This window comes from Pseudomonas putida, assembly GCF_005080685.1.
In the GTDB taxonomy this organism is placed as follows: Bacteria; Pseudomonadota; Gammaproteobacteria; order Pseudomonadales; family Pseudomonadaceae; genus Aquipseudomonas; species Aquipseudomonas putida_V.
Genome location: NZ_CP039371.1, coordinates 4,347,416 through 4,808,788, shown reverse-complemented (window position 1 = coordinate 4,808,788; position 461,373 = coordinate 4,347,416). Strand labels below are relative to the sequence as shown.

Annotated in this window: 406 protein-coding genes, 8 tRNA genes, 3 rRNA genes, 1 other RNA gene and 15 pseudogenes (2 of these 433 only partly in view); 270 read left to right on the top strand and 163 right to left on the bottom strand. The window is 62.4% G+C overall.

From position 1 onward, the window contains the following. Positions 1–202: the final stretch of an AraC family transcriptional regulator gene (locus E6B08_RS22265; RefSeq protein WP_136915990.1), read on the top strand. The gene continues 860 nt to the left of window position 1, outside the view; 202 of the gene's 1,062 nt are visible here — the last part of the coding sequence; the start codon falls outside the window, past its left edge; the stop codon is at positions 200–202. On the opposite strand, the gene E6B08_RS22260 is transcribed toward E6B08_RS22265, so the two are convergent. Beyond that, positions 159–1,613, bottom strand: coding sequence for a TrkH family potassium uptake protein (locus tag E6B08_RS22260; protein WP_136915989.1), 1,455 nt, complete (start codon positions 1,611–1,613; stop codon positions 159–161). The two genes, E6B08_RS22265 and E6B08_RS22260, sit on opposite strands and share 44 nt — an antisense overlap. Positions 1,614–1,715: 102 nt before the next feature. Between E6B08_RS22260 and E6B08_RS22255 the strand changes: the two genes are divergently transcribed. Continuing rightward, positions 1,716–2,273 carry an NAD(P)H nitroreductase gene (locus E6B08_RS22255; protein ID WP_136915988.1) on the top strand — a complete coding sequence of 186 codons (558 nt, stop codon included), beginning with the start codon at positions 1,716–1,718 and terminating at the stop codon, positions 2,271–2,273. A 99-nt stretch (positions 2,274–2,372) separates the two neighbouring features. On the opposite strand, the gene E6B08_RS22250 is transcribed toward E6B08_RS22255, so the two are convergent. From E6B08_RS22250 to E6B08_RS22225, 6 genes are all read right to left on the bottom strand, one after another. Further along, positions 2,373–3,713, bottom strand: a complete 1,341-nt coding sequence (locus tag E6B08_RS22250; protein ID WP_136915987.1) for a sensor histidine kinase — start codon at positions 3,711–3,713, stop codon at positions 2,373–2,375. 59 nt (positions 3,714–3,772) lie between these two features. Next, positions 3,773–4,189: a Spy/CpxP family protein refolding chaperone gene (locus E6B08_RS22245; protein ID WP_136915986.1), complete on the bottom strand. Its 417-nt coding sequence runs from the start codon at positions 4,187–4,189 to the stop codon at positions 3,773–3,775. 105 nt (positions 4,190–4,294) lie between these two features. Further along, positions 4,295–4,972, bottom strand: coding sequence for a response regulator transcription factor (locus E6B08_RS22240; RefSeq protein ID WP_136915985.1), 678 nt, complete (start codon positions 4,970–4,972; stop codon positions 4,295–4,297). Between the two features lie 7 nt (positions 4,973–4,979). After that, positions 4,980–5,366 carry a translation initiation factor 2 gene (locus E6B08_RS22235; protein WP_136915984.1) on the bottom strand — a complete coding sequence of 129 codons (387 nt, stop codon included), beginning with the start codon at positions 5,364–5,366 and terminating at the stop codon, positions 4,980–4,982. Between the two features lie 139 nt (positions 5,367–5,505). After that, on the bottom strand, positions 5,506–5,805 hold the full coding sequence (locus tag E6B08_RS22230) for a YciI family protein (RefSeq protein ID WP_033699597.1): 300 nt from the start codon (positions 5,803–5,805) through the stop codon (positions 5,506–5,508). A 1-nt stretch (position 5,806) separates the two neighbouring features. Next, positions 5,807–6,400 (bottom strand): septation protein A, encoded by a 594-nt coding sequence (locus E6B08_RS22225; protein ID WP_136915983.1) that lies wholly within the window; start codon positions 6,398–6,400, stop codon positions 5,807–5,809. Between the two features lie 67 nt (positions 6,401–6,467). On the opposite strand from E6B08_RS22225, the gene E6B08_RS22220 reads away from it, so the two are divergent. The 6 genes from E6B08_RS22220 (at position 6,468) to E6B08_RS22190 (ending at position 13,134) form a co-directional block, all read left to right on the top strand. Continuing rightward, a complete protein-coding gene (locus E6B08_RS22220; protein WP_136915982.1) occupies positions 6,468–7,328 on the top strand; it encodes a PHP domain-containing protein in 861 nt (286 codons plus the stop codon). A gap of 13 nt (positions 7,329–7,341) precedes the next feature. After that, positions 7,342–7,971: an L-threonylcarbamoyladenylate synthase gene (locus E6B08_RS22215; protein WP_136915981.1), complete on the top strand. Its 630-nt coding sequence runs from the start codon at positions 7,342–7,344 to the stop codon at positions 7,969–7,971. Positions 7,972–8,096: 125 nt separating this feature from the next. Continuing rightward, on the top strand, positions 8,097–8,822 hold the full coding sequence (locus E6B08_RS22210; protein ID WP_192938698.1) for a segregation and condensation protein A: 726 nt from the start codon (positions 8,097–8,099) through the stop codon (positions 8,820–8,822). After that, on the top strand, positions 8,809–9,585 hold the full coding sequence (gene scpB / locus E6B08_RS22205; protein WP_136915979.1) for an SMC-Scp complex subunit ScpB: 777 nt from the start codon (positions 8,809–8,811) through the stop codon (positions 9,583–9,585). The genes E6B08_RS22210 and scpB overlap by 14 nt, the downstream gene beginning before the upstream one ends. A 254-nt stretch (positions 9,586–9,839) precedes the next feature. After that, complete coding sequence (gene rluB / locus E6B08_RS22200; protein ID WP_136915978.1) at positions 9,840–10,904, top strand: 23S rRNA pseudouridine(2605) synthase RluB; 1,065 nt, start codon at positions 9,840–9,842, stop codon at positions 10,902–10,904. Positions 10,905–11,727: 823 nt separating this feature from the next. After that, complete coding sequence (locus E6B08_RS22190) at positions 11,728–13,134, top strand: amino acid permease (RefSeq protein WP_192938579.1); 1,407 nt, start codon at positions 11,728–11,730, stop codon at positions 13,132–13,134. Between the two features lie 88 nt (positions 13,135–13,222). On the opposite strand, the gene E6B08_RS22185 is transcribed toward E6B08_RS22190, so the two are convergent. Next, the gene (locus E6B08_RS22185; RefSeq protein WP_136915976.1) at positions 13,223–14,107 is read right to left on the bottom strand and encodes a LysR substrate-binding domain-containing protein; all 885 of its coding nucleotides are present in this window, start codon (positions 14,105–14,107) and stop codon (positions 13,223–13,225) included. Positions 14,108–14,259: 152 nt separating this feature from the next. Here E6B08_RS22185 and E6B08_RS22180 point away from each other — a divergent pair, with 152 nt between their 5' ends. Continuing rightward, a complete protein-coding gene (locus E6B08_RS22180) occupies positions 14,260–17,283 on the top strand; it encodes an FAD-binding and (Fe-S)-binding domain-containing protein (RefSeq protein WP_136915975.1) in 3,024 nt (1,007 codons plus the stop codon). Between the two features lie 138 nt (positions 17,284–17,421). Here the strand turns inward: E6B08_RS22180 and E6B08_RS22175 are convergent, their stop codons facing one another. The 5 genes from E6B08_RS22175 to phhA all read right to left on the bottom strand — a co-directional run bounded on the left by E6B08_RS22175 (position 17,422) and on the right by phhA (position 24,556). Then, entirely contained in the window at positions 17,422–18,618 is a 1,197-nt protein-coding gene (locus E6B08_RS22175; RefSeq protein WP_136915974.1) for an MFS transporter, read from the bottom strand. 92 nt (positions 18,619–18,710) lie between these two features. After that, complete coding sequence (locus tag E6B08_RS22170) at positions 18,711–22,898, bottom strand: deaminase domain-containing protein (protein ID WP_136915973.1); 4,188 nt, start codon at positions 22,896–22,898, stop codon at positions 18,711–18,713. Positions 22,899–23,060: 162 nt separating this feature from the next. After that, positions 23,061–23,186 (bottom strand): hypothetical protein, encoded by a 126-nt coding sequence (locus tag E6B08_RS31355; RefSeq protein ID WP_265411721.1) that lies wholly within the window; start codon positions 23,184–23,186, stop codon positions 23,061–23,063. A gap of 190 nt (positions 23,187–23,376) precedes the next feature. Then, entirely contained in the window at positions 23,377–23,733 is a 357-nt protein-coding gene (locus E6B08_RS22165; RefSeq protein WP_136915972.1) for a 4a-hydroxytetrahydrobiopterin dehydratase, read from the bottom strand. A 34-nt stretch (positions 23,734–23,767) separates the two neighbouring features. Further along, positions 23,768–24,556, bottom strand: a complete 789-nt coding sequence (gene phhA, locus E6B08_RS22160; RefSeq protein WP_136915971.1) for a phenylalanine 4-monooxygenase — start codon at positions 24,554–24,556, stop codon at positions 23,768–23,770. Positions 24,557–24,809: 253 nt separating this feature from the next. On the opposite strand from phhA, the gene E6B08_RS22155 reads away from it, so the two are divergent. Next, on the top strand, positions 24,810–26,369 hold the full coding sequence (locus tag E6B08_RS22155; protein WP_136915970.1) for a sigma-54-dependent transcriptional regulator: 1,560 nt from the start codon (positions 24,810–24,812) through the stop codon (positions 26,367–26,369). Positions 26,370–26,456: 87 nt separating this feature from the next. On the opposite strand, the gene E6B08_RS22150 is transcribed toward E6B08_RS22155, so the two are convergent. Next, a complete protein-coding gene (locus tag E6B08_RS22150) occupies positions 26,457–26,711 on the bottom strand; it encodes a DUF2790 domain-containing protein (protein WP_136915969.1) in 255 nt (84 codons plus the stop codon). A 429-nt stretch (positions 26,712–27,140) separates the two neighbouring features. Here E6B08_RS22150 and acs point away from each other — a divergent pair, with 429 nt between their 5' ends. From acs to mgtE, 21 genes are all read left to right on the top strand, one after another. Further along, entirely contained in the window at positions 27,141–29,102 is a 1,962-nt protein-coding gene (acs, locus tag E6B08_RS22145; protein WP_136915968.1) for an acetate--CoA ligase, read from the top strand. A gap of 507 nt (positions 29,103–29,609) precedes the next feature. Beyond that, positions 29,610–30,395, top strand: coding sequence for an ABC transporter substrate-binding protein (locus E6B08_RS22140; protein WP_136915967.1), 786 nt, complete (start codon positions 29,610–29,612; stop codon positions 30,393–30,395). Between the two features lie 88 nt (positions 30,396–30,483). Continuing rightward, complete coding sequence (locus E6B08_RS22135) at positions 30,484–31,173, top strand: ABC transporter permease (protein WP_136915966.1); 690 nt, start codon at positions 30,484–30,486, stop codon at positions 31,171–31,173. Next, entirely contained in the window at positions 31,170–31,868 is a 699-nt protein-coding gene (locus E6B08_RS22130) for an ABC transporter permease (RefSeq protein WP_136915965.1), read from the top strand. Before E6B08_RS22135 ends, E6B08_RS22130 begins: the two co-directional genes overlap by 4 nt. Before the next feature lie 22 nt (positions 31,869–31,890). Then, complete coding sequence (locus tag E6B08_RS22125; RefSeq protein WP_136915964.1) at positions 31,891–32,655, top strand: ABC transporter ATP-binding protein; 765 nt, start codon at positions 31,891–31,893, stop codon at positions 32,653–32,655. A gap of 100 nt (positions 32,656–32,755) precedes the next feature. Beyond that, on the top strand, positions 32,756–33,736 hold the full coding sequence (gene argR, locus E6B08_RS22120) for a transcriptional regulator ArgR (protein WP_136915963.1): 981 nt from the start codon (positions 32,756–32,758) through the stop codon (positions 33,734–33,736). Positions 33,737–34,016: 280 nt separating this feature from the next. After that, entirely contained in the window at positions 34,017–35,237 is a 1,221-nt protein-coding gene (locus E6B08_RS22110) for an aspartate aminotransferase family protein (protein ID WP_136915961.1), read from the top strand. A gap of 134 nt (positions 35,238–35,371) precedes the next feature. Beyond that, positions 35,372–36,391 (top strand): arginine/ornithine succinyltransferase subunit alpha, encoded by a 1,020-nt coding sequence (aruF, locus tag E6B08_RS22105; protein WP_136915960.1) that lies wholly within the window; start codon positions 35,372–35,374, stop codon positions 36,389–36,391. Positions 36,392–36,460: 69 nt separating this feature from the next. Then, positions 36,461–37,489, top strand: coding sequence for an arginine N-succinyltransferase (gene astA / locus E6B08_RS22100; RefSeq protein WP_136915959.1), 1,029 nt, complete (start codon positions 36,461–36,463; stop codon positions 37,487–37,489). Further along, on the top strand, positions 37,490–38,953 hold the full coding sequence (astD, locus tag E6B08_RS22095; RefSeq protein ID WP_136915958.1) for a succinylglutamate-semialdehyde dehydrogenase: 1,464 nt from the start codon (positions 37,490–37,492) through the stop codon (positions 38,951–38,953). 23 nt (positions 38,954–38,976) lie between these two features. Then, positions 38,977–40,326: an N-succinylarginine dihydrolase gene (gene astB / locus E6B08_RS22090; protein WP_136915957.1), complete on the top strand. Its 1,350-nt coding sequence runs from the start codon at positions 38,977–38,979 to the stop codon at positions 40,324–40,326. 14 nt (positions 40,327–40,340) lie between these two features. Continuing rightward, a complete protein-coding gene (locus E6B08_RS22085) occupies positions 40,341–40,631 on the top strand; it encodes a topoisomerase II (RefSeq protein WP_136915956.1) in 291 nt (96 codons plus the stop codon). Between the two features lie 10 nt (positions 40,632–40,641). Next, on the top strand, positions 40,642–41,649 hold the full coding sequence (gene astE, locus E6B08_RS22080; RefSeq protein WP_136915955.1) for a succinylglutamate desuccinylase: 1,008 nt from the start codon (positions 40,642–40,644) through the stop codon (positions 41,647–41,649). A 263-nt stretch (positions 41,650–41,912) separates the two neighbouring features. Further along, the gene (gene alaS / locus E6B08_RS22075; RefSeq protein WP_136915954.1) at positions 41,913–44,537 is read left to right on the top strand and encodes an alanine--tRNA ligase; all 2,625 of its coding nucleotides are present in this window, start codon (positions 41,913–41,915) and stop codon (positions 44,535–44,537) included. Between the two features lie 85 nt (positions 44,538–44,622). Beyond that, a complete protein-coding gene (locus E6B08_RS22070) occupies positions 44,623–45,858 on the top strand; it encodes an aspartate kinase (protein ID WP_136915953.1) in 1,236 nt (411 codons plus the stop codon). A gap of 166 nt (positions 45,859–46,024) precedes the next feature. After that, positions 46,025–46,213 carry a carbon storage regulator CsrA gene (gene csrA, locus E6B08_RS22065; protein ID WP_043209419.1) on the top strand — a complete coding sequence of 63 codons (189 nt, stop codon included), beginning with the start codon at positions 46,025–46,027 and terminating at the stop codon, positions 46,211–46,213. Positions 46,214–46,285: 72 nt separating this feature from the next. Further along, a tRNA-Ser gene (locus E6B08_RS22060) sits at positions 46,286–46,376 on the top strand. A 107-nt stretch (positions 46,377–46,483) separates the two neighbouring features. Then, positions 46,484–46,560: transfer RNA gene (locus tag E6B08_RS22055), tRNA-Arg, on the top strand. 72 nt (positions 46,561–46,632) lie between these two features. After that, a tRNA-Arg gene (locus tag E6B08_RS22050) sits at positions 46,633–46,709 on the top strand. 71 nt (positions 46,710–46,780) lie between these two features. Further along, a tRNA-Arg gene (locus E6B08_RS22045) sits at positions 46,781–46,857 on the top strand. Positions 46,858–47,263: 406 nt separating this feature from the next. After that, positions 47,264–48,706, top strand: a complete 1,443-nt coding sequence (mgtE, locus tag E6B08_RS22040) for a magnesium transporter (RefSeq protein ID WP_136915952.1) — start codon at positions 47,264–47,266, stop codon at positions 48,704–48,706. 85 nt (positions 48,707–48,791) lie between these two features. On the opposite strand, the gene E6B08_RS22035 is transcribed toward mgtE, so the two are convergent. Then, entirely contained in the window at positions 48,792–49,118 is a 327-nt protein-coding gene (locus E6B08_RS22035) for an Arc family DNA-binding protein (RefSeq protein ID WP_003254499.1), read from the bottom strand. 346 nt (positions 49,119–49,464) lie between these two features. On the opposite strand from E6B08_RS22035, the gene phnN reads away from it, so the two are divergent. Both phnN and E6B08_RS22025 read left to right on the top strand, forming a co-directional pair. After that, positions 49,465–50,055: a phosphonate metabolism protein/1,5-bisphosphokinase (PRPP-forming) PhnN gene (gene phnN / locus E6B08_RS22030; RefSeq protein WP_136915951.1), complete on the top strand. Its 591-nt coding sequence runs from the start codon at positions 49,465–49,467 to the stop codon at positions 50,053–50,055. A gap of 228 nt (positions 50,056–50,283) precedes the next feature. Further along, a tRNA-Arg gene (locus E6B08_RS22025) sits at positions 50,284–50,360 on the top strand. 11 nt (positions 50,361–50,371) lie between these two features. Here E6B08_RS22025 and E6B08_RS22020 read toward each other — a convergent pair. Next, positions 50,372–51,895 carry a J domain-containing protein gene (locus E6B08_RS22020; RefSeq protein WP_136915950.1) on the bottom strand — a complete coding sequence of 508 codons (1,524 nt, stop codon included), beginning with the start codon at positions 51,893–51,895 and terminating at the stop codon, positions 50,372–50,374. Between the two features lie 261 nt (positions 51,896–52,156). Here E6B08_RS22020 and E6B08_RS22015 point away from each other — a divergent pair, with 261 nt between their 5' ends. From E6B08_RS22015 to E6B08_RS22005, 3 genes are all read left to right on the top strand, one after another. Next, positions 52,157–53,065, top strand: coding sequence for a hypothetical protein (locus E6B08_RS22015; protein WP_136915949.1), 909 nt, complete (start codon positions 52,157–52,159; stop codon positions 53,063–53,065). Between the two features lie 87 nt (positions 53,066–53,152). Next, on the top strand, positions 53,153–54,136 hold the full coding sequence (locus tag E6B08_RS22010; protein WP_238349254.1) for a YiiG family protein: 984 nt from the start codon (positions 53,153–53,155) through the stop codon (positions 54,134–54,136). A gap of 349 nt (positions 54,137–54,485) precedes the next feature. Then, positions 54,486–55,226 carry a sulfite exporter TauE/SafE family protein gene (locus tag E6B08_RS22005; RefSeq protein ID WP_136915947.1) on the top strand — a complete coding sequence of 247 codons (741 nt, stop codon included), beginning with the start codon at positions 54,486–54,488 and terminating at the stop codon, positions 55,224–55,226. Positions 55,227–55,411: 185 nt separating this feature from the next. Here the strand turns inward: E6B08_RS22005 and E6B08_RS22000 are convergent, their stop codons facing one another. Continuing rightward, the gene (locus E6B08_RS22000) at positions 55,412–56,464 is read right to left on the bottom strand and encodes a proline racemase family protein (protein WP_136915946.1); all 1,053 of its coding nucleotides are present in this window, start codon (positions 56,462–56,464) and stop codon (positions 55,412–55,414) included. Between the two features lie 418 nt (positions 56,465–56,882). Between E6B08_RS22000 and E6B08_RS31210 the strand changes: the two genes are divergently transcribed. The 6 genes from E6B08_RS31210 to E6B08_RS21970 all read left to right on the top strand — a co-directional run bounded on the left by E6B08_RS31210 (position 56,883) and on the right by E6B08_RS21970 (position 63,884). Then, positions 56,883–57,065, top strand: a complete 183-nt coding sequence (locus tag E6B08_RS31210; RefSeq protein WP_238349253.1) for a cupin domain-containing protein — start codon at positions 56,883–56,885, stop codon at positions 57,063–57,065. A gap of 11 nt (positions 57,066–57,076) precedes the next feature. Beyond that, positions 57,077–57,418 (top strand): RidA family protein, encoded by a 342-nt coding sequence (locus E6B08_RS21990; RefSeq protein ID WP_136915945.1) that lies wholly within the window; start codon positions 57,077–57,079, stop codon positions 57,416–57,418. A 979-nt stretch (positions 57,419–58,397) separates the two neighbouring features. Continuing rightward, complete coding sequence (locus tag E6B08_RS21985; RefSeq protein WP_136915944.1) at positions 58,398–59,789, top strand: NAD(P)/FAD-dependent oxidoreductase; 1,392 nt, start codon at positions 58,398–58,400, stop codon at positions 59,787–59,789. Between the two features lie 10 nt (positions 59,790–59,799). Next, on the top strand, positions 59,800–60,765 hold the full coding sequence (locus E6B08_RS21980; RefSeq protein ID WP_136915943.1) for an NAD(P)-dependent oxidoreductase: 966 nt from the start codon (positions 59,800–59,802) through the stop codon (positions 60,763–60,765). After that, on the top strand, positions 60,762–62,213 hold the full coding sequence (locus tag E6B08_RS21975) for an aldehyde dehydrogenase family protein (RefSeq protein WP_136915942.1): 1,452 nt from the start codon (positions 60,762–60,764) through the stop codon (positions 62,211–62,213). Before E6B08_RS21980 ends, E6B08_RS21975 begins: the two co-directional genes overlap by 4 nt. A 342-nt stretch (positions 62,214–62,555) precedes the next feature. After that, positions 62,556–63,884: an MFS transporter gene (locus tag E6B08_RS21970; RefSeq protein WP_136915941.1), complete on the top strand. Its 1,329-nt coding sequence runs from the start codon at positions 62,556–62,558 to the stop codon at positions 63,882–63,884. Here the strand turns inward: E6B08_RS21970 and E6B08_RS21965 are convergent, their stop codons facing one another. After that, complete coding sequence (locus E6B08_RS21965; RefSeq protein WP_136915940.1) at positions 63,885–64,793, bottom strand: LysR family transcriptional regulator; 909 nt, start codon at positions 64,791–64,793, stop codon at positions 63,885–63,887. Positions 64,794–64,880: 87 nt separating this feature from the next. On the opposite strand from E6B08_RS21965, the gene E6B08_RS21960 reads away from it, so the two are divergent. Next, on the top strand, positions 64,881–65,387 hold the full coding sequence (locus E6B08_RS21960) for an SRPBCC domain-containing protein (RefSeq protein ID WP_136915939.1): 507 nt from the start codon (positions 64,881–64,883) through the stop codon (positions 65,385–65,387). Between the two features lie 26 nt (positions 65,388–65,413). Here the strand turns inward: E6B08_RS21960 and lpdA (E6B08_RS21955) are convergent, their stop codons facing one another. The 4 genes from lpdA (E6B08_RS21955) to E6B08_RS21940 are packed head-to-tail and all read right to left on the bottom strand — an operon-like array spanning position 65,414 to position 70,375. After that, positions 65,414–66,793, bottom strand: coding sequence for a dihydrolipoyl dehydrogenase (gene lpdA / locus E6B08_RS21955; protein WP_136915938.1), 1,380 nt, complete (start codon positions 66,791–66,793; stop codon positions 65,414–65,416). A gap of 2 nt (positions 66,794–66,795) precedes the next feature. After that, positions 66,796–68,082 carry a dihydrolipoamide acetyltransferase family protein gene (locus E6B08_RS21950; protein WP_136915937.1) on the bottom strand — a complete coding sequence of 429 codons (1,287 nt, stop codon included), beginning with the start codon at positions 68,080–68,082 and terminating at the stop codon, positions 66,796–66,798. Beyond that, positions 68,083–69,141: an alpha-ketoacid dehydrogenase subunit beta gene (locus E6B08_RS21945; protein WP_136915936.1), complete on the bottom strand. Its 1,059-nt coding sequence runs from the start codon at positions 69,139–69,141 to the stop codon at positions 68,083–68,085. A 1-nt stretch (position 69,142) separates the two neighbouring features. Further along, on the bottom strand, positions 69,143–70,375 hold the full coding sequence (locus E6B08_RS21940) for a 3-methyl-2-oxobutanoate dehydrogenase (2-methylpropanoyl-transferring) subunit alpha (RefSeq protein ID WP_136915935.1): 1,233 nt from the start codon (positions 70,373–70,375) through the stop codon (positions 69,143–69,145). A 197-nt stretch (positions 70,376–70,572) separates the two neighbouring features. Between E6B08_RS21940 and bkdR the strand changes: the two genes are divergently transcribed. From bkdR to E6B08_RS21925, 3 genes are all read left to right on the top strand, one after another. After that, complete coding sequence (gene bkdR, locus E6B08_RS21935) at positions 70,573–71,058, top strand: Bkd operon transcriptional regulator BkdR (RefSeq protein ID WP_054891915.1); 486 nt, start codon at positions 70,573–70,575, stop codon at positions 71,056–71,058. 293 nt (positions 71,059–71,351) lie between these two features. Further along, positions 71,352–72,593: a glutamine synthetase family protein gene (locus E6B08_RS21930; protein ID WP_192938696.1), complete on the top strand. Its 1,242-nt coding sequence runs from the start codon at positions 71,352–71,354 to the stop codon at positions 72,591–72,593. A gap of 131 nt (positions 72,594–72,724) precedes the next feature. After that, positions 72,725–74,068 carry an MFS transporter gene (locus E6B08_RS21925; RefSeq protein ID WP_136915933.1) on the top strand — a complete coding sequence of 448 codons (1,344 nt, stop codon included), beginning with the start codon at positions 72,725–72,727 and terminating at the stop codon, positions 74,066–74,068. Positions 74,069–74,133: 65 nt separating this feature from the next. Here E6B08_RS21925 and E6B08_RS21920 read toward each other — a convergent pair whose 3' ends face one another. The 4 genes from E6B08_RS21920 to flgA form a co-directional block, all read right to left on the bottom strand. Next, a complete protein-coding gene (locus E6B08_RS21920) occupies positions 74,134–74,877 on the bottom strand; it encodes a flagellar brake protein (protein WP_136915932.1) in 744 nt (247 codons plus the stop codon). Between the two features lie 81 nt (positions 74,878–74,958). Further along, positions 74,959–75,426 carry a flagella synthesis protein FlgN gene (locus E6B08_RS21915; protein WP_136915931.1) on the bottom strand — a complete coding sequence of 156 codons (468 nt, stop codon included), beginning with the start codon at positions 75,424–75,426 and terminating at the stop codon, positions 74,959–74,961. 46 nt (positions 75,427–75,472) lie between these two features. Continuing rightward, a complete protein-coding gene (gene flgM, locus E6B08_RS21910; RefSeq protein ID WP_136915930.1) occupies positions 75,473–75,787 on the bottom strand; it encodes a flagellar biosynthesis anti-sigma factor FlgM in 315 nt (104 codons plus the stop codon). 153 nt (positions 75,788–75,940) lie between these two features. After that, positions 75,941–76,693, bottom strand: coding sequence for a flagellar basal body P-ring formation chaperone FlgA (gene flgA / locus E6B08_RS21905; RefSeq protein WP_136915929.1), 753 nt, complete (start codon positions 76,691–76,693; stop codon positions 75,941–75,943). A gap of 79 nt (positions 76,694–76,772) precedes the next feature. On the opposite strand from flgA, the gene E6B08_RS21900 reads away from it, so the two are divergent. From E6B08_RS21900 to E6B08_RS21820, 17 genes are all read left to right on the top strand, one after another. Then, complete coding sequence (locus tag E6B08_RS21900; protein ID WP_133328281.1) at positions 76,773–77,702, top strand: chemotaxis protein CheV; 930 nt, start codon at positions 76,773–76,775, stop codon at positions 77,700–77,702. Between the two features lie 49 nt (positions 77,703–77,751). Further along, the gene (gene cheR, locus E6B08_RS21895) at positions 77,752–78,579 is read left to right on the top strand and encodes a protein-glutamate O-methyltransferase CheR (RefSeq protein WP_136915928.1); all 828 of its coding nucleotides are present in this window, start codon (positions 77,752–77,754) and stop codon (positions 78,577–78,579) included. Positions 78,580–78,959: 380 nt separating this feature from the next. Further along, the gene (gene flgB / locus E6B08_RS21890; protein ID WP_136915927.1) at positions 78,960–79,370 is read left to right on the top strand and encodes a flagellar basal body rod protein FlgB; all 411 of its coding nucleotides are present in this window, start codon (positions 78,960–78,962) and stop codon (positions 79,368–79,370) included. A 2-nt stretch (positions 79,371–79,372) separates the two neighbouring features. After that, positions 79,373–79,816, top strand: a complete 444-nt coding sequence (flgC, locus tag E6B08_RS21885) for a flagellar basal body rod protein FlgC (RefSeq protein ID WP_133328287.1) — start codon at positions 79,373–79,375, stop codon at positions 79,814–79,816. A gap of 12 nt (positions 79,817–79,828) precedes the next feature. Next, positions 79,829–80,521, top strand: a complete 693-nt coding sequence (locus E6B08_RS21880; protein WP_136915926.1) for a flagellar hook assembly protein FlgD — start codon at positions 79,829–79,831, stop codon at positions 80,519–80,521. Between the two features lie 27 nt (positions 80,522–80,548). Beyond that, positions 80,549–81,847: a flagellar hook protein FlgE gene (gene flgE / locus E6B08_RS21875; RefSeq protein WP_136915925.1), complete on the top strand. Its 1,299-nt coding sequence runs from the start codon at positions 80,549–80,551 to the stop codon at positions 81,845–81,847. Continuing rightward, a complete protein-coding gene (locus E6B08_RS21870) occupies positions 81,847–82,032 on the top strand; it encodes a hypothetical protein (protein WP_136915924.1) in 186 nt (61 codons plus the stop codon). Before flgE ends, E6B08_RS21870 begins: the two co-directional genes overlap by 1 nt. 214 nt (positions 82,033–82,246) lie before the next feature. Then, positions 82,247–82,987: a flagellar basal-body rod protein FlgF gene (gene flgF / locus E6B08_RS21865; RefSeq protein WP_136915923.1), complete on the top strand. Its 741-nt coding sequence runs from the start codon at positions 82,247–82,249 to the stop codon at positions 82,985–82,987. A 62-nt stretch (positions 82,988–83,049) separates the two neighbouring features. After that, entirely contained in the window at positions 83,050–83,835 is a 786-nt protein-coding gene (gene flgG, locus E6B08_RS21860) for a flagellar basal-body rod protein FlgG (protein ID WP_136915922.1), read from the top strand. Between the two features lie 53 nt (positions 83,836–83,888). Continuing rightward, positions 83,889–84,584 (top strand): flagellar basal body L-ring protein FlgH, encoded by a 696-nt coding sequence (gene flgH / locus E6B08_RS21855; RefSeq protein ID WP_136915921.1) that lies wholly within the window; start codon positions 83,889–83,891, stop codon positions 84,582–84,584. A gap of 12 nt (positions 84,585–84,596) precedes the next feature. Next, complete coding sequence (locus E6B08_RS21850) at positions 84,597–85,706, top strand: flagellar basal body P-ring protein FlgI (protein ID WP_136915920.1); 1,110 nt, start codon at positions 84,597–84,599, stop codon at positions 85,704–85,706. 11 nt (positions 85,707–85,717) lie between these two features. After that, positions 85,718–86,890 (top strand): flagellar assembly peptidoglycan hydrolase FlgJ, encoded by a 1,173-nt coding sequence (gene flgJ / locus E6B08_RS21845; protein WP_136915919.1) that lies wholly within the window; start codon positions 85,718–85,720, stop codon positions 86,888–86,890. Positions 86,891–86,900: 10 nt separating this feature from the next. Further along, positions 86,901–88,949 carry a flagellar hook-associated protein FlgK gene (flgK, locus tag E6B08_RS21840; RefSeq protein ID WP_136915918.1) on the top strand — a complete coding sequence of 683 codons (2,049 nt, stop codon included), beginning with the start codon at positions 86,901–86,903 and terminating at the stop codon, positions 88,947–88,949. An 11-nt stretch (positions 88,950–88,960) separates the two neighbouring features. Continuing rightward, complete coding sequence (locus tag E6B08_RS21835; RefSeq protein WP_136915917.1) at positions 88,961–90,529, top strand: flagellar hook-associated protein 3; 1,569 nt, start codon at positions 88,961–88,963, stop codon at positions 90,527–90,529. A 268-nt stretch (positions 90,530–90,797) separates the two neighbouring features. Further along, positions 90,798–91,730, top strand: a complete 933-nt coding sequence (locus E6B08_RS21830) for a ketoacyl-ACP synthase III (protein WP_136915916.1) — start codon at positions 90,798–90,800, stop codon at positions 91,728–91,730. Positions 91,731–91,952: 222 nt separating this feature from the next. Continuing rightward, a complete protein-coding gene (locus tag E6B08_RS21825) occupies positions 91,953–92,213 on the top strand; it encodes a hypothetical protein (RefSeq protein WP_136915915.1) in 261 nt (86 codons plus the stop codon). Continuing rightward, a complete protein-coding gene (locus tag E6B08_RS21820; RefSeq protein ID WP_136915914.1) occupies positions 92,210–93,541 on the top strand; it encodes a class I SAM-dependent methyltransferase in 1,332 nt (443 codons plus the stop codon). The genes E6B08_RS21825 and E6B08_RS21820 overlap by 4 nt, the downstream gene beginning before the upstream one ends. 49 nt (positions 93,542–93,590) lie before the next feature. Here E6B08_RS21820 and E6B08_RS21815 read toward each other — a convergent pair whose 3' ends face one another. Further along, positions 93,591–95,225 carry a tetratricopeptide repeat protein gene (locus E6B08_RS21815; RefSeq protein WP_136915913.1) on the bottom strand — a complete coding sequence of 545 codons (1,635 nt, stop codon included), beginning with the start codon at positions 95,223–95,225 and terminating at the stop codon, positions 93,591–93,593. Between the two features lie 250 nt (positions 95,226–95,475). Here E6B08_RS21815 and E6B08_RS21810 point away from each other — a divergent pair, with 250 nt between their 5' ends. The 40 genes and pseudogenes from E6B08_RS21810 to E6B08_RS21610 all read left to right on the top strand — a co-directional run bounded on the left by E6B08_RS21810 (position 95,476) and on the right by E6B08_RS21610 (position 134,026). Next, complete coding sequence (locus E6B08_RS21810) at positions 95,476–96,612, top strand: flagellin (RefSeq protein WP_136915912.1); 1,137 nt, start codon at positions 95,476–95,478, stop codon at positions 96,610–96,612. Positions 96,613–96,687: 75 nt separating this feature from the next. After that, positions 96,688–97,038, top strand: a complete 351-nt coding sequence (locus tag E6B08_RS21805; protein WP_136915911.1) for a flagellar protein FlaG — start codon at positions 96,688–96,690, stop codon at positions 97,036–97,038. Positions 97,039–97,133: 95 nt separating this feature from the next. After that, positions 97,134–98,543: a flagellar filament capping protein FliD gene (gene fliD, locus E6B08_RS21800; protein WP_136915910.1), complete on the top strand. Its 1,410-nt coding sequence runs from the start codon at positions 97,134–97,136 to the stop codon at positions 98,541–98,543. Positions 98,544–98,642: 99 nt separating this feature from the next. Continuing rightward, the gene (fliS, locus tag E6B08_RS21795; protein WP_136915909.1) at positions 98,643–99,041 is read left to right on the top strand and encodes a flagellar export chaperone FliS; all 399 of its coding nucleotides are present in this window, start codon (positions 98,643–98,645) and stop codon (positions 99,039–99,041) included. Continuing rightward, positions 99,038–99,394, top strand: coding sequence for a flagellar protein FliT (locus tag E6B08_RS21790; RefSeq protein WP_238349252.1), 357 nt, complete (start codon positions 99,038–99,040; stop codon positions 99,392–99,394). The genes fliS and E6B08_RS21790 overlap by 4 nt, the downstream gene beginning before the upstream one ends. Positions 99,395–99,754: 360 nt before the next feature. Continuing rightward, positions 99,755–101,230 (top strand): transcriptional regulator FleQ, encoded by a 1,476-nt coding sequence (gene fleQ, locus E6B08_RS21785; protein WP_136915908.1) that lies wholly within the window; start codon positions 99,755–99,757, stop codon positions 101,228–101,230. Positions 101,231–101,440: 210 nt separating this feature from the next. After that, complete coding sequence (locus tag E6B08_RS21780; protein WP_136915907.1) at positions 101,441–102,649, top strand: sensor histidine kinase; 1,209 nt, start codon at positions 101,441–101,443, stop codon at positions 102,647–102,649. Then, positions 102,649–104,022 (top strand): sigma-54-dependent transcriptional regulator, encoded by a 1,374-nt coding sequence (locus E6B08_RS21775; protein ID WP_136915906.1) that lies wholly within the window; start codon positions 102,649–102,651, stop codon positions 104,020–104,022. The genes E6B08_RS21780 and E6B08_RS21775 overlap by 1 nt, the downstream gene beginning before the upstream one ends. A gap of 103 nt (positions 104,023–104,125) precedes the next feature. Then, a complete protein-coding gene (gene fliE, locus E6B08_RS21770; protein WP_136915905.1) occupies positions 104,126–104,458 on the top strand; it encodes a flagellar hook-basal body complex protein FliE in 333 nt (110 codons plus the stop codon). A 15-nt stretch (positions 104,459–104,473) separates the two neighbouring features. Further along, positions 104,474–106,252 (top strand): flagellar basal-body MS-ring/collar protein FliF, encoded by a 1,779-nt coding sequence (fliF, locus tag E6B08_RS21765; protein WP_136915904.1) that lies wholly within the window; start codon positions 104,474–104,476, stop codon positions 106,250–106,252. Beyond that, complete coding sequence (gene fliG / locus E6B08_RS21760) at positions 106,245–107,264, top strand: flagellar motor switch protein FliG (RefSeq protein WP_133328332.1); 1,020 nt, start codon at positions 106,245–106,247, stop codon at positions 107,262–107,264. Before fliF ends, fliG begins: the two co-directional genes overlap by 8 nt. A gap of 143 nt (positions 107,265–107,407) precedes the next feature. Next, a complete protein-coding gene (fliH, locus tag E6B08_RS21750) occupies positions 107,408–108,178 on the top strand; it encodes a flagellar assembly protein FliH (RefSeq protein ID WP_136915903.1) in 771 nt (256 codons plus the stop codon). Then, complete coding sequence (gene fliI, locus E6B08_RS21745; RefSeq protein ID WP_136915902.1) at positions 108,168–109,526, top strand: flagellar protein export ATPase FliI; 1,359 nt, start codon at positions 108,168–108,170, stop codon at positions 109,524–109,526. The genes fliH and fliI overlap by 11 nt, the downstream gene beginning before the upstream one ends. Positions 109,527–109,532: 6 nt before the next feature. Then, positions 109,533–109,985 (top strand): flagellar export protein FliJ, encoded by a 453-nt coding sequence (fliJ, locus tag E6B08_RS21740; protein ID WP_136915901.1) that lies wholly within the window; start codon positions 109,533–109,535, stop codon positions 109,983–109,985. 215 nt (positions 109,986–110,200) lie between these two features. Beyond that, entirely contained in the window at positions 110,201–110,506 is a 306-nt protein-coding gene (locus tag E6B08_RS21735; protein ID WP_136915900.1) for an STAS domain-containing protein, read from the top strand. Between the two features lie 8 nt (positions 110,507–110,514). Next, complete coding sequence (locus E6B08_RS21730) at positions 110,515–112,206, top strand: fused response regulator/phosphatase (protein ID WP_136915899.1); 1,692 nt, start codon at positions 110,515–110,517, stop codon at positions 112,204–112,206. Between the two features lie 49 nt (positions 112,207–112,255). Continuing rightward, positions 112,256–112,603, top strand: coding sequence for an Hpt domain-containing protein (locus tag E6B08_RS21725; protein WP_136915898.1), 348 nt, complete (start codon positions 112,256–112,258; stop codon positions 112,601–112,603). 64 nt (positions 112,604–112,667) lie between these two features. Next, positions 112,668–113,978 (top strand): flagellar hook-length control protein FliK, encoded by a 1,311-nt coding sequence (locus E6B08_RS21720; RefSeq protein WP_136915897.1) that lies wholly within the window; start codon positions 112,668–112,670, stop codon positions 113,976–113,978. Positions 113,979–114,160: 182 nt separating this feature from the next. Next, positions 114,161–114,658, top strand: coding sequence for a flagellar basal body-associated protein FliL (gene fliL, locus E6B08_RS21715; RefSeq protein WP_136915896.1), 498 nt, complete (start codon positions 114,161–114,163; stop codon positions 114,656–114,658). Between the two features lie 9 nt (positions 114,659–114,667). Next, positions 114,668–115,636 carry a flagellar motor switch protein FliM gene (gene fliM, locus E6B08_RS21710; RefSeq protein WP_133328350.1) on the top strand — a complete coding sequence of 323 codons (969 nt, stop codon included), beginning with the start codon at positions 114,668–114,670 and terminating at the stop codon, positions 115,634–115,636. Positions 115,637–115,682: 46 nt separating this feature from the next. Beyond that, the gene (fliN, locus tag E6B08_RS21705) at positions 115,683–116,138 is read left to right on the top strand and encodes a flagellar motor switch protein FliN (RefSeq protein WP_136915895.1); all 456 of its coding nucleotides are present in this window, start codon (positions 115,683–115,685) and stop codon (positions 116,136–116,138) included. 12 nt (positions 116,139–116,150) lie between these two features. Continuing rightward, positions 116,151–116,585, top strand: coding sequence for a flagellar biosynthetic protein FliO (gene fliO / locus E6B08_RS21700; RefSeq protein ID WP_136917469.1), 435 nt, complete (start codon positions 116,151–116,153; stop codon positions 116,583–116,585). Then, positions 116,585–117,352 carry a flagellar type III secretion system pore protein FliP gene (fliP, locus tag E6B08_RS21695; protein ID WP_136915894.1) on the top strand — a complete coding sequence of 256 codons (768 nt, stop codon included), beginning with the start codon at positions 116,585–116,587 and terminating at the stop codon, positions 117,350–117,352. The genes fliO and fliP overlap by 1 nt, the downstream gene beginning before the upstream one ends. A 21-nt stretch (positions 117,353–117,373) precedes the next feature. Beyond that, on the top strand, positions 117,374–117,643 hold the full coding sequence (gene fliQ, locus E6B08_RS21690) for a flagellar biosynthesis protein FliQ (protein WP_136915893.1): 270 nt from the start codon (positions 117,374–117,376) through the stop codon (positions 117,641–117,643). Between the two features lie 7 nt (positions 117,644–117,650). Next, positions 117,651–118,427, top strand: coding sequence for a flagellar biosynthetic protein FliR (gene fliR / locus E6B08_RS21685; protein ID WP_136915892.1), 777 nt, complete (start codon positions 117,651–117,653; stop codon positions 118,425–118,427). 2 nt (positions 118,428–118,429) lie between these two features. Beyond that, complete coding sequence (gene flhB, locus E6B08_RS21680) at positions 118,430–119,572, top strand: flagellar biosynthesis protein FlhB (RefSeq protein ID WP_136915891.1); 1,143 nt, start codon at positions 118,430–118,432, stop codon at positions 119,570–119,572. Positions 119,573–119,813: 241 nt separating this feature from the next. Further along, on the top strand, positions 119,814–121,943 hold the full coding sequence (gene flhA / locus E6B08_RS21675) for a flagellar biosynthesis protein FlhA (RefSeq protein WP_136915890.1): 2,130 nt from the start codon (positions 119,814–119,816) through the stop codon (positions 121,941–121,943). A gap of 11 nt (positions 121,944–121,954) precedes the next feature. Further along, positions 121,955–123,262: a flagellar biosynthesis protein FlhF gene (flhF, locus tag E6B08_RS21670; RefSeq protein ID WP_136915889.1), complete on the top strand. Its 1,308-nt coding sequence runs from the start codon at positions 121,955–121,957 to the stop codon at positions 123,260–123,262. A gap of 98 nt (positions 123,263–123,360) precedes the next feature. Beyond that, positions 123,361–124,202: pseudogene (fleN, locus tag E6B08_RS21665) on the top strand (flagellar synthesis regulator FleN). Further along, positions 124,199–124,939: an RNA polymerase sigma factor FliA gene (gene fliA / locus E6B08_RS21660; RefSeq protein ID WP_136915888.1), complete on the top strand. Its 741-nt coding sequence runs from the start codon at positions 124,199–124,201 to the stop codon at positions 124,937–124,939. Before fleN ends, fliA begins: the two are co-directional and overlap by 4 nt. Before the next feature lie 103 nt (positions 124,940–125,042). Beyond that, a complete protein-coding gene (locus E6B08_RS21655; RefSeq protein WP_133328372.1) occupies positions 125,043–125,417 on the top strand; it encodes a chemotaxis response regulator CheY in 375 nt (124 codons plus the stop codon). A gap of 18 nt (positions 125,418–125,435) precedes the next feature. Then, positions 125,436–126,224: a protein phosphatase CheZ gene (locus E6B08_RS21650; RefSeq protein ID WP_136915887.1), complete on the top strand. Its 789-nt coding sequence runs from the start codon at positions 125,436–125,438 to the stop codon at positions 126,222–126,224. 12 nt (positions 126,225–126,236) lie between these two features. Next, positions 126,237–128,456, top strand: a complete 2,220-nt coding sequence (locus E6B08_RS21645; protein WP_136915886.1) for a chemotaxis protein CheA — start codon at positions 126,237–126,239, stop codon at positions 128,454–128,456. Between the two features lie 45 nt (positions 128,457–128,501). Beyond that, positions 128,502–129,641 (top strand): protein-glutamate methylesterase/protein-glutamine glutaminase, encoded by a 1,140-nt coding sequence (locus tag E6B08_RS21640; RefSeq protein WP_136915885.1) that lies wholly within the window; start codon positions 128,502–128,504, stop codon positions 129,639–129,641. Continuing rightward, positions 129,641–130,381 (top strand): flagellar motor protein, encoded by a 741-nt coding sequence (locus E6B08_RS21635; RefSeq protein ID WP_136915884.1) that lies wholly within the window; start codon positions 129,641–129,643, stop codon positions 130,379–130,381. The genes E6B08_RS21640 and E6B08_RS21635 overlap by 1 nt, the downstream gene beginning before the upstream one ends. Positions 130,382–130,384: 3 nt before the next feature. Beyond that, entirely contained in the window at positions 130,385–131,242 is an 858-nt protein-coding gene (motD, locus tag E6B08_RS21630) for a flagellar motor protein MotD (protein ID WP_136915883.1), read from the top strand. 186 nt (positions 131,243–131,428) lie between these two features. Further along, positions 131,429–132,220, top strand: coding sequence for a ParA family protein (locus E6B08_RS21625; RefSeq protein ID WP_136915882.1), 792 nt, complete (start codon positions 131,429–131,431; stop codon positions 132,218–132,220). After that, positions 132,217–133,107 carry a CheW domain-containing protein gene (locus E6B08_RS21620; RefSeq protein WP_136915881.1) on the top strand — a complete coding sequence of 297 codons (891 nt, stop codon included), beginning with the start codon at positions 132,217–132,219 and terminating at the stop codon, positions 133,105–133,107. The genes E6B08_RS21625 and E6B08_RS21620 overlap by 4 nt, the downstream gene beginning before the upstream one ends. Positions 133,108–133,149: 42 nt before the next feature. Next, complete coding sequence (locus E6B08_RS21615; RefSeq protein ID WP_003254393.1) at positions 133,150–133,629, top strand: chemotaxis protein CheW; 480 nt, start codon at positions 133,150–133,152, stop codon at positions 133,627–133,629. Between the two features lies 1 nt (position 133,630). Continuing rightward, positions 133,631–134,026: a DUF2802 domain-containing protein gene (locus tag E6B08_RS21610; protein WP_136915880.1), complete on the top strand. Its 396-nt coding sequence runs from the start codon at positions 133,631–133,633 to the stop codon at positions 134,024–134,026. 36 nt (positions 134,027–134,062) lie between these two features. On the opposite strand, the gene E6B08_RS21605 is transcribed toward E6B08_RS21610, so the two are convergent. Beyond that, on the bottom strand, positions 134,063–136,489 hold the full coding sequence (locus E6B08_RS21605; protein WP_416194362.1) for a dermonecrotic toxin domain-containing protein: 2,427 nt from the start codon (positions 136,487–136,489) through the stop codon (positions 134,063–134,065). 8 nt (positions 136,490–136,497) lie between these two features. Between E6B08_RS21605 and E6B08_RS31555 the strand changes: the two genes are divergently transcribed. Next, complete coding sequence (locus tag E6B08_RS31555) at positions 136,498–136,689, top strand: hypothetical protein (protein WP_416194361.1); 192 nt, start codon at positions 136,498–136,500, stop codon at positions 136,687–136,689. 156 nt (positions 136,690–136,845) lie between these two features. Here E6B08_RS31555 and E6B08_RS21600 read toward each other — a convergent pair whose 3' ends face one another. After that, positions 136,846–137,190, bottom strand: coding sequence for an EscU/YscU/HrcU family type III secretion system export apparatus switch protein (locus tag E6B08_RS21600; protein WP_136915879.1), 345 nt, complete (start codon positions 137,188–137,190; stop codon positions 136,846–136,848). Next, complete coding sequence (locus E6B08_RS21595; RefSeq protein WP_136915878.1) at positions 137,187–138,743, bottom strand: flagellar hook-length control protein FliK; 1,557 nt, start codon at positions 138,741–138,743, stop codon at positions 137,187–137,189. The genes E6B08_RS21600 and E6B08_RS21595 overlap by 4 nt, the downstream gene beginning before the upstream one ends. A gap of 134 nt (positions 138,744–138,877) precedes the next feature. Between E6B08_RS21595 and ccmA the strand changes: the two genes are divergently transcribed. The 14 genes and pseudogenes from ccmA to E6B08_RS21525 all read left to right on the top strand — a co-directional run bounded on the left by ccmA (position 138,878) and on the right by E6B08_RS21525 (position 149,316). Further along, entirely contained in the window at positions 138,878–139,510 is a 633-nt protein-coding gene (gene ccmA / locus E6B08_RS21590; RefSeq protein WP_136915877.1) for a cytochrome c biogenesis heme-transporting ATPase CcmA, read from the top strand. Then, positions 139,507–140,174, top strand: a pseudogene (ccmB, locus tag E6B08_RS21585) (heme exporter protein CcmB). Before ccmA ends, ccmB begins: the two are co-directional and overlap by 4 nt. Before the next feature lie 45 nt (positions 140,175–140,219). After that, positions 140,220–140,987 (top strand): heme ABC transporter permease, encoded by a 768-nt coding sequence (locus E6B08_RS21580; protein ID WP_136915876.1) that lies wholly within the window; start codon positions 140,220–140,222, stop codon positions 140,985–140,987. Then, positions 140,984–141,160: a heme exporter protein CcmD gene (gene ccmD / locus E6B08_RS21575; protein ID WP_133332240.1), complete on the top strand. Its 177-nt coding sequence runs from the start codon at positions 140,984–140,986 to the stop codon at positions 141,158–141,160. The genes E6B08_RS21580 and ccmD overlap by 4 nt, the downstream gene beginning before the upstream one ends. Further along, on the top strand, positions 141,157–141,612 hold the full coding sequence (ccmE, locus tag E6B08_RS21570) for a cytochrome c maturation protein CcmE (protein ID WP_136915875.1): 456 nt from the start codon (positions 141,157–141,159) through the stop codon (positions 141,610–141,612). Before ccmD ends, ccmE begins: the two co-directional genes overlap by 4 nt. 11 nt (positions 141,613–141,623) lie before the next feature. After that, positions 141,624–143,597 carry a heme lyase CcmF/NrfE family subunit gene (locus tag E6B08_RS21565; protein ID WP_192938695.1) on the top strand — a complete coding sequence of 658 codons (1,974 nt, stop codon included), beginning with the start codon at positions 141,624–141,626 and terminating at the stop codon, positions 143,595–143,597. Next, complete coding sequence (locus tag E6B08_RS21560; protein WP_136915873.1) at positions 143,594–144,130, top strand: DsbE family thiol:disulfide interchange protein; 537 nt, start codon at positions 143,594–143,596, stop codon at positions 144,128–144,130. The genes E6B08_RS21565 and E6B08_RS21560 overlap by 4 nt, the downstream gene beginning before the upstream one ends. Next, positions 144,127–144,602 (top strand): annotated as a pseudogene (locus tag E6B08_RS21555) (cytochrome c-type biogenesis protein CcmH). Before E6B08_RS21560 ends, E6B08_RS21555 begins: the two are co-directional and overlap by 4 nt. Continuing rightward, positions 144,595–145,785 carry a c-type cytochrome biogenesis protein CcmI gene (gene ccmI, locus E6B08_RS21550; protein WP_136915872.1) on the top strand — a complete coding sequence of 397 codons (1,191 nt, stop codon included), beginning with the start codon at positions 144,595–144,597 and terminating at the stop codon, positions 145,783–145,785. The pseudogene E6B08_RS21555 and the gene ccmI overlap by 8 nt, the downstream one beginning before the upstream one ends. Before the next feature lie 12 nt (positions 145,786–145,797). Next, positions 145,798–146,216: pseudogene (locus tag E6B08_RS21545) on the top strand (hypothetical protein). A 91-nt stretch (positions 146,217–146,307) separates the two neighbouring features. Next, positions 146,308–147,246, top strand: coding sequence for a 2-hydroxyacid dehydrogenase (locus E6B08_RS21540; RefSeq protein WP_136915870.1), 939 nt, complete (start codon positions 146,308–146,310; stop codon positions 147,244–147,246). A gap of 51 nt (positions 147,247–147,297) precedes the next feature. Continuing rightward, positions 147,298–148,086 carry a PhzF family phenazine biosynthesis protein gene (locus tag E6B08_RS21535; protein WP_136915869.1) on the top strand — a complete coding sequence of 263 codons (789 nt, stop codon included), beginning with the start codon at positions 147,298–147,300 and terminating at the stop codon, positions 148,084–148,086. An 84-nt stretch (positions 148,087–148,170) separates the two neighbouring features. Continuing rightward, positions 148,171–148,509 carry an FKBP-type peptidyl-prolyl cis-trans isomerase gene (locus E6B08_RS21530; protein ID WP_136915868.1) on the top strand — a complete coding sequence of 113 codons (339 nt, stop codon included), beginning with the start codon at positions 148,171–148,173 and terminating at the stop codon, positions 148,507–148,509. Between the two features lie 144 nt (positions 148,510–148,653). Continuing rightward, on the top strand, positions 148,654–149,316 hold the full coding sequence (locus E6B08_RS21525; protein ID WP_136915867.1) for a histidine phosphatase family protein: 663 nt from the start codon (positions 148,654–148,656) through the stop codon (positions 149,314–149,316). A gap of 4 nt (positions 149,317–149,320) precedes the next feature. Here E6B08_RS21525 and E6B08_RS21520 read toward each other — a convergent pair whose 3' ends face one another. The 3 genes from E6B08_RS21520 to E6B08_RS21510 all read right to left on the bottom strand — a co-directional run bounded on the left by E6B08_RS21520 (position 149,321) and on the right by E6B08_RS21510 (position 152,518). Continuing rightward, entirely contained in the window at positions 149,321–150,049 is a 729-nt protein-coding gene (locus E6B08_RS21520) for an aspartate/glutamate racemase family protein (protein WP_136915866.1), read from the bottom strand. A gap of 17 nt (positions 150,050–150,066) precedes the next feature. Continuing rightward, entirely contained in the window at positions 150,067–151,593 is a 1,527-nt protein-coding gene (locus tag E6B08_RS21515; RefSeq protein WP_136915865.1) for an NCS1 family nucleobase:cation symporter-1, read from the bottom strand. Between the two features lie 487 nt (positions 151,594–152,080). After that, positions 152,081–152,518 carry an Lrp/AsnC family transcriptional regulator gene (locus E6B08_RS21510; RefSeq protein ID WP_136917468.1) on the bottom strand — a complete coding sequence of 146 codons (438 nt, stop codon included), beginning with the start codon at positions 152,516–152,518 and terminating at the stop codon, positions 152,081–152,083. Between the two features lie 133 nt (positions 152,519–152,651). Here E6B08_RS21510 and E6B08_RS21505 point away from each other — a divergent pair, with 133 nt between their 5' ends. Next, the gene (locus E6B08_RS21505; RefSeq protein WP_136915864.1) at positions 152,652–153,548 is read left to right on the top strand and encodes a DMT family transporter; all 897 of its coding nucleotides are present in this window, start codon (positions 152,652–152,654) and stop codon (positions 153,546–153,548) included. A gap of 57 nt (positions 153,549–153,605) precedes the next feature. Then, positions 153,606–154,565, top strand: coding sequence for a class I SAM-dependent methyltransferase (locus E6B08_RS21500; RefSeq protein ID WP_416194360.1), 960 nt, complete (start codon positions 153,606–153,608; stop codon positions 154,563–154,565). Between the two features lie 55 nt (positions 154,566–154,620). Here E6B08_RS21500 and E6B08_RS21495 read toward each other — a convergent pair whose 3' ends face one another. From E6B08_RS21495 to gcl, 9 genes are all read right to left on the bottom strand, one after another. Further along, on the bottom strand, positions 154,621–156,645 hold the full coding sequence (locus E6B08_RS21495) for a mechanosensitive ion channel family protein (RefSeq protein WP_136915862.1): 2,025 nt from the start codon (positions 156,643–156,645) through the stop codon (positions 154,621–154,623). Positions 156,646–156,833: 188 nt separating this feature from the next. Continuing rightward, positions 156,834–157,832, bottom strand: coding sequence for a sulfate ABC transporter substrate-binding protein (locus tag E6B08_RS21490; RefSeq protein WP_136915861.1), 999 nt, complete (start codon positions 157,830–157,832; stop codon positions 156,834–156,836). A 217-nt stretch (positions 157,833–158,049) separates the two neighbouring features. Then, entirely contained in the window at positions 158,050–158,871 is an 822-nt protein-coding gene (locus tag E6B08_RS21485) for an ion transporter (RefSeq protein ID WP_136915860.1), read from the bottom strand. Positions 158,872–158,915: 44 nt separating this feature from the next. Then, positions 158,916–159,791, bottom strand: coding sequence for an urea transporter (locus E6B08_RS21480; RefSeq protein WP_136915859.1), 876 nt, complete (start codon positions 159,789–159,791; stop codon positions 158,916–158,918). 186 nt (positions 159,792–159,977) lie between these two features. Then, positions 159,978–161,393: a pyruvate kinase gene (gene pyk / locus E6B08_RS21475; RefSeq protein ID WP_136915858.1), complete on the bottom strand. Its 1,416-nt coding sequence runs from the start codon at positions 161,391–161,393 to the stop codon at positions 159,978–159,980. Beyond that, the gene (locus E6B08_RS21470) at positions 161,390–162,664 is read right to left on the bottom strand and encodes a glycerate kinase type-2 family protein (protein WP_136915857.1); all 1,275 of its coding nucleotides are present in this window, start codon (positions 162,662–162,664) and stop codon (positions 161,390–161,392) included. Before E6B08_RS21470 ends, pyk begins: the two co-directional genes overlap by 4 nt. 207 nt (positions 162,665–162,871) lie before the next feature. After that, the gene (locus tag E6B08_RS21465) at positions 162,872–163,765 is read right to left on the bottom strand and encodes a 2-hydroxy-3-oxopropionate reductase (protein ID WP_136915856.1); all 894 of its coding nucleotides are present in this window, start codon (positions 163,763–163,765) and stop codon (positions 162,872–162,874) included. Between the two features lie 190 nt (positions 163,766–163,955). Beyond that, complete coding sequence (gene hyi / locus E6B08_RS21460; protein ID WP_136915855.1) at positions 163,956–164,738, bottom strand: hydroxypyruvate isomerase; 783 nt, start codon at positions 164,736–164,738, stop codon at positions 163,956–163,958. Positions 164,739–164,788: 50 nt separating this feature from the next. Further along, complete coding sequence (gene gcl / locus E6B08_RS21455; protein ID WP_136915854.1) at positions 164,789–166,564, bottom strand: glyoxylate carboligase; 1,776 nt, start codon at positions 166,562–166,564, stop codon at positions 164,789–164,791. Positions 166,565–166,820: 256 nt separating this feature from the next. Between gcl and E6B08_RS21450 the strand changes: the two genes are divergently transcribed. Continuing rightward, complete coding sequence (locus tag E6B08_RS21450) at positions 166,821–167,261, top strand: GlcG/HbpS family heme-binding protein (protein WP_136915853.1); 441 nt, start codon at positions 166,821–166,823, stop codon at positions 167,259–167,261. A gap of 48 nt (positions 167,262–167,309) precedes the next feature. Here the strand turns inward: E6B08_RS21450 and E6B08_RS21445 are convergent, their stop codons facing one another. Then, on the bottom strand, positions 167,310–167,921 hold the full coding sequence (locus E6B08_RS21445; protein ID WP_136915852.1) for a TetR/AcrR family transcriptional regulator: 612 nt from the start codon (positions 167,919–167,921) through the stop codon (positions 167,310–167,312). 131 nt (positions 167,922–168,052) lie between these two features. On the opposite strand from E6B08_RS21445, the gene E6B08_RS21440 reads away from it, so the two are divergent. Next, positions 168,053–168,967 (top strand): DUF808 domain-containing protein, encoded by a 915-nt coding sequence (locus E6B08_RS21440; RefSeq protein ID WP_136915851.1) that lies wholly within the window; start codon positions 168,053–168,055, stop codon positions 168,965–168,967. A 119-nt stretch (positions 168,968–169,086) separates the two neighbouring features. On the opposite strand, the gene E6B08_RS21435 is transcribed toward E6B08_RS21440, so the two are convergent. The 7 genes from E6B08_RS21435 to puuE form a co-directional block, all read right to left on the bottom strand. Beyond that, on the bottom strand, positions 169,087–169,869 hold the full coding sequence (locus E6B08_RS21435) for an outer membrane protein OmpK (protein ID WP_136915850.1): 783 nt from the start codon (positions 169,867–169,869) through the stop codon (positions 169,087–169,089). A 354-nt stretch (positions 169,870–170,223) separates the two neighbouring features. Beyond that, entirely contained in the window at positions 170,224–171,009 is a 786-nt protein-coding gene (locus tag E6B08_RS21430; protein ID WP_136917467.1) for an outer membrane protein OmpK, read from the bottom strand. Between the two features lie 136 nt (positions 171,010–171,145). Beyond that, positions 171,146–172,501 carry a nucleobase:cation symporter-2 family protein gene (locus E6B08_RS21425; protein WP_136915849.1) on the bottom strand — a complete coding sequence of 452 codons (1,356 nt, stop codon included), beginning with the start codon at positions 172,499–172,501 and terminating at the stop codon, positions 171,146–171,148. Between the two features lie 209 nt (positions 172,502–172,710). Beyond that, entirely contained in the window at positions 172,711–174,030 is a 1,320-nt protein-coding gene (locus E6B08_RS21420) for a urate hydroxylase PuuD (protein ID WP_136915848.1), read from the bottom strand. A 43-nt stretch (positions 174,031–174,073) separates the two neighbouring features. Beyond that, complete coding sequence (locus E6B08_RS21415) at positions 174,074–174,577, bottom strand: ureidoglycolate lyase (protein ID WP_136915847.1); 504 nt, start codon at positions 174,575–174,577, stop codon at positions 174,074–174,076. A 109-nt stretch (positions 174,578–174,686) separates the two neighbouring features. Beyond that, a complete protein-coding gene (gene uraD / locus E6B08_RS21410) occupies positions 174,687–175,202 on the bottom strand; it encodes a 2-oxo-4-hydroxy-4-carboxy-5-ureidoimidazoline decarboxylase (RefSeq protein ID WP_136915846.1) in 516 nt (171 codons plus the stop codon). Continuing rightward, positions 175,202–176,128, bottom strand: coding sequence for an allantoinase PuuE (gene puuE / locus E6B08_RS21405; RefSeq protein WP_136915845.1), 927 nt, complete (start codon positions 176,126–176,128; stop codon positions 175,202–175,204). Before puuE ends, uraD begins: the two co-directional genes overlap by 1 nt. A gap of 387 nt (positions 176,129–176,515) precedes the next feature. On the opposite strand from puuE, the gene uraH reads away from it, so the two are divergent. Next, a complete protein-coding gene (gene uraH / locus E6B08_RS21400; RefSeq protein WP_136915844.1) occupies positions 176,516–176,869 on the top strand; it encodes a hydroxyisourate hydrolase in 354 nt (117 codons plus the stop codon). Between the two features lie 243 nt (positions 176,870–177,112). Here the strand turns inward: uraH and E6B08_RS21395 are convergent, their stop codons facing one another. Next, positions 177,113–178,462 (bottom strand): NCS2 family permease, encoded by a 1,350-nt coding sequence (locus E6B08_RS21395; RefSeq protein ID WP_136915843.1) that lies wholly within the window; start codon positions 178,460–178,462, stop codon positions 177,113–177,115. Between the two features lie 353 nt (positions 178,463–178,815). Between E6B08_RS21395 and E6B08_RS21390 the strand changes: the two genes are divergently transcribed. Together E6B08_RS21390 and aqpZ are read left to right on the top strand one after the other, a co-directional pair. After that, positions 178,816–179,574 carry a GntR family transcriptional regulator gene (locus E6B08_RS21390; protein ID WP_136915842.1) on the top strand — a complete coding sequence of 253 codons (759 nt, stop codon included), beginning with the start codon at positions 178,816–178,818 and terminating at the stop codon, positions 179,572–179,574. Positions 179,575–179,713: 139 nt separating this feature from the next. Then, positions 179,714–180,412 (top strand): aquaporin Z, encoded by a 699-nt coding sequence (aqpZ, locus tag E6B08_RS21385; protein ID WP_136915841.1) that lies wholly within the window; start codon positions 179,714–179,716, stop codon positions 180,410–180,412. Here aqpZ and guaD read toward each other — a convergent pair. From guaD to xdhA, 4 genes are all read right to left on the bottom strand, one after another. Continuing rightward, the gene (gene guaD / locus E6B08_RS21380; protein ID WP_136915840.1) at positions 180,409–181,713 is read right to left on the bottom strand and encodes a guanine deaminase; all 1,305 of its coding nucleotides are present in this window, start codon (positions 181,711–181,713) and stop codon (positions 180,409–180,411) included. The genes aqpZ and guaD overlap by 4 nt on opposite strands. A 10-nt stretch (positions 181,714–181,723) precedes the next feature. Continuing rightward, positions 181,724–182,569 carry a xanthine dehydrogenase accessory protein XdhC gene (gene xdhC / locus E6B08_RS21375; protein WP_136915839.1) on the bottom strand — a complete coding sequence of 282 codons (846 nt, stop codon included), beginning with the start codon at positions 182,567–182,569 and terminating at the stop codon, positions 181,724–181,726. Between the two features lie 175 nt (positions 182,570–182,744). Next, complete coding sequence (gene xdhB / locus E6B08_RS21370) at positions 182,745–185,144, bottom strand: xanthine dehydrogenase molybdopterin binding subunit (protein WP_136915838.1); 2,400 nt, start codon at positions 185,142–185,144, stop codon at positions 182,745–182,747. Beyond that, a complete protein-coding gene (gene xdhA, locus E6B08_RS21365) occupies positions 185,137–186,591 on the bottom strand; it encodes a xanthine dehydrogenase small subunit (RefSeq protein ID WP_136915837.1) in 1,455 nt (484 codons plus the stop codon). Before xdhA ends, xdhB begins: the two co-directional genes overlap by 8 nt. Positions 186,592–186,860: 269 nt before the next feature. On the opposite strand from xdhA, the gene E6B08_RS21360 reads away from it, so the two are divergent. The 4 genes from E6B08_RS21360 to ligA all read left to right on the top strand — a co-directional run bounded on the left by E6B08_RS21360 (position 186,861) and on the right by ligA (position 194,664). Further along, the gene (locus E6B08_RS21360) at positions 186,861–187,520 is read left to right on the top strand and encodes a GntR family transcriptional regulator (protein WP_136915836.1); all 660 of its coding nucleotides are present in this window, start codon (positions 186,861–186,863) and stop codon (positions 187,518–187,520) included. A 3-nt stretch (positions 187,521–187,523) separates the two neighbouring features. Continuing rightward, on the top strand, positions 187,524–191,012 hold the full coding sequence (smc, locus tag E6B08_RS21355) for a chromosome segregation protein SMC (RefSeq protein ID WP_136915835.1): 3,489 nt from the start codon (positions 187,524–187,526) through the stop codon (positions 191,010–191,012). Between the two features lie 205 nt (positions 191,013–191,217). Beyond that, a complete protein-coding gene (zipA, locus tag E6B08_RS21350) occupies positions 191,218–192,099 on the top strand; it encodes a cell division protein ZipA (protein WP_136915834.1) in 882 nt (293 codons plus the stop codon). A gap of 234 nt (positions 192,100–192,333) precedes the next feature. Continuing rightward, positions 192,334–194,664 (top strand): NAD-dependent DNA ligase LigA, encoded by a 2,331-nt coding sequence (gene ligA, locus E6B08_RS21345; protein ID WP_136915833.1) that lies wholly within the window; start codon positions 192,334–192,336, stop codon positions 194,662–194,664. 34 nt (positions 194,665–194,698) lie between these two features. Here ligA and E6B08_RS21340 read toward each other — a convergent pair whose 3' ends face one another. After that, a complete protein-coding gene (locus E6B08_RS21340; protein ID WP_136915832.1) occupies positions 194,699–194,887 on the bottom strand; it encodes a hypothetical protein in 189 nt (62 codons plus the stop codon). Positions 194,888–195,475: 588 nt separating this feature from the next. Between E6B08_RS21340 and ffs the strand changes: the two genes are divergently transcribed. The 3 genes from ffs to E6B08_RS21325 all read left to right on the top strand — a co-directional run bounded on the left by ffs (position 195,476) and on the right by E6B08_RS21325 (position 198,024). Continuing rightward, positions 195,476–195,572: signal recognition particle sRNA small type (gene ffs, locus E6B08_RS21335), an RNA gene on the top strand. 768 nt (positions 195,573–196,340) lie between these two features. After that, positions 196,341–197,402, top strand: coding sequence for an N-acetylmuramidase family protein (locus E6B08_RS21330; protein WP_136915831.1), 1,062 nt, complete (start codon positions 196,341–196,343; stop codon positions 197,400–197,402). A gap of 1 nt (position 197,403) precedes the next feature. Beyond that, on the top strand, positions 197,404–198,024 hold the full coding sequence (locus tag E6B08_RS21325; RefSeq protein WP_136915830.1) for a hypothetical protein: 621 nt from the start codon (positions 197,404–197,406) through the stop codon (positions 198,022–198,024). 22 nt (positions 198,025–198,046) lie between these two features. Here E6B08_RS21325 and E6B08_RS21320 read toward each other — a convergent pair whose 3' ends face one another. The 5 genes from E6B08_RS21320 to E6B08_RS21305 all read right to left on the bottom strand — a co-directional run bounded on the left by E6B08_RS21320 (position 198,047) and on the right by E6B08_RS21305 (position 200,329). After that, the gene (locus tag E6B08_RS21320; protein WP_136915829.1) at positions 198,047–198,226 is read right to left on the bottom strand and encodes a hypothetical protein; all 180 of its coding nucleotides are present in this window, start codon (positions 198,224–198,226) and stop codon (positions 198,047–198,049) included. Positions 198,227–198,250: 24 nt separating this feature from the next. Further along, entirely contained in the window at positions 198,251–198,445 is a 195-nt protein-coding gene (locus E6B08_RS21315; RefSeq protein WP_136915828.1) for a hypothetical protein, read from the bottom strand. A 223-nt stretch (positions 198,446–198,668) separates the two neighbouring features. Then, positions 198,669–199,094 (bottom strand): hypothetical protein, encoded by a 426-nt coding sequence (locus E6B08_RS21310; protein ID WP_136915827.1) that lies wholly within the window; start codon positions 199,092–199,094, stop codon positions 198,669–198,671. A gap of 176 nt (positions 199,095–199,270) precedes the next feature. Then, positions 199,271–199,402, bottom strand: a complete 132-nt coding sequence (locus E6B08_RS31350) for a hypothetical protein (RefSeq protein ID WP_265411719.1) — start codon at positions 199,400–199,402, stop codon at positions 199,271–199,273. A gap of 159 nt (positions 199,403–199,561) precedes the next feature. Further along, the gene (locus E6B08_RS21305; RefSeq protein ID WP_136915826.1) at positions 199,562–200,329 is read right to left on the bottom strand and encodes a substrate-binding periplasmic protein; all 768 of its coding nucleotides are present in this window, start codon (positions 200,327–200,329) and stop codon (positions 199,562–199,564) included. Between the two features lie 125 nt (positions 200,330–200,454). Here E6B08_RS21305 and dnaX point away from each other — a divergent pair, with 125 nt between their 5' ends. Together dnaX and E6B08_RS21295 are read left to right on the top strand one after the other, a co-directional pair. Beyond that, positions 200,455–202,548, top strand: a complete 2,094-nt coding sequence (gene dnaX / locus E6B08_RS21300) for a DNA polymerase III subunit gamma/tau (RefSeq protein WP_136915825.1) — start codon at positions 200,455–200,457, stop codon at positions 202,546–202,548. A gap of 63 nt (positions 202,549–202,611) precedes the next feature. After that, positions 202,612–202,947 carry a YbaB/EbfC family nucleoid-associated protein gene (locus tag E6B08_RS21295; protein ID WP_054899968.1) on the top strand — a complete coding sequence of 112 codons (336 nt, stop codon included), beginning with the start codon at positions 202,612–202,614 and terminating at the stop codon, positions 202,945–202,947. A gap of 92 nt (positions 202,948–203,039) precedes the next feature. Here E6B08_RS21295 and proC read toward each other — a convergent pair whose 3' ends face one another. Further along, positions 203,040–203,834 (bottom strand): pyrroline-5-carboxylate reductase, encoded by a 795-nt coding sequence (gene proC, locus E6B08_RS21290; protein WP_136915824.1) that lies wholly within the window; start codon positions 203,832–203,834, stop codon positions 203,040–203,042. A 359-nt stretch (positions 203,835–204,193) separates the two neighbouring features. Between proC and E6B08_RS21285 the strand changes: the two genes are divergently transcribed. From E6B08_RS21285 to recR, 3 genes are all read left to right on the top strand, one after another. Further along, the gene (locus E6B08_RS21285) at positions 204,194–205,522 is read left to right on the top strand and encodes an MFS transporter (RefSeq protein ID WP_136915823.1); all 1,329 of its coding nucleotides are present in this window, start codon (positions 204,194–204,196) and stop codon (positions 205,520–205,522) included. Positions 205,523–205,706: 184 nt separating this feature from the next. Beyond that, complete coding sequence (locus tag E6B08_RS21280; protein ID WP_136915822.1) at positions 205,707–207,014, top strand: OprD family porin; 1,308 nt, start codon at positions 205,707–205,709, stop codon at positions 207,012–207,014. 181 nt (positions 207,015–207,195) lie between these two features. Next, positions 207,196–207,798: a recombination mediator RecR gene (gene recR, locus E6B08_RS21275; RefSeq protein ID WP_136915821.1), complete on the top strand. Its 603-nt coding sequence runs from the start codon at positions 207,196–207,198 to the stop codon at positions 207,796–207,798. A gap of 130 nt (positions 207,799–207,928) precedes the next feature. On the opposite strand, the gene E6B08_RS21265 is transcribed toward recR, so the two are convergent. The 16 genes and pseudogenes from E6B08_RS21265 to ccoN (E6B08_RS21190) form a co-directional block, all read right to left on the bottom strand. Then, positions 207,929–208,477: an adenine phosphoribosyltransferase gene (locus tag E6B08_RS21265; protein WP_136915820.1), complete on the bottom strand. Its 549-nt coding sequence runs from the start codon at positions 208,475–208,477 to the stop codon at positions 207,929–207,931. A gap of 54 nt (positions 208,478–208,531) precedes the next feature. Next, positions 208,532–209,266 (bottom strand): Crp/Fnr family transcriptional regulator FnrA, encoded by a 735-nt coding sequence (gene fnrA, locus E6B08_RS21260; protein WP_136915819.1) that lies wholly within the window; start codon positions 209,264–209,266, stop codon positions 208,532–208,534. Between the two features lie 184 nt (positions 209,267–209,450). Then, complete coding sequence (hemN, locus tag E6B08_RS21255) at positions 209,451–210,833, bottom strand: oxygen-independent coproporphyrinogen III oxidase (RefSeq protein ID WP_136915818.1); 1,383 nt, start codon at positions 210,831–210,833, stop codon at positions 209,451–209,453. Positions 210,834–210,937: 104 nt separating this feature from the next. After that, positions 210,938–211,621: a sulfite exporter TauE/SafE family protein gene (locus E6B08_RS21250; protein ID WP_136915817.1), complete on the bottom strand. Its 684-nt coding sequence runs from the start codon at positions 211,619–211,621 to the stop codon at positions 210,938–210,940. Continuing rightward, the gene (ccoS, locus tag E6B08_RS21245) at positions 211,614–211,826 is read right to left on the bottom strand and encodes a cbb3-type cytochrome oxidase assembly protein CcoS (protein WP_136915816.1); all 213 of its coding nucleotides are present in this window, start codon (positions 211,824–211,826) and stop codon (positions 211,614–211,616) included. The genes E6B08_RS21250 and ccoS overlap by 8 nt, the downstream gene beginning before the upstream one ends. Continuing rightward, positions 211,808–214,279 carry a heavy metal translocating P-type ATPase gene (locus E6B08_RS21240; RefSeq protein ID WP_136915815.1) on the bottom strand — a complete coding sequence of 824 codons (2,472 nt, stop codon included), beginning with the start codon at positions 214,277–214,279 and terminating at the stop codon, positions 211,808–211,810. Before E6B08_RS21240 ends, ccoS begins: the two co-directional genes overlap by 19 nt. A 151-nt stretch (positions 214,280–214,430) precedes the next feature. Continuing rightward, positions 214,431–214,958: a FixH family protein gene (locus tag E6B08_RS21235; protein WP_136915814.1), complete on the bottom strand. Its 528-nt coding sequence runs from the start codon at positions 214,956–214,958 to the stop codon at positions 214,431–214,433. Between the two features lie 15 nt (positions 214,959–214,973). After that, complete coding sequence (ccoG, locus tag E6B08_RS21230) at positions 214,974–216,389, bottom strand: cytochrome c oxidase accessory protein CcoG (protein ID WP_136915813.1); 1,416 nt, start codon at positions 216,387–216,389, stop codon at positions 214,974–214,976. Between the two features lie 274 nt (positions 216,390–216,663). Further along, positions 216,664–217,640 (bottom strand): annotated as a pseudogene (gene ccoP, locus E6B08_RS21225) (cytochrome-c oxidase, cbb3-type subunit III). Beyond that, complete coding sequence (locus tag E6B08_RS21220; RefSeq protein WP_136915812.1) at positions 217,637–217,834, bottom strand: cbb3-type cytochrome oxidase subunit 3; 198 nt, start codon at positions 217,832–217,834, stop codon at positions 217,637–217,639. Before E6B08_RS21220 ends, ccoP (E6B08_RS21225) begins: the two are co-directional and overlap by 4 nt. A 5-nt stretch (positions 217,835–217,839) precedes the next feature. Continuing rightward, positions 217,840–218,448, bottom strand: coding sequence for a cytochrome-c oxidase, cbb3-type subunit II (ccoO, locus tag E6B08_RS21215; protein WP_136915811.1), 609 nt, complete (start codon positions 218,446–218,448; stop codon positions 217,840–217,842). Continuing rightward, entirely contained in the window at positions 218,448–219,890 is a 1,443-nt protein-coding gene (gene ccoN, locus E6B08_RS21210; protein WP_136915810.1) for a cytochrome-c oxidase, cbb3-type subunit I, read from the bottom strand. Before ccoN (E6B08_RS21210) ends, ccoO (E6B08_RS21215) begins: the two co-directional genes overlap by 1 nt. Before the next feature lie 270 nt (positions 219,891–220,160). Further along, positions 220,161–221,090, bottom strand: a complete 930-nt coding sequence (gene ccoP, locus E6B08_RS21205) for a cytochrome-c oxidase, cbb3-type subunit III (protein WP_136915809.1) — start codon at positions 221,088–221,090, stop codon at positions 220,161–220,163. Continuing rightward, positions 221,087–221,278 (bottom strand): cbb3-type cytochrome oxidase subunit 3, encoded by a 192-nt coding sequence (locus E6B08_RS21200; RefSeq protein WP_136915808.1) that lies wholly within the window; start codon positions 221,276–221,278, stop codon positions 221,087–221,089. The genes ccoP (E6B08_RS21205) and E6B08_RS21200 overlap by 4 nt, the downstream gene beginning before the upstream one ends. Before the next feature lie 5 nt (positions 221,279–221,283). Continuing rightward, the gene (gene ccoO, locus E6B08_RS21195) at positions 221,284–221,892 is read right to left on the bottom strand and encodes a cytochrome-c oxidase, cbb3-type subunit II (protein ID WP_136915807.1); all 609 of its coding nucleotides are present in this window, start codon (positions 221,890–221,892) and stop codon (positions 221,284–221,286) included. A gap of 13 nt (positions 221,893–221,905) precedes the next feature. Next, positions 221,906–223,330, bottom strand: a complete 1,425-nt coding sequence (ccoN, locus tag E6B08_RS21190) for a cytochrome-c oxidase, cbb3-type subunit I (RefSeq protein WP_136915806.1) — start codon at positions 223,328–223,330, stop codon at positions 221,906–221,908. Positions 223,331–223,382: 52 nt separating this feature from the next. Here ccoN (E6B08_RS21190) and E6B08_RS21185 point away from each other — a divergent pair, with 52 nt between their 5' ends. Further along, complete coding sequence (locus E6B08_RS21185; protein ID WP_136915805.1) at positions 223,383–224,075, top strand: alpha/beta family hydrolase; 693 nt, start codon at positions 223,383–223,385, stop codon at positions 224,073–224,075. 102 nt (positions 224,076–224,177) lie between these two features. Here E6B08_RS21185 and E6B08_RS21180 read toward each other — a convergent pair whose 3' ends face one another. Further along, positions 224,178–224,462 (bottom strand): pyrimidine/purine nucleoside phosphorylase, encoded by a 285-nt coding sequence (locus E6B08_RS21180; protein WP_133331494.1) that lies wholly within the window; start codon positions 224,460–224,462, stop codon positions 224,178–224,180. Positions 224,463–224,535: 73 nt separating this feature from the next. Continuing rightward, positions 224,536–225,096 (bottom strand): exonuclease domain-containing protein, encoded by a 561-nt coding sequence (locus E6B08_RS21175; RefSeq protein ID WP_136915804.1) that lies wholly within the window; start codon positions 225,094–225,096, stop codon positions 224,536–224,538. A 161-nt stretch (positions 225,097–225,257) separates the two neighbouring features. Here E6B08_RS21175 and E6B08_RS21170 point away from each other — a divergent pair, with 161 nt between their 5' ends. After that, positions 225,258–226,058: a substrate-binding periplasmic protein gene (locus E6B08_RS21170; protein WP_136915803.1), complete on the top strand. Its 801-nt coding sequence runs from the start codon at positions 225,258–225,260 to the stop codon at positions 226,056–226,058. A 96-nt stretch (positions 226,059–226,154) separates the two neighbouring features. Further along, positions 226,155–226,739 (top strand): annotated as a pseudogene (locus E6B08_RS21165) (GNAT family N-acetyltransferase); the annotation flags it as partial. Positions 226,740–226,767: 28 nt separating this feature from the next. Here E6B08_RS21165 and E6B08_RS21160 read toward each other — a convergent pair. The 4 genes from E6B08_RS21160 to dsbD form a co-directional block, all read right to left on the bottom strand. Continuing rightward, a complete protein-coding gene (locus E6B08_RS21160) occupies positions 226,768–227,298 on the bottom strand; it encodes an RNA polymerase factor sigma-70 (RefSeq protein WP_136915802.1) in 531 nt (176 codons plus the stop codon). A gap of 177 nt (positions 227,299–227,475) precedes the next feature. Next, a complete protein-coding gene (dsbG, locus tag E6B08_RS21155; RefSeq protein WP_136915801.1) occupies positions 227,476–228,234 on the bottom strand; it encodes a thiol:disulfide interchange protein DsbG in 759 nt (252 codons plus the stop codon). Position 228,235: 1 nt separating this feature from the next. After that, positions 228,236–229,072, bottom strand: a complete 837-nt coding sequence (locus E6B08_RS21150) for a TlpA disulfide reductase family protein (protein WP_136915800.1) — start codon at positions 229,070–229,072, stop codon at positions 228,236–228,238. Beyond that, complete coding sequence (gene dsbD / locus E6B08_RS21145) at positions 229,072–230,793, bottom strand: protein-disulfide reductase DsbD (RefSeq protein WP_136915799.1); 1,722 nt, start codon at positions 230,791–230,793, stop codon at positions 229,072–229,074. Before dsbD ends, E6B08_RS21150 begins: the two co-directional genes overlap by 1 nt. Before the next feature lie 205 nt (positions 230,794–230,998). Here dsbD and E6B08_RS21140 point away from each other — a divergent pair, with 205 nt between their 5' ends. The 5 genes from E6B08_RS21140 to E6B08_RS21120 all read left to right on the top strand — a co-directional run bounded on the left by E6B08_RS21140 (position 230,999) and on the right by E6B08_RS21120 (position 235,654). Further along, complete coding sequence (locus E6B08_RS21140; RefSeq protein ID WP_136915798.1) at positions 230,999–231,682, top strand: response regulator transcription factor; 684 nt, start codon at positions 230,999–231,001, stop codon at positions 231,680–231,682. Further along, complete coding sequence (locus E6B08_RS21135) at positions 231,679–233,001, top strand: ATP-binding protein (RefSeq protein ID WP_136915797.1); 1,323 nt, start codon at positions 231,679–231,681, stop codon at positions 232,999–233,001. The genes E6B08_RS21140 and E6B08_RS21135 overlap by 4 nt, the downstream gene beginning before the upstream one ends. Positions 233,002–233,142: 141 nt before the next feature. Next, a complete protein-coding gene (locus E6B08_RS21130) occupies positions 233,143–233,619 on the top strand; it encodes a sigma-70 family RNA polymerase sigma factor (protein ID WP_136915796.1) in 477 nt (158 codons plus the stop codon). Positions 233,620–233,785: 166 nt separating this feature from the next. Continuing rightward, on the top strand, positions 233,786–234,265 hold the full coding sequence (locus E6B08_RS21125) for a histidine kinase (RefSeq protein ID WP_136915795.1): 480 nt from the start codon (positions 233,786–233,788) through the stop codon (positions 234,263–234,265). A 75-nt stretch (positions 234,266–234,340) separates the two neighbouring features. Next, entirely contained in the window at positions 234,341–235,654 is a 1,314-nt protein-coding gene (locus E6B08_RS21120) for an MFS transporter (RefSeq protein ID WP_136915794.1), read from the top strand. 864 nt (positions 235,655–236,518) lie between these two features. Here the strand turns inward: E6B08_RS21120 and E6B08_RS21110 are convergent. After that, positions 236,519–238,201 carry an electron transfer flavoprotein-ubiquinone oxidoreductase gene (locus E6B08_RS21110; RefSeq protein WP_136915793.1) on the bottom strand — a complete coding sequence of 561 codons (1,683 nt, stop codon included), beginning with the start codon at positions 238,199–238,201 and terminating at the stop codon, positions 236,519–236,521. Between the two features lie 551 nt (positions 238,202–238,752). On the opposite strand from E6B08_RS21110, the gene E6B08_RS21105 reads away from it, so the two are divergent. The 9 genes from E6B08_RS21105 to E6B08_RS21065 all read left to right on the top strand — a co-directional run bounded on the left by E6B08_RS21105 (position 238,753) and on the right by E6B08_RS21065 (position 245,804). After that, positions 238,753–239,502 carry an electron transfer flavoprotein subunit beta/FixA family protein gene (locus tag E6B08_RS21105; RefSeq protein ID WP_136915792.1) on the top strand — a complete coding sequence of 250 codons (750 nt, stop codon included), beginning with the start codon at positions 238,753–238,755 and terminating at the stop codon, positions 239,500–239,502. Then, complete coding sequence (locus E6B08_RS21100; RefSeq protein WP_136915791.1) at positions 239,503–240,432, top strand: electron transfer flavoprotein subunit alpha/FixB family protein; 930 nt, start codon at positions 239,503–239,505, stop codon at positions 240,430–240,432. 173 nt (positions 240,433–240,605) lie between these two features. Next, on the top strand, positions 240,606–241,427 hold the full coding sequence (locus E6B08_RS21095; protein ID WP_136915790.1) for a substrate-binding periplasmic protein: 822 nt from the start codon (positions 240,606–240,608) through the stop codon (positions 241,425–241,427). A 9-nt stretch (positions 241,428–241,436) separates the two neighbouring features. Further along, positions 241,437–241,790 (top strand): DUF4398 domain-containing protein, encoded by a 354-nt coding sequence (locus tag E6B08_RS21090; RefSeq protein WP_136915789.1) that lies wholly within the window; start codon positions 241,437–241,439, stop codon positions 241,788–241,790. Continuing rightward, the gene (locus E6B08_RS21085; protein WP_136915788.1) at positions 241,787–242,599 is read left to right on the top strand and encodes an OmpA family protein; all 813 of its coding nucleotides are present in this window, start codon (positions 241,787–241,789) and stop codon (positions 242,597–242,599) included. Before E6B08_RS21090 ends, E6B08_RS21085 begins: the two co-directional genes overlap by 4 nt. A gap of 195 nt (positions 242,600–242,794) precedes the next feature. Then, a complete protein-coding gene (locus E6B08_RS21080; protein WP_136915787.1) occupies positions 242,795–244,237 on the top strand; it encodes a PLP-dependent aminotransferase family protein in 1,443 nt (480 codons plus the stop codon). 62 nt (positions 244,238–244,299) lie between these two features. Then, positions 244,300–244,779 (top strand): hypothetical protein, encoded by a 480-nt coding sequence (locus tag E6B08_RS21075; RefSeq protein WP_136915786.1) that lies wholly within the window; start codon positions 244,300–244,302, stop codon positions 244,777–244,779. A gap of 132 nt (positions 244,780–244,911) precedes the next feature. After that, positions 244,912–245,166 carry a YkgJ family cysteine cluster protein gene (locus E6B08_RS21070; protein WP_136915785.1) on the top strand — a complete coding sequence of 85 codons (255 nt, stop codon included), beginning with the start codon at positions 244,912–244,914 and terminating at the stop codon, positions 245,164–245,166. Positions 245,167–245,198: 32 nt separating this feature from the next. Then, on the top strand, positions 245,199–245,804 hold the full coding sequence (locus tag E6B08_RS21065; protein ID WP_136917466.1) for an START domain-containing protein: 606 nt from the start codon (positions 245,199–245,201) through the stop codon (positions 245,802–245,804). A gap of 180 nt (positions 245,805–245,984) precedes the next feature. Here the strand turns inward: E6B08_RS21065 and gltA are convergent, their stop codons facing one another. Then, positions 245,985–247,274 (bottom strand): citrate synthase, encoded by a 1,290-nt coding sequence (gene gltA / locus E6B08_RS21055; RefSeq protein WP_136915784.1) that lies wholly within the window; start codon positions 247,272–247,274, stop codon positions 245,985–245,987. Positions 247,275–247,626: 352 nt separating this feature from the next. Between gltA and sdhC the strand changes: the two genes are divergently transcribed. From sdhC to E6B08_RS21000, 11 genes are all read left to right on the top strand, one after another. Beyond that, on the top strand, positions 247,627–248,013 hold the full coding sequence (sdhC, locus tag E6B08_RS21050; RefSeq protein ID WP_012315350.1) for a succinate dehydrogenase, cytochrome b556 subunit: 387 nt from the start codon (positions 247,627–247,629) through the stop codon (positions 248,011–248,013). Then, positions 248,007–248,375, top strand: coding sequence for a succinate dehydrogenase, hydrophobic membrane anchor protein (gene sdhD, locus E6B08_RS21045; RefSeq protein WP_027921320.1), 369 nt, complete (start codon positions 248,007–248,009; stop codon positions 248,373–248,375). The genes sdhC and sdhD overlap by 7 nt, the downstream gene beginning before the upstream one ends. 3 nt (positions 248,376–248,378) lie before the next feature. After that, on the top strand, positions 248,379–250,151 hold the full coding sequence (sdhA, locus tag E6B08_RS21040; protein ID WP_136915783.1) for a succinate dehydrogenase flavoprotein subunit: 1,773 nt from the start codon (positions 248,379–248,381) through the stop codon (positions 250,149–250,151). 11 nt (positions 250,152–250,162) lie between these two features. Further along, a complete protein-coding gene (locus E6B08_RS21035) occupies positions 250,163–250,867 on the top strand; it encodes a succinate dehydrogenase iron-sulfur subunit (RefSeq protein ID WP_133331444.1) in 705 nt (234 codons plus the stop codon). A gap of 243 nt (positions 250,868–251,110) precedes the next feature. After that, positions 251,111–253,942 (top strand): 2-oxoglutarate dehydrogenase E1 component, encoded by a 2,832-nt coding sequence (locus tag E6B08_RS21030; protein ID WP_136915782.1) that lies wholly within the window; start codon positions 251,111–251,113, stop codon positions 253,940–253,942. A 42-nt stretch (positions 253,943–253,984) separates the two neighbouring features. Then, positions 253,985–255,202, top strand: coding sequence for a 2-oxoglutarate dehydrogenase complex dihydrolipoyllysine-residue succinyltransferase (odhB, locus tag E6B08_RS21025; protein ID WP_136915781.1), 1,218 nt, complete (start codon positions 253,985–253,987; stop codon positions 255,200–255,202). A 96-nt stretch (positions 255,203–255,298) separates the two neighbouring features. Beyond that, positions 255,299–256,735, top strand: a complete 1,437-nt coding sequence (lpdA, locus tag E6B08_RS21020; RefSeq protein WP_136915780.1) for a dihydrolipoyl dehydrogenase — start codon at positions 255,299–255,301, stop codon at positions 256,733–256,735. A gap of 173 nt (positions 256,736–256,908) precedes the next feature. Further along, entirely contained in the window at positions 256,909–258,075 is a 1,167-nt protein-coding gene (sucC, locus tag E6B08_RS21015; protein ID WP_011534748.1) for an ADP-forming succinate--CoA ligase subunit beta, read from the top strand. Further along, positions 258,075–258,959, top strand: coding sequence for a succinate--CoA ligase subunit alpha (sucD, locus tag E6B08_RS21010; protein ID WP_004376004.1), 885 nt, complete (start codon positions 258,075–258,077; stop codon positions 258,957–258,959). The genes sucC and sucD overlap by 1 nt, the downstream gene beginning before the upstream one ends. 361 nt (positions 258,960–259,320) lie before the next feature. After that, positions 259,321–260,634: a branched-chain amino acid transport system II carrier protein gene (gene brnQ / locus E6B08_RS21005; RefSeq protein WP_136915779.1), complete on the top strand. Its 1,314-nt coding sequence runs from the start codon at positions 259,321–259,323 to the stop codon at positions 260,632–260,634. 211 nt (positions 260,635–260,845) lie between these two features. Then, on the top strand, positions 260,846–261,592 hold the full coding sequence (locus E6B08_RS21000; RefSeq protein WP_136915778.1) for a DUF599 domain-containing protein: 747 nt from the start codon (positions 260,846–260,848) through the stop codon (positions 261,590–261,592). A 69-nt stretch (positions 261,593–261,661) separates the two neighbouring features. Here E6B08_RS21000 and E6B08_RS20995 read toward each other — a convergent pair whose 3' ends face one another. Further along, complete coding sequence (locus tag E6B08_RS20995) at positions 261,662–261,937, bottom strand: hypothetical protein (RefSeq protein ID WP_136915777.1); 276 nt, start codon at positions 261,935–261,937, stop codon at positions 261,662–261,664. A 169-nt stretch (positions 261,938–262,106) separates the two neighbouring features. Between E6B08_RS20995 and E6B08_RS20990 the strand changes: the two genes are divergently transcribed. The 4 genes from E6B08_RS20990 (at position 262,107) to E6B08_RS20975 (ending at position 265,838) form a co-directional block, all read left to right on the top strand. Then, positions 262,107–262,583, top strand: a complete 477-nt coding sequence (locus E6B08_RS20990) for a PaaI family thioesterase (RefSeq protein WP_136915776.1) — start codon at positions 262,107–262,109, stop codon at positions 262,581–262,583. Beyond that, positions 262,580–263,062 carry a PaaI family thioesterase gene (locus E6B08_RS20985; protein ID WP_136915775.1) on the top strand — a complete coding sequence of 161 codons (483 nt, stop codon included), beginning with the start codon at positions 262,580–262,582 and terminating at the stop codon, positions 263,060–263,062. Before E6B08_RS20990 ends, E6B08_RS20985 begins: the two co-directional genes overlap by 4 nt. 71 nt (positions 263,063–263,133) lie before the next feature. Next, a complete protein-coding gene (gene htpG / locus E6B08_RS20980) occupies positions 263,134–265,038 on the top strand; it encodes a molecular chaperone HtpG (protein WP_136915774.1) in 1,905 nt (634 codons plus the stop codon). 74 nt (positions 265,039–265,112) lie between these two features. Then, on the top strand, positions 265,113–265,838 hold the full coding sequence (locus tag E6B08_RS20975) for a dienelactone hydrolase family protein (protein WP_136915773.1): 726 nt from the start codon (positions 265,113–265,115) through the stop codon (positions 265,836–265,838). Positions 265,839–265,957: 119 nt separating this feature from the next. On the opposite strand, the gene E6B08_RS20970 is transcribed toward E6B08_RS20975, so the two are convergent. Beyond that, the gene (locus E6B08_RS20970) at positions 265,958–266,821 is read right to left on the bottom strand and encodes a pirin family protein (protein WP_136915772.1); all 864 of its coding nucleotides are present in this window, start codon (positions 266,819–266,821) and stop codon (positions 265,958–265,960) included. 115 nt (positions 266,822–266,936) lie between these two features. Here E6B08_RS20970 and E6B08_RS20965 point away from each other — a divergent pair, with 115 nt between their 5' ends. Beyond that, positions 266,937–267,968, top strand: coding sequence for an amidohydrolase family protein (locus E6B08_RS20965; protein ID WP_136915771.1), 1,032 nt, complete (start codon positions 266,937–266,939; stop codon positions 267,966–267,968). A gap of 31 nt (positions 267,969–267,999) precedes the next feature. Here E6B08_RS20965 and fabB read toward each other — a convergent pair whose 3' ends face one another. The 5 genes from fabB to E6B08_RS20940 all read right to left on the bottom strand — a co-directional run bounded on the left by fabB (position 268,000) and on the right by E6B08_RS20940 (position 274,930). Continuing rightward, a complete protein-coding gene (gene fabB, locus E6B08_RS20960; protein WP_136915770.1) occupies positions 268,000–269,220 on the bottom strand; it encodes a beta-ketoacyl-ACP synthase I in 1,221 nt (406 codons plus the stop codon). 11 nt (positions 269,221–269,231) lie between these two features. After that, entirely contained in the window at positions 269,232–269,747 is a 516-nt protein-coding gene (gene fabA, locus E6B08_RS20955) for a 3-hydroxyacyl-[acyl-carrier-protein] dehydratase FabA (RefSeq protein WP_008089108.1), read from the bottom strand. 211 nt (positions 269,748–269,958) lie between these two features. After that, on the bottom strand, positions 269,959–271,887 hold the full coding sequence (locus tag E6B08_RS20950) for a response regulator (RefSeq protein WP_136915769.1): 1,929 nt from the start codon (positions 271,885–271,887) through the stop codon (positions 269,959–269,961). Beyond that, on the bottom strand, positions 271,884–272,774 hold the full coding sequence (locus E6B08_RS20945; RefSeq protein WP_136915768.1) for an ABC transporter substrate-binding protein: 891 nt from the start codon (positions 272,772–272,774) through the stop codon (positions 271,884–271,886). The genes E6B08_RS20950 and E6B08_RS20945 overlap by 4 nt, the downstream gene beginning before the upstream one ends. Further along, a complete protein-coding gene (locus tag E6B08_RS20940) occupies positions 272,774–274,930 on the bottom strand; it encodes a TonB-dependent receptor plug domain-containing protein (protein WP_192938576.1) in 2,157 nt (718 codons plus the stop codon). Before E6B08_RS20940 ends, E6B08_RS20945 begins: the two co-directional genes overlap by 1 nt. Positions 274,931–275,043: 113 nt before the next feature. Here E6B08_RS20940 and E6B08_RS20935 point away from each other — a divergent pair, with 113 nt between their 5' ends. From E6B08_RS20935 to E6B08_RS20905, 7 genes are all read left to right on the top strand, one after another. After that, positions 275,044–276,069 carry an NAD(P)H-dependent glycerol-3-phosphate dehydrogenase gene (locus tag E6B08_RS20935; protein ID WP_136915767.1) on the top strand — a complete coding sequence of 342 codons (1,026 nt, stop codon included), beginning with the start codon at positions 275,044–275,046 and terminating at the stop codon, positions 276,067–276,069. Between the two features lie 36 nt (positions 276,070–276,105). Beyond that, positions 276,106–276,453 carry a DUF4389 domain-containing protein gene (locus E6B08_RS20930; protein ID WP_136915766.1) on the top strand — a complete coding sequence of 116 codons (348 nt, stop codon included), beginning with the start codon at positions 276,106–276,108 and terminating at the stop codon, positions 276,451–276,453. Beyond that, positions 276,450–276,908, top strand: coding sequence for a phosphohistidine phosphatase SixA (gene sixA / locus E6B08_RS20925; RefSeq protein WP_136915765.1), 459 nt, complete (start codon positions 276,450–276,452; stop codon positions 276,906–276,908). Before E6B08_RS20930 ends, sixA begins: the two co-directional genes overlap by 4 nt. Before the next feature lie 112 nt (positions 276,909–277,020). Next, positions 277,021–277,821 (top strand): alpha/beta fold hydrolase, encoded by an 801-nt coding sequence (locus E6B08_RS20920; RefSeq protein WP_136915764.1) that lies wholly within the window; start codon positions 277,021–277,023, stop codon positions 277,819–277,821. After that, complete coding sequence (locus E6B08_RS20915) at positions 277,806–278,660, top strand: alpha/beta hydrolase (protein ID WP_136915763.1); 855 nt, start codon at positions 277,806–277,808, stop codon at positions 278,658–278,660. Before E6B08_RS20920 ends, E6B08_RS20915 begins: the two co-directional genes overlap by 16 nt. Positions 278,661–278,769: 109 nt before the next feature. Beyond that, positions 278,770–279,564, top strand: a complete 795-nt coding sequence (locus tag E6B08_RS20910; RefSeq protein ID WP_136915762.1) for a DUF4892 domain-containing protein — start codon at positions 278,770–278,772, stop codon at positions 279,562–279,564. A 12-nt stretch (positions 279,565–279,576) separates the two neighbouring features. Beyond that, positions 279,577–280,629, top strand: a complete 1,053-nt coding sequence (locus E6B08_RS20905) for an AI-2E family transporter (RefSeq protein WP_136915761.1) — start codon at positions 279,577–279,579, stop codon at positions 280,627–280,629. A 94-nt stretch (positions 280,630–280,723) separates the two neighbouring features. On the opposite strand, the gene E6B08_RS20900 is transcribed toward E6B08_RS20905, so the two are convergent. The 3 genes from E6B08_RS20900 to E6B08_RS20890 all read right to left on the bottom strand — a co-directional run bounded on the left by E6B08_RS20900 (position 280,724) and on the right by E6B08_RS20890 (position 284,763). Next, positions 280,724–283,144 (bottom strand): TonB-dependent siderophore receptor, encoded by a 2,421-nt coding sequence (locus E6B08_RS20900; protein ID WP_136915760.1) that lies wholly within the window; start codon positions 283,142–283,144, stop codon positions 280,724–280,726. Between the two features lie 97 nt (positions 283,145–283,241). Continuing rightward, positions 283,242–284,213, bottom strand: a complete 972-nt coding sequence (locus E6B08_RS20895; protein ID WP_136915759.1) for a FecR family protein — start codon at positions 284,211–284,213, stop codon at positions 283,242–283,244. A 52-nt stretch (positions 284,214–284,265) separates the two neighbouring features. Beyond that, positions 284,266–284,763, bottom strand: a complete 498-nt coding sequence (locus tag E6B08_RS20890; protein WP_136915758.1) for an RNA polymerase sigma factor — start codon at positions 284,761–284,763, stop codon at positions 284,266–284,268. A 332-nt stretch (positions 284,764–285,095) separates the two neighbouring features. Between E6B08_RS20890 and kdpA the strand changes: the two genes are divergently transcribed. Genes kdpA through E6B08_RS20865 form a run of 5 tightly spaced genes read left to right on the top strand, consistent with a single transcriptional unit; the run spans position 285,096 to position 292,806 of the window. Next, positions 285,096–286,790, top strand: a complete 1,695-nt coding sequence (gene kdpA / locus E6B08_RS20885) for a potassium-transporting ATPase subunit KdpA (protein ID WP_136915757.1) — start codon at positions 285,096–285,098, stop codon at positions 286,788–286,790. A 10-nt stretch (positions 286,791–286,800) separates the two neighbouring features. After that, complete coding sequence (gene kdpB / locus E6B08_RS20880; protein ID WP_136915756.1) at positions 286,801–288,855, top strand: potassium-transporting ATPase subunit KdpB; 2,055 nt, start codon at positions 286,801–286,803, stop codon at positions 288,853–288,855. Between the two features lie 10 nt (positions 288,856–288,865). Beyond that, entirely contained in the window at positions 288,866–289,417 is a 552-nt protein-coding gene (gene kdpC, locus E6B08_RS20875; RefSeq protein WP_136915755.1) for a potassium-transporting ATPase subunit KdpC, read from the top strand. Positions 289,418–289,459: 42 nt separating this feature from the next. Beyond that, positions 289,460–292,114, top strand: a complete 2,655-nt coding sequence (locus tag E6B08_RS20870; RefSeq protein ID WP_136915754.1) for a sensor histidine kinase — start codon at positions 289,460–289,462, stop codon at positions 292,112–292,114. Beyond that, a complete protein-coding gene (locus tag E6B08_RS20865; protein WP_136915753.1) occupies positions 292,111–292,806 on the top strand; it encodes a response regulator in 696 nt (231 codons plus the stop codon). The genes E6B08_RS20870 and E6B08_RS20865 overlap by 4 nt, the downstream gene beginning before the upstream one ends. A 101-nt stretch (positions 292,807–292,907) precedes the next feature. Here E6B08_RS20865 and E6B08_RS20860 read toward each other — a convergent pair whose 3' ends face one another. Both E6B08_RS20860 and E6B08_RS20855 read right to left on the bottom strand, forming a co-directional pair. Next, positions 292,908–293,801, bottom strand: a complete 894-nt coding sequence (locus E6B08_RS20860) for a DUF6708 domain-containing protein (protein WP_136915752.1) — start codon at positions 293,799–293,801, stop codon at positions 292,908–292,910. Between the two features lie 3 nt (positions 293,802–293,804). After that, positions 293,805–296,786, bottom strand: coding sequence for a T6SS effector BTH_I2691 family protein (locus E6B08_RS20855; RefSeq protein WP_136915751.1), 2,982 nt, complete (start codon positions 296,784–296,786; stop codon positions 293,805–293,807). Positions 296,787–297,308: 522 nt separating this feature from the next. Here E6B08_RS20855 and E6B08_RS20850 point away from each other — a divergent pair. The 3 genes from E6B08_RS20850 to E6B08_RS20840 are packed head-to-tail and all read left to right on the top strand — an operon-like array spanning position 297,309 to position 301,162. Beyond that, positions 297,309–298,028, top strand: coding sequence for a gluconate 2-dehydrogenase subunit 3 family protein (locus tag E6B08_RS20850; protein WP_136915750.1), 720 nt, complete (start codon positions 297,309–297,311; stop codon positions 298,026–298,028). A gap of 36 nt (positions 298,029–298,064) precedes the next feature. Next, positions 298,065–299,834 carry a GMC family oxidoreductase gene (locus tag E6B08_RS20845; RefSeq protein ID WP_136915749.1) on the top strand — a complete coding sequence of 590 codons (1,770 nt, stop codon included), beginning with the start codon at positions 298,065–298,067 and terminating at the stop codon, positions 299,832–299,834. 11 nt (positions 299,835–299,845) lie between these two features. Continuing rightward, complete coding sequence (locus E6B08_RS20840; RefSeq protein ID WP_136915748.1) at positions 299,846–301,162, top strand: c-type cytochrome; 1,317 nt, start codon at positions 299,846–299,848, stop codon at positions 301,160–301,162. Positions 301,163–301,486: 324 nt separating this feature from the next. On the opposite strand, the gene mtlD is transcribed toward E6B08_RS20840, so the two are convergent. After that, positions 301,487–303,655 (bottom strand): bifunctional mannitol-1-phosphate dehydrogenase/phosphatase, encoded by a 2,169-nt coding sequence (mtlD, locus tag E6B08_RS20830; RefSeq protein WP_136915747.1) that lies wholly within the window; start codon positions 303,653–303,655, stop codon positions 301,487–301,489. A 618-nt stretch (positions 303,656–304,273) separates the two neighbouring features. Here mtlD and E6B08_RS20825 point away from each other — a divergent pair. Together E6B08_RS20825 and E6B08_RS20820 are read left to right on the top strand one after the other, a co-directional pair. After that, positions 304,274–304,432: pseudogene (locus E6B08_RS20825) on the top strand (LysR family transcriptional regulator); the annotation flags it as partial. Next, positions 304,407–305,153, top strand: a complete 747-nt coding sequence (locus E6B08_RS20820; RefSeq protein WP_238349250.1) for a cyclase family protein — start codon at positions 304,407–304,409, stop codon at positions 305,151–305,153. The pseudogene E6B08_RS20825 and the gene E6B08_RS20820, both read left to right, overlap by 26 nt. 273 nt (positions 305,154–305,426) lie before the next feature. On the opposite strand, the gene E6B08_RS20815 is transcribed toward E6B08_RS20820, so the two are convergent. From E6B08_RS20815 to gloB, 7 genes are all read right to left on the bottom strand, one after another. Continuing rightward, positions 305,427–307,037, bottom strand: coding sequence for an ABC transporter ATP-binding protein (locus E6B08_RS20815; RefSeq protein ID WP_136915745.1), 1,611 nt, complete (start codon positions 307,035–307,037; stop codon positions 305,427–305,429). Between the two features lies 1 nt (position 307,038). Then, on the bottom strand, positions 307,039–308,058 hold the full coding sequence (locus tag E6B08_RS20810) for an ABC transporter permease (protein WP_136915744.1): 1,020 nt from the start codon (positions 308,056–308,058) through the stop codon (positions 307,039–307,041). A 1-nt stretch (position 308,059) separates the two neighbouring features. Beyond that, positions 308,060–309,133, bottom strand: a complete 1,074-nt coding sequence (locus tag E6B08_RS20805; RefSeq protein ID WP_136915743.1) for a microcin C ABC transporter permease YejB — start codon at positions 309,131–309,133, stop codon at positions 308,060–308,062. Position 309,134: 1 nt separating this feature from the next. Further along, the gene (locus E6B08_RS20800; protein ID WP_136915742.1) at positions 309,135–310,970 is read right to left on the bottom strand and encodes an extracellular solute-binding protein; all 1,836 of its coding nucleotides are present in this window, start codon (positions 310,968–310,970) and stop codon (positions 309,135–309,137) included. Next, on the bottom strand, positions 310,967–312,796 hold the full coding sequence (locus tag E6B08_RS20795) for an extracellular solute-binding protein (RefSeq protein WP_136915741.1): 1,830 nt from the start codon (positions 312,794–312,796) through the stop codon (positions 310,967–310,969). Before E6B08_RS20795 ends, E6B08_RS20800 begins: the two co-directional genes overlap by 4 nt. 120 nt (positions 312,797–312,916) lie before the next feature. After that, a complete protein-coding gene (locus E6B08_RS20790) occupies positions 312,917–314,347 on the bottom strand; it encodes a lytic transglycosylase domain-containing protein (protein ID WP_136915740.1) in 1,431 nt (476 codons plus the stop codon). Between the two features lie 100 nt (positions 314,348–314,447). Beyond that, entirely contained in the window at positions 314,448–315,227 is a 780-nt protein-coding gene (gloB, locus tag E6B08_RS20785; RefSeq protein ID WP_136915739.1) for a hydroxyacylglutathione hydrolase, read from the bottom strand. Positions 315,228–315,312: 85 nt separating this feature from the next. Here gloB and E6B08_RS20780 point away from each other — a divergent pair, with 85 nt between their 5' ends. The 4 genes from E6B08_RS20780 (at position 315,313) to E6B08_RS20765 (ending at position 319,667) form a co-directional block, all read left to right on the top strand. Then, complete coding sequence (locus E6B08_RS20780; RefSeq protein ID WP_136915738.1) at positions 315,313–316,086, top strand: methyltransferase domain-containing protein; 774 nt, start codon at positions 315,313–315,315, stop codon at positions 316,084–316,086. 13 nt (positions 316,087–316,099) lie between these two features. Then, entirely contained in the window at positions 316,100–316,546 is a 447-nt protein-coding gene (gene rnhA, locus E6B08_RS20775) for a ribonuclease HI (protein ID WP_136915737.1), read from the top strand. A gap of 50 nt (positions 316,547–316,596) precedes the next feature. Then, entirely contained in the window at positions 316,597–317,355 is a 759-nt protein-coding gene (dnaQ, locus tag E6B08_RS20770) for a DNA polymerase III subunit epsilon (RefSeq protein WP_136917464.1), read from the top strand. 62 nt (positions 317,356–317,417) lie between these two features. Next, positions 317,418–319,667, top strand: coding sequence for an Orn/Lys/Arg decarboxylase N-terminal domain-containing protein (locus E6B08_RS20765; protein ID WP_136915736.1), 2,250 nt, complete (start codon positions 317,418–317,420; stop codon positions 319,665–319,667). Here E6B08_RS20765 and E6B08_RS20760 read toward each other — a convergent pair. Continuing rightward, complete coding sequence (locus E6B08_RS20760; protein WP_133332120.1) at positions 319,651–319,869, bottom strand: hypothetical protein; 219 nt, start codon at positions 319,867–319,869, stop codon at positions 319,651–319,653. The two genes, E6B08_RS20765 and E6B08_RS20760, sit on opposite strands and share 17 nt — an antisense overlap. 156 nt (positions 319,870–320,025) lie before the next feature. Between E6B08_RS20760 and E6B08_RS20755 the strand changes: the two genes are divergently transcribed. Then, the gene (locus tag E6B08_RS20755; RefSeq protein WP_136915735.1) at positions 320,026–320,586 is read left to right on the top strand and encodes an NADPH-dependent FMN reductase; all 561 of its coding nucleotides are present in this window, start codon (positions 320,026–320,028) and stop codon (positions 320,584–320,586) included. A 66-nt stretch (positions 320,587–320,652) separates the two neighbouring features. Here E6B08_RS20755 and phnX read toward each other — a convergent pair whose 3' ends face one another. Beyond that, a complete protein-coding gene (phnX, locus tag E6B08_RS20750) occupies positions 320,653–321,480 on the bottom strand; it encodes a phosphonoacetaldehyde hydrolase (RefSeq protein ID WP_136915734.1) in 828 nt (275 codons plus the stop codon). Between the two features lie 35 nt (positions 321,481–321,515). Then, positions 321,516–322,622, bottom strand: a complete 1,107-nt coding sequence (locus tag E6B08_RS20745; protein WP_136915733.1) for a 2-aminoethylphosphonate--pyruvate transaminase — start codon at positions 322,620–322,622, stop codon at positions 321,516–321,518. Positions 322,623–322,734: 112 nt separating this feature from the next. On the opposite strand from E6B08_RS20745, the gene E6B08_RS20740 reads away from it, so the two are divergent. From E6B08_RS20740 to E6B08_RS20685, 13 genes are all read left to right on the top strand, one after another. Next, a complete protein-coding gene (locus E6B08_RS20740; protein WP_136915732.1) occupies positions 322,735–323,598 on the top strand; it encodes a LysR substrate-binding domain-containing protein in 864 nt (287 codons plus the stop codon). Further along, the gene (locus E6B08_RS20735) at positions 323,595–324,617 is read left to right on the top strand and encodes an AraC family transcriptional regulator (RefSeq protein ID WP_136915731.1); all 1,023 of its coding nucleotides are present in this window, start codon (positions 323,595–323,597) and stop codon (positions 324,615–324,617) included. Before E6B08_RS20740 ends, E6B08_RS20735 begins: the two co-directional genes overlap by 4 nt. 74 nt (positions 324,618–324,691) lie before the next feature. After that, the gene (locus E6B08_RS20730) at positions 324,692–327,868 is read left to right on the top strand and encodes a dermonecrotic toxin domain-containing protein (RefSeq protein ID WP_136915730.1); all 3,177 of its coding nucleotides are present in this window, start codon (positions 324,692–324,694) and stop codon (positions 327,866–327,868) included. Further along, positions 327,856–328,011, top strand: coding sequence for a hypothetical protein (locus tag E6B08_RS30885; RefSeq protein ID WP_192938575.1), 156 nt, complete (start codon positions 327,856–327,858; stop codon positions 328,009–328,011). The genes E6B08_RS20730 and E6B08_RS30885 overlap by 13 nt, the downstream gene beginning before the upstream one ends. Positions 328,012–328,013: 2 nt before the next feature. After that, on the top strand, positions 328,014–329,348 hold the full coding sequence (locus E6B08_RS20725; RefSeq protein ID WP_136915729.1) for an NEL-type E3 ubiquitin ligase domain-containing protein: 1,335 nt from the start codon (positions 328,014–328,016) through the stop codon (positions 329,346–329,348). A 90-nt stretch (positions 329,349–329,438) separates the two neighbouring features. After that, on the top strand, positions 329,439–331,085 hold the full coding sequence (locus E6B08_RS20720) for an acyl-CoA synthetase (protein ID WP_136915728.1): 1,647 nt from the start codon (positions 329,439–329,441) through the stop codon (positions 331,083–331,085). 14 nt (positions 331,086–331,099) lie between these two features. Then, on the top strand, positions 331,100–331,867 hold the full coding sequence (locus E6B08_RS20715; protein ID WP_136915727.1) for an SDR family NAD(P)-dependent oxidoreductase: 768 nt from the start codon (positions 331,100–331,102) through the stop codon (positions 331,865–331,867). Between the two features lie 12 nt (positions 331,868–331,879). Beyond that, on the top strand, positions 331,880–333,073 hold the full coding sequence (locus E6B08_RS20710; RefSeq protein WP_136915726.1) for an acetyl-CoA C-acyltransferase: 1,194 nt from the start codon (positions 331,880–331,882) through the stop codon (positions 333,071–333,073). 8 nt (positions 333,074–333,081) lie between these two features. Next, complete coding sequence (locus tag E6B08_RS20705; RefSeq protein WP_136915725.1) at positions 333,082–334,209, top strand: acyl-CoA dehydrogenase; 1,128 nt, start codon at positions 333,082–333,084, stop codon at positions 334,207–334,209. A gap of 13 nt (positions 334,210–334,222) precedes the next feature. Then, positions 334,223–334,996, top strand: coding sequence for an enoyl-CoA hydratase (locus tag E6B08_RS20700; RefSeq protein WP_136915724.1), 774 nt, complete (start codon positions 334,223–334,225; stop codon positions 334,994–334,996). Positions 334,997–335,299: 303 nt separating this feature from the next. Beyond that, complete coding sequence (locus E6B08_RS20695) at positions 335,300–335,704, top strand: TraR/DksA family transcriptional regulator (protein WP_136915723.1); 405 nt, start codon at positions 335,300–335,302, stop codon at positions 335,702–335,704. Positions 335,705–336,258: 554 nt separating this feature from the next. Beyond that, positions 336,259–336,729, top strand: a complete 471-nt coding sequence (locus tag E6B08_RS20690; RefSeq protein WP_136915722.1) for a hypothetical protein — start codon at positions 336,259–336,261, stop codon at positions 336,727–336,729. Further along, positions 336,726–336,932: a hypothetical protein gene (locus E6B08_RS20685; RefSeq protein WP_136915721.1), complete on the top strand. Its 207-nt coding sequence runs from the start codon at positions 336,726–336,728 to the stop codon at positions 336,930–336,932. The genes E6B08_RS20690 and E6B08_RS20685 overlap by 4 nt, the downstream gene beginning before the upstream one ends. Before the next feature lie 4 nt (positions 336,933–336,936). Here E6B08_RS20685 and E6B08_RS20680 read toward each other — a convergent pair whose 3' ends face one another. From E6B08_RS20680 to E6B08_RS20650, 7 genes are all read right to left on the bottom strand, one after another. Beyond that, complete coding sequence (locus tag E6B08_RS20680; protein WP_136915720.1) at positions 336,937–337,302, bottom strand: Na+/H+ antiporter subunit G; 366 nt, start codon at positions 337,300–337,302, stop codon at positions 336,937–336,939. Beyond that, entirely contained in the window at positions 337,299–337,577 is a 279-nt protein-coding gene (locus tag E6B08_RS20675) for a K+/H+ antiporter subunit F (protein ID WP_136915719.1), read from the bottom strand. The genes E6B08_RS20680 and E6B08_RS20675 overlap by 4 nt, the downstream gene beginning before the upstream one ends. Next, positions 337,574–338,062 (bottom strand): Na+/H+ antiporter subunit E, encoded by a 489-nt coding sequence (locus E6B08_RS20670; protein ID WP_136915718.1) that lies wholly within the window; start codon positions 338,060–338,062, stop codon positions 337,574–337,576. The genes E6B08_RS20675 and E6B08_RS20670 overlap by 4 nt, the downstream gene beginning before the upstream one ends. Further along, the gene (locus E6B08_RS20665) at positions 338,059–339,738 is read right to left on the bottom strand and encodes a monovalent cation/H+ antiporter subunit D (RefSeq protein ID WP_136915717.1); all 1,680 of its coding nucleotides are present in this window, start codon (positions 339,736–339,738) and stop codon (positions 338,059–338,061) included. Before E6B08_RS20665 ends, E6B08_RS20670 begins: the two co-directional genes overlap by 4 nt. Next, positions 339,735–340,079: a Na+/H+ antiporter subunit C gene (locus E6B08_RS20660; RefSeq protein WP_136915716.1), complete on the bottom strand. Its 345-nt coding sequence runs from the start codon at positions 340,077–340,079 to the stop codon at positions 339,735–339,737. Before E6B08_RS20660 ends, E6B08_RS20665 begins: the two co-directional genes overlap by 4 nt. After that, complete coding sequence (locus E6B08_RS20655) at positions 340,079–342,994, bottom strand: monovalent cation/H+ antiporter subunit A (protein WP_136915715.1); 2,916 nt, start codon at positions 342,992–342,994, stop codon at positions 340,079–340,081. The genes E6B08_RS20660 and E6B08_RS20655 overlap by 1 nt, the downstream gene beginning before the upstream one ends. Positions 342,995–343,143: 149 nt before the next feature. After that, positions 343,144–344,094: a DMT family transporter gene (locus E6B08_RS20650; RefSeq protein ID WP_136915714.1), complete on the bottom strand. Its 951-nt coding sequence runs from the start codon at positions 344,092–344,094 to the stop codon at positions 343,144–343,146. A gap of 85 nt (positions 344,095–344,179) precedes the next feature. On the opposite strand from E6B08_RS20650, the gene E6B08_RS20645 reads away from it, so the two are divergent. Next, a complete protein-coding gene (locus E6B08_RS20645) occupies positions 344,180–344,743 on the top strand; it encodes a helix-turn-helix domain-containing protein (protein ID WP_136915713.1) in 564 nt (187 codons plus the stop codon). A gap of 6 nt (positions 344,744–344,749) precedes the next feature. Here the strand turns inward: E6B08_RS20645 and E6B08_RS20640 are convergent, their stop codons facing one another. Beyond that, positions 344,750–345,292, bottom strand: a complete 543-nt coding sequence (locus E6B08_RS20640) for a cysteine hydrolase family protein (protein ID WP_136915712.1) — start codon at positions 345,290–345,292, stop codon at positions 344,750–344,752. A gap of 82 nt (positions 345,293–345,374) precedes the next feature. On the opposite strand from E6B08_RS20640, the gene E6B08_RS20635 reads away from it, so the two are divergent. Beyond that, complete coding sequence (locus E6B08_RS20635; protein ID WP_136915711.1) at positions 345,375–346,427, top strand: GlxA family transcriptional regulator; 1,053 nt, start codon at positions 345,375–345,377, stop codon at positions 346,425–346,427. Here the strand turns inward: E6B08_RS20635 and E6B08_RS20630 are convergent. Both E6B08_RS20630 and E6B08_RS20625 read right to left on the bottom strand, forming a co-directional pair. Then, positions 346,363–347,133, bottom strand: coding sequence for an alpha/beta hydrolase family protein (locus E6B08_RS20630; protein WP_136915710.1), 771 nt, complete (start codon positions 347,131–347,133; stop codon positions 346,363–346,365). The genes E6B08_RS20635 and E6B08_RS20630 overlap by 65 nt on opposite strands. Continuing rightward, the gene (locus tag E6B08_RS20625) at positions 347,117–348,229 is read right to left on the bottom strand and encodes a DUF3182 family protein (protein WP_136915709.1); all 1,113 of its coding nucleotides are present in this window, start codon (positions 348,227–348,229) and stop codon (positions 347,117–347,119) included. The genes E6B08_RS20630 and E6B08_RS20625 overlap by 17 nt, the downstream gene beginning before the upstream one ends. 174 nt (positions 348,230–348,403) lie before the next feature. On the opposite strand from E6B08_RS20625, the gene E6B08_RS20620 reads away from it, so the two are divergent. Beyond that, positions 348,404–350,212, top strand: a complete 1,809-nt coding sequence (locus tag E6B08_RS20620; RefSeq protein ID WP_136915708.1) for an aminopeptidase P family protein — start codon at positions 348,404–348,406, stop codon at positions 350,210–350,212. A 51-nt stretch (positions 350,213–350,263) separates the two neighbouring features. Here the strand turns inward: E6B08_RS20620 and E6B08_RS20615 are convergent, their stop codons facing one another. Both E6B08_RS20615 and rhtA read right to left on the bottom strand, forming a co-directional pair. Further along, the gene (locus E6B08_RS20615; RefSeq protein WP_136915707.1) at positions 350,264–350,545 is read right to left on the bottom strand and encodes a hypothetical protein; all 282 of its coding nucleotides are present in this window, start codon (positions 350,543–350,545) and stop codon (positions 350,264–350,266) included. A 193-nt stretch (positions 350,546–350,738) separates the two neighbouring features. Beyond that, positions 350,739–351,626 (bottom strand): threonine/homoserine exporter RhtA, encoded by an 888-nt coding sequence (rhtA, locus tag E6B08_RS20610; RefSeq protein ID WP_136915706.1) that lies wholly within the window; start codon positions 351,624–351,626, stop codon positions 350,739–350,741. Between the two features lie 1,007 nt (positions 351,627–352,633). Here rhtA and E6B08_RS20605 point away from each other — a divergent pair. The 5 genes from E6B08_RS20605 (at position 352,634) to rrf (ending at position 357,909) form a co-directional block, all read left to right on the top strand. Further along, positions 352,634–354,170 (top strand): 16S ribosomal RNA (locus E6B08_RS20605). A gap of 87 nt (positions 354,171–354,257) precedes the next feature. Next, positions 354,258–354,334: transfer RNA gene (locus E6B08_RS20600), tRNA-Ile, on the top strand. Between the two features lie 96 nt (positions 354,335–354,430). Then, positions 354,431–354,506, top strand: a tRNA-Ala gene (locus E6B08_RS20595). A gap of 247 nt (positions 354,507–354,753) precedes the next feature. Continuing rightward, positions 354,754–357,646, top strand: a 23S ribosomal RNA gene (locus E6B08_RS20590). Between the two features lie 147 nt (positions 357,647–357,793). Further along, positions 357,794–357,909, top strand: a 5S ribosomal RNA gene (rrf, locus tag E6B08_RS20585). The 16S, 23S and 5S rRNA genes sit together here with 2 tRNA genes alongside, the layout of an rRNA operon. Before the next feature lie 55 nt (positions 357,910–357,964). On the opposite strand, the gene E6B08_RS20580 is transcribed toward rrf, so the two are convergent. Further along, positions 357,965–358,828: a universal stress protein gene (locus E6B08_RS20580; RefSeq protein WP_136915705.1), complete on the bottom strand. Its 864-nt coding sequence runs from the start codon at positions 358,826–358,828 to the stop codon at positions 357,965–357,967. Between the two features lie 148 nt (positions 358,829–358,976). Between E6B08_RS20580 and E6B08_RS20575 the strand changes: the two genes are divergently transcribed. Continuing rightward, entirely contained in the window at positions 358,977–359,594 is a 618-nt protein-coding gene (locus E6B08_RS20575; RefSeq protein ID WP_136915704.1) for a tRNA-(ms[2]io[6]A)-hydroxylase, read from the top strand. 21 nt (positions 359,595–359,615) lie between these two features. Here the strand turns inward: E6B08_RS20575 and E6B08_RS20570 are convergent, their stop codons facing one another. Beyond that, positions 359,616–359,936: a DUF883 family protein gene (locus E6B08_RS20570; RefSeq protein ID WP_136915703.1), complete on the bottom strand. Its 321-nt coding sequence runs from the start codon at positions 359,934–359,936 to the stop codon at positions 359,616–359,618. A gap of 125 nt (positions 359,937–360,061) precedes the next feature. Here E6B08_RS20570 and E6B08_RS20565 point away from each other — a divergent pair, with 125 nt between their 5' ends. Further along, the gene (locus tag E6B08_RS20565; RefSeq protein WP_136915702.1) at positions 360,062–360,325 is read left to right on the top strand and encodes a hypothetical protein; all 264 of its coding nucleotides are present in this window, start codon (positions 360,062–360,064) and stop codon (positions 360,323–360,325) included. Positions 360,326–360,328: 3 nt separating this feature from the next. Here the strand turns inward: E6B08_RS20565 and E6B08_RS20560 are convergent, their stop codons facing one another. Further along, entirely contained in the window at positions 360,329–360,817 is a 489-nt protein-coding gene (locus E6B08_RS20560) for an LEA type 2 family protein (protein ID WP_136915701.1), read from the bottom strand. 135 nt (positions 360,818–360,952) lie between these two features. On the opposite strand from E6B08_RS20560, the pseudogene E6B08_RS20555 reads away from it, so the two are divergent. From E6B08_RS20555 to zapE, 6 genes and pseudogenes are all read left to right on the top strand, one after another. Next, a pseudogene (locus E6B08_RS20555) lies at positions 360,953–361,459 on the top strand (RNA polymerase sigma factor); the annotation flags it as partial. A gap of 4 nt (positions 361,460–361,463) precedes the next feature. Then, entirely contained in the window at positions 361,464–362,339 is an 876-nt protein-coding gene (locus tag E6B08_RS20550) for a FecR family protein (RefSeq protein ID WP_238349249.1), read from the top strand. A 135-nt stretch (positions 362,340–362,474) separates the two neighbouring features. Further along, a complete protein-coding gene (locus E6B08_RS20545) occupies positions 362,475–364,907 on the top strand; it encodes a TonB-dependent receptor (protein ID WP_136917462.1) in 2,433 nt (810 codons plus the stop codon). Between the two features lie 197 nt (positions 364,908–365,104). Then, positions 365,105–365,422: a hypothetical protein gene (locus E6B08_RS20540; protein ID WP_136915699.1), complete on the top strand. Its 318-nt coding sequence runs from the start codon at positions 365,105–365,107 to the stop codon at positions 365,420–365,422. Positions 365,423–365,445: 23 nt separating this feature from the next. Then, complete coding sequence (locus tag E6B08_RS20535) at positions 365,446–366,594, top strand: PQQ-dependent sugar dehydrogenase (RefSeq protein ID WP_136915698.1); 1,149 nt, start codon at positions 365,446–365,448, stop codon at positions 366,592–366,594. A gap of 157 nt (positions 366,595–366,751) precedes the next feature. Next, positions 366,752–367,852: a cell division protein ZapE gene (gene zapE / locus E6B08_RS20530; protein WP_136915697.1), complete on the top strand. Its 1,101-nt coding sequence runs from the start codon at positions 366,752–366,754 to the stop codon at positions 367,850–367,852. Here the strand turns inward: zapE and E6B08_RS20525 are convergent. The 4 genes from E6B08_RS20525 to yegQ form a co-directional block, all read right to left on the bottom strand. Continuing rightward, the gene (locus E6B08_RS20525; RefSeq protein ID WP_136915696.1) at positions 367,812–368,858 is read right to left on the bottom strand and encodes an alpha/beta fold hydrolase; all 1,047 of its coding nucleotides are present in this window, start codon (positions 368,856–368,858) and stop codon (positions 367,812–367,814) included. The genes zapE and E6B08_RS20525 overlap by 41 nt on opposite strands. 75 nt (positions 368,859–368,933) lie before the next feature. Continuing rightward, on the bottom strand, positions 368,934–369,371 hold the full coding sequence (locus E6B08_RS20520; RefSeq protein ID WP_136915695.1) for a YqaA family protein: 438 nt from the start codon (positions 369,369–369,371) through the stop codon (positions 368,934–368,936). Beyond that, positions 369,371–369,799 (bottom strand): DUF411 domain-containing protein, encoded by a 429-nt coding sequence (locus E6B08_RS20515; protein WP_136915694.1) that lies wholly within the window; start codon positions 369,797–369,799, stop codon positions 369,371–369,373. The genes E6B08_RS20520 and E6B08_RS20515 overlap by 1 nt, the downstream gene beginning before the upstream one ends. A gap of 73 nt (positions 369,800–369,872) precedes the next feature. Continuing rightward, positions 369,873–371,198: a tRNA 5-hydroxyuridine modification protein YegQ gene (yegQ, locus tag E6B08_RS20510; RefSeq protein ID WP_136915693.1), complete on the bottom strand. Its 1,326-nt coding sequence runs from the start codon at positions 371,196–371,198 to the stop codon at positions 369,873–369,875. Positions 371,199–371,328: 130 nt separating this feature from the next. Here yegQ and E6B08_RS20505 point away from each other — a divergent pair, with 130 nt between their 5' ends. Then, entirely contained in the window at positions 371,329–372,393 is a 1,065-nt protein-coding gene (locus E6B08_RS20505; protein ID WP_136915692.1) for an AI-2E family transporter, read from the top strand. A 9-nt stretch (positions 372,394–372,402) separates the two neighbouring features. Here the strand turns inward: E6B08_RS20505 and E6B08_RS20500 are convergent, their stop codons facing one another. After that, a complete protein-coding gene (locus E6B08_RS20500) occupies positions 372,403–374,466 on the bottom strand; it encodes a TonB-dependent receptor family protein (RefSeq protein WP_136915691.1) in 2,064 nt (687 codons plus the stop codon). A 231-nt stretch (positions 374,467–374,697) separates the two neighbouring features. Between E6B08_RS20500 and E6B08_RS20495 the strand changes: the two genes are divergently transcribed. From E6B08_RS20495 to E6B08_RS20485, 3 genes are read left to right on the top strand one after another with little or no spacing between them, the layout of a single operon-like run. Further along, on the top strand, positions 374,698–374,946 hold the full coding sequence (locus tag E6B08_RS20495) for a response regulator transcription factor (protein WP_136917461.1): 249 nt from the start codon (positions 374,698–374,700) through the stop codon (positions 374,944–374,946). A 4-nt stretch (positions 374,947–374,950) separates the two neighbouring features. After that, on the top strand, positions 374,951–375,340 hold the full coding sequence (locus tag E6B08_RS20490; protein WP_416194359.1) for a head completion/stabilization protein: 390 nt from the start codon (positions 374,951–374,953) through the stop codon (positions 375,338–375,340). Then, positions 375,333–375,680, top strand: a complete 348-nt coding sequence (locus E6B08_RS20485) for a hypothetical protein (protein ID WP_136915690.1) — start codon at positions 375,333–375,335, stop codon at positions 375,678–375,680. Before E6B08_RS20490 ends, E6B08_RS20485 begins: the two co-directional genes overlap by 8 nt. A 2-nt stretch (positions 375,681–375,682) precedes the next feature. Here the strand turns inward: E6B08_RS20485 and E6B08_RS20480 are convergent, their stop codons facing one another. After that, on the bottom strand, positions 375,683–376,075 hold the full coding sequence (locus tag E6B08_RS20480; RefSeq protein WP_136915689.1) for a helix-turn-helix domain-containing protein: 393 nt from the start codon (positions 376,073–376,075) through the stop codon (positions 375,683–375,685). Between the two features lie 199 nt (positions 376,076–376,274). Between E6B08_RS20480 and E6B08_RS20475 the strand changes: the two genes are divergently transcribed. Next, complete coding sequence (locus tag E6B08_RS20475) at positions 376,275–376,538, top strand: ogr/Delta-like zinc finger family protein (protein ID WP_136915688.1); 264 nt, start codon at positions 376,275–376,277, stop codon at positions 376,536–376,538. Positions 376,539–376,605: 67 nt separating this feature from the next. Here E6B08_RS20475 and nuoN read toward each other — a convergent pair whose 3' ends face one another. From nuoN to E6B08_RS20400, 15 genes are all read right to left on the bottom strand, one after another. Next, positions 376,606–378,075 (bottom strand): NADH-quinone oxidoreductase subunit NuoN, encoded by a 1,470-nt coding sequence (gene nuoN / locus E6B08_RS20470; protein WP_136915687.1) that lies wholly within the window; start codon positions 378,073–378,075, stop codon positions 376,606–376,608. Between the two features lie 7 nt (positions 378,076–378,082). Next, positions 378,083–379,615, bottom strand: a complete 1,533-nt coding sequence (gene nuoM, locus E6B08_RS20465; protein ID WP_136915686.1) for an NADH-quinone oxidoreductase subunit M — start codon at positions 379,613–379,615, stop codon at positions 378,083–378,085. Positions 379,616–379,673: 58 nt separating this feature from the next. Further along, the gene (gene nuoL / locus E6B08_RS20460; protein ID WP_136915685.1) at positions 379,674–381,527 is read right to left on the bottom strand and encodes an NADH-quinone oxidoreductase subunit L; all 1,854 of its coding nucleotides are present in this window, start codon (positions 381,525–381,527) and stop codon (positions 379,674–379,676) included. Continuing rightward, positions 381,524–381,832 carry an NADH-quinone oxidoreductase subunit NuoK gene (gene nuoK / locus E6B08_RS20455; protein ID WP_008096201.1) on the bottom strand — a complete coding sequence of 103 codons (309 nt, stop codon included), beginning with the start codon at positions 381,830–381,832 and terminating at the stop codon, positions 381,524–381,526. Before nuoK ends, nuoL begins: the two co-directional genes overlap by 4 nt. A gap of 3 nt (positions 381,833–381,835) precedes the next feature. After that, complete coding sequence (gene nuoJ / locus E6B08_RS20450) at positions 381,836–382,336, bottom strand: NADH-quinone oxidoreductase subunit J (protein ID WP_136915684.1); 501 nt, start codon at positions 382,334–382,336, stop codon at positions 381,836–381,838. Positions 382,337–382,346: 10 nt separating this feature from the next. Beyond that, on the bottom strand, positions 382,347–382,895 hold the full coding sequence (nuoI, locus tag E6B08_RS20445; protein WP_016488223.1) for an NADH-quinone oxidoreductase subunit NuoI: 549 nt from the start codon (positions 382,893–382,895) through the stop codon (positions 382,347–382,349). Positions 382,896–382,906: 11 nt separating this feature from the next. Beyond that, the gene (gene nuoH / locus E6B08_RS20440) at positions 382,907–383,914 is read right to left on the bottom strand and encodes an NADH-quinone oxidoreductase subunit NuoH (protein ID WP_054884882.1); all 1,008 of its coding nucleotides are present in this window, start codon (positions 383,912–383,914) and stop codon (positions 382,907–382,909) included. After that, positions 383,911–386,625 carry an NADH-quinone oxidoreductase subunit NuoG gene (gene nuoG, locus E6B08_RS20435; RefSeq protein ID WP_136915683.1) on the bottom strand — a complete coding sequence of 905 codons (2,715 nt, stop codon included), beginning with the start codon at positions 386,623–386,625 and terminating at the stop codon, positions 383,911–383,913. The genes nuoH and nuoG overlap by 4 nt, the downstream gene beginning before the upstream one ends. 132 nt (positions 386,626–386,757) lie before the next feature. Beyond that, positions 386,758–388,122: an NADH-quinone oxidoreductase subunit NuoF gene (gene nuoF / locus E6B08_RS20430; protein WP_133331888.1), complete on the bottom strand. Its 1,365-nt coding sequence runs from the start codon at positions 388,120–388,122 to the stop codon at positions 386,758–386,760. Continuing rightward, positions 388,119–388,616, bottom strand: coding sequence for an NADH-quinone oxidoreductase subunit NuoE (gene nuoE / locus E6B08_RS20425; protein ID WP_045188416.1), 498 nt, complete (start codon positions 388,614–388,616; stop codon positions 388,119–388,121). The genes nuoF and nuoE overlap by 4 nt, the downstream gene beginning before the upstream one ends. Before the next feature lie 2 nt (positions 388,617–388,618). Further along, complete coding sequence (gene nuoC, locus E6B08_RS20420) at positions 388,619–390,400, bottom strand: NADH-quinone oxidoreductase subunit C/D (protein ID WP_136915682.1); 1,782 nt, start codon at positions 390,398–390,400, stop codon at positions 388,619–388,621. Positions 390,401–390,479: 79 nt separating this feature from the next. Further along, a complete protein-coding gene (locus E6B08_RS20415) occupies positions 390,480–391,157 on the bottom strand; it encodes a NuoB/complex I 20 kDa subunit family protein (protein ID WP_136915681.1) in 678 nt (225 codons plus the stop codon). Between the two features lie 9 nt (positions 391,158–391,166). Continuing rightward, a complete protein-coding gene (locus E6B08_RS20410; protein WP_011534614.1) occupies positions 391,167–391,580 on the bottom strand; it encodes an NADH-quinone oxidoreductase subunit A in 414 nt (137 codons plus the stop codon). Positions 391,581–392,289: 709 nt separating this feature from the next. Beyond that, entirely contained in the window at positions 392,290–393,615 is a 1,326-nt protein-coding gene (aceA, locus tag E6B08_RS20405; RefSeq protein ID WP_012315229.1) for an isocitrate lyase, read from the bottom strand. Positions 393,616–394,107: 492 nt separating this feature from the next. Next, complete coding sequence (locus E6B08_RS20400) at positions 394,108–394,842, bottom strand: secretin N-terminal domain-containing protein (protein WP_136915680.1); 735 nt, start codon at positions 394,840–394,842, stop codon at positions 394,108–394,110. Between the two features lie 141 nt (positions 394,843–394,983). On the opposite strand from E6B08_RS20400, the gene E6B08_RS20395 reads away from it, so the two are divergent. Further along, complete coding sequence (locus E6B08_RS20395) at positions 394,984–396,153, top strand: hypothetical protein (RefSeq protein ID WP_136915679.1); 1,170 nt, start codon at positions 394,984–394,986, stop codon at positions 396,151–396,153. Between the two features lie 112 nt (positions 396,154–396,265). Continuing rightward, complete coding sequence (locus E6B08_RS20390) at positions 396,266–397,708, top strand: SulP family inorganic anion transporter (protein ID WP_136915678.1); 1,443 nt, start codon at positions 396,266–396,268, stop codon at positions 397,706–397,708. A gap of 131 nt (positions 397,709–397,839) precedes the next feature. Here the strand turns inward: E6B08_RS20390 and fusA are convergent, their stop codons facing one another. Together fusA and E6B08_RS20375 are read right to left on the bottom strand one after the other, a co-directional pair. Next, a complete protein-coding gene (gene fusA / locus E6B08_RS20380) occupies positions 397,840–399,951 on the bottom strand; it encodes an elongation factor G (RefSeq protein WP_136915677.1) in 2,112 nt (703 codons plus the stop codon). Between the two features lie 75 nt (positions 399,952–400,026). Next, complete coding sequence (locus E6B08_RS20375) at positions 400,027–400,452, bottom strand: hypothetical protein (protein WP_136915676.1); 426 nt, start codon at positions 400,450–400,452, stop codon at positions 400,027–400,029. Positions 400,453–400,647: 195 nt separating this feature from the next. Between E6B08_RS20375 and E6B08_RS20370 the strand changes: the two genes are divergently transcribed. Then, complete coding sequence (locus E6B08_RS20370; protein ID WP_136915675.1) at positions 400,648–400,950, top strand: hypothetical protein; 303 nt, start codon at positions 400,648–400,650, stop codon at positions 400,948–400,950. 3 nt (positions 400,951–400,953) lie between these two features. On the opposite strand, the gene E6B08_RS20365 is transcribed toward E6B08_RS20370, so the two are convergent. Further along, positions 400,954–402,204 (bottom strand): aspartate aminotransferase family protein, encoded by a 1,251-nt coding sequence (locus E6B08_RS20365; protein WP_136915674.1) that lies wholly within the window; start codon positions 402,202–402,204, stop codon positions 400,954–400,956. A gap of 155 nt (positions 402,205–402,359) precedes the next feature. Next, on the bottom strand, positions 402,360–403,256 hold the full coding sequence (gcvA, locus tag E6B08_RS20360) for a transcriptional regulator GcvA (RefSeq protein ID WP_136915673.1): 897 nt from the start codon (positions 403,254–403,256) through the stop codon (positions 402,360–402,362). A gap of 254 nt (positions 403,257–403,510) precedes the next feature. Here gcvA and E6B08_RS20355 point away from each other — a divergent pair. Together E6B08_RS20355 and E6B08_RS20350 are read left to right on the top strand one after the other, a co-directional pair. Further along, a pseudogene (locus E6B08_RS20355) lies at positions 403,511–404,892 on the top strand (amino acid permease). Between the two features lie 57 nt (positions 404,893–404,949). Continuing rightward, on the top strand, positions 404,950–405,447 hold the full coding sequence (locus tag E6B08_RS20350) for a PaaI family thioesterase (protein WP_136915672.1): 498 nt from the start codon (positions 404,950–404,952) through the stop codon (positions 405,445–405,447). Here the strand turns inward: E6B08_RS20350 and E6B08_RS20345 are convergent. The 3 genes from E6B08_RS20345 to E6B08_RS20335 form a co-directional block, all read right to left on the bottom strand. Further along, positions 405,425–405,850 carry a hypothetical protein gene (locus E6B08_RS20345; protein WP_136915671.1) on the bottom strand — a complete coding sequence of 142 codons (426 nt, stop codon included), beginning with the start codon at positions 405,848–405,850 and terminating at the stop codon, positions 405,425–405,427. The genes E6B08_RS20350 and E6B08_RS20345 overlap by 23 nt on opposite strands. 31 nt (positions 405,851–405,881) lie before the next feature. Further along, positions 405,882–406,265, bottom strand: a complete 384-nt coding sequence (locus tag E6B08_RS20340) for a hypothetical protein (RefSeq protein WP_136915670.1) — start codon at positions 406,263–406,265, stop codon at positions 405,882–405,884. Positions 406,266–406,365: 100 nt separating this feature from the next. After that, positions 406,366–407,982 (bottom strand): inorganic phosphate transporter, encoded by a 1,617-nt coding sequence (locus E6B08_RS20335; protein WP_136915669.1) that lies wholly within the window; start codon positions 407,980–407,982, stop codon positions 406,366–406,368. A 128-nt stretch (positions 407,983–408,110) separates the two neighbouring features. On the opposite strand from E6B08_RS20335, the gene E6B08_RS20330 reads away from it, so the two are divergent. From E6B08_RS20330 to E6B08_RS20295, 8 genes are all read left to right on the top strand, one after another. Further along, positions 408,111–408,497 (top strand): DUF488 domain-containing protein, encoded by a 387-nt coding sequence (locus E6B08_RS20330; protein ID WP_136915668.1) that lies wholly within the window; start codon positions 408,111–408,113, stop codon positions 408,495–408,497. Positions 408,498–408,532: 35 nt separating this feature from the next. Beyond that, the gene (locus E6B08_RS20325; protein WP_136915667.1) at positions 408,533–409,003 is read left to right on the top strand and encodes a GNAT family N-acetyltransferase; all 471 of its coding nucleotides are present in this window, start codon (positions 408,533–408,535) and stop codon (positions 409,001–409,003) included. A 75-nt stretch (positions 409,004–409,078) separates the two neighbouring features. Beyond that, on the top strand, positions 409,079–409,435 hold the full coding sequence (locus E6B08_RS20320) for a helix-turn-helix domain-containing protein (protein ID WP_136915666.1): 357 nt from the start codon (positions 409,079–409,081) through the stop codon (positions 409,433–409,435). Positions 409,436–409,531: 96 nt separating this feature from the next. Further along, a complete protein-coding gene (gene uvrY, locus E6B08_RS20315) occupies positions 409,532–410,170 on the top strand; it encodes a UvrY/SirA/GacA family response regulator transcription factor (RefSeq protein WP_027916239.1) in 639 nt (212 codons plus the stop codon). A 3-nt stretch (positions 410,171–410,173) separates the two neighbouring features. Further along, complete coding sequence (gene uvrC / locus E6B08_RS20310; protein WP_136915665.1) at positions 410,174–411,997, top strand: excinuclease ABC subunit UvrC; 1,824 nt, start codon at positions 410,174–410,176, stop codon at positions 411,995–411,997. A gap of 33 nt (positions 411,998–412,030) precedes the next feature. Beyond that, positions 412,031–412,591: a CDP-diacylglycerol--glycerol-3-phosphate 3-phosphatidyltransferase gene (gene pgsA / locus E6B08_RS20305; protein ID WP_136915664.1), complete on the top strand. Its 561-nt coding sequence runs from the start codon at positions 412,031–412,033 to the stop codon at positions 412,589–412,591. 63 nt (positions 412,592–412,654) lie between these two features. Further along, a tRNA-Gly gene (locus tag E6B08_RS20300) sits at positions 412,655–412,730 on the top strand. A 221-nt stretch (positions 412,731–412,951) separates the two neighbouring features. Then, positions 412,952–414,748, top strand: coding sequence for a tyrosine-type recombinase/integrase (locus E6B08_RS20295; protein WP_136915663.1), 1,797 nt, complete (start codon positions 412,952–412,954; stop codon positions 414,746–414,748). 185 nt (positions 414,749–414,933) lie between these two features. Here E6B08_RS20295 and istB read toward each other — a convergent pair whose 3' ends face one another. The 3 genes from istB to E6B08_RS20275 form a co-directional block, all read right to left on the bottom strand. Beyond that, entirely contained in the window at positions 414,934–415,689 is a 756-nt protein-coding gene (gene istB / locus E6B08_RS20285) for an IS21-like element helper ATPase IstB (RefSeq protein ID WP_136912806.1), read from the bottom strand. 20 nt (positions 415,690–415,709) lie between these two features. Then, the gene (istA, locus tag E6B08_RS20280; protein WP_136912805.1) at positions 415,710–417,224 is read right to left on the bottom strand and encodes an IS21 family transposase; all 1,515 of its coding nucleotides are present in this window, start codon (positions 417,222–417,224) and stop codon (positions 415,710–415,712) included. A 363-nt stretch (positions 417,225–417,587) separates the two neighbouring features. Next, positions 417,588–418,766, bottom strand: coding sequence for an integrase core domain-containing protein (locus tag E6B08_RS20275; protein WP_136915661.1), 1,179 nt, complete (start codon positions 418,764–418,766; stop codon positions 417,588–417,590). A gap of 689 nt (positions 418,767–419,455) precedes the next feature. On the opposite strand from E6B08_RS20275, the pseudogene E6B08_RS20270 reads away from it, so the two are divergent. Next, positions 419,456–419,656, top strand: a pseudogene (locus E6B08_RS20270) (DNA adenine methylase); the annotation flags it as partial. A gap of 1 nt (position 419,657) precedes the next feature. Here E6B08_RS20270 and E6B08_RS20265 read toward each other — a convergent pair. The 3 pseudogenes from E6B08_RS20265 to E6B08_RS31550 form a co-directional block, all read right to left on the bottom strand. Next, positions 419,658–419,875: pseudogene (locus tag E6B08_RS20265) on the bottom strand (TIGR03745 family integrating conjugative element membrane protein); the annotation flags it as partial. A gap of 13 nt (positions 419,876–419,888) precedes the next feature. After that, positions 419,889–420,120 (bottom strand): annotated as a pseudogene (locus tag E6B08_RS20260) (TIGR03758 family integrating conjugative element protein). Positions 420,121–420,197: 77 nt separating this feature from the next. Further along, a pseudogene (locus E6B08_RS31550) lies at positions 420,198–420,344 on the bottom strand (RAQPRD family integrative conjugative element protein); the annotation flags it as partial. Positions 420,345–421,197: 853 nt separating this feature from the next. Between E6B08_RS31550 and E6B08_RS20250 the strand changes: the two are divergent. Beyond that, a complete protein-coding gene (locus E6B08_RS20250) occupies positions 421,198–422,364 on the top strand; it encodes a hypothetical protein (RefSeq protein WP_136915660.1) in 1,167 nt (388 codons plus the stop codon). Then, positions 422,365–422,550 (top strand): hypothetical protein, encoded by a 186-nt coding sequence (locus tag E6B08_RS20245; protein WP_136915659.1) that lies wholly within the window; start codon positions 422,365–422,367, stop codon positions 422,548–422,550. Positions 422,551–422,839: 289 nt separating this feature from the next. Here the strand turns inward: E6B08_RS20245 and E6B08_RS20240 are convergent. Both E6B08_RS20240 and E6B08_RS20235 read right to left on the bottom strand, forming a co-directional pair. Continuing rightward, positions 422,840–423,677: pseudogene (locus tag E6B08_RS20240) on the bottom strand (IS5 family transposase); the annotation flags it as partial. A gap of 11 nt (positions 423,678–423,688) precedes the next feature. After that, the gene (locus E6B08_RS20235) at positions 423,689–424,012 is read right to left on the bottom strand and encodes a hypothetical protein (protein ID WP_136915658.1); all 324 of its coding nucleotides are present in this window, start codon (positions 424,010–424,012) and stop codon (positions 423,689–423,691) included. 893 nt (positions 424,013–424,905) lie between these two features. On the opposite strand from E6B08_RS20235, the gene E6B08_RS20230 reads away from it, so the two are divergent. From E6B08_RS20230 to fdhA, 20 genes are all read left to right on the top strand, one after another. Next, positions 424,906–426,108: a LysR family transcriptional regulator gene (locus tag E6B08_RS20230; RefSeq protein WP_192938574.1), complete on the top strand. Its 1,203-nt coding sequence runs from the start codon at positions 424,906–424,908 to the stop codon at positions 426,106–426,108. A gap of 122 nt (positions 426,109–426,230) precedes the next feature. Beyond that, on the top strand, positions 426,231–427,493 hold the full coding sequence (locus E6B08_RS20225; RefSeq protein WP_136915656.1) for a gallate dioxygenase: 1,263 nt from the start codon (positions 426,231–426,233) through the stop codon (positions 427,491–427,493). Positions 427,494–427,514: 21 nt separating this feature from the next. Beyond that, complete coding sequence (gene galB, locus E6B08_RS20220; protein WP_136915655.1) at positions 427,515–428,252, top strand: 4-oxalmesaconate hydratase; 738 nt, start codon at positions 427,515–427,517, stop codon at positions 428,250–428,252. Positions 428,253–428,273: 21 nt separating this feature from the next. Further along, a complete protein-coding gene (locus E6B08_RS20215; RefSeq protein WP_136915654.1) occupies positions 428,274–428,990 on the top strand; it encodes a 4-carboxy-4-hydroxy-2-oxoadipate aldolase/oxaloacetate decarboxylase in 717 nt (238 codons plus the stop codon). Position 428,991: 1 nt separating this feature from the next. Further along, positions 428,992–430,056: a 4-oxalomesaconate tautomerase gene (locus tag E6B08_RS20210; protein WP_136915653.1), complete on the top strand. Its 1,065-nt coding sequence runs from the start codon at positions 428,992–428,994 to the stop codon at positions 430,054–430,056. A gap of 274 nt (positions 430,057–430,330) precedes the next feature. Beyond that, entirely contained in the window at positions 430,331–431,428 is a 1,098-nt protein-coding gene (locus tag E6B08_RS20205; RefSeq protein ID WP_136915652.1) for an aromatic ring-hydroxylating dioxygenase subunit alpha, read from the top strand. A 15-nt stretch (positions 431,429–431,443) separates the two neighbouring features. After that, positions 431,444–432,388, top strand: a complete 945-nt coding sequence (locus E6B08_RS20200) for a PDR/VanB family oxidoreductase (RefSeq protein ID WP_136915651.1) — start codon at positions 431,444–431,446, stop codon at positions 432,386–432,388. A gap of 62 nt (positions 432,389–432,450) precedes the next feature. Beyond that, complete coding sequence (locus E6B08_RS20195; RefSeq protein ID WP_136915650.1) at positions 432,451–433,866, top strand: alginate export family protein; 1,416 nt, start codon at positions 432,451–432,453, stop codon at positions 433,864–433,866. Between the two features lie 36 nt (positions 433,867–433,902). Then, entirely contained in the window at positions 433,903–435,243 is a 1,341-nt protein-coding gene (locus E6B08_RS20190) for an MFS transporter (RefSeq protein WP_136915649.1), read from the top strand. Between the two features lie 260 nt (positions 435,244–435,503). Further along, on the top strand, positions 435,504–436,496 hold the full coding sequence (locus tag E6B08_RS20185; RefSeq protein WP_136915648.1) for an ROK family transcriptional regulator: 993 nt from the start codon (positions 435,504–435,506) through the stop codon (positions 436,494–436,496). A 517-nt stretch (positions 436,497–437,013) separates the two neighbouring features. Then, complete coding sequence (locus E6B08_RS20180) at positions 437,014–438,681, top strand: GMC oxidoreductase (protein ID WP_136915647.1); 1,668 nt, start codon at positions 437,014–437,016, stop codon at positions 438,679–438,681. Between the two features lie 53 nt (positions 438,682–438,734). Continuing rightward, positions 438,735–440,000: an MFS transporter gene (locus tag E6B08_RS20175; protein WP_136915646.1), complete on the top strand. Its 1,266-nt coding sequence runs from the start codon at positions 438,735–438,737 to the stop codon at positions 439,998–440,000. 29 nt (positions 440,001–440,029) lie between these two features. Then, positions 440,030–440,497: a C-glycoside deglycosidase beta subunit domain-containing protein gene (locus tag E6B08_RS20170; protein WP_136915645.1), complete on the top strand. Its 468-nt coding sequence runs from the start codon at positions 440,030–440,032 to the stop codon at positions 440,495–440,497. Further along, a complete protein-coding gene (locus E6B08_RS20165; RefSeq protein WP_202877482.1) occupies positions 440,497–441,621 on the top strand; it encodes a sugar phosphate isomerase/epimerase family protein in 1,125 nt (374 codons plus the stop codon). The genes E6B08_RS20170 and E6B08_RS20165 overlap by 1 nt, the downstream gene beginning before the upstream one ends. Continuing rightward, positions 441,618–441,956 (top strand): beta-propeller fold lactonase family protein, encoded by a 339-nt coding sequence (locus E6B08_RS31545; protein ID WP_202877481.1) that lies wholly within the window; start codon positions 441,618–441,620, stop codon positions 441,954–441,956. Before E6B08_RS20165 ends, E6B08_RS31545 begins: the two co-directional genes overlap by 4 nt. Beyond that, the gene (locus E6B08_RS20160) at positions 441,920–442,834 is read left to right on the top strand and encodes a lactonase family protein (protein ID WP_416194409.1); all 915 of its coding nucleotides are present in this window, start codon (positions 441,920–441,922) and stop codon (positions 442,832–442,834) included. The genes E6B08_RS31545 and E6B08_RS20160 overlap by 37 nt, the downstream gene beginning before the upstream one ends. Positions 442,835–442,836: 2 nt before the next feature. Next, entirely contained in the window at positions 442,837–443,973 is a 1,137-nt protein-coding gene (locus tag E6B08_RS20155) for a Gfo/Idh/MocA family protein (RefSeq protein WP_136915644.1), read from the top strand. Then, positions 443,970–444,998: a sugar phosphate isomerase/epimerase family protein gene (locus tag E6B08_RS20150; protein WP_136915643.1), complete on the top strand. Its 1,029-nt coding sequence runs from the start codon at positions 443,970–443,972 to the stop codon at positions 444,996–444,998. The genes E6B08_RS20155 and E6B08_RS20150 overlap by 4 nt, the downstream gene beginning before the upstream one ends. A 142-nt stretch (positions 444,999–445,140) precedes the next feature. Then, complete coding sequence (locus E6B08_RS20145) at positions 445,141–446,430, top strand: carbohydrate porin (RefSeq protein ID WP_136915642.1); 1,290 nt, start codon at positions 445,141–445,143, stop codon at positions 446,428–446,430. 254 nt (positions 446,431–446,684) lie between these two features. Beyond that, a complete protein-coding gene (gene fdhA, locus E6B08_RS20140) occupies positions 446,685–447,881 on the top strand; it encodes a formaldehyde dehydrogenase, glutathione-independent (protein WP_136915641.1) in 1,197 nt (398 codons plus the stop codon). Between the two features lie 377 nt (positions 447,882–448,258). Here the strand turns inward: fdhA and mobH are convergent, their stop codons facing one another. Beyond that, positions 448,259–450,004, bottom strand: coding sequence for a MobH family relaxase (mobH, locus tag E6B08_RS20135; RefSeq protein WP_136915640.1), 1,746 nt, complete (start codon positions 450,002–450,004; stop codon positions 448,259–448,261). Positions 450,005–450,225: 221 nt separating this feature from the next. On the opposite strand from mobH, the pseudogene E6B08_RS30880 reads away from it, so the two are divergent. Together E6B08_RS30880 and E6B08_RS20130 are read left to right on the top strand one after the other, a co-directional pair. After that, positions 450,226–450,414: pseudogene (locus tag E6B08_RS30880) on the top strand (hypothetical protein); the annotation flags it as partial. A 3-nt stretch (positions 450,415–450,417) separates the two neighbouring features. Next, the gene (locus E6B08_RS20130) at positions 450,418–450,624 is read left to right on the top strand and encodes a hypothetical protein (protein WP_136917457.1); all 207 of its coding nucleotides are present in this window, start codon (positions 450,418–450,420) and stop codon (positions 450,622–450,624) included. Between the two features lie 153 nt (positions 450,625–450,777). Here the strand turns inward: E6B08_RS20130 and E6B08_RS20125 are convergent, their stop codons facing one another. Both E6B08_RS20125 and E6B08_RS20120 read right to left on the bottom strand, forming a co-directional pair. Continuing rightward, positions 450,778–451,212, bottom strand: coding sequence for a PRC-barrel domain-containing protein (locus E6B08_RS20125; protein WP_136915639.1), 435 nt, complete (start codon positions 451,210–451,212; stop codon positions 450,778–450,780). 553 nt (positions 451,213–451,765) lie between these two features. After that, positions 451,766–452,983, bottom strand: coding sequence for a multidrug effflux MFS transporter (locus E6B08_RS20120; protein ID WP_136915638.1), 1,218 nt, complete (start codon positions 452,981–452,983; stop codon positions 451,766–451,768). A 631-nt stretch (positions 452,984–453,614) separates the two neighbouring features. Here E6B08_RS20120 and E6B08_RS20115 point away from each other — a divergent pair. From E6B08_RS20115 to E6B08_RS20090, 6 genes are all read left to right on the top strand, one after another. Beyond that, positions 453,615–455,288 (top strand): GMC oxidoreductase, encoded by a 1,674-nt coding sequence (locus tag E6B08_RS20115; protein ID WP_202877479.1) that lies wholly within the window; start codon positions 453,615–453,617, stop codon positions 455,286–455,288. 71 nt (positions 455,289–455,359) lie between these two features. Then, the gene (locus E6B08_RS20110; RefSeq protein ID WP_192938573.1) at positions 455,360–456,718 is read left to right on the top strand and encodes an MFS transporter; all 1,359 of its coding nucleotides are present in this window, start codon (positions 455,360–455,362) and stop codon (positions 456,716–456,718) included. 37 nt (positions 456,719–456,755) lie between these two features. Beyond that, on the top strand, positions 456,756–457,691 hold the full coding sequence (locus E6B08_RS20105) for a sugar phosphate isomerase/epimerase family protein (RefSeq protein ID WP_136915636.1): 936 nt from the start codon (positions 456,756–456,758) through the stop codon (positions 457,689–457,691). A 20-nt stretch (positions 457,692–457,711) separates the two neighbouring features. Next, on the top strand, positions 457,712–458,170 hold the full coding sequence (locus E6B08_RS20100) for a C-glycoside deglycosidase beta subunit domain-containing protein (protein ID WP_136915635.1): 459 nt from the start codon (positions 457,712–457,714) through the stop codon (positions 458,168–458,170). A gap of 304 nt (positions 458,171–458,474) precedes the next feature. Further along, complete coding sequence (locus E6B08_RS20095) at positions 458,475–460,754, top strand: TonB-dependent receptor domain-containing protein (protein WP_136915634.1); 2,280 nt, start codon at positions 458,475–458,477, stop codon at positions 460,752–460,754. 107 nt (positions 460,755–460,861) lie between these two features. Then, positions 460,862–461,373: the 5' end (the start) of a Gfo/Idh/MocA family protein gene (locus tag E6B08_RS20090; RefSeq protein WP_136915633.1), read on the top strand. Its footprint extends 604 nt past the window's final position; only the first 512 of its 1,116 coding nucleotides appear in the window; the start codon lies at positions 460,862–460,864; its stop codon lies beyond the right edge, outside the window.

Genomic DNA, 461,373 nt, shown 5'->3' with positions numbered 1-461,373 from the left:
GGCCGAGCAGTACCTCGCCCAGCCGGACATGACCCTGCTGGAAACCGCGTACCTTCTAGGGTTTGCCGACCCCAGCAACTTCTACCGGGCGTTCCGTCGCTGGTTCGATGCCACGCCCAGTGAATACCGGGCGCGCCAGGGGGCGGATGGCCCCGCTATCAGTGACGCCAGAATGCAGGCATGCACAACACCAGCACCGTGATGATCTCCAGGCGGCCGAGCAGCATGCCGGCGGCGAGAATCCACTTGGCGGCATCCGGCAGGGTGGCGTAGTTGCCCGACGGCCCGATCACCTCGCCCAGCCCCGGCCCGACGCCCGATACCGTGCCGGCGGCGCCGGTCAATGCGGTCATCCAGTCCACGCCGAGCAGCGACAGCAGCAACGCCATCACGCAGATGGTGATGGCGAAGAAGAACGAGAACGTCAGGATCGAACGCACGATTTCTTCGTCGAGGCGGTGGCCGTTGTATTTCTGCTTGATCACTGCCCGCGGGTGGATGAGTTGGTTGAGGTTGGCCTTGAGCAGGATGTAGGCCACCTGGAAGCGGAAGATCTTGATGCCGCCGGCGGTCGAGCCGGAACAACCACCGATGAAGCCCAGGTAGAAGAACAGCATCAGCGAGAAATTGCCCCACAGGCTGTAGTCGCCCAGGGCGAAGCCGGTGGTGGTGACGACCGAGGTCACGTTCAGCGCCACGTGGCGCAGCGCATCGAGCCAGTGCAGGTTGGTGGTGTACCAGTACCAGGTGCCCAGTACCAGCCAGGTGACCACCAGCATGCCCAGCAGGCCCTGCACCTGCTGGTCACGGATCAGTGCCCTGCGGTTGCCGCGCAGGGTCGCCACGTACAGCGTGAAGGGCAGGCTGCCGAGGATCATCACCACGACTGCGACCCAGTGCACCGCCGGGATGTCCCACTTGGCCAGGGACTGGTCGGAGGTCGAGAAGCCACCGGTGGAGATGGCCGACATGGCATGGTTGATGGCATCGAATGGGCTCATGCCGGCCCACCAGAAGGCCAGCGCGCCCAGCACCGAGAAGCCGACATACACCCCGACGATCGACTTGGCGACCATGTGCGAACGCGGCATGACCTTTTCCGAGCGGTCCGAGGACTCGGTCTGGAACAGCCGCATGCCACCGATGCGCAGCAGCGGCAGGATCGCCACGGCCATGGCGATGAAGCCGATGCCGCCGAGCCAGTGCAGCATCGAGCGCCACATCAGGATGCCCGGCGACATGTGGTCCAGGCCACTGAGCACGGTGGCCCCGGTGGCGGTGATGCCGGACATGCTCTCGAAGAAGGCGTCGGTGTAGCTGATGTGCTGGGTGAGCAGGAAGGGCAGGGCGGCGAACACGCAGACCACCAGCCAGCTGCAGACCGTGAGCAGGTACATGTCGCGAGGGCGCAGGTGCACATGCTCGGGGCGGCCCTGGATGACCATGGCCAGGCCGGCGACGAAGGTGATCAGGCTGGACCAGAGGAACGACGGCATGTCGCCGGTGCGTTCGAAGACCACCAGGGTCGCCATCGGCACGGCCATGCTCACGGCCAGGGTGATGAGGAAGATGCCGATGATGAAACCAATGATCCTTAAGGTCGGCAACGCCATGTGTTCTGCTCTGACTCGAAACGGAAGGGCGCCATTCTACCTATGGGTCTGGTGATGTAAACGCTAGAATGGCCGCACATTTACCTGCCAGGAGGGTAGCCGATGGAGGCTCTCGACGCATTGCTCAACCGTGTTTCCGTGCCACGCCTGACCGACCCCGCGCCCAATGCCGCCCAGCGCGAGGCGCTGTTCCAGGCCGCATTGCGCGCACCGGACCATGGTCAGTTGCGTCCATGGCGCTTTCTCACCATCGAAGGCCAGGGCCGCGAAAAACTCGGCGAATTGTTCGCCCAAGCGCTGCAGGCCAAGGGCGATGCCAGCCAGGCGGCGTTGGACAAGGCCCGCGCCATGCCACTGCGCGCACCGCTGCTGATCGTGGTGATCGCCAAGCTGCAAGACCATTTCAAGGTGCCCAAGAGCGAACAGCGCCTGGCGGCGGGCTGCGCGGCCCACGGGATTCTGATCGCGGCGCATGCCCAGGGCATCGGCGCGGTGTGGCGTACTGGCGACATGGCCTTCGATGCCAATGTGCACAAAGGGTTGGGGATGGCCGAGAACGAGGAACTGGTTGGCTATCTGTACGTCGGCACGCCGCTGACCGAGCCGCGTACGGCGCCGGTGCTGGAAACGGCCGAGTTCGTCCGCGCCTGGGGCGAGTAAAGCGGTGTCCCCTTCGCGGGCAAGCCCGCTCCCACAGGACGGTGCGGTCCTTGTAGGAGCGGGCTTGCCCGCGAATAGGCCGGTAGCCCCGCCCGGTTTTCAACTGCCGGTCGCCACCACCAACGGCAGCACCAGGCGGCCGACGAATCCACCCTGTGGATGATTCTCCAGCACCAGGCTGCCACCATGTCGCTCGGCCGCCTTGCGCGCGATCGCCAGGCCAAGCCCATGTCCCGCCGCTTCCTGCCCCGGCGCACGGAAGAACGGCTCCCCCAGTTGCTCCAGATGCTCCGGCGCGGCTCCTGGCCCATGGTCGCGCACGCTGATGACGATGCGGTCCTGCTCGCGCTTGGCATGGATTTCGATCGGCTGCCCTTGCGGATTGAAGCGCAGGGCATTGCGCACCAGGTTGTCCACGGCGCGCTCGATCAGCGTCGGCCAGCCCTGCAGGGTCAGCCCAGGCTGGGCCTCCAGCCGTACCTCTTGCTCCGGCGCGCTGAGCTGGGCGTCCTTGCGCACACTGCCGAGCAATGCGTTGAGGTCGACCGGCTCGGCGTGGGACTGCTCGGCATCGACCCGGGCCAGGGCAAGGATTTCGCTGATCAGGTCTTCCAGGCGGTCGCATTCGCGGGTCAGGCGCGGCCACAGGGCCTGGCGCTGCTCGGGTTCGGCACGCTCGGCCAGGGCCAGGGCGATGCGCAGGCGGGCCAGGGGCGAACGCAGTTCGTGGGAAACATCACGCAACAGCTGGCGCTGGCTGCCGATGAGGCTCTGCAGGCGCGCGCCCATCTTGTTGAAGTCGTTGGCCAACACGCCGAATTCGTCGCGTCGCCCGGCCAGTTGCGCCAGGCTGGTCTGCTGGTAGCTGGTCTGGCCCAGGTCGTGTACGGCGCCCCGCAGGCGGCTCAACGGACGGGTGATCGACAGCGTCACCAGCAGGCTGAACAAGGTCAATACCACCAAAGCGATACCCAGGGCGCTGAGCGGCCAGAGCAGGCTCTCGCGGTGCCAGGCGTCGAGCTCGGGGTGCGGAATGCGGTAGATCAGCAGGTAGGTCACGCCGCTGGTGGGGCTGGTGTATTCCTCGGTCAGGCGGCGCCAGGGCAGGTGGCGTTCATCATTGTGCTGGCGCGCCTCGAATGCCGCCGCACGACGAGGGAAGGTACCTGGCACCACGGCATCGCCGCTGTCGTCGAGCACCTGCACGTCGATCTTGTAACGCTGCTTGCGCCGTTCGAGGAAGTGCTGGGCAGACTCCAGGCCCTCCTGCTCGTAGTGCTGGGTCCAGCGGGCCGCCAGGGTGTTGATGCCCGGGTGGCGGCTGAGGATCCAGGCATCCTGGTTGAGCATGTGGCCGAGCAGGATGGACAAGCCGGCGACCAGGGCAATGGCCAGCCAGAAGCTGGCCAGGATGCGCCAGAACAGAGAACGCAAGAGCACCTCCTGTAAGCGTAAAAAGCCCGGCTCGCGTGGCGCGGGCCGGGCATGGGGGGGACAGCTTACTGGGCCTTGCCGCCTTTTTCAGCTTTCCAGGCCTGGAACTCTTTCCACTCGGCCTGGCGAGCGGCGCGTTCCTTTTGCAGGTCGTCGAACTTCTTCTGCTGGTCAGGCTTGAGCAAGGCGCGCACCTGGCCGTCGGTTTTCTCGCGGCTGGCCTTGATCTCGTCCTTCATGGCTTTCTGGTCGGCGGCCGGCAGCTTGTCCAGGTAGCGCTTGGTGATGTCGCGCTGGGCTTTCATCTGCTCACCCATCAGTTTGCCGACCTGCTGGCGCTGGTCGCGGGTCAGGTCCAGCTGGGCGAAAGGCGCGTCACCGCGGTGATGCGGGCCGTCGTGGCGCGGGCCGCCTTCAGGCATGGCCATGGCAACGGTCGGCAGGGCGGCGGCGAACATCAGGGCGATAAGGGTCTTGCGCATGGTGTCTCTCCTTTCATGGGCCGGTGATTACCGGATGAGCCCAGTCTAGGGAAATCAAGGTCAAGCGCAGTCAGTTCAGGGTAAAGGGTTGGTAAAGGCCAGTGTTCATAGGCTGTAGTAGTAGCCGCGGCTGCGCAGCGCGACGATGCGCGGGCGGCCGTCGGGGTGCGGGCCGACCTTCTTGCGCAGGTTGCTGACGTGCATGTCGAGGCTGCGGTCGTACAGGGTCAGCTTGCGCCCCAGGGCGATCTGCGCCAGTTCCTGCTTGTCCAGCGGCTCGCCTGGTTGACGCAGGAGCGCTTCGAGGATGCGGCTTTCGGACAGGGTCAGGCTCATTTCGCGTCCGTCGATGCTGACCACGCCACGCACCGGGCTGAAGGCCAGGTCGCCGATTTCCAACTGGGTGGTGGTGGCTGCGGGGTGGCTGCGACGCAGCACCGCACGCAGCCGGGCAGTGAGCTCGCGTGGATCGCAGGGTTTGGCCAGGTAATCGTCGGCACCCAGCTCCAGGCCCAGAATCCGGTCCAGGGGTTCGCCGCGGGCCGAGAGCATCAGCACCGGCAAGTCGGCGTGCTCGCTGCGCAGTTGCTTGAGCAGCTCCAGGCCGCTGCCGTCGGGCAGCATCACGTCCAGCACCACTGCCGCCGGCGCCTGTTCGGCCAGCGCCAGGCGCGCGCTCTGGCCATCGTGGCAGGCGCGGACGACAAAGCCTTCCTGGCTCAGCCAGCTGCCGAGCAGCTCGCAGAGTTCCTGGTCATCATCAATCAGTAACAGCTCGCTCATGACTCACTCAATTCAACCATTGACGGCGTCTTCTGTGTCCGCCACTGGCAAAGATACCGCAGACTGCCGACAAGAGTGCAACGCCTGAGCCAATCAGAAACCATTGTTGCTTGTCGGTCAGCAGTTGTTGCGGGGGCGCGGCCTGCAATTCCTTGATCGCCAGCTTCAGCCTCTGGTTGTCCTGGCGCAGGCGGGTCAGTTGGGCGCTTTCGCGCTGGATGTCGTTCTCCTGCAGCTGCTGGGCCAGTGCCGCGCGTTGCTTTTCGCTGTCGTCCAGGCGCTGTTGCAGTTCGGTCAGGCGCGCACCGGCTTCCAGTGATAGCGGCTGTTCGGCGTGGGCGAATGGGGACAGCAACAGCAGGCAAAACAGCAGGAACATCTGACCTTGGCGCATGGGCCCTCCTGAGGCGGTATGGATTTCAGGAGGTTGTCGGCTGGGGGCCGGAATTTATGAATCGATAACGAACGCGTCGTTCTTTTCGCGGCGGTTCGGCGCTCCGACAAGCCGGCGAAAAGAACGACGGGGTATCGACTCAGGGCAGCACTTGCTTGAAGGGCTTGACGATGACGTTGTCGTACACGCCAGCGGCGATGTACGGATCGGCATCGGCCCAGGCCTGGGCGGCGGCGAGCGAATCGAACTCGGCGACGATCAGGCTGCCACTGAAACCGGCTTCACCCGGGTCGTTGCTGTCGATGGCCGGGTGCGGGCCGGCCAGCACCACGCGGCCTTCGGCCTTGAGCTGTTGCAGGCGCTCGATGTGCGCCGGGCGGGCGGCCAGGCGTTTTTCCAGGGAGTTCGCGACGTCGCTGGCAATGATGGCGTAGAGCATGTCAATCCTTGGTCTTGGAGGTGGAAGGGTCGTCGTGCAGGTGACGCGACAGGTACACGCCCTGCGCCACCAGGAATAGCACGGTCATGCCCAGGCTGCCGAACACCTTGAAGTCGACCCAGAAGTCCTGGAAGGTGAAGGCGACGAACAGGTTGGCCGCGCCGCAGAACAGGAAGAAGCCGATCCAGGCCAGGTTCAGGCGGGTCCAGATGGCATCGGGCAGCGTCAGCGCGTGGCCCATGATGCGCTTGATCAGCACCCGGTCGCCGATGAAGTGGCTGCCGGCGAAGCCCAGCGCGAACAGCCAGTTGACCACGGGCGCCTTCCACTTGAGGAAGGTTTCGCTGTGGAACGTCAGGGTCAGGCCGCCGAACACCAGGCAGGCCACCAGGGTCAGCCACTGGCCCTTTTCCAGCTTGCGCTGGCGCAGGAACAGCGCGCCGTAGACCACCAGCGAGCTGATGATCAGCATCGCCGTGGCGCTGTAGATGCCGCCGAACTCGAAGCTGTGGCCGGCGACCTCCATGGGCCGCGGGTCGAGCTTGTAGACGATGAAGAACAGCAGCAGCGGGATGAAATCGATGAATTGTTTCACAATGGCAGCCAGAATCGGGATGTGACGGCATAATAACAAACATCGAATCCAGCGAAAGCGCTCCTAAATGAATGTTGATCTGCACTGTCACAGCACGGCCTCCGACGGCGCCCTGTCGCCCTCGGCCCTGGTCGCCCGGGCCTTTGACCACGGGGTGCAAACGCTGGCACTGACTGACCACGATACCCTCGAGGGCCTGGCCGAGGCACGTCAGGCCTGCCAGGAGCAGGGCATGCGCTGGATCAGCGGCGTGGAGCTGTCGTGCACCTGGGGCGGTGCGACCATCCACATATTGGGTTACGACTTCCCGTTGGATGCACCTCCGTTGCTCGACGCCATCGAAGCCTTGCACCGTGGCCGCTGGCTGCGCGCCGAGGAAATCGACAAACGGCTGGCAGCCAAAGGCATGCCCGGAGCCCTGGACGGCGCCCGGGCCGTGCAGCAAGAGCTTGGCGACAGTGGCAATGCCCCGGCGCGGCCACATTTTGCCGAGTTCCTGGTCCGCGCCGGGCACGTCAAGGACCGCGGCGAGGCGTTTCGCAAGTGGCTGGGTGCCGGCAAGCTGGGCGACGTCAAGCTGCACTGGCCAACCCTGGAGGAAACCGTTGCCACCCTGCGCCGGTCCAACGCATGGGTGAGCCTGGCCCATCCGATGCATTACGACCTGACCCGCAGCAAGCGCAGACGGCTGATTGCCGACTATATTCAGGCAGGTGGGCAGGCACTTGAAGTGGTCAATGGGATGATGCCGGCCGAGCAGGTGGGCACGATGTCCATTCTCACCCGTGAGTTCGGGCTGCTGGCAAGCGCTGGCAGCGATTTCCACGGCCCCGGCACCTGGGGCGAGATCGGTGCCTACCGGCCATTGCCCGAGGACCTGCCACCCCTGTGGCGCCGATTCAGCCATGAACAGCCTTTGGCGGTATGAACAGGATGACTACGTGAGCCAATTTTTCCAGATTCATGCGGAAAACCCGCAGGCGCGCCTGATAAAACAGGCCGTCGAGATCATTCGCAAGGGCGGCGTGGTGGTCTATCCAACCGACTCGGCCTACGCCCTGGGCTGCCAGATCGGCGATAAAAGCGCCATCGAACGGGTGCGCCGCCTGCGTCAGTTGGACAAACAGCACAACTTCACCTTGCTGTGCTGCGACCTGTCGCAGATGGGGCTGTTCGCCAAGATCGACACGTCCACGTTCCGCCTGCTCAAGGCGCATGTCCCGGGGCCTTACACCTTCATCCTCAACGCCACCCGGGAAGTCCCGCGGCTGTTGATGCACGAGAAACGCCGCACGATCGGCCTGCGCGTGCCGTCCAACCCGATCGTCCTGGCGCTGCTGGAAGAACTCGGCGAGCCGCTGATGAGCGTGAGCCTGATCCTGCCGCCCGAAGAGGAGCCGATGACCGATCCCTACGAGATCCGTCAACGCCTGGAACACCACGTCGACCTGATCATCGATGGCGGTTACGGCGATCTCAAGGCCTCGACCATCATTGACCTCACCGGTGATGAACCTGCCTTGATCCGCGAAGGCTGCGGCGATCCGACGCCGTTTCTGGTCGACGCGTGAGCCAGTTGGAAACGCCCGAGGCGCCGGCCGCAGAGGCCGAGTCGCCGCAGCAGTTGCAGTTGGCGCTGGTCTACGGCGAAGCGCTGACCGAAATGCCGGTGGACCTGTACATCCCGCCGGACGCCCTGGAAGTCATTCTCGAAGCCTTCGAAGGCCCGCTGGACCTGCTGCTGTACCTGATCCGCAAGCAGAACATCGACATCCTCGACATACCGGTGGCGGAAATCACCCGCCAGTACATGGGTTACGTCGAGTTGATGAAGAGCGTGCGCCTGGAGCTGGCTGCCGAGTACCTGGTGATGGCTGCCATGCTGGCCGAGATCAAGTCGCGCATGCTGCTGCCACGCTCGGCCGAAATCGAGGAAGAAGAGGGCGACCCGCGCGCGGAACTGATTCGTCGGCTGCAGGAATACGAGCGTTTCAAGGCCGCGGCCGAGGGCATCGACGAGTTGCCGCGGGTCGGGCGCGATGTCGTCGTGCCGCGCCTGGAGGCGCCTCAGGCCAAGGTGCGCAAGCTGTTGCCGCAGGTCAGCCTGGAGGAGTTGTTGGTGTCCATGGCCGAGGTAATGCGCCGCAACGACCTGTTCGAAAGCCACCAGATCACCCGCGAGACCTTGTCTACTCGCGAACGCATGAGCGAGGTACTGGAGCGGCTCAAGGGCGGGGCTTTCGTGCCGTTCGTCGAGCTGTTCGCCAACGAGGAGGGCAAGCTGGGCGTGGTGGTGACCTTCATGGCGATTCTCGAGCTGGTGAAGGAATCGCTGGTCGAACTGGTGCAGAATGCGCCTTTCGCGCCGATCCATGTACGGTTGCGTGCCGAGTCTGTCGAAGAACCCGATGAATCTGAATGAACCCCGCGACTTGGCGTCGCTGATCGAAGCCTTTCTGCTCGCCTCGGGCAAGCCGCAGTCGCTCGAACGCCTCTACGAGCTGTTCGAGGAGGCCGAGCGCCCCGAGCCCAAGGTGTTCAAGAAGGCCCTTGAAGTGCTCGGCAAGTCCTGCGCCGGGCGTGCTTTCGAACTCAAGGAAGTGGCAAGCGGTTATCGCCTGCAGATCCGCGAGGACTATGCGCCCTGGGTCGGACGGCTGTGGGAGGAGCGCCCGCAGCGGTATTCCCGCGCGCTGCTCGAAACCATGGCGTTGATTGCCTACCGTCAGCCGATCACCCGGGGCGAAATCGAGGATGTGCGTGGTGTGGCGGTCAATAGCAACATCATCAAGACCCTGATGGAGCGCGAGTGGATTCGTGTGGTCGGTTATCGCGAGGTGCCCGGGCGCCCGGCCATGTTCGCCACCACCAAGGCGTTTCTCGACCACTTCAACCTCAAGAGCCTGGACGAGTTGCCGGCGCTGGCCGAACTGCGCGAGATGGAGCCTGCGCCCGAGCCGGTTCTGGACCCGGACGACGCACCAGTGCCGGCGCATTTGCAAGCGTTGGCCGATGCCAGCCTGGGTGAGGAAGAGGTAGTGGGCGAGCCGAAGGAAGAGACCAGCTTCCGAAGCCTGCTGGTGGAGCTGGATCAGATGGAGGAGGGGCTGAAGACCGATTTCGATGATCTGCGCGAAGAAGAGCCTGAGGTTTCGGTCGAGGACGAGGGCAAGTTGCAGCCCTGATGGGTGTGCTGTCCGTAGCGGCCTCTTCGCGGGACAAGCCCGCTCCTACAGGGACGACGCCGCACCTGTAGGAGCGGGCTTGTCCCGCGAAGAGGCCGGCACTGCCCACTACCATTAGGCAGAAACAGTCAACAAAGCCCACAAAACCCTCTACGCTCCAGTGCGTTCCCAACCCGAACCGCGTATGATGCGCGGCCTTTTGGCGCGTTCGTCGCCAGAACCCTGTTTTCATTCCTACACCGGGAGGTGCCCAGATGAGTGAGCAAGACCTGCAAGATACCGAGATCACCCCTCCATCCGGCGAAAAGCTGCAGAAAGTGCTGGCGCGCATCGGCGTGGGCTCGCGCCGTGACGTCGAAGCCTGGATCAGCCAGGGCCGCATCAAGGTCAACGGCGTCGAGGCCACCCTCGGCCAGCGCGTCGACCTGCACGACGCCATCGCCGTCGACGGCAAGCTGATCAAGCGCGAGGAGGCTGCCGAGGCCACCCGCCGGGTGATCATGTACAACAAGCCCGATGGCGAGATCTGCACCCGTGACGACCCGGAAGGCCGTCCAACCGTGTTCGACCGCCTGCCACGACCGAAAGAAGGTCGCTGGATCAACATCGGCCGCCTGGACATCAACACCACCGGCCTGCTGCTGTTCACCACCGACGGTGAACTGGCCAACCGCCTGATGCACCCGTCCTACGAGATGGACCGCGAATATGCGGTGCGTGTACGTGGCGAAGTCGACGATGAGATGATCGAGCGCCTGAAAGCCGGCGTGATGCTCGAAGACGGCCCGGCCAAGTTCACCGACATCCAGAAGGCGCCGGGCGGCGAAGGCTTCAACCACTGGTATCACTGCGTGGTGATGGAAGGCCGTAACCGCGAAGTACGCCGCCTGTGGGAATCGCAGGGCATGGTGGTCAGCCGCTTGAAGCGCGTGCGCTTCGGCCCGGTGTTCCTCAACTCCGACCTGCCGATGGGCCGCTGGCGTGAAATGACCCAGGGCGAGATCGACATCCTCGCTGCCGAGGTAGGCTTGCAGCCGGTGGCGCTGCCAGCGGTCAACCTCAAGACCAAGGACCGCATGGAGCGCATGCAGCGCAAATCCTCCCGGCCGATGGGGCGCAACGAGCGGGTACGCAACCTGCGTCCGGCCCATGAGGGCGGCGCTGCCGAGCGTCCTGCGCGCCAGCCGCGCGAAGAAGCGCCGCGCAAGGGCAGCCGCGGCAGCGCCGTGGCCGAGCGCCCGAGCGACATGCGCAAGCGCCCTACCAAGCCCGAAGGTGACAAGCCGGCAGGCCGTGGTCGTGGCAAGCCGCGTGGTTGATTCGCTGCGGTGACCCAAAGCCAGCCTCCGGTCTAATGCAGTTCACTTGAGATTGCCGGGGCTGCTACGCAGCCCATCGCGACACAAGGCCGCTCCCACATTGTCCGTGGTTGCCCTGTAAATAGGGGCATTCACGGTCTGTGTGGGAGCGGCCTTGTGTCGCGATGGGCCGCAAAGCGGCCCTAATGCCGGCGATGTCGTGCTTAAGTGAACAGCATAAGCCTCCGGGCTGGCTTTTTTGTGCCTGCGATAGGCACTCCAGCTTCGCCAACCTGTTGAACGGAAAGATTATTTCGGACGACTGGCAAGTTCTCGAACCACCCTGTAAACAAATCTGTACAAAATCAGCTGAAAGCAGCCCTGTTTTGGGATTTTTCTGTCCTCTGTAAACATGGCTTTCCGCAAGCGCCTTCCTCAAGAGCCCTCCATCTGCGTCCACCCCCTTGCCGCAACCGCTCTACAACGCTGAGATAGCGGGCATTGCCGTGTGCAAGAAGCCCGACCGTAGAGTCGGGTCTACAGAACAAGAAATGGAGGCGCCATGTACGCCGATCACCCAGCCTTCCAAGGCCTCTACCCCAGGCACGCTGCGTTTTTCTCTCGGGAATTGACGCAACGCGTTGACGCCTGCGCGCTTGCGGGGGTATACAGTGCGCCGCGTTTTACCTGTGACCCTCCTGCGTACCCGCGCACTCTTGTTCAAGGCCGGCTGGCTGGCCCGTGCTCAAGAAACCCAAGGTAACCACCTTGCCCATTCCGCTGCGCCACGAGCGCGGTGGGTCCGATTCCGTCACAGATAAAAACAATGCAGGTGACTTCGTTCATGAGTGGACAAAACATGCATTCAGGCGAGCTGAAGCGCGGCCTGAAGAACCGCCATATCCAATTGATCGCCCTCGGCGGCGCGATTGGTACCGGCCTGTTCCTGGGCTCGGCGGGGGTGATGAAATCCGCTGGCCCGTCGATGATCCTTGGCTACGCCATCTGCGGCTTCATCGCCTTCATGATCATGCGCCAGCTGGGCGAGATGATCGTCGAGGAGCCGGTGGCCGGCTCGTTCAGCCACTTCGCCCACACCTACTGGGGCGGCTTTGCCGGCTTCCTTTCGGGCTGGAACTGCTGGGTGCTGTACATCCTGGTCGGCATGTCGGAATTGTCCGCAGTCGGTAAGTACATCCACTACTGGTGGCCGGAGATCCCGACCTGGGTCACGGCGGCCGGTTTCTTCCTGCTGATCAACGCCATCAACCTGATGAACGTCAAGGTGTTCGGCGAGGCCGAGTTCTGGTTCGCGATCATCAAGGTCGCGGCGATCGTCGGCATGATCGGCCTGGGCGCTTACCTGCTGACCAGCGGCAGCGGCGGTCCGGACGCTTCGGTGAGCAACCTGTGGTCGCACGGTGGCTTCTTCCCGCATGGGGTGAGCGGCCTGGTGATGGCCCTGGCATTCATCATGTTCTCGTTCGGTGGCCTGGAAATGCTCGGCTTCACCGCAGCCGAGGCCGACAAGCCGAAGACCGTGATCCCCAAGGCGATCAACCAGGTCATCTACCGGATCCTGATCTTCTATGTCGGCGCTTTGGTCGTGCTGTTGTCGCTGACCCCTTGGGACAGCCTGGTCGCCAGCATCGACGCATCCGGCGGCAGCTACGGCAGCAGCCCGTTCGTCCAGGTGTTCTCGATGCTGGGCAGCGACGTGGCCGCCCACCTGCTGAACTTCGTGGTACTGACCGCGGCGCTGTCGGTGTACAACAGCGGCACCTACTGCAACGCCCGCATGTTGCTGGGCATGGCCGAGCAAGGGGATGCCCCGGCGGCACTGGCCAAGGTCGACAAGCGCGGGGTGCCGGTGCGTTCGATCCTGGTATCGGCGGCCGTGACCCTGATCGCCGTGCTGCTCAACTACCTGATGCCGCAGAATGCACTGGAGCTGCTGATGTCGCTGGTGGTCGCGACCCTGGTGATCAACTGGGCGATGATCAGCTACTCGCACCTGAAGTTCCGCCAGCACCTCGACCGTACCGGGCAGAAGCCTTTGTTCAAGGCGCTGTTCTACCCGTATGGCAACTACCTGGTGCTGGCTTTCGTGGTGCTGATCCTGGGCGTCATGCTGATGATTCCTGATATCCAGGTCTCGGTGTATGCGATTCCGGTGTGGTTGCTGGTGATGTTCCTGTTCTACGTGGTCAAGGGCAAGCGCCGGGTGGTGGCTCAAGCTGCTGCCAAGTAAGTGTTAGCGCTTGATGAAAACCCGATGTCAGGTGACTGGCATCGGGCTTTTTGTTGTCTGTGCCGGCCCTTCGCGGGCTGTAGAAATGTCAGATCTGCTCCAACAACCAACCGCGAAACGCCCGCAGCGAAGGCAACGCCTCGTTCCTCGGCGGATAGATCAGGTAATAGCTGCGCTGGCTGGCAAACGCTTCCCCAGGGCTGAACAACTCGCCCTTGGCCAGCTCTTCCTCCACCAGAATCCGTGGCACCAGCCCAATGCCGATCCCCGCCCGCACCGCCTGGATCAAGTGCGAGGTCAGCTCGAAACTCGGCCCCAGGCGCATTGCCCGGTGCGGCAGGCCGTGGTGGGAGAACCACTCGCCCCAGGCATGCGGGTTGTTGGCCACGTTCAGCAGCACCTCTTCGCTGATCCGCGATGGCCCCCAGCCGTGGTCATCGCCAGCAGCCTGCGGCGGCAGTATCACCACCAGCTCCTCGGCATGCAGGCGATGGCAGATCAACCCAGGCAGGTCGTGGCTGGCCACGCCGATGGCGGCGTCGATTTCGCTGGTAGCGAAGTTGATGGCTTCGATTCGTGAATGAATATGCACCAGCATGCCCGGATGCGCGCTGTAAAACGCATGCAGGCGCGGCAACAGCCACTTGGAACCGAAGGTCGGCAGCGTCGCCAGGCGCAGGGTGCCGACCCCGGACTGGTAGGCCAACGCCTGCAAGGTCGCGCTGCGGATGCGCCCGAGTGCCTCGCTCAGCTCGCGCTGGTACAGCCGGCCGACATCGGTCAACTGCACCTGGCGGCCTTCGCGGCGGAACAAGGTCAGCCCCAGTTGCTGCTCCAGGGCCTGCACCTGGCGGCTCACGGCGCTTTGGGTCAGCGACAGTTCAGCGGCTGCGCGGGTGTAGCTTTCATGCCGGGCAGCAGCCTCGAAAGCCAGCAGTAGCGACATCGACGGAGTGAGGTGTCGGTAATTCATTCATAAAAGTCATCGATAGCGGCAGGATTATCCGTTTGCCCCCGCAGCGAAACTACAGGAACATTGGCCCATACGTCATCCCTGCATGAAACGACCCATGCCGGTACGACAGGTTTTCCGTGAATTAGCCAATATCAAGAGGCCATCCTTCGATGATCGCCCAGCTGCAGACCACCCCGCCGAGCGCCAACTACCCCGAATTCCTCGAAGCCCTGCGCAGCAGCGGCTTCCGTGGCCAGATCAGCGCCGACTACGGCACCCGTACGGTGCTGGCCACCGACAACTCGATCTACCAGCGCCTGCCCCAGGCGGCGGTGTTCCCAATGGACGCCGACGACGTGGCGCGGGTGGCCACTTTGATGGGAGATGTCCGCTTCCAGCAGGTCAAGCTGACCCCGCGCGGTGGCGGCACCGGCACCAACGGCCAATCGCTGACCGACGGCATCGTCGTCGACCTGTCGCGGCACATGAACAGCATCCTCGAGATCAATGTCGAGGAACGATGGGTTCGGGTCCAGGCCGGTGTGGTCAAGGACCAGCTCAATGCCGCGCTCAAGCCCCATGGCCTGTTCTTCGCCCCCGAGCTGTCCACCTCCAACCGTGCCACCGTTGGCGGCATGATCAACACCGATGCCAGTGGACAGGGCAGTTGCACCTACGGCAAGACCCGCGACCACGTGCTCGAGCTGCACAGCGTGTTGCTCGGAGGCGAGCGCCTGCACAGCCTGCCGATCGACGACACCGCGCTGGAGCAGGCCTGCGCCGCGCCTGGCCGGGTTGGCGAGGTGTACCGCATGGCCCGCGAGATCCAGGAAACCCAGGGCGAACTGATCGAGCGCACGTTCCCCAAGCTCAATCGCTGCCTGACCGGCTACGACCTGGCCCACCTGCGCGACGAGCAGGGCCGATTCAACCTCAACAGCGTGTTGTGCGGCGCCGAAGGGTCGTTGGGTTACGTGGTCGAGGCCAAGCTCAACGTACTGCCGATCCCGAAATACGCGGTGCTGGTCAACGTGCGCTACACCAGCTTCATGGATGCCCTGCGCGATGCCAATGCGCTGATGGCGCTCAAGCCGCTGTCGATCGAGACGGTCGACTCCAAGGTGCTGATGCTGGCGATGAAGGACATCGTCTGGCATAGCGTTGCCGAATATTTCCCGGCCGACCCCGAGCGTCCGACCCTGGGCATCAACCTGGTGGAGTTCTGCGGTGACGAGCCTGCCGAGGTCAATGCCCGGGTCGAAGCGTTCATCGAGCACCTGCGCAGCGATACCAGCGTCGAGCGTCTGGGCCATACCTTGGCCGAGGGCGCCGAGGCCGTGACCCGCGTGTACACCATGCGCAAGCGTTCGGTGGGCCTGCTCGGCAACGTCGAAGGAGAAGTCCGCCCGCAGCCATTCGTCGAGGACACCGCGGTGCCGCCGGAGCAGTTGGCCGATTACATCGCCGACTTCCGCGCGCTGCTCGATGGCTATGGCCTGGCCTATGGCATGTTTGGTCACGTCGATGCCGGCGTGCTGCATGTTCGCCCGGCGCTGGACATGAAGGATCCGGCCCAGGCTGCCTTGGTCAAGCCTATTTCCGATGCCGTGGCGGCGCTGACCAAAAGCTACGGCGGCCTGCTCTGGGGCGAGCACGGCAAGGGCCTGCGCTCGGAATACGTGCCGGAATACTTCGGCGAACTGTACCCTGCGCTGCAACGCCTGAAAGGCGCGTTCGATCCGCACAACCAACTCAACCCCGGCAAGATCTGTACCCCGCCCGACAGTACCGAAGGCCTGACCAAGGTCGATGGCGTGACCCTGCGCGGCGACCTCGACCGTACCATCGACGAGCGCGTGTGGCAGGACTTCCCGAGTGCCGTGCACTGCAACGGCAACGGCGCCTGCTACAACTACGACCCCAACGACGCCATGTGCCCGTCGTGGAAGGCCACCCGTGAACGCCAGCATTCGCCCAAGGGCCGTGCTTCGCTGATGCGCGAATGGCTGCGCCTGCAGGGCGAGGCCAACATCGACGTGCTGGCGGCGGCGCGCAACAAGGTTTCGTGGCTCAAGGGCCTGCCAGCACGGCTGCGCAACAACCGTGCGCGCAGCCAGGGCCAGGAAGACTTCTCCCACGAGGTGTACGACGCCATGGCCGGTTGCCTGGCGTGCAAGTCGTGCGCGGGGCAGTGCCCGATCAAGGTCAACGTGCCGGACTTCCGTTCGCGCTTCCTCGAGCTGTACCACGGCCGCTACCAGCGCCCGCTGCGCGACTACCTGATCGGCTCGCTCGAGTTCACCATTCCGTACCTGGCCCATGCGCCTGGGCTGTACAACGCGGTGATGGGCTCGAAGTGGGTGAGCAAGCTGCTGGCCGACAAGATCGGCATGGTCGACAGCCCGTTGATCAGCCGTTTCAACTTCCAGTCGACCCTCACCCGCTGCAAGGTCGGCGTGGCCAGTGTGCCGGCGCTGATGGAACTGACCCCGGAGCAGCGCGAGCGCAGCATCGTGCTGGTGCAGGATGCCTTCACCCGTTACTTCGAGACGTCGGTGCTGGCCAATTTCATCGAGCTGGCGCATCGCCTGGGGCATCGCGTGTTCCTTGCGCCTTACAGCGCCAACGGCAAGCCGCTCCACGTTCAGGGCTTCCTGGGCGCCTTCGCCAAGGCGGCGATCCGTAATGCCGCCCAGCTCAAGGCCCTGGCCGATTGCGGCGTGCCGCTGGTGGGCCTGGACCCGGCGATGACCTTGGTCTATCGCCAGGAGTACCAGAAGGTGCCGGGCCTGGAGGGTTGCCCGACGGTCTTGCTGCCGCAGGAGTGGCTGGTCAAGGTGCTGCCCGAACAGGTCGCGCCGGCAGCGCCGGTACCTTTCCGGCTGATGGCGCATTGCACCGAGAAGACCAACGTGCCGGCCAGTACCAAGCAATGGGAGCAGGTGTTCGCTCGCCTGGGGCTGAAGCTGGTGACCGAGGCCACCGGTTGCTGCGGCATGTCCGGTACCTACGGGCACGAGGCGCGTAACCAGGAGACGTCGCGGACCATCTTCGAGCAGTCCTGGGCGACCAAGCTGGACAAGCAGGGCGAGGCCTTGGCCACGGGCTATTCGTGCCGTAGCCAGGTCAAACGCATGACCGAGCGGCAGATGCGCCATCCGCTGGAGGTGGTGCTGCAGTACGCGCAGCGCTGAAGCCTGCTGGGGCCTTATCGGGCCTCTTCGCGGGCAAGCCCGCTCCTACAAGTACCCCACCGCTCCTGAATTCGGTGAAGTACCTGTAGGAGCGGGCTTGCCCGCGAAGAGGCCCGAAACGGCACCTGAAAAATCAGATCAAGGCACCTGCTTGCGCCCCACCCGCGCCTGCCGGTACAGATACAAACTCAGCACCAGCCCACACGCCGCCGCCCCGGCGGCGAACAGAAACATCGAAGCGAAGCCGAACCCCGCCGCCACCGCCCCCACCAGCGGCCCGGTAATCCCCAGCGACAGGTCGATGAACAACGAATACGCCCCCACCGCCGACCCACGGTTGGCGGCCGAGACCTGATTCACCGCCTCCACCCCCAGCGCCGGGAATACCAGCGAGAACCCGAACCCGCTCAGTGCCGCACCCGCCAGGGCCAGCTCGGCATTGGGCGCGAGCCATAGCATCAGCAATCCCAGGGTCTCCACCGACAGGCACACGATAGCCACGCGGAAACCGCCGATACGGTTGATCAGGTTGCCGAACAGCAGGCGCGCACTGATGAAGCTGGCACCGAACAGGCTCAGGGTCAGGGCTGCATTACTCCAGCCTCGGCTGCTGTAGTACAGAGTGATGAAAGTGGCGATGGTGCCGAAGCCGATCGACCCCAGGGCCAGACCCGAACCATGCGGGAACACCTTGCCCAGCACGCGCAGGAACGGCAGGCGCACGCCGCTGACGATGGGCGCGGCACGCTTGGGCCAGGCCAGCAGCAGGCCGATCACACCGAGCAGGATGATGCTCACGCCCATGCTCCACAGCCCCAGGTGCCTGACCATCAGCACGCCCAGCGGCGCGCCGATCGCCAGTGCGCCGTAGCTGGCGATGCCGTTCCAGGAAATGACCTTGGCGGTGTTCTCGGCGCCGACCCGGCCGATGCCCCAGCCGATCGAGCCCGATCCCACCAGGCTTTCGGCGCTGCCCAATACCAGGCGGCCGATGAACAGGCAGGCCAGGCTCAGCCAGGGCAGCTCGGTGAGAAACGCACAGGCCAGCATGAACACGCCGCTCAGGCCGCAGCCGGCCAGGCCATACATGACCGCTTTCTTGCTGCCCAGGGTGTCGATGATGCGGCTGGCGATGGGGCGGCTGAGCAGGGTGGCGAGGTATTGCACGCTGATCACCAGCCCGGCGATCACGGCACTGAAACCCAGTTCGCTGTGCACGTAACCGGGCAGCACGGCCAGCGGGATGCCGATGTTCAGGTAGCCAATGAAAGTGAACAGGACGATGGACACCACCTGGGCGGTGATGGCCAATGAAGACGTACGGCTTTGTGGCATTGCAAGGTCCATTGCTGCGGTAAGGCGGGCGTGGTGTGCTGCCATCTTAACCACAGCAAGGACGTTTGTGGGTGAAGGTTTTCAGCAAGCGGTCAGACCGGGTATTCGAGCATCCAGGTCACGCTGAACGTTGCCTGCGGGTAATCCAGGCGCAGCCGGGGCAGGACGTAGCCGCCACACGAGCGGCAGGTATCGAGCAGGGTGAAGAACGCGATGCTTTCAACCTCGGCGCTGCGGGCGAGCAGGGCATGATTGAGCGCGGTGGCGATCTGTCGCTCGGCATCGAGGTGGCGTTTGTGGTGGCGCACCGCAAGAAAGTCCGCACGGCGCAGGGTGGTCAATTCGCTGAAGCGCGGGTCCGATGGCAACCCCTGGATCGCCTGCCGGGCATCGATGTAGCGGATGTTTGGCGTTTGTCGCACCGTCGGCACGATCTCCAGTACGCGCCTGCCGGGGGTGCCCGAGAGCGAGAAGAACACCAGGCGGCTCTGGTCCCTGAGGGTTACGCTGGCAAACGCCAGGTTGGCCGGATGCAAGTGCTGACGCAAGGCAGCCAGAGCGCTGGCGTCGAGCAGCGGTGTCGAGGCCGAGAGGGTATAGGGCGCTGCGCTTCCGGTGGCCGGTAGCAAGTCGTCGAGTACGCCGAGCAAGTGCTGGCGCTCTACCAGGCTGGCTTGGTTGAATTGCCGCCACGCCGGGATGATTTCCCGGTTCAGCCCGACCACACCGCTGCGCGCCAGGCCCGCCAGGGCGTCCTGGGCGGGAGCGTGGGTGAGAATATTGCGGGCATGCAGCGGTGGCAGGCGCGACTGCGCCGCTTGCAGGAAGTCCATGAAAGGCGAGCGCTGAATGGGTTCGAAGGTATTGGTCTGGTCGATCCAGTCACGCAACAGTTGGGTAAGGTTGTCGATATCGCGTTGCAGGTTCGGGCGCTGGGTGACGATACGGTAGGTTTCGCTGATTTCCAGGTAGCGATCGATCGCTTCTTCGTCCCGGATCCTGTCGAAATAACGGCGTAGATCGCGCGGTGCCTGTGCCAGCTTGCCGGGCTTCGGTGGCACCACTGGCAGGGTGGCCTGCCACGCCCAAGGCTGGTGCCGGGCGCCATAGAACACGCCGAGGTCGGCTTCGACGACCAGCCATTGCTCGCCGCGCCAGTCTATGACCGCGCCGCGCAACGTACGCCGGTCGGCGATGGTACGTGCAAGCCCTCCCAGGCGCACAGGTGGGCAATGCGCGTTGATCATCCTGATCTGCTCGATGGGCAGGTCATCCGGTAGGCCAAATCCGATTTCCGCCGACGGATCGACCACGATGCGCCGATGGTAGACCGGCGGGGCAATGACGCCGAGCCTGAGTTGGGTTTCGGAGACCGGCAAGGGTTTTATGCGGTTTGGATGCCCGGGTGCATGCTGGACCACCTTGCCCTCACGCACCATTACCTGGGCCCAGGTGTCGAAGCGGGTATTCTGCGGGCGGAAACGGATCGGTGCCGGTTCGATCCGGACTGTCTGGAAGGCGTGGCTGATTTGCTGGCCAAGCAATGGGGTACCGGCGTCATTCGCCGGCGGGCTGAAGCGCAGGGCGATATGCGCTTCGCCGTGGGGGTAAAGCGGGCCTTCCAGGCTAGGTGCCTGGTTGAGCAATGGTTCATGTTGCAGGCGGCGGGCAACGGCTTGTGCCGGACGCTGGCGATAGGCGACGCCCTGGACGATGGCGTCGATGTTGTCGGCATCGCGATAGATGAGCCGCGGCTGGGTCGCGTGCTCCCAGGCCAGGGGCGCGTTGTTGCCGGGGATTCGGTCAAGCAGCAGGCCGTCCGGTGTCTGTCCGGGCAGGACCCGGCGTTGCACCATGAGGTCGTTAGCCGTGGATGTCGACAGTTCGGGCGCGCTGTGCCAGCGCCTGGGCGCAGCGTTGCGTTGGCTCAAGGCGTTCGTGGCTGATTCACGGCTCAAGCGCCTGGCCGCACGGACCATGCCTTGTTGGGCGGTCACGGCGCTCTCACCCAGCACGCTGGATAGCCGCCTGATCGGTTTGAACAGCCGGCCTGCGACGCTGATGGCTCCGCCTGTCACCATGAGCAGGTCGAGCCCACAGCCCAGCGCCTCGGTACCGGTGCGGGGCGCGATGCAGCTGACCCCCGGCACGATGTTCGAAAACAAATTAAGCAAGTAACGGCCCAGGCTGGTCGTGTGCCTGCTGGCGATAAACCGTTCATGGTCGCTCAGGCCTTTGCCCAAGGCATGCAGAGCGTCACGGTTACCCAGGGCGATCGAATCGGCATAACAATCTACCAACGCCGCGACCCGCCCCTGCTCGGGCGCTGCGAGCAATCTGCGGAGCATCGGAAAATCAGCCGAGAGCCAGGGAAGCGCGGTCTGGTTGAAGGTATCGTAGTCGAGGTTCAAGTACTCGGGCAGCTGCGCTGGCTGGATCGCCGGAATGACCTGGACCCGCCATTGCACCCGCTCGGGGAACAGTTCGTAGAGCAGATCGCTGTCCTCGCCAGGGGCATGGACCACCATGCCTTGCGTGCCGACCTCCCAATGCCAGTCCTCGTCCGCTCCCTCGCCGTAGGCCGGGCGCCCGGCGTTGCCGATGTACGATGGCCAGGTCACGGCGTAGGCCGTCCAGGTGCCATCGCGCAGGCGGTCTTGATGATCTTGCGGAAGATGGCCCAGGCAACGTTGCAGGATTGCCTGATAGAGCGTCTTGGCCCGTTGTGCCCAGGCCTCGAACGCGTTGTCGTACCATGCGCTCATGTCGGCTAAGCCTGCGATGTTTCGGTAGCCGGCGCCATGGTCGAGATACCGCTGCAGGTGCAACTGCCCATCGACGTCGCGACCTTGTGGATCCACTCCGGCCAGGCGCAGTCGCTGCCGAGCTTCGTCGAAGCGGTCGGGCAGGTCGCGCAGGCTTTCCTGGTCGCAGGCGGCTTGATAACGGTGCAGCGCCAGTTGCCATTCCTGCTCCGACCAGGGGGGCGAATGGTCGAACCCCCCTTTGATCTGCGCCCACAAGGCCAAGGTGTCTTGCAATGCTTCGGCGGGGATTGGGTCATCCTCTTGCTGAGGCGCCTGCAATACCCGTTCGACCTGTTCGAGCGTCATCGGTCGTTGTCGGGCCATCGCCATCATCGCGCCTTGCCGCAGGGTCGCCCAGCACACATCCGGCGTATAGACGAAGCCTAGAGGGTAGTTTTCCAGCAGCAACTCAGGGGCGAAGCGGCGCATCAGCAGTTCGCTGAGCAGCGCTGCGATCGCAGGGCTGCAGCCGAGGCTGGCCTGGACGCTGTTGGTCAGGTCGAGGCGGATTTCCTCCGGGCTCAGGGTTTCGTTGGTGGCGCTGAACAACTCGAAATCGAGAATGAAGCCGGCGCGCTGGGCTTCAGGTGGATAAAGCGTATCCACCAGCGCCTGCTCGCCGAGCGCGAGGTAGTCGGAAGTCGAGTCCCATGCGGCAGAGTCAGCCAGGTTTCGTGCCCACTCGACGAAGCTGGCCGAGTGCAACAGCGCGTCAAGCACCTGGCTTGGCGGTGCGTTCAGCGCATGCCCCGGCAACATGACCTTGCCATAGGCGTTGGGTTGCTGCCCTGCCGCCAGCTCACGGGCAGTAGGCGGGCGGTAGCGTCGACCCTGTGCATACAGTGAAGCCCCGAGTACCTCGAGCAGATGGGTGAGTGTGTGGGTACCAGCAGAGGGCGCCAGCAGATGCTCAACCAGCAACGGCAATGCCAGATAGTCGTCCAGCGCCAGTGGGCGCGAAGGGCGGCGGGGCATCGTGGGAGGGGTTGGGTCGGGTCCGTAGCGCAGCACTGCGGCGGCAATGAAGCAGTCGCCACGGGTTTGGCACACCTGCCGGGTCCATAGCGTCTGGGCAAGGCTGCAGATCGTGTACGGGTGCGTGGCGGGTGTGGTGTCGGCCATGTCGGCCGCAAGTGTGCCATCGAGGGCGAGTATGACCGTGTACGCCAGTTTTTTCTGAAGCAGGGCCACATGTAACGGCAGTACCGGCGATTGCGCCGGGCGCTGCAGGCAGAGGTTGAAGTGCACGCGCGCGGTTTCGCTGGCAAACGCCTTTTCCAGGCACGCTCGCATGGACTGGTCATGCAGCTCGGTAGGGAACAGGGCGCCCAGTCCCAAGGCCTGATCGAAATGGTCACTGAGCGAGGTTTTCAAGTCCAGCGGCCCAGAGAGCGGGCTATGCAGGCGGATGTGCTCGGCGTCGAGCGAGTCGATGCGAGCGAGGATCTCGGTGGTGTCGGCGGTCTGTTGCACGCTGCTGTCTCCTGTGAAAGGGAGCAGGAGTCTGCGTGGCGCCGCCAGGTGCAGGTGGTAGTGGATTGTTACAACGGAGCAGGGAGTCTTAACGGTGTGAAAACGTGATGACGGGGGTGGCCCGCAGGTCAGCCGTTTTCACACAGTCGGAGGGATGCGCGGTTATTCCTGGTCAGCGCTGGATTTATCGTCGCCATCCTCGACGGCAGGCGTCGGTTCGGTATGGGCAGCAACGGTTTGCTCTTCGGGTTTCAGGCTTGGGAAGGGAAGATTCGGGATTTCATGCATCTCGTCGTTCCTCGCAAGTGTGAGTGAAAAGTCTGCGCCAGGCGCGTTTCTAGGCTCGTTCAAGCTGGGGCAGGATACACAAGTCTGGATGACAGTTTGCATCTTTTCCCGGTCGCTGGTCGGTTTTGCGGGCGGATACCGGACGGGTTTCACGAAAAAGGGGCCTGTCAGCGGCCCCTTCGTTCAGCGTTCACTTACGCCCATCAGCTGTTTCGGCGACCTTGTCGGTGCGCGCGCACATGATGAAATCGTTGCGGTGCAGGCCCTTGATCGAGTGGCTCCACCACGTGACGGTGACTTTGCCCCACTCGGTAAGCAGGCCAGGGTGATGCCCTTCGGCCTCGGCGATTTCGCCGATGGCGTTGGTGAACGCCAGGGCATGCTTGAAGTTCTTGAACAGGAACACGCGCTCGAGCTCCATGTGGCCGTCACGTACTTCGATGTTCCAGTCGGGGATTTCGCGGATCAGCTCGGCCAGTTCCTCGTCGGTGACTTTTGGCGCGTCGGCGCGGCAGGCTTCGCAATGGGCTTGGTTCAAGGCATTCATGGTTGTCTTCCGTTCGAGTTGTGGTCGGGGCGGCTCAGGCGGCGGCCTTGGGCGGAAACTTCGGCGCGTGCAGGCCAAGCTGCATGGCTTGCTGGACCATGCCCATGATGTCTTCGTGGGCCAGGTCGAACAGGCGCTTGAGGTTCGGCAGCACGAAGTACAGCGGCTGCAGTATGTCGATGCGATACGGGGTGCGCATCGCTTCGATCGGGTCGAAGGCCTGGTGCTCCGGCTCGCCGGACAGGCTGTAGACGGTTTCCTTGGGCGAGGAAAGGATGCCGCCACCATAGATCTTGCGACCTTGCGGGGTCTCCATCAGGCCGAACTCGATGGTCATCCAGTACAGCCGCGCCAGGTAAACGCGCTGTTCCTTGCTGGCGGCAAGGCCCAGCTTGCCATAGGTATGGGTGAATTCGGCGAACCAGGGGTTGGTCAGCAGCGGGCAGTGGCCGAAGATCTCGTGGAAGATGTCTGGCTCCTGCAGATAGTCGAGTTCCTCCGGGGTGCGGATGAACGTCGCCACCGGGAAGCGCTTGCTGGCCAGCAGCTCGAAGAAGGTCTGAAAGGGGATCAGCGCCGGCACGCGGGCAACCTGCCAGCCAGTGGTGGCCGCCAGCACCTTGTTGATCTCGCCCAGCTGCGGAATGCGATCGTGGGGCAGCTTGAGCTGGTCGATGCCGTCCAGGTACTCCTGGCAGGCTCGGCCTTCGATGACCTTCAACTGACGGGTGATCAGCGTGTTCCACACCGCGTGTTCCTGCTGCGGGTAGTCGATAAAACCGTGCGCATCGGGCTCGCGTGCCACGTATTGCGTCTGTTTCATGTGGCTCTCCTGGTGAGGGCTTTCTTGTTATGTCCACGACATGATTAGACATTACCCCCGCCAGGGAGGAATGCACGGGACAGGGCACTGCGAGCAGGTAGCCTCTGGGCGCTATTTCGTAACGATTATTTTACAAAAAGACCTGGATGGCGGAAAATCTGCAGCATCCAGCTGGCATTTCGTGGGAAATTGTCAGCTTATCTTTACGACTTTTCTGCGCGTGATCGAAAAAAGTCCGCGCCCGAGAGCTTCCATGCGTATCAAAGTGCATTGCCAGAACCGCATCGGCATCCTTCGCGACATCCTCAACCTGTTGGTGGAATACGGCATCAACGTGCTGCGCGGCGAGGTGGGTGGCGACCACGGTAACGCCATCTACCTGCATTGCCCGAACCTGATCAACCTGCAGTTCCAGGCGCTACGGCCCAGGTTCGAGGCCATTGCCGGCGTGTTCGGCGTCAAGCGCGTGGGCTTGATGCCCAGCGAGCGCCGCCATATGGAGCTCAACGCTTTGCTCGGTGCGCTGGAGTTTCCGGTGCTATCGGTCGACATGGGCGGCAGCATCGTTGCCGGTAATCGCGCTGCGGCGCAGTTGCTGGGCGTGCGGGTGGACGAGGTGCCGGGGCTGCCGCTGTCGCGTTACGTCGAGGATTTCGACCTGCCCGAACTGGTGCGGGCCAACAAGTCGCGGATCAATGGTCTGCGGATCAAGGTCAAGGGCGATGTGTTCCTGGCCGATATCGCGCCGTTGCAATCGGAGCATGACGACAGCGAGGCACTGGCCGGCGCGGTGTTGACCCTGCATCGCGCCGACCGCATCGGTGAGCGCATCTACAACGTGCGCAAGCAGGAGCTGCGAGGCTTCGACAGTATTTTCCAGAGTTCGCGGGTGATGGCGGCGGTGGTGCGCGAGGCGCGGCGCATGGCGCCGCTGGATGCGCCATTGCTGATCGAGGGCGAGACCGGCACCGGCAAGGAATTGCTCGCCAGGGCCTGCCATCTGGCCAGCCCGCGTGGACAGTCGCCGTTGATGGCGCTCAATTGCGCCGGCTTGCCCGAATCCATGGCCGAGACCGAGTTGTTCGGCTACGGCCCCGGCGCGTTCGAAGGTGCGCGTGCCGAAGGCAAGCTGGGGCTTCTGGAGCTGACGGCGGGGGGAACGTTATTCCTCGATGGGGTCGGTGAGATGAGCCCGCGTTTGCAGGTGAAGCTGCTGCGCTTCCTGCAGGATGGGTGCTTCCGCCGGGTAGGCAGCGATGAGGAGGTTTACCTGGACGTGCGGGTGATCTGCGCCACCCAGGTCGATCTTTCGGAATTGTGCGCGCGCGGCGAGTTCCGCCAGGACCTGTATCACCGGCTCAATGTGCTGTCGCTGCACATTCCGCCGCTGCGTGAGTGCATGGATGGCCTGGAAGGGTTGGTGCAGCACTTTCTCGACCAGGCCAGCCGGCAGATCGGCTGCGCCTTGCCCCGTCTGGCACCTTCGGCGATGGACAAATTGGGCCAGTACCACTGGCCAGGCAATGTGCGGCAGTTGGAAAACGTATTGTTCCAGGCCGTTTCGTTATGCGAGGGCGGAGTGGTCAAAGGCGAACATATTCGTTTGCCAGATTATGGCGCACGGCAACCCTTGGGCGAGTTTTCCCTGGATGGGGATCTTTCGCAGATTGTCGGACGATTTGAAAAGGCCGTATTGGAAAGTCTGCAGGCAGAGTTTCCAAGTAGCCGGGCTTTGGGGAAAAGACTGGGTGTGTCGCATACGACGATTGCCAACAAGTTACGGGAATATGGTGTGGGCAAGTCGGCGGATTAAGTGTCGTTAATTGAATCCAGGTCACGTTTCAAGTTACAGCCGTTCGGGCGGTGAAGGGGCCCCCGCAGCAGGGCCCCGATTCAGCGATCAGCCGTTGGAGCAGCCGTTACCCATCACGCGGTACTCGAGAATGTGCTTCTGGCCCTTGGAGTCTTCATAGGTCATGCGGGCTGGTACTACTTCGCAGACATTTGGCACTTCGCTCATGGAGATGACGCGAGCGATGTCCAGATGTTGCGAGTAGCTGTATTGTTCAACCGGAATCTGCTCGACATCTTTTGCTTCATCGGCCAGTGCCGCGCCGCAAAAACCGCCAAGTACCAATACCAGTAAAGCTTTCATTTTCATTTTACCTGTCTAAGGTCGTGATGGGGTGCGCGGCGCTTGTGGCGCCGCGAGTACAGCCAAGTTTCAACTATCGGGATTAGAGGGGGATTAACGTTTGCCTTCGTGGGGGCTGTTGCCAGTTGTTAATCGCCTTTGCCTTGTTGGCGAGATCAATTTTATGCCCCGTTAGTTGCGGGAAACAGAGTCTGTTTTGATAAAGTTTTTTTGCCTTTTGACAGAATCGGTAACAATCGCCCCCGGCAAGCCATCCGGTTTTTCCCCTCGCCAAGCCGCCGCCCGCGGGCTAGAGGGCCCGCGCCAGAGCCGGGCCGGTTCGCAGCGTCGCGCTACTACCATCGTCGAATGGATTTTCCCGCTCTGGTACAGTTACAAACGATTCATACGGTTTCATACAAAAACAACTATTACACCGAGGTAACACAGATGAGTGCGGCTCCACTGTATCCCGTTCGTCCCGAGGTTGCGGCCACTACCCTGACCGACGAGGCCACCTACAAGGCCATGTACCAGCAATCGGTGATCAACCCGGACGGATTCTGGCGCGAGCAGGCGCAGCGTCTCGACTGGATCAAGCCCTTCAGCAAGGTCAAGCAGACCTCCTTCGATGACCACCATGTCGATATCAAGTGGTTCGCCGACGGCACTCTGAACGTTTCCTCCAACTGCCTGGACCGCCACCTCGAAGAGCGCGGCGACCAGCTGGCAATCATCTGGGAGGGCGACGACCCTTCCGAACACCGCAACATCACCTACCGCGAGCTCCACGAGCAGGTCTGCAAGTTCGCCAACGCCCTGCGCGGGCAGGACGTGCACCGTGGCGACGTGGTGACCATTTACATGCCGATGATTCCCGAGGCCGTGGTAGCCATGCTGGCCTGTGCCCGCATCGGTGCGATCCATTCGGTGGTGTTCGGTGGTTTCTCCCCTGAGGCGCTGGCCGGGCGCATCATCGACTGCAAGTCCAAGGTGGTGATCACCGCCGACGAGGGTGTCCGTGGTGGCCGTCGTACCCCGCTCAAGGGCAACGTCGACCTGGCGCTGACCAACCCCGAAACCAACAGCGTGCAGAAGATCATCGTGTGCAAGCGCACCGGCGGCGACATCGCCTGGCACCAGCACCGCGACATCTGGTACGAGGACCTGATGAAGGTCGCCTCCAGCCACTGCGCGCCAAAGGAAATGGGCGCCGAAGAAGCACTGTTCATCCTTTATACCTCCGGTTCCACCGGCAAGCCCAAGGGGGTGCTGCACACCACCGGCGGCTACCTGGTATACGCCGCGCTGACCCACGAGCGGGTGTTCGACTACCGCCCGGGCGAGGTCTACTGGTGCACCGCCGACGTGGGCTGGGTCACCGGCCACAGTTACATCGTCTATGGTCCGCTGGCCAATGGCGCGACCACGCTGCTGTTCGAAGGCGTGCCGAACTATCCGGACATCACCCGCGTGTCGAAGATCGTCGACAAGCACAAGGTCAACATCCTCTACACGGCCCCGACCGCCATTCGCGCCATGATGGCCGAAGGCGAGGCGGCCGTGGCCGGTGCCGATGGTTCCAGCCTGCGCCTGCTGGGCTCGGTGGGTGAGCCGATCAACCCCGAAGCCTGGAACTGGTACTACAAGACCGTGGGCAAGGAGCGCTGCCCGATCGTCGATACCTGGTGGCAGACCGAGACCGGCGGCATCCTGATCAGCCCGCTGCCGGGTGCCACCGGTCTCAAGCCTGGCTCGGCGACCCGTCCGTTCTTCGGTGTGGTGCCAGCACTGGTCGATAACCTGGGCAACCTGATCGACGGCGCGGCCGAAGGCAACCTGGTGATCCTCGATTCCTGGCCAGGCCAGTCACGTTCGCTGTACGGCGACCATGACCGCTTCGTCGATACCTACTTCAAGACCTTCCGGGGCATGTACTTCACCGGTGACGGTGCGCGTCGCGACGAGGACGGCTACTACTGGATCACCGGTCGCGTGGATGACGTGCTCAACGTTTCCGGCCACCGCATGGGTACTGCCGAGATCGAAAGCGCCATGGTCGCCCACCGCAAGGTGGCCGAAGCGGCGGTGGTGGGTGTGCCGCACGACATCAAGGGGCAGGGCATCTATGTCTACGTCACCCTCAATGCCGGTGAGGAACCGAGCGAGCAACTGCGCCTGGAGCTGAAGAACTGGGTGCGCAAGGAAATCGGCCCGATCGCTTCGCCGGACGTCATCCAGTGGGCGCCAGGCCTGCCCAAGACCCGCTCGGGCAAGATCATGCGGCGTATCCTGCGCAAGATTGCCACCGGTGAGTACGATGCGCTGGGCGATATCTCGACCCTGGCCGACCCGGGGGTCGTGCAGCACCTGATCGACACGCACAAGGCCATGAGCCTGGCTTCGGCCTGATAGGCCCCGGCTGCCTCTGGGCAGCCCATGGCCGGCATTGAAAAACCCCGCCCAGGCAACCGGGCGGGGTTTTTGCTTTCCTGTTACCCGACAGACATCGGTAACTCTTCTGTCACCGTTTTCGCACGAGATCGGGGCGACTGGAAACATCGGTGTGCTGTTGTGGGGCGATTTTGTAGGGTTTTTTTACAAGGCTGCAGGCTTCACTTGCCGTGGTTCAAGGCTTTGCCAATAATAGGCCCGTTAATTGCTAGTTCTATAGGTTCTATTCCTTGGCTCTTGCATATATTGCAGAGGCTGTCAACCTCGCCCCACGCTGTTTCTAGCGCTTCTATAAGTAGTTGTCGCTTTCAAGAAATATCGACTTCCGGGCTGTCGTTAAAATGCCATTCACTCGCTCGTGGTCTGCGACCTTGGTCGATACCCCGCGGCTCGCGTTGTACCCATTCGCATGTCGGGCAGCTGTTACCCCTGCCTTGTATTGCCCCGTTACGATGGAGTTACCTGATGAAGAAGCTCGCACTGCTTGGCGCTCTGGCGCTGTCCGTGTTTTCCCTGGTATCGCAGGCCGATGAAAAGCCGCTGAAAATTGGTATCGAAGCCGCCTACCCTCCGTTCGCCTTCAAACAGCCCGATGGCAGCATCGCCGGCTTCGACTACGACATCGGCAATGCCTTGTGCGAAGAGATGAAAGCCAAGTGCACTTGGGTCGAGCAGGAGTTCGACGGCCTGATCCCGGCACTTAAGGTGCGCAAGATCGACGCCATCCTGTCGTCCATGTCGATCACCGAGGATCGCAAGAAGTCGGTCGACTTCACCAAGCGCTACTACCTGACCCCGGCACGCCTGGTGATGAAGGAAGGCACCGTGGTCGGCGATAGCCTGGATGAACTCAAGGGCAAGAAGATCGGCGTGCAGCGTGGCTCGATCCACGACCGCTTCGCCAAGGAAGTGCTGGCTCCCAAGGGCGCCACTGTCGTGCCTTACGGCACCCAGAACGAAATCTACCTGGACGTCGCCGCTGGCCGCCTGGACGGCACCGTGGCCGATGCCACGCTGCTCGAGGATGGTTTCCTGAAGACTGACGCCGGCAAGGGCTTCGCCTTCGTCGGGCCGTCGTTCACCGACGTGAAGTACTTCGGTGATGGCGTCGGCATCGCCGTGCGCAAGGGCGACACGGTCAATGCCGATCGCATCAATGCCGCCATCGACGCGATCCGTGCCAACGGCAAGTACAAAGAGATTGAGAAGAAGTACTTCAACTTCGACATCTACGGTCCAGACTCCAAGTAATACGTCTGGCTCCACCTGTGCAATGGTGCAAACAGCAGGGACGCTGAGGTTTGCACCATTTTTCATTGTCTAGGTCGAGGACCTCATCATGTTGAAAGGCTACGGGGCAGTCATCCTCGATGGGGCGTGGCTGACGCTACAGCTCGCCCTGTCGTCGATGGCCCTGGCCATCGTGCTCGGCCTGATTGGCGTGGCGCTGCGCTTGTCGCCTGTGCGCTGGCTGGCCTGGCTGGGCGATCTGTATTCCACGGTGATTCGTGGCATCCCGGATCTGGTCCTGATCCTGCTGATCTTCTACGGCGGGCAGGACATCATCAACCGGGTGGCGCCGCTGCTCGGCTATGAGGACTACATCGACCTCAATCCGCTGGCGGCGGGAATCGGTACCCTGGGCTTCATTTTCGGCGCTTACCTGTCGGAAACGTTCCGTGGTGCGTTTCTCGGTATTCCCAAGGGCCAGGCCGAGGCTGGCGTGGCCTACGGCATGAGCGCGCGCCAGGTGTTCTTCCGCATCCAGGTGCCGCAGATGATTCGCCTGGCCATCCCGGGCTTCACCAACAACTGGCTGGTCCTGACCAAGGCCACGGCGTTGATTTCGGTGGTGGGCCTGCAGGACATGATGTTCAAGGCCAAGCAGGCGGCCGATGCCACCCGCGAACCCTTCACTTTCTTCCTGGCGGTGGCCGCGCTGTACCTGGTGCTCACCAGTGTCTCGCTGCTGGCCCTGAAGTATCTCGAGCGCCGCTACTCGGTGGGCGTCAAGGTGGCTGAGCTATGATCTTCGACTACAACGTGGTCTGGGAGGCCATGCCACTGTACCTCGGCGGGCTGCTGACCACGCTCAAGCTGCTGGCGCTGTCGCTGTTCTTCGGCTTGCTGGCGGCGATTCCGCTGGGTCTGATGCGGGTGTCCAAGCAGCCGCTGGTGAATCTTGCGGCCTGGCTCTACACCTACGTGATCCGCGGCACGCCGATGCTGGTGCAGTTGTTCCTGATCTACTATGGCCTGGCCCAGTTCGAGGCGGTGCGCAACAGTGTGTTCTGGCCGCTGCTGTCCAGCGCTACCTTCTGTGCCTGCCTGGCCTTCGCCGTCAACACCAGTGCCTACACCGCGGAAATCATCGCCGGCAGCCTCAAGGCCACGCCCCATGGCGAGATCGAAGCGGCCAAGGCCATGGGCATGTCGCGCATGAAGATGTATCGGCGCATCCTGCTGCCCTCGGCCCTGCGCCGGGCGTTGCCGCAGTACAGCAACGAAGTGATCATGATGCTGCAGACCACCAGCCTGGCGTCGATCGTCACCCTGATCGACATCACCGGCGCGGCGCGTACGGTCAATGCTCAGTACTACCTGCCTTTCGAGGCTTACATCACGGCGGGCGTGTTCTACCTGTGCCTGACCTTCATCCTCGTGCGCCTGTTCAAGATGGCCGAACGCCGCTGGCTCGGCTACCTGGCGCCGCGCAAGCACTGAACGCTCTGTGAGAACCGACAGCATGTACAAACTCGAAGTCCAAGACCTGCACAAGCGCTATGGCAGCCATGAAGTGCTCAAGGGCGTGTCCCTGGCGGCCAAGGCAGGCGATGTGATCAGCATCATCGGCTCCAGTGGTTCGGGCAAATCGACGTTCCTGCGTTGCATCAACCTGCTCGAGCAGCCGCACGCGGGCAAGATCCTGCTCAACAATGAAGCGCTCAAGCTGGTGCCCGGCAAGGACGGCGCGCTCAAGGCGGCCGACCCGCGGCAACTGCAGCGCATGCGCTCGCGCCTGTCGATGGTGTTCCAGCACTTCAACCTGTGGTCGCACATGACCGCATTGGAAAACGTGATCGAGGCGCCGGTACACGTGCTGGGCGTGAACAAGAAAGAGGCGCTGGAAAAGGCCGAGCACTACCTGGCCAAGGTTGGCGTGGCTCATCGCAAGGACGCCTTCCCTGGGCACATGTCCGGCGGCGAGCAGCAGCGGGTGGCGATCGCCCGCGCCCTGGCCATGGAGCCAGAGGTGATGCTGTTCGACGAGCCGACCTCGGCACTCGATCCCGAGCTGGTGGGCGATGTGCTCAAGGTCATGCAGGCGCTGGCCCAGGAAGGCCGTACCATGGTGGTGGTGACTCACGAAATGGGCTTCGCCCGCGAGGTGTCCAACCAGCTGGTATTCCTGCACCAGGGGTTGGTGGAAGAGCGTGGTTGCCCGCGAGAGGTGCTGGCCAACCCGCAATCGGAGCGCCTGCGGCAGTTCCTTTCCGGTAGCCTGAAGTAAAGGCTGCCGCTTTGCACCAGAATAGGGCATGCTGCGCAGCGGGCGCGGCATGCTTCGGGCGCCACAGACTCGAACGACCTCAGGTTTCGGACCGTACCTTATGACCACCCAGCGAATCGGTTTTCTCATTTGGCCCAGCACCAAGCCCCTGACCTTGGCGCTGGCCGAAGAAGTCCTGCAGGTGGCCCAGCAGGTGCATCCGGAAGTGGCCTACGAACTGGTGTTCCTGCAGGCCGAACCGGCCAGCGAGGGCGCCTGGCGTTTGCCAGGAGAGCCCTGGAGTGGCCGCCTGGAGGGGTTCCAGAAGCTGTTCCTGCTGGCCGACGAGGCGCCTCTGGCGGTAGGTTCGACGCTGTCCGCCGCGCTCAAGCAGCTTGCGCGCAGTGGCTGCATGATCGGCGGGCTGTCGGCTGGGGTCTATCCGCTGGCCTTGGTCGGGCTACTCGATGGCTACCGCGCCGCAGTGCATTGGCGCTGGCAGGATGATTTTGCCGAGCGCTTCCCCAAGGTGATCGCCACCAGCCACCTGTTCGACTGGGACCGTGATCGCCTGACGGCCTGCGGTGGCATGGCGGTGACCGACCTGTTGCTGGCGGTGCTGGCGCGTGATCATGGCGCAGAGCTTGCCGGGGCGGTGTCCGAGGAACTGGTGGTCGAGCGTATCCGCGAGGGGGGTGAGCGTCAGCGTATTCCCCTGCAGAATCGCCTGGGTTCGAGCCATCCCAAGCTGACCCAGGCGGTGCTGTTGATGGAAGCCAACATCGAAGAGCCGTTGACCACCGACGAGATCGCCCAGCACGTTTGCGTGTCGCGTCGGCAGTTGGAGCGCATCTTCAAGCAGTACCTCAATCGCGTGCCTAGCCAGTATTACCTGGAGCTGCGCCTGAACAAGGCGCGGCAGATGCTGATGCAGACCAGCAAGTCGATCATCCAGATCGGGCTTTCGTGCGGGTTTTCCTCCGGGCCGCACTTCTCCAGTGCCTACCGCAATTTCTTTGGTGCCACGCCGCGTGAAGACCGCAACCAGCGGCGTAGCAGCAGCCCGTTCGAGTTGAGCTCGTCGCCTGTCGACAAGGGCTGACCTTCTCTTCCTCTGTACCGGCCTCTTCGCGCCGACCCGCCGCGAAGAGGCCGGTATCGGCAATGCATTTCTAATGTGAACACCCGTTCACCCAGCCCCCTCTCTCCCGTACACTGCGCGATTGCGACAAAGTTTGTCGCATTGCCGAAAACCTCGGTGAAACTGGGGTTTTGCGCTGTAACAAGTTGTCGCTTGGCCGCAAGGACAGGCGCGGATCAGTCCTTACAATCCCCCCATCGCTCGCCACTTCGAGGCCAGCGTTCCTCTTCAGGAGACTCAGATGTCCGTTGAGCAAGCCCCGGTGCAACGTGCCGATTTCGACCAGGTCATGGTTCCCAACTATTCTCCGGCGGCCTTCATCCCTGTGCGAGGCGAGGGTTCGCGAGTCTGGGACCAGTCGGGCCGCGAGCTGATCGACTTCGCCGGCGGCATCGCGGTGAACGCCCTGGGCCATTGCCATCCGGCGCTGGTCAAGGCCCTGACCGAGCAGGCCAACACCCTCTGGCACGTGTCCAACGTGTTCACCAACGAGCCGGCCCTGCGTCTGGCGCACAAACTGGTGGACGCGACCTTCGCCGACCGCGCCTTCTTCTGCAACTCCGGTGCCGAGTCCAACGAGGCCGCCTTCAAGCTGGCCCGTCGCGTCGCCCATGACCGTTTCGGGCCGGACAAGCACGAAATCATCGCCACCGTGAACAGCTTCCACGGGCGCACCCTGTTCACCGTCAGCGTCGGTGGCCAACCCAAGTACTCCGACGGTTTCGGGCCGAAGATCACCGGCATCAGCCATGTGCCGTACAACGACCTGGAAGCCCTAAAGGCGCAGATTTCCGACAAGACTTGCGCGGTGGTGATCGAGCCGATCCAGGGCGAGAGCGGCGTGGTGCCGGCCGACAAGGCCTACCTGGAAGGCGCCCGCAAGCTGTGCGACGAGCACAATGCCCTGCTGATCTTCGATGAAGTGCAGACTGGCGTTGGCCGCACCGGTTCGCTGTATGCCTATCAGCACTACGGCGTGACCCCCGACATCCTCACCAGTGCCAAGAGCCTGGGTGGCGGCTTCCCGATCGGCGCCATGCTCACCACCAGCGAACTGGCCAAGCATTTCGTCCCCGGTACCCACGGCACCACCTATGGCGGCAACCCGCTGGGTTGCGCGGTAGCCTGCGCGGTACTGGATGTGATCAACACCCCCGAGACCCTGACTGGCATCAAGGCCAAGCACGAGCGCTTCAAGGCTCGCCTGGAGCGGATCGGCCAGCAGTACAACCTGTTCTCCCTGGTGCGTGGTGTCGGCCTGCTGATCGGCTGCGTGCTGACCGAAGCCTGGCAGGGCAAGGCCAAGGACGTGCTCAACGCCGCCGAGCAGGAAGGCGTGATGGTGCTGCAGGCAGGCCCGGATGTGGTGCGCTTCGCCCCGAGCCTAGTGGTCGAGGATGCTGACATCGATGAAGGCCTGGACCGCTTCGAGCGCGCCGTGGCCAAGCTGGTTCAAGGCTGATGCCTGTTCGCCGGCGCCTTAGGGGGGCCGGCGATACCGATTTCCAGAGTGGGTGCGTGTTGGCAGGTTGCTGCCGCACCCGCCGTTTTTCCGTGTCGAGTCTTTCGGCACGCTGACCCGAAAGGAGTGACACCATGCTGGTGATGCGCCCCGCGCAAATGGCTGATCTGAACGATGTGCAGCGCATGGCTGCCGACAGCCCCATTGGTGTCACCTCGCTGCCGGACGATACCGCCCGGCTGGGCGACAAGATCGCCGCCTCGGAAACTTCCTTCGCCGCCGAAGTCATTTTCAACGGTGAAGAAACCTATTTTTTCGTGCTCGAGGACAGCGAGACCGGCAAGCTCGCCGGTTGCTCCGCCATCGTCGCCTCGGCGGGTTATTCCGAGCCGTTCTACAGCTTTCGTAACGAAACCTTCGTGCATGCCTCTCGCGAGCTGAAGATCCACAACAAGATCCATGTGCTATCGCTGTGCCATGACCTCACCGGCAACAGTCTCCTGACCAGCTTCTACGTATTGCCGGAGCTGGTGGGCAGTGGCTGGGCCGAGCTCAATTCCCGCGGACGCTTGCTGTTCATGGCCTCGCATCCGGAGCGTTTCGCCGATTCGGTGGTCACCGAGATCGTCGGCTACAGCGACGAGCAGGGCGAGTCGCCATTCTGGGATGCCATCGGGCGCAACTTCTTCGACCTCAACTATGCCGATGCCGAGCGCCTGTGTGGGCTTAAGAGCCGCACCTTCCTCGCCGAGCTGATGCCGCACTACCCGATCTACGTGCCGCTGCTGCCGGACGCGGCCCAGGAAGCCATGGGCCAGGTGCACCCGCGTGCGCAGATCACCTTCGACATCCTCATGCGCGACGGCTTCGAAACCGAGCACTACATCGACATCTTCGACGGCGGTCCGACCCTGCATGCGCGTACCTCGGGCATCCGCTCGATCGCCCAGAGTCGCGTAGTACCGGTCAAGCTCGAGGATGCGCCGAGCAAGGGCGGCCGGCCGTACCTGGTGTGCAACGGCTTGTTGCAGGACTACCGCGCCGTACTGCTGGAGCTCGACTGGGTGCCGGGCAAACCGGTCAGCCTCGACAGCGCTGCGGCCGAGGCGCTGGGAGTGGGCGAGGGTGCCAGCGTGCGCCTGGTCGCGGTCTGATATCGGGTCGTCGGTGCCCCAGGTATAGAGAGTTTCGCGCTGGCGAAAAGCCGCGCACAAGGAGATAGCATGATCGTTCGTCCTGTACGCAGCAGCGATTTACCCGCGCTGATCGAATTGGCACGCAGCACCGGCACCACCGGGTTGACCTCCCTGCCGGCCAACGAGGAGCGCCTCGGCCATCGCGTAGGCTGGGCCGAGAAGAGCTTCCGTGGCGAGGCCGAGCGCGGCGACACCGACTATCTGTTCGTGCTGGAGAACGACGAGGGCCTGGTGGTCGGCATCAGTGCCATCGCCGGCGCCGTGGGCCTGCGCGAGCCTTGGTACAACTACCGGGTCGGCCTTACCGTCAGCGCCTCCCAGGAGCTGAACATCTACCGTGAGATCCCGACCCTGTTCCTGGCCAACGATCTGACCGGCAACTCCGAGCTGTGCTCGTTGTTCCTGCGCAGCGATCACCGCTGCGGGCTCAACGGTCGGCTGCTGTCGCGGGCGCGGATGCTGTTCATCGCCGAGTTCCCCGAGTTGTTCGGCAACAAGATCATCGCCGAGATGCGCGGCATGTCCGACGAGCATGGCCGCTCGCCGTTCTGGGAGAGCCTGGGCAGGCACTTCTTCAGGATGGAATTCAGCCAGGCCGACTACCTGACCGGCGTGGGTAACAAGTCGTTCATCGCCGAGCTGATGCCCAAGTTCCCGCTGTACACCTGCTTCCTCTCCGAGGCTGCGCGCAGCGTGATCGGGCGCGTGCACACCGATACCGAGCCTGCGCTGGCGATGCTCAAGCAGGAAGGCTTCAGCTACCAGGGCTATGTCGATATCTTCGACGCCGGCCCCGCCATCGAGTGCGAGACCGCCAAGGTCCGCGCGGTGCGTGACAGCCAGACCCTGGTGCTGGCCGTGGGCACACCGGGCGACGATGCCACGCCGTACATCATCCATAACCGCAAGCGCGACGACTGCCGCATCACCGCAGCACCGGCTCGCCTGGCCGCCGGTACCTTGGTGGTCGACCCGGCGACCGCCAAGCGCCTGCGCATGGGCGCGGGCGACAACGTGCGGGCCGTGCCGCTTTCAGCGAGCCGGGAGGGTCAGTAAATGTCCACCCACTACATCGCAGGCCAGTGGCAGGCAGGGCAGGGCGTCGCCTTGCAGTCGTTGAATCCGGTCAGCCAGGCGCTGGTCTGGCAGGGGCAGGGCGCAGACGCCGCCCAGGTCGAGGCGGCCGTGCAGGCTGCACGTCATGCGTTCCCGGCCTGGGCGCAACTGAGCCTGGAGGCGCGTATCGCCGTGCTCGAAGCGTTTGCCGAGCAGCTCAAGGCGCATGCCGACGCATTGGCCCACTGCATTGGTGAGGAAACCGGCAAGCCCCTGTGGGAAGCGGCGACCGAAGTCACCAGCATGGTCAACAAGGTGGCGATCTCGGTGCAGAGCTACCGCGAGCGCACCGGTGAGAAAAGCGGCCCGCTCGGCGATGCCAGCGCCGTGCTGCGGCACAAGCCACATGGCGTGGTGGCCGTGTTCGGCCCGTACAACTTCCCCGGCCATCTGCCCAACGGGCACATCGTGCCGGCATTGCTGGCCGGCAATTGCGTGGTGTTCAAACCTAGCGAGCTGACGCCCAAGGTCGCCGAGCTGACGGTCAATTGCTGGATTGCCGCTGGTTTGCCGGCCGGCGTGCTCAATCTGGTCCAGGGTGCCCGTGAGACCGGCATGGCGCTGGCGGCCAACCCTGGTATCGACGGCCTGTTCTTCACCGGCTCCAGCCGCACCGGTAATCTGCTGCACCAGCAATTCGCCGGGCGTCCGGACAAGATCCTCGCCCTGGAGATGGGCGGCAACAACCCGTTGCTGGTCGATCAGGTCAAGGATATCGACGCGGCGGTGTATACCATCATTCAGTCGGCGTTCATTTCCGCTGGCCAGCGTTGTACTTGCGCACGTCGCCTGCTGGTTCCGCAGGGGAGCTGGGGCGATGCCTTGCTGACCCGGTTGGTCGAGGTATGCCGCAGTATCACGGTGGGCGCCTTCGACCAGCAGCCCGCGCCATTCATGGGCTCGGTGATCTCGCTGGAGGCTGCCCGGGCATTGCTCGCGGCCCAGGCCGACTTGCTGGGCAAAGGCGGGCTGGCATTGCTGGCGATGACCCAGCCGCAGGCCGATGCCGCCCTGCTGACACCCGGGATCGTCGATGTCAGTGGCGTGGCCGAGCGCCCCGACGAGGAATTCTTCGGCCCCTTGCTGCAGGTGATCCGCTACAGCGACTTCGACGCTGCGATCGATGAGGCCAACGATACCCAGTACGGCCTCGCCGCCGGGCTGCTTTCCGATTCGCATGCCCGTTACCAGTACTTCTGGCTGCGCAGTCGCGCCGGCATCGTCAACTGGAACAAGCAACTGACCGGTGCTGCCAGCAGCGCGCCGTTCGGTGGCGTGGGCGCCAGCGGCAACCACCGTGCCAGCGCCTACTACGCCGCCGACTACTGCGCCTACCCCGTGGCTTCGCTGGAGGCTGCCAGCCTTGCCCTGCCGGCGACCCTGACGCCGGGCATCACCCTATAACAACAGGTCCCGGAGCCTTGCCGATGAGATCCTACGAAGTAAATTTTGATGGCCTGGTAGGGCCCACCCACAACTATGGCGGCCTGTCCTACGGCAACGTGGCCTCGCAGAGCAATAGCCAGCAGGCCTCAAACCCCCGTGAGGCCGCGCGTCAGGGCCTGGCGAAGATGAAGGCCCTGGTCGACATGGGCTTCAAGCAGGGCGTGATCGCCCCTCAGGAGCGCCCAGACGTGGCTGCCCTGCGTCGCCTGGGCTTCGCCGGGAGCGATGGCGAAGTCATCCAGCGTGCCGCGCGCGAGGCCATGCCACTGCTGGTCGCCAGCTGCTCGGCGTCGAGCATGTGGGTGGCCAACGCCGCTACCGTGAGCCCCAGCGCCGACACGGCCGATGGGCGCGTGCACTTCACCGCCGCCAACCTCAACTGCAAATACCACCGCAGCATCGAGCACCCCACTACAAGCCGCGTATTGGCGGCGATGTTCGCCGATGACCGGCACTTCGCCCACCACCCGGCATTGCCGGCGGTGGCGCAGTTCGGTGACGAAGGAGCGGCCAACCACACGCGTTTCTGTCGCGAATACGGCGAGCCTGGGGTGGAGTTCTTCGTCTATGGGCGCAGCGCCTTCGACAGTCGCTACCCGGCGCCGCAAAAGTACCCGGCGCGCCAGACCCTCGAAGCCTCCCAGGCCGTGGCCAGGCTGCATGGCCTGCGCGACGATGGGGTGGTCTACGCTCAACAGAACCCGGCCGTGATCGACCAGGGCGTATTCCACAACGATGTGATTTCGGTGGGTAACGGTGAGGTGCTGTTCCACCACGAGGACGCTTTCCTCGACAGCGATGCGGTGCTCGGCCAACTGCAGGCTAAACTGGCCAACAAGGGTGGCCGTTTCCAGGCCATCCAGGTACCTCGGGCGGCGGTGGCGGTGGAGGACGCGGTGCGCTCCTACCTGTTCAACAGCCAACTGCTCAGCCGCGACGATGGCTCGATGTTGCTGGTGGTGCCGGAAGAGTGCCGTAACAACGAACGGGTCTGGCAGTACCTGGAGCAGTTGACTCGCCAGGGCGGTCCGGTGTGCGAGGTCAAGGTGTTCGACCTCAAGCAGAGCATGCAGAACGGTGGTGGGCCGGCTTGCCTGCGTTTGCGGGTGGCGTTGAAGGAATCCGAACTGGCAGCGGTCAATCCAGGCGTTATCATGACCGCGCCACTGTACGAGACGCTCGTGCAGTGGGTCGACAAGCACTACCGCGACCGCCTCGGCGAAGCGGACCTTGCCGACCCGCAATTGCTGGTCGAGTGCCGCACGGCGCTGGATGAGCTGACTCAGATACTGCAGTTGGGTTCGGTCTATCCGTTCCAACGCCAACCTTGAAGAGAGTGAATGTAATGACCGATGCCCTGCGCCTGATCCTCGAAGACCACGACGGCACCCAGCTGGAAACCTCCTGCACCCGTTTCGCCGTGGTCTGGCAAGGCAAGGAAGTATGGATCCAGCAAGATGGCCGCGGTCAGTTGCTGATCGGTGTGGATGTCGAGGAAGGCGATGTCGAGTACGCCAACCTGCTGCTGCGTCCGATGGCCACCAACCTGGTCAGCCTGCAACTGGAGATGGAACCGGCCGAGGTGGGTGAAGACGACGATCACGTCCACGGTCCGGATTGCGGCCACCACCACTAAGGAAGCGCCTATGCTCGCCCTTGGAAAACTGCTTGAGCTGACCCTCACCGATCACGAACCGGCCGAGAAGACCCAAGTGACACCCAAGGGCGTGCGTTTGCGCTGGCTGGGGGAGGGCGCGCTGGAAGTGCGGCCCCCGGAAAACCTCGACAACGGCCTGGACCTGCTGTTGTCGGCAGGTATTCATGGCAACGAGACGGCACCGATCGAATTGCTCGAGCGGCTGTTGCATGGCGTGGCCAACGGCAAGATCAAGCCCTGTGCGCGGGTATTGTTCCTGTTCGGCAACCCGGCGGCGATCCGCAAGGGCGAACGCTTCATCGAGCAGGATATCAACCGTCTGTTCAATGGTCGCCACGAGCTTTCCAGCGGTTTCGAGGCCTTGCGTGCCGCCGAACTCGAACAGTTCGCCCGGGTGTTCTTCAGCAAGCCTGAACGCACCCGGCTGCACTACGACCTGCACACTGCCATCCGTGGCTCGAAGATCGAGCAATTCGCCCTGTACCCTTATAAAGAGGGGCGCAAGCATTCCCGTCGCGAACTGGCCCGCCTGGCCGCGGCCGGCATGGAGGCGGTGCTGCTGCAAAGCAAGTCGTCCATCACCTTCAGTGCCTTCACCTACGAACAGCTCGATGCCGAGGCCTTCACCCTGGAGTTGGGCAAGGCGCGGCCGTTCGGGCAGAACGAGCAGGTCAATCTGGACAAGCTCGAAGAGCGGCTGATCCGGATCATCGAGGGTACCGAGCCTGAGGACGAGGGGTCGCTGGACGGCTTGAAGCTGTTCAGCGTTGCCCGCGAGATCATCAAGCACAGCGACAGTTTCCACCTGCACCTGCCGGCGGATATCGAGAACTTCTCCGAGCTGAGCAAGGGTTATCTGTTGGCCGAGGACCTGGCGGAAATGCGCTGGGTGGTCGAGGAGGAGGGCGCGCGGATCATCTTTCCTAACCCTAAGGTTAAGAACGGCTTGCGCGCCGGTATTCTGATCGTGCCGGATTCGGGGCAGTTGCTCGGCTGAGCAATCCCATGAAAACCTTTTAATTCACCGCCTGTTCCATTTTCCCTTCCCTTGGGCGGTAATTGGCTTGCCAGTGACGAAACCCAGGCCTTAGCATCGGCTGATGTCGGTTTCGCCTTCAACAGCCCGAAAAAGCGAGCATTCGACGCTTTCTATCGCATAAACACACTGCACCGAGACTGCAGGACCGATATAATGCGGCCCTTTGCCGTCGTTTCGTCGACGCGTTTGCCCTCTGGGCCGCCGTTTCCGTGGAAGAACCTATGAAAAGCGCAGAAATCCGTGAAGCCTTCCTTCGCTTCTTCGAAGAGCAGGGACACACCCGAGTTGCCTCCAGCTCCCTGATTCCGGGCAATGACCCGACCCTGCTGTTTACCAACGCCGGCATGAACCAGTTCAAGGACTGCTTCCTCGGTCAGGAAAAGCGCGCCTACACCCGGGCTGTCAGCAGCCAGAAGTGCGTCCGCGCTGGCGGCAAGCATAACGACCTGGAAAACGTCGGCTACACTGCGCGCCACCATACCTTCTTCGAAATGCTGGGCAACTTCAGCTTCGGCGACTATTTCAAGCGCGACGCGATCACCTTCGCCTGGACCTTCCTGACCTCCGACAAATGGCTGAACCTGCCCAAGGAAAAGCTGTGGGTCACGGTTTACGCCAGCGACGACGAAGCCTACGACATCTGGACCAAGGAAGTCGGCGTGCCGGCCGAGCGCATGGTGCGCATCGGCGACAACAAGGGCGCCCCGTACGCCTCCGACAACTTCTGGACCATGGGCGACACCGGCCCGTGCGGCCCATGCACCGAGATCTTCTACGATCACGGCGCTGACATCTGGGGTGGCCCGCCCGGCTCGCCTGAAGAAGACGGCGACCGCTACATCGAGATCTGGAACAACGTCTTCATGCAGTTCAACCGCACCGCCGATGGCGTCCTGCACCCGCTGCCAGCGCCTTCGGTGGATACCGGCATGGGCCTGGAGCGCATCAGTGCGGTGATGCAGCACGTGCATTCGAACTACGAGATCGACCTGTTCCAGAACCTGCTGAGCGCAGCGGCCAAGGCCATCGGCTGCAGCAACGACGAGCAGGCTTCGCTGAAAGTCGTCGCCGACCATATCCGTTCTTGCGGTTTCCTGATCGCCGATGGCGTGCTGCCGTCCAATGAAGGCCGCGGCTACGTGCTGCGCCGCATCATTCGCCGCGCTTGCCGCCACGGCAACAAGCTGGGCGCCAAGGGCAGCTTCTTCTACCAGATCGTCGCTGCCCTGGTGGCGGAGATGGGTGAGGCCTTCCCTGAGCTCAAGAGCCAGCAGGCGCACATCGAGCGCGTGCTCAAGGCAGAAGAAGAGCAATTCGCCAAGACCCTGGAGCAGGGCCTGCGCATCCTCGAACAGGACCTGGCCCAACTCAAGGGCAACGTGGTTCCGGGCGACGTGGTGTTCAAGCTCTACGATACCTACGGCTTCCCCATGGACCTGACCGCCGACATCGCCCGTGAGCGCGAGCTGACCATCGACGAAGCCGGTTTCGAGCGCGAGATGGACGCCCAGCGTGAGCGTGCCCGTTCCGCCAGCGCCTTCGGCATGGACTACAACAGCCTGGTCAAGGTCGACACCGCCACCGAATTCCTCGGCTACGAAGCCACCGAAGGCCAGGGCAAGGTCATCGCCCTGTACAAGGACGGCCAGTCGGTTGACCAACTGGGTGAAGGCGAGGAGGGCGTCGTGGTCCTCGATCGCACCCCGTTCTACGCCGAGTCCGGCGGCCAGGTCGGCGACAGCGGTTACCTGCAGTCCGGCGCCGTGCGCTTCGACGTACGCGACACCACCAAGACCGGTGGTGCCTTCCTGCACCACGGCGTGGTCGCCAGCGGTGCGCTGCTGATCGGTACGCCGGTCGAAGCCAAGGTCGATGCCGACGTCCAGCACGCCACTTCGCTGAACCACTCCGCCACCCACCTGCTGCACGAAGCGCTGCGCCGGGTTCTGGGCGAGCACGTGCAGCAGAAAGGCTCGCTGGTCGACAGCCAGCGCCTGCGATTCGACTTCAGCCACTTCGAGGCGGTGACGCCTGCGCAGATCAAGGCCCTGGAAGAAATCGTCAACAGCGAAGTGCGCAAGAACACGCCGGTGCAAACCGAGCTGACCGATATCGAAACCGCCAAGGCCAAGGGCGCCATGGCCCTGTTCGGCGAGAAGTACGGCGACACCGTGCGCGTACTGAGCATGGGCGGTGACTTCTCCGTCGAGCTGTGCGGCGGTATCCATGCCAAGCGCACCGGCGATATCAGCCTGTTCAAGATCATCAGCGAAGGCGGCGTGGCCTCTGGCGTACGTCGTATCGAAGCGGTGACCGGCGCCGCCGCGCTGGCTTACCTGAACGCTGCCGAAGAGCAGGTCAAGGAAGCCGCGCAACTGGTCAAGGGCAACCGTGACAACCTGATCGACAAGCTGTCGGCTGTGCTCGAGCGCAACCGCCAGCTGGAAAAGCAGCTGGAGCAGCTGCAGGCCAAGGCCGCCAGCGCCGCTGGGGACGATCTCTCCAACGCGGCCGTTGAGGTCAAGGGCGCCAAGGTGCTTGCCGCTCGCCTGGATGGGCAGGATGGCAAGGCCTTGCTGGCCCTGGTCGATCAGTTGAAGAACAAGCTCGGCCACGCAGTGATCCTGCTGGGCAGCGAGCATGAGGGCAAGGTCGTGCTGGTGGCCGGCGTGACCAAGGACCTCTCCAGCCAACTCAAGGCTGGCGACCTGATGAAACAAGCCGCTGCGGCAGTGGGTGGCAAGGGCGGTGGCCGTCCGGACATGGCCCAGGGTGGCGGCGTCGACGTCGCTGCGCTGGACAATGCCCTGGCACTGGCCGTGCCATTCGCAGAGCAGGGACTTTGAGATGAAGGGGCCGGCGGTCTAGTCGCCGGCTCCTTCATGTTGGATGGTTTTTTTGGGGCCCTGTATGGGCTGAGGCACCATTGAAATGGCGTTGATCGTACAGAAATTTGGCGGCACCTCTGTCGGTTCCATCGAGCGGATCGAGCAGGTAGCCGAAAAGGTCAAGAAACACCGTGAGGCGGGCGACGACCTGGTGATCGTGCTGTCAGCCATGAGCGGTGAAACCAATCGCCTGATCGACCTGGCCAAGCAAATTACCGATCAGCCAGTTCCGCGCGAACTGGACGTGATCGTGTCGACCGGTGAGCAAGTCACCATCGCCCTGCTGGCGATGGCCCTGATGAAGCGTGGCGTGCCGGCTGTGTCCTACACCGGCAACCAGGTGCGCATCCTCACCGACAGCGCGCACAACAAGGCGCGCATCCTGCAGATCGACGACCAGAAGATCCGCGCCGACCTCAAGGCCGGTCGCGTGGTCGTGGTGGCTGGTTTCCAGGGTGTCGATGAGCACGGCAACATCACCACCCTGGGCCGTGGCGGCTCCGACACCACGGGTGTTGCCCTGGCGGCGGCGCTCAAGGCCGACGAGTGCCAGATCTACACCGACGTCGATGGTGTCTACACCACCGACCCGCGTGTCGTGCCACAGGCGCGCCGCCTGGAGAAGATCACCTTCGAAGAGATGCTGGAAATGGCCAGCCTCGGCTCCAAGGTGCTGCAGATCCGCTCGGTCGAGTTCGCCGGCAAGTACAACGTTCCGCTGCGCGTGCTGCACAGCTTCAAGGAGGGTCCGGGTACCCTCATTACCATTGATGAAGAGGAATCCATGGAACAGCCGATCATTTCCGGTATCGCCTTCAACCGTGATGAGGCCAAGCTGACCATTCGTGGCGTGCCGGATACCCCGGGCGTTGCCTTCAAGATCCTCGGCCCGATCAGCGCTTCGAACATCGAAGTGGACATGATCGTGCAGAACGTCGCGCACGATAACACCACCGACTTCACCTTCACCGTACACCGCAACGAGTACGAGAAGGCCTACGCCGTGCTGGAAAACACCGCCCGTGAAATCGGCGCGCGTGAAGTGAGTGGCGATACCAAGATCGCCAAGGTGTCGATCGTCGGCGTTGGCATGCGCTCCCACGCGGGCGTTGCCAGCCGCATGTTCGAGGCCCTGGCCAAGGAGAGCATCAATATCCAGATGATCTCCACCTCCGAGATCAAGGTCTCGGTGGTGATCGAGGAGAAGTACCTGGAACTGGCCGTGCGAGCCCTGCACACCGCCTTCGAGCTCGACGCACCTGCCCGACAGGGTGAGTAAGTCGCTGCCAGGAGGGCGCGGCTTAGCCGCGCCCTTCGCGTTTCTGGCTACCGCGCAGGCCCTGTCCTGCCTTGCGTGATGGCCTTGGGGCCGGTGTCGTCGTCCACGACCAGGCCCTGTTCCCTACAGACTGTGGTCCCTGAATGTTTTGCGTGAGGAGAAAGCTATGTTGATTCTGACTCGTCGGTGCGCCGAGAGCCTGATCATTGGGGATGGCGAGATCACCGTGACGGTACTCGGCGTCAAAGGCAACCAGGTGCGCATCGGTGTCAGTGCGCCCAAGGAAGTGGCCGTTCACCGCGAAGAAATCTACCTGCGGATCAAGAAAGAGAAGGACGAAGAGCCAACCCTTTAATTTTTTTGAAGTTTTTTTAAAAAAAAGGGTTGCAAACGAGGGGAGCTGTGTTTAATATTCGCCTCGTGTTGCGGTGAGGTGGCCGAGTGGCCGAAGGCGCTCCCCTGCTAAGGGAGTATACCTCATAAGGGTATCGGGGGTTCGAATCCCCCCTTCACCGCCATTTTTCGTGTAGGGCGCTGTAAACGGTCAAGTTAGCTAACTCGTTGAAATTAAACGAAAAAGTACTTGGCAAAACGATTCAGCGAACTATAATGCGCGGCAAGACACGGACTCATAGCTCAGCTGGATAGAGTACTCGGCTACGAACCGAGCGGTCGGAGGTTCGAATCCTCCTGAGTCCGCCATTTAATGGGCGGTTTTGGAAAGCGAAGCAACCCATTCAACCAGTGGTAATCTGGTCTAAAACTACCAACTACGGACTCATAGCTCAGCTGGATAGAGTACTCGGCTACGAACCGAGCGGTCGGAGGTTCGAATCCTCCTGAGTCCGCCACTTTTGAAGTGGCTCTGCTTGCAAAGACGCTTCAATAAACCAGTGGTAATCTGGTCTAAAACTACCACCACGGACTCATAGCTCAGCTGGATAGAGTACTCGGCTACGAACCGAGCGGTCGCAGGTTCGAATCCTGCTGAGTCCGCCATACAATCAAGAAGCCCGCTCATTTGAGCGGGCTTTTTGTTTTTCCGTTTCGCTGAATTGTCATCGATCTGCAACTAAGCTCTCCTGTAGCTACTGAGGATGGACGGTCGGCGCCGCTGCGCGGCCTAACGCCAGCGTCCAGCCAATGTGCTTTCAACGTCACGGCAATCGTCGCACTGTTGGCTTAACGCGTTGTCACACCTTTATCGCGCAAACGATTGTTCTGGCCAAAATTTTAAGCGATCTGACCGCTAAGGCAGTGTATGATTGCGCCCGTCAGCCCCGCCGGGGCTTGTGGAATACCACCATGGACTTACCCAGTAGTTACTCCTTAACACGATTCATACAGCTTGATCTGACAGATTGATTCTCCCGGCGTGCTCCGCTGCTGGGAGTGGAGTTCGCCTATGACCGAAGTAGAAGTAAAAAAAGGCCAAGACAGCCTGCAGGATCGCCTGGCTCAGGTGGTCGATCTGCTGCAGCGCCACCGTGTCGTCGAAGACGTCACGCATCGCCAGGAAGGCCAGCATCAGGACTTGGTTGAAAACCTCGTTCACCGCCAGAACCTCGTAGAGCTGCAGCGCAAGCTCGACGACCTTCACCCCGCCGACATCGCCTATATCCTCGAAGCCTTGCCCCTGGAAGACCGCCTGACGGTCTGGCAGTTGGTGCGCTCGGATCGTGATGGCGACATCCTCCTTGAAGTCTCCGATTCCGTTCGCCAGTCGCTGATCGCCGACATGGACGATCACGAACTGTTGGCTGCGGCCAAGGAAATGGACGCCGACGAACTGGCGGACCTGGCGCCGGAACTGCCGCGTGACGTCGTCCATGAGTTGATGGAAAGCCTCGATGCCCAGCAGCGTGAGCGTGTTCGCTCGGCGTTGAGCTACGACGAGGAGCAGGTTGGCGCGCTGATGGACTTCGAGATGGTGACCATCCGCGAAGACGTCAGCCTCGAGGTGGTCCTGCGTTACCTGCGTCGCCTCAAGGAGTTGCCGAACCACACCGACAAGCTGTTCGTGGTCGATTACGAAGGCATCCTCAAGGGTGTGCTGCCGATCAAGCGTCTGCTGGTCAACGATCCGGAGAAGAAGGTGGCGGAAGTCATGGCCACCGACCCCGTGTCGTTCCACCCGGACGAAGACGCCTACGACGCGGCCCAGGCTTTCGAGCGTTACGACCTGGTCTCTGCACCGGTGGTGGACAAGAGCGATCGCCTGATCGGCCGACTGACCATCGATGAGATGGTCGACCTGATCCGGGAGGAAAGCGAAAGCGAAGTGCTGAACATGGCTGGTCTGCGCGAGGAAGAAGACATCTTCGCCTCGGTCTGGCGTTCGCTGCGCAACCGCTGGGCCTGGTTGGCCATCAACCTGATAACCGCCTTCGTGGCTTCGCGAGTGATTGGCCTCTTCGAAGGCTCCATCGAGAAGCTGGTGGCCCTTGCGGCGTTGATGCCGATCGTGGCGGGCATCGGTGGTAACTCCGGCAACCAGACCATCACCATGATCGTGCGGGCCATGGCGCTCGACCAGGTGTCGCCCGGCAACACCAGCCGCCTGATGCGCAAGGAGTTGGCGGTCTCGCTGCTCAATGGCCTGATCTGGGGTGGGGTGATCGGTGCGGTGGCGTTCTGGCTGTACGGCAGTTGGTCGCTGGGTGTGGTGATGACCGCGGCAATGACCTTGAACCTGCTGCTGGCCGCGCTGATGGGCGTGTTGATCCCGATGACCCTGACGCGCCTGGGGCGAGATCCGGCGATGGGTTCGAGTGTGATGATTACCGCGGTGACCGACAGCGGTGGTTTCTTCATCTTCCTCGGGCTGGCGACGTTGTTCCTGCTGTAGCCCAACGGCAGGGGGGCGCTGCGCCCCTGGCGACAGGTACAAAAAAGCCAGCTTGCGCTGGCTTTTTGTTTGCTCGCTGAAAGCCTCAGGAGGCGTCGGCGGCCATTTCCACATCGTGAGCGATGAGGGCCACCAGGGCGTTCTGCTGGCGGTGGGAGAGTTGGCGGAAGCGTTGCAGCAACTCGCGTTCATGCAAGGAAAGCTCTGGGCTGTCCAGGCGCATGCTCAGCTCGTCACCCAACGCACCTTCCTGGATAAGGCTCTGTTCCAGGCGCGCGATGATCTCGGAGTTCATGCTGCGGTGATGGTTGCGCGCTACCTCGGCAATGCGCTCACGCATCCCGTCTGGCAGGCGGACGACGAACTTGTCAGCGGTGCGGCTCGAATAAATAGCCTGTTTCATTGGGCGCATATAAATTGACCGGATATCTGGTTCAGGGGAAAGCGGTTCTAAAATTGGCCGCACGAGATGGAAGTACGACCGTGGCGACGACAAAATGTTCAACCGAGATGAAAAATAGGCGGTTCATTTTGCCAGGGTCGCCGTTTCATTGGCGTCAATTCTGTGACTAATAGTGAGCTGGGTACAGGCTTTTTGCCAGTACCAATTATCAGAAATGAGCACTGGTTTGAAAAGTTTCACATCAACCCGGCCTACCTTACCGTCAGCCGTTTGCCGTCAAAAATGGGTAAAACGCAGCAAAGGTCCCGGAAAAGCCCTAGAATGCGCGGGTTTTCTCTCATAGAGCATAGTGGCTATGCAACATGATGCAAGCGATAGCTGTTTCCATTCAGCACGCCTGATATTTTTGGTGGGACCTTCCGGCTCGGGTAAGGATTCGCTAATCGATGCAGCCCGTCCTCGCCTGGCCGCTGCCGGGGTGAAAATTGCCCGGCGAGTCATCACCCGCTCGGCCGAATCCAAAGGCGAAGCTGCACAAGGCGTCACCCCGGAGGTCTTCGAGGCGATGCTTGCAGCGGGTGAGTTCGCCATGCACTGGCGGGCCAATGGCCTGGATTATGGGATACCCGCGCAAGTCGACCAATGGCTCGCGGACGGGCATGTGGTGCTGGTGAATGGTTCCCGGGCGTACCTTGGCGAGGCGCGCCAGCGCTATCCGGACCTGGTGGCGATTCGTCTTGAAGTACGCCCGGAGATCTTGCGTCAGCGCCTGCTCGCCCGCGGGCGAGAAAACGCGGCGCAGGTGGAGCAACGCTTGGCGCGGGGCGCCTCGCTGCAGGGCGAGGTAGAGACGGATGTGCATCGGTTGGATAATTCGGACGCGTTGGAGGTTGCTGTCGAGGCGCTGATCGAGCTGTTGGAGAGTGAAGGGGTGATCCGCAACTGAAGGTGTCGCCGCCGGCCTCTTCGTGGCGGTTCGGCGCCCCGATAAACCCTCTCCTGCAGGAACTTCACCGTTCATGAAATCGGCGGCATACCTGGAGCGGGTTCACCCGCGAAGAGGCCGCCATTGTCGTCAGAAAATTCGCCTGCTGGCGATCCAGGCATGACAAACGGCATCCCGCTGGTTAAGATGCTCGCCGTCCTGTCGCTCGGCCTCCAGGCCCGGCAAAATGTCTCAGTAGCTCAATTGGATAGAGCATCCCCCTCCTAAGGGGAAGGTTGCAGGTTCAAATCCTGCCTGGGACGCCACGCTTCTCCCCTCAGCTGTACATCCCGTGCAACCGCACGTAACCGATCACTCCCACCATCGTGCTGCAGAACAACCACTGCAACGGGCTCAAACCGGCCATTCGGTAGATCGCCTGCAACGGCTTGCGCCAGCGATATTGCCGATGCTGCGGAGCCATCCCTGCCGGCTGCAGCACACCGATGACACCGGTCAGCACATAGGTCGCCAGGCCAAGCACGCCGAGCCAGCTCCAGATCACCAAGCCCAGACCCAGCAAGGGGCCGGCGTTGCGGATGATCAGGTAGCGGCGGTCGCGGCTGATGCCTTTCTTCACGCACCAAGCGCTTACGCGCAGGTCGACATCGCGTAGGCTCGACGCCACGTCGTCCCAGAGGCCCAGCAACCACGAGCCGACCTTGGCTCCCAACAGGGCCGCGAGGACATACACGGGCAGCATGAGCAGCGTCACGGCCAGGCCGGTTTCGGGCAGGCCCTTGAGGGCAAGCGCAATGGTCAGCACGGCAGCAGTGCGCTTGGTTCCGTAGGGTGCGTCTTTGGGTTCGATCAGCTTTTTCCAGAACCACGCGTCATGCATGGGGAACATGCCCAGCATGTCGGCAAAGCGCGTCGAAAAGGCTTCGGAGAGCCGTTCGCAGGCCCGCCAGTCGGCCTCGTCGAAACCTGAGACCAGTGCCTTTTGCCGTTCAGGCTGCTGCGCTAGCAGAAACAGCGCGGCAGCATTGGCTTGCGCGCTGGGTTCGAGCTCGCGGCCATCCGCCAGCGCTTGCAACGCAGCGAGCCAGGTACGCTGTTCGCATCGCCTGTGCAGCCCATGCCACTGTGCTTCGGCGATCGGAGGGGCGGCGCCTGGAATGTTCCAGGCGAATACCCGGCAGACATCCTCGAACAACGCGGGCGGCCATTGTTCATCGGTGTGCAACAGGTTCAGCACATGCACCTGCAGCGCCTGGTGCCGCGAGAACTCGCCCAGCCAGCCTTGGCGACAGGCGCGGGCCAGGCATTCGATAAAGTGCGCATGTTCACCAGCACCGATGTATCGCTCAAGGCTGGCATGCAACTCATTGGCGAGTCGCGCGGCCAGGCGTTGCTGCTGGAGTTCACTGGTTGCAAACGGCTGCCAAGGGGTCAGCCACTGGCGCTGCTCCAACCCCCACTGCAGCAGATTCGGATGGGCCACTGGCGACTCCAGGCAGCGCCTGAACAGCAAGGGTTCTACGACACGTTCGATACCCTTTGCCTTGGCCTCGGACCAGGTTCGCTCGACTGCGCCATCGTCGAACCCTTCAAGTAGCAGTAGCGCTTGCTCGAGGGCTGAAGTCGCAGCCGGTTGAGGGGGAGCGGGGCTGGTGGTTGCGAGCAGCTCGGCCGCCGGTACAGCGGTGCGCTCCTCACGTACCGAATGCAGGGCTTGCTCATAGGCTTCACGCAACCGCTGGAACGCCACCGGATCTTCATCGGGTCGGGTGACCTTGAGCAGCTTGGCGTATTGCCGCTTGATGCTGCGCTCGTCAGCGTCGGGGGATAATTCCAGCACTTGCCAACATCGAGGGATCTGCATCGTTGTCCTTTCAATTGCGCAAGTATCCGCGCACGTCCTTTTGCCCAGAGTGAGAGCTGGAGCCCAAAAATACAATTAAGCCGCATTTGACCGAACTTAATCGATCGCCAGCGTTCTAGGATACCGCTCCGGGCTGATGGCAATGTGTCAGCAGTTCCCGCCGAAATGCCGCGTGAAACCGCGCAACCAGCCTGGATGGCAGAGTTCCAACCGACACTTACAGGGATGCAACCTCTCATGCAGCAGACTTCCAATCAAGCGCCCGCAACGGGGCCAATGGTCGGCCATTACCACTATGGCAAGGCGGCCAAGATCTTCGTCATCATCCTGGCTGCAACGATGCTGTTGCTGGCGGGCGCCATTCTCTACTTCAGCACGCTCTTGCCGGCCAATGACAGCGGCCCTGTGGAGTTCACCACTTCCAGCGGTTCGACCATGCGCTTCAATGGCCAGGTCTCGCTGCTGTACTTCACCAGCGGTTTGCTGGCCGTGCTGGCGCTGGGCGTCTCGGCGCTCTACGCCTGGCACAGCCGCTACCGGCACAGCAGCTATGAGCTGTATGAAAAAGGCGTTGCCTACACCACCAAGGGTGTGCGCACCTATGTGCCGTTCACTGAAATCGAAGACCTCTACCTGTTCAGTTCCGGCCAGACGGTGATGACCGGCATGGTGACCAACCTGGCCTTCCGGCGTAACGCCAGCGAGCCGTTCCACCGGGTGATCGAGCCGCTCAAGCGCTTTTTCGAGTTCCAGCAGTTGTTCCGCGAGCTGTATCTCGCTGCGCGCCAGCCAGCGGTCCTGCAGACGTTGCAGGCGGGCGGGGCGGTGACGTTCAAGTACATCGCCACCGGCGAGGTCTGGCGCAAGCGTATCAGTGGCAACTTCCTCGACGCCAAGACCTTGCCCATCGTGGTTTCCAGAGACCATCTGCAAGTGCAGGGGAGTGAGGTGTCGATCGCGTCGCTGCGTAGCCTGGACACCAGCAACTGGTCCGAGAAGATCACCCTCAAGGATGCCTCTGGCAAGACCGTGCTGTCGACCGTGGCCACCGGCATCATGAACATGGACCTGTTCCTCAACACCCTCGGGCTGCTGATGGAAGATACCGTCGGGCAAGCGCCACAAGCGGCTTCCAGCCAGGCCTGAAGACTCGCCTGGGCGCCGCAGGGCGAGCGCCCGGGCCAACGGCAATCGGATGGTCCGATCGCCCATCGCTCAATAAGGATGAATGCAGTGCAAGCGAAGAATGTATGGGTAGGGATGCTGGTCGCGATGGGGATCCTGCTTGGCGGCTGTGACAATGGCGAGGCGCCGCGCAATGCGTCCGTAACCCAAGGGCAAGGCGAGCAGGAAGCGCCGAGCGCCGAGCAGATCGAGATCGAGAAATACAACTTCTATGTCGACGCCGCGAACCGTGGTGGCAATTTCGGCGCCATCCTGGAAAAGCGCCGCAGCGAGTATGCGAAGGATCTGAAATCGGACAAGCCACTGTCCGATTACTACCTTTTCAGCGCCTATGACATCAGCGGCCTGCGCGACAACCTGACCCAGGCCCTGGCCCTGTCGTCGCCAATGCCCGAGCTAGACGAGCCGGCCAAGGCAATGCTGGTGGCACTGGAGAAGCTCGCGCCGATCCACGCAGACCTCGCCAACTATGCCGACTCCAAAGGCTACCTGGCCGATGGCGGGAAAAAGGCCAAGGAAATGGAGCCCGCGCTGGACGCGGCCATCGAGGCGGTTGCCGTGGAGCAGGACAAGTTCTACGAGGGCCTGGGCAAGCGCGATGAGATCAACACCCAGCAAGCGTTCGACAACGCCGAGAAGGACTCGCTGGATTACTACCGCGCCGGCATCGTGCTGTATGCCAAGCAGTCGGTGCGCCTGTCCAAGGACTTCTATCAGTCGGCGGGCAAGGAGGAAACGGCCAAGCCGTTCGAGGAAAGCCTGAACAAGACCGCGCAGATGATCGAGGGCTGGGACAAGCAGGCCAAGGCCGAGAATCCTCCGCTCAAATGCACCGTCTTGCTGAGCGACCTGAATCGCTTCGTCGGCAAGGGGCGTGAGTCCATCGCCAACGCCCGCAAGGGCGGTTACAAGTACGATGAACAACGCCAGATGATGTGGAAGAACAACAACCCGATCAAGATGGATGCCGATTGGTTTGCGCGCTTCTATGACTCGGTCATCAACGGTATGAACGCCACGCGTTGCAGCTAAGCGTTTCAGTACGGCAAGGCGGTCGCATCCAATGCTGTTCACTTAAGCTCTACATCACCCGCATTGGGGCCGCCTTGCGGCCCTTTCGCGACACAAGGCCGCTCCCACATTGTCCATGCCTGCCCTGTAGATAGGGGCTTTCACGGTCATTGTGGGAGCGGCCTTGTGTCGCGAAAGGGCTGCGCAGCAGCCCCAGCATTCTTAAGTGAACAGTTAGTCGCAAGGGCCGCTTTTTCATGTTTTAGGGCACGTCCGTTCTATCCCCGCCTGACTGCTTCTGACACTCTGCTACATCGTCCCCGCTCCCTTTCTCTCATGTCCTTGCGCCGATGGCGCGCAGAGTTCACCCATGGTCTCCCAGTTGCTGTTCGTCTCGCCTGCTGTCACCGCCTATGCGCTCGGCTGTGTGTTCGTTGCCGCGCTCGCCCGGGGTTTCTCCGGGTTTGGCTTCACCTTGTTGGCGATCATGTCGCTGTCGTTCGTCTTGCCGCTGTCGACCATCGTGCCGGCGATGTTCGTGCTGGAGATTGCCGCAGGGCTCAAGCTATTGCCTTCGATCTGGGGGCATGTGCATTGGCGGTCCATCCGCGTGCTGGTCATCACCTCGATCCTGGCAACGCCGGTGGGGGCCTATCTGCTGGCCAGCCTGCCGGTTAACTACGTGAAAGTGATTCTGGCGGTGCTGATCGTGATCTGCTGCCTTGCCTTGATCACGGGCTTCAAGCTGCAGCGTATGCCTTCGTTCCTGCAGACCGCGGCCACCGGTGCCGGGGCAGGAGTGCTCAATGGCTCCCTGGGGCTGGGCGGGCCGCCGGTCATCGTGTTCTTCCTTGGCTCGCCGTTGGCACTGGAGGCGGGGCGGGCATCGATCATCGCGGCGTTCCTCGCCATGGACGTGGCGGCACTGCCTGCGTTCTGGGCGCTCGACCTGTTCGGCCGCGACGCGCTGCACCTGGGCCTGATGAGCCTGCCGGTGCTGGTGCTGGGCGTGTGGCTGGGGGCACGCATGGCGCAGCGGGTGGAGGAGGCGCTGGCGCGCAAGATCATCATCGTATTTTTGCTGTTGCTGGCGCTGGGCAGCTTTATCTAGGCGCAGGAAAAGTGCCCTAAAATTGGGGCCGCGTCGCGGCCCATCGCGACACGAGGCCGCTCCCACAATGACCGTGAAAGCACCTGTCTACAGGGCAAGCACGGACAATGTGGGAGCGGCCTCGTGTCGCGATGGGCTGCGCAGCAGCCCCGGCATTCTCAGGTTTTGCATGGGTGGCAAGTGGGTCAGGCCCAGATGTCGCCGATGGTGAAGCCTTCGGTGAACGGATCGTCATGGTCCAGCACGAAGGTGTTCAGGCCGTAGATCCAGCTGGTACCGGTGACGGTCGGCACCACTGCCTCGTGCTGGCCGATGGTGGTTTCCTCGATCAGGCGGCCGGTGTAGATGTTGCCCAGTATGCCCTGATGGCGGAAATCCCGGCCCAGCGGCAGTTCGCCTTTGGCATGCAAGGTCGCCATTTTCGCGCTAGTGCCGGTGCCGCATGGGCAGCGGTCAAGGGCGCCGGTCCAGGTTGCCGGGTCATCCCACGAGAACGTGCCAGATGACATGGTGACGGTGTTCTTCCAGTCGGCTTTTGGATCGTCGGAGGGCCCGGACAGCTGCGAGATGGTGATGCCTACGCCAGGATAATCCGGGTGGGCGACCGGCAGTTGTTCGATGGCCGCCTCGCGAATCATCGACGAAACGCGGGCGATTTCGCCGCCGTGCTCGGGCTTGAGTTCCAGGCCTTTGAATTGGCGCACGTCGGCGATGACGTAGAACATGCCACCCCAGCCGACATCGACGCGGACCTTGCCGAGGTGGGGCACGTCGATGACTGCATCGAGATGGGCAGCGAAGGCGGGTACGTTCTGGAAAGTGACGCCTTTGACCTTGCCGTTCTCGCACTGGGCCTTGATGCGGATGAGGCCGGCGGGGGCTTCGAGGGTCAGTTCGGTCAGGGGTTCTTTCATCGGCAGCATGCCCATCTCCAGCAGCACGGTGACTACCGAGATGGTGTTGCCGCCGGACATCACCGGGTACTCGATCTGCTCCATGATGACATAGCCTGCGTCGGCCTCGGGGTGGCAGGGCGGCACGATGATGTTGCAGCAGTGCGCCGGGTAGCCGCGTGGTTCGCGCAGCATCAGCTTGCGCAGCTGGTCGTCATTCTCCTCCAGCCATTTCATCTTGGCGTACACGGTATCGCCAGGAATGTGCGGGACGCCGCCGGTGATCACCCGCATCGGGGTGCCGGCGTGGGTGTCGACCGCGTGGATGGTTCTCTTGAAGGCCATGGGGAGCTCCAGCTTATTGGTGATAGGGTGCGGGTCCCGGCACTTTCTCATCCTTGATTCTCCCTGCCCTATAAGAAATGGGACAGCTCATGTGAGGTTCGCGCAAGAGCAGTCCAGAGTACCCTCCGGCGCCAGGAGGATTGCGCCATGGGGGAGATTCGTACCAGTAGTTGTCCCAGACCTTATAGTGGCAAGGCCGTGCGCTTGGCACAGTGAACGCCTGCAGAATGTAGCCATCCGAGGAGTGTTTCATGAGCCAAGTTCTTACCGTCGTTCGCCAAGCCGCCGAGTCCACCTTGAGTGAAATGGCCCGGCCAAGCTGCCGATCGGCGAGCCTGTCGCCTGTGCAGCGACCGGCCAGCATCAGGCGGACGATGCCGTCAATGCCAGCATTGGCGTGTGGGAAAGCACTCCCGGGGTGTTTCGTCGTCATCTGAAGAACCGCGAGTTCAGCCACATCGTCAGCGGCGCCTGCACCTTCACCCCGGATGGCGGTGAGCCGGTCGAGCTGCGTGCCGGCGATGCGGTGCTGTTCCCGGAAAACTGCGAAGGGGTGTGGACTATCCACGAGACCCTGCGCAAGACCTACGTGCTGTTCTGAGGAGGCGGTCCATGATCGAGCGCATCAACCCTGGCAAGCGTGCCAGCCAGCTGGTGATCATCGATGGCCGCATCGAGACCTCGGGCATCGTCGCCGAGGACCTCGACGGCGACATCGCTGAGCAGACCCGTTGCGTGCTGCGTCAGCTGGAGGCGTGGCTGGGGCAGGTCGGGGCGACCAAGGCCAACCTGTCGCGGATGCAGATCTGGCTGGCAGACATGGGCGAGTTTGCTGGCATGAACGAGGTCTATGATGCCTGGGTCGGCGATGCGCCACCGGTGCGCGCTTGCGTTGGCGCGCCGTTGGCCGCGGCGGGGTACCGTATCGAGATCCAGGCCTTCGGGCAACTTTGACAGCGACGCGTCGACAAGCCGTTTTTTTGGGGCTTCACTGATTCGTGGGGGCTGGGGTTTGGGCTTTGGGATTGGGTGGTTGGTCCGAGGAATGTAGCGGCGCTACTGGCCCCTTCCGCCTTTACGGCGGGTCCCTTTTTTCTTGGAAAAAGGGACGCAAAACCGCTTGCTCCCACATACGGCCCCTACGCTGCGCTTCGGGGTTCCCTCGCTTCGGCGGCTTGCGGGCCCGCGCGGCCTACGACTTGCTCCGCAAGTCTACGTCTCGCGCCTCCGGCTACGCCGGAGGGTGCTGCGCACCTGGCCCTCCAGCCGCCTACGCTCGGCCTCCTGAGGTCGCGGGTAGATCAAGATCAAAAGCAAGATCAACAGCCAGAGCAACGGCAGGCGAATCGCTGCGCTCTCGCGGTTTACCTATCGCTTTGTGTTGGAGCGGCTAATGCGATCTGTCTTTCGAAGATAACGCCAGTGCAGGCGCCGCCCCTAACTTCGCGACGTCAGGAGGCCGAGCGTAGGCGCCTGTAGGGCCAGGTGCGCAGCACCCTTCGGCGTAGCCGAAGGCGCGAGATGTAGACTTGCGGAGCAAGTCGTAGGCCGCGCGGGCCCGGAAGGCGCCGTAGCGAGGGGACCCGTAGCGCAGCGGAGGGCCGGATGCAGGAGCGAGCGGTTTTGCGTCCCTTTTGCCAAGACAAAAGGGACCCGCCGTAAAGGCGGAAGGGGCCAGTAGCGCCGCTACACACAATGGATCCGCTCACGATCTCAATGCCAAGCCAAGCCAAGCCAAGCCAAGCCAAGCCAAGCCAAGCCAAGCCAAGCCAAGCCAAGCCAAGCCAAGCTCAGCCTCCCCAGCCAGGACAAAAGGTAGTCCCAGGGCGTGCTTCTACCATCAATTGTCATGCTCGTTACAGCGAGGCTCGCCTGCGACTGCGCATCATGTTGCCAAAACCAACATGCTCTCTCGCTCAAAGGCACCAACACTATGTACCGTGGATTCTGGTATGCCCAGGCACTCGACCTGGATAGCGATCTCGCCCCTGCCTTGCAGGACTCGATTCAAGCGGACGTCTGCATCGTCGGTGGCGGTTTTCTCGGTTTGTGGTCGGCCATCCGCCTGAAGCAGGCACACCCGGAAAAAACCATCGTCATCGTCGAACGTGACCGCTGCGGTTCCGGTGCCAGTGGCCGCAACGGCGGCATCGCCACCAACTGGTGGGGCAAGTACCTGTCGGTGCGGACCATCTGCGGTGACGTCGAGGCCCGGCGCATCTGCGAAGCAGCGGAGTCGGCCATCGACGAAATCGGCAGCTTCTGCCAGGAGCACGGCATCGACGCCCAGTACCGCAAGGACGGTTGGCTGTGGACCGCCACCAACCAACGGCAGATGAACTCCTGGCGCGTGCTCACCGACGGCCTGCAAAAGCTCGATGTGAACCCGTTCCAAGAAATGGACCGCGAGACCATTCGTGGCCGGGTCGGCTCGCCGCTGGTGCTGGGCGGCATCTACGACCCCAACGCCGCCACCGTGCAGCCGGCCATGCTGGCGCGCGGCTTGCGCCGGGTGGCGCTGAAACTGGGGGTGAGGATCTTCGAGAAATCGCCGTTCACCCACCTGGTGCGTGGCAAGCACCCGGTCGTGCATACCGCCCAGGGGCATGTGAAGGCCAACCACGTGGTGCTGGCGCTCAACGCCTGGGGCGCGCAGTTCCCCGAGCTGCGCCGGATGATCGCGATCATGTCCAGCGACATGGTGGCGACCGCGCCAGTGAAGGCCAAGCTCGACGCCATCGGCTTCAGCCGCGGTGAATGCATGACCGACTCGCGCACCGTACTCAACTACTGGCGTAACACCCCGGACGGCCGGGTGGTGTTCGGCAAGCCGCTGGGCCAGTTCGCCTACGCCGGGCGCATCGGTAACCTGTACGAGAAGCCATCGCCGGCTGCGGACAAGGTCGCTGCCGAACTGCGTCGGCTGTACCCCCAGCTCGAGGACGTGCCGGTGGTCAGCAGCTGGACCGGGCCGATCGACCGCGCCATGAAAGGCCTGCCCAATTTCGGCTACCTCGATCATCACCAGACCGTCAGCTACGGCATCGGCTTCTCCGGCAACGGCGTCGCCACCACGGTATTCGCCAGCCGCATCATCAAGTCGCTGGCCACCCATGCCAACGACGAGTGGGCCAACTGTGGCCTGGTCAACCAGAAGATGAAGTTGCTGCCGCCAGAGCCGTTCCGTTTCTTCGGCGCACACATGGTGCGTGATGCGCTGGTACGCAAGGAGTCCCTGGAAGACCACGACGAGGACGCCGGCTTCATCACCCGCCAGTTGGTCGGCATGGCTCCGGCCGGCTATGTCCCTGCACAGAAAAAATAAGATCAGGATCATGACCGAACATATCGTTTTTCTCGACGACGACGGGCTTGCCGCCTCGACGCGCCTCAAGCGTCCCGACTGCGAACATACCTGGCAGCAGTTTGCCTACACCCACCCCGACCAGGTGCTCGAGCACCTGCGCGATGCCACCGTGGCCTTGACCTGCAGCGTGCCCCTGCGCGAGGAACACCTGCGCCAGTTGCCCAAGCTGAAGATGATCTCGTTGGCGTTGACCGGGCGTGACATCGTCGATGTCGACTACTGCGATGCCCATGGCATCGAAGTCTCCAGCGTGCCGGGCTACGCCGCCAATACCGTGGCCGAGCACAGCATGGCGATGATGCTCGAGCTGTTCCGTCGCCCAGTGGCGTTCAGCCGCCTGATGCGCAAGGTGCAGGCTGGGCAGGCCGAGTACAAGAACATCTATTTCGACCACCGCATCCGCGATGTGCGTGGCAAGCAGATGGCGATCATCGGTAGCGGGCCGATTGCCCTGCGCCTGGCGGAACTGGCCCGTGCTTTCGGCATGGACGTGCTGTTCGAGGACCGTGGTGGCAAGCGCCGAGGCGCCGATTGCCGCCCCTTGGCCAGCCTGCTCAAGAGCTGTGACGTGCTGTCGATCAATGCGCCGCTGACCCCGGAAACCTACGACCTGGTCGGCGCCGAGCAGCTGGCGCTGATGAAGCCCGATGCCCTGGTGATCAACACCGGGCGTGGCGGCATCGTCAACGAGGCGGCGCTGATCGATGCCTTGCGCAACGACCGCCTTGGCGGTGTGGCGCTGGACGTGGTCGAAGTCGAGCCGTTGCACCCGAGCAACCCGCTGTTCCAGCTCATCGACCGCGACGATTTCATCCTCAATCCACACATTGCCTGGAGCAGCGAGGATGCCATGCAGCAATTGATGGATCGCGCCGTCGACAACATCACCGATTACGTTGCACGCAACACTGAAAAAAGGATTCGCAGCGCATGACCATCGCCACCAAGAGCAGCTTCGTCGACGGCGTCTTCGTCCCCCTGGACAGCGGCGCCGACATCCTCGAGAACCGCAATCCGTCCAATCCCGGCGAGGTGATCGAGCGTTTCGTGCGCGCCGACCAGACCCTGACCGAACAGGCCATTGCCGCCGCCCGCAGGGCCCAGCCTGAATGGGCGCACAGCAACCCGCAGCGGCGTGCCGATGCACTGGACTTCATCGGTAGCGAGATCCTTGCCCGCCGTGAAGAACTGGCGACCTTGCTGGCGCGCGAGGAAGGCAAGATCGTCCGCGAAGCCCTTGGCGAGGTTGACCGCGCCGGTCGCTCGTTCAAGTTCTACGCCCAGGAAGCGCTGCGCGCCGAAGGCGAAAAATATCAATCGGTGCGCCAGGACGTTGGCATCGATGTATTCAGCCAGCCATTGGGCGTGGTCGGCATCATCGCGCCGTGGAACTTCCCGATTGCCATCCCGGCCTGGAAGATCGCCCCGGCGCTGTGCTTCGGCAACTGCGTGGTGTTCAAGCCTGCCGAACTGGTGCCGTCTTCGGCCTGGGCCCTGGCCGAGATCATCTCGCGAGCCGGCCTGCCGGACGGTGTGTTCAACATGCTGATCGGCCCGGGCCGCAGCGTAGGCGACACGATCATCCGCTCGCCGCAGGTCGATGGCATCAGTTTCACCGGGTCCGAACATACAGGCCGGCAGATCGCCAGGCTGGCCGCCGAAGGCATGAAGAAAGTCCAGCTGGAAATGGGCGGCAAGAACCCGCTGGTGGTGCTGGACGATGCCGATCTGGAGCAAGCGGTCGACGTGGCGCTCAACGGCTCGTTCTACAGCACCGGCCAGCGTTGCACCGCCAGTTCGCGGGTCATCGTCACCGAAGGCATTCATGACGCCTTCGTCACGCGTCTGACCGAGCGTACCCAGGCGCTAAAGGTGGGCGATGCGTTGCAGGCCAGCACCGACATCGGCCCGGTGGTCGACGCTCGCCAGCTGGAGCAGAACCTTTCGTACGTGGCCAGTGGCGTCGAGCAGGGCGCCCGACTGGTATGGGGTGGCGAGCGTATCGAGAACCCGGCAGGTGCCTATCTTTTCACCCCGGCGCTGTTCACCGAGGTGACTGCGCAGATGCGTATCTACCGCGAGGAAATCTTCGGGCCGGTGCTCAGCGTGCTCAAGGTGCGTGACTATGAAGAGGCTTTCGCCGCTGCCGAGGACACTCAGTTTGGTTTGTCGGCGGGTATCGTCACGACTTCGCTGCGACATGCAGAGCACTTCAAGCGCAATAGCTCGGCGGGGATGGTGATGGTCAACCTGCCCACCGCGGGTGTCGACTACCACGTGCCGTTCGGTGGCAATGGAGCATCCAGTTTGGGCTCGCGTGAGCAAGGCACTCATGCGCGTCAGTTTTTTACTCGCGTCAAAACCACCTACCAACTGGCCTGACAGGGCCTCATCGCCGGCAAGCCGGCTCCTACAGGTACGCCGCCGTGAGGTACCTGTAGGAGCGGGTTTACCCGCGAATGCGACCTCGCAGGCGACACAGGATCACCCCATTCAACCCCTGGCCGGGATCTCGCATTCTTTGAGGTAATCCTCCTATTTCTTCAACTCATGCACGCTTACTCTGCTGTCACGCAAGTGAGTGCGCACACGCTTCGTAATAGCCGTACCGCCGGCTTTCAACATTCTAAAAACAATAGATGGACTCAAAGTCTGCCATCGCCCCTGCGTGCGCGTGGCATTCGACGAGCCGTCTGCATTGCGCAGCAAAAGAGGCAACAGAACGTGACCAATAATCATAAGATTTCATTAGAAGACGCGCCGCTTAACAGTTTCCATAAAAAGTTGGCGATCTATTCATCGGGTGCACCGTTTCTCGATGGATATATCCTCAGCATCATCGGTGTCGTTCTGCTTCAACTCAGCCAGGCCTTGCAACTTAGCGCCCTCGAAGAAGGCATGGTGGCCGCCGCTTCGTTGATTGGCATGTTCTTCGGCGGCTTCGTCGGCGGTCTGTTCACCGACAAGCTCGGGCGCAAGACCTTGTACGTGCTGGTGCTGGTCGCCCTGGCGGTATTTTCCCTCGGCCAGTTCTGGGTCACCTCTGCGGCAGCGTTGATCGGGCTGCGCTTTTTGCTGGGCGTCGCGATCGGCGCCGACCATCCGCTGGCCACTTCGCTACTGGCCGAATTCCTGCCCAAGAAACAACGCGGCTCGCTCCTCGCCAGCCTGGTGATGATGTGGTTCGTCGGTGCTGCGGCGGCCTACGTCGCCGGTGAGTTCATCCTGCGGACCATGGGCCCGGAAGCCTGGCGCTGGGCGCTGGCCAGTGCGGTTGTGCCGGCAGTGTTGTTCCTGGTGATGCGCGCCGGTACCCCGGAGTCGGCACGCTGGCTGCTGAGCAAAGGCCGCACCGCCGAAGCTGACCAGGTGATCAAGCGGGTCTATGGTGACAAGTTCTCCATCGCTGACCTGCCTGAGCCGGTGTCCGAGCGCCGCGTGTCGGTGTGGCAATTGTTCCACTCGCACTATGGCAAGCGCATCTTCTTCGTCAGCATTTTCTGGACGTGTTCGATCATTCCCCAGTTCGCCATCTATGCCTTCGCGCCGAAAATCCTCGCCGCGATGGGGCTGACAGGGGACCTGGCGGCCTGGGGCGCGGTGGCGATCACCATCATCTTCGTGCTCGGCTGCCTGCTCGGGGTGAAACTGATCAACCCTCTGGGCCGCCGGCGCATGCTCATCCACAGTTTCCTCTGGTCCGGCCTGGCCTTGCTCCTGCTGGGTCTGTATCCCGATGGTGCGGGCTTCGTGACCCTGGCGCTGTTCGGCAGCTACGCGCTGTTCATCGGCGGGGCGCAGGTGCTGCAGTACGTCTATCCGAACGAGCTGTTCCCAACGCAAGTGCGCGGCACGGCCGTAGGCCTGGCCACCTCGTTGTCGCGCATCGGTGCGGCGGTCGGTACCTACCTGGTGCCGATGTCGCTGTCGTCGATCGGCATTGCCAACACCATGATCGTTGCCTTCGGTATCTCGATGGTAGGCCTGTTCTTCACCTGGCAGATGGCACCGGAAACCCGTTCGCTCGACCTGGCGGCGGCGAGCGCCGCCTGATCAGGCAAGCGCTTGGCAGGTATCGCGCAGCAGGGCGCGGACCCAACGCTGGCCTGGGTCGCGGTGGGTGCGCTCATGCCAGGCGAGGGTCTTGCTGAAGCCGGGGATGTCCAGGGGCGGCTGGCAGATGCGCAAGCCCGGCTGAAGCTGGGCGAGCCGCCTGGGAATCACGGCGATCAGGTCGCTGCCCAGGAGAATATCGGGCAAGGCCAGGAAGCTGGTGATCGAGACCGTGACCCGGCGACTTCTTCCCACACGTGCCAGGGCCTCGTCGGTAACGCCATGGAAGGCATTGCCGGTCGAGGAGACCAAGGCATGATCCAACGCGCAAAACCGTTCGAGACTCAGGCGTTCGCCTTGCGCATCGGGGTGGTCGGAGCGCATCGCGCAGACATAGTGCTCCTCGAACAGCGGCACCGCATGCAGATCGGGGGTGAGGGTCTGTGGCGTGAGCAGCGCCAGGTCGACATCGCCGCGTTCAAGTTGGCCAGGCAACGCCTGATCGTCGATCGGCTGCACTGTGACGCGCATGTTCGGCGCCTGCGGGCGCAGCGCTCGCAAGAACGGTATCACCACTGCACTCAAGGCGTAATCGGTGGCGGCCAGGCGCACGGTCGACGTGGCCGTGGCCGGGTCGAAGGCTTCGGGTTGCAGCATCGTTGCCACGTCGGCCAGCAATTGCTTGACCGGCACGGCCAGTTGCTCGGCGCGCAAGGTGGGCACGATGCCGCGTTGCGCCCGCACGAACAGTGGGTCGTCGAAGTGTTCACGCAGCCGGTTGAGCATCCCGCTCACCGCCGGCTGGGTGAGTGCCAGACGTGCGGCGGCGCGGGTCACGCTGCGCTCATCGAGCAATGCGTCGAGGGTCTTGAGCAGGTTGAGGTCGAGTGTCCTGATATCAGATTTCATGATGCTCTGGATAAAACATGATGATTGGCGTGATTTCACGCTAGCAGCCATGCTTTGCGTAGTCCATAGCACCCGAGGGATCCACTGATGAACGCAATCCTCTGGCCGGAAGGCTTCGTACCCGGCTTTACCGACAATTTCGCTTCCAATGAAGTCATCGTCGCCGGGTTGTCGGCTGCCCAGGTTTGGCCGTTGCTTAGTTTCGCCGAGCGCTGGCCGGGCTACTATGCCAACTCGGCGAACGTGCGCTTCTACGATGGCGCTGGCCCGGAACTCAAGGCCGGCACCCGTTTCTACTTCGAGACCTTCGGTTTCCCGGTCGAGGCGCAGTGCACCGAGTACCAGGCGCCTGCCGCCGGCGAGCCGGGCCGCATCGCCTGGCATGGCTGGGCAGGTGAGGGCGAGACACGCCTGGATGTGCACCATGCCTGGCTGGTCGAGGATATGCCCGGCGGGCGTGTGCGCATCCTCACCCAGGAAACTCAGAACGGGAACCCCGCCAAGGAATTGGCTCGGACCAAGCCCAATCCGATGATCAACGGCCATCAGGCGTGGCTGGACGGCTTGGTCGAAGCCGCTGCGAAAGGGGCTTGATGCGGCTCGTCGGCGATCAGCCCGGCTCAGATATGCAACGCATGCCCCAACGCACGCAGCGCCGCTTCCTGCACCGCTTCGCCCAGGGTCGGATGGGCATGGATGGTGCCGGCGATGTCTTCCAGGCGCGCGCCCATTTCCAACGACTGGGCGAATGCCGTGGACAGCTCCGAAACCGCCACCCCGACCGCCTGCCATCCGACGATCAGGTGGTTGTCCCGCCGCGCCACCACCCTGACGAAGCCGCTCTTGGCCTCCAGGCTCATGGCCCGCCCGTTGGCGGCGAACGGGAACTGCGCGACGATGCAGTCCAGGCCGTGCTGGCTGGCCTGCTCGGGCGTGGCCCCGACCACCACTACTTCCGGATCGGTGAAGCACACCGCGGCAATCGCGCTGGGCTCGAAGCGTCGTGCCTTGCCGGCGATGATCTCGGCGACCATCTCACCCTGGGCCATGGCGCGGTGCGCCAGCATCGGCTCGCCAGCGACGTCGCCGATGGCCCAGACGTTGTGCATGCTGGTCTGGCAGCGGGCGTCGATGGCGATTGCCGCGCCGTTCATCTTCAGCTCCAGGGATTCCAGGTTGTAGCCCTGGGTGCGCGGGCGGCGGCCCACGGCCACCAGGACCCGGTCGGCCTCCAGGCGCAGTTGCCCGCCCTGGCCGTCGCCGGCCAGCAGGCAACCGTCGGCGTAACCTTCGACGCTGTGCCCAAGGTGCAGCGCGATGCCCAGCTTCTTCAGCGACTCGGCCACCGGCGCTGTGAGTTCGCTGTCGTAGGTCGGCAGGATGCGGTCACGGGCTTCCACCACGCTGACCTCGGCTCCCAGCTTGCGGTAGGCGATGCCCAGCTCCAGGCCGATGTAGCCGCCGCCGACCACCACCAGATGCTTGGGTAGCGACTCGGGCGCCAGCGCCTCGGTGGACGAAATCACCGGCCCGCCGAGGGGCAGCAACGGCAGTTCGACGCTGTTCGAACCGGTGGCCAGCAGCAGGTGCTCGCACTGGATACGCTGACCGTCGACCTCGACATGCTTGCCGTCGAGGATCTTCGCCCAGCCATGGATAACCTTGACGCCGTGCTTTTTCAGCAAGGCCGCGACGCCGGTGGTCAGGCGGTCGACGATGCCGTCCTTCCAGGCCACGCTCTGGCCGATGTCCAGGCGTGGCGAGGTGACGCTGATGCCCAGCGGCGATTGCCCGGCCTGGCGGGTGGCCTGGTGGAACTGCTCGGCCACGTGGATCAGCGCCTTGGAGGGAATGCAGCCGATGTTCAGGCAGGTACCGCCCAGGGCCTGGCCCTCGACCAGCACGGTGGGAATACCCAGTTGCCCGGCGCGGATGGCGGCCACGTAGCCGCCAGGGCCGCCACCGATAATCAGCAGGGTGGTGTCGATGATCGGTTGCATGGTCACTCCACGAACAGGCAGGCGGGTTGTTCGAGCAGGCCGCGCACGGCCTGGATGAACAAGGCGGCATCCATGCCATCGACCACCCGGTGGTCGAACGAGCTGGACAGGTTCATCATCTTGCGCACGACGATCTGGCCGTCGATCACCATTGGCCGTTCGACGATGCGATTGACGCCGACGATCGCCACTTCCGGCGTATTGACCACCGGCGTGCTGACGATGCCGCCCAGGGCGCCGAGGCTGGTCAGGGTGATGGTCGAGCCGGACAACGCCTCGCGGCTGGCCTTGTTGCTGCGCGCCGCCGTGGCCAGGCGGGATATCTCGCCGGCATTGGCCCACAGGCTGCCCGCCTCGGCATGGCGCAGTACCGGCACCATCAGGCCGTTGTCGCCCTGGGTGGCGATGCCCACGTGCACCGCGCCGTGGCGGGTGATGACCTGGGCTTCGTCGTCATAGGTGGCGTTGATCTGCGGGAAATCGCGCAGGGCGACCACCAGCGCACGCACCAGGAACGGCAACAGGGTCAGCTTGCCGCGGCTGTCGCCGTGCTTGGCATTGAGTTGCTGGCGCAGGGCTTCGAGGGCGGTGACGTCGATTTCCTCGACGTAGCTGAAGTGTGCGACCCGGCGCTTGGCATCCTGCATGCGCTGGGCGATCTTGCGGCGCAGGCCGATGACCGGCACCTGCTCGCTGTCGGTACGCTTGGCGTAGCCGCTTGGGGCTTGTCCGGCACTACTCTGCGGCTTGCTCATGAAGGCATCGAGGTCTTCATGCAGGATGCGCCCGGCCGGGCCGCTGCCATGCACGTAGCGCAGCTCGATACCCGCATCCAGTGCACGCTTGCGCACGGCTGGCGAAGCCAATGGCTTGTCGCCTGCCTGGCGCGGCACGATCGGCGCGGCGACAGGTTCGCCAGGCGCCGGGTAGGCCACCGGTTGTGGTTGCGGTGGTTGGGGCTGAGGTTGAGATTGTGGCTTGGCCGCCTCGGTGGCCGGAGCGGCCTCGACCGGCTTGGCCTGGGGGATGTCGACGTGGTTGCCGCTGCCTTCGACCTCGATGCGGATCAGCTCGCTGCCCACGGCCATCACCTCACCGGGCTGGCCACCCAGGGCCAGCACCTTGCCGCTGACCGGCGAGGGGATTTCCACGGTGGCCTTGTCGGTCATGACATCGGCCACCACCTGGTCTTCGGCGATGACGTCGCCGACCTTGACGAACCATTCCACCAGTTCGACCTGCGCGATGCCTTCGCCAATGTCCGGCATCTTGATGACGTGTGTGCCCATTCAGACCTCCATGACCCGTTTCAATGCCGCACCGACCCGCGCCGGCCCTGGGAAGTAAGCCCATTCCTGGGCATGCGGGTAGGGGGTGTCCCAACCGGTGACGCGCTCGATCGGCGCTTCGAGGTGATGGAAGCAGTGCTCCTGGACCAGCGACACCAGCTCGGCACCGAAGCCGCAGGTGCGCGTGGCTTCGTGCACCACCACGCAGCGGCCGGTCTTGCGTACCGAGGCGACGATGGTTTCCAGGTCCAGCGGCCACAGGCTGCGCAGGTCGATGACTTCGGCATCGACGCCGCTTTCCTCGGCGGCCACCTGGGCCACGTACACCGTGGTGCCGTAGGTCAGCACGGTAACGTCGTTGCCGGGGCGAGTGATCGCCGCCTTGTCCAGCGGCACCGTGTAGTAGCCATCGGGCACGGCGCTCTGCGGATGCTTGGCCCACGGGGTTACCGGACGGTCGTGGTGGCCGTCGAACGGGCCGTTGTACAGGCGCTTGGGTTCGAGGAATATCACCGGGTCATCGCATTCGATCGAGGCGATGAGCAGGCCTTTGGCGTCATAGGGGTTGGACGGCATTACCGTGCGTAGCCCGCAGACCTGGGTGAACATCGCTTCCGGGCTCTGGCTGTGGGTCTGGCCGCCATAGATGCCGCCGCCGCAGGGCATGCGCAGGGTCAGCGGGGCGATGAACTCGCCGGCCGAGCGATAGCGCAGGCGGGCAAGTTCGGAGACGATCTGGTCGGAGGCGGGGTAGAAATAGTCGGCGAACTGGATTTCCACCACGGGGCGCAGGCCATAGGCACCCATGCCCACGGCGGTGCCGACGATGCCGCTCTCGGAGATCGGCGCGTCGAACACGCGCGACTTGCCGTACTTTTTCTGCAAGCCTTCGGTGCAGCGGAACACGCCGCCGAAGTAACCGACGTCCTGGCCGTAGATCACCGTGTTGTCGTCGCGTTCGAGCATGATGTCCATGGCCGAGCGCAGGGCCTGGATCATGGTCATGGTGGTGGTGGCCATGGCGGTTTCCGGGTCGATGCTGTTGGTGTGGTCGTTCATCTCAAACCCCCAGTTCCTGGCGCTGGCGGCGCAGGTGGTCGGGCATGTCCTTGTACACGTCCTCGAACATCGAGGCGGCGCTGGGGATATGGCCATTGGCAAGGGTGCCGTACTGCTCGGCCTCCTTCTGCGCGGCGACCACGGCGGCTTCGAGCTCGGCAGTAGTGGCCTGGTGTTCTTCCTCGGACCAGTGGCCGATGGCGATCAGGTGCTGCTTCAGGCGGGCGATCGGGTCGCCCAGCGGGAAGTGGCTCCAGTCGTCGGCGGGGCGGTATTTGGACGGGTCGTCGGAGGTCGAGTGCGGGCCTGCGCGGTAGGTGACCCATTCGATCAAGCTCGGGCCCAGGCCACGGCGGGCGCGCTCGGCGGCCCAGCGCGAGGCGGCGTACACGGCGACGAAGTCGTTGCCGTCGACCCGCAGCGAGGCGATGCCGCAGCCCACGCCACGGCCCGCGAAGGTGGTGGCCTCACCCCCGGCGATGGCCTGGAAGGTGGAGATCGCCCACTGGTTGTTGACCACGTTGAGGATCACCGGCGCCCGGTACACGTGGGCGAAGGTCAGGGCGGTGTGGAAGTCCGACTCGGCGGTGGCGCCATCGCCGATCCAGGCCGAGGCGATCTTGGTATCGCCCTTGATCGCCGAGGCCATGGCCCAGCCGACCGCCTGCACGAACTGGGTCGCCAGGTTGCCGCTGATGGTGAAGAAACCGGCCTCGCGTACCGAATACATGATCGGCAGCTGGCGGCCCTTGAGCGGGTCGCGCTCGTTGGACAGCAGCTGGCAGATCATCTCCACCAGCGACACGTCGCGGGCCATGAGGATGCTCTGCTGGCGGTAGGTGGGGAAGCACATGTCGGTGCGGTTGAGCGCCAGGGCCTGGGCGCTGCCGATGGCCTCTTCGCCCAGGCTCTGCATGTAGAACGACATCTTCTTCTGGCGCTGGGCGACCACCATGCGGCTGTCGAAGATGCGCGTCTTGAGCATGGCGCGCATGCCCTGGCGGAGAATCTGCGGGTCGATGTCCTCGGCCCAGGGGCCCAGGGCGTTGCCATGCTCGTCGAGCACGCGGACCAGGCTTTTGGACAGGTCGGCGGTATCGGCGGCATCGACGTCGATGGGCGGTTTGCGAACTTGACCCGCGTCGTTCAGGCGCAGGTAGGAGAAATCGGTCTGGCAGCCTGGCCGGCCTGTGGGCTCGGGCACATGCAAACGCAGGGGGGCGTACTCGTTCATGCTGTTTACGCTCGCTCGAATGTTGTTTTTGTGAGCTTTGAAACGGCCGCTGCTGGCTGCAGGCTCGTGACTGGCAGGTCAGCGTTGATTACATCTTAGAGGGACGGCAGGAGAATTTTTCTCTCATGTTGGTTGCCTTTGCCGACGAGCGCAGATAAACATTCCCTATAAACACAAAAAACCGGTGAATTTGTCTCATGCGTAAGCTCGACCGTACCGATATCGGCATCCTCAACAGCCTTCAGGAAAACGCCCGCATCACCAACGCCGAGCTGGCGCGTTCGGTGAACCTGTCGCCGACCCCGTGTTTCAACCGGGTCAAGGCCATGGAGGAGCTGGGGGTGATCCGCCAGCAGGTGACGTTGTTGTCGCCCGAAGTGCTGGGGCTGGATGTGAACGTGTTCATTCATGTGAGCTTGGAAAAGCAGGTCGAGCAGTCGTTGCATCGTTTCGAGGAGGAAATCGCCGAGCGGCCGGAAGTGATGGAGTGCTACCTGATGACGGGTGACCCGGATTACCTGCTGCGCGTGCTGCTGCCGAGCATCCAGGCGCTGGAGCGGTTTCTCGATTACCTGACGCGGCTGCCGGGCGTGGCCAACATTCGCTCGAGCTTTGCCTTGAAGCAGGTGCGGTACAAGACTGCGTTGCCGTTGCCGGCCAATGGGATGACATTGCGGGAATAGGATAAGCCTGGGCCGGCCCTTTCGCGGGCAAGCCCGCGCCCACAGGATGGGTGCAATGTTCGGAACCGGCAGTGTCTCTGTAGGAGCGGGCTTGCCCGCGAAAGGGCCGGCCCAGACAACCCTGGCCGCTTGATAACCCGATCATCCCCAGCCTATGTTGTTGCCAGCCCCCAACGACAAGGACAAGCGTCATGACCACCAGCAGACCGCGTTCGCTCGCCGAGCAGCTCAAGGGCATCGACCAGGTCGAATGCGTCACCCCCGATCTCAACGGCGTCCCGCGGGGCAAGGTGATGACCGCCGAGGGCTTCCTCGAAGGCCGCCGCCTGCAGATGGCACGCGGCGTGTTGCTGCAATGCATCATGGGTGGTTACCCGCCGGCGAGGTTCTACGGCAGTGACGACGGTGACCTGGCCTTGGTCGCCGAACCGAGCCAGACCCATCGCCTGCCATGGAGCGACAAGGGCAGGGCGCTGGCCATCTGTGACGCGGTCGAACTCGACGGCACACCTTCGGGCCTGTCCACCCGTGGCCTGCTCAAGGCGGTGATCGGGCGCTACGCCGCACTCGGCCTGGCACCTGTCGTGGCCACCGAGCTCGAGTTCTTCGTCCTGGCACCCAATGTCGACCCGCACCAAGCGTTCCAACCACCGATCGGTCTGGATGGCCGCCGCGAACTGGGCCACTCGGCGTTCAGCGTCAGCTCGAACAACGGCTTGCGGCCATTCTTTGAAGAGGTCTACCCGTGCATGGCCGCGCTGGGCCTGCCACGTGACACCTTCATGCACGAAATGGGCGTCAGCCAGTTCGAGATCAACCTGCTGCACGGCGACCCGCTGCAGCTCGCCGATCAGACCTTCCTGTTCAAGCACCTGCTCAAGGAAGTGGCGCTCAAGCACGGCCTGACCGTGGTGTGCATGGCCAAGCCGCTGGCGCATACGCCGGGCAGCTCGATGCACATCCACCAGAGCCTGGTGGAGATCGGCACTGGCCGCAACGTGTTCAGCGACGCCCAGGGCGCCCCCAGCGAGACCTTCCATCACTTCATTGGCGGCCTGCAGGCGTGCCTGGCCGACTTCACCGCGTTGTTCGCGCCCAACGTCAATTCCTACCAGCGCCTCTGTCACCCGTACGCTTCGCCGAACAACGCCTGCTGGTCCGAGGACAACCGCGCCGCCGGCCTGCGCATTCCGGCCAGCGCACCGGTGGCGCGGCGCGTCGAGAACCGCTTGCCGGGCGCCGATGCCAACCCCTACCTGGCGATCGCCGCGAGCCTTGCCGCCGGGCTGCACGGCATCGAGCAGCGCTTGCCGCCGGCGCCGGCCATCCAGGGCGAATTCGAGGTGCCGCCGCAGCTGAGCTTGCCCTGCACCTTGCATGCGGCGTTGCAGCGCCTGGCACACAGTCGCCTGGCCAAGGAACTGTTCGGTGCCGAGTTCATCGAAGGCTACATCGCGACCAAGACCCTGGAGCTGGCTGATTTCCTCGACGAAATCACCCCGTGGGAACGACGGGTGCTGGCGGCTCAGGCCTGATCGCGACACGACCGCTACTGGACGCGCCCTGGGCCGGTTTTTTTGCAGGCCCGGGCCTGCGTCGCCAACGATTTGCTTTTATGCTTGGCTGCAACCCACCCGCCACCTGACCAGGGAGCTTCACGGGACGTATGCGCAACATCTGGAAGTCTTTTCGCTCGCTGTATTTTGCCGCCCTGATGATGCTGATCGGCTCGGGTCTGTTGAGTACCTACCTGGCGTTGCGCCTGGCGGCCGAGAACGTCGACAGCCTGTGGGTGGGTGCGTTGATGGCGGCCAACTATTTCGGCCTGGCCGTGGGTGGCAAGGTCGGCCACCGGTTGATTGGCCGGGTCGGGCATATCCGCGCCTACGCCACCTGCGCCGGTATCGTCGGCGCTGCCGTGCTGGGCCATGGCCTGACCAGCTGGCTGCCGGCCTGGGTCGGCCTGCGGATGATCGTCGGCCTGGGCATGATGTGCCAGTACATGGTCCTGGAAAGCTGGCTCAACGAACAGGCCGATGCCAAGCAGCGCGGCGCGGTGTTCAGTGGCTACATGATCGCTTCGTACCTGGGCCTGGTGCTCGGCCAACTGATCCTGGTGGTGCACCCGCAGTTGGGCCCGGAACTGCTGATGTTGGTCGCCATGTGCTTTGCCCTGTGCCTGGTGCCGGTGGCGATGACCCGGCGCATCCACCCGGCGCCCCTGCGCCCGGCCCCGATGGAGCCGAAGTTCTTCATCAAGCGGGTGCCGCAGTCGTTGAGCACGGTGCTGGGCTCGGGGCTGATCGTCGGCTCGTTCTACGGCCTGGCGCCGCTGTATGCCTCCAGCCAGGGCTTGCCGACCGAGCAGGTCGGCCTGTTCATGGGTAGCTGCATTCTTGCCGGGCTGGTGGTGCAGTGGCCGCTGGGCTGGCTGTCCGACCGTTACGACCGGGCGGTGCTGATTCGCGGCGTGGCGGTAGGTCTGGCGGTGGTCTCGGCGCCTTTGGCGATACTGCCCAGCGTGCCGTTGGAGTTGCTGTTCGGTATCGGCTTCGTCATTTCGCTGTTGCAGTTCTGCCTGTATCCGCTGGCCGTGGCGTTTTCCAACGACCATGTGGAAAGCGAGCGACGCGTCTCGCTGACGGCCATGCTGCTGGTGACCTATGGCGTCGGCGCCTGTATCGGGCCGCTGGCGGCGGGGGTGCTGATGAAGTACCTGGGGCCGCAGATGCTGTATGCCTTCTTCGTGTTCTTTGCCCTGGTGCTGGTCTGGCGCATTCGGCCCAAGGCGGTCACCGGGCTGCACCAGGTCGACGACGCGCCACTGGGCCACGTGGCCATGCCGGCGGCCGGCTCGCCCTTGTCGGCGGCCCTCGACCCACGGGTGGACGAGCAGACCGTACAGGATGTGATGCAGTCGCCAGTGGCGGCGGAAGATACCGAAGGCGAAGAGAAAGACGAGCCGGCTGGCGAGGCCCAGGCGGAGGATGAAGTCAGCAAGTCGGTTTGAGGTTCGTCGATACGCCTGAACGAAAACGCCACCCAATGGGTGGCGTCGGTGTTTCTACGGGGCGATCAATAGTCGTCCTTGTCGAAGCGCCGTGCTTCACGTTGCAACTGGTACACCAGGCTCTCGATCTTGCGTTGGGCCTGGCCGTTGAGGTTGTGGAAGCGTACCCCGGCGAAGGTGGTGTTGATGCGCTCCTCGAAGTGCAGGTGGCGCAGCTCGACCATGATGTCGGTCAGGCCCAGCGGATTGCCGGCCTTGAAGCGCTCGTACACCTGGCCCAGTTGCAGGCGTTCTTCGACGTTGCCTTCGAAACGCAGTTTGCAGCCGGTGGCGGAGATGTCCAGCAGCTTGCCGCGCAAGGCGCCGTTGCCCTTGAGGTGGGTGCCGTCGAGGATGATGTCGAGCAATTGCGACAACTTCAGGGCCGCACGGAAGGCATTGCGGCGCTGGTGATAGGTCATTTCCTCGGGCAGGCCGCCACGGTAGCAGCGATGGCCGTCGATTTCGGTGATCTTCAGCTCGCTGTGGCATTCCCAGGCGATACGCACGCCATCATGGAAGCCTTCGACGCGGAAAGGCTCGCCGTTCTCGATGAATTTTTCGCCGTCGCGCGGGATCAGTTCGTCCAGCGCCAGGGCATTGCTGTCGCGGTCTACATGCACCACGTAGCTCTGGAACCGCTGGCTGCGCTCGGGGAAGGTGATGATCAGCGGATCATGGCTATCCATCAACTGGCGCAGGTTGGCCACGATCTCCAAAGGGGTGGTAAGCACCTTTGGCGGCTGCGGGGCATCGGTTTCATTGAACACGGGTTATCAATCTCCAGGCAAAAACGACACACGCAAGTAACGGCATTTTGCCAGTATGTTCCGTGCCTTGAATAGAAAAAATCACACCTGGCTGAGCGCCCGGGGCTTGGCCAGTAGGGAAGTGGCACCACGGCTGTTGTAGAGCGACGGGGCATCGCCCCCCATGAGGACTCGGATCTGGTTGGCCGTGGCGTTCTGCTGAACCTGGATGATCTTGCCGTTGGTCACGTTGACTTTCTGGCAGGCTTCCATCAAGTCAGTGAGCATTTGCAGGCGCTCGAGCATGATCTTGCCGTTGGGCGACTTCGCCGCAACGGCTTCCACGCCAGCGTGGTCGGCGCTGTGGCCGAGACCGGTAAGCAACTGTCTACGCCGCTGCCCGTGTTGCTCGAGCAGGATGATCAACGACTGCTTGCGTGCCAGGATCTGTTCCAGCAGCGGCATATTGCGCCCGTGCAGTGCGACCGACTCCTGATTGAGAAGGTCGAGCAACTCTTGCATGGGCGCAATGTCGTGTTCAATCAGTTGCAGCAGCGTCGTGTCGTGCATGGCTAACTCTTGTTTCTAGCGTCCGTGAAGCCAGCGCGCCTTAGGCTTAGCGCTGGGCTTCGAAATCAAGCAGCTTGCTGGCGACCCGGTCGGCGTCGACCTTGTAGCTGCCGTCGGCGATCGCCTGCTTCAACTCGGCCACGCGGGCGCTGTTGACTACCGGCTGATCGCGCAGCTTGTCGGTGACCTGCTGCAACTGCTGGGCCTCTTGGCTCAGGTGTACCGATTCTCCGCTGGTGCTGGCGGTTTTCGTGGCCTCGACGGTTTCGCCGGTTTTTTCGGCGTTGCCGGAGGCGCTGGTGCCGCGCACGCCGCCCGTGATGGACGGAGAATTATTCAAACGACTGATGTCGATGACCATGATGAGAAAACCTCTGGGTATTGGGACGCTTGCCTTGTTTTCGGCCAACCCGAAAGAAACTTTAGGGGCAAATGCACTGCCGCCTGTCAGCCAGCATGCGGTCCCATTTATCGACACAGTTTAGGAAAAGCGGTTCCCCGCCGCCAGCGTTCTCTACATCGCCACCTCGACCTGGCCCGGGCCCGTGACCCTGGCCTTGATCACCCGTTTGGAATTGAGGTTGCGCACCCGGATCTGCTCGCTCAGGCCGCCTTTGCTCAGGGCTTCGCCGGGCATGCGCACGCTCAGGCTGCCGCTGTGGGCGATGATCACCACATGGTCGCCCTTGCGCACCACCTCGGCCTGCTCCAGGTGCTGAGGTGTCAGTACCTGGTCGATCACCGTGGGGCGCAGCATCTTCATGCCCAGCGCCTGGTCCAGCGCGGTCAGGTAGCCTTGGGTCAAGGTCCCCACGTCACGCTCGCGCATGGCCACGTCGCCTTCGCCGACCACGTTTTCCCGTTTCAGCGGCCGGGTCACCACCACCACGTCGCGGAACAGGCGCACGGTGGCCGGGACGAATACCGTCCACGGCGCGCTGCTGTCACAGCGAACCCGCACCGTCACCCGGCCGATCGGCGTGCCGCCGCCTTCGAGCGAAGCGTCCAGTTGCTGGCTGCACAGCGGCATCCGCAGGCGCGGATCCAGCGGGTTGACCTGGATCTCGTAGCGGCCTTCGGTCTGGGTGGTCGCCAGATAATCCTCGACAGTGAATTCAAGAAACCCCTGGGTGACACCGATAAGCTGTTCAGGCAAGGTGAACGCGCTCGCCAGCGTGCGGCCGGCGCAGGCCAGCAGGCACAGCGCGGCCAGCGAGCTGCACAGCGCGCGCGTCAATCGTCGGGAAAATGTCGTTTTCGTGTACATGGCGCTCAAAAAAGCAAAGCCCGTGCCGACTCGGTACCTGATGGCAATAAAAACGGGCTGATTCAAAGAGGAGTCTGGCATGGCTGGTGTTATGGATTCGGTCAACCAGCGCACGCAACTGGTGGGGCAGAATCGCCTGGAGCTGTTGCTGTTCCGCCTCAATGGCGAGCAGCTCTATGGCATCAACGTATTCAAGGTCAGGGAGGTGCTGCAATGCCCCGAGCTGACCGTGATGCCCAAGTCCCACCGGGTGGTGCGCGGCGTGGCCAACATTCGCGGGGCGACCATTCCGATCCTCGACCTGTCGATGGCGACCGGGTTGCCGGGGCTGCAGGAAGAAACCCGCAACAGCTTCGTGATTATCACCGAGTACAACACCAAGACCCAGGGCTTTCTGGTGCATTCGGTGGAGCGCATCGTCAACATGAACTGGGAAGAGATCCATCCGCCACCCAAGGGTACCGGTCGCGATCACTACCTGACCGCGGTCACCCGGGTGGACAACCGCATGGTCGAGATCATCGACGTGGAGAAGGTGCTGGCCGAAGTGTCGCCATCGTCCGAGTCGGTGTCCGCCGGTGTGGTCGATGCCGAGGTGCAGGACAAGGCGGTGCTGCTGCGGGTGCTGACCGTCGACGATTCGTCGGTGGCGCGCAAGCAGGTGACCCGTTGCCTGCAGACCGTAGGGGTGGAAGTGGTGGCGCTCAACGACGGCCGCCAGGCGCTGGACTACCTGCGCAAGCTGGTGGACGAAGGCAAGCGCCCCGAGGAAGAATTCCTGATGATGATCTCGGACATCGAGATGCCGGAGATGGACGGTTATACGCTGACCGCGGAGATCCGCAGCGATCCGCGCATGCAAAAGCTGCACATCGTCCTGCATACTTCGCTGTCGGGGGTGTTCAACCAGGCGATGGTCAAGAAGGTCGGTGCCGATGACTTCCTGGCCAAGTTCAAGCCGGACGACCTTGCCCAGCGGGTGGTCGACCGGATCAAGGCCACCCATTGAAACCGCCAGGGGCAACCCTGGCATCAGTGATTGAATAGAGGCGGCAGCATTGTCTACGGGTAATTTGGATTTCGAACAGTTCCGGGTATTCCTGGAGAAGGCCTGTGGCATCCTGCTGGGCGAGAATAAGCAGTACCTGGTCTCCAGCCGTCTCAACAAGCTGATGGAGCAGCAGGGCATCAAGAGCCTGGGTGAGCTGGTGCAGCGTATCCAGACGCAGCCGCGTGGCGGCTTGCGCGAGTTGGTGGTCGATGCCATGACCACCAATGAAACGCTGTGGTTTCGCGACACCTATCCGTTCGAAGTGCTCAAGAACAAGGTCATTCCAGAGTTCATCAAGAACAACCCGGGCCAGCGCCTGCGCATGTGGTCGGCGGCTTGCTCGTCCGGGCAGGAGCCGTACTCGATCTCGATGGCCATCGACGAGTTCGAGCGCAGCAACCTGGGGCAGTTGAAGATGGGGGCGCAGATCGTCGCCACCGACCTGTCCGGGTCCATGCTGAGCAACTGCAAGACCGGCGAGTACGACAGCCTGGCGATCGCCCGCGGCCTGTCCCAGGAGCGCCTGCAACGCTACTTCGACCCCAAGGGCCCTGGGCGTTGGGCGGTCAAGCCGGCAATCCGCAGCCGCGTCGAGTTCCGCTCGTTCAACCTGCTCGACAGCTATGCGAGCCTGGGCAAGTTCGACATCGTGTTCTGCCGCAACGTGCTGATCTACTTCTCGGCCCAGGTCAAGAAGGACATCCTGCTGCGCATTCATAGCACCCTGAAGCCGGGTGGATACCTGTTCCTCGGGGCTTCGGAGGCGCTCAACGGGTTGCCTGATCATTATCAGATGGTGCAGTGCAGTCCGGGGATCATCTACCAGGCCAAGTGAGGGTAGGGCGGACTGTGGGAGCGGCCTTGTGTCGCGAAAGGGTTGCGCAGCAGCCCCAGACTTTCAGCATCAAGACTTCACCTGCCAGGGGCTGCTGCGCAGCCCTTTCGCGACACAAGGCCGCTCCCACAGGATCAGCGCAGCCTGGTGCCCTTTGATCCCCCTGCTTTGCTGACGTCAATTTTTTGTTTTGCCGCTCTTGCCGCCCGGCAATTGCCGCTTTCGCTTCCCCTGGCGGAAGCACTTTGCCGCTTTTCTGGCAGCGGCGCCTCTCGCAAAACCCCTGAAACCCCGTGCTCAAAGGCTTTGCCAGGTTTGGCACAAGGCTTGCTATACCTTGGCCAACGACACTCCGGTCGACCTTCGAAGGTTTCCCTGACATGAGCATCAGTTTCGACAAGGCGCTTGGCATCCACGAAAAGGCCCTGAGCTTCCGCGCCCAGCGCGCCGAAGTGCTGGCCAACAACATCGCCAACGCCGACACGCCCAACTACAAGGCGCGTGACATGGACTTCTCGTCGGTGCTCGCCGCCGAGAGCGAAAAGCAGCAGAAGGGCGGGCGTTTCGCCCTGGACCGGACCAACAGCAAGCACATCGAAGCCGAAGGGCTGGCCATGGCCGACGATACCCTGCAGTACCGCACGCCAACCCAGCCATCGATCGACCAGAACACCGTGGACGCGCAGATCGAGCAATCGAACTACACCGAGAACGCGGTCGGTTTCCAGGCCAGCTTCACCTTGCTCAACAGTAAATTCAAAGGGCTGGTTTCGGCCCTGCGTGGAGAGTGACCATGTCCCTTGCCAGTGTCTTCAACATTGCCGGTAGCGGCATGAGCGCGCAGAACACCCGCCTCAACACCGTTGCTTCCAACATCGCCAACGCCGAGACCGTCTCGTCGAGCATCGACCAGACCTACCGTGCGCGCCACCCGGTATTCGCCACCACCTTCCAGAACGCCATGGCCGGCAGCAGCCAGTCGCTGTTCGAGGATCAGGGTGAAGCCGGGCAGGGCGTGCAGGTCAAGGGCATCATCGAGGACCAGAGCAACCTCGAGGCGCGCTACGAACCGAGCAATCCCGCCGCCAACAAGGACGGCTACGTGTACTACCCGAACGTCAACGTGGTCGAGGAGATGGCCGACATGATCTCCGCCAGCCGTGCGTTCCAGACCAACGCCGACATCATGAACACCGCCAAGACCATGATGCAGAAAGTGCTGACCCTGGGTCAGTGAGAGGGATAGCCGATGACCACTACTACCGACGCCACCAGTGCTTCCGCGATCTACTCGCAGTATGCGCTGGCCAGTGACACCTCCAGCAGCACCAGCAGCACCGACACGCTTGGCAAGGACACCTTCCTGCAGTTGTTGGTGACCCAGTTGCAGAACCAGAACCCGCTCGATCCCCAAGACAACTCCGAGTTCGTCGCTCAGTTGGCGCAATTCAGCAGCCTGGAATCGATGCAGACCCTCAATGACACCGTCGACACCCTGCTCGGCAACTACACCTCGACCCAGGCCCTGCAGGCTTCGTCCTTGGTCGGGCGCTCGGTCATCACCGAGGCGGACACGGCGACGGTCGCTGCCGGTACTGGCTTGACTGGCCAGATCGACGTGACCTCGTCGACCACCGGCCTGACCGTGAACGTGTACGACGCCGACGGCAATGTGGTGAAGAACATCGACCTGGGCTCGCAGAGTGCCGGCACGGTCAGCTTCACCTGGGATGGCACCGACAACGATGGACTGGCGGTGGATGCCGGTACCTATACCTTCGAGGCCAAGGCCACAGTCGATGGCGAGGAGGTCGCGCAGACCACCTACCTGCCGTCGGTGGTCAATAGCGTCACCGTGGGCAGCACTGCAGGTTCGTACACGCTCAATCTGGCAAGTGGCGAGAGCATCGCGCTTTCGGACGTCAAAACTATCGGATCGTAAGCCGGGCATCGGCACAGGAGTCAAGCAATGTCGTTCAATATCGGTCTCAGTGGCCTCAACGCAGCCGCCACCAGCCTGGATGTCACGGGTAACAACATCGCCAACGTTGGCACCACCGGTTTCAAGTCGGCGCGTGCCGAGTTCGGCGACCTTTACGCCAACTCCCTGTTCCTGGGCGGTTCGCGCTACACCGTCGGTAGTGGTGTAACGACCCAGGCGATTTCCCAGCAGTTCACACAGGGCAACGTCAGCACCACCGGTGCCAGTCTGGACCTGGCCATCAATGGCAACGGTTTCTTCATCACCAGCAACAACGGCTCGACCACCTATACCCGTGCCGGTGCCTTCGGTACCGATAGCTCGGGCAACATCGTCGATGCCAGCGGCAACCGCCTGCAGGGTTATGGTGTGGATGCCGATGGTAACGTTGTTGAAGGTATTCTGACCGATCTGACCGTAAGCACTGCAGCGGTGGCCCCCAAGGCCAGCACCAGCCTGAGCGAAACGCTGAACCTCAATTCGTCGGACACCGTGCCCACCGAAACCCCGTTCGATGCCTCGGACACCGACACCTACAACTACACCTTCAGTACCGACATCTACGACAGCCAAGGCAACGCCCACAGTCTGAGCCAGTACTTCGTCAAGACTGACCAGAATACCTGGACCATGTACGTGACCGTCGATGGCGTGAACCCGGCCGATCCGACGTCCACCACACCTTACAGTGCTGATCTGACATTCAACTCGGCAGGTACCTTGACCGCGTCGACCAGTTCCGATTTCACCGTCGACAGCTTGGGCAACCTGACCCTGACCGACTGGGTTCCGGCCGCCAAGAACGCTGCCGGCACCATGGCCAGCAACGGTGCCTCGGCAGCGACCGATGGCGTGACCATCGACATGTCGGCGACCAGCCAATACAACGCCACCTCGGCGGTGACCGCCAAGTCCCAGGATGGCTACGCGCCGGGTAACCTGTCGTCGCTGTCGATCGACTCCGACGGCAACCTGTTCGGTACCTACAGCAACGGTCAGTCGAAGGTCATCGGTCAGGTTGCATTGGCCAACTTCGCCAACGTCCAGGGTCTGACTCCGGTTGGTGGTACTGGCTGGAAAGAGTCGTACGCCTCGGGTGTGCCGGTTGTAGGCGCGCCGAATACCGGTGTGATGGGGGAGTTGACTGCCGGGGCCCTGGAAGACTCCAACGTCGACCTTACCTCCGAACTGGTCAACCTGATCAAGGCCCAGAGCAACTACCAGGCCAACGCCAAGACCATTTCCACCGAAAGCACCATCATGCAAACCATCCTCCAGATGACCTGATGAAAACGCTGTTCAGGTTGGCGCGGGTATTGTTGTTCGGGCTGCCTCTGGCGGCCCTGGCAGCACCGGCGCCCTGGTACAAGTACCAAAGCATCGAGACCGGCGTGTTCATCTGCACCCAGGTCGACCCCGGCAAGGCGTTCATCCGCTTTGCCGGACCTTTCCGAAACGCCGCCTGCCGCTGAGCGCCAGGCGGCGTTTTTTCGTGCGTCAACACCTTGCCGCCTACCGGCAAACAACCGCCGATTTGCCGGCGCACCTGCCCGTCATCTACACGGCTTGCGGCTCGAAAGGCCCATGATTGCTGGGGTGAAGCGTTTGTCGGGGTTTTGGCCCAAGACTTGCTAACACCTCCTCAGCATGTCAGTGGCGGCGAAAGTCCGTCGAGGGAGAATTGAAGTGGACAAGATGCTGTACGTGGCCATGACCGGCGCCAGCCAGAATGCGCTGGCGCAAAAGGCCCATGCCAACAACCTGGCTAACGTATCGACCAATGGTTTCCAGCGTGACCTGGAGCAGGCTCGCTCGATGCCGGTGTTCGGCGAAACCTTGCCCTCGCGCGCCTTCGCCATGACCGAACGGCCGGCCACCGATTTCGACCACGGCCCGTTGATCGAAACCGGGCGTGAGCTCGATGTCGCGGTCGACGGCGATGGCTGGATCGCGGTCCAGGCCCCTGACGGCAGCGAGGCCTACACCCGCACCGGCAGCCTCAATATCGACTCCCTGGGTGTGCTGCGTACCGGCAACGGCATGGCCGTGCTCGGCAACGGCGGGCCGATCGCGATTCCGCCGGAGGAGCACGTCGAAGTCGGCTCGGACGGCACCATCAGCATTCGCTCCCTGGGCGAGAGCCCATCGGTGATGGCCGAGGTCGACCGGATCAAGTTGGTCAAGCCCGACCTCTCCACCCTGAGCAAAGGCACCGATGGACTGATCCACAGCAGTACCGGTCAGCCCCTCGTGGCGGACGCCTCGGTGAAGGTGGTTTCCGGTTTCCTCGAGGGCAGCAACGTCAACGCGGTCGACGAGATGACCTCGATCATGGCGCTGTCCCGGCAGTTCGAGCTGCAGATTAAGATGATGACTGCAGCCAAGGAAAACGACGAATCGATGGCGCGGGTGCTGCAGCTCAGCTGACACCCGTCCCAACCCCTGTTCGACACTGGCGGCAACCACGCCGTCGCGTAAGGAGAAGACACATGCTTCCGGCTCTCTGGGTCAGCAAGACCGGCCTCGCCGCTCAGGACACCAACCTGACGACCATTTCCAACAACCTGGCCAACGTCTCGACGACCGGTTTCAAGAAGGACCGCGCCGAGTTCCAGGACCTGCTGTACCAGATCAAGCGCCAGCCGGGTGCCCAGTCGACCCAGGACAGCGAACTGCCGACCGGCCTGCAGGTCGGTACCGGCGTGCGCATCGTCGGCACCCAGAAGAACTTCACTGCCGGCAGCCTGCAGACCACCGACCAGCCGCTGGACATGGCCATCAACGGCCGTGGTTTCTTCCAGATCATGCAGCCCGACGGCACCATCTCCTATACCCGTGACGGTACCTTCCACCTCGATTCCGATGGCCAGTTGGTGACCGCCAATGGCTTGGCGCTGGAGCCGGCCATCGTCGTGCCAGCCGATGCCCAGACCTTCACCGTCGGTACCGATGGCACCGTGTCGATCACCACCGCCGGCAACGCCGCAACCCAGGTGATCGGCAACCTGCAGACCGCTGACTTCATCAACCCGGCAGGCCTGCAATCGATCGGCAACAACCTGTTCCTGGAAACCGCCTCCAGCGGTGCGCCGAACGTTGGTACCCCGGGCCTGAACGGTTTCGGTACCACCCTGCAGAACACCCTGGAGAACTCCAACGTCAGCACGGTGGAAGAACTGGTGAACATGATCACCACCCAGCGCGCCTACGAGATGAACTCCAAGGTGATCTCGACCGCCGACCAGATGCTGCAGTTCGTTACCCAGAATCTCTGATTTTTCAATCAGCCGACACCTTGAAGCACCCGTAGCACCGTGAGGTCATGAGCATGAATCGTTTGTCCGTCGTTTTCGCCGTAGGTGGCGCTTGCCTGCTGGCCGGTTGCATGGCCCCGCCGGCCAAGCCCAACGATCCGTACTATGCGCCGGTGCTACCGCGTACCCCGTTGCCGGCAGCCGCCAACAACGGCTCGATCTACCAGGCCGGTTTCGACCAGAACCTGTACACCGATCGCAAGGCATTCCGCGTGGGTGACATCATCACCATCACGCTCAACGAGAAGATGGCGGCGAGCAAGAGCGCCAACTCCTCGGTGGCCAAGGACAGCGAAACCAGCCTCGGCCTGAGCTCGCTGTTCGGTGGTGGCGTGAAGACCAACAGCCCGTTCGGCGGTGGTTCGTTGAGCCTGGATGCAGCCTACAGCGGCACCCGTGATACCAAGGGCGATGCCAAGGCGGCCCAGGGCAACAGCCTGACCGGCTCGGTGACCGTGACCGTCGCCGAAGTGCTGCCCAACGGCATCCTCGCGGTGCGCGGCGAGAAGTGGATGACACTCAATACCGGCGAGGAACTGGTGCGCATTGCCGGCTTGATCCGCGCCGACGACATCGCCACCGACAACACGGTTTCGTCCACCCGCGTGGCCGATGCGCGCATTACCTACTCGGGAACCGGCTCGTTCGCCGATGCCAGCCAGCCTGGCTGGCTCGATCGGTTCTTCCTGAGCCCGTACTGGCCTTTCTGAGTGCGAATCGACATGCTCAAGTTCAAACCGCTGCTGGTGCTGACCGCGCTGGTGTTCGCCTCCTTCGGTGCCCATGCCGAGCGCCTCAAGGATATCGCCAGCATCTCTGGCGTGCGGACCAACCAGTTGATCGGCTATGGCCTGGTGGTCGGCCTCAATGGCACGGGTGACCAGACCACCCAGACGCCGTTCACCCTGCAGACCTTCAACAACATGCTGGCGCAGTTCGGCATCAAGGTGCCGAGCAACACCGGCACCGTGCAGTTGAAGAACGTCGCCGCGGTGTCGATCCATGCCGACCTGCCGGCGTTCGCCAAGCCGGGCCAGGTGGTGGATATCACCGTGTCGTCGATCGGTAACTCCAAGAGCCTGCGTGGCGGCAGCCTGTTGATGACCCCGCTCAAGGGTATCGATGGCAACGTCTACGCCATCGCCCAGGGCAACCTGGTGGTCGGTGGCTTCGATGCCGAAGGCAAGGATGGCTCGCGCATCACCGTCAACGTGCCGTCGGCCGGTCGTATTCCGGGCGGCGCCACCGTCGAACGGGCAGTGCCGAGCGGGTTCAACCAGGGCAACAGCCTGACCTTGAACCTCAACCGCCCTGACTTCACTACCGCCAAGCGCATCGTCGACAAGGTCAACGACATGCTCGGCCCAGGCGTCGCCCAGGCCGTGGACGGTGGCTCGGTGCGGGTGACCGCGCCGATGGACCCGAGCCAGCGCGTCGACTACCTGTCGATCCTCGAGAACCTGGAGATCGACCCAGGCCAGGCCGTGGCCAAGGTCATCATCAACTCGCGTACCGGTACCATCGTCATCGGCCAGAACGTCAAGGTCTCGCCGGCAGCCGTGACCCACGGCAGCCTCACCGTGACCATCACCGAAGACCCGATCGTCAGCCAGCCGGGGCCGTTCTCCAATGGCGAGACCGCCGTGGTGCCGCGCTCGCGGGTCAATGCCCAGCAGGAAGCCAAGCCAATGTTCAAGTTCGGCCCGGGCACCACGCTGGATGAGATCGTCCGTGCGGTGAACCAGGTAGGCGCGGCACCGAGCGACCTGATGGCGATTCTCGAAGCGCTCAAGCAGGCCGGTGCGCTGCAAGCCGATCTGATCGTGATCTGAGGCAGGCTGAGATGAAGACCGTCGACACTGGCGCCTACACCGACCTCAACCGCCTCAATGCGTTGAAGGTCGGGGACAAGGACAGCGAGCAGAACCTGCGCAAGGTCGCCCAGGAATTCGAGTCGCTGTTCGTCAGCGAGATGCTCAAGTCCATGCGCGCGGCCAACAACGTGCTGGCCAAGGACAACCCGCTCAACACCGAGACGACCAAGCAGTACCAGGAAATGTACGACCAGCAGCTGGCGGTCAGCCTGTCCCGCGAGGGCGGTGGTATCGGCCTGCAGGACGTGCTGATGCGCCAGTTGTCCAAGACTGCCTCGACCCAGCGCCCAGGCGGCAACCCGTTCAACCGCGATGCTGGCACCAGCGGTGCCTTGGGCGCCGTGCACCACGCCGCAGCGGACGGGCAGGTGCGCGCGGCGGCGCATAACGATGTGGCCGCGCTCAACCAGCGGCGTTTGTCGTTGCCGAGCAAGCTGACTGATCGCCTGCTCGCAGGCATCGTGCCGGGTGCTGGCAACGCCGCACCGGCCAACACCCTGCGCCGTGGCGCCGGTAGTGCGCCGGCAGCGGTCGGTGCGGCAGGCGAATATGGCGACTGGACCCAGTCGCCGGCCTTCGCCGGGCTGTTGGCCGGCGGCCAGCGCAGCGTGGTCCAGGTGCCGCTGGCGCCCGGCAAGAGCGCCTTCGCCAACGCCGACGAATTCGTCGCCACCATGCTGCCGATGGCCCAGGAAGCGGCCCAGCGCATTGGCGTGGAGCCGAAGGTACTGGTCGCTCAGGCAGCCCTGGAAACCGGCTGGGGTCGGTCGATCCTGCGCCAGAGCGATGGCAGCAGCAGCCACAACCTGTTCAACATCAAGGCCACCGGTAGCTGGAAGGGCGAGCAGGCGAGGGCGCTCACCAGCGAGTTCCGCGACGGCCAGATGGTCAAGGAGTCGGCGGCGTTCCGCGCCTATGGCTCGTACGCCGAGAGTTTCCACGACCTTGCCAACCTGTTGTTGAACAACGATCGCTATCAAGAAGTGGTCAAGTCGGCCGATAACCCAGAACAGTTTGCCGCTGAGCTGCAAGAGGCCGGTTACGCCACCGACCCGAACTATGCCAGGAAGATCTCGGCGATCGTCCGGCAGCTCGACAAGTACCAGACCTACGCAGCCAACGGCACACAAACGACTCTATAAGGCTTGAAGCATGTCGAATCTGATCTCTATTGGGCTTTCCGGGCTGTCGGCAAGCCAAAGTGCCCTGACCACCACGAGTAACAACATCACCAACGTGGCGACGTCGGGTTACTCGCGCCAGCAGACGGTGAATTCGGCAGGGGCCTTGCAGAGTATCGGAGGGGCGGGTTACGTCGGCAGTGGCACGACCCTGTCGGAAGTGCGGCGCATCTACAGTGCCTACCTGCAGAGCCAGGTCAACGCCAGTACTTCGCTCAGTACCGAGGCCAGCACCTACTCCACACAGATCTCGTCCCTCGATTCATTGCTGTCGGACAGCACCACCGGCATCACCAGCGTGCTGTCGTCGTTCTTCAGTGCCTTGCAAACGGCGTCGTCCACGCCCAGTGATACGGCGGCTCGGCAACTGCTGTTGACCTCTGCGCAGACCTTGAGCAATCGCTTCAACTCGATTGCCTCGCAGATGAACCAGCAGAACACCAGCATCAACTCCCAGCTCAGCACGCTGACCGGCCAGGTGAATTCCATCACCTCGTCGATCGCCACGCTGAACCAGCAGATCGTCGCGCTCTCGGCAAACGGCACCGAGCCGACCAGCCTGCTCGATGCCCGTGACGAGGCAGTGCGCCAGCTCAACGAGCTGGTGGGTGTGACCGTGCAGGAGCGTGATGGTAACTACGACGTGTACCTGGGGACTGGTCAGGCGCTGGTCACCGGCACCACCGCCAACAAATTGACCGCCCAGGCGAGCAGTACCGACCCGTCGCAGTACAGTCTGGTCATCAACTACCAGAACTTCAGCACCGATGTGACTTCGGTTGCCACTGGCGGTGAGATCGGCGGCCTGCTGCGGTATCGCGAAGATGTGCTCAACCCGGCGTTGAACGAACTGGGGCGCATGGCCATCGTCGTCAGCGATACCATCAACAGTCAGCTGGGGCAGGGACTGGATCTCAACGGCGACTTCGGCTCGATGCTGTTTTCCAGCATCAACAGCGACTCCGCCATCAGCCAGCGTAGCCTGGCTTCGGCCAGCAACAGCGCAGGCTCCGGCAACCTGGATGTCACCATCACCGACTCCAGCGCACTGACCGCGTACAACTACGAAGTCAAGTTCACCAGCGACAAGGACTACACGGTGGTGCGCTCGGACGGCACCAGCATGGGCTCCTACAGCCTGGATGACGATCCGGCGCCAGAGATCGACGGCTTCACTCTGGCGCTCAACGGTGGCGCCCTGTCGGCTGGCGACAGCTTCCAGGTCATTCCTACCCGTACCGGTGCGACCAACATCAGCACCGTGATGACCGACTACAACAAGTTGGCCTTCGCTAGCGCGCTGACTGGCGTGGCTGGCTCGAGCAACAGCGGTACCGGCACTTTCAGTCTGCCGACGCTGACCACCGACCTGGACATCTACGGCGGCACCGAACTCGCGCAGATGCAAAGCGGGATCGAGAATGCCAGCCCGGTCAAGCTGGTGTTCGACGCCGCAAGCTCGGGTACCCAGGGTTACACGGTCTATAACGCTCAGGGCGTGAGCATCGGTACCGGTACTATCGTGCCGAACCAGGACAACACGCTGAGCGTCACCGTGCCGATGCTCGATGACAGCGGCAACGCGATGTTCGATGCCGATGGCAACGCCATGACCTACACCTTCGAGATGACGGTGAGCGGCTCGCCAGCGGCCAATGACAGCTACAGCGTTTCGTTCAACACGGACGGCACAACCGACAACCGTAACGCGCAGAGCCTGTTGGAGTTGCAAACCGCCAATACCGTGGGCGTGAGCGGCAGCAACGTCGGCATGAGCATCACCAGCGCCTATGCGACGCTGGTCGAGGGCGTGGGCGCGCTGGCCAGCCAAGCGTCGATCGATGCCACCGCTACCGCTGCGGTGCTGACCTCGGCGACCGACAGCCGCGATTCGGTGTCGGGGGTGAACCTGGATGAAGAAGCCGCTGGCCTGGTCAAGTTCCAGCAGTACTACACCGCCTCCTCGCAGATCATCAAGACTGCGCAGGAAGTCTTTCAAACTCTGATCAGCAGTCTGTAAGGGAGGCGATCATGCGTATTTCCACCAACCAGTATTTCGCCAACAGCATGACCAGCTATTCGAAGTCGTTCGCTTCGGTCACCAAGACCCAGGAGCAGATTTCGTCGGGTAGCCGCATCCAGACCGCGGCGGATGATCCGGTCGGCGCTGCCAAGTTGCTCAAGTTGCAGCAGCAGAGTGCCTTGCTCGATCAGTACAACAGTAATATCACTACGGCGACCAATGCGCTGAATAACGAGGAGTCCATTCTCACCAGCATCACCGACTCGCTTCAGCGTGCGCGTGAGCTGACGTTGCGTGCGGGCAGTGGTGGCCTTTCGGACGAGGATCGTGCATCGATCGCCAGTGAACTCGGCCAGATCGAGGACACCGTTTTCAGCTTGCTCAACAGCAAAGACTCCAACGGCAACTACATCTTCGCGGGTTCCAAGAGTACGACTCAGCCCTACGTGCGCAACGCCGATGGTACGTATACCTACCAAGGCGACCAGACCCAGCTGAGTCTGCAGGTGTCCGATACCTTGAGCATCGCGACCAACGACACGGGCTATACCCTTTTCGAGCAAGCCACCAACGTCTCGCGTACCCAGACTACGCAAGTTTCGCCTACCACCGATGAGGGTATCCTGACCCTGACCGCCGGTACTCTGACTTCGTCGCGTAGCTACAACAGCACTTACACCGCAGGCGAGCCCTATACTGTCACGTTCACCAGCAGCACCGAGTTCACCGTAACCGATGCGTTGGGTAACGACGTGACGTCGGAAACCAGTACTGGTGGGTTGATCGATCCGGATGACGAGGCGGGTACCAACTTCACCTTCCGCGGTGTCGAATACGCGGTCAACGTGACGCTCGATGAAGACCAGGCGGCCGACGCAGACACCTTGGTAGGCCAGTACAGCTTCACGCTGTCCAGTACTCCGGACACCATTACTGCCAACCGTCTGCCTAGCAATACCTCGACGGCTCAAGTCACTGGTGGCGCCATCACCGACAACGCGGCATATGCGGCAGGCTTCCCTGAAGGCGGGGCGGTGATCAAGTTCACCAGCGCGACCGACTACGAGGTGTATGCGTCCCCGCTCACCGATTCGAGCAAGGCCATCGGCACCGGTACGGTGAGCGGCTCGACCATCACCGTCGCTGGCGTCACGCTGGATATTTCGGGTACTCCGGCAACAGGTGACAAGTTCACTGTCTCGGCTGACTCCCACGAGACGCAGAATGTTCTCAACACGATCAATACGCTCAAGAACGCGCTGAACCAGTCCACGTCCGACAGTGGAGTTTCGCTGGCGATCACTAATGCCGTGGCCTCTGCGATCGGCAACCTCGATTCGGCCAGCGCCCAGATCGACATCGTGCGTGGCTCGATCGGTGCCCGCGGCAACGCCTTGGACATCCAGACGACCGAGAACTCCAGCCTGGGCCTGGTCAATGCGTCCACCCAGTCGTCCATCGCCGACACCGACATGGCCGAAGCCAGCGTGCAGCTCACCTTGCAGCAAACCATGCTGCAAGCCGCGCAGCTGGCCTTCTCGCGCATCTCGCAACTGAGCCTGTTCGACAAGATCTGACCTTTCGAGCCGAAACGAGCCGCTAACTTTTTGATTAAAAAGAGGCGCTCGTTTCGGCTTTTTTGTATCTTGATGTTCTGATGTGACGTCCCATACCGGTTGTGACCTATGGGTCAAAACGCGCATCTTCACTGTATTGTGTAAACGGGCCCATACAGCCAGGTGTTTCGGGGATATCCGCCCACCCTGCGCAACCCGGCCCGTCGCCCAGGCACCCTCCCGTTCAGGTGAGTGGTGATCTTTAGCTATTCAGTATTGGGAAGCCAGAATGATTGGCATTAAAAGCATAGCGAGCTACGTGCCCTCCGCCGGTCTCGACAACTACGCGCAAGGCGCCAAATTCGGCAAGGATGAGACATTCATCCTTGGCAAGATCGGTTCGGCCTTCCTGCCGCGCAAGGATGACGAGCAGGAAACCTCCGACCTGTGCGTTGAAGCGGTCAACAATCTGTTCGCCAGTCATCCTGAGTTGGATCCAGCGTCCATCGACGCGTTGATCGTCGTCACCCAGAACGGCGACGAAGAAGGCCTGCCGCACACCTCGGCGATCGTCCAGAGCAAGCTCGGCCTGCCTACCCACATCGCGGCGTTCGACATCTCCCTGGGCTGCTCCGGCTACGTCTACGGCATCTATGCGATGAAGGGCTTCATGGAAGCAGCAGGGTTGAAGAACGGCCTGCTGATCACCGCCGACCCGTACTCCAAGATCGTCGATCCGGAAGACCGCAACACCACCATGCTGTTCGGCGATGCTGCCACCGTTACCTGGATGGGTGAGAACCCGACCTGGGTGCTGGGCAAGTCGAAGTTCGGTACTGACGGTACCGGTGCGCCGCACTTGAAAGTGAGCGATGGCACCTTCTTCATGAACGGTCGCCAGGTGTTCAACTTCGCTTTGGTCAAAGTTCCGGCGCACCTGCACGAGTTGTTGGCGGATTCCAATCTGGAATCCACCGATATCGATGCGTATTGCATTCACCAGGGCAGCGCGGCGATCGTCGATGCCGTGGCGCGACGGTTCGAGGAAGGGCAGCCGGAGAAATTCGTCAAGGATATGGTCGAGACAGGGAACACCGTGTCGTCCAGTATTCCGTTGCTGCTCGAGAAGCACATGTTCGACTCGAGCTGGAAGCGCGTGGCAATCAGTGGGTTTGGCGTGGGATTATCGTGGGGTTCGGCGATTATCGAGCGACGCGACTGAAGACTGCTGTTTTTACCGAAACCCGCTTATCTGAGCGGGTTTTTATTTCCAATTTCGATTTTGGTATTTCGCTCAGCGTTGCGCTTATGGCGCGGACTGGCCCCCTTCTTGCACTAATGGCTTAGCTGTCAACAATGCGTCTATTTGAATAGATGCGAAAAAATAGTGTTTGCATGCGAGGGGCCACCCCTCTCGCTTCAGCCATTCTTGCAGAGGTTGTAAATGACTGGGAATCCATCGACCGCCTATGAGGCGAGTTTCGCCTATGCGCAAAAGATGCATGGCGACGGGTACGTCGACGAGGCGATTGCGCAATACCGCGTATTGGCTGAGCAACAGCCAGACGATCTGGCGGTTAAGGTTGCGCTGGGTTCGGCGCTGCTCCAGCAAGGACACGATGCCCTGGCCGAGCCTTATCTGCGAGAGGCCTGGGAGGGAGCGCCGCAGGACATGGCGGCGAACTTCTTCTGGGGCAATTGTTGAATCGTCGTGGCGATCATGCTGCGGCTCACGACTGCTTCCTCACCACCGTTGCTTTTGAGCCCCGCCATGCCGCTGCGCGCCGCTCCCTGGCAACTCTGGCCCTTTATAATGGCGATCTGGATGAGGCTTATCACTGGATCGGCAGTCTCTCGGCATATCAGCCCAAAGGCGATATCAGTGCCGTGAGTGCGCAGTTGGAGATGCTGCTGAACAAGCGCAGCGCCGGCAGCGAATATTATTGCGGCAACGCCTTGGTCTTCTCCCGTTCCAGCAAATCGGCTGAGGGACCTCCCGGCGAGCGTGACCTGCTCGATCTTAATCCAGGGCGGGTCGAGGGTATCTTGGCGCACTGTGGTTGGTCGCGCATTGAGCCAGGCACACTGAACCTTTCGCTACAGTTCGAATTTGAGGATGTGGCTCAGGCAATCGCGCCTGCGTTTTACGAGGCCGGTGCGGGAGTGGTGTATCCAGAGGGCTTCCAGCATATTCCCAAGGCGCGCGTCGGCTACTGGTATTACACCGGCTATGTGCACTATCAGGGTAAACAGGTTCCTGTCCTGTTCCGGCGTGCGGTCACGCCAAACAGTGCTGATGTCATCGAGGTGTTCGCCGAAAATGCCGTGCGCGAAATGCTCGCCGTCGAGGATGGTGCGAAGGTTCTCTGCTACTTCGCGACTCCTGGCGCGTCAGTAAAAGATGAGAAGTGGCTGGCATGCTTGCTTGAGATCTATGCGATCTTCTTTGCTCAGGCTCAGCAGTTCGGTCGTAAGCGCGAACTCTATCAGGGGCATGAAGGCTGGAACATGCCGGGTCAACGGCCGACACTGCATCGTTTCGAGAAGTACGCCCTTGACCGTTGGTTGGATCCGAAAGCTCGCGTGCTTGATATTGGTTGCAATATCGGTTGTTTCGGCATCGAGGTATCGAAGAACGTCGGCAGCTATGTCGGTTTCGATATCAACGAGTCGTTAGTGCAAATTGGCCAGCGCTTAGCGAGCTATCACGCTGCGGACAATTGTGAGTTCCTGACGGCTTCGTTTGAAGACTATCGCCAGAGTAATCCAGGCAAGTTCGATCTTATTTTCTCTTTTGCGGTGCACGTGTGGATCGGCAAACCCATGGACGGCTATGTGGCTGATCTGAAGGAAATGCTGGAGCCTGGCGGCATCGTTGTGATCGAAAGCAACGACCTGGTTCGCAACGACGCCCAGTTCTTTGCCAACATGTCTGCGTTCTACGAGCAGGGCTTCTTCTTGCTGTACAAGGGCAAGCTGCAGGACGATGGTGTCATCAATCGTGGGTTCTGCGTATTCAAGCGCCTGGATTGACCAGTGATAAACGGCCCTTGGAGTCCAGGGGCCGTGTGATTGCCGGGGGTCAAGCGATGATGTGCTCTTTCTTGAGCATGGCCACGACTTCAGCGATGGCGTCTTCCCAGTCCAGCAGCTTTTTGTTGCGGACCATCTCTACACTGGGGTACCAGTAACTGCGACCAGGTTTGATGCCCCAGCGCCAGCTGGGGTTGGTCGGAAGCAGGGCGAAGGTGCGCACGCCCAGAGCGCCAGCCAAGTGCACGGTGGTGTTGTCGATGCTCACTACTGCATCCAGTGCGGCGATCTGAGAGGCTTGCTTGTCCATATCGAGGCGAGCGTCGACTCGAGGGTCGTGGTGCATGGGAACACCCTGGCTGGCTGCGTCTTCACGTTCGGAGGTGCAGGTGTCGTACTGTAGGTCAATCAGCTGTACATCCTTGCATGCCGCCAGCTGAGCCAGATGCTTGAAGGCTATCAAGCGGCTTTGCACGTCGGTGAAAAGTGTCTTGCCACCGCGCCATGAAACGCCAATCAGGCGTTTGCCAGGGAAAAGCGCGCGGTAGTCATCCTGAAGCATTTGCGTTTCTTGCGGGTCAGCCTTCAGGTAGCTTTGCTGTTTTGGGAAGCTGTCCATGGACCTGCGGAAGATGGCGGGCAAGCTGCCGATCGGAATCTGGTAATCGCTCTTTGGCCAGCTTTGCTGGAACATCTTCTTGCCGGCCAGGTCCTGCTCACCTTGCTGTTCTCGGCGTACGAAGTTGATGTTGGGAAAGCTGCGTTTGAATAGTGTGTCGAGCCTGGCATAGATTTCGTAATGCAAATGCTCAGCCACCTGGCTCAGTTCATTGAGCATGCTGGCAAACATGATGTGATCGCCGATACCTTGTTCGGCCCAGACCAACAGGGTTTTTCCTGTCAACGGCTCGCCTGTCCAGCGTGGAATGGCGAACTCCTGATAATGCTCGGGCTGTACGGCAGGCCAGCGCCATTCGTAGTACTCCCAGCCCGCCTCGAATTCGCCGAGTTTCAGCAGATTGATCGCGATGTTGTTGTGCGCTGATGCGTGCTCGGGTTCGAGTGCCAACAGACGTTTGTAGTAGGGCAGCGATTCGGCATACCGGCCCAACTGCTCGAGGGTCACCGCCAGGTTGAGCAGTTGCGTAGTGTTCTCAGGTGTCATTTGCAGTCCGAGCTGATAGCAGCCTACTGCGTCGTGGAACTTCGCTTGTCCATAATACAGCTGCCCCAGGAGCGTCAGGGTCTGCGATTGCTCTTTCGGGTGCGTAAAGCGCTCCAGGGCATCAATCAACAGTGCCTCCAGCTCAGTGCTCCTGCCGCTGCCCTCCAAGGCCTGATAAAGCAGCTTGAAGCGGCGCAGCGTAGGGTGGGCTTCATACCAGCTCCGAGCCTGTGACACATCCCCCTTGAATAGAGCGCTTTCATAAAGGTGAGGGAAGACGGTTTTGTCCACGTTTTCACTTGGCGGCTGCTGCAGCGCCTGGTTGACGTGAGGTGCCGCTTCCGCTTCCTTGCCTTGCTCGAAATAGAGGTGGGCCAACTGGGCATGGCCTTCGGCCAGTTTGGGTGTTATGACCAGCAGCTGTTCATAGAGGCGGATCTGCCCCTCGACATCTTTCTTCTTTTCGGCGAGCTGAAGCGCTTGGCCGATGCGTTTGACCGCTGCATGTTCTGATTGCATGGGCGTCCGGGGTCCTGGGCGGGTGGCGGTGTCTTGACTGATCCGGGAATCAAGCAAAAAGGGGGCCACGGCCCTGCGTTCACCGTTAATTCAGGCTTGTCGAGTGGGGCGGGCTGAACCTCGCAAAAAAAAATTAAAGCAAGTGGCCATGACGACGATAACCCTAGTGAAGGTTCTGCGGGGTGCGTTGAACGGCAACCACACCGCTGTAGAACTCCACCACCGTTAGCCCTAATGCAAGGATCTTGTCATGGCTCTTACCGTCAACACCAACATCGCCTCCCTGTCGGTTCAAAAGAACCTGACCAAAGCGTCCGATTCCCTGACCACCTCGATGACTCGTCTCTCGACCGGTCTGCGTATCAACAGCGCCAAGGACGACGCCGCAGGTTCCCAGATTTCCAACCGTCTGACCAGCCAGACCAATGGCCTGAACGTCGCCATCAAGAACGCCCAGGACGCCAACTCCATCGCCACCGCCGCTGAAGGCGCTCTGCAGGAGTCCACCAGCATCCTGCAGCGTATGCGTGAACTGTCCCTGCAGTCGGCTAACGGCTCCAACAGCTCCGAAGACCAGAGCGCTCTGAACCAAGAGTTCAAGTCGCTGACTGCCGAACTGACCCGTATCTCCAAGACCACCACTTTCGGTGGCGGTACTTCGGGCATCAACCTGCTGGACGGCACTGCTGGCAACTCCGGCACCCTGACCTTCCAGGTCGGCGCCAACGCCAACGAAACCGTCAGCTTCACCCTGAGCGACATGGGTGCTAGCGCCCTGAAAGGCAGCGCATCGCTGGCTACTCTGTCGGTTAACTCCGTAGTAGCTGCCAAGGGCGATGTCATCACTGCTGGTGGTACTCTGACCATCGGTGGCGTGGATATCGAAATCGCTTCCAACTCTTCGCTGTCCGACGTTGTCAGCGCGATCAACACCAACATCAGCGGTGTAACTGCCGTGATGAACTCTGCCGGCACCGGTATCATTCTGACCTCGGGCGACAACATCGCTTCGGTCAGCGCCATCGGTGGTTCGACTGCCGTAGCTGCCATCACCACCGCCAGCACCGGCTCCTCGACCGTCCAGAAGCTGAACATCTCCGACGCCGCTTCCGCTCAGATCGCCACCCAGGTCATCGACGGCGCCCTGAAGCAGATCGATACCCAGCGTTCCGCTCTGGGTGCCATCCAGAACCGTCTGGACAGCACCATCTCCAACCTGCAGAACGTCGCCGAGAGCGCCACCGCTGCTCTGTCGACCATCCAGGACGTCGATTTCGCCGCCGAAACCGCCGAGATGACCAAGCAGCAGACTCTGCAGTCCGCCGCTACCGCTGTTCTGGCCCAGGCCAACCAGCTGCCTTCCGCTGTTCTGAAGCTGCTGCAGTAATACCGGCCTAACGGCTAATAGATGAGAAAGGGCGCCTCGCGCCCTTTCTTGCTTCCGGTTTGAGGGGTGTGATCCATGGACATAAATCTCAATGCGAATTCGGCCTCTGGCAGTCTCGCCGGTGCGGCGCCGGTTGGCTCCGCTCAAGGGCGGCCAGATGCACCCGTCGTGCACGATGCAGAGAAGGATGCTTCGGAAGGCGTCATCCAGACACTGGCGCAGGCTGTCGAAAGCCTTCAGAAAATGTCTGAGTCCTCCCATCGCAACCTCGACTTCTCCATTGATGAAGGCTCAGGCCAAACCGTGGTCAAGGTCGTGGCGAGCGACACGGGGGAGGTGATTCGGCAAATTCCGTCGGAAGTTGCGCTGAAGCTGGCGGAAAGTCTGAAAGAAGCCGACGGACTGTTGTTCAACGACATGGCTTGAGGGAGTGGCGCGGATCTTGTATGCCAATAGGCCATACGTCATGAATCTGCCACTGAGCTGCGCTAAGCGCCAATTTTTGATAGGGAGCCTGAACAATGGGCACTTCCATTAACGGAGTCGGGTCCGGCATCGACATTGACTCGATTGTCTCTGCCTTGGTCTCGGCGCAAAAGGCGCCGAAGCAAAGCCAGATCGATACCGCCACGACCAAGGCCACGACCAGTCTGTCGGCCATCGGTACGCTGAAAAGTGCGTTGGAAAAATTCCAGACGGCCATGGAAGACCTGGCTGAAAATAGCTCGTTCACTGGCATGACTGCGAAATCTTCCGATGAGGAAGCGCTTACTGCCAAAGTTGGTGCCGGTGCTGCGTCCGGTAGCTACGTCATCAAGACGACTTCGATCGCCACCAGTTCCAAGGTCGCGACCCAGTACATTTCCACCGGCACCACGTTCGGTTCTGGTACTTTCACCATCACGCAGGGGGCTGGCTCGGCGAGTTCCGGCTCGACCACGACCATCAAGGTCGCGAACGGCGCCACGTTGTCGGATATTCGCGACAGCATCAACACCCAGCTCAAAGATAGCGGTATCACCGCCAACATCATTTCTGACTCCGAAGGTCAGCGCCTGGTGCTCAGCTCCACGACCACCGGCGAAGGCACTGACATTACATTGACCACGAACTCCGATGCGTTGAAAACGCTGGGGATCGCGGCGGGCGCTCAGGCGTCCGACTCCACTGGTGGGTATGTGGTCGCACCGGCGGCCGATGCGGTCTACACCATCGACGGCCTGTCGATGAAAAGCTCCACCAACGAGATTACCACCGCCATCAGTGGCGTCGAGTTCACTCTGCTGGAAGACGACAGCAAGGCGACCATCACTGTCGATACCAACACCGACGGTCTGAAGGAGTCGATCACTTCGTTTGTCGACGCCTACAACTCTTTGATGTCCAGCATCAAAACGTTGACCACGGTGACGTCCGGCACGGATGACGACGGCAACGCCACCACCACGGCAGCCGCGCTTACTAGCGACGCGACCGTGCGTAACATTGTCAGTGGCCTGCGAAACCAGTTGATCAGCAGCTCCGGCGACGGCGGCACCATCAAGCTATTGTCGCAGTTGGGTATTTCGACCCAGAACGACGGCACGCTGTCCATCGATGACGACGACCTGGAAGCGGCACTGGAAAAGAACGCAGCTTCTGTCGAAGGCTTCTTTACCGGCACCAACGGTCTGCTGACCCGCATGTCCACGTCGCTGGATATCTATGCCGATGACGACGGCCTGCTCGACCAGCGCACCGACTCGCTGAATGACACCCTGTCGGACCTGGCCACGCAGCAAACCAACCTCGACCGCCGGATCACCAAGTATGAGGCGACCATGTACGCCAAGTACAACGCAATGGATACCCTCGTCGCGCAGCTCACGGCTACGAGCGACAGCGTGATGACCACCCTGAACGCGCTGAACAACGCCAGCTCCGACGACTGATCGGGGGCATCGACTTCGTGGGGGTAAAGAAAGCCCCCTCGATGTCGATACAGTGTTCAATGGCGATCATCGCCAAAAGAATTTCACAGGGGCACCGCAATGAACCGTATGGCCGCGCTTCGTCAATACCGCAACGTCAATACCCAGTCAGAAATCCACGACGCATCTCCCCACCGCCTGATCCAACTGCTGATGGAAGGTGGCCTGAGCCGTATCGCCCAGGCACGTGGGTGCATGGAACGTGGTGAAATGTTCGAAAAAGCCAAGCTGATCAGCAAGGCGCTGGACATCATTGCAGGTCTGCGCGAAGCCTTGGACTTCAAGCAAGGCGGCGATTTGGCGGCCAACTACGCGCGCTTGTACGATTTCATGACCCGCCACCTGGTCGAGGCCAACCGCTCCAACAGCGTCAAGTCCCTCGATGAAGTGACCAAGGTGCTGCTGGAGTTGAAAATGGGCTGGGATGGCATCCCTCAGCAAGCTGCGGAGGCACCATGAAGCCCTCGGCCGACGAGCCAGGCTTCAGTGCGCCCGTGCTTGGCGAGTTGAGCATGTCTCAGCGCGTGAGCGCTGCTCGCGCAGCCCTGGCCGATGCCTTGGCCCGGGAAGACTGGGAAGCGGTCGCAGAGTTGGACGTCGAATGCCGCACCTGCGTCGAGGCTGTGCTGAGCGAGCCGGACGTTGATCGTGAGCGCGTGCGCGAAGATCTCGAAGGCTTGCTGGAGCTCTATCGCTCGCTGGTCGCGGACGTTGGCGAAGCGCGTCAGGCCATCGCTCGGGAAATGTCCGAGTACCGTAAAACGACTAGCCAGGCGAAGGTCTACAGCATGTTCTCCGGCTCGCGCCGTTGAAGCTGGGCGTTAAGCAAGGTAAAGAAATGCGTTTGCTGCGGCGGGAGGGTGTTGCTACACGTCAACGTTCGACCGTCCGTCGGCTGATAGAGTCAATGCTCCGGCGCCAAGCGAAATCAGTCGCGCTTTTTTTATGACGAAATGAACCTGTTTGACCAAGCAAAAAGCAGCGCTTCGGTATACCATCTGTTCAGTTAACTCGAAACGCCCCTTTGAGGCGCCATAAAATTGACCTTTACAGATTTTCGACTTAACTAGTGTCTATTTAACTATTTCCGGCATCAGATCATGACCGACCGGTCGGCTTTGAGCTAACTACGCCCTTTGGCGCCGAGAATTGACTAGGGAAGTTGCTATTGCATGTGGCGTGAAACCAAGATTCTCCTGATCGATGACGACAGCGCCCGCCGCCGCGATCTGGCGGTGGTCCTGAATTTCCTCGGGGAAGAAAACATTCCGTGCTCCAGCCATGACTGGCAGCAATCGGTAGCTTCGTTGTCTTCCAGCCGCGAAGTGCTGTGCGTGCTCATCGGCAGCGTCAACTCCCCAGGCAATGTGCTTGGGCTGCTTAAGACAGTGGCTGGGTGGGATGAGTTCCTTCCGGTTCTGCTTTTAGGTGAAATTTCTTCGGCCGACTTCCCGGACGACCTGCGCCGCCGTGTGCTGGCCAACCTGGAAATGCCGCCCAGCTACAGCCAATTGCTCGATACCCTGCACCGTGCCCAGGTCTACCGCGAGATGTACGACCAGGCCCGCGAGCGCGGCCGTCAGCGCGAGCCCAACCTGTTCCGCAGCCTGGTCGGCACCAGCCGTGCGATCCAGCACGTGCGCCAGATGATGCAGCAGGTGGCCGATACCGACGCCAGCGTGTTGATCCTCGGCGAGTCGGGCACTGGCAAGGAAGTGGTCGCGCGCAACCTCCATTACCACTCCAAGCGCCGCGAAGCGCCGTTCGTGCCGGTCAACTGCGGGGCGATCCCGGCCGAGTTGCTGGAGAGCGAGCTGTTCGGCCACGAGAAGGGCGCCTTCACCGGGGCCATCACCAGCCGCGCCGGGCGTTTCGAGCTGGCCAACGGCGGGACGCTGTTCCTCGACGAGATCGGCGACATGCCGCTGCCGATGCAGGTCAAGCTGTTGCGCGTGCTGCAGGAGCGTACCTTCGAGCGGGTGGGCAGCAACAAGACCCAGAGCATCGACGTGCGCATCATCGCCGCGACCCACAAGAACCTCGAGACCATGATCGAGGACGGGACCTTCCGCGAGGACCTGTACTACCGGCTCAACGTGTTCCCCATCGAGATGGCGCCGCTGCGTGAGCGGGTCGAAGACATCCCGCTGCTGATGAACGAGCTGATCTCGCGCATGGAGCACGAGAAGCGCGGTTCGATCCGCTTCAACTCGGCGTCGATCATGTCGCTGTGCCGCCACGGCTGGCCGGGCAACGTCCGTGAGCTGGCCAACCTGGTCGAGCGCATGGCGATCATGCATCCGTATGGCGTGATCGGGGTGTCGGAGCTGCCGAAGAAATTCCGCTACATCGACGATGAAGACGAGCAGATGGTCGACAGCCTGCGCAGCGACCTGGAAGAGCGCGTGGCGATCAACGGCCATGCGCCGACCCTGGGTAGCCACGCGATGCTGCCGCCCGAGGGGCTGGACCTCAAGGACTACCTTGGCAGCCTGGAGCAAGGGTTGATCCAGCAGGCGCTGGACGATGCCAACGGTATCGTGGCGCGGGCGGCTGAACGTTTGCGTATTCGTCGTACCACCCTGGTGGAGAAGATGCGCAAGTACGGCATGAGTCGTCAGGGCGGCGAGGAAGCGGCGGAGGACTGACGGTCCGCGTCGCGCTCTTCGCGGGCAAGCCCGCTCCCACAGGTACGCCACGGATTTCGGAAATTGTGGTGAGCCTGTAGGAGCGGGCTTGCCCGCGAAGAGGCCGGCCCTGCCGCGCCCATTCCAACAAATCCCCATCCCCGGCACGGCTATTGCACTACCGCTGGCAACACACCGTTTTTATGACGGTCAGCCACGCGAGAGAGCACGATGCCCCAGGCCGCCCACTTTTCCAGAGCCCCCGATCCGCAGGGGCGTACCCCGATCGAGCAGGAAAGTCGAGAGGGGCTTGAGCAGGCGTTCGCCCTGTTCAACCAGATGTCCACCCAGCTCACCCAGTCCTACAGCATGCTCGAGGCCCGGGTCAGCGAGCTCAAGGGCGAGCTGGCGGTCGTCAGCGCCCAGCGCATGGCCGAACTTGCAGAAAAAGAGCGCCTGGCCAACCGCCTGCAGAACCTGCTCGACCTGCTTCCCGGTGGGGTGATCGTGATCGACGGCCAAGGCCTGGTGCGCGAGGCCAACCCGGCCGCTTGCGACTTGCTCGGCGAGCCCTTGGTCGGCCAGCTGTGGCGCCAGGTCATCGCCCGCAGCTTCGCCCCACGCAAGGACGACGGCCACGAAGTCTCGCTGCGCGACGGCCGCCGCCTGTCCATCGCCACCCGCTCGCTGGATGCTGAGCCCGGCCAGTTGGTGCTACTCAACGACCTGACCGAAACCCGTCGCCTACAAGACCAATTGGCACGCCATGAGCGGCTGTCGTCGCTTGGGCGCATGGTCGCCTCGCTCGCCCACCAGATCCGCACGCCGCTGTCCGCCGCCATGCTCTACGCCAGCCACCTGGCCGACGACCTGCAGACCCTGGCCCCGGAAACCCGTCAACGCTTCGCCGCCAACCTCAAGGAGCGCCTGCACGAGCTGGAGCACCAGGTGCGCGACATGCTGGTATTCGCCCGTGGCGAACTGCCGCTGGGTGACCGGGTGACGCCCAAGGCACTGTTCCAGGCCCTGCAGCAGGCGGCCCAGGCCCATGTCCAGGGCCATGCCGTGCGCTGGCAGTGCGACAGCCACCTGGGTGAGTTGCTGTGCAATCGCGATACCTTGGTCGGCGCCTTGCTCAACCTGATCGAGAACGCCGTGCAGGCCAGCGCCGAGCCCGCGCGGCTGAAGGTGCACCTGTATCGCCGCGAGCAGACCCTGCACCTGTGCATCAGCGACGCCGGCTGTGGTGTCGCCCCCGATCTGCTGGAGCGCCTGGGTGAGCCGTTCCTGACCACCAAATCCACCGGTACCGGCCTCGGCCTTGCCGTGGTCAAGGCCGTGGCGCGTGCCCACCAGGGTCGGGTCGAGCTGCGCTCAAAGGTCGGCCGTGGTACCTGCGTCAAGGTGCTGTTGCCGCTCATTGCCACGGAGGCCAAGTGATGGCGATCAACGTCCTGCTGGTCGAGGACGACCGCGTGCTGCGCCAGGCCCTGGGCGACACCCTGGAGATCGGCGGCTTCGCCTATCAGGCCGTGGGCAGCGCCGAGGAGGCGTTGCAGGCGGTGCGGGCCGAGGCTTTCAGCCTGGTGGTCAGCGACGTGAACATGCCCGGTATGGACGGCCATCAGTTGCTGGCCCAACTGCGTCGCTTGCAGCCGCAATTGCCGGTGCTGTTGATGACTGCCCACGCGGCGGTGGAGCGTGCGGTCGAGGCCATGCGCCAGGGCGCGGTCGATTACCTGGTCAAGCCGTTCGAGCCCAAGGCGCTGCTGAGCCTGGTGCAGCGCCACGCCGGCGGTGCTGGCCTGGCGGAAGAGGAGGGGCCGGTGGCCTGCGAGCCGGCCAGCCGGCAGTTGCTGGAACTGGCCGCACGCGTGGCGCGCAGCGACTCGACCGTCTTGGTGTCTGGCGAATCGGGCACCGGCAAGGAAGTGCTGGCGCGCTTCATTCATCAGCAGTCGCCCCGGGCCAGTCAGCCTTTCGTCGCCATCAACTGCGCGGCGATCCCCGACAACATGCTAGAGGCCACCCTGTTCGGTCATGAAAAAGGCGCTTTTACCGGTGCCATTGCTGCCCAGGCGGGCAAGTTCGAGCAGGCCGAGGGCGGTACGCTGCTGCTCGACGAGATTTCCGAAATGCCCCTGGGCCTCCAGGCCAAGCTCCTGCGTGTATTGCAGGAGCGCGAGGTCGAGCGGGTAGGTGGGCGTAAGCCGATCCCGCTGGACATCCGCGTGCTGGCCACCACCAACCGCGACCTTGCCGGCGAAGTGGCGGCCGGGCGTTTCCGCGAAGACCTGTACTATCGGCTGTCGGTGTTCCCCTTGGCCTGGCAGCCGCTGCGCGAGCGCACTGGCGATATTCTGCCGCTGGCCGAGCGCCTTCTGGCGCGCCACGTGGCCAAGATGAAGCACGCGCCGGTGCGCCTGTCCGCAGGCGCCAGCGCCTGCCTGCAGGGCCATGCCTGGCCGGGCAACGTGCGTGAGCTGGACAACGCCTTGCAACGCGCCTTGATCCTCCAGCAGGGCGGTGTCATCGAAGCGGCGGATTTCTGTCTGGCAGGCGCCATTCCGTTGTCGGCAGGTCGCCCGGTCGCCAGTCCACAGGCTGCGGTCGAGCCGCTGGAGGCGCAAGGCGACCTCGGCGGCGACATGCGCCGGCACGAGTTCCAGATGATCATCGACACCTTGCGCGCCGAGCGCGGCCGCCGCAAGGAAGCCGCCGAGCGCCTCGGCATCAGCCCGCGGACCCTGCGCTACAAGCTCGCGCAGATGCGTGACGCGGGTCTGGACGTGGAAGCCAGCCTGTACGGCTAAAACCAATTAAGCGATCAATCGGCGGGCTGGCACTCTTGTTGCTAGCTCCAGGCTATCCGCCGCATGCGTGTCAAAAAAATGCGGCCGCCGGAGAGAGAAGTTCATGAGCCAAGGTGTTGAATTCAATCGTCTGATGCTGGACATGCGGGCCATGCAGGCCGACGCCATGTCGCTGCCCAAAACCACTGCCGCCCCCGAGTTGGCGGAAGGTCAGAGCAGTTTCGCCGACATGCTCGGCCAGGCGATTGGTAAAGTGGACGCGACCCAGCAAGCTTCGTCCCAGCTGGCCAACGCCTTTGAAATCGGCAAGAGCGGCGTCGACCTCACCGACGTGATGATCGCTTCGCAGAAGGCCAGCGTGTCCATGCAGGCATTGACCCAGGTGCGCAACAAGCTGGTCCAGGCGTACCAGGACATCATGCAGATGCCGGTTTGAGGACGGAAGTAAGTCATGGCCGAAGCAGTCGTCGATAACGCCCCCGCCAAGAGCGGCCCACCAGCGTCGAAACCGCCGCTGTTCGGCATGTCGTTCCTGGAAAACATCTCGCAGATGCCCATGCTGCGTCAGATCGGCCTGTTGGTCGGCCTGGCCGCCAGCGTGGCGATCGGCTTCGCCGTGGTGCTCTGGTCGCAGCAGCCGGACTACCGGCCGCTGTACGGCAGCCTGGCGGGGATGGACACCAAGCAGGTCATGGACACCCTGGCCGCGGCCGACATTCCGTACAACGTGGAACCCAATTCCGGCGCACTGCTGGTCAAGGCCGACGACCTCTCCCGTGCGCGCCTGAAACTCGCAGCTGCCGGCGTGGCGCCCAGCGATGGCAACGTCGGCTTCGAGATCCTCGACAAGGACCAGGGCCTGGGCACCAGCCAGTTCATGGAAGCCACCCGCTACCGTCGGGGCCTTGAAGGCGAGCTGGCGCGCACCGTGGCCAGCCTCAACAACGTCAAGGCCGCGCGCGTGCACCTGGCGATCCCGAAGAGCTCGGTGTTCGTGCGTGACGAGCGCAAGCCGAGCGCATCGGTGCTGGTCGAGCTGTACCCGGGCCGCGCCCTGGACGCCGGCCAGGTGATGGCCATCGTCAACCTGGTGGCCACCAGCGTGCCGGAGCTGGACAAGTCCCAGGTCACCGTGGTCGACCAGAAGGGCAACCTGCTCTCCGACCAGTTGCAGGACAACGCCCTGACCATGGCCGGCAAGCAGTTCGACTACAGCCGGCGCATGGAAAGCATGCTCACCCAGCGTGTGCACAACATCCTGCAGCCAGTGCTGGGCAACGACCGCTACAAGGCCGAAGTGTCCGCCGACCTCGACTTCAGCGCGGTCGAATCGACCTCCGAGCAGTTCAACCCGGACCAGCCGGCGCTGCGCAGCGAGCAGTCGGTCAACGAGCAACGTTCCAGCAGCCAGGGCCCGCAAGGCGTGCCGGGCGCGCTGAGCAACCAGCCGCCAGCAGGTGCTTCCGCGCCTGAAAACGCCACTGCCGGCGCGCCGGCGGCAGGTGCCATCCAACCAGGCCAACCCCTGGTCGACGCCAATGGCCAGCAGATCATGGACCCGGCCACCGGCCAGCCGATGCTGGCGCCATACCCGGCCGACAAGCGCGTGCAGACCACCAAGAACTTCGAGCTGGACCGCTCGATCAGCCACACCCGCCAGCAGCAAGGTCGCCTGACCCGCCTGTCGGTGGCGGTGGTGGTCGACGACCAGGCCAAGGTCGATGCCAACGGCGAGACCACCCGCACCCCCTGGGGCGCCGAAGATTTGGCGCGCTTCACCCGCCTGGTGCAGGACGCGGTCGGCTTCGACGCCAGCCGTGGCGACAGCGTGACGGTGATCAACGTACCGTTCTCAGCCGACCGCGGCGAAGAGCTGGCCGACATTCCGTTCTACTCGCAGCCCTGGTTCTGGGACATCGTCAAGCAAGTGCTGGGCGTGGTGTTCATCCTGGTGCTGGTGTTCGGCGTGTTGCGCCCGGTGCTCAACAACATCACTGGCGGCGGCAAGCAGGCTGCCACGGACAGTGACATGGAACTGGGCGGCGGCATGATCGGTCTGGATGGCGAACTGGCCAACGATCGCGTCAGCCTGGGTGGCCCGACAAGCATTCTGTTGCCGAGCCCAAGCGAGGGTTACGAGGCGCAGCTCAACGCAATCAAGGGCCTCGTGGCCGAAGACCCGGGCCGCGTGGCCCAGGTCGTGAAAGAGTGGATCAACGCCGATGAGTGACAACCGAGCGGTTACCGCCAAGCTGAGCCGCGTCGACAAGGCGGCCATCCTGCTGCTCTCGCTGGGCGAGACCGATGCTGCGCAGGTGCTGCGCCACATGGGTCCCAAGGAGGTGCAGCGGGTCGGCGTGGCCATGGCGCAAATGGGCAACGTGCACCGCGAGCAGGTCGAGCAGGTGATGAGCGAGTTCGTCGACATCGTCGGCGACCAGACCAGCCTGGGCGTGGGCTCCGACGGCTACATCCGCAAGATGCTCAACCAGGCCCTGGGCGAGGACAAGGCCAATGGCCTGATCGACCGCATCCTGCTCGGCGGCAACACCAGCGGCCTGGACAGCCTCAAGTGGATGGAGCCGCGCGCCGTGGCTGACGTGATCCGCTACGAGCACCCGCAGATCCAGGCCATCGTGGTCGCTTATCTCGACCCCGACCAGGCCGGTGAAGTACTGAGCAATTTCGACCACAAGGTGCGCCTGGACATCATCCTGCGCGTGTCGTCGCTCAACACCGTGCAGCCTGCGGCGCTCAAGGAACTGAACCTGATCCTCGAGAAGCAGTTCTCGGGCAACTCCAACGCCGCGCGCACCACCCTGGGTGGCATCAAGCGCGCCGCCGACATCATGAACTTCCTCGACAGCTCCGTCGAAGGTGCACTGATGGATTCGATCCGCGAGATCGACAACGACCTGTCGGAGCAGATCGAAGACTTGATGTTCGTCTTCAACAACCTGGCCGACGTCGACGATCGTGGCATCCAGGCGTTGCTGCGCGAGGTGTCCTCGGACGTGCTGGTGGTATCGCTCAAGGGCGCCGACGAGCGGGTCAAGGACAAGATCTTCAAGAACATGTCCAAGCGTGCCTCGGAGCTGCTGCGCGACGACCTCGAGGCCAAGGGCCCGGTGCGCGTCAGCGATGTGGAGACCGCGCAGAAGGAAATCCTCACCATTGCCCGCCGCATGGCCGACGCCGGCGAGATCGTGCTGGGTGGCAAGGGTGCCGAGGAAATGATCTGATTTTCGCAGGCAGCCTTGAATCCTGTAGGAGCGGGCTCGCCCGCGAAGCAGGCACCGCGGTGAATGGCACCGGCTTTGCCGGTGTTCGCGGGCAAGCCCGCTCCCACACAGGCTGCATCGGCAGTTGTTGAGTAACTGAAACCATGGCCACGAAAGAATCCCACCCCAGCGACCTGATCCGCGCCGGCGACCTCGAAGGCGTCGACGTCTGGGCGCTGCCCAGCTTCGACCCGGAACCCGAGCCTGAGCCCGAACCCGAGCCGGAACCCGAGGTCATCGAAGAAGAAATCGAGGAAGTGCCTCTGGAGGAAGTCCAGCCACTGACCCTCGAAGAACTCGAAGCCATCCGCCAGGAAGCCTATAACGAAGGCTTCGCCACTGGTGAGCGTGAGGGCTTCCACAGCACCCAGCTCAAGGTTCGCGAAGAAGCCGAGAAGGCCTTGAACGCCAAGCTCGGCAGCCTCGAGCGCTTGATGGGCCACCTGCTGGCGCCGATCGCCGAGCAGGACACGCAGATCGAGCAGACCCTGGTGCACCTGGTCGCGCACATGGCCCGCCAGGTCATCGGTCGCGAGCTGCGCAGCGATTCCAGCCAGATCACCCAGGTGCTGCGTGAGGCGTTGAAACTGCTGCCGATGGGCGCCGAGAACATCCGCATCCACCTGAACCCGCAAGACTTCGAGCTGGCCAAGGCCCTGCGCGAGCGTCACGAAGAGCAGTGGAAGCTGCTCGAGGACGATGCCCTGCTGCCAGGCGGCTGCCGCATCGAGACGTTGCACAGCCGCATTGACGCCACCATGGAAACGCGGATCGAGAAGGTCATTGCGCAACTGTTCGACCAACTCCACGACCAGGCCCTGCATCCGGCGAAGCCGGACATGCGCATCGATCTGGACGCTGCCGATGCGCCTTGACCGCACCAGTTTCGCCAAGCGCCTGGGCACCTATGCCGAGGCGGTCAAGCTGCCGGCCCAGCCGGTGGTCGAAGGGCGTCTGCTGCGCATGGTCGGCCTCACCCTCGAAGCTGAAGGCCTGCGCGCTGCAGTGGGGGGGCGTTGCCTGGTGATCAACGACGACAGCTACCACCCGGTGCAGGTCGAAGCCGAAGTGATGGGCTTTGCCGGCAGCAAGGTGTTTCTCATGCCGGTCGGCAGCATCGCCGGCATCGCGCCCGGTGCGCGCGTGGTGCCGCTGGACGACAGTGGCCGCCTGCCCATGGGCATGAGCATGCTCGGCCGGGTGCTCGACGGCGCCGGCCGTGCCCTGGATGGCAAGGGTGGGATGAAAGCCGAGGACTGGGTGCCGATGGATGGCCCGGTGATCAACCCGCTCAACCGCGATCCGATCAGCCAGCCGCTGGACGTGGGCATTCGCAGCATCAACGGCCTGCTCACCGTCGGGCGTGGCCAGCGCCTGGGCCTGTTCGCCGGTACTGGCGTGGGCAAGTCGGTGCTTCTGGGCATGATGACCCGCTTCACCGAAGCGGACATCATCGTCGTTGGCCTGATCGGCGAGCGGGGTCGCGAGGTGAAGGAGTTCATCGAGCATATCCTCGGCGAAGAGGGGCTCAAGCGCTCGGTGGTGGTCGCCTCGCCCGCCGACGACGCGCCGCTGATGCGCTTGCGCGCAGCCATGTACTGCACGCGGATCGCCGAGTACTTCCGCGACAAGGGCAAGAACGTCCTGCTGCTGATGGACTCGCTGACCCGTTTCGCCCAGGCCCAGCGGGAAATCGCCCTGGCCATCGGCGAGCCCCCGGCCACGCGCGGTTATCCGCCGTCGGTGTTCGCCAAGCTGCCCAAGCTGGTCGAGCGCGCCGGTAACGGCGAGGCCGGGGGTGGGTCGATCACCGCCTTCTACACGGTCTTGTCCGAAGGCGACGACCAGCAGGACCCGATCGCCGACTCGGCGCGCGGCGTGCTCGATGGCCACTTCGTGCTGTCGCGTCGGCTGGCCGAGGAAGGCCATTACCCCGCCATCGATATCGAGGCGTCGATCAGCCGGGTCATGCCACAGGTGGTCGATGCCGATCACCTGCGCCAGGCGCAGAAATTCAAGCAGCTGTGGGCGCGGCTGTCGCAGAGCCGCGACCTGATCAGCGTCGGCGCGTACGTGGCCGGCGGCGACCCGGAAACCGACCTGGCCATCGCCTTGCAGTCCAAGCTGGTCGACTACCTGCGCCAGGGCCTGGACGAACACGCCGGCATGGAACAGTGCCGCGCCGAGCTGGGGGCGATCTTCACGCCTCCGGCAGGGCACTGATAGGCCATGGCCACGCCCAGCCGTGCCGCGCGCCTGGCGCCGGTGGTGAACATGGCCGAGGAGACCGAGCGCAAGGCGGCCCAGCGCCTTGGGCATTTCCAGCAGCTGGTGGCGCAGTCGCAGGCCAAGCTGGCCGAGCTCGAAACGTTTCGTGAAGGCTACCAGGCGCAGTGGATCACCCGTGGCGGGCAGGGCGTCGATGGTAGTTGGCTGCTCAACTATCAGCGCTTTCTCGGCCAGCTGGAAACGGCCATGACCCAGCAGCGCCAGAGCCTGCACTGGCACCAGAACAACCTCAATAATGCCCGTGGCACCTGGCAGAAGGCCCATGCCCGGGTCGAAGGCCTGCGCAAGCTGGTGCAACGCTACCTGGACGAAGCCCGCCGCGCCGAAGACAAGCGCGAGCAGCGGTTGCTCGACGAGTTGTCGCAGCGTTTGCCACGCCAAAGCCAGTTCTGAAGCTGAACCCGGTGGGAGCGGCCTTGTGTCGCGAAAGGGCCGCAAAGCGGCCCCCAAAATTCACGTCGAACCGCTGACATCCTGGGGCCGCCTTGCGCCCCTTTCGCGACACGAGGCCGCTCCCACAACGCCTGCGCTGCAACGGTTTGCAAGCTCTGCCAGTGCCTGCTAAACCTTCAAGACGGGTATCCGCCATCATCGAAGGAATCGCTAGCATGGCCGTCGAAACCGATTTTTCGCAGGATGGGAAAAAGCTGACGATCAGGATCAAGGGCCGCTTCGATTTTGGCCGCCACCAGGAGTTTCGGGACGCCTACGAACGCCAGAATCGCAAGCCCGACTTCGTGGTCGTGGACCTGGGCGCCGCCACCTACCTCGACAGCTCTGCGCTGGGCATGTTGCTGTTGCTTCGCGACCATATGGGCGGAGATGACGCTGAAGTGAGCGTGGTGCACGCCAATTCGGACGTGCGCAAGATCCTGGCCATCTCCAATTTCGACAAACTGTTCGATATCAGTTGAGTGCCGTGATGTCCGCCGAGCAGGCGTTGACCGTGCTGGTGGCCGAGGATGGCGCCGCCGATCGCCTGTTGCTGGCGCAGATCGTCCGTCGCCAGGGGCATGAAGTGCTCATGGCGGAAAACGGCGAGCAGGCCGTGGCGCTGTTCGCCGACAAGCGTCCGCAGCTGGTGCTGCTCGACGCCCTGATGCCGGTGATGGACGGCTTCGAGGCCGCGCGGCGGATCAAGGCGCTGGCCGGCGAGGCGCTGGTGCCGATCATTTTCCTGACCTCGCTGAACGAAGAGCAGGCCCTGGTGCGCTGCCTGGAGGCCGGAGGTGACGACTTCATGGCCAAGCCTTACAGTGCGGTGATCCTCGGCGCCAAGATCCGCGCCATGAACCGCTTGCGCCGGTTGCAGGCCACCGTGCTCGAGCAGCGCGACGAGATTGCCCGGCACCACCACCACCTGCTCAACGAACAAAGGGTGGCCAAGGCGGTGTTCGACAAGGTCGCCCATTCCGGTTGCCTGGGCTCGCCGAATATCCGTTACCTGCAATCGCCCTATGCGCTGTTCAATGGCGACCTGCTGCTGGCCGCGTTCACGCCCTCCGGCAACATGCATGTGCTGCTCGGCGATTTCACCGGCCATGGCCTGCCCGCCGCGGTCGGTGCGATGCCCCTGGCCGAGGTGTTCTACGGCATGACCGCCAAGGGCTACGGCCTGGCGCAGACCCTGCGCGAGATGAACGCCAAGCTCAAGCGCATCCTGCCGGTGGACATGTTCTGCTGCGCGGTGCTGCTCAGCCTCAATCCCCAGCGCGGTACGCTGGAGGCCTGGAATGGCGGCATGCCGGACGGTTACCGGCTGTCTGACCAGGGCGAGGTGCTCGGGGTATTGCGCTCGCGCCATTTGCCGCTGGGCATACTGCCGGCAGAGCGCTTCGACGACAGCACCGAGGTGTTGCCCATGGCCGCCGGGGAGCGCCTGTTGCTGTTGTCCGATGGCGTGGTGGATACCGCCGACGAACAGGAGCGCCTGTTCGGTGTACAGCGCCTGCGCGCCGTGCTGGCGGGCAACCGCGAGCCCGCGCGGCTGTTCGACGAACTGTTGCAGGCCCTGCAGCGCTTTGGTGGGCGCGCCCGCGATGACATCAGCCTGTGCGACATCCGCATGTTCACCCAGGGCGAGCAGGTGCCGGCGCCGACCCTCTACACCGACAGCGGGCGCTCCAGCCCGCTGGACTGGTCGCTGGGTTTCGAATTGCGCGGCGACAGCCTGCGCCGTTTCAACCCGGTGCCGTATCTGGTGCAACTGTTGCAGGAGATCCACGCCTTGCGCCGGCATACTGGCACCTTGCACAGCGTACTCAGTGAGTTGTATACCAACGCCCTGGAGCACGGCGTGTTGGGCCTGGATTCGCGGCTCAAGCGTGACGTGCAGGGTTTTGCCAGGTATTACGAAGAGCGCGCCCGGCGTTTGGCCGCGCAGCTGGATGGCTTCGTGCGAATCGACCTGCGGGTGGAACCGCAAGCCGAGGGAGGGCGTCTGCTTATTGAGGTACGCGACAGCGGCGCAGGCTTCGACGTGGCTGCGCAGCAGGCGCGCCCGGCCTTCGAGCGGCGCCTCAGTGGGCGTGGCTTGAGCCTGGTGCAGGGACTGGCCAGCCGCGCTGAGTGGTGCGAAGGCGGGCGTTGCGCCAAGGCAGAGTTGAACTGGTGAGCCACTGCGGTGGCTTGAATGTGGTCCGGCTTGATCAAGGAGTGAGCAAGTGGCTGAGATACATATCGATCAAAAGGTGTTGAGCGACCTGAAGGAGGTCATGGAAGACGGCTACCTGCAGTTGGTGGACACCTTCCTGGAAGATTCCGAGCGGCGCCTGAGCCAACTGCACGAGGCCAAGAGCGCCGATGAGCTTGCGCTCGCGGCGCACAGTTTCAAGGGCAGCAGCAGCAACATGGGCGCGGTGATCCTGGCCAAGTTGTGCGAACAGCTCGAGGAGCGGGCCAGGCATCAGCCGCTGTATGGCATCGAGGACCTCATCAGCCGCATAGACCAGGAGTACCTGGAGGTGCAGCGTTTCTATCGTGCGCAGGGCCAGGGTGTATCGGCGCCGTGACTTGGCGCGAGTCTTGCAGATCTTCGCCCAGACGTTTTTTTGATTTTGGCGCGGAGATCCATCAATGCCTGTCGCTTCCAATCCCTTGTTGCAAGCCAGCGTCATCGGCGCTCCCTCCCGAGGGACTGGCGCGGTGGCCGACAAATCGGCGCAGACGGCGGCAGATCAGGGCGGCGGCTTCGATCAGGTGATGGCCAACCAGGGCCGTGACAAGCCTTCGCTGCAGGCCGACAAGGGCGTCCAGGGCAAGTCCAAGGACAAGCCGGAGGTGGCCCAGGGCGGCAACCAGGCTGCCGCCGATAAACCGGCGGTTGCCGGTGACGGCAACAAATTGCCAGCCGCGGGCGATGCTACCGCGCAAGCCGGCAACGACAGCGATGCTGACGACAGCAGCCTGCTCGACGCCAGCCTGGTGGCTGGCCAGGTCACCGACGCCCAGCCTGGCGCGCAGTTGATCCAGGCCCAGGCCGAAGCCGTGGCGCCGGTATTGCAGGCGGCGATTCAGCAGCCGGCAGTGGCGACGCCTCAGCCCGCGACCGAGGCTTCGACGTCGGTGGACGATTTCGACCCTGACGCCGACCCGCTGGCCAATCTGCCGACCCTGCGCCTGGCCCTGGAACAGACCGCCCAGGCCAAGGGCACCACCTCCGCGCATGCCGCGTCGACTGCCGATGCGGCCCAGGGCGACAATAATCAGGCTGCCGTCAATAGCTTGGCGAGCCAGGCGATCCAGACGCAAGCCGAGCCTGGCCAGTCCGATACGGGCGACAAGGCTTTCGGCGCCTTGCTCGAAGACGGCCTGAAGGACACCAAGAGCGCCAGCAGCGATACCCGTGTCGACGACTTCGCCGATCGCCTGGCCAGCCTGACCCAGGCCGCCACCGCGAAAACCGCCAATGCCGCGCCGGTGACTGCCAACCCCCTGCAGCAGCCATTGTCGCTGAACCAGAATCCGTGGGCCGAGGGTCTGGTGAACCGGGTGATGTACATGTCCAGCCAGAACCTCAAGTCGGCGGATATCCAGTTGGAGCCAGCCGAGCTCGGTCGCCTGGATATTCGCGTCAACCTGGCGGCGGACCAGTCCACCCAGGTGACCTTCATCAGCGGCCACGCCGGCGTGCGCGATGCGCTGGACAGCCAGGTGCATCGCCTGCGCGAACTGTTCGCCCAGCAGGGGCTGGCGCAGCCGGATGTCAACGTCGCGGACCAGTCGCGCGGGCAGCAGCAACAGGCGCAGCAGGAGTCGAACCTGTCTGGGGTTGCGGCGCGGCGCGCGCAGGCGGGCGATAGCGACCCTGCCGAGTTGGCCGAAGTGTCGCGGCCGATGGAGCAGCAGGTGGTCATTGGCGACAGTGCGGTCGACTTCTACGCCTGATTCCTTTTGCCTGTACCGGCCCTTTCGCGGGTAAACCCGCTCCTACAGGATTTGTGAAGATCCTGTAGGAGCGGGTTTACCCGCGAAAGGGCCGGTACAGACGAAACTCTGCAATCCTGGCATAACACTTGCTCAAGCCACGTCATCCTCCTTGAAACCCCGCTGGACGACGGATTATTGGCATGGCGAAGAGCGACGCAGTGAAAGACCCCGCCACTAAAGGCAAACTCAAGCTGATCCTGCTGATGGTACTGGCCCTGCTGCTGGCGGTCGGCCTGTCGGTGGGCGCCACGTGGTTCATCATGCACAAGGGCGAGTCGGCCCCCGCGCCCGATGCGGCAGCGAGCAACGTCAAGCCGGCAGCGATCTACGAGCCCCTGGCTCCGGCCTTCGTGGTCAACTTCAACCAGAACGGCCGCCAGCGCTACATGCAGGTGAGCATCACCCTGCAGGGCCGCAGCCAGGCCGACCTCGACGCGCTGAAAGTGCACATGCCGGTGATCCGCAACAACCTGGTGATGATGTTCTCCGGGCAGGGCTTCGACACCCTGGCCGGCAGCCCCGTGGGCCAGGAAATGCTGCGTCAGAAAGCCACCGCAGTGGTCCAGGAAGTGGCGCAGAAGGAAGTCGGCAAGCCGGTCGTCGACCAGCTGCTGTTCACCAATTTCGTATTGCAGTAGGAGCCCGTCATGGCCGTACAGGACCTGCTGTCCCAGGATGAGATCGACGCGCTGCTGCATGGCGTCGACGACGGTCTGGTGCAGACCGAGAGCGTTGCCGAGCCGGGCAGCATCAAGAGCTACGACCTGACCAGCCAGGATCGTATCGTCCGCGGTCGCATGCCGACCCTGGAGATGATCAACGAGCGTTTCGCCCGCTACACCCGCATCAGCATGTTCAACCTGCTGCGTCGCTCCGCCGACGTGGCGGTGGGCGGCGTGCAGGTGATGAAGTTCGGCGAGTACGTGCATTCGCTGTACGTGCCGACCAGCCTCAACCTGGTGAAGATCAAGCCGCTGCGCGGCACCTCGCTGTTCATCCTCGACGCCAAGCTGGTGTTCAAGCTGGTGGACAACTTCTTCGGTGGCGACGGCCGCCACGCCAAGATCGAGGGGCGCGAATTCACCCCGACCGAGCTGCGCGTGGTACGCATGGTCCTCGACCAGTGCTTCGTCGACCTCAAGGAAGCCTGGCAGGCGATCATGCCGGTCAACTTCGAGTACATGAACTCCGAGGTCAACCCGGCCATGGCCAACATCGTCGGCCCGAGCGAGGCGGTGGTGGTGTCGACCTTCCACATCGAGCTGGACGGCGGTGGCGGCGACCTGCACGTGACCATGCCGTACTCGATGATCGAGCCGGTGCGGGAAATGCTCGATGCCGGTTTCCAGTCCGACCTGGACGACCAGGACGAGCGGTGGGTCAAGGCCCTGCGCGAGGACGTGCTGGACGTGGCCGTGCCGCTGACCGCCACGGTGGCGCGACGCCAGCTCAAGCTGCGCGACATCCTGCACATGCAGCCGGGCGACGTGATCCCGGTGGAGCTGCCGGAGCACCTGGTGCTGCGCGCCAACGGCGTGCCGTCGTTCAAGGCGCGCCTGGGTTCGCACAAGGGCAACCTGGCGCTGCAGATCATCGACCCGATCGAGCGCCGCTGAGGCGTGCCGGTCGCTCCCCAAGAATTGAATGCCTGTCGAGGAAATCATGGCTAACGAAAACGAGATCAACTCCCCCGAGGAGCAGGCCCTGGCCGATGAGTGGGCTGCGGCCCTGGAAGAAACCGGTGATGCCGGCCAGGCCGATATCGACGCCTTGCTCGCTGGCGATTCCGGCCCTGGCCGCCTGCCGATGGAAGAGTTCGCAAGCTCGCCCAAGCCGAGCGAGAACGTCAGCCTCGAAGGCCCCAACCTGGACGTGATCCTGGACATTCCGGTGAGCATTTCCATGGAAGTGGGCAGCACCGAGATCAACATCCGCAACCTACTGCAGCTCAACCAGGGGTCGGTCATCGAGCTCGACCGCCTGGCCGGCGAGCCGCTCGACGTGCTGGTCAATGGCACGCTGATCGCCCATGGTGAAGTGGTCGTGGTCAACGAGAAGTTCGGCATCCGCCTGACCGACGTGATCAGCCCCAGCGAACGCATCAAGAAGCTGCGCTGAGTGAAAGCTTTGATGCGCGCCGTCACGGCCCTGGGCACGTTGCTGGCCAGCGAAATCGCCATTGCCGCCGCCACCCCGACCCCGGTCGTGCCGGCGGCACCCGGCAGCCTGGGCGGGCAGCTGGCGCAGATGGTGTTCGGCCTGCTGCTGGTGGTGGGCTTGATCTTCTTCCTCGCCTGGCTGCTGCGCCGCATGCAAGGCGCCGCGCCCAAGGGCGGGCAGGTGATCGAGATCGTCGGCAGCCGCGCCATCGGCCCGCGTGACCGGTTGCTGCTGGTGCAGGTTGGCAAGGAGCAGATCCTCATTGGCCACAGCCCGGGCAACATCGAAGCCCTGCATGTCATGGCCGAGCCGGTGGAAGTGCCTGCCAGTGCCCGCCAGGCGGCGCCGGAGTTCGCCCAGCGCTTGCTGGAATTGATGGGCAAGGACCAGAAGGACAAGAAGTGATGAGCCGCGCCTTGCGCATGTTGTTGAGCACCGTGTTGCCGTTCGCGCTGCTGTTGGCCGCGCCGCTGGCGCTGGCCGCCGATCCGTTGTCGATTCCGGCGATCACCCTGGCCAATGGTCCGGACGGGCAGCAGGAGTATTCGGTCAGCCTGCAGATCCTGCTGATCATGACCGCGCTGAGCTTCATTCCGGCGTTCGTCATCCTGATGACCAGCTTCACCCGCATCATCATCGTGTTCTCGATCCTGCGTCAGGCACTGGGCCTGCAGCAGACGCCGTCGAACCAGATCCTCACCGGCATGGCGCTGTTCCTCACGCTGTTCATCATGGCGCCGGTGTTCGACAAGGTGAATCAGACGGCCCTGCAGCCGTACCTGAACGAGCAGATGACCGCCCAGCAGGCCATCGAGACGGCCCAGGGGCCGCTCAAGGACTTCATGCTGGCGCAGACCCGGCAGAGCGACCTGGACCTGTTCATGCGCCTGTCCAAGCGCACCGACATCGCCGGCCCCGACCAGGTGCCGCTGACCATCCTGGTGCCGTCGTTCGTCACCTCCGAGCTCAAGACCGCGTTCCAGATCGGCTTCATGATCTTCATCCCCTTCCTGATCATCGACCTGGTGGTCGCCAGTGTATTGATGGCCATGGGTATGATGATGCTGTCGCCGCTGATCATCTCGTTGCCGTTCAAGATCATGCTGTTCGTCCTGGTCGATGGCTGGGCGCTGATCATGGGCACCCTGGCCGGCAGTTTCGGTGGCGTCTGACGCCGCCAAGGAGAGCCACGCATGACACCTGAAATAGCGGTCGACCTGTTCCGAGACGCGCTCTGGCTGACCACCTTGATGGTCGCCATCCTGGTGGTCCCGAGCCTGCTGGTGGGCCTGATCGTGGCGATGTTCCAGGCCGCCACGCAGATCAACGAACAGACCCTGAGCTTCCTGCCGCGCCTGCTGGTGATGCTGGTGACGCTGATCGTCGCCGGGCCATGGCTGGTGCAGAAGTTCATGGAGTACATCACCGGCCTGTACACCAGCATCCCGCAGCTGATCGGTTGACCGGGCCATGCTGGAGCTGACCGACGCGCAGATCGGCACATGGGTGGCGACCTTCCTGCTGCCGCTGTTCCGGGTCACGGCGATGCTGATGACCATGCCGATCTTCGGCACCAAGATGCTACCCACGCGCGTGCGTCTCTACGTGGCCGTGGCCATCACCGTGGTGATCGTGCCAGCGCTGCCGCCATTGCCCGAATTCGACCCGCTGAGCCTGCGCGGCCTGCTGCTGTGCGCCGAGCAGATCATCGTCGGGACCTTGTTCGGCATGGCCCTGCAGCTGTTGTTCCAGGCCTTCGTCATCGCCGGGCAGATCGTCTCCACCCAGATGGGCATGGGCTTCGCCTCGATGGTCGACCCGGCCAACGGCGTCAACGTGGCAGTGGTCAGCCAGTTCATGACCATGCTGGTCAGCATCCTGTTCCTGTTGATGAACGGCCATCTGGTGATGTTCGAGATACTCACCGAGAGCTTCACCACGTTGCCGGTGGGCGATGCCCTGGTGGTCAGTCACTTCTGGGAGATGGCCGGGCGCCTGGGTTGGGTGTTCGGCGCCGGGCTGTTGTTGATCCTGCCGGCGATCACCGCGCTGCTGGTGGTGAACATCGCCTTTGGCGTGATGACCCGTGCAGCACCGCAGTTGAACATCTTCTCCATCGGCTTCCCGCTGACCCTGGTGCTGGGCATGGGCATCTTCTGGATCGGCCTGGCCGATGTGCTGTCGCATTACCAGGCATTGGCCAGCGAATCGCTGCAATGGCTTCGTGAACTGGCGAGGGCGCGCTGAGCATGGCGGAGAGCGAGAGCGGTCAGGACAAGACGGAAGACCCCACCGACAAACGCAAGCGCGACGCGCGCGAAAAAGGTGAGATCGCCCGTTCCAAGGAGCTGAACACGGTCGCCGTGACCTTGGCCGGTGCCGGTGGTCTGCTGGCTTTCGGCGGCCATCTGGCAGAAACCCTGCTGGAAATGATGCGCCTGAATTTCAGCCTGACCCGCGAGGTGATCGTCGATGAGCGGGCCATGGGCGCGTTCCTGCTGGCGTCGGGCAAGATGGCGGTGTGGGCGGTGCAACCGGTATTGATCCTGCTGTTCGTGATCTCCTTCGTGGCGCCCATCGCCTTGGGCGGGTTTCTGTTCTCCGGCAGCCTTCTGCAGCCCAAGTTCAGCCGCATGAACCCGCTGTCGGGGGTCAAGCGCATGTTCTCGATGAACTCGTTGACCGAGCTGATCAAGGCCATTGCCAAGTTCTTCGTGATCCTCCTGGTAGCACTGGTGGTGCTGGCCAACGACCGCCAGGCGCTGTTGTCGATCGCCAACGAGCCGCTGGAGCAGGCGATCCTCCACAGCGTGCAGGTGGTGGGTTGGAGTGCGCTGTGGATGGCGGCGGGGCTGCTGCTGATTGCTGCGGTGGACGTGCCGTTCCAGCTGTGGCAGACGGCCAAGAAGCTGAAGATGACCAAGCAGGAAGTGCGCGACGAGTACAAGGAGCAGGAGGGCAAGCCCGAGGTCAAGCAGCGCATCCGCCAGTTGCAGCGCGAGGTGTCGCAGCGGCGCATGATGGCCGCCGTGCCCCAGGCCGATGTGATCATCACCAACCCCACGCACTATGCCGTGGCCCTGCAGTACGACCCGGAGAAGGGCGGCGCGGCGCCGCTGCTGATCGCCAAGGGCACCGATTTCCTGGCGTTGAAGATCCGCGAGATCGGCGTCGAGCACAAGATCCAGATCCTCGAGTCGCCCGCCCTGGCGCGGGCGATCTACTACTCCACGGAGCTTGAGCGTGAGATCCCGGCGGGGCTATACCTGGCGGTGGCGCAGGTGCTGGCCTACGTATTCCAGATTCGCCAGTACCGGGCGGGCAAGGGCAAGCGGCCGGATCCGCTCAAGCAAGACCTGCCGATACCGCCGGATCTGCGGCGCGACGACTGAAGGCAGACCTGGCGCAGTTGTTGTGTGGGAGCGGCCTTGTGTCGCGCGCAGCGCCCCTGGTTTTTCAGCTGCGCTACATGGATTGCCGGGGCTGCTGCGCAGCCCTTTCGCGACACAAGGCCGCTCCCACACGGCCCGCGCTGCAACTTGGATCGCCGCATGGGCAAAGTTGGAAGGCTTCTTGCACAGCCACGCCGAAACGCCCTGTGGGCGTCAAAGTTTTGCAGCAAGAGGAATCGCGGTGGATCGCACTCAGTTAATCAGCAACGCTCGCAGTAACCTGGCCGGCCTCGGTCGGGGCAGCCTGGGCGTGCCGCTGCTGTTGCTGGTGATGTTGGCAATGATGATGTTGCCGATGCCGCCGTTCCTGCTCGACGTGTTCTTCACCTTCAACATCGCCCTGTCGATCGTGGTCCTGCTGGTCTGCGTATACGCCCTGCGCCCGCTGGATTTCGCCGCCTTCCCGACCATCCTGCTGGTGGCCACGCTGCTGCGCCTGGCACTGAACGTGGCCTCCACCCGCGTGGTCATGCTCCACGGCCAGGAGGGCCATGGCGCGGCGGGCAAGGTGATCCAGGCCTTCGGTGAAGTGGTCATCGGCGGCAACTACGTCGTTGGTGCGGTGGTGTTCGCCATCCTCATGATCATCAACTTCGTGGTCGTGACCAAAGGTGCCGGGCGTATTTCCGAGGTGAGCGCACGCTTCACCCTCGACGCCATGCCGGGCAAGCAGATGGCCATCGACGCCGACCTCAACGCCGGCCTGATCGACCAGGCGGGCGCCAAGGCGCGTCGCGCCGAAGTGGCCCAGGAGGCCGAGTTCTACGGCTCGATGGACGGTGCCAGCAAGTTCGTGCGCGGTGACGCCATCGCCGGCCTGTTGATCCTGTTCATCAACCTCATCGGCGGCATGCTGATCGGCATGCTGCAACACGACATGTCGTTCAGCGATGCCGGCAAGGTCTACGCCCTGCTGACCATCGGTGACGGTTTGGTGGCGCAATTGCCATCACTGCTGCTGTCCACCGCCGCCGCGATCATGGTCACCCGTGCCTCGGGCTCCGAGGACATGGGCAAGCTGATCAACCGGCAGATGTTCGATTCGCCCAAGGCCCTGGCGGTGTCCGCCGCGCTGATGATCGTCATGGGCCTGGTGCCGGGCATGCCGCACATCGCCTTCATCAGCCTCGGCCTGATGGCCGCTGGTGGCGCCTACCTGGTGTGGAAGAAACAGCAGACGGCCAAGGCGGCTGCGCAGGCCGAAGTGCAGCGCCAGCAAGACCTGCTGCCCTCGCCGCAGCGTGCGCTGGAAACCAAGGAGCTGGGCTGGGACGACGTCACCCCGATCGACATGATCGGCCTGGAAGTCGGCTACCGGCTGATCCCGCTGGTGGATCGCAACCAGGGCGGCCAGTTGCTGGCGCGGATCAAGGGCGTGCGCAAGAAGCTGTCCCAGGACCTGGGTTTCCTCATGCCCACCGTGCATATCCGCGATAACCTCGACCTGCAGCCCAGTGCCTACCGCCTGACGCTGATGGGCGTGATCCTCTCCGAGGCCGAGATCTACCCGGACCGGGAGCTGGCGATCAACCCCGGCCAGGTGTTCGGTACGCTCAACGGCATTGCCGCGCGCGACCCGGCGTTCGGCCTGGAGGCGGTGTGGATCGACGTTGGCCAGCGCGCCCAGGCGCAGTCGCTGGGCTACACCGTGGTCGATGCCAGTACCGTGGTCGCCACCCACCTCAACCAGATTCTGCAGAAGCACTGCCACGAACTGATCGGCCACGAAGAGGTCCAGCAATTGCTGGCGGTGCTGGGCAAGGCGTCGCCGAAGCTTGCCGAAGAGCTGGTGCCCGGTGTCATTTCGTTGTCGGGCCTGCTCAAGGTGCTGCAAGCGTTGCTCGCCGAGCAGGTGCCGGTACGTGACATCCGCAGCATTGCCGAGGCCATCGCCAACAACGCGGCGAAGAGTCAAGATACCGCCGCGCTGGTCGCCGCAGTGCGCGTCGGATTGTGTCGCGCCATCGTGCAAAGCATTGTCGGCACTGAGTCGGAGCTGCCTGTGATCACCTTGGAGCCAAGGTTGGAACAGATTTTGCTCAATAGTCTGCAAAGGGCCGGGCAAGGTCAGGAAGAAGGTGTTCTCCTGGAGCCGAGCATGGCCGAAAAGCTGCAGCGCTCGTTGATCGAAGCGGCCCAGCGTCAGGAGATGCAAGGCCAGGCGGCCATCCTCCTGGTGGCGGGTCCGATCCGTGCCATGCTGTCGCGCTTCGGCCGCCTGGCTGTACCGAATTTGCATGTTCTGGCGTATCAGGAAATTCCTGACAACAAGCAAGTCACCATCGTTGCCACCGTGGGCCCAAATGGCTGAGGTAGTGGGTTATGCAAGTTAAGCGTTTTTTCGCCGCCGATATGCGCCAGGCCATGAAGCTGGTCCGCGATGAGCTCGGCTCCGATGCCGCCATCATCGGCAACCGTCGCATCGCCGGCGGCGTCGAACTGACCGCCGCGCTGGACTACAAGCTGTCCGCGCTGGCGCCGCGCGTGCCCAATGCCGAACTCGAGGAAGAGCTGCGCAAGACCCAGTCGCGCATCGCTTCGGCCCAGGCTGAGCTTGCCAGCCGCGAAGGCGAGGCCCCGGGCAACCGCCAATTGTTCGCCGGCCAGTCGCTGACCGCCGCCGAGCCGCTGATCGAACCCCACGTCGACGAGCCAGTGGCGCCTGCAGCCGCTCCGGCCGCAGCAGTCGACCCGCGTCTGTTCGATGCCATGCGCTCCGAGCTGTCTGGCCTGCGCGAGCTGCTCGAAGTGCAGCTCGGCTCGTTGGCCTGGGGCCAGTTGCAGGGCAGCCAGCCGCAGCAGGCCAACCTCTGGCGGCGTTTGCTGCGCATCGGTCTGTCGGGGCCGATCGCCCGCCAGTTGCTCGACCTCACCCAAGGCATCGAAGAGCCGCGCCAGGCCTGGCGCATGCTCCTGGCGCACCTGGCGCGGATGATCGAAGTGCCCGAGGTCGAGCCGATCGAGGAGGGTGGGGTGATCGCCATGGTCGGCCCGGCCGGCATGGGCAAGACCACCACCCTGGCCAAGCTGGCGGCGCGCTACGTGCTCAAGTACGGCCCGGCCAACGTCGCGCTGGTGAGCATGGACAGCTTCCGCATCGGCGCCCAGGAGCAGCTCAAGACCCTTGGCCGCATCCTCAACGTGCCGGTTACCTATGTCGACCCCGGCGAATCCCTGGCCCAGGCCCTGGAGCCGCTGCTGCGCAAACGCGTGGTGCTGATCGATACCGCCGGCCTGCAGGCCAGCGACCCGGCCCTGCGCATGCAACTGGAAACCCTGGCCGGCCGTGGCATCGCCGCGAAGAATTACCTGGTCCTGGCCACCACCAGCCAGAAGCAGGTGCTGACCGCCGCCTACCACAGTTACAAGCGCTGCGGGCTGGCTGGATGTATCCTGACCAAACTCGATGAAACGGCGAGCCTCGGCGAAGTGCTGAGCCTGGCGATCAGTCATGAACTGCCAGTGGCCTACCTGACCGATGGCCCGCGCATTCCCGACGACCTGCACCTGCCGCGCAAGCACCAGCTGGTGAGCCGTGCGGTCAGTGTGCAGATGCAGGACGAGCCCAGCGAGGAGGCCATGGCCGACATGTTCGCTGATCTCTATCACAACCCGCGACGTGCGGGTTGAAGGCAAGACGTGTGCAAGACAGCTATACCAAAGTACCTACACCCAGGGGCCCGCACGGTTGCCCTTCGTGTGGCCCAGGTCCAAGCGAGACAAGGTAAATAACAGATATGGGTAGCATGCACCCCGTACAGGTGATCGCCGTGACTGGCGGCAAAGGTGGCGTCGGCAAGACCAATGTTTCAGTGAACCTGTCACTGGCATTGGCCGAGCTCGGCCGCCGCGTCATGCTGCTGGACGCCGACCTTGGCCTGGCCAACGTCGACGTGTTGCTGGGGCTGACGCCCAAGCGCACCCTCGCCGACGTCATCGAAGGGCGTTGCGAGCTGCGCGACGTGTTGCTGCAAGGCCCGGCGGTGTGCGCATCGTGCCGGCGGCCTCGGGCACGCAGAGCATGGTGCACCTGGCGCCGGCCCAGCATGCCGGGCTGATCCAGGCTTTCAGCGAGATCGGCGACAACCTCGACGTGCTGGTCATCGACACCGCTGCGGGCATCGGTGACTCGGTGGTCAGTTTCGTGCGCGCCGCCCAGGAAGTCCTGCTGGTGGTGTGCGACGAACCCACCTCGATCACCGACGCCTACGCGCTGATCAAACTGCTCAACCGTGATTACGGGATGAACCGTTTCCGCGTGCTGGCGAACATGGCGCAGAGCCCGCAGGAGGGCCGCAACCTGTTCGCCAAGCTGACCAAGGTGACCGACCGTTTCCTCGACGTGGCTCTGCAGTACGTGGGCGCTGTGCCCTACGACGAATGCGTGCGCAAGGCGGTGCAGAAGCAGCGTGCGGTCTACGAGGCCTTCCCGCGCTCCAAGTGCGCCCTGGCGTTCAAGGCCATCGCGCAGAAGGTCGACAGCTGGCCGCTGCCGGCCAACCCGCGTGGCCACCTGGAGTTCTTCGTCGAGCGCCTGGTGCAACCGAGCAGTGCAGGGCCGGTGTTATGAACGCGAGCGGCTTCAAGATGTACAGCAAGGCGTCCAAGGACGCCCAGTACGAACTGGTCGAGCGCTACGCGCCGCTGGTCAAGCGCATCGCCTACCACCTGCTGGCGCGCCTGCCAGCCAACGTGCAGGTCGAGGACCTGATCCAGGCGGGCATGATCGGCCTTCTGGAAGTGGCCAACAAATACGACGCGAGCAAGGGCGCGAGCTTCGAGACCTACGCCGGCATCCGCATCCGCGGGGCCATGCTCGACGAGGTCCGCAAGGGTGACTGGGCGCCCCGCTCGGTGCACCGCAATACCCGCATGGTCAGCGACGCGATGCGCGCCGTCGAAGCAAGAACCGGGCGTGACGCTAAAGATCACGAGGTTGCTGCCGAACTCCAATTGAGTCTCGATGATTACTACGGGATTTTGAACGATACCTTGGGGAGCCGCCTGTTCAGCTTCGACGACCTGTTGCAGGACGGCGAGCACGAAGGGTTGCACGAGGACGGCGCCAGTGGCCAGGTCGAGCCTTCGCGCGACCTGGAAGAAGAGCGCTTCCAGGCCGCCCTGGCCGAAGCCATCGCCAACCTGCCGGAGCGCGAGCGCCTGGTGCTGGCGCTGTACTACGACGAGGAGCTGAACCTCAAGGAAATCGGTGAGGTGCTGGGGGTCAGCGAATCGCGTGTCAGCCAGTTGCACAGCCAGTGCGCCGCGCGTCTGCGCAGCCGCCTTGGAGAATGGCGGGCACGTTGAGCCCGGGGTCGTTGCAGTCGTTTGCCGTTGTACCGAATTGATTGAGTGCGTGCTCGCAGGCGAGCGCGTTTGAGACTGCTTGGAGGTCTAATTGAACAAAGACATGAAAATCCTCATCGTTGACGACTTTTCGACGATGCGGCGGATCATCAAGAACCTGTTGCGTGATCTGGGCTTCACCAATACCGATGAAGCCGATGACGGCACCACGGCGCTGCCGATGCTCGAAAGCGGCCATTACGACTTCCTGGTGACCGACTGGAACATGCCGGGCATGTCCGGTATCGACCTGCTGCGCAAGGTGCGCGCTCACGAGCGCCTCAAGGGCATGCCGGTGCTGATGGTGACCGCCGAAGCCAAGCGCGACCAGATCATCGAAGCGGCCCAGGCCGGCGTCAATGGTTACGTGGTCAAGCCGTTCACCGCCCAGGTGCTCAAAGAAAAGATCGAGAAGATCTTCGAACGCGTCAACGGCTGAGTCACGTCAGGGGGCGCCATGGAACCATCACATTCGTCTTTGGGGGAGTTCGAGTCGACCCTGAAGAAACATGCCGAGGAGCTGGTCGAGAGCCTTGAGAAGGGCCGTTTCGGCGATGCGGTGCAGTTGATTCATCAGCTGAACCAGACCCGCGACCGCGGCCTGTACCAGGAGGTCGGCAAGCTCACCCGTGAGCTGCACAGCGCGATCGTCAGCTTCCAGATCGACCCGCGCATGCCGCAGGCCGAGGAGGTCTCGCAGATCACCGACGCCACCGAGCGCCTGTCCTACGTGGTGAAACTCACCGAGGGTGCGGCCAACCGCACCATGGACCTGGTGGAGCAGGGCACCCCGGTGCTCAACGAGTTGGCCGCCGAGGCGCAGAACCTGAGCGTCGACTGGCAGCGCTTCATGCGCCGCGAGGTCGCAGCGCCCGAGTTCCGTGACCTGGTCAAGCGCGTCGACAGTTTCCTGACGCACAGCGCCGAGGGCAATCGGCAGGTTGCCGGCCACCTCAACGACATTCTCCTGGCCCAGGACTACCAAGACCTCACCGGCCAGGTGATCAAGCGGGTGACCGCGCTGGTGACCGAAGTCGAAAGCAATCTGCTCAAGCTCGTGTTGATGGCCAGCCAGGTCGACCGTTTTGCCGGTATCGAACACGACCATCAACAGCTTCGTGCTGAAAAAGATCAAGAAAAACATCCGACTCGGGGTGAAGGTCCGCAGATTCATGCCGATAAGCGTGAAGACGTCGTATCCGGTCAGGATGACGTCGACGATCTGCTGTCCAGCCTGGGTTTTTAAGGAGCACGTTTAATGAGCTTCGGCGCCGATGAAGAAATCCTTCAGGATTTCCTGGTAGAAGCCGGCGAAATTCTTGAGCAACTGTCCGAGCAACTGGTCGAGCTGGAAAGCCGGCCCGACGATGCCGACCTGCTCAATGCGATCTTTCGCGGTTTCCACACTGTAAAAGGGGGCGCCGGCTTCCTTCAGCTCAACGAGCTGGTGGAGTGCTGCCATATCGCCGAGAACGTGTTCGACATCCTGCGCAAAGGTGAGCGCCGGGTCGACGCGGAACTGATGGACGTGGTGCTTGCCGCGCTCGACACGGTCAACAGCATGTTCGGCCAGGTGCGCGAGCGTAGCGAAGTGACCCCGGCCACGCCGGAGCTGCTGGCGGCGTTGTCGCGCCTGGCAGAACCTGCCTCGGCCGACGAAGCCGCAGCGCAAGCCGCGCCCGAGCCTGTGCTCGAGGCGCCCGCAGCCGAAGCGGACATCACCGACACCGAGTTCGAGCAACTGCTCGACTCGCTCGATGCGGTGAAGGCCGAAGCGGCTGCCGCCGAGCAGATGCAGGCCGAGGGCGTCAGCGGCGAGGGTGACGAAATCACCGACGCCGAGTTCGAGTCGCTGCTCGACCAGTTGCACGGCAAGGGCCAGTTCAGCGCCGAAGTCGTCGCCAGCGAGTCGCCAGTGGCCGCCAAGGAACCGGCGAGCGACGAGATCACCGACGAAGAGTTCGAGTCGCTGCTCGACCAGCTGCATGGCAAGGGCACCTTCCAGGCCGACGCCTTGCCAGCGGCCAGCGCTGCACCGGCTGGCGCCGTGGCTGCTGGTGACGACATCAGCGAGCACGAGTTCGAGGCGCTGCTCGACCAGTTGCACGGCAAGGGCAAGTTCTCCGGTGATGCGGTCGCAGCGCCGGCGCCTGCCGCCGTGGCCAGCAAGCCGCAAGCCAAGCCCCAAGCCAAACCAGAGCCCAAGCCAGAGCCCAAGCCCGCTGCCGCCGCCCCGGCGCCGGTCGCCAAGGCTGCCGCGCCCGCCCGCGCCGCGTCGCCAGTGGCGGAAAAGCCTGTGGCCAGCGAAGCGGAAACCACCGTGCGGGTCGACACCGCACGCCTGGACGAGATCATGAACATGGTCGGCGAACTGGTGCTGGTGCGTAACCGCCTGGTACGCCTGGGCCTGAACAGCGGCGACGAGGCCATGTCCAAGGCCGTGTCGAACCTCGACGTGGTCACCGCCGACCTGCAGACCGCGGTCATGAAGACGCGCATGCAGCCGATCAAGAAGGTCTTCGGGCGCTTCCCGCGTCTGGTGCGCGACCTCGCCCGCCAGCTCAAGAAAGAGATCAACCTGGAGCTGGTCGGTGAAGAAACCGACCTCGACAAGAACCTCGTCGAGGCCCTGGCCGACCCGCTGGTGCACTTGGTGCGCAACGCCGTCGACCACGGCGTCGAAATGCCCGACGAGCGCGAGGCCTCGGGCAAGGCCCGTACCGGCCGCGTGGTGCTCTCGGCCGAGCAGGAAGGCGATCATATCCTCTTGTCGATTTCCGACGACGGCAAGGGCATGGACCCAAGCGTGCTGCGCGCCAAGGCCGTGGAAAAAGGCCTGATGGACAAGGACGCGGCCGACCGCCTGAGCGAATCGGACTGCTACAACCTGATCTTCGCCCCGGGCTTCTCGACCAAGACCGAGATCTCCGACGTGTCCGGCCGTGGTGTCGGCATGGACGTGGTGAAGACCAAGATCTCCCAGCTCAACGGCTCGATCAACATCTTCTCGGCCAAGGGCCAGGGGTCGAAGATCGTCATCAAGGTGCCGCTGACCCTGGCGATCATGCCGACCCTGATGGTCATGCTGGGCAACCAGGCGTTCGCCTTCCCGCTGGTCAACGTCAACGAGATCTTCCACCTCGACCTGTCGCGCACCAATGTGGTCGACGGCCAGGAAGTGGTAATCGTGCGCGACAAGGCACTGCCGCTGTTCTACCTCAAGCGCTGGCTGGTCCGCGACCAGGTGCACGAGGAGCAGCGCGAGGGCCATGTGGTGATCCTGTCGGTCGGTACCCAACGCATCGGCTTCGTCGTCGACCAGTTGGTGGGCCAGGAAGAGGTGGTGATCAAGCCGCTGGGCAAGATGCTGCAGGGCACCCCGGGCATGTCCGGCGCCACCATCACCGGCGACGGCCGTATCGCGCTGATTCTCGACGTGCCGAGCATGCTCAAGCGTTACGCGGCACGGCGTATTTGATTCTGCTGGCGCACCCGCAGGGGCGCGCCGGCTAATGGAGTGTTTATGGCTGTCAAGGTCCTGGTGGTGGATGATTCCGGTTTCTTCCGCCGCCGTGTCTCGGAAATCCTCTCGGCCGACCCGACGATCCAGGTCGTCGGCACCGCGACCAACGGCCGGGAGGCGATCGACCAGGCACAGGCGCTCAAGCCCGATGTCATCACCATGGACTACGAAATGCCCATGATGGACGGCATCACCGCGGTGCGGCACATCATGCAGCGCTGCCCGACGCCGGTGTTGATGTTCTCCTCGCTGACCCACGAAGGCGCCCGGGTCACCCTCGACGCGCTGGACGCCGGCGCGGTGGACTACCTGCCGAAGAACTTCGAAGATATTTCCCGCAACCCGGAAAAGGTCAAGCAACTGCTGTGCGAGAAGGTCCACACCATTTCGCGCAGCAACCGCCGTTTCGGCAGCTACGCCAGCCCCGCGCCTGCCGCTGCAGCGACGCCTGCGAGCCCTGCACAGGCGCCCGCCAGCAGCCTGGCAACGGCCACGCCAGCTCCGGTACGCAGCGCCGCGCCTGCGCGCGCCGCTGCATCGGCGAGCGCGCCGGCAGCATCGCCCGCGCCCAAGCGCAAGCCCTACAAACTGGTGGCCATCGGTACCTCCACCGGCGGGCCGGTGGCGTTGCAGCGGGTCCTCACCCAGCTGCCGGCCAGCTTCCCGGCGCCGATCGTGCTCATCCAGCACATGCCTGCGGCATTCACCAAGGCCTTTGCCGAGCGCCTCGACAAGCTGTGCAAGATCAGCGTCAAGGAAGCCGAGGATGGCGACGTGCTGCGCCCAGGCCTGGCCCTGCTGGCGCCGGGTGGCAAGCAGATGATGGTCGATGGCCGTGGCACGGTGAAGATCCTGCCGGGTGACGAGCGCCTGAACTACAAGCCCTGCGTGGACATCACCTTCGGTTCGGCGGCCAAGTCGTACGGCGACAAGGTGCTCTCGGTGGTGCTCACCGGCATGGGCGCGGACGGGCGCGAAGGCGCGCGGTTGCTCAAGCAGGGGGGCAGCACGGTGTGGGCCCAGGATGAAGCCAGCTGCGTGATCTATGGCATGCCCATGGCCATCGTCAAGGCCAACCTGGCCGATGCGGTGTACAGCCTGGACGAAATCGGCAAGCACCTGGTAGAGGCCTGCGTCTGATGGATGTGTTGAGCCTGATTGGCCTGAGCCTGGCTTTCGTTGCCATCGTCGGCGGTAATTTCCTCGAAGGTGGCCATGTCGGCGCGCTGATCAACGGCCCTGCCGGGCTGATCGTGCTCGGCGGTACCCTGGCGGCGGCGCTCCTGCAATCGCCGTTGTCCGCATTCAAGCGGGCGCTGCAGATCTTGCGCTGGATCATCTTCCCACCGCGGGTGGACCTGGCGGGTGGGATCGACCGCGTGGTCAACTGGAGCCTGACGGCACGCAAGGAGGGCCTGCTGGGTCTTGAAGGCGTGGCCGATGCCGAGCCCGACCCGTATGCGCGCAAGGGCCTGCAACTGCTGGTCGACGGCGCGGAGCCCGAGTCGGTCCGCAGCATCCTCGAAGTCGACTTCCTGACCCAGGAGGCCCGCGACATCCAGGCCGCCAAGGTGTTCGAGAGCATGGGCGGCTATGCGCCGACCATCGGCATCATCGGTGCGGTGATGGGCCTGATCCACGTGATGGGCAACCTTGCCGACCCGTCGCAACTGGGCAACGGCATTGCCGTGGCCTTCGTCGCCACCATCTACGGCGTGGCCAGCGCCAACCTGATACTGCTGCCGATCGCCAACAAGCTCAAGGCCATCGTCCTGCGCCAGTCGCGCTATCGCGAGATGCTGCTCGAAGGGCTGCTGTCGATTGCCGAAGGGGAAAACCCACGCTCGATCGAGCTGAAGCTGCAAGGCTTCATGGAGTAACCCATGCGTCGCCGTCGCCATACCGAAGAACACGAGAATCACGAACGCTGGCTGGTGTCGTACGCCGACTTCATCACCTTGCTGTTCGCTTTCTTCGTGGTCATGTACTCGATTTCCTCGATCAACGAGGGCAAGTACAAAGTCATCTCCCAGGCGCTGCTGGGGGTGTTCAACGACCCCGAACGGGCCATGAAGCCGATCCCCATCGGTGATGAGCAGCCGCTGAGCGTGCGCCCGGCCGAGCCGTTGATCAAGGACAGCGAGCAGACCGATGCGGGCCTGGCGCAGACCAGCGTCGATCCACTGAAGACCATCAGCGACGACGTGCGCGATGCGTTCGGCGACCTGATCAAGTCCGACCAGATGACCGTGCGCGGCAACGAGCTATGGGTCGAGATCGAACTCAACTCGTCGCTGTTGTTCGGCAGCGGCGATGCCATGCCCAGCGACAAGGCGTTCGACATCATCGAGAAGGTGGCGAACATCCTCAAGCCGTTCGCCAACCCGGTGCATGTGGAAGGCTTCACCGACAACCTGCCGATCCGCACCGCGCAATACCCGACCAACTGGGAGCTGTCGTCGGCGCGGGCGGCGAGCATCGTGCGCCTGCTGGCGATGGAAGGGGTCAACCCGGCGCGCATGGCCTCGGTGGGCTATGGCGAATATCAGCCGGTGGCCAGCAACGACAGCGCCGAAGGGCGGGCGCGCAACCGCCGGGTGGTGCTGGTGATTTCCCGCAACCTTGAAGTGCGCCGCAGCCTGACCGGTTCCGGCAGTGCCAACGCCACACCGGATGCGGCCTTGCGACGTGCTGGCACACAAAGTGCACCGGCTACGCCAACAGCGGCGGCGGGGCAGTAACTCGTCAATTCTCCGTCACCGCCAACACGTTCGTGGGATCGTCGCGGTCCCCTGTAGGAGCGGGTTTATCGGAGCGCCGAACCGCCGCGAAGGCTGCAACTCGGTATATGGCACCGGCTATGCCGGTGTTCGCGGGTAAACCCGCTCCTACCGAGGCCGCGAAATCAATGAGATAGAAGTTGTCCTATGAGAGTCTGGGCAGTAGCCAATCAAAAAGGTGGTGTCGGCAAGACCACCACCACGATCGCCCTGGCCGGCCTGTTGGCCGAGGCGGGCAAGCGCGTGGTCGTCGTCGATCTCGACCCGCATGGCTCGATGACCAGTTACTTCGGGCACAATCCCGATGCGCTGGAGCACAGCTGCTACGACCTGTTCCTGCACAAGGGCGCGGTGCCAGAGGGCTTGCCCGGGCAATTGCTGCTGCCGACCAGCGACGAGCGCATTTCGCTGTTGCCCTCGAGCACCGCGCTGGCGGTGCTCGAACGTCAGTCGCCTGGGCAGAACGGCCTGGGTCTGGTGATCGCCAAGAGTCTGGCGCAGCTGTGGCAGGATTTCGACTTCGCCCTGATCGACAGCCCGCCACTGTTGGGCGTGTTGATGGTCAATGCCCTGGCCGCCAGTCAGCAGCTGGTGATTCCGGTGCAGACCGAGTTCCTTGCGGTCAAGGGGCTGGAGCGCATGATCGGCACCTTGGCCATGATCAACCGCTCGCGCAAGCAGGCCTTGCCGTACCAGATCGTCCCGACCCTGTTCGACCGTCGTACCCAGGCCTCGATGGGCACCCTGAAGGTGCTGCGCGATACCTATGACCAGCAGGTCTGGCAGGGTTACATACCGGTCGACACGCGCCTGCGCGATGCCAGCCGCAACGGCGTCACGCCGTCGCAGTTCGACGGCAAGAGCCGAGGCGTGATCGCCTACCGGGCACTGCTCAAGCACCTGCTGACCTACAAAGCCGCGCTGCGGGTGGCCTCATGAATCGCCCTGTCGGCACTCGCCCGCAACTGGCCCTGCAGTCCTACCTCGATGGGTTGTTGCAGGAAGCCACCGAATTCGACGAACCGCTCCAGGCTTCGCAGGCTCCAGCGGCCGAACCCAGCGATGAATTCGCCGCGGCCGTGCGTGAAGAGCAGGCATTCGATGCTCGCCAGCAGGTCCAGGCGCCTGCGGCCAGCAACGTTGCGCGTCCTTTCGCCGAGCCGCCCGCGCCGATCTTGCCGGCAGTGATGCCAGCCGAGGAGCCCGTGGTCGCGGTGATCGAGACCGACGTGGTGGCCGAGGCCAGCATCCCGGTGTTGATCGATGTACAGGCCGCCGAGCCGGTTGCACCGCTGGTCGACGTCCACCTGCCGGCAGCAGGCGTGCCCACGCCGCCGGCCACGGTCGATGGCCGCCCGGCCTGGGCTGCCGAGCCTTTCGAGTGCTTGTTGTTCGACGTCGCCGGGCTGACCCTGGCGGTGCCGCTGGTCTGCCTGGGCTCCATCTATAGCCTCGAGGGCCAGGAACTGACGCCGCTGTTCGGCCAGCCGGACTGGTTCCTCGGCATCCTGACCTGCCAGGCCGGCAACCTGAAGGTGCTGGACACCGCGCGCTGGGTCATGCCCGACCGCTATCGCGAAGACTTCCGCCAGGGCCTGCACTACGTGATTTCGGTGCAGGGCTACGAATGGGGGCTGGCGGTGCACCAGGTCAGCCGCTCGCTGCGCCTGGACCCGAACGAGATCAAATGGCGCAGCCAGCGGGGCCAGCGCCCGTGGCTGGCCGGCACGGTCATCGAACACATGTGTGCGCTGCTGGATGTCGCCGAGCTGGCCGAGTTGATCGCCAGCGGTGCCGTCAAGCAGATGCACAGCCAACAGCAATGACACCTAACACACCGCCGATGGCGGAATTCAAGGGGTAGGGGAATGAAAAAGTCGTCCGCACAAGGTTCCGAAGATCCGATCCTGCAGTGGGTAACCTTCCGTCTGGACAACGAGTCCTACGGCATCAACGTGATGCAGGTGCAGGAAGTGCTGCGTTATACCGAGATCGCCCCAGTGCCAGGTGCGCCTAGCTACGTGCTGGGCATCATCAACCTGCGCGGCAACGTGGTGACGGTGATCGACACCCGCCAGCGTTTCGGCCTGATGCCGACCGAGGTGACCGACAATACCCGTATCGTCATCATCGAGGCGGACAAGCAGGTGGTGGGCATCCTGGTCGATAGCGTCGCCGAAGTCGTCTACCTGCGTCAGTCGGAGATCGAGACCGCGCCGAACGTGGGCAACGAGGAGTCGGCCAAGTTCATCCAGGGCGTGTGCAACAAGAACGGCGAGCTGCTGATCCTGGTCGAGCTGGACAAGATGATGACCGAGGAAGAGTGGTCCGAGCTGGAGAACATCTGAGTTGATCTTCGAGGCTGCTGTCATCTTCCTGGCGCTGCTGTGGGCGCTGAGCCTGTGGTTGTTCCTCAACTACAGCAAGCGCCAGCGCGAACTGGCCGCCGAACAGGCTGTGGGCGATGCGCTGCGTGACCAGCGCATCAAGGACCTGGCCAAGCGCCTGGACGACTACCAGAACGGTACCGTGCGCATGGGCGAGGCCATCCACGAACTGCGCGCGGTGGTGGCGCCGCTGCCCGAGAAAGTGCAACAGCTCGAACAGCGCGATCCCAACAGCGTGACCTTCACCCAGGCGGCCAAACTGGTCGGCATGGGCGCCAGTGTCTCCGAACTCACCGAAACCTGCGGCCTGACCCAGGCCGAGGCGGAGTTGATGAGGAAGTTGCACCGCGGCGAGTGAGGCCTACGGGCCTACCGGGGGCGCGGGAATCCGCGCTCACTTCGCCCAGCTGTGCGCGTGCCCCATCCTTGCGACCCGGTCCAGGGGCACGTGTTCGCGCAATGTGCGGGCTAACAGACTGAAATTCACGGTATCCGCTATGTCGTGGATCGGCGCGGTCATCAGGTTGCAGATCTCGCGCAATTGCCTGAGCCACGGCAGGCGTTCGTCGATCACGTCGTTGAGCACCCCAGGCCCGCTGATCAGGCTGAGCTTGCGCGCATAGTCGTGAAAGAGCACCGGTTGCAGGATCGGGTCGGGACGGCTTCGGTAGAAGGCCGGCGCTTGCGCATAGCGTTCGAGGATGCGCTCGGAAATCGCATCGAGCGTCGGGTTGCCTGGATGACTGCCGATCATGCTGCTGTTGAACTTGATGTACATGCCCAGCAGGTCGTTGGACACTGGCGGCGATAGCACCAGGCCGTCGTTGGTGGTCTTGAGCTCGATCTGTTGCAGGGGCAGCTCGCCTTGCGCGCCGGAGGCCGCCAGCAGACGGTCATCGGCATCCAGGTAAAGCCCGCCATAATGCTTGAGCAAGCGATAGCGCAAGACATCGCAGGCCGAGCTGAAATTCCTCGCCACTCCGTCATTGCCGTCGATGGCGTCCCGGTACTGGCGGTAGAAAGGCGAATGGTTGAAGTCCTGGAAGAATCCCTGGTCTTCCAAAGCCATCAGCAATGCGTTGGGCGCCCGCTCGCGCAACAGCCGCAAGTTACCGAGGTAGGTGGCATGGTTCTCCCGCGAGAGGAAAATCTGGTAGCGATACGAGGTGCCCTGCAAGGCCTGGGCATTGTGTGCCAGCGCGTCGAGAAATTCTCCCTCCAGCAGTTTGTCGCCCAGCCATACGCTGCTAAGCACCTTGGGAATGGGAGTGCGCTGTAGTTCGGCATAGCGCTGGAAGTCCAGTGGCAGTTCCAGGTCGATGCCCAGACCCCGCAATGTGGCCATACGTTGCGCATCGTTGGCAATGCGGGGTTGCGAGGCGATGACCAGGGCGAACTCGCTTTCGTCGCGGATGATCCAGCGCGCAGGGTCGGCCTGACGTGCATCCTGCGTGCGGATGAAGCTGTCGCTGGCCACCTCGTATTCCACCCAGTCGTTGACGATCCCATGATCGGTACGCAACCAGGCCGCGAAGCGTGAGCGCAGGTGCTCGTCGATGCGTGCGACCAGTGTCGAAGTGGCTTGCGAGGAGACTGTCACCTGCTCGCGGAACGCCATTTCGGCAGGTTCCAGCTCCAACTCATCGACTTGTGGTGCAGCACCGACTGGCACTTCCAGCAGATCCACGAGGCGCTTGCTGGAGAAGAACCCCCGGCGTGCGTAGCGAAACACGCCAGCGGGCCGAGCGACGATGTTGCCCACCGCCGGCAGTGCATTGAACAGGCCGAAAACCTGCTCGTTCAGCCCCTGCTCGCGCTGTTGCAGATCCTTGCCGTTGATCGCGGCATCCAGGCCGAGGCCGAATTGGCCCACGCCGCCAGCCAGCAACAGGGGCGAAAGTTCTGGGAGCACGATCACCAGTGGAGCCAGCAGGGTCGTCATCAGGTTCAGATAGGAGCCCCAGCGAGCCTTGTCGATGTCATGGTTGCTGGTGATCTGGCTGTCGGCGTCGGCGTAGGCGCGTTGCTTGTGCAGCAGGGTCAGGGTTTCGAACAAGTCTCCTTCGATGGGAGGGCTGTATTTCTCGGGGCGATAGTTGATGACGTTTTCCGGTTTCCAGAAACCACTGGTGGCGAAGCCCGCCTGGTGAACCGACAACCGATGCGGCCGGGGATACAGGCCAAGCCCGTCGAGCGCGGTGCGCAGGCCGCTGAACTCCAGGCCATCCGGCCAATCGGCGCGGACGAAGTGGTTGAGCAGGGCCGAGCGTTTGGCGGTATCCCGACACTGTACGGCCAGCCATTGCTGCATGGCCGAGGCGTTGGCGAACTCGTGGAACGGGGACAGGTTGCCCGGGATGTACAGCACCACTTGCGGGCGCGATGCCTGGCTGATGTAAACGATGTTGGACGAGGCATAACCATAGATGTTGAGCATCGCTGCCTGGACATCCTGACGTGGCGCCAGACCCGCAGCCCGCCAGATCGATTGCTGGCTGTCTGGGGAAAGGCTGCCCTCGATGACCTGCCGGTTGCACGCAGCGATGAAGGCGATTTTCAGTGCGCGTTGATAGTGCGCCTGGCGTTTGTGCCAGTAGGTGTCCAACCGAGCCTTGAATTCGCTGTGAAAATGCAGGCCCCAGAGATGGCTCTGAAAGTCCTCGGCGCGCACCGGCAGGCGTGTGTCGGGGCATAACGCGCAGGTTGGGTGCGGCGATAGAGCCCGTTGAAGACCAGGTAGGGTGAGGCATTGGACAATATACCCAGCGGCTCCAGGCGCTCGACCATGTTCAATGTCCCGGTGGGCGGTATGCCTGCCCAATCGCCATAGTGAAAGCCGCCGTAACCGGCGGCGCTTTCACCCTGCCAGTTGCTCAGCAAGGCTTCGACCAGGTTCAGCTTCTGGGTGATGACGGCATTGTCCTGGGTGTACGCACGGCCTTCGCCCAAGGGTTCGGTTTGGTAGTGGAAGGTGATCACGTCGATATCGAGCGGGCTGTCGGTAAAGCCTCGTTCGGCTAGCCAGGCAGACAGTTTCTCGTTGGCGAGCAGGTCCGGGCGGGGGATATCGTGCAATGCCTGGCGGACCAGGTCGAGGTTGGTCGGAGGAATGGGGCGCATACGCTGGCCTTTGAATTGAAAGTGCACAGCGTGACCGGTTGGCGGTGTCCAGACGTGTTAGATAGTGCTATCGCCCGGTGGTAATGCCAAGGTCGCGGGAGAGATGTCGCGTGGCTGCGCAGGGGTATCGTCGAACCCTGGTGGCACCTTGCCCCGCAGTTGCCAGGCGAAGGCGATGATCTCGGCGATGGTCAGGTACAGCGCCTCGGGAATCTGCTCGCCCAGCTCAAGGCGAGCCAGCAGGCGTACTAGCTCTGCGTTTTCGTAGATCGGCACCTCGTGCTCGCGGGCCAGGGCGAGGATGGCCTCGGCCAGGGCATCGTCACCCTTGGCGGTGAGGGTCGGGGCCTGTTGGCCGTCGTAGTTCAGGGCGATCGCCTGGCGCGGTTGCTTCTGCTTCATGCGTTCTCGTCCACCCAACGCTGTTCCACTCGGGTACGCGGGCCTTGGGGGGGAATGCCTGGGTGGCATTCCAGGTCGCCGACCTCCAGGCCGCGGTCCAGCAGGCGCTCGCGCAAACTGCCAAGGTGGCGGTCGATCAGCCGTGCGGTTGGCTCGCGTTCGGCCCACAACTGCCCTGACAGCCGGCCCTGGTTGAGCTGGGCCTGGACTTGCAACGGGCCGAGCGGTGCCAGGTCGAAGGCCAGCTCGATGCGCCACCGCGCCAGCAACGGGTCTTGCTGCCCGGATTGGCGGTCGGCCTGTTGCTCCGGGGTTTCTTCGCGCTGCAGTTTGGCCTGCAGGGGGATGAAGTCCTGCCCATGGCGCACCGGGATCTCGGTTTGCCAGGTGGTCTGCAGGTTGCCGTTCTCCAGCGTGCCGGACTGCTGCAGGCTGCTCAGGGCATGGCTTTGCAAGCGCGAAATGGCCGCGCTGGCCAGGCGCAGCAATTGTTGCAGGTCACCTTCGTCCTCCAGTGCCTGCAGCAGCCGCGTGGGCAGCGGGAACGCGCCTGGCTGCTGCCGGGGGCTGACCCGGTCGAGCAGCCCCAGGGCACTGCGGGCCATGGCTGGCAAGCTCTGGGCCAGGGTGCTCGCGGCGATGGCGGGGCTGCCTGGGGTGTTGGCTGACACCAGCGACACCAAACGCACCAACTGTGCCTTGAGGTCGGTGGCTACCCCGGCGCCAAGCCCCCCAAGCAGCTTGGCCTCAAGAAATGCGCCGCTGTTGTTCAGGGCCTGCGCGAGCGTCTTGGCATTGCCGAGCTGGCGCGCATCCGGCAGGTTGGCGAGCAGGTTGGTAGCCGCAGCGCGCAGCTCGCCGTTGGCCTGTGGGCTGTTGGCGATCTGCTGCAGGCCGCTGAGCAGGCTCGGCAACGACGCCTGGCGGCCTTGCTGGGTCAGCAACTGCTGGGCGATGTCGAGTTGGTCCTGGCGACCGCTCAGCGGCACGAAACGCAGCGACTGGTCGCTCTGCACCAAGGCGCTGAGCAGACTGCCCACCGGCAGTGGGCGCGGGCTGTCGAGGGTCAGGGTAGCGCCGGCCTGGGCAGTGTTGAGCAGGCTCACCAGCGAGCGGAAGCCGGCTGTTTCGCCCGCCGCCTGGGGCAACGGCTGGTTGGTCAGGACCTTGCCTTGCAGCAGGGTGCCGACCGGGACCTTGGCGGTGTCCAGCTGGGTGAGGGTGGCGACGTTGCTGGCGCTGGCCTGTTGTACCAGCACCGCCAGGCGGTTGCTCTCGGGTTGGCTGACGGTGACCTGGCTGCCCTGGGGGATCGGCTGGCTGGAGGTGGCCTGGACCTGGGTCAAGGTGCCGTTGGCCTGTGCCAGGCGCAACACCAGCAGGAACTCGTTGCCGTTCTGACGCAGGGTCAGGACTTCGGCCTGGGCGGTTTCGCCGGGCTTGAGCAGGCCAGGCTGCGCCTGGGTCAGGCTCAGCAGCTCACTGGTCAACGCCGCCTTGATCACCTGCGGGTTGAGGGTGGCTTGAGCGCCGACACTATTGATTTCAGTCATGTATTGTATACAACCTGTCGAACCCGCCTCTTGGCAGCGTGGCCGCACATGTAATAATGCCCGGCCGCCAGCCATTGCCAGTATAACGGCAGCGCGGGGGGCGACTTGAGACACTCACTGCATAAGGCGAATCCGTGACCCTTCACCTCCAAGCCGCGGGCCTGGCCTGCGAGCGCGACTGGCGCCTGTTGTTCGAGCACCTGGATTTCGAGCTGCGCCCTGGCGACATGCTGCAGATCAGCGGCCCCAACGGCAGTGGCAAGACCAGCCTGCTGCGGCTGCTGGCCGGGCTGATGCAGCCGACCGCCGGGCAGATCCTGCTGGGCGGCCAGCCGTTGGCCGAACAACGCCATGCCCTGGCCAGCATCCTGCTGTGGATAGGCCATGCCGCCGGGATCAAGGACCTGCTCACGGCCGAGGAGAACCTGACCTGGCTGTGCGCCCTGCACCAGCCCGCCGACAGCGATGCCATCTGGGCGGCGCTGGCGGCGGTCGGCTTGCGCGGTTTCGAGGATGTGCCCTGCCATACCCTGTCAGCCGGCCAGCAGCGTCGCGTGGCCTTGGCCCGGCTGTACCTGGACAGCCCGCCGCTGTGGATTCTCGACGAACCGTTCACCGCCCTCGACAAGCAAGGGGTGGCCCAACTCGAAGCGCACCTGGCGGCCCATTGCGAGCAAGGCGGCACAGTGGTGCTCACCACCCACCACACCCTCGAGCGCACACCCTCAGGCTACCGCGAACTCAACCTGGGGCAGTGGGCGGCATGAGCGTATTCATCCTGTTGCTGCGCCGTGAGGCGCGCCTGCTGTTCCGCCGTCCGGCAGAATTGGCCAACCCGCTGGTGTTCTTCGCCATCGTCGTCGCACTGTTTCCGCTGGCAGTCGGTCCGGAAAGCCAATTGTTGCAAACATTGTCGCCGGGCCTGGTCTGGGTCGCGGCGCTGTTGGCGGTGTTGCTATCGCTCGATGGCTTGTTCCGCAGCGATTTCGAGGACGGCTCGCTGGAGCAGTGGGTACTGTCGCCGCATCCACTGGCCATGCTGGTGCTGGCCAAGGTGTTGGCGCACTGGATCTTTTCCGGGCTGGCACTGGTATTGTTGGCGCCGCTGCTGGCCTTGATGCTGGGCTGCCGAGCCATTGCCTGCCGGTGTTGCTCGGTTCCCTGCTGCTGGGCACGCCGGTACTGAGCCTGTTGGGGGCGGTGGGCGCGGCGCTGACGGTGGGTCTCAAGCGCGGCGGCTTGCTGCTGGCGTTGTTGATCCTGCCGTTGTATATCCCTGTATTGATCCTGGGCAGTGGCGCATTGCAAGCGGCGCTGCACAATATGCCGGCGACTGGCCATCTGCTATGGCTGGCCAGCCTGACCGCCCTGGCGGTGACCCTGGCGCCTTTTGCGATAGCGGCCGGCCTGAAGATCAGCGTTGGCGAATAACGAGTCCCGGGCTTTCAAGCCCGGCTAATACCCTGGATGTACCTGATGAAAATAAGCTGGACGTGGTTCCACAAACTGGGCTCGCCGAAATGGTTCTATGCCATCAGTGGCCGCCTGTTGCCCTGGTTGGCTGTCTCCGCCTTGCTCCTGCTGGTCACCGGTGTGGTCTGGGGCCTGGCCTTCGCCCCGCAGGACTACCAGCAGGGCAACAGTTTCCGCATCATCTACATCCATGTGCCGGCGGCGATGCTGGCGCAGTCCTGCTACGTGCTGCTGGCGGTGGCCGGGGCGGTGGGGTTGGTGTGGAAGATGAAACTGGCCGACGTCGCCCTGCAATGCGCGGCGCCCATCGGCGCCTGGATGACCGCCGTGGCGCTGGTCACCGGGGCCATCTGGGGCAAGCCTACCTGGGGCAGTTGGTGGGTCTGGGACGCACGCCTGACTTCGATGCTGATCCTGTTGTTCCTGTACTTCGGCATCATCGCCCTCGGCCAGGCCATCAGTAATCGCGACAGCGCGGCCAAGGCCTGCGCGGTACTGGCCATCGTCGGCGTGGTGAACATCCCGATCATCAAGTACTCGGTGGAGTGGTGGAACACCCTGCACCAGGGCGCCACCTTCACCCTCACCGAAAAACCGGCCATGCCGGCCGAGATGTGGCTGCCGCTGCTGTGCACGGCGCTGGGCTTCTATTGCTTCTTCGGTGCGGTGTTGCTACTGCGCATGCGCCTCGAAGTGCTCAAGCGCGAAGCACGTGCCAGTTGGGTGAGGGAAGAAGTGCTGAACAGCCTGGGGCGGAGGGCCGCACGATGAAATTTGCTTCATTCGCCGACTTTGTCGCCATGGGTCACCATGGCCTGTATGTCTGGACGGCCTATGGCATCTGCCTGGCGGTCCTGGCGATCAATGTCGCTGCGCCCCTGTTGGCCCGTCGCCGCTACTTGCAAGAAGAGGCGCGTCGCCTGCGCCGGGAGAACAACCAGTGAATCCGCAGCGCAAGAAACGCCTGTTCCTGATTCTCGGCCTGCTGGTCGGGGTCGCGATTGCCGTAGGCTTTGCCCTGAGCGCCCTGCAACAGAACATCAACCTGTTCTACACCCCGACCCAGATCGCCAATGGCGAGGCGCCGCTGGACACGCGCATCCGCGCCGGCGGCATGGTCGAGAAGGGCTCGGTGCAGCGCTCGGCCGATTCGCTCGACGTACGCTTCGTGGTCACCGATTTCAACAAGTCGGTGCCGATCACCTACCGTGGCATCCTCCCCGACCTGTTCCGCGAGGGGCAGGGGATCGTCGCCCTGGGCAAGCTCAATGCCGAGGGCGTGGTGGTGGCCGACGAGGTGCTGGCCAAGCACGACGAGAAATACATGCCGCCTGAAGTCAGCAAGGCCCTGAAGGAAAGCGGCCAGGCGGCGACCGGTGCGGAGAGCAAGCCATGAACGCTGCGTTGGTGATCCCCGAACTCGGTCAGTTGGCGATGATCCTGGCGATCTGCTTCGCCGCCGTGCAGGCCATCGTGCCGTTGCTCGGTGCCTGGCGTGGCGACAGCCTGTGGATGAGCCTGGCACGGCCAGCCGCCTGGGGGCAGTTCGCCTTCCTGGCGTTCGCCTTCAGCTGCCTGACCCACGCCTTCATGACCGACAATTTCTCGGTCGCCTACGTGGCCAGTAACTCCAACAGTGCCTTGCCCTGGTACTACAAGTTCAGTGCCGTATGGGGCGCGCACGAGGGCTCGCTGCTGCTCTGGGCGTTGATCCTGGGCGGCTGGACCTTCGCCGTGTCGGTGTTCTCGCGGCAATTGCCGCAGGTGATGCTGGCGCGGGTGCTGGCGGTGATGGGCATGATCAGCGTGGGTTTCCTGAGCTTCCTGATCATCACTTCCAATCCGTTCCAGCGGCTGCTGCCGCAGGTGCCAGGCGATGGCCGCGACCTCAACCCGCTGCTGCAGGACTTCGGCCTGATCGTCCACCCACCGATGCTGTACATGGGCTACGTGGGCTTCTCGGTGGCCTTCGCCTTCGCCATCGCCGCCTTGCTCGGCGGGCGCCTGGATGCGGCGTGGGCGCGCTGGTCGCGGCCTTGGACCATCGTTGCCTGGGCGTTCCTCGGGGTCGGCATCACCTTGGGCTCCTGGTGGGCCTACTACGAGCTGGGCTGGGGCGGCTGGTGGTTCTGGGATCCGGTGGAAAACGCCTCGTTCATGCCCTGGCTGGTGGGTACCGCGCTGATCCATTCGCTGGCGGTGACCGAGAAGCGCGGGGTGTTCAAGAGCTGGACCGTGTTGCTGGCAATCGCGGCCTTCTCGCTGAGCCTGCTCGGCACCTTCCTGGTTCGCTCCGGCGTGCTGACCTCGGTGCACGCATTCGCCTCCGATCCATCGCGTGGCGTGTTCATCCTGATCTTCCTATTGTTCGTGGTCGGGGGCTCGTTGACCCTGTTCGCGCTACGTGCCCCGGTGGTCAAGAGCCAGGTCGGCTTTGCCCTGTGGTCACGCGAGACACTGCTGCTGGCCAACAATCTGGTGCTGGTCGTGGCGGCTTCGATGATTTTGCTCGGCACCCTCTATCCACTGGTGCTCGATGCCCTGACCGGCGCCAAGCTGTCGGTTGGTCCGCCGTATTTCGACGCGTTGTTCCTGCCGCTGATGGCGCTGCTGATGGTGGTGCTGGGTATCGGCGTGCTGGTGCGCTGGAAGGACACCCCGGGCAAATGGCTGGCGAGCATGCTGACCCCGGTGCTGATCGCCAGCGTGGTGCTGGCGCCTGTGGCCGGGTTCATCGTCGACGACTTCGACTGGCCGACCTTGAGCGTGTTCGCCCTGGCTGCCTGGGTGGTGCTCGGTGGCGTGCGCGACATCCTCGACAAGACCCGCCACAAGGGCCTGGCCAAGGGGGCGCGCGGCCTGACCCGCAGCTACTGGGGCATGCAGCTGGCGCACCTGGGCCTGGCGGTGTGCGCGCTGGGCGTGGTGCTGTCGAGCAACAACAGTGCCGAACGCGACCTGCGCATGGCGCCGGGCGAGAGCGTCGAGTTGGGCGGGTATCAGTTCCTGTTCCAGGGCGCCAAGCACTTCGAGGGGCCGAACTTCATTTCCGACAAGGGCACCATCGTGGTGACCCGCGATGGCCGCGAAGTGACCACCCTGCACCCGGAAAAGCGCCTGTACACCGTGCAGCAGTCGATGATGACCGAGGCCGGCATCGACGCAGGCTTCACCCGTGACTTGTACGTCGCCCTCGGCGAGCCGCTGGAAAACGGCGCCTGGGCCGTGCGCGTGCACATCAAGCCATATGTCCGCTGGATCTGGCTGGGCGGTCTGCTGACCGGCCTGGGCGGGTTGCTGGCGGCCCTCGACCGACGCTACCGCGTCAAGGTCAAGACCCGGGTGCGTGAGGCCCTGGGCGTGTCTGGAGCAGCTGCATGAAGCGTTGGATCATGGTGTTGCCGCTGGCGGTGTTCCTGCTGGTGGCGGTGTTTCTCTACAAAGGGCTGTTCCTCAAGCCCGACGAGCTGCCATCGGCGATGATCGGCAAACCGTTTCCGACGTTTTCCCTGGCCTCGGTCGAGGGCCAGCGGACCCTGACCCAGGCCGACCTGCTCGGGCGCCCGGCGCTGGTCAACGTGTGGGGCACCTGGTGCCCATCGTGCAAGGTCGAGCACCCCTACCTGAACCAGCTGGCCGAGCAGGGCGTGGTGATCCACGGGGTCAGCTACAAGGACGACAACGCCGCCGCGCAGAAGTGGCTGGCCGAGTTCCACAACCCGTACCAGCTGAACATCCGCGACGAGCAGGGCAGCCTGGGGCTGGACCTGGGCGTGTACGGCGCGCCGGAAACCTTCCTCATCGATGCCAAGGGCATCATCCGCTACAAGCACGTGGGCGTGGTCGACGCCACGGTCTGGCGCGAACAACTGGCGCCGCTGTACCAGGGTCTGGTCGATGAGGCCAAGCCATGAGGCGTTGGCTGGTGGCTGCCGTGCTCGGGTTGAGCGTGGCCGGCGTGGCCCGGGCGGCCATCGACACCTATCAGTTCCGTGACGAGGCCGAGCGCGAGCGTTACCAGGCGCTGACCAAGGAACTGCGCTGCCCCAAGTGCCAGAACCAGGACATTGCCGACTCCAATGCGCCCATCGCCGCCGACCTGCGCCGAGAGATCTTCCGCATGCTCGGCGAAGGCAAGAGCAACCAGCAGATCGTCGATTTCATGGTCGATCGCTACGGCGACTTCGTGCGCTACAAACCGGCGCTCAGCAGCCGCACCTGGTTACTCTGGTTCGGCCCGGCCTTCTCCTGGCGTCGGGATTCGTGGTGCTGGCGGTGATCGTGCGGCGCCGCCGTGGCGCGGCCACGCAAGGTAGCCAGGCCCTGTCCGACGATGAACGCGAGCGTCTCGCCAAACTGCTGGAAAAAGAACAGACCCATGATTGAATTCTGGCTTAGTGCGGGCCTGCTGCTGCTCGCTGCCTTCGGTTTTCTTCTGATCCCGATCCTGCGTGGGCGTAGCCGCCAGCAGGAAGAAGACCGCACCGCCCTGAACGTGGCCCTGTATCAGGAACGTGTCGGCGAACTCGCTGCTCAACAGGCTGCCGGCGTGCTCGATGAGGCGCAGTTGGCCAAGGGCCGTGACGAGGCGGCCCGCGAGCTGCTGGCCGATACCGAAGGTGCCGAACCGCTGCGCCAGGGCCACTTGGGCAAGGCTCTGCCACTGCTGGCGGCGGTGTTGGTGCCGTTGCTGGCGCTGGGGTTGTACCTGCACTTCGGGGCTGCCGACAAGGTCGAGCTGACCCAGGAGTTCGCTGCCGCGCCCAAGACCATGGAAGAGATGACCACGCGTCTGGAGCGTGCCGTCGAGGCCCAGCCGGACTCGGCCGAAGGCGTGTATTTCCTCGGCCGTGCCTACATGGCCGAGCAGCGTCCGGCCGATGCCGCGCGTGCCTTCGAGCGCGCCGTGAGCCTGGCCGGGCGCCAGCCCGAACTGCTCGGGCAATGGGCGCAGGCCTTGTACTTCGCGGCCGACAAGAAGTGGAGCGAGCAGGTCCAGGCGCTCACCGACGAGGCGTTGAAAGCCGATCCCAAGGAGGTCACCAGCCTCGGCCTGCGTGGCATCGCCGCATTCGAGGGCGAGCGCTACCAGGAAGCCATCGACTACTGGAACCGCCTGCTGGTGCTGTTGCCTGAGGGCGACACGTCGCGTGCGGCCTTGCAGGGTGGCATCGACCGCGCCGCGGAGCGCCTCGGTGGCCACGCCGCCAAGCCGGCGGCCCCGGTCGCTGCGCGCCTGAAGGTGCGGGTGGAACTGGCGGCGGCGCTCAAGGACAAGGTCAAGCCCGACGATACCGTGTTCATCTTCGCCCGTGCCAGCGAGGGTCCGCCGATGCCGCTGGCGGCCAAGCGGGTGACCGTGGCACAGTTGCCGATCGAGGTGGAGTTGTCCGATGCCGACGCGATGATGCCGCAGATGAAACTGTCGGACTTCCCGCAAGTCCAACTGGTTGCCCGTGTCTCGCGCGCTGGCCAGCCGACCCAGGGCGAATGGATCGGCCAGGGCGCACCGCTGGCAAATTCCACCCAGGCCCAGCAACTGCTGATCATCGACAGCCCCGACCGGTAAGAGAACGACACCATGCACAACACCCTACGCCTGACCCTGATTGCCCTGGCCGTGGGATTGTCCGCGTGTACCACGCATGAGCCCTACGAGCAGCCGGCGCCGCCGATCGAGACGGCGCCGCCGCACAAGGGGCCGGTGGTCAAGCCGTTGCCGGGTGGGCAACCGTCGACCCAGCCGAGCAAGCCGGCGTCGATTCCCAAGCCGATGCCACGCACATCGGCCAGTTTCGCGCCGCCGCCAGGCGGTGCCAGCCATTGGGATCCGAAGCTTGGGGTGTATGTGCTGGAGAAGAAGACCAATACCTTCTACCGCCAGCGGACCTATTACCGTTATGACAATGGTTGGAGCTGGTCGCTGAGCCCGGATGGGCCTTGGCAGGAAACCGATAGCAGTGGCGTGCCTGGGGGTTGGGGCGGGCGTTTGCCCAGTAACCCATACAGTACAGTTAATCCCCAATTTATCGATTGACTGTACTGGCCACCCATTGCGCATAATGCCCCTTCGAATTGACCCGGAGGTGGCATGAGCAAGACAGTCCTGGTACTGGTTGAATCCGTCGACGATTACCTGCCGTTGCTCGAGCAGGCCGGCTATCGCCTGATCCGTGCGCCATCCCCTGCGCTACGTGCCGATGCCATCGCCCCCCATGCCGGCGAGATCGATGCCGTGCTCACCCGCGGCCCGCTGGGCCTGACCGCCGCCGAGATCGAGGCACTGCCGCACCTGCGCATCATCTGCGTGATCGGCGCGGGCTACGAACAGGTCGACCTGGCCGCCGCCGCGGCCCGGGGCATCATCGTCACCAATGGCGCGGGCGCCAATGCCGCCACGGTCGCCGACCACGCCATGGCCATCCTCCTTGCTCTGCTGCGTGATATTCCCCATGCCGATGCCAGCACCCGCCGTGGCGAGTGGAACCGGGTCATCAGCCCCTCGGTCAGCGGCAAGCGCCTGGGCCTGCTCGGTTTCGGCGCGGTCGGCCAGGCAATCGCCAAGCGCGCCAGCCTGGGCTTCGACATGAACGTCAGCTACCACAGCCGCACCCCACGCCACGACCTGCCCTACACCTGGTACGACAGCCCCTTGCACCTGGCCGATGCCGTCGACATCCTGGTGGTCGCCACGCCCGGCGGCGCCGGTACCCGCCACCTGGTCGACGCCCAGGTGCTCGAGGCCTTGGGCGCCGAGGGTTACCTGGTGAATATCGCCCGCGCCAGCGTGGTCGACACGCAGGCCTTGGTGACGGCACTGCAACAGGGCCTGATCGCCGGCGCCGCGCTGGATGTATTCGATGACGAACCCACCGTGCCCGAGAGCCTCAAGGCCCTCGGCAACACCGTGCTCACTCCCCATGTCGCTGGCCAGTCGCCGGAAGCCGCACGCGACACCGTCGCTCTGGTACTGCGCAACCTGCAGGCGTTCTTTGCCGGTGAGCCGGTGCTCACGCCCGTGCGCCCGTAATCTTCGCTTTCGTTTCCGCCCGGTAGAGGCCGGGCTTTCAGGAGTGTTCGCATGCAACTCGAGATCTTCCAGGTCGATGCTTTTTCCGCCGAGCCCTTCGGTGGCAATCCGGCAGCGGTGATCCCGCTCGAAAGCTGGCTGCCGGACGATGTGCTGCAACGCATCGCCGAAGAGAACAACCTGTCCGAAACGGCCTACTTCGTGGGTAAAGGCGAAACCTATGACCTGCGCTGGTTCACCCCGGCGGTGGAAGTCGACCTATGCGGCCACGCTACCCTGGCATCGGCCTATGTGCTGTTCGAGCAATTGGGCGAGCAGGCCGAGGTGCTGCGCTTCAATACCCGTAGTGGCGAGCTGCGCGTCAGCCGCGGCGCCGATGGCTTGCTGGCGATGGATTTTCCGGCCAAGCAACCGGTGGCCGTGGACATGCCGGCTGGCCTGCTGGAAGCACTGAGCTTGGGCACCGCAAGCGCCGTCTATCGTTCCGACGATTATGTCGTGGTCATCGACGATGCTTCGCTGCTGGAAACGCTCACGCCTGATTTCGTCGCACTTTCGGCCTTCGATGTCCGCGGCATTGCCGTGACCGCAGCCGGTCGTGGCTACGACTTCGTTACCCGTTGGTTCGGTCCGAATGTCGGGGTCAACGAAGACCCGGTCACAGGCTCCGCGCATACCTCGCTGGCCCCAGTCTGGGCCGAGCGGCTGGGCAAGACCGTGCTCAGCTGCGAGCAGGGCGGGGCGCGCAAGGGCCAGTTGCACTGCCAGGTGCCGGGCAATGGCCGGGTAATCATCAGCGGACGTGCGGCGCTGTACCTGCGCGGTACCGTTTACATCTGATCGATGGGTTGGCATCGGCGCGCTTGCCAAAAGCGCGCAATCCTGAGAAAACGGCGCCCTCGTTTATCCGCGTAGGAGATGCCCATGAGTGGCGAATTGCAGATCATCGACGTGCTCGAGGGCGAAGGCAAGGCAGCCGTCAAGGGTGCGCTGATCACCACCCAATACACCGGCTGGCTCGCCGACGGCAGCGAGTTCGACTCGTCCTGGTCGCGCGGCAAGCCGTTCCAGTGCGTGATCGGTACCGGCCGGGTCATCAAGGGATGGGACCAGGGGCTGATGGGCATGCGCGTGGGCGGCAAGCGCAAGCTGCTGGTGCCGGCGCACCTGGGCTATGGCGAGCGCAGCGTAGGGGCGATCCCACCGAATTCGGATTTGACCTTCGAAATCGAGTTGCTGGAAGTGTTGACCAGGGACGATTGAACGAACAGGGGAACCAAACGGCTTGAAGGGACTCTGACCCTGGCACGATGCCGAGATGACATCGACGACACGGATGCCCCGCGGCTTCGGCCCTAGGGTCTTGTGGGGGACGTTACCCTTCTTCCGCCACGAGAGTCTGCCTTCATGAAGTTGCCTACGCCCTCCCGACGTTGTCGCCTGGTCTTGGCCGGCCTTGCATTCGTCGCAGCTGCAGGTGTGGTGACGCAGGCTCTCCTCGAGCGCCGCAGCCAACCCGTAGACGGCACCCAGACCCTGGTGTTCCTGCGCCATGCCGAAAAACCCGGCGAAGGTCTGGGGCAGCTCAACTGCCAGGGCCTGAACCGCGCCCTGGACCTGGCAACCGTGCTGCCCGATCGTTTCGGTGAAGCCGACTACGTGTTCGCCGCCAATCCTTCGCGACACGTCGAGGAAGGTAGCCACGACCATAGCTACAGCTATATTCGCCCGCTGATGACCATCACCCCGAGCGCCATTCGCCTGGGCCTGCCGGTGAACATCGACTTCGGTGCCAACGACACCGATGCCCTGGCTGATGAGCTGATGGACGCCAAGTACCGCAACGCCACCGTCTACACGGCCTGGTCACATGGCTACCTGCCGGACCTGATCAACGCGGTAGCGCGCAAGGCCCTGGGTGGTCAGCAGGCGATCACCGAGGATTGGGACGGCGACGATTTCGATTCGTTGTACGTGCTGACCCTGACCTGGCATGACGGCAAAGCCACCCTCGACACCCGCAACCTGCGCCAGGGTCTCGACGATGGCTCTTCGAGCTGCCCGACGTAACGCCTCAGCGACCCAGTCGCATCGGCCAGCCCAGTACCTTCTTCGCTCGCGGTGTGGCGTAGGTACGCACTTTCGAGGTGCTCAGCCCCAGGCGCACCAGTGATTCGGCGATGGTCACCGCCGCGCTGACGCCATCGACCACCGGTACCCCGGTGCGCTGGCGGATCTGTTCGTCCAGCCCGGCCATGCCGCCGCAACCCAGGCAGATGACTTCGGCCTTGTCCTCGCGCACGGCTCGTTCGGCCTGTTCGACGATGGCCTGCACGGCCCGTTGCGGGTCTTCTTCGAGTTCGAGCACGGCCAGGCCGCTGGCCCGTACCGAGGCGCAACGGTCGTACAGGCCGGACAGCTTCAGGCGGTCTTCGATCAGCGGCACCGTACGGTCCAGGGTGGTCACCACCGAGTATGCGTGGCCCAGGTACATGGCGGTGCTGGCGGCGGCGTCGGTGATGTCCACCACCGGCACGTCGAGCAACTCCTGCAGGCCTTCGCGGCCGTGCTCGCCGTAGCCCGCCTGGATCACCGCATCGTACGGGCCTTCGTAGGCCAGCACGCGGTCCATGACCGCGATGGCGGCCAGGTAGCTCTCGAAGTTGCCTTCCACCGACTCGGCGCCGAAGAAGGGCGTCAGGCCGACGATCTCGGTGCCGGGGGAGGCGACGCTGCGCGCTTGCTCGGCGATCGCCTCGGTGATCGCTTCGGTGGTATTGACGTTGACAATCAGAATTCGCATGGGCAGTTGATCCTTGATCAGTGGCTGTGGTGATCGACAGCGATGCATTCGCCGCTGACATCGTGGTATTGGCGGTTACGCGGCGCGATCAGCAGGTACAGCGCGGCAGCGATGCCCGCGCCGATCAGCCAGGAGAACGGCGCGATGCCGTGGAAGTTGGGCACCAGGGCGAGGACGATGGCCAGCAGCGCCGCTGGTGCGAAGGCGGCCATGGCGCGCAGGTTGATGCCTTTGCTGTAGTGGTAGGCGCCGTCCGGGTGCTCGCTGTAGAGCTCCGGCACGTTGATGCGGCCTTTGCGCAGCAGCCAGTAGTCGGCCATGATCACGCCGTACAGCGGGCCGAGCAGGGCGCCCAGGCCGGAGAGGAAGTACACGATCACCAGCGGGCTGTTGTACAGGTTCCACGGCAAGATCAAGACCGCCATGGTGGCGCTGATCAGCCCGGCGCGGCGGAAGTTGAGATGGCGCGGCGCCAGGTTGCTGAGGACGAACGCCGGGGCGACGAAGTTGGCCATGATGTTCACCGCCACGGTGACGATCAGGAAGGCCAGGCAACCCAGGACCAGGAACAGTGTATTGGGAATGCTGGCGACGATTTCGGTCGGGCTGCTGATGACCTTGCCATCGATCTGGAACTGCGCGCCGCACAGCACCACGGTGATCATCGCGAATGCCAGGATGTTCACCGGCAGGCCCCAGAAGTTGCCGACGCGGATGGTCTTGCGGCACGGCGAGGAGCGGGCGAAGTCGCAGAAGTTGAGCACCAGGGTGCCGTAGATCGCCAGCCACAGCGCACCGCCGGCAAAGATGTTGCGCCACATCTCGTAGCCACGCAGGGGCTCGGCCACCGACCAGGCGATGCGCGCGCCGGCCTGGAAGTACATGAATACCGCCAGGCTGGCGACGGTCAGCAGGATCACCGGGCCTGCGAAGGCTTCGTAGCGGCGGACCATTTCCATGCCGTAGGCGAGGATTGCCAACTGCACCAGCCAGATGGCCACGAAGCACACCCAGCCCAGGCTCGACAGGCCGAGGATGGCGTCGTGGTCGTAGCTGGCCAGTTGCGGCCAGACGGCGGTGAGCAGCACGCGCAGCACCACCGAGGCCAGGTAGGTCTGGATGCCGAACCAGGCGATGGCGATGACCGCACGGATCAGTGCCGGCAGTTGCGCACCATGGATACCGAAGGCGATGCGGCTGATGACCGGAAACGGTACCCCGGTCTTCTGTCCCATGTAGCCGGACAGGTTCATGAAGAAGTACACCAGTGCCGCGCCGATCGCCAGCGAGAGCAGGATCTGCCAGCCGCCAAGGCCGAGGGCGAACAGGCCCATGGCGAACGAGTAGTTGGCGATGTTGTGCACATCGTTGGTCCAGAGCGCGAAGATACTGTAACGGCCCCAGCGACGGCCCTCGACGCGGGTTGGCGCGAGGTCGCGGTTGTGCAGGCGAGGGCTCAGTTCGAGTGGCGGGTTGGTCAGGGTGACGGCGGGGTCGGTGCTGGCAACGGACAGTTCAGGGGCAAGGTCGACACTGGTACTCATTCCGGCAGGCTCCTGATGCATTTGACTGCGATGAGCGGGCGCTGGCGCACGGGCTCGCCATCTCGTCGGTGCAGGCGTTGCATCGCTGGGTTCTGGACGCGGTGGCCGGGATTGGACCGGCGCCGCGGGTTATTGTGTATTTATGTTTCGATGTATTTGTATACAAAAGGCGTGTGCATGAAAGCGAGTTTCATGCCAGGGGGAAAGAGGGGGTAATGCGGAAGAACATCAAGAGTGAGTTTTTCTAATATAAGTAATTGAAATATATAGAGTAATTATTTTTATTGGATGTCTTGGTACGTTGTTTTAGTTGATCGGACGGTCAGGATCAGTTGGTGGGGTTGTGTAACGTATTAGGGCATGATGTTTATAAGTGCACACAAATATGGCACTTACGGTGACATTATTGTGTACATCTTATGAGGCTGTTGGCCTGCACCGTCCTCTTCGCGGGCTTGCCCGCGAAGAGGCCGGTGCAGAAAAACGCTCATTCCATCGGCGGCAGCCGCCGCTTCACCGGGCTTTTCTTGATGATCGCAGTGTTGGTTTCAGCCAGCACATTGATGCGATCGAGCAAGGTGTCCAGTTGCTCCATCGAGCGCACGTGCAACCGGGCGATGAAGCAGTCCTCGCCGGTGACCTTGTCGCACTCGGTGAACTCGGCAATGGCGATGATCTGCCGCTCCACTTCCTGCAATTGCCCCGGCAGCGGCCGGATCCGCACGATGGCCTGCAACTGATAGCCGAAGCTGCGCGGGTCGACGTCCACCGTGTAGCCGCGCAGCACGCCGCGTTCTTCCAGGCGCCGCAGGCGTTCGCTGACGCTGGGTGCGGACAAGCCGCTGATCTGCGCCAGGGCCTTGAGCGAGCGGCGCGAATCTTCCATAAGGGCGTTGATCAGCAATTGGTCGATAGCGTCGGTCATGGGTACCTCGTCAGGCAATTTCATGGATTCACCTTGATAGTAAAGGCGAAAGCCTGGTTACGCCTTTTTTAACCTATGGAAGCTATAGCGGCTGCCTCTGCATACTGTGGCCATCATCAATGGGAGGTGCGGGATGGACAGTTCAGTGCGTCGCGGCTCGCTGGAAATGATCGGCGCCATGCTGATTTCCGGCACCATCGGCTGGTTCGTGCTGGTGTCGGGCCAGCCGGTGCTGGAGGTGGTGTTCTGGCGCTGCGTGTTCGGCACCGCGACCTTGCTGGTGATCTGCGCGGCATTCGGTTTCCTCAAGGCCGGGGTGATCAGCCGCAGCGCCTTGCTGCTGGCGGTCGTCAGCGGGGTGGCCATCGTCGGCAACTGGTTGCTGTTGTTCGCGTCCTATTCCCGTGCCTCGATCGCCATCGGCACTGCCGTGTACAACGTGCAACCCTTCATGCTGGTGGGGCTGGCGGCGTTGTTCCTGGGTGAGAAAATCACCGCCGCCAAGGTGACCTGGTTGAGCGTGGCGTTTCTCGGCATGCTGGCCATCGTCAGCGCCCACGGCGCCGGGCAGGCCAGCGGCGAGGAGTATCTGCTGGGTATCGCCCTGGCCTTGGGCGCTGCGTTCCTCTATGCGGTCGCGGCGTTGATCATCAAGCGCCTGAAAGGTACGCCGCCGCATCTGATCGCCCTGGTCCAGGTCGCTACTGGCGTGGTGTTGCTGGCGCCTTGGGTCAAGCTCGGCGGCCTGCCAGGCGAGCCTTCGGCGCTGGCCAGCCTGGTGACCCTGGGGATGGTGCATACGGGGCTGATGTACGTGTTGCTGTACAGCGCCATCCAGCGCCTGCCGACGGCGCTGACCGGGGCGCTGTCGTTCATCTACCCGATCGCGGCGATTCTGGTGGACTGGGTGGCCTTCGGGCATCGCCTGGCGCCGCTGCAATGGTTGGGGGTGGGGTTGATCCTGCTGGCGGCGGCGGGGATGCAGCAGGGGTGGTGGTTCCGGCCAGCACGGGTCGTGGTGAAAGGATGAGTTGATTTTGCCGGCCCTTTCGCGCCGAACCGCCGCGAAAGGGCCGATACAGGTAGAATGCGCTCTTTCACCTGCCTGCGACCTCCCATGACTTCGCCGATCCACACCCTCGAGCAGCACCTGCTCGCCGCCCTCGACCCCGCTCCGACAGAAACCCGTCGGCTCTTCCACGGCCGTGGCCGCTGCTGGCCGGGCCTTGAGCAGATCACCGTCGACTGGTTGCAAGGCGTGCTGTCGGTCGCCCTGTTCCGCGAACCCGAAGAGGGCCGGTTGGCCGAACTGGAAGCCATGCTGCGCAACCTGGCCGAGCGCCCGCAGTGGGCCGGCCAGGCCATCCTCATCCAGCATCGTTATCTGCCGGACAGCCCCGGGCAGTGGTTGCTGGGCGAGCCTTGCCAGCAGCGCGAGGTGGTCGAGGATGGTCTGACGTACCTGCTCGACCTGGGCGTGCGGCAGAACAATGGCTTGTTCCTCGACATGCGCTACGGCCGGCGCTGGGTGCGTGAGCAGGCCAAGGGCAAGCGCGTGCTCAATCTGTTCGCCTATACCTGCGGTTTTTCCGTGGCAGCGATTGCCGGTGGCGCCGAGCAGGTGGTCAACCTGGACATGGCCAAGTCTGCGCTGTCGCGCGGTCGTGACAACCATCGCCTCAACGGTCACGACGCTTCGCGGGTGGCGTATCTGGGGCACGAGCTGTTCAAATCCTGGGGCAAGGTACGCAAGTACGGGCCTTACGATCTGATCATCATCGACCCGCCGACCTTCCAGCGCGGTAGCTTCGTGCTGACCCAGGACTACGCGAAGATCCTGCGGCGTTTGCCGGAGTTGCTGAGCGAAGGCGGGACTGTACTTGCCTGTGTCAACGACCCGGGGATCGGGCCGGAGTTTCTCATCGAGGGCATGGCCGAACAGGCGCCGGGGTTGGCGTTTGTCGAGCGCCTGGAGAATCCGCCGGAGTTTCCCGATGTCGATCCGGCGGGGGGATTGAAAGCGCTGGTGTTCCGCGCGATTCGATAGCGCCTGTACGGGCCTCTTCGCGCCGGACCGCCGCGAAGAGGCCCATACAGACAAGTCAGGCCGGCACTACCGATGAGGGCAGCGGATACACCTGGGCAAAACTGACGTTCTCGGTCTGGTCCACCCGCTTCTTCAGCCGTTCATTGAACGCCCGGCTCACCGCATATTGCCCACCGGAAATGGTGCGGAACTGCGCCGTCAGCACGAACCCGTTCAAATCCATGCGATCGACCCCGAACACCTGCAACGGCCCCTGCAGGTTGATGCGCAGCAACGGGTCCTCGCTGATCGACTTGCCCACTTCATGGATCAACGCCAACGACTGGTCGACATCGCTGTCATAGGTGAACTGCACCGAGAAGAACGCATAGGCGAACTGCCGCGACTGGTTGGTGACCGCCTTGATCTGGCCGAACGGCACCGAGTGCACGAAGCCCTTGCCGTCGCGCAGGCGCAGGGTGCGGATGGTCAGGCTCTCGACGGTACCGGCGTGGCCTGAGTCGAGCACCACCCAGTCGCCAATCGAGATGGTGTCCTCGATCAGAATGAACAGTCCGGTGATGACGTCCTGCACCAATTGCTGCGAGCCGAAACCGATCGCCAGGCCGATCACCCCGGCACCGGCCAGCAGCGGCGCCACGTTGATGCCGAGGTTGGCCATGGTGGTGATGGTGCAGATGACGATCAGCACCACCTTGATGGCGTTGCGCAGCATCGGCAGGATGGTGCGCACCCGGGTACTCGGTTGGCGACTTGCACGGCGACCCACCGCTGGCTTGAGCGCCTCCTGGATGGCCGTGTCGAGCACCACCCACAGCAGCCAGGTGACCAACAGGATCAGCCCGATGCTCGACAACGAGTTGCTGATGGCCTGGCCGAGGCGGTTGCTCAGGGCGAAGTCGATGACCGAAAAGCCCCAGATGCGCCCGAGCAGTTCGATGAACGCCACCGCCATGGCGATGCGCAACAGGGCGTGAGCCAGGCTGCGCAGCAGCTCCTTGTAGGGGCGTACCCTTTGCGCCATATCCGCCGGGCGTGGCGCCAACAGGTGTTGCAGCACGGTACTGAGGAACACCGTGGACACCAGCAGCACCGTGGTCAGCAAGGCGTTGCGCAGGGCCTTCTGGCTTTCCTCGCCGGCACCGATCAGGTGCACGGCCGAGACCAGGATCATCAGCAGGATCGGCAGGTACCAGACTACCGAGAAAATCCGCAGCGTCTCCTGCAGGGCCCGGTGCTGCAGGCGGTCCTTCAGCGAGCGGTTGCGGATCAGGTGGGCCACGGGCCTGCGCAGGCGCAGCACAAGGCTTGCGAAGATCGCGGTGGCCAGCAGGCCGGTGAGCACGGCGATGCTGGTGGTGATGTTGCCGCCCAACTGGCGAGCGATCTGCGGGCTGGTGAGCGCGTCGCTCCAGGCCGCGAGAAAGCCGATCATGAACAGGGGGCGCGGCGCCAGGCGCCGGATCGCTGCCACGGCGCGGCGCTTGTGGTGGTAATCGAAGATCGTGATCAGGCACAGAATGATCGAGGTGGAGAACAGGCCGCTGCTGGTGGCGTAGGCCAGGCTCAGGCCCAGGGCGCGAGCTACCGAAGGGTCGAGGAAGCGGCTGACGTAGAGTGTTACCGGCAAGCTGACCAGCGCCGGCACGGTGTAGGGCAGCAAGTAGCCGAGCAATGCCTGAAGGCGTGGGCGTTGGCGGATCGCAGCGACATGGCCAATACGTTTGGCGAGCCAGCGCCCGAGCATCGTCAGCAGGCCGAAGCTGGCAATCCAGGTTGCGGACAACAGCAGGAAGTCGCCTGCCAGTTGCAGGCTGTCACGCGCCGAGTGGCGGTCGACCAGGCGCTCCACTTCCTTGGCGGCGCGGTCGGTGCGCAGGCGCCAGGCATCGACCAGATGCGCGTCGAGGTCGAGCTCGGAAGCGGCGCTGTCCAGGCCATCGGCCAGGGCGCCGAGCAGGCCGCCTTGCAGCACCGGTGCAGGTTCGGCAGGCTGATCCTCGGCAGGGGCGGGGGCGGCGGCCAGCAGGTGGGTGCTCAGCAGGCAGCCGAGCAGCAGGGTGGTAAGCGAACGCAGCACTGGAGTACTCCTTGGGCCGGGGTGAGCGGGGCAGGGTTACTCAAGGAACTGATTGCGATGGGGTGGGGAAAGTTCGATGCAGGTGTTGTCAGTACCGGCCCTATCGCCGGCAAGCCGGCTCCTACAGGCCATGGTTGACGCAGTAGGAGCCGGCTTGCCGGCGATAGGGCCGGTACTGGCTACGGCGATTACTTGTTGGTGTAGATCTGGTCGAACACACCACCGTCGTTGAAGTGGGTCTTTTGCACGGTGCGCCAGTCACCGAAGGTTTTTTCCACCGAGAGGAAATCGACTGTCGGGAAGCGGTCGGTGTACTTGGCCAGCACCGTCGCATCGCGTGGGCGCAGGTAGTTCTGCGCGGCGATTTCCTGAGCGGCTGGCGACCACAGGTACTTCAAATACTCCTCGGCCACGGCCTGGGTGCCCTTCTTGGCCACCACCTTGTCGACCACGCTCACCGGCGGCTCTGCTTCGGCCGAGACGCTTGGATAGACCACCTCGAACTGGTCGCGACCGAACTCGCGGGCGATCATCTCGGCCTCGTTCTCGAAGGTCACCAGCACGTCGCCGATCTGGTTGGTCATGAAGGTCGTGGTCGCGGCGCGGCCACCGGTATCGAGCACCGGCGCCTGCTTGAACAGCTTGCCGACGAAGTCGCGGGCCTTGGCCTCGTCGCCGCCTTGCTTGAGCACGTAGCCCCATGCCGACAGGTAGGTATAGCGGCCATTACCCGAGGTCTTGGGGTTGGGCACGATCACCTGCACGCCATCCTTGAGCAGGTCGGGCCAGTCCTTCAGCGCCTTGGGGTTGCCCTTGCGCACGATGAACACGGTCGCCGAGGTGAAAGGCGCGCTGTTGTTCGGCAGGCGCGTCACCCAGTTGTCCGGTACCAGCTTGCCGTTGTCGGCCAGGGCGTTGATGTCGGTGGCCATGTTCATGGTGATGACATCGGCCGGCAGGCCGTCGATCACCGCACGCGCCTGTTTGCTCGAGCCGCCGAAGGACATCTGCAGGTTGACCTTCTCGTTGTGCTCGGCTTCCCAGTGCTTCTGGAAGGCCGGGTTGTAGTCCTTGTAGAAGTCGCGCATCACGTCGTAGGACACGTTGAGCAGGGTCGGGGCGGCGTGGGCGAGGTTGCCGAGGGTCAGGCCTGCGGCGAGCAGCGAAGCGGTGAAGAGTCTTTTCACGTTGCGTCCTTGTTCTGGGTGAGCTGTTGGCAGAATGCCAGCGACTATAGCGGTTGGCATTGTGGCGGTTAAAGAACAAAAAATGCTTTGGTTATGCTGGTGTCTGTATTGGCCCTTTCGCGGGTAAACCCGCTCCTACAGGTACCCCACTTAATTCCAGAACAGTGGGGTACCTGTAGGAGCGGGTTTACCCGCGAAAGGGCCAGTGCCGACACCATCACTGCCCCGGAAAGAGCACACTGCCACAGCGCGAACAGAATGCCGCGCTGGGTTCATGGCTCTTCTTGCTGCAGCGCGGGCAATCGTGTTTCAGCTGATCGCCACGCATCGCGTTGGCCAGCTCTGCAGTGAAGATCCCGGTCGGCACGGCGATGATCGAATAACCGGTGATCATCACCAGCGACGACAGCACCTGCCCCAGGGGCGTCTTCGGCACGATGTCGCCAAAGCCCACGGTAGTGAGGGTGACGATGGCCCAGTAGATGCCCTTGGGAATGCTGGTAAAGCCATGCTCGGGGCCTTCGATCACGTACATCAAGGTGCCGAACACGGTCACCAGGGTCGACACGCTGACCAGGAACACGATGATCTTCTGCTTGCTGCCGCGCAGCGCGTCGAGCAAGTAGTTGGCCTGCTTCAGGTAGGGGCTGAGCTTGAGCACGCGGAAGATCCGCAGCATGCGGATCACGCGGATGATCAACAGGTACTGGGCGTCGCTGTAGTACAGCGCGATGATCCCCGGGACGATGGCCAGCAGGTCCACCAGCCCGTAGAAACTGAACGCATAGCGCAGGGGCTTGGGCGAGCAGTACAGCCGGGTCAGGTACTCGGCCAGGAAGATCGCGGTGAACCCCCACTCGATGGTTGCGAGCACCCCGGCGTAGCCACGGTGCACCTCGTCGATGCTGTCGAGGATGACCGTCACCAGGCTGGCCAGGATGATCAGCAGGAGGATCTTGTCGAAGCGTCTGCCGGCCTTGGTGTCGGTCTGGAAGACGATGATGTAGAGCCGCTCGCGCAGGCTCGTCGGGTTGTCCATGGGCTCGTTCCACTGTGCAATGGGCTGAGCCTAGGGGCTGTGTTTCAGCTGTGCAAGCGAGCCCCGTTGCCCTTTTGGCTGTGTCGCGCCAGATGATTGCCCAGGTGCATCAGCCAGCATGCGACGACGAAAGGCGCAGTGAGTGCAGCGAGCGGCAGCAGGTTGAACAGCGGTTGCAGCAGTAGCGCGAGGGCGATTGCCAGTAGCGTCACCCAGGGTTTTTCACCCTGGCGGCTGAAGGCCAGCGCCGCCAGCGCGGCGTTGAATCCGTAGAGCCCCAGCCACGCCCCTTGGACTTCGCCGGCCAGCAGTGCAGCGCCGCCGCCGACCGCCGAACCGATCAGTGCCCACAGCGCCGCGTAGGGGTTGGCGATGAACACGCCAAGCATGATCAACGCCCCCGCCAGCGGCTGGTCGAGCAGGAAGATCTGCCCCACGCCACGTGCCACCGCGTGCAACGGTTCGGCTTCTACGTAGCCGTTGGCCGAAGGCGAGCCGAACAGCAGGGTAGCCCAGCCGAGCAGCACGAAAGGCGCGGTATAGGCGATCAGCAGCGTGCCGCCGCGCTTGCGCCACTGGTGGGTGATGATGCTGGAGAGGCCACCGGCGGCGATGGTCAGTGGTGGCAGGATCGCCGACCAGGGCAACACCGCGCTGATCAGGATGCCGATCAGCACCCCGTTGTAGCAGTACAGGCCGGCCTGGCGGTCGCTGCGGTCATAACCGCGGCGCTGGGCCGTGAGCAGCCCGGCGAGGGCGCCGAGCAGGGCGCCGCCGACCAGTGCCGGGGCGGTCAGCAGCATGGCCAGCAGGCAGCACAGGCCGCACAGGGGATTGCGCAGCAGCAGCACCTGGCTGAAGCCGTTGAGCAGTGCCGTGGCCCAGTCGGGGCATGGCACGAGGGAATGTTTGGCGTACATGGGGCAGTCGGTAAGGTTTAAGGGGGAGCGGTGGGCCTCTTTGGGCCTCGGTTTTCCGCGCTTGAATGGCACACAACCTACCCTGTAGGAGCGGGTTTACCCGCGAATGCGTCAGTCTGGACAACTGTATCGCCTGGTCTATCGCATTCGCGGGTAAACCCGCTCCTACAAGGTCGGTGTGATGGCTTAGATCAAGGTCTCGATCCGCAGCGTGTTGGTCGAACCCGGCTTGCCGAAAGGCACACCGGCGGTGATCAGCAACGTGTCGCCACGGCTGGCCATGCCCTGGGCCTGGGCGATCTCCAGGGCGGTCGAGCAGATTTCATCGACCTGACGCAGGCGATCGTTGACCACCGAGTGCACGCCCCAGGTCACGCTCAGGCGGCGCGCCGTGGCCAGGTTCGGCGTCAGGTTGAGGATCGGCGCCCGTGGCCGCTCGCGGGCGGCGCGCAGGGTCGAGGCACCCGACTCGCTGTAGTTGACCAGCACCGCCACCGGCAGGATGCCGCTGATGCGGCGGATCGCGCAGCTGATGGCGTCGGAAACCGTGGCTTCGGCCTTGGGCCGGCCAACGTCGAGCTGAGCCTGGTAGTCCGGGCCGTTTTCCACCTGGCGGATGATCTTGCTCATCATCCGTACCGCTTCCAGCGGGTAGTCACCCGAAGCGGTCTCGGCCGACAGCATCACCGCATCGGCACCTTCGGCCACGGCATTGGCCACGTCGGTGACTTCGGCGCGGGTCGGGGCGGGCGAGAAGCGCATCGACTCGAGCATCTGCGTCGCCACCACCACCGGTTTGCCGAGCTGGCGGCAGGTGCCGATGATGCGTTTCTGGATCTGTGGCACGCTCTCGGCGGGTACTTCCACGCCGAGGTCGCCACGCGCCACCATGATCGCGTCGGACAGTTCGGCGATGGCCTGTAGTTGGTCGACGGCCGAAGGCTTCTCGATCTTGGCCATCAGGTAGGCGCGTTCGCCGATCAACTGGCGGGCTTCGACGATGTCCTCGGGGCGCTGCACGAACGACAGGGCCACCCAGTCCACGCCCAGGTCCAGGCCGAAGGCCAGGTCGCGGCGGTCCTTCTCGGTGAGTGGCGAAAGTTCGAGTACCGCTTGAGGCACGTTGACGCCCTTGCGGTCGGACAGCTCGCCGCCGGCCAGCACTTCGGTGTCGATGGCATCGCCATGTTTGGCGGTAACGCGCAGGCGCAGCTTGCCGTCATCGAGCAGCAGGTCCATGCCGGGTTCCAGGGCGTCGATGATCTCCGGATGTGGCAGGTTGACTCGGCGGCTATCGCCAGGCGTGGGGTCGAGGTCCAGGCGCAGGGCCTGGCCGCGGTGCAACTGGACCTTGCCCTGGGCGAAGCGGCCGACCCGCAGTTTGGGCCCCTGCAGGTCCATCAGGATGCCCAACGGGTAGTTCAGTTGCTGCTCGACTTCACGGATCCACTGGTAGCGCAGGGCATGGTCGGCGTGTTCGCCGTGGCTGAAGTTGAGCCGGAAGATGTTCACCCCGGCCTCCACCAGTTGGCGGATGTCGTCGATGCCGTTGATCGCAGGGCCGAGGGTGGCGAGGATTTTGACTTTTTTGTCAGGCGTCATGATGGCGAGGTCTCGAGGATCAGGATGGCGCGGAAGTCGTTGACGTTCGTGCGGGTTGGCTCGGTGACGATCAGCGCATCGAGTGCGGCGAAGTAGCCGTAGCCATTGTTATTGTCCAGCTCACTGCTGGCCGAGAGGCCCAGCGACTCGGCACGGGCATGGCTGCCTGGGGTCATCAGGGCGCCGGCGTTTTCCTCCGAGCCATCGATGCCGTCGGTATCGCCGGCCAGTGCGTACACGCCCGGCAGCCCCTTGAGGCTTTCGGTCAAACTCAGGAGAAACTCGGCATTGCGGCCGCCGCGGCCATTGCCGCGCACGGTGACCGTGGTCTCGCCGCCGGAGAGGATCACGCAGGGCGCTTTGAGCGGCTGGCCGTGCTGCACGATCTGCCGCGCGATGCCGGCATGCACCTTGGCCACTTCGCGCGATTCGCCTTCCAGGTCGCCGAGGATCAGCGGGCTGAAACCGGCCTGGCGGGCTTTCACCGCAGCGGCCTCGAGCGACTGTTGCGGCTTGGCGATCAACTGGAAATGGCTGCGCGCCAGGCACGGGTCGCCGGCCTTGACGGTCTCGGAAGCTGGGTTGGCGAGCCAGTCGATGACCGCTTGCGGCGCTTCGATGTTGTAGCGCTCGAGGATCGCCAGGGCGTCGGCCGAGGTGCTCGGGTCGGCCACGGTCGGGCCGGAGGCGATCACCGTGGCCAGGTCGCCCGGTACATCGGAAATGGCATAGGTGTAGACGGTGGCGGGCCAGCAGGCCTTGGCCAGGCGGCCACCCTTGATCGCCGAGAGGTGCTTGCGCACGCAGTTCATCTCGCCGATGGTGGCGCCGGATTTGAGCAGCGCCTTGTTGATCTGCTGCTTGTCGGCCAGGGTCAGGCCTTCTGCGGGCAAGGCCAGCAGGGCAGAGCCACCGCCAGACAGCAGGAAGATGACGCGATCGTTTTCGTCGAGGTTGCTGACCAACGCCAGCACGCGCTTGGCCACGGCCAGGCCGGCAGCATCGGGGACCGGGTGGGCGGCTTCGACCACCTCGATCTTCTGGCAGTTGGCGCCATGGCCGTAGCGGGTCACGACCAGGCCGCTGACTTCGCCCTGCCAGTGCTTCTCGACCACTTCGGCCATGGCGGCTGCGGCTTTGCCGGCGCCGATGACGATGACCCGGCCGCTGCGGTCGGCGGGCAGGTAGGGTTCGAGGACTTGGCGTGGGTGGGCGGCGGCGATGGCTGTGTCGAACAGTTCGCGGAGAAATTTTTGCGGATCGACCGACATGGCAGGCTCCCAATTATTGTTGTTCTGCAGAATCCAAAACGCCCCTGGAACTGCCTCCGTGCAGGCCGAACCAGGGGCGGGTGTTGCTCGGTGTTGGCATCTTCGCGGGTGAACCCGCTCCTACAGGATCCCACCGATTTTGAAGGCGGCGGTGTACCTGTAGGAGCGGGTTTACCCGCGAAAGGGCCGGAGAGACCTACAACAGGACTACTTGTCGTCGCGGATCGAGAAATTGGCCATGTGCTCCAGCCCCTTGATCAGCGCCGAATGGTCCCAGTTGCCGCCACCCAGTGCCTGGCAGGTGTTGAACACTTGCTGGGCGTTGGAGGTATTGGGCAGGTTGATGCCTAGCTCCTTGGCGCCTTGCAATGCCAGGTTCAGGTCCTTCTGATGCAGATTGATGCGGAAGCCCGGGTCGAAGGTGCCCTTGATCATCCGCTCGGCATGCACTTCGAGAATCTTCGACGAGGCAAAGCCACCCATCAGCGCTTCACGCACCTTGGCTGGGTCCGCGCCGTTCTTGGCGGCGAACAGCAGTGCTTCGCCGACGGCCTGGATGTTCAGGGCGACGATGATCTGGTTGGCCACCTTGGCGGTCTGGCCGTCGCCGTTGCCGCCGACGCGGGTGATGTTCTTGCCCATGGCCTGGAACAGCGGCAGGGCGCGTTCGAAGGCATTCGGGCAGCCACCGACCATGATGCTCAGGGTCGCGGCCTTGGCACCGACTTCGCCGCCGGACACGGGGGCGTCCAGGTAGGCAGCACCGGTGGCCTTGATCTTCTCGGCGAAGGCCTTGGTGGCGGTGGGCGAGATCGAGCTCATGTCGATCACCACCTTGTTCGGGCCTACGCCCTGGGCAACGCCGTTGTCACCGAACAGTACGCTCTCGACCTGCGGGGTGTCGGGCACCATGACGATGATGAATTCGGCTTCCTGGGCCACTTCCTTGGGGTTGGCCAGGGCCACCGCGCCAGCGGCGATCAGCTCGGCCGGGGCTGCGTCGTGGTGGGTGGAGACGAACAGGCTGTGACCTGCTTTTTGCAGGTTCTGGGCCATGGGCTTGCCCATGATGCCGGTGCCGATGAAACCGATTTTAGCCATGAGAGATTACCTCTTTGTATTTGTTGAATCCCGCTGGAACAGGCGCTTTGGGCCCTTTGTGGGAGCGGCCTTGCGTCGCGAAAGGGGCGCGCAGCGGCCCCAGGATTTTCGCCTCGGCAAAGAGGGCCGGGGCTGCTGCGCAGCCCAATCGCGACACAAGGCCGCTCCCACAGGGGGGGCGAGTTGTTCGTTAGATCGCGTTGTGTGTCTTCAGCCAGCCCAGGCCCGCTTCGGTGGTGGTCTTGGGCTTGTACTCCGCGCCGATCCAACCCTGGTAGCCGATGCGGTCCAGGTGCTCGAACAGGAAGCGGTAGTTGATCTCGCCGGTCCCCGGCTCGTTGCGCCCCGGGTTGTCCGCCAACTGGATGTGGTTGATCAGGGGCAGGTTGGTTTCCAGGGTCCGCGCCAGGTCACCTTCCATGATCTGCATGTGGTAGATGTCGTACTGCAGGAACAGGTTGTCGCTGCCCACCTCGGCCTGGATCTCCAGGGCTTGCTGGGTGGTGTTCAGGTAGAAGCCGGGGATGTCGCGGGTGTTGATCATTTCCATGACCAGGCGGATGCCGGCGGCCTTCAACTTGTCGGCGGCAAAGCGCAGGTTGTCGACGAAGGTCTTGCGCACGGTGGCGCAGTCCGGGCCTTGCGGGCGGATGCCGGCCAGGGCGTTGACCTGGGTGTTGCCCAGCACCTTGGCGTACTCGATGGCCTTGTCGACGCCTGCGCGGAATTCTTCGATGCGGTCGGGGTGGCAGGCGATGCCGCGCTCACCCTTGCCCCAGTCGCCGGCAGGGAGGTTGAACAGCACCTGGGTCAGGCCGTTGGCGTCGAGTTGTTGCTTGATCTCGGCGGCGCCGAAATCGTAGGGGAAAAGGTACTCGACGCCGCTGAAACCAGCATCGGCGGCCGCCTTGAAGCGGGCCAGGAAATCCTGTTCGGTGAACAGCATGGACAGGTTGGCAGCCAAACGTGGCATGGTTGTCTCCTTGCGATGAAGGCCCCCGGCGCGCCGGGGGCGTCTGTCGATCAGTCCAGCATCGAGATGGCGGTTGGCGCGTCGTTGCCGACCAGGGCCAGGTCTTCGAACTCGTTGACCGCGTTGATCTCGGTGCCCATGGAAATGTTGGTCACACGCTCGAGAATCACCTCGACCACCACCGGTACGCGGAACTCCTCGGCCATTTTCTGCGCCTTGAGCAGGGCAGGGGCGATCTCGCCTGGCTCGAACACACGGATGGCTTTGCAGCCCAGGCCCTCGACCACGGCGACGTGGTCGACGCCGTAGCTGGCAGCGTCGGTGGCGTTGATGTTCTCGAACGCCAGTTGCACGCAGTAATCCATGTCGAAGCCACGTTGTGCCTGGCGAATCAGCCCGAGGTAGGCGTTGTTCACCAATACGTGCACATATGGCAGGTTGAACTGCGCGCCCACTGCCAGCTCTTCGATCATGAACTGGAAGTCGTAGTCGCCCGACAGCGCCACCACCTTGCGTTGCGGGTCGGCCTTGACCACGCCGAGCGCGGCCGGAATGGTCCAGCCCAGCGGGCCGGCCTGGCCGCAGTTGATCCAGTGACGCGGCTTGTACACATGCAGGAACTGCGCGCCGGCGATCTGCGACAGGCCAATGGTGCTGACGTAGCAGGTGTCCTTGCCGAACACCTGGTTCATCTCTTCGTACACGCGCTGCGGCTTGACCGGCACGTTGTCGAAGTGGGTCTTGCGCTGCAGGCTGGCTTTGCGCTGCTGACAGTCTTCCAGCCAGGTCTGGCGGCACTTGAGCTTGCCGGCGGCCTTCCACTCGCGGGCCACTTCGAGGAACACGTCCAGGGCGGCGCCGGCGTCGGAAACGATGCCCAGGTCCGGGGTGAACACGCGGCCGATCTGGGTCGGTTCGATGTCCACATGCACGAACTTGCGGCCTTCGGTGTACACGTCGACCGAACCGGTGTGGCGGTTGGCCCAGCGGTTGCCGATGCCGAACACCAGGTCGGATTTCAGCAGGGTGGCGTTGCCGTAGCGGTGCGAGGTCTGCAGGCCGACCATGCCGACCATCTGCGCGTGGTCGTCGGGGATGCTGCCCCAGCCCATCAGGGTCGGGATCACCGGCACGCCGGTCAGTTCGGCGAAGGCGACCAGCTTGTCGCTGGCATCGGCGTTGATGATGCCGCCACCGGCCACCAGCAGCGGGCGCTCGGCGTCGTTGAGCATTGCCAGGGCTTTTTCCGCCTGTACGCGGGTGGCCGAAGGCTTGTGCACCGGCAGCGGTTCGTAGGCATCGATGTCGAATTCGATCTCAGCCATCTGCACGTCGAACGGCAGGTCGATCAGCACCGGGCCTGGGCGGCCGGTGCGCATCTCGAAGAAGGCTTTCTGGAAGGCATACGGCACCTGGCCGGGCTCGAGCACGGTGGTGGCCCACTTGGTCACCGGCTTGACGATGCTGGTGATGTCGACGGCCTGGAAGTCTTCCTTGTGCAGGCGTGCACGCGGGGCCTGGCCAGTGATGCAGAGGATCGGGATGGAATCGGCCGAGGCACTGTACAGGCCGGTGACCATGTCGGTGCCGGCAGGGCCGGAGGTGCCGATGCACACACCGATGTTGCCGGGGTTGGCGCGGGTGTAGCCCTCGGCCATGTGCGAGGCGCCTTCGACGTGGCGAGCGAGGACGTGATCGATGCCGCCGACTTTCTTCAGGGCCGAGTACAGCGGGTTGATGGCAGCCCCCGGAATGCCGAATGCAGTCTCTACGCCTTCACGGCGCATGACCAGAACGGCTGCATCGATTGCTCTCATTTTGCTCATGATTTGTGCCTCATCGATTTTGTAATTGTATACAACTTGCTTTGCGCCAAAGTGTATTCACGCCTAGAGGCTCAGGTCAATGGGTTTTCGTCGGTGAAAAGACGTTTCGCTAGAGCGCCCATGAAAACGGGCGTTTGCAGGATCGCATACGTATGTTTGAATTTATTGTATACAAAAATATGATTTGTTGTGTTCTATTGGTCTATCGGTTTTCAACTGCCCTCAGGGCTTCTCACAACAAGAAGAGGACCTTTGCATGAACGCTTTGAACCTGAATGTCGCGGTCGGCCTGGTGAATGCCGCGCTGGCCGCGGGCCGCAAGATCGGTGCCGCGCCATTGACAGTGGCAGTGCTCGATGCCGGCGGGCATTTGCTGGCCCTGCAGCGCGAGGATGGCGCCAGCCTGATCCGCCCGCAGGTGGCCATTGGCAAGGCCTGGGGGGCGATTGCCCTGGGCAAGGGCTCACGCTTGCTGGCGCTGGACGCGCAGCAGCGGCCGGCGTTTTTCGCGGCGTTGAATGGATTGGGTGAACGGCCGGTGGTGCCGGCGCCGGGTGGCGTGCTGATTCGCAGTCAGGACGGTAGGGTGCTGGGGGCGGTGGGGATCAGTGGGGATACGTCGGATATCGACGAGCAGTGTGCGATCAGTGCCATCGAGGAGGCGGGGTTGACGGCGGATGCTGGCGTAGCGGCCTGATTCTCCATCGGCTGTACTGGCCCGCGAAGAGGCCAGTACAGCCGATTCTCAGGCAGCCTCGGGCTCGCAACCCTTGAGCACCATGCGAATGATGGTCTCGGCCGCCGCCTCGTAATCGCTGTCGGCCAGCTTGGCCTTGCCGGTCACCGCCGAGATCTGCCAGTCGAAATCGGCGTAGGTCTGGGTCGCGGCCCAGATGCTGAACATCAGGTGATGGGCATCGACATGGGCGATCTGCCCGCGCTCGATCCAGCGCTGGATACACTCGATATTGTGCCGCGCCTGCTCGTTCAACTGCTCGACCTGGCTCGGCGACAGATGCGGCGCCCCGTGCATGATTTCGCTGGCGAACACCTTCGATGCGTGCGGCAGGTCGCGCGAGATGCGGATCTTCGAGCGGATGTACGCACTCAATACTTCTTTCGGATCGCCGTCGGCATTGAACGGCGTCGACGCCTGCATGATCGGCGCGATGATGCTTTCCAGGACCTCGCGGTAGAGGTTGTCCTTGGACTTGAAGTAGTAGTACACGTTCGGCTTGGGCAAGCCGGCCTTGGCCGCGATATCGCTGGTCTTGGTGGCGGCGAAGCCCTTGTCGGCGAATTCCTCGCTGGCCGCGCGCAGGATCAGTTCCTTGTTGCGCTCGCGAATGGTGCTCATTTTCGGGGATCTTCCTCGTGTCTGGCCACCTCTAAGAGGGATCGGGCATGGTAGCACCGGCCCCAACGGGCGCTCAAGGCAGCGGCTTTGGGCTAGAATCGGGCCCATTCACTCATTTGGAAAGCGCAAACATGGCAGGAAGCAGTCTACTGGTACTGATCGACGACATCGCCACGGTGCTCGACGACGTGTCGCTGATGACCAAGGTCGCGGCGAAAAAAACCGCGGGCGTGCTCGGCGATGACCTTGCGCTCAATGCCCAACAGGTCACGGGCGTGCGCGCCGAGCGGGAAATTCCGGTGGTGTGGGCGGTGGCCAAGGGCTCGTTCGTCAACAAGGCGATCCTGGTGCCGGCCGCGCTGCTGATCAGCGCCTTCATCCCCTGGGCGGTCACGCCATTGCTGATGCTCGGCGGTGCCTACCTGTGTTTCGAGGGCTTCGAGAAGCTGGCGCACAAGTTCATGCACAGCGAGGAAGAAGACCAGGCGCAGCATGCGGCGCGCAAGGAAGCGGTGGCCGACACCAACGTCGACCTGGTGGCCTTCGAAAAGGCCAAGATCAAGGGCGCGGTGCGCACCGACTTCATCCTCTCGGCCGAAATCATCGCGATCACCCTGGGCACCGTGGCCGATGCGCCGCTGACCCAGCAGATCATCGTCCTGGCCGGTATCGCCATCGTCATGACCATCGGCGTGTACGGCCTGGTAGGGGGCATCGTCAAACTCGATGACCTGGGCCTGTGGATGACCCAGAAGTCCTCGAAGGCGCTCCAGGCGGTCGGCAACGGCATTCTGCGCGCCGCCCCGTACATGATGAAAAGCCTGTCGGTGATCGGTACCGCGGCGATGTTCCTGGTCGGTGGCGGGATTCTGGTGCACGGGATCGCACCGTTGCATCATGCCATCGAGGCGTTCAGCGAAGGGCGCGGCGGGGCGTTGACCGGGGCATTGCTCAATGGGGTAGCGGGAGTGGTCGCTGGGGCGGTGGTGCTGGCGGTGGTGACTGCTGCCGGGAAACTGTGGCGAGTGGTTCGGCCCGCGGCTTGAGGTGTATGGCCGGGGTTTTACCCCGGTTCGCGGCGCAAGGCCGCTCCTACAGGTGATGCGCTCGTCTGTAGGAGCGGCCTTGTGCCGCGAAAGGGCTGCGCAGCAGCCCCATGCTCAGGTCAGAAGTGAACCTTGACCAGCAGGCTTGCGGTGTTCTGGTCGGTGGTGAACGCGTCGGAATCCTTGATCCCGTACTTGTTCTTCCAGTAGTCGTACTCGATACCTACGTACAGCTGCTTCTCGCCCAGGTGCATGGCCTTGCCCAGGTCGTACTTGATCTGCGGGTTGAAGTGCAGGTTGGCCTGGTAGGTGCCGTGGCGATTTTCGTCGTTGTCCACCACCCAGTCCATGAAGCCATCGATCAGCACGTCGGAAGAGCCGACCGGAATGGTGTAGGACCAGACCGGGGTAATCTGCCAGACGTTGTCACCGGCGCGGCTGCCATCGGTGGTGCGCTGGTAGAAGTTCAGCTGGAAGTAGTCGAAGCCAGGAATGTCCAGGTCGAAGCCCGGGCCGATCAGGTAGGCCTCGGTGTCACCTTCGCCGAACTCGTAGGTCATCGCCAGCAGCACGTCCTTGACCGGGCCGAACTCCAGCTTCTGGTCGAAGATCTTGCCGAACGACAGGCGCGGGCTGATCTCGCCATAGTAGGTGTTCGGGCCGTTGCTGGCGTCCTTCTTGCCCTGGTAGAAGATCTTGTCGACGAAGATGAAGTTGTCGCCGTACTTCCACGCGTCGGCGTGCTCGAAGGTGAAGGTCTGCTGGGTCTCGGGGTTGACCTTGAAGTTCTTGCCCCACAGGTAGGTGAGGCTGTTGTTCTGCCACTGCAGCAGGTCGCCGGCGAAAGAGGTGCCACAGGCCAGCAGGCCGCCCGCGAGAATCAGGCTGTTGATGATACGCATTGTTGAAGTCGCTCCCTAGGGTGATCAGTTGTCAGCGCTTGTTGATGGCGCCGTTTTTTGTCTTTTTAGTCAGCTTTTTTCGATTGGCCACAGCTGTTTGGCAAGAGTTGCGCCAACTTTCCGGGTTGGCGGCAACCGTCCTGCTCGACGTCGTTCTGCACCGATGAAAAGGGTCTTTCAGGCTGGCAACACATCCACCAACCGCCCGTATTCATTGACCGAGCGGTCAGTTAACGCGGGCAGGATCCGTCCTGCCCTGATCGAGGGGGCGCGCAGATTACTCACTTGCGCGCCTGGCCTCAAGTGCTCCGTCCTGGAGCACGCTGGAACAAAGTTGGGCGTTCGGTCAGTTTCCTAGAAATGCACCTTCACCAGGGCACTGGTCACGCTCTGGTTGCTGTCGACGTTGCCGCGGCTGTCGATGCCGTACTTGTCCTTCCAGTAGCTGTACTCGATGCCCACGTACAGTTGCTTGGCGCCCAGGTTCAGGGCCTTGCCCAGGTCGTACTTGACCTGCGGGTTGAACTGCAGGTTGGCGTGGTAGGTGCCGCGGCGGGTCTGGTCGTTGTCCACGACCCAGTCCATGTAACCGTCGATCAAAATGTCGGATCTGCCCATCGGGATGGTGTAGGACCACGCCGGGGTGATCTGCCAGACGTTGTCGCCCGGGCGGCTGCCTTCGGTGTTGCGCACGTAGAAGTTGAGGGTGAAATAGTTGAAGCCGGGGATGGCCAGGTCGAAGCCGGGGCCGATCAGGTAGGCCTCGTTGTCGCCTTCGCCGCGTTCGTAGGTCATGGCCAGCAGCACATCCTTGACCGGCCCGAAAGCCAGCTTGCGGTCGAAGATCTTGCCGAACGACAGGCGCGGGCTGAATTCGCCGTAGTAGGTGGTGACGCCTTTGCTGGCGTCGGCCTGGCCGTTGTAGAAGATCTTGTCGACGAACATGAACGTGTCGCCGTACTTCCATTTGTTGGCGTGCTCGAAGGTGATCGTCTGCTGGATACGCGGGTTGACCTTGAAATCCTTGCCGTACAGGTAGGTGAGGCTTTCGCCGTGCCACTGCAGCCATTCGCCAGCGTGGGCGGGGAGGGTGGCCAGCAGGCTGCTGCCCAACAGCAGGGACGAGGTGATGCGCTTCATGTCGTGATTCCCGGACTTGTCGTTGTTGGCGTTTTTTTTGTCGCGCAAGCGAGCCCCGTACGGTGCACGTCGAGTGAGCCGAGGCCGTTGCGTGTGTGGCGGATGGGGTGGGGCGGCCGACAGGGCCGCCCTTGCCTCAATGTTGCTGACAGGCCTCGTTGTGCCGGGCGCGGTCGGCGCCACCGAGGATGTTGAACAGCACGTTGAGCACCAGGGCGCTGATGGTCGCCATGGCGATGCCGCTGTGGGTGATGGGTTCCATCCACTGGGGCATTTGGGCGAAGAACTCCGGTCGCACCACCGGGATCAGGCCGAAGCCGACGCTCACTGCCACCAGCAGCTGGTTGCGTCGGTCACTGATGTCCGCTTCCTGGAGAATCTTGATGCCGGTGGCGGTGACCATGCCGAACATGGCGATGGACGCGCCGCCCAGCACCGCCGGCGGAATCGAGGCGATCAGGTAGGCCGCCTTGGGCAGCAGGCTGAGCAGGATCAGCAGCCCGCCGGCCATGACCGTGACGTAGCGGCAGCGTACCCCGGTCATTTGCACCAGGCCGATGTTCTGGGCGAACGAGGAGTGGGTGAAGGTGTTGAAGAAGCCGGCCACGAACGATGCGCCAGCGTCGCACAGCAGCCCGCGCCGCAGCATGCCCGGCGTTACCTCACGGTCGGTGACCTTGCCCAGGGCGAGGAACATGCCGGTGGACTCGACGAAGATGATCACCACCACCAGGCACATCGACAGGATCGGCGCCAGGCTGAAGGTCGGCATGCCGAAGTGCAGCGGCGTGACCACCTGCAGCCAAGGCGCCTGGCCCAGGCCGGAGAGGTCGACCATGCCGATGGAGCCGGCCAGCACGTAGCCCAGGCCCATGCCCACCAGTACCGAGACATTGACCCAGAAGCCACGCATGAAGCGGTTGATCAACAGGATCACGGCCAGCACCAGGCTGGCCACCAGCAGGTAGATGGGCGAACCGAAGGTTTCGGCCTCGGCACCGCCACCGGCCCAGTTGACCGCGACCGGGAACAGCGAAAGGCCGATCGAGGTGATCACCGTACCGGTGACCAGGGGCGGGAAGAAGCGCACGACCTTGGACATGAACGGCGCGATCAGCATGCCGAAGAAGCCGGCGGCGATGGTCGCGCCGAAGATCCCCTGCAGGCCCACGCCGGGCATGCCGGCCATGGCGACCATGCTACCGACGGCGGCGAAGCTTGCGCCCATCATCACGGGCATGCGGATACCGACCGGGCCGAAACCGAACGACTGGATGATGGTGGCGACGCCGGCGACCAGCAGGTCGGCGTTGATCAGGAAAGCGACTTCTTCACGGGAAAGGCCGGCGGCCTGACCGATGATCAGGGGGACGGCGATGGCGCCGCCGTACATCAGCAGCACATGTTGCAGGCCAACCAGGATCAGTTGGAACAGGGGCAGGGGCTGTCGCGGGGGCGCGACGGGAATGTACGCTTGGCGTAACTGGGACATGCAGCACCTCGAGTCTTGTTTTTATTCTCGGATCCAAGCGCCAGGCTTTACGTGGCAGGCTTCATGACGAAACCTGGGGTTCCCGTGGCAAAGCGTGACGCTCGATGCTTGCTTGTTGCGTATCGCTTGAGACAAAGGCCGGCAGTGCCGGCCTTCTCGCAGGCAAACCCGCTCCCACACGGGGAGCGGTGTCGCCTTGCAGTCGTGTTTCAGTTCACCGGGGCGCCCTTGGCGATCCAGTCACCGACCAGCTTGCGCTCCTCGGTGGTCATCTGGGTGATGTTGCCCAGCGGCATGATCTGGCTGGCGACCGCTTGCGCCTGGATGCGCGCGGCCTGGGCCTGGATCTGCTGCGGGGTGTCGAACATCACGCCGGCAGGGGCGGCGCTGAACAGTGGGCTGGTCGGCTTGGACGAGTGGCACACGGTGCAGCGTTCCTGGATGACATTGTGGATCTTGTCGAAGGCGTCGCCGCCAACCTGGGCCGTGGCTTCGGCCTGGGCCGGTGCAGGCGCCTCGGCGGGCTTGGCAGCCTCCTCTTCGCGCAGCTGCGCCGCGGTCTTGCCGCCGACGGCGGTGGCGGGCAACGGCTGGTACTCGATCTTCGCCGCGGCTTGCTCTGGGCTGGTTGGCATTGGCTTGGGGCCGGTGACGTAGGCCAGGCAGATCATCGCCAGGGCGCCGACCGGCAAGGTCCAGGCGTACTTGTTGCTGTCGTGGCGGGTGTTGAAGTAGTGACGGATGAGGACTGCCGCTACCGCGATGCCGGCCAGGATCAGCCAGTTGTACTGGCTGCCATAGGTGCTCGGGAAGTGGTTGCTGATCATGATGAACAGCACCGGCAGGGTGAAGTAGTTGTTGTGGCGCGAACGCAGCAGGCCTTTGGCCGGCAGGCGTGGGTCAGGGGTGGTGTTGTTCTCGATCGCAGCCACCAGTTGGCGCTGGGCCGGCATGATGATGCGGAACACGTTACCGACCATGATGGTGCCGATGATCGCGCCGGTGTGCAGGTACGCGCCACGGCCGCTGAACACCTGGCTGAAGCCCCAGCACGCGGCGATGATCAGGACGAACAGCACGCCGCCGAGCAGCGCCGGGCGTTTGCCCAGTGGCGAGTCGCAGAGCAGGTCGTAGATGAACCAGCCAGCCACCAGCGAACCGATACCGATGGCCACGCCCTCGGCACCGCTCAGGGTGCTGCCGGGGGCAAGCAGGTACAGGGTCGGGTTCCAGTAGAACACCACGCACAGCAGGGCGATCCCGGACATCCAGGTGAAATAGGCTTCCCATTTGAACCAGTGCAGGTTCTCGGGCATTTTCGGCGGTGCCAGCTTGTACTTCTCAAGGTGGTAGATACCACCGCCGTGGATGGCCCAGAGGTCACCCGACAACCCATCGCGCGGGTTGCTGCGGTTGAGGTTGTTTTCCAGCCAGACGAAGTAGAACGATGCACCGATCCAGGCGACACCGGTGATCATGTGAACCCAGCGAATGCTCAGGTTCAGCCATTCGTGAAGGTGTGCTTCCACAGTATGTACCTCATGCCAATCACCTTTGATGATCGACCTTTTCTTATTGGTGGGGATTGAGGATCAGCATCTGTTCCTCGGTGAAGTAATGCTCGTCGCAGTTGTTGCCGGAACCACTGCGATCAACCACCAGGAAGTCATCCCGCTTTTCGATCGTCAGCACCGGGTGGTGCCAGACGCCGCGATGGTAATTGATGCCCTGCCTGCCGTTGCTGCGGAAGGCTCGGACCAAACCTGATACAGGTGCATCGCCAACTGGCGCGACCACGATCAGAAAGGGGTTGCCGAGCAGCGGGATGAAAGCCTGGCTGCCCAGCGGATGGCGTTCCAGCATGCGGACCGTCAAGGGCATTTCCAGCGCGTCGGCGCGGAAGATGCTGATGATGGCCTTGTCCTCGGGCTCGGCGGTTTCGACCGTGGCGAGCTTGTGGAAGCGCATGGTCGAACCGTTGTTGATCATGAAGTGGTCGCTGCCGTCGGTTTCGATCACGTCACCGAAGGGGGCGAAGGCTTCTTTGGTCAGGGGCTCGATCATCAGGGTGCGCATGCGGGTCTCTCTTCTATTGTTCGTCGTTCTTGAATGGGGTGGACCGGCTGGCAGGTCAGGCCCTGGGTACGTTCGCGTCACGCACTCGGGCCAGGCCTGCGCCTGGCCCTCAAAGCTGCAACAGGCGGAACAGGGCGATCAGGTTGATCTGCGCCAGGGCTTCCTTGAACTCGGTGTCGGCATCGTTGTGAATGCGTTTTTCGAAGGCAGCGAGGATCTGGTGCCGATTGCTGCCTTTAACCGCCATGATGAACGGGAACTGGAACTTGGCCTTGTAGGCATCGTTCAGTTCGGTGAAGCGGGCGAACTCCTCGGCGGTGCATTGGTGGATGCCGGCGCCGGCCTGCTCGTTGGTGCTCGATTCGGTCAGCTCGCCCTGGATCGCCGCCTTGCCGGCCAGGTCCGGGTGGGCGTTGATCAGCGCCAGCTGCTCGGCATGGCCGGCGCTCAACAGGATGTCGCTCATGCGCTGGTGCAGCGCCTCGATCTCGTCCAGCTCGCCCGGTTGGCCCAGGTCATGGGCCTTTTCGGCGACCCACGGCGAGTGCTCGTAGATGTCGGCAAAGGCCTGGACGAAGGCGTCACGGCTCAGGGTCGATGGCTTGAGAGTCTTGAAGGCGGTCATCAGGCGTTCTCTTTCTTGTACGGGTGGGTGGCGTGCCAGTGGCGGGCGATGTCCACGCGACGGGCGAACCAGACCTGCTCATGGCTCTTGGCATAGTCGATGAAGCGCTTGAGCGCGGCCAGGCGAGCGGGGCGGCCGACCAGGCGGCAGTGCAGGCCGATGGAGAGCATCTTCGGTGCTTCGCTGCCCTCGGCATACAGCACGTCGAAGGCGTCCTTGAGGTACTGGAAGAACTGCTCGCCGCAGTTGAAGCCCTGCACCTGGGTGAAGCGCATGTCGTTGGTGTCGAGGGTGTAGGGGATCACCAGGTGCGGCTTGCCGGTAGGGTTGTTCGGCTCCCAGTAGGGCAGGTCGTCGTCGTAGGTGTCGCTGTCGTAGAGGAAGCCACCTTCCTCCATTACCAGGCGGCGGGTGTTCGGGCCGGTGCGACCGGTGTACCAGCCCAGTGGGCGCTCGCCGGTGAGTTCGGTGAGGATGCGGATGGCTTCGAGCATGTGCTCGCGCTCCTGGGCCTCGTCCATGTACTGGTAGTCGATCCAGCGGTAGCCGTGGCTGCAGATCTCGTGGCCGGCCTCGACCATGGCGCGGATCACGTCGGGGTGGCGCTGGGCGGCCATGGCCACGGCGAAGATGGTCAGCGGCACGCCGCTGTCCTTGAACAGCTTGAGCAGGCGCCACACGCCGGCGCGGCTGCCATATTCGTAGAGCGACTCCATGCTCATGTTGCGCGCGCCTTGCAGCGGTTGCGCGGCGACCATTTCGGAAAGGAAGGCCTCGGACTCCTTGTCGCCATGCAGGATGTTGCGCTCGCCACCTTCTTCGTAATTGAGCACGAAAGACAGCGCGATGCGGGCGTTGCCCGGCCATTGCGGGTGAGGTGGGGTGTTGCCGTAACCGATCAGGTCGCGAGGGTAGTCAGCGCTCACTGCTATCTTCCTTCTTGTGCGTTAGTGCGGGGTGGGCGGGCCGCGTCGGGATGTCGCACCACCGGATGGGCTGATTGTATACAACTTCTGAAATCTTTTGTAAGCCTGTTTTTCCGCATTTCTGCCCTTTTGTCGCTCCAGCTGCAGCGCTGAAACCTGTGCAAGAAACCTGCCTACTTGGTCAGCTAATAACCTTGGCGTGCAGATAGAGCCTGTATTTGCGACTGATGGCCGTTTTATGGGGCGTGCGACAGAAGGGAGTAAAAAATTGTGTACAATATTTTTTTGAAATGTCTTAATGAAGCCATTCCTGCCCATCGCATGCACTGTGCTGGTGCGAGGGCTGTGTATTTTTTGCCCACAGATTGAACAAGAGGCGACGAGCAAATGGGACGTTTGACCACACACGTATTGGATGCCGCTCACGGCTGCCCGGGTAGCGCGATCAAGGTCGAGCTGTATCGTGTCGAAGGCCAGCAGCTTGAGCTGGTCAACACTGCCCTGACCAACAGCGATGGCCGCGTCGATGCGCCGCTGCTGCAGGGTGACGACTATCGCACCGGCGTCTATCAACTGCAGTTCAGCGCTGGCGATTACTACCGTGGCCGTGGCGTGCAGTTGCCGGAAGCCGCATTTCTGGATGTGGTGGTGCTGCGTTTCGGCATCGACGAGAAGCAGGAGCATTACCACGTGCCGCTGCTGATCTCGCCGTACAGCTATTCGACCTATCGTGGAAGCTAGTTGGTCGCTAGAAGAATCTTCGTAGGTCCTTGGCCCGCTCTCACACTGGCGGGCTTTTTTTCGTCTATGGGTTTTGGGGGCTGTGCTGGCCTCTTCGCGGGCAAGCCCGGTCCCACAGGTTCATCGCAGTCCTCCGGCCTGGTGTCATCCTGTGGGAGCGGGCTTGTCCCGCGAAAGGGCCGGTACAGGCAATGGAAACGAACGAAGGGCGCCGAGGCGCCCTTCGTCTGTGTGTGGCTGGGTTCAGAGAAACACGAACTTGGCGATGAAGATCGCGCACAACACCCACAGGCTGGCCGAGATCTCCTTGTACTTGCCAGTACCTGCCTTCAACGCCACATAGCTGATGAAGCCCAGGGCAATGCCATCGGCCACCGAGAAGGTCAGCGGCATCATGATCACCGTGACGATCGCCGGAATGCTGTCGGTGGCTTCGTCCCAATGGATGTGCGCCATGCTGCCCATCATCAGCATCGCCACGTAGATCAGTGCGCCAGCGGTGGCGTAGGCCGGAATCATCCCGGCCAGCGGGGCGAAGAACATCGCCGCGACGAACAACACGCCGACCACCACAGCCGTCAGGCCAGTGCGACCACCCGCCGCGACACCCGCCGCGCTCTCCACATAGCTGGTCACCGGTGGCACGCCGACCACGGCGCCGAACACGCTCGAGGCGCTATCAGCCTTCAAGGCCCGTGACAGGTTCTCGATGCGTCCGTCCGGCGCGACCAGGTTGGCGCGTTGTGCGACGCCCATCAGCGTGCCGGCGGTATCGAACATGTGCACGAACAGAAACGCCAGCACCACGCTGATCATGCTGACGTTGAACACCCCGGCGACATCCATGGCCATCCAGGTCGGCGCCAGGCTCGGCGGCATCGACATCACCCCGCCGAACTTGACCAGCCCCAGGCCCCAGCCGGCCAGGGTCACGCCGATGATGCTGATGAGGATGGCGCCGAACACCCGTTTGTAGCTGAGGATGGCGATCAGCAGGAAGCACAGCGCCGCCAGCAGCGGGCCAGGCTCGTGCAGCGAGCCGAGCTTGATCAGCGTGGCCGGGCTGTCGACGATGATGCCCGCGGTCTTCAGGCCGATCAGTCCGAGAAACAATCCGACGCCGGCTCCCATGGCATGGCGCAGGCTGACCGGGATGCTGTTGAGCAACCATTCGCGCACTTTCGACAAGGTCAGGAACATGAACAACACGCCCGAGACGAACACTGCGCCCAGCGCCGTTTCCCAGTTGTAGCCCATGGTGCCGACCACGGTGTAGGTGAAGAATGCGTTCAGGCCCATGCCCGGTGCCAGGCCCACCGGCCAGTTGGCGTACAGGCCCATGAGCAGGCAGCCCAGCGCGGCGGCGATGCAGGTGGCGACGAACGCCGCGCCGTGGTCGATGCCGGCGTCGGCCATGATGTTGGGGTTGACGAAGATGATGTACGCCATGGTGATGAAGGTGGTCACCCCGGCGATCAGTTCGGTGCGTACGGTGCTGCCGTGTTGCTTGAGTTTGAAAATCCGCTCCAGCCAGCTCGTTTCGAGCGGGGGCGCGAGATCCAGCGTAGGGGCTTCGGATTTGCGGCTTTCCACAGCGGTACTCCTCAAGTCTTTCTTGTTGTTCTGGAGCCAGTGTCCTGCGCTATGCACTTGGTGGCTCCGCGAGGGAAGGCAGACGTCCGACCGATTTGTTGACTTGTTGGTCAGGAAGTTGCTCGCTGGATTATGCTTTTGTGTACAAAGAATGCAAATAATGTTTTATCTTTTGTTCGCACAAACCCCGGCACAACGGCTATATAAGTAAAGGGCGGCCTGCAGAAAGGGTTCCGCCTGTGTACAATGGCGCCATACCTTGGTCCTTCATTTTTCATCAGGACTTGCCAAGCACCCTCCGACAGGTATTACAGTCGAGGCTTGACTGGCGGATCCTTCGTGCTCGAGAGCCCATGAACGAACAGCTGCAACCTCTGAAAAAACCTGCGCGCACCGGCAAGGCTGGCCGTAGCGGTACCCAGGACGACATCGTCTATGCGCATATTTTCGAGGCGATCCTCGAGCAGCGCCTGGCGCCTGGCACCAAGTTGAGCGAGGAAGCGCTGGGCGAGATCTTCGGCGTCAGCCGCACCATCATCCGTCGTGCGCTGTCGCGCCTGGCCCACGAGAGCGTGGTGCTGTTGCGTCCCAACCGTGGCGCAGTGGTGGCCAGCCCTACCGTCGAAGAGGCACGCCAGGTGTTCTTCTCGCGGCGCATGGTCGAACGCGCCATCACCGAGCTGGCCGTGCAGCACGCCACTGCCGAACAACTCAACGAACTGCGCCAGATGGTGCGCGAGGAGCGCGACAGCTTCTCGCGTGGTGACCGCGGCGCGGGCATTCGCCTGTCGGGCGAGTTCCACCTGAAGCTGGCCGAGGCCGCCGGCAATGCGCCGCTGGTGAGCTTCCAGCGCAGCCTGGTATCGCAGACCTCGTTGATCATCGCCCAGTACGAAAGCGGCAACCGCTCGCATTGCTCGTATGACGAGCACATGCAGTTGATCGACGCCATCGAGGCCCGTGACGCGCAGCAGGCGGTGAGCCTGATGATGCACCACATGGACCACATCGACAGCAAGCTCAACCTCGACGAGGAGAGCGCCTCGGACGACCTGCATGCGGTGTTCTCGCACCTGCTGCAGAAAAAGCCCAAGGTGTCCGCCAAGGGTTGATCGTTCGCCGGTATGACCCCAGGGCCGCTTCGTGTCACTGGTCATCAGCCAAAGGTCTGCTAAATTCTTGTGGGCAAACCTTCATCAAGCAGTTGGGCTTGCGCAATTGATTGCGGGACAACTACTTGAGGAAGGTTTCATGAGCATGTCTCTGGGTACACGGATGGGTGCCGAGCTGGTCGGCACGTTCTGGTTGGTTCTCGGTGGGTGTGGCAGTGCGGTACTGGCGGCCAGCTCCCCGGTCGGCATCGGCGTGCTCGGTGTCGCCTTCGCTTTCGGCCTGACGGTCCTGACCATGGCATTCGCCATTGGCCATATTTCCGGTTGCCATCTCAACCCCGCGGTTTCGTTCGGGCTGGTCGTGGGCGGGCGCTTTCCGGCCAAGGAACTGCTGCCCTACGTGATCGCCCAGGTGATCGGCGCAGTGCTGGCAGCTGGGGTGATCTACTTCATCGCCAGCGGCAAGGCCGGTTTCGAGCTGTCGGCCGGGCTTGCCTCCAACGGCTACGCCGAGCACTCCCCAGGTGGCTACACATTGGCCGCCGGCTTCGTCAGCGAAGTGGTGATGACCGCGATGTTCCTGGTGGTGATCATGGGGGCCACCGACGCCAGAGCGCCGGCCGGCTTCGCGCCGATTGCCATCGGCCTGTGCCTGACCCTCATCCACCTGATCTCGATCCCCGTGACCAATACCTCGGTCAACCCTGCGCGCAGTACCGGGCCGGCCTTGTTCGTCGGAGGCTGGGCGTTGCAGCAGCTGTGGCTGTTCTGGCTGGCACCGCTGATCGGCGCCGCGATTGGCGGCGCCTTGTACCGAGGCCTCGCCCCCAAACCCTAGCGCTGGTGCACGCAGCGGCCGGCGGCGTAGGTTTCACGCACCGTGCGGTCGTCACCCAGGGTCGTGAGCACGAACAAGGTTTCCTCGATGCTGTTGGATTGTTGGAGGCGGTAGTCCAACAGCGGCGTGGCCTTGTAGTCCAGCACCACGAAGTCGGCGTCATTGCCGGGCCGCAGGCTGCCGATGCGGTCGTCCAGGCGCAGCGCGCGGGCGCCGCCGAGGGTGGCCAGGTACAACGACTTGTAGGGGTGCAGGCGTGCGCCTTGCAACTGCATGACCTTGTACGCCTCGTTCAAGGTATTGAGCAGCGAGAAGCTGGTACCGGCACCCACGTCGGTCCCCAGGCCAACGTTGACCTTGAAGCGCTCGGCCTGGGGCAGGTTGAACAGCCCGCTGCCGAGGAACAGGTTGGAGGTGGGGCAGAACGCTACGGCAGAACCGGTCTCAGCCAGGCGCTGGCATTCGTCGTCGCACAGGTGCACGCCGTGGGCGAACACCGAGCGTTCGCCGAGCAGCTCGAAGTGGTCGTACACGTCCAGGTAACCGTTCTGCTCGGGGAACAGCGACTTGACCCAGTCGATTTCCTTGAGGTTCTCGGACAGGTGGGTGTGCAGGTACAGGTCCGGGTATTCCTTGAGCAACTGGCCGGCCATCGCCAATTGTTCCGGGGTGCTGGTGGGGGCGAAGCGCGGGGTCACGGCGTAGTGCAGGCGGCCCTTGCCATGCCAGCGCTCGATCAGCGCCTTGCTCTCGGTGTAGCTGGTTTCGGCGGTGTCGGTCAGGTACTCGGGGGCGTTGCGGTCCATCATCACCTTGCCGGCGATCATGCGCAGGTCCAGGCGCTCGGCCTCCTCGAACAGGGCATTGACCGACTGCGGGTGCACGCTGCCGAACACCAGGGCGGTGGTGGTGCCGTTACGCAGCAGTTCCTTGATGAAGATGCCCGCCACCTTGTCGGCGTGGTCCTTGTCGGCGAACTGCTTTTCGCAAGGGAAGGTGTAGGTGTTCAGCCAGTCCAGCAATTGTTCGCCGTAGGAACCGATCATGCCGGTCTGTGGGAAATGGATATGGGTGTCGATGAAGCCGGGAGTGATCAGGGCATCCTGGTAATGCACCACTTCGATACCGGCGTCCAGGGTCGGCAGCAGCTCGCTAGCCGGGCCGACAGCGCTGATGCGGCCATCTTCGACCACCAGCAGGCCGTCTTCGTAGTACTCATGGGAAGCGTCCAGGCCCACCTCGGCCGGGTCGGCGATGCTGTGCAGGATGGCGGCGCGGTAGGCTTTGCGGGTAAGGGTCATAACACACTCGTCAAATGGCTTGGCTGCGCCGGGAGGGCGGCAGCAACTGGGCAATGGGGCCGGCATTGGCGCCAGCGTCGTGCTGGCCGAAGCAGGCGTTGTAGGTGGCGATGATTTCCCCGGCGATGGACACGGCGATCTCGATCGGCAGCTTGCCCTTGACCTCGGCCAGGCCCATGGGGCAACGCATGCGCGCCATCACGGCATCGTCGTAGCCGCGTTCGCGCAGGCGATGCTCGAACTTGACCCGTTTGGTCTTCGAGCCGATCAGGCCGAACCAGGTGAAATCGTTGCGCTTGAGAATGGCGGCGGTCAGTTCCAGGTCGAGCTGGTGGTTGTGGGTCATGACGATGCAGTAGCAGCCGGCAGGCAGCTCGGCCACTTCGTCGACCGGCTCCTCGCTGACCACCTTGGTCACCCCACTGGGGATGAGCGCAGGGAATTCCTGTTCGCGCGAATCGATCCAGCGCACCCGGCAGGGCAGCGCGGCGAGCAAGGGTACCAGAGCGCGGCCGACATGGCCCGCGCCGAACACCGCGATCTCTGCCTGCACCGCAGCCATCGGTTCGAACAGCAACACGGTGACGCCGCCGCAGCATTGACCCAGGCTCGCGCCCAGGCTGAAACGCTCCAGATGCGGGGTGGTGCGGTGCTCGGCGAGCATCTGCCGGGCGATGTGCAGGGCCTTGTACTCCAGGTGGCCGCCACCGATGGTGTCGAACAGCGCGGTGGCGCTGACGACCATCTTCGAGCCGGCATTGCGCGGTGTGGAGCCGCGTTCTTCGATGATGGTCACCAGTACGCAGGGTTCGCCACGGGACTGGTGGTCGGCGAGGGCGTTGATCCATTGGTGCATGATTCGGTTCCTCTTCAGAACAACGCGGTCCGCTTTTTATTGTGGGAGCGGCCTTGTGTCGCGAAAGGGCTGCGCAGCGGCCCCAAAAATCCCTGCTGCTGCACAAATCATGGGGCCGCTGCGCGACCCTTTCGCGACACAAGGCCGCTCCCACAGAAAAAGCGGAGCGGTGGCGTTACTGGCTCACGGTTTCCAGTTCCCGCTCGGCCGGTTGCTGCAGGGCGTGCGCCTTGCGCATCTGCTCGCAGCCCCACAGCACCCGCTCCGGCGTCGCCGGCGCATCCACCAGCGGTTGCACCTTGTAGTCGGCGATGCTCGCCACGGCGTCCTTGATCGCGCACCAGGCAGCGATGCCGAGCATGAACGGCGGCTCGCCCACGGCCTTGGAATGGAACACCGTGTCCTCGGGATTCTTGCGGTTTTCCACCAGCTTCACCCGCAGGTCCAGCGGCATGTCGGCCACCGCCGGGATCTTGTAGCTGGCCGGGCCGTTGGTCACCAGCTTGCCTTTGGCATTCCACACCAGTTCCTCGGTGGTCAGCCAGCCCATGCCTTGGATGAAGCCGCCCTCGACCTGGCCGATGTCGATGGCCGGGTTCAGCGACGCGCCGACGTCATGCAGGATGTCGGCACGCAGCATCTTGTACTCGCCGGTCAGGGTGTCGACGATCACCTCCACGCAGGCAGCGCCGAAGGCGAAGTAGTAGAACGGCCGGCCGCGGGCCTGGTTGCGGTCGTAGTAGATCTTCGGCGTGCGGTAGAAGCCGGTGCTCGACAGCGAGACCTGGGCGAAGTAGGCCAGTTGCACCAGCTGCTCGAAGCTGACGATCTGGTCGCGCACGCGCACATGGCCGTTGCGAAACTCCACATCTTCCTCGGTGACCTGGTAGTGCCGGGCGGCGAATTCGGTCAGGCGCTGCTTGAGGATCTCGGCGGCATTCTGCGCGGCCTTGCCGTTCAGGTCGGCGCCGCTGGAAGCGGCCGTGGGCGAGGTGTTGGGCACCTTGTCGGTGTTGGTTGCGGTGATCTGGATGCGGCTGAAATCGACCTGGAACACCTGCGCCACCACCTGCGCGACCTTGGTGTTCAGGCCTTGGCCCATCTCGGTGCCGCCGTGGTTCAAGTGAATGCTGCCGTCGGTATAGATGTGGATCAGCGCGCCGGCCTGGTTGAGGAAGGTGGCGGTGAACGAGATGCCGAACTTGACCGGCGTCAGCGCCAGACCCTTCTTCAGGATCGGGCTGTTGGCGTTGAAGCGCCGGATCGACTCGCGGCGCTCGGCATAGTCGCTGCTGGCCTCGAGCTCGGCGGTCATCTCTTCGAGCATGTTGTGCTCGACGGTCTGGTAGTAGTGAGTGACGTTGCGCTCGGTCTTGCCGTAGTAGTTGGCCTTGCGCACCGCCAGGGGATCGCGGCCCAGGTGGCGGGCGATGTGGTCCATCACCTGCTCGATGGCGACCATCCCCTGCGGGCCGCCGAAGCCACGGTAGGCGGTGTTGGAGGCGGTGTTGGTCTTGCAGCGGTGGCCATGCACCGTGGCATCGCCCAGGTAGTAGGCGTTGTCGGAGTGGAACATGGCGCGGTCGACGATCGAGCCTGACAAGTCGGGCGAGTAACCGCAGTTGCCGGCCAGGTCCAGGTTGATGCCGTGCAGGCGACCATCGTCATCGAAGCCGACGTCGTACTCGACATAGAACGGGTGGCGCTTGCCGGTCATGGTCATGTCCTCGACCCGGGGCAGGCGCATCTTGGTCGGTTGGCCGGTCAGGCGCGCGATCACCGCGCACAGGCACGCCGGGCTGGCGGCCTGGGTTTCCTTGCCACCGAAACCGCCGCCCATGCGGCGCATGTCCAGCACTACCTTGTTCATCGGTACGTCGAGCACTTCGGCGACCAGCTTCTGCACTTCGGTTGGGTTTTGCGTCGAGCAGTAGACGATCATGCCGCCATCCTCGGTGGGCATCACCGAGGAAATCTGCGTCTCCAGGTAGAAGTGTTCCTGCCCGCCGATGTGCAAGGTGCCCTGCAGGCGATGCGGCGCACTGGCCAGCGCGTTGGCCGAGTCGCCGCGCTGGTGGGTGTGGCTGTCGAGCACGAAGTGCTTCTTGCGCAGGGCCTCGACCACGTCCAACACAGGTTCCAGGTCCTCGTACTCGACGATCGCCGCCATCGCCGCGCGGCGGGCGGTGTCGAGGTCGCGGGCGGCCACGGCGAGCACCGGCTGGCCGAAGAACTCGATCTTGTCGATGGCCAGCAATGGGTCGCCGGCGACCACTGGGCCAATGTCCTTGAGCCCGGGGATGTCTTCGTGGGTGATGGCGATGCGCACGCCTTCGAAGGCATAGCAAGGCGAGGTGTCGATGCGCACGATGCGTGCGTGGGCGCGGTCTGCGGTGCGCGCATACACGTGCAACTGGTTGGGGAATTCCAGGCGGTCGTCGATGTATACCGCCTCGCCAGAGACGTGCTTGTCGGCGCTGTCGTGCTTGATGCTGCGCCCGACCCCGGTGGCCAGGTCCTGGCGGAACAGTTCGGCCATCTCGGCCTGGCTCTTGGCTGCGTGATGGTTAGACATAAGCGGTCACCCGGGTCTCGATGTGCGGTGTTTGCTGTTCGATGAAGTACTTGCGCAGCAGGTTCTGCGCGGTCAGCAGGCGGTACTCGGAGCTGGCGCGGAAGTCGCTGAGTGGGGTGAAGTCCTCGGCCAGGGCCTGGCAGGCGCGCTCGATGCTGGCCTGGGTCCAGGGCTTGCCGCGCAGGGCCGCTTCGCAGGCGCGGGCGCGCTTGGGGATGGCGGCCATGCCGCCGAAGGCGATGCGCACGCCGCTGACCACGCCATCTTCGATGCTCAGGTTGAAGGCACCGCACACGGCGGAAATGTCGTCGTCCAGGCGCTTGGAGACCTTGTAGGCGCGGAACGTCCAGTCGTTGCTGGCGCGGGGCACCACGATCTTCTCGATGAACTCGCTGTCCTGGCGGGCGGTGATGCGATAGTCGATGAAGTAGTCTTCCAGCGCCATGGTGCGTTGGCGTTCCCCCTGGCGCAGGACGATCTGCGCGTCCAGGGCGATCAGCAGGGGTGGCGAGTCGCCGATCGGCGAGGCGTTGCCGATGTTGCCGCCGAGGGTGCCCTGGTTGCGGATTTGCAGCGAAGCGAAGCGGTGCAGCAGGGCACCGAAATCGGGGTATTCGGCGTCCAGGGCGGTGTAGCAGTCGGTGAGCGGGGTCGCGGCGCCGATTTCCAGGTGGCTGCTGGTCGTCTCGATGCGCTTGAGTTCTGCGATGTGGCCGACGTAGATCATCACCGGCAGTGTCTTGTGCATCTGGGTGACTTCCAGTGCCAGGTCGGTACCGCCGGCCAGCAGGCGCGCCTCGGGATGCGAGCTGTACAGGTCAGCCAGGTCGGCCACGGTCAGCGGCACCAGGCAGCGCTTGTCTCCGCTGTTGAGTTCGTCGGTCTGGGTCGGGGTGATGGCCTTGAGGCGGCTGATGGTCTGCGCCTGCTGGGCATCGAACTGGTCCTGGCAAGGGCGCTGGCAGCTTTGCTCGGCCGCATCGAGGATCGGTCGGTAACCGGTGCAGCGGCACAGGTTGCCGGCCAGGGCTTCCTGGGCGCGGTGCAGGTCATGGCCGCTGCTGTTTTTTTGCAGGGCGAACAACGACATCACGAAGCCTGGGGTGCAGAAGCCGCACTGCGAGCCATGGCAGTCGGCCATGGCGCGTTGCACGCTGTGCAGCTCGCCTTGGTGCTTGAGGCCTTCGACGCTGATCAGTTGCTTGCCGTGCAGCGCCGAAACGAAGGTCAGGCATGAGTTCAGGCTGCGATAGCGCAGGCTGTCCTGGCCGTGTTCGTCCTGAGTCAATTCGCCCACCACCACGGTGCAGGCGCCGCAGTCGCCGCTGGCGCAGCCCTCCTTTGTGCCGGGTTTGCCCAAGTGCTCGCGCAGGTACTGCAGCACCGTCATGTTCGGGTCCAGGGCGTGCTCACGGCGCAGCTCCTGGTTGACGAGAAACTGGATCACGGGGATGGCCTCGCAATGGTTTTATTGTTGTCGGGCGGACTCTAAGCAGACCTGACGACTTGGTCAATATTTTTCTGACTCAAAGGTCAGGAAAAAGCACGAGCCCCTGCCCAACGGCCTGTTGCTGTCCCTTTCCCAAGCATAGATCGCGCCGTCTTTGGCTGCCGGGCGCTGGTCGAATAAACCGCATGCCCCCTCTGCGCGAGCGCTGGCCAAGTGCGCTACAATCGCCTCCTTAGTGCCCAGTCCAATGATTTTGAAGGAAAACCATGACGTTCAAGGCGCCGGACAGCCTCTCCGAGCAGATTGCCGACTACCTCGCAGAGCGGATCATTCGTGGCGAACTCGCGCCTGGCGAACGCATCCAGGAGCAGAAGGTGACCCAGGCCCTGGACGTCAGCCGTGGCTCGGTGCGCGAGGCGCTGCTGATCCTCGAACGTCGCCATCTGGTCGCCATCCTGCCGCGCCGCGGCGCCCATGTCACCGAACTCGGCGAGCACAACGTGCGCAGCCTGTGCACCTTGATGGGCGAGTTCTACATCCTGCTGGGCAACGCGGTTGCACAAAAATGGCGCCTCGACACCGATCTGCGCCCGTTCCTGGACATCCAGCAGCGCCTGCAGCACGCCTGCGACCGGCAGGACATCAAGGCCTTCGTTGCCGACAGCTTCTCGGTGATGCGCGCCGCCTATCCCTTCGCCGACAACCCCTACCTGCAGGAAACCGTGGAGAACCTGCAGCCGGCCATGAGCCGTGCCTATTACCTGGCACTGGATCAGCGCCAGGCGAACATGGTCGACTACCTTGAACTGTTCGCCCGCTTGCTCGACGCCGTGGTCGCCCGCGACCTGCCGCGCATTCGCGAGGTACTCAGCGCCTACAGCCAGCGCAGTTGCGAACTGGTGCTGGCCGCGCTGGCCCGAGGCTGACCGATGCGCCTGAAGTGCATACGGCTGGCCGGGTTCAAGTCGTTCGTCGACCCGACCACGGTCAATTTCCCCAGCAACATGGCCGCCGTGGTAGGGCCCAACGGTTGCGGCAAGTCCAACATCATCGACGCCGTGCGCTGGGTGATGGGCGAGAGTTCGGCGAAGAACCTGCGCGGCGAGTCGATGACCGACGTGATCTTCAACGGCTCCACCAGTCGCAAGCCGGTCAGCCAGGCGAGCATCGAACTGGTGTTCGACAACAGCGAAACCACCCTGTTGGGCGAGTACGCGGCCTATGCCGAGATCTCGATCCGCCGCAAGGTCACCCGCGACGGGCAGAACACCTATTACCTCAACGGCACCAAGTGCCGGCGTCGCGACATTACCGACATCTTCCTCGGCACCGGCCTCGGCCCGCGCAGCTACTCGATCATCGAGCAAGGCATGATCTCCAAGCTGATCGAGGCCAAGCCCGAGGAGCTGCGCAACTTCATCGAGGAAGCGGCCGGCATCTCCAAGTACAAGGAGCGTCGTCGCGAGACCGAGAGCCGTATCCGCCGCACCCAGGAGAACCTGGCGCGCCTGACCGACCTGCGCGAAGAGCTCGAGCGCCAGCTCGAACGCCTGCACCGCCAGGCCCAGGCCGCCGAGAAGTACCGCGAGTACAAGGCTCAGGAACGCCAGCTCAAGGCGCGGCTGTCGGCCTTGCGCTGGCGCGATCTGGACGAACGCGTGCGCCAGCGCGAGGCGGTGATCGGCGACCAGGATGTGGCCCACGAAGCGCTGGTCGCCGAGCAACGCAACGCCGATGCCAGCATCGAACGGCTGCGCGATGGCCATCATGAGTTGTCCGAGCGTTTCAACCAGGTGCAGGGCCGCTTCTACTCGGTGGCCGGTGATATCGCCCGGGTCGAGCAGAGCATCCAGCACGGCCAGCAGCGCCTGCGCCAGTTGCAGGACGATTTAAAGGAGGCCGAGCGCACGCGCCTGGAAACCGAATCGCACCTCGGCCATGACCGCACCTTGCTGGCCACCTTGGACGAAGAGCTGCAGAGGCTCGAGCCCGAGCAGGAGCTGACCCTGGCCGCAGCCGAGGAAGCCGCTGCCACCCTGGAGGAGGCCGAGTCGGGGATGCACGGCTGGCAGGAGCAGTGGGACGCCTTCAATACCCGCTCCGCCGAGCCGCGGCGCCAGGCCGAAGTGCAGCAGGCGCGCCTGCAGCAGTTGGAGGCCAGCCTGGAGCGCCTGGCCGAGCGCCAGCGCAAGCTCGCTGAAGAGCGTGACCAGATGGGCGCCGATCCGCAGGACGCCGCCATGCTCGAGCTGGCCGAGCAGTTGGCCAGCAGCGAGCTGGTGCTCGAAGAATTGCAGTTGTCCGAAGAGCAGGTGGTCGAGCGCCTGGAGGCGCTGCGCGAGCAATTGCAGCAAGCCACCCGCGAGCAACAGCAGGCCCAGGGCGAGGTCCAGCGTCTGGGCGGGCGCCTGGCGTCGCTGGAGGCTCTGCAGCAGGCAGCATTGGAGCCTGCCGCTGGGGCCGCCGACTGGTTGCGTGACCAGGGCCTGGCGCAGCGCCCGCGCCTGGCCGAAGGGCTGCGTGTGGAGCCGGGCTGGGAACTGGCCGTGGAAACGGTGCTCGGTGCGGACTTGCAGGCGGTACTGGTGGAGGATTTCGCCAGCCTCGATTTCCTCGGCCTGGAGCAGGGCGAACTGCGCCTGCTGTGGGCCGAGGGCGAGGGTGCGCGCCAACCCGGCAGTCTGCTCGACAAGGTCGAGGGACGTATCGACCTCGCTCCCTGGCTCGGCCAGGTCAAGCCCGTCGAGGATCTTGCTCAGGCCTTGGCCCTGCGTGCTTCGTTGGCCGATGGCCAGAGCCTGGTCAGCCGTGACGGCTACTGGGTCGGCAGGCATTTCCTGCGTGTCAGCCGCGGCAGCGATGCCGAGGGCGGGGTGTTGGCCCGAGGCCAGGAGATCGAACGCCTGGGCCAGGAGCGACTGGAGCAGGAAGCCGCGCTGGAGCAACTGGAGACGCAGTTGCACACCCTGCGCGAGCAGCAACTCGATCTGGAAGAACAGCGCGAGCAATTGCGCCGCCGCACCCAGGACGAAACCCGCCAGCACGGCGAACTCAAGGCCAGCCTTTCGGCCGCTCAGGCCCGTGCCGAGCAGCTCGAACTGCGCCTGCGGCGCTTGCAGGAAGAACTGCTCGAGCTGCAGGAGCAGCGCACGCTGGAGCACGAGCAACTGGGCGAGGCGCGCTTGTTGCTGCAGGAAGCCCTGGACCTGATGGCCCAGGATACCGAGCAGCGCGAGCAGTTGATGGCTCGCCGCGACACCCTGCGCGAAAGCCTCGACCGCGTGCGCCAGGAAGCCCGCCAGCACGAGGACCATGCCCATCAGTTGGCCGTGCGCCTGGGCTCGTTGCGCGCCCAGCACGACTCCACCCGCCAGGCCCTCGAGCGCCTGGAGCAGCAAGCCGCCCGCCTGACCGAGCGCCAGGAGCAACTGAGCCTGAACCTGGAGGAGGGCGAGGCGCCGCTGGAAGAGCTGCGCATGAAGCTTGAGGCCCTGCTCGAACAGCGCATGGGGGTCGACGAGGAAATGCGCCAGGCGCGCCTGCACATGGACGAAGCCGACCGCGCATTGCGCGATGCCGAGCGCCGTCGCACCCAGGCCGAGCAACAAGCCCAGTTGCTACGTGGCCAACTGGAGCAGTTGCGCCTTGAAAGCCAGGGCCTGGACGTGCGCCGCAAGACCCTCCAGGAGCAACTGCTGGCCGACGGCTACGACCTGCAAGGGGTGCTCGCCACCCTCGAGGCCGAGGCCAGCGAGCAGGGGACCGAGCAGGAGCTCGAACAGATGGACGCGCGCATCCAGCGCCTGGGCGCGATCAACCTCGCGGCCATCGAAGAGTACGAACAGCAGTCCGAGCGCAAGCGCTACCTCGATGCCCAGGATGCCGACCTGGTCGAGGCCCTGGAGACCCTGGAAAACGTCATCCGCAAGATCGACAAGGAAACCCGCAATCGCTTCAAGGATACCTTTGATCAGATAAATGCTGGATTACAGGCACTTTTTCCAAAAGTTTTCGGTGGTGGCAGCGCTTATCTGGAACTGACGGGCGAAGATCTACTCGATACAGGGGTGACGATCATGGCGCGTCCGCCGGGCAAGAAGAACAGCACGATCCATTTGCTGTCCGGCGGCGAAAAAGCACTGACCGCACTGGCGCTGGTGTTTGCCATCTTCAAGTTGAACCCCGCACCGTTCTGCATGCTCGACGAGGTCGACGCACCGCTGGACGATGCCAACGTCGGGCGTTACGCCCGCCTGGTCAAGGAAATGAGTGAAAGCGTGCAGTTCATCTACATCACCCATAACAAGATCGCCATGGAAATGGCCGACCAATTGATGGGCGTGACCATGCATGAGCCTGGTTGCTCACGTCTTGTTGCAGTTGATGTGGAGGAGGCGTTGGCCATGGTCGACGCCTGAGAAAGGGGCATTGCACACAATTGTGCAGCTAAATGCCCCCGCCATGTGCGACAGACGGTGTAAAGTTGTCTTTGGTCGTGCTAGCTTAATGTCACTCGTTTTTTGCGTGGGTAAAACGCCTGTCAGAACATAGAGTTGGCGCCACGTGTTAAAGGGCTTTGAACCCTTTGTTTTCAAGCATATTTTTATAGAGGCACGGGATTACATGGAAATCGGTCTGCGCGAGTGGCTGATCGTCATCGGCATCATTGTCATCGCCGGTATTCTTTTCGACGGCTGGCGCCGCATGCGCGGCGGCAAAGGCAAGCTGAAATTCCGCCTGGATCGCAGCTACTCCAACCTGCCTGATGAAGAAGGCAGTGCCGAGGTGCTGGGCCCGGCCCGGGTACTGGAGACCCAGAAAGAACCTGAACTCGACGAAAGCGACCTGCCTTCGATGAGTGCCCCGGCGCGCGAGCGTGAACGCGAGCCCAAGCCTGCCAAGGCCAGCAAGCGCGGCAAGCGTGCCGCCGAAGCCGCGCAAGGCGACCTGAACCTGGCCGCCGAGCCGCGCGAGCCGGACCTGTTCGCCGACAGCGACGAAGACTTCAGCGCCGACAACAGCCGCAACAGTGGCTTCGCCGCCACCGGCAATGCCGCCAAGGAACTGCCTCCGGTCGAGGAAGTGCTGGTGATCAGCGTGATCTCCCGCGACGAGGGCGGCTTCAAGGGCCCAGCGCTGCTGCAGAACATTCTTGAAAGCGGCCTGCGCTTCGGCGAGATGGATATCTTCCATCGTCACGAAAGCATGGCTGGCCACGGCGAGGTGCTGTTCTCCATGGCCAACGCGGTCAAGCCGGGCATCTTCGACCTGGACGACATCGATCATTTCAGCACCCGTGCGGTGAGCTTCTTCCTTGGCCTGCCTGGCCCCCGTCATCCGAAGCAGGCCTTCGACGTGATGGTGGCCGCGGCGCGCAAGCTGGCCCATGAGCTCGATGGCGAGCTCAAGGATGACCAGCGCAGCGTACTGACTGCCCAGACCATCGAGCATTACCGCCAACGCATCGTCGAGTTCGAGCGCCGGGCGCTGACTCAGAAACGCTGATAGATCCAGACGAAGAGCAGCCTGGGGGCGTGCTGGTCGGTTCGGGGCTGTGGTTGCCTGTACCGGCCCTTCGCGGGCAAGTCGGAGCGCCGAACCGCCGCTCCTACAGATACCCCACCGTACCTGTAGGAGCGGGCTTGCCCGCGAAGAGGCCGGTACAGACACCTTACCCCTTCGAACCCCAGCCACCATCCCCCCAGGCTGCTCTTTTGCTTTGCAAGAGACCCTGAAAAGATGAACGCCGAATCCCGAATCCACGAACTGCGTGCCGAACTCGACCAGCACAACTATCGCTACTACGTGCTCGACGAGCCCAGCGTGCCCGACGCCGAATACGACCGGCTGTTCAACGAGCTCAAGGCGCTGGAGGCCGACCACCCGCATTTGGTGACGCCGGACTCGCCCACCCAGCGCGTGGGTGGCGCAGCCCTGGCCGCGTTCAGCCAGGTGCGCCACGAAGTCCCCATGCTCAGCCTTGGCAACGCCTTCGAGGAAGCCGACCTGCGCGAATTCGGGCGTCGGGTGGTGGAAGGCCTCGACCAGCCGGGTGCGGTCGATTTCAGCTGCGAGCCCAAGCTCGATGGCTTGGCGGTGAGCTTGCTCTACCGCGATGGCCAGTTGGTGCAAGGCGCTACCCGTGGTGACGGCACCACCGGTGAGGACATCAGCGCTAACGTTCGCACCGTGCGCAACATCCCGCTCAAGCTGCACGGTGAGGGCTGGCCAGCGGTGCTGGAGGTGCGCGGCGAGGTGTTCATGAGCAAGGCCGGCTTCGACCGGCTGAATGCCGCCCAGGCCGAGGCCGGCGGCAAGACCTTCGCCAACCCGCGCAACGCCGCCGCTGGCAGCCTGCGCCAGCTGGATTCGAAGATCACCGCGAGCCGCCCGTTGGAATTCTGCTGCTATGGCGTAGGGCAAGTGTCTGCGGCCATCGCCGACAGCCACATCGACACCCTCGAACGACTCAAGACCTGGGGCCTGCCCATCAGCCGCGAGCTCAAGCACGCCGCCGGTATCGAGCAGTGCCTGGAGTACTACCGCGACATCGGCGAGCGGCGTAACAGCCTGCCGTACGAAATCGATGGCGTGGTGTTCAAGGTCAACAGCCTGGCCGCGCAGCGCGAGCTGGGCTTCCGTGCCCGTGAGCCACGCTGGGCAATCGCCCATAAATTCCCAGCCATGGAAGAGCTCACCGAGGTGCTGGACGTCGAGTTCCAGGTCGGTCGCACCGGCGCGGTGACGCCGGTGGCCCGCTTGAAGCCGGTCAAGGTGGCCGGCGTGACCGTGTCCAACGCCACGCTGCACAACATGGACGAGATCGCCCGGTTGGGCCTGCGTATCGGCGACACGGTGATCATCCGTCGTGCTGGCGATGTGATCCCGCAGGTCATGCAGGTGGTGCTGGAGCGCCGCCCGGAACATGCCCGTCCGGTCGAGGTGCCGAGCGAGTGCCCGGTATGCGGTTCGCAGGTCGAGCGCACCCAGTTGGTCAAGCGCAGCAAGGGCAAGGAAACCACCAGCGAGGGCGCGGTGTATCGTTGCGTCGGGCGCCTGGCCTGTGGCGCCCAGCTCAAGCAGGCGATCATCCACTACGTGTCGCGGCGTGCCATGGACATCGACGGCCTGGGTGAGAAGAGCGTCGAACAATTGGTGGACGAGGGGCTGATCGGCTCGCCGGCAGACCTGTACAAACTTGAATTCGACCAGGTGGTTGGCCTGGAAGGCTTCGCCGAAGTCTCCAGCCGCAAGTTGCTCGATGCCATCGAGGCCAGCAAGCGCCCGAGCCTGGCGCGTTTCATCTATGCCCTCGGTATCCCGGATGTGGGTGAAGAGACCGCCAAGGTCCTGGCCCGCTCGCTGGGCAGCCTGGCGCGGGTGCAGGTGGCCTTGCCCCAGGTGCTGACCTATCTGCCGGACATCGGTCTGGAAGTGGCCTACGAGATCCACAACTTCTTCGAGGACGAACACAACCGCAAGGTCATCGAGCAACTGCTGGCCAGCGGCATGCAGTTGCAGGACGAAGGCGAACTGGCTGCCGAGTTCGCGGCCAGCACCACCCTTGCCGGGATGATCGCCAAACTCGACATCGCCTCGGTAGGCCCGACCGGCGCGGAGAAGCTGGTGGCCAAGCTCGACAGCCTGGATAAGATCATCGCCGCCGACGGCATCGACCTGCGCCAGGCGCTGGCCACCAAGCAGGCCGAGGCTGTGCGTGAGTTCTTCAAGGATGAAGCCAATCAGCAGCTGGCGCGGGCTATCGAAGCTCAGTTGCTGGACTTCGGCATGCATTGGAATAGCGAGAAGAAAACCGCCGAAGGCCTGCCATTGGCTGGCCAGACCTGGGTGCTGACTGGCAGCCTGGAGCGCATGAGCCGCGACATCGCCAAGGAGAAGCTGGAGAGCCTGGGGGCCAAGGTGGCGGGTTCGGTGTCCGGCAAGACTCACTGCGTGGTCGCCGGTCCTGGCGCCGGTTCCAAGCTGGCCAAGGCTAGTGAGCTGGGGGTCAAGGTGCTGGATGAGGATGCGTTTGTCGCGTTCCTGGCGGGGCAGGGCATCTCGGTCTGAGTGCCTTCAGCCGTGGGGAAGTAGAGGCAGCGAGTTAGCAGGTGTGCTTTGCGCTCACGAGGCGACGATCTGGATAGCGTGCCAGGCGATTGAAAGCTTTTTTCATCATGTCGTTGATGGTCTCAGGCGACAGCTTCGAGGAGCGATCGACAACGGCCTTCGTTGCAGATGCGCAAAGCCTTTTGTTGCTCTCTTTGATCAACGCAATCGAGACGTTCGACATTTGTACCTTCTGGTTCGGTGTGACGCTCGTATTCGGAACCGAGCCATGGCGAAGCATCAGTGATTTTTATCAATGGGCGAGTCGGGATCAAGGGACGCCCAGCCATTCACGCTGTAGGAAAGGTCGTCGTTGAGCCAAAGCCACATCGAATGAGAACCGCCTTGGTCGTGATGAGCCGCGCAGCAGCCTCAGTTAGCGGCAGCCCTGCCTGCACCACAGGGCTTCTCGCAGCCCATCGCGACGCAAGACCGCTCTCATAGAGCAAAGCATTACTCATTGATTTAACTGAACTCTGTGGGAGCGGGCTTGTCCCGCGAACACCGGCGAAGCCGGTGCCACTCACCGTGTCGCCCCATTCGCGGGACAAGCCCGCTCCCACAGTCACAGTGTCCACAGTTCTCTGCGCGACAGCAGCGCAGCCCAGAAGGGCTGGGTGATCACCCACAGAGTCCGGACCACGTCCCGCATAGCCCTCAAAGACAAGTCATTGAGAAACGATGACTTTTTCTGTCCTCAACGGTTGTATCTTCGCCCCAGACCGGTACAATGGCGCGGCTCGCTGCTTAGCGAGCCGCGTAGTGGTGGCCCCATCGGTCCCCCCGCATTGATTACCCGTTAACCTGGTCAGGCCCGGAAGGGAGCAGCCATAGCGGGAACATCGAGTGCCGGGGTGTGGCTGGTGGGGCCGCCTCCATTTCAGGCCTTCGCATTCTCGAGGCTGTCTCCGCTTATCTCTGTCTTGCCTGTATTTCGAATAGGTGCCTGGGTTGGCCCTACCGCTGTGGTATGCCCTCAAGGCAAACCAGCCCCCACAGGTGCGGCCCACCAGTCTGTCAGAATCGCCGCCCTTGTAGAATTACTGACCTGCCTACGATAAACCCAGCCCAGGCGAAACAAGTTGCGTCAGTGCAACAACTTCGTATCCGCTGGAATGAAGATCTGGCTGTTCCCAAGCGTTCGCCTGAGATATTGAAGGGGGCGGGGTGGGTCGGGAACAATCTTTTTCATGGTGTAACTCCTATATCTAACCAGGAGCTACCACTGTTCTCCCTCTCACAGGATAGGGCGGCAGCCATGCGTGGGGTGAGAGACCGGTAGACATAGGAAAACCCGGCCAGGCTTGAGCCTGCCCACGCACGACTGCCATAGCAGAACGCTTCCTACAATCTAACCTCACAGGCTCTCACACCCGGTCATCAATGTGACGACCCGGTGAAGTTAGCCCTGTGGCAGTTTTCCGACAATATGAGCGCTTCTGATAGATGCGTAGGATAAATCGCTAGTTGGCAAGCTTTGAAGAGCTAGTCCGCAGTTTCAGAATGTCCGCACCCCGATTGCTGGACAACCCACAGTCCCCTTGTTAGTTTCCGCCGTCACATGTTTCAGAATGTGACCGAGGCTAGAGAGCGATATCAGATCGATATCGCTGCGTTAACCGACAAGGACGTATGCAATGAAAAACCTGCAAGGGTTGCCGAGCCTCATCGTGGCGTCGGTGGGGGCTCCAGGCAAAGCGCGAAACCTGCCTGCCGATGTTCAATGCATCCAGTATCTGCTCAACCTGATCACGCCAAGGCTGGGTATGCCCCTGCCTGAAAATGGTCGCACCGACAGCCGTCTGGTGCAGTGCATCAGCCAGTATCAATTCCGCCATCTCAAGTATGCGCACCCCGACGGGGTAGTGGACCCAGGTGGGCGTACCTTCAACAGCCTGATCGAAGAAGCCATTCGCGTACCGGTCAAGTTGCACCCCACGCTGCGCCTGCCGACTTTCGCCAATGCCCTGGGCAGCGTCTATGGCAGCAACAATGGTCCCGATCTGATCCAGGCCACCGTCAATCACTACCTGGCTCGGGCGCGAGCGATCATCGAAGCCGAGCGACGCAATCGGCAGATGGTGCTGCAAGCCACCTGTGACGGCGGGACCACCCTCAGCGACAGCGACTTCCAGAACGCCGCCACCCAGCTTGGCCATGGCATCACCGCCAACCTGGTCAAGGCGTTTGCCACGGTGGAGTCCGGTGGGCGCTCGGGCTTCGGGCCGGCCAACTTGCCGGTGATAGCCTTCGAGGGGCACATCTTCCGTCGGTACACCAAGCACAAGTACGACCGCACCCATCCGTTGCTTTCCTACCCCTACAAGAAGAAAGCCGGGCCCCAATGGCAGGCCAACAACAAGGACCAGGCCAAGGCATGGGAGACCATGGCCACGGCCTTTGCCCTGGATCAGGAGGCGGCCCTGAAGTCGGCTTCGTGGGGTATGTTCCAGATCATGGGGTTCAACTTTGCCGATTGCGGTTACAAGAATGCATTCGACTTCGTGACCGCGATGAAGCTCAATGCCGGTCAGCAACTCAAGGCATTCCTAGGGTTCTGCAGCAAGAACCCGGCGTTCATCAAGGCGGCGAAAAACAAGGATTACGCCGGCATGGCGAGAAGCTACAACGGCGACGATTACGGCGACTACGACGCCAGGATCAAGCGAGCCTACGAAGCACTTGAAGGGAAGAAATAAGATGCTGAAAACATTCTCCGCCCACGTATTGGCCACGGGGGCATTGCTGCTGTGCGGTGTTACGCAGGCAACGGCGGGTAGCCCGGGGTTTGAGCCAGGCCAGTACGAATCGCTGATGCTGGCGGTCACGCCGGAACATCAGGTCGAAGGTTATTACTCCGAAGAAATGGGGCAGGGTGTCACCCGTCATTGCACCTTCTATTTGCAGGGCAAGATCGACGATGCGGCTTCCACGCCGATCACCACCTGGCTCGACGAGGCCTATCCAGGCACCGTAGCGCCCGCAGCGGACGGCGTGACCCTGACGGTGCAAAGGGGCCGCGAGCATCCTGGATGCCCGAGTGTGCTGATGCCGGAAATTGCCACCGGCCTGGAGTTGAGCCAGACCGCCAGCAAGCCGTGGATCGGCCTGGTGACGGTGTCTGTCGACAAGGCCTACCTGTTGAAAACTGCAGGCGGTAAGGCTGCGAAGCGTCCTTACATCGTCAAGGAAGACGTCGTAGGCGTGCTGGCATACAAGAATGGTTGGGCCCGTGTCGAGTTCATTGGCAAAGATGATCGCTCGTTCATCGGTTGGATTCGCGACGATCAGTACACCCGGTTGTTGGTGCCTGGGAGCTGAGTCAGTGCGCTGGCCGGTTGGCTCAGAGCATGCGCACCACCAGAGCCACGGCTACAACCATGACCAGCCCGAACAGGGCGCCTAGGCCCAAGGGTATCAGCGCGTGCCAGGCCGGGGTGTTTCGTTCCCGGCGCATGTCTTCCGCCAGATCTATCAACTCGCGGCGTATGTTCTCGCTGGCTTCTTGTCTGGAGTAGGGCATTGTTATCTCCTTCGAGGTTAGGGCTTACAGGGTTACCAATACGGCCGAGAGACCTGCTAGTGATGTGATCGCGGCTGACCCGACCATGAACGGGTACCAGAAGGCTTCTCGCTTGAGCTTGCGCTCTTCGGCCGCGAACTTGCGCGACTCGTTGGTGAGCTTTTGAGTTTCGGCGTTAAGCCTTTCGAGCTCTAGGTGAGCGAGATCATCGCGTAGCATCGGTGTATCCCGAATTTGATTGGATAAGCCCTGGTTGAAGCTATTGTGCGGTGTTGTCGTTCGACCCTATACCGCTTGTGGCAATAGGATTTGTAGGGCAAGTCCTAAAAAGGAGGGGCGGGGCGCAATGCGGGGGAGTGCGGAAGCGGGCTACGTTCGTTTGCTGAATTTCTTACACTGAAAAATTTGCGATCCACCACCGAAGCAGTGGATCCAAACATCATCAAAGCGAGTATTTTTCTTCGATGTTGCGTTTGTCGAGGGTGTAGCGCTTCAGGTCGATTTCATCGGCGTCCAGCTTGGCGCCGAGTACGTCCAGTTCGTGGCTCTTCAGGTTGGCAACGTGTGCCTTGGTGGCCTGATAGTTAATGGACTCTGCTGCGTTGTGCCCGCTGACCGGGTCCCACAGAATGGACAGCGGCCAGAACAGCAGGTTGACCACGCCGTAGCCATACGAGCGGCCATAGAACGAGCCACCACCCGGCAGCAGGCCAAGGCCGGCCGCGACGCCTGGGCTCTTTTCCTCGACGGCGAGGTTGCGGGCGCGGTAGCCGGCAAGCTCCGATTCCTGAAATGAGTTGAGACCGTTGGCGCAACCCGCGGTGAGTGCAATCAATGTGGCAGCGGTGAAATTGCGAAGCATGGACATCCAGTGTTCCTTGAAGGTGTTGGCGTGCTCGGCCCCTCACGGGGCACGAGTGCGCGCACTCTACATGGAGTGGTGGCCGTTTGGCATCATTTTGAGTGCAGGGCTACCGTGCGCTCGACCAAGCCGCTTCAAGCGATGAGAGCCCCTGCAAGGAGGCGAAGTCGAAGCGTTTGAGGCTAGGAGCGATGAACCAGGGTCCAGATCAAGCCCATGGTCGGAATGTCGACGGCATAGGCGATGAAGATGACGCCCAGCGTGATGGCGGCCAAGGACAGGTACAACTCGTTCTTGTTGGCATAGAGCGGCATAATCTTTCTCCCCAGAAGGAACCCCGCCCTCAGAGCGTAGCACTGTGCCAGCCTGGGGATCACGAACTTCAGGCGAGCGCAGATGCCGTCTATCGCATGGGTTTACAACTAATAATCAGTTGTATTCCTTTGTTCGAATAGAGCGCCTTCGCAGGTCGCTCAGGGCCGTGCCACCGACATCTTTTCGGAATACCCCGACGCCCCATAGCGCTGGACGATCCGCTCCAGTTCCCCCGATTGCCGCATCCGCACCAGTGCTCGCAACAGCCCTTGCGAGGGAATGGCCGGGTCGTTGCGCACCAGGCAGCCCAGCGACTGCTCGTCGAGCACCGCTATGACCTGCAGGCGCTGAGCGGGCGGCACCTGCTGATTGAACCACTGCAACGACAACTGGTTGCTCACCGCAAGCCGGTAGCGGCCGGCCTGCAGCTTTTGCAGGGCGAGCAACTGGTTGCGGCTGTCTTCGCGTTGCAGTTGGCCTTTCGCGAACAAGGGATCGAGGGTGTCGTACACGAACCCCAGCACCGTGCCGATGGCCTGCGAAGGCAGTTGCTCGGGGAGGGCGGGGGCGGTGTCGGTAGCGCGCCCGACCAGCAGATCGCGCTGGCGGATCAGGGGGATGCTCCAGATGAAATTGCCAGGACGGGCGTTGAACCACTGGGGGCTGACATAGCAACGTACATCGATGTCGCCATCTTCCATGGCTTGCTGCAGGCGCAACCGCGCCATCAGGTGATACTCGGGGCGCACACCGGCTTCGCGGGCCATGGCCTGCATCAGATCGAACAGCATGCCCTCCACCGGTTGGCCGCCCTCTACGCGGACCAACGGCATGCTCCAGCTCTCGGCTACGGAAAAGCGCAACACCGGCTGCTCGGCAAAGACGGGGGACATGCACAGCAGCCACAACAGCAACATTTTTCGCAAGACGCATCCTCCCTGAGCTGCGTGCGCCAGTTCATTAGCTTAGACGAGCCACGCAGGGTGCAATTTCGGCCCCGCTCCGCTAGCATTAGCGATCTTCCGCTCGTTCAGGTTGCGATGGTTTTTCGATGAGTTATCAGGTTCTTGCACGTAAATGGCGTCCGCGCTCGTTCCGCGAAATGGTCGGCCAGACCCATGTGCTCAAGGCCTTGATCAATGCCTTGGACAACCAGCGTCTGCACCACGCCTATCTGTTCACCGGCACCCGGGGCGTGGGCAAGACTACCATCGCCCGTATCATCGCCAAGTGCCTGAACTGTGAAACCGGCATCACCTCCACGCCGTGCGGCACCTGTTCGGTATGCCGCGAGATCGACGAGGGCCGCTTCGTCGACCTGATCGAGATCGACGCCGCCAGCCGCACCAAGGTCGAGGATACCCGCGAGCTGCTCGACAATGTGCAGTACGCGCCGAGCCGTGGCCGCTTCAAGGTCTACCTGATCGACGAAGTGCACATGCTCTCAACGCACTCCTTCAACGCCTTGCTCAAGACGCTGGAAGAGCCGCCGCCCTACGTCAAGTTCATCCTTGCCACCACTGACCCGCAGAAGCTGCCGGCCACCATCCTGTCGCGCTGCCTGCAGTTCTCGCTGAAGAACATGAGCCCGGAGCGGGTGGTCGAGCACCTCAGTCATGTGCTGGCTGCCGAGAACGTGCCGTTCGAAGCGGATGCCCTGTGGTTGCTTGGCCGTGCCGCCGATGGTTCGATGCGCGACGCCATGAGCCTGACCGACCAGGCCATCGCTTTCGGTGAAGGCAAGGTGCTGGCAGCCGATGTGCGCGCCATGCTCGGCAGCCTCGACCATGGCCAGGTCTACGGTGTGTTGCAGGCCTTGCTCGAGGGCGATGCCCGGGCCTTGCTCGAGGCCGTGCGCAACCTGGCCGAGCAAGGACCGGACTGGAGCGGTGTGCTCGCCGAGATGCTCAACGTATTGCACCGCGTGGCCATCGCCCAGGCGCTGCCCGAGGCGGTGGACAACGGCCAGGGCGATCGCGAGCGGGTGCTTGCCCTGGCGGCGGCCCTGCCGGCCGAGGATGTGCAGTTCTATTACCAGATGGGCCTGATTGGCCGCCGCGACCTGCCCCTGGCGCCGGACCCGCGGGGCGGATTCGAGATGGTGCTGCTGCGCATGCTGGCGTTCCGCCCCGCGGATGCCGAGGATGCACCGACACCGGTGCTAAAGCCGGTGGGGATCAGCCAGGCCACAGCTGATCCTGCAAAGCAGGTGGCAGCAACGGCGCTGGCGCCCGAGGTGCCTGCCGTCGTTGCCGAACCGGAACCCGAGCCCGTGGTTGAAAGCCGCGTGGCCGTGGCGCCGGAGCCTGAACCCGTGGCAGCACCCGAGCCTGAGCCGGAGCCAGCACTTGAACCTGTGAGCGCTGCGCCCGTGGCCGTGTCGGTGGAGGAAGTCATCGACCTGCCGTGGGAAGAGCCTGCCGCGGTATCGGCGCCGGTCAGCCCAGCGCCGGTCCCGCAGCCAGTACCCGAGCCGACGCCAACGTACGTCGAGGTCCCTGCACCAGCTGCCAGCGCGCCGCAAGCCAGTCAGCAGGACTACGACGAGCCGCCTTTCGACCCGTCCTCCTATTCTCCAGCCGGCATGGATCGCGATGACGAGCCGCCGATGGATGAGGATTACTACGTCGGCGACAGCGATCCGGTGGGCTTCAGCTACCTTGACGAGTTGGCCGAGCACGTCCAGGAAGAAGCGCCCGCCGCCGCGCCGGAGCCGTTGCCCGCGGCCATGCCCGCGACCGGCCTGGCCCTGCAATGGCTGGAATTATTCCCGCAGTTGCCAGTGTCGGGCATGACAGGCAACATCGCGGCAAACTGTACATTGATAGCGGCGGACGGTGACGACTGGTTGCTGCACCTGGATCCGGGCCAGGGTGCGTTGTTCAATGCCACCCAGCAGCGGCGCCTGAACGAAGCGCTCAACCAGCACCTGGGGCGTACCCTGAACCTGCGCATCGAGCTGATCCGCCCCGAGCAGGAGACGCCAGCCCAGGCTGCGGCACGCAAGCGCGCCGAACGCCAGCAGGACGCCGTGGTGTCGATCGAGCAGGATCCGTTGATCCAGCAGATGATCAAGCAGTTCGGTGCCAAGGTGCGACAGGATACTATTGAGCCTGTAGAGGCCCTGGCCAGCCAGGGCCAGTAACGGATAACCATGCGCCCGGCCAGTTGCCGGGCTGCACCCAATGACCCAATCGAGGTATACCCCATGATGAAAGGTGGCATGGCCGGCCTGATGAAGCAGGCCCAGCAGATGCAGGAAAAGATGGCCAAGATGCAGGAAGAGCTGGCCAACGCCGAAGTGACCGGCCAAGCGGGTGGTGGCCTGGTCAGCGTGGTGATGACCGGTCGCCACGACGTCAAGCGCGTCAGCATCGACCAGAGCCTGATGTCGACCGACGAAGACGACAAGGAAGTGCTGGAAGACCTGATCGCCGCCGCCCTCAACGACGCGGTACGCAAGGTCGAGCAAAACAGCCAGGACAAGATGGGCAGCATGACCGCCGGCATGCAACTGCCGCCTGGTTTCAAGATGCCGTTCTAAGGCATTTGCAATGTTAAAGGCCGCCGCTGGGTTCCAGTGGCGGCTTTTTTATGCGCGGTTATTTAATTTGAATGTTTGATCAATAAACCGTGTCAGCTTTCATTCGAGAGTTCGACCGAGCGTCGATGGGCTGCGTAAGTTGCCGCTTCAACCAGTTCACGAAGTTTCGCTTGAGTTTCGAAAACATCGATTGCGGCTGCAGTGGTCCCGTTTGGTGAAGTTACCGCAATCCGCAAGTCGGTGAAATTGGCATGCGGTTGATGTTGCAACGTTGCTGCGCCGAACGCTGTTTGTGCCGCCAGGTCGCGCGCCAGTTGCGGATCCAGGCCCAGCTTGATACCGGCTTCTGCCAGTGCCTCGCTGAACAGGTGATAGTAGGCTGGTCCGCTGCCGCTGATGGCGGTGACGGCATCCAGCAACCCTTCCTCGGCGACCCAATAGGCGCTGCCCACCGCTTCGAACAAACCGCTGATGATGGCCCTGCGCGCTGTGTCCAGTCGCTCGCTGGCGTACAGCCCGGTGCACCCTGCGCCGACCAGGACGGGAGTATTAGGCATGGCCCGCACCACCGGGCTGCGCTGGCCGACGGCATTGCTCAAGGTGCGCTCTGTAACCCCTGCTGCCACGGAGACCACGACGGCCTGGCTGCATTGCCGGTCGTTCAGGCCGGCCAGGGCGGCGCTGGCGTAGGCGGGCTTCACCGCCAGGACGATCAGGTCGAAGGCCCGCTCGGCCGGCACCTCTTCCAGGTGGGCGTAGCGGCGTTGCTCAGGGTCTGGCGTGAGGCCGGGGTCGACGATATTCAAGTGGCTGACCAGCCCGCCGCGCAGCCAGGCGTCGCCTAGTGCGCCTCCCATGCGCCCATAACCAATAAAAAGCACGTTCATTGCTGCCTCGGTGTGTTTGTTGTTGTGTCGCTTTTTAGATTAAGGGCTTTTTCGGGGAAGGTGCAACCAGGGGCAACTTATAAAACGATGGGGCGTTCGCTGAAACCGTTAAGCAATTAAATGACTAGTTGGTCACGCCGCACCATTTTGGTGATGCCAGGGTTTTCTGTCTTGTATATGAATCGAAACAGGGCAATTTCAGGCTATTTTGAAAATATTTGAAGATTAATCGTTTAATCTAGGTTGCACCTTTTTTTGAAACTTGAATAAGATCCGCTCGACACGGTGCAACCCGGTTGCTCTTTTGCGCCAATTCACCCTGTGCTCGCCGACATAACATCAAAAAAACGGAGACTCGAATGACGCCGTCCAGTGCAACCCCTCCTGCAAACCAGGGGCGTGGCCGAGCCTTGGTCGCCAGCCTTACCGGCAGCTCGATCGAATGGTTCGACTATTTCCTCTACGGCACCGCCGCCGCCTTGGTATTCAACAAGCTGTTCTTCCCCACGTTCGACCCGGTTGTCGGCCTGCTGCTGGCCTACCTGTCGTTCTCCCTGACTTTCTTCGTGCGGCCAATCGGCGGGGTGCTGTTCGCCCATATCGGTGACCGCATCGGGCGCAAGAAAACCCTGGTCATCACCTTGTCGCTGATGGGGGGTGCAACCGTGCTCATCGGCTGCTTGCCGACCTACGAGCACATTGGTGTGTGGGCGCCGGTGCTGCTGATCACCCTGCGGGTGATCCAGGGGCTGGGCATCGGTGGCGAGTGGGGTGGCGCGCTACTGCTGGCCTACGAATATGCCCCGGCCAAACGCAAGGGCCTGTTCGGCAGCGTGCCGCAGGTCGGTGTGACCCTCGGCATGCTGCTGGCGACCATGGCGGTGAGCCTGATGGCCCTGCTGCCCGACGAGCAGTTCATGAGCTGGGGCTGGCGTGTGCCGTTCTTGCTCAGTGCCGGCCTGGTATTCCTCGGCCTGTGGATCCGCCATGGTCTGGACGAAACCCCGGACTTCAAGAAAGCCAAGGAAACCGGCAACGTCGCCAAGATGCCGCTGGTCGAGACGCTGCGCGACCACTGGCGCGAAGTGTTGATCGCCGCGGGCCTGAAAGTGGTCGAGACGGCGCCGTTCTATATCTTCTCCACCTTCGTCGTCAGCTACGCGGTGAGCACCCTGGGCTACGACAAGGTCAGCACCCTGAATGCCGTGATGGTCGGCGCGGCGGTCGCTTCGCTGATGATCCCGCTGATGGGGTGGCTGTCGGACAAGGTTGGGCGCAAGACCGTTTACATCGTCGGCATCCTGGCCATCGCAGCGTTCGTCGTGCCGTATTTCATGCTGCTCGATACCCGTACCAGCTGGGGGCTGCTGCTGGCCACGGTGATCGCCTTCGGCGTGCTCTGGGCACCGGTCACCGCAGTGCTCGGCACCATGAGTTCGGAGATCTTCTCCACCCGCGTGCGCTACACCGGCATCACCCTGGGTTACCAACTGGGGGCTGCATTGGCTGGCGGCACCGCGCCGCTGATCGCCACCTTCCTGCTCAGCCGTTACAACGGCAGCTGGCAGCCGGTTGCCATGTACTTGCTAGGCACCGTGCTGATTTCGTTGATCGCCGTACTGGCCGTGCGCTCGCCCAAGACGGGCGAGCAGGGCGCGGTGGTACGCGGCGCCGTCAAGTCGCAATGAGTTGAGCGCATCGGGGCCTGATCAGGCCCCGATTGCCATCTGCTGTTCGCTTCAAGCTATCCGCTTCACATCAACCGTTTCACAACAACCGCTTCGTACGGGTGGCATACGCCTCGCCTGGGGAAGCGTTCGTCCTGGATTCGAGTGCAATAACCATAACAGCAACACTTGGGAGACGAGAGCAATGAGAAAAACGTTACTGGCGATGGCTGTGGGGAGCACCGCGCTGGCAACACAGGCCCAGATGGCGCAGGCCACGGGCTTCATCGAGGACAGCAGCGCCAGGCTCGACCTGCGCAACTTCTACTACAACCACGACTACCGCGACGTCGACAAGGACAGCGTGCGCGAATGGGGGCAGGCATTCGTGCTCAACGTTCAGTCGGGCTACACGCCCGGCACGATCGGCGTGGGGGTCGACGCGATCGCAACCGTGGGGGTCAAGCTCGATGCCCCGGGGCAGGGTTCGGTATTTCCCGAGAATACCGACAGCAAAGGGCGCGCCGAAGCCGCCGACGCGTTCAGCCGGGGAGGGCTGACGGGCAAGCTGAAGGTCGCCAAGACCGAGGCCCGCTACGGCATCCTGCAGCCCAAGTTGCCAATCCTCACCAGCAACGACGCACGCTTGCTACCGCAGCTGTTCGAGGGCGGCATCATCACCTCCAACGACATCGACGGTCTGACCTTGACGGCGGGGCAGATCGAGCACGTGGTCGGGCGCATGTCGAGCAACTTCACCGGCATGGCCGTGGCGGGCGGGCAAGCGCAAAGCAACACGTTCCTGTTCGCCGGCGGCGACTACAAGGGGATCAAGGACCTGACCCTGCAGTACTACTACGCCAACCTCGAGGATTACTACAAGCAGAACTTCTTCGGCTTGCTGCACAGCCTGCCGCTGGCGCCAGGACAGGTGCTCAAGTCCGACTTGCGCTACTTCCGCACCGGCAGCGATGGGGCCAACGCCAGCGGCAAGGCCGGCTATCGCACCTCGGGTTATACCCGTGGTGGCGATGGCGAGATCGACAACAACACCTGGAGCGCCATGTTCACCTATGGCGTCGGTGGGCATGCCTTCAGCCTGGGCTACCAGGAGGTTTCCGATGGCAGCAACTTCGTCCAGCTCAATCAGGGCAGCCTGCCCGGCGAAGGGGCTGGCGGCACCACCCTGTACCTGATCACCGACCGCCTGACCGCCAGCTTCAACTATGCTGGCGAGCGCACCGTGCTGGGCCAGTACGTGTACGACTTCGCTGCCGTGGGCGTGCCTGGGCTCAACCTCAACCTGGCCTACCTCAAGGGTGACCAGATCAAGGTCGCCGGGGCAGCGGATGCCAAGGAGTGGGAGCGTGACCTGGTGCTGAGCTATGTCATCCAGGGCGGGCCGCTGAAGAACCTCGGCTTCGCCTGGCGCAACTCCATGCTGCGCAGCGAAGTGGGCGGTGATGCCGATCACAACCGCCTGACCGTCAGCTACTCCTTGCCGATCTGGTGATGCCTGGGCGTCGCCATGGACAACCGCCCGCGGCGACGCCTGCTTGACAAGGAACGGTTGCCGGAGCGAGTGGGTCAACAGTCTCGACGGGTCGGTGGTTTCCGGCTATGAAGTGGGAGATTTGACGCTGCCCGCCCACGCCGGTATAAACCGGCTCTCATTGATATGTCAGGCCTTCCCCATGAGCTTCAGCCCCCTCATCCGCCAGCTGATCGACGCCCTGCGCACCCTTCCGGGCGTCGGCCAGAAAACCGCCCAGCGCATGGCCTTGCAGCTGCTCGAGCGTGACCGCAGCGGCGGCCTGCGCCTGGCCCAGGCCTTGAGCCAAGCCATGGAAGGGGTGGGCCACTGTCGCCAGTGCCGGACCCTGACCGAGCAGGAGCTGTGCCCGCAGTGCGCCGACGTGCGTCGCGACGACAGCCAGCTGTGCGTGGTGGAGGGGCCGATGGACGTGTATGCGGTGGAACAGACCGGTTATCGCGGTCGTTACTTCGTGCTCAAGGGGCATCTGTCGCCGCTGGACGGCCTGGGCCCGGATGCGATCGGGATCCCGCAACTGATGGCGCGGATCGAGGAGCAGGGCACCTTCACCGAAGTGATTCTGGCTACCAACCCGACGGTGGAGGGGGAGGCCACTGCGCATTACATTGCCCAGTTGCTGGCCGAGAAGGGCCTGGTGGCCTCGCGTATCGCCCATGGTGTGCCGCTGGGCGGCGAACTGGAGCTGGTCGACGGTGGTACGCTGGCGCATGCCTTTGCCGGGCGCAAGCCGATCGCGTTGTAATGTTGGAGCCGCTGCGGCCCATTCGCGGGCAAGCCCGCTCCCACCGGTCTTGCGCAGCTTTCAATCATTACGCAGTACCTGTGGGAGCGGGCTTGCCCGCGAATGGGCTGCAGGGCAGCCCCGCAGCGACTCAGTATTCGCTCAGGGAAAACTCGGTCAGGCAGAAGGTCGGCACCCCAGTCGCCTGCAGCCGGCGCGAGCCTTCCAGCTCGGGCAGGTCGATGATCGCCGCCGCTTCGAACACCTGCGCCCCGGTGCGGCGCACCAGGTTGACCGCGGCCAGCAAGGTCCCGCCGGTGGCGATCAGGTCATCGAAGATCAGCACCGAGTCGCCTTCGCACAGGCTGTCGGCATGCACTTCCAGAAACGCCTCGCCGTATTCGGTCTGATAGCCTTCCGAGAGTACGTCGGCAGGCAGCTTGCCCTGTTTGCGGAACAGGATGAGCGGCTTGTTCAACTGGTGGGCGATGATCGAGCCGATCAGAAAGCCCCGTGCATCCATGGCGCCGATGTGGCTGAACTCGGCTTCGACATAGCGCTCGATGAACTGGTCGGCCACATAGCGCAGCCCACGCGGCGATTGGAACAGCGGGGTGATGTCGCGGAAGATCACGCCCGGCTTGGGGAAGTCCACTACCGGGCGGATGAGGGCTTTGAGGTCGAAGGCGTCGCTGTGCATTGTCGCGGGTATCCTGGAAAAACGAATGCGCCAGTATACCCTGTCCCGGCGGACTCAGGCGTCCATCGCGCCACCGGCCAGCGCGCACAGCTGGATCGGGTCGAGGATATGCACTTCCTTGCCTTCGGCACTGATCAGGCCGTTTTGCTGGAAGCGGGTGAACACCCGCGACACGGTTTCCACCGCCAGGCCCAGGTAGTTGCCGATCTCGTTACGCGACATGCTCAAGCGGAACTGGTTGGCCGAGTAGCCACGAGCGCGGAAGCGCGCCGAGAGGTTGACCAGGAAGGTGGCGATCCGTTCGTCGGCGGTTTTTTTCGACAACAGCAGCATCATCTGCTGGTCGTCGCGGATCTCGCGGCTCATCACTCGCATCAGCTGACGACGCAGTTGTGGCAGTTGGACCGAGAGTTCGTCGAGGCGCTCGAAGGGGATTTCGCAGACCGACGTGGTTTCCTGGGCCTGGGCCGATACCGGGTAGGCCTCGGTATCCATGCCCGACAACCCGACCAGCTCGCTGGGCAGGTGGAAGCCGGTGATTTGCTCTTCGCCGCTGTCGCTCAGGCTGAAGGTCTTCAGGGCGCCGGAGCGTACGGCGTAGACCGAGCCGAAATTGTCGCCCTGGCGGAACAGGAACTCGCCTTTTTTCAGCGGTCGTCCGCGTTTGACGATCTCATCCAGTGCATCCATGTCTTCCAGATTGAGCGAAAGAGGCAGGCACAGTGGAGCCAGGCTGCAATCCTTGCAGTGGGCCTGGTTGTGTGCGCGCAGTTTGACTGGCTCAGACATTTGAATCGATCCTTGTGAAAAACACACATAGGCCGTAAGGGTAACCTACGGCAAGGGTCAGAGGCCAGCTTGCGCGATTGTGCCGCGGCCTGGCCGTGCCCCGGCGGGTGTCTCGCCGAAGCGGTTTGCCTGCCCATAGTGTGCCTGACAAGGCGTATTGTCCATGTGGTTATTCGTCTCGGTCTCAGATCACCCGCGAAAAGCGCTGGCGGTTCTGTAGGGCCAGGTAGGCGTCGAACAGCATGCACACCGAGCGGGCCAGCAGGCGGCCGGCCGGCAGAATGCGGATGCCCTGGGCATCGAGGTTGATCAGGCCGTCACGCTGCATGCTTTGCAGTTGCGGCCACAACTCGCTGAAGTAACCGCGAAAATCGACGTTGAAGGCCTGCTCGATGGGCTCGAAATCCAGCTCGAAGTGGCAGATCAACTGCTGGATCACCGCGCGCCGCAGGCGGTCGTCGTCGTTGCACAGCAGGCCGCGCTGGGTGGCCAGTTGGCCGTTGGCGAGCGCTTCCTGGTAGGTGTTGAGGTCGCTGCTGTTCTGGCAGTACAGGTCGCCGATCTGGCTGATTGCCGAGACGCCCAGGCCGATCAGGTCGCAGTGGCCATGGGTGGTGTAGCCCTGGAAATTGCGCTGCAGGGTGCCTTCCTCCTGGGCCACGGCCAATTCGTCGTCGGGTAGGGCGAAGTGGTCCATGCCGATGTAGCGGTAGCCGGCGGCGGTGAGCTGCTCGATGGTGTTGTGCAGCATCTCCAGCTTGGCCGCCGGTGCTGGCAGGTCATTGCTGTCGATGCGCCGTTGCGGCATGAAGCGCTCGGGCAGGTGCGCATAGTTGAAAACCGACAGACGGTCGGGTTGCAGGCGGATCACCTCGTCGACAGTGCGTGCGAAGCCTTCCACGGTCTGCTTCGGCAGGCCATAGATCAGGTCGAGGTTCACCGAGCGGTACTGCAGGGTACGCGCCGCTTCGATCAGCGTGCGGGTTTGCTCCAGGCTTTGCAGGCGGTTGACCGCGCGCTGTACCGCCGGGTCGAGGTCCTGCACGCCCAGGCTGACGCGGTTGAATCCCAGTTCGCGGAGCAGGCCCATGGTGGGCCAGTCGGCCTCGCGCGGGTCGAGCTCGATACCATAGTCGCCCGAGTCGTCATCCAGCAGGTTGAAGTGGCGGCGCAGGCTCGCCATCAGTTGGCGCAGCTCGGCGTGGCTGAGGAATGTCGGCGTACCGCCGCCGAAGTGCAGTTGTTCGACGCGTTGGAGCGGATCGAGGTGGCAGGCGATCATCTGGATCTCCTGCTCCAGACGCTGCAGGTAGGGCGCGGCACGGCCTCGGTCCTTGGTGATGACCTTGTTGCAGGCGCAGTAGTAGCAGATGTTGGCGCAGAACGGCACGTGCAGGTACAGCGACAGGGGGCGCACCGCTCGGCGGCTCTCGCGCAGGGCGTGGAGCAGGTCGAACGAGCCCACCTGGCTGTGCAACTGCACGGCGGTCGGATATGAGGTGTAGCGTGGGCCGGCCGAATCGTATCGACGAATCAGGTCGGCATCCCAACGTAGGTCGTCGAGCATGGTGGCGGTCCCCGGAAAGAGATGCTGTGTCCGGAGTCTAGGGCTGGCGGTGACAGGCCGTGTTGACTTGTATCAAGGGCTAACGGCGGGTCGGGCGGCCTCCATCAGTGTCCCATCAACCAATGCTGATGCGGCCCAGGCAGGGTCCAGAGGCCGAACAGGATCACCAGCATCCCGCCGGCTACCCGCACGCTGCGCCGGCGCAACAGCGTGCTCACCCGTTCTGCCGCCAGCCCCGTGGCCAGCAGCACCGGCCAGGTGCCCAGGCCGAAGGCCAGCATCAGGGCCGCAGCATGCCCCGCATTGCCCTGGCTGGCGGCCCAGAGCAACGTGCTGTACACCAGCCCGCAGGGCAGCCAGCCCCACAGTGCGCCCAGCAGCAGTGCCCGGGGCATGCTGGACACCGGCAGCAGGCGCGTGGCCACCGGTTGGATGTGTCGCCACAGCCCCTTGCCCAATGCCTCGATACGGGTCAGCCCGCTCCACCAGCCTGCCAGGTACAGGCCCATGGCGATCAGCAGTAGCGCCGCCACTATCCGCAATGCCATTGCCGCGGGGCTGCTGGCCACGGCCCAGCCGGCAAGGCCCAGCAACAGGCCGGCACAGGCGTAGCTGAGGATGCGGCCCAGGTTGTACGCCAGCAGCAGGCGCAGGCGGCGGCTGCGCTGTTCGGGTGGGATGGCCAGGGTCAGCGCGCTCATCAGGCCGCCGCACATGCCCAGGCAGTGGCCGCCGCCGAGCAGGCCGAGGATCAGTGCCGAGCCGAGCAGGGGGAGCAGGTCAGGCACGGGGTGTGGGTTCCTGGTCTTCTGGTTCTGCAGGCTCGGGCTTCACGGCGGCTTGATGGCGCGGATCCTGGTCGTCGAACAGGATGCTGTGGGCGGGGCTGTCGAGGTCGTCGTACTGACCGCTGTCCACTGCCCAGAAGAAGATGTACACGGCCACCCCGACGAGCAGCAGGGCAGCCGGAATCATCACATAGAGCGCGGGCATGGCGTGTTCCTTCCAGGCAGCGGTGTTTCGCTCGACAGCGGCGCCGGGCCGGCCGGCAGGCGGGTCAGGCGCAGGGCATTGAGCACCACGATCAGCGAGCTGACCGACATGCCGATCGCCGCCCACACCGGGGTGATCCAGCCGAGCGCGGCGAACGGCAACATGAGGCCATTATACAAGGTCGCCCACAGCAGGTTCTCGAGGATGTTGCGGCGCGTGCGTCGGGCCAGGTCGAAGGCTTGCGCCAGGGCCTGCAGGCGGTTGGACAGCAGTACTGCGTCGGCGCTGGTCTTGGCGAGGTCGGTGGCGCTGCCCATGGCCACGCTGATGTCGGCGGCAGCCAGCACCGGTACGTCATTGACCCCGTCGCCGAGCATCAGCACGGTGTGCCCCTCGGCCTGCAACGCCTTGAGTCGCTCGAGCTTGTCGTCCGGGCGCAAGCCGCCAATGGCCTGGTCGATGCCCAGCTGTGCAGCCACTTCGGCGACCATCGGCGAGCTGTCGCCGGACAGCAACAGGGTGCGCCAGCCGCGTGCCTTGCAGGCCGCCAGCAGCGCAGGGGCATCCTCGCGTAGCCGGTCGTCCAGGCCGAACCAGGCCAGCGGGCCGCGCGCGTCCCCCAGCAGCAGCCACTGGCCACGGTGTTCCGGCAGGGGAGGTGGAGTGGCGCCGCTCAGCGCGCAGACGAACGTCGCCTGGCCAATGCGCAGCTGCAGGTCATCCACCTGGCCTTCCAGGCCCAGGCCCGGCACGTTGCGCACGGCTTCGGCGGGCAGGGTGGCCTGGCCGAAGGCCCGCGCGATAGGGTGCTCGGAGCGCTTCTCCAAGGCTGCGGCCAGCGCCAGGCAGCGCTCGGCGGGCAAGGCGCCGAGGGGGTGGATGGTGCGCAGGGCCAGGCGCCCCTCGGTGAGGGTGCCGGTCTTGTCGAAGATCACCGTGTCGATCTGGTTGAGGCCTTCCAGTACGTGGCCACGGGTCACCAGCAAGCCGAGTTTGTGCAAGGTGCCGGTGGCAGCAGTCAGGGCGGTGGGGGTGGCCAGCGACAAGGCGCAAGGGCAGGTCGCCACCAGCATCGCCAGAACGATCCAGAACGCCCGCGCCGGCTCCAGGTACCACCACCACAGTCCGATGGCCACGGCCGCCACCAAGCTGAACAACAGGAACCATTGCGCGGCGCGATCGGCGATCTGCGCCAGCCGTGGTTTTTCCGTCTGGGCGCGTTCGAGCAGGCGCACGATGGCCGACAACCGTGAGTCCTGGCCGAGCGCCTGGACTTCGATATCCAGCGTGCTTTCCACGTTCAAGGTGCCGCCTGTGACCTGTTCGCCAGCCTCGCGGGGCAGGGGCAGGTATTCGCCGGTCAGCAGCGACTCGTCGACACTGGAGCGGCCCTCGACGATACGGCCATCGGCCGGGATCACCGCGCCGGGCAGCACGCGTACGGTGTCGCCGCGCTGCAGTTCGCGCAGCAGGATGCGTTCGGCGCTGCCGTTGCCGTCCAGGCGCAGGCACGAGGCTGGCAACAGATTGACCAGCTGCGCGGTGGCCGCTGCGGTGCGCTCGCGGGCGCGGCGCTCCAGGTAGCGGCCGGTGAGCAGGAACAGCGCGAACATGCCGACGGTGTCGAAGTACAGCTCGCCGCTGCCGCTGATGGCGGTCCAGATCCCGGCGCCAAAGGCCAGGGCGATGGCCAGGGACACCGACACGTCCATGGTCAGGTGGCGTGTGCGCAGGTCGCGTGCGGCGCCCTTGAAGATCGGCGCGCAGCTGTAGAACACGATCGGAATCGTCAGAAACAGCGCCACCCAGCGCAGGATGGTGTGCAGCTCTGGCGAAAGGTCGATGTTGAATTCCGGCCAGGTGGCCATGGTCGCCATCATCGCCTGGAACCACAGCAACCCGGCAACGCCTAGGCGGCGCAAGGCGCTGCGGTTCTCCTGGGCCAACTGTTCGGCAGCCTGGTCGGGCTGGTAGGGGTGGGCGGCGTAGCCGATCTGGCGCAGCTCGGCCAGCAGCGTCGACAGGGGCAGCTGGCGGTCGTCCCAGTTCAGGAAAAGGCGGTGGTTGGACAGGTTGAGTCGCGCTTCGGCGACCCCGGGCAGATTGCGCAGGTGTTTCTCGATCAGCCAGCCACAGGCGGCGCAACTGATACCTTCGACCAGCAAGGTGGCTTCGGCCAGGTCGTCTGCATGGCGCACGAAGGCCTGTTGCACGTCGCTGCGGTCGTACAGTGCCAGTTCGTCCTGCAGTTGCCGCGGCAACGCCTCGGGGTTGGCGCTGCTGTCGCTGCGGTGCTGGTAGTAATGCTCCAGGCCACCGGCGACGATGGCTTCGGCCACCGCCTGGCAGCCTGGGCAGCAGAACGCGCGGGGCTCGCCGAGCACCACGGCGGTGAAGTGGCTACCGGCCGGAACGGGCAGGGCGCAGTGGTAGCAGGGCGTGGGCTGGGTCATCTTGGAGCGGTCTTATAGTGTGAGATCGTCGGGGCAGCTTGGCAGCCCTTTCGCGACACAAGGCCGCTCCCACAGGAATATGCGATTTCCTGGGGGAGCGGCCTTGTGTCGCGAAAGGGGCGCCAAGCGCCCCCATGCATGGCAGAGATCATTACTGGTGCTCGGCACCTTGCAGCGCTTCATCGCCCAATTGCAAGGCCAGGCCATGCTCGACCTTTTCTTCCTCGAACAACCGCCACACATGATCGTCCTGGCTGCCTAGCAGTTCGACGAAGCGCCGCCCCTCGACCTTGTCATCCAGTTGCCCGACATAGCGCCCGGCGCCGACACGGCTCAGCGACACCTTGCGATCGCGCTCCGGCTGGGTCGGCGAGATCAGGTTCAACTCCAGGCTCTGCGGGTCGCTGTTGCCGGTCAGGCGCACGTCCACTTCACCGGTCAGCTCGTCGAGGTGCACGCTGGCCTTGAGGTTGAGGGTCTGGGCCAGCAGCTCGCGGTCCAGCGAGCGGTTGATGCCCTTGCCGGCCTCGTAGTAGTTGTCGTTGACCAGGTTGTCCGGGTTGCGCACGGCGATGCTGACCATGGTCAGGCTCAGGCACACCGAGGTGGTCAGGATGCCGATGATGATCCAGGGCCAGAGGTGCTTGTACCAAGGGCTGGCGGCGGTGGCAGCAGGCATTGTGCTTGTTCTCTCTCAGCGGATCTGTGGGCCGATGAAGCGGCTCTTGGCTTCGACCTGGCTGTCGCCGTCGTCGGCGCTCTTGAGGATGAAGGTGATTTCGTTGGTGGTCGAGGGCAGTTTCTCGGGGGCGACCGACAACTGCACCGGCAGGCTGACGATATCGCCGGCGGCCACGCTGATCTCGCGCTGGCCCTCCAGGCGCAGGTCCGGCAGGCCCGCGGCATCGAGCACGTAGACGTGGTCGCGCTGGTCCTTGTTCATCACCTTGAGGCTGTACACGTTCTCGATCCGTCCCTGGGCGTTCTCGCGGTACAGCACCCGGTCCTTGCTGACGTCGAAGCCGACCAGCGAGCGGGTGGCGAACGCCGTGGCCAGGGCGCCGATCATCACCAGCAGCACCACCGCGTAGCCGATCAGGCGTGGGCGCAGCATGTGGGTCTTCTGCCCGGACAGGTTGTGCTCGGTGGTGTAGCTGATCAACCCGCGTGGGTAGTTCATCTTGTCCATGATGCTGTCGCAGGCATCGATGCAGGCCGCGCAGCCGATGCACTCGATCTGCAGGCCGTCGCGGATGTCGATGCCGGTCGGGCAGACCTGCACGCACATGGTGCAGTCGATGCAGTCGCCCAGGCCCTTGGCCTTGTAGTCGACGTCTTTCTTGCGCGGGCCACGGGTCTCGCCACGGCGCGGGTCGTAGGAAACGATCAGGGTGTCCTTGTCGAACATCACGCTCTGGAAGCGGGCGTACGGGCACATGTACACGCACACCTGCTCGCGCAGCCAGCCGGCATTGCCGTAGGTGGCCAGGGTGAAGAATCCGACCCAGAAGTAGGCCCAGCCATCGGCCTGGCCGGTGAAGAATTCGCTGGCCAGTTCCCGGATGGGCGAGAAGTAGCCGACGAAGGTCATGCCGGTGACGAAGCCGATCAGCAGCCACAAGCTGTGCTTGGCCAGCTTGCGCAGGAACTTGTTGCCGCTCATGGGGGCTCTGTCGAGCTTCATGCGTTGGTTGCGGTCACCCTCGGTGACCTTTTCGCACCACATGAAAATCCATGTCCAGACGCTCTGTGGGCAGGTGTAGCCGCACCACACGCGGCCGGCATAGACCGTGACGAAAAACAGGCCGAAGGCAGCGACGATGAGAATGCCCGACAGCAGGATGAAGTCCTGCGGCCAGATGGTCGCGCCAAAGATGTAGAACTTGCGCTCGGGCAGGTTCCACCAGACTGCCTGGTGACCACCCCAGTTCAGCCACACGGTGCCGAAGTACAGCAGGAACAGGAACGCCCCGCCAACCATGCGCAGCCTGCGGAACAGGCCGGTGAAGGCGCGGGTGTAGATTTTTTCCCGGGCGGCGTAGAGGTCGACGGAATCCTTCCCTTTGCTGGCAGGCGGGGTGACATCATGTACCGGAATTTGCTTGCTCATCATCAAGTCCCACGGCAGTGGAAAAACGCCGCGGCCAGTGCTTGCCGGCCGTGGTCTCGCGCGTGCTGCTGGCGCTCTGCGGTCCATGATACGCCGGTGATGGCACCGCGGGGTGAGGCTGCGACCTTTAGTCGCGTTGGGTTGGTGGCGTGAGTCGTGTTATGGCGGGTGTCAATTGATCCAGGTCAGCTTGTGCGGTTTTTACCGACCCCTTCGCGGGCAAGCCCGCTCCTAAATGTAGGAGCGGGCTTGCCGCGAACGGGCCAGGCCTGCCTTACTCAGCCTTGGCCGGTTCCGCCTGATGCGACAGGCTGTAGACGTAAGCGGCCAGCAGATGCACCTTGTCGTTGCCCTGCAGTTGCTCCTGGGCCGGCATCTGGCCCTGGCGGCCATAGCGGATGGTCTGTTGCAGCTGGGCGAAGCTCGATCCGTAGATGAACGCCTGCGGGTGGGTCAGGTCGGGTGCGCCCATGGCCGGCGTACCTTTGCCCTCAGGCCCGTGACAAGCCACGCAGTTGGCGGCGAAGATCTTCTGGCCGTTTTCGGCATCGGCCTTGACGCCTTCGGGCAGGGCCGGTTGTCGAGTTTAGCGATCACGAACGCGGCCACGTCGGCCACGCCCTGTTCGCCGATCACCTCGGCCCAGGCCGGCATCACGCCATGGCGACCGCCCATGATGGTGGTCTTGATGGTTTCCGGCTCGCCGCCCCAGCGCCAGTCGTTGTCGGTCAGGTTGGGGAAGCCGTAGGCGCCCCTGGCGTCGGAGCCGTGGCACACCGAGCAGTTGGAGGCGAACAGCCGTGCGCCCATCTTCAGTGCCTGCGGGTCCTTGGCCACGTCCTCGATGGGCATGGCGGCGAACTTGGCGAAGATCGGCCCGAAGCGGGCGTCGGCCTTGGCCATTTCCTTTTCCCACTCGTGCACGCCGGTCCAGCCGGGCTGGCCGTTGCTGAACTCGGTCTGCTTGTCGTTATCCAGGTAGCTGTAGCCTGGCAGCACGCCTTTCCAGTTGCCCAGGCCCGGGTACAGCACGAGGTAACCGAGGGCGAAGATGATGGTTCCGACGAACAGCCAGAACCACCATTTGGGCAGGGGGTTGTCGTATTCCTCGATGCCATCGAAGGCGTGGCCGACGGTTTCGTCGGTGACCTCGTCGCGCTGGCCCTTGCGGGTCGACAGCAGCAGCCAGGTCAGCGAGAAGATGGTGCCCAGGGTCAGGACGGTGACGTACAGACTCCAGAAGGTTGTCATTGTTGTTTGCTCCCAGAAGCTTTTGCTTGCGCTTGCTCGACGTGCCGGGTGGCCTCGGGGTCATCCGCGAAGGGTAGCTGGGTGGCTTCGTCGAAGTCCTTCTTGCGCCGTGGGTTGAACACCCACACGGCCAGGCCGACGAAGGCCACCATCACCACGACGGTGCCCAGGCCGCGAATCATCCCGATATCCATCAGCGTCACCGTTTGCTCTTGATGATGGTGCCAAGACCTTGCAGGTACGCGACCAGGGCGTCCATCTCGGTCTTGCCCTTGACCGCGTCGCGGGCGCCGGCGATGTCCTCGTCGGTGTACGGCACGCCGAGGGTACGCAGCACGTCCATCTTCTTCGCGGTGTCCTTGCCGTCGAGCTTGTTCTCCACCAGCCACGGGTAGGACGGCATCTTCGATTCCGGCACCACGTTGCGCGGGTTGTACAGGTGCGCGCGGTGCCAGTCGTCGGAGTAGCGCCCGCCGACCCGTGCCAGGTCCGGGCCGGTGCGCTTGGAGCCCCACAGGAACGGGTGGTCCCAGACGCTTTCGCCGGCGACCGAGTAGTGGCCGTAGCGCTCGGTTTCGGCGCGGAACGGGCGGATCATCTGCGAGTGGCAGCCGACGCAGCCTTCGCGGATGTAGATGTCGCGCCCTTCGAGCTCGAGCGCGGTACGCGGCTTCATGCCCTCGACCGGTTTGTTGGTCACGTCCTGGAAGAACAGCGGGACGATCTGGGTCAGGCCACCGATACTCACGGCGATGACCATGAAGAAGGCCAGCAGGCCTATGTTCTTCTCGACGGCTTCATGCTTCATCAGTGCGCTCCCACGACGACGATCTTGGCGGCTTCCTCGGCCTGTACCGGATTGGCGGCACGGACGGTACGCAGCACGTTGTAGGCCATCAGCAGCATGCCGGAGGCGAAGAACGCACCGCCGAGGGCGCGGACGATGTAGCCAGGGTGGCTGGCTTGCAGGGCTTCGACGAAGGAGTAGGTGAGCGTGCCGTCATCGTTGATGGCGCGCCACATCAGGCCTTGGGTGATGCCGTTGACCCACATCGAGGCGATGTACAGCACGGTGCCGATGGTCGCGAGCCAGAAGTGCGCGTTGATCAGGCCCACGCTGTGCATCTGCGCGCGGCCATACAGGCGCGGGATCATGTGGTAGACGGCGCCGATGGAAATCATCGCCACCCAGCCGAGGGCACCGGCATGCACGTGGCCGATGGTCCAGTCGGTATAGTGCGACAGCGAGTTCACCGTCTTGATGGCCATCATCGGGCCTTCGAAGGTGGACATCCCGTAGAACGCCAGCGACACCACCAAAAAGCGCAGGATCGGGTCGGTGCGCAGTTTGTGCCAGGCACCGGAGAGGGTCATCATGCCGTTGATCATGCCGCCCCAGCTCGGTGCCAGGAGGATGATCGACATCACCATGCCCAGCGACTGCGCCCAGTCCGGCAGGGCGGTGTAGTGCAGGTGGTGGGGCCCCGCCCAGATGTACAGGGTGATCAAGGCCCAGAAGTGGACGATCGACAGGCGATAGGAGTAGATCGGCCGTTCGGCCTGCTTGGGCACGAAGTAGTACATCATGCCCAGGAAGCCGGTGGTGAGGAAGAAGCCCACGGCGTTGTGGCCATACCACCACTGGATCATCGCGTCGGTGGCGCCGGCGTAGGCCGAATAGGACTTGAACAGGCTAACCGGCAGCGAGATGTGGTTGACGATGTGCAGCATCGCCGTGACCAGGATGAAGGCACCGTAGAACCAGTTGCCGACATAGATGTGCTTGGTCTTGCGCTTGACGATGGTGCCGAAGAACACCAGCGCGTAGGTGACCCAGACGATGGCCAGGAGGATCGCCAGCGGCCATTCCAGCTCGGCGTACTCCTTGGTGGTGGTGTAGCCCATCGGCAAGGTGATCAGCGCGCCGACGATCACTGCCTGCCAACCCCAGAAGGTGAAGGCGGCCATGCTGTCGGAGATCAGCCGGGTCTGGCAGGTTCGCTGCACCACGTAGTAGCTGGTGGCGAACAGCGCACAGCCCCCGAAGGCGAAGATCACCAAATTGGTGTGCAGTGGGCGCAGGCGACCGAAGCTGGTCCATGGCAGGTCCAGGTTCAGTTGGGGCCAGACCAGTTGCGAGGCGATGTAGACGCCGAGGCCCATGCCCAGTATCCCCCAGACCACCGTCATGATGGCGAACTGGCGGACGACCCTATAGTTATAAGCGGTCGGACTGATTACAGTGCTCATTCTAAGGTTCCACGGTTTTGGTATTCTTGTTGGGACGAGGCGAGTGTACACAAATAAAGGCTTGTAATGTGTACCGTTTTTCGCCTTTTTCTGATCGATCGGTCAAGCTTTTTCTGCCGGCGGCGTCAGGCCATACGCCGCGTCTGCTTCGCCCATTGGAAGCGCAGCCGCTGTGGCAACAAGCTTAGTTCCGTTCGGAGGGGGTGCAAGGAAGGAGGTATAGCGGGGAAAAGGGGCCGCAAGGCGGCCCCTGGATGTTGCGGGGGATCGTTACTGGGAAGTGGCGCTGCCTTGCGACAGGCTGTACACGTACGCTGCCAACAAATGCACCTTGTCGTTGCCCTGGATGTCGGCCTGGGCTGGCATCTGGCCCTGGCGACCGTAGCGGATGGTCTGTTGCAACTGGGCGAAGTTCGAGCCGTAGATGAACGCCTGCGGGTGGGTCAGGTCCGGTGCGCCCATGGCCGGTGTGCCCTTGCCTTCAGGCCCGTGGCAGGCCACGCAGTTGGCGGCGAAGATCTTCTCGCCGTTCTCGGCATCGGCCTTGGCGCCTTCTGGCAGGCGGCGGTCATCGAGCTTGCTGACCACGAACGCGGCCACATCGGCGACGCCCTGCTCGCCGATCACCTCGGCCCAGGCCGGCATCACGCCATGGCGCCCGTTCATGATCGAGGCCTTGATGGTCTCGGGCTCGCCGCCCCAGCGCCAGTCGTGGTCGGTCAGGTTGGGGAAGCCATAGGCGCCCTTGGCGTCGGAGCCGTGGCACACCGAGCAGTTGGAGGCGAACAGGCGGCTGCCCATCTTCAGTGCCTGCGGGTCCTTGGCCACTTCTTCAACGGGCATGGCGGCATACCTGGCGAAGATCGGTCCGAACTTGGCGTCGGCCTTGTCCATCTCCTTTTGCCACTCGTTGGCCCCGGTCCAGCCGTTCTCGTAGCCAGGCAGGATGCCCTTCCAGTTGCCCAGGCCGGGGTACAGCACCAGGTAGCCGGCGCCGAACACCAGGGTGCCGACGAACAGCCAGAACCACCAGCGCGGCAGTGGGTTGTCGTATTCCTCGATGCCATCGAAGCTGTGGCCCATGGTCTGGTCGGTGGTGTTCTTGCTCTGGCCCTTGCGGGTCGAGAGCAACAGCCACGCCAGGCCGATCAGGCTGCCGATGGTCAGTACGCTGATATAGGTACTCCAGAAGGTGGTCATTGCCGATTCTTCCTCATGGCAGGTTCTTGCCCGGCAGGGGGCAGGCGGTCGTCGACGAAGGGCAGCAAGCGTGCTTCGGCGAAGTCACGATCGCGGCGGCGGTTGAAGACCCACAGCGTCAGGCCGATGAAGGCGACCAGCACCACCAGGGTGCCCAGCCCGCGGATCATGCCGATGTCCAGTTCCATCGCATTCACCTCTTGTTCTTGATGGCGGTGCCCAGCACCTGCAGGTAGGCGACCAGGGCATCCATTTCGGTCTTGCCCTTGACCGCGTCGCGGGCGCCAGCGATGTCTTCGTCGGTGTACGGCACGCCGAGGGTGCGCAGGGTGCTCATCTTGGTATCGGTGTGGCTGTTGTCGACCTGTTGCGCGACCAGCCACGGATAGGACGGCATCTTCGACTCCGGCACCACGTTGCGCGGGTTGTACAGGTGCGCGCGGTGCCAGTCGTCGGAGTAGCGGCCACCGACTCGGGCCAGGTCCGGGCCAGTGCGCTTGGAGCCCCACAGGAACGGGTGATCCCAGACGCTTTCGCCGGCGACCGAGTAGTGGCCGTAGCGCTCGGTTTCGGCGCGGAACGGGCGAATCATCTGCGAGTGGCAGCCGACGCAGCCTTCGCGGATGTAGATATCGCGCCCTTCGAGTTGCAGCGCGGTGTAGGGCTTCATGCCCTCGACCGGCTTGTTGGTGACGTCCTGGAAGAACAGCGGGACGATCTGGGTCAGGCCGCCGATGCTCACGGCAAACACCATCAGCAGGGCCAGCAGGCCGACGTTTTTCTCGATGACTTCATGTTTCATCAGGCACTTCTCCTCAAGCCGGCTGGGCAGTGGCGGGGGCATCCAGGGCGGCTGGTGCACGCACCGTGCGCCAGGTGTTCCAGGCCATCAGGAACATGCCGCTGAGGAAGATCGCGCCGCCGACGAAGCGCACCACGAAGCCTGGGTGGCTGGCCACCAGGGTTTCGACGAACGAGTAGGTGAGCGTGCCGTCGCTGTTCACCGCACGCCACATCAGGCCCTGGGCGATGCCGTTGACCCACATCGAGGCGATGTACAGCACGGTGCCGATGGTGGCGAGCCAGAAGTGCGCGTTGATCAGGCCGATGCTGTACATGCGCTCCTTGCCGAATACCTTGGGAATGGTGTGGTACAGCGCGCCGATGGAGATCATCGCTACCCAGCCCAGGGCGCCGGCATGGACGTGGCCGATGGTCCAGTCGGTGTAGTGCGACAGGGCGTTGACCGTCTTGATGGCCATCATCGGGCCTTCGAAGGTGGACATGCCGTAGAACGCCAGCGATACCACCAAAAAGCGCAGGATCGGGTCGCTGCGCAGTTTGTGCCAGGCGCCCGAGAGGGTCATCATGCCGTTGATCATGCCGCCCCAGCTTGGCGCCAGGAGGATCAGCGACATCACCATGCCCAGCGACTGCGCCCAGTCCGGCAGGGCGGTGTAGTGCAGGTGGTGAGGGCCTGCCCAGATGTACAGGGTGATCAAGGCCCAGAAGTGGACGATCGACAGGCGATAGGAATACACCGGCCGTTCGGCCTGCTTGGGCACGTAGTAGTACATCATCCCCAGGAAGCCTGCAGTGAGGAAGAAGCCCACGGCGTTGTGGCCATACCACCACTGCACCATGGCGTCGGTGGCGCCGGCATAGATCGAGTACGACTTGGTCAGGCTGACCGGCAGCTCCAGGTTGTTGACCACATGCAGCATGGCCACGGTGAGGATGAACGCACCGAAGAACCAGTTGCCCACGTAGATGTGCTTGGTGTTGCGCTTCATCAGCGTGCCGAAGAACACGATGGCGTAGCTCACCCAGACGATGGTGATCAGGATATCGATCGGCCATTCCAGCTCGGCGTATTCCTTCGAGCTGGTGTAACCCAGCGGCAGGGTGATGGCCGCCAGCAGGATCACCAGTTGCCAGCCCCAGAACGTGAACGCGGCCAGGCCCGGTGCGAACAGGGTGGTCTGGCAGGTGCGTTGCACCGAATAATAGGAGGTGGCGAACAGTGCACAGCCGCCGAAGGCGAAGATCACCGCATTGGTATGCAGCGGTCGCAGGCGGCCGAAGCTGGTCCAGGGGAGGTCGAAGTTGAGTGCGGGCCAAGCCAGTTGAGCGGCGATGAAAACGCCGAGCCCCATCCCGACGATTCCCCACACCACCGTCATGATGGCAAATTGGCGGACCACCTTGTAGTTATAGGCGGTACTGCTGGTTGTGTTCATGTATGGGTTTCCATCCACGGTTATTTTTGGCAGGCGTTACAGCGAGGCAAGCATGATTAATGGGCAAAGTGCCGGTATTGACGGGGATCAATGGGCGCAGGTCGGAAATGTCCCAGGCTTGCGCTGCGATCCGCCGCTAAATCAGAGGGATAGCAGTGTTGCGGGGTGCTTGATCCTGGCCCATGGTGCGGGGGCGCCGATGGACAGCGGGTTCATGGAGGACATGGCGCAAAGGCTGGCGCACCAAGGCGTTGCGGTTGTTCGCTTCGAGTTCCCGTACATGGCCGAGCGGCGTGTCGGCGGCGGCAAGCGGCCGCCCAATCCGCAGAAGGTGCTGCTCGAGCACTGGCGCGAGGTGTACCGGCAGGTGCGACCCCTGGTCGCAGGGCGCCTGGCGATCGGCGGCAAGTCGATGGGCGGGCGCATGGCCAGCCTGCTCGCCGACGAGCTTGGCGTCGATGCTCTGGTGTGCCTGGGTTATCCGTTCTATGCAGTGGGCAAACCGGAAAAACCACGGGTCGAACACCTGGCAGCATTGCGCACGCCGACATTGATCGTGCAAGGGGAGCGTGATGCGTTGGGTAATCGCGAGGCGGTCGAAGGGTATGCGCTGTCACCTGCGATCGAGGTGAGCTGGCTGGCGGCGGCGGACCATGATCTGAAGCCGCTGAAGGCTTCGGGGTTCAGCCATGAGCAGCACCTGCAGGCGGCGGCTGAGAGGGTGGCGAGTTTCCTGGCAGTCTGATGTCGGCTCTTTCGCGGGACCAGCCCGCTCCCACCAGCCCAAGGGCGGTGCTGGACCTGTGGGAGCGGGCTTGTCCCGCGAAGAGGCCGGGCAGGCTAGCGCTTAGTCGCGGTACTCGCACAGGTAGGCAGTGTCCACGGCCACTTTCAGCTGGAACTTGCTGTCGGCCGGTACGTTGAACTGGCTGCCGGCCTTGAAGGTTTCCCAGTTGTCGCTGCCTGGCAGCTTCACGGTCAGGGCGCCGGAAACCACGTGCATGATTTCGCGTTTGGCGGTGCCGAACTCATATTCACCCGGGGCCATCACACCGACGGTGGCCGGGCCTTCTTCGCCCGCGAATGCGATCGACTTGACGGTGCCGTTGAAGTACTCGTTGACCTGGAACATGGGCGACTCCTGAACAGAGGGATGAAAAAAGGCTGGCCAGTATGCCCAAGGCCATGGGAGCCGTCATCTGCTTTCAGGTGTCGCCGACCTCGAGCGCGGGCAGGCACAACGGCAGCAGTCGCGCGGTGTTGCGTGCATCCTCCAGGGCGCGGTGTTGCTGCCCGCAAAACTGCATGCCAGCCAGCTGCAAGGCGCCATTGAGCCCGGCCGGTCGCTGCAGGTGGCGGGCCTTGGCGAAGCGTTGCTTGAGGTTGATGTGCGGTACGCCGCGCAGCCGGCTGTCGACCTTGTGCCGCTGCCATTCCTGCAGCAGTTGCTGGCGGTCGTAGTCACCCCAACTGACCCAGGCGTGCAACTGGCCCTGGTGGTGCCCGAGCCAACGCTCGAAGCATGCCGAGACCGCGGCGAAGTCGTCGGCACCATCGACGTCGGCTTGGCTGATATGGGTCAGCTCGCGGCAGAAAGGGGTCAGTTGTGGCCGCCGGCGCGGCCGCACGAAACGCTGGAAGTGCTCGACTTCACGGCCTTCGCGGGTCACCAGGCTGGCGCCGATTTCAATGATTTCCATCTCTGTGACAGGCCAGCCACCTTCGTCGGTGGTGGCTTCCAGATCGATCACCAACCAATGGCCCATACCAGGCTCCCTTGCAGATCCTGTTAGAGCGTAGCCAAAACGCAGCGCCACGGCACCCCTGTGGCAGATTGCCTTCATTTTGGCATAACCAGTAGTTGTGCCAGCCAGGGAAAACGCCTAGCTTAGTCGCATCCAGGTATGAACCGTGATGAGTGTCCGTCTTGACTCCAGCGCCCGGCCTCAAGGCCCTGTCCACCCTGTTGATGCTGGCCGCAGCATGGCTGGCCGCGCCGGCCTGGGCCGCCGAGGCAGTCGAAGTCAAGATCGGCGCCGCGCATTTCCCGCCGTATACCGTGCGCCCCGAGCAGGGTGCCGACAGCGGCCTGCTGCCACAGTTGGTCGAGGCGCTTAACGCGCTGCAGGCCGGCTACCGTTTCATTCTCGTGCCGACCTCCATCCAGCGACGCTTCGGCGATTTCCGGCAAGGTCGCACCGACATGGCGATTTTCGAGAACCCGCAATGGGGCTGGCAGCGGATTCCACACCAGGCCGTGGACATGGGGCTGGAAGATGCGGAAGTGTTCGTGGCCAAGAAAGCCGATGGGCATGACCAGCATTATTTCGACAACCTGCACGGCAAACGTTTGGCGCTTTTCAATGGCTACCACTACGCCTTCGCCAACTTCAATCCGGACCCGGCCTATCTGCGCCAGGCATTCGACGCCACCCTGACCTATTCCCACGACAGCAATCTGCTGATGGTCCAGGCCGGTCGGGCCGACATCGCCTTGGTCACCCGCTCGTACCTGAGCGACTTCCTGGTGCGCAACCCGGGCAGCCTTGACCAACTGCTGGCCTCCGAGCGTATCGACCAGGTCTACCACCATTACGCACTGCTGCGCCCCGGCGCGCCGATCAGCGACAAGGCCTTCGCCGAGCTGCTGCGTCACCTGCGTGAATCGGGCGAACTGGCGCGGATCTTCCAGCCATATCGGATCATGGTGCAGGCTCCGAACGACTAAATTCCCTCGCAGCGGTCACGTTTCCAGGTGAGTTCCTCTTCTTCTTACCTGGGAGCCATGACCATGCCGTTTGAAACCGCTTCACAGCCCCTCGGGCGCCCACCCAAGCCGGTAGGTGAGGTGTACCGGCGTTTCGATGCCCGCCTCGGTAGCTGGGTTTCGTTGCGGACCCTGGAGATCGCCCACGACCTCAATCGCTTCAGTCGTTGGCAAAACAACCCGCGGGTGGAAGCGTTCTGGCAGGAAGGAGGCTCGTTGGAGCAGCATCGCCAATACCTGGCCAAGCTCGAGGCCGATCCCCACACCCTGACCTTGATTGGCTGCTTCGACGATGAGCCGTTCGCCTACTTCGAGGCGTACTGGGCCAAGGAGCACGGCATCGCGTCGTACTACAAGGCTGACGACTACGATCGTGGCGTTCACATGCTGGTAGGCGAGGAGTCGCACCGCGGCCCGCACAAGGTAGCCAGCTGGCTCTCGGCCCTGGTGCACTACCTGTTCCTCGACGATCCTCGGACCCAACGGGTGGTCGCCGAGCCCTGTGTCAGCAACGGCAAGATGATCGGCTACATGCACGACCAGTGCTTTCATTGCGAGAAGGAATTCGACTTCCCGCACAAGCGTGCGGCGCTGATGATCCTGGGGCGGCAGCGGTACTTCGATCATTGCAAGCTTGCCTAATGGCAAGGGCAGGCAGGGCGCTGCGGCCTCAGCCCTGCCGGTTGGCGGTCTTGCGGCAATGCACCAGGGCATCGCGAATCATGAAGTTGACCAGCGTCGGCGACACGCCCAGTTCCTTGGCGATGTCCTTCTGCGGTACACCGTGCAGGCGATACATCTCGAAGGCGTAACGTGTGCGTTGGGGCAGGTCGTTCAAGGCCTCGGCGATGCCTTCGAGGGCTGCCAGGTTGATATGGGTCGCTTCCGGCGAAGCGTTCTGCAGGACCACGTTCAGGCCTTCCTCTTCGCTACCGGAATACTTCAGTTCCATCGCCTGTTTGCGATAGTGATCGATCGCCAGGTTGCGCACGATCTGGAACAGGTAGCTGAGCTGGGCTTTGAACGATGAGGTGATCTGTGGTGCTGCGCTCAGTCGGAAGAACGCATCCTGCACCACGTCCTCGGCCCGAGAGCGGCAGCCGGTGATGCGTGCCGCGATCTTGACGAGAATGTTGCGGTTGTCGACGAACGCCTGGAGCAATGGTGAATCGCACTTACTTGTGGATAATTGTTCCGCCATGGAAGTCACCTAGTCTCTGGTAGTAAAGGAAGCGCCCTGGGCGGGGAAGCTTCCTACGACGTGCGACAAACTAGGCAATATGATAACGATTGTCAAATACGAAAGATAATTAGTTTCTATTGGTTTCCGTTCTAAGGGCTGGTCGACGTCTGCTGCTGGCGGTGCTGGCTTGCGTCATCAGCGCTTGCCGAGGATTTTACCCAGCATCTCTGGCTGCGGCGCACCCTGCTGGGTCTGCAGATCGCCATTTTCATCCTGATAGAAGATCGCCGGGGTTGCCTGCAGCCCTAATTCCTCGAGCAACGCCATATTGCCTTCAAGCTTCGCCTGCACCGCAGCCGGCACCGTGGTCAACGCCTTGAGCGTGCTCGCCTTGCCGGCCTTTTCATGTTGCGCCAGCGCTTTGGCCGGGTCGTTCGCCGCCAGTAGCGCCGCCGATTTGCCTGGGCTGTCCTCGCGGATGATGCCGACCATGATGTGCCGCAATTGGACCTTGCCTGACTCTACCCAGGGCCGCGCCTGCTGCCAGAACATGTTGCAATAGGGGCAGTTCGGATCGCTGAACAGGTACACCACACGCGGTGCGTCGGCCTTGCCGTCGGCGATCCAGGCAGCTTTTTCCATCTTCGCCCAGATGGCTTTGCTCATCGGGGCGTACACCCATTTCTGCAGCGGCTCGGCGCTCAGATCGCGGCCTTGCTCGTCGAACAGGCTGCCCACCAATACGTGCTTGCCGTCGGGCGTGAGGTAGAAGGCGATACCGTTGTTGCGGTACTCGGCGGCATAGCCGCGCAAGCCATCGGGGGCGTCGAAGCTGCCCTTGATCACGGCGCCCTTGGCTTGCAGTTGCTGGATCGCCTTGGGCAGTTCTTCTGCCTGCAAGTGCGGCGCGGCCAGCACGGCCAGGGTCAGGGGGAGCAGTGCAGTCAATCGCATGTCATTTTCCTTGTACGGCAGGGGCGGGCGCTGCGGCCCGGTCGAAAGGTTCCAGGGCGTGGCGCAGGCTGCCCCGGGAGAGTTCGCCCAGGTGGCTGCCGACCAGCCGCCCGGTGGCGTCGTAGAACAAAGTAGTGGGCAACGCCATCGAGCCGACGCGCTGGGCCAGTTGACCGCTGCCGTCGAACAGTACATGGGTCAGGCTCAGGCCCGTGGTGGCGAGAAAAGTGCTGACGTTCTCCGGGGTTTCGCCCTGGTTGACGAACACGAAGCGCACATGCGGATAGTCGGCCTGGGCCCTTTGCAACACGGGCATCTCGCGCCGGCACGGTGGGCACCAGGTGGCCCAGATGTTGATGACCAGCGGCTGGCCGCGGTAGCCCTGGAGTGCCACTGGCTGGCCGGCGGCATTGCGCAGGCTCAGGTCGGGCAGTTCGGTGCCCTTGCCATACAGGTGGCTACCCAGGCTGGCCAGCCCCCAGAACAACGCCCCACTGAACAGTGCCCAGGCCAGCGAGCGGCGCAGGCCGGGTTGTCGCCAGCCCTGCCACAGGGCTCCCAGCACCAGGCCGGCAAGGCCTGGCCAGAGCAGGAAGCCGCCATCGCGGATATCGATGATTTGCAGCGGCTCGTCCTGGTACATCGGCCAGTACGCCACGACGAAGCCCAGGCGAGCGCTGACCAGGCCGATCAGGAACAGGTTGAACAGCGCAGATTCGGGGCTCTTGCCGCCGCGCCGGGCGACCCACCAGCCGACCACGCAGGCGATGGCGAGGGCGGTGAGCAGCAGCAAGTGGTTGAGGGCCATGGTCAATGGACCGAGGGTTACCGTCAGCATCAGCCTTGGCTCCGGGTCTGGTTCCAATGGTCGAGGAAGGTCCGTGCATCCACCTCCCCGGTGATGCGCCGTGCCCGGCGCTCCTCGCCTTGCGGCCCGATCCACAGGATGCTTGGCGGCCCGGGGACCTGGTAGCGTTGCAGCAGCTCGCGGCTGGCCGGGACGTCGGCGGTCACGTCCAGGCGCAGCAGGCGCACCCCGGCGAGGCTGGCCTGTACTTCGGGTTGCGCGAACACGTTCTTTTCCATCGCCTTGCAGGCCACGCACCAATCGGCATAGTAGTCGAGCATCACCCACTGGCCTTGGGCCTTGGCATCATCCAGCTGGCGTTGCAGCTCCTGCGGGTGGCTGACGGTGACGAAGCTGTCCTCCTTGTGCGCGAGCGCCGCCGGTGCCGTACCGGCAAACGGGCGCAGTGGCTGCCAGAGGTCGTCGCCTCCGGCGGCGGCACCGACCAGCAGCAGGCCGCCCCACAGGGCGCCGAGCAGCGGCACTGCACGAAGCGCAGGCAGGCGCTGAAGGGCTGGCCAGGCGGCCCAGCCCAGCGCGATCAGCCAGGCGCCACTCAAGGCCAGCAGCAGCGGCGCGCTGATCAGGCTGCGCACGGTGTACAGCGCCATGGCCAGGAACACGAAGCCGAATACGCCCTTGACCCTGTTCATCCAGGCGCCTGGGCGGGGCAGGTAACGGTTGCCCAGGGTCACCAGCAACAACAGCGGCAGGCCCATGCCCAGGCCCAGGCTGAACAGCACCAGCGCGCCCTGCAGTACATCGCCGCTCTGTGCGATATAGAGCAGCGCACCGGCGAGTGGCGCGGTCATGCACGGTCCTAGCAGTAGCCCGGACAGCGCCCCGAGCAGCGCCGCGCCATACAGGTTGCCACCACGGGTACCTTGCCCGGCGCGGTCCAGCCGGTCGCGCACGGCAGCCGGCAACTGCAGTTCGAAGGCGCCGAACATCGGCAGGGCGAGCATCACGAACAATCCGGCGAGGCTGCCCAGCAGCCAGGGTTGCTGCAGCCAGGCCTGCAGGCTGGCACCCAGCAACGCGGCGACCACCCCCAGCCCGGCATAGACCAGCGCCATGCTCAGCACGTAGACCCCGGCCAGCAGCCAGCCGCGCCGGGCGCTGGCGCCGTTGCCGAGCACCAGCCCGGCGAGGATCGGCAACATCGGCAACGAGCAGGGGGTGAACGCCAGCAACAGGCCGAGGCCGAAGAAGGCCACCAGGCTCCAGGCCAGGGAGGCACGCTGCAGGTCGCTGGCCAGGGCCTGGTCGCTGGCTTGCTCGCTGGCTGGCGCAACGACCGTGGCGGCACCACCGCCCAGATCGATCACGGTGGTCTGCGGCGGGTAGCACAGACCGGCATCGGCGCAGCCTTGCCAACCCAGGCGCAGTTCGCCCTTGGCGCTGGCGGGAACCAGCAGTTCGAGCTGGTCGCGATACACGGTGCTGTCGCCGAAGAATTCGTCGTGGTGGTTTTGCCCGGCAGGCAATTGCGGGTGTTGCTCTGTGGGCAGGCCGTCGAACTTCAGACGCTTTTGGTACAGGTAGTAGCCTTGCTTGATCTGGAAGTACAGGCGCACCTGGCCGTCCGCCTGGCGGTCGTGGCTGAGCACGAAGGCCTCGTTGACCGGCAGGAAGTCGGGTTTGACATCGAATGGGTTGGCCTGCAGCGGGCCGGCCAGGAGGAATGTCAGAAAGAGCAGGAGGACGCGCATGTCTTCGCCTTGGCAATGCTGGAAGTCAGGCCATCCTGGCCGGGGCTGATTAACCCAAGGTTAACCCGGTCTTACAGCTGTGACGTGGAAAGCCGTCCGAACCATCCGACGTTGCCTATCCCGCCAACCTTGGCAAAGGTCCATAATCCCCCCTTAATCCGCTCATAGTGCAATGCCCTTAACATCACCCTGGGAGCTTTTCACCATGCACGTTCTGCTCTGCGAGGACGACGACCTGATCGCCAGCGGCATCTGCGCCGGCCTCACCGCCCAGGGTCTGACCGTGGACCGGGTCGCCAATGCCGCCAGTGCGCGGGCCATGCTCCAGGCTGCGCAGTTCGACGTGATGATCCTCGACCTGGGTTTACCCGACGAAGATGGCCTGAAGCTGCTGCGCCGCCTGCGCCAGCAGGGCGAGACCCTGCCCGTGCTGGTGCTGACCGCCCGCGATGCGGTCACCGACCGGGTCGATGGCCTGCAGGCCGGTGCCGACGACTACCTGCTCAAGCCTTTCGACCTGCGCGAATTGGCCGCGCGCCTGCATACCCTGTTGCGTCGGGTGGCCGGGCGCGCGGTGAACGTGATCGAGCATGGCCCGTTGCTATACGACCCCAGTAGCTGCGAGGCAACCTTGGCCGGCCAGCCCGTCGATTTGTCGCGACGCGAACAGGCCCTGCTCCAGGCCCTGTTGCAGAATCCAGGCCGGGTGCTTTCCAGCGAGCAGCTCAAGGATTGCGTGTACGGCTTTGGCGACGAAGTCGAGAGCAACGCCCTCAACGTGCATATCCACCACCTGCGACGCAAGCTCGGCAACGGCATCGTCGAGACCGTGCGCGGCCTGGGTTATCGCCTTGGCCCTGCCCAGGCACCGGGGCAGGTGGCGCCATGAGCCTGCGCGTACGCCTGAGCCTGATCCTCGGCAGTGCCTTCGTGATCATCTGGGTGCTCGCTGCGGCCTGGATGTTGCGCGACCTGCGTCAGCAGATGATGTTCTCCCTCGACCAACGCCTGGTGGCTTCGGCGCGCATGGTTGCCGGGCTCATCGACCAACTGCCGCAACCCCTGGCGGCAAAGGGCGAGGACGCGCACTTTTCTGCCGATCAATTCAGCGTGCCGGATGGCATGGCCTGTCAGGTCAGCTCGCTGCGCGGCGAGATCCTCGCCAGCAACCACAAGCATGACGGCGCCATGGATGACGAGCGCAGCGGTTTTCGCGACCAGACCATCGATGGTGCATCATGGCGCACCTTCACCTACAACCATGGCGATGTGCGCATCACCACTGCCGATCGCCACCAGGAGCGCGAGGCGCTGAACCAGTCGATCCTGCTGGCAGCCTCGGCACCGGTGCTGATGGCCCTGCTTGGCAGCCTTGGCCTGGTCTGGATCGGCCTGGGCAAGGGGCTGGAACCGCTCAACCGAATGCGCGACGCCCTGCGAAGGCGGCGCGCCGACAGCGTCGAGCCGCTGCAGGTGGCCGGCCTGCCCAGTGAGTTGCAACCGCTGCTCGACACCCAGAACCAGCTTTTCCTGCGCATCGCCCAGACCATCGAGCGCGAGCGCCGCCTGACCGACGATGCCGCCCACGAACTGCGCAGCCCGTTGACCGCGATCAAGACCCACCTGCAAGTCGCCCGCATGACCGACGGGCACCTGCGCGAGCAGGCCCTGGAGCATGCAGAACAGGGCGCCGACCGGATGCACCGGACTTTGGAGCAACTGCTTATGCTGGCCCGGGTGGAGGGCAGCCTGTCGTTCGAGGACGGCGTGCAATGCAGCGCCGAGCAGGTGGCCCTGCAGGCGGTGGAAGATGCCGGCGGTGGCGACAACCGGCGTATCGTCCTGCACCTACCCGAGCAGGCTGCACGTATCTACCTGGGCATGCCGGCGCCGCTGGCGGTGGCGGCGCTGCGCAACCTGCTGGACAACGCCCTGCGCCATGGCGGCGACAGCGCGGTGGAGCTCGATGTGCAGATGGCCGATGGGCAGGTAGGGTTCATGGTCCGCGATCATGGGCCGGGGATTGCCGAAGCCGATCTGCAACATCTGACCGAGCGATTCTGGCGCAATGGCCAGAGTGGTGGCTGCGGGTTGGGCTTGGCGATCGTCCAGGCCATCGTCCAGCGCTGTGCCGGCAGTCTGCGGTTCGACAGCCAGGGCGATGGCTTGCGGGTGCTGCTGCAGGTGCCGGCGCGGTCGGCCAACTGAGCCCCGGCGTGGCTCGGGGCGTATGGGACGTGCTGGGGGGCGGTTGCTGGCAATATTCATAGTTTGTAAGATTGCACGCTGATATCACTTAGTCCCGCACCCCTGCATTCGACGTCGGGCAGGGCGACGCCAGGTGCAATCGTGGAACATTACTATCGCGAATTGGTGAGCTTTCTTTCCTCGCGCCTGGGTAACCGCCAGGCGGCCGAGGACGTTGCTCACGATGCCTACCTGCGGGTGCTGGAACGTACCGCGACGCAGCAGATCGAACACCCACGCGCCTTCTTGTATCGCACCGCGCTCAACCTGGTGATTGACCGCCATCGCAGGCATCAGGTGCGCCATGCCGAATCCCTGGACGTGCTCGATCATGATGAGCAGTGGCATAGCCCGGCGCCGACTCTTAAGATGCAGCAAGATCAGCGCCTGGCGTTGATGCGCAAAGCCCTGGATGAACTGAGCGGGCCTTGTCGCGACTGCTTTGTGCTGCGCAAGCTCGATGGCCTGTCGCACCAGCAGATCGCCGATCGGCTGGGCATTTCCCGCAGCCTGGTGGAGAAGCACATCGTCAATGCCATGAAGCATTGCCGCCTGCGCATGCGCCAGTGGGACTCGTAAAGCGGGTTGTAAACGCGAATCGAAAATTAGTCTGCCTGCAACTTGCGTTCTACCTGTTTCCCGACAACTATCAATGATGACCCCGCCGGGCACCGCCGGCCGGTAGCCTGCACGGGCGCAGTTCAGGTCAAGGAGTTTCGCTCACACCTTACTGCCAGGCCCGATCATGACGAACAAGTCCTTGCGCATCCTCATTGCCGAAGAACATCCGGGGCAGCGCCTGCAGCTGGAGAAGATGCTCAACCGGCTGGGCTATTACCGCATCGCGCCGGTGGAAAGTTTCGAGGAGTTGCAGCGTCTGGTGCAGTGCGCCCTGCAACCGTTCAACCTGTTGCTCGGGAGTATCGAACTGGGCACCCACGCCGGGGTCGACATGGCGCGCTTCTGTCGGGTCAATGCGCAAATCCAGCATGCCTTGTTGTATCACCCACAGCATGTGACGGTCCCTGCCGTTGCGCCGGGGCAGCGTCAGTCTGTGAGCGTGAGTCTGCCGCAGGCACCGGATAACGACGCATTGGAGTCGTTCATGGCGATCATCGACGCGCCGATGCTGATCGGTACGCTGGAGGTGCCGCCTGCCGTTGCAGGTCGTGCGGACTATCCACGGCAGGGCGCACGCATGGGCCATACGGTGTTCAACCGCTAGGGCAGGGCGACAGCGGGCACCGGCCCCTCGGCATTTGCTATCCTCTTGGCCTTTGCCGATCTTGCGGACCCTGCCATGACTGCCATCGATACCGCTCGCCAGCCCCGGTTCAGCCGCGGCGACCACCGGACCCTGGGTCTGGCGGCACTGGGCGGCGCCCTGGAAATCTACGATTTCATCATCTTCGTATTCTTCGCCCTGACCCTCAGCCAGTTGTTCTTTCCGCCGGAAATGCCCGAGTGGTTGCGCCTGCTGCAGAGTTTCGGGATTTTCGTCACCGGCTATCTGGCACGGCCACTGGGCGGCATTCTCATGGCCCACTTCGCCGACCACCTCGGGCGCAAGCGGGTATTCAGCTTGAGCATCCTGATGATGGCGCTGCCCTGTCTGCTGATCGGCGTGATGCCGACCTATGCCGACATCGGTTACGCCGCGCCCCTCATCCTGCTGGCCCTGCGCATCCTGCAAGGCGCGGCAGTCGGTGGGGAAGTACCCAGTGCCTGGACCTTCGTCGCCGAGCATGCCCCAGCAGGGCGGCGTGGTTATGCCCTGGGCTTCCTGCAGGCCGGGTTGACCTTCGGCTACCTGCTGGGGGCCTTGATCGCTACCTTGCTGGCCCAGTTGTTCACGCCGCAGGAAATCCTCGACTACGCCTGGCGGTATCCGTTCTTGCTCGGTGGCGTGTTCGGTGTGATCGGTGTATGGCTGCGCCGCTGGTTGAGTGAGACGCCGGTGTTCCTGGCACTGCGCGAGCGCCAGGAGCAGCCGGTGGCCTTCCCGCTGCGCCAGGTGTTGGGCGAGCACCGCCAGGCGCTGATCCCGGCCGCGCTGTTGACCTGCGTGTTGACCTCGGCAGTGGTGGTGTTGGTGGTGATCACTCCGACGCTGATGCAGCAGCGCTTCGGCATGAGCGCTGGGCACACCTTTGCCCTTAGCAGTGTCGGCATCGTGTTCCTCAACCTTGGCTGCGTGCTGGCCGGCATGCTGGTGGACCGCATCGGGGCCTGGCGGGCGCTCATGCTCTACAGCCTGCTGCTGCCTTTGGGCATCGGCGCGCTCTACGCAAGCCTGGTCGGACAGTGGGGCGCGACTTGGCTAGCCTATGCACTGGCCGGTCTGTCCTGCGGTGTGGTGGGGGTGGTGCCGTCGGTCATGGTTGGTTTGTTCCCGGCGCAGATTCGGGTATCGGGGATCTCGTTTACCTACAACGTTGCCTATGCGTTGTGGGCCAGTACCACGCCGCTGGCGCTGATTGCGTTGATGCCTTGGAGCCCTTGGGTGTGTGTTGGTTTTTGCCTGATCATGGGCACGGTTGGGTTGTTGACGGCTTTGTACTTTGGGCGCCGTGAGACGCTGGGCTTCGCTGGTGAGGTCGTGCTGGCTAAGTGACAAAGGATCTTCACGGATTCTTGGGGGCTGGGGCTGGGGCTGGGGCTGGGGCTGGGGCTTGGGGTTGGGGCTTGGGGTTGGGTGGTTGGTCCGAGAGGTGTAGCGGCGCTACCGGCCCCTTCCGCCTTTACGGCGGGCTCCTTTGTTCTTGGACAAAGGAGCGCAAAACCGCTTGCTCCCACATACGGCCCCTACGCTGCGCTTCGGGGTTCCCTCGCTCCGGCGGCTTGCGGGCCCGCGCGGCCTACGACTTGCTCCGCAAGTCTACGTCTCGCGCCTCCGGCTACGCCGGAGGGTGCTGCGCACCTGGCCCTCCAGCCGCCTACGCTCGGCCTCCTGAGGTCGCGGGTAGATCAAGATCAAGATCAACAGCCAGAGCAAGATCAACAGCCAGAGCAACGGCAGGCGAATCGCTGCGCTCTCGCGGTTTACCTATCGCTTTGTGTTGTAGCGGATAGCGCGGTGTCTCTTTCGAAGATAACGCCATTGCAGGCGCCGCCCCTAACTTCGCGACGTCAGGAGGCCGAGCGTAGGCGCCTGTAGGGCCAGGTGCGCAGCACCCTTCGGCGTAGCCGAAGGCGCGAGATGTAGACTTGCGGAGCAAGTCGTAGGCCGCGCGGGCCCGGAAGGCGCCGTAGCGAGGGGACCCGTAGCGAAGCGGAGGGCCGGATGCAGGAGCGAGCGGTTTTGCGCTCCTTTGTCCAAGAACAAAGGAGCCCGCCGTAAAGGCGGAAGGGGCCAGTAGCGCCGCTACACACAATGGATCAGCTCACGATCTAAATGCCAAGCCAGCTCCCCAACAATCCATGGCCCACGAAAAAGCCCCCAGCTCTCGCGAGACGGGGGCTTTTAGTAGCGCCAGCCTTACATGTTCGGGTAGTTCGGCCCGCCGGCGCCTTCAGGAGTCACCCAGGTGATGTTCTGGGCCGGGTCCTTGATGTCGCAGGTCTTGCAGTGCACACAGTTCTGCGCGTTGATCTGGAAGCGCTTGCTGCCGTCTTCCTGGCTGACCACCTCGTATACGCCCGCCGGGCAGTAGCGCTGGGCCGGCTCGTCGTACAGCGGCAGGTTAGTGGCGATCGGAACGTTCGGATCGGTCAGCTTCAGGTGGCAGGGTTGTTCCTCTTCATGGTTGGTGCTGGAGAGGAATACCGAGCTGAGCTTGTCGAAGCTGAGCTTGCCGTCCGGCTTGGGGTAGTCGATCTTTTTCGAGTCGGCCGCAAGCTTGAGGCAGGCATAGTCCGGCTTGGTGTCGTGCAGGGTGAACGGCAGCTTGCCACCGAACCAGTTCTGGTCGACGTAGTTGAACGCACCGCCCAGCAGTGGACCGAACTTGTGCAGCGCCGGGCCGAAGTTGCGGCTGGCGAACAGCTCTTCGTACAACCAGCTGGCCTTGAAGGCACTGACGTAGCCATTGAGCAGGTCGCCACCCTCGCTGCCGGCGATCAGGGCGTCGGCCACGGCGTCGGCGGCGAGCATGCCGGATTTCATCGCGGTGTGGCTGCCCTTGATCTTGGAGAAGTTCAGGGTGCCGAGGTCGCAGCCGATCAGCGCGCCACCGTTGAAGACCATCTTCGGCAGCGAGTTCAGGCCACCCTTGCAGATGGCGCGGGCGCCGTAGCTGATGCGCTTGCCGCCTTCGAGGTACTGGCTCATCACCGGGTGGTGCTTGAGGCGCTGGAACTCATCGAATGGCGACAGGTAAGGGTTGGAGTACGACAGGTCGACGATCAGGCCGACCACCACCTGGTTGTTTTCCAGGTGATAGAGGAACGAGCCGCCGGTGTTCTCGGCGCTCATCACATCCAGCGGCCAGCCGGCGGTGTGCACCACCAGGCCTTGCTCATGCTTGGCCGGGTCGATTTCCCAGATTTCCTTGAGGCCGATGCCGTAGTGCTGGACGTCCGACTCGTTGTCGAGGTCGAAGCGCTTGATCAGTTGCTTGCCGATGTGGCCACGGCAGCCTTCGGCGAACAGGGTGTACTTGGCGCGCAGTTCCATGCCGGGGGTGTACAGGCCGTCCTTGGGATTGCCTTCGCGGTCGACGCCCAGGTCGCCGGTGACGATGCCGCGCACCACGCCGTTCTCGTCGAACAGCGCTTCCTGGGCGGCGAAGCCCGGGTAGATCTCGACGCCGAGGTTTTCGGCCTGCTGGGCCAGCCAGCGGCACAGGTTGCCCAGCGAGATGATGTAGTTGCCCTGGTTGTGCATGGTCTTGGGCACGAACATGTCGGGGACTTTGCTCGAGCTGCCGGCATCCTTGAGCACATAGATGTCGTCGCGCTTGACCTCGGTATTGAGCGGCGCGCCCAGTTCTTTCCAGTCGGGGAACAATTCGTTCAGGGCGCGTGGCTCGAACACCGCGCCGGAGAGAATATGTGCGCCCACTTCCGAACCTTTTTCGACCACGCAGACGCTGATCTCGCTACCGGCTTCGGCGGCCTTCTGCTTCAGGCGGCAGGCGGCGGACAGGCCCGCCGGGCCGGCGCCGACGATGACCACGTCGAATTCCATGTATTCGCGTTCCACTGGTTCTCTCCTACTCATCAAGGCTCGTGCTGTTGCTTTGGTCTTATTGGGTGTTGGACGGTCATGCGCGCTTGGCGGCAGCGCCCTGCATCGGGGCCTGGCTGTAGCTGCGAAAAAGACGGACTACACCGTTTTTGTCCTGGCGCGCATTATATCTACACCACGTGGCGGGTCCAATACAAACGTTTGTTTGAATTTGCCGCAGGCCAGTAAAATCACAGGAAGGCGGCTAGAGGGTGACCGATTTGCCGTATTGACCGGATGGGGTGTTACGGTCAAGATACGAGCGGTTTAACGCTCGCCGTAGGCTGATCGTCGGGCGCAGGCGTACCCCTAAAGACCAGGCGTGGAGCAGGCTGTTTGGGCCAGAACGCATTTTGTAGTGGAGTCTACACGCCACGACAGAAAATGACTCGCGGGTTTTTGCCGCAGCAGTCGAACGCAGACTGTTCGGTCATCGTGAAGTTCGCTCCGTCCGGTTCGTTTTTAGAGGTGCCCTTGTACCCACGCGCATCGCCAGGGCATGGCCCCAGGCGACATTCTATTCACCGGAGAGTAACGAGGAATCCATGAAGGTTCTTGTAGCTGTCAAACGAGTGGTCGACTACAACGTCAAGGTTCGCGTAAAGGCGGATAACTCCGGCGTCGACCTTGCAAACGTCAAGATGTCCATGAACCCCTTCTGCGAAATCGCCGTGGAAGAAGCCGTACGCCTGAAAGAGAAAGGCGTGGCCAGCGAGATCGTTGTCGTTACCATCGGCCCGACCGCGGCCCAGGAGCAACTGCGTACCGCCCTGGCCCTGGGTGCCGACCGTGCCGTCCTGGTCGAAGCCGCTGACGAGCTGAACTCCCTGGCCGTGGCCAAGGCGCTCAAGGCCGTCGTCGACAAAGAGCAGCCGCAGCTGGTGATCCTCGGCAAGCAGGCCATCGACAGTGACAACAACCAGACCGGCCAGATGCTGGCCGCGCTGACCGGCTACGCCCAGGGCACCTTCGCCTCCAAGGTCGAGGTCGCTGGCGACAAACTCAACGTCACCCGTGAAATCGATGGCGGCCTGCAGACCGTTTCGCTGAACCTGCCAGCCATCGTCACCACCGACCTGCGCCTGAACGAGCCACGCTACGCGTCGCTGCCGAACATCATGAAGGCCAAGAAGAAGCCGCTGGAGACCGTAACTCCGGACGCGCTGGGCGTATCGCTGACCTCCACCAACAAGACCGTGAAAGTCGAAGCCCCGGCTGCTCGCAGCGCAGGCATCAAGGTCAAGTCGGTGGCCGAACTGGTCGAGAAGCTGAAGAACGAAGCGAAGGTAATCTAAATGACTATCCTGGTTGTCGCTGAATACGAAAACGGTGCCGTAGCCCCGGCCACCCTGAACACCGTCGCCGCTGCCGCCAAGATCGGTGGTGATATCCATGTCCTGGTCGCTGGCCAGAATGTGGGCGGCGTCGCCGAATCCGCTGCCAAGATCGCTGGCGTGGCCAAGGTGCTGGTCGCCGATAACGCGGCCTACGCCCATGTGCTGCCAGAAAACGTCGCGCCGCTGATCGTCGAGCTGGCTAAGGGCTACAGCCACGTGCTGGCCCCGGCCACTACCAATGGCAAGAACATCCTGCCACGCGTTGCCGCGCTGCTGGACGTGGACCAGATCTCCGAGATCATCTCGGTCGAGTCCGCCGACACCTTCAAGCGCCCGATCTATGCCGGTAACGCCATCGCCACCGTGCAATCGAGCGCTGCGGTCAAGGTCATCACCGTGCGTACCACCGGCTTCGACGCCGTGGCCGCCGAAGGTGGCTCGGCTGCCGTCGAAGCGGTCGGCGCTGCTCACGACGCCGGTATCTCGGCCTTCGTCGGCGAAGAGCTGGCCAAGTCGGACCGCCCAGAGCTGACCGCTGCCAAGATCGTCGTCTCCGGCGGCCGCGGCATGGGCAACGGCGACAACTTCAGCCACCTGTACAGCCTGGCCGACAAGCTCGGCGCTGCCGTCGGTGCCTCGCGCGCCGCAGTCGACGCAGGCTTCGTGCCCAACGACATGCAGGTCGGCCAGACCGGCAAGATCGTCGCCCCGCAGCTGTACATCGCCGTCGGTATCTCCGGCGCGATCCAGCACCTGGCGGGCATGAAGGACTCGAAAGTGATCGTTGCGATCAACAAGGACGAAGAGGCACCGATCTTCCAGGTGGCCGACTACGGACTGGTCGCCGACCTGTTCGAAGCCGTGCCGGAGCTGGAAAAGCTGGTCTGATCCGTCTGCTTCACTTATAAAGAAGCCCGGCCCTCGTCATGAGGGCCGGGTTTTTTTTGCGGTATCCGCACCGGTCTCATCGCCGGCAAGCCGGCTCCTACAGGTTCGACGCAACCCGGTAGGAGTCGGCTTGCCGGCGATGAGGCCAGTGAATACAAAACAAGGAGTGAAGGATGGTGTTATCCAAAGCGGGCAGGCTGCTGGCATGCATGACAGCGCTGCTGTCGCCCCTGGCCATGGCGGCAGGCAAATGCGAGCGCCTGGTCGCCACCGGCAGCCCGGATGCACCGCCTTACTCCTGGCAAGACCCCAAGGACCCCCGTCACCTGATCGGGGCCAACGTCGACCTGCTGCGCCAGGTGGCCGGCGAGCTCGGTATCAAGGTCGAGGTGCTGCATGCCGGCAAGCGCGACCAGGCCCTTGAGGAAGTCCGCAGCGGTCGTATCGATCTGTTGCTCGATACGCCCATGCAAGTCGAGCAACTGACCGCACTGGACTACATCCATCCGCCATTGCAGCTCAACGAGTATCTGGTATGGACCCGTCATGACGGACAGCTGGTGTTCGACGGCCCGGCCGATCTGGCGCGCTACCAGGGCAGTATCTCGGAACGAGCGCGGCTGACCCCGGCCTTCGATGCGTTTGCCAGGGCCCAGTTGCACTTGGTAGCGGCGCAGAACCTGACCCAGGCCTTCCAGAAACTGGTGTTGGGCCAGGTCGACTATGTGTTGGCCGGTCGCTATTCAGGCATGGCCATGACCCAGAGCCTGGGCATGAGCAATGACCTGATCGCCCGTGGCCTGCCGGTGGATCGTCCGGGCCTTTACTTGGCCGTTTCGCATAACTCGGCATGCAATGACAGCTGGCTGCGTGGGCAGCTGGCGAAAAAACTGACAGAATTGCCGATCTCCGGTACGTCCGAAGCCGTGTTGCAGCGCAACGTCGAGCGCTGGAAGGCGCAGATGCAGCTTTCGCCGGACGCCCCCAAACAGTAGGAAGCGTGTGTGAGAACCCAATCACTGATCCTTGCCGCGGCCATGTTCGGCCTCGCCGGCTGCGCCAACGACCCGGCGCCCAATGAACAACTGCGCATTGCCGAGCAAGCGCTGGAGCAGGCCAAGGCGGTTGGCGCCACTGAGGAAAACCCGGCGTTCAAGATGGCTAGCGAGAAGCTCGACCGCGCCAAGAGCAACATGCTCGGTGAAAGCTATCGCGACGCACGCATGCGTGCCGAGCAAGCCGAGCTGGATGCCCGCCTGGCCGAGGCGCAGGTGCTCAACCAGAAGAGCGACGAACAGCTTGAACTGCTGCAATCGCGGGTCAAGCGGCTGCGCAAGCAGTTGGAGGTGCAGCCATGATGGGTATCAAGCCGATGGTTGCGCTGACGCTGCTGGCGTTGACGGCGGGCTTGCAAGGCTGCGCCAGCCAGCGTAGCGAGGCGGCCCTGGATGAGGCCACGGCCAGCTTCCAGAAGGTCAAGGACGATGCCGATGTGCTGCGCAGCGCGCCACGTGACGTGATCCGTGCGGGTGAGTCGCTGGGTCGGGCCGAGCGCCTGTCCAGCTACGTGGGCACGGGCGCCGATGTGCGCCACTACGCCTATCTGAGCCAGCGTTATAGCGAGATCGCCAGCGAGCACGCCAAGCTGGCGCTGAACCAGGAGCGCCGGACCAAGCTCGACCTCGAACGCCAGCGCCTGCAGTTGGCCCTGCGCGAGGCCAAGCTGGCCAGCGTGCAGCAGCAGGGCAAGTGGGTCGAGTCGCAGATCGCCGCGCTGGCTTCCGAGCAGGCCGACCGTGGCCTGGTGATGACGCTGGGTGATGTGCTGTTCGATACAGGCCGTGCCGACTTGAGAAACTCCGCCAGCCGTACCGTGCTCAAGTTGGTTCAGTTCCTCCAGCTCAACCCGCGTCGCGTGGTGCGCATCGAGGGTTACACCGACAGCACCCGCGCGCCGGAAGACAACCTCAAGCTGTCGCGTGACCGCGCCCAGGCCGTGGCCGACATGCTCGTTGACCTGGGCATAGACGAGAAGCGCCTGCAGGTCGAAGGCTATGGCGACCAGTACCCGATCGAGGCCAATGCCTCGGAGCGGGGCAGGGCGCAGAATCGCCGGGTGGAGATCGTGTTCTCCGATGACAAGGGCAGGCTCGCCCCGGCGCGTTGACCCTATGGGGTGGGCTTTCTCACGAGAGGGCCTGCTCCGATCCTCGGCGTGTCACTCGTCTCGTTCGTTGCCTGGTAACTGTACGGTTGGCTATTCTGCAATCTGTGCCAGTACACTTTGCAACTGTTACGGTATTCTCTGCCGTCAGTGAATCACACAAGAACAACGAGCCCGTCTGCGCGTCGAGATATCGCCATGACCAACCTGCTGCTCTACCAGCGTATCGCCCAGCAACTGGCCGATGACATCCGTCGGGGTGTCTACCAGCCCGGCGAGCGAGTGCCCTCGGTGCGCAAGATGAGCGCCCAGCTCAACGTCAGCCACGCTACGGTGCTGCAAGCCTATGCCAACCTGGAGGACCAGGGGCTGATCCGCGCGCGCCCGCAGTCGGGCTACTACGTGCACCAGACCCCGGCCCTGACCGCGCAAACCCCGGACATCGCCCGCGTCGAGCGGCCTGGGCTGGTGACTCGCGCGAGCATCATCCAGCAAGTGCTCACCGAGGCGCGGCGCGATGGCGTGTTTCCGTTCGGTGCGGCGGTGCCGCATGTCGACTACCTGCCTGTGCGAGCGCTGCATCAGCAGATCGCAAAGGTTACCCGTTTCCATAGCCCGCGAGCGTTCAGCTACATGTTCAGCCCGGGCTTCGAGCCGCTGCGTCGGCAGATCGCGATTCGCATGCGCGATGCCGGGGTGCTGGTCGACCCCCGTGAAGTGGTAGTCACCCATGGCTGCGTCGATGCCCTGCAGATGTCGTTGCGAGTGCTGACGCGGCCAGGCGACCTGATCGCTGCCGAGTCGCCGACCTACTATGGTTTGCTGCAACTGGCCGATCTGCTCGGCCTGAAGGTGATCGAGATTCCCAGTGACCCTTCCACGGGTATCAGCCTGGAGGCGCTGCAACTGGCGGCCAACCAGTGGTCGATCAAGGCGCTGGTGTTGACCACGCGCTTGAGCAACCCGCTGGGCGGCACCGTGCCGGAAGAGCGGCAGAAGCAATTGCTGCGGCTGGCCTCGGACTACGACATTCAGATCGTCGAGGACGATATCTACGGCGAGTTGATGTTCGAGCAGGGCAAGACCAAGGCGCTAAAGGCTTTCGATCGGTTGGATCGGGTCATCTACTGCTCGAGTTTCTCCAAGACCTTGTCACCCGGCGTGCGGGTTGGCTGGATGGTCGCGGGGCGCTATCAGGACGAGATCCAGCGGCTGCAGACGTTCACCACTCATTCGGCGTGCAGCGTCACCCAGATGGGTGTCGCGGCCTATCTGGAAAATGGCGGCTACGACCGTCACCTGCGCTACATCCGCCAAGAGTACCGCAAGAACCTCAGTGCCTACCAGTTGGCGGTGCAGCAGCATTTCCCCGAAGGTACGCAGATGACCCGGCCTACCGGCGGATTCATCCTCTGGGTGAGCCTGCCGGGGCGGGTCAATACCCAGGAACTGCACGTCCGGGCGCTGGAGCAGGGCATCAGCATCGCGCCGGGGTTGATCTTCAGCAACACCGAGCAGTTCAACCACTGTATCCGCCTCAACTGCGGTATTCCGTGGAACAAGGAAGCCGAGCGTGCGGTGATCACCCTTGGCCTGTTGGCCCAGCAATTGTGCAGGGAGTCGACAGGTTCGCTTTTGTAGGCTTGCCAGCGGGCCGCGGAACGGAGAGCATACGCACTTTTCCAGCCTGCCCGTCGGTAACCATGAATCTGTTGCGCGCTTTTGCCCTAGCCATGTGCCTTGTGCCGCTCTGCCTGTCAGGTGGTACGGCCGTGGCCGCGCAACCTGCGGCCCAGCCAGCAGCGGCCAAGGCCAAGCCGGTACAGAAAGCGGCGCAGAAAAAGCCCCAGCCGGTGCGCAAGCAGGCGAAAAAGCCCGCCGCCACCCAGCGCAAGGCGGCAGCCAAGCCGATCAGCAAGTCGGTCGCCAAGCCGCTACCCAAGCCCAAGCTCGACCTCAGTCTGCCGGTGGAAATGGTCAATGATCTCGAGCCGAACGTCGGTGGCAAGGTCGTGCGCCGCAAACCTTTGCTGCCTGCGATGTTTCCCAGCAAGCCGGTCGTGGACGACAGCCCTTTCCAGTTGAACGGTCGGCTCATCAGCAATGAAATGCAGCTTCAATTGCGCAACGACAGCCGCCGGGACGTGGAAGGGGCTGCGATCGAATTCGAGTATCGCCAGTAGCGCCGGTCAACTGACTGCCGGGTCACGGCAGATTTCATCCGGACGGCAATTTCAAACATATGTTTGAGCCGTTACTATCCAGGGACGTTCGTCCCGTTCTGTTCCAGGGAGTCCTGATCTTGGTGAAGCGCCATGAATTGTCGTGAGGGTTGCGGTGCTTGCTGCATCGCGCCGTCCATTACCTCCGCCATGCCGCGTATGCCCCAGGGCAAGCCGGCAGGGATGCGCTGCCTGCACCTCACTGCGGCAAACCTCTGCGACCTGTTCGGTAAGCCCGAGCGTCCGGCGGTGTGCGGGGGTTTCAAGGCCGATGCCGAGGTATGCGGCAGTGACCGCGACGAGGCGATCAGGATTCTCGGTTGGTTGGAGCAAGTGACGGCGGCGTGACGGTTGGCTCTTCGACAACAAGGATAAAGATGATGAGATCGATCAAGCGTATTGCACTGCTGTGTGGCATCGGCGTCCTGCTGGCGCCAGTGGCCTGGGCCGAGGACTGGCAGGTGGCCAAGGACGAGGAGGGCATCAAGGTGTCCCTCAGTGAAGTGGCGGGCTCCAAGTACAAGGCTTATCGCGGTGTGACGCTGATCAAGGCGCCGCTGGCCAGGGTCCTGGCGCTGCAGGAGGATGTCGCGGGCGCCTGTGCCTGGATACACGAATGCCAGTCGCAGAAGCTGCTCAAGCACGAAGGCGACCAGAGCTGGACCTACACCCGGTTCAACACGCCATGGCCGGTGACGCCGCGCGATTCGGTGCTGCATATCACCACCGTCAAGGAGGCTGACGGCAGCCTGACCCGCACTCTGGTCGAAGAGCCGACCTATATTCCGGAAGAAAAGGGCTTTGTGCGGGTGGCGAAGGTGCAGGGCTTCTGGAAGCTGGTGCCCAAGGGTGAAAGCACCGAGGTGACCTATCAGGTGCACACGGAGCCAGGGGGTAGCGTGCCTGCAATGGTGGCCAACAAGTTCGTGGTCGATTCGCCGTTCAATACCTTGAAAGGGTTGCGCGAGCGGGCCGAGAAGAACTGAGGTTCATTGGGTGTCTGTGCTGGCCTCTTCGCGGGCAAGCCCGCTCCCACAGGTACGGCACAAGCCCTGGAGCCTGTGAGGCTCCAGTGGGAGCGGGCTTGCCCGCGAAGAGGCCTGTACAGGCTGTGCGAATAAAAAAGGCTGCCCGAGGGCAGCCTTTTTGCGTTGGGCTCGAAGAGCTTACTTGCGGTCTTTCAGCTCGGCGATGTCGCGTTGCAGCTCGCCGGTGTACAGCTGGCGCGGACGGCCGATCTTGTACGGGCTGGAGAGCATTTCTTTCCAGTGCGAGATCCAGCCTACGGTACGCGCCAGGGCAAAGATCACGGTGAACATGCTGGTCGGAATGCCGATCGCCTTGAGGATGATCCCCGAGTAGAAGTCGACGTTCGGGTACAGCGAGCGCTCGATGAAGTAAGGATCGGTGAGGGCGATCTCTTCCAGGCGCATGGCCAGTTCCAGCTGCGGGTCGTTCTTGATGCCCAGCTCGCCCAGGACTTCGTCGCAGGTCTGCTTCATCACGGTGGCGCGCGGGTCGCGGTTCTTGTACACGCGGTGACCGAAGCCCATCAGCTTGAACGGGTCGTTCTTGTCCTTGGCCTTGGCGATGTACTTGTCGATGTTGGAGACATCGCCAATTTCATCGAGCATGGTCAGTACGGCTTCGTTCGCACCGCCGTGGGCCGGGCCCCACAGTGCGGCGATACCGGCGGCGATACAGGCGAACGGGTTGGCGCCCGAGGAGCCTGCCAGGCGCACGGTGGAGGTGGAGGCGTTCTGCTCGTGGTCGGCGTGGAGGATGAAGATCCGGTCCATTGCCTTGGCCAGTACCGGGCTGATCGGTTTGATCTCGCACGGGGTGTTGAACATCATGTGCAGGAAGTTTTCCGCGTACGACAGGTCGTTGCGCGGATACATCATCGGCTGGCCCATGGAATACTTGTAAACCATCGCGGCCAGGGTCGGCATCTTGGCGACCAGGCGCACCGCGGAGATCTCGCGGTGTTGCGGGTTATTGATGTCCAGGGAGTCGTGATAGAACGCCGACAGGGCGCCGACCACGCCGCACATCACCGCCATCGGGTGAGCGTCGCGGCGGAAGCCATTGAAGAAGGACTTCAGCTGCTCGTGAACCATGGTGTGGTTTTTCACGGTGCTGACGAACTGGGCCTTCTGCTCGGCATTCGGCAGTTCGCCGTTGAGCAGCAGGTAGCAGGTTTCGAGGTAGTCCGATTTCTCGGCGAGTTGTTCGATCGGGTAGCCGCGGTGCAGCAGCACGCCCTTGTCGCCATCGATGTAGGTGATCTTCGACTCGCACGAGGCGGTCGCCATGAAACCTGGGTCGAAGGTGAAGTGACCAGTGGCCCCCAACCCGCGGACGTCGATTACATCAGGACCAACGGTGCCGGTTAAAATGGGCAGCTCGACGGGGGCAGCGCCCTCGATGACCAACTGCGCTTTTTTGTCAGCCATGTGGCCTCCTATTAATGCTTGAAATCATCAGACAGACCCCCCACGCAGGGCCCGCACCACTATAGAGGGATAAATTCGAATGTCAATTTGCCTAAAGGCTGGTTGAAACCGCCCCGCAGGCCTGATTTTTCACGAATTTCTCGCCCGTTTACGCCTTTTGTTCATTAAAGGCAATGCGCTATTTGGGCTAGCCCATCACGTTGTCATAAGCAGCCTAACTGTCTATACTCGGCAGCCGACCGCCAGGGGCTTGCAAGCCCGAACTGCTGGGGGTCGCCGTTCCCTGGGTGGTGGGTACCTGACCAGTACACTTACCAACAACTTTGCCCTGATTCGCTAGGGGCTCTTCAGTGTGAAAAAAGCCGTGAAAAGCCAACGACCTGTAAACCTAGACCTAAGGACCATCAAGCTTCCTGTCACTGCGTACACGTCCATTCTGCACCGTATCTCCGGCGTCATCCTGTTCCTGGGCCTTGCCATCATGCTTTATGCACTGGGCAAGTCGCTGGGTTCCGAGGAAGGCTTCGGTGAGGTGAAGGCGTGTCTGACCAGCCCGCTGGCCAAGTTCGTGACCTGGGGCCTGCTGTCCGCCCTGCTTTATCACCTCGTGGCAGGTGTACGCCACCTGATCATGGACATGGGTATCGGTGAGACGCTGGAAGGCGGCAAGCTGGGCTCGAAAATCGTGATCGTCATCTCCGTGGTGCTGATCGTTCTGGTGGGAGTTTGGGTATGGTAACCAATGTCACGAACCTGTCGCGTTCGGGCCTCTATGACTGGATGGCGCAGCGCGTATCGGCGGTCGTTCTCGCGGCTTACTTCATTTTCCTGATCGGCTACGTGGTCTGCCACCCCGGCATCGACTACACCCAGTGGCATGGTCTGTTCTCCAACAACGCGATGCGGATCTTCAGTCTGCTGGCCCTCGTTGCCCTGGGCGCCCACGCCTGGGTCGGCATGTGGACCATCGCCACCGACTACCTGACGCCGATGTCGTTCGGCAAGTCGGCGACTGCGATTCGTTTCCTGTTCCAGGCGGTATGCGGCGTTGCGATGTTCGCTTACTTCGTCTGGGGTGTGCAGATTCTCTGGGGTATCTGATCCATGGCTAGCATTCCTACTATTTCCTTCGACGCCATCATCATCGGTGGCGGCGGTGCCGGCATGCGCGCAGCGCTGCAGCTGGCCCAGGGCGGTCACAAGACAGCCGTGGTCACCAAGGTCTTCCCGACCCGTTCGCACACCGTATCCGCCCAGGGCGGCATCACCTGCGCCATCGCTTCGGCCGACCCGAACGACGATTGGCGCTGGCACATGTACGATACCGTCAAGGGTTCCGACTACATCGGTGACCAGGACGCTATCGAGTACATGTGTCAGGAAGGCCCGGCTGCGGTCTTCGAGCTGGACCACATGGGCCTGCCGTTCTCGCGTACCGAAACCGGTCGTATCTACCAGCGTCCGTTCGGTGGCCAGTCCAAGGACTTCGGCAAGGGTGGCCAGGCTGCCCGTACCTGCGCGGCATCCGACCGTACCGGTCACGCGCTGCTGCACACCCTGTACCAGGGCAACCTAAAAGCCGGTACTACCTTCCTCAACGAGTACTACGCCGTTGACCTGGTGAAGAACCAGGACGGCGCGTTCGTCGGTGTGATCGCGATCTGCATCGAAACCGGCGAAACCCTGTACATCAAGTCCAAGGCCACCGTGCTGGCCACTGGCGGTGCGGGCCGTATCTACGCCTCGACCACCAACGCCCTGATCAACACCGGTGACGGTATCGGCATGGCCCTGCGTGCAGGCGTTCCGGTACAGGACATCGAGATGTGGCAGTTCCACCCGACCGGTATCGCCGGCGCCGGCGTTCTCGTGACCGAGGGCTGCCGCGGTGAGGGTGGCTACCTGATCAACGCCCACGGCGAGCGCTTCATGGAGCGTTACGCGCCGAACGCGAAGGACCTGGCTGGCCGCGACGTAGTCGCCCGTTCCATGGTCAAGGAAATCATCGCCGGCAACGGTGTGGGCCCAAACAAGGATCACGTACTGCTGAAGCTGGACCACCTGGGCGAGGAGGTGCTGCACAGCCGCCTGCCAGGTATCTGCGAGCTGTCCAAGACCTTTGCCCACGTCGACCCGGTGGTCGCACCGGTACCGGTCGTACCGACCTGCCACTACATGATGGGCGGCGTTGCCACCAACATTCATGGCCAGGCCATCACCATGGACGCCGAAGGCAAGGATCAGATCATCCCAGGCCTGTTCGCCGTAGGTGAAGTGGCGTGCGTATCGGTTCACGGTGCCAACCGCCTGGGCGGCAACTCGCTGCTCGACCTGGTGGTCTTCGGTCGTGCTGCCGGTCTGCATCTGGAAAAAGCGCTGAGCGAAGGCGTGGAATACCGCGACGCCAGCGACACCGACGTCGACGTTGCCCTGAATCGCCTGAACAAGCTCAACGAGCGTACCACTGGCGAAGACGTCGCCAGCCTCAAGCGCGAGCTGCAGAGCTGCATGCAGAACTACTTCGGTGTATTCCGTACCGGCGAATACATGCAGAAGGGTATCGAGCAGCTGGCTGGCCTGCGTGAGCGCATCGCCAACGTCAAGATCAACGACAAGTCCCAGGCCTTCAACACCGCGCGTATCGAAGCGCTGGAGCTGCAGAACCTGCTGGAAGTCGCCGAAGCTACCGCCATCGCGGCCGAAGCCCGTAAAGAGTCCCGCGGCGCGCACGCCCGTGAAGACTTCGAAGACCGTGACGACGAGAACTGGCTGTGCCACACCCTGTACTACCCGGGTGAGAAGCGCGTTGCCAAGCGTGGCGTCAACTTTGCGCCGAAGACTGTTCCAGCCTTCGAACCAAAAGTCCGGACTTACTAAGGGTGGCTGCTATGTTGAAAGTCGAAGTTTATCGTTACAACCCGGACACCGACGCGGCGCCCAAGATGGAGTCGTTCGACGTCGATACCGGTGGCAAGGACCTGATGGTTCTCGATGTACTGGCGCTGATCAAGGAAAAGGACGAAGGTTTCTCGTATCGTCGTTCCTGCCGTGAAGGCGTTTGCGGTTCCGATGGCATGAACATGAACGGCAAGAACGGCCTGGCCTGCATCACCCCGCTGTCGGGTGTGGTCAAGGGCAACAAGCTGGTCCTGCGTCCGCTGCCGGGCCTGCCGGTCATTCGTGACCTGGTCGTCGACATGAGCATCTTCTACAAGCAGTACGAGAAGGTGAAGCCGTTCCTGCAGAACGACACCCCGGCGCCGGCCATCGAGCGCCTGCAGTCGCCAGAAGATCGTGACAAGCTGGACGGCCTGTACGAGTGCATCCTGTGCGCTTGCTGCTCGACCTCCTGCCCATCGTTCTGGTGGAACCCGGATAAGTTCCTGGGCCCCGCCGCGCTGCTGCAGGCCTATCGCTTCCTGGCCGACAGCCGTGACACCAAGACCCAGGAGCGCCTGGCGTCCCTGGATGACCCGTTCAGCGTATTCCGCTGCCGCGGGATCATGAACTGCGTAAACGTTTGCCCGAAGGGTCTGAACCCGACCAAGGCAATCGGTCACGTACGTAACATGCTGCTGCAAAGCGGCACCTGATACAAAGCGTTGTACCTGCAGTAAGCCGAGGTGCGGGTGGTGAGCCCGCACTGAGGTAAAACCCGAGCAAGGGCCCACAAAGCCCGCGCTCATTACCTATGAAGATGAGACCAGCAGGGGCTTCCGGGCTGGTACCCGGAAAATCAGCAGGATCCAGGTGGCGTGGTTCAGTCGCTTTGCTCGGACTTTTCCAGGTTTGCTGTGGCTCTCGCCGATCAGTCCCCTAACCGAGGGTGACCAAGCATGCAAGAAAGCGTGATGCAGCGCATGTGGGATAGCGCCCACCTTTCAGGTGGTAACGCTGCATATGTGGAAGAACTCTACGAGCTCTACCTGCACGACCCTAACGCTGTGCCAGAAGAGTGGCGCACCTACTTCCAGAAGTTGCCCGCCGACGGCAGCACCGCTACCGATGTATCGCACTCTACAATCCGCGACCATTTCGTACTGCTGGCAAAGAACCAGCGCCGCGCCCAACCGGTATCTGCCGGGAGCGTGAGCAGTGAACACGAGAAGAAGCAGGTTGAAGTTCTGCGACTGATCCAGGCCTATCGTATGCGCGGTCATCAGGCTGCCAAGCTCGACCCGTTGGGGTTGTGGCAGCGCCCTGCGCCCGTAGACCTGTCGATCAATCACTACGGCTTGACCAATGCCGATCTTGATTCGACCTTCCGTGCCGGCGACCTGTTCATCGGCAAAGAGGAAGCGAGCCTACGCGAGATCTTCGAGGCGCTCCAGAAGACATATTGTCGCACCATTGGCGCCGAGTTCACCCACATCACCGATTCCGAGCAGCGCAGCTGGTTCCAGCAACGCCTCGAAAGCGTGCGCGGCCGTCCGGAGTTTTCTGCCGACGTGCAGGCTCACCTGCTCGAGCGCGTGACCGCCGGTGAAGGCCTTGAGAAGTACCTGGGCACCAAGTACCCGGGCACCAAGCGCTTTGGCCTGGAGGGTGGCGAAAGCCTGATCCCGATGCTGGACGAAATGATCCAGCGCTCCGGCTCGTACGGCACCAAGGAAGTGGTCATTGGCATGGCCCACCGCGGCCGTCTCAACGTCCTGGTCAACACCTTCGGCAAGAACCCGCGTGAGCTGTTCGACGAGTTCGAAGGCAAGAAGATGAACGAGTTGGGCTCCGGTGACGTCAAGTACCACCAGGGCTTCTCCTCCAACGTCATGACCCCGGGCGGCGAAGTCCACCTGGCCATGGCGTTCAACCCGTCCCACCTGGAAATCGTCTCGCCAGTGGTGGAAGGTTCGGTACGTGCTCGCCAAGACCGTCGCAACGACACGGTCGGCGACAAGGTCCTGCCGATCTCGATCCACGGTGACGCTGCGTTCGCAGGTCAGGGCGTGGTCATGGAAACCTTCCAGATGTCGCAGACCCGCGGTTTCAAGACCGGCGGTACCGTGCACATCGTGATCAACAACCAGGTCGGTTTCACCATCAGCAACCCGCTGGACTCGCGCTCCACCGAGTACGCCACCGACGTTGCCAAGATGATCCAGGCGCCGATCCTGCACGTGAACGGCGACGATCCGGAAGCGGTCCTGTTCGTGACCCAACTGGCCGTCGACTACCGCATGCAGTTCAAGCGTGACGTGGTCATCGACCTGGTCTGCTACCGTCGTCGCGGCCACAACGAGGCCGACGAGCCCAACGGCACCCAGCCGTTGATGTACCAGCAGATCAGCAAGCAGCGCACCACCCGTGAGCTGTACGCCGAGGCCCTGATCCAGTCCGGTCGCATCGACGCCGAACGCGCCCAGGCCAAGGTCGACGAGTACCGCAACGCCCTGGACAACGGCCTGCACGTGGTCAAGAGCCTGGTCAAGGAGCCGAACCGCGAGCTGTTCGTGGACTGGCGCCCATACCTGGGCCATGCCTGGACCGCGCGTCACGACACCCGTTTCGACCTCAAGACCCTGCAGGAACTGTCGGCCAAGCTGCTCGAGCTGCCGGAAGGCTTCGTCGTCCAGCGCCAGGTCGCCAAGATCTACGAAGACCGCCAGAAGATGCAGGCCGGTGGCTTGCCGATCAACTGGGGTTACGCAGAGACCATGGCCTACGCCACTCTGCAATTCGAAGGTCACCCGATCCGCATGACCGGCCAGGACATCGGCCGTGGCACCTTCTCGCACCGTCACGCGGTGCTGCACAACCAGAAGGACGCCAGCACCTACGTGCCGCTGCAGAACCTGTTCCCGGGCCAGCCACGTTTCGACCTGTACGACTCCTTCCTGTCGGAAGAAGCGGTACTGGCGTTCGAATACGGCTACTCGACCACCACGCCGAACGCGCTGGTGATCTGGGAGGCGCAGTTCGGCGACTTCGCCAACGGTGCGCAGGTCGTGATCGACCAGTTCATCACCAGCGGCGAGCACAAGTGGGGCCGTCTGTGCGGTCTGACCATGCTGCTGCCACACGGTTATGAAGGCCAGGGGCCGGAGCACTCCTCCGCGCGTCTGGAGCGTTACCTGCAACTGTGCGCCGAGCACAACATCCAGGTTTGCGTACCGACCACGCCGGCACAGATCTACCACCTGCTGCGTCGTCAGGTCATCCGTCCGCTGCGCAAGCCGCTGGTCGTACTGACGCCGAAGTCGCTGCTGCGCCACAAGCTGGCCATCTCGACCTTGGAAGACCTGGCCGAAGGCTCGTTCCAGACCGTGATCCCGGAAATCGACGCGATCGATCCGGCCAAGGTCGAACGCCTGGTCATGTGCAGCGGCAAGGTCTACTACGATCTGCTGGAAAAACGCCGTGCCGAAGGCCGCGAAGACATCGCGATCCTGCGTATCGAGCAGCTGTATCCGTTCCCTGAGGACGACCTGGTCGAAATCCTGGCGCAATACACCAACCTCAAGCATGCGGTCTGGTGCCAGGAAGAACCGATGAACCAGGGCGCCTGGTACAGCAGCCAGCACCACATGCGCCGTATCCTGGGCCGCCACGACAAGGCGCTGGTCCTGGAATACGCCGGTCGCGACGCTTCCGCCGCGCCTGCTTGTGGTTACGCATCGAAGAGCGCCGAACAGCAGGAAAAACTGCTGCAAGATGCCTTTACTGTCTAACGCCTTCGCGCACCTGAAACCGAATTTAAGGAAACACTGATAATGGCTATCGAGATCAAAGCCCCAACCTTCCCGGAATCGGTTGCCGACGGCACCGTTGCCACCTGGCACAAGCAGCCGGGCGATGCCGTCAAGCGTGACGAGCTGATCGTCGACATCGAGACCGACAAGGTCGTCCTGGAAGTGCTGGCCACCGCCGACGGCGTGCTGGGCGCGATCGTCAAGGGCGAGGGCGACACCGTCCTGTCCGACGAAGTGCTGGGTTCGATCGTTGAAGGCGGCGCCGCTGCCGCCGCTCCAGCTGCCGCTCCGGCCGCAGCTGCCCCGGCTGCCGCTGCCGCCGACGCTGGCGAAGACGACCCGGTTGCCGCTCCAGCCGCGCGCAAGCTGGCTGAAGAGAACGGCATCGACCTGGCTAGCGTTGCCGGTACCGGCAAAGGCGGTCGCGTCACCAAGGAAGACGTGGTAGCTGCCGTCGCCAACAAGAAAGCCGCTCCGGCTCCGGCTGCCAAGCCTGCCGCCGCTGCTGCCGCTGCCGTTGTCGTCGCCGCTGGCGATCGCACCGAGAAGCGCGTGCCGATGACCCGTCTGCGTGCCAAGATCGCCGAGCGTCTGGTCGAAGCCCAGTCGAGCATGGCCATGCTGACCACCTTCAACGAAGTCGACATGACCGAAGTCATGGCTCTGCGTTCGAAGTACAAGGACCTGTTCGAAAAGACCCACAACGGCGTACGCCTGGGCTTCATGTCGTTCTTCGTCAAGGCCGCCACCGAAGCCCTGAAGCGCTTCCCGGCAGTCAACGCCTCGATCGACGGCAACGACATTGTCTACCACGGCTATGCCGACGTCGGCGTTGCCGTGTCCAGCGACCGTGGCCTGGTGGTACCGGTGCTGCGTAACGCCGAGTCGATGAGCCTGGCAGAAATCGAGAACGGCATCGCCACCTTCGGCAAGAAGGCCCGTGACGGCAAACTGGCCATCGAAGAAATGACCGGTGGTACCTTCACCATCACCAACGGTGGTACATTCGGTTCGATGATGTCGACCCCGATCGTCAACCCGCCGCAGGCTGCCATCCTGGGTATGCACAACATCATCCAGCGTCCGATGGCGATCAACGGCCAAGTGGTCATTCGCCCGATGATGTACCTGGCGCTGTCCTACGACCACCGCCTGATCGATGGCAAGGAAGCCGTGACCTTCCTCGTCACCATCAAGAACCTGCTGGAAGATCCGTCTCGCCTGCTGCTGGACATCTAATCGAGCAGCTGCAAGCTGCAAGCGGCAAGCTTCAAGTTGAAGCCTGTCTGTCTTGCGGCTTGCAGCTTGCCGCTTGAAGCTGACAAGGAATCTTTTATGACCCAGAAATTCGACGTAGTGGTGATTGGTGCAGGTCCTGGCGGCTATGTTGCTGCCATCAAGGCCGCACAACTTGGTCTGAAGACTGCCTGTATCGAGAAGTACACCGATGCCGAGGGCAAGCTGGCCCTGGGCGGCACCTGCTTGAACGTAGGTTGCATTCCTTCCAAGGCGCTGCTGGACAGCTCCTGGAAGTACAAGGAAGCCAAAGAGAGCTTCAACGTCCACGGTATCTCCACCGGTGAAGTGAAGATGGACGTCGCCGCGATGGTCGGCCGCAAGGCTGGCATCGTGAAGAACCTGACCGGTGGCGTCGCCACCCTGTTCAAGGCCAACGGCGTCACTTCGATCCAGGGCCACGGCAAGTTGCTGGCCGGCAAGAAAGTCGAAGTCACCAAAGCTGACGGCACCACCGAAGTCATCGAAGCCGAGAACGTGATCCTGGCTTCGGGCTCGCGTCCGATCGACATTCCGCCGGCTCCGGTCGACCAGAAAGTCATCGTCGACTCCACCGGCGCCCTGGAATTCCAATCGGTACCCAAGCGCCTGGGCGTGATCGGCGCTGGCGTCATCGGCCTGGAGCTGGGTTCGGTCTGGTCCCGTCTGGGTGCCGAAGTGACTGTCCTGGAAGCCCTGGATACCTTCCTGATGGCCGCCGACACCGCGGTTTCCAAGGAAGCCCAGAAGACCCTCACCAAGCAGGGCCTGGACATCAAGCTGGGCGCTCGCGTCACCGGCTCGAAAGTCAACGGTGAAGAAGTCGAAGTCACCTACACCGACGCCAACGGCGAACAGAAGATTGTCTTCGACAAGCTGATCGTCGCGGTCGGCCGTCGTCCGGTCACCACCGACCTGCTGGCCGCCGACAGCGGCGTGACCATCGACGAGCGTGGCTACATCTACGTCGACGATCACTGCGCCACCAGCGTTCCTGGCGTCTACGCCATCGGTGACGTGGTGCGTGGCCTGATGCTGGCCCACAAGGCGTCGGAAGAGGGCATCATGGTCGTCGAGCGCATCAAGGGCCACAAAGCCCAGATGAACTACGACCTGATCCCGTCGGTTATCTACACCCACCCGGAAATCGCTTGGGTCGGCAAGACCGAACAGACCTTGAAGGCCGAGGGCGTTGAGGTTAACGTTGGCACCTTCCCGTTCGCGGCCAGCGGCCGTGCGATGGCAGCCAACGACACCGGTGGTTTCGTCAAGGTCATCGCCGATGCCAAGACCGACCGCGTTCTGGGTGTTCACGTGATTGGCCCATCGGCTGCCGAACTGGTACAGCAGGGCGCGATCGCGATGGAATTCGGCACCAGTGCCGAGGATCTGGGCATGATGGTCTTCAGCCATCCGACCCTGTCCGAAGCGCTGCACGAAGCAGCGCTGGCCGTGAATGGCGGTGCCATCCACGTAGCCAACCGTAAGAAGCGTTAATTATAAAAACCACGGCGGATTGCCCGTCGTGAGTCTTGCGTGCATGACTCACCGCGGAACGTCCGCCGGACCGGATCACAAGGGATAACCCAGGGTCACAACGGTCACAGGTGGTGCGGCGCCAGTTCTGGCGCAGCACCGAAGCGCAGTACCTAACGAAGACGGTAAAAAGCATGAATCTTCACGAGTATCAGGGTAAGCAGCTGTTCGCTGAGTACGGCCTGCCAGTATCCAAGGGTTTCGCTGTCGATACCCCTGAGCAAGCGGCAGAAGCCTGCGACAAGATCGGCGGTTCGGAGTGGGTGGTCAAAGCCCAGGTCCACGCTGGTGGTCGCGGTAAAGCGGGCGGCGTCAAGCTGGTTCGCAGCAAGGAAGACGCCAAGGCGTTCGCTGCGCAGTGGTTGGGCAAGAATCTGGTCACCTACCAGACCGATGCCAACGGTCAACCAGTTTCCAAGATCCTGGTCGAGTCCTGCACTGACATCGCCAAAGAGCTGTACCTGGGCGCTGTAGTGGACCGTTCGAGCCGCCGTATCGTGTTCATGGCTTCCACCGAAGGTGGCGTGGACATCGAGAAAGTCGCTCACGAAACTCCCGAGAAGATCCTCAAGGCTACCATCGACCCACTGGTCGGCGCTCAGCCGTTCCAGGGTCGCGAGCTGGCTTTCCAGCTGGGTCTGGAAGGCAAGCAAGTTCAACAGTTCGCCAAGATCTTCGTAGGTCTGGCCAAGCTGTTCAAGGATCACGACCTGGCCCTGCTGGAAGTGAACCCGCTGGTGATCAAGGCCGATGGCGACCTGCACTGCCTCGATGCCAAGATCAACATCGACGCCAACGCCATGTACCGTCAGCCTAAGCTGAAGACTTTCCACGACCCGTCGCAGGACGACGCCCGTGAAGCCCACGCTGCCAAGTTCGAACTGAACTACGTTGCCCTCGAAGGCAACATCGGCTGCATGGTCAACGGTGCCGGCCTGGCCATGGGTACCATGGACATCGTCAACCTGCACGGCGGCAAGCCAGCCAACTTCCTCGACGTTGGCGGCGGCGCTACCAAAGAGCGCGTTACCGAAGCGTTCAAGATCATTCTGTCCGACAGCAATGTCGCGGCCGTACTGGTCAACATCTTCGGCGGCATCGTGCGCTGCGACATGATTGCCGAAGGCATCATCGGTGCAGTGAAAGAAGTCGGCGTCAAGGTTCCGGTCGTCGTTCGCCTCGAAGGCAACAACGCCGAACTGGGCGCTAAAGTACTGGCAGAAAGCGGTTTGAACATCATTGCGGCCACCAGCCTGACCGACGCTGCTCAACAAGTTGTCAAAGCTGCGGAGGGCAAGTAATGAGCGTCCTGATCAATAAAGACACCAAAGTCATCTGCCAGGGCTTCACCGGCTCGCAGGGTACTTTCCACTCCGAACAAGCCATCGCCTACGGCACCAAGATGGTTGGCGGCGTGACTCCGGGCAAGGGCGGCACCACTCACCTGGGCCTGCCAGTGTTCAACACCGTGAAAGAAGCGGTAGAAGCCACCGGCGCTGACGCTTCGGTCATCTACGTTCCGGCTCCTTTCTGCAAGGACTCGATCCTGGAAGCAGCCTTCGGCGGCATCAAGCTGATCGTCTGCATCACCGAAGGCATTCCTACCCTGGACATGCTCGATGCCAAGGTCAAGTGCGACGAGCTGGGCGTGACCCTCATCGGCCCGAACTGCCCAGGCGTGATCACTCCGGGCGAGTGCAAGATCGGCATCATGCCAGGTCACATCCACCTGCCAGGCAAGGTCGGTATCGTTTCGCGTTCCGGCACCCTGACCTACGAAGCGGTCAAGCAGACCACCGACGCCGGCTTCGGCCAGTCGACCTGCGTGGGTATCGGTGGCGACCCGATCCCAGGCTCGAACTTCATCGACATCCTGAAGCTGTTCCAGGAAGACCCGAAGACCGAAGCGATCGTCATGATCGGTGAGATCGGCGGTTCGGCCGAAGAAGAAGCCGCGGCCTACATCAAGGCCAACGTCACCAAGCCTGTCGTTTCGTACATCGCCGGTGTTACCGCACCTGCGGGCAAGCGCATGGGCCACGCCGGCGCCATCATCTCGGGTGGCAAGGGCACTGCGGACGAGAAGTTCGCCGCCCTGCAAGACGCGGGTGTGAAGACCGTGCGTTCGCTGGCTGACATCGGCAAGGCGCTGGCCGAGCTGACTGGCTGGGAAGTCAAGAAGTAATACTGCTACACCCCTCACGCGCACAGAGGCCACCTTCGGGTGGCCTTTGTCGTTTTTGCAGGGCGAGGTTTTTTCGATGGGTTTAATAGGAATTTTCTGAGAGACGGCGCTTCTTTTGCTTTCGATAATGGTCGCGTCCTCGGTCACACAGACGACAAACCGGTTCATACATCGGACAAACGGGTCCGTTACAGTGCGTTTGTCGGGTAAAACGGTTAATCTACGCGTTCACTCTGTGCCCGTGCCCCAAAAGGGAACGACACGCTAAACGGGTCTGGCTCACCAAGCCGGGCAGCATTTCCCTCACCCATGGGGAAATCCCCTCTCGAATCCCGATTTCAGCAGTGTGGTACTACCCTAAATGAAAGTTCTTAAAGGCCAGGATATCCTGGCGCTTGGCTTTATGACATTTGCGCTTTTCGTAGGTGCAGGCAACATCATCTTTCCGCCCATTGTCGGCCTGCAGTCCGGTCCGCATGTGTGGATGGCCGCTCTCGGCTTCCTGGTGACCGCAGTCGGTCTGCCGGTCATCACCGTGGTCGCCCTGGCCAAGGTCGGTGGCGGCATGGATGCCCTGAGCAGCCCGATCGGCAAGTTCTTCGGTGGCTTGCTGGCGGCCGTGTGCTACCTTTCGGTCGGTCCGCTGTTCGCGACGCCGCGTACCGCCACCGTATCGTTCGAAGTGGGCGTCGCGCCGCTGACCGGTGAAAGCCCAACGGCATTGTTCATCTACAGCCTGGTGTATTTTGCCGTGGTGCTGGCGGTGTCCATGTACCCGGGCAAGTTGCTCGATACCGTGGGTCGCTTCCTCGCGCCGCTGAAGATCATCGCCCTGGCCGTGCTGGGTATCGCTGCCTTCGCGCTGCCTGCCGGTACCATCGGCGAGGCCCAGCCGGCCTATGCCGCAGCCGCGTTCTCCAAGGGCTTCTCCGACGGTTACCTGACCATGGATACCTTGGGTGCCCTGGTGTTCGGTATCGTCATCGTCAATGCCATCCGCTCGCGCGGTGTCGAATCGCCGAAGTTGATCACCCGCTACGCCATCATCGCCGGCCTTATCGCGGGTGTCGGCCTGGCCCTGGTGTACATCAGCCTGTTCCGTCTGGGTGCCGGTAGCCACGCCATCGCGGCCGACGCCACCAACGGTGCGGCGGTATTGCATGCCTATGTGCAGCACACCTTCGGTTCGCTGGGCAGCGGTTTCCTCGCGGTATTGATCGCGCTGGCCTGCCTGGTGACCGCGGTTGGCCTGACCTGTGCCTGCGCCGAGTATTTCAGCCAGATCCTGCCGCTGTCGTATCGTGCTCTGGTAGTGATCCTGGCCGGCTTCTCGCTGCTGATTTCGAACCTGGGCCTGACCAAGCTGATCATGTTCTCGATTCCGGTGCTCACGGCCATCTACCCGCCATGCATCGTGGTCGTCGGCTTGAGCTTCGTGAAAGACCTGTGGAACTCGCCGACGCGCATCCTGGCGCCGGTGATGCTGGTTTCGCTGGTGTTCGGCATCGTCGATGCGATCAAGGGCAGCAGCGTCGCCCATGTGCTGCCAGATTTCATGGCGCACCTGCCGCTGAGCGATCAGGGCCTGGCCTGGCTGGTACCTTCGGTAGTGGCCCTGGTGGGCGCGGTGGCGTGTGACCGCCTGCTTGGCAAGCCGCGCGAAGCGCTGGCCTGATGTGTCGAAGCCAGCGGTAGCTGTCGGCCACAAGCCGTAGGGCAGCCACCAAAGGTCTAGATGCCAAAAGCCCCGTATCCGGAAGGATGCGGGGCTTTTTGTTTGTCTGTAGCGGGCGAATTTTTTGGAATCGACGTGTGCCTTTTGCATTCATCGGGCGTCGAAATGCGGTCACTCGTCCCTATGTACGCCTGGCCCTCGGGAATCCTGCATGAACTTCATTCAAAGCAACCTCTACAACCTCCTGGCCGTTTGTTGGTTCGCCCTGTGTTGGGGTGGATACACCCGCTACGCCATCTGGAAGGGCCGCGACACGGCATGCCTGGCCAGCGTCCTGCATCTGTATCGCGAGGACTGGATGCGCCGCATGCTGCTGCGCGACAACCGCATCGCCGATGCCAGCGTGATCGGCAATCTCGAGCGCAACGCCTCGTTCTTTGCCTCCAGCACCCTGATCATCCTGGCGGGCATCCTCACCGTCCTGGGCGCTTCTGACCGCGCACTGTCGCTGCTGGCGGACCTGCCGCTGGTGCAGCAGGCGTCGCAAGGCATGTCGGAGATCAAGCTGCTGTGCCTGGCCATGGTCTTCGTCTACGCGTTCTTTACCTTCAGCTGGTGCATGCGCCAATACAACTTCGCGGCGGTGCTGGTGGGCTCGGCGCCCATGATCGGCGAGCGCCTGGTCAACGAGATGGAGCGTAAGGCATTTGCCTCGCGTGCCGCCCGGGTGTTATCGCTGGCGGCCAACCAATTCAACTTGGGATTGCGCTCTTATTACTTCGGCATGGCCATGTTGACCTGGTTCATCAGCCCTGGGTTGTTCATGGCGGTGAGTGTCGGCGTGGTATTGATCCTGTATCGCCGCGAGTTCCATTCCGCCGTGTTGGAAGTGATGGTATTCACACCCACTGAAAGTGTCGCGGAGCCGATTCGGGAAGCGAGCAGCGAGAACGCCTGAAACGTTTAATCGATTTATGGCAGATACAAAAAAACCCGACGAAGTCGGGTTTTTTCGTACGGCTTGGAATTACTGCTTGGCAGGCTCGGCTGGGGCAGTTTCCGGAGCCGGAGTAGCCGGAGCGGCTTCTTCGGCAGCCTTCTGCTCGGCTTCAGCCTGATCTTTGGCGGCTTCGGCGTTTTCCTTGGCAGCCTCGTTCACTTTATCCTGAGCTTCGCCCATCTTCTCCTGGGCTTGCTCGGCGTGTTGCTGTGCGTCCTGGGCTTTGTCTTCGCTTGCTTTATCGCAAGCGGCCAGACCCATGGCAGCGGCCAGCATCAGAGCAAAAGCAAAAGGTTTACGCATGGGGGTGTCTCTCCTTGGTGGAATAACTGTGACTTGATCCTTGGAGCGCTATGATACGACAGAAGTTCCGGAAAAATTACAAATATATAACGTCCTATTCTATATGGACTTTTTTCGGGATTTATGCAGCTTCGTAAGCAGGGGCTAATGCAATCATGGAAGTGTCAGCATGAATACAACAAGTTTGATGGCCATGGCTGAGCGCTTTCTTGGCGCATTGAAACATTGCCAAATGTTGCAAATGCGCGTCACCCACGCCGATGCCGAGGGTATGACCCTGGTGCTGCCATGGTCGCAGCGGATCGTTGGCAACCCGCAGACCGGCGCGGTCCATGGTGGTGCCCTGACCACGTTGCTGGACACCACGTGCGGCATGGCCACGCTGTGCGCGTTGCCGCGCTTCGAGGTATGCCCGACCCTGGACCTGCGCATCGACTACATGCACCCGGCGGAGCAGGGCAAGGACATCTTTGGCCATGCCCAGTGCTATCGGGTGACCCGCGATGTGATCTTCACCCGTGGCAGTGCCTACCAGGACGACCCGGCACGGCCGATCTGCCAGGTGGTCGGGACGTTCATGCGCCTGGGGCACGACGTGCGCGGTGGCATCGGCTTCGGCGCGCGGCTCAAGGAGGACCAGGCATGATCCCGGCGGCGGTCCGTCAGCAACTCGATCAGGCCCACGCCCAGGGTGACTACCGGCCGTTGCTGGCGCTGATTCCCTACGCCGGCCTGATCGGCATCGAATGCCAGCGCCAGGGCGATGACCTGCTGTTTCGCCTGCCGGCCAGTCAGGACAACGTCGGCAACCCTTTGCTGCCCGCCCTGCATGGCGGGGTCATCGCAGGCTTCATGGAACTCAGCGCCGCGCTGTACCTGTTGATCTACAGCGATAGCGCGAGCATTCCGAAGATCATCGACTTCTCCATCGACTACCTGCGCGCCGGCCATTTGCGTGACACCTACGCCCAGTGCCAGCTGTGGCGCCAGGGGCGGCGCGTGACCAATGTCGCCATCACCGCCTGGCAAGCCGACCCAGGCGCGCCGATCGCCACGGCGCGGGCGCATTTCAAGGTCGAACCGCAAAAGCCCTTGAAATCGTCCGGGCAGCCCCCATCTGCATGACATCCCGCCGTTAAAGCAGGCCGCTGGGGCTGCCAGGCGATAACTGCCATCAGATCGGAGTTTTGAAGACCATGAGTGCGGAAACTCAAAAAGAAACACTGGGCTTCCAGACCGAGGTGAAGCAACTGCTGCACCTCATGATCCATTCCCTGTATTCGAACAAGGAGATCTTCCTTCGCGAACTGATCTCCAACGCTTCCGACGCCGCCGACAAGCTGCGCTTCGAGGCCTTGGCCAAACCGGAGCTGTTCGAGGGTGACGCCGACCTGAAGATCCGCCTGAGCTTCGACAAGGAAGCCGGTACCGTGACCCTCGAGGACAACGGCATCGGCATGAGCCGCGAAGACGTCATCACCCACCTGGGCACCATCGCCAAGTCCGGCACCGCCGACTTCATGAAGAACCTGACCGGTGACCAGAAAAAAGACTCGCACCTGATCGGCCAGTTCGGCGTCGGCTTCTACTCGGCCTTCATCGTCGCCGACCAGGTTGACGTGTACAGCCGTCGTGCTGGTCAGCCAGCCGCCGAAGGCGTGCACTGGTCCTCCAAGGGCGAGGGCGAGTTCGAAGTCGCCACCATCGACAAGCCACAGCGCGGCACCCGCATCGTCCTGCACCTGAAGAAGGACGAGCAGGAGTTCGCCGATGGCTGGCGCCTGCGCAACGTGGTCAAGAAGTACTCCGATCACATTGCCCTGCCGATCCAGCTGCCCAAGGAGCAAGCTGCCGCCGAAGGCGAGGAGCAGCCTGCCGAGGAATGGGAAACCGTCAACCGCGCCAGCGCCCTGTGGACCCGTCCGCGTACCGAGATCAAGGACGAGGAATACCAGGAGTTCTACAAGCACATCGGCCATGATTTCGAAAACCCGCTGGCCTGGAGCCACAACAAGGTCGAAGGCAAGCTCGAATACAGCTCGCTGCTCTACGTGCCGGCCCGTGCGCCGTTCGACCTGTACCAGCGTGAAGCACCGCGCGGCCTGAAGCTGTATGTGCAGCGCGTGTTCATCATGGACCAGGCCGAGTCGTTCCTGCCGCTGTACCTGCGCTTCATCAAGGGCGTGGTCGATTCCAACGACCTGTCGCTCAACGTGTCCCGCGAGATCCTGCAGAAGGACCCGGTCATCGATTCGATGAAGACCGCGCTGACCAAACGCGTGCTGGACATGCTCGAGAAGCTGGCGAAGAACGAGCCAGAGCAATACAAGGGCTTCTGGAAGAACTTCGGCCAGGTGCTGAAGGAAGGCCCGGCCGAAGATTTCGCCAACAAGGAGAAGATCGCCGGCCTGCTGCGCTTCGCTTCCACCCAGGACGACAGCGGCGAGCAGAGCGTTGCCCTGGCTGACTACCTGGCGCGCGCGAAGGAAGGCCAGGACAAGATCTACTACCTCACCGGTGAATCGTATGCGCAGGTCAAAAACAGCCCGCACCTGGAAGTCTTCCGCAAGAAAGGCATCGAGGTGCTGCTGCTCACCGATCGCATCGACGAGTGGTTGATGAGCTACCTGAGCGAGTTCGATGGCAAGCAGTTCGTCGATGTCGCGCGTGGCGACCTGGACCTGGGCAACCTGGATTCCGAGGAAGACAAGAAGGCCCAGGAAGAAGTCGCCAAGGACAAGGAAGGCCTGGTCGAGCGCCTGAAGGGTGCGCTCGGTGAAAGCGTCGCCGAAGTGCGCGTTTCCCACCGTCTGACCGACTCGCCGGCGATCCTGGCGATCGGCGAACAGGACCTGGGCCTGCAGATGCGCCAGATCCTCGAAGCCAGCGGGCAGAAGGTGCCGGAGTCCAAGCCGATCTTCGAGTTCAACCCGACCCACCCGCTGATCGAGAAGCTGGACAGCGAGCAGAGCGAAGACCGTTTCGCCGAGCTGTCGCATATCCTCTTCGACCAGGCTGCCCTGGCAGCTGGCGACAGCTTGAAGGACCCGGCGGCCTACGTTCGTCGCCTGAACAAGCTGTTGGTCGAGCTGTCTGCTTGAGTTGATGTAATGGAAAGCCCGCTTCGGCGGGCTTTTTTCATGGCTTTGAAAGAACAGCGCCTAAGGAGTGCTTGATGAGCAAGGTAATCGTCGAATCGTTGGTCTATCACCTGTCTGGCAAAACCTACGAAAGCCGTTTGGTCTATACCCCGGGCGCGTTGCCGCAACCCGGCCTGGTGATGGCACCGAACTGGATGGGTATTGCTGAAGGTGCCGAGCGCATCGCCAAGGAAGTGGCGGAAAAAGGTTACGTGGTGTTGATTGCCGACCTGTACGGGCAATCGGTGCGCCCATCCAATGCCGATGAAGCCGGGGCGGCGATGATGCCGCTGAAAAACGACCGTGGCGAGCTGCGCAAGCGCATGCAGGAAGCCCTGTCGCAATTGCTCGGCCAGTCCAAGGCATTGCTCGAGCCAGGCAAGGTGGCGGCGTTCGGCTTCTGCTTCGGCGGCTGCTGTGCGCTGGAGTTGGCGCGTACCGGTGCCGACCTGAAGGCTGCGGTGTCGTTCCACGGCACCCTGGACACGCCGAACCCCGAGGATGCCAAGCGCATCAAGGGCTCGGTGCTGGTACTGCACGGCGCCTCCGACCCGCTGGTGCCGAAAGAGCAACTGCCGGCCTTCGAGGACGAGATGAATGCCGCCAAGGTCGATTGGCAACTGCTCAGCTACGGCGGCGCGGTGCATTCGTTCACCGATCCGAATGCCAACGTGCCGGGCAAGATGCAGTACGACCGCCGTACCTCGGAGCGGGCGTTCCGCTCGATGCACAATCTGTTGAGCGAAGTGTTCCAGCGCTGATAGCGCCAGGGGCTGCTGCGCAGCCCAATCGCGACGCAAGGCCGCTCCCACAAAAGGAGTGCGCGCTCAACCGTGAGAGCGGCCTTGTGGCGCGAAAGGGCCGCAAAGCGGCCCCAAGCTCAACGAGGCAACTCGATTCTAGAAGTCTCTCCTGGAACGCCAGGCCAGTCCCCCGCAGCCCACCTCGCCCTGGCCTGCTCGATCAATTCCGGATCACTGGCGACAAAGTTCCAGTTCATCCGCCGTGGCCCATCCAGCGGTGCGCCCCCGATCAACACCAGTTGGCATTCTCCTTCGGCATACAGGCTGACCTGCTCGCCTTCCGGCAGCACGATCAGGCTACAGGCCTCGACCTCCTCATCGTCCAGCAGCAGTTCACCATCGAGCAGGTACAACGCTCGCTGGGCGTGCTCGTTCGGTACCAGCAACGTCGTCGCTGGTTGCATCTGCACATGGGCGTACAGGGTAGGGGAGAGCACCGGTACGGGCGACTCCAGGCAGAAACCGGTGCCGGCGATCATGCAGATGCGTATGCCCAGGTTGTCGCTGACCGGCAGGCTCGCGGCTGGGTGATGGCTGTAGCTCGGGTCGCCTTGCTCGGCATCGCGCGGCGAAGCCAGCCACACCTGCAGGCCATGCAGTCGCGAGCCGTGGGCGAGGGCATCGGCCGGTGTCCGCTCGACATGTGCCACACCGCGCCCTGCGGTCATCCAGCTGACGTCGCCGGGTAGCACGCGTTGGTTGGAGCCCAGGCTGTCCTTGTGCTCGATCGCGCCTTCGAACAAGTAGGTCAGCGTGGACAGGCCGATATGCGGATGCTGACGGATGTCCATGCCACTGCCGGGCGCGTAGGCGGTTTCGAGCATGTGATCGAAGAACACGAACGGACCGACGCTGCGGCACTGGGCCGAGGGCAGTGGGCGCAGGATCGGTTGGCCCTCGACCGATTCGGCGCGTGGGCGGATGACCAGGGGGCTGCTCATGATGGGCTCCAGGCAAGGCGAATTCACCCCAGCATAGCGGGTTGGCTGGCAATGCTGAACCGTTGCGCTTGACGCCATGTCTACCCTTCTCATACCCGCAAGAAGGAAGCTGCCGATGATCGTCAAAGCGCTGGCCGGCCTGTTGTTGTGCGCAGGGCTCTGCCAGGCCGCGCAGGCCCGTGAGTATCGCTACAGTGATGCGCACCTGCACTATGTGGACTTCTTCCAGGAAACCGAAGGCATGCCTGCGCTGATCGCAGCCATGGACGAGGCCGGCGTCGAGCATTCGATGATCTCGGGAATTCCGGTAGCCAAGAAGTGGCACGAAGACGAACCCAAGCGTCCGCGCTACTACGCCGGCGACGATGCCGACGCTTATTGGTACAGCGCCACCGACATCTATGTGGCGGCGGCGCTGGAAGGGCTGCCTGCCGAACAGCGCAAGCGCTTTCATCCGTTTCTCACTGGCTTCAATCCGGTGGACAAGAACGCCGCCAGTCATATCGAGCGCATGCTCGACCTGCACCCTGGGCTGTGGCAAGGCATTGGCGAGGTGTTCACCCGCCATGACGACCTGACCGCTCTCACCAGCGGCGATACCCCTCGGGCCAACAACGAAGCCATGACCCGGGTCTATCACCTGGCCGCCGAGCGCGATCTGCCGGTGCTTTTGCATTCCAACATCACCTCCAAGCGCGAGCGCAACCCGCTGTATCTGGCCGAGATCGAAGAGCCGCTGCGTAACCACCCGCATACCCGTTTCATCTGGGCGCATGCCGGGAGCAGCATGGAGATTCATCGGCACCAGACGCAGATGGATTTCCTGTTGCCGGTGTTGACGCGGTTGCTGGAGGATTACCCGAACTTGTATGTCGACCTGTCGTGGAGCGTGCTCGAGCCGTATCTGCTGGATGAACAGGGGAAACCGCGCAAGGAGTGGCTGGCGCTGGTGGAGCAGCATCCTGAGCGATTCATGTTGGGGTCGGATGTGGTGGGGCGGTTTGGCAGCGTGGGTGAGCAGATGCGGGGGTTCGAGCCGTTTCTGGATGCGTTGCCGGAAGCGGTGGCGAACAAGGTGGCGCGGGAGAATTTTCTGGGTGTTCTGTCAGGGCGACAATCGAACACAAAAGAAAACGCCCCGAACTAGTCGGGGCGTTTTCACTTACCGCTGCAGCGTCTTACTTGCCTTCCCAGCGCTTGAGCACCAGGGTGGCGTTGGTGCCGCCGAAGCCGAAGCTGTTGCTCATGACCGTATCGATCTTGGCGTTTTCTTCGGTCTTGCGCAGGATCGGCAGGTCGGCGACCTCCGGATCCAGCTCGTCGATGTTGGCGGAGCCGGCGATGAAGTTGTTCTCCATCATCAGCAGGCAGTAGATCGCCTCGTGCACGCCAGCGGCGCCCAGCGAGTGACCCGACAGGCTCTTGGTCGAGCTGATCTTCGGCGCTTTGTCGCCGAACACTGCGCGAACACCCTTGATCTCGGCAACGTCACCGACCGGAGTCGAGGTGCCGTGGGTGTTCAGGTAGTCGATCGGGGTGTCGACGGTGGACAGCGCCTGCTGCATGCAGCGGATGGCGCCTTCGCCGCTCGGGGCGACCATGTCGTAGCCGTCGGAGGTCGCGCCGTAGCCGACGATCTCGGCGTAGATCTTGGCGCCACGGGCCAGGGCGTGTTCCAGCTCCTCGACCACGACCATGCCGCCACCACCGGCGATGACGAAGCCATCACGGTCGGCGTCGTAGGCGCGCGAGGCCAGTTCCGGGGTGTCGTTGCGCTTGGTCGACAGGGCGCCCATGGCATCGAACAGGAACGACTGGCTCCAGTGTTCTTCTTCACCGCCACCGGCGAAGACGATGTCCTGCTTGCCCCACTGGATCTGCTCCAGCGCGGTACCGATGCAGTGTGCCGAGGTGGCGCACGCCGACGAGATCGAGTAGTTCAGCCCCTTGATCTTGAACGGAGTGGCCAGGCAGGCCGACACGGTGCTACCCATGGTGCGGGTAACGCGGTACGGGCCGACGCGCTTGACGCCTTTCTCGCGCAGGGTGTCCAGCGCTTCCATCTGGTTCAGGGTCGAGGCGCCGCCGGAGCCAGCCACCAGACCGGTACGTGGGTTGGAAACCTGTTCTTCGGTCAGGCCAGCGTCCTTGATCGCGTCCTGCATTGCCAGGTAGGCGTATGCCGCAGCGTGACCGACGAAGCGGTAGACCTTGCGGTCGATCAGTTCTTCGAGGTTGAGGTCGATGGAGCCGGAAACCTGGCTACGCAGCCCCTGTTCCTTGTATTCCGGGTTGTAACGGATACCCGGACGGCTGTTGCGCAGGTTTTCGGTGACGGTAGCTTTGTCATTGCCCAGGCACGAAACGATGCCCAGACCAGTGATAACGACGCGGCGCATGCGAATAACCCTTAGAAATTGTCAGTGGAGGTGAACACGCCGACCCGCAGGCCTTCGGCAGTGTAGATCTCGCGGCCATCGACGCTGACCGAGCCATCGGCGATGGCCATGTTCAGCTTGCCCTTCAGGACGCGCTTGATATGAATGTTGTAGGTAACTTTCTTGGCGGTGGGCAGTACCTGGCCAAAGAATTTCACTTCACCCGAACCCAGCGCACGGCCACGGCCTGGCAGGCCTTGCCAGCCGAGGAAGAAGCCGACCAGCTGCCACATGGCATCGAGGCCCAGGCAGCCTGGCATCACCGGGTCGCCTTCGAAGTGGCAGGCGAAGAACCACAGGTCCGGGGTGATATCCAGCTCGGCGACCAATTCACCTTTGCCGTACTTGCCGCCTTCTTCGCTGATGTGGGTGATGCGATCGACCATCAGCATGTTCGGGGCGGGCAGTTGCGCATTACCTGGGCCGAACAGCTCACCGCGACTGCAGCGCAGCAGGTCTTCCCGAGTAAAGGCGTGTTGTTTGGTCATGCGAGCTCCTCAATAACCCCCTGTGGCAGGGGATGAATCTTCCCGGCCGGCCCGGCGTGCATATGAGCCCGGGGCGGCAGCCTACAGGTAGACTATTGCGTTGTGGTGAAAGTCACAGCGCACCTGGCGAAAGAAGTACAGGTGTGCACTGAAACGTCTATTTTCAGGGCCGAAATGGGTCCTGTCCAGTCTTTAAGACTGCCGCACTTTATCATTTATCGCCAGTCGCCGCTGCCTGGCCGGGTAGCCAGCGTTGCAGTATCCGCTGCAATTCCGTGCGGCGAAAGGGTTTGCTCAGGTAATCGCTCATGCCTGCGGCCATGCAACGCTCCCGATCGCCCTGCAGGGCGTTGGCGGTCAGGGCGATGATCGGTAGTGCACTGCAACCGGGCAGTTGGCGAATCCGCCGGGTCGCTTCGTAGCCGTCCATGTGCGGCAGGCGGCAGTCCATCAATACCGCGGCAAAGCGCTGCTGGCCGACCCGCTCGACGGCCTCGAGGCCATCCTGGGCCACCTGCACCTGCAGGCCGAGGCTGCGCAGCATGGCCTCGATCACGCTCTGGTTGACCGGGTTGTCCTCCACCAGCAGTACCGGGCCTTGCTCGGCCATGGTCACAGTGCCTGGCGCCGGTATGGGCAGTGGAGCCGGAGGAGGGCTGGCCAGGGCCAGGGGGATCTCCAGGGTGAAGGTCGAGCCCAGGCCTTCGCGGCTTTCGCCGCGCAGCTTGCCGCCCATGCGCTCGGCCAGGGTCCGCGCGATCGACAGGCCCAGGCCGGTGCCGCCATAGCGGCGCGAGATCGAGCTGTCGGCCTGCTGGAAGGCGACGAACATCATCTCCAGGCGCTCGCCATCGATGCCGATGCCGGTGTCGCGCACGCTGCAGGTGAACCACAGCAACTGGCGGTCGAGCAGTTGCCAGTGCGCCTCGACCTCGACCTGGCCGCGCTCGGTGAACTTCAGCGCATTGCCGATCAGGTTCAGCAGGATCTGGCGGATTCGCGTCGGGTCGCCAACCACCTGCGGTTGCGCGGCATCGGTCGGCAGGTGCAGGTAAAGGCCGAGACCGCGCTGCTGGGCGCTGTGCTGGAACGACTGCACGCTACTGGCGATCAGCTCGCCGAGGTCGAAGTCGATGTGTTCGAGTTCGAGCGTGGTGCGCTCGATGCGCGAGAAGTCGAGGATGTCGTTGATGACCTTGAGCAGGTGCCCGGTCGACTCGCTGGCCACCGCTGCATAGTCGGCCTGCTCGCTGGTCAGTTGCGTGGTTTCGAGCAACTGCAGCATGCCCAGCACGCCGTTCATCGGCGTGCGCAGTTCATGGCTCATCATGGCCAGGAATTCGGACTTGGCGCGGTTGGCCTGCTCTGCCTCCTCGCGTGCCTGGGTCAATTGCGCGATGGCTTGTTTCTGCTCGGCGCTGGCCTGCTCCAGGGCGCTGGCCAGGTTGTTGATGTGGCGCGCCAGGTGGCCCAATTCACTGTCGTCGACCACCGGCAGCGGCGTGTTGTACTCACCCTGCTGGATAGCCCGGACTGCGTGGCCCATGTCGCTGATCGGCTTGGCCAGGCTCAAGGCCAGGCGGCGGGCGAGAAGGAAGGTGAACAACAGGGCGAACAGGGCGAGGATGCCGGCCTTGATGACGATTTCCTGCTGGCGCTGGCTGAACGCATCGTCGGACATGCCGACGATCACCCGCCCCAGGTAGTCGTCACCGATGGCCGGCGTCGGCGCCTTGCCTTGCTGCAGGAAGTCGCTGTCCAGGCGTATCTGCTGCAGGCGAATGGGCGCCTGGAACACCTCCACCCGTTGCGCGCGGTTGGCGCTCTCGTTGGACTGCTCGACATACACGAGGATGTGATTGCGGCTGTCCTGGACTTCCAGGAAGCGCACGTGGGGAATGCTCAGGGTGGCCCTCATCAGCCCCTCGAGCACCTCGTTGTTGCCCGAAATCACCCCGTATTCGGACGCCGGCGCCAACTGGTTGGCGATCAGTTGCCCGGTGTGGTTGAGCTCCTGGCGCAAGTCCTGGATGCGCACGAAGGTGAAGAAGCTGATCAACAGCAGGGTCAACAGCAACGCAGGCCCCAGGCTGATGATCTGGGTGCGGGTATGGATATCCCAGCTCAGGCGCTTGCTCATGGCAGGGGGGCTCCTTCGGCCAGGGCCTTGACGGCGGCGTTCGGATCGATCGGTTCCAGGCCCAGGGCGCGGGCTACCTGCTGGTTGCCACTGACGCCGAAATGCGCTGGGTAAAGGCTGCGCGGCCAGTGTGCCGGGGGTTGGTCGAGCAAGCGGTCCAGCACCGCCAGCCAGTCGTCCTGGTCGCTGTAGGTGCTGGCCAGGGCGCCGGCACGGACGAATCCGACGTTGGGGCCGACCAGTGCCATCTGCCGGCTGTAGCTGCTGAGCAAGAGGTTTTTAGCCGTCTTGGAGTTGTACAGGTCGGGGTCGTCGAGGCCGAGCAGGACGTCGCTGCTGGCCAGCAGGTTCTGCAGCGGGCGGCTGTCACGCAGGTCAGGCCAGTCCTGGGCGATGATTTCCAGGCCCAGAGGCCGGGCGGCCTGACGCAGTTCGTCGAGCAGGAACTGGCTATGTTCGCCATATAGCACACCGATGCGCTGGGCCTGCGGCAACAGGTAGCGGGTCAGACGCAGTTGCCGTGCCAGGGGTGGGTCGCTCCACAGCAGGGTCAGGTGCCCGGGGCGCGACTTTCCCAGGCGTTGCTGCGCCTGTACCCGGCTGATGCGCATGGCCAGGGCGGGTGGCCCGGCGTTTTCACCCAGGCGCCATTCCAGCGCCGCATTGTCGAGCAGCACCAGACGCGTGTCGGCCTTGAGTTGGCTGGGTTTCGGTAGCTCTGCCAGGGCCATGAAACGCACCTGATCGTGCTGGCGCCGATCGGCCAGGGCAGTGACGAAGCTGCGGATGCCCGGTTGGTCTTCGCCACCGACCAGGAGGATTTCGCTGGCCGATAGCGTGCCCAACGGCCACAGGCAGAACAGCAGCAGGTGCAGCAAGCGCACCATCAGAATTCCAGCTCCGCGCTGACGCTCAGGCGGTGACGGCTGTCGTAACGGTTTTGCACCAGGGTGGTCGGTTGGTCGTCCAGGCGCTGTTGCCACAGCGCGGCAAGCTCCAGGTTGCTGCCCTGGATGCGAAAGCGCTTGGCTACGCGCAGGTCGAGGCGCTGGTAGCGGTAGCCGTTGAGGGCGTCGTCGCCGTAATAGAACAGCGCGCTCGACCAGTTGTCGCCCCATTCGCGCATCCATCCGGCCGAGCCGCTGTTGCGGGCGGTGAGGCGGCTGTCGGCGGGGTTGCTGGCCCAGGCATCGACGTAGGCGTAGGTCAGGCGCAGGCGGTCGCGCCGCGTCGCACGCCAGTCCAGCTGGGCTTCGCTGCCGCTGAAGCGGGCCTTGTTGGCATTGCTGGCAATGTACTGGTTGTTCTTCAGGGGCTCGCTGATCATTCCTGTGATCTCGTCGTAGAACAGCTTTACATCCATGTTCAGGTCGATGTCGCTGAACGAGCCGTTGTAGCCCAGCTCGCGCGAGCGCATGCGTTCCTGGTCGAGGTCGCCCGGACCACGGGTCTTGACGAAGTATTGGCCGTCTCGCAGGCCATACAGGTTGGGCGTGAGGTTCTTGACCGTGTAGCTCCAGTTGACGTTGTTCTCGAACATGTCCGGCGAGCGGATCGCTTCGGAATACACCGCCCGCAGACCATGGCGCGGGGTGATCAGGTAGTTCACCGCCATGCGTGGCGTCAGCGAACTGCCGGAGAGGCGCGAATCCTCGAACATCGCGCCGCCCTGGACGATCCAGTGTTCATCGGCGCGCCACTCCAGCTGGCCGAACAGGCGCCAGGTCTGGTCGTCGATGCTGCCGTTGAAGTAGGTCTGCGAGTCGGCCCGATCATAGCGGTAGTTCATGCCGCTGAGCAGCCGCAGGCTGTCGGTCAGGCTGAGCGTGTCCTGGATTTCCAGGTCGTAGCGGGTCTCGCGGGTGCTCTGGTCGACGTCGCCACAGACGGTCTGCCTGCCGTTGAGTGGGCTACCCGGGTTGTTCCACTGCTGGCTGATCGCGTTGATCAACCCCTGTTCGACCGGGTTGCTGCCGGCAGGCGGCGAGCCGGCATTGCGGGCAACCTTTTCGGCCAGGTTCGGGTTCAACTGCCACAGCCGGGTCAGCTCCGGGCTGAACGCCAGCGCGGCATCACAGGCGCGCCAGACCTGCTGGCGGTCGAAGTGCTGCGCCGAACCCTGCACATAAAGGCTGTGTTCAGGGTTGAAGTCGATGTTCCAGCGCACCGAGCCTGCGTAGTCCTTGGCATTTACGTCGGCATTGTCGCCCGCCTGGTAGCTGCCGAACACCGGCTGGTAGGTATACGGGCGCTGGTTGCTGCCTTCCTTGGCCGCCAGTTGCCACTCCAGGGTCTGGTCGGGGGCCAGGGTGTGGCTGACACTGAGGTTGAAGCGGTTGAGGCGGCGGCTGTCGCGGTAGTCGTTGCCGAACTGGTCCTGGTCGAAGCCATCGTCCTGCTGGCCCGACACCGACAGGCGCAGGTCGCCGCCGTCCCAGCCGAAGCCGTGGCTGAGGTAATAGTCGTTGATGCCATCCTGGCCACGGGTGAGCTTCATTCGCGTGCCGTGGCTGTCTGCCGGGTTGCGGGTGAGGATGTTGACCACCGCCATCAGCGCGTTGGCGCCGTAGCTGACGGTGTTGGGGCCGCGGAAGACTTCGATGCGTTCGATGTCCTCGATGGCCACCGGAATGTCGCTCCAGTCCACCGTGGCGAGGCCCGCGCGGTACACCGAACGGCCATCGATCAGCACCTGCATGCGCCGCGCTTCGCTGACGTTGCTGCCGTGGTAGTTGACCGTGGCCTGGTTGCCGGCGCTGTAGCCGATCATCATGCCCGGCACCAGGCGCAGCAGCTCGGGAATGTCTCGCGCACCACTGGGGCGGATCAGCTCGCTGTCGAGCACGGTCATGCTGCCTGGCACCGCCGCCGGGGATTGTTTCAGGCGGGTGGCGGTCAGAACCTGGGGCAGGTCGGTGTTGTCGATGAACAAGTCGTCGGCCATGGCCGGGCCACCGAGCAGCGCGGTCAACAACAACAGGCGAGGGTAGGGGGGCGTGCCAGGAAACACGGTACGGCCTTGTTCCGATAATGAGTCAGGCATGTTAACCGACCGTGCGGCTTTTGCCAGTGATCGGTGATGTCGGCTTGGCGCAGGGCGGGCGAGCCGTATAATGGCTCGGTCGCCACTTAATTTTTGGCTTTAACGGACTGGATATGACTGAACAGCAACCTGTTGCGGTTCTGGGAGGCGGCAGCTTCGGCACCGCCGTGGCGAACCTGCTGGCCGAAAATGGCGTGCCCGTGCGCCAATGGATGCGCGATCCCGAGCAGGCCGAGGCGATGCGCGTCAATCGCGAGAACCCGCGCTACCTCAAGGGTATCCGGGTGCACGATGGGGTCGAGCCGGTCAACGACCTGCTGGCAACGCTGCAGGCCAGCGATCTGATTTTCGTCGCCCTGCCTTCGAGCGCCCTGCGCAGCGTGCTGGCGCCCCATGCCGAACTGCTGCGCGGCAAATGCCTGGTCAGCCTGACCAAGGGCATCGAGGCGCACAGCTTCAAGCTGATGAGCCAGATCCTCGAAGAAATCGCGCCCCAGGCGCGCATCGGCGTGCTTTCCGGGCCCAACCTCGCCCGCGAGATCGCCGAGCATGCATTGACCGCCACGGTGGTCGCCAGTGAAGACGAAGACCTGTGCCAACGGGTGCAGGCCGTGCTGCACGGGCGCACGTTCCGCGTCTACGCCAGCAGCGACCGCTTCGGCGTGGAGCTGGGCGGGGCGCTGAAGAACGTCTACGCGATCATCGCCGGCATGGCCGTGGCGCTGGGCATGGGCGAGAACACCAAGAGCATGCTGATCACCCGTGCGCTGGCGGAAATGACCCGCTTCGCCGTCAGCCTTGGCGCCAACCCCATGACCTTCCTGGGCCTTGCCGGGGTCGGCGACCTGATCGTCACCTGCTCCTCGCCCAAGAGCCGCAACTACCAGGTCGGTCACGCCCTGGGCCAGGGCCTTAGCCTGGACGAGGCGGTCAGCCGCCTGGGCGAGGTGGCCGAAGGGGTCAATACCCTCAAGGTGCTCAAGACCAAGGCCCAGGAGGTGCAGGTGTACATGCCGCTGGTGGCGGGCCTGCATGCCATCCTGTTCGAGGGCCGTACCCTGGAGCAGGTGATCGAACACTTGATGCGCGCCGAACCCAAGACCGACGTCGATTTCATTTCCATCAGCGGTTTCAACTGAGCCGCAAGCGGCCCTGACCCCAGCAAGGAGCGACACATGAACGATTCCCCGGAGCGTGCCCAGCGCGAGTCCATCATCCTGCGGGTACTGTGGATGCTGGTGTTCCTGGTGGTATGGCAGTTGGCCGAGCTGCTGCTCGGCGGCCTGGTGCTGGTGCAACTGATCTACCGCCTGGTGTATGGCTCGCCCAGCGCGAGCTTGATGAACTTCGGCGATAGCCTCAGCCAGTACCTGGCGCAGATCGGCCGCTTCGGCAGCTTCCACAGCGACCAGAAACCCTGGCCGTTCGCCGACTGGCCGGCGCCGCGCGCGCCCGAAGGCGAAGCGCCGCATGCCGTGGCCCCGGCGCCGCACCCTGTGCGTGACGAGGAGCCCAAGCTGTGAAGCTCTGGGTGCTGCGCCACGGCGAGGCAGAGCCGCGGGCCAATACCGATGCCGAACGGCGCCTGACCGGCCATGGTCGCGAGCAGGTGCTGCACAGTGCCGCCCATTTGCTGGGGCAGCCCCTGCAGGCAATCATCGCCAGCCCCTACGTGCGGGCGCAACAAACGGCGGCCCTGGTGCACGACACGCTCGGTTTTGCCGAGCCAGTACGCACCGTGCCCTGGTTGACACCGGAGAGCGATCCGCAACAGGTACTCGGCGAAATCGAGCGCCTGGGGCTGGAGCATGTGCTGCTGGTCAGCCATCAGCCGCTGGTAGGTGCGTTGGTTGGATTGCTGGAGCATGGCCACTTGCAGCAACCGGCGCCGATGAGCACGGCCAGCCTGGCCGAACTCGAAGCAGATTGGCCGTTGGCTGGCCTCATGAGCTTGCGCGCGCTGTACCATGCCCCGTGAGGCGATGCCCGGAGGATGACCTGATAGCCCTCGGCGATGACCTTTCCGGACGTTGCCTGGAGCTCGGCGGTTACCGACAATGAGCCATCATTCCAGTCGCGGACCCGCCGCCATGTCGCAGCAGATCTTCTTCGCTCACGCCAACGGCTTCCCCTCGGCCACCTATGGCAAGCTGTTCGCCGCACTGGCACCGGACTATCAGGTGCGCCACCTGGCACAGCACGCCCACGATCCGCGCTTTCCGGTGGATGACAATTGGCTGAACCTTGTCGATGAACTGCTGCACCACTTGAGCCAGCAGGACGCACCGGTCTGGGGGGTTGGTCATTCGCTGGGTGGGGTACTGCACCTGCACGCCGCGCTTCGTCGCCCTGAATACTATCGAGGCGTGGTGATGCTCGACTCCCCGGTGCTGACCCGCGCCGACCAGTGGCTGATCCGTGCCGCCAAGCGTTTCGGCTTCATCGACCGCATCACCCCCGCAGGGCGCACGCTAGGGCGACGCGAGGCCTTCGCCGATCGCGACAGCGCACGTGACTACTTCAGCGGCAAGACCCTGTTCCGCCACTTCGACCGCGACTGCCTGGAGGCCTACCTCGAGCATGGCCTGCAAACGTCGGATGACGGCTTGCGCCTGCGTTTCGACGCCGCTACCGAAATCAGCATCTACCGCAGTATCCCGCACCTGAGCCCGGCACCCGCGCATCAGTTGCAGGTGCCCTTGGCGATGGTCCGCGGCGAGCGCAGCAGGGTGATCCGCCGCCATCATGCGTTCGCCATTCGGGGCATGGCGCAGGGTGAGTACCACAGCGTGCCAGGCGGCCACATGTTCCCCCTGGAGCGGCCCGTGGACACCGCCAGCCTGATCAAGGGGCTGTTCGATCGATGGAGCCAGGCATGTCCACACACGTAGAGGAAATCCGCCTGACCCTCGGGCACATCGAACTGGCCGCCCACCTGTTCGGCCCTGCGGATGGGCTCCCCGTGATCGCCCTGCACGGCTGGCTGGACAACGCTAACAGCTTCGCCCTCCTGGCGCCGCGCCTGCGAGGGTTGCGCATAGTCGCCCTCGATTTGGCCGGGCATGGTTATTCGGCGCACCGTCCGGCAGGGGCGGGGTACGCCCTGGCCGACTACGCCCACGACGTGCTGCGGGTTGCCGAGCAACTGGGCTGGCAGCGCTTTGCCCTGCTTGGCCACTCGCTTGGCGCGATCATCTCGGTGCAACTGGCCGGCGCCTTGCCGGAGCGGGTCAGCCACCTGGCGCTGATCGATGGCGTGGTGCCGCCCTCAGGCCCGGAGGTCGATGCTGGCGAGCGCCTGGGGCTGGCCTTGCAGGCGCAACTGCGCCTCGATGGAAAGCGCAAATCCGTGTACGCCACATTGGAAGATGGCGTGCGAGCCCGCATGAAGGGCATGGTCGCAGTGAGCCGCGAAGCCGCCGAGCTGCTTGCCCAGCGGGGCCTGATGCCGGTGCCCGGCGGCTACAGTTGGCGCAGCGACAGCCGCCTGACCCTGCCATCGCCGATGCGCCTCAGCCAGGCCCAGGCCATGGCCTTCGTGCACCGGGTGCAATGCCCGAGCTGCCTAGTGGTGGCAGCCGATGGCATGCTCGCGCGCAACACTGAGCTGCTGGAGCAGCTACCCTTTGAGCAGGTGACGCTTCCCGGCGGCCACCACCTGCATCTCAACGATGAACACGGCGCGGCCCTTGTCGCAGACTGTTTCAATCGCTTTTTTGGCTTTGCTTGACTTGCACCGGACAAGTACCGAGGCTTGGCGGGTTGAACAGGGAGACAACCATGCAATTGCCAGACATCCTGGAGTACTACCTCGGCGCTGATCGCCGCATGGGTGGCCAATGAGCGCACCCGCTTGTATCCGTACGTTTCTCGCCGGCTGCCTGGCGCTGATTGGCGCCTCGGCCTGGGCCGGCAGCCTGCCGGTACCGGATGATGCCACGGTGGTCGACCAGCGTCCGGCGGTGGAGCAGGAACGCTTCTACCCGCTTGGCCCGCTGCGCCGAATCAGTGGCCGCCTGCGCCTGGAAAGCAAGATCGAAGGCCATGGTCAGGTCAGTTCGGTCACCTATCAGTTGCCGATCGAGCGTACCGCCCGAGAAGCCTTCACCAGTGCCCGCGAAGCGTTGCAACGCGATGGCGGTTACCCGCTGTTCTGGTGTCAGGGCCGCGATTGCGGCGAGGCCAGCCTGTGGGCCAACGAGGTGTTCGGCAACGCGCGGCTCAACGGCGGCGACGAACAGCAGGCGTTCATCCTCCTGCGCCGTTCGGCCGAGGAGGCCGACACCCTGGTGGCACTGTACAGCGTGACCCGGGGTACCCGACGCGGCTACCTGCATGTCGAGGAGTTCGTCGCTGGCAGTCCGCTGGGCGAAATCCTGCCGACCGCAGCCACGGTGCTGCGGGAAATGCGCGATACCGGCAAGCTCGACTACCCTGATCTGAAAGCGCCACAGCCGGCCTGGGTGACCTTGCTCGGGCGCAGCCTCAACCTCGACAGCACCCTGCGTGCCAGCCTCAGCGGCGCCGAGGCCGAAGCCTGGCGCGAGGCGCTGGTGAAAGCGGGGGTTCGCAGCAGCCGTCTCGAAGTTGGCGCTGCCCCTACCGAAGGCCTGCACCTGGAGTTGATTCGTTGAGCGGGCACCGTCATGGTCAATAACGATCGGCTACTGATTCAAATACTTCTGCTGACCCTGTTGGGCGCGGCATTGTGGGTGATGGCGCCGTTCATGTCGGCGCTGTTGTGGGGGGCGATCCTGGCGTTTGCCAGCTGGCCATTGATGCGTTTGCTCACCCGGGTGCTGGGTGGGCGCGAGACGTTGGCGGCCAGCCTGCTGACCACGGCCTGGATCCTGATCGTGGCGCTGCCGCTGGTGTGGCTCGGCTTCAACCTGGCCGACCATATCCGCGATGCCACGGCCTTCGTGCGCGATATCCAGGTCGATGGCTTGCCCGATGCGCCGGCCTGGGTGGCCAACATGCCGTTCATCGGCGAGCGGCTGGTGCACTGGTGGGAGTCTCTGGACCAGCAGGGCGCGGCCTTGATCGCCTCGATCAAACCGCACCTGGGGCAGGTCGGCAACTGGTTGCTGGCGCGCAGCGCACAGATCGGCAGTGGGGTGCTGGAGTTGACCCTGAGCCTGGTGTTCGTGTTCTTCTTCTATCGCGATGGCCCTCGGTTGTCGGCCTTCGTGCTGCGTTTGCTGCATCGCCTGGTGGGCGAACGCGCCGACTACTACCTCGACCTGGTGGCCGGGACCGTGCAGCGGGTGGTCAACGGTGTGATCGGTACTGCGGCGGCGCAGGGCCTGCTGGCGCTGATCGGTTTCCTGATCGCGGGGGTGCCGGGGGCGATCGTGCTGGGGCTGGTCACCTTCATGCTCAGCCTGATCCCCATGGGTCCGCCGCTGGCGTGGATCCCGGCGACCGGTTGGCTGGTGTGGAAGGGCGAATACGGCATGGCGGTGTTTCTCGGCATCTGGGGCACGTTCGTCATCAGCGGCGTGGACAACGTGCTCAAGCCCTACCTGATCAGCCGTGGCGGCAACCTGCCGCTGGTGATCGTCCTGCTCGGTGTGTTCGGTGGCTTGCTGGCCTTCGGCTTCATCGGCCTGTTCATCGGGCCGACCTTGCTGGCGGTGGGCTACAGCCTGTTGTTGGACTGGAGCCGCAACGCGGAGCAGCACAAGCCTCATTTGTGATGTTTGATGGCCTCATCGCCGGCAAGCCGGCTCCTACACGAGCCGGCTTGCCGGCGATGAGATCGATCAATACTTCCCGATCAGTACTTCCCGATCAGTACTTCCAAGTCACCGAAGCTGTCAGGTTACGCGGCGCACCATAGTTGGTAGACCCCGCCGACTGATACAGCGACAGCAGATACTTGCGATCGAACACGTTGTTCAGGTTCAGCGACGCGCTCCAGTTGGCGTCGAAATCATAGCTGCCCATCAGATCGACCAGCGCATAGGCTTCCTGGCGGACCCGGTGGTTGCCATCGGCCTCGGTCGCACTCTGCCATTGCACCCGGGTACCCACCCGAGCCTGCGGCATACTGGGCAGGCGATAAGTCACGCTGCCGCGCACGCTGTGGCTGGGCACGTAGCGGCGGGTCTTATCGCCATCTCCATCCTCGATGTGCACATAGGTGTAGCCAGCGGCCAGGTCCAGGCCGGGCATGGCTTCGCCGGAGGCTTCCAGCTCCACGCCGTGGCTTTTGTTGTCCTCGCCGCGATAGGCGTACTGGCCACCGATGATTTCGCCCGTGGTGACCGCCACGTTCTGCTGCTCGGTCTTGAACAGCGCCGCGCTGACGGTGAGGCGATCCTCGAGCAGGCTGCCCTTCACGCCGACCTCGGTGCTCTTGCCTTCCAGCGGCTCGATCACGCCGCCGGCGGTGCTGCGCAGGTACTGCGGCTTGAAGATTTCGGTCCAGCTGGCGTACAGGCTCCACTGCGCGGTCAGGTCGTAGACCAGCCCGGTGTAGGGCGTGACCTTGCCGTGCACGCGGGTGTCCTGTGCCGAGCCATAGCCCATGCCTTCGCCATCGGCGCTGAGCATGCGCGCCCCGGCGATCCAGTGCAGGTCGTCGGTGAGGCTGAAGCGGGCGCCGGCGTACAGGCTCTTCTGGCGGTCGGTGAAGTGCTGGGTGTTGAGCTCGTCGGTGTAGTCGAACGGCGGTTTGACCACATTGCCGGCCAGCGCATCTTCCAAACTGACGATCTGGTAGCCGGAGGCGTCATAGTAGTGGCCGCGCTCGTCGTGGCGGCTGCGGCCATAGTTGGCGCCCACGGTCAGTTCATGCTCGCGGCCGAACAACGAGAATGGGCCGGACAACTGCGCTTCACCGGTGTACTGGTGCTCGGTACTGGTGGTGCGGTTCATGTAGGCATAGACGGACGTCGCCGTGGCCGGGATCGCATAGAGCATCTGGGTGTCCTGATGCTGGTTGGTCCCGGTCACGCTCAGCTTGCCTTGCCAGCCGCCACCAAAATCATGCGCCAGTTCGGCGAAGGCCCGTTGGGTGTGGATGTTCCAGTAGGTCCAGGGTTGGCCGATGCTCGAACTGCGGCTGCTGTAGTGAATCGGGTTGCCGGCGTAGTCGGCCATGGGCAACGCGCCCCAGGTGCTGCCGTTGGAGTCGCTGCGTTGCTCGGAAAATCCTACGGTCAGGGTGTCGGCATCGGACAGGTCGAACGCCAGCAGGCCAGCCATGACATTGATTTCGTGGCTGTACTGGTCGAGGTACGAGTTGCCCTTGTCGTGGGCGTAGATGAAGCGCCCGCGGACCTTGCCGTTGTCGGTCAACGGGCCACCGACATCGACGGCCACGCGACGGTTGTCCCACGAGCCGACGCTGGTGTCGATGCGCGCCTGGAAAGTCTCGGTGGGCCGCTTGCGCACGAAGTTGACCGTCGCCGATGGGTTGCCGGCGCCGCTCATCAGGCCGTTGGCACCGTGCAGCACGTCGATCTGCTCGAACTCGGCCAGGTCCTGGTCGCCCAGCAGCACGCCGGAGGAAAACGGCATGCCCATGCCGTCGTATTCGAAATTGTCGATGACGAAGCCGCGTGAGGTGAAGGCGGTGCGGTCGGTCTCGAATTGCTCGACGGTGACGGTGGGGGCGTTGCGCAGGGCATCCTTGACGCTGTTGAGCTTGAAGTCGTCGATCTGCTCGCGGGTCACGCTGGAAATCGCCTGGGGCGTTTCCCGGTCACTGAGGCCCAGGCGGGTCGTGCTGGCGGCCGGCTTGGCCTGATAGCCGACGCTTTGGCCGTTGGCCTGCGCCAGTTGGAACTGGATCTGGGTGGGCGCGAGGTTTACCGTGCCATCGGCCTGTGCGCTGTCGCTCGGTACCAGGTACAGGGTGGCGGCATCGGTGCGGGCGAAGTTGTAGCCGCTGCCCTGCAGCAGCCTGCCCAGGCCTTCTTCGGCAGAATAGCTGCCGACTACCGAGGTGCTGCGCAAGCTGGCATCGACGTTACCGTCGAGCAGCACGTTCTGTCCGGATTGCTGGCTGAACACCAGCAGCGCCTGGCGCAGCGGTTGGGCAGGGATATTCAGTTGCAGCTTGTGCTGGGCACTGGCAGCCGCGGTGCCGGGCGCTGCGTGGGCCTGGATGGCGCCGACCAGCAAGGTGCAGGCAAGTGCCGCGCTCAGCGCGCTGCGCTGCCAGCGTGGGTGAACCGGGTGATGCGGGTTGAATCGAGTGGCCATTCAGGCGTGCCCCCTGCAATGCAGATATGCGAATAACTCTCAGTGCCGTTAAGACGCATGGGGTATTTGAATTTCTGATGGCGAATTGAGATTTTTCTTACGCAGGGTAAAGCAGGGTGACCAGATCGGTGTAACGCGAGGTGCGCACGGCCAGCGCACGCGACAGCACGTCGAGCATCTGCTCTGGGTGCTCGAGGTTGAGGATCAGGCTCACGCGGCGTGCGCCGAGCTGCTTGTCCATGATGAAGATGCGGCCTTCGCGCCAGCGTTGCAGTTCATCGACCACACCCTGCAACGGCTCGTTGAAGAACACCAGACGGCCGCTGCGCCAGGCCAGCATCTGCTGCAGTTCGGCACGTTGGATTTCGCCCGTGGAGGCGGCATCGAAGCGCAGCGACAGGCCTTCTTCGAGGTCGGTTTGCTGGCTGGCACTGATCACCTGGACACGATGACGGTTGACGGCCACCAAGGCCGAGTCGTTTTCGCACGACAGGCAGAACTCCGCCTCGGCGGTACGCAGTTGCCCGGCCTGGGTGCGCACGCTGAATTCACCGGCACTGCTCGGACGAACCGTGAAGAACGCCTGGCCATGCAGCAGTTCGACACGGCGGCGGTTGGATGAAAAGTCCAGGTTCAGCGCGGTGTGGCCTGCCAGTTCCACGGTCGAGCCGTCCGGCAGGCGCTCGATACGCCGCTCGCCCACTGCAGTGCGCAGGTCGGCGAACGGCGAGTCCATGCCCTTGAGCCAGAACGTACCACTGGCCACGCTGACCGCCGCCGCGCTGGCGGCGATGCCCATGCCGACGAAGCGGCGCCGCGACAGGCGCGGTGGCGGCGCCGCTACGACGGGGGCCGGTTGCAGCAACAGGGCAGAAGCACCCCAGAGCTGTTCCAGCTCGGCATAGGCTTCGGCGTGGCGAGCGTCGGCCGCCAGCCAGGCGGCCCAGGCCTGGCGTTGCTCGGGCGTCGGCGCGCCGCCATGGAACAAGGCGAACCAGGCGCTGGCCTGATGATCGATGTCATCGGCGGCGCAGGCGGCAGTGGCGGAATACGGTGGTTCGGAATTCATGGGCTCAACGCTTGGACGATGGAACGGGCAGGGCGGTGTGGCAGGCCGGCTTTCAACGCGACATGCCTTGTTTGAGCAACTCCAGCGCTTTGACCATGCGGCTGTAGGCCGTTTTCGGCGAGATACCGAGGCGTGCGCCGATATCGGCGTAGGTCATGCCTTCGACCCGCACCATGAGGAACACCTCGCGGCAGGGCGCGGGCATATTCTGGATGACTTTGTTCAACGCGGCCAGTTGTTGATTGGCGATGGCGGCCTGTTCCAGTGTCGCGCTCGGTTGCGCCACGGCATTGGCTTCCTCCGAGTCCAGCGACTCGCTCTTGCGGTGTTGCTGGCGGCGGGTGTGGTCGATGAACAGGTTGCGGGCGCTGGAGAACAGGTAGGCCCGCACGTTCTCGATGCGGCTGCGGCCCAGTTGCTCGGAGAGGCGGATGAAGGTGTCCTGGGTCAGGTCGGCAGCCGTGTCCTTGCAGCGCAGGCGGCGGTCCAGATAATCCTGGATCTCCTCGCGGTGGGCGAGGTAGAGGGCCTTGAGATCTGAGCCGGACATGGGGACACCTTAGAGGGCATACGGACGAGCGCGGGAAAATACCACAAATGAGAATTGTTTTGATTGATGTTTTTCGTGGGTCTAGGCTCTGTGTTGTGCTTTCAGGCCTCTTCGCGGGTAAACCCGCTCCTACAGGTACCCAACCGATTTCAAGAGCGGTGGGGTACCTGTAGGAGCGGGTTTACCCGCGAAGAGGCCCGAAAAGACAGCCCGGAAGCCGATCTTTACGCGTTCTTTATTCCTACCCTGGCCACGCCATCTCGTCTCTTTACGCCCCCCTCCCGGACAATTTCCCTACATCGGCTCACGCCGTACCCAAGGGAATTTCATTCATGCACAGTTACGATTACGCACTGCTGCTGGCGTTCTTCGCCATCGTGCTGCTACCGGCCCCATGGCTCGGGCGTTTCTACTACCGGGTCATGGAAGGCCAACGCACCTGGCTGACCCCGCTGCTCGGCCCGGTTGAGCGGGGCTGCTATCGACTGGCCGGGGTGCGCGCCGATCAGGAGCAGGGCTGGAAGCAGTACACCCTGGCCCTGCTGGCCTTCAACCTGGCCGGTTTCGGGCTGCTGTTCGCCGTGCTCCTGCTGCAAGGCCAGCTACCGCTCAATCCGCAACACCTGCCTGGTCTGGAAGGGTCGCTGGCCTTCAACACCGCAGTCAGTTTCGTCACCAACACCAACTGGCAGGCGTACAGCGGCGAGGCCTCGGTCAGCTACCTGAGCCAGATGCTCGGCCTGACCGTGCAGAACTTCGTCAGCGCTGCCACCGGCCTCGCCGTGCTGGTCGCGCTGTGCCGGGGCATCGCCCGCCGCTCCGTGGCTACCCTGGGTAACTTCTGGGTCGACATGACCCGCGCCACGCTCTATGGCCTGCTGCCGCTGTGCCTACTGCTGGCGCTGCTCCTGGTGTGGCAGGGCGTGCCGCAGACCTTCGCCGACTATGCCCATGCCGTGACCCTGCAAGGCGCCGAACAGACCATCCCGCTGGGGCCGGCCGCCAGCCAGATCGCCATCAAGCAACTGGGCACCAACGGCGGCGGCTTCTTCGGCGTCAACTCGGCGCACCCATTCGAAAACCCCACGGCGTGGAGCAACCTGTTCGAGGTGGCGGCGATCATCCTGATTCCGGTGGCGCTGGTGTTCACCTTCGGCCACTACGTCAAGGACCTGCGCCAGAGCCGGGCGATCCTCGCCTGCATGTTCGGCCTGTTCCTGCTCGGTGGGGCGGCTGCATTGTGGTCGGAGTACCAGCCCAACCCGGCGCTTGCCAGCGCCCAGATCGAACAGAGCGCACCGCTGGAAGGCAAGGAAAGCCGCTTCGGTACCACCGGTTCGGTGCTCTGGACGGTGACTACCACAGCCGCTTCGAACGGCTCGGTCAATGCCATGCACGATAGCCTCAATCCACTCACCGGCATGGTCGCGATGGTCAACATGATGGTTGGCGAGGTGATCTTCGGCGGCGTTGGCGCAGGGCTGTACGGCATGCTGCTGTTCGTGCTGATCGCGGTGTTCCTGGCGGGGCTGATGATCGGCCGCACGCCCGAGTACCTGGGCAAGAAACTGCAGGCGCGGGAGGTGCAGCTGCTGGTGGCGACCTTGCTGGTGATGCCGGTCGGCGTGCTGCTGCTCGGCGCCGTCGCGGCCAGCCTGCCAGGCCCTGCGGGGGCGGTGAGCAACCCCGGTGCCCATGGCTTCAGCCAACTGCTGTATGCCTACACCTCGGGTACCGCCAACAACGGCTCGGCCTTCGCAGGCTTCGGCGCCAACAGCGTCTTTCACAATCTGATGATCGGCCTGGCCATGCTGATCGGGCGCTTCGGCTACATCCTGCCGATCCTCGCCCTGGCCGGCAGCCTGGCGGCGAAGAAGAGCGTGCCCCAGGGCCAGAACAGTTTCCCCACCCACGGCCCGTTGTTCACCACGCTGCTGCTGGTGACCATCGTGCTGGTGGGTGGCCTGACCTTCCTGCCGACCCTGGCCCTGGGGCCGGTCGCCGAACACCTGAGCCTGGGTTTCTGAGGAGCCGACCATGAACATGCCCATTCCCGAAGTCAAAACCGACCACGGCGCCAAGGACCAGACGGCCTTCGCCGCGCTCTGGCGCCCGGCCCTGGTGCAGGCCTTCGTCAAGCTCGACCCACGCCAGCTCAAACGTGCGCCAGTGATGCTGGTGGTTGCCCTGACCGCCATGCTTACCACGGCGCTGTGTTTCGCGCCCGGCAGCGGCGTGAGTACCGCCGTGGCGGTGCAGATCACCTTGTGGCTGTGGTTCACGGTATTGTTCGCCAACTTCGCCGAAGCCCTGGCCGAAGGGCGCGGCAAGGCTCGCGCCGACAGCCTCAAGGCCGGCAGCCAGGGTTTGATGGCCCAGCGTCGGCAACGCGACGGCAGTTTCGAAAGCGTCGCCGCCAGCCAGTTGCGCAAGGACGATGTGGTGCGCGTGGTGGCAGGCGAGATGATCCCCGGCGACGGTGAGGTGCTCGAAGGCATCGCCGCCGTCAACGAGGCTGCCATTACCGGTGAGTCGGCGCCCGTGATCCGTGAGTCTGGCGGCGATCGTTCAGCCGTCACCGGCAACACCTGGCTGGTGTCCGACTGGCTGCTCATCCGCATCACCAGCAACCCAGGCGAATCGACCCTGGACCGGATGATCGCCCTGGTCGAAGGGGCCAAGCGGCAGAAGACGCCGAACGAGATCGCCCTGGACATCCTGTTGGTCGGATTGACCCTGATCTTCCTGATCGTGGTGGCCACCTTGCAGCCGTTCGCCCATTTCGTCGGCGCCAGCCTGCCGCTGATCTTCCTCGCCGCGTTGCTGGTAACGCTGATCCCGACCACCATCGGCGGCCTGCTTTCGGCCATCGGCATCGCTGGTATGGATCGCCTGGTCCGGCTCAACGTCATCGCCCGTTCCGGGCGGGCAGTGGAGGCCGCTGGCGACGTGCACACGCTGCTGCTCGACAAGACCGGTACCATCACCTTCGGCAACCGCCGCTGCACCGCGTTGTACGCGGCGCCGGGCGTGAGCGCCCGGGAGCTTGGGGAGGGCGCCTTGTTCGCCTCGCTGGCCGATGACACTGCCGAAGGCAAGTCGATCGTCGACTACCTGCGCCAGTTGCACGATTTCGTCGAGCCTAGCGCCGGGCAGTTCGAGGCGGTAGCGTTCAGCGCCGAAACCCGGCTGTCGGGCATCGACTTCGGGCCACACCGCTATCGCAAGGGCGCCGTCGATGCGGTGCTGGGATTGGTCGGCGTGCAACGCCTGGAGATGCCAGCCGCCCTGGCCCGCGAGGTGGAACGCATCGCCCAGGGCGGCGGCACGCCGTTGCTGGTGTGCATCGACAAGCGCCTGCTCGGCGTGATCCACCTCAAGGACGTGGTCAAGCCGGGCATCCGCGAGCGCTTCGCCGAGCTGCGCAAACTGGGTATCCGCACGGTGATGGTGACCGGCGACAACCCGCTGACTGCCGCCGCGATTGCCGCCGAGGCGGGTGTGGATGACGTGCTGGCCGAAGCCACCCCGGAGAAGAAACTGGCACGCATTCGCCAGGAGCAGAACGAGGGGCGCCTGGTGGCGATGTGTGGTGACGGCGCCAACGATGCGCCGGCGCTGGCCCAGGCCGATGTGGGCATGGCCATGAACGATGGCACCCAGGCGGCCCGCGAGGCGGCCAACATGGTCGACCTGGACAGCGATCCGACCAAGCTGCTGGACGTGGTGCAGGTCGGCAAGGAGCTGCTGGTGACCCGCGGCGCGCTGACCACCTTCTCGATTGCCAACGATGTGGCCAAGTACTTCGCGATCCTGCCGGCGCTGTTCGCCTCCATCTATCCGCAGCTTGGTGTGCTCAACCTGATGCACCTCGCCAGCCCGCAGAGCGCGATCCTCTCGGCGATCGTGTTCAACGCGCTGATCATCATCGTGCTGATTCCGTTGGCGCTGCGCGGGGTGCGCGTCCAGGCGGCGAGTGCTGCGCACCTGTTGCGCCGCAACCTGCTGATCTATGGCCTGGGCGGCATCCTGGTGCCGTTCGCCGGGATCAAGTTGATCGACCTGCTGCTGACTGCCTTGCACCTGGTCTGAGGAGGCCACCATGAAGACTTTTGTACGCCCGGCGCTGAGCCTGCTTGTGCTGATGACTGCGATCACCGGTGTGCTGTACCCGCTGGCAGTGACTGCCATTGCCCAGGTTGCCTTCCCTGCCCAGGCCAACGGCAGCCTGGTGCGCGATGCACAGGGCCAGGTGCGTGGCTCGGCGCTGATCGCCCAGGATTTTGAGGGTGACGGCTGGTTCCACTCGCGGCCTTCGGCGGGCAACTATGCCACCGTCGCCAGTAGTGCCAGCAACCTGGCACCGAGCAACCCTGCGCTGGCCGAGCGGATCAAGGCTGAGGCAGCGACGCTTTACCAGCCCGGGCAGGGGCCGGTGCCGCAGGCATTGCTGACCACCTCCGGCAGCGGGCTGGATCCGCATCTGCCGCCGCAGGCGGTGGCCTACCAGATACCGCGGGTGGCGGCAGCCCGGCAGGTGCCGGTGGCGCGCTTGCAAGCCTTGCTGGAAGAGGCCACCCTCCACCCATTGATCGGGCCGCCGGTGGTCAATGTGCTGGCATTGAACCAGGCCTTGGACACCCTGGCTCATTGATGTTCGGGGGCCCTGATTGAAGGTATTCGCAAAGGATGAAACATGAGTGACTCCACCCGCGCCGATGCGCTGTTGGCTACCTTGCCGCGTAGCGGTCGCGGCCGGCTCAAGGTCTTTCTCGGCGCTGCCCCCGGCGTGGGCAAGACCTACGCCATGCTGCAGGCTGCCCACGCCCAGCAGCGTCAAGGCGTGCACGTGATGGCCGGGGTGGTCGAGACCCACGCCCGCGCCGAAACCGAAGCCCTGCTTGCCGGCCTGCTCCAGCAACCGTTGCTGCGCAGCGAATACCGTGGCGTCACCCTCGAGGAGATGGACCTCGACGGCCTGCTCAAGGCTGCCCCGGCGTTGGCCCTGGTCGACGAACTGGCCCACACCAATGCGCCCGGCAGCCGCCACGCCAAGCGCTGGCAGGACGTGCAGGAGCTGCTTGCCGCTGGCATCGACGTGTACACCACAGTCAACGTCCAGCATCTGGAAAGCCTCAACGACAAGGTCCGCGACATCACTGGCGTGCAGGTGCGCGAAACGTTGCCGGACTGGATCCTGCAGGAAGCCTATGAGCTGGTGCTGATCGACCTGCCGCCGCGTGAGCTGCTCGAGCGCCTGCGCGAGGGCAAGGTGTACGTGCCGGAGCAGGCACGGGCGGCGATCGATGCCTTCTTCTCGCAGACCAACCTCACCGCCCTGCGCGAGCTGGCCATGCAGACCGCCGCAGCCCAGGTCGACGCCGACCTGGCCCACGGTTACCGCCAGCGCGGCGAGGAAGCGCCGGCCCTGCGCGGGCGTCTGTTGGTCGGCGTGGACGGCGACGACCAGGCCGAACGCCTGGTGCGTCACGCCAGCCGTGTCGCTCAACGCCGGCATCTGCCCTGGAGCCTGGTGCATGTCGACAATGGCCGACTGCGCGACGAGAACGCCCGTCAGCGCTTGCAGGCGGCCCAGCAATTGGCCGAGCGCCTGGGCGGCGAAGTGGTGGTGCTGCGTGCTGGCGAGGTGGCGCATACCCTGATCCAGCACGCCGCCGAGCGGCGCGCCAGCCTTGTGCTGGTCGGCCAGTCGCGTGATCGTCTGCACCGTCGTTGGTTCGGCGCCGGTGTGGCGGCGCGGCTACTGCGCGAGAGCCATGGCCTGGAGATCAACGTGCTCGACCGCGACGACCAGGCGCGTCCCGCCCGGGCTGCGGTCAGCCGGGTGTGGGAATGGCGTCATTATCTGCTGGCACTGCTGGCCACCGGGTTGGCAGCGGGTCTGGCCTGGGCAGTGGCCAGCGTGCTGGCGTTGCCCAACATCTCGCTGGTGTTCCTTGGCGCGGTGCTGCTGGTGGCGGTGCGCAGTAGCCTCGGCCCGGCCCTGGCCTGTGCGGCGATGTCGTTCCTGGCCTACGACTTTCTGTTCATCCCGCCGCATTTTTCCTTCAGCATCCAGCGCGAAGAAGACGTGCTGACGTTGGTGTTCTTCCTGCTCGTGGCAACGCTGACCGGTAACCTCGCCGCCCGCCAACGCCGCCAACTGCAAGCCCTGCGCGAAACCCAGGCGCAGACCAGCCAACTGCTCGACCTGTCGCGCCGGCTGACCGTGGCCACCGATCGCCAGGCAGTGTTCAATGCCGCCGGTCAACACCTCGGCGGCTGGCCTGACGTGCACGCCAGCCTGTTCGAGCGTGACCGCGAAGGCCAGTTGCAACTGGCCAGCGGCGAGGGCCAGGCGTTGAGCGACAACGAACGCGCCGCCGCCGAGTGGGCCTGGCAACACGGCCAGGCAGCAGGCTTGAGCAGCGATACCCTGCCCAACGGCCGTTGGTGGTGGTGGCCGCTGGCAGTCGACGACCAGCCGCTGGCCCTGCTCGGCGTGCGACCGCGTTCGGGCGAGCCGCTCAGCGCGCAGCGCCGGCGCCTGCTCATGGCCCTTGGTCAACCCCTGGCCCAGGCCTTGGCCCGCGCCCGCCTGGCCGAGCAACTGGAGGCGGCCCGCCTGCACGGCGAAACCGAGCAGTTGCGCAGTGCCTTGCTGGCGTCGGTGTCCCACGACCTGCGTACGCCGCTGACCGCCATGCGGGGCAGCATCGACAGCCTCCTGGCGCTGGGCGAGGTGATCCCGGTCGACGATCGCCGTGAGCTGCTCGAAGGCACGCGCAACGAGGCCGAGCGCCTCGATCGCTACATCCAGAACCTGCTCGACATGACCCGCCTAGGCCATGGTGGGCTCAAGCTCGCCCGGGACTGGGTGGCCCCCGCCGATATCGTCGGCAGTGCCCTGAATCGTCTTCGCGTGGTGCTGGCGCCATTGCGCGTGCACACCGACGTGCCTGCCGAACTGCCGTTGCTGTTCGTGCATGCCGCGTTGATCGAGCAGGCGCTGATCAATGTGCTGGAAAACGCCGCGCGCTTCTCGCCGACTCAAGGCCGTCTGCAATTGCGGGTGTCGGTAGTGGGTGAGCAACTGCACTTCGCCGTGTGTGACGAAGGTCCCGGCATTCCCGTGACCGAGCGCGAGAAGATCTTCGACATGTTCTATACCGCTGCCCGGGGCGACCGCGGTGGGCAGGGCACTGGCCTGGGGTTGGCGATCTGCCAGGGCATGATCGGTGCCCATGGCGGGCAGATCCTGGTGGGCGAAGGCATCGATGGCCACGGCACCTGCATCACTCTATGCTTGCCGCTGCCCCAGCAACCCGAAGCCGAAAGCGAAAGCCCATGAATCCGTCCGCCACCCTCCTGGTCATCGATGACGAACCACAGATCCGCAAGTTCCTGCGCATCAGCCTGAGCTCCCAGGGTTACAAGGTGATCGAAGCGGCCACCGGCGGCGAAGGTTTGGCCCAGGCTGCACTGGCCAAGCCCGACCTGGTGGTGCTCGACCTCGGCCTGCCGGACATGGACGGCCAACAGGTGCTGCGCGAACTGCGCGAGTGGAGCGCGGTGCCGGTGATGGTGCTGTCGGTGCGTGCCAGCGAAGTGCAGAAGGTCGATGCGTTGGATGGCGGTGCCAACGACTATGTCACCAAGCCGTTCGGCATCCAGGAATTCCTGGCCCGGGTCCGGGCGTTGCTGCGCCAGGTGCCCCAGGCGGGCGGCAGCGAGGTGGCGGCGAGCTTCGGGCCGCTGCGGGTGGACTTTGCCTTCCGCCGGGTGACCCTCGATGGCGTCGAAGTGGCGCTGACGCGCAAGGAGTATGCATTGCTGGCTCAACTGGCCGGGCATCCGGGGCGGGTAATCACCCAGCAGCAACTGCTCAAGGACATCTGGGGGCCGACCCATGTCGACGATACCCATTACCTGCGCATTGTTGTCGGACATCTGCGGCAGAAGCTAGGTGATGACCCGACGGCGCCGAGGTTCATCATTACCGAGGCGGGGGTGGGGTATCGGTTGGTGGCGCCGGGGGCGTGAGTTGAAGCCGCGGGCCCAGAGTCGCGCAATTCAATTGATCCGCCACTCGTGGTGGCGCCCCTGCGCCATGGATAGGGCAATCGTGGCGGGTACGATCGGCCTTATGGGCGTTTCCTTTTATTTGGTTTGATGGGGGCTTCCTCGAAGGCCTCTGGGGGAGGCGGTGCTGCACGGACGTTGAACACGCGGCAGATAACGTACCAGCAGACGGCGAGGGAGAAGTTGTAAGGGAACAGCACAGCCCAGAAGGGTAGTTGCCAGTTCTTTTTGCCTTGCATTTCACCGGGCTCGCCGGTGCGCCAGGGGGCGTAGTGGCGCCACGCTTCTGCTGGAGTCAGGCAGATGGCGTGAAGCGGTCTGTGCCACCAGTTGGGCTCGCCAGGTGGGGGGAGTTTGTCGGGACCGTGGTCCATGAAGTGGCGGAGGTATTCCCAGACTTCGGCGACGTATTGGATGTCGGGTTCGGTGGGTTCGTTGCTGTCGATCCAGAGGCAGTCTTTTTGATAAAGCTTGCCGTCTGCGCGCGGGGGGGCGAAGGCTAATGCATAGCTAGTGCTGAACGATGAGCCGCCGAATTCTCGGCGCGAAAATAATGCGCCCTCTAATTCACGCCAGTCGAAACTGATTAAAGTTTTGATTCGTTGGTAGTAAATTTTCTTTGTCTGGCGATTGAGATAAAACCCGGAAAGTTTTTTGATAAAAAGTATTCGATATACAAGGAATGGAGCGAATATGAGCGGTCCGCAGGCGAGCATGGCTGCGAAGGTGTAGGCTCCCTCACGAGAATAGTTTCGTGTGGGATCGTATATGTGTGGGTAAGTATATAGTGCAATGCATATCATCATGGCGGTATAGAGCTTGGCCATGAATACGGAATCGGTTACCCAGGGGTTTCGCAGGGCTAAATAACCTCCATGGATGGAGTGCAGTTGGCCTGTGATTCTTGGGCTGAATCCTGTTGGCGTGCAGGGCTTGAATAAATTAGTGATGGCCATTGGTTAGTTTTCTAGTTTAAAGATTTCTGTTGATTCGACATTTTGGCAGAGGCCCTGACTCGGGCGGTAATTGATTGTCAGCTTTGCAGTTTTTGCTTGTTCGACTTCTTGCTTGATGTTCAGTACTAATCCTGCTGATGTGATATAGCAGTTCGGAGACGGCTTGAGTGTTCTGCTCTCACTCCCAAGACTTAGATACCCTGACCATTCGCTCTGGCCGATCATGAATTCCCGCAATAATATCGTGAATTCTACTGTAGGGTTGTTGGTAGGTACGTTGTTCGAAACGATATTCGTCCAGTTAGGTAGAGACCAAGTGTTTTGGTTGTTCCATTCGCTGGATAAGTTGTTGAGGCCTAAGCCGCTCGAGTCTTCAATTGTTAACATGATGGGCGCGAAGGTCTCGATGTGCCACGCCTTCAGTTCATCAATCAAGGATGGATAGCTCGGGAGCTTTTGATTGATGTCCAATGTGATGTTGTGCCGGGATTCGCCATCATTGTTCTTAGTTCCAAAGATGCTTCTGGCTGCCCAAAGCTCTAGAGGGGAGTGGATTCTTTGGTGTGCTTTAGAGTGAAGGTAAACGCCACCTGCTATCAACGCCATGCCAATTAATACTACCCCTGCTGCAGCCCATCCTGCGAAGGGTATTACGGTCGTGGCGCCCGCAATAGCGAGGCCTGCTTCTAAAGTTAGAAGGGATCCGGCCGCAAGCGTGAAACCTCCAGTTATAGTGTATTTACTTGCCACGGAATCACCGTTCTGATCCTGGCGGATACCTTTGGCGATGTCAGAAAGTACACCTAGGATTATCGTAGGGTAGCCAGATAGTCGTGCAAATAAGTTGCTGCCTAAAAACTTAATAAATCCGTTTCCAAATGCTATTCCAGGCGCTGACGGGCTGATTCTTAGCATTAATGCCTTTTGAGTTGCTCTGGCGCTGACTAGTGTTGCCGCCGCCGCCCCCATCACACCAAAGACCGAAGCTGCAAATCCGCTGCTGTACTCCAGCGCATCGCTGTCCTGCAGGTTGTTATAAGCAGACTTCAGCGAAATCACGTTAAACCACAACATGCCCGCGTTCAAACTACCTCCCACACCAGAAGTGAGGAGGCCAAGGAAGTTCGGCTTAAGGTACGAAGTGGTGGTCATTTCGAGCGTGACTGTTCGGCTTCCGCTGATACGCAGTTGTCTCATTTCCTCAACCTGCGCCATTCCGCGTTTCAGGTAACGCTCCACCTCCTGACTGAATGGGTTCTCGCGGATCAACTGGTCGGTAACGCTGTAACGAGCGGCCAGCAAACCCAGCGCTTTCTCGGCATTGCCCTCACGAGCGGCCAGAGATAGCTGTTGGCGAAGGCTATTACTTGCACTCCAGCGAGTCGCCCCGCGCATGCGCTTGAGCACCACCGTACTCACCGACTGAGCCGTCAGGTCGGTGATGCCGGCCATCGCCGGAAAGCGACCGGCCAAGCCTTCGATCACATTGTCGCTGCCGCCGAGCAAGGTCCCGACCGCGTCGGCCTTGTCCTTGAATGGATTGAATGGCGCCAGCGCTGTGTACAGTGGGCTGTCATGGTTATCCAGCCATTGCTCCAGGCGCTTGAAGCGACGGTCATCGTTCTCCGTCCCAGGCGCGGGCTGGCTCATGGGATGGATTAGCAGGGCCAGGGATATTTCCAGCCCGCGGGCGGAGGCTTGTTCATCGCGGTCATAGCAGGACAGGGCTGCTGCCAGGCTGTAAGGATCGTCGAGGTGCTGGCGTTCGGCAGTGGCCAGCCAGATGTCGTGATCGTGGCTGGCGTGCAAGGCCAGCTTGCGCAGGCCTGCAATACGCTGCGCCATTTCATCGCGGTCGTTCAAAAATTGCAGATACTTGGCGGTATCGATGCGTTGCCCCAGGCGCGCCCCGCCTTCTGAATAGTCTTCGTGGGTCAAGGCCCGGAAGCGTGCCTCGGCGTCGGACCACGAGCGTTTCGCTGAGCGCAGCAGCAAGCGCTGCGCAGCTTGCTCAGGGGTTGCCGAATCGCTCGGGTAGAGGCTTTCCAGGGTCTTGTTGAGCAGTAGCGCGACCAGATTGCGATGATGGAAGTCGCGGCTTTTGTCGCTGATCCGCTCGACGTCCAGTTGATAGCAAGCCGCTACGCCAGCCTGCTCGGCGCCTTGCGCCGGCTTGGTGTATTCCAACTGTTCGGCGGGCATCAGATCGCGCAATTGGTGCTGGAAGGCCGAAACCGTCAGGCTCAGGTCCAATGCCATGCCCTCGGCATCGCTCAATGCCACCACTGCCGGGATTTTCGGCTGTGTGTAGGGATAATGCCGCGCCATGGCCGACAGCCTGCCGATGGGCAGGATTTCGTGAACGGGGTGGCTGCTCCAGGTCAACGACATACGTTGATCGGTGGGCTTGAAATCTTCGACCCAGGTTCTCAAGGCGCTGACGGGCAACACATGCGGTTGGGTAGACGGCAGTTTGTTTCCCGACACCAGTTCAGCCATGTTCAACTGACGCATATGTCGCCTGCGCATGGCGACCGAGCGGGTGATCCGGCGGGTCGTGGCATTGGTCCACAGGTGCGGGCTGTAGCCGATCCAGACTTCCTCGGCGAGGTCTTCGCAGGTATCGGCCCAGACCCAGCTTGTGCTGTAACCCGTGAGATAGCGGTTACGCTGGTGGTAGCCTTCGAGCCCTTGGTAGCGGAGTTCCTTGTACTGTCCGTTGCCATCGTATTCGTGAATGACCAGCTTCTCGCCCTCGGTGCCTTTCATGAACACATAGACATAGCCAGGGCGCAGCGCGCGCAAGGTATACGCAGAGTGTTGCAATGGAGCGAAGCCTTGTTCCAGATTGAAGCTGGAGTCGGTGTACCGACAGGGCGGGGCGTCGGCGGCGCGCGGAACGATGGCATAGCGAATGGGCAGGATAGGTACGCGTGCACTGCAGGGAGGGCCAGACGTTGCGCTGCTTACCGAATGGTCATTCATGGGCCGACTCCTTACTGGCGAGTGAGAACGACACCACTTCGAGCTGCGTCGTGCCGACCAGGGCTTGGAAGGTGAAACGCAGGTCGGATTGGCTAGGCATTTTGTGTCCTCGTCTACCGTCCCGCGCTTCGCTGATACGCACTGCGGGGTGGTATTTATGGTCAGGCGTCGGGTTGACGCTGAGGCCTGAACATTAGCGAGGAACCCATTTGGGGTGGTGAGTTGCAGGTCTGAAAAACCTGTAGGAAATCTCGACAGGCGCTCTGTAGTGAGCAGTTGTCAGAAGTCTTCACGAATCAACTGCCTGCACCCCCGCTGCCCAGACGTGCGACATTTGTGCAGTTGACATCCCCTCGATAAACAAATTGTTACGCATTAGATAGCCTGCTACCATTCCGATCCCGTGAGATACGATGTCATTCATGTGAATGACTGCATGAGTGCCGTCGGACAAGAGCAGGGCACATACCTGCCACCCGCAGCGCTTCACGGGCCTGAGTGATTAGTCATAGGTAGACCTGCATGTTGTTAGCCAAAGAAACCTCGCGAAGGAAGTTCCTGCTTTCTTCGCTGATTGCCTTGCCCGCGATGGGCGTCACCGTCAACGGCCTGAGCGCGGCGATGGCGGCGGAGCTGGCGGCGCCGAGCCTGGACAGCTATACCCCGACCTTCTTCACACCCGCCGAATGGACCTTCGTCCTGGCCGCCTGCGACCGGCTGATCCCCGCCGATGGCCGCGGCCCAGGTGCGTTGGAAACCAATGTGCCGATCTTCATCGATCAGCAACTGGCCGGTGACCTGGGCAGCGAGATCTACCTGGAAGGGCCGTTCGACCTGAACGCGCCGGCAACCCTGGGTTATCAGCTGCCGTACACCCCCCAGCAGATCTACCGCAAGGGCATCGCCGCGCTGGAACACTGGTGCCAGGCCAACCTCGGCCAGCACTTCGCGCTGTTGGCGCTGGAGCAACGCGACGAGGTGCTGAAGAAGCTGCAAGCCGGCCAGGTCGACTTCGCCGCCCACGGCGAGGACGTGCTCAAGGGCAAGCTGTTCTTCAACGAACTGCTCAACCACAGCCGCCAGGGCTGGTTGGCCGATCCGATCTACGGCGGCAACAAGGGCATGAAGGCGTGGATCGCCATCGGCTTCCCCGGTGCCCGGGCCAGCTACCTGGAATGGGTCGCCCAGCACAACGTTCCGTACCCCCTCGGCCCGGTCAGCCTGACCGGCCAGCGCGGTTGATCCCTTCGCCCCGAGTTACAGCATTCAAGGTTTTTTATGGCACAGATTACCAATGACGAAGTCGACGTCGCCGTCGTCGGCCTGGGTTGGGCCGGCTCGCTGATGAGCATCGAGCTCGCCCAGGCGGGCTTGAAGGTACGCGCCTTCGAGCGCGGTGAAGACCGCAGCAATGCCGACTTCGCCTACCCCAAGCCGGCTGACCAGTACGCCTACGGCGTGCGCAACAAGATCATGGTCACGCCCAAGGATGGCGCGCTCACCGTGCGTCACAACCTCAAGGGCACGGCATTGCCGACCCGCCAGTGGGGCGCGTTCGTGCCTGGCACCGGCGTGGGCGGCTCGGGCCTGCACTGGACCGGCGTGCTGATCCGCCCGACGCCGACCGACATCAAGCTCAAGACCTACGCCGACCAGGCCTATGCGCCAGGTATTCTGCAGAGTGACATGACCATCGGCGACTTCCCGTTCACCTGGGACGAGATCGAGCCGTACCTCGACAAGTTCGACAAGATCTGCGGCCTGTCCGGCAACACCGGTAACCTGCGTGGTCAGATCATCGAAGGCGGCGACCCGTTCGAAGGCCCGCGCTCCAACCCCTTCCCGCTGCCGGCGCTGGAAGACACGCTGAACAACACGCTGTTCGCCGATGCCGCGCGCAAGCTCGGCTACCACCCGTTCCCCAACCCGTCGGCCAACGTCTCGCGGGCCTGGAAGAACCCCTACGGCAACCAGATTGCGCCTTGCAACTACTGCGGCTATTGCAGCAAGTACCCGTGCCTGAACTACTCCAAGGCCTCGCCGCAAACTGCGGTGATGGATGCGCTCAAGCGCATGGACAACTTCGATTACCGGGTCAATGCCAACGTCCTGCGCGTCGAGCTGCACCCCGACGGCAAGACCGCCAAGGGCATCACCTACATCGACGGCCAGGGCAACGAGGTGTTCCAGCCGGCGAAAATCGTCGTGCTGGCCGCCTTCCAGTTCGTCAACGTGCGCCTGATGCTGCTGTCGGGCATCGGCAAGCCGTACAACCCGATCACCCGCGAAGGCACCATCGGCCGCAACTACGCGTTCCTCAGCAACGGCGGCGCCACGCTGTTCTTCAAGGACAAGCACTTCAACCCGTTCGCCACCGCGGGTGCCACCGGGCAGATGTTCAACGACGTCTCGCCGGGTAACTACGATGGCCCGTCGCTGGGCTTCATCGGCGGTGCCAAGATCCACAGCTCGCAGGCCACCGGCACGCCGATCGGCACTGCCTTGCCTGGCGGCACCCCGGAGTGGGGCCAGGGCTGGAAGGAGGGCATGCAGGACTGGTACGGCCACTCGATGAAGATCAGCATCTCCACCGGCTGCATGTCGTACCGCGACCATTACGTCGACCTCGACCCGACCTACAAGGACCCGTGGGGCCAGCCGCTGCTGCGCATCACCTTCGACTGGAAGGAGAACGAACTCAAACTGCAGCAGCACCTGCGCAAGATCGTCCTGGACATCACCAAGGAGCTGAATCCCGACAGCTACAGCGAAAGCTTCCTGGGCATGGACTCGCACTGGGACATCACCAAGTACGTGTCCACCCACAACGTCGGTGGCGCGATCATGGGCGACTCGCCGAAAACCAGCGCGCTCAACCGCTACCTGCAGAGCTGGGACGTGCACAACGTGTTCGTACCGGGCGGCAACGCCTTCCCGCAGAACTTCCAGGCTAACCCGACCTCGATGATCGGTGCGCTGACCCTGTTCGCCGCCCAGGCCATCAAGGATCAGTACCTGAAAAACCCTGGCCCGCTGGTGCAAGCGTGAGGAGCGAGAACATGAAAGCCAGATCCCGTTCCGTGTTACTGATCCTGGTCGCGCTGGCGGTGCTTGCCACCGTGCTCGCCTGGATCGTCGCCGGCCTGCTCAACCGTGGCGGCGATGCCGAGGCCAAGTTGACCCAGGCGATTACCCCCGAGCTGATCGACAAGGGCGCCTACCTGGCGCGTGCCGGTGACTGCGTGGCTTGCCACACCGCCCACGACGGCGGCAAGCCGTTTGCCGGTGGCCTGGGCATCGCTTCGCCGATCGGTACCATCTACTCGACCAACATCACCCCGGACGAGAAGACCGGTATCGGCCGCTGGAGCTACGGCGAGTTCGAGCGCGCAGTGCGGCGTGGCATCGGCCACGATGGCAGCGCGCTGTACCCGGCAATGCCGTTCCCGTCCTACGCCAAGGTCAGCGACGAGGACACCCAGGCGCTGTACGCCTACTTCATGAAAGGTGTGGTAGCGGTCGAGCAGCCGAACAAGGCCAACGACATCCCTTGGCCGCTGTCGATCCGCTGGCCGCTGGCGTACTGGCGAGCGATGTTCTCGCCAGCGCCGCAGGCGTTCGTCGCCGGCACCCGCGATGCCCAGCTCGCCCGCGGTGCCTACCTGGTGCAAGGTCTCGGCCACTGTGGCTCGTGCCATACGCCGCGGGCCCTGACCTTGCAGGAAAAAGGCCTCGACGAGTCGACCGGCACCTACCTGACCGGCGCCGAGCTCAACGGCTGGAACGTACCGGCCCTGCGCGGCATGCCGCACTGGAGCCAGGAAGAGCTGGTCGAGTACCTGGGCAGCGGGCGCAACGCCAAGGCCTCGGTGGCCGGTGAGATGACCGACGTGATCGCCAACAGCACCTCGCACATGAGCGACGCCGATCTGCAGGCCATGGCCGCCTATCTCAAGGCATTGTCGCCAGTCAAGGGGCCGGCCTATCAACAGCAGGCCGAGCGCAGCGCGGCGACCACCGCCAAGCTGACCGCGGCCAAGGACCTGACCTTGGGCGAGCGGCTGTACATCGACAACTGTGGCGCCTGCCACTTCGTTTCCGGTGAAGGTGCGCAGCGGGTGTTCCCGCGGCTGGATGGCGCTTCAGTGGTCAATGCCGACAACGCCGATGCCTTGCTGCACGTGATCCTCGCAGGCGCGGCGACGCCGTCGACCGAGCGCGCACCTTCGGTGCTGCCGATGCCGGGCTTTGCCGATCGCATGGACGATGCCGAAGTGGCGGAGCTTGCGACCTTCCTGCGCCAGGGGTGGTCGAACCAGGCTTCGGCAGTGACCGCGGAGCAAGTGCGTGCGGTGCGGGGTGCGTTGCACCACTGATGGGCTGATCACCCGCGAAGCAGGCACTGCGCTGTCTGCTTCGCGGGCAAGCCCGCTCCTACAGGATCTTCACCGTTGCCAGGGCTGGTGCGGTACCTGTGGGCATGCCCGCGAACACCGGCATAGCCGGTGCTATGCCCCGCGGTGTCTGCTTCGCGGGTAAACCCGCTCCTACAGGATCTTCACCGTTGCCAGGGCTGGTGCGGTACCTGTGGGAGCGGGCTTGCCCGCGAACACCGGCAAAAGCCGGTGCCATGCCCCGCGGTATCTGCTTCGCGGGCAAGCCCGCTCCCGCAGGGTTCACACTGAAGCCGAGAAGGTATTCTAAGCGCTGGCAACGGCCTCCCGGGCCGGACGCGGCTTGGTCGATGACTGGCTAGCCGTATCCAGCTCCCGCTGCAATCGACGGAAGCTTTCGCCAATGGTTTCGATCAACGCCCCATCCTTCACCGGATCAAGTCCCGGATAAGGCTTGCCGTTGTAGTCGCCGGCATACCTCAATACCGCTTCGACGCTTTCCCCGTTGTCCTGGTAAACCTGCCTGATCACCTGGGCTTCCCGATCCTTGCCATCGGCGCAACCTAGCGCATAGTGGACGGCCAAGGCTGCCCCGAAGGCGAGGGTTGGCGTCGGGATGCCATGTTTGCGGGCCAGATCGATGCTGCTGAAAATGCGCTCGTTACGCTGCAACTTGCGCAGCGGATCGCGCCCGACCCGCGCACAAGGGTCGCGGAACGAGGTCTTGCAGCGCTCCAGGAAGGCATTGGCGAAATCGCCGACGGCCTCCGCCATCTCGGCATTCTCGGCCACCAGCGCTGGCCCTACCTCCTCACGGACCAGGCGCTCGGCCAACGCGCTCACGCGGGCATCGCCCATGGCCTGGCCGACCCAGGTGTAACCGAGCAGGCCCGCGTACCAGGCAACAACGGCGTGCGGGCCATTCCACAGGCGGTTCTTGATGACCTGGATCTGGGCGATGTCGGTGACCGTCTTGACCTGGCGCAGACGCTCCAGCAGATCGCTGCCGCGCTCGACGTACAACGGCATGTCCGGTTCGCTGTTGAACAGGATCAGGTGCAGTTGGCTCAGGGCGCTGCTCGATTGGGCAAAGGGCCGGAAGTGCCGGATGAGGCGTTCGTATTCCGCTGCTGGCTTGGACGACGGAGCCGTGGTTGCAGGCTCTTCTTCGAGGCTGTTCTGGAACATCTGCGACTTGATCCGCAGTTGCCGCACCAGCGCGTCGTTGCTGAGCTTGGAGACGATGCGGCTGACGACCGTCTCGGCGAAATGGGTCTTCTGCAGGATCTGCTTGCCGATTTCCGGCGTGCACAGCAACGCCAGCTCCGCTTGCACATGCCGACGCACGAACGCGGCACCACCGATCTTGTTCAGCACGATCAGGATGGTCAGCTCGCGACCACGACGCTCGAAGCGTTGCAGCAGCCCTTTGGCGATGACCTGGGCCTGGCTGCGGATGGCCTGTTCGGGCAGGCTCATGCCGATGATCTCGGCGGCGGTGTACATGTCGATGACCGCGTCGTCATCGTCCATGTCGATCATGCGCACATTGTCGATGGTCTGGTCGAACGAGGTTGCGCCATAGCGGACGCTGTAGCTGCCGAATGCCGAAACGCTTTCCCTGAGCATGCGCGAACGGCTGGCGGCGATGATTTCGCACGGCCGGGTGTAGCCATCCCAGTGGCAGAATACCTGGGTCAGATAGCCGCCCCCGATGGCGCCGAAACCATGGATGCCGACGCGAAACTGGTTCAGCGACTGCGGAAAGGGCTCGTTCAGCGCTGGCATGCCCAGGTCGGGTACGCACTCGCTCAGGTCGGCGAGGAACTCGGTCATGCTGTGGTAGGCCGCGAGGGCTCCAGCCTTGACCTCGGGCGCCGGCGGCTTGATGTCCTCGATGAGGATCGCCTGGCCTTCGGCACGTATGGCCGACAGCATGCCGTTTTCCGAATCCTCGACCATGAAGCACTGGTCAGGCTCGCAATTGAGCGCGCGGGCCGCACGCAGGAAGATTTCCGGATGAGGTTTGCCCTGGCTGACTTCGTCGCCGCAAACGGTGATGTCGAAGTACTTGAGCACGTTGGCGTTGATCAGGTACTCCTCGGCGATGGCGCGGCGGCTGGACGTGGCGACCGCCAGGGTCAGGCCGGACTTGCGCAGGCGTTCGAGCACTTCCAGCAGGCCGGGCTTGATCGGCACGCCGTGATTGCGCACGTGTTCCAGCTCGAGCTCATCGGCGCGCTTGCGCACCTGTGCGTAGGGGAAGTCTTCACCGTTGTGGGCCTTGGCCAGGGCTTCTGCCCTTTTTGCGCTGAGGCCCAGCGAGCCGATCAGGGTCTGCTCGCTCAACGGCTTGCCGGCGATCTCCATGGACGCTTGTTTCAACGTCTTGAAGCGCAGGCGCTCGGTGTCGAACAGGGTGCCATCCATATCGAAGATGGCGCTGAAAATACGTTTACCTTGGAAAAAGATCATGCGATGCCCTTGTGTTGCGTGAATACGGTTCGCCTGCAAACGGCGCAATGGCGCGTGCGGCGCGATAACGGCAGCGTTGGGCAGTCAGGTAGGAGGCAGGCGATCGACCGGGGCACGCTCGGGCGTGACGCAGAAATAAGGCGGGGCGGAGCGGGGAGTGCAGAGGAGGTTTGCAAGCTTCGCGGCGAGGCGGGCTAGGGTGCTGGCTTTGAGGTCACGCCCACTGGTTGCACCTTGGTGTGCAGACAGTGGGCGAGAACAGCGATGGATACGTGTGATTCCAAGCATGAGGTGCTTTTCTTCCTGTTTCGTTACCGATTCCTTTTTACCCTTGCACGTATGCGCAACGACTTGCAAGGCGCAGGGGCCGGCATTACGGGCCGTCGAGGGGTGTTGGGAGCGCTGTAGGCCAGGGGTGGCGGGCGCTGAGGTGCATGGGAAGAAAGTCGTAATTTTTCTGATGTCATTTGCAGTGGTGAAGAAAGGTTGGCTTGGATTCGGCGCTGCCGCCAGTTTCCGATCACGCACCCTCTAGCTCCCGCCATGTATCGCCCCGCGCGATAACAGCCAACACGAAAATCGCATCTTCGCCCTGACGCACCGGCGTATACGCCATCCATGCGCTATCGACGTCTGGATCTCAACCTGCTGGTCGCCCTGGATGTGCTGCTTGAAGAATGCAGCGTCAGCCGGGCCGCGCAGCGCCTCAATCTTGGCCAGTCGGCGACCAGTGCCGCGCTGGGGCGGTTGCGTGAGCACTTCCAGGACCCACTCCTATACCGATCCGCCGCCCCTGCTGCCCAAGATCGATTACATGGACCACCAACAGGGCTGGCCGGAAATGGCCGCGATGTTCCCTGGGCTGCGCAAGGAAGACTTGCCGGGCGACGAGTCATGGGCAGCGGAACGCCTGCAAATCACCACCCACAGCGGTACCCACATGGATGCGCCCTGGCACTACGCTTCCACCACCGACGGCGGCAAGCCCGCGTTCGGCATCGACGAACTGCCTTTGGAGTGGTGCCTGCAGCCTGGAGTGAAGTTGGACTTTCGGCACATGGACGACGGCCACGTGGTCACGGCGACAGAGGTCGAGGCAGAGCTGGCGCGCATTGAACACGAACTACAGCCACTGGACATTGTGCTGGTGAATACCCGGGCCGGTAGCCTGTTCGGCCAGCCTGGTTATCTTGAGGCCGGAGTGGGGATGGGCCGCGAGGCGACCCTCTACCTGCTGGAGCGCGGGGTAAGGGTGGTCGGCACCGATGCCTGGAGCTGGGATGCGCCGTTCAAGTACACCCGCGAGCGCTTCAGTGAAACCGGCGATGCCTCGATCATCTGGGAGGGGCACAAGGCCGGACGCGACATCGGTTACGGGCAGATGGAAAAGCTGGCCAATCTGGAGCAACTTCCGGATCATGGTTTTCTGGTCAGTTGCTTCCCCTACAAGATCCGTCGAGCATCGGCGGGCTTCGTGCGGGCGGTGGCAATTCTGTAGGCGTATGGCCAACGCAGGAGAATTGCATTCATCCGTCACCCGGCAGTCCGTGACAAAGGCATTGCGGTAGCGATCTAACGCCTGGGCCCGCTAGCGAGAGGCGACCTTGTATGACGCTCATACCAGGGACGCCTCCAGGCCTCCCGTGTTCGATATCAAGGCAGCCGTTGCCTAGCGCTTTTCCGATCGACCCACCCTGTGCTCTGGTCGCAGCGCAAGCTCGGTCGCAAGGCGCAACTCACGGCGGCAGCCAGCGGCAACGAGCTGCTGGCCTCACGCTGTGCTGTCGACCTCCAGGAATGCCGCTTCCAGCAATTGCCGGGTGTAGGGGTGCTGCGGGGCATGGAAGATAGCCTGCGCATCCCCTTGCTCCACTACATGACCATGGCGGATGACCATCAACTGATGGCTCAGCGCTTTGACTACCGCCAGGTCATGGCTGATGAACAGGTAGGTCAGGTTGTACTTCTGCTGCAGGGTGCGCAGCAGCTCAACCACCTGGCGTTGCACCGTTCGGTCCAGCGCCGAGGTGGGCTCGTCGAGCAGGATCAGCGCCGGTTTGAGCACCAAGGCCCGGGCAATGGCGATGCGTTGGCGCTGGCCGCCGGAGAACTCGTGCGGGTAGCGGTGGCGGGTGCGTGGGTCCAGGCCCACTTCCTCCAGCGCGGCGATGATCGCCGCTTCCTGCTCCTGGGGCGTACCGATGCGGTGGATGCGCAAACCCTCGCCGACGATGTCCGCCACTGACATGCGCGGGCTGAGGCTGCCGAAGGGGTCTTGGAACACCACCTGCATTTCCCGTCGCAGTGGCCGTACCTGCTTCTGGTTCATGTCCTCCAGGGCTTGGCCATGGAAGCGGATGCCGCCACGGCTGGCGATCAGTCGCAGGATCGCCAGGCCCAGGGTCGACTTGCCCGAACCACTCTCACCGACGATGCCCAGGGTCTGGCCTTGGGGCAGGCTGAAGTTGATGCCATCCACTGCCTTCACATGGTCGACCGTCTTGCGCAGCAGGCCTTTCTTGATCGGGAACCACACCTTGAGGTCGTCAACCTCAAGCAGCGGTGCGCCGACCGGGTTGTGCGCAGGCAGCCCGCTGGGCTCGGCGTTTATCAGCATCTGCGTGTAGTGATGCTGCGGTGCGCTGAACAGCGTGGCGCAGTCGGCCTGCTCGACGATCTGCCCGCGCTGCATCACGCACACCCGGTGGGCGATGCGCCGCACCAGGTTGAGGTCGTGGCTGATCAGCAGCAGCGCCATGCCCAGGCGCGCCTGCAGCTCCTTGAGCAGGTCGAGGATCTTCAACTGCACGGTCACGTCCAGCGCCGTTGTCGGTTCGTCGGCGATCAGCAGTTCCGGCTCGTTGGCCAGGGCCATGGCGATCATCACCCGCTGGCGCTGGCCGCCGGAGAGCTCGTGGGGCAGGGCCTTGAGGCGTTTGCGCGGTTCGGGAATGCCGACCATCTCCAGCAACTCCAGGGTGCGTGCGGTGGCTTGCTTGCCGCTCAGGCCCTTGTGCAGCAACAGGATCTCGTTGATCTGCTTCTCGATGCTGTGCAGCGGGTTGAGCGAGGTCATCGGCTCCTGGAAGATCATGGCGATACGGTCGCCGCGGATGCGCTGCATGGCCTTTTCGCCCTGCTGCAGCAGGTCCTTGCCCTGGTACTGGATGCTGCCGCTGGGATGGCGGGCGAGCGGGTAGGGCAGCAGGCGCAGGAGCGAGTGGGCGGTGACCGACTTGCCCGAGCCGCTCTCGCCGACCAGCGCCAGGGTCTCGCCCTTGCGGATATCGAAGCTGATGCCGTCGACCACGCGGTTGACATGCTCGCCGGTGACGAACTCCACCGCCAGGTCACGCACTTCGATCAGGTTCTGTTCACTCATATCACTTCCTCGGGTCGAAGGCATCGCGGGCGGATTCGCCGATGAACACCAGCAGGCTCAACATGATCGCCAGCACGGCGAAGGCGCTGATGCCCAGCCACGGGGCTTGCAGGTTGGACTTGCCCTGGGCCACCAATTCGCCCAGCGACGGTGCGCCTGGCGGCAGGCCGAAGCCGAGGAAGTCCAGCGCGGTGAGGGTGCCGATGGCGCCGGTGAGGATGAACGGCATGAAGGTCATGGTCGAGATCATCGCGTTGGGCAGGATGTGCCGGTACATGATCGCGCCATTGCGCATGCCCAGGGCCCGGGCGGCGCGCACGTACTCGAGGTTGCGACCGCGCAGGAACTCGGCGCGCACCACATCCACCAGGCTCATCCACGAGAACAGCAGCATGATGCCCAGCAGCCACCAGAAGTTGGGTTGCACGAAGCTGGCCAGGATGATCAGCAGGTACAACACCGGCAGGCCCGACCAGATCTCCAGGAAGCGCTGCCCGGCAAGGTCGACCCAGCCGCCGTAGAAGCCCTGCAAGGCCCCGGCGATGACGCCGATGATCGAGCTGAGAACGGTCAGCGTCAGGGCGAACAGCACCGACACGCGGAAGCCGTAGATCACCCGTGCCAGCACGTCGCGGCCCTGGTCGTCGGTGCCCAGCCAGTTGTCCGCCGAGGGTGGGGCCGGGGCGGGCACGCGCAGGTCATAGTTGATGCTCTGGTAGCTGAAGGGAATGGGCGCCCACAACACGAAGCTGTCTTTCTTGGCTAGCAGCTCGCGAATGTAGGGGCTCTTGTAGTTGGCCTCCAGTGGGAACTCGCCGCCGAAGGTGGTTTCCGGGTAGCGCTTGAAGGCCGGGAAGTACCACTCGCCGTCGTAGCGCACGGCGATCGGCTTGTCGTTGGCGATCAGTTCGGCGCCCAGGCTCAGGCCGAACAGGATGAGGAACAACCACAGCGACCACCAGCCGCGGCGGTTGCCCTTGAAGCGCTCGAAGCGCCGGCGATTGAGAGGGGACAAGGCCATGTCAGTGCTCCCGGCTGGCGAAGTCGATGCGCGGATCGACCAGGGTATAGGTGAGGTCGCCGATCAGTTTCACCACCAGCCCGAGCAGGGTGAAGATGAACAGGGTGCCGAACACCACCGGGTAGTCGCGGTTGATGGCCGCTTCGAAGCTCATCAGGCCGAGGCCGTCGAGCGAGAAGATCACTTCGATGAGCAGGGAACCGGTAAAGAAAATACCGATGAAGGCCGAAGGGAAGCCGGCGATCACCAGCAGCATGGCGTTGCGGAACACGTGGCCGTACAGCACCCGGGGTCGGCTCAGGCCCTTGGCCTTGGCGGTGATCACGTACTGCTTGTTGATCTCGTCGAGGAAGCTGTTCTTGGTCAGCAGGGTCATGGTGGCGAAGTTGCCGATGACCAGCGCGGTAATCGGCAGCACCAGGTGCCAGAAGTAATCGAGAATCTTGCCGGTGGTGCTGAGCTCTTCGAAGTTGTTCGAGGTCAGTCCGCGCAATGGGAACCAATCGAAGTAGCTGCCGCCAGCGAACAGCACGATCAGCAGGATGGCGAACAGGAACGCGGGGATGGCATAGCCGACGATGATCGCCGAGCTGGTCCAGACGTCGAAATGGCTGCCGTGGCGTACCGCCTTGGCGATGCCCAGCGGGATCGACACCAGGTACATGATCAGCGTGCTCCACAGCCCCAGCGAGATCGACACCGGCATCTTCTCGGCGATCAGGTCGATGACCTTGGCGTCGCGGAAGAAGCTATCGCCAAAATCCAGCTGGGCGTAGTTCTTGATCATGATCCATAGCCGCTCCGGCGCCGACTTGTCGAAGCCATACATCTTCTCGATCTCGGCCACCAGCGCCGGGTCCAGGCCTTGCGCGCCGCGGTAGTTGGAACCGGCCACCGAGACCTCGGCACCGCCGCCGGCAATGCGGCTGGTGGCGCCTTCGAAGCCTTCGAGCTTGGCGATCATCTGCTCGACGGGGCCGCCGGGGGCGGCCTGGACGATGACGAAGTTGATGATCAGGATGCCGAACAGGGTCGGGATGATCAGCAGCAGGCGCCGCAGGATATACGCCAGCATGTCAGTTCGCCTCGTCCGCGGGAGCTTCAGTGACCGCCGGGGTCACGTTGGGCTTGATCCACCAGGTATCGATGCCGACGTCGTACTTGGGCGATACCTCGGGGTGGCCGATGTGGTTCCAGTAGGCCACGCGCCAGGTCTTGATGTGCCAGTTGGGAATCACGTAGTAGCCCCACAGCAGCACACGGTCCAGCGCCCGGGTGTGATCGATCAGGTTCTGGCGCGAGTCGGCATTGATCAACTGCTCCACCAACTGGTCGATGGCCGGGTCGCGCAAGCCGATGAAGTTGCGGCTGCCAGGGTTGTCGGCGGCAGCGCTGCTCCAGTATTCGCGCTGCTCGTTGCCGGGCGAGTTGGACTGCGGGAAACCGCCGACGATCATGTCGAAGTCGCGCGAGCGCAGGCGGTTGATGTACTGGGAAACGTCGACACGGCGGATGGTCAGCTCGATGCCGAGGTCGGCCAGGTTGCGCTTGAACGGCAACAGCACGCGTTCGAACTCGGTCTGCACCAGGAGAAACTCGATGCTCACCGGCTTGCCCTGGGCATCGACCATCTTGTCGTTGGCGATCTTCCAACCCGCTTCCTGCAACAGCTGGTAGGCCTTGCGCTGCTGGTCGCGGATCATGCCGCTGCCATCGCTGACCGGGTTGTGGAAGGCTTCGCTGAAGGCCCGCTCGGGAACTTTGCCCCGCAGCGGTTCGAGGATTTTCAGCTCGTTGTCGCTAGGCAGGCCACGGGCGGCCATTTCGGAGTTTTCGAAGTAGCTGCCGGTGCGGGTGTAGGCCCCATTGAACAGCTGCTTGTTGGTCCACTCGTAGTCCAGCAACAGGCTCAGCGCTTCGCGCACGCGCACGTCCTGGAACACCGGGCGGCGCAGGTTGAAAACGAAGCCTTGCATGCCGGTGGGGTTGCCGTTGGGCAGTTCTTCCTTGATCAGGCGGCCGTCGCGCACCGGGGGGACGTTGTAGGCGGTGGCCCAGTTCTTCGCGCTCATCTCCAGCCAGTAGTCGAATGCGCCGGCCTTGAGCGCCTCCAGGGCCACGGTGTTGTCGCGGTAGGAGTCGAAGGTCATCAGGTCGAAATTGTACAGGCCCCGATTGATCGGCAGGTCCTTGGCCCAGTAGTCCTTGACCCGCTCATAGCGGATCGAGCGCCCGGCCTTGACCTGGGCGATCTTGTACGGGCCGCTGCCCAGCGGAATCTCCAGGTTGCCGCGGGCGAAGTCGCGGTCCTGGTACCAGTGCTTGGGCAGTACCGGCAGTTGACCGAGGATCAGCGGCAGCTCGCGGTTGTTCTTGTGCTTGAAGGTGAACTTCACGCGCAGCGGGTCTTCGGCGACCACGTCTGCCACATCGGCGTAGTACTGCCGGTACAGCGGCGCACCTTGCTTGATCAGGGCATCGAAGGTGAATACCACGTCCTCGGCACGGATCGGATGACCATCGTGGAAGCGTGCTTCAGGGCGCAAGTAGAAGCGCACCCAGCTGTTGTCCGGAGCCTTCTCGATCTTGCCGGCGACCAGGCCGTACTCGGTGAACGGCTCGTCCAGGCTCTGGCGCATCAGGGTGTCGTAGATCAGTCCCACGCCCTCAGCGGCGACGCCCTTGTTGATGTACGGGTTGAGGCTGTCGAAGCCACCGAAGCTGGACTGGCGGAAGGTGCCGCCCTTGGGCGCGTCGGGGTTGACGTAGTCGAAGTGCTTGAAGTCGGCCGGGTATTTCGGCGCCTCGTCGTAGAGCGTGAGCGCATGTTGCGGTGCGGCCACGGCCGGAAGGCTCAGGCAGGCGAGCAGTAGGCTGCCTGCCAGCCGGCGCAGGCGGGGCATTGGCGTCATTGGGCTTTCTCCGAAGTCTTGATCCACCAGCTGTTCAGCCCAAGGGTGTAGGGCGGCGTGGTGACGAAGGCGAACCGGTTGCGGTAGGCCAGGCGATGGTTGTCGAGGTACCAGTTGGGGATCATGTAGTACTGCCATGAGAGCACGCGGTCCAGGGCGCGGGCGGCGGCGACCTGGTCATCGCGGGTGCGGGCGGCGAGCAAGGTGTCGAGCAAGTGGTCGACTATCGGGTCCTTGACCCCAGCATAGTTCTTGCTGCCCTTGGTCGAGGCTTGGCTCGAGTGGAAATACAGCCATTGCTCAAGGCCCGGGCTCAGGGTCTGGTTGAGGGTCATCAGGATCATGTCGAAGTCGAACTGGTCCAGGCGTTGTTTGTATTGGGCGCGGTCCACGGTACGCAAGTGGGCGTCGATGCCGATGCTTGCGAGGTTTTCGACATAGGGTTGCAAAATGCGTTCGAGGTTTGGGTTGACCAGCAGCACTTCCATGCGCAGCTGCTGGCCCTTGTCGTTGACCAGGCGTTGGCCATCGAGCTTCCAGCCGGCCTGGCCGAGCAGGGCCAGCGCCTGGCGCAGGGTCTGGCGGCTGATGCCGCGGCCATCGGTATGGCTGACCTGGTACGGCTGGGTGAACAGCGCATCGGGCAGTTGCTCGCGCCAGGGCGCCAGCAGCAACCATTCCTTGCCGGTGGGCAGGCCGGTAGCGGCGAATTCGCTGTTGGGGTAGTAGCTGGTCGAGCGGCGGTAGGCGCTGCTGAACAAGGCGCGGTTGGTCCACTCGAAGTCGAGCATCAGGCCCAGGGCCTGGCGCACGCGGGCGTCGCTGAAGGCCGCCCGGCGGCTGTTCATGAACAGGCCCTGGGTCTGGGTCGGGATGCGGTGAGGGATCTGCGCCTTGATCACCTCGCCGCGGCGCACGGCCGGGAAGGTGTAGCCGTTGGCCCAATTCTTGGCCTGGTGCTCGATATAGATATCGAATTCGCCTGCCTTGAAGGCTTCGAACGCCACCGTGGCGTCGCGGTAGAACTCGTACTCGACGCGATTGAAGTTGTATTTGCCACGGTTGACGGCCAGGTCCTTGCCCCAGTAGTTCTTCACCCGCTCGAACACCAGGCGCCGCCCAGGCTGCACCTCGGTGATGCGGTAGGGACCGCTGCCCAGGGGTGGGGTGAAAGTGGTGGCCTTGAAGTCGCGGCCCTGCCAGTAGTGCTTGGGCAGCACCGGCATTTCGCCCAGGCGCAGGATCAGCAAAGGGTTGCCGGCACGTTTGAACACGAAGCGGATGCGCAGCGGCCCGAGGATGTCGACGCGGGCGACCTCCTGCAGGTTGGTGCGGTAGATCGGGTGGCCTTCATTGAGCAGAGTGCGGTAGGAAAACGCAACGTCTGCCGAGGTAATCGGCTTGCCATCATGCCAGCGCGCTTCCGGGCGCAGGTTGAACACCACCCAGCTGCGGTCCTCGCTGTATTCCACCGAGCTTGCGATCAGGCCATAGCTGGAGGTGGCCTCATCGCCCGAGGGGTCGTATTGGCCGGTGCCGACCATCAGCGTTTCGTTCAGCTCGCTGATGCCATACTGCAGGAAATTGGGCGTGGTGACCGGGCTGCTGCCCTTGAAGGTATACGGGTTGAGCGTATCGAAGGTGCCGAATGCCATGGCCCGCAAGGTGCCGCCTTTGGGCGCTTGCGGGTTGACCCAGTCGAAATGGGTGAATGTGGCTGGGTACTTGAGCGTGCCGAACTGCGCGTATCCGTGGCTTTCGCTCACCTTCGCGGCTGCGGGAAAGCTCAAGGCCAGGCTGAGAGACAGCAGGAGGGGACGTATCAAGTCGGCATCCGATCCAGGGCATTGGGCTTTGGTCGGAGTACAGTAACAGCTTGGCGGGGTTGGAAAAAGAGAGGGAGGAGGGGGAATTCAGGAGGGCTACAAGGTAGCCCCCCTTGGCCGTCAGCGCGACAGGTAGACGGTCAGCGTCTGGCCTGGCTTGAGCGCGTGGCCGCTGCGTGGATTCCAGCGCTTGAGGTGTTTCATTTCGACGTTGAAACGTTTGGCAACCAAATACAGCGAGTCACCCTTGCGCACCTTGTACTGGGTAGAGCGCTGGCCAGAAGCGGCAACCCGGTTGCCGGCTGCACCTGGCGCGCTGCCGCCCCGCAGTGCCAGTACCTGGCCCGCCTTGACGCGGTTGCCAGGCAGCTTGTTCCAGCGCTGGATATCCTTGACCGAGACCCGGTTGGCCTTGGCGATGGTGCTCAGGTTGTCGCCACGCTTGACCCGATAGCTGCGCGCGGTGGCCGGAGCCTTGGCTTCTGCCACGGCGCGCTCGAACACGGCTTTGTTCGGCTGCAGGCTGAGCAGTTGCTCGGGCTTGAGGTTGGACAGGCTGTCGCTCAGCAGTTGCGCCTTGGCGGTCGGCACCAGCAGTTGCTGGGGACCGTCCACGGTCATGCGCTTCTTGAAGGCCGGATTGAGCTGGATCAGCTCGTCTTCGTCGATGTTGGCGAAGGCGGCGACCCGCGTCAGGTCCAGGCGCTCGTTGATGGCGATGGCTTCGAAGTAGGGTTCGTTGGCGATCGGGCTGAGATTGACGCCATAGGCCTCCGGGGTGGAGACCACTTGCGACAGGGCCAGCAGCTTGGGCACATAGTCACGGGTTTCCTGCGGCAGCGGCAGGTTCCAGTAGTCGGTGGGCAGGCCGAGCCGTTCGTTGCGCTCGATGGCCCGGCTGACCGTACCTTCGCCAGCGTTGTAGGCGGCCAGGGCGAGCAGCCAGTCGCCGTTGAACATGTCATGCAGGCGGCTCAGGTAGTCCAGCGCGGCATTGGTCGACGCAGTGATGTCGCGGCGGCCGTCGTAGAAGTTGGTCTGGCGCAGGTTGAAGTGGCGACCCGTGGAGGGGATGAACTGCCACATGCCTGCGGCATGGGCGCGCGAGTAGGCCATCGGGTTGTAGGCGCTCTCGATGGCTGGCAGCAGGGCCAGCTCCAGGGGCATGTCGCGTTCTTCGAGCCGCTCGACGATGTAGTGCAGGTACAGGCTGCCGCGTTCGCTGGCGTTCTCGAGGAACGAGGGGTTACTGGCGAACCACAGGCGCTGTTGTTCGATGCGCGGATTGACGTCGATGCTGTCCTGCAGGGCGAAGCCCTGGCGCATGCGTTCCCAGACATCCTGCGGGGCCTGTTCGGCCGGTTTGACCGCGAACGTCTGGGGTTTGTGCTTGATCCGCGCCTGGTAGCTGTGTGCGCGAACGCTGTCGGATTCGTCGAGTTGACGGGTGCTCTGGCAGCCCACCAAGGTGGCGGCCAGGGCCAGCGCACTGACCTGGGCCAGGCGCGTCAAGGCGACGGAATGAAAGGTTCTGCGGCTACGGGAAGACATCGGCGGGGACAGTTATCCGGGCAAAAAATTTCGGCGATTCTAAAAACCGCTCCCAGCCGGGTCAACCTTTGACCGCATCATGCGATATATCTTGGGGTTATCAGAAGGTGTCCTTCCAAGACCTCAAGGCAGCAAAAACAGCGGCTTGGCTTGTATTGGAAAGCCCCTTCCATTCGTCTGCTTTTTGTTTAACGGATGTTTCAGCGGTACGCAGGAAGGGGTTGGTCTGACGCTCGAGGCCGATGGTTGATGGCAATGTGATGCGATTGTCGGCACGTAGCCGGGTAACGTCCTCGAACCGTTGGGCAACGTGTGGATTTTCCGGCTCCACGGCCCTGGCGAAGCGCAGGTTGCTCAGGGTGTATTCGTGCGCGCAATACACCTGCGTGGCGGCTGGCAGGGCGGCCAGGCGGGCGAGGGCGGGCTGCATCTGTTCGGGGGTGCCTTCGAACATGCGCCCGCAGCCGGCAGCGAACAGGGTGTCGCCACTGAACAGCAGCGGCACGGGCGCCTGGGCGGTGTAGTAGGCGATGTGGCCGAGGGTATGGCCCGGTACGGCCAGTACGTCGAAGGTCAGCCCGAGCACATCGACCTGGTCGAGGTCGTCCAGGGCCAGGTCGCGGCCGGGGATGCGCTCGTTCGCCGGGCCGCAGACACGTGCGCCGGTGCGCTGCTTGAGGCGCTCGACACCGCCGACGTGGTCGGCGTGGTGGTGGGTCACCAGGATGTCGGCCAGTGTCCAGTCGGGATGGGCATCGAGCCAGGCCTCAACCGGGCCGGCGTCACCCGGATCGACCACCGCGCAGCGGCGTTTGGCAGTATCCTGTAACAACCAGATGTAGTTGTCGGAGAAAGCGGGTAGTGCATCGATCTGTATCATGGTGCGGATCCGATTCGCCAAGCGTGGGACATGAAGGCATCTTAGCCGCGATGGCGCGGTGCGAGAACCTTCGAGGGAGAACGCAATGACCGACCAAGCCTTTGCCCAGGCCGATCCGGACTGGGTCAAGCTGATCAGCCTGGCCCGTGAGTGGTTCAACGGGCCGATCGGGCAACTGATGTTGAAAGAAGAAGAGAAGCTGCTCGAAGAGGAGCTTGGACGCTTCTTTGGTGGCTATCTGGTGCACTATGGGCCTTGCGCCGATGCGCCCCCTACCGCCCCGCAGGTGCAACGCAACGTGCGCCTGGGCGCGCCGTTGCCTGGGGTCGAGATCGTCTGCGAGGAGCAGGCCTGGCCCCTCGGTGAGCATGCCGCGGACGTGGTGGTGCTGCAGCATGGCCTGGATTTCAGCCTGTCGCCCCATGGCTTGCTGCGCGAGGCGGCCAGTGCCGTGCGCCCGGGTGGGCACCTGTTGATCGTCGGCATCAACCCCTGGAGCAGTTGGGGCGTGCGCCATGTGTTCAGCCACGGCGCCTTGCGCAAGGCGCGCTGCATCTCCGCCTCGCGGGTGGGGGACTGGCTCAACCTGCTGGGCTTCGCGCTGGAGAAACGCCGCTTCGGGTGCTATCGTCCGCCGCTTGCCTCGCCGGCCTGGCAGCAACGCCTGGCCGGTTGGGAGCGGGTTGCTGGCGGGCGCCAGGGCGCGGGCGGCGGGGTCTACCTGCTGGTGGCGCGCAAGATGGTGGTCGGCTTGCGACCGCTGCGCCCGCAACGTCGCGAGCCCATGGGCAAGCTGCTGCCGCTGCCGCTGGCCAAGGTCAACCGCAGCGCCGCCGACCCTGATTCCGAAAAGCACTGAACATGAGTGGTACATGAGCGATAACGTCGAGATCTACACCGATGGTGCCTGCAAGGGCAATCCTGGCCCCGGCGGCTGGGGTGCCCTGATAGTCTACAAGGGCGTCGAGAAGGAGTTGTGGGGCGGCGAACGCGAAACCACTAACAATCGCATGGAGTTGATGGCCGCTATCCAGGGCTTGATGGCCCTCAAGCGTGAATGCGAAGTGGTGCTGACAACCGACTCGCAGTACGTGATGAAAGGCATCAACGAGTGGATGGTCAACTGGAAAAAACGTGGCTGGAAGACCGCCGCCAAAGAGCCGGTGAAGAACGCCGACTTGTGGCAACTGCTCGATGAGCAGGTCAATCGGCACAAGGTCACCTGGAAGTGGGTGCGTGGGCATATCGGCCACCCCGGTAACGAACGCGCCGACCAGTTGGCCAATCGTGGCGTCGACGAGGTGCGCGCAAAGCGCTGAGCTGAGGTAGAATCCCTGGCTTTTTCATGGACTCAACGTGGAGCCTGCGCGTGGAGCAGCAGCAAGATAAGCGGTTCGTAATCCTCGATACCGAAACCACCGGCATGCCGGTTACCGAAGGCCACCGCATCATCGAGATCGGCTGCGTCGAGGTGATTGGCCGGCGCCTGACCGGGCGGCACTTCCACGTCTACCTGCAGCCGGACCGCGAGAGTGACGAGGGGGCGATCAACGTCCACGGCATCACCGATGCGTTCCTGGTGGGCAAGCCGCGCTTCGGCGATGTAGCCGAAGAATTCTTCGAGTTCATCCAGGGCGCCACCCTGGTCATCCACAACGCGGCGTTCGACGTTGGTTTCATCAACAACGAATTTGCCCTGCTCGGGCAGCACGACCGCGCCGACATCTCGCAGCATTGCACCATCCTCGACACCTTGTTGCTGGCGCGTGCTCGTCACCCAGGCCAGCGCAACAGCCTCGACGCGCTGTGCAAACGTTACGACATCGACAACTCTGGCCGTGAACTGCACGGCGCACTGCTCGACTCCGAGTTGCTGGCCGATGTCTACCTGGCGATGACCGGTGGCCAGACCAGCCTTTCGCTGGTTGGCAACGGGGCCGATGGGGACGACGAAGGGCAGGGCAGTGGTGGCAGCGAAATCCGCCGCATCGTCGGGCGTGCGCCCGGGCGGGTGATCATGGCCAGCGCCGAGGAGCTCGAAGCCCATGCCGAGCGCCTGGCGGCAATCGCCAAGTCGGCGGGTGGGCCATCGATGTGGCAGACCCTGAGCGAAGCGCCAGCCAGCTGATCGCTCGGCTGGTCGCTCAACTACCCTGAAGGTACACCCTGTCCTTCGGAGGTAGTTGCCTGATGTACAAGGACCTCAAGTTCCCCATTCTCATCGTCCACCGCGCCATCAAGGCCGACAGCGTGGCCGGTGAACGCATTCGCGGTATCGCCGACGAGCTCACCCAGGACGGCTTCACCGTCATCAAGACGGCCGATCACGCCGAGGCGCGGCTGGTCGCAGCCACCCACCATGGCCTGGCCTGCATGCTCATCGCCGCCGAAGGCGCTGGCGACAACACCCATCTGTTGCAGAACATGGCCGAGCTGATCGGCCTGGCGCGCCTGCGCGCCCCCGAATTGCCGATCTTCGCCCTCGGCGAGCAGGTGACCCTGGAAAATGCCCCGGCCGAGGCCATGAGCGAGCTCAACCAGCTGCGTGGCATCCTCTACCTGTTCGAAGACACCGTGCCGTTCCTCGCACGTCAGGTAGCACGCGCCGCGCATCGCTATCTCGATGGCCTGCTGCCGCCGTTTTTCAAGGCCCTGGTGCAGCACACCGCGCAATCCAATTATTCCTGGCACACGCCCGGTCATGGCGGTGGCGTGGCCTACCGCAAAAGCCCCGTTGGCCAGGCTTTTCACCAGTTCTTCGGCGAAAACACCCTGCGCTCGGACCTGTCCGTTTCGGTACCGGAACTGGGCTCGCTGCTCGACCACACAGGCCCCCTGGCCGAGGCCGAAGCGCGCGCCGCGCGCAACTTCGGCGCCGATCACACGTTCTTCGTGATCAACGGCACCTCCACCGCCAACAAGATCGTCTGGCACGCCATGGTTGGTCGTGGCGACTTGGTGCTGGTCGACCGCAACTGCCACAAGTCGGTGGTGCATGCGATCATCATGACCGGGGCCATTCCCATCTATTTGTGCCCAGAACGCAACGAGCTGGGGATCATCGGACCTATCCCGCTCAGCGAATTCAGCGCCGAATCGATCCAGGCGAAGGTGCAGGCCAACCCCTTGGCCAAGGGGCGGGCACCGCGTATCAAGCTGGCGGTAGTGACCAACTCCACCTACGACGGCCTCTGCTACCACGCCGGGCTCATCAAGCAGGCGCTGGGCGCCAGCGTCGAGGTGCTGCATTTCGACGAGGCCTGGTTCGCCTATGCCGCCTTCCACGAATTCTTCAGCGGGCGCTATGCCATGGGCACCGATTGCGTCGCGGGCAGCCCGCTGGTGTTCAGCACCCATTCCACGCACAAGCTGCTTGCCGCCTTCAGCCAGGCGTCGATGATCCACGTGCAGGAAGGGGCTCAGCGCCAACTGGATCGCGACCGTTTCAACGAAGCGTTCATGATGCACATCTCCACCTCGCCGCAGTACGGCATCATCGCCTCGCTGGATGTCGCCTCGGCCATGATGGAAGGCCCCGCTGGGCGTTCGCTGCTACAGGAGATGTTCGATGAGGCACTGAGTTTTCGCCGAGTCCTGACCAGCCTGCGCGAGCGTCTGACCGTCGATGACTGGTGGTTCAGCATCTGGCAACCGCCGGCAGCGGAGGGCAGTCAGCAACTGGCGGCGCGAGACTGGTTGTTGCAGCCAGGGGCAGCCTGGCATGGTTTTGCCGACGTGGCGGATGACTACGTGCTGCTCGACCCGCTCAAGGTGACCCTGGTGATGCCGGGCCTGAATGCCGGTGGCGTGTTGGGCGAACACGGCATTCCGGCGGCGGTGGTCGGCAAGTTTCTCTGGGAGCGTGGGCTGGTGGTGGAAAAGACCGGCCTGTACAGCTTCCTGGTGCTGTTCTCGATGGGCATCACCAAGGGTAAGTGGAGCACGCTGCTGACCGAACTGCTGGAGTTCAAGCGCCATTACGATGGCAATACCGCGCTCGCAGCCTGCCTGCCGAGCATCGTCGCGGTCGACGCCGTGCGCTATCAAGGGTTGGGGCTGCGCGACCTGTGCGATCAATTGCACGATTGCTACCGCGCCAATGCCACGGCCAAGCAACTGGTACGCTTGTTCACCTCGCTACCGGAGGTGGTGATGAGCCCTGCCCAAGCCTACGATCACATGGTCCGTGGCGAGGTAGAGGCGGTCCCGATCGAGGCCCTGGAGGGCCGGATCGCGGCGGTGATGCTGGTGCCATACCCACCGGGTATCGCATTGATCATGCCGGGCGAGCGTTTTACCGAGAAGACCCGTTCCATCCTCGATTACCTGGCGTTTGCCCGTGCTTTCAGCAGCGGCTTCCCCGGGTTCGTCGCCGACGTGCATGGGCTGCAGGCCGAGAACGGGCGCTACACGGTGGACTGCATCAAGGAATGCGAATGATCTCGACGCCGCTCTGCGCCAGTTCGAAGCGATCTTCACCCAGGTGGGTGACCCGATCGCCGATGGCCAGGCGGTAGGTGGTGATCGGTGCGCCCAGGGTGCTGCCGTCTGCCTGGAGCGTGGACTCCTGGAACTCGTGGACGGGATAGATGCGGCCTTCGGCGTCACGGGCGTGGAATTGGCCGACCATTACTGCTGCCATTTAGGTGAAAACCTCTGAATTACGTAGGAAATGTCTGCAGGGATAGACCATAGAAGATACCTGGAAGTTTTCTGTTGCAGGAAAAAAAACCAAGTCGCCGAGCAGTGTCATCTATAACTACAACGTCTCTTAACCCAGCAAAGGTTGGAAATCGCCATGACCCAGGTGTATTCGGTAGCGGTAGTCGTCGGCAGCTTGCGCAAGGATTCCTACAATCGCAAGGTGGCCCGGGCCCTTTCAGAGTTGGCGCCGTCAAGCCTGGCGCTGAAGATCGTCGAGATCGGTGACCTGCCGCTGTACAACGAAGATGTCGAGGCCGCCGGTGTGCCCGAGGCCTGGACGCGTTTTCGCGACGAAGTACGGCGCAGCGATGCGGTATTGTTCGTCACTCCGGAATACAACCGCTCGGTGCCCGGTGCCTTGAAGAACGCCATCGACGTTGGCTCGCGACCTTATGGCCAGAGCGCCTGGAGCGGCAAGCCCGCCGCGGTGGCCAGCGTTTCTCCCGGGGCCATCGGTGGTTTCGGCGCCAACCACGCGGTACGCCAGTCGCTGGTGTTTCTCGACATGCCCTGCATGCAGATGCCCGAGGCCTACATCGGGGGGGCCGCTAGCCTGTTCGACGAGGCCGGCAAACTCAGTGACAAGACCCGGCCGTTCTTGCAGGCCTTCATCGACAAGTTCGCTTCCTGGGTGAAGCTGAACCGGGCGGTCTGACAGGCCTGTTGCGCCTGTCCCATTGCATTCGCGGCGAATCGCCGCGAATGCCTCGACGCCGCTCCGTCAGAATGCCTGCGGCATTTCGCCCAAGGCCAGCCGCCGGTTGATATCGGCCACCACCTGCGGCAGGTCGTTGATGGTATCGACCAGATAGTGCGGCCGCGACCCCTCGAACATCGCATGGATCCGCTTGCGCTCGCTGTCCAACTGCTCCGCGCCCAGCGCCTGGTATGCCTCCCAGGTCAGCCCCAGGGCATTGCCCGAGCACACCAGCGCCACGGTCCACATCCCCGCCCGACGGCCTTCGAGAATGCCTGGGACGGTATCGTCGACCTTGACGCAAGCCGCCACGTCGTCGATACCCAGTGCGATCACGTTGGCCAGTGCCTGGGCCGGCCAAGGACGGCCATTCGGCGTCTCGTCGGTGGCCACCACGTGGTCGGCGACGTAGCCATTCTGGGCCGCCAGCTCCACCACCTTGTCCATCACCACTTTCGGGTAACCCGAGCACGAGCCGATCTTCAGCCCGTCCTGGCGCAGGCCGGTCAAGGTGTCCAGGGCGCCGGGGATCAGCGCCGAATGCACGGCGATCTTCTCGATCTGCAGCGGCATGAAGCGGTTGTAGATGGCGGTCACGTCATCGTCGGTCGGCGTGCGGCCAAATACCTTGCGATAACGCTCGGCGATTGCCGGCACGTCGCACAGGGTACGGATATGGTCCCACTTGCCCATGCCCATCGGGCCCCGGGCTTCCTCGATGGAAACTTGCACGTCGAATTCGGCAAAGGCCTCGACGAAGATCTGCGTTGGCGCGAACGATCCGAAATCGACCACCGTGCCGGCCCAGTCGAGGATGGCGGCTTGCAGCTGGGTAGGGTTGCTGTAGTTCATGTGCGCTGATTCCTGAAATAGGGTGGGCAAAGGGGTCAGATGTCCAGTACTTCCATTTCCCGCAATACCTGGGCCACGGCATCGACGGCGGCCTGCATGCCTTCGGCGCCGACCACGCCGATGCAGCCGACGCGGAAGGTTTCGACCTGGGTCAGCTTGCCGGGGTAGAGGATGAAGCCCTTGGCCTTGACCCGCTCGTAGAAGTCCTTGAACTGGTAGCGGGCGTCATTCGGCGCGTGGAAGGTGACGATGATCGGCGCCTGGATCTCGGCTGGAAGGAAGCTGCGCAGGCCGATGGCGGCCATGCCGTCGAGCAGCGTCTTGCAGTTGTCGGCGTAGCGCTGGTGGCGTGCGGGCAGGCCACCTTCCTCGTTGTATTGCTGGAGGGCTTCGTGCAGCGCCGCTACCACATGGGTGGGCGGGGTGAAGCGCCATTGGCCGGTCTTGGCCATATAGGCATGCTGGTCGTGCAGGTCCATGGCCAGGGAGTGGGCATTGCCCTCGGCGGCAGCCAGGGCGCTTTTCTCGGCGAAGACGAAGCCCATGCCCGGTACGCCTTCCAGGCACTTGCCGGAGGCGGCGATGAGCGCTTCGAAGGGGATATTGCGGGCATCGATGGGCAACGCGCCGAACGAGCTCATGGCATCGATGACCAAGCGCTTGCCATGACGCTTGACCACCTGGGCGATCTCGGGCAGCGGATTGAGAATGCCGGTGCTGGTCTCGCAGTGAATCAACGCCACATGGGTCAGGGCTGGGTCGGCAGCCAGCAGGCGGTCGACATCGGCGGCGGTGGTCGGTTGGTCCTCGGCGGTTTCGAAGGTGCTGTAGGCACGGCCCAGCACCTTGCAGATCTTCGCCAGGCGCTGGCCGTACGCACCGTTGATCAGCACCAGGACCTTGCCGTCGCGTGGCACCAGGGTCCCGATGGCGGCTTCCACGGCGAAGGTGCCGCTGCCTTGCAGCGGCACGCAATGGTGGCTGGCGCTGGCGTCGAGGATAGCCAGCAGTTGCTCGCAGACGCTGGCGGTAAGCTGGTTGAAATCGCGGTCCCAGGAACCCCAGTCCACCAGCATGGCTTGGCGGGTGCGCGCCGAGGTGGTCAATGGGCCAGGGGTCAGCAGAATCGGGGCGTTGCTCATGCCGAGGTTCCTCACATGCGGTGGGCTGAATCTAGGGTGCTCAGGTTGCAATTCTCCCTTGTATCAATCAAATTGTTTGTTGTTATGCCAGTCATAAGTCAGGCCGATAGATATGAATTTGTTCCAACTGCGCGCCTTCGATGCCGTCGCCCGCGAGGGCAGTTTCACGCGCGCCGCAGCGCGCCTGTTCATCAGCCAGCCGGCCGTCACCGGGCACGTCAAGGCGCTGGAGGAGCATTATCAGATCACCCTGCTGCGGCGCACCGCCCGGCGGGTAGAGTTGACGGAGGAAGGCACGCGCCTGGCGGCGATTACCCGAGCCATGTTCGGCTTGGCCGAGGAAGCCCAGGCCATGCTCGAGGCCAACCGGCAGTTGCTGACCGGGCGCCTGGAAGTCGCCGCCGATGGCCCGCATCGGGTCATGCCGATGCTGGCGCAATTGCGTGAGCGCTACCCGGGCATTACCGTCAATCTGCGCCTGGGCAATGCCCAGGAGACATTGGCCGCGTTGTTGTCCGAGCATGCGGATGTCGCCGTGCTGACCGAAATCGAGCCGCGCCAGGGGCTGTATCTGCAGAACCTGTGCGAGTCGCGGCTGTGCGCGCTGCTGCCAGCGGGGCACGCCTGGGCATCCGCTCCGGGCGATTTGCCCTTGGCCGATTTGCACGAGCAGATCATGGTGCTGCGCGAGCCCAGCTCGACCACCCGTCGGACCTTCGATCGCGCCTGTGCGTCTGCCGGAATACAACCACGGGTGCTGCTGGAGCTGGACAGCCGCGAAGCGGTGACCGAGGCTGTGGCTGCGCAGTTGGGGGTGGGGGTCGTCTCCTCGACCGAAGTGGCCAACGATCCCCGCGTGGTGGCGCGGCCCTTGGCTGGCAATGCGCTGGTCAACCAGCACATGATCGGCTGCCTGGAGCGGCGCCGCGAGCTGCGGCTGATTCAGGCGTTCTTGCAACTGGCAGGCGAAGCATGAGCGAAAAAGACACCATTTCCATGCAACTGGTGCGTGAGGCCCTGTTGCAGACCTGTCCGGCAGGCGAGCCGGACGCCCCGTTGCTGGCGCGTGCCGGCATCGACATCGAACAGTTGCGCCAGGCCGATGCGCGGGTGAGCGCCGATGCGTACGCGCGTCTCTGGCGTCTGTTGACCCGGCGCTGCAACGATGAATTCTTTGCCATGGACCGGCGCGGCTTGCCCAGTGGCAGCTTGGCTTTTCTCTGCCGGGCAAGCATGGCCCAGCCGAGCGTGGCGGCGGGGCTGGAGACTGCCCTGGCGTTTCTTTCACTGATGCTTGCAGACCTGCAACCGAGCCTGGTGCGTCAGCACAGCCTGGCCGAAATCGTCATCAACGAGCCGTGCGACACGCCGCGCCGAGCGTTCACCTATTTCACTTTCTGGATGATCGTGCACGGGGTCGCCTGCTGGTTGGCGGGGCGGCGCATCCCGATCCTGGCCATCGAACTGCGCTGCGCCGAGCCGCCGTTCTGCGACGACTACCGGGTGATGTTCTCGGAAAACCTGCAATTCGACCGCCCGCGCACGCGCATGATCGTCGCCGGCGATTGCCTCGACCTGCCGATCAGGCGCAGCGAGGCGGACCTGCAGCGTTTTCTGGCCGAGGCGCCAGGCAATATCCTGGTCAAGTTCCGTGACCCGGACAGCCTGGCCAGGCGTATCCGCCGCCATCTGCTGGGCATGGAGGCGGCCCATTGGCCAGATGCCGAACAACTGGCCAGTGAGTTGTGCATGTCGGCCTCGACCCTGCGCCGCCGCCTCGGTGAGCAAGGCCAGACCTACCAGGGGCTCAAGGACAGCGTGCGGCGCGAGCTCGCCATTGCCTGGTTGGCCGAGGCCGCGCTGGGCCTGGCGGAGATTGCCGAGCGCCTGGGCTTTGCCGACAGCAGCTCGTTCTACAAGGCGTTTCGCAAATGGTTCGGCTGTAATCCGGGACACTACCGCACCCTGATGTTGCAGGGGCAGGAGCGACGCTAGCCGATGCGCTTCCCTCTGCCGTGACAGGTTGCGCAGGTGCAGAGTCAGGGTTTGGCATCCATCCGGGTACAACCATGACGCAAGTGACCACCACCACGCTCGACCACGCCCCCGACCGTTTCGTCGCGGCCCGACTCCCTCAGTGGCTGAAGCAGGCATCAGCCGCGCAGATCAACACGCTGCGCGAGCGTTACGCTGCCCACCGGCTCAGCCATCGACGGCTCACCGAAGCGCTGGCGCCGTTGCCGACGCCGCAGCAATTTGCCCTGGCTGCCTACACGCCCCTGCTTGACGGACCAGCCGCCGACATTGGCTTCGCGGGCCTGCAATGGCTGGATATGCGCCGGCACTTCAGCGTTCCACCAGGCGGAGGATTGCCCAGCGACGAGCTTGTGCCGGTCCGCTCACCTGCATTGCTGCGCTTGATGCAGAATTTTCCCGCTGGTAACCCTTCCTACATTGGCAGCGGCTTGGTGATCAGCGGTCAGGATGCCGTGCTGTCGGGGGATCCAAACGCGTTTGCCAGGCGTTGCCGGCAGTTGGATGTCGGCAAGCAGTACCAGGCGTTGCTGGAGCAGCAGTCGAACACGCAAGTACGAGGGCTGCTTGCCGATCACAAGCGCACCGGGTTTGCCCTGGCTGTGGAACTGGCGGCTCTGCAAGGCCATTTGAGCGCAGGCCAGCACGCTGCGCTGCGCAACGTTGCAGCGCCCGATCCCACGTACGCTGCGCAGGCCCTGCATGCGTATCCGGGGCAGTTGAAAATGCTCCACTGCCTGGCGGCCGATAGCCTGCTGATGCAGTTGCGTGGCCCGCAGGGAGAGGACCTCGGCATGGTGCTCTACCTGCCGCAGGATCCTGATCGGCCGCTACGGCATTTTTCCAGCCTGGCACAGCTCAATGACGTCCTGGCCGCTGACCTTGACCAACCCAGTGTGCATCAGCGGCTGAGCGAACTGGTCGGGTTGCGTGAGCGGGCCGACTTCAATGCTACGTTGGGCAAGCGGCTGCGCGATGATGACACCGACCTGGAGCTGGAGGGCGTAGCCCTTCAAGGCGACGTGTTCAAGCATCTGGCGGACAGCCATATCCTGCGGCTCAAGGACGACGCACGCTTGCTGCTGGTACCCAATGCCGATGCCGACGACAGCGATGCCCAGGCGCGTTTGGATCGCTGGGAGGGCATCGGTATGGGGGCGGTGGGTGTCGCTGGCCTGTTCGTGCCGGGGCTGGGCGAATTGCTGTTGGCGCAGTTGTTGGTGCAGACGGGCGAGGAAACCTATGAGGGCATCCGCGCTTGGGCCCAAGGGCATCAGCATGAAGCGGTGGAGCACCTGCTTGGCGTCGCCGAGGTGGTGGCAGTCACCGCCGTCACGGTTGCCGGTGTTGGCCTGGTGGCCCGGGGCTTCATGCGTAGCGATTTCGTCGATCGGCTGCAGCCGGTCGAGCTCGATGAGCAGCGGATGCGTTTATGGGATCAGGACCTGAGGCCATTCGAGGTCGATGCCAGCGAGCCTGTGCTGGAGGATGACGGCTTGTTCACCGACGGCGATCGCCGCCTGCTGCGCATCGATCGGCGCTACTATCAGGTGCATCAGCCGCAACAGGAGGGGCCGTGGCGATTGCGCCATCGCGCAGGTGGTGATGCTTTCGAACCCGAGGTCCACCACAACGGCGAACGCTTTTGGCGTTTGCGTCTGGAACGCCCGCTGGATTGGAACGACAGCGCCAGCATGCTCGATCGCTTGTGGCCGAGCGATCCGCCGCTGTCGGCGACGCGGGCAGCGCAGGTATTGCAGGCCGCAGGAATGGACCAGAACGAACTGCGTGGGCTGCTGGTGGAAAACCGTCCGGTACCCTTCAACCTGCGCGACTCGCTACGCAGGTTCGCGGCGCACGCACGGATAACCAGGCTGTTCGAGCGCCTGCGGCAAATGCCGAGCAACCTGGATGATCCGCACATTCTCGCCTGGTGCAAGGCCCAGCCTGGGATGGAGCAACTGAGCGAGGCGCAGATCGCGGCTCGGCTTGGGCAACATCCGCTTGCCTGGCGGTCACGGTTGTTCGCCTTCCTGAGTGCCGATCCGCTGCCGGACGATCCGTTGCTCGCATTGCTCAAACGCGATTTCCCCGGCCTGCCCGACAGCTACGCCGCCCAAGCCGTGCTAGGCATCTCGCCAAGCCTGCAGCGTGCGGCGATACTGGAAGGAAGGGTACCGCTCGTCATCGCCACCAAGGCCCGCTCGCTGCTGGGCTTCGCACGGCTCAACCGCGCGGTGGAGGGGGTATTTCTGGATGACAGCTACACCCCGGAAACCGGCGAACTGGTGTGCGCCCTGTTGCGTCGGCTACCGCGTTGGCCAAGGCAGGTGAACCTGGAGTTGCGCGAAGGTACAGATAGCGGAAGGCTATTGGCGACCCTGGACCCACAAGGTCCGCCGCAAACGCGTGTGATACTGGTGAAACGCGATGGTCGATTCCGTTTGTATGATCATCGTGGGCTCCCCCGTGAAGAAGATGTGGACGAGCCGGGTGATGTGTTCAGCGCCATCGTCGCGTTGCTTAGCCCTGGGCAACGAGAAACGCTCGGTCTTGCTGGCGACGACCCAGCCTCAAGTCTTCGCATGAAGCTGATCGAACTGATGCCTGCCGAGCGCCGCGACATGCTCAACCTGCTGGGGTGGCGTGACGCAGCGCCCTGGTTCAATCCAGGTGCTCGCATGAGCAATGGACGGATCGGCTATCCGCTCGGCGGCCTGGTTTCGCGACGCCAGGGGGTGGTGGGCACGTTCCGCGGCCGGATCCGCTCGTTGTACCCGACCTTCAACGAGGCCCAGGTGGAAACCTTCATGCAGCGTCTGCTGAGTGAAGAAGGATCACCCTTCGATCACTTGCTGCAACACGAGCGCAACTACGCGCGGCTGGACCGGACGCTCGATCGCTGGCAAGGCGCAGTACGCAGCCGCGCGGTCCGTGTGCAGCGGCTGCACTTGGCCAATCTATTGCGCGCGGCCTGGCGCATGGAGGGTGAGGTGATCCTCGCCGCCGATGGCCGCAGCGGTAGTCTGCGGCTCAATCTCAGCGGCTGGCGTGTCAAGCATCTGCCATCATTGCCGGCGGAGGTGGACCTGACCCATGTGGGCGAGCTGATCTTGGCCGGGCAGGACCTTGAACAAGTGCCGGCAAACTTCCTGCGCTGCTTCGGCCACTTGCATACTTCCTGCGCTGCTTCGGCCACTTGCATACCTTGACGGTGACCAACAACCGCCTGACCACCATCCCGGCCGGCATCGTTCATTTGGGCGAGCTACGCCACCTGACCCTGATGGCCAACCGTATCCGCATGACCAGCAGCAACCGCGAGGTACTCCTTTCGCTGTCACGGTTGCCTTGACGGTGACCAACAACCGCCTGACCACCATCCCGGCCGGCATCGTTCATTTGGGCGAGCTACGCCACCTGACCCTGATGGCCAACCGTATCCGCATGACCAGCAGCAACCGCGAGGTACTCCTTTCGCTGTCACGGTTGCATTCGTTGAACCTCAGTCACAACCCCCTGCACTCCCTCGACTTGCGCTTCGAGACAGCGCCGCTACTGCGGGCCCTGCGGCTGAATTTTTGTGGCCTGACCTCGGTACCCCAAGGCCTCGAGCTGTGCCAGCACCTGGATTTCGCGGACCTCAGCGACAACTCGATCACCGAGCTACCCGCCCCGCTCATGCAAATGCCCTGGGTCTTCCGTGCCAGGATCAACTTCAACCGCAATGCATTGTCGGCAAGGACGCGCGAGGATTTCTATGGCGTCGACCGGCATGGTGTGACCCTGAGGCCGCGCCGGCCCGCCAGCCAGTTCATGGACAGGTGGGTGGAGGGCGAGCCACCTGCCACTCACTTGGCCAGGTCGCAACTGTGGGCACGGCTGCGTGCCCGAGAGGGCAGCGCCGGGCTGTTCGACGTGTTGCAGGCCTTGACCGATGCCAGCGACTTCACCCAGGCGACCGACTATGTCCGTAGTCAGGTGTGGAGTTTGCTGGAGGCACTCTCCCAGGACGAGGCGCTGCAACAGCAGATCTTTGCCAGTGCGGTGGAGCCGAGAGGGTGCGTGGACAGCGTGGCGGAGCGCTTCAGCCGGTTGCAGATCGAGGTGCTGGTGTACAAGGCCGAAAAACGCAGCGCCGAGGCTGGTGCGCGCGCACAGCTGCTGGACCTGGGCCGGCGTCTGTTCCGTCTGGAACAGGTCGATCAATATGCCTTCGGGGTGATCAGGCAAAGACAACGCGACGGCCTGCACGTTGACGACCTTGAGGTCGTGCTCGGCTACCGCATCCGCCTGGCCGATGCCCTGAGCTTGCCTTGCCAGCCACGCAGCATGCGTTTCGCGCCCTTGGCAGCGATCACTGCCCAGGACGAACGCGACGCCCTGGCCGCAGTGCGGGCCGCGGAAACCTCCGAAGCAGTGGCGCAGAGCGTGGTTCGGCGAGATTTCTGGATCGCCTACCTCCGTGCTCAGCACGCCGAGGCGTTTGCTGACATCGACGCGTCCTTCGAGGCGCGTGGCACGCAACTCGATGAACAGGTGGAGAGCCTGGGCAGCCAGGACTACCGCCAGCGTTGGGATGAACTCGCCAGCGAGCGCGAGGCGGCCCGGCATGACCTGGCGTTGCAGTTGACCCGCGAAACCCTGGCGCAAGGGCAAGGCGCGTCCGGCCAAACCGCTCATCGCGATTGACCGCTTTGGCCATTGTCCGCGCGCGGCCTTGGCGGGACCATCGTCAGACCTTTGGTGCGATTCCAACAATAAGAAACCAGGAGTCTGACGATGCGCGATTACGCCGAGGCTGTTCGTTCGTTCCAATATGCCGATGCCGTGACAACGGCCTTGCATGGCAATCTGACCGCGCTCAACGCGTGCGTCGAGTGTTGCGATCGCCATGTCGGCGGCAACCGCACGGCGTTGGTCTGGGAAAACGCCGAAGGTTGCGGCAAACGCTATAGCTTCGAACAGCTGCAGCACCTGGCAGGCCGTTTCGCCAATGTGCTGCACGCCCATGGGGTTGGCCCCGGTGATCGGGTGGCTGGTCTCATGCCGCGTACGCCTGAACTGTTGGTGACCATTCTGGCCACCTGGCGGCTGGGTGCGGTGTACCAGCCGCTGTTCACCGCCTTTGGGCCCAAGGCCATCGAGCACCGCCTGCATCAGTCCCAGGCCAAGGTGGTTGTCACCGACCTGGGCAACCGTGGCAAGCTCGACGAGGTCGCCGATTGTCCGGCGCGTATCACCGTCAAAGCACCGGCCGGCGAAGCGGACTTCCAGCGACTGCTCGATGCCGTAACGGCCGAACACCCGCCGGTCATGCGCAGCGGCGACGATCCATTTCTCTTGATGTTCACGTCTGGCACCACCGGCCCGGCCAAACCGCTGGAGGTGCCGCTGCGCGCCATCGTGGCATTCCAGGGCTACATGCGCGATGCCATCGACCTGCGCCCGGACGACAGTTTCTGGAACCTGGCCGATCCCGGCTGGGCCTACGGACTCTACTATGCGGTCACCGGCCCGTTGGCCCTGGGCCATGCCACCACCTTCTACGATGGCCCGTTCAACGTAGAAAGCTGCGCACGGGTGATCGACAAGCTGGGTATCACCAATCTGGCCGGCTCGCCCACCGCCTTCCGCCTGCTGATTGCTGCCGGTGAGGGCTTCTCGGCACCGATCAAGGGCCGGCTGCGGGTGGTCAGCAGTGCCGGCGAGCCACTCAACCCCGAGGTGATCCGCTGGTTCCGCGACGAGCTCGGCGTCACCATTCATGACCATTACGGGCAGACCGAGCTGGGCATGGTGCTGTGCAACCACCATGGCCTGGAGCATCCCGTGCATCTGGGGTCGGCCGGTTTCGCCATTCCCGGGCATCGCATCGTCGTACTCGACGACCAGGGCAGCGAGCTGCCCGCCGGCCAGCCGGGCATCCTTGCGGTCGACCGCGAACAATCGCCGCTGTGCTGGTTCGGCGGCTACCACGGGCTGCCGACCAAGGCCTTCGTCGGCAAGTATTACCTGAGCGGCGACACGGTCGAGCTGAATCAAGATGGCAGCATCAGTTTCGTCGGTCGTAGCGATGATGTGATCACCACCTCGGGCTACCGGGTGGGGCCGTTCGATGTCGAAAGCGCGCTGATCGAGCACCCGGCAGTGATCGAGGCGGCGGTGATCGGCAAGCCCGACCCGGAACGCACCGAGTTGATCAAGGCCTTCGTGGTGCTGGCAAGCGGCGTCCAAGGCAGCGCCGAACTCGAAGAAACCTTGCGCCAACACGTGCGCAAGCGCCTGTACGCCCATGCCTATCCGCGTGAAATCGAATTCGTCAGCGAGCTGCCCAAGACGCCGAGCGGCAAGCTGCAACGCTTCATCCTGCGCAATCAGGAAATCGCCAAACAACAAGCGCAGCAGGCCGTCAGCGCCAGCGCCTGAAAGGACCCCACATCATGCACATCGTCAACAAGCACTTCATCGTCAGCGGCGCAGCCTCCGGGCTAGGCGCTGCCACCGCGCAGATGCTGGTCGAGGCCGGCGCCAAGGTCATGCTGGTCGACCTCAATGCCCAGGCCGTCGAGGCCAAGGCCCGTGAACTGGGTGACAACGCCCGCTTCGCGGTCGCCGACATCAGCAACGAGCAGGCCGCACAGGCTGCCGTCGATGCTGCGCTCAGCGCCTTCGGCAGCCTGCATGGGCTGGTCAACTGCGCAGGTATCGTGGGCGCCGAGAAAATCCTCGGCAAGCATGGGCCGCATGGCTTGGCCAGCTTCGCCAAGGTCATCAACGTCAACCTGGTCGGCAGTTTCAACCTGCTGCGCCTGGCTGCGGCGGCCATGGCCGAAGGCAGCGCCGACGAGGCGGGCGAGCGCGGGGTGATCATCAACACCGCCTCCATCGCCGCCTACGACGGGCAGATCGGCCAGGCCGCCTACGCTGCCTCCAAGGGCGCCATCGCCAGCCTGACCCTGCCCGCTGCCCGCGAGCTGGCGCGCTTCGGCATCCGCGTGATGACCATCGCCCCCGGCATCTTCGAAACCCCGATGATGGCCGGCATGACCGAGGAAGTGCGCGATTCTCTGGCCGCTGGCGTACCGTTCCCGCCGCGCCTGGGGCGCCCGCAGGAATACGCCGCGCTGGCCCGTCACATCATCGAGAACAGCATGCTCAACGGCGAGGTGATCCGCCTCGACGGCGCGCTGCGCATGGCTGCCAAGTAAGGAGTGAACGACATGTCCATTGCCAACGACCCGATCGTCATCGTCAGCGCCGCACGCACGCCCATGGGCGGCCTGCAGGGCGACTTCAAGAGCCTTACCGCGCCGCAGCTGGGCAGCGCGGCCATCCGTGGTGCGGTCGAGCGTGCGGGCATCGATGCCGCCAGCGTCGAGCAGGTGCTGTTCGGTTGCGTTCTGCCTGCCGGGCAGGGCCAGGCACCGGCGCGCCAGGCTGCCCTCGGTGCTGGCCTGGGCAAGCACACCACTTGCACCACCCTGAACAAGATGTGCGGCTCCGGCATGCAGGCCGCGATCATGGCCCACGACCTGCTGCTGGCCGGCAGCGCCAACGTAGTGGTCGCTGGCGGCATGGAAAGCATGAGCAATGCCCCGTACCTGTTGGACAAGGCGCGCGGCGGCTATCGCATGGGCCATGGCCGGGTCATCGACCACATGTTCATGGACGGCCTGGAAGACGCCTACGACAAGGGCCGCCTGATGGGCACCTTCGCCGAAGACTGCGCCCAGGCCAACGGCTTCAGCCGCGAAGCCCAGGACCAGTTCGCCATCGACTCGCTGACCCGTGCCCAGGAGGCCATCGGTAGCGGCCGCTTCGCCGCCGAGATCGTCCCGGTGGAGGTCACCGAAGGCAAGCAGACCCGGCTGATCAAGGACGACGAACAACCGCCCAAGGCGCGCCTGGACAAGATCCCGCAGCTCAAGCCGGCTTTCCGCGAAGGCGGTACGGTGACCGCGGCCAACTCCAGTTCGATCTCCGATGGTGCCGCCGCGCTGGTGCTGATGCGTCGTTCGCAAGCCGAAAAGCGTGGTCTCAAGCCGCTGGCGCTGATCCATGGCCACGCCGTGTTCGCCGACACCCCGGCGCTGTTCCCGACCGCGCCGATCGGAGCCATCGACAAACTGATGCAGCGCACCGGCTGGAGCCTGGGCGAGGTCGACCTGTTCGAGATCAACGAGGCCTTCGCCGTGGTCACCCTGGCGGCCATGAAACACCTCGACCTGCCACATGACAAGGTCAACATCCACGGCGGCGCCTGCGCCTTGGGCCATCCGATCGGCGCCTCGGGCGCACGTATCCTGGTGACCCTGCTGTCTGCCCTGCGCCAGAACAACCTGCGCCGTGGCGTGGCGGCCATTTGCATCGGCGGCGGCGAAGCCACGGCCATGGCCGTCGAATGCCTGTACTGAGGTGAATCATGCTGGTAACTGACGAGCAACAACAAATCGCCGACGCGGTGCGAGCCTTCGCCCAGGAGCGGCTCAAACCCTTTGCCGAGCAGTGGGACAAGGAACATCGCTTCCCCAAGGAGGCCATCCAGGAAATGGCCCAGCTCGGCCTGTTCGGCATGCTGGTACCAGAGCAATGGGGCGGCAGCGATACCGGCTACGTGGCCTACGCCATGGCGCTCGAGGAAATCGCCGCGGGCGATGGCGCCTGCTCGACCATCATGAGCGTGCACAACTCGGTGGGTTGCGTGCCGATCCTGCGCTTTGGCAACGAGCAGCAGAAGGCGCGGTTCCTTACCCCTCTGGCCAGCGGCGAGATGCTCGGAGCGTTCGCCCTGACCGAACCGCAGGCCGGCTCCGATGCCAGCAGCCTGAAGACCCGTGCCCGGCGCGAGGGCGACGAATACGTGCTCAATGGCAGCAAGCAGTTCATCACCTCGGGGCTCAACGCCGGGGTGGTGATCGTCTTCGCCGTGACCGATCCCGAGGCGGGCAAGCGTGGCATCAGTGCGTTCATCGTGCCCACCGACGCGCCGGGCTACCAGGTGGCACGGATCGAGGACAAGCTCGGCCAGCATGCCTCCGATACCTGCCAGATCGTCTTCGACAACGTGCGGGTGCCGGTGGCCAACCGCCTGGGCGAGGAGGGCGAGGGCTACAAGATCGCCCTGGCCAACCTCGAAGGTGGGCGCATCGGTATCGCCTCGCAGGCGGTTGGCATGGCGCGCGCGGCGTTCGAGGTGGCGCGCGACTATGCCAACGAGCGGCAAAGTTTTGGCAAGGCATTGATCGAACACCAGGCCGTGGCCTTCCGCCTGGCCGACATGGCCACGCGCATTGCAGTGGCCCGGCAGATGGTTTTGCATGCCGCAGCACTGCGTGATGCCGGGCGCCCAGCGCTGGTGGAAGCCTCGATGGCGAAGCTTTTCGCCTCGGAAATGGCCGAAAAGGTCTGTTCGGATGCCTTGCAGACCTTGGGTGGATATGGCTATCTGAGCGACTTCCCGCTGGAGCGGATCTATCGCGACGTTCGCGTCTGCCAGATCTACGAGGGCACCAGCGACATACAGCGCATGGTCATTGCGCGCAATCTTTGAAGGAGCAGACTGCATGGCATTCGAAACCATCTTGTTGGATATCCACGGCAAAGTCGGCCTGATCACGCTCAACCGCCCCCAGGCGCTGAACGCGCTCAACGCGCAAATCGTCGGCGAGATCAACCAGGCCCTGGACCAACTCGAGCGTGACCCGAACATCGGCTGCGTGGTGCTCACCGGCTCCGCCAAGGCTTTCGCTGCCGGCGCCGACATCAAGGAAATGGCCGATCTGCAATACCCGCAGATCTACGTCGATGATCTGTTCAGCGACGCCGATCGCATCGCCAACCGGCGCAAGCCGATCATCGCGGCCGTGTCCGGTTTTGCCCTGGGTGGCGGCTGTGAACTGGCGATGATGTGCGACTTCATCCTCGCTGGCGACAACGCCAAGTTCGGCCAGCCGGAAATCAATCTCGGTGTGCTGCCCGGCATGGGCGGTACCCAGCGCCTGACCCGTGCAGTGGGCAAGGCCAAGGCCATGGAGCTATGCCTGAGTGGTCGCCTGATGGGCGCCGAAGAAGCCGAGCGCGCAGGCCTGGTGGCGCGAGTGATACCACAGGCCGAGTTGCTGGAAGAAGCGCTGAAAGTGGCAGCCACCATCGCCGGCAAGTCGATTCCGGTGAGCATGATGGTCAAGGAGAGCGTCAACCGCGCCTTCGAGGTCAACCTCAGCGAGGGGGTTCGTTTCGAGCGCCGGGTGTTCCACGCGGCGTTCGCCACCGAGGACCAGAAGGAAGGCATGGCGGCGTTCATCGCCAAACGCGAGCCGCAGTTCAAGGATCGCTAGGCTCGACCCCGGCTAGCCGGTAACCCCGCAGCCCGCAAGCTGTGGGGTTTTCTTTTGTTCGTACGACCAGCAAGGCACGGTCGTGTCGGTGTTGCATCTCGCTGGCGCAAGCACCGACCAGCGGAATCCGGGCCAGTTCAGGTAAATTCCCCCCTGATTGCTGTTGCTCCGTGCGACGTGGCGCCTTAGACTGCCGCCCCCTGTAAAAGAGTGCCGGTTGGCGCTTGAAGAATTCCGTGCTCGATGCCGAGGCATCGAGCGCACCCGAATCGCCCAAATGCACATTTTTTCATAGAGATATCGATGACCAAGGAACAGTTGCTGGCCATGTCGGCCGATGACTACATGAACGCCGACCAGCTGGCCTTCTTCACCGGCCTGCTGCAAGCGATGAAAGTCGAAACCCATGAACGCATCGAGCTGAGCCGCGCCACCATCGAAAGCCTGGATACCCCATCGGATCCAGCAGACGTGGCTTCGGTCGAAGAAGAGCGTCACTGGCTGGTCAACGCCATCGAGCGCGACCAGCGCTTGCTGCCGCAGTTGGAAATGGCCCTGGGCCGTATCTTGGACGAGAGCTTCGGCTGGTGCGACGACAGCGGTGAGCCAATTGGTCTGCAGCGCCTGCTGATCAGCCCGACTACCAAGTACTGCATCGAAGCCCAGGAGCGTCACGAGCAGCTCGACCGTCACCAGCGGCAGATCTGACCGAGCGCGGTGCGCAAAGCCCCACGGAGCGATCCCTGGGGCTTTTTGCATTGTCTGCTTTTCGGGGCTGGGGTTTGTTGCCAGCCGCGCAAGGCTGCCTTTGTCATGTCGTACTTTTCCTGGCGTCGACTCAGGCGTATCATTCGTCCATCGTTAGGCTGCTAAGTAATGCGCCCAGCCGCGATGGGATGTAGCGGTAGCGGATAAGAAATATCGTTTCCCTCTCGACGGATTTCAGTGTTTTCGTGCATATTTCCGCTTGCAATGCCTTGAATGGCGCCAGCGTCGACTTCTTCCCTGGCCCATAACTAATCATTGCATCTTTTCCGGTGTAACCGTTGTCACACGTTACGCTTCCCGATTGGGAACTATGTCGAAAGCCTCGCGCGACGCTTGTCTGGTAGTGCGCCTTGACTATTCCTGCAAGCTGCATCGCCAAGTGGCACAGATAGTTCGCGCATTACGTCATTACTATTTTGTTTATCGACTTGAAATGGCCGTGCCTCGTCTAGAACGGGCGAGGGCGGGACGTTACCGGTTTGAGGATCACTTCATTGGCAGTCAGTACTCTTGATACCCACGCCTTGTTTGCCTTGGGCGATTTGCGCGGCAAGTTGGCCAAGCTGTTCCAGGGGCGTTTCATTTATGTTACCGAGCAGAGTCCAGAAGGCCTGTACATGGCCGAGATCGATACCGACAGCGCGTTGGTGGTCGATGACAAACAGCGCCTGGAACTGAAAGTGGGCGACCACTTCCGCGCCGCTGTTCTGCCCAGCCGTGAAGGCGGCAAGTTGGAAATGCGCTTTCGCGATATCAAGCTCAATGTCTATGGCGTCGGCGATTACGCGTTCGTCTCGGTGCCCGAGGGCGACGGCATCGTGTTCCGCGAGGGCCAGGGCGTGATGTTGGTGTTTGCCGCCCAGCAGCAAGTGCAGGAAGGCCTGGGCAAGTTGCTCAAGGCGGTGACCGGCAAGGTCGCGAAGTGGCGCAAGGGCGAACTGACCACCTTCAAGGCCAGCGAATGAGCGACGCCACAGGTGACGGGCGCGCCGCCTTTCATCGTGAGCATTCGGCAGCGGCGGTCGCCGAGGCCGAACGCCTGCTGGCCATGCGCGAACAACTGCAAGGCGCCTGGCTGAACTGGGTGGCCGGGCAGCTTTATCAGCTCAGCCCGCCGCCTTACGCCGCCATGGTCCGCCGCGAGCTGCAGCGCCTCGCTCAAGGCTGAAAATTCAGTTGCCGCGGTCGTGGCCGCTGCTGACTTCCTCGGGGACGGGGTCGCGGGCCATGCGCTTGCGGAACAACGCGGCGCGGGCCAGCAACAGGGTAGTGACCGGCACGGTAATCGCCAGCAGTACCGGGATCAGCCAGGCGTGCAGTACCGGCGCCTGCTTGAGCCACGAAAAGTACAGGATCGACGCCAGCGCCACGCACCAGGCGCCGATGGTCGAAGCCAGGGCCGGTGGGTGCATGCGCTGGAAGTAGTCCTTCAGCCGCAACAGGCCCACGGCACCGATCAAGGCGAACAGGCTGCCGATCAGTAGCAGGGCGGCGGTCAGCAACTCAAGCCAGAGCGGCAGTTCAGGGGTTGTGCTCATTCGATCACCTCGCCGCGCAAGAGGAACTTGGCCAGGGCGAACGAGCCGACGAAGCCGAACAGGGCGATCAGCAACGCGCCCTCGAAATAGGTGTCGCTGGCGTAGCGAATGCCAAGTACCAGCATCATCAGCATGCCCAGGATGTACAGGTAGTCCAGTGCCAGCACCCGGTCCTGGGCGGACGGGCCGCGAAACAGCCGTATCAGCGCCAGGGCCATGGCGAGGGCGAGGATGAACAGGCTGGCGAGGAGTGCGTTGGCGAGCAGGCCAGTCATTGGAAAATCTCCATCAGCGGGCGTTCATAGGTGTCCTTGAAGTGCTCGATGAAGCTGTGCTCGTCTTCCAGGTCGAAGACGTGGAGCAACAGCACGCTGCGGTCCAGAGCCAGTTCCGACCAGACCGTGCCGGGGACCACGGTGGTGATCATCGACAACGCGGCCAGGCCGTGCGCATCGCGCAGGTCCAGGGGGATTCGCACGAACCTGGAGCGAGGTGGGTGGCTGTTGGCGCGCAGAACCCCGCGGGCCACCTGCAGGTTGGATACGATCACGTCGACGCCGACCCGGCCAATCAGCCGGGCAATCGTCATCGGCTTGCGCACATGCGCATGCTGGGGGCGCAGGGGCGCCATCAGGATCGGTGCAAGTATCGCCAGGGCTGCGGCCAGCAACACATTGCCGGGGCTGACCGACAGGTTGAGCAGCAACCAAAGCGCGAATAGCGCAAGCGACAGCAGCGGGGCGGGAAACAGTCGCTTCATGGCTGCACCTGTACGTCGAGGGTAGTCGGGCCCGGCAGCGGCCTGGCGGCCATCACCGCCTGGATGTAGGCATCCGGAGCCTGCAGGCTGGCGGCGGTGTCCTGGGTGTAGCGCAGCAGGGGCTCGGCGCGGAAACTGAGAATGCTGCACAGGCCAAGTAGCACCACCACTGCCAGGCACTCGTAGCGGCGCAGCAGTGGTGAGGGGCGCTCCTCGGGTTTCCAGAAGCGTTGGATGCCAACGCGCCCGAAAGCGATCAGCGAGGCCAGGCCGGACAGGATCAGCAACGCTACCAAGGCCCAACCCGGCGCCGACAAGGGCTGCTCGGCAGGCACGCCAAGACCCAGCGGGTTGAACAACGCGCTGATCAGGTTGAGCTTGCCGATGAACCCCGAGAACGGTGGCATGCCGATGATCAGCAGTGCGCAGGCGATGAAGCAAAGGCCGAGGAAGGCCATGGTCCATGGGATGACCTGGCCGATCACCGCTTTTTGCTCGTCGTCGAGGTTGATGCCCTTGGGCGGGTGTAGCGACTCGAGCGGAGAGGGCATCACGCCTTCTTCGTCTTCCAGGGGCAACTCGTTGGCCGAACGTGAACGTTCGATCAGCTCGGCGAGCAGGAACAGTGCACACAGGGCCAGGGTCGAGCTCACCAGGTAGAACAGCGCCGCCCCGGTCAGCGCAGGTTGGGCGAAGCCGACCGCGGCCAGTAGCGTGCCGGCCGAGACCAGGATGCTCAAGCCGGCCATGCGCTCCAGGCGCTGTGCGGCGAGAATCGACATGGCCGCCACGGCGAGGGTGACCAGGCCACCGTAGATCAACCACTGGCCACCGAAATGTGCCGACGCGCCGGCTTGGTCGGAGAACAGCAATGTCCACAGGCGCAGCAGCGCATACAGGCCGACCTTGGTCATGATGGCGAACAGCGCCGCTACCGGTGCACTGGCCGAGGCATAGGCCGGCACCAACCAGAAGTTCAGTGGCCAGATACCGGCCTTGACCAGGAATGCCATCGCCAGGATCGCGGCCCCCGCGTGCAGCAGGCCACGGTCGGCCTCCGGCACGAGTGGGATCTTCAGCGCAAGGTCGGCCATGTTCAATGTGCCGGTGACGCCGTAGAGCATCGCCGCGCCCACCAGGAACAGCGATGAGGCGAACAGGTTGATGGCGATGTAGTGCAACCCCGCGCGCACCCGTGCCCGACCCGAACCATGCAGCAGCAGTCCGTACGAGGCTGCCAGCAGCACTTCGAAGAATACGAACAGGTTGAACAGGTCGGCCGTCAGGAAGGCGCCATACAAACCCATCAGCTGGATCTGGAACAACGCATGGAAGCTGGCGCCGGCGCTGTCCCAGCGGGCCCGGGCGAACAGCAGGGCGCTCACGCCAATGACCCCGGTCAGGGTCAGCATCAACGCCGACAGGTGATCCAGCACCAGCACGATGCCGAACGGGGCAGGCCAGTTGCCGGGCAGGTAGACACCGATCGATTCGGCCTGGCCCTGGGTGCGTACCCACAGCAGCAGGCTGACGGCGATACCCAGGCCGATGAAGCTCGACAGCAGGTTCAGGCGCGCCTTGATCTGCCGGTGTTTCTCGCCGATCAGCAGCATGATCGCCGCAGTCAGCAGCGGCAGCAGGATCGGTGCGATGATCAGTTGGCCCATACCACTCATTCGTCGCGCTCCCGGCCATCCACGTGGTCGGTGCCGGTCAAACCGCGCGAGGCCAGCATGACCACCAGGAACAGTGCGGTCATGGCGAAACTGATGACGATGGCGGTGAGGACCAGGGCCTGTGGTAATGGGTCGGTGTAGTGCAGCAGGTCCTGGGTCACGCCATCCTTGATGATCGGCTCCTTGCCGATGAACAGGCTACCCATGCTGAAGATGAACAGGTTGACCCCGTATGACAGCAAGCACAGGCCCATGATCACCTGGTAGGTCCTGGGGCGCAGGACCAGCCACACACCAGAGGCGGCCAGCACACCGATGGCGACTGCAATGACTTCTTCCATCAGGCGGCTCCTGCTTGGCTGGGTTTGGCCGGGTTGCCCGGGCGGTGGGCGCGCACCGACTGGTGGGCGAGGGCGGTGAGGATCAGCAGCGTCGAGCCGACCACCACGGTGTAAACGCCGACGTCGAAGAACAGCGCGCTGGCGACATGGATATCGCCTAGCAGCGGCAGGTGCAGATGCGCGGTATGGGTGGTGAGGAACGGGTAGCCCAGCACGATGGCGCCGACTCCCGTCAGGGTGGCGCAGAGCAGGCCCGTGCCCATCCAGCGCAGCGGTCGCAGGCTCATCTGGGCCTCGACCCACTGGGTGCCAGCGACCATGTACTGCAGGATGAACGCCACCGACATCACCAGGCCGGCGACGAAGCCGCCGCCCGGCTGGTTGTGGCCGCGCATGAACAGGTACATCGACACCAGCAGGGCAATCGGCAGCAGCAACCGCACCAGCACCGCAGGCACCATCATGAAGCCAAGCGCGGTATCTGCGGCATGGCGAGGGTTGACCAGGTCGGTGACCACGTCGGGGGCCAGCAAGCGCTGCTGGGCTGGCAGTTGCATGCTTTCCTTCGGTGGGCGGAAGCGCCGCAACAGGGCGAACACGGTCAGCGCCACGGCCACCAGTACGGTGATCTCGCCCAGGGTGTCGAAGCCACGGAAATCCACCAGCATCACGTTGACCACGTTGGTCCCGCCACCCTGGGGCAGCGCCCGGCTGAGATAGAACGAGGAGATGTCGTTGGGAGTCGGCCGGGTCAGCATCGCGTACGACAGCAGCGCCATGCCGCCACCGACCAACACCGCCAGCAACAGGTCGCGCACACGGCGCATGCGTGCACGGTCCTGGCTGCCCGGCAGCGGCGACACGCCTTCGATGCGTCGTGGCAGCCAGCGCAAGCCCAGGAGGATGAGCACGGTAGTGACCACCTCGACCACCAGTTGGGTCAGGGCCAGGTCCGGTGCCGAGAACCAGACGAAGGTGATGCAGGTCATCAGGCCGCAGACGCTGACCATGATCAGCGCGGCCAAACGATGGTACTTGGCCTGGTAGGCCGCGCCGATGGCGCAGGCGATGGCAATCAGCCACAGCGCGACGAACACTCCGGAGCCCGGGATCTTCGGTCGATCGCCCCAGCCCAGGCCGCTATAGAGCATGGGCGTGAGGCCGGCGAGAAACGCGGCGAGCACCAGCATGAACAACTGCGATTGCAGGCGGCGGGACGTCAGCAGCCGCTCGAGGCGACGAGCCACCAGCATCAGGCGAACCTGGCCGTGCTCGAACAGGCGCTTGCCATTGAAGCGCTCGATCAGCGGCGGGTAGGGGAAGCGCCCCAGACGCAGTTGCTTGCGCAGCAGCAGGTAAAGGACGATGCCGCCGCTCATGGCCACCAGGCTCATGATCAGCGGAGCGTTCCAACCATGCCAGATGGCCAGGCTGTAATCGGGTAGCGTACCGCCTACTACCGGCAGTGCGGCGGCAGCCAGCAGCGGGCCGACCGACTGGGCAGGGAAGATGCCCACCACCAGGCAGGTGAGCACCAGCAGCTCGACCGGTGCGCGCATCCAGCGAGGCGGCTCGTGGGGAGTATGCGGCAGGTCCTCGGCCTTGGGGCCGAAGAACACGTCGACGGTGAAGCGCAGCGCGTAGGCCACGCTGAAGGTGCCGGCCAGGGTGGCGATCACCGGCAGCGCAGCTTCGACCCAGGCGGTGGAGCTGATGAACACGGTTTCGGCGAAGAACATTTCCTTGGACAGGAAGCCGTTCATCAATGGTACGCCTGCCATGGAGGCACTGGCGACCATGGCCAGCGTGGCAGTATAGGGAACCAGCCTGATCAGGCCGCTGAGGCGGCGGATGTCACGGGTGCCGCTTTCATGGTCGATGATTCCGGCGGCCATGAACAGCGAGGCCTTGAAGGTGGCATGGTTGAGGATGTGGAACACCGCGGCGACCGCCGCCAGTGGGCTGTTCAGACCCAGCAGCAGGGTGATCAGGCCGAGGTGGCTGATGGTCGAGTAAGCCAGCAAGCCCTTGAGATCATTCTGGAACATCGCGGCGAAGGCGCCCAGCAGCAGGGTAATGGCGCCAGCGCCGCCGACGATCCAGAACCATTCCTCACTGCCCGACAGCACCGGCCACAGGCGCGCCAGCAGGAACACCCCGGCCTTGACCATGGTCGCCGAGTGCAGATAGGCCGAGACCGGTGTGGGCGCGGCCATCGCGTGGGGCAACCAGAACTGGAAGGGGAACTGCGCGCTCTTGCTCAGGGCGCCGACCAGGATCAGCGGCAACAGTACGGGGTACAGCGCGTGCTGGCGAATGATGTCACCGGCAGCCAGGACCTTGTCCAGGTCATAGCTGCCGACCACATGCCCGAGCAGCAGGGCCCCGACCAGCAGGCACAGGCCCCCGGCGCCGGTGACCATGAGCGCCATGTAGGCGCCGCGGCGGGCGTCGGCGCGGTGGTGCCAATAGCCGATCAGCAGGAACGAGAACAGGCTGGTCAATTCCCAGAAGAACACCATCTGGAGAAGGTTGCCGGAAATCACCAGGCCGAGCATGGCGCCCATGAACGCCAGGAAGAACGCGAAGAAACGCGGTACCGGGTCCTGCGGAGACATGTAGTAACGGGCGTACAGGGACACCAACGTACCGATGCCCAGCACCAGCAGCGAGAACAACCAGGCGAAGCCGTCCATGCGCAGCACCAGGTTCAAGCCCAGGCTTGGCAACCAGAGGAATTCCTCGCGGATCACCCCGCCATGGGCAATCTGGGGGTACAGCAGTGCTACCTGGACGGTGCCGACCAGGGCCACGACCCCGGCCAGTATGGACTCGGCGTTTCGGGCGTTGTGCGGCAGCACGGCCGCCAGGCAACTGCCCACGAACGGCAGAAGCAGTAGCACTATCAAAGACATAGCGGTCTATTCTAGAAGGATTGCCAAGGATCATACGTGCCGGGATGTCGATCACCAACACGCAAGCTGTCGCAGAATCCTACAAAAGCGCTGTGACAAGCTGTTTTTTTATAACAGTTTTTTACAGAGCATAGCCGCTGGCGAAAGGTTCATCGGCCGCTTTGGCGTTCGCCTTCGATTTGTGTTTCCGGTGCCTCGGCTTCGCTGGAAGCACGACGAAACTTCAGTTCGCTGACCACCACTGCCACCACGATCAGCAGCCCGCCGAGCAGGGCAACGCCCGGCAGACGTTCACCGGCAATGCGCCCGACGATGCCGGCCCACACCGGCTCGCCGGCGTAGATCAGTGTGGCGCGGGTTGGCGAGATCGACTTCTGCGCCCAGTTCATCGCCACCTGGATCACCGCGCTCATGGCTCCCAAGCCCAGCGCGCTGAGCAGCAGCAGCCAGGAGAAATCTGGCAGGCGCTCTTGGGTCGGCACGATCATCAGGAAAGACAGCAGCGAGGCGGTGGCCAATTGCACGACAGTCACCCGGCGCACATCGACTTGGCCTGCGTAGCGGCTGATCAGGATGATCTCACCGGCGATGGCGACGGCGCTCACCAGCGTTACCACTTCTCCTTCGCGCAAGTGCAAGGCGCCGCCTTCCGGCCCGGCCAGCAGCATGAGCCCGACGAACGCCAGACAGATCCCGATGCTTGGCATCAGCCCAGGGCGGCGGCCGAGCACCAACCACTGCAACAGCGGTACGAAGGGTACGTAAAGCGCGGTAATGAACGCCGACTGGCTGCTGCTGATGGTTTGCAAGCCCATGGTCTGCAGGCCGTAGCCAAGCATGATGGACGTGCCGATCAGCACCCCCGCCTTCAGTTCGGTGAGGGTCAGGCCCGCCAGCGATCGCGCCGAGACCAGGCCGACGAACAACGCCGCCGCGGCAAATCGCAGTCCGACGAAGAACATCGGGCCGCTCACGGTCATGACGTTGTGCACCAGCAGGAAGGTGCCACCCCACAGCATGGTGATGAACACCAGCACCATTTCGGCTTTGCTCAGGCGCAGGGTGATGGCAGATTGGGGTTGGCGGGTAGGTGGGGTCATGGTCTTGCACACTCGAAGGGGGGCGGCGCACAATCGCCGCAAAAGTGGGCAGTATACTGCGCAACCTGCATAAGTGAGCAATATAGTGCACAAAGATTCAGCGCACCGCGCCTCGGTGCTGCAGCACGTCAGCCTTAATGTCCGCGGACTGCGCAATGCCTTGGGGATGAGCCAGAGCGCCCTGGCCGAGCGTTCTGGGGTGAGCCGGCGGATGCTGGTGGCGATCGAGGCGGGCGAAAAGAATGTCAGCCTGACCACGCTCGACCTGATCGCCGAAGCCCTTGGCGTGGCGTTCAGCACCTTGATCCAGGCGCCGGACCTGCGCGACCCGAGCCGTATCGATGAACTTGCGTGGGCCGGCGAGCACCCGCAGAGCAAGGCCGTGCTGCTGGCGAGCAGCACGGCTCGACGCGAAGTGGAGATCTGGGAGTGGACACTGGCGCCTGGCGAGCTCTACACCAGCGAAGCGGATGCTGAGGGCTGGAGCGAGCAGATCTACGTGACCGAGGGCCAACTCACGCTGATCATCGAGGGCGTCGAGCGGTGCCTGCAGGCTCGGCAGTTCCATGTGTTCCCCAGCAACTGCCGGTATGCCTATCGCAACGATGGCGACCTACCCGTGCGCTTCGTGCGCAATGTGGTGATTTGACCCCGGTCAGACCAACTCGTCGGTCTTGACCACCTTGGCGTAGGCAAATGCAAGCGCCGCCATCGCCGAGTCGTGCACATGGGCAGCCGGTACCTGCTTGCCGTCGAAGTCCAGGGGCAAGGTGGCGCAGGCATCGTGCACGACGGTCACATCATAGCCGAAGTCGGCGGCGGCACGCGTCGCGGCATCGATGCACATGTGGCTCATGCTGCCGGCGATGGTCAGGGCGCCGACGCCATGCTGGTCCAGCGTGGTCTTCAGGTCGGTGCCGAGAAACGCATTGACCTTGTGCTTGAGCACCACCGGTTCGCCGGCCTGGGGAGCAACTTTCGGGTGAATCGCCGCGCCTTGGGAGTCGGGGGTGAAGAACGGCGCGTCGGCACTCTCGAACTCATGCCGTACATGCACCACCAGGTCGCCACGCTGGCGTGCCGCGGCCAGCAGCCGGGCCGCGTTGTCGGCGGCCTGGTCTGCACCGTCGAGGGTCCATTTTCCGCCGGGGAAGTAATCGTTCTGGATATCGATGAGGATCAGGGCCTGCTTGCTCATGCTGCCTCCTGTGGCAGTGGTCGGTGGATGACGTTAGTTATAGGCTGTAGGCACCGACCTGAGAATTGGCGCGATCGACACAATGACGGCAAAAACTGACAGCCCTGGCAGCTTGGAAATCGGCCTGCTGGTCTATCCCGGTGCACAGCGCGCGGCGTTGCATGGCCTGGGCGACCTGTTCGCGGTGGCCAATCGAGTTGCTCGGGAGCTTGGCGCCGTCGACCTGCCGTGGGTGCGGGTCAGTCACTGGCAGGTCGACGAGGCGGGGCAATTGCAGTGTGTCGAAGGCCAAGAAGTGTTGCCTCAGGCGCTACGGGTCCTGATCGTGCCGCCGAGCCTGGAGTCAACGCCCGCGCCGGCGCTGCTCGAACGCTACCGAGCAGCGCTGCGCCAATGGCATGGTCACGGCACGGTACTGGCCTCGGTGTGCGTAGGCGTATTTTTCATCGCAGCCAGTGGGTTGCTCGATGGCCGCTCGGCCAGTACCCATTGGAACTATGCGCAAACCCTCGCCCAGCGTTATCCCGAGGTGCGGGTGGAGGCCAACCGGGCACTGCTCGACGATAGCGACATCATGACCTCGGCCGGCCTGATGGGCTGGACCGAGTTGGGCCTGCGGCTACTGGAACGCTACCTGGGCGCATCGGTGGCCTGGGAAACCGCGCGCTACCTGTCGGTCGAGCCGGTCACGACGCCTCTGCCCGGGGCGCTGTTCAATCCGCGGTTGGACCATGGCGATGAAGCTGTGCTGAAAGTACAGCACTGGTTGCAGGGCAATGGCGCACAAGAGGTCGATCTGGAGCGCATGGCGGACTACGCCGGCTTGGAACCGAGGACGTTTCTGCGACGTTTCCGTATGGCTACCGGCCTCAAGCCTACCGAATATTGCCAGCAGGTACGGGTGGGGCGGGCCTGCAGGATGCTCGAGTTCACCCGGCGTACCGTCGATCAGATCGCCTGGGGCGTGGGTTACCAGGATCCAGGCGCGTTTCGCAAGGTGTTCCAGCGAATTACCGGCGTGACGCCGAGTGACTACCGACGGCGCCTCGCATCACCCGCTGACGCCGGGTTCACGCATACCACGGCGCATAGTGCGGGTAGCGGTCCAGGCGTGCGCCCACCACCATCTCGTTGACCCAGGCGGCAAGGATCGAGCTGTAGGCTTTCTGGCTCTCCTCGCTGGACAAAGCATGGTCGGCGCCGTCCAGGATACGGTGGGTCAGCGAGTGGGCATTAACGAACGCCGAGCGGTAGCTCATCAGGGTGTTGTGCGGCACGTAATCGTCTTGCTCCGACTCGACCAGCAGTACATCACCGTCGAACTCGGCACAGGCGCCCAGGGCTCGGTTGTCGGCAGGGCCCAGGGCGCGCTGGCGATAGGCGTTGAGGCGCTGGCGGTCGAGTGTCTGTTTGGGCGTGTCCCATTCGTCGTCCCAGTACATCGCGGGCACGCGCAGGGCCAGCCATTTGACCGGTCGCAGACGGGTCAGCAGGGTCGCCAGGTAGCCACCGTAGCTGCTGCCGATCAAGGCAATGGCACTGCTGTCCACGGCCGGGTGACTGGCCAGGCGATCGTAGGCTACCAGCAGGTCGTTGAGGTTCTGTTCACGGGTCACGGTCAGCCGCTGGCTCTCGGTCTTTTCATGGCCGCGCAGGTCGAAGGTCATGCATACGCAGCCAAGGCCGGTGATTTGCCTGGCGCGCGCCAGGTCCCGTTGCTGGCTGCCGCCCCAGCCGTGGACGAACAGGATGCCCGGCATTTTGCTGCCTGGGCTGACCAGGGTGCCGACGATGGTGTCGTTGTCCACCTGCAGCTCCACGGTTTCACTCTGTATGGCCATGTTCACGGATCTGCGCAAATTTGCTGAATTGTCCGAGTTCACTGTCTTGTCCTTGGTAGAAAAGGGTTGCGTCGGTGGGGAGGTCGGGATGGCCGAATACCTCGTGCGAAGAAGCGCGGACCCGCTGCAATCCGGGGTCGTCGACAAACGCCTGCAGCGCCAGGAGTTCCGCACTGCTGGCGCCTCCCGGGCGCCAGGATTGCTCCAGCACGCCGCTGCGCAGGTGCCCGCCGGCGTTGGTGCCGCGGGCGATGTCGTAGTTGCGGCGCGAGGCGATGAAACCCGGCAGGCAACGCTCTGCGGCTCGCTCGTAGTTGAGGGCCTGGGTGATGGCCAGGCGTAGATGGTCTTCCAGGGGAAGTTGCAGCAATTGCTGGTAGTCGCCGCGCACTACCAGCAGGTCCGAGCCGCCATACACCTCGGTGCCCTGGTGATCATGGGTCAACTGCTGGGTGCCGTAATAGCTGCAGGTGATGCCGGCGACGCGGACTTGGCCGACGCTTAGCGTCTCGACGTCGACAAGGTTTTCCTCGAGCGTCAGGCCCCAGGTCATCAACTCCTCCTCGTCCATGGCTGCCAGCAACGGCTCGAGTTCATCGAGTTGCTCGATCACGTGCTGGCCACGGCCAGCGGTTGCGCGGACCGGCTTCACCCGCAGGGTGCCGTCGGCGAGCAGCAGTCGTGCGGCCTCGCGTGCGTCTTCCTTGCTGAAAACGGTGTAGCCCTTGAGTAATGCGCTACTCGCCAGGCGAGCGAAATCGTCGGTCCAGCCAGGCGGAAAGATGCCGTTGGCCAGGCGGGGGTGGGAAATCGCCTTGGTGGCCATGTAGGGCTGGCTGACGACGCCGCCGAACAGATCCCGCTCGCTGCGGATGCCCAGCGCCGCATAGCGCTGGGGGTCGATCAAGGTCTGCGTGGCCAGGTAGTAGTAGCGATCGGCGGCCTTTGGCGGCTTGGTTGGCTGCACGTGCGCGCAGCCCAGCAACGTTGCCAGCCCCTCTGCCAGCTTTAGCTGGGTGGCACGTTCGTGATCTGGAGTGTGCTCGCGGGTGTCGAGCACCACTACAGCGTGTTTGGCTTCGTAGGATCGAGGCATGACAGGGCCTCCAGGCATTCTTAATGATTCTGAGGCCCTTGCCCGGAAGGAAGTTCACCTTCGCCGGCTACCCCCGGATTTCGACATGACCAGCGGGCGATGAGATTGCAGGGCAGATAAGGCTGCTCCATTATCGTGATCTTGAATCATCCCGAAGTGGCCGCAGGAGTGCGCATGAACGTTCACACCACCATCAAGCAGAGCGTGCCGGAGCGCCTGGCGCACGTGCGCGAAGTCATGGCCCGGGAGGGTGTCGATGCCCTCTTGGTGCCGTCGGCTGACCCGCATCTTTCCGAGTACCTTCCAGGCTATTGGCAAGGGCGCCGCTGGTTGTCCGGTTTCGACGGGTCGGTGGGCACCTTGGTGGTGACGGCGGACTTCGCCGGGGTATGGGTCGACAGCCGTTACTGGGCACAGGCCGAAAAGGAACTGGCTGGCAGCGGTATCGATCTGATGAAGCTGCAGCCGGGCAAGCCGGGCGCCCTGGAGTGGTTGGGCGACAATGTCCGGGACAAGGGCGTCGTGGCGGTGGACGGTGCGGTCATGGCCTTGGCTTCGGCACGCCAGTTGGAAGATCGCCTGAGGCTGCGCGAGGTGAGCCTGTTGACTGATCGCGACCTGCTGGAGCAAGTCTGGGAGGGGCGTCCCGCGCTACCGGCGAACCCGGTCTATCAGCACCTGCCGCCACACGCGACGGTCAGCCGTATGGAAAAACTGGCCCAGTTGCGCGAGAGCCTGCAGGAAAAAGGCGCGGATTGGCACTTCATCGCGACGCTGGATGACATTGCCTGGCTGTTCAATCTGCGCGGCAGTGATGTGTCCTACAACCCAGTGTTCGTTGCCTTCGCGCTGATCAGCCAGACGCAGGCGATTCTGTTCGTTGCTGCCGACAAGCTCGACGAGCAGTTGCGCCAAGTGTTGGCGGCCGACGGCATCGAGTTGCGTGATTATGCGCAGGCCCGCCAGGCGCTCGCTGAACTGGCACCGTCCAGCCGGCTGCTGGTCGATCCGGCGCGGGTAACCTGTGGGTTGCTGCAGCACCTCGATGCCCAGGTCGAATTGGTCGAAGGGCTGAACCCGACCACGCTGAGCAAATCGCGCAAGGGTGAGGCGGAGCTTGTACATATCCGTCAGGTAATGGAACAAGATGGCGCGGCCCTGTGCGAATTCTTCGCCTGGTTCGAAGCGCAACAGGGCCGGCAGGTGATCACCGAGCTGACCGTCGATGAGCAGTTGAGTGCTGCGCGTGCCCGTCGGCCGGGCTTCGTTTCGCTGAGTTTCTCGACCATTGCCGCGTTCAACGCAAACGGCGCGATGCCGCATTACCGCGCCACGGAGCACTCCCATGCAGTGATCGAGGGGGATGGTCTGTTGCTGATCGATTCCGGCGGCCAGTATCTGGGCGGGACCACCGATATCACGCGGATGGTTCCAATCGGCCAGCCGAGCCTTGCGCAGAAGCAGGACTGCACGCGGGTACTGAAGGGCATGATCGGCCTGTCGCGAGCCACGTTCCCTCGCGGCATCCTGTCACCGCTGCTCGATGCGATCGCCCGCGCACCGATCTGGGCGGATCTGGTCGACTACGGCCATGGGACCGGGCACGGTGTCGGGTACTTCCTCAACGTGCACGAAGGGCCGCAGGTGATCGCCTACCAGGCTGCGACCACGCCGCAAACGGCCATGCAGGCCGGCATGATCAGCTCGATCGAGCCCGGTACCTACCGGCCGGGTGAATGGGGCGTGCGCATCGAGAACCTGGTGGTCAATCGGGAAGCAGGCAAGAGCGCCTTTGGCGACTTCCTGGACTTCGAAACGTTGACCCTCTGCCCAATCGATACCCGTTGCCTGCTGCCGGAGCTATTGGCGAAGGAGGAGCGGGACTGGTTGAACGGTTACCACGACAGCGTGCGTGAACGGCTTGCGCCACTGCTCGCGGGCGATGTGCTGGCGTGGCTCGAGGCGCGTACGGCGCCGCTCTGAGAACGTGGCCCGAGCTTGGATGCAGCAAGGGCAGCGCTAGGCTGCCCTTGTTCATTTGCAGATGACGATCATGCTGCGGCTGGTGTACCCGGCTGGGTTGATGCCGAACAGGTAGTCCCCGGGCTCCTCGTCGGTATCCCCGGAGCGTGCCACGACCTTGTACCCACGCGAGGTGCATGAGGACGCTGCCTTGCTGTAGCACTTGTCCCAGGACGACGAGAGGCCTGAGCAGTTGATGTGCAGGCCCTTCTTCCCTTGCTTGACCTCGGTCTTGGCCGTTGCGGCACATCCAGCAATGGCCAAAACGGCCAGGATGAGCAGAATACGTTTCATTCCTGTCCTTAATTGCAGGGCTGACGAGCTGTCTGACCCTGTCGTTATCGCTTTGGTTCTTCCTGAAAATGCCCCAGCGTCCGTGTTCGGTCCAATAGTAGATAGCGTGAAGATTATGATCTGGTGACAGCTTAATCAGCGAGACGAGTGACTACAATCATTAATCCCGTCACAAATGAAAAGATTTCTCATATCAGTCGGCTGCTACCGGCGGGCTGGACGCCTTTCGCATGGCCAACGTGGCGCCCACTGATGCAATGATGATGGCGCCAATCGCCAGCCACTGGGTCATGCTCAGCACCTCGCCGAGGAATACCAGGCCGGACAGTGCGCCGATGGCGGGCTCGATGCTCATCAATGTACCGAAAGTGCGCGCGGGCATGCGGGTGAGGGCGACCATCTCGAGGCTGTAGGGCAGGGCGGTGGACAGTACGGCTACGCCCAGGGCCAAGGGGATCACGGCGGGAGTCAGCAGGGCGCTGCCTGCATGGACGATACCTATGGGGGCAACGAACAGGGCTGCGACGACGACTCCCAAGGCCGCGCCCTGGATCCCGTGTTCGGCGCCCGCGCGCTGGCCAAATAGAATGTATAGGGCCCAGCACACTCCGGCGCCGAGTGCGTAGATTACGCCTCGCAGGTCGAGCGACTGGCCTGCGTGGCCGACCGGGATGAGCAGGAGCAACCCGGTCACGGCGAGGGCGATCCACAGGAAGTCGAGTGCTCGGCGCGATCCGAACAAAGCGACGGCCAGGGGGCCTGTGAACTCGAGTGCCACGGCGATGCCCAGTGGGACGGTTTGCAATGCCATATAGAAGAGGAAGTTCATGCCGCCCAGGGCCATGCCGTAAATCACGATGTCGCGCAGGGCCCTGGCAGTCAGGCGTGCACGCCATGGGCGGAGGATCAGCAGCATGATCACGGAGGCGAAGATGAGGCGCAGCGTGGTGGTGCCCTGGGCGCCGATGATGGGAAACATGCTCTTGGCCAACGAGGCGCCCGATTGAATCGAGGTCATGGCAATGAGCAGCAGGCCGATAGGGAATAGAGTGGCGGCCAGGCTGCGGGGCTGGGTGTTCATTTTGGAGATGGAGATCCTGGGAAGGGTGTGCGGGTTGTGCACTATAGTGCGCAATGGGTATGTGTGGCTAGGTGGGGGCATTGTGGGGGGTGTATGTAGGGGGCAGGGGTTGTGGAGGCGTTGGGTGGTCGTCGTGGGTTTTGTGGTGAGGCGGGGAGGTGTACGCCATGGCTCTTGCAGCGGCGCGTAAATCGAGCGCCGCCCGCGCGGCGCATCGCGACGCAAGGCCGCTCCCACATTTGTTGCAACGTGCCACTTTCTGTCAGGCCATGGTTGTTCGCCTTTGGCGGCACCACGGAATATCGTGGTGCGCCCGGCGCCAACACAAATATCGCCCCGGGCCCACCAGGCTGGCAACCATGCCCTACCAGACATAATTGGCCCGAAACAGATGTGGGAGCGGCCTTGCGTCGCGATTCGCCGCGCGGGCGGCGCTCGATCTCATGGGCGCTGAAGGTGTTATGGCGGGCCCCTGGTGGCCTCAACGCGGTCCTTTTCCCTAAATATCTGATTTTCTTCAAATTAAGTGTTGACGCCGTTTCGAATCTCCTTATAATGCGCACCACTTCCAGCGACAACGGAACGAAAAACTCCTTGATATTCAACGAGTTATATAGTTCGGTAGCGCTGAAAGGGCTTCGATCAACTGATCGGCAGCGGTGAAAAAGGCAGTTGACAGCGGTTTTAAACGCTGTATTATTCGCCTCCCGCTACGAGAGATCGCAGCGAGTCAAGTGTTTGAAGCTAAACGAGTTTCTCGGAAAAAACTTCAAATAAACGCTTGACACGAAATGAGGAAAGCGTAGAATGCGCGCCTCGGTTGAGACGAAACGCTCTTAACCAAACGCTCTTTAACAAATTGAATCAAGCAATTCGTGTGGGTGCTTGTGAGTACGGACTGATAGTCAAAAAGATTATCAGCATCACAAGTGACCATGCGAGAAATCACATAGTCATTTGAGATTGCTGAGCCAAGTTTAGGGTTTCTTAAAAACCCAAGCAGTATTGAACTGAAGAGTTTGATCATGGCTCAGATTGAACGCTGGCGGCAGGCCTAACACATGCAAGTCGAGCGGATGACGGGAGCTTGCTCCTTGATTCAGCGGCGGACGGGTGAGTAATGCCTAGGAATCTGCCTGGTAGTGGGGGACAACGTTTCGAAAGGAACGCTAATACCGCATACGTCCTACGGGAGAAAGCAGGGGACCTTCGGGCCTTGCGCTATCAGATGAGCCTAGGTCGGATTAGCTAGTTGGTGAGGTAATGGCTCACCAAGGCGACGATCCGTAACTGGTCTGAGAGGATGATCAGTCACACTGGAACTGAGACACGGTCCAGACTCCTACGGGAGGCAGCAGTGGGGAATATTGGACAATGGGCGAAAGCCTGATCCAGCCATGCCGCGTGTGTGAAGAAGGTCTTCGGATTGTAAAGCACTTTAAGTTGGGAGGAAGGGCAGTAAGCTAATACCTTGCTGTTTTGACGTTACCGACAGAATAAGCACCGGCTAACTCTGTGCCAGCAGCCGCGGTAATACAGAGGGTGCAAGCGTTAATCGGAATTACTGGGCGTAAAGCGCGCGTAGGTGGTTTGTTAAGTTGGATGTGAAAGCCCCGGGCTCAACCTGGGAACTGCATCCAAAACTGGCAAGCTAGAGTACGGTAGAGGGTGGTGGAATTTCCTGTGTAGCGGTGAAATGCGTAGATATAGGAAGGAACACCAGTGGCGAAGGCGACCACCTGGACTGATACTGACACTGAGGTGCGAAAGCGTGGGGAGCAAACAGGATTAGATACCCTGGTAGTCCACGCCGTAAACGATGTCAACTAGCCGTTGGAATCCTTGAGATTTTAGTGGCGCAGCTAACGCATTAAGTTGACCGCCTGGGGAGTACGGCCGCAAGGTTAAAACTCAAATGAATTGACGGGGGCCCGCACAAGCGGTGGAGCATGTGGTTTAATTCGAAGCAACGCGAAGAACCTTACCAGGCCTTGACATGCAGAGAACTTTCCAGAGATGGATTGGTGCCTTCGGGAGCTCTGACACAGGTGCTGCATGGCTGTCGTCAGCTCGTGTCGTGAGATGTTGGGTTAAGTCCCGTAACGAGCGCAACCCTTGTCCTTAGTTACCAGCACGTTATGGTGGGCACTCTAAGGAGACTGCCGGTGACAAACCGGAGGAAGGTGGGGATGACGTCAAGTCATCATGGCCCTTACGGCCTGGGCTACACACGTGCTACAATGGTCGGTACAGAGGGTTGCCAAGCCGCGAGGTGGAGCTAATCTCACAAAACCGATCGTAGTCCGGATCGCAGTCTGCAACTCGACTGCGTGAAGTCGGAATCGCTAGTAATCGCGAATCAGAATGTCGCGGTGAATACGTTCCCGGGCCTTGTACACACCGCCCGTCACACCATGGGAGTGGGTTGCACCAGAAGTAGCTAGTCTAACCTTCGGGAGGACGGTTACCACGGTGTGATTCATGACTGGGGTGAAGTCGTAACAAGGTAGCCGTAGGGGAACCTGCGGCTGGATCACCTCCTTAATCGACGACATCAGCCTGCTGATGAGCTCCCACACGAATTGCTTGATTCATTGTATAAAGACGATCAAGACCCAAAGTTTTACCCTTAGGTCTGTAGCTCAGTTGGTTAGAGCGCACCCCTGATAAGGGTGAGGTCGGCAGTTCAAATCTGCCCAGACCTACCAATTTTGGTTGGAATGATGAGCACCCCATGCCTCTGGATAAAGAGTGGTGAGGACGGCTCTTCTGCAGTTCAAATCTGCCCAGACCTACCAATATGCGGGGCCATAGCTCAGCTGGGAGAGCGCCTGCCTTGCACGCAGGAGGTCAGCGGTTCGATCCCGCTTGGCTCCACCACGTTTGCTGTAACGCGTAGTACTTGATCAGAACTTAGAAATGAACATTCGTGAATGAATGTTGATTTCTGACTTTTGTCAGATCGTTCTTTAAAAATTCGGATATGTGATAGATATAGACTGAACACCAGTTTCACTGCTGGTGGATCAGGCTAAGGTAAAATTTGTGAGTTCTGCGCGAAAGCGCAACGTACGAATTTTCGGCGAATGTCGTCTTCACAGTATAACCAGATTGCTTGGGGTTATATGGTCAAGTGAAGAAGCGCATACGGTGGATGCCTTGGCAGTCAGAGGCGATGAAAGACGTGGTAGCCTGCGATAAGCTTTGGGGAGTCGGCAAACAGACTGTGATCCAGAGATCTCTGAATGGGGGAACCCACTCAGCACAAGCTGAGTATCTTGTACTGAATACATAGGTGCAAGAGGCGAACCAGGGGAACTGAAACATCTAAGTACCCTGAGGAAAAGAAATCAACCGAGATTCCCTTAGTAGTGGCGAGCGAACGGGGACCAGCCCTTAAGTTGATTTGAGATTAGTGGAACGCTCTGGAAAGTGCGGCCATAGTGGGTGATAGCCCCGTACACGAAAATCTCTTATCAATGAAATCGAGTAGGACGGAGCACGAGAAACTTTGTCTGAATATGGGGGGACCATCCTCCAAGGCTAAATACTACTGACTGACCGATAGTGAACCAGTACCGTGAGGGAAAGGCGAAAAGAACCCCGGAGAGGGGAGTGAAATAGAACCTGAAACCGTATGCGTACAAGCAGTGGGAGCCTACTTTGTTAGGTGACTGCGTACCTTTTGTATAATGGGTCAGCGACTTATATTCAGTGGCGAGCTTAACCGAATAGGGGAGGCGTAGCGAAAGCGAGTCTTAATAGGGCGTTTAGTCGCTGGGTATAGACCCGAAACCGGGCGATCTATCCATGGGCAGGTTGAAGGTTAGGTAACACTGACTGGAGGACCGAACCGACTACCGTTGAAAAGTTAGCGGATGACCTGTGGATCGGAGTGAAAGGCTAATCAAGCTCGGAGATAGCTGGTTCTCCTCGAAAGCTATTTAGGTAGCGCCTCATGTATCACTGTAGGGGGTAGAGCACTGTTTCGGCTAGGGGGTCATCCCGACTTACCAAACCGATGCAAACTCCGAATACCTACAAGTGCCGAGCATGGGAGACACACGGCGGGTGCTAACGTCCGTCGTGAAAAGGGAAACAACCCAGACCGTCAGCTAAGGTCCCAAAGTCATGGTTAAGTGGGAAACGATGTGGGAAGGCTTAGACAGCTAGGAGGTTGGCTTAGAAGCAGCCATCCTTTAAAGAAAGCGTAATAGCTCACTAGTCGAGTCGGCCTGCGCGGAAGATGTAACGGGGCTCAAACCATGCACCGAAGCTACGGGTATCATCGTATGATGATGCGGTAGAGGAGCGTTCTGTAAGCCTGTGAAGGTGAGTTGAGAAGCTTGCTGGAGGTATCAGAAGTGCGAATGCTGACATGAGTAACGACAATGGGAGTGAAAAACTCCCACGCCGAAAGACCAAGGTTTCCTGCGCAACGTTAATCGACGCAGGGTTAGTCGGTCCCTAAGGCGAGGCTGAAAAGCGTAGTCGATGGAAAACAGGTTAATATTCCTGTACTTCCAGTTATTGCGATGGAGGGACGGAGAAGGCTAGGCCAGCTTGGCGTTGGTTGTCCAAGTTTAAGGTGGTAGGCTGAGATCTTAGGCAAATCCGGGATTTCAAGGCCGAGAGCTGATGACGAGTTGCCTTTAGGCGACGAAGTGGTTGATGCCATGCTTCCAAGAAAAGCTCCTAAGCTTCAGATAACTGGGAACCGTACCCCAAACCGACACAGGTGGTTAGGTAGAGAATACCAAGGCGCTTGAGAGAACTCGGGTGAAGGAACTAGGCAAAATGGCACCGTAACTTCGGGAGAAGGTGCGCCGGTGAGGGTGAAGCACTTGCTGCGTAAGCCCACGCCGGTCGAAGATACCAGGCCGCTGCGACTGTTTATTAAAAACACAGCACTCTGCAAACACGAAAGTGGACGTATAGGGTGTGACGCCTGCCCGGTGCCGGAAGGTTAATTGATGGGGTTAGCGCAAGCGAAGCTCTTGATCGAAGCCCCGGTAAACGGCGGCCGTAACTATAACGGTCCTAAGGTAGCGAAATTCCTTGTCGGGTAAGTTCCGACCTGCACGAATGGCGTAACGATGGCGGCGCTGTCTCCACCCGAGACTCAGTGAAATTGAAATCGCTGTGAAGATGCAGTGTATCCGCGGCTAGACGGAAAGACCCCGTGAACCTTTACTATAGCTTTGCACTGGACTTTGAATTTGCTTGTGTAGGATAGGTGGGAGGCTTTGAAGTGGGGACGCCAGTTCTCATGGAGCCATCCTTGAAATACCACCCTGGCAACTTTGAGGTTCTAACTCAGGTCCGTTATCCGGATCGAGGACAGTGTATGGTGGGTAGTTTGACTGGGGCGGTCTCCTCCCAAAGAGTAACGGAGGAGTACGAAGGTGCGCTCAGACCGGTCGGAAATCGGTCGTAGAGTATAAAGGCAAAAGCGCGCTTGACTGCGAGACAAACACGTCGAGCAGGTACGAAAGTAGGTCTTAGTGATCCGGTGGTTCTGTATGGAAGGGCCATCGCTCAACGGATAAAAGGTACTCCGGGGATAACAGGCTGATACCGCCCAAGAGTTCATATCGACGGCGGTGTTTGGCACCTCGATGTCGGCTCATCACATCCTGGGGCTGAAGCCGGTCCCAAGGGTATGGCTGTTCGCCATTTAAAGTGGTACGCGAGCTGGGTTTAGAACGTCGTGAGACAGTTCGGTCCCTATCTGCCGTGGACGTTTGAGATTTGAGAGGGGCTGCTCCTAGTACGAGAGGACCGGAGTGGACGAACCTCTGGTGTTCCGGTTGTCACGCCAGTGGCATTGCCGGGTAGCTATGTTCGGAAGAGATAACCGCTGAAAGCATCTAAGCGGGAAACTTGCCTCAAGATGAGATCTCACTGGGATCTTGAATCCCCTAAAGGGCCGTCGAAGACTACGACGTTGATAGGTTGGGTGTGTAAGCGCTGTGAGGCGTTGAGCTAACCAATACTAATTGCCCGTGAGGCTTGACCATATAACACCCAAGCAATTTGCGCGCCGAGCCAAATTGTGGTGGTGAAGACGAAAGAACCGAAAATTCGGCTCACAAATTAAAAGCAGCACAAATTCACATATCCGAATTCGCTGGGCTGTCCATCTGGACATTCTGGCAACAGAATTTCTTGACGACCATAGAGCATTGGAACCACCTGATCCCATCCCGAACTCAGCAGTGAAACGATGCATCGCCGATGGTAGTGTGGGGTTTCCCCATGTGAGAGTAGGTCATCGTCAAGATTCATTTCGCAAAACCCCTATCTGCGCGAGCAGGTAGGGGTTTTGTCTTTTCTGGCTAGCCGCGCGCCAACTCTGCCAGGTGCGCCGCCGCTTCTTCGCTCTTGAGTACCAGCACGTCTCCTTGCAGGGAATCGAGCACCACCTCGGCCGTATTGCCTATCAGTGCTCCCGTGATCCCAGTGCGTGCCACGGTGCCGATGACAGTGACCACGGCATCGTATTCCTGCTCTATCTCAGGAATGATCACATCCGCCGGACCTTCCTTCACATGCAGGCACTCAGGGGCGATGCCGTACTCCGCCTGGAAGCGCTGGCATGCCTCCCGATAGCGTTGTTCGATGGTTTCGCTCAACTGATACACCGGGTCGGCCGAGGCCAACATGGGTGAGGGGTGGGCGCTGATCACATGCAGTTCGCCCTTGGCCAGCCCGGCAATGGCATAGCCGTGATCGATGATGCTCGCATGCAGCCGACGATGATCTTCGTCTTCGTTGCCCACATCCACGGCCGCGAGTATCACGCCTCCAGTCCAGGGGCGCTCGTTCTTGACCATCAACACCGCACACGGGCATTGGCGCAACAGTTTCCAGTCGGTCGGGGTCAGCAAGGCCTTTTTCAGCGGGTTATCGGGTCGATGGTCCTTGATCACCAGTTCACAGCCCTCCGCTTGCTGCACCGCGATGATCGATTCATGCAATGTTTCATGCCAGGTCTGCTCATGGGTGACATTGTCATAGCCATCATCGTGCAGCTGGCTACCGAGTAGGCTGAGCAACGCGCTATGGTCATGCTTCCTGTCGCACATCAGCAGGTGCAGGCGAGCGCCCGTCACGCCAGCGATCAACTTGGCGCGGGTCAGTGCGCGGCTATGGGCATGTTCGGGGTCGAGCACGACGAGGATGCTACGGACGGCTTGCATGGACGGTAACTCCTACTAAGGTGGTCAACGCTGACTATAGCCGGCGCCGCTCGCGCCGCCGCTTGATGTACATCAAGCATAGTCACTGGCGTTGGCCGTCACCGCCGGTATAATCGCCGGTCCTGCGTTCAACGTGATTTGTAGCCCTATGTCCCTGATCCCCGAAATCGATGCTTTCCTTGGCTGCGCGACCCCTGACGCCTGGATCGAAGCGGCATTGGCCGATCAGGAAACCCTGCTGATCGACCACAAGAACTGCGAGTTCAAGGCCGCCAGCACAGCCTTGAGCCTCATCGCCAAGTACAACACCCATCTTGACTTGATCAACATGATGTCGCGCCTTGCCCGCGAAGAGCTTGTACACCATGAGCAGGTATTGCGCCTGATGAAGCGCCGTGGCGTGCCGCTGCGTCCGGTGTCGGCAGGGCGCTATGCTTCCGGTCTACGCCGCCTGGTCCGTGCCCATGAGCCTGTGAAACTGGTTGATACCCTGGTGGTCGGGGCATTCATCGAGGCCCGTAGTTGCGAGCGCTTCAATGCGCTTGCGCCGCACCTGGACGAAGAGCTGGGCAGGTTCTACCACGGGCTGTTGAAAAGCGAGGCCCGCCACTACCAGGGTTACTTGAAACTGGCCCACCAGTACGGCGAGCCTGCCGACATTGCCCGCCGGGTCGATCTGGTAAGGGAAGCAGAAGCCGAACTGATCCAGTCTGCCGACCAGGAACTACGGTTCCACAGCGGTATTCCGATGGTGCAGGCCGCCTGATCGGGGCCATGTGGCTTGCCGTCAGTCCCGCCGGCCCAGTAGCAGCCCTACCACCAGGCCAAGGCCTGCCGAGATCGCCACGGTTTGCCAGGGGTGCCCGCCGATGTAATCTTCGGTCGCCTCTACTACCGGCTGCGCTCGGCTGCGTACCTGGCCTACGGCCTCGCTCGCCTGGCGCAGCTTCAGACCGAGCTGTGCGCGCAGGGTGTCGGCTTCTTCGCCTACCAGGGAGGAGCTGCGGTTGAGCAGCTTTTCCGATTCCTCGATCAAGGCCTGCAATTCGCTGAATACCTGATCCTTGATCTGCTCGCCATGGGCAGCTGCTTGGTTTTTTCGAGCCATGAACACGTCCTCGTCGATGGTTGGTTAGAACAATGGATTTCGGCGCGGCGGGAAAGTTGCCCTGGGTTACGATGTCCCGTCGCTACGGTGTAAGATAGCGGCCATTTTTCATTGGCAGGTATCTCATGAGTTTCAATCTCGCCAACAAGAGCTTCCAGGAACGGGCGCAGATCGAGGCGGAGAAAGCCCGTTTGTTCGAGATGTGGCAGAGCAACCTCGGCAAGGCCAAGGGCGAAGCTGCCCGGCTGATTTCGGAAAAGTCCCGGCGCAAGGGTAAATGGGCGGAATGGGTGCGTGCCGAACTGGACGCCATGTCGCCACCGGACTACGCCAACCTCGTGCGCAGCGAAGTCAACAAGATGATGGCCGCTGCCAGCGCCAACCGCTGACCCTTACCAGATCAGGCTGCCATTGTTTGGCAGGTCGAGCTTGCCTTCGTCGGTGAAGCGCACCGTCCCCAACGGCCCGCCCGCGAGCTTGCCGCGCAGCTTGTAGGGCATCCCTTGTAGCGAATCGAGTTTGCCCAGGCCGTAGGCCTGGCGCAGGAAGGAAAACGCGGTGATGCTCACCGGCACCGTGATGACCGCTTCGTCGTAACGACCAATATGCCCCTTTTGGTCGCTCACTCCGGCCGCCAACGGCTGGCCGTTGACCTCCAGGTTCAGCGCGATGCCGTTGTAGTCGATGGCGTTTTCATTCGGGTTCTGTACCCGCATCTTTACCGCCATGCGCATTTCCAGCTCCTGCCCGGGCAGAGGCTCGATACCGATCACGCTGATAGTGAGCGGATCGCGCGCCTGGAACAGCGCGCAGGCGTGCAACGCACCCAGCATCAGCAAAACCAGCAACAAACGCGCGCAGCGGTGCAATCGGACAACCATAGGGGCAACCTTGCCAGCGGAGTCGAGCCTGCAGTGTGGCAAACGTATGCCGTAGTTGAAAGTGCCGGGTGATATCAAAGATACTGTTTCTCATTCACGCCCGACAATTCTTCCTACTGGCAGTGTTTTATCCCAATGCTGACGTCTCCCGTGTCTGGTCTGCTGGCAAGTTTCCAGGAGCACTACGACGACCTGTTGCAGTTTCTGACCCGACGCATGAGCGATCGGCAGCGTGCCGCCGACGTGGCCCAGGAGACCTATCTCAAGCTGGCGAAAATTGACGAGCAGGCAGTAACGGTACTGCACGCGCGCAGTTTCATATTCCGCGTGGCAGGCAACCTCGCTATCGATGCCTTACGCCGCGAGCAGCGCCTGGCAGCCAGCCATGAAGACAGTGATGGGGCAGGTGAGGTGGTTTGCCCGGCCCCAGCCCCAGAAGCTACATTGCTGGCCCGGGAGCGCCTGCAAATGCTGGATGAGGCGCTGCTGAAACTGCCCGGCAACGCCCGTCAGGCATTGCTGCTCAACCGCGTCGAGGGCCTCACCCAAGCGCAGATTGCGCAACGTCTGGGCGTTTCCGAGAGTATGGTGGCAAAATACATCGGCCAGGCCTTGCGCCATTGTCGCGACTGGCTCAAACACAACCATGACTGACACCTCGACCATGCAAGCTCCCCAGCCCATCAGCGACCTGTCCGACGATGCCCTCGAGTGGCAGGTCCTGCTGCATTCGGGCAATGCCGGCGTCGCCGACCAGGCGCGCTACCTGCGCTGGAAGCAGTTGAGCCCGGACCATGCCGAAGCGGCCGCTGAGGCCGAGGCGTTGTGGCTGGACCTTGGGTCTACCCCAACCGCCCAGGCATTCGAGGCGCCACCGCTACGTCGGCAAAAACGGCATTGGGCTGCAGGCATCGCGGCCTCCTTGGTGCTCGTGGTGGCAGGCTACTGCAGCTGGCAGCAAGCGCCAGTGTGGTTGGCCGATTATCACACCGGAATCGGTGAGCGGCAGAGCTTGACCCTGGAGGACGGCTCGCGGGTGCTGTTGAACAGTGCCAGTGCCCTGAGCGTTGCCTTCGATGGCAAGGAGCGACGGGTTACCCTGCAGGCCGGCGAGGCGCTTTTCGACACCGCCACCGATCCGCGTCCTTTCGTGGTCGAGACTGCTGGCGCCACCGTGCAGGGCGGGACCGCGACGTTCAGTGTGCGTCGAGACGGCCAGGTGGTCCTGGCCAAGGGCGAGGCACGGCAAGGCAATCATGAGTTGGCGGTGGCCGCCGACGCCAGCGCACTCACCGCCTGGCAGCGCGGCAAGCTGATCTTCAATGGCAGACCGCTGGGCCAGGTACTGGCCGAGCTGGAGCGCTACCAGCATGGCCGCATCCTGGTGCCCGACAGCAAGCTCGCGGCCCTCGAGGTCAGCGGCGTGTTCGACCTGGACGACCCCGAGGCATTGCTGCGCACGCTCGAGCAGCGTTATGGCCTCAAGGTCACTTATCTGCCCTGGCTGGCAGTCGTGTACTGAAGCTGTAAAAAATAATCGAAATTTTTTTCATTCGGCACTGCAAGTTCCTGCAAGCCAGATCGTCGTAGTGGGACTGATCAGCAACCCATTCTCATTTACGACTTGTCTGGAAGCTCATTCGTGCCTCTCATGCCCATGCCGCCCATCCCTGGACAGCCGCACCGTCGCGGCGGTCGACTCCACCATGTCTTGTTGTCCTGCAGCGCCCTGGCGATGCTCGCTGGCCCCCTGCAGGCATGGGCCAGCAGCGACGCGCAGGTGCAGGTCCAGGCCCGGCAGGTACCGCTCGACCTGCCGGCGCAGCCGCTGGACCAGGCCCTGACGGCGTTTGCCGACCAGGCCGACCTGCACCTGTTGTATACCACCGGCGACGTCCAGGGGCTGACCAGCCCGGCGTTGCAGGGTAACTACAGCGTCGAACAAGCCCTGCAGCAATTACTCGACGGCAGCGGCATGGCCTGGCAGTACAGCGACAGCCGCACCATTACCCTGCGCAAGGCCGAGGGGGCTCCCCAGGCCGTGAACCTCAAGCCCATCGAAGTCAGCGTCGCTTCGCGCACCAGCACCGCGATCAGTGAAATCCCCGGCACCGTCTGGGTGGTCGACCAGCAGCAGTTGCGCGAGCAGATCGACAGCGGTGTGAGCCTCAAGGAGGCCATCGGTAAACTCGTACCCGGTCTCGACCTGGCCCCCGAAGGGCGGACCAACTACGGCCAGAACATGCGCGGACGCAACGTGCTGGTGATGATCGACGGGGTCAGTCAGAACAGTTCGCGTGGCCTGTCGCGCCAGTTCGACAGCATCTCGCCGTTCAACGTCGAGCGCGTCGAGGTGTTGTCCGGTGCCAGCGCGATATACGGCGGTGGCGCCACCGGCGGCATCATCAACATCGTGACCAAGAAGGGCGAGGCGGGCGAAACGCGTTTCGAAACCCAACTGGGCGCCAGCAGCGGTTTCAACAACAGCGATGACCTGGCAACCCGTTTCGCTCAATCGATCAGTGGCGGCAACGACCGGATCAATGCCCGCCTGGGGGTTTCTGGCGAGCAGAACGAAGCCTTCTACGATGGGGCAGGCGACCAGATCTTCATCGACAACACCCAGACCGACCTGCAGTACAACCGCACCCTCGACGTACTCGGCAGCGTCGGCCTGAAGCTGTCCGATGAACAGAGTCTCGACCTGCTCGCCCAATACTACGATTCCGGCAACCACGGCAGCACCGGCATCTACTTCCCCAACCTCAACTACAACGCGCCTTCCGACCTGGAGGACGCCGAACTGCGCAGCGGTTATTCCTCGGACCTGGAGCCGCGTACCCGGCGTTTCCTGTTCAACGCCAACTACCACCACAACGATGTGCTGGGCCAGGACTTCTACCTGCAGGCCTCGTACCGCAAGGAAGACGACAACTTCTATCCGTTTCCTTACTACAACCGCGCCACCCCCACCGGTTCACGCGGGGTATATTTCGCCGCCTCACAGCAGAACTTCGAGGTCACCAGCCTCAAGGGCCTGTTCGCCAAGCAGTGGGATACCCTCAAACTGACCTACGGCGTGGACCTCGACCGTGAACGCTTCAATGCCCAGCAGACTACCTTCGACGCGCTCACCTCGTCGGAAAGTGGTGGCCTGGACCTGGATAAAGAGAGCAAGGCCGATCGCTATCCCAGCTATCGCGTCGATGGCGTCTCGGTGTATGCCCAGCTCGACTGGCACGCGACCGACAACCTGACCCTGTCCGGTGGCGCCCGGCGCCAGCAGATGGACGTCGATGTCAGCGACTTCAAGGGCGTGCCCGGTGGCAGCAACGACTATCAGGTCAATCTTTACAACGTCGGTGCGATCTACGATTTCAAGAACGGCCACCAGGTCTGGACCAACTACGGCGAAGGTTTCGACCTGCCTGATCCGGCCAAGTACTACGGCAAGGCCGGCATGAGCGTGGCCGACAACCCGTTGGCCGGTATCAAGAGCCGCCAGGTCGAGCTGGGTTGGCGCTATGCCGACCTGGATTGGGATGCTCAGGCCGCGCTGTACTACATCTGGTCGGACAAGATCATCAACGTCGACTCGCAGACGCTGACAATCGACGTCGAAGACCAGAAGAGCCGCGACTTCGGCTTCGAAGGCGCGCTGACCCGGCACTTTCAGAGCGGCTGGGAAGGTGGCGGTACGTTGCACTTGACCCGCTCCGAGGAAGAGGACGCCAATGGCGGCTGGATCAAGCGTGATGCCCGCTATGCTTCGCTGTCCAAGGCCACAGCCTTCGTCGGTTGGAAGGGGGATGGGCGCAGTGCCCGGTTGCAAGCCAACCACGCGTTCAGTTTGAAAGACGACGCCGACCACGAGATCGACGGCTACACCACTTTCGACCTGCTCGCCAGTCAGGATACCGGGTTCGGCACCCTCAGCGCGGGTATCCAGAACCTGCTGGACAAGCAGTACAGTACCGTCTGGGGCCAACGCGCGACGCTGTTCTATTCGCCGACCTACGGTCCCGCCTACCTTTACGACTACCAAGGGCGTGGGCGCACCTACACCCTCACGTGGAGCATGGCGTACTGAGGGACTTGGCGAAGGTCCTGCACGGCTGGCATGCAAGCCGTGCAGGATTTTCGAATTAAAGCGGGACAGCGGCGGGTTAAGGCCCATACTGAAATATCAGGAATCAACTCCACACGCACTCACACTTTTGCCGCGAACCCTTCGCGCCTTAGGCTATCGAATCGCAAAGGCACGACTTTTCGTACAGGAGGTGAAGCATGAATCCCGTATTGCCGACCCTGATCGTTGGCCTGATGCTGTGCTTGCCGGTACAGGCCGCACAAACCCAGCCGTTGCAACTCGCCGCGAGCAACAACAACCCGTACAACAGCCCGATTCCCCGGGCCAACCCGAACAGCCGTCAGGGCACCCTGCAATCCACCCCACCCGTACGTGGCCCTTCGACCGCGCCCAACGTGCGCACGCCGAGCCTGGATAACCGCGGCATCGGCAATGGCGACAACCTGCGCCGCCAGCAACAGACGCCCAATCTGGAACCCACAAGGCCACCGCGCGACTCGCAACGTGCGCCATAAGCCTCTTCAGGAAGGAACCACCCATGCTTCGACGCAACTGGATGACCACCCTTGCCGCTGCCGCCCTGCTGCCCTTGTTGGCGCACGCCGCCCCCGAGCAGCAGTTTCCCAGTGAGGAAGGCCGGCTGACCGTCAGTACCGTCGCCGATGGCCTGCGAAACCCCTGGGCGCTGGCCTTCCTGCCGGGTGGCAAGGACATGCTGGTGACCGAGCGCCCGGGCAATCTTCGAGTGATTAGCGCCGAAGGGAAGGTCGGTGCGCCGATCAGCGGCGTGCCCAAGGTCTGGGCCGAAGGCCAGGGCGGCTTGCTGGACGTAGTGCTCTCGCCGGAGTTCGACAAGGACCGAACCGTCTACCTGTCCTATGCCGAAGAGGGCAGCGACGGCAAGGCCGGCACTGCGGTGGGCCGAGGTCAACTGTCCGAGGACCGTGCGCGGCTGGACAACTTCAGCGTGATCTTCCGCCAGCAGCCAAAACTGTCGGTGGGGAATCACTTCGGCTCGCGCCTGGTGTTCGACCGCGATGGCTACCTGTTCATCGCGCTGGGCGAGAACAACCAGCGCCCCACCGCGCAAGACCTGGACAAGCTGCAAGGCAAGGTGGTGCGCATCCTGCCCGATGGCACGGTACCCAAGGACAATCCCTTCGTCGGTCAGAAAAACGTGCGCCCGGAAATCTGGTCGTATGGCCATCGCAACCAGCAGGGGGCGGCGCTCAATCCGTGGACCGGCAAGCTCTGGACCCATGAACATGGGCCACGCGGCGGCGATGAGATCAACATTCCACAAGCGGGCAAGAACTACGGCTGGCCGATCGCGACCCATGGGATCAACTACTCGATGCTGCCGATCCCGGAGGCCAAGGGCAAGCAGGTCGAGGGCATGGTCGGCCCGCACCACGTCTGGGAAAAGTCGCCGGGCATCAGCGGCATGGCGTTCTATGACAGCCCGACCTTCAAGGCCTGGGACCACGACCTGTTCATTGGGGCGCTGGTCAGCCAGGAACTGATCCGCCTGCAGCTCGACGGCGACAAGATCGTGCACGAGGAGCGCTTGCTGGGTGAGTTGAAAGCACGCATTCGCGATGTGCGGGTCGGCCCGGATGGCTACCTCTACCTGCTGACCGATGCCAAGGATGGGGCGTTGTTGAAGGTCGGCCTGGAGCAGAACTGAAGGTGCCGGTCGGCTGTACCGACGTCATACCCGGCAAGCCGGCTCCTACAGGTACGGCGGCGAGCTGTGCGCGACTGCGATGACCGCGTAGGAGCCGGCTTGCCGGCGATGGGGCCAGTACAGACAATAGAGCCCCCACAGCCCCAGGCCGGATGCCATGCCAACTCCGCACTCGCTCTACGACCAAGCCCTGACCGAGCACGGCTACGCCCCTGACCCGGCCCAGGCCACTGCCGTCGCGGCGCTGCAAACCTGCTTCGAGGCGCTCGAACAGGGCCGTACTACACGCGGTCTCTACCTCTGGGGCCCGGTCGGGCGCGGCAAGACCTGGCTGATGGACGTGTTCCACCGCTGCCTGGACATCCCCGCACGACGCCAGCACTTTCACCACTTCATGGCCTGGGTGCACCAGCGGCTGTTCCAGCTCAACGGTACCGCCGACCCGCTAACGGCCCTGGCGCGAGAGTTGGCTGGGCAAATTCGCGTGCTCTGCTTCGACGAACTGTTCGTCAGCGACATCGGCGATGCGATCATCCTCGGGCGTTTGTTCCAGGTGCTGTTCGACCAGGGCGTGGTGATCGTCGCCACATCCAACCAGCCACCCGAGCAGCTCTACCGCGACGGTTTCAACCGCGAGCGGTTCCTTCCGGCGATCGCCGCCATCGAACGGCACATGCAGGTGCTGGCGGTGGCCGGCGATCAGGATCATCGCTTGCACCCGGGCCAAGTGCGGCAACGCTACTGGGTGGCCACTGCGGGCAGCGCAGGGGCGCTGGAGCAGGTGTTCCACAGCCTGAGCCACGAGAACGTCACGACCGAGCCGTTGTCGGTCGGCTCGCGACAGATCCAGGTCATCAGGCGCAGCGACCAGGTGATCTGGTGCCGCTTCTCCCAGCTGTGCGAGCAACCGCTGGCGGCAACCGAGTTCATGGCCTTGTGTGACCGTTATCAGGCGATCCTGCTACAGGATGTGCCGGCGTTGGGCGGCCAGCAGCGCGCCGGGCGCATCGCAAGGGGCACCGAGGACGCCGCGGCGCGGGTCGAGGCGGGCGACCGCGAGCTGCCGATGCTGTCGCCCAAGGATGACGCGGTGCGACGTTTCATCGCCCTGGTGGACGAATGCTACGACCGCCGGGTGGCCCTCTACGTGGAAGCCCAGGTGCCGCTGGATGAACTGTACACCCAGGGCTACCTTGCCTTCGCCTACCAGCGCACCCTCAGTCGCCTGCGCGAGATGCAGTTGCAGCGCTTCGGTTGAGGCGGGAATCGCGTGCGAGCCAGTCCAGCAATGCCTTGTGGAATTGCTGCGGCTCTTCGATCTGCGGCGCATGGCCCATGCCCGGGAAGGTGACCAGCTCGCCCTGGGGGATCAGCTTGGCCACGCGCGGGCCCAGTTCCTTGTAGTTGCCCAACTGCGCCTTGAGCGCTGGTGGGGCGATATCGCTGCCGATGGCGGTGGTGTCCTGGTCACCGATCAACAGCAGGGTCGGCATCTTCAGGTTGTGGAACTCGTGGTACACCGGTTGGGTGAAGATCATGTCGTAGATCAGCGCCGAGTTCCACGCCACCGCTTCATGCCCAGGGCCCTGGTTCAGTCCCACCAGCATCTGCACCCAGCGCTCGTACTCAGGCTTCCAGCGCCCGGCATAGTAGGTCTTGCGCTCGTAGTTGCGCACGCCTTCGGCGTCGAGCTTGAGCTCGCGCTCGTACCACTGGTCCACCGTGCGGTAGGGCACGCCCAGGGCTTTCCAGTCTTCCAGGCCAATCGGGTTGACCATCGCCAGGCGCTCGACCTGCTGCGGGTACATCAACGCGTAGCGGGTGGCCAGCATGCCGCCGGTGGAGTGGCCCAGGATGACCGACTGGCTCACGCCCAACTGCTCGAGCAGGGCATGGGTGTTGGTCGCCAGTTGCTGGAAGCTGTATTGGTAATGCGCCGGCTTGCTGGAGGTACAGAAACCGATCTGGTCAGGTGCGATGACGCGGTAGCCGGCCTGGCTCAGGGCGTCGATGGTGGTTTCCCAGGTGGCCGCGCAGAAGTTCTTGCCATGCATCAGCACCACGCTGCGGCCATTGGCCTTGCCCTTGGCCGGCACGTCCATGTACCCCATCTGCAGGTCTTGCCCCTGGGACTTGAAGTCGAAGTGCTTCAGCGGGTGAGGATAGGCGAAGCCTTCGAGCTGTTTGCCATAGGTGGTGGGTTCGGCAGCGGTGGCGGTGCCTGCGACGAGGCAGGTGAGGGCCAGGGCGGTTGCGCGCAGCATGGGGGCACTCCGTGTAGGGCCATGTAGGAATTGGCGACTGTAACAGTCAGAGCGCTACCTTAACCGGTAAAGGTGTTACCAAGGATGAAACCAACCCAAGGTGATCATCGCCACGACGATGTAGCGGCCGCCCTTGGCCAGGGTCACCAACAGCAGGAAGCGCCAGAACGGCTCGCGCATGATTCCGGCGATCAGGGTCAGTGGATCGCCGATGATCGGCATCCAGCTCAGCAGCAGTGACCATTGCCCCCAGCGTTGGTAGCGTGCCTGGGCACGCGCCAGTTGTGCTTCGCTGAAGGGGAACCAGCGCCGAGCGCGCAGGTGCTCGACGGCTCGGCCCAGCAGCCAGTTGACCAGCGAACCGAGCACGTTGCCCAAGGTGGCCACCAGCAGCAGGGGCAGCCAGGCATCGGGTTGGCGCAGCAGCAGGCCGACGAGCACCGCCTCCGATTGCAGGGGCAGCAGGGTGGCGGCGCCGAAGGCGCTGAGAAACAGCGCCCACAGGCTGAGCATCAGTAGTTGGCGACCACGGTGTCCTGGCCATCCTGGGTCACGCCGATGACCTGGTAGGCGTCCTTGTGGTCACCCATCTCCATGCCTGGCGAGCCCATGGGCATGCCGGGCACGGCCAGGCCCTTGAGGTCGTCGCGCTTGGCCAGCAGGCGGACCTGTTCGGCTGGCACATGGCCTTCGACGAACTTGCCGTCGATCACCCCGGTGTGGCACGAGGCCAGGCGCGGGGCGACGCCCAGGCGCTGCTTGACGGCACTCATGTTCGGCTCGACATGGTCATTGACGGTAAAGCCGTTGTCGCGCAGGTGGCTGATCCAGGCCTTGCAGCAACCGCAGTTGGGGTCGCGGTACACATCGATGGTTTCCGCGGCTTGGGCCAGGCCGGTGATGGCGAGCAGGCCGAGGGTGAGCAGGTGTTTGCGTAGCATGGCGGCTCCTTGGGTTTTCGTACCGATCGAGTGTCGGCCGGCAGCATAGCGCAGGCGCCGGCCCATTGCCTGTCTACTGGAGGTCGGGCAGGTCACGCATCAGTAGCCCGAATTGAAGTGGCACTTGCTCGGGAATAGGCAGGTAGACCACGTGCCCATCCCCCGGCGCCACCTCGGTTGGCTGCTGCGCAGTGTCGCGCAGAAGGTCCAGTTGGAAGTGATAATTGCCGTAGGGGGTCATCAATTCGAGCTGGTCGCCCAGCGCGAAGCGATTTTTCACCCGCACCTCGGCCAGGCCGTCGACCCGTTCTCCGGTCAGCTCACCGACGAACTGCTGGCGCTCGGAGACCGAGTTGCCGCGCTGGTAGTTCTGGTATTCGTCATGCACATGGCGGCGCAGGAAACCCTCGGTGTAGCCGCGCTGGGCCAGCGATTCGAGGTTGAGCATGAGGCCGCGATCGAACGGCCGGCCCGCGGCAGCGTCGTCGATGGCCTTGCGATAGGACTGCACGGCCCGGGCGCAGTAGAAGTGCGACTTGGTGCGGCCTTCGATCTTCAGCGAGTGCACGCCCATGTGCAGCAGGCGCTCGACGTGCTGGATGGCGCGCAAGTCCTTGGCGTTCATGATGTAGGTGCCGTGCTCGTCCTCGAACGCCGGCATGCTGTCGCCTGGCCGGCTGCTCTCTTGCAGCAGGAACACCTGCTCGGTGGGCGCGCCCAGGCCCAGGGTCGGCTCCACCTGCTGGACGATGTCTCCGGTCACGTTCTCGGCGGCCGGTGCCGCATCGTACTTCCAGCGGCAGGCATTGGTGCAACTGCCTTGGTTGGCGTCACGCTTGTTCAGGTATCCCGACAGCAGGCAGCGACCGGAATAGGCCATGCACAACGCGCCATGGACGAAGACCTCGAGCTCCATGTCCGGCACTTGCTGGCGGATCTCGGCGATTTCCTCCAGCGACAGCTCGCGCGACAAGATCACCCGGCTCAGCCCGAGCTGCTGCCAGAATTGCACGCTGGCCCAATTCACCGTATTGGCCTGCACCGACAGGTGCACCGGCATCTCTGGGAAGTGCTGGCGCACCAGCATGATCAGCCCGGGGTCGGACATGATCAGCGCATCCGGACCCATCGCGACTACTGGCGCCAGGTCCTTGAGGAAGGTTTTCAGCTTGGCGTTGTGCGGCGCGATGTTCACCACCACGTAGAAGCGCTTGCCCAGGGCGTGCGCCTCATCGATGCCCAAGGCCAGGTTGGCATGATCGAATTCGTTGTTGCGCACCCGCAAGCTGTAGCGCGGCTGGCCGGCGTAAACCGCATCGGCACCGTAGGCGAAGGCGTAGCGCAAGGTCTTGAGGCTGCCGGCTGGGGCCAGCAGTTCGGGTTTGGCGAGGGAGTTCATGACGCACCGGGGGTAAAGGCGCGGATGCTAGAGCGTCAGCGGGAGAGACGCATTGACCTGAATCAAGGCGGCGATGGCACTTTTTCGACAGCGGCGGCCACTAATGTTCCAGGACACTCAAGGAACGCCCATGAACGAAACCTCGCTGCAGAACAAAGCCTTGGCCGTACTCCTGGCCCTGGTGACCATCGCCTTCGTGTGGATCATGCTGCCGTACTACGGAGCGATTTTCTGGGCGGTGATCCTTGGCATCCTGTTCGCGCCACTGCAACGCAAGCTGCTGTTGCGTTGCGGCAGGCGGCGCAACCTGGCGGCGCTGATCACCCTGTGCATCTGCCTGTTGATCGCGGTTCTGCCGGTCGCGATCATCAGCGCCTTGCTGGTCCAGGAGGGCGCCTCGCTGTACCAGCGTATCGAAAGTGGGCAGTTGGATATCGCCGGCTACATAGAGCACGGCAAGGACATGCTGCCGGCGTTCGCGCAAAACGCCCTGGACCGCATGGGTATAGGCAACCTCGACGGCTTGCGCGAGAACGTCACCCAATGGGCCACCCAGGGTAGCCAGTTCCTGGCTGGCAAGGCATTCAGCTTTGGCCAGGGCACCTTCGAGTTGATGGTCAGCCTGGGCGTGATGCTGTACTTGCTGTTCTTCTTCCTGCGCGAGGGCGCCGAAGTCGCGCGACGGGTCCGCCTGGCTGTGCCGCTCCCCGAGGAGCAGAAGCGTCGGTTGCAGCTGAAATTCAGCCGGGTGGTGCGGGCGACGGTCAAGGGCAACGTGCTGGTGGCCGTGACCCAGGGTGCGCTTGGCGGGTTCATCTTCTGGGTGCTGGACATCCCCAGTGCCCTGGTCTGGGCGGTGCTGATGGCGTTCCTGTCGCTGCTGCCAGCCGTGGGGGCGGGGATCATCTGGGCGCCGGTGGCCGCGTATTTCCTGCTGACCGGAGCGATCCTGCAAGGGGTAATCCTGACCGCCTTCGGCGTGCTGGTGATCGGCCTGGTGGATAACCTGTTGCGGCCCATTCTGGTGGGCAAGGACACGCGCATGCCCGACTACCTGATTCTGGTGTCGACCCTCGGCGGGCTGGCGGTATTCGGGCTCAATGGCTTCGTGATCGGGCCGCTGATCGCGGCGCTGTTCCTGTCGAGCTGGGCGATCTTCGCCTCCAGCAAGCCGCAGGTGCAGCTGCCGCAGTAGGAGCATGTTTCAGCGGAAACTGTAGGAAACCCCGGCATAGACCCCGAAACCTTCCCCCGGGGTCGAGCGGGCGACGTCCTGCCCGGCGTCGTCGTATCCGGGGGTGACCGTCGCCGCATAGCGCTTGTTGGTCAGGTTGCGCAGGTCGAGCCAGGTCTGCCAGTCCAGCTTCGGCGATTCCCACCCCAGACGTGCGCCCAGCAGCGCATAGGCATCGGCGTGGTAGCTGTTGGCGTAGTCGACTTGCACCTTGGACGCCATCTGCGTGTTGACCCCGGCGTAGAACCCGCTCGGCCAGTCGTAACGCAACTCGGCCTGGTAGTAGTGCATGGGAATGCCCGGCAGGCGGTTGTCGCCGAACTGTTCGTCGTCGCGGTAATGGAAGTCGCTGAAGGTGTACGCCTGGCGCAGGCTCAACTTGCCGGTACCCGGGCGCTCCCACAAGATGCTGTCCAGGCCGGCCTCGACGCCCTGGTGTACCGTGGGGCTGGCGTTGAACTCCTTGGCCGGCATGCCTTGGACGATTTCCGCGAGCAACAGCTCATGGCGCACCTGCGAGTAGTACCAGGCCAGGTCCCAGTGGCCCAGCGCCGAATCGCCGCGGGCACCCAGTTCGAGCGTGGTGGCGGTTTGGTTCTGCATCTCGATCGGTTGTGTGGCGACCGTAGAGCTCCAGATCAATGCCCACGGGTGTGGCGGCTCCACCGAACGGCTGAGGTTGCCATAGACCTGCAACTGCGGGTTGATGTCGTAGCGCAGACCCAGGCGAGGGGCGTAGTCCCAGTCATGCTGGCTAACCTTGCCGCCGTCTTCGGGCCAGGTGACCGCGCTCTCGCGGCGGGTATAGATCATCGCCAGGCCGCTGGTCAGCCACAGGTCGGGCACCAGCTCCAGCTCGTTGCCGACATGCACCACGGTGTCCGAGCCCTGGTAGGTGAAATCGCGTGAGCGCGCGCCGAACACGTCGCCGCTACGGGCGAATTGCGAAGCGCCGCTGTTGGGCAGGTGCTTGGTGGTGCGCCAGCCAATGGTGGTCTTGCTGTCGTGACCGAACAGGGTGTCACGACGCAAATAATTGAGCGTACCGCTGACGTCGCTGTAGGCGACCTTAAGGCGCATCGGGCCCTCGCGCAGATCCATCGGGTAGTCGTGATAGACCAGCCCGGCTTCGAGCCGTGATTCATCGTCCAGGTAGAACGTGGTCTTGTTGGCCACCCAGGTGCTGCCCGGTTGCGGACGGCTGTCGTCACGGGCCAGGTAGGCGGCGTTGGCCGCGCGTGGATCGTGCTTGATCTGCTGCTTGGTCAGGCGACCGGCCAGGTCGTTCTCGGTTTCCCGGTAGCGCAGGTAGAAGCGGGTTTCCAGGTTGGGGTTGAAGCGGTAGCCGACGTTGGCGGCGATGCCTTTGGCGCTGCCGCTGCTGTGCTCCTGGTAGCCGTCGTATTGCGAATCGGTCAGCGCCACGTAGTAATCGAGGTTGCCCAGCACCTGGCCCGAGCTGATATGGCGATGCTGGTAACCGCGGCTGCCGACCTCGTAGCGCAGCTGCAAGGGGGCGGCATCGTAGCCGGTATGGGTCACGTAGTTGATCGCCCCGCCCAGCGCCAGGGCGCCCTGGTCGAAGCCGTTGGCGCCACGCAACACTTCGGCCCGGCTCAGCCACAGCGGCTCGAACAGTTCGTAGGGAGTGCCACCGGGGCCGGTCAGGGGCAGACCGTCGAACATCGTGTACACGCCGGAGCCGTGGGCGCCGGGCGCACGGTTGATGCCCGAACCACGGATCGACAGCTTGATCCCGTCATTGCCCGCCGATTGGGCGAACACCCCTGGCTGATAGGCCAGCACGTCCTGGTTGCTGGCAACCCTGCCTTGCCCGACGTGCTGCATGTCGATCAGGTTGCTGGCGCCAGGCACTGCCTGCAGGCGCGCGCGGGCATCTTCCAGTTCGCTTTGCTGCTCATCGTTGATCAACACCTGGCCCAGCTCGATCGCGGGTGCAGCCCAAGCGGGCTGGCCAGCCGTGAACAGGGCCAGCAGGCCAAGGCGGGGCGAGAGGGGCAAAACGGGACGCATCGAACGGCTCCAGACGAAGGGAGGAAGGGGCAGTGGCGTTGTGACGAGCGAAGTGCCGCGTAAAGCACGCGCAATTCGAGTTAATTGCACGACGCTGAGGGGGAACGGATTTGTACGGCTGTTCTTTACAAACCGCACGAGTGGAGCGCGGGCCGCGAGCTCCGTAAGTTTATGCCCAATGCGGCGGCACTTTTGCGCGCCGCCACCGGCAATGACTTGTGGAGGCTGATGATGAGAACCAACCTACAACCTATAGCCGAACATCCAGCGGACTCTCCGATTCGCCTGACCCCTCGGGAGGAGAAGGTGCTGCTGTGGTGCGCCTATGGCAAAAGCTCATGGGAGATTGGCCAGATCCTCGAATGCCAGGAATCCACGGTCAATTTCCACGTGGGTAACATCCTGCGCAAATTCGACGTTTCCACTCGGGTTGCCGCGGTAATCAAGGCTATTCGCTATGGCATGCTAGCCGAGGAGTGAAGGCATGAACATAACCACCACGTCCATGTCCGGACCTCCCGACGGAGCGGTACCAGTGCCTTGTGCCCCACGCTTTCCTGATTGCCACGACCCGTTCTGGCCACGTATCGAATTGTCGGTGCTGCGCGAGCGACTTGCCCTGGACGCGCAGGTCAGCGATGCACGCCTGGGCCTGGCCGTGCGCTGTGCAGCCATCGCTGCCGCCAGGGAGTTCGCCACCTGGCGGGCAGCCCTGCGTGGTCGGGGTTACCAGCGGCTGGAGGATCTCGCCAGCCATCGGCAGGGACGCGCATTGTCGCTGTGTTATTCACGTTATCTGGAGGCGGCGGCCATGAAAGCACTGGCCCACACCAGCGAGCAGCGTAAAGCCGAGAAAGGAGAGCACTATGGATGATTTCGCGTGGGTGAGCGCTGCGTTGAGCGAGCGCATCGAGAACGAAGGCCGGGTACTGTTCGGCGCATTACTGGGGGCGGTGCTGATCACCCTTGCTCGTGGCCAGCTGATCCTGGTACCGCGCAAGCGCCTATCGGCGCTCAGCCAAGGGCTGTTGGTGCTCCTGGCACTGGGGGTCGGTTACCTGTTCGAGCCCCTGTTGACCTCCCTGGTGCCATCGCTCACACCTGGCATGGCGGCGTTCGTCGCGGCGGTGGCGGTGATTCCGGTCTGTCTCAAGCTCATGGTGTGGCTGGACGCGGTGGACATGCGCGACATCCTGCAGCGCTGGCGTCGCTGATGTCAGCCGGGGAGGGTATCCGCTACGCGACTGGCAAGCCTGTCGAGCTTGCGCTCCAGTTCCTGAATGCGTTGCTTGTCCTTGATGAACAGCAGCGCGGCCTGGCGGTCTGCCAGGGACAGGCTGCGCAGATCATCGAGCGCTGCGCTTTCCCAATCGGACTGGGCGTCAGGTTGATTTGCCAGCGTACCTTCACCCAGCAGCAGCCAATCGAGGGAGCAGGCGTTCTGTCGAGCAAGTTCTACGCATAAGGAGTACGGAACGCTTGCGCGCACTTTCCAGCTGCTGAGTGTCTGTGGGCTCACATTCAAAGCTCTGGCAAGCTGCACATCGGTGTTCGACCCGGTCAGTTGTTTAAGGCGAAGAAGCACCGAAGCGAAAAAAACACTACTCATTATGGATATCCATTACTGTTTTTGCGTCATTCCCTAGGCTTAAGCTAATGATTAAGAGTAGAAAACCTGCATTTTGAGGATATTTCGGAATGAAGCATGAAGCAACGAAAAGCCCTTTCTGCACCGTAATAAATACCGACACAGATCGACGATTAATCTTACAGATTACACATTTTTTCAACCTTAGCAGGTATTTGCCGTGAGTACGTATAAGTTGGTCTGTCCGCATTGCAACAGCAAGATGCGTATTCGTACTAGCGAAGGGCGTCATATCTTCTTGAGAGTGGCGTATTTGCAGTGCACCCAGGAAGCCTGTGGCTGGTCGGTCAGGGCCGAGTTCGAAATGACCCATGAACTATCACCCAGCGGCATGCCTAACCCCGCAGTCCATCTCCCGTCGGCCAACAGTGAGCTGCGACGTGCCGCCGGGCAACGAGAAACCGCCGTTTCGTCAGGCAGATAGCAAAGCGCTACCTGACGCAGAAAAAAAAACACCCCGCATGTGCGGGGTGTTTTTCATTGTGCTCCGATCAGCCGATCAGCTGCAGGCCGGCTTGTTGCACCAGATCCAGCAGCGGCTGCGGGTATACGCCGAGAACGAAGGCGAGGATGGCGATGGCCAGCAGCATCACGCCACCGGTACGTTGCTCCCACTTCAACGGTGCGTCGTGGCGACGCAGGTTCGGCTCGACCAGGTACAGGGTGACCATGACACGCAGGTAGTAGTAGACGCCGATGGCGCTACCGATCACCAGGGCGCCGACCAGCCACCACAGGTGCGACTCGACGCCGGTGGCGATGATGTAGAACTTGCCGATGAAACCGGCAGTCAGCGGGATACCCGCCAGCGACAGCATCATCACGGTGAGCACGGCGGTCAGGTATGGACGGCGCCAGAACAGGCCACGGTACTCGTACAGCGCGTCAGCGTCACGGCCGCCGTATGGCGAGGACATCAGGGTGATGACACCGAAGGCGCCCAGGCTGGTGATCACGTAGGTGACCAGGTACACGCCCATGGCTTCCAGGGCCAGGCCCTTGCTGGCGACCAGCGCGATGACCAGGTAACCGAAGTGGGCGATGGAGGAGTAACCGAGCAGACGCTTGAGGTTGCTCTGGGTCAGCGCCAGCAGGTTGCCGATCAGGATCGAGGCGACCGCGATGACGGCCAGGACGGTGCTCAGCACGCCGCTGCTGGCAGCAGGGGAGAGCATGAACAGGCGCACGACCACGGCGAACACCGCCACCTTGCTGGCGGTAGCCAGGAATGCGGCGACCGGTGCCGGGGCACCCTCGTACACGTCCGGCGTCCACAGGTGGAAGGGTACCAGCGACAGTTTGAAGGCCAGGCCGACCAGCATCATGCCCAGGCCCAGTTGGGCCACCAGGCTCGGCATGTTGGTCGCGGCCAGCACCTTGCCGATCTGGTCGAAGGTCAGGCTACCGGCATCGGCGTACAGCAGGGCCATGCCGAACAGCAGGAAGGCCGAGCCTGCAGCCGACAGCACCATGTACTTGATGCCGGCTTCCAGCGAGCGCTTGTTGAAGAAGGCATACGCCACCAAGCCGTAGACCGGCACCGACAGCAGCTCCAGGCCGATGAACAGGCCAGCCAGGTGATTGGCACTGACCAGCACCAGGCCACCAAGGGCCGACATCAGCAGCAGCAGGTACAGTTCTTCACGGTTGCCCGGGAAGCCCTTGGCGCCCTCGCCAAGGTAGGCGTGGGCGAGGGTGACGCAGGCCAGGGTGGCAACCAGGATGATCGCCATGTACAGGCAGGCGAACTTGTCGATGGTGACCAGCGAGGTCACCGCCAGCGGGGCGACCTTCAGTGCCGGCAGGATCGACAGCAGGGCCAGGTTCAGCCCCACGGTGGACAGCAGGAAGGTCTGCGAGTGGTTGCGCTTCCAGGCGATCGCCAGCATCACCACCACCGTGGTGATGGTGGTGATCAGCATCGGCGCCAATGCGATGAAGTGTTGAGTGGTGAATTCCATAGCGCTCTTACCGGGCCGAAGCGAGTTGAGTGAAAGCGGAACCGAGCCACTGCTGCACACCACTCATGGTGGCGGCAGAGGTGTCGAGGAACGGCTGCGGATACACGCCCAGCAGCACCAGCAGCACCGCCAGGCCCAGAACCATGACCAGTTCGCGACTGTCCATGCCGGCCAGCACGGTGTCGGCCTTGGCCGGACCGAAGTAGGCGCGGTGGATCATGATCAGCGAGTAGACCGAACCGAATACCAGGCCGGTGGTGGCGATCACGGTGATCCATGGCACATGCGCGAAACTGCCGATCAGGATCAGGAACTCGCCGACGAAGTTGCCGGTGCCTGGCAGGCCCAGAGAGGCGGCGGCGAAGAACAGGCTGATGGCGGGCAGGTAGGCGATGCGGTGCCACAGGCCACCCATCTGGCGCATGTCACGGGTGTGCAGGCGCTCGTACAGTTGGCCGGACAGGATGAACAGCGCGGCGGCCGACAGGCCGTGGGCCAGCATCTGGATCACCGCGCCTTGCAGGGCCTGTTGGCTGCCGGAGTAGATACCGATCAGCACGAAGCCCATGTGCGAGACGCTGGAGAAGGCGATCAGGCGCTTGATGTCGGTTTGCGCGAAGGCCAGGAAGGCACCGTAGAAGATACCGATCAGGCCCAGGGTCATGGCGATCGGCGCGAACTCCGCCGAGGCATTCGGGAACAGCGGCAGGGCGAAGCGCAGCAGGCCGTAGGCCGCGGTCTTCAGCAAGATACCGGCCAGGTCCACGGAACCTGCGGTCGGTGCCTGGGCGTGTGCGTCAGGTAGCCAGGAGTGGAACGGCACCACCGGCAGCTTCACCGCGAAGGCGATGAAGAAGCCCAGCATCAGCAGGTATTCGGTACCGGCCGGCAGCTCGGCCTTGAGCAGGTCGCTGTAGTTGAAGGTGATGACGCCGGTGTTGGTGTAGTTGACCAGGACCAGGCCGAGGATCGCCACCAACATGATCAGGCCGCTGGCCTGGGTGAAGATGAAGAACTTGGTCGCCGCGTAGATCCGGGTCTTCTTGCCGTCTGCCGAGCTGTGACCCCAGAGCGCGATGAGGAAGTACATCGGCACCAGCATCATTTCCCAGAAGAAGAAGAACAGGAACAGGTCCAGGGCCAGGAACACACCGACCACGCCGCCCAGGATCCACATCAGGTTGAGGTGGAAGAAGCCGACGTGACGCTGGATTTCTTTCCAGGAGCACAGTACCGACAGCACACCGAGCAGGCCGGTGAGCAGGATCATCAGCAGCGACAGGCCGTCGAGGGCCAGGTGGATGCTGATGCCGAAGCGCTGGATCCACTGGACTTTGTATTCCAGGGCCCAGGCAGGTTCGGCGCCCGGAGCGGGAGCGAGGGTGTAGTCGCCGGTGCCCCACAGCCACAGGCCGATGCCGAGCAGCAGGGACATGGTCAGCAGCGCGATCCAGCGCGGCAGGGTGGCGCCGAAGCGCTCACCCAGCCAGCACAGGAAGCCGCCGATGAAGGGGATCAGGATCAGCCAAGGCAAAATCATGACGGGTTCGTTTCCTTTTGCAGAGTCGCAAGGTTCGCAAGGTTCGCAAGCTTCATGGTCATACCGCAGCCACTACCACAGCGCCGAGTACCAGCACTGCGCCAACGGCGATCGAAGCGGTGTACCAACGCAGCTGGCCGGTTTCGGTCTTGCTCATGGCGACGTTGCCGCCGCGAGCCAGACGAGGAATCAGGCCGATGCTGCGGTCAACCGGGTCCTTGCGCAGGATGTGGCTGATCAGCAGGTAAGGTTTGACGAACAGCTTGTCGTAGATCCAGTCGAAGCCCCAGGCAGCGAACCACCAGGCCGACAGCACCCGGCCGATGCCGCTGTTGGCGACGGCGCTGACGAAGCGACGCTTGCCCAGGAACAGCAGGGCCGACAGCAGGATGCCGGCGATGGCGATGGCACCCGAGGTGATCTCCAGCGCGTGCTTGGCTTCGCCACCGGCGTGGCCGGCGCTTTCAGGCAGGACGCCAGCGAGCGGCGGGGTGATCCAGGCGCCGACGAAGGTCGACAGCACGATCAGCACGCCCAGTGGCAACCAGTGGCTGATGCCGTGGCCGGCGTGGGCTTCGGTCTTGGCTTCGCCGTGGAAGGCGATGAAGATCAGGCGGAAGGTGTACAGCGAGGTCATGAACGCGCCGACCAGGCCGGCGTACAGCAGGCCGGTGTTGCCGCTGGCGAAGGCTTCCCAGAGGATCTCGTCCTTGGAGTAGAAGCCCACGGTCACGATCGGCAGGGCAGCCAGGGCGGCACCACCGACCACGAAGCTGGCGTAGGCCAGGGGCAGCTTCTTCCACAGGCCACCCATCTTGAAGATGTTCTGCTCGTGGTGGCAGGCGACGATCACCGCACCGGAAGCAAGGAACAGCAGGGCCTTGAAGAAGGCGTGGGTCATCAGGTGGAAGATCGCCGCGTCCCAGGCACCCACGCCCAGGGCCAGGAACATGTAGCCGATCTGGCTCATGGTCGAGTAGGCGAGGATACGCTTGATGTCGGTCTGTACCAGCGCGGCGAAGCCCGCCAGTACCAGGGTCACGCCACCCACCACCCCCACCAGGTGCAGGATGTCCGGCGCCAGCAGGAACAGGCCGTTGGTACGGGCGATCAGGTAGACGCCTGCGGTCACCATGGTGGCCGCGTGGATCAGCGCCGAGACCGGGGTCGGGCCGGCCATCGCGTCGGCGAGCCAGGTCTGCAGTGGCAGCTGGGCCGATTTACCGACTGCGCCACCCAGCAGCATCAGGGTCGCCAGGACCATCCAGGTGTCGCCAGCCTGGAACTTCTGCGGTGCCAGCACCAGCAGCTCCTGTACGTTCAGGGTACCCAGCTGGGCGAACAGGATGAACAGGCCGATGGCCATGAACACGTCGCCGATACGGGTGACGATGAACGCCTTGAGCGCCGCGTTACCGTTGTTGCGGTTGCTGTAGTAGAAACCGATCAACAGGTACGAGCACAGGCCCACGCCTTCCCAGCCGAAGTAGATGAACAGCAGGTTATCGCCGAGGATCAGGAACAGCATGCTGGCAATGAACAGGTTGGTGTACGAGAAGAAGCGCGAGTAACCGGCTTCGCCACGCATGTACCAGGACGCGAACAGGTGGATCAGGAAGCCGACACCGGTGACCACGCCGAGCATGGTGACCGACAGGCCGTCCAGGTAGAGGGTGAAGTTCGGCGCGAAGCCGTCCACCGACATCCACTGCCACAGCAGCTGGCTGTACGCACCGCCTTCAGGCGGCGCGACGTTGAACTGCCAGATGACGTAGGCGGCCGTGGCGGCCGAAAGGCCGACCGAGCCGACGCCGATCAGCGCCGAGAGGTTCTCCGAGAACCGCCCGCGCGAGAACGACAGCAGCAGGAAGCCGATCAGGGGGAAGACGAAAGTCAGGAAGAGAAGGTTCATCCGCGCATCTCACTGGCAGCATCGATGTCGAGAGTGTGGAAGCGGCGATACAGCTGCAGCAGGATCGCCAGGCCAATGCTGGCCTCGGCGGCTGCTAGGCTGATCACCAGAATGAACATCACCTGGCCGTCGGGTTGCACCCAACGGGCACCGGCGACGATGAACGCCAGGGCAGAGGCGTTCATCATGACTTCCAGGCTCATGAGCACGAAGAGGATGTTGCGGCGGACCATCAGGCCAACCAGACCTAAGCAGAACAGGATGCCGGCGACCGCCAGACCATGCTCGAGAGGGATAGCACCCATGATTTACTCCTTCGCCTCAACGCGGCCCAGGTGGAAGGCGGTGACGGCTGCAGCGAGCAGCAGCATCGAGGCCAGTTCGACCACCAGCAGGTACGGGCCGAACAGGCTGATACCCACTTCTTTCGGGCTGACGGTGGTACCGCTGATGGCCGCGCCACTCGGGGTGACGAACAGCACGTACAGCAACTCCAGTAGCAGCAGCGCGGCGAGGATCACCGGCCCCGCCCAGATACCGGGCTTGAGCCAGCCGCGCTCCTGGGCGACAGAAGCCGGCCCGAGGTTGAGCATCATCACCACGAACACGAACAGCACCATGATGGCGCCGGCGTAGGCGATCACTTCCAGGGCGCCGGCGAACGGCGCACCCAGGGCGAAGAAGATCATTGCCACGGAAATCAGCGAAATGATCAGGTAGAGCAGGGCGTGCACGGGGTTGGTGCCGGTCACCACCCGGAGGGTGGAGACCACGGCGATCCCGGATGCGAAGTAGAAAGCGAATTCCATCTTTCTGTCCTTATGGGAGCAAGCTCTTCACGTTGATCGGCTCGGCTTCGTTCTGTGCAGCGCCTTTCGGCTTGCCAGCGATCGCCATACCCGCAACACGGTAGAAGTTGTAGTCAGGGTTCTTGCCGGGGCCGGAGATCAGCAGATCTTCTTTCTCGTACACCAGGTCCTGACGCTTGAACTCGGCCATTTCAAAATCCGGAGTCAACTGGATCGCGGTGGTCGGGCACGCCTCTTCGCACAGGCCGCAGAAAATGCAGCGCGAGAAGTTGATGCGGAAGAACTCCGGGTACCAGCGGCCATCCTCGGTCTCGGCCTTCTGCAGCGAGATGCAGCCGACCGGGCAGGCCACCGCGCAGAGGTTGCACGCCACGCAGCGCTCCTCGCCGTCGGGGTCGCGGGTGAGGACGATGCGGCCGCGATAGCGCGGCGGCAGGTACACGGGCTCTTCGGGGTATTGCAGGGTGTCGCGCTTGCGGAACCCGTGGGAGAACACCATCGCCAGGCTGCGCAGCTGAGTGCCGGTGCCCTTAACGATGTCGCCGATATACTTGAACATGGGTCAAATCCTCACTGGGCCGCGACGGCTGGCGTGTTGTAGAGCACGATCGCAGCGGTTACCAGCAAATTGATCAGGGTCAGCGGCAGGCAGAACTTCCAGCTGAAGTCCATCACCTGGTCATAGCGTGGGCGCGGGATCGAGGCGCGCAGCAGGATGAACAGCATGATGAAGAATGCGGTCTTCAGGGCGAACCACAGGAACGACAGTTGCGGCAGGATGCCGAACGGACCGTGCCAGCCGCCGAAGAACAGGGTCACCAGCAGCGCCGAGATGAGGATGATGCCGATGTACTCACCGACGAAGAACATGCCCCATTTCATGCCGGCATACTCGATGTGGTAGCCGTCGGCCAGCTCCTGTTCCGCTTCCGGTTGGTCGAACGGGTGACGGTGGGTCACGGCGACGCCAGCGATGAAGAAGGTACAGAAGCCGAAGAACTGCGGAATGATGAACCACAGGTTCTGTGCCTGGTACTCGACGATATCGCGCATGTTGAACGAGCCCACCTGCACCACCACGCCCATCAGCGCCAGGCCCAGGAACACTTCGTACGACACGGTCTGCGCCGAGGCGCGCAAGCTGCCCAGCAGGGCGTACTTGTTGTTCGACGACCAGCCGGCGAACAGCACCGCGTAGACCGAAAGACCCGCCATGGCGAAGAAGAACAGCAGGCCGATGTTCAGGTCGGCGACGCCCCACAGTGGGGTGATCGGAATCACGCAGAAGGCGATCAGCAGGGCGCTCATGGCCACGACCGGTGCCAGGGTGAAGATCATGCGGTCGACGAAGGGTGGGTTCCAGTCTTCCTTGAAGAACATCTTCAGCATGTCGGCAGCGATCTGGAACATGCCGAACGGGCCGACGCGGTTCGGACCGTAGCGGTCCTGCCACCAGCCCAGCAGGCGGCGCTCGACGAAGCTGAGCAGCGCGCCGCAGACCACCACCGCGAGCAGGACCACGATGGCCCGGACCACGGTGAGGATCACATCGATCACTTCGGGGGTGAACCAGCTCATTGTGCTGCCTCCTGCAGACCTTCGACGGATGCACCGAAGATGGCCGGCGGAATGCCGGCCAGGCCTTTGGGCAATGCAACCAGGCCAGCGCCCAGTTCTTCATTGATACGCAGCGGCAGGCGCAGCGCCTGGCCTGCAACGTTCAGGCTGAGCAGGGCACCTTCGTTGACGCCCAGGCGGTCGGCTTCGGACTTGGCCAGCGCGACGTAGGCAGCTGGAATGCGCTCCTGCACCGGAGCTGCGCGCGAGGAGTTCTCTTCGCTGCCGAACAGGTGGAAGAACGGTACTGCGGTCCAGGTACCACGGGCCGGGTTGAAGGCGCCCGGAATGGCGTTGAACCAGTTCAGGCGATCGCCTTGCGGCTCGATCAGGCGCACGCCTGGGTCACCGGCACGCAGGTGACCACCGACCTCGTCCTGGAACTTGTTCCAGGCCTGTGGCGAGTTCCAGCCCGGCGACCAGGCGAACGGCACCTGCTGGCGCGGTTCTGCCGAGCCCGAATAGCCTTCCATGGAGAAGGCGAAGGCGGTGTCCTTGTCCTGCGGGGTACGCGGCTCGTGCACGCTGATGTTGGCGCGCATGGCAGTACGGCCGGAGTAGCGCAGCGGCTCGCGAGCCAGCTTCATGCCCTTGATGCGGAATGCGGCACTTGGCGCGGCATTGACGATGCCGGCCAGTTGCGCAGCGGCTTCGGCGCAGGCGCTGGTGACGTGATCGAGCTGGGTCCAGTCCACTGGCTTGTTCAGCAGGGTGGCACGCAGCGCGTGCATCCAGCGCCAGCCTTCGTGGATCTGGATGCTGCTGTCCAGGTACTGCGGGTCGAACACCTGGAAGAAGCGCTGGGCACGGCCTTCCTGGCTGACCAGGGTACCGTCGCCTTCGGCGAACGAGGCAGCCGGCAGCACCAGGTGGGCGCGCTCGACGGTCGGGGTCTTGGAATGGTCGGCGACGATAACGACCTTGGCAGCGGCCAGGGCAGCGTCGACCTTGGCCGCTGGAACGCGGGCGTACAGGTCGTTTTCCAGTACCACGATGGCATCGGCTTTACCGCTGATCACCGCGTCCAGCGCGGCATCGACGGAATCGCCACCGAGCATGGCCATGCCGAGGCTGTTGGCCTCTGGTACGACCAGGCTCAGCGAGCCGTTCTTCTCGCGCAGCTTGAGGGCCTTGGCAATGTTGGCGGCGGCTTCGATCAGCGCCGGGTCGGCCAGGGAGGTGCCGGCGACCACCAACGGGCGCTTGGCGGCGACCAGGGCGTCGGCGATGCGCTGGGCCAGGGCCTTGGCATCATCGTCCAGGCCGGCGACGGCCGGGGCGCTCGGGTCGATGGCGTGGGCCACGGCGAAGCCGAGGCGGGCGAGGTCCGCCGGGGCGGCGTGCACGCATTCCTCGGCGACGTCGTCCAGCTTGGTCTCGGCCAGGCTGGCGATGAACAGCGGATAGAGTGCGTGCTGGCCGATGTTCTTGACCGCAGCGTCGAGCCAAGGCTGCACTTTCATGCCTTCGGCCATGGCCTCGGCCTTGCCCTTGGTGGCCTGGCGCACGGCCAGGGCGACGCGGGCAGCGGTCTGGGTCAGGTCTTCACCGAGCACGAACACGGCGTCGTGGTCTTCGATGTCGCGCAGGGTCGGGACCGGCAGCGGGCTGTTGTTCAGCACGTCGAGGACCAGGCGCACGCGTGCCAGCTCGCCGGCTTCCATGCCCGAGTAGAAGTACTCGGCGCCCACCAGTTCACGCAGGCCATAGTTGCTTTCGAGGCTGGCGCGTGGCGAGCCGATGCCGACGATGGTGCGGCCGCGCAGCAGGTCGGCGGCTTTGTCCAGGGCAGCGTCCAGGCCCAGATTGGTGCCGTCGGCCAGCTGCGGCTGGCGCGGGCGATCCTTGCGGTTGACGTAGCCATAGCCGAAGCGGCCACGGTCGCACAGGAAGTACTGGTTGACCGAGCCGTTGAAGCGGTTCTCGATGCGGCGCAGTTCGCCGTAGCGCTCACCGGGGCTGATGTTGCAGCCGCTGGAGCAGCCGTGGCAGATGCTCGGGGCGAACTGCATGTCCCACTTGCGGTTGTAGCGCTCGGAGTGGGTCTTGTCGGTGAACACGCCGGTCGGGCAGACCTCGGTCAGGTTGCCGGAGAATTCGCTCTCCAGCACGCCGTCCTCGACGCGACCGAAGTACACGTTGTCGTGGGCGCCATAGACCCCCAGGTCGGTACCGCCGGCGTAGTCCTTGTAGTAACGCACGCAGCGGTAGCAGGCGATGCAGCGGTTCATCTCGTGGGCGATGAACGGGCCGAGGTCCTGGTTCTGGTGGGTACGCTTGGTGAAACGGTAGCGGCGCTCGTTGTGGCCGGTCATTACCGTCATGTCCTGCAGGTGGCAGTGACCGCCTTCCTCGCACACCGGGCAGTCGTGCGGGTGGTTGGTCATCAGCCACTCGACGACGCTGGCGCGAAACGCCTTGGACTCATCATCGTCGATGGAGATCCAGGTGCCGTCGGAGGCAGGGGTCATGCAGGACATGACGATACGACCACGGGTGTCGTTCTCGTCGGTGTACTGCTTGACTGCACACTGCCGGCAGGCACCGACGCTACCGAGCGCCGGGTGCCAGCAGAAATAGGGGATATCGAGGCCTAGCGACAGACATGCCTGTAACAGGTTGTCCGCACCGTTGACTTCGAGCGCTTTGCCGTCTACGTGGATAGTGGCCATTGTTCAAAGTTCTTCGTTGGCCCGCGTGAGCGGGCGTGGCTAATGGAAATCGGTGAGCCTGCGACCGGCCGCGAATCGTTCGGGCTGGCCTGCGGGCTGGCGGGTGGCACGGACCACCCGCGTTCTATCTTTTTATGCGCCGACCACAATCGGCTTCGCCAAATTTGGGCGCAGGGTGTCACCTGCAGTTGCAGGCGCGACACCGGCCTCGAACTCGGACCTGAAATACTTGATGGCACTGCCCAGCGGCTCGACGGCACCCGGTGCGTGAGCACAGAAGGTACGGCCTGGGCCGAGGAAGTTGACCAGACCCAGCAGCGTCTCGATGTCTTCGGCGCGGCCTTGGCCTTTTTCCAGGGCGCGCAGCATCTTCACGCTCCACGGCAGGCCGTCGCGGCATGGAGTGCACCAGCCGCACGACTCGCGGGCGAAGAACTCTTCCATGTTGCGCAGCAGCGAGACCATGTTGATGCTGTCGTCAACGGCCATGGCCAGGCCAGTACCCATACGGGTGCCGACCTTGGCGATGCCACCGGCGTACATCTGCGCATCGAGGTGCTCGGGCAGCAGGAAGCCGGTACCGGCGCCGCCTGGCTGCCAGCACTTGAGCTTGAAGCCATCGCGCATGCCGCCAGCGTAGTCTTCGAACAGCTCGCGTGCGGTCACGCCGAACGGCAGCTCCCACAGGCCAGGGTTCTTCACCTTGCCGGAGAAGCCCATCAGCTTGGTGCCGTGGTCCTCGCTGCCTTCGCGGGCCAGCGACTTGTACCAGTCGTTGCCGTTGGCGACGATCGCCGGCACGTTGCACAGCGTCTCGACGTTGTTCACGCAGGTCGGCTTGCCCCACACGCCGACGGCGGCAGGGAAGGGCGGTTTGGACCGCGGGTTGGCGCGGCGGCCTTCGAGCGAGTTGATCAGCGCGGTTTCTTCACCGCAGATGTAGCGGCCGGCACCGGTGTGCACGAACAGCTCGAAGTCGAAGCCCGACCCCAGGATGTTCTTGCCCAGCAGGCCAGCGGCCTTGGCTTCGTCGATGGCGCGGTTGAGGTTCTTCGCCGCGGTGGTGTATTCGCCACGCAGGAAGATGTAGCCACGGTAGGCCTTCAGGGCGCGGGCGCTGATCAGCATGCCCTCGACCAGCAGATGGGGCTGCTGCTCCATCAGCATGCGGTCCTTCCAGGTGTTGGGCTCCATTTCGTCCGCGTTGCACAGCAGGTAGCGGATGTTCATGGACTCGTCTTTGGGCATCAGGCCCCACTTAACGCCAGTGGGGAAGCCCGCGCCACCGCGGCCCTTGAGGCCAGAGTCCTTGACGCTCTGCACGATGTCGTCGGCAGACATCTCGGCCAATGCCTTGCGGGCAGCGGCGTAGCCGTTCTTGGACTGGTACTCGGCAAGCCAGACTGGCTCGCCATCGTCACGCAGGCGCCAGGTCAGCGGGTGGGTTTCGGCCGAACGCGCGATGCGGTTGGCCGGGCCGAAGGAAGTAATGGTCATACGTAACCCTCCAGCAGTTTGGAGACGCCAGCAGGCTGTACGTCGCCAAAGGTGTCGTCGTCGATCATCAGTGCCGGGGCCTTGTCGCAGTTGCCCAGGCAGCACACCGGCAGCAGGGTGAAGCGGCCGTCGGCGGTGGTCTGGCCGAGGCCGATGCCCAGCTCGCTCTGGATCTGGCTGACCACCGACTCGTGGCCGCCGATGTAGCAGACCATGCTGTCGCACACGCGGATGATGTGGCGGCCGACCGGCTGGCGGAAGATCTGGCTATAGAAGGTGGCGACACCCTCGACGTCGCTGGCCGGGATGCCCAGCACTTCGCCGATGGCGTAGATGGCGCCATCCGGCACCCAGCCACGTTCCTTCTGGACGATCTTCAAGGCTTCGATGGACGCCGCGCGCGGGTCCTCGTAGTGATGCATTTCGTGCTCGATGGCCGAGCGCTCGGTTTCGCTCAGGGCGAAACGGTCTGTCTGGATAAGCGTGTTGTTCATGCTTAGCGGTCCACGTCAGCCATAACGAAGTCGATACTGCCCAGGTACGCAATGAGGTCGGCGACCATGCTGCCTTTGATCACCGAAGGGATCTGCTGCAGGTGCGGGTAGCTCGGGGTACGGATCCGGGTGCGGTAGCTCATGGTGCCGCCATCGCTCGTCAGGTAGTAACTGTTGATGCCCTTGGTCGCCTCGATCATCTGGAACGACTCGTTGGCCGGCATGACCGGGCCCCACGAGACTTGCAGGAAGTGCGTGATCAGGGTCTCGATGTGCTGCAGGGTGCGCTCTTTCGGTGGCGGCGTGGTCAGCGGGTGATCCGCCTTGTACGGGCCTTCCGGCATGTTGCGCAGGCACTGGTCGATGATGCGGATACTCTGGCGCATCTCCTCGACACGGACCATGCAGCGATCGTAGGCATCGCCGTTGTGGGCCAGCGGTACTTCGAACTCGAAGTTCTCGTAGCCGGAGTAGGGGCGGGCCTTGCGCAGGTCGAAGTCGCAACCGGTGGCACGCAGGCCGGCACCGGTGGTGCCCCACTCCAGCGCTTCCTTGGTGTTGTACGCGGCGACACCGATGGTACGACCCTTGAGGATGCTGTTCTGCAGGGCGGCCTTGGTGTACTCGTCGAGGCGCTTGGGCAGCCATTCGACGAAGTCCTTGACCAGCTTGTCCCAGCCGCGTGGCAGGTCGTGGGCGACGCCGCCGATGCGGTACCAGGCCGGGTGCAGGCGGAAACCGGTGATCGCCTCGATCACGGTATAGGCGCGCTGACGGTCGGTGAAGGTGAAGAACACCGGGGTCATGGCGCCGACGTCCTGGATGTAGGTGCCCAGGAACAGCAGGTGGCTGGTGATGCGGAAGAACTCGGCGAGCATGATGCGAATCACGTCGACCTTCTGCGGCACCTGGATACCCGCCAGCTTCTCGACCGCGAGCACGTACGGCAGGTTGTTCATCACCCCGCCGAGGTAGTCGATACGGTCGGTGTAGGGGATGAAGCTGTGCCAGGACTGACGTTCGGCCATCTTCTCGGCGCCACGGTGGTGGTAGCCGATGTCCGGTACGCAGTCGACGATCTCTTCGCCGTCCAGCTGCAGCACGATACGGAACGCACCGTGGGCCGAAGGGTGGTTGGGGCCGAGGTTGAGGAACATGTAGTCCTCGTTGGCGCCCTGGCGCTTCATGCCCCAGGCTTCCGGGTTGAAGCGCGCCGATTCCTCTTCGAGCTGTTGCTTGGCCAGGGTCAGGCTGTACGGATCGAACTCGGTGGCACGGGCCGGGTAGTCCTTGCGCAGCGGGTGACCTTCCCAGGTCGGCGGCATCATGATGCGGCTCAGGTGCGGGTGACCGGCGAAGTCGATGCCGAACATGTCCCAGACTTCACGCTCGTACCAGTTGGCGTTCGGCCAGATGCCGGTCACCGATGGCAGGTTCAGATCGCCCTCGCTGAGCGAGACCTTGATCATCACGTCGCTGTTACGTTCGATCGACAGCAGGTGGTAGAACACGCTGAAGTCGGCGGCAGGCAGGCCGCGGCGCTGGGTGCGCAGGCGCTCGTCGACGCCGTGCAGGTCGTACAGCATGCTGTAGGGCTTGGCCACGCCACGCAGGAAGCTGAGCACTTCCTTGAGTTGGGCGCGTTTGACCCACAATACGGGCATGCCGGTGCGGGTTTCTTGGGCGACGAATGCTTCGGCGCCAAAACGGTTGTGCAGTTCGACGACCACATCCTGGTCGTCTGCCTTGTAGGGCGGAATGAAAATAGCGTTGTCCGCTGTCATGGTCTCGGTCGCTTTGGGTCAGCGTTAAGAATGAAGCCAGGCCGCCGGCTCCTTCGGGAGCGGGCGGCAGGTCGCTGGATCAGACTTCGTCGGGGCTGCGCAGGTTGGTTACCGCAATGCGCTGTTCACGACGCAGGTCTTTCTGGGCTGGCATCTCGGCACGGTAAATACCTTGATCACCAACGACCCAGGAAAGCGGGCGTCGTTCTTGGCCGATCGACTCCTGCAGCAGCATCAAGCCTTGCAGGAAAGCCTCAGGGCGTGGCGGGCAGCCGGGCACGTAGACGTCCACGGGGAGGAACTTGTCGACCCCCTGAACGACCGAGTAGATGTCGTACATGCCGCCGGAGTTGGCGCACGAACCCATGGAGATGACCCATTTCGGCTCGAGCATCTGCTCGTACAGGCGCTGGATGATCGGCGCCATTTTCACGAAGCAGGTACCGGCGATGACCATGAAGTCGGCCTGACGCGGCGAGGCCCGGATGACTTCGGCGCCGAAGCGGGCGATGTCATGGGGTGCCGTGAAGGCCGTGGTCATTTCCACGTAGCAGCAGGAAAGGCCGAAGTTATACGGCCAGAGGGAGTTCTTGCGACCCCAGTTGACCGCGCCACGCATCACATCTTCGAGCTTGCCCATGAAGATGTTCTTGTGGACCTGGTCCTCCAGCAGTTGATCGGTGACGGTTTCCCGTTCACCGACCGGGTACTGCTCGTTGGGCGCATCCGGATCGATTCTGGTTAGGTTGTATTGCATGCCAAAGCCTCATTGTTTCAGCTTCGCTTGCCGCTTGCGGCGACCTTCGGGAGCCCAATCGAGCGCCCCGACGCGCCATAGGTAGACAAGACCAGCCAACAGAATTGCTATGAAAACGAGTGCTTCGACGAATCCGGTCCAGCCGCTTTCGCGGACGGACACAGACCATGCATACAGGAATAGGGCTTCGATATCGAAGATCACGAACAGCATCGCGACCAGATAGAATTTGGCGGACAGGCGCAGGCGGGCGCTGCCGACGGGCAGCATGCCGGATTCGAAGGGTTCGTTCTTGGCGCGACCCCAGGCCTTGCTACCGAGCAGGCTGGACAGGCCGAGCATGAAGGCGCACAGGCCGACGACACCCAGGAGGAAGATGGCAAAGCCCCAGTTGTGGGCGATGAGTCCTGCCGAATCGGACATGCTAGAAATCCTTATACAGAGACCCAGCTCTGCAGTCTGAAATAAGTAGAGCAGCGACTTGGTGTCGCAGACGCAGTGACCAAATGTCGCAGCTGAATCAATCGCGCTGATTTTATGGGTAAACCCGGTACAAGTAAAATTTCTGTGGCAATTTTATTCGTAGGATTAAGAACAAAAACCTCGGCTAACTGGCTGAAACCCTTGAGTTTCGGGGATTGCGCACGCTTTTGTTAATTATGTTTCTTGCCGGCTGTAACGAAATGCTAATTCCGTAATGATAATTAATATCATTTAAATGAGTCGGTTTAATTCGCCTGTTTGCCCGCATTACGAAGTTCATGTGCGCGCCTCCCTACTTGCAAATGCGAAAAACTCTCGTTCTACAGGTATTCGATCGGGCGCGTACCGTCCTGGGTCAATGTTTTGTCGATGAGGGGGTCGCGGGTGCCTATATAAGGAAGGCACGCTGGCGTGAAGGGGCAGGTGGCTTGGACGAGGCATGGGCGGTCCTTGCTGCTGTGCTGCCACAAGCATAGACCCGATCCATGATATTGCTGTGTTCGTCTCGGCCCATTCGCGGGCAAGCCCGCTCCTACCGGGCTAGTGCCGGTTCGAGATGCGTGGTGGTCCTGTAGCGAATAGGCCGCAGCAGACAAAAAACAAGGCCCGGGGCGCTGGCGAGCCCCGGGCCTGTTTCAGCACGTCGCTATCAGTGGAACTGCTCTTCCTCGGTAGAACCGGTCAGGGCGGTCACCGACGAAGCGCCACCCTGGATCACAGTGGTCATGTCGTCGAAGTAGCCAGTGCCGACTTCCTGCTGGTGCGCCACGAAGGTGTAGCCCTTGCTGGCATCGGCGAATTCCTGCTCCTGCAGCTTCACGTAGGCGGTCATGTCGTTGCGGGCGTAGTCGTGCGCCAGGTTGAACATGCCGTGCCACATGTTGTGGATGCCGGCCAGGGTGATGAACTGGTGCTTGTAGCCCATGGCCGACAGCTCGCGCTGGAACTTGGCGATGGTGGCGTCGTCCAGGTTCTTCTTCCAGTTGAAGGAAGGCGAGCAGTTGTACGACAGAAGCTGGTCCGGGTACTCCTTCTTGATCGCTTCGGCGAAGCGACGGGCTTCGTCCAGGTCCGGCTTGGCGGTCTCGCACCAGATCAGGTCGGCGTACGGTGCGTAGGCCAGGCCGCGGGCGATGGCCTGGTCGAGGCCGGCACGGACCTTGTAGAAGCCTTCACGGGTGCGCTCGCCAATCACGAACGGCTGGTCGTACGGGTCGCAGTCGCTGGTCAGCAGGTCGGCGGCGTTGGCGTCGGTACGGGCCAGGATGATGGTCGGTACGCCCGATACGTCGGCTGCCAGGCGTGCTGCCACCAGCTTCTGTACGGCTTCCTGGGTTGGCACCAACACCTTGCCGCCCATGTGACCGCATTTTTTCACCGAGGCCAGCTGGTCTTCGAAGTGCACGCCGGCGGCGCCCGCTTCGATCATGTTCTTCATCAGTTCGTAGGCGTTCAGCACGCCGCCGAAACCGGCTTCCGCGTCAGCCACGATCGGCGCGAAGTAATCGATGTAGCCTTCGTCACCCGGGTTCTTGCCGGCTTTCCACTGGATCTGGTCGGCGCGGCGGAACGAGTTGTTGATGCGCTTGACCACGGTCGGTACCGAGTCGACCGGGTACAGCGACTGGTCGGGGTACATGGACTCGGCCGAGTTGTTGTCGGCGGCCACCTGCCAGCCCGACAGGTAGATGGCCTGGATGCCGGCCTTGACCTGTTGCACCGCCTGGCCGCCGGTCAGGGCGCCCATGCAGTTGACGAAATCTTTTTCTGGGCGGAAGGAGGGGTGGGCACCTTCGGTGACCAGCTTCCACAGTTTTTCTGCACCCAGGCGCGCCAGGGTGTGCTCCGGTTGCAGGGAGCCACGCAGGCGAACGACATCGGCGGCGGTGTAGGTACGGGTCACGCCTTTCCAGCGCGGGTTCTCGGCCCAGTCTTTCTCGAGGGCTGCAATTTGCTGTTCGCGTGTCAGTGCCATGGAAATAAACCTCGTCGCATCGATCTTGGGGTAATTGTGCTGATGCTCGGAATGCCGATCAGGGTGCCAGGCGGCTGTCCTGTTCGCAGGCTTGCGGTGCGACGCGAAGGCTCGAAGGGGGAAGGAGGTGCAGGCCTGGCCAAGGTGTGCGCCTGCAGGTCGGCTCGTGGTTGCCTTGCTGCGGTGCGACGCGATTGCCGGTTCTGCGGTGATGCGCTTCCGTCCCTCGGGACAACTTCTTCGTTGCAGTCGCAATCCCGTCGAACCGCCTTGTGGGCCGTATAGACACGAGGTGCCTCCAGGGGTGGGAGGAGGGCGCCTCGAAGGCCCTTGCCAGGGCCCCTGATTAGCGGGAGCGAGGCCATCATGCCCTTGAGAAAAAGAGCCTGTCAAATGTTTTGTAGTGCTTTTTTTCGCTTACTACATCCTTGGTCTGATACGACTCGTCGGTCAGTTTCGAGGCCGTTGGTCGAGGCCTCGAATTGTCTGGGTTCACTCCAGAAGGTCGACTTTTACCCGCAAAGTCATGTTTTCACCCCGTTGAGTGCTGTAGGTGATGGCCGACGAGGACTGGTCGGCCTGACTCTGCTGGTTGTAACCGGCCAGGGTGATCCACTCCCCGAGCCTGCCGGTGATGGTCGTGTCGGTGCTTTGAACTTTCACTACATCTGCGCGTTCGTGACTGATGCGATCATTATTGCTGCTTATTTGCAGACGAACCGTGTCTCCGCTCAAGCTGGGAGTGACGTAGAAACCTTGGGTCACATTGCGGTATTCGGTGTTGCTCTGGATACGCCCGTAGCCGTCGGTGCTGGTGCTGGTAATGGGGATGCTCTGACCGACCTGGATCAACGCCGGCTGACCTTCGCTGGCCTGGATCTGCTGCAGGCCGCCGTCCCGATTGGAGGTGCCATAGCTGATTATTCGGGCGTTGCCGCGGTTGTCCTGGAAGTTGCTGTCGCTGTTGTCGACGCTGATCAACAGGCGCTTGGGGGCGGTATCGAGTTGCTGCAGCAGGGCGCGCAGGTCATCGATGCGTTCAGGGCTGGCGTTGACGATGAGCTTGTTCTCGAAGGCGCTGACCGTTCCGTCCTTGCCCAAGAAACCCTGAGCCGTCGGCAGTAGTTCGGTGCTGGTACGGTACTGCAATGGCAAGACTTCGGTGGCAGCCTGGGCGGCCAGGCTGCCCGCCAGGAGCAAGGCGGCGATGAGGGGGCGTAGCGGCATGTGGGTGATCTCCGCGAGTGGAATCATCATGATGGCAAAATTTGTCGGTATCGTGCCGGCTGTGCATCACAGGCTGTGTTTTATCTCGAATTATCCTATAGGCTATAAATTATAGTTACGGTGATAAATGAGGATATTGACATGAGTCCATCGCGTCCTATGTTCCGCCGCGAGCAACTGGCCCAGGCCCTGGCGCGCGACTTGGCCGGTGAATCGTTGGTCGACTTCAGCTCTGGCATGTTCCTCGCCGCGCCGCGACGTACCGGCAAGAGTACCTTCCTCAACAACGACTTCATTCCAGAGTGCGTGCGACGCGGTTGGCTGCCGGTGTACGTTGACCTGTGGTCGGACCGCGATGTCGACCCGGCCACGTTGATCAGCGGCGCCATCGGTACCGCCCTGGCCGGTTTCGAGGGCGCCTTGGCGCGCACTGCGAAAAAAGCCGGCATCGACAAGATCAACCTGTTGCGCACCTTGAGCTGGGACTTCACCCGCCCACAGCTGCCGGCCGGCACCACCCTGGCCCAGGCCCTCGCCGTGTTGCACCAGGTGTGCGGGCAGATGCTGGTGCTGATCGTCGACGAGGCTCAGCACGCCCTCAACAGCGAGGAGGGGCTCAACGCCATGTTCGCCCTCAAGGCGGCACGCGACCACCTCAATCGCGGTGATCGTCCCGATGGCCTGCGCCTGGTGTTCACCGGCTCCAGCCGCGACAAGCTGGCCAACCTGGTGCTCAAGAGCAAGCAGCCGTTCTACGGCGCCAGCATCACGCCGTTCCCATTGCTGGGCCGGGATTTCGTCGAGTTCGTCACCACGCTCTGGAACGGTCGCCTGGCGGCGAGCAACCAGTTCAAGGTCGAGGACCTGGAGTACGCCTTCGAGTGCGTAGGGCGGCGCCCGGAAATGCTCGGAAAGCTGCTCACCGAAGTGAGCCTTGGCTTGGGTGAGGCCGGCAACCTGGGCCAATTGCTGCGCACTGGTGCGCTCAACCACCAGGCCGGGGTATGGAGTGACTACGAAAGCGCCTGGAACGATCTGTCGCCCCTCCAGCAGGCCGTGCTGCATGTGATGGCCGAGCGTACGCTGGGGCGGCAGCCCTTTTCGCCCTTCACCGAGCAGACCCTGCTCGAGGTCAATTGCAAGCTGGAGCACGCCCAGGCGCAAGCCAATGCCAGCACCGCCAATGTGCAAAAGGCCTTGGATGCCCTGCGGGACAAGGAGCTGGTATGGAAAGCCAACCGCGGCGAGTACGCCCTGGAGGACGGCGCCATGGCCGAATGGTTGAGCCGCGGCGGGCACGCGCGGTCATAGCGGTGGCTGCTGTCAGACAAATTCCGTAACATCGCGGGCCTCGATTTTTATCCGGCCCCCATCCCGGCCCTGTGCGCTGCACCTGGCTACAGGGGGCAGCCACAGGACGCCCATGAAAACCGCCAGACTCCGCGCCGACGTGCTTGCCGGCCTCACTACCTCGTTCGCCCTGGTGCCCGAGTGCATCGCCTTCGCCCTGGTAGCCCACCTCAATCCACTGATGGGGTTGTACGGCGCCTTCATCATCTGCACCCTGACCGCGCTGTTCGGTGGTCGCCCGGGGATGATTTCGGGCGCGGCCGGCTCGATGGCCGTGGTGATCGTCGCCCTGGTGGTGCAGCACGGTGTGCAGTACTTGCTGGCCACGGTGTTGCTCGGCGGGTTGGTGATGATCCTGTTCGGCGCGTTGCGCCTGGGCAAGCTGGTGCGCATGGTGCCTTATCCGGTGATGCTCGGCTTCGTCAATGGCTTGGCCATCGTCATCGCCATGGCCCAGCTCGAACACTTCAAGGACGGTGAGCGCTGGCTCAGCGGCACGGCGCTGTACCTCATGGTTGGCCTGGTCGCGCTGACCATGCTGGTGGTGTATGTGCTGCCCAAGCTGACCCGCTCGGTGCCGCCAGCGCTGGTGGCGATTCTCGGCGTGGGCCTGCTGGTGTATTTCCTGGGGCTGCCGACGCGCACCCTCGGCGACATGGCGCACATCGCCGGTGGCCTGCCACAGCTTGCGCTGCCGCAAGTGCCGTGGAACCTCGAAACCCTGAAGATCATCGCCCCGTACGCGGTGTTGATGGCCATGGTCGGCCTGCTGGAAACTCTGCTTACTCTCAATCTCACCGACGAAATCACCGAGAGTCGCGGCTTCCCGGACCGCGAGTGCGTGGCCCTGGGCGCCGCCAACATGGTCTCGGGTCTGTGCGGTGGCATGGGCGGCTGCGCGATGATCGGCCAGACCGTTATCAACCTCAGCTCCAATGGCCGGGGCCGGCTGTCGGGTGTGGTCGCCGGCGTGATGATCCTGCTGTTCGTGCTGTTCCTGTCGCCGTTGATCGAGCGCATTCCACTGGCGGCGCTGGTCGGGGTGATGTTCGTGGTGGCGCAGCAGACCTTCGCCTGGGCCTCGCTGCGGGTGCTGCACAAGGTGCCGGTCAACGACGTGCTGGCGATCGTTGCAGTGACCGTGGTCACGGTGTTCACCGACCTGGCCATGGCGGTGCTGTTCGGTATCGTCATCGCTGCGGTGAACTTCGCCTGGCAGCATGCGCGCGAGCTGTATGCCGACAGTCGTGAAGACGCCGAGGGTGGCAAGCACTACCAGGTGCACGGCACCTTGTTCTTCGCCTCGACCGCGCCGTTTCTCAGCCAGTTCGACCCAGCAGGCGACCCGGCCAAGGTGACGCTTGACTGCCAGCACCTGCGGTTCGTCGATTATTCGGCGGTGGCTGCGTTGAAGACCTTGCGCGAACGATATGCCAAGGCGGGTAAGCACCTGCGGGTGGTGCATTTGTCGGAGCGTTGCAAGAAGCTGTTGAAGCGGGCGGGGGAGCAGCATTAGAGAAAGTGGTCGCCTGGGCAGGCCCTTTTGCGGACAAGCCCGCTCCTACAGGATCCCCACCGACATCAAAATCGGGGCAGTACCTGTAGGAGCGGGCTTGCCCGCGAAGAGGCCCGCCCAGACACCGCAAATCACTCCCCGCGGTTTTTCTTAACGATCGCATCGGCAATGCTCGCCGGTGCCTCTGCGTAACGGGTGAACTCCATCGAGTAGCTTGCCCGCCCCTGGGTCATCGAACGCATCGATGTGGCATAACCGAACATTTCGCCTAGCGGCACCTCGGCCCGGATCACCTTGCCAGCCGGGGTTTCGTCACCATCCTGGATCATCCCGCGGCGCCGGCTCAGGTCGCCCATGATATCGCCCTGGTACTCCTCGGGCGTGACCACCTCGACCTTCATCACCGGCTCGAGCAACACCGCGCCGCCTTTCTGCGAGAGCTGCTTGGTCGCCATCGAGGCGGCGATCTTGTAGGCCATCTCGTTGGAATCGACATCGTGGTAGGAGCCGTCGAACACCGCTGCCTTCAAGCTGATCAGCGGATAGCCGGCCAGCACGCCGTTCTTCATCTGCTCCTCGATGCCTTTCTGAATGGCTGGGATGTATTCGCGCGGCACCACCCCGCCGACGATCTCGTTGATGAACTCCAGCCCTTCCTTGCCTTCGTCACCCGGCGCGAAGCGGATCCAGCAATGGCCGTACTGGCCACGCCCGCCGGACTGGCGGACGAAACGGCCTTCGATCTCGCAGGTGTTGCGGATCTTCTCGCGATACGCCACCTGCGGCTTGCCGATGTTGGCTTCGACGTTGAACTCGCGGCGCATGCGGTCGACGATGATGTCCAGGTGCAGCTCGCCCATACCGGAAATGATCGTCTGGCCGGTCTCTTCGTCGGTGCGCACCCGGAACGAGGGATCTTCCTGGGCCAGCTTGCCCAGGGCGATGCCCATCTTTTCCTGGTCGGCCTTGGTCTTGGGCTCCACCGCCACGGAAATCACCGGGTCGGGGAAATCCATGCGTTCGAGGATGATCGGTTTGTCGATGTCGCACAGGGTGTCGCCGGTGGTGACATCCTTCATGCCGATCAGCGCGGCGATATCGCCCGCGCACACGTCCTTGATCTCGGCGCGTTGGTTGGCGTGCATCTGCACCATGCGGCCGATGCGCTCCTTCTTGCCCTTCACCGAATTGAGCACGGCATTGCCTGAGCTGAGTACCCCGGAGTACACGCGGGCGAAGGTCAGGGTGCCGACGAACGGGTCGGTTGCGATCTTGAATGCCAGGGCGGAGAACGGCTCGTTGTCGTCGGCGTGACGCTCCAGGTGCTTGTCTTCGTGGTCCGGGTCGGTGCCGCGAATCGCCGGGATCTCCGAGGGCGCGGGGAGGTAGTCGATGACTGCGTCGAGCATCAGTGGCACGCCTTTGTTCTTGAACGACGAGCCGAGGATGGTCGGCACGATCTCGTTGTTCAGGGTGCGCTTGCGCAGACCCGCCTTGATCTCGTCGATGGTCAGTTCCTCGCCGTCGAGAAACTTCAGGGTCAGCTCGTCGTCGGCTTCGGCTGCCGCCTCCACCATGTGCGCGCGCCACTCGTCGGCCAGCGCCTGGAGTTCAGCGGGGATCGGCTCTTCGCGGTAGCTGGTGCCGTTGTCGTCATCGTTCCAGTAGATGGCCTTCATCTTCACCAGGTCGATCTGGCCGATGAAGTTCTCCTCGCTGCCGATGGCCAACTGGATCGGCACCGGGTGGTGGCCCAGGCGCTGGTCGATCTGCCGGACCACGCGCAGGAAGTCGGCGCCCTGGCGATCCATCTTGTTGATGTAGGCCAGGCGCGGCACGTGGTACTTGTTAGCCTGGCGCCAGACCGTCTCCGATTGTGGCTCGACCCCGTCGGCGCCGCTGAACACCACCACCGCGCCATCGAGCACGCGCAGCGAGCGCTCGACTTCGATGGTGAAGTCGACGTGGCCGGGGGTGTCGATGATGTTGAAGCGGTAGCGATGGGCGAACTGCTTGGTCGAGCCTTGCCAGAACGCGGTGGTGGCGGCCGAGGTGATGGTGATCCCGCGCTCCTGCTCCTGGGCCATCCAGTCCATGGTCGCGGCGCCATCGTGCACCTCGCCCATCTTGTGGTTGACGCCCGTGTAGAACAGGATGCGCTCGGTGGTGGTGGTCTTGCCGGCGTCCACGTGGGCGACGATGCCGATGTTACGGTACAGCTCGATAGGCGTTGTGCGGGCCATGGTCGACTACCTGCGGCAGATGCGGGGATTCTCCCAAGGTAGCAGACCGGGAGAATCCTGCCGCGCCGCCGGACGTCAGTCGGCCTGGGCTTGCAGCATCCACTGGCCATCCACTTCGCGGGTAAGGCCGCTGGCCGGCAGCAATGCCAGCAGGCGCGGGTGCAGGGCGGCCTCGGTGAAGGTCTTGAGCGTGGCCAGGTCGAGCGCGCCGATCGGAGTGAGGTCGGCCTTGGTGTACGACAGCCAGGCTTTTTTCAGCACCTGCAGCACATCGCTGCCGGCAGTGCTGGCGAAACGGCGGTGCAACTGGCGGCCTTCGAGGTCGAAGCTGTGCTGATGGCTATAGCTGGCCGGGTCGCCACCTTCGCTGCAGCGGTGGCAGGTGCATGGGCCGTCGCCGAAGGCGTTGCGCAGGTAGTTGTTGAAGTCCACGACGGGCTTGAGGGTCAGGCGTTTGTCGACCTCGAACAGGTCGGCGATCAGGGGTTCTTCGGCGCTCACTCGGTGTCCTCGTGTGGTGTGGCGTGCATCGCGGGCACCCTAACAGATTGGGGGCGGGGAGGCCATTTGGAATCTCCTGTTGCAGGCCTGGCCTCTTCGTGGGTTTATCCGCGAACAGGCCGCTAGAGACAACCGCCAGTACCTGCCGTACTCTACGCGCCCGTATCTCCAACATAGTCACCGAGGTAACCCCGCTTGAGCACCAAGTACCCGTACATCGCCACCGTCACCGTCAGCGCCGAAGACCGTGGCGGCGACACCGAGGCCTCGGAAAACCCCAACATGCGCGTCGGCCTCGAGGCGGTGACCGAAACCCTGAAGAAGGTCCATTTCGTCGGTACGCTCGCGGCTCCGGAAAAAAACGCCACGCACATCTGCGTGACCTTGGAGAACGGCCTGACCTACTACGGCCCGATCGTCAACGGCCACGCCGAACTCGAAGGCGGCTGGATCGCCTTCGAGTCCGACATGCTCACCCCCGAGGAGCTGGGCCTCTAAGGCTCATCCCAGTTCCGCCAGGCACTGCTCGAGGATATCCAGACCTTCCTCGAGCACCTCGGCCTCGACGGTCAGCGGTGCCAGCAGGCGAATGACGTGTCGCGCCTTGCCGCTGGGCATCAGCAGCAATCCCTTGGCCCTGGCCACTTCCAGTACCTTGGCCAGTTGCGTCGGCGCAGGGCTGCCATCGGCATTGACGAATTCGATGCCACGCATGGCGCCGACACCGGTCAGGCGACCGATGAACGGGCTCAGTCCAGTAGCCTTCCACCGCGCATGGCGGCTGACGATGGCCTGTTCCTGGCGCTCGCCCCAGGTGGCGATGTTCTCGTCGCTCATCTGCGCAAGGCTGGCCAGTGCTGCCGCGCAGGCAATCGGGTTGCCCGAATAGGTCCCGCCCAGGCCGCCCTTGGGCAATGCCGCCATCAATTCCTTGCGCCCAACCACTGCGCCCAATGGCATGCCTCCGGCGATGCTCTTGGCCAGCAGCAGCAGGTCCGGCTCGATGCCCAGGCGCGGGAAAGCGAAGCGCTGTCCGGTGCGGCCGAAGCCCGACTGGATCTCGTCGATGATCAGCAAGATGCCGTGCTCGTCGCACAAGCGCCGCAGGGCCTGGGCAAAGGTCGGGTCCAGGGCCAGGAAGCCCCCTTCGCCCTGCACCGGCTCAAGAATGAACGCCGCCACATCCTCCACTGCCAATTCCACGCTGAACAGGCGGTCCATGGCGTTGAGCGCCTGTTCGCAGCTGACGCCGGTATCGGCGCTGGGGTAGGGCAGGTGGTACACCGGCCCAGGCAGGTCACCGACGCGTTGCTTGTACGGCGCGACTTTGCCGTTGAGGTTCAGGGTGGCCAGAGTACGGCCGTGGAAGCCGCCATCGAAGGCGATGATCGCGCGTTTGCCGGTGGCGCCGCGGGCCACTTTCAAGGCGTTTTCCGCAGCCTCGGCGCCGCTGTTGGTGAGCATGCCGGCCAGCGGATAGCCCACGGGCACGAACTGGCGCAGGCGCTCCATCAATTCCAGGTACGGGCCATGCGGCGCGGCGTTGAAGGCGTAGTGGGTGAGGCGACCGGCCTGGGCCTGGATGGCCGCGACCACGGCGGGGTTGCAATGGCCCAGATTGAGTACGCCGATACCGCCGACGAAGTCGATATAACGTTTACCATCGGTATCCCATACTTCGGCATTGCGGCCATGGGAAAGGGTAATCGGATGAACGATGGCAATGGATTGGCTGATACTTTCCTGATTCATGAGCACGCGGACCTTGTTCGAGTTGCTTAATATCCAAGCGTGCCGGGGTATTATTCCGCAAACGAATTATTGGATTGCGGTCATTCCATGGATTCATGAACTTTTCGATTGGCGGGGGTATTTATCGGCCCTTTCGCGGGCAAGTACAGGCCCACTCAATCCCCCTCAGCCACCCGCTTGCGAATCCACTGCACGAAGGCCCTGACCTTGGGCACCTCGGCCGCATGCTCGGCATGGGCGATGAAGTGCCGCCCATTGCTGGCCACCGGGTGGTCCCAGGCCACCACCAGTTTGCCCTCGCTCAACTCCTCGGCAACCAGGTAACGCGGGATCAGGGCAATTCCGCAGCCGGCGATGGATGCGCGGATGCACAGGTAGAACGTGTCGAAACGCGGCCCGTGGTAACTGTTCTGGCTATGCAACCCCAGGCCGAGAAACCATTCGTGCCAGGCCTCGGGCCGCGACGCGCATTGCAGCAAGCGGTGCTCGGTGAGTGCCTGGGCACTGTCGAAGCGGTGCCTGGCCTGCAGTTGTGGGGCGCACACCGGCACTACCTCCTCGCTGAACAGCTCGATGCAGGTCGCCCCGGGCCAGGTGCCCTGGCCGAAGAAAAAGGCGATGTCGGCCTTGGCCTGCACCAGGTCGAATGGCTCCAGCTCGTTGCGGATGTCCAGGTGGATACGCGGGTGGCGCTCGCCGAAACCCTTGAGTCGGGGCACCAGCCAGCGGGCGCCGAAGGTCGGCTGGGTGGCGATGCGCAGTACCTCGGTCTCGTCGCCGTAGCTGAGGATGTAGCGGCTGGAGATGTCGATCTGGGTGAGGATCTTGTTCACCTCGGCCAGGTACAAGGCGCCCGCCGGCGTCAGGTGCAGGCGCCGGCGAATCCTCTGGAACAGCGAGTGCGCGAGCATTTCCTCGAGCTGCGCCACTTGCTTGCTGACCGCGCTCTGGGTCAGGTGCAGCTCCTGGGCGGCGCGGGTGAAGCTCAAGTGCCTGGCAGCGGCTTCGAAGCACTGCAAGGCTGTGGTTGAGGGCATCAGGCGTTTGGACATGGCGGGCGCATACCGAGCAAAAAAGGAAGGAGTTCATTCCGTATCGGAATCATGTGCTTCGAAAAGGTCGTTTGTTGACCCGGGCCTATAGATTAATACTGACCTCGATCAACGATGACAACCGGTGTTGCGAAGTCGGAGGAAAGTGCACGCCACTGCGATCAGAACAACAAGAACAGCAACATCACCTACCCGAATTCTGCTCCAACTCTTCAGCCGCCCAACGTAGCGGCCGACCCATTCGAGGGTTCTCCATGGCTTCGCTAGACAATAAAAAACAGCGTTCCCTGCAGCACGGCCTGACTTCCCGTCAGGTTTCCATGATTTCGATCGCCGGCATCATCGGCGCCGGCCTGTTCATCGGCTCGTCGAACGCCATCGCCACCGCTGGCCCGGCCATTCTCATCTCCTATGCCATGACCGGCCTGCTGGTGCTGCTGGTGATGCGCATGCTGGGCGAAATGGCCATCGCCAACCCCAACAGCGGTTCGTTCTCCACCTACGCCAGCGAGGCCATCGGCCCCTGGGCCGGTTTCACCATCGGTTGGTTGTACTGGTGGTTCTGGGTGCTGATCATCCCGGTCGAGGCCATCGCCGGCGCCGATATCCTGCATGCCTATTTCCCAGCCGTGCCGTCGTGGTTGTTCGCCTTCCTGATCATGGTCGTTCTGTCGGGCACCAACCTGGTCAGCGTCAAGAACTTCGGTGCATTCGAGTATTGGTTCGCCCTGGTCAAGGTGATCGCCATCCTGGCCTTCATCGTCGTCTGCAGCCTGGCCGTGTTCGGCTTCTGGCCGCTGGCCGAGGTGTCCGGGGTCAGCCGCCTGTGGGACAGCGGCGGCTTCATGCCCAACGGCTTCGGCACGGTGCTCGGTGGCGTGCTGATCACCATCTTCTCGTTCTTCGGTGCCGAGATCGTCACCATTGCCGCCGACGAGACCGCCAACCCCAAGGACAAGATTCGCCGCGCCACCAACCTGGTGGTGTACCGCATCGCCATCTTCTACCTGGCGTCGATCTTCCTGGTGGTGTCGCTGGTGGCCTGGAATGACCCCAACCTGAAAGCTGTCGGCTCGTTCCAGCGCGTGCTGGAGGTGCTCAACGTGCCAGGTGCCAAGCTGCTGGTCGACCTGGTGGTGCTGGTGGCGGTGACCAGTTGCATGAACTCGGGCTTGTACACCGCATCGCGCATGCTCTATTCGCTCGGCGCCCGGGCCAGGCCCTGAGCATGACCCAGCGCATTTCCGGCGCTGGCGTGCCCACCGTGGCGGTGATCCTCTCGACCCTGGCAGGCTTCGTCGGCTGCTTCGTCAACTACGTGCTGCCGGGCAAGGTGTTCGGCTTCCTGCTCTCGACCACTGGCGCCATCGCCTTGCTGGTGTACCTGGTGATCGCTGTTTCGCAGCTACGCATGCGCGCCCGGGCCGAGCGCGAAGGGCGGGGGCTGGAGTTGAAGATGTGGTTGTTCCCATGGCTGACCTGGGCGGTGATCGGCACCATCGTGATGGTGCTGGGCTATATGCTGTTCAGCGAAGCCTACCGCTACGAAACCCTGATGACCGCTGGGGTGACCCTGTTCATCCTGCTGGTGTCGCTGACCCAGCGCAGCGGCAGGGTAGTCGCGCAGGCGGCCTGACGTTTCTGCTTTAATGGGGGCGTTGCGCGCCCCCATTTCAACAAGTACAGGAAGCGTATGAACTCACATCCACTGTCCCTCCAGGCGTTGGCCGCGCCAGAAGGTATCTGCTACGGCTGCGGTTGCTCCCACCCCAGCGGCCTGCACCTTGAAAGCCATTGGGACACCGACGGCATCCACCTGCTGTGCCGCCACTCACCCGACAGCACCTTCACCGGTTGGCCTGGGCTGGTCTACGGCGGGCTGCTGGCCATGTTGGTAGACTGCCACTCGAACTGGACGGCAATGGCCTATCACTACCGTGCCGAAGGCCGCGAACCGGGCAGCCTGCCGCGTATCGACTGCGTCACCGGCACCCTTGGCATCAGCTACCTGAAACCGACGCCCATGGGCGTGGAACTGTTGCTCAAGGCGCGAGTGGAGGGCGAGGTCGGGCGCAAGAGCCGGGTGATCTGCGAGGTCTGGGCCGGCGATGTGCTCACGGTCAGCGCCGACTCGGTGTTCGTACGGGTCGATACCGAGAAGCTCAAGCTCAAGGCTCACGGGCAGGTTTAGGATTGGGACGTATCTTGAAACTGTCGCAGCTGACTTGCGCTTCCTGGTCTCCATAGCCCCAAGGGAAGTCGAAGCTGCCCTCAAGCGACTGCATGATGAAGTCTATATCTTTCACTTCGAATGTTCCGGCTTCAATCAACAGTACGTTTTTGCCGTAGAGACCGAACTCGACAAAAATAAGCCCTTCGTCCTCGTTTTCGTCTTCAAGCTCGTAGGATCGTTGTCTCGGTTCGCTTTGCCCTGACAACCTTAGCCAATACGTAGGTTCGTCTCCCTGAAGTTCGCTGATGGCTTCAATCTTGAAGCCATCATCCCACCAATCCTGACTTGTCACCGTAAACAGCATCTGCTGAACTTCTGCTCGCTGCTTGCTCGTCAGCTTGATTTGAAGGGTGTTGGACATGGCCTTTTCTCCTGATTGGAGGTTCTCATTCTCAGTGAACTTCGTCGGTCTCGAAGCCAAGGCAGTTGACGGTGACCCGTTGCGTGCCGTGGACGCAGCTGAAGTTGAACTCGCCCGACAGCCAATGGAAGCGGTAGTTGATGTGGGTGAGCAGGAAGTCGCCTTCATATATAGGCTCGGGCTGCTGGTCATGGGCGCCGAATTCGACCTGTACGCGACCGTCCCAGTTATCGTCGCTCTCGAGTATATAAAAGCCTGGTTCAGGGCCCTGTTGCCCGATCAGGTGCATCCAGTAGCCTTCGCCCTCCGCCTCGATACGAAAGCCATCGTTCCACCAGACCTGGCGGCGGACCTGCAGTCGCCCAGGTGCAGTTCCCGCAGTGCTATCGATCGTCAACCGAATCTCGTTGAGCATCCTTTCCCTCCCAGCTTGCGCTTCGCTGCGCGTCTGGCCAACACGCTAGGGGGGAAATGAGTGGGCGTCTACTGATAAAAATGCCAGGTACCGGCCAGGTTCAAAAAATGTGACTCAGCAGCCAGTACAGGCTACCGGCCAGCAACATGGCCGCAGGCAGGGTCAATACCCAGGCCAGCAGCAGGTTGATCAACGTGCGTTTCTGGATGCCCGAGCCGGTTGCTACCATGGTCCCGGCGACGCCCGAACTCAACACATGGGTGGTCGATACCGGCAGCCCGAACATGTCCGCCGCGCCGATGGTGCACATCGCTACCACTTCGGCCGAGGCGCCCTGGGCATAGCTCAGGTGGGTCTTGCCGATCTTCTCGCCCACGGTCACGACGATGCGTCGCCAGCCGACCATGGTGCCCAGGCCCAGGGCGATGGCCACCGCCACCTTGACCCACAACGGGATGTAGCGGGTGGCGTCGTCCAGCTGGGTCTTGAGCAGTTGCAGATGGCTGCGGGTGTCGGAGTCGAACACCACCAGCTTGTTTTTCTCGATCAGGCGGATGGTTTCACTGGCCAGGTACATGTCATTGCGCACGTTGGCCATGGCTTCGGCCGGCACCGCCTTGAGCGAGCCGTAGCCCTCGACCTGGGCGCCGATCTCGCCGGTCAGTTCGGCCAGGGCCGGTATCAATTGGGGGGTGGCCTTGGGGGCGGAAATGAAAGCCGTCAGCGTGTGCCGCACATCTGCCGGCGGCGTTTGCGGATCGGTGCGTACCAGCGCCTGGCGGGTGACTTCGGCGACAGCGGAAAACTGCAATGCCTGTTCAGCGGGCATGGTCTTGTTCAGTGCGTATGCCATGGGCAGGGTGCCCACCAGGATCAGCATGATCAGGCCCATGCCTTTCTGGCCGTCGTTGGAGCCGTGGGCGAACGACACGCCGGTGCAGGTCAGGATCAGCGCACTGCGAATCCACCAGGGTGGCGGGGTTCGGCCCTCCGGGGCCTGGTACAGCTCCTTGCGCTTGACCAGTGCACGTAGCGCAAGCAACAGCAGCGCCGCACAGGCGAAGCCGATCAGTGGCGAGAACAGCAGCGCATAGCCGACCTTGCTGGCCTGGCTCCAGTCCACCCCGCTGGTGCCATCGCGCCCATGCATCAAGGCGTTGGCCACGCCCACACCGATGATCGAGCCGATCAGCGTGTGCGAGGACGAGGCTGGGAGGCCCAGCCACCAGGTGCCGAGGTTCCAGATGATCGCTGCCAGCAGCAAGGCGAAGACCATGGCGAAACCGGCCGAAGACCCCACCTTTAGGATCAGTTCGACCGGTAGCAGGGCGATGATGCCGAAGGCCACCGCGCCGCTGGAGAGCAAGACGCCAAGAAAGTTGCACAGCCCCGACCATACCACCGCCACCGGCGCTGGCAGCGAGTGGGTGTAGATCACCGTGGCGACGGCGTTGGCGGTGTCGTGGAAGCCATTGACGAATTCAAAGCCCAGGGCGATCAGCAAGGCCAGGCCTAGCAGCAGGAACGGCGTGACCGTGGTGACCACCGTGCCGCTGGCGCTGACGTCCTGCTTGAGGCTCCAGGCGGTATAGGCGATACCGGCCATGAGCAGGCCGAAGAACATGACGAGCGTGGCGCGCCCGGGTTTATGCGAAAGCTCCGGGCGGGAATCGCGTTGGGCCAGTGGTTGCTGGCTGGCCAATGACGGGGTTGCCATGATGGCTCCGAATGGCGTGTGGCGAAGGTGCCGAGGGCCTTGAGCTTAGAAACAATTCACCGGGGCGACGTGACCTTGGTCAATGAATTGCCTAGTCTCAAGACAGGCGGTCAGGAACGAAATACAGCATGATCCGGTGCAAACGTGTCTACCAGGCGGCAGAGCGGGGTGATGGCCAGCGCATACTGGTCGACCGCCTGTGGCCACGTAATCTGCGCAAGGAGGCCCTGCATGGGCAGTGGCTGCGGGAGGTGGCGCCGACGTCCGAATTGCGCAAGGCGTTTCATCAAGGCGAAGTCGATTTTGCCGGTTTCACCCAGCGTTACCGCGGCGAACTGGCCGCGCATCCCCAGCACTGGTACCCGCTACTGGATCTGGCCGCCAAGGGCGACTTGACCTTGCTGTACGCCGGCAAGGACACCGAGCACAACAATGCGCGGGTGCTCGCCGATTGGCTGGAGGACGAACTGGAGCGCCGCGGGCCAGCAAATTCGCCGGTATGCTATGCGCAATGAATGGCCCCTAACCTGCCAACCCGAGCCTGCATGCGATGCCTCTTGCCCTAGTACCTGCAGACCTGAGTCACCGCACCTTTGCCCGTGACCTCACCCGTCGGGCCATGCTGCCTTATTACCGCGAGTTCGACCTGCTATGGATCGAAGAGGCCTTCGACGAAGCCTGGGGTTGGCGCGAGCAATGGCTGGTGACCGAGGACGATACCGTACTGGGCTATTGCAGCCTGAGCCAGGACCGCCAGGCCTTGTTCATCCGCGAACTGCATCTGTTGCCCGAGCAACGGGGGCGTGGCGTTGGCAGCTGGGTGCTGGAGCAAGTGGCGGATTGGGCGGCGCAACGCCATTTGCCGCTGGTGCGCCTGATGGTGTTCGCCAGCAATCCGGCCCGGCGCCTGTACCTGCGTCATGGCTTCGTCGAGATGGGCGCCGACGCCTGTTTCGTGCGCATGCAACGCACCCTTGGTCAGGCTAGTGGCGTAATGGTGGCTTGCGAGGAGAAGCCTTGATGGGCATAGTGTCCGATGATCGCCCACTGGAGAGTGGGCCCCCCCTGATGTCAAGCAAGCAAGGAGAGGTTTGGTATGAATGGACTCGGTTCACGCCTGAGGGAGGAGCGTGAGCGCCTGGGCATGACCCAACGGGTGTTTGGCGATATCGGTGGTGTCGAACCCAACGCCCAGGGCAAGTACGAAAGCGGCGAACGTACACCTCGGCTCGACTACCTGGCGGCCTTGGTCAACCGGGGCGTGGATGCTCTCTACGTGCTCAGCGGCGCGCGTACCCCGGTACCTCTGGGCAACCTTTCCGATGCAGAAGCCGGACTGTTGGGGGCGTTCCGCCAGTTGCCGGCAACCGACCAGGCGGCGTTGCTGCATTTGTCCGAGCGCCTGGCAGGAGAAGGTGAAACCCGTCAAGCACCGGGCTTGCGCCGGATTTGATGTCGGACATTTCGGAAGGAAGTTTTGCGCTAGGCCGATCCTGAAAAATTTTGTTAAGGTGACGGGATCCAATCGCCCTGTTGACGAGGTGTCTGCTTGATTAGGGTCCTAGTGGTCGACGATCACGATCTGGTACGAACCGGTATTACTCGCATGTTGGCCGACATCGACGGCCTGCAGGTAGTGGGCGAGGGGGATTCGGGGGAATCGGCGCTCAAGCTGGCCCGCGAACTGAAGCCGGATGTCGTGCTGATGGACGTCAAGATGCCTGGGATCGGCGGCCTGGAGGCGACCCGAAAACTGCTGCGTAGTCACCCCGACATCAAGGTGGTGGCGGTAACGGTGTGTGAGGAAGACCCATTCCCCACCCGTTTGCTGCAGGCCGGCGCCGCCGGTTATCTGACCAAGGGCGCGGGCCTCGACGAAATGGTCCAGGCCATCCGCCTGGCCTTTGCCGGCCAGCGCTACATCAGTCCGCAGATCGCCCAGCAGCTCGCGCTCAAGTCGTTCCAGCCGCAAGGGTCGCCGTTCGACGCATTGTCGGAGCGGGAAATCCAGATCGCCCTGATGATCGTAGGCTGCCAGAAAGTGCAAATCATCTCCGACAAGTTGTGCCTGTCGCCCAAGACCGTCAATACTTACCGTTATCGGATCTTCGAAAAACTCTCGGTTACCAGCGACGTCGAGTTGACGTTGTTGGCCGTTCGCCACGGTATGGTCGACGCAAGCCTTTAATTCATGTCCCAAGCTTTCGATGCCAGCGCATTCCTGGCGACCTGCAGCGGCCGTCCGGGCGTCTACCGGATGTTCGATGCCGAGGCTCGGCTGCTCTACGTGGGCAAGGCCAAGAACCTCAAGAAGCGTCTCGCCAGTTACTTCCGCAAGAGCGGGCTGGCGCCGAAGACGGCTGCGCTGGTGGCCCGCATCGCCCAGGTCGAGACCACCATCACCGGTAACGAGACCGAAGCGCTGCTGCTCGAACAGACGCTGATCAAGGAATGGCGTCCGCCTTACAACATCCTGTTGCGCGACGACAAATCCTATCCGTATGTGTTTCTCTCCGATGGCGAGTTTCCGCGGCTCGGTATCCATCGTGGTGCGAAAAAGGCCAAGGGCCGCTACTTCGGCCCTTACCCCAGCGCCGGTGCCATTCGCGAGAGCCTGAGCCTGTTGCAGAAGGCATTTTCGGTGCGCCAGTGCGAGGACAGCTACTACGCCAACCGCACCCGCCCGTGCCTGCAGTACCAGATCAAGCGCTGCAAGGGGCCGTGCACCGACCTGGTCTCGGCCGAGGAGTACGCCGAGGACGTGCGCCACTCGGTGATGTTCCTCGAGGGCCGCAGCCAGCAGCTGGGCAATGAGCTCAACGCTGAGATGGAAAAGGCCGCGATGGCCCTGAACTTCGAAAAGGCCGCCGAGCTGCGCGACCAGATTGCCCTGCTGCGCCGCGTGCAGGACCAGCAGTACATGGAAGGCGGCTCGGGCGACGTCGATGTGGTCGCTGCCTTCGTCAACCCAGGCGGCGCCTGCGTGCACCTGATCAGCGTGCGCGGCGGTCGGGTGTTGGGCAGCAAGAATTTCTTCCCGCAGGTGGGGATCGAGGAAGAGGTGAGCGAGGTCATGGCCGCGTTCCTCTCCCAGTACTACCTGGGCAATGCCGAGCGCGAACTGCCGGGCGAGCTGATCGTCAACGTGGTGCATGAGGACTTCGCGACCATCAGCAAGGCGGTGCAGACCCTACGCGGTCGCGAGCTGCAGATCAGCCATCGGGTACGTGGCACCCGCGCGCGCTGGCAACAGCTGGCCGTGACCAACGCAGAGCAGGCGCTCAATGCGCGCCTGGCCAACCGTCAGCACATGGCAGCGCGCTTCGAGGCGCTGGCCGAAGTGCTGGGCCTGGACGAAGTGCCGCAGCGCCTGGAGTGTTATGACATCAGCCACTCCAGCGGCGAAGCCACCGTGGCCAGCTGCGTGGTGTTCGGCCCCGAGGGGCCGATCAAGTCGGATTATCGCCGCTTCAATATCGAAGGCGTCACCGCCGGCGACGACTACGCCGCCATGCATCAGGCGCTGACGCGTCGCTACGGACGGATCAAGGACGGCGAGGGCAAGCTGCCCGATGTGCTGCTGGTGGACGGCGGCAAAGGCCAGTTGAACATGGCTCGCGAGGTGATGCAGGAACTGGCGTTCACCGACCTGACCCTGCTCGGGGTGGCCAAGGGGGTAACGCGCAAGGCTGGTTTCGAGACCCTGTACCTCAACGACGTGGCCCATGAATTCACCCTCAAGGGCGACAACCCGGCCCTGCATCTTATCCAGCAGATCCGCGACGAGGCCCACCGCTTCGCCATCACCGGCCACCGCGCGCGCCGCGGCAAGGCCCGGCGTGTGTCGAGCCTGGAGGACGTGGCAGGGGTGGGGCCCAAGCGGCGCCGCGACCTGCTCAAGCACTTCGGCGGCCTGCAAGAGCTCAACCGCGCCAGCATCGACGAGATCGCCAAGGCACCGGGTATCAGTAAAAAGCTTGCGGAGTCGATTTATGCCAGCCTGCATAGCGAGTAGAATGCCGGGTTCAACCTGCAGCCAGTCGTGCCGATGAATATTCCAAACCTGCTCACCGTACTACGCGTCCTGCTCATCCCGATCTTCATCCTGCTGTTCTATGTGCCCTACCACTGGAGCTACATGGCCGCCAGCAGCGTGTTCGCCATTGCCGCCGCCACCGACTGGCTGGACGGCTACCTGGCGCGTCGGCTGCAGCAGAGCACCCCATTCGGCGCATTCCTCGACCCTGTGGCCGACAAGCTGATGGTGGCTGTCGCCCTGGTACTGCTGGTGCAGGTCCACGCCAACTTCTGGCTGACCCTGCCGGCAGCGGTGATCATCGGTCGCGAGATCGTGGTTTCGGCCCTGCGCGAGTGGATGGCCGAACTCGGGGCGAGGGCGCATGTGGCGGTGTCGAACCTGGGCAAATGGAAAACCGCGGCGCAGATGCTGGCGCTGGTCATCCTGCTGGCCAACCCGCCGTTGCTGACCTTCTGGGTCGTGCTGGGCTATGGCCTGTTGCTGGTAGCGGCGGCGCTGACCCTGTGGTCGATGTTCCACTATCTGCTGGCTGCCTGGCCGCACCTGCGCGAAGGTTCGGAACAGAAATAAAGTTTTTTTGAATCAAGGGCTTGACGGCGTTTGCCAGATCATTAGAATGGCACCCATCACGACGCGGGAATAGCTCAGTTGGTAGAGCACGACCTTGCCAAGGTCGGGGTCGCGAGTTCGAGTCTCGTTTCCCGCTCCAGTTATAGATCTACGGAGTTCCACGGAAGTCTGTAAGTCGTTGAAAAAAGGGCCGAAAGGCCCTTTTTTCGTTCCAGCGAAAACTACCGAAAACCGGGGGTAGCCGGACAAAATGAGTCCAGAAATGAGTCCAGAATTGGAAATCGACTCATTCGGTTTTCCGGTGGAGCAGGGCAGATAACGAGACGAGCATTTGGCCTCTGACAGATTCAGGAGGTCACTATGGCACTCACGGAAATGGCGATTCGGCATGCTCGAGTCACCGCCAAGGAGTACACGCTCGCAGACAGTGATGGCTTGTTCCTCAACGTCACTGCCCAAGGCAGCAAGATCTGGCATTTCCGATATTACTGGGAGGGCCGGCAGAAGCGCATGTCCTTCGGCAGTTACCCGCAGGTGGGGCTGCGTGACGCGCGGGAGCGGCGCGACGAGGCACGAGCGCTCATCGCTCAGGGATACAATCCCTGTGAACAGCGCAAGCAGCAGCGTGTAGCCGTGCGCCTTGCCAATGATCAAACCTTCGATGCTGTCTTCGAGCAATGGATTGCCTTTCGCAGGCTGAGTCTCAAAGAAGGACGACAGAGCACGTTGTCGCAGATCCTGCGCATTTTTGCCAAAGACATTCAGCCCTACATTGGCGAGCAGTCGATCCATGAGATCAATCGGCATGTGCTCATGGATCTACTCAGTCGCATCGAGAGCAGAAAAGCCTTCACCACCGCAGAAAAATGCCGGACCTGGCTCAATCAGCTCTTTCGCTATGCGCTCGTACGTATAGCCGGGCTAGAGCACAACCCAGCCGCCGATCTGGATGTGGTGGCAGTGCCTAAGCCGCCGGTGGAGCACAATCCGTTTCTACGCATGGAGGAGCTTCCACAGTTCCTGGGCAAGCTGCGAGCGTTCCGCGGGTCGCAGCAGACGCAACTCGGGATCCGCTTGTTGCTGTTGACCGGGGTGCGTACTGGTGAGTTGCGCCTGGCAACGCCCGATCAGTTTGATCTTGAGCGTAGGCTTTGGATCATCCCGCCGGAAGTGGTCAAGCAGCTCCAGCTCAAGATGCGCAAAGCGCGTCGGCAAACCGCCAAGGTGCCGCCCTATATCGTTCCGCTCTCTATTCAGGCGACCGAAGTCGTGCGTCTGTTGCTGGATCAGGTGGTTCCGGCTCAACGGCACCTACTCACCCATCGAAGCGATTTGAGCAAGCGCATCAGCGAGAACACGCTGAACTCTGCGTTGCGACGTATGGGCTTTGCTGACCGGCTTACGGGGCACGGTGTGAGGGCGACGATCTCAACGGCGCTCAATGAGATCGGTTACCCAAAGATTTGGATCGATGCGCAGCTTTCACACGCTGATCCGGACAAGGTGAGCTCGGCGTACAACCATGCGGAGTACGTCGAGCAACGGCGAACGATGATGCAGGACTGGGCCAACCGGTTAGATCTCTGGCTGCAGGGACACGTCAAGGCGGCGAGCTCGCCGTTGACCATTCAGTTGGAAGGGGCATCTCAGCTGTCGCTCGGGCTACAGGGTTTGCCTCTCACTCCCGTACGTAATGGCATGAATCCAGGAATGAATGAAATGCCTGCTGAACGCAGCAAGCCACCAGCGGATCGAGTCGGCGCATCGGAAGCGTCTGCTGTTCGGTTGGCTTCTGATATCCAACGGACTCGTACGGAGATGCTCGAAACTTATGAAGCAGCGACCAATCTACCTCTCCTGTCTTTTGCACGCCTGGCCGGAAAGTCGCGAGATCAAATCAACCGTGATATCAAGGCACGACGTCTGCTGTCACTTAGCTTGGGAAATCGAGGCCAGCGTATTCCTGATTGGCAGTTGGATCCGCTGAAGCACAAGCTGGTGCTTGCAGTCTTCAAGTCGTTGCCTCAGCTCGAAGCTTGGGAGGTCTATCGTCTGCTCAGTGAGCCACACGATGGGCTGAGAGGGCGTACACCGCTCGATGTTGTGCAACCGGGGAATTTTGAGAGCACCTTGTCCTCATTGATTCGGGGACGGTGATCGGCATAGCTGGTCTGTTGCCCATTCTCCCCTTGCATGGGGTGCAAGGGGTCGAGTGTGCGGATTCCACGACACTTGGACACCCAGCCCACGCTCATTTGGACACTCGTTCCACGCGCACTTGGACACCTGATCCACGTCCACTTGGACAGGCAGTCGGAGCGCAGCGACGCAGGGTTGCATTGTTAGTCTGAAGCCCCTGCCACCGTCAATTTCGTCGTGCGTTTACGCATCGATTCACCCTTCAGTTCGATCCGATAAGCGTTGTGCACCAGCCGGTCGAGGATTGCATCGCCCAGGGTCGGATCGCCGATCAGTGCATGCCATTTGTCCACCGGCATCTGGCTGGTCACCAACGTCGAGCGGCTGCCGTAGCGGTCGTCCAGCAGTTCGAGCATGTCGCGCCGTTGCGCTGCGCTAAACGGCGCCAGGCCCCAGTCGTCCAGGATCAGCAAGTCCGTCTTGGCATACCCCGTCATCAGTTTGGCGAAGCGCCCATCACCGTGGGCTAGGCCCAGCTCTTCCATCAGGCGTGGCAGGCGTAGGTAGCGCACGCTGTAACCATCGCGGCAGGCCTTGTGGGCCAGGGCGCAGGCGAGCCAGGTTTTGCCCACGCCCGTGGGGCCGCCGATGATCAGGTTCAGGCCATCGCGCAGCCATTGGCCGCTGCCCAGTTGCAGGATCAGCGACTTGTCCAGCCCACGAGGGCTGCGGTAGTCGATGTCCTCCAGGCAGGCGTTGTGGCGCAGCCGAGCAGCCTTGAGGCGGGTCGTCAGCCGTGTGTTTTCACGCTCGGTCAGCTCGCGGTCGACCATCAGGCCGAGGCGTTCGTCGAAGCTCAGGTCGTTGATGTCAGGCGTCGCCTGTTGCTCGCTCAGCGCTTTGATCATGCCGTGCAGGCGCAGGGTTTGCAGCTTGTCCAGGGTGGGGTTCGGTAGCATTTCAAGGTTCCTTGTTCAGGTCAGTGGTAGTAGCCAGGGCCGCGCAGGTTGGTGTGTTCGTCGGGCAGCAGGGGCAGGTTTTGCTGGGCCAGCGGCAGCCGTTCCAGCCCTTGGCGCAGGATCGATTCGAGGCTTTTGTAGCTGCACGCGCCCAGTGCCAGCGCACGCTGGCAAGCGGCCTCCAGCCGCGCTTCGCCGTGCTGTTTGCTCAGGCGCAGGATGCCCAGGCATGCGCGAAAGCCATGCTGCGGATGGATTCGGCGTTCGAGGATGTGGGCGATGACACCAGCGGTGTTGGGCCCGGTCTGCTCGGCCCAGCGGATCAGTCGCTGTGGCGTCCATTCGGCATGCTCGCGGTGGCTCTTGGGCATGTGCTCGGTTTGCGTGGTGTGGCGGCCTTTGTGCGGCGAGCGGCGGTGGCTGGCCACACGCTGGTTCGCGTGGAAGCACTCGACGGTCTGGGCGGTCAGGCGCACTTCGAGCTGGTGCTTCACCAGTTGGTACGGCACCGAGTAGAAGTGGCCGTCCACTTCGACGTGGTAGTCGATGTGGACGCGTACGTTTTTCCATTCAGCGTAGACGTAGGGCTGTTCCGGTAAGGCCTGCAACGCAGGTTGGTCGATGGCTTCGAAGGCCGACCGGCGTGAGCCGGGCAGCTTTTTGAAGGGCTTGTGGTTGAGCCGATCCAGCAGCAGTGCGATAGCGGTGTTGAGTTCGCCCAGCGAGAAGAACTGGCGGTTGCGCAATGCCGCCAGGATCCAGCGTTCAACCACCTGGACGCCGACCTCGACCTTGGCTTTGTCCTTGGGCTTACGCGCACGGGCAGGCACGACGGCGATGCCGTAATGCTCGGCCAGGTCGCGGTAGCTGGGGTTGATGTCGGGCTCGTAGCGATGCGCCTTGCTGACACCGCTGCGCAGGTTGTCGGGCACTAGGATCTGTGGGGCCGCCCCCAAAAATGCCAAGCAGCGCGCATGCGAGCCCAGCCAGTCAGGCAGCGTTTGTGACCAGGTGGCTTCGGCGAAGGTGTAACTGGATGCACCGAGAACGGCGACGAAAACCTGGGCCTGGCGGATTTCACCGGTCTGCCGGTCGATGACCGGTACGGTTTGGCCCGCGTAATCGACGAACAACTTCTCGCCGGCGCGGTGCTCCTGGCGCATGGCCACGTCGACCTTGGCGGCCCACAAGCGGTAGTGCTCGCAGAACCAGCTGTATTGGAAGCCTTGCGGGTGGCTGAGCCGGTACTCCTGCCAGAGCAGGGCCAGGGTTACGCCGGGGCGGCGTAGTTCGGTGTGCACCCATGCCCAGTCTGGTATCGGGCGTTGATCGCTGGGTACTGTTGGGGCCGGTGGGAACAGAAGCCGTTCTAGCTCGGCATCCGACAATGACGTTGGCCAAGTCAGCCCGCAGGCGTTGAACCGGTGCAGGTAATTGCCAGCACTGCCGCTACTGATTTGCAGGCTTGCGGCGATCTTGCGCACGGACAGGCCGGCGTCGAACTTTAGGCGTAGTACCTCTCGGATTTTACGCATGGATAAACGCTCCACGACGACCTCTTCGCTTCGAAAAAGAGGTCGATGGTAGTGAATAGTCCTGCGTTGCTGCCTGCCTGAGCTTGGGGCTGATCAGTGAGCGCTCACTGTCCAAGTGCTCGTGGAATCAGTGTCCAAGTGTTCGTGGAATGGGTGTCCAAGTCAGCGTGGAATCACTGTCCAAGTGTTCGTGGAATGGGTGTCCAAGTGCGCGTGGAATCCCCAGTCGAGTGTTCGAATCACTCCGTCCCGACCAAAATACTCCAAGAAATCCAGTCACTTAGCGGTGACTGGATTTTTTTATGCCTGTGCGTTTTTCGGCAATGTGTACGGGTCACCCTCATGGGTTACACAAAAGTTCGTTCACATAGGTGACAACACCTGAAGTCTTACATAACCATCATCGGCTTCTCGCTCATCGACCCTGCCGAGAATGATTGGGCCGAAAATAACATCCCACACCCCATCCCCGACCTGCTCCAGCCCAATGGTCTGGTGTTTGAGTACATAACCTACATAGATTCTCAAACCCCTTCGGTTGACGATGCCACTACAGTCAGCTTGCAGGCTCTCGATATGACTGGGGTAAGTCATTTCGGGTAGTTTTTCCGGAAACGGGCGTGGCGAAGGCTGATAACAGGACGCTGGCGTTTTCTGCTTCAGTGCTTCGTGCAATCGCTCGTAATTGTAGTGTTGCCGGAAGCGGTCGAAGTGCCGCTGTTGAGCCTCCCAAGCCACTGCAGGCGGGGATGGAAGCGTACTTTTGAGTGTCCGGTGCATACGCTCGTGCCGACCATTTTGCTCCGGCCTGCCAGGCGCAATACGTTCAGGAATGATGCCCAGGCGCAGCCACCAAATAGACAGCTGGGAGAGGCCTGCGCGCCCTTTACTCGCAAACGGCACGCCATTATCGGTTCGGATACGTTCAGGTAGCCCGTTTTCGCGAAAGACCTCAGCGAACACAGTCTGTGTCTCCAGAAAGTTCGTGTTGGCCATGCTGTGGCACGCAAGCAAGAAGCGACTGGCGTGATCCATAATCGTCAACGGATAGCACCAAACCCCTGCTCCTGTCAGAAACTGGCCTTTGTAGTCCGCAGTGAATAGCTGATTGGGCGACTCCGCTTTCTCCAACGGCTTGGGATAGACCGCTACACGCTGACGCAGGCGTCGCGGCTTGATCAGCTCGGCCTTCTTGAGGATGTTGTAGATCGTTGTCTTGGAGGGAGGCGCCTGGTCTGGAAAACGCTCCTGCAATGCTGCCTGGATCTTCTTGGGCCCAGGCTCCGTTTGGCCTTGACCACGCAGCTCGATGATGGCGTCGCGAACGGCGACGGGTACAACCCAGTCTTGTGTCAGCCGGCGACGACTGCGCTCCTCCAGGCCCGCCGGGCCCTCTTTCTCGTACCGCTCGACCCATTTGTATCCGGTCTTTCGACTGATCTCGTAGGCCTCGCAGAGGGCGCTGAAGCTAGGCGGACCCTGCAGGTAATCCGCGATGAAAAGCGTTTTCATGTCCATAGGTTTCAGCTCTCGCCAAGGCATGGTGAGATCCTCGAAAAACCGACCCTGCCAGTTAAAAACTGTTACCTATGTGCGTGAACTGATTTGTAACCCATGTGGGTGAGTCATACCAATGGTCATTTTTGCCCCACTTTTTGCCCCACCGAAGATTTTTGATGCCTTAGGCGTTTTTTGATTGCCCGCACCGTGGCGCTAGCGATAATCACGTGCCTTGGCCGTGAACCAGTGAGAATCTGGATTAAATTGTTGGGTCTGAGAATCAGAAGCCCGCTCCGCTCCCGTTGAGTACCAGCCACGCGTTTTGCCTCAGTGTGTCTCGGAGGTATGCCAAGGGTGCGTCATAGCGATGCTGTCTAGTTGGCATGGGGCGAGGGGAGGTATCGCTAAACGATTTATGAGTTCGAATGACTACGCTTCCGCCACTAATTCTTATTAAAACCCTGATTTTTCAGGGTTTTTTATGCCTGCCGCATTTCAGCCCATCCTCCAGCCCATCCTTTGGCGTCTGGCTTTCAGTGGATTTCAGCAGAATTTCCGCTGAACGGTCGGCTCGACAGAGAGCTGCTCGCTGCTCCCGAGGGAATGCCTACAAAGGGTGTCTCGTTGTGATCAGGTACAAGCTACCCGAGATCCGAGTGCTCGCATCATCAGTTTTGGGTACTGAGTGGCGGAAGCGGTGCTTCCCAGCGTCAGGAGATTGGATGACATGGTTAAGGAATTTCAAGGGTGATCTGGTCACCCTTGACCGCGTTGTGCAGAACCACCTGGAGGAGCTCGTGCGCCAGTTCAAATGGGCGCTCAGCTCTCGGCAGATCTTCGAGTGGCAGAAGATGACGCGTCCTGAAACCCTGACCGACATCCAGCGCGCGGCGCGGTTCCTCTACCTGCAGCATGCTTTCGTTGGCAAGGTTAGGCGTGGTAACAGACGCCAATGAACATCCCAGCGACCACCAACAGGGCGATCAGCAGCACCATGTCGTAGCCATAGTTCTGGTCTGGACAATGCCGTTGCCTGCACGTCTTGAGGGATCTTCCAAGGTAGGCAGTCGACCTTCGGCAACGACCATGGTCGGGCTGAAAAGGGCACTGACGATCACAGTGCGGCGCTTCAGGATAAGGCAATGGATCATCACAGCGACTCTATCAGGACAGGAAAAAGAACGTCAGCACCAGGTACAGCGCGACGAAACGGATCACGACACCGACGAACTGGCGATTGCTAAGTCGTTGCTCTGCCCACCCGGTGTAGGCGGTACGAATGGCCCAGGCACTCCAGAGCAGCATCACGGCAAAGACCAGTGAGGACCAGGACAGACTTTTGCGAATGGGTGAAACCGCTGTGGGCCTGGAACGTGGATTGCTGGGCTGCGGTCATGGCGTGTCGACCTCGCCGGTGTACTCGCCGAGCATGGCCGCAGGATCGCGTAGCTGGCCGCGCTGAGGCGTCAGGTAGTCCTGCACGACGGTGCGGATGCGCTGTATGTCCTCGCGTAGAAGCAGGTAGTCGAAGTGGTAGTGGGCAGCAATCTGATGGGAGAGGGCAGCACTGTTTTCGGCGTGCCGTTCTAGGGCGTCGAGCTGGCGGAGTACGGTGACCAGTGGGCGCGTTCCAGGTCATGTTCGATGGAGGTCGCCCCAGCTTGCTCGGTCAACGTCTGAACACCAAGCCCTAAGATGATCTACTCTAGTCAGATACTTGAACATGCTCGCGGCATCCGGTCTTCGGGAGTGACGCGAGCATGTACTTATGGGTGCAACGTTTTAGCAATCAACACGGTTTAAATACCGACCCGGTTAAATCCTCGAGCTAAGGTGCGCGAGTAGATCTGGAATTAAGAGATAGTATCAGCACTCAGTCCTCCAGCCTGGAGGCAGAGCCAGCGGCATCAGCTACGTCTAGGCACTGCTGACAGATATCAGTTTTCCAATCAGATTTATGTAGCTGTCCTCGCAAACGTTGTAAATGGTTGCTCGTCGACAGCTGCGTCGGCACTGAATGCTCGCCGCTAGTGAGATCCGACTCGAGTGCTGCCTTGATCCCGAAGCGTTCAAGGATGCGTATACCCAAGCTAGGCTGCCCAGGCTGTTTGATGTGCTCCAATACCGATAGCTCGGGTGCATGTTTGAGATGGCTGAACGAGAGGCGGTGAATTTTGATGCGCTTTGACAAGCTCCTGACGCACCAACCTACCAAGGTGTCAACAGCTTTCTTCACGCGGTGTCTAGACATCTCTTGTCGCACAGAGCCCAAGATCAGCCTTTACCCCAAGGCTGCCTTCCTGATTTTCTTGAATCTACTCTTCAGTGATTGGGTAAGTAGACGTAGTGATGGCTAATGGATACTATTCGTGTTTTGCACTGACGCGCAGTCGAGTAGTACGTACTCCCATGCTCTACTGCCGATCAAGGATTGATTTCCTGAGGAGGAAAAGCCTGAAATGGAGAGTTTATCTTGGGGATAATTACCTTTTTGCTCATGGGTGGGGTTTCAGGAGGAATTGCGGGGTGGGCTTTTTTTGCATTTGGGGATAAGAAAGAGAAATATATATCTGGCGCCTCAGGAGTCGCCGTAACGGCAGTTGAGGCTTACGTTGCTCTGAAAGCATTCATGGCGCCTGGACAAGATCCAGCGCCGCTGATACTTGCACTGATAAGCTCTCATGCGATAGCTTTTGTTGGTGTAATCATCTTGTTTGCATATCTTCTTGAGAAGCAGGACGCTCGATTCAAAATCACTATAATAGATGTGATTTTTAGCAATAGTAAGGCTCTAAGTGCTTATCATGATTCGCGAAAGGCTGAAATAGACGGTCGTTTGAAGAAAGAACTGAATATAGAAGCGATCGAGAAGTCTCGAGCGGATCTGGAAGAAGAGATTAGTCAATTTCGAGCGGAAGAGTCTTTGTTCAAGGATGAGGTGAACGACGCTAGAGCGCTTTTAGAGCAAAGAGGCGAGCTTATTGATAGTAAGTTTTCGATTGTTATTCCGCAAAAATACAAGCATTGCATAAAGCCAGATTTTTTTGAGCTTTTACCACGCCATACTCAAAAAGTCGGTGCCTTTTACGCCAAGCTACGTCCTCTGACAGAACAGTTCATTAAAAATGATCATGGTTTAGCAACTAACGAAGAGGTTTTTGATAGCTATTTGTTAGGGGTGGCAAGCTACGTTAGAACTTGCCTGTTCGACCAAGCAGCAAATACAGGCGAAAATGAGGTAAGAGTTCACTTTCGCAAGCTTGACTCTAAGTCGATGGTTTATAAGGCTCACGTCGTCTTGTCGGATTTAGATCAGGCTGTGTCTGATTTGAAAGTGGATAACGGCTTAATCAAGGCATCTCAGGCTTCGAGGCGTAGTCTTGTTTATTCAGCGAATAAAAAGGATGCATATAGTACGGGTAGTGAGCATCTTTGGCAGGATTATTTGACCTATGTATTTGAGCAGATAAAAGACGGAGAACACCCTAGGTTCACCTTTGGTATCTCAGTAAGGCATAAGGCTGTGTATTCTAATCTTCTGTATTTCCTTAGCTTTATTCAAATTGAACAAATTATTCAGCAGGATATGATTAGGCTTCACAATCATCTTTCAAAAAATCTTAGCGCTAAGGTGGCTTAAATGGAAGTCGACAAAAGCGAGTTGCTCCTACGGATAAATGGACTTATGAAGGCTGGTGAGCATGATAAAGCTAAGCGATTGATATCGATTTTGCATGAATTGATTCGCAAGGAGATGGAGGAGGATGAATTTCATCAGACCCTTACGCTTGATCGAGTGGGGAAGAAAGCGTACAAGTCTGAATAGTATTGGTATATAATGGCTGCCGACTGCACAAGTGCTCTAGGGTGAATTGCAGTTGGCAGTAATTCCCATCGCAAATTGGTCTTTGGAGTAGGTTAAGGTCGTGAGCGGAAGTGAAAGTATCACGATGCTTGTCTGCAAATAAAGCCTTTGATGTTGCGAGCATGTTCATGCCTTAGGTTCTGTACGACAAGCCAGCCAGCCAGCCAGCCAGCCAGCCAGCCAGCCAGCCAGCCAGCCAGCCAGCCAGCCAGCCAGCCAGCCAGCCAGCCAGCCAGCCAGCCAGCCAGCCAGCCAGTGAGACCATGGCGACATAGCTTTTCGCGAGCTTGTCGAAGCGCGTTACGGTTCGGCGGTTCTCTTTCAGCCAGCCAAACATACGCTCGATAATGTTGCGCTGTCGGTACTTCGGTCGATCAAACAGCCTGGGTAAGCCAGGCTTGGGTGTGCGCTTCATTGATCGCAGTGGGATGACGGGCTGCATCGGATATTGATCGCAGTAACGGCGTAGCGCTTCGGCGTCGTAGCCCTTGTCAGCAAGCAGCCTTTTACAGCGTTTGTGCGGGCGGCCAGATTGGCTCGATGGAATGCTGACTTCGTCCAGCAGTGGCTGGGCGTAGCTGATGTCATTGGCTTGACCGCCAGAGAGAGAAGGACGCACAACGGTGTCCCCCGTTAGTGTCGCAGAGCATGTGGATTTTGTTTGTCAGGCCGCCGCGACTGCGGCCTAAAGCGTGATCGGCAGGCTCGTCAGACCCCCTTTTTTCCCGGCGCCAGAAGAGGCTCGGGTTGCGCGTACTGCGGTGGAGTCGATCATCCAAGTTTGCAGGTCGATCAAGCCTTGCTCATTCAATCTCAGGTGCTGGCGTTTGAGCATCTGATCGAGCGTCCCCTGATTTCGCCAGCCCCGAAATCGTTGATACACCGTTGACCATGGGCCAAATCGATCCGGCATATCTCGCCAAGCAGCACCCGAACAGAGCCCCCATAGCACGCCATCGAGCATCAGGCGGTCGCTCAGGCGCGGTCGCCCCCGGCCATGGGTTTCGATGAAGAGATCGGAGATCTACATCCCAGGCCTGGTCCGAGAGTTCGTAACGCTTGTCATCACAGAATTCCTTTCCGTCGATGGCGGGGGACTCTACAAAATCTCAGCGCTCAAGGTGCGGCGATTGGGTTTCTCGGGATTTCGTACAGAGACTGGTGCCAAACTATAAACTCGTCTTTCTTGATAAGCCCGTTGGTCGCCATAGCGTTCTCGAGTGTCGTTTATCGCGTCAACTGGAGCGCCTGGAGAGAGTGTCTTCAGTAAATCGATTTCACCCTCGTTGTGAGCGTTAACCAGTGATTGTGCGATGGTGTCGAAGTGCTGGTAACGACACTCCCAGTGATCGCTGAAAACTGTCTCCAGCAGCATCCCGTTTTGAGCAAGTTCAACGGTGTCTGCGCGGGTAGGGAGAATCATCCGAGGCTCCTCAGGGGGACGCGAAATTGATGGCAAATTCTATCGGCTGGCAGGGCAGGGGGGAACGCCTTTTCGCTCTGGTGTGGGGCCTTGGAGGCGGCTGGAGCAGCCCCTTGGGGGGTAATCGGCGCGTGTTTTGGTGAGGCAGATCGTTTAGGCTCTGTACGAAAAGCCTTGATACTCGGTGATGCTGCGTTGAAAACAGCCTCGGAATGCTCATTTACAACCCGTAAACTCCGCTTCCTCGGCTGTTTTCGCCTTGCCTGACCTTCGTCTCAAAACTTTTCATACAGACCCTAGAGGTAAAGGTGCAACGAGTTGCACCTTTTGAGGTATGGTGCAAAAAACGCTTTGAAGCCCCGATTTTTTGCTGGATTAGAATGCGCTCACACCGGGATGCGTAGGGTGTCTAGAAGACAGGCTAGACCGGGGGCTCCTGATACAAGGGTTCGAATCGCAACGCTTCCGCCACTAATTTTCATTAAAGCCCTGATATTTCGGGGCTTTTTTGTGCCTGACTGTTTCTGGTCACCCATCTGGTCCCCCATTTTTTGTTTGGCTTCCTCTGGCGTTCTGCGGGTTCTGGTGGACGTTCTGTCTTCATGGGGCCGCTAACTCATATCAGGATGGGGCTATTCAGGTTTCACTAACGACAGGTCAAACTCGGAGCTACAAGTCAAATGCCGTCACCACTCCTAAAGGCGCGTGGCACAGGCGTGCCCTGCGCTAACGGGCGATTTGGGCATCAATGGGTGACTGTCCTGACGATTCCATCGGAAGCCAGCAGCAATGCGCTAGGTGCTGCTCGGTACTTGTGGTGTTCAGCCGTTATGCACTGATATCGTCTCTCTGACGGGTCGCTGCGTGTGGCCGCCGCTGAAAAGATGCTGAGCATGCCTGATTCCGAATCCACTCTATTGCCTAACCTGTTACACCTGCGAACCCTTGTGAGGGTTGCCGATAACCGTACGCTTACGAAGGCAGCCAAAAAGATGCTGCGCTCGACGTCGGTGGTCCATGATGGGATCGATGAGCTTGAGCGCCAGCTGGGCGTCAGCTTGTTCGAACGTGCCCCGGGTGGCTGGAAAATTACCGCGCAGGGGAGCTGCGTGCTGTCGCGGGCCCGTCGCATTCTTGCGGAGCTTGCAGTATTGCCGGCCATGCTCGGGCAACCGCCGGTCACCGTTCATGAGCAGCTCTACTTGCTTAACGCGCGCAGGCTGATTGCTTTTATCAAACTTTGCCAGATGAAGAATATGGGGCGTGTGGCTAAGTCGATGGCCGTCACTCAACCTGCGATCAGCAGCGCCATCAAAGCCATGGAAGCTGGGACCAACACGCAGCTGTTCGAGCGTCATGGTCGTGGGGTTCGTCCCACCGAAATTGCACTCGCCATCCTGCCAGCCATTCGCCGCACTGTTAATGAACTGACGCACATCGCACGGGACCTTGCGGCATTGGCGGGGGAAGTGGAGGGTAAAGTGCGAATAGGTGCTTTACCCCTCAGTCGCACGCGTATAGTGCCACAGGCCATAGCTTGTGTTATTCAAGCTCACCCCAATGTTCAGGTGGATACGTTCGAAGGTAGTTTCGAGCAGCTCGAGACGGACTTGCGTAATGGCGACCTTGATCTGGTTTTTGGTGCTTTACGGGCTGACGAAGGAAGCCCCCTGGTCACCGAAGCGTTGTTCGATGAGAGCCTGGTCATCATCGCCAGAGGCAACCACCCTATGCGGTTGGCCCCGCATGAATTGCACACGCTCACCGATGCGCAATGGGTTCTACCTCGTTCGCAAAGCCCGGCCCGAGACATGATAGTCAAAGCGTTCGCCTCCCATGGCATGCAGCCTCCGATAGCCAAGGTCGAATCGGGTGACATGGCTATCATCCGTGGTTTGTTGGCTTGCACCGACTTGTTGGCCATCGTTTCCAGCCATCAGTTCGAAAAAGATCTGGCAAGCGGCGAGCTTGTCGTACTCGATGTCACCTTGCCGCAAACGCCGCGAGCCATAGGCATTATGACTCGCAAGGGCGCCATGCATCCGCCAGCAGTGGTTGCCATGATCCAGGCATTGAAAGAGGCGAGTTTGCCTTGAATACCGCTCGGCGTGCCCAGCGATAAAAAAAAACGAAACCCGTCTAAGTATTTCCGACCCCATGGGTGCGGCGTAGTCCTTTACAGTCGATGCATACCCCGCACCGCTGATTAGGAATGCGTATGGCCAGAATAATAGGGGGGCTCGCAGTCTCCCACACCCCGACGATTGGGTTTGCAGTCGACCACGACAAGCAGGATGAGGCCGCCTGGGCGCCCATTTTCCAAAGTTTCGAGCCTATAAAGCTCTGGCTGCAAGCCAATCAGCCTGATGTGTTGTTCTACATTTTCAATGACCATGTCACCTCTTTCTTCTTTGACCACTATGGCGCGTTCACCTTGGGTGTGGATGATCGCTACGAAGTCGCGGATGAAGGCGGCAACCCGCGCGACCTGCCAGCGATAGGCGGGCATGTCGAGCTGTCCCGGCACATAGGCAAGAGCCTGATGGCCGATGAGTTCGACATGGCGTTTTTCCGTGACAAACCTCTGGATCATGGTTTTTTCTCGCCCATGTCGGCGTTACTGCCCCACTCCGATGGTTGGCCGCTCGAAATCGTGCCGCTGCAGGTCGGGGTGCTGCAGTTTCCCGTACCCAGTGCCCTGCGTTGCTACAAGCTTGGCCAGGCATTGCGTCGCGCTATCGAAAGTTACCCTGAGGACCTGAAGGTGGCTATCGTCGCCACGGGCGGTGTTTCTCACCAAGTACACGGTGAGCGTTGTGGCTTCAATAATCCCGAATGGGATGCTCGATTCCTTGATTTGCTGGTGAACGACCCGCTGGTGTTGACCGGTATCACGCAGGCCGAATATGCGGCCCTAGGTGGCATGGAAGGGGCGGAAGTAATTACCTGGTTGATCATGCGGGGTGCACTGTCCAGTAATGTCAAACAGGTCCATCGGGACTATTACCTGCCTTCAATGACCGGTATCGCTACGTTGTTGCTGGAAAATCAAGCCGAGCGGCCATCCACAGCCGAAGTCGAGCGTCATCTGGCCCATGTTAACCACCAAGTGGCTGGCATCGAACAATTACCCGGCACTTACCCCTACACCTTGGAGCGTAGTGCCAGAGGCTACGCACTGAACAAATTCCTTCGTCGCTTGATCGAGCCGGCTTTCCGCGCGCAGTTTCTGAGCGAGCCGGAGATGTTATTCGCCGAGGCCAATCTTAGCGAAGAGGCTCGGGATCTGATCCGGCGCAGGGACTGGCGCGGAATGATCCACCACGGGGTAATTTTCTTCGTGCTGGAGAAATTGGCGGCTGTCCTCGGGGTACCCAATCTTGTGGTGTACGCGGCTATGCGTGGTGAGCCGCTAGATGTCTTCATGAAAACCCGAAATCAGCAAGTGCTGTATTCCGTCGCTGCCAAAGGCAACAACTGATCATCCTCGAAGGACAAAAAAATGACAGATTCCACTAAAGCTGCATTGGTAGTCAGTGCCCATTCTGCAGACTTCGTGTGGCGCGCCGGTGGCTCCATAGCCCTGCACGCTGAGCAGGGCTACGCTATGCACGTCGTGTGCTTGAGCTTCGGCGAGCGCGGCGAGTCCGCCAAGTTGTGGCGAAAGGGCGGCGACATGACTGAAGCGAAGGTCAAAGCTGCTCGCCGCGAAGAGGCCCAGCGTGCCGCCGATATTCTAGGTGCCAGTATCGAATTCTTCGACATGGGCGACTATCCGCTGCGTGCCGACACCGATACCTTGTTCCGTCTCGCTGATGTGTTTCGTCGGGTGCAGCCAGAGTTCGTGCTGAGCCACTCGATCAAAGATCCATACAACTATGACCATCCACTGGCCATGAATCTCACTCAAGAGGCCCGCATTATTGCTCAGGCAGAGGGCTATCGCCCGGGTGAGAAGATCGTAGGTGCCCCTCCGGTGTATGCCTTCGAACCCCATCAGCCTGAACAGTGCGAATGGCGCCCAGACGTGTTGCTGGACATCACCAGCGTTTGGGACAAGAAGTACGCCGCTATCCAGTGCATGGCTGGGCAGGAGCATTTGTGGGAGTACTACACGCGGGTGGCGCTGCAGCGTGGCGTGCAGGCGAAGCGAAACATTGGTATTACCGCAAAACGAGACATCATCTACGGCGAGGGGTATCAAAGTGTATTCCCGCGCGTAACTGAAAACCTTGGCTGACCACCCTACCGGGAGATACGCATGAACTCGCTAATTGGCAAAACCGGCATCGTGGTCCGTCAGATCGATCGCGCTGCGCCTTCGGTCATCGAAAATTTCGCCCCGCTGGGCGTGGCCACCATTCATGAAGCCCAAGGGCGCAAAGGCTTATTTAGTCCCAGCGTCAGGCCTATCCAGCAGGGAAGTGCGATCGTTGGTAGCGCCGTTACCGTGCTGGTGGCGCCAGGCGACAACTGGATGTTTCACGTCGCGGTAGAGCAGTGCCAGCCTGGCGACATCCTGGTAGTAGCGCCGAGCTCGCCGTGCCAGGACGGCTACTTCGGTGATCTGCTCGCCACCTCGTTACAGGCACGCGGAGTACTTGGACTGGTGATCGCCGCCAGCGTGCGCGACAGCACTACCTTGCGTGAGATGGGCTTTCCCGTCTGGTCGGAGGGGCTCAGCGCTCAAGGCACAGTGAAGGAAACGCTGGGGTCGGTAAATATCCCGGTGGTGTGCGCGGGCCAGCTCGTTTACCCCGGGGATGTAGTGGTGGCTGATGACGACGGCGTGGTGATCGTGCGCCGAGATGAGGCGCACCAGGTATTGCAAGCCGCAGTGGAGCGCGAGGCCAATGAATTGGCCAAGCGCGCGCGTCTGGCCCAGGGCGAGCTTGGTCTGGATATCTACAACATGCGTCCGCGGCTGACTGAGAAAGGGTTGCGCTATGTCGATCATCTGAGTGAGTTGGAGGGCTGACATGGCCCAAGTACGCACACCCTGCCTGTTGATTCGCGGCGGCACGAGTAAAGGTGCCTATTTTAGTGCTAGCGACCTGCCAAGCGATCCCGGGTTACGGGATCGCTTCCTGCTAGCGGCAATGGGGTCGCCCGATGCACGGCAAATCGATGGAATTGGCGGAGCCGACTCGTTAACCAGCAAGGTCGCTATCATTCGTCCATCGCAACGTGACGATGCGGATGTGGACTACCTGTTCGCTCAGGTCGTAGTCGATCAGGCGCGTGTCGATTATGGGCAAAACTGCGGCAACATCCTTGCTGGAGTGGGGCCGTTTGCCCTGGAACGTGGTCTTTTACCTGTCACTGGCGAGCAAACCGCCGTACGCATCTTCATGGAAAATACCGGCCAGATCGCAGTAGCGAAGGTGCTGACTTCGCCGGACGGCGTGGCCTATGAGGGGCAAACGCGGATCGATGGCGTACCGGGTACTGCCGCCCCGGTCGTCATCGAATTCGAGGACGTGGCAGGGTCAAGTTGCGGGGCGTTGCTGCCAACCGGCAATACACAGGATCTCATCGATGGCGTTATGGTCACCTGTATCGACAATGGCATGCCGGTAGTCTTAATCAAAGCCTCAGACATGGGCAGTACTGGCCTGGAGGCGCCGGCAGTGCTCGACGCCAACGCACAGCTCAAGGCGCGCTTGGAGAGCATTCGGCTTCAAGCTGGACCCTTGATGAATCTGGGGGATGTGCGTGAGCGTAATGTTCCAAAGATGGTGCTGATCAGTGCACCAGGGCAAGGTGGGGCTATCAGTACTCGCTCATTCATCCCTCACCGTTGCCATGCTTCGATTGGTGTATTTGGGGCGGTGAGTGTCGCGAGTGCCTGCCTCTTGCCTGATAGCGTGGCAGGGTCGCTGGCTGTGGTAACCGATGACACCCTACAGCGTGTGTCTGTCGAACACCCCAGCGGCGAATTCACGGTGCAGATCCGCCGTGAGGGCGAAGGCTTGGCCTGCGGGCTGGTGCGGACCGCTCGCGTTCTATTTGACGGCGATGTCCTCACGCCTGCCATCCGTTGAAAATCCCCTGAAAACCGCTTTGCAAAAAAGGCCCTGGTACTGAAGCAGGGCCTGCCCTCCCCGTGCTCTCAACTTAAGCGCCCCATGGTGATTGCCTTGCTGCTGCGACTTCAGCATTGCCCCGTGCTTGAGGCCGCCGTTCGAGATAAGAAGAACCGAAGGCGCTATAACTTCAACCGCCACGACAGCTGGGCTGCTGCCCGATAACGTACTCCCTACAGATCACGAGCCTTCTTCGGCTGGCTCGAAATAACAAGAAACGGGAGATTAGCCCATGCTGCAAACCAACCCTCGGCCGGCCCGTCCACGTGGCCAAGCGATGGCAGACCATCGAACTCCATTGATCAAGAACTGCTGGTATGTTGCTGCTTTGAGCAGCGAAGTAAGCCGTAGTCTGCTTGAGCGCCGTCTGCTCGACACCTCGGTGGTAATGTACCGCACCGAGGCCGGAGCACCGGTCATCCTTAATAACCGCTGCGCCCATCGTTCGTTCCCGCTGAGCAAGGGGCGTCTGCAAGGCGATGATGTTGTCTGCGGTTACCACGGGATGGTTTACGCCCCGAGCGGGCAGTGTGTGGGCATGCCTGCCTTGCCTAACCCGCCGACCCATGCCTGTGTAGCCAGTTACCCAGTCATCGAGCGTGCACCATTCATTTGGGTATGGATGGGGGATCGTGACAAGGCTAATCCTGAGCTGGTCCCTGATACTCAATGGCTGGCCCACCCTGAGTGGAAAACCTTGGGCGGCGAGTTCCAGTTCCATAGCAACTATGTGGCGATGCACGAGAACCTCCTGGATCAGACTCACTTCTCGATCCTGCACGCCAAGACTGGCATTGGTACCCCAGCCTATGTGCGTTCTGACCTGGATGTCCGTCAGGAGGGCGATCGCGTCATCATTCTTCGAGCCCTGAAGAATTCTCCTCCGCCGCCGGTATACGCAGTGCCGATGAAGTTGGAAGGGCGCCCGGTGGACAGGTTTTCGGATGCTCGCTTCGAATCACCAGCGATTCACATCGCTCACGCCAAGATCGTCAATCTAGAGCCACGTGAAGGCGAGGCGCTGGAGTATCTGGTGAATATCACTCATGCGTTCACGCCTGAGAGCCAGAACACTCTGCATTATTGGTGGTTCAACAGTCGTAACTTCCACCACGAAGATGCCGAGATCGATCAGTACGTTCTGGACAGCCATCGTGCTGCCTACCTCGAGGACGTCGAAGCGCTGACGTGGATTCAGGAACTATTGGACAAAGAGCCGGGGACGGTAGAAGAGCTCAGTTTCGCACCCGATCGCCCTGGCATCATGTGTCGCCGTACGCTGCTGCGCCTGTCGCAGTTGGAAAACGGCATTCCTGTGCAGCCGGCTTGAGGCCAGGAGGACGACATGATTGAAGTCATTGTGGCTAAAAAGCAGCTCGAGGCTGTGGGGATCTACAGCTTCGAACTGGCTCGCGAGGATGGCTCGCCATTGCCGGCATTCAGCGCTGGTGCGCATATCGATGTGCACTTGGCAAGCGGCCTGACCCGCCAATATTCGCTGTGCAACAGCGCGTCAGAGAATCACCGGTATCAGATTGCCGTGCTGCGTGAGCCAGCCTCGCGTGGCGGCTCCGAGCAGATGCACGACGTTGTGAGTGAAGGGCAGCGCCTGACGATCAGCACGCCACGCAACCTGTTCGAACTGGATAACAGTGCAGGCCATTCGTTGCTCTTTGCGGGGGGCATCGGCATTACTCCGATTTTGTGCATGGCCGAGCGCCTGAGTCACGCTGGCGCATCCTTCGACCTTTACTACTCGGTGCGCAGTGAGGACCGTGCAGCCTTCGTCAAGCGCATGAAAGACAGCCCGTTTGCTGACCGCGTGCACCTGTGTTTCGACGATCAGGCTCCGCTGGACGCGACGAAGGTGCTGGCCAATCCCGCCGAAGACACCCATCTCTACGTGTGCGGCCCGGGCGGATACATGGAGTTCGTCCTGAGTACCGCGCGCGCCCAAGGTTGGGTCGAGGCGAAGTTGCATCGCGAATATTTCAGTGCTGGTGAGCAAGCGAACGCACCCGGTGAAGCTTTTGAAATCGAGATTGCGAGTTCAGGCGAGGTCATGCGTGTAGAGGCTGACCAGACCATAATCGACGTGCTCTATGACGCGGGAATTGATGTCCCTGTCTCCTGTGAGCAAGGGGTTTGCGGGACCTGCATCACGCGTGTGCTCGACGGTATTCCTGAGCACAGGGACAGCTTCTTGACCGATGCGCAACGTGCGCTCAATGACCAGTTCACTCCGTGTTGCTCCAGGGCCAAATCACCACGCCTGATTCTGGACCTGTAACGACGGGCCGGTTCGCCGGCCACTTAGCGCCACCCCACAATAAAAACAATGATGGGATTTCGATGAATACGACCATGATCGTGCGTGCTTTCGCGGCAGGCGCCTGCGCCTGGCTCAGCCTTCCAATCTATGCCGATGACGTGTTGGCCCCTCCTGATGTGCAGAGTGCCCGACCGCTGCGTCCCGGTATCGCACGTTGGGCGGAGGACTATAGCTTTCTGAAGGATCCCAGCAAGCGTACCGACCCGCTCGATGCGCTGCGTTACATTCCATTTGGCGAAAGCAATTGGGTTACCTTCGGTGGTGAGGCTCGCTACCGTGCCGACAGTCACCAGCAGCCATTTTTTGGACTCCGTGGCCGGGACTCGAACAGCTATTTGCAGCAACGATTGCAACTCCATGCTGATTTGCACTTGCTCGATGATCAGTTCCGCATCTTCACCCAGCTGCAGGACACCCGCTCCTGGCGCAAAGCTTTCTTCTCGCCTAACGATCAGAGCGATACCGAGCTACAGCAATTTTTCGTCGACTGGAATCTGCAAATGCCGGCAGGCTACAAATTGACGACGCGGGTCGGACGGCAGGAGCTGGTGTACGGCAATCAGGTGCTGATCAGCGACCGCGACGCGCCAAACCTGCGGTTCAACCTCGACGGCGTGAAGTTGATGCTCAAGACGCCGGGGGGCTACAAGATCGACGCTTTCGCTCTGCGCCCAGTGGCATATGGGCTGAAGTCGTTTGACGACGAGTCCAGCGACGATATCGTTTTCGCCGGGTTGTACAGCACATTCAACTTCAGCAAGCCGTGGAATCTGGATGTCTACGCGCTGGATCTGGAAACCAACAACCGCAGCCTCGCCGGCTTGACCGGGGATGAAGTGCGCTATACCGCTGGCACGCGTATTTTCGGCAAAGCTCAGGGCTTCGATTGGACATGGGATATCGCTGGACAATTTGGCCATCTGGATGACGCTAACTTGCGCGCCTGGGCGGTCGCAGGTACTAGCGGTTATACCTTTGACATGCCGGGCCAGCCTCGTATTGGCCTACGCACGGACATCGCCAGCGGTGACAAGAAGCGTGCGGACAATCATGTGGAAACCTTCGACCCGCTGTATGGAAAAAATGGCTACTACGGCGAGGCCGGTGTAACGACGTTGTCGAACCTTATTGTGGTAGGCCCGCAAGTGGCGTTTTCACCGACGCCGGCGCTGCGTATCGAGCCTGCGATTTATGGGCTGTGGAAGCAGCAAGCCGAGGATGGCGTCTACTTCACCGGTATGGGGCTTGCACCAGGCACTACCCAGACCGACAGCAAGCACGTCGGCACCATTTACAAGACGACCGTCCGCTGGCTAGCCACGCGCAACCTGACAGTGGATTTCGACTGGGAGTATCTCGATGCCGGCAGCGCCCTGACCGAAGGCGGCGGCAAGAGCCTGCACTTCGTCAGCCTGCGTCCAACCCTGCGTTTTTGAAAGCATGATCGATAACTACAAGATGAGATCTGTACTATGACAACGCCTACCGTGGATATTCGCGAGTGGATCGACTCGCGGCCGATGACCCGCTATCAGTGGGGTATCCTTTTCCTTTGTTTCTGTATCGTCACGCTCGATGGGTTCGATGCGGCGATCATGGGCTTCATTGCACCTGCCATTCTTCAGGAATGGGGGATCAGCAAGACCGCGTTCGGCCCTATCATGGCGGCGGCTATGGTCGGCCTTGCTGTGGGCGCATTGGTATCGGGCCCATGGTCCGACAAGATTGGGCGGCGCAAGGTATTGCTGGCGTCGGTATTGACCTTCGGTGTGTTCAGCCTGCTGAGTGGTTTTGCCCAGACACCTGTGCAACTCGCCATCCTTCGATTCTTGACCGGGCTCGGACTAGGTGCCGCGATGCCCAACTGCACGACGCTGCTGTCCGAGTTCATCCCAGCAAAAATGCGCGGATCACTGGTCACTCTAATGTTCATGGGGTTCGGCTTGGGTTCGGCCATGGGCGGTTTCGTATCCGCGTGGATGCTGCCGCATTGGGGCTGGACGTCGCTGCTAATCCTGGGCGGTGTGCTGCCACTGGTGTTGTTGCCGTTCATTTGGCGCGGCCTTCCGGAGTCGGTCGAGTTCATGGTCAGCAAGGGCTATCCGACGGACAGGATTGCAAAAGCCCTTGGAGCGTTGGGAGGGCTTTTTGACGCCGCGTGCATATTCACTCTGCAGGGAAGTGGGGGCGATGCTCCGAAGGGCCGTGTTGCAGGATTGTTTACTGGCCCCTATCGGCGCATCACCATCAGCCTGTGGTGCACCTACTTCATGGGGCTGTTGGTCATCTACTTGTTGACCGGCTGGTTGCCGACCCTGATCAAGGATGCAGGCTTGCCAATCGAGCGCGCCGCAGTGATCACCGCGTTGTTCCAGCTTGGTGGTCTGGCGGGCATCTTATTGGTGGGCTACACGATGGACCGCGCAAGTCCGCGCAAGGTTATTGCCAGCGCATACATCGGCGGGGCCGTCTGCGTGTTTGCGATTGGCCTACTGGCGGTGGAAAGCTCGCTGTTAGGGGTGTTGGTTCTACTCGCTGGGTTCTGCATCAACGGCGCGCAAACGGGGCTGAATGCCTATGCGCCGGGGCTATATCCAACCGCTTTCCGCGCCACTGGCGTCAGCTGGATGCTGGGCATCGGCAGGTTCGGTGGCATCGCCGGGTCCATGATGGGAGGCGCGCTGCTCAGCCTTGGCATGCCTATGAATGTTGTGTTCGCGGTGCTGGGGATTCCCGCCATTCTCGCCGCATGTGCACTGCTTGCAGGTCCCAGAATCGCCTCTGCCCGAGTAGCAGTTTCCCTCGGCCATTGATCGGCCACCCTCTTCTAATCAGCGGCGGCTATCTAGGCTGCCGCTGCCCCTCCAAGATCATTTCAAAAGCCAAGCAAAGGCCGGGCGTGGCAAGCTGAGTGTCTGCCGGGAGGTGGTCCGGGCTTGCCGGTTCGGTGGACTCCCGATCAGGATTGAACAATAATTTTGTTCGACTATGCCAACGGCATACCCGTGGCTTCCCCGCTTCGCACGGTTCGCCATGCACTAATAATCATCACTTCAGCTTCGGTCCCGCTCCCATGCCCAGCGATACATCGCCGTCTGTTTCTAACGTACGTTCCAGCAGTGTCGACGAGGTCATCGCATTACTGCGTTCCCATGGGCCGCTGTCGCAGGCCGAGTTGGTACGTATGACAGGCCTGTCGAAAGGCACGGTGAATAATGTAGTGAAGCGGCTCCTGAAGGAGAGTGTGGTCAGCCTGCGCCAAAAAAACCGCAAGGAGGCGTGGGTTACGTTGGGAGTGGGAGTGGATGCCATTGCCACGGTGGAAATCCAGGCACATAGAATCAAAGGTACGCTGTTCGACTTCAATCAGCAGGCTCGGTTCGACCACTGTCTGGAACAAGGAGAAGGGGCGGAGAGTCCCAGCTCGCCGAATGGCGTCGTAGATCTGTTGCGCGCACTGTGCGAGATGTCGGGAATCGCGGCAGCGGAGCTTGCCTGCATATCGGTGGCGATCCAGGCATCAATCGATCGTGCCAGTGGTGCCATCGTCGGTTGGGCTGCGAGCCGGCTTCCTGGGTGGCGAGATATCGCGGTGGCCGAGGAATTGGAGGCGTTGCTCGGTCGTGCAGTAATCGTCGATAACGATGCCAACCAAGCGGCCTACGGTGAATGGATGTGGGGGTGCGGTCGCGGCTGCGAAGATTTTTTCTATCTTCTTTGCGCTCAAGGCGTGGGGGGAGGGCTGGTAATCAATGGCAAGGTCTATCGGGGTGGCACCGGAGTCGCGGGAGAGGTAGGTCACATGGCGCTAGATGAATCAGGTCCCGTCTGTTTCTGCGGGGGGCGAGGCTGTTTGCATTCGCTGGTTTCGGAACGGGCCATTCTCGCAGCGCTGAGCACCTCAGAGAGCCCGCAGTTATCGCTAGCTGCCGTCATCGAGGGAGCTCGGGCCGACGACGCGGCCTGTAGGCGGGTGCTTTTCGAGGCTGGCCTGAGCCTTGGTCGTGCGGTCGCCCATACAGCGCGCGTCATCGCCCCGAGCATGATTGCGCTCGGGGGGAGTTGAGCCTGGCAGGTGCATTGGTGCTCGACAGCATGCGCAGCTCCCCCGAGGTGCAAAACCTAATGAACATATCTTCCTCAACTCAACTTGAAGTTGCGCAGATTCACGACGCGGTCACCTTGGGCTGCGCAGCGTCGGCGCTGACGTTTCTGGGGCGGGGTATCAGTGAACTGCCAGAGTGGATGGGAGTGCCCCGCTACGCCGGGGCGAGGATTCCAGCGCAGCTGAACTGATTGAACAATAGTTAATTGTTCAATAGGTCCGTTTGTCCAAATCTCGATCCTTCAATGGCATCGAATTATCTCCAGCTAAACTGAGGAAGCCAATAAATATGGGGCTTCTAGCGTCATGTTCGGTTTCGGGTCAGGCTGCTTGTTCAGATCGAAGTGAAAAAAACGGCAAACGCATATTGAACCAAACCATATTGAATGGTACAAAATCCCTATAAGAAACGTATATGGTTCATTAGTGGCTCGCTGTGCGAGGCTAAATCCGTATCACGACAAGAATTGGGATAAAGATGAACAAAGCTAGCTATGATGTCGTTGTGGTTGGTTCAGGAGCTGCCGGTGGTTTCGCTGTAAAAGAGCTGACAGAAAGGGGCTTCGATGTCCTACTGCTGGAGGCTGGGCGCAGTATCACGGCTGAGGATTTCCGTACCGACTTCTCGGGGCCTCGTGAAAAGGGCATTCAGCTCTGGGCCAGGGCTAAGGCTGCCCTTTCAGGTCAGCCGATTCAATCCAAGGTGGCAATGTACGCCAAGCAGCTTAGCCACCTGTTCGTCAACGATCGTGAACACCCATACAGCACGCCCGCCGAACATCCTTTTCTGTGGATACGTGGCAAGCAGCTGGGTGGGCGATTGCATACCTATGGGCGCATGCTGCTGCGCTGGTCTGATTATGATTTCAAGGCGGCCAGTCGCGACGGTCATGGTGAGGACTGGCCCATCAGTTACCATGAGCTGGCCCCTTATTACGACAAAGTGGAAGACTTCCTCGGGATCCGAGGCTGCCCCGATAACGTCCGAAACGTGCCCAACGGCAACTTTGTTGGCCCCTCGAAATTGTCTAGCGCCGAGAGTGAATTCAAGCGCAAGACCATGCAAAACTGGCCTGACCGTCAACCTATTGCATGGCGCTACATGCCGCCAAATATCAAAAGGGTGCCCCAGCCCATCCTGGCTGCACAAGCGACCGGACGATTGACGGTGCGCACCGATGCTGTGGTGGAGCAGGTGTTGACCTGCCCCGACTCCGGCAAGGCCACGGGGGTCAGCTTTATCGACCGCCACACCCGTGAGCAGCACAAGGTGCAGGCGAACATCGTCGTCCTTTGCGCATCAGCCATTGAGACCGTGCGCCTGCTGCTCAACTCTCGCGGCGGCAAGCACCCGGATGGCATTGGCAATGGCAGCGGCGTACTAGGGCGCTATTTCATGGACCAAGTACCCAGCATCATCATGGGGTCTGTCCCTGGTCACAAAGGTTCGGAACTCGACGATACCGTACCAGCTGACCCTTTCTACGGTGTCTCAGGTGGGATCTACATACCCCGCTTCGAGAATCTCGATCAACAGACCGCTGGTGATTTCCTGCGCGGTTATGCGTATCAGGGCACCATTGGCAGGCTGTATACGCCTCAGGACCGTGATGCGAAATTCGGCATCATGGGCTTCGGAGAGATGCTGCCGTACGCCGACAACACCATCACCTTGAACCCGTCGCGCAAGGATCGCTGGGGCATGCCGATCGCCCACATCACTTGCAGCATGCGTCGCAACGAAAAAGCCATGCTGGGTCGACAGGTCGCGAGTATCGAAGAGATGGCCAGCAATGCTGGCTTGAAGATGGAGTTCAATGGCTCGGTATTGGGCTTGAAAGAAGGTGCTGGCGGTGCGTTTCCCGATGCTGATCCGCTGAGCCGATTCCTCTTTCGCACGAACTTCCGTAAGTCCATGGTCATGGGTGCTGCGATCCATGAAAGCGGCGGGGCGCGGATGGGTAGCGATCCCGGCAGCTCCGTGCTCAATGCCTACAACCAATGTTGGGAGGTTCCCAACTTGTTCGTGACCGATGCGAGCAGCTTCGTAACGGGTGGATGTGCGGGCACGACCTTGACGTTGATGGCACTGACAGTTCGTGCCTGCGAATACATTGCCATACAGCGCCAACGCGGCCAGTTGTAATCCGCAAAGCAGCGTTAACCCTATCTACAACAATAACAATGTGAGTTGGGCTTATGACTATCAAACGGTTACAGGCGCACCTGCTTGCAGGCGCGCCCCGAGAAATCAAGTGTGGCCAACGCACGGTATTCATCCAGCTCAGTAGCATGATGCTGCTCGAGTTCGTGATATTCGGCGCATGGTTTGCCACGCTAGGTTTGGTACTGCAGAACCAGGGACTGGCCAGCTATATTGGCCCCACCTACTTGCTATGCGCGATCGCTGCCATGGTTTCGCCTTTGTTTCTCGGGGCATTGGCAGATCGCTTCATGGAAGCACAATGGGTATTAGCGCTGGCGCATCTCTTGGGCGCCGTAGCATTGTTCATGCTGCCAGCGACTCTGGAGAGCGGCAGAGTGGGCGTGTTCCTTACGCTGATCTTTTGCTACATGCTGCTGTTCATGCCGACCCTCGGTCTAGTCAACTCCATCTCGCTTCGCCATCTGGGCGAGAGCCGCATGAGCTTCGCTTACATCCGGGTATTTGCCCCACTGGGCTGGGTGCTGGCGGGCCTGGGCATTGGCTGGGCTGGCCTGTCCGCATCGACCTCGATCTTCACTGTCGCGGCTGCCGCTAGTGCGGTGCTCGGCCTGTATGCACTGCTGCTGCCTGCCACGCCTCCGCCGGTTCGCCAGAGTCGCTTCACCCTCGGGGAGCTGGTCGGGGTGAAAGCATTCGTTCTGTTTCGCAACCGCAACTTCACGGTCCTTCTTTTCTGTTCGCTTCTCACAGCAGTCTCTCTGGGGATTTACAACGCTTTCAGTGCCGCCTACCTATCGGCCCTAGGCATCACCAATGTGGCCGGCACACTTGGGCTTGGGCAGCTTTCCGAGGTGGTCTTCATTGCCACTATCCCATTCGTCCTTTCCAAAATCGGCATGAAGTGGACGTTGTTGGTAGGGATCGGCATGTGGGCGGTGCGTTTTCTGCTCTTCTGCCTGGCACCGGAGCACGGAAACCAGTTGGCCGTGATTGGCGTGGCGCTGCACGGCATCTGCAATGACTTCTGTGTGGTCATTGCCGCGATGTACATCGATCGGCTAGCCCCGCAGGAACTCGCGGCCCAAGCGCAAAGCTGGGTCATCCTCGTGTTCTCCGGCGTCGGTGCTGCGATCGGCTCTGTTATTTCCGGCGCTGTCTACGGTCATTTCGTAGCGCCTGATGCTGCATCGGGTGGGCACGCCTGGATCGCGCTGTGGGCCGTACCGATTGGAGTGGTCGTAGTGAACATGCTGATCTGGATCTTTCTGTTCAACGATAAAGAGGTCTCCGAGGCGTGAGCCTTGCGATGACTTTTCGGGAGAAACGAATGTTCGATAACTACTTGGTCAGGGCGGATAGCCTTAAAAACCGTCGTCAGGATGGGCAGGTGGTAGGCTTCTCGATCGCTGTCCGGCATGCCAACTACCGGGGAGTCTATTTGTCTTTGCACAATGGCTACTACATCGAGGTCGATGGAGTTGAATATCCGGTGAGCGTGCAGTCCTTCGAGATCAATGGACGCCCGCCACGCAGTTTTGACGAAACGCGTAACGCCGTGCATGAGCACTGGGATTATGACGACGAAGCGATCCTGCACATCCAAGTACCCGGTGGGCTGGCGCCTGGCTTCCATAGATTGCGCTTTCAGCAATCGGTTCTTGCCGCCTACGGCTACCTGCCAACGGATGAACAATGGGTGACTGACCCGCCTAAGCCTGGGACCGGTGCTGGCTCCGATAAAACGCCGTATATCGTTACCTACATGCTGCAAATGAACGAGCAGGAGACACACTGATGGCGATGAAACTAGGCGTGTCGCTGTACAGCTATCAGCAGTCGCAATTTTTCAAAGAGCTTGACCTTGAGGCTCAGATTCGCGAAGTGGGAGAAAACCTCCCTGGTGCTAACGGCATCGAAATCGTTGACGAGATGTCGCTGCGTTATCCTGATCCCGGGGCTGATTTCGTCGAGCGTTGGTTCGGCTGGATGGACCGCTACCGCACTGTTCCGGTGACGATGGATGTGTCGTTCGACGTGCTGCAGTTCCGTGACCACGTCATGGACCATGAGGAGTGCGCCGAGCGCTTGCGACATGACTTGCGCCTGGCCAAGCGTTTGGGCTTTCAAAATGTGCGGGTGCTTTCCACCTGTCCCTTAGATGTGATGGTTCGTGCGCTGCCGCTGGCCGAGCAGCTTGACATCAGACTGGGTAAGGAAATCCACCAACCAATGCCACTGGAAGGTGAGCAGGTCACTGAGATCCTGGAATTTGTGGCGCGCAGCGGTACTCGTCACCTGGGTATCGTGCCTGACTTCGGGATCTTCCAGACGCGTCCGCCCCAGGTGATACTCGACCAATTTCAACGCCGGGGCGCAAGCCCTCGAGCCTGTGCTGCTTCGGTAGAACTGGCTCAACAGTTGACGGCTGGTCAGGCGCCGTTCGCCGCTATCGACATGTCCTTCCACACGGCCGGCAACCTGCGTTCGGGGTTCAAGCGCTTCTTGCACAGCGGAGAATGTGAACCCGAGTTTCGTGCAGCGTTTTCCGGGATCAAGGCCATCACCCAAGAGTGCGTTACTGAGCCCAGCGATTTGGACTACACCGTTGTCGTCGAGGCGTTGATGCTCTCGCGTACCAATCCAGACCTGCTGCGTCAGATGGCTCCTCATGTGGTGAGCATTCATGGCAAGTTCAATTATATGTCCGAGGTGCCGGGGGCGCCGGGTACGTACGAAGACGCTGCCATGGACTACGTTTCCCCTCTGCAGGCCCTGCAAGCCGGTGGTTACGACGGTTACATCAATTCGGAGTACGAGGGGCAGCGATATTTCCAGGATCGCACGCGCGCCGAAATGATGGATGAGGTAGAGCAGGTGCGCCGCCATCATGAGATGTTGCGCAGGTTGCTGGGCCTATGAGTACTTACAATGCATCCGGCGGAGCATTGACCGCGTATGTCGGCACCTACGGGGCGCATCCCGGAGCTAATGGCGGCGGCATTTATCAGCTGCGTCTGTGCGACCACGGCACAGAACTGCTTGTCGTCGGTCGCACTCCCTCGCCGGTGGAGGCGGGGTACCTAGTGTACGCTGCGGATACACGCACGCTGTATGCCGTCGATGAGCGTAAAACCGATGGTAGAGGGCCGGTGGCGCCACCAGCGGCGGTTCATGCTATGCGCGTGCACCCCGTGGATGGCGCGCTGAGCGCAGTGAACTGGCTGACAGCCCCGGCCCACGGCCAACCTTCTTGAGTTACTGTGCCAAACGACGTTTGCTCTTCACTGCCAATCACGGCGACTTCCAGCATGTCGAGAAAGTAGTGCGTAAACCCGACGGCAGTTGGACGACACGCTACGAATACGATGATTCGACGGTGGTCGTGTATGGCCTGGATACAGACGGCCGGTTGGCGTGCATCGAGGACATCCTGGTCCTTGCAGGGCATGGAACCGACCCCAACGGCTCTGCCCAGAACGACGGCCATGCGCAAGCCAGCCCTCATGCACATAGCGCCGTAATCGATCCGAGTGGCCGCTATCTGCTGGTCTGCGACAAAGGCACGGATCGAGTGTATGTGTACACGGCAGAACCACGGCCAGCGTTGGTGTCGGTGTGTCAGTTCGGTCCGCAAACGGCGCCTAGACACTTGGCGTTTTCATCCTCGAGCCGGGCGTACATGACTTTGGAGCTGTCGTCCGAAGTGGTGACATTGGCTTTTGATGGCGACAGTGGCCAGCTCACGATGATAGCGCGGTGCACGACCGTAGCCGAGGGTTTCTCGGCTCTCAACGAGCCTGCTGAAATTCGGGTGCATCCCAATGGGCGATTCGTATACGTCAACAACCGCGGCGAGGATTGCCTGGCTTGGTTCGAAGTGCAAAACGATGGTGCATTACGCCGTGCCGGGGCCGTGCGACTGGCTGGCTCGCTTCATCCAGGTGTGGCTGCGCGCAGTTTCGCGTTCGCGCCATGCGGTGAGTTCATGCTCGTCGCTGATCGTCCGGCCCACCAGGTGCGTTCCTATGCAGTCAGCCCCACCAGTGGCGGGCTGGTGTTACTGGCCGAGGTGAACATACCGGATCCCGCCTACATCGAGTTCGTGCAACTGCCACCTGCGGGAGAACAATGACCATGTCTGGATTGAAGGTCGTGATACTAGGTGCCGGCATGATTGCTGACATCCATCGGCGGGCTGCGTTGCTGGCCGGTGCGCAACTCGTCGGGGTCATGGCGTCTAGCCTGGAGCGGTCGCAGGGCATCGCCCGAGCCTGGGCGACCCAGGCGTTGACATCGCTGGATGACCTGCGGGCGATGAAGCCAGATGTAGTGCACGTGTGCAGTCCAAACGGCTTGCATGTGGAGCATGCCGAAGCTGCGATGGCTGCTGGCGCTCATGTGATTTGCGAGAAACCGCTGGCCATCGATGTGAGGGGCGCCGCGCGGTTGTATGCCCAGGCGCAAGACGCCGCTCGCATTGCCACTGTGCCCTTCGTCTATCGTTTTCATCCGCTGGTTCGCGAGCTAAAGGCCCGCGCCGAAGCGGGTGAATTCGGCCCTTGGCAGCTGCTGCACGGTAGTTATTTGCAAGATTGGATGATTTCACCGCTGACGTCGAATTGGCGTGTGGATGCGAAAGCCGGTGGGGCCTCGCGCGCGTTCGCTGACATTGGTTCGCATTGGTGCGACTTGATGGAATTTGTCACCGGAGAGCGTATCGCCAGTGTCAGCGCTGCGATGACGATTACCGTTGCTCAGCGACCAAGCGGTGGGGCGGGCAGTTTCGCAGGGCAGGGAAGTGGGCGACTGCAGGACGTCGACACTGAGGATGCTGCCTGCGTGATGTTCCGCACCCTGTCGGGAGTTCTGGGCTCGGTAAATGTCTCTCAGGTGTCTGCAGGACGCAAAAACCGGCTTTGGTTCGAGTTCGATGGGCAGCATCGCAGCGCTGTTTTCGACCAGGAGCAGCCTGAGACTGCATGGCTCGGCGGGGTCCGCTCGAGCGAAGTGCTTTACCGCGACCCTGGAGTCGGTGCACCCGATGCGCGCAGGCTTTCGACGCTGCCAGCGGGACATGCCCAGGGTTATGGGCATTGTTTCGAGCACTTCGTTGACGATACGTACAAAGCCATTATGGGGGAAACAGTGGCTGGCTTGCCGACCTTTGCCGACGGGCTGCGCTCGGCGCAGATTGTCGCCGCCGTGGTCGAGTCCGCTCGCACGGGAAACTGGGTCGACGTTGCAGCCACGAATGAGGAGTCAGGGTCATGAGTGTAACTACCCCAGAGGTCACGTTATTTACCGGGCAGTGGGTAGATCTGCCATTGGAGGAAGTGGCCCGGCTTGCCGCTGAGTGGGGTTACGATGGGCTCGAGCTAGCTTGCTCTGGTGAACATCTGGATGTATGGCGAGCTGCGGAGGATGCAGACTACTTGGCGGAGCGTAAAGCAATCCTGGACCGCCACGGCCTGTGCCTGCGTGCGATATCCAATCATCTGGCGGGCCAGGCGGTGTGCGACGATCCGATCGATTTCCGCCACAAGTCGATCGTACGCTCCCGTACATGGGGCGATGGCGTGGCAGAAGGGGTACGCCAGCGCGCAGCAGAGGAGATGAAACTGACTGCTAAGGTCGCGCGCAAGCTCGGGGTGGACACGGTGGTCGGTTTCACCGGCTCGTCGATTTGGCCTTACGTGGCAATGTTTCCTCCAGTAGATGAAACGGTAATCGAGCAAGGTTTCGAGGACTTCGCACGTCGCTGGAACCCCATTATGGATGTGTTCGATGACTGCGGAGTTCGTTTCGCACACGAAGTCCACCCGAGCGAGATTGCTTACGACTACTGGTCCAGCCAGCGCGCTCTGGAGGCGCTGGGGCATCGCAAGGCATTTGGCTTCAATTGGGACCCGTCCCACATGATGTGGCAGCACATCGACCCTGTGGGCTTCATCACTGATTTTGCAGAGCGTATCTACCACGTCGATTGCAAGGATACCCGGTTGCGACCGCAGAACGGGCGTGCAGGCGTATTAGGATCGCACTTGCCATGGGGCGATCCACGCAGAGGTTGGGACTTCGTCTCGACGGGCCACGGCGATGTGCCTTGGGAAGATGCCTTCCGTGCATTGCGAGCAGTGGGCTACAACGGGCCAATCTCTATCGAGTGGGAGGACGCTGGCATGGATCGAATGCACGGAGCCAAGGAAGCCGTGGGTTTCGTGCGCTCTTTGCTATGGAACTTGCCGCATGCTCGCTTCGATGCGGCCTTCTCAGGTAACTCCGGCGGAGCCGTTTGAAACTGAGGCATGTAACCTGAAGGCCGCAGCAGGCTTTCAGGTGTTTTAATACTGCTTGTACATATGCGAACAACGAGTTTCTCCAATAACAAGAATTGGGGCGCAGGTATCGCTTGCGCTCTAAAATAACTCAAGGTGTCATATGAAGTGCTTAATTGCTGGCGCGTGTGCTGCTGTCTCTTTGTTAGCGGTCAATGGTTCTGCCAATGCCGAAGGGTTTTCCCATACGTTGACTGGAAACTGGGATGGCATCAGGGATAATTGGGTTGATCAAGGCTACTTAGTTGAAGGTAATTATCAGAGCCAAACAGCGCACAACTTTACGGGCGGCGATCGCGAGTTGACCCGCTACACTGACCAGTTCAGCCTGATAGGCACTTTCGATTTCGAGAAAATCTTCAATTGGGACGGTGCCACGTTTCAGGCCATCATGACCGAGCGCAGTGGTCGCAATCTGAACATCGACGCCAATATCGGTGCCTATGATCAGCTGCAAGCCATTTGGGGGCGTGGGCAGACCTGGTGGTTAACCATGTTTGCCCTTAAACAGAAAATGCTGGACGACCGCTTGGAACTGCGTGTGGGCCGGCTGACCGTAGAGCAGGACTTCGATACCCAACCGTGCGATTTCCAGAACATCACGTTCTGCGGAGGACCTCAGGGCAACCTGGTAGGCGATTACTGGATCAACTGGCCTGCCAGTCAATGGGCTGGGGTGGTCACCTGGCACACTTCGGATAGCGCTTACGTCAAAGCCGGCGTCTATCAATTGAACGAAACTTACCTTGACAGCGCGTGGGCGCGCTCCAATGCCTGGAAGCCCAATTTCCCCTCCGGGACCGTAGGCGCTCTGGTACCCGTGGAATACGGCCAGACATCTCGGCTGTTTGGCCAACCCAGCAAATACATGCTGGGTGCATGGTACAACACCGCCGGAGGCGGCGACCGCTACCTCAATGAGGAGCGGGACTCGCTGGGAAGTGAAGGCGGTAAGGCTTTGGAGCGGTCCGGACGCTATGGCGTCTACTTCACCGCCATGCAGCAATTGACGGGAAACGCCAGTAAAGGCTGGAACGCTACGTTCAACCTCGCAGCGGCAGACAAGGCTACCTCCTATCTCGACCACCAAGCCACATTCATGTTGCAGTACAAAGGGGTGTTTGATCGGCCTGCAGATTTCATAGGATTGGCTGTGGGTGCTACCCACGGAAACCCCCGGTATGCCGCCTATCAGCGCGATTGGAACCGGGCGAACCCGGATCAGACGGTGCGTGTCTTCGATGGGTATGAGTATGAGAGCGAAGCGTTCTACAACTGGTCACCTGTGCCAGGTGTGAACTTCAGGCCGAACGTGCAATGGATCGTCCATCCCGGGGGTTCGGACAGCGGGTCCGCTCTGGTACTTGGCCTCAATACCTTGGTCCTGTTTTGACCGTCGTACTGCCATGTGAACCAATCCTGTCGGCGACAACTTGAAGGTAAAGCTGATACCTGTTTCGCTTTTATTTATATGGATAATGGTGTTCAAAAGCATGGCAAGCCTTTGTCCTGCCTGGTGCGCGATCGAATTTATTCGCTAGGGTATGCCGGGACGGGCGGCTTGTCAGTGAAGGGGTCACGTGTAACTGTTCTAGGGCTGTAAAGCTTTAGCAGTTGAGTCGTTATATAATAACAGCGGAGATGCAGATGAGCGCGTTCAATCGAGGTGTCGTTTATGTCGGCGCTGGCCACGTGGAAGTTCAGAATATTGACTACCCAAAAATGCAGGATCCGCGGGGTCGTAAAATAGAACATGGCGTAATTTTGAAAGTCGTGTCGACCAATATATGCGGTTCTGATCAGCACATGGTACGGGGGCGCACCACCGCCCAAGTTGGCCTTGTGCTCGGTCATGAGATTACCGGTCAAGTGATCGAAAAGGGCACGGATGTCGAACATCTGCAGATCGGTGATCTGGTCTCAGTCCCGTTCAACGTTGCTTGTGGCCGCTGCCGCTCGTGCAAAGAGCAGCACACCGGCGTGTGCCTCACCGTCAACCCGGCCCGCGCCGGTGGCGCCTACGGATACGTTGACATGGGTGATTGGACGGGAGGGCAGGCCGAATATGTGCTGGTGCCTTACGCCGATTTCAACCTGCTGAAATTGCCTGATCGCGACCGAGCCATGGAAAAGATTCGTGATCTTACCTGCCTGTCGGACATCCTTCCCACAGGCTATCACGGCGCCGTGACCGCCGGTGTAGGTCCTGGAAGCACCGTCTATGTTGCTGGCGCGGGCCCTGTCGGGTTGGCAGCTGCCGCTTCGGCGCGCCTACTGGGAGCTGCGGTAGTAATCGTAGGCGATCTAAATCCTGCCCGACTGGCGCATGCCAAGGCTCAAGGTTTTGAAATTGCCGACCTCACCTTGGACACTCCTTTGCATGAGCAGATCGCCAACCTACTCGGCGAGCCGGAAGTCGACTGTGCAATCGATGCCGTTGGTTTCGAGGCGCGCGGCCATGGGCACGAGGGCGCCAAGCATGAGGCCCCGGCAACGGTGCTCAACTCCCTCATGCAGGTAACTCGGGTCGCGGGCAAAATTGGTATTCCTGGACTCTACGTTACGGAAGACCCTGGCGCCGTGGACGCAGCGGCAAAAATTGGCTCGTTGAGCGTCCGCTTCGGATTGGGCTGGGCGAAATCACATAGCTTCCACACAGGGCAAACGCCAGTGATGAAGTACAACCGGCAGTTGATGCAAGCCATCATGTGGGACCGGATCAATATCGCCGACGTGGTGGGTGTGCAGGTGATCAGCCTGGAGGATGCGCCGCGCGGATACAGTGAGTTCGATGCGGGTGTGCCGAAAAAATTCGTCATCGATCCGCACCGCTCGTTCTCCTGAGGCCTACTTCGGCTCTGCATCAGCCGGTCTTCATCGAGAAATAGTCCATTCAGATCGGCTGATCAACCACAAAGTCTCTGCTATCGGTTTGTCGCATTCGATCAAGTTGGGCCAACAGAGTCAACGTAGTGCTGGCATGTGGGGGCCGCTTCCTGACACTCACCCCAAAGAGCTGGCAAGATTGAAGGCTGAGACGGTTTAGGCCGATACGAAATCCACTGCGTTAGGAGTTCACCTCTCAGCGCTTCGATCATGCCAGCTTGAACGGCGGGAGCACCAAAGGCTAACGCACCCATGCAAAGAGCAGAGCGATCATGGGCATCGGAAGGTCAATGGCGTGCGTGATCGCGATTAGGGTGAATACGAGCGCAACCAGCTTACATCGCAGGGTTGCGTATCAGCTCACATGTCTGCAGTGATAGGAATGGATTTGCAGGTGGAGTGACGTCGGCAATGCTTGCTGCTTCGAGAATCAGGTAGCCATTCAGGACGCTTTTTTTGCGAGCGCCTCTTACCGCGCAGGTCCATATGTTCTGTCCATTTGCTCGTTTCTGATGAATACCCAGCCTTTCAAAGTGACGTTGAATGTATCGCCAAGGTGCGATCTTGCCGTCCCTTTCCGCTTGCACTGGATGTTCCGCGGCGTAGCGTTGGAAAATGCCCGGCGTGACAAGGAAAAAGTAACCCTCCACGGTGTGGACCTTCGCGTTGCTGTCGTTAATCACCAATCGATGACTGCGGACACCGTCGCGCAGCCACTCTAGGAAGGCCAGCCCTATGGCATCCTGGGGGGGCACAGTTGTGGACTGCAAGTTTCCAGTACTTGATTCAGTTTCAAGCTGACCCGGCTCTTCCAACATATCCATCAAATCGTCGAGGTAGTGGAAATCCTCATCCAAGTGCGCTGTGGTCGGCCGCTTTTCATCCGCGGCAATCTGCGGTCCATCAGTGCTCGACTCGCTGGGTTCACTGGTTGGTAGGGGATGGTCAATCATCGGTTCAACCGTGCCACTAAAGCATTCTGGCCGAGGTTCATCGGCCCAGATAAGGCTTGGGTGCAGACGAAGAAAGGTAAAGCGATGCTGCCAGTTATCGTCTGCGACGGTCGCGCTCCATACCGCTTTGCCCTCCGGTGTCGCATCCACTAATCCATGTGATTGCAGCTCATCGAACAAGGCGATGTTGGAGGAGGGGATGCCATCCACGGCCTGAGCGAGCAGGTAGGCGCGCAGTTTGTCGGTGGCGGTCTTGCTGACTAGCCAGAGATTGTCCTGAGTGAGCCAGCCGGCCGCACCGGGCTGGTTGAGCTTGAACTCATTTTTTACCAGGTGGCGCAGGCCCGTGAGCAGATGATGCTGCAGCGCGTGTTTAGGTGCCTGCAGGGCCTTGGTGGGGTTTGCACCGATGTTCTGCGCGGTGGATACCCGGTCCGCTTGCAGCACCAGCTCTCCGAGGATGCCGGCGTGCTCGTAGTGGTTGGCCAGCAGGAAGAGCAGGTGGCTCCACAAGACCGGATGGTTGCTGAGCCAGTCCAGTTGGAGAGGCGTCAAGATCTGTGTGTACAGCAGCCCCGTGGCGGCGCCGTGTAGCTTGTAGTCACGACCGGCCACGTAGCGAAAGCGGTAGGGCTGGGTCAATGGACCGTGCCAGGGGTGCCACACCTCATCATTCTGATACTCCACCCGCAGGTCGACGGCAATCTTGCCAATGTCATGGAGCAGGGCGCTGTAGGCAATCGCCGCGCTCCAGGCGTCCGCCTGCGCGGCCTGATCTTCCGGTGCGGCACCGCTGGGTAGCAAGTACGACTGGCGCAGCTTCAGGCTGCAGGCCACCAGTTCCAGCCCGTGGTCCAGCATGCCGCCTGGGTAGGCATGGTGGTGGCTTTCGCTGGCGGGGAGTTGCTGTACATAGGCGGCGTAACGGCGGATTGGATCAAGGTAGAGCCGATCGAACTGAGGTTCCGAGAGCGCCGTGTACTGCCAGATGCGCTCCAGCAGCTTTCTCCGGTGGTCGGCACACAGCAAGGATTCAGCGGGGAGCGGGAGGAGAAATCCCTCGGGCGCTGAAGCGAGCGTGGGCTCCGCGCCATTGCCTTTTTGATGTTTGAACCACCAGCGCTTCATTGGATTACCTGCTTTGCATTCAGAAGGTCCTTTTGCCTTTTCGGATAGGCCTCTTACCCTTGTGCCCCTTACTATTGCCGCCGTTACCCTTTAACGCCTTGAGCCTTTTCGCGAACGCGAAAATGCGAAGCCCGGCGCATCGGGTTACCTGTGGGACCGGAATGGCCAGTCCTTTTCCCGGGAGGTAGACTGTCCGACATTATTTGGGGGACGGTAGCCTGATGACGTTGAGCGATGCCATTTTGATCGTGCTACTGGCTGACCGAATTCATGGGACGGATGCTGCCATTCGAACGGCCGCCACGCGTTGCGCGAAACAGCTGCCACGCAGTCAGCGCGACATGCTGTTCAAGATCGGCAATAGTGCTGCACCTCGTGAACTAGTGGGGCACCTTTGCCAGTTCTTGCCACTGATGTCCAAACTGCTCGAGATTTTGCCGCCCGACCACCCGGCGTATATCGAGGCAGTTGAAGCAATGCGCCGCTACCACGACGCACAGCGCACAGGTGGACCTGAAATCGAAGTGGAAAGATTGCGCTTGATTGCTGAGTCACTTTTCCAGGCTGTAACCGACTACCAGATGAAGGCCTTCGGCAAGGGCGGCAGAACACTCCAGTGATCCACAATTATTCGAGATGCGCGACGTCGCGAATGACCGCTATCGATCCATAGTAGCCCTCACGACCCGTCCGCATACGACCCGAAGCAGCCTGTCACGGTCCTGTTGGTCAGGATAGGCTTGGCCGGGAGCCCGGCCAAGCAGGTTGCCACATCACAGCCGGGGATCGTTTGCCCATGTGGTGCCGTAGTAGTCGTGGATACCTCTGCCCCAGGTCGGATCGCTCATATTTGGCCAGTTGTCCTTATCGAAGCCTGGGGCGTTCTTCAGGCGGTCCTTGTCGGCATCAAGGATGAAGCGCTTGTTCACCGTATCCAGGCGCAAAGCCCCCCATGGCACCGCGAACAGCTTTTCACCCATGCCCAGGAAACCGCCGAACGACAGTACAGCGTACGCAACCTTGCCGCTGGCAGTGTCCAGCATGATTTCCTTGATATCACCCAGATCTTCGTCTTGCGTGTTATACACGTCGTTGCCGATAAGGGTATCCGCCCCCATTAGCCGCGGCCCTGGGCCGCGGTCTCCCTCGGCAGTGAAATCGGTCCGTCCCTTGTACATACCGTACTTGTCGCGTTCTTCGAAATTCATAGTGCGCTCCTGGCCAGAGGCCTTAGGCAGTAGAGCATCTCGACTTTCGGTTCAAGGCTGCTCGGGTAACGCCAGAGCAAATGCCCGGCGTGATCAGGCGAATCTTTCTAACCGCGCGATATCCCTCGAGCATTCAGCAAGGCTGGTATGAGAGGCCGGCGGGACAGCGAGCGACGGGATAGGACACTAAGCTGCGATGGCTTGGATGCGTTTCTACGACGCTCAGAATAGGAGAGTGGTCTGAATAACCAGTCGTTCGCTATTTGCGACCGACGGTGAGAAGTGGAGTTGACTGAAGCGGGGTCGCTTTGGGCCGATTATCGCCGTTCGCAACTTACTGCTTTCGACCTAAAGCTGTCACTCGTGGTAAACGAATTCCACTGCCAGCCCATACTGTAGCCCCAGGAGATATAAGCACCATGGACTTTGTAGCAATCGTGCTTCTTGGCATGTGGCTTTACGCGATGGTAAGCCATGAGCGCAATTAAGGCGGCTTTCATGGCACGCGCTCATCAGGAGCGCGTGGGGCGAACGGTGGTCGTGAAATAGCAGCTCAGGACTCACGCCAGAAAATTCTTCTGGTATTTGGTAGTAGTGGTAGAAATGCCATCAATGATAAACAGGCCGTTACTAACATGACCAATGTCATACTAAGGCTGGTTTCTTCATATAAAATTCCCACTAGCCAACTGGCAATGCTCGCGCAACCGAATTGAGTTAATCCGAGTAGCGCTGACAAACTCCCTTTACTTGCTCCGCCGCTTTCCATAGTCATAGCTGTTGTGCTCGCCGATGCCAGGGGTAGCGCAGAAATTGCAGCAGTGGCAATCAACACAAAAGGCCATGCGCCCAATTCATCCCCCCAGGTAAGCAAGATCAGGGTAAGGCATAGATTACAGGCCATGCAAGTTAAAAATACGGTCTCCTGCTGAGCGTTTTTCAAGAGCACCCTAAGACATTGTGAGCAGATGACCATGCCCAAGGTAATGCCTGCGAATACCCATCCGTAGGTACCACGGCTCATACCAAAAACCGACATGAACACAGCTGGCGACCCAGCAATGAATGAAAATAAGGCCGAAAAAGCCATGGCGCCACTGAGCAGAGGAAGGATAACAAACTTCTTTTTCAACAAATTTCCCATTGCCGCAATTTCTTGCTTCACATTGCTTCGCTTTCGTTGGTTGGCCGGTTGGGTTTCAGGCAACAGCCAGTAAACCGCGAAAAGACAACAGCATCCAAATAGCGTCAGGAAAAGGAAGATTGAGCGCCATCCACAGGTGCTAACTAGCGCACTTCCTGCAACCGGGCCGACAATCGGCGCAAATGCGCCGACCAGCATGACGGTGGCGAGTTTATCTGTCGCCTCTCGCCCGCTGTAACGATCAGCAATCATCGCGCGGCACAAGACCATCCCAGCACAGCCGCCTACTGCCTGAATCAAACGCAGGAAAATGAATGACTGGATACTCGTCGCCAGCATTAGTCCTAGTGATGTGATCACGAAGATTGCCGCCCCCACGATCAGTGGGGGCTTCCTGCCATAACGATCGCTCAGTGGGCCATAAAGAATCTGTCCTAAGGCCAGCCCCAGTACAAAGATTGAGAGGCTTGATTGCACGCCTGCCAGGTCCGTCTGCAGATCTGATGCGATTGAAGGGAAGGCAGCAAGATACATGTCAGTTGACAGGGGGGCGAAGGCCGTGAGTGCCGAGATCAGGTAGATCCAGGCCCTATCATTCCCTAGACCAGATTTCAATCGCAACTGCATTTAGTAACTCCTCGATTCTTTGCGGCGATGCCTGGCATGAGCGATGTAGTGGCACGTCTCATTTCCGGCATCTCGGTGACACACCAGCGTTGTGATTCAGGCCATTTTTCAAAAGCCGTTTCTACCCTCACGGGTCGCCTTCCATCGCTCGCAGGATGGCATGGACGTCCTCGGCCAAGGGTAGGTCTCTGGTTGAGTACTGAATTGTACAGTACTGATTGGTCCAAGGCTCCATCGTTGGCAAGGTTTTTGTTCGTTCGAGTGTGGCCTCACACCTAATTGTCACCAAAAAACCTATGAACCCATTGAAAACAAAGAAAAATATCGATTTTCTCGTGTAGTTAGTAACCTGTCCCGTGTGATGGGATGGCTACGTGCTTTCACTTTGGAGATAGCGAAAAATCTATTGACAGAACTGTTTCGTTCCTAGGATATTCAACTGGTGTGCTACTGCTGCCGAGATTTGGAAGGCACGTGATCACAAGACAGCTGCTGAACGACTTCGCGGGCGCTGGGATAAAGGGTTTAGATGTGAGCGCGACGCAACCGACCTGAAACGAAGGCTCGGTACCCGGCCGAAGTGACTGAGGCAATTATGCAAAAATAAGAATAAGTACAGGAGTAGTAGGACGTGGTGACCAAGACACCTCAGTTTGATGCGATCGTCGTCGGCTCGGGAGCTGCCGGAAGCTTTGCGGCTAAGGAGCTTACCGAGGCGGGTCTACGGGTAGCGCTGCTTGAAGCGGGCCCGCCTATCACACCAGAGTTTTTCGTCAATAAAGGCGAGCGTCCCTCTCGGAGTGGCTTTTTTCTTCGGGCCCGGATGAAGGCATCGGCGCTAGGACAGTACGTCCAAGCGCGGGTGATCTTCTTCAGTGAGCAACTGCGCCACCTGTATGTAAATGATTGGCAAAACCCCTACACGACGCCCCGGGACAAACCTTTCCTGTGGGTGCGTGGCAAGCAGATCGGTGGTCGCCTTCATACCTTTGGGCGGGTATTGATGCGCTGGAGTGATTACGACTTCAAGGGCGCTTCCAAGGGGAGTGGTGGCAAGGACTGGCCTTTCGATTATTCGGAGCTCAGCCCCTTTTATGAGCGTGCCGAGCGTTTTCTAGGCGTTCATGGCACGTCAGAGAGGGTGCCTACACTGCCTGATGGGAGTTACGCCAAACCATCCAAGCTGGTGCCTGCAGAGATGACTTTTAAGAAGCGTCTTGAAGGCCTGTGGCCTCGCCGTCGAGTCGTACCTTGGCGATATGTGCCGCCGCATCCAGAGCGTGTGCCCCAAGCGATCCTGGCTGCGCAACGCACCGGTCTGTTAACCATTCACGCCAATGCCGTTGTGAAGCGTATCGAAGTTGACCCCGCTACGGGGCGAGCAACAGGGGTTGTATATGCCGACCGTGAATCTAAGCTCGAACATCGCATCGACGCGCGCGCTGTAGTGGTATGCGCCTCGCCTGTTGAGTCGGTACGCCTCCTTCTCAACTCGACCTCACCGAACCACCCCCGAGGATTGGGTAACTCGAACGGTCAACTTGGGTTGTTCTTTATGGATCAATGCCCGGCACTGTTAATGGGGCGTTATGCACCCGCGCAAGGCTGGGAAGAAGATGACTCCACACCTCCTGACAGTTTTTACCGTGCTCCTGGAGGGTTCTACATTCCTCGTTTTACCAATCTCGACAGCCAGGACAAGGAGGACTTCAAGGGGGGGTACACGTACCAAGGGGCAGTGGGTCGAATGCCTGTTGCGAGTGAGGAAGCGTCATTTTTCGTGATGATGGGTTTCGGAGAAATGCTGCCTCATCGCGACAACACAATCACGATCAATGGAGAGCGAAAAGACGCCTGGGGTGTGCCGGTTCCGCACATAACCTGCAGCATGCATGAGAATGAACAAAAGCTCTTGAAGTCTTTGGTCTCATCTGCAATGGAGATGGTAGAGCAGACCGGCGGAACTGTGGATATGGTGATATCGCCGTTAGGCTTGATTGAAAAAAACCGTGGAGCATTCCCCGAGGCCAGCCGTCTGGGGCGCTGGATGTTCAGGCGCAGAGCCAAACACAGCATGTGTTTAGGCGCTGCTATTCACGAAAGTGGAGGGGCCTGCATGGGAGAAGATCGAGATAACTCGGTATTGAATCCGTTTAACCAGTGCTGGGATGCACCCAACGTGCTGGTTACAGATGCCAGCTCATTCCCTACAGGCGGAGCGCTGGGAACAACTTTGACATCCATGGCAGTCACCATTCGTGCCTGCCAGCACCTTGTGCAGGAGATGCGTGCAGAACGTATTTAAGCAACTGAATCCCTTTATTCCAATAAGACAAACAGCCTGAGTGACATAAAGCGTCACTCATGGGAGGGGTAGTGAACGAACAGTCAAATATTTCAAATGCCGGTCGTTCGGGCGACCTTCTCTATCATGCACCGAGCCTTGGCATGGAGCACCCGGTCAAGGGGGTAGGGGAGAGCGTCATAGATTCAGAGTCAAACTGGAAGTTGTTGGGGCTCTGGCTAATCGTTGTTTTAATTGTTTCTTGCCCTGCCTTTGGCGCTGCCGTAATTAATACCCATATGGCAACGGCATTGAACCTGGACAGAGCTGTGCTGGGTGCTGGCTTTGGCCTAGCTTCCGCCACCATGGGTGGAACAGCTCCCTTCCTGGCCATTGCATTTCGTCGTTTTGGTATTCGGAATGTGATGCTTGCAGGGGCGGCGATGGCCGCGATATCTGCAGTCCTGATGTGTACGGTCGTTACGACCGGTCCCGCGTTTATCATTTGCTATGGCCTGTTGATGGGGCTGGGCGTCGGTGCGGCGGGGATTCTTCCTACTCAGACCATTGTTTCGATCTGGTTTCGTGGTCGTCGTGCGCTAGCCGTCTCTGTTGTCATGTCGGCAGGAGAGTTCGCGGGGATCGTCATGCCCCCATTCTTTGCTTGGCTGATCACTTCAACCGGTACTTGGCGTTCCGGTTGGTGGGTCGCACTCGGATGCATAGTGATAGGTGCGTGCCTGGTTTATTGGATCGTTCCCAAGAACCTTTCGATGAACAAGAAAGAGTTGGATGTCGGGCCAGGCGAAAGTGCGGATGATAATCGGACTTCCCGTGTCTATAAAACTCCTGTGCCTTGGGTTGTGGCTGATGCTATGCGCACTCGGCAGTTTCTGATCATTGTGCTGTTCGGTATTGCCAATAGCCTTGGTTGGATCTTCTTCCTAGCCCACGGCGTCGAACACATGCAGGACCTTGCTTATGGTTCTACGATCGCCGCATCTGCTATTTCAATCATTGTAGCATCTTCGTTCTTCGGCACGATGTGTGCCGGGCTGCTAGGGGATAAAGTCCCTCCTCACATTCTCGCAACACTGGCCCTGCTAATTGTCAGTACCGGATTGTTTTTGGCTATGTCGCCCTCTGGGCTGACCGCAATGGTACTGTTTGCTGTGATCTTTGGATTTGGGTACGGCGCCGGCCAAGTTTGCGGCATCACGATGATGATGAATTACTTCGGAGCCAAACCATTCCCCGCACTGCTTGGTATCAGTATCGCAGTTAGCACGATTACCAGTGCAATTTGGTCGACGGCTGCAGGTGCCATCTACGACCAACTGCACTCGTACACGCCAAGTTTCATCTTTGTTGTTGGTTTGACGTCTTGTGTGGCGCTGCTGCAACTTTTTGCATCGCCACGTTCGATCCGCCGGGAACGAGTACAGCAATAAGAGTAATAGTCGCCTGATAAGGTAACGGGAGGAAGAGATGCAAGGTCATAGTATTTCTGAAAAAGCGCCGGCGCTGCAGGCGCAAGAGGGGGCGGCTAAAAAGCCTCGGTTGGGCGTATCAATCTACAGCTATAGCAATACGCTCGGCAATTGCATGACATTAGAGGACTGCTTTGAAGACCTCCATGATATGGGTTGTGGTAGCTTTGAGCTGTTGACGAGTCATATCGAGAATTACCCAAACCCCTCGACAAAATGGATCGATAAATACTGGGGGCTCTGCGAAAAGTACAACGTGCAGCCGGCTGAATTGGGTCAGTGGTGCGAAACGCATTTGTACCGCGGGCGCATGATGACGGACGATGAAATCGTCGCGAACATGGTGCGTGATTTCAAGTTGGCAAACACGCTTGGTTTTAAGAACCTACGTACTAAGCTGACCTCTGTGAATATTTTCTGTGACCCAGAGCCAGGGTGGGACCGCTACCTGGAAAAGCTGCTGCCCTATGCGGAAAAGTATGATGTTCGCATGCAGTCCGAGTGTCACATTCCAACGACGCTGAATCGCCAACATATCTCCGACTTCATCGATTTTATCGAAACACGCCAGACAAAGCATTTCGGGATAAATGTGGATTTTGGTACGTTCCAGAATGCTTGGCCTGACGATATTTTTGGAAGTATCCCAAAAGAATTCCTCTGGAAAGACAAGATGCCAGTGCCTTCCTTGCCAGAAGATATCATTAGGGTGCTGCCGTACTGTCAAACGTGCCATGCGAAATTTAACTACATGGATGAAGACTTCAGCGAGCGTACCATTCCCTATGAGCCAGTTCTCCAGATATTGCTAGAGCAAGGCTGGGAAGGGGACTTGATCTCCGAGTATGAAGGACCGAACAAGACGGATCCGGCGTTTGTTGGGGATCAACTGCGGCGTCAACACGTGATGATGCGGCGTATTTTGGGTTATTAAAGGGGCGAGGAGTTCTCACGATGATCGAAAGTCATTGCTGTATTCAAATGCGAGGTTTTCATAACCTCAAAGACAGCAGCGGGGCCGTTTGGGGCTTTCAATTTCGCTTCCATACCTTGTACTACAAGGGGCTGTGGCTAAGTCAGGTGCGTACCGGTGCGGCTATTGTTGATGGCGTGGTCTATCCAAAAGAGTCACTTATTTGGAATATTCAAGGCATCGACTATACCCGTGAAGAAATGCTTGGGCGAGGCGATCAGTACTGGCAGATAAATGATCCTGCCGTCGTTAAAGTACCGAAGCCGGGCGGCTTGGCTCAGGGGTACCACGATGTCTCGGTAGAGTTTGGTTGGGTAAACAATTATAACCGAGCTCTGGAGCAGGAAGTGGACGGCAGCGGTTTGGGTAATGCGGGGCCGCTGCTCCCTGGTGTATCCATGGAGAGCATCAAGCAGCGCCGGCTTCTTCTGGTCTGCTAATGCATCCTGGTGCGCATAGATGTTAGTTGTTTGAGGCCTTGTAGGGCCTCAAACTTCACTGTGTCTTGCAATGAGGCACAGCGCATGTCGACATAATCCCGTTCATTCGCTTTTTGTCAGGGTAAATGCTACTAGTTCGGGCGCAGTAGAACAGTCTCAGTACACGAGTTTGTAGAAGTAAGTGTTGAGTAAGTGACGAGCGTTGTTTAACACGATCTTCGTGCTTCATTGCTATGGGTGCAGCGGTGGCTACTTGCCCCGTAAATAATTTTCTGAACAATAAGACCCCTGGAGGGGGCTACTCATGCGGACTCAAGCGTTTTATTCTGCATTGCCGATGTTGTTGATGTTAAGTTCTTCAGCCTATTCAGATGACTCAAAATTATTGAAAGTGGCAGCCGATCCCTGTGCTCGACCCTTTGTGATTGGTTCGGGGGTTGGGTCCTTCCCCGAGCCTTTGGCAGGATGCAGTGAGGCGGGCCACCAGGCTATCTTGGACGCAGAGTCCAACTTCGGAGTGCGTCCGGCCAATGAGAATGCAGGGCATCCTCCGCCTGGTGCTCCTATTCCTGAATTGGTCATGATGGCGTTGCCGACAGCAGAAGTCACTGCAGGGCCTCCAGCGCTGCCGCCGCCAGATCCAAAGATCGGCAGTGGGCATGTGGTGCCAGACGGCAATCTCAAAGGCATCGGCCCGATGCAGTTGCTACGCGGCTTTGATGACTTACTCGGTGCGCCCCCTCAGCGCAATGGGTTTCTTTTTAATGGTGCCGCGCTCGATGTGATGGGCGGCTCGTATGGGCGCATTCAATCGTTAGCTCAGGTTGGAGGGCAGCATGAAAACTATTCATTGTTCGCCGCGGTCAGCGATTTGTATGACCGTGGTTGGCAAGATCATTCGCCTACCCGTTCAAGGCAGTTTACCGGAGACTTTGGCTGGCGCAGAGATGAAGATGAGTATCACCTCAGTGTGCTGAACGTTTCCAACGAGAACATGGGTTACGGGTTTCAACCGATCGAGTTGATCGATCGCGATCGCTCGCGCACGGTGAGCTACCCTGCTGGCGTCGAAGTTAAAAGCACTCGAGTCAACTTTAGCGGCGACTATCGACTGTCGGATGGCTGGCATGCCAATAGCAATCTATTCTTTGGGGAGGGACGCCGTGATACCACCTTTACCACGAATAGCCCAAGCAATCCCGTCGCCTGCGCTGATGATGCGTCACTCTTGTGTTATGGAAGCAGCCCACTGCTCGATACTAATGGCCAGCAGGTGCCCAATGTGTTGGCAGGTACCGGGCGTAGTTATGCAACTCTTTCAGAGACGGCGACGCGCACGAATTACTGGGGAGGCGCTTTTAGTTTTTTGAACGACAACTCCTTATTTGGCAGGCCTAATCAATTCGTGGTGGGCGGGGGCTATTCTGGCGGTGATAGCGTCAGTTCTGCTCAGACTACGCTCGGGTTACTGACCGAGGATGGCGGCTTTGGAACATCGTTAGGTGTGTTGGCAACTCCTGGTGCAATCGTGCCGCAGCGCGTAAAAGTTAGATCTAACTATATTAACCTATATGCCAGCGACATAGTGGGGGTTACGGACCGCCTGAGCGTCGGTCTTAGCGGTCGATGGACCTATTCCGTGTTAGATCAGCGCGATTCGATAGATACCAGTCCCGCCTACAACGAAACACGCAAGTTTGGTCATTTTTCACCTTCGCTAGGATTCACTTTTGCGTTGACGCCTGCTGTAATAGCCTATGCCGGCTATTACGAAATCGCGCGCGTCCAAACACCTGCAGGCCTGTATTGTGATAGCCCGGAAGCCGCTTGTGGGTCGGGAGCACCTTGGATGGTCGCCGACCAGATTCAGAAGCAAGATATTTTTCAGACCTATCAAGTGGGCTTGCGTGGCCAACTACCTGACTTCGCAATTTACGACAACAAGGTTCAGGTCGCTTGGAATGCTGGTTTATACCGCACCGATGAATCAGATTTTCAGGTGATGAATCTCGCCACCGGTGTTGTAACTTTGCAAGATGTCGGTAAGACGCGTCGACAAGGTGTGAAGCTTGGGGTGGAGGTTGCGTCAGGTCCATTGACGACTTTCTTTGATTACACTTACACCGATGCTCGGTACCTATCGACTTTTGACTTCTATAGTCCTGTCAACTCGCAAGCGGATGCCAATGGAAATATTCACGTGACGCCGGGTGACAAGATGAGTGCGACGCCGGAGCACGTGCTCAGGTTCAGTGCTAAATACGACATTACTCCTAACTGGTCTGCAGGGGCACTTGTTCGCGCTGCCAGCAGCTCTTATTTCTTGGGGGATGAAGTTAATGCTGAAAGGAAGCTCGCCGGATTTACTGTTGTGAATTTTAATACGCAATATCGAGTTAGTAGCAATCTGGAATTATTTGGTATCGTCGAGAATGCTTTCAATAAAGAATACGCCGTGGCCGGTGTGTTTCTACCAACACCTGCAATTCTCGGTGCCATTGGAATGCAGAGCGATGGTGATGTGCGTTCTTTATTGCTGGCTCAGCCTCGCTCGGTTTATGCAGGATTCCGTTATAAGTTTTGAATTTTATATTCCAGTATGCTCAGGGAGTTTGGCAGGTGCTCGGATGTAGATAAGCGACAGCCTGCGGCTTTCGGAAATATTTGATAACCGGTTGAAGGAAAAAATCTATGACCCGAGTCGTTATTTTGGGAGCGGGGATGATTGCCGAAGTCCATCGTCGGGCTGCACTGGCGGCAGGGGCCCACATTGTCGGTGTCATGGCGTCTAATGCGGCGCGAACCCAATCCGCAGCTGACCGCTGGGGCGTGCCACCTGTCCTGAGCCTGCAAGACTTGAAAGAGGTTGCAGCAGACGTTGTGCACGTATGTAGCCCCAATGCCTTACATCTTGAACATGTCAAAGCTGCTATCACCGCTGGGGCCCACGTGATTTGTGAAAAACCGCTGGCGACTCGGGTAACGGATGCAGAATCTCTGCAGCTCTTGAGCGTCCAGCGTCGTCGTGTAGGAACCGTACCGTTTGTCTATAGGTATCACCCATTGGTGCGTGAGTTGCGGGCGCGCGTGCACGACGGGGAGTTCGGGCGCTGGCAGTTGCTGCACGGCAGTTATCTCCAAGACTGGATGTTGTCCCCGCGGGTCTCGAATTGGCGAGTCGATGCACGCAATGGCGGCCCTTC

Bases quoted from the DNA above. Each gene is read 5' to 3' on its own strand.
- E6B08_RS20990 (WP_136915776.1), top strand. From the start codon at position 262,107: ATGAATACAACAAGTTTGATGGCCATGGCTGAGCGCTTTCTTGGCGCA.
- nuoI (WP_016488223.1), bottom strand. From the start codon at position 382,895: ATGTTCAAGTATATCGGCGACATCGTTAAGGGCACCGGCACTCAGCTG.
- E6B08_RS20195 (WP_136915650.1), top strand. From the start codon at position 432,451: ATGAATACGACCATGATCGTGCGTGCTTTCGCGGCAGGCGCCTGCGCC.
- E6B08_RS21445 (WP_136915852.1), bottom strand. From the start codon at position 167,921: ATGAGCACCATTCGCGAGCGCAACAAGGAACTGATCCTGCGCGCGGCC.
- E6B08_RS20415 (WP_136915681.1), bottom strand. From the start codon at position 391,157: ATGCAATACAACCTAACCAGAATCGATCCGGATGCGCCCAACGAGCAG.
- E6B08_RS20915 (WP_136915763.1), top strand. From the start codon at position 277,806: ATGTCCACACACGTAGAGGAAATCCGCCTGACCCTCGGGCACATCGAA.
- E6B08_RS22245 (WP_136915986.1), bottom strand. From the start codon at position 4,189: ATGCGCAAGACCCTTATCGCCCTGATGTTCGCCGCCGCCCTGCCGACC.
- fdhA (WP_136915641.1), top strand. From the start codon at position 446,685: ATGAGCGCGTTCAATCGAGGTGTCGTTTATGTCGGCGCTGGCCACGTG.
- E6B08_RS20235 (WP_136915658.1), bottom strand. From the start codon at position 424,012: ATGATTCTCCCTACCCGCGCAGACACCGTTGAACTTGCTCAAAACGGG.
- E6B08_RS20155 (WP_136915644.1), top strand. From the start codon at position 442,837: ATGTCTGGATTGAAGGTCGTGATACTAGGTGCCGGCATGATTGCTGAC.
- E6B08_RS20615 (WP_136915707.1), bottom strand. From the start codon at position 350,545: ATGAAACGTATTCTGCTCATCCTGGCCGTTTTGGCCATTGCTGGATGT.
- E6B08_RS22150 (WP_136915969.1), bottom strand. From the start codon at position 26,711: ATGAAAGCTTTACTGGTATTGGTACTTGGCGGTTTTTGCGGCGCGGCA.
- E6B08_RS21720 (WP_136915897.1), top strand. From the start codon at position 112,668: ATGCCTGTCGCTTCCAATCCCTTGTTGCAAGCCAGCGTCATCGGCGCT.
- E6B08_RS21775 (WP_136915906.1), top strand. From the start codon at position 102,649: ATGGCGATCAACGTCCTGCTGGTCGAGGACGACCGCGTGCTGCGCCAG.
- E6B08_RS31545 (WP_202877481.1), top strand. From the start codon at position 441,618: ATGAGTACTTACAATGCATCCGGCGGAGCATTGACCGCGTATGTCGGC.
- E6B08_RS21965 (WP_136915940.1), bottom strand. From the start codon at position 64,793: ATGAAATCTGATATCAGGACACTCGACCTCAACCTGCTCAAGACCCTC.
- E6B08_RS20525 (WP_136915696.1), bottom strand. From the start codon at position 368,858: ATGCTGCGCGCAACCGCCCTGGCCCTCACCTGCCTCGTCGCAGGCACC.
- E6B08_RS20520 (WP_136915695.1), bottom strand. From the start codon at position 369,371: ATGCTCAGCCTGTGGGCGCTGTTTCTCAGCGCCTTCGGCGCCGCCACC.
- E6B08_RS22085 (WP_136915956.1), top strand. From the start codon at position 40,341: ATGACCGATGCCCTGCGCCTGATCCTCGAAGACCACGACGGCACCCAG.
- fliS (WP_136915909.1), top strand. From the start codon at position 98,643: ATGAACCGTATGGCCGCGCTTCGTCAATACCGCAACGTCAATACCCAG.
- E6B08_RS20150 (WP_136915643.1), top strand. From the start codon at position 443,970: ATGAGTGTAACTACCCCAGAGGTCACGTTATTTACCGGGCAGTGGGTA.
- astA (WP_136915959.1), top strand. From the start codon at position 36,461: ATGATCGTTCGTCCTGTACGCAGCAGCGATTTACCCGCGCTGATCGAA.
- E6B08_RS20730 (WP_136915730.1), top strand. From the start codon at position 324,692: ATGACGCAAGTGACCACCACCACGCTCGACCACGCCCCCGACCGTTTC.
- odhB (WP_136915781.1), top strand. From the start codon at position 253,985: ATGGCTATCGAGATCAAAGCCCCAACCTTCCCGGAATCGGTTGCCGAC.
- E6B08_RS21415 (WP_136915847.1), bottom strand. From the start codon at position 174,577: ATGCGCACCCTGATGATCGAGCCCCTGACCAAAGAAGCCTTCGCCCCC.
- E6B08_RS22220 (WP_136915982.1), top strand. From the start codon at position 6,468: ATGAATGTTGATCTGCACTGTCACAGCACGGCCTCCGACGGCGCCCTG.
- E6B08_RS21390 (WP_136915842.1), top strand. From the start codon at position 178,816: ATGAACGAACAGCTGCAACCTCTGAAAAAACCTGCGCGCACCGGCAAG.
- uraH (WP_136915844.1), top strand. From the start codon at position 176,516: ATGGGACGTTTGACCACACACGTATTGGATGCCGCTCACGGCTGCCCG.
- E6B08_RS22000 (WP_136915946.1), bottom strand. From the start codon at position 56,464: ATGGCCTTCAAGAGAACCATCCACGCGGTCGACACCCACGCCGGCACC.
- E6B08_RS21125 (WP_136915795.1), top strand. From the start codon at position 233,786: ATGACGAACAAGTCCTTGCGCATCCTCATTGCCGAAGAACATCCGGGG.
- E6B08_RS21900 (WP_133328281.1), top strand. From the start codon at position 76,773: ATGGCTGGTGTTATGGATTCGGTCAACCAGCGCACGCAACTGGTGGGG.
- E6B08_RS20330 (WP_136915668.1), top strand. From the start codon at position 408,111: ATGATCCGGTGCAAACGTGTCTACCAGGCGGCAGAGCGGGGTGATGGC.
- E6B08_RS21655 (WP_133328372.1), top strand. From the start codon at position 125,043: ATGAAAATCCTCATCGTTGACGACTTTTCGACGATGCGGCGGATCATC.
- E6B08_RS21830 (WP_136915916.1), top strand. From the start codon at position 90,798: ATGATTGGCATTAAAAGCATAGCGAGCTACGTGCCCTCCGCCGGTCTC.
- nuoH (WP_054884882.1), bottom strand. From the start codon at position 383,914: ATGAGCTGGTTCACCCCCGAAGTGATCGATGTGATCCTCACCGTGGTC.
- E6B08_RS21075 (WP_136915786.1), top strand. From the start codon at position 244,300: ATGAATCTGTTGCGCGCTTTTGCCCTAGCCATGTGCCTTGTGCCGCTC.
- nuoC (WP_136915682.1), bottom strand. From the start codon at position 390,400: ATGACAGCGGACAACGCTATTTTCATTCCGCCCTACAAGGCAGACGAC.
- E6B08_RS20570 (WP_136915703.1), bottom strand. From the start codon at position 359,936: ATGGCTCGAAAAAACCAAGCAGCTGCCCATGGCGAGCAGATCAAGGAT.
- dsbG (WP_136915801.1), bottom strand. From the start codon at position 228,234: ATGCGATTGACTGCACTGCTCCCCCTGACCCTGGCCGTGCTGGCCGCG.
- istB (WP_136912806.1), bottom strand. From the start codon at position 415,689: ATGCTACCGAACCCCACCCTGGACAAGCTGCAAACCCTGCGCCTGCAC.
- E6B08_RS21285 (WP_136915823.1), top strand. From the start codon at position 204,194: ATGACGCCGTCCAGTGCAACCCCTCCTGCAAACCAGGGGCGTGGCCGA.
- E6B08_RS20395 (WP_136915679.1), top strand. From the start codon at position 394,984: ATGAGTCCATCGCGTCCTATGTTCCGCCGCGAGCAACTGGCCCAGGCC.
- ccoO (WP_136915811.1), bottom strand. From the start codon at position 218,448: ATGAAGCATGAAGCCGTCGAGAAGAACATAGGCCTGCTGGCCTTCTTC.
- acs (WP_136915968.1), top strand. From the start codon at position 27,141: ATGAGTGCGGCTCCACTGTATCCCGTTCGTCCCGAGGTTGCGGCCACT.
- E6B08_RS20120 (WP_136915638.1), bottom strand. From the start codon at position 452,983: ATGCAGTTGCGATTGAAATCTGGTCTAGGGAATGATAGGGCCTGGATC.
- E6B08_RS21540 (WP_136915870.1), top strand. From the start codon at position 146,308: ATGAGCAAGACAGTCCTGGTACTGGTTGAATCCGTCGACGATTACCTG.
- argR (WP_136915963.1), top strand. From the start codon at position 32,756: ATGACCACCCAGCGAATCGGTTTTCTCATTTGGCCCAGCACCAAGCCC.
- E6B08_RS20855 (WP_136915751.1), bottom strand. From the start codon at position 296,786: ATGAATGACCATTCGGTAAGCAGCGCAACGTCTGGCCCTCCCTGCAGT.
- nuoE (WP_045188416.1), bottom strand. From the start codon at position 388,616: ATGAACAACACGCTTATCCAGACAGACCGTTTCGCCCTGAGCGAAACC.
- E6B08_RS21985 (WP_136915944.1), top strand. From the start codon at position 58,398: ATGTACCGTGGATTCTGGTATGCCCAGGCACTCGACCTGGATAGCGAT.
- gcl (WP_136915854.1), bottom strand. From the start codon at position 166,564: ATGAGCAAAATGAGAGCAATCGATGCAGCCGTTCTGGTCATGCGCCGT.
- E6B08_RS20130 (WP_136917457.1), top strand. From the start codon at position 450,418: ATGTCCAAACTGCTCGAGATTTTGCCGCCCGACCACCCGGCGTATATC.
- E6B08_RS20715 (WP_136915727.1), top strand. From the start codon at position 331,100: ATGCACATCGTCAACAAGCACTTCATCGTCAGCGGCGCAGCCTCCGGG.
- E6B08_RS20190 (WP_136915649.1), top strand. From the start codon at position 433,903: ATGACAACGCCTACCGTGGATATTCGCGAGTGGATCGACTCGCGGCCG.
- phnX (WP_136915734.1), bottom strand. From the start codon at position 321,480: ATGAACTACAGCAACCCTACCCAGCTGCAAGCCGCCATCCTCGACTGG.
- E6B08_RS21980 (WP_136915943.1), top strand. From the start codon at position 59,800: ATGACCGAACATATCGTTTTTCTCGACGACGACGGGCTTGCCGCCTCG.
- mtlD (WP_136915747.1), bottom strand. From the start codon at position 303,655: ATGATCTTTTTCCAAGGTAAACGTATTTTCAGCGCCATCTTCGATATG.
- sdhA (WP_136915783.1), top strand. From the start codon at position 248,379: ATGGCTAGCATTCCTACTATTTCCTTCGACGCCATCATCATCGGTGGC.
- E6B08_RS22110 (WP_136915961.1), top strand. From the start codon at position 34,017: ATGTCCGTTGAGCAAGCCCCGGTGCAACGTGCCGATTTCGACCAGGTC.
- E6B08_RS20655 (WP_136915715.1), bottom strand. From the start codon at position 342,994: ATGTCTTTGATAGTGCTACTGCTTCTGCCGTTCGTGGGCAGTTGCCTG.
- E6B08_RS21030 (WP_136915782.1), top strand. From the start codon at position 251,111: ATGCAAGAAAGCGTGATGCAGCGCATGTGGGATAGCGCCCACCTTTCA.
- E6B08_RS21580 (WP_136915876.1), top strand. From the start codon at position 140,220: ATGAAAATAAGCTGGACGTGGTTCCACAAACTGGGCTCGCCGAAATGG.
- E6B08_RS20505 (WP_136915692.1), top strand. From the start codon at position 371,329: ATGAACGAAACCTCGCTGCAGAACAAAGCCTTGGCCGTACTCCTGGCC.
- kdpA (WP_136915757.1), top strand. From the start codon at position 285,096: ATGCACAGTTACGATTACGCACTGCTGCTGGCGTTCTTCGCCATCGTG.
- E6B08_RS20965 (WP_136915771.1), top strand. From the start codon at position 266,937: ATGATCGTCAAAGCGCTGGCCGGCCTGTTGTTGTGCGCAGGGCTCTGC.
- E6B08_RS21280 (WP_136915822.1), top strand. From the start codon at position 205,707: ATGAGAAAAACGTTACTGGCGATGGCTGTGGGGAGCACCGCGCTGGCA.
- fabA (WP_008089108.1), bottom strand. From the start codon at position 269,747: ATGACCAAACAACACGCCTTTACTCGGGAAGACCTGCTGCGCTGCAGT.
- xdhC (WP_136915839.1), bottom strand. From the start codon at position 182,569: ATGCACCAATGGATCAACGCCCTCGCCGACCACCAGTCCCGTGGCGAA.
- flhB (WP_136915891.1), top strand. From the start codon at position 118,430: ATGGCGGAGAGCGAGAGCGGTCAGGACAAGACGGAAGACCCCACCGAC.
- E6B08_RS21320 (WP_136915829.1), bottom strand. From the start codon at position 198,226: ATGCCCTACTCCAGACAAGAAGCCAGCGAGAACATACGCCGCGAGTTG.
- flgK (WP_136915918.1), top strand. From the start codon at position 86,901: ATGTCGAATCTGATCTCTATTGGGCTTTCCGGGCTGTCGGCAAGCCAA.
- E6B08_RS22180 (WP_136915975.1), top strand. From the start codon at position 14,260: ATGATCGCCCAGCTGCAGACCACCCCGCCGAGCGCCAACTACCCCGAA.
- astB (WP_136915957.1), top strand. From the start codon at position 38,977: ATGAGATCCTACGAAGTAAATTTTGATGGCCTGGTAGGGCCCACCCAC.
- uraD (WP_136915846.1), bottom strand. From the start codon at position 175,202: ATGACCGCCTTCAAGACTCTCAAGCCATCGACCCTGAGCCGTGACGCC.
- E6B08_RS20535 (WP_136915698.1), top strand. From the start codon at position 365,446: ATGCTTCGACGCAACTGGATGACCACCCTTGCCGCTGCCGCCCTGCTG.
- E6B08_RS20850 (WP_136915750.1), top strand. From the start codon at position 297,309: ATGTTGTTAGCCAAAGAAACCTCGCGAAGGAAGTTCCTGCTTTCTTCG.
- astE (WP_136915955.1), top strand. From the start codon at position 40,642: ATGCTCGCCCTTGGAAAACTGCTTGAGCTGACCCTCACCGATCACGAA.
- E6B08_RS21435 (WP_136915850.1), bottom strand. From the start codon at position 169,869: ATGCGTATCATCAACAGCCTGATTCTCGCGGGCGGCCTGCTGGCCTGT.
- E6B08_RS21620 (WP_136915881.1), top strand. From the start codon at position 132,217: ATGAATCGCCCTGTCGGCACTCGCCCGCAACTGGCCCTGCAGTCCTAC.
- E6B08_RS21425 (WP_136915849.1), bottom strand. From the start codon at position 172,501: ATGTCCCAGTTACGCCAAGCGTACATTCCCGTCGCGCCCCCGCGACAG.
- nuoM (WP_136915686.1), bottom strand. From the start codon at position 379,615: ATGATTTTGCCTTGGCTGATCCTGATCCCCTTCATCGGCGGCTTCCTG.
- E6B08_RS22130 (WP_136915965.1), top strand. From the start codon at position 31,170: ATGATCTTCGACTACAACGTGGTCTGGGAGGCCATGCCACTGTACCTC.
- E6B08_RS20845 (WP_136915749.1), top strand. From the start codon at position 298,065: ATGGCACAGATTACCAATGACGAAGTCGACGTCGCCGTCGTCGGCCTG.
- E6B08_RS20230 (WP_192938574.1), top strand. From the start codon at position 424,906: ATGCCTGATTCCGAATCCACTCTATTGCCTAACCTGTTACACCTGCGA.
- rhtA (WP_136915706.1), bottom strand. From the start codon at position 351,626: ATGAACACCCAGCCCCGCAGCCTGGCCGCCACTCTATTCCCTATCGGC.
- E6B08_RS21465 (WP_136915856.1), bottom strand. From the start codon at position 163,765: ATGGCTAAAATCGGTTTCATCGGCACCGGCATCATGGGCAAGCCCATG.
- E6B08_RS20540 (WP_136915699.1), top strand. From the start codon at position 365,105: ATGAATCCCGTATTGCCGACCCTGATCGTTGGCCTGATGCTGTGCTTG.
- E6B08_RS21870 (WP_136915924.1), top strand. From the start codon at position 81,847: ATGAAAACGCTGTTCAGGTTGGCGCGGGTATTGTTGTTCGGGCTGCCT.
- E6B08_RS20485 (WP_136915690.1), top strand. From the start codon at position 375,333: ATGGATGATTTCGCGTGGGTGAGCGCTGCGTTGAGCGAGCGCATCGAG.
- nuoK (WP_008096201.1), bottom strand. From the start codon at position 381,832: ATGGGTGCTATCCCTCTCGAGCATGGTCTGGCGGTCGCCGGCATCCTG.
- E6B08_RS22125 (WP_136915964.1), top strand. From the start codon at position 31,891: ATGTACAAACTCGAAGTCCAAGACCTGCACAAGCGCTATGGCAGCCAT.
- E6B08_RS20095 (WP_136915634.1), top strand. From the start codon at position 458,475: ATGCGGACTCAAGCGTTTTATTCTGCATTGCCGATGTTGTTGATGTTA.
- sucC (WP_011534748.1), top strand. From the start codon at position 256,909: ATGAATCTTCACGAGTATCAGGGTAAGCAGCTGTTCGCTGAGTACGGC.
- E6B08_RS20620 (WP_136915708.1), top strand. From the start codon at position 348,404: ATGAACGTTCACACCACCATCAAGCAGAGCGTGCCGGAGCGCCTGGCG.
- E6B08_RS21780 (WP_136915907.1), top strand. From the start codon at position 101,441: ATGCCCCAGGCCGCCCACTTTTCCAGAGCCCCCGATCCGCAGGGGCGT.
- E6B08_RS21815 (WP_136915913.1), bottom strand. From the start codon at position 95,225: ATGCAATCAGAACATGCAGCGGTCAAACGCATCGGCCAAGCGCTTCAG.
- E6B08_RS21315 (WP_136915828.1), bottom strand. From the start codon at position 198,445: ATGCTACGCGATGATCTCGCTCACCTAGAGCTCGAAAGGCTTAACGCC.
- E6B08_RS20890 (WP_136915758.1), bottom strand. From the start codon at position 284,763: ATGTCCGGCTCAGATCTCAAGGCCCTCTACCTCGCCCACCGCGAGGAG.
- E6B08_RS20275 (WP_136915661.1), bottom strand. From the start codon at position 418,766: ATGCCTTGGCGAGAGCTGAAACCTATGGACATGAAAACGCTTTTCATC.
- E6B08_RS20950 (WP_136915769.1), bottom strand. From the start codon at position 271,887: ATGAGCAAGCGCCTGAGCTGGGATATCCATACCCGCACCCAGATCATC.
- E6B08_RS22190 (WP_192938579.1), top strand. From the start codon at position 11,728: ATGAGTGGACAAAACATGCATTCAGGCGAGCTGAAGCGCGGCCTGAAG.
- fliG (WP_133328332.1), top strand. From the start codon at position 106,245: ATGAGTGACAACCGAGCGGTTACCGCCAAGCTGAGCCGCGTCGACAAG.
- E6B08_RS20920 (WP_136915764.1), top strand. From the start codon at position 277,021: ATGTCGCAGCAGATCTTCTTCGCTCACGCCAACGGCTTCCCCTCGGCC.
- smc (WP_136915835.1), top strand. From the start codon at position 187,524: ATGCGCCTGAAGTGCATACGGCTGGCCGGGTTCAAGTCGTTCGTCGAC.
- flhF (WP_136915889.1), top strand. From the start codon at position 121,955: ATGCAAGTTAAGCGTTTTTTCGCCGCCGATATGCGCCAGGCCATGAAG.
- E6B08_RS20940 (WP_192938576.1), bottom strand. From the start codon at position 274,930: ATGCCTGACTCATTATCGGAACAAGGCCGTACCGTGTTTCCTGGCACG.
- alaS (WP_136915954.1), top strand. From the start codon at position 41,913: ATGAAAAGCGCAGAAATCCGTGAAGCCTTCCTTCGCTTCTTCGAAGAG.
- E6B08_RS20705 (WP_136915725.1), top strand. From the start codon at position 333,082: ATGCTGGTAACTGACGAGCAACAACAAATCGCCGACGCGGTGCGAGCC.
- fliN (WP_136915895.1), top strand. From the start codon at position 115,683: ATGGCTAACGAAAACGAGATCAACTCCCCCGAGGAGCAGGCCCTGGCC.
- E6B08_RS22175 (WP_136915974.1), bottom strand. From the start codon at position 18,618: ATGCCACAAAGCCGTACGTCTTCATTGGCCATCACCGCCCAGGTGGTG.
- E6B08_RS20895 (WP_136915759.1), bottom strand. From the start codon at position 284,213: ATGAATTCCGAACCACCGTATTCCGCCACTGCCGCCTGCGCCGCCGAT.
- fliI (WP_136915902.1), top strand. From the start codon at position 108,168: ATGCGCCTTGACCGCACCAGTTTCGCCAAGCGCCTGGGCACCTATGCC.
- E6B08_RS21150 (WP_136915800.1), bottom strand. From the start codon at position 229,072: ATGCTGACGGTAACCCTCGGTCCATTGACCATGGCCCTCAACCACTTG.
- E6B08_RS22035 (WP_003254499.1), bottom strand. From the start codon at position 49,118: ATGCGCCCAATGAAACAGGCTATTTATTCGAGCCGCACCGCTGACAAG.
- E6B08_RS22260 (WP_136915989.1), bottom strand. From the start codon at position 1,613: ATGGCGTTGCCGACCTTAAGGATCATTGGTTTCATCATCGGCATCTTC.
- aqpZ (WP_136915841.1), top strand. From the start codon at position 179,714: ATGAGCATGTCTCTGGGTACACGGATGGGTGCCGAGCTGGTCGGCACG.
- rnhA (WP_136915737.1), top strand. From the start codon at position 316,100: ATGAGCGATAACGTCGAGATCTACACCGATGGTGCCTGCAAGGGCAAT.
- fliD (WP_136915910.1), top strand. From the start codon at position 97,134: ATGGGCACTTCCATTAACGGAGTCGGGTCCGGCATCGACATTGACTCG.
- flgC (WP_133328287.1), top strand. From the start codon at position 79,373: ATGTCCCTTGCCAGTGTCTTCAACATTGCCGGTAGCGGCATGAGCGCG.
- E6B08_RS20985 (WP_136915775.1), top strand. From the start codon at position 262,580: ATGATCCCGGCGGCGGTCCGTCAGCAACTCGATCAGGCCCACGCCCAG.
- E6B08_RS21330 (WP_136915831.1), top strand. From the start codon at position 196,341: ATGAAAAACCTGCAAGGGTTGCCGAGCCTCATCGTGGCGTCGGTGGGG.
- pgsA (WP_136915664.1), top strand. From the start codon at position 412,031: ATGAATATTCCAAACCTGCTCACCGTACTACGCGTCCTGCTCATCCCG.
- E6B08_RS21960 (WP_136915939.1), top strand. From the start codon at position 64,881: ATGAACGCAATCCTCTGGCCGGAAGGCTTCGTACCCGGCTTTACCGAC.
- fliO (WP_136917469.1), top strand. From the start codon at position 116,151: ATGCGCGCCGTCACGGCCCTGGGCACGTTGCTGGCCAGCGAAATCGCC.
- E6B08_RS20755 (WP_136915735.1), top strand. From the start codon at position 320,026: ATGACCCAGGTGTATTCGGTAGCGGTAGTCGTCGGCAGCTTGCGCAAG.
- E6B08_RS21105 (WP_136915792.1), top strand. From the start codon at position 238,753: ATGAAGGTTCTTGTAGCTGTCAAACGAGTGGTCGACTACAACGTCAAG.
- E6B08_RS20735 (WP_136915731.1), top strand. From the start codon at position 323,595: ATGAGCGAAAAAGACACCATTTCCATGCAACTGGTGCGTGAGGCCCTG.
- E6B08_RS20635 (WP_136915711.1), top strand. From the start codon at position 345,375: ATGACGGCAAAAACTGACAGCCCTGGCAGCTTGGAAATCGGCCTGCTG.
- E6B08_RS21730 (WP_136915899.1), top strand. From the start codon at position 110,515: ATGTCCGCCGAGCAGGCGTTGACCGTGCTGGTGGCCGAGGATGGCGCC.
- E6B08_RS21915 (WP_136915931.1), bottom strand. From the start codon at position 75,426: ATGCACGACACGACGCTGCTGCAACTGATTGAACACGACATTGCGCCC.
- E6B08_RS21790 (WP_238349252.1), top strand. From the start codon at position 99,038: ATGAAGCCCTCGGCCGACGAGCCAGGCTTCAGTGCGCCCGTGCTTGGC.
- E6B08_RS21035 (WP_133331444.1), top strand. From the start codon at position 250,163: ATGTTGAAAGTCGAAGTTTATCGTTACAACCCGGACACCGACGCGGCG.
- proC (WP_136915824.1), bottom strand. From the start codon at position 203,834: ATGAACGTGCTTTTTATTGGTTATGGGCGCATGGGAGGCGCACTAGGC.
- E6B08_RS21615 (WP_003254393.1), top strand. From the start codon at position 133,150: ATGAAAAAGTCGTCCGCACAAGGTTCCGAAGATCCGATCCTGCAGTGG.
- hemN (WP_136915818.1), bottom strand. From the start codon at position 210,833: ATGCTCGACGACCTACGTTGGGATGCCGACCTGATTCGTCGATACGAT.
- E6B08_RS20165 (WP_202877482.1), top strand. From the start codon at position 440,497: ATGGCGATGAAACTAGGCGTGTCGCTGTACAGCTATCAGCAGTCGCAA.
- E6B08_RS21120 (WP_136915794.1), top strand. From the start codon at position 234,341: ATGACTGCCATCGATACCGCTCGCCAGCCCCGGTTCAGCCGCGGCGAC.
- E6B08_RS20175 (WP_136915646.1), top strand. From the start codon at position 438,735: ATGACTATCAAACGGTTACAGGCGCACCTGCTTGCAGGCGCGCCCCGA.
- E6B08_RS20400 (WP_136915680.1), bottom strand. From the start codon at position 394,842: ATGCCGCTACGCCCCCTCATCGCCGCCTTGCTCCTGGCGGGCAGCCTG.
- E6B08_RS21735 (WP_136915900.1), top strand. From the start codon at position 110,201: ATGGCCGTCGAAACCGATTTTTCGCAGGATGGGAAAAAGCTGACGATC.
- E6B08_RS21945 (WP_136915936.1), bottom strand. From the start codon at position 69,141: ATGAACGACCACACCAACAGCATCGACCCGGAAACCGCCATGGCCACC.
- E6B08_RS20805 (WP_136915743.1), bottom strand. From the start codon at position 309,133: ATGCTGGCGTATATCCTGCGGCGCCTGCTGCTGATCATCCCGACCCTG.
- fusA (WP_136915677.1), bottom strand. From the start codon at position 399,951: ATGGCCCGCACAACGCCTATCGAGCTGTACCGTAACATCGGCATCGTC.
- ligA (WP_136915833.1), top strand. From the start codon at position 192,334: ATGAACGCCGAATCCCGAATCCACGAACTGCGTGCCGAACTCGACCAG.
- fliF (WP_136915904.1), top strand. From the start codon at position 104,474: ATGGCCGAAGCAGTCGTCGATAACGCCCCCGCCAAGAGCGGCCCACCA.
- E6B08_RS20325 (WP_136915667.1), top strand. From the start codon at position 408,533: ATGCCTCTTGCCCTAGTACCTGCAGACCTGAGTCACCGCACCTTTGCC.
- fliL (WP_136915896.1), top strand. From the start codon at position 114,161: ATGGCGAAGAGCGACGCAGTGAAAGACCCCGCCACTAAAGGCAAACTC.
- E6B08_RS21135 (WP_136915797.1), top strand. From the start codon at position 231,679: ATGAGCCTGCGCGTACGCCTGAGCCTGATCCTCGGCAGTGCCTTCGTG.
- phnN (WP_136915951.1), top strand. From the start codon at position 49,465: ATGCAACATGATGCAAGCGATAGCTGTTTCCATTCAGCACGCCTGATA.
- E6B08_RS20225 (WP_136915656.1), top strand. From the start codon at position 426,231: ATGGCCAGAATAATAGGGGGGCTCGCAGTCTCCCACACCCCGACGATT.
- E6B08_RS20495 (WP_136917461.1), top strand. From the start codon at position 374,698: ATGAGAACCAACCTACAACCTATAGCCGAACATCCAGCGGACTCTCCG.
- E6B08_RS20710 (WP_136915726.1), top strand. From the start codon at position 331,880: ATGTCCATTGCCAACGACCCGATCGTCATCGTCAGCGCCGCACGCACG.
- gltA (WP_136915784.1), bottom strand. From the start codon at position 247,274: ATGGCTGACAAAAAAGCGCAGTTGGTCATCGAGGGCGCTGCCCCCGTC.
- zapE (WP_136915697.1), top strand. From the start codon at position 366,752: ATGCCAACTCCGCACTCGCTCTACGACCAAGCCCTGACCGAGCACGGC.
- E6B08_RS21560 (WP_136915873.1), top strand. From the start codon at position 143,594: ATGAAGCGTTGGATCATGGTGTTGCCGCTGGCGGTGTTCCTGCTGGTG.
- fliJ (WP_136915901.1), top strand. From the start codon at position 109,533: ATGGCCACGCCCAGCCGTGCCGCGCGCCTGGCGCCGGTGGTGAACATG.
- aceA (WP_012315229.1), bottom strand. From the start codon at position 393,615: ATGGCACTGACACGCGAACAGCAAATTGCAGCCCTCGAGAAAGACTGG.
- gloB (WP_136915739.1), bottom strand. From the start codon at position 315,227: ATGATACAGATCGATGCACTACCCGCTTTCTCCGACAACTACATCTGG.
- E6B08_RS21440 (WP_136915851.1), top strand. From the start codon at position 168,053: ATGGCAGGAAGCAGTCTACTGGTACTGATCGACGACATCGCCACGGTG.
- E6B08_RS20100 (WP_136915635.1), top strand. From the start codon at position 457,712: ATGATCGAAAGTCATTGCTGTATTCAAATGCGAGGTTTTCATAACCTC.
- brnQ (WP_136915779.1), top strand. From the start codon at position 259,321: ATGAAAGTTCTTAAAGGCCAGGATATCCTGGCGCTTGGCTTTATGACA.
- E6B08_RS20200 (WP_136915651.1), top strand. From the start codon at position 431,444: ATGATTGAAGTCATTGTGGCTAAAAAGCAGCTCGAGGCTGTGGGGATC.
- E6B08_RS20390 (WP_136915678.1), top strand. From the start codon at position 396,266: ATGAAAACCGCCAGACTCCGCGCCGACGTGCTTGCCGGCCTCACTACC.
- E6B08_RS20630 (WP_136915710.1), bottom strand. From the start codon at position 347,133: ATGGCCATACAGAGTGAAACCGTGGAGCTGCAGGTGGACAACGACACC.
- E6B08_RS20350 (WP_136915672.1), top strand. From the start codon at position 404,950: ATGAACTCACATCCACTGTCCCTCCAGGCGTTGGCCGCGCCAGAAGGT.
- E6B08_RS20840 (WP_136915748.1), top strand. From the start codon at position 299,846: ATGAAAGCCAGATCCCGTTCCGTGTTACTGATCCTGGTCGCGCTGGCG.
- E6B08_RS21200 (WP_136915808.1), bottom strand. From the start codon at position 221,278: ATGGAACTGGACATCGGCATGATCCGCGGGCTGGGCACCCTGGTGGTG.
- E6B08_RS21530 (WP_136915868.1), top strand. From the start codon at position 148,171: ATGAGTGGCGAATTGCAGATCATCGACGTGCTCGAGGGCGAAGGCAAG.
- E6B08_RS21180 (WP_133331494.1), bottom strand. From the start codon at position 224,462: ATGTTCCAGGTCAACGAGTACTTCAACGGCACCGTCAAGTCGATCGCA.
- flgH (WP_136915921.1), top strand. From the start codon at position 83,889: ATGAATCGTTTGTCCGTCGTTTTCGCCGTAGGTGGCGCTTGCCTGCTG.
- rluB (WP_136915978.1), top strand. From the start codon at position 9,840: ATGAGTGAGCAAGACCTGCAAGATACCGAGATCACCCCTCCATCCGGC.
- E6B08_RS20975 (WP_136915773.1), top strand. From the start codon at position 265,113: ATGAGCAAGGTAATCGTCGAATCGTTGGTCTATCACCTGTCTGGCAAA.
- E6B08_RS22155 (WP_136915970.1), top strand. From the start codon at position 24,810: ATGCGTATCAAAGTGCATTGCCAGAACCGCATCGGCATCCTTCGCGAC.
- E6B08_RS22235 (WP_136915984.1), bottom strand. From the start codon at position 5,366: ATGCGCCAAGGTCAGATGTTCCTGCTGTTTTGCCTGCTGTTGCTGTCC.
- scpB (WP_136915979.1), top strand. From the start codon at position 8,809: ATGAATCTGAATGAACCCCGCGACTTGGCGTCGCTGATCGAAGCCTTT.
- E6B08_RS20800 (WP_136915742.1), bottom strand. From the start codon at position 310,970: ATGACGCCAATGCCCCGCCTGCGCCGGCTGGCAGGCAGCCTACTGCTC.
- htpG (WP_136915774.1), top strand. From the start codon at position 263,134: ATGAGTGCGGAAACTCAAAAAGAAACACTGGGCTTCCAGACCGAGGTG.
- E6B08_RS21520 (WP_136915866.1), bottom strand. From the start codon at position 150,049: ATGCGAATTCTGATTGTCAACGTCAATACCACCGAAGCGATCACCGAG.
- E6B08_RS21110 (WP_136915793.1), bottom strand. From the start codon at position 238,201: ATGAGTAGGAGAGAACCAGTGGAACGCGAATACATGGAATTCGACGTG.
- E6B08_RS20905 (WP_136915761.1), top strand. From the start codon at position 279,577: ATGGTCAATAACGATCGGCTACTGATTCAAATACTTCTGCTGACCCTG.
- pyk (WP_136915858.1), bottom strand. From the start codon at position 161,393: ATGACGCCTGACAAAAAAGTCAAAATCCTCGCCACCCTCGGCCCTGCG.
- E6B08_RS21805 (WP_136915911.1), top strand. From the start codon at position 96,688: ATGGACATAAATCTCAATGCGAATTCGGCCTCTGGCAGTCTCGCCGGT.
- ccoO (WP_136915807.1), bottom strand. From the start codon at position 221,892: ATGAAACATGAAGTCATCGAGAAAAACGTCGGCCTGCTGGCCCTGCTG.
- flgG (WP_136915922.1), top strand. From the start codon at position 83,050: ATGCTTCCGGCTCTCTGGGTCAGCAAGACCGGCCTCGCCGCTCAGGAC.
- E6B08_RS21065 (WP_136917466.1), top strand. From the start codon at position 245,199: ATGAGATCGATCAAGCGTATTGCACTGCTGTGTGGCATCGGCGTCCTG.
- xdhB (WP_136915838.1), bottom strand. From the start codon at position 185,144: ATGTCTAACCATCACGCAGCCAAGAGCCAGGCCGAGATGGCCGAACTG.
- E6B08_RS20180 (WP_136915647.1), top strand. From the start codon at position 437,014: ATGAACAAAGCTAGCTATGATGTCGTTGTGGTTGGTTCAGGAGCTGCC.
- E6B08_RS20480 (WP_136915689.1), bottom strand. From the start codon at position 376,075: ATGAGTAGTGTTTTTTTCGCTTCGGTGCTTCTTCGCCTTAAACAACTG.
- E6B08_RS31355 (WP_265411721.1), bottom strand. From the start codon at position 23,186: ATGCATGAAATCCCGAATCTTCCCTTCCCAAGCCTGAAACCCGAAGAG.
- E6B08_RS21080 (WP_136915787.1), top strand. From the start codon at position 242,795: ATGACCAACCTGCTGCTCTACCAGCGTATCGCCCAGCAACTGGCCGAT.
- E6B08_RS21360 (WP_136915836.1), top strand. From the start codon at position 186,861: ATGACGTTCAAGGCGCCGGACAGCCTCTCCGAGCAGATTGCCGACTAC.
- E6B08_RS20295 (WP_136915663.1), top strand. From the start codon at position 412,952: ATGGCACTCACGGAAATGGCGATTCGGCATGCTCGAGTCACCGCCAAG.
- phhA (WP_136915971.1), bottom strand. From the start codon at position 24,556: ATGAAACAGACGCAATACGTGGCACGCGAGCCCGATGCGCACGGTTTT.
- ccmD (WP_133332240.1), top strand. From the start codon at position 140,984: ATGAAATTTGCTTCATTCGCCGACTTTGTCGCCATGGGTCACCATGGC.
- E6B08_RS22015 (WP_136915949.1), top strand. From the start codon at position 52,157: ATGCAGCAGACTTCCAATCAAGCGCCCGCAACGGGGCCAATGGTCGGC.
- flgJ (WP_136915919.1), top strand. From the start codon at position 85,718: ATGAAGACCGTCGACACTGGCGCCTACACCGACCTCAACCGCCTCAAT.
- E6B08_RS21485 (WP_136915860.1), bottom strand. From the start codon at position 158,871: ATGGACAACCCGACGAGCCTGCGCGAGCGGCTCTACATCATCGTCTTC.
- sdhD (WP_027921320.1), top strand. From the start codon at position 248,007: ATGGTAACCAATGTCACGAACCTGTCGCGTTCGGGCCTCTATGACTGG.
- E6B08_RS20185 (WP_136915648.1), top strand. From the start codon at position 435,504: ATGCCCAGCGATACATCGCCGTCTGTTTCTAACGTACGTTCCAGCAGT.
- E6B08_RS21650 (WP_136915887.1), top strand. From the start codon at position 125,436: ATGGAACCATCACATTCGTCTTTGGGGGAGTTCGAGTCGACCCTGAAG.
- E6B08_RS20105 (WP_136915636.1), top strand. From the start codon at position 456,756: ATGCAAGGTCATAGTATTTCTGAAAAAGCGCCGGCGCTGCAGGCGCAA.
- E6B08_RS21625 (WP_136915882.1), top strand. From the start codon at position 131,429: ATGAGAGTCTGGGCAGTAGCCAATCAAAAAGGTGGTGTCGGCAAGACC.
- E6B08_RS21535 (WP_136915869.1), top strand. From the start codon at position 147,298: ATGCAACTCGAGATCTTCCAGGTCGATGCTTTTTCCGCCGAGCCCTTC.
- lpdA (WP_136915780.1), top strand. From the start codon at position 255,299: ATGACCCAGAAATTCGACGTAGTGGTGATTGGTGCAGGTCCTGGCGGC.
- E6B08_RS21635 (WP_136915884.1), top strand. From the start codon at position 129,641: ATGGATGTGTTGAGCCTGATTGGCCTGAGCCTGGCTTTCGTTGCCATC.
- E6B08_RS22240 (WP_136915985.1), bottom strand. From the start codon at position 4,972: ATGAGCGAGCTGTTACTGATTGATGATGACCAGGAACTCTGCGAGCTG.
- E6B08_RS20515 (WP_136915694.1), bottom strand. From the start codon at position 369,799: ATGCTACGCAAACACCTGCTCACCCTCGGCCTGCTCGCCATCACCGGC.
- E6B08_RS20125 (WP_136915639.1), bottom strand. From the start codon at position 451,212: ATGAATTTCGAAGAACGCGACAAGTACGGTATGTACAAGGGACGGACC.
- aruF (WP_136915960.1), top strand. From the start codon at position 35,372: ATGCTGGTGATGCGCCCCGCGCAAATGGCTGATCTGAACGATGTGCAG.
- nuoF (WP_133331888.1), bottom strand. From the start codon at position 388,122: ATGACCATTACTTCCTTCGGCCCGGCCAACCGCATCGCGCGTTCGGCC.
- E6B08_RS21140 (WP_136915798.1), top strand. From the start codon at position 230,999: ATGCACGTTCTGCTCTGCGAGGACGACGACCTGATCGCCAGCGGCATC.
- flgB (WP_136915927.1), top strand. From the start codon at position 78,960: ATGAGCATCAGTTTCGACAAGGCGCTTGGCATCCACGAAAAGGCCCTG.
- nuoL (WP_136915685.1), bottom strand. From the start codon at position 381,527: ATGAACCTTCTCTTCCTGACTTTCGTCTTCCCCCTGATCGGCTTCCTG.
- E6B08_RS21515 (WP_136915865.1), bottom strand. From the start codon at position 151,593: ATGAGTACCAGTGTCGACCTTGCCCCTGAACTGTCCGTTGCCAGCACC.
- E6B08_RS21940 (WP_136915935.1), bottom strand. From the start codon at position 70,375: ATGAACGAGTACGCCCCCCTGCGTTTGCATGTGCCCGAGCCCACAGGC.
- guaD (WP_136915840.1), bottom strand. From the start codon at position 181,713: ATGACCCTTACCCGCAAAGCCTACCGCGCCGCCATCCTGCACAGCATC.
- ccmI (WP_136915872.1), top strand. From the start codon at position 144,595: ATGATTGAATTCTGGCTTAGTGCGGGCCTGCTGCTGCTCGCTGCCTTC.
- E6B08_RS22230 (WP_033699597.1), bottom strand. From the start codon at position 5,805: ATGCTCTACGCCATCATTGCCAGCGACGTCGCGAACTCCCTGGAAAAA.
- flgM (WP_136915930.1), bottom strand. From the start codon at position 75,787: ATGGTCATCGACATCAGTCGTTTGAATAATTCTCCGTCCATCACGGGC.
- E6B08_RS21095 (WP_136915790.1), top strand. From the start codon at position 240,606: ATGGTGTTATCCAAAGCGGGCAGGCTGCTGGCATGCATGACAGCGCTG.
- fabB (WP_136915770.1), bottom strand. From the start codon at position 269,220: ATGCGCCGCGTCGTTATCACTGGTCTGGGCATCGTTTCGTGCCTGGGC.
- E6B08_RS20670 (WP_136915718.1), bottom strand. From the start codon at position 338,062: ATGAAGCGACTGTTTCCCGCCCCGCTGCTGTCGCTTGCGCTATTCGCG.
- E6B08_RS20365 (WP_136915674.1), bottom strand. From the start codon at position 402,204: ATGAATCAGGAAAGTATCAGCCAATCCATTGCCATCGTTCATCCGATT.
- E6B08_RS20910 (WP_136915762.1), top strand. From the start codon at position 278,770: ATGAGCGCACCCGCTTGTATCCGTACGTTTCTCGCCGGCTGCCTGGCG.
- fleQ (WP_136915908.1), top strand. From the start codon at position 99,755: ATGTGGCGTGAAACCAAGATTCTCCTGATCGATGACGACAGCGCCCGC.
- ccoS (WP_136915816.1), bottom strand. From the start codon at position 211,826: ATGCCCGCGCTCTATGTGATGATTCCGGCTGCCCTGCTGCTCGTCGGG.
- E6B08_RS20560 (WP_136915701.1), bottom strand. From the start codon at position 360,817: ATGGTTGTCCGATTGCACCGCTGCGCGCGTTTGTTGCTGGTTTTGCTG.
- E6B08_RS21480 (WP_136915859.1), bottom strand. From the start codon at position 159,791: ATGTACGCCAAACATTCCCTCGTGCCATGCCCCGACTGGGCCACGGCA.
- E6B08_RS20935 (WP_136915767.1), top strand. From the start codon at position 275,044: ATGACTGAACAGCAACCTGTTGCGGTTCTGGGAGGCGGCAGCTTCGGC.
- E6B08_RS21175 (WP_136915804.1), bottom strand. From the start codon at position 225,096: ATGGGCCATTGGTTGGTGATCGATCTGGAAGCCACCACCGACGAAGGT.
- bkdR (WP_054891915.1), top strand. From the start codon at position 70,573: ATGCGTAAGCTCGACCGTACCGATATCGGCATCCTCAACAGCCTTCAG.
- E6B08_RS20245 (WP_136915659.1), top strand. From the start codon at position 422,365: ATGGAAGTCGACAAAAGCGAGTTGCTCCTACGGATAAATGGACTTATG.
- gcvA (WP_136915673.1), bottom strand. From the start codon at position 403,256: ATGTCCAAACGCCTGATGCCCTCAACCACAGCCTTGCAGTGCTTCGAA.
- E6B08_RS21085 (WP_136915788.1), top strand. From the start codon at position 241,787: ATGATGGGTATCAAGCCGATGGTTGCGCTGACGCTGCTGGCGTTGACG.
- E6B08_RS20545 (WP_136917462.1), top strand. From the start codon at position 362,475: ATGCCGCCCATCCCTGGACAGCCGCACCGTCGCGGCGGTCGACTCCAC.
- E6B08_RS20580 (WP_136915705.1), bottom strand. From the start codon at position 358,828: ATGCAAGCCGTCCGTAGCATCCTCGTCGTGCTCGACCCCGAACATGCC.
- E6B08_RS20660 (WP_136915716.1), bottom strand. From the start codon at position 340,079: ATGGAAGAAGTCATTGCAGTCGCCATCGGTGTGCTGGCCGCCTCTGGT.
- E6B08_RS20335 (WP_136915669.1), bottom strand. From the start codon at position 407,982: ATGGCAACCCCGTCATTGGCCAGCCAGCAACCACTGGCCCAACGCGAT.
- ccoN (WP_136915810.1), bottom strand. From the start codon at position 219,890: ATGAGCACTGTAATCAGTCCGACCGCTTATAACTATAGGGTCGTCCGC.
- E6B08_RS31350 (WP_265411719.1), bottom strand. From the start codon at position 199,402: ATGCCGCTCTATGCCAACAAGAACGAGTTGTACCTGTCCTTGGCCGCC.
- E6B08_RS20765 (WP_136915736.1), top strand. From the start codon at position 317,418: ATGTACAAGGACCTCAAGTTCCCCATTCTCATCGTCCACCGCGCCATC.
- E6B08_RS21640 (WP_136915885.1), top strand. From the start codon at position 128,502: ATGGCTGTCAAGGTCCTGGTGGTGGATGATTCCGGTTTCTTCCGCCGC.
- E6B08_RS20490 (WP_416194359.1), top strand. From the start codon at position 374,951: ATGAACATAACCACCACGTCCATGTCCGGACCTCCCGACGGAGCGGTA.
- nuoG (WP_136915683.1), bottom strand. From the start codon at position 386,625: ATGGCCACTATCCACGTAGACGGCAAAGCGCTCGAAGTCAACGGTGCG.
- E6B08_RS20410 (WP_011534614.1), bottom strand. From the start codon at position 391,580: ATGTCCGATTCGGCAGGACTCATCGCCCACAACTGGGGCTTTGCCATC.
- E6B08_RS20700 (WP_136915724.1), top strand. From the start codon at position 334,223: ATGGCATTCGAAACCATCTTGTTGGATATCCACGGCAAAGTCGGCCTG.
- E6B08_RS20550 (WP_238349249.1), top strand. From the start codon at position 361,464: ATGACTGACACCTCGACCATGCAAGCTCCCCAGCCCATCAGCGACCTG.
- E6B08_RS20900 (WP_136915760.1), bottom strand. From the start codon at position 283,144: ATGGCCACTCGATTCAACCCGCATCACCCGGTTCACCCACGCTGGCAG.
- E6B08_RS21470 (WP_136915857.1), bottom strand. From the start codon at position 162,664: ATGTCGGTCGATCCGCAAAAATTTCTCCGCGAACTGTTCGACACAGCC.
- E6B08_RS20215 (WP_136915654.1), top strand. From the start codon at position 428,274: ATGAACTCGCTAATTGGCAAAACCGGCATCGTGGTCCGTCAGATCGAT.
- E6B08_RS20995 (WP_136915777.1), bottom strand. From the start codon at position 261,937: ATGCGTAAACCTTTTGCTTTTGCTCTGATGCTGGCCGCTGCCATGGGT.
- fliM (WP_133328350.1), top strand. From the start codon at position 114,668: ATGGCCGTACAGGACCTGCTGTCCCAGGATGAGATCGACGCGCTGCTG.
- E6B08_RS22005 (WP_136915947.1), top strand. From the start codon at position 54,486: ATGGTCTCCCAGTTGCTGTTCGTCTCGCCTGCTGTCACCGCCTATGCG.
- E6B08_RS20500 (WP_136915691.1), bottom strand. From the start codon at position 374,466: ATGCGTCCCGTTTTGCCCCTCTCGCCCCGCCTTGGCCTGCTGGCCCTG.
- sucD (WP_004376004.1), top strand. From the start codon at position 258,075: ATGAGCGTCCTGATCAATAAAGACACCAAAGTCATCTGCCAGGGCTTC.
- lpdA (WP_136915938.1), bottom strand. From the start codon at position 66,793: ATGCAACCGATCATCGACACCACCCTGCTGATTATCGGTGGCGGCCCT.
- nuoN (WP_136915687.1), bottom strand. From the start codon at position 378,075: ATGGAATTCACCACTCAACACTTCATCGCATTGGCGCCGATGCTGATC.
- ccoG (WP_136915813.1), bottom strand. From the start codon at position 216,389: ATGAGCAAGCAAATTCCGGTACATGATGTCACCCCGCCTGCCAGCAAA.
- E6B08_RS21525 (WP_136915867.1), top strand. From the start codon at position 148,654: ATGAAGTTGCCTACGCCCTCCCGACGTTGTCGCCTGGTCTTGGCCGGC.
- E6B08_RS21950 (WP_136915937.1), bottom strand. From the start codon at position 68,082: ATGGGCACACACGTCATCAAGATGCCGGACATTGGCGAAGGCATCGCG.
- E6B08_RS21505 (WP_136915864.1), top strand. From the start codon at position 152,652: ATGGACAGTTCAGTGCGTCGCGGCTCGCTGGAAATGATCGGCGCCATG.
- E6B08_RS21160 (WP_136915802.1), bottom strand. From the start codon at position 227,298: ATGGCGGAACAATTATCCACAAGTAAGTGCGATTCACCATTGCTCCAG.
- recR (WP_136915821.1), top strand. From the start codon at position 207,196: ATGAGCTTCAGCCCCCTCATCCGCCAGCTGATCGACGCCCTGCGCACC.
- E6B08_RS21450 (WP_136915853.1), top strand. From the start codon at position 166,821: ATGAACGCTTTGAACCTGAATGTCGCGGTCGGCCTGGTGAATGCCGCG.
- nuoJ (WP_136915684.1), bottom strand. From the start codon at position 382,336: ATGGAATTCGCTTTCTACTTCGCATCCGGGATCGCCGTGGTCTCCACC.
- E6B08_RS20780 (WP_136915738.1), top strand. From the start codon at position 315,313: ATGACCGACCAAGCCTTTGCCCAGGCCGATCCGGACTGGGTCAAGCTG.
- E6B08_RS21220 (WP_136915812.1), bottom strand. From the start codon at position 217,834: ATGGATATCGGGATGATTCGCGGCCTGGGCACCGTCGTGGTGATGGTG.
- mgtE (WP_136915952.1), top strand. From the start codon at position 47,264: ATGACCGAAGTAGAAGTAAAAAAAGGCCAAGACAGCCTGCAGGATCGC.
- E6B08_RS20970 (WP_136915772.1), bottom strand. From the start codon at position 266,821: ATGAGCAGCCCCCTGGTCATCCGCCCACGCGCCGAATCGGTCGAGGGC.
- E6B08_RS21100 (WP_136915791.1), top strand. From the start codon at position 239,503: ATGACTATCCTGGTTGTCGCTGAATACGAAAACGGTGCCGTAGCCCCG.
- E6B08_RS20170 (WP_136915645.1), top strand. From the start codon at position 440,030: ATGTTCGATAACTACTTGGTCAGGGCGGATAGCCTTAAAAACCGTCGT.
- E6B08_RS20565 (WP_136915702.1), top strand. From the start codon at position 360,062: ATGAGTTTCAATCTCGCCAACAAGAGCTTCCAGGAACGGGCGCAGATC.
- E6B08_RS20945 (WP_136915768.1), bottom strand. From the start codon at position 272,774: ATGGTGCGCTTGCTGCACCTGCTGCTGTTCTGCCTGTGGCCGTTGGGC.
- E6B08_RS20815 (WP_136915745.1), bottom strand. From the start codon at position 307,037: ATGAGTGAACAGAACCTGATCGAAGTGCGTGACCTGGCGGTGGAGTTC.
- E6B08_RS21990 (WP_136915945.1), top strand. From the start codon at position 57,077: ATGATCGAGCGCATCAACCCTGGCAAGCGTGCCAGCCAGCTGGTGATC.
- E6B08_RS21595 (WP_136915878.1), bottom strand. From the start codon at position 138,743: ATGACTGAAATCAATAGTGTCGGCGCTCAAGCCACCCTCAACCCGCAG.
- E6B08_RS20870 (WP_136915754.1), top strand. From the start codon at position 289,460: ATGAGTGACTCCACCCGCGCCGATGCGCTGTTGGCTACCTTGCCGCGT.
- E6B08_RS21930 (WP_192938696.1), top strand. From the start codon at position 71,352: ATGACCGCCGAGGGCTTCCTCGAAGGCCGCCGCCTGCAGATGGCACGC.
- E6B08_RS21310 (WP_136915827.1), bottom strand. From the start codon at position 199,094: ATGTCCATGCTTCGCAATTTCACCGCTGCCACATTGATTGCACTCACC.
- uvrC (WP_136915665.1), top strand. From the start codon at position 410,174: ATGTCCCAAGCTTTCGATGCCAGCGCATTCCTGGCGACCTGCAGCGGC.
- ccoN (WP_136915806.1), bottom strand. From the start codon at position 223,330: ATGAACACAACCAGCAGTACCGCCTATAACTACAAGGTGGTCCGCCAA.
- zipA (WP_136915834.1), top strand. From the start codon at position 191,218: ATGGAAATCGGTCTGCGCGAGTGGCTGATCGTCATCGGCATCATTGTC.
- flgE (WP_136915925.1), top strand. From the start codon at position 80,549: ATGTCGTTCAATATCGGTCTCAGTGGCCTCAACGCAGCCGCCACCAGC.
- motD (WP_136915883.1), top strand. From the start codon at position 130,385: ATGCGTCGCCGTCGCCATACCGAAGAACACGAGAATCACGAACGCTGG.
- mobH (WP_136915640.1), bottom strand. From the start codon at position 450,004: ATGAAGCGCTGGTGGTTCAAACATCAAAAAGGCAATGGCGCGGAGCCC.
- E6B08_RS21000 (WP_136915778.1), top strand. From the start codon at position 260,846: ATGAACTTCATTCAAAGCAACCTCTACAACCTCCTGGCCGTTTGTTGG.
- E6B08_RS21880 (WP_136915926.1), top strand. From the start codon at position 79,829: ATGACCACTACTACCGACGCCACCAGTGCTTCCGCGATCTACTCGCAG.
- fliR (WP_136915892.1), top strand. From the start codon at position 117,651: ATGCTGGAGCTGACCGACGCGCAGATCGGCACATGGGTGGCGACCTTC.
- E6B08_RS20760 (WP_133332120.1), bottom strand. From the start codon at position 319,869: ATGGCAGCAGTAATGGTCGGCCAATTCCACGCCCGTGACGCCGAAGGC.
- E6B08_RS21340 (WP_136915832.1), bottom strand. From the start codon at position 194,887: ATGTCGAACGTCTCGATTGCGTTGATCAAAGAGAGCAACAAAAGGCTT.
- E6B08_RS21835 (WP_136915917.1), top strand. From the start codon at position 88,961: ATGCGTATTTCCACCAACCAGTATTTCGCCAACAGCATGACCAGCTAT.
- E6B08_RS21850 (WP_136915920.1), top strand. From the start codon at position 84,597: ATGCTCAAGTTCAAACCGCTGCTGGTGCTGACCGCGCTGGTGTTCGCC.
- E6B08_RS20205 (WP_136915652.1), top strand. From the start codon at position 430,331: ATGCTGCAAACCAACCCTCGGCCGGCCCGTCCACGTGGCCAAGCGATG.
- dnaX (WP_136915825.1), top strand. From the start codon at position 200,455: ATGAGTTATCAGGTTCTTGCACGTAAATGGCGTCCGCGCTCGTTCCGC.
- astD (WP_136915958.1), top strand. From the start codon at position 37,490: ATGTCCACCCACTACATCGCAGGCCAGTGGCAGGCAGGGCAGGGCGTC.
- E6B08_RS20320 (WP_136915666.1), top strand. From the start codon at position 409,079: ATGAATGGACTCGGTTCACGCCTGAGGGAGGAGCGTGAGCGCCTGGGC.
- E6B08_RS21825 (WP_136915915.1), top strand. From the start codon at position 91,953: ATGACTGGGAATCCATCGACCGCCTATGAGGCGAGTTTCGCCTATGCG.
- E6B08_RS20575 (WP_136915704.1), top strand. From the start codon at position 358,977: ATGTCCCTGATCCCCGAAATCGATGCTTTCCTTGGCTGCGCGACCCCT.
- istA (WP_136912805.1), bottom strand. From the start codon at position 417,224: ATGCGTAAAATCCGAGAGGTACTACGCCTAAAGTTCGACGCCGGCCTG.
- E6B08_RS21510 (WP_136917468.1), bottom strand. From the start codon at position 152,518: ATGACCGACGCTATCGACCAATTGCTGATCAACGCCCTTATGGAAGAT.
- E6B08_RS21600 (WP_136915879.1), bottom strand. From the start codon at position 137,190: ATGAAGCAGAAGCAACCGCGCCAGGCGATCGCCCTGAACTACGACGGC.
- E6B08_RS21925 (WP_136915933.1), top strand. From the start codon at position 72,725: ATGCGCAACATCTGGAAGTCTTTTCGCTCGCTGTATTTTGCCGCCCTG.
- E6B08_RS21975 (WP_136915942.1), top strand. From the start codon at position 60,762: ATGACCATCGCCACCAAGAGCAGCTTCGTCGACGGCGTCTTCGTCCCC.
- E6B08_RS20865 (WP_136915753.1), top strand. From the start codon at position 292,111: ATGAATCCGTCCGCCACCCTCCTGGTCATCGATGACGAACCACAGATC.
- E6B08_RS20930 (WP_136915766.1), top strand. From the start codon at position 276,106: ATGAACGATTCCCCGGAGCGTGCCCAGCGCGAGTCCATCATCCTGCGG.
- E6B08_RS21500 (WP_416194360.1), top strand. From the start codon at position 153,606: ATGCGCTCTTTCACCTGCCTGCGACCTCCCATGACTTCGCCGATCCAC.
- fnrA (WP_136915819.1), bottom strand. From the start codon at position 209,266: ATGTCTGAGCCAGTCAAACTGCGCGCACACAACCAGGCCCACTGCAAG.
- yegQ (WP_136915693.1), bottom strand. From the start codon at position 371,198: ATGAACTCCCTCGCCAAACCCGAACTGCTGGCCCCAGCCGGCAGCCTC.
- fliA (WP_136915888.1), top strand. From the start codon at position 124,199: ATGAACGCGAGCGGCTTCAAGATGTACAGCAAGGCGTCCAAGGACGCC.
- ccoP (WP_136915809.1), bottom strand. From the start codon at position 221,090: ATGACCACCTTCTGGAGTACCTATATCAGCGTACTGACCATCGGCAGC.
- E6B08_RS21810 (WP_136915912.1), top strand. From the start codon at position 95,476: ATGGCTCTTACCGTCAACACCAACATCGCCTCCCTGTCGGTTCAAAAG.
- E6B08_RS20340 (WP_136915670.1), bottom strand. From the start codon at position 406,265: ATGCTCAACGAGATTCGGTTGACGATCGATAGCACTGCGGGAACTGCA.
- E6B08_RS21325 (WP_136915830.1), top strand. From the start codon at position 197,404: ATGCTGAAAACATTCTCCGCCCACGTATTGGCCACGGGGGCATTGCTG.
- E6B08_RS21265 (WP_136915820.1), bottom strand. From the start codon at position 208,477: ATGCACAGCGACGCCTTCGACCTCAAAGCCCTCATCCGCCCGGTAGTG.
- E6B08_RS20740 (WP_136915732.1), top strand. From the start codon at position 322,735: ATGAATTTGTTCCAACTGCGCGCCTTCGATGCCGTCGCCCGCGAGGGC.
- flgA (WP_136915929.1), bottom strand. From the start codon at position 76,693: ATGTACACGAAAACGACATTTTCCCGACGATTGACGCGCGCGCTGTGC.
- E6B08_RS20860 (WP_136915752.1), bottom strand. From the start codon at position 293,801: ATGGCCATCACTAATTTATTCAAGCCCTGCACGCCAACAGGATTCAGC.
- E6B08_RS20345 (WP_136915671.1), bottom strand. From the start codon at position 405,850: ATGTCCAACACCCTTCAAATCAAGCTGACGAGCAAGCAGCGAGCAGAA.
- hyi (WP_136915855.1), bottom strand. From the start codon at position 164,738: ATGCCACGTTTGGCTGCCAACCTGTCCATGCTGTTCACCGAACAGGAT.
- E6B08_RS20665 (WP_136915717.1), bottom strand. From the start codon at position 339,738: ATGAGTGGTATGGGCCAACTGATCATCGCACCGATCCTGCTGCCGCTG.
- galB (WP_136915655.1), top strand. From the start codon at position 427,515: ATGACAGATTCCACTAAAGCTGCATTGGTAGTCAGTGCCCATTCTGCA.
- E6B08_RS20685 (WP_136915721.1), top strand. From the start codon at position 336,726: ATGAGCGACGCCACAGGTGACGGGCGCGCCGCCTTTCATCGTGAGCAT.
- E6B08_RS20695 (WP_136915723.1), top strand. From the start codon at position 335,300: ATGACCAAGGAACAGTTGCTGGCCATGTCGGCCGATGACTACATGAAC.
- E6B08_RS20810 (WP_136915744.1), bottom strand. From the start codon at position 308,058: ATGGCCTTGTCCCCTCTCAATCGCCGGCGCTTCGAGCGCTTCAAGGGC.
- fliE (WP_136915905.1), top strand. From the start codon at position 104,126: ATGAGCCAAGGTGTTGAATTCAATCGTCTGATGCTGGACATGCGGGCC.
- E6B08_RS20625 (WP_136915709.1), bottom strand. From the start codon at position 348,229: ATGCCTCGATCCTACGAAGCCAAACACGCTGTAGTGGTGCTCGACACC.
- E6B08_RS21235 (WP_136915814.1), bottom strand. From the start codon at position 214,958: ATGCCTGCTGCCACCGCCGCCAGCCCTTGGTACAAGCACCTCTGGCCC.
- E6B08_RS22135 (WP_136915966.1), top strand. From the start codon at position 30,484: ATGTTGAAAGGCTACGGGGCAGTCATCCTCGATGGGGCGTGGCTGACG.
- E6B08_RS21645 (WP_136915886.1), top strand. From the start codon at position 126,237: ATGAGCTTCGGCGCCGATGAAGAAATCCTTCAGGATTTCCTGGTAGAA.
- E6B08_RS21430 (WP_136917467.1), bottom strand. From the start codon at position 171,009: ATGAAGCGCATCACCTCGTCCCTGCTGTTGGGCAGCAGCCTGCTGGCC.
- fliQ (WP_136915893.1), top strand. From the start codon at position 117,374: ATGACACCTGAAATAGCGGTCGACCTGTTCCGAGACGCGCTCTGGCTG.
- E6B08_RS20210 (WP_136915653.1), top strand. From the start codon at position 428,992: ATGGCCCAAGTACGCACACCCTGCCTGTTGATTCGCGGCGGCACGAGT.
- E6B08_RS22255 (WP_136915988.1), top strand. From the start codon at position 1,716: ATGGAGGCTCTCGACGCATTGCTCAACCGTGTTTCCGTGCCACGCCTG.
- E6B08_RS20650 (WP_136915714.1), bottom strand. From the start codon at position 344,094: ATGACCCCACCTACCCGCCAACCCCAATCTGCCATCACCCTGCGCCTG.
- E6B08_RS20675 (WP_136915719.1), bottom strand. From the start codon at position 337,577: ATGACTGGCCTGCTCGCCAACGCACTCCTCGCCAGCCTGTTCATCCTC.
- E6B08_RS21070 (WP_136915785.1), top strand. From the start codon at position 244,912: ATGAATTGTCGTGAGGGTTGCGGTGCTTGCTGCATCGCGCCGTCCATT.
- E6B08_RS22165 (WP_136915972.1), bottom strand. From the start codon at position 23,733: ATGAATGCCTTGAACCAAGCCCATTGCGAAGCCTGCCGCGCCGACGCG.
- csrA (WP_043209419.1), top strand. From the start codon at position 46,025: ATGTTGATTCTGACTCGTCGGTGCGCCGAGAGCCTGATCATTGGGGAT.
- E6B08_RS22070 (WP_136915953.1), top strand. From the start codon at position 44,623: ATGGCGTTGATCGTACAGAAATTTGGCGGCACCTCTGTCGGTTCCATC.
- E6B08_RS20790 (WP_136915740.1), bottom strand. From the start codon at position 314,347: ATGTCTTCCCGTAGCCGCAGAACCTTTCATTCCGTCGCCTTGACGCGC.
- fliH (WP_136915903.1), top strand. From the start codon at position 107,408: ATGGCCACGAAAGAATCCCACCCCAGCGACCTGATCCGCGCCGGCGAC.
- E6B08_RS21295 (WP_054899968.1), top strand. From the start codon at position 202,612: ATGATGAAAGGTGGCATGGCCGGCCTGATGAAGCAGGCCCAGCAGATG.
- E6B08_RS21240 (WP_136915815.1), bottom strand. From the start codon at position 214,279: ATGACCCAGCCCACGCCCTGCTACCACTGCGCCCTGCCCGTTCCGGCC.
- E6B08_RS20640 (WP_136915712.1), bottom strand. From the start codon at position 345,292: ATGAGCAAGCAGGCCCTGATCCTCATCGATATCCAGAACGATTACTTC.
- kdpB (WP_136915756.1), top strand. From the start codon at position 286,801: ATGAACATGCCCATTCCCGAAGTCAAAACCGACCACGGCGCCAAGGAC.
- E6B08_RS22140 (WP_136915967.1), top strand. From the start codon at position 29,610: ATGAAGAAGCTCGCACTGCTTGGCGCTCTGGCGCTGTCCGTGTTTTCC.
- dsbD (WP_136915799.1), bottom strand. From the start codon at position 230,793: ATGCGCGTCCTCCTGCTCTTTCTGACATTCCTCCTGGCCGGCCCGCTG.
- E6B08_RS22185 (WP_136915976.1), bottom strand. From the start codon at position 14,107: ATGAATTACCGACACCTCACTCCGTCGATGTCGCTACTGCTGGCTTTC.
- E6B08_RS21185 (WP_136915805.1), top strand. From the start codon at position 223,383: ATGATTAATGGGCAAAGTGCCGGTATTGACGGGGATCAATGGGCGCAG.
- E6B08_RS20680 (WP_136915720.1), bottom strand. From the start codon at position 337,302: ATGAGCACAACCCCTGAACTGCCGCTCTGGCTTGAGTTGCTGACCGCC.
- E6B08_RS20145 (WP_136915642.1), top strand. From the start codon at position 445,141: ATGAAGTGCTTAATTGCTGGCGCGTGTGCTGCTGTCTCTTTGTTAGCG.
- E6B08_RS20720 (WP_136915728.1), top strand. From the start codon at position 329,439: ATGCGCGATTACGCCGAGGCTGTTCGTTCGTTCCAATATGCCGATGCC.
- E6B08_RS20745 (WP_136915733.1), bottom strand. From the start codon at position 322,622: ATGAGCAACGCCCCGATTCTGCTGACCCCTGGCCCATTGACCACCTCG.
- fliP (WP_136915894.1), top strand. From the start codon at position 116,585: ATGAGCCGCGCCTTGCGCATGTTGTTGAGCACCGTGTTGCCGTTCGCG.
- kdpC (WP_136915755.1), top strand. From the start codon at position 288,866: ATGAAGACTTTTGTACGCCCGGCGCTGAGCCTGCTTGTGCTGATGACT.